The sequence below is a fragment of the Pseudomonas sp. A0308 genome (genome assembly GCF_044218815.1).
Taxonomy (GTDB): domain Bacteria; phylum Pseudomonadota; class Gammaproteobacteria; order Pseudomonadales; family Pseudomonadaceae; genus Aquipseudomonas; species Aquipseudomonas iridis.
Map to the genome: position 1 here is coordinate 3,090,727 of NZ_CP162581.1, position 461,373 is coordinate 3,552,099.

Annotated in this window: 395 protein-coding genes, 3 tRNA genes, 4 rRNA genes and 8 pseudogenes (1 of these 410 only partly in view); 227 read left to right on the plus strand and 183 right to left on the minus strand. The window is 58.4% G+C overall.

Annotated elements, in window-relative coordinates; genetic code table 11:
* Positions 1–129: 129 nt before the first annotated feature.
* The 4 genes from AB4P92_RS14295 to AB4P92_RS14310 all read right to left on the minus strand — a co-directional run bounded on the left by AB4P92_RS14295 (position 130) and on the right by AB4P92_RS14310 (position 4,649).
* Positions 130–927, minus strand: a complete 798-nt coding sequence (locus AB4P92_RS14295) for a MetQ/NlpA family ABC transporter substrate-binding protein (protein ID WP_395599619.1) — start codon at positions 925–927, stop codon at positions 130–132.
* Positions 928–1,099: 172 nt separating this feature from the next.
* Positions 1,100–2,032: a sigma 54-interacting transcriptional regulator gene (locus AB4P92_RS14300; RefSeq protein WP_395599620.1), complete on the minus strand. Its 933-nt coding sequence runs from the start codon at positions 2,030–2,032 to the stop codon at positions 1,100–1,102.
* A gap of 54 nt (positions 2,033–2,086) precedes the next feature.
* On the minus strand, positions 2,087–2,668 hold the full coding sequence (locus AB4P92_RS14305; RefSeq protein WP_115146066.1) for an alpha/beta hydrolase: 582 nt from the start codon (positions 2,666–2,668) through the stop codon (positions 2,087–2,089).
* 907 nt (positions 2,669–3,575) lie between these two features.
* Entirely contained in the window at positions 3,576–4,649 is a 1,074-nt protein-coding gene (locus AB4P92_RS14310; RefSeq protein WP_395599621.1) for a fatty acid desaturase, read from the minus strand.
* 100 nt (positions 4,650–4,749) lie between these two features.
* Between AB4P92_RS14310 and AB4P92_RS14315 the strand changes: the two genes are divergently transcribed.
* Positions 4,750–5,754, plus strand: coding sequence for an AraC family transcriptional regulator (locus tag AB4P92_RS14315; protein WP_395599622.1), 1,005 nt, complete (start codon positions 4,750–4,752; stop codon positions 5,752–5,754).
* A 107-nt stretch (positions 5,755–5,861) separates the two neighbouring features.
* Here the strand turns inward: AB4P92_RS14315 and AB4P92_RS14320 are convergent, their stop codons facing one another.
* Positions 5,862–7,247, minus strand: a complete 1,386-nt coding sequence (locus AB4P92_RS14320) for a heavy metal sensor histidine kinase (RefSeq protein ID WP_395599623.1) — start codon at positions 7,245–7,247, stop codon at positions 5,862–5,864.
* Positions 7,237–7,917: a heavy metal response regulator transcription factor gene (locus AB4P92_RS14325; protein WP_042557086.1), complete on the minus strand. Its 681-nt coding sequence runs from the start codon at positions 7,915–7,917 to the stop codon at positions 7,237–7,239. Before AB4P92_RS14325 ends, AB4P92_RS14320 begins: the two co-directional genes overlap by 11 nt.
* Before the next feature lie 136 nt (positions 7,918–8,053).
* Between AB4P92_RS14325 and AB4P92_RS14330 the strand changes: the two genes are divergently transcribed.
* Together AB4P92_RS14330 and uraH are read left to right on the plus strand one after the other, a co-directional pair.
* Positions 8,054–8,536 carry a heme-binding protein gene (locus tag AB4P92_RS14330; protein WP_200616380.1) on the plus strand — a complete coding sequence of 161 codons (483 nt, stop codon included), beginning with the start codon at positions 8,054–8,056 and terminating at the stop codon, positions 8,534–8,536.
* Positions 8,537–8,550: 14 nt separating this feature from the next.
* Complete coding sequence (uraH, locus tag AB4P92_RS14335; protein WP_200616383.1) at positions 8,551–8,961, plus strand: hydroxyisourate hydrolase; 411 nt, start codon at positions 8,551–8,553, stop codon at positions 8,959–8,961.
* 127 nt (positions 8,962–9,088) lie between these two features.
* Here uraH and AB4P92_RS14340 read toward each other — a convergent pair whose 3' ends face one another.
* A complete protein-coding gene (locus AB4P92_RS14340) occupies positions 9,089–9,766 on the minus strand; it encodes a Crp/Fnr family transcriptional regulator (RefSeq protein WP_395599624.1) in 678 nt (225 codons plus the stop codon).
* 82 nt (positions 9,767–9,848) lie between these two features.
* On the opposite strand from AB4P92_RS14340, the gene AB4P92_RS14345 reads away from it, so the two are divergent.
* A complete protein-coding gene (locus AB4P92_RS14345; protein WP_150593799.1) occupies positions 9,849–10,373 on the plus strand; it encodes a DUF962 domain-containing protein in 525 nt (174 codons plus the stop codon).
* A gap of 45 nt (positions 10,374–10,418) precedes the next feature.
* Here AB4P92_RS14345 and AB4P92_RS14350 read toward each other — a convergent pair whose 3' ends face one another.
* The 9 genes from AB4P92_RS14350 to dibA form a co-directional block, all read right to left on the minus strand.
* The gene (locus AB4P92_RS14350) at positions 10,419–12,629 is read right to left on the minus strand and encodes a GMC family oxidoreductase (RefSeq protein ID WP_042557081.1); all 2,211 of its coding nucleotides are present in this window, start codon (positions 12,627–12,629) and stop codon (positions 10,419–10,421) included.
* On the minus strand, positions 12,626–13,138 hold the full coding sequence (locus AB4P92_RS14355; RefSeq protein WP_261737228.1) for a sorbitol dehydrogenase: 513 nt from the start codon (positions 13,136–13,138) through the stop codon (positions 12,626–12,628). Before AB4P92_RS14355 ends, AB4P92_RS14350 begins: the two co-directional genes overlap by 4 nt.
* Entirely contained in the window at positions 13,135–14,502 is a 1,368-nt protein-coding gene (locus AB4P92_RS14360; protein WP_042557079.1) for a hypothetical protein, read from the minus strand. Before AB4P92_RS14360 ends, AB4P92_RS14355 begins: the two co-directional genes overlap by 4 nt.
* 248 nt (positions 14,503–14,750) lie before the next feature.
* A complete protein-coding gene (locus tag AB4P92_RS14365) occupies positions 14,751–15,740 on the minus strand; it encodes a sulfate/molybdate ABC transporter ATP-binding protein (RefSeq protein ID WP_042557078.1) in 990 nt (329 codons plus the stop codon).
* Between the two features lie 3 nt (positions 15,741–15,743).
* Positions 15,744–16,616 (minus strand): sulfate ABC transporter permease subunit CysW, encoded by an 873-nt coding sequence (gene cysW / locus AB4P92_RS14370; protein ID WP_042557077.1) that lies wholly within the window; start codon positions 16,614–16,616, stop codon positions 15,744–15,746.
* 12 nt (positions 16,617–16,628) lie between these two features.
* Positions 16,629–17,447, minus strand: coding sequence for a sulfate ABC transporter permease subunit CysT (gene cysT / locus AB4P92_RS14375; RefSeq protein ID WP_042557076.1), 819 nt, complete (start codon positions 17,445–17,447; stop codon positions 16,629–16,631).
* 152 nt (positions 17,448–17,599) lie between these two features.
* Positions 17,600–18,613, minus strand: coding sequence for a sulfate ABC transporter substrate-binding protein (locus tag AB4P92_RS14380; protein WP_042557075.1), 1,014 nt, complete (start codon positions 18,611–18,613; stop codon positions 17,600–17,602).
* Between the two features lie 148 nt (positions 18,614–18,761).
* Entirely contained in the window at positions 18,762–18,944 is a 183-nt protein-coding gene (gene oscA, locus AB4P92_RS14385) for a sulfur starvation response protein OscA (RefSeq protein WP_003220508.1), read from the minus strand.
* 204 nt (positions 18,945–19,148) lie between these two features.
* Positions 19,149–21,068: a phosphodiesterase DibA gene (dibA, locus tag AB4P92_RS14390; protein WP_042557074.1), complete on the minus strand. Its 1,920-nt coding sequence runs from the start codon at positions 21,066–21,068 to the stop codon at positions 19,149–19,151.
* Between the two features lie 146 nt (positions 21,069–21,214).
* Here dibA and desA point away from each other — a divergent pair, with 146 nt between their 5' ends.
* Both desA and AB4P92_RS14400 read left to right on the plus strand, forming a co-directional pair.
* A complete protein-coding gene (gene desA, locus AB4P92_RS14395) occupies positions 21,215–22,399 on the plus strand; it encodes a delta-9 fatty acid desaturase DesA (protein WP_042557073.1) in 1,185 nt (394 codons plus the stop codon).
* 226 nt (positions 22,400–22,625) lie between these two features.
* Positions 22,626–23,615, plus strand: a complete 990-nt coding sequence (locus tag AB4P92_RS14400; protein WP_047299264.1) for a sensor domain-containing diguanylate cyclase — start codon at positions 22,626–22,628, stop codon at positions 23,613–23,615.
* A 133-nt stretch (positions 23,616–23,748) separates the two neighbouring features.
* Here AB4P92_RS14400 and AB4P92_RS14405 read toward each other — a convergent pair whose 3' ends face one another.
* The 3 genes from AB4P92_RS14405 to gabD form a co-directional block, all read right to left on the minus strand.
* The gene (locus AB4P92_RS14405) at positions 23,749–24,960 is read right to left on the minus strand and encodes a response regulator (protein WP_042557071.1); all 1,212 of its coding nucleotides are present in this window, start codon (positions 24,958–24,960) and stop codon (positions 23,749–23,751) included.
* Positions 24,961–25,096: 136 nt separating this feature from the next.
* The gene (gabT, locus tag AB4P92_RS14410; protein ID WP_042557070.1) at positions 25,097–26,374 is read right to left on the minus strand and encodes a 4-aminobutyrate--2-oxoglutarate transaminase; all 1,278 of its coding nucleotides are present in this window, start codon (positions 26,372–26,374) and stop codon (positions 25,097–25,099) included.
* Between the two features lie 184 nt (positions 26,375–26,558).
* Positions 26,559–28,001, minus strand: a complete 1,443-nt coding sequence (gene gabD / locus AB4P92_RS14415) for an NADP-dependent succinate-semialdehyde dehydrogenase (protein ID WP_042557069.1) — start codon at positions 27,999–28,001, stop codon at positions 26,559–26,561.
* 441 nt (positions 28,002–28,442) lie between these two features.
* On the opposite strand from gabD, the gene AB4P92_RS14420 reads away from it, so the two are divergent.
* Positions 28,443–28,519 (plus strand) — tRNA-Arg (locus AB4P92_RS14420).
* Positions 28,520–28,595: 76 nt separating this feature from the next.
* Here the strand turns inward: AB4P92_RS14420 and AB4P92_RS14425 are convergent.
* From AB4P92_RS14425 to AB4P92_RS14455, 7 genes are all read right to left on the minus strand, one after another.
* Entirely contained in the window at positions 28,596–28,829 is a 234-nt protein-coding gene (locus AB4P92_RS14425; RefSeq protein WP_395599673.1) for a hypothetical protein, read from the minus strand.
* 55 nt (positions 28,830–28,884) lie between these two features.
* On the minus strand, positions 28,885–29,460 hold the full coding sequence (locus AB4P92_RS14430) for a hypothetical protein (protein WP_395599625.1): 576 nt from the start codon (positions 29,458–29,460) through the stop codon (positions 28,885–28,887).
* The gene (locus tag AB4P92_RS14435; protein WP_395599674.1) at positions 29,457–30,038 is read right to left on the minus strand and encodes an RNA polymerase sigma factor; all 582 of its coding nucleotides are present in this window, start codon (positions 30,036–30,038) and stop codon (positions 29,457–29,459) included. Before AB4P92_RS14435 ends, AB4P92_RS14430 begins: the two co-directional genes overlap by 4 nt.
* A 29-nt stretch (positions 30,039–30,067) precedes the next feature.
* Positions 30,068–31,741, minus strand: a complete 1,674-nt coding sequence (locus AB4P92_RS14440) for a von Willebrand factor type A domain-containing protein (protein WP_395599626.1) — start codon at positions 31,739–31,741, stop codon at positions 30,068–30,070.
* Between the two features lie 128 nt (positions 31,742–31,869).
* Positions 31,870–33,228: an OprD family outer membrane porin gene (locus AB4P92_RS14445; protein ID WP_395599627.1), complete on the minus strand. Its 1,359-nt coding sequence runs from the start codon at positions 33,226–33,228 to the stop codon at positions 31,870–31,872.
* A 74-nt stretch (positions 33,229–33,302) separates the two neighbouring features.
* Complete coding sequence (locus tag AB4P92_RS14450; RefSeq protein WP_395599628.1) at positions 33,303–34,697, minus strand: amidase; 1,395 nt, start codon at positions 34,695–34,697, stop codon at positions 33,303–33,305.
* Positions 34,698–34,748: 51 nt separating this feature from the next.
* Positions 34,749–36,062: an MFS transporter gene (locus tag AB4P92_RS14455; RefSeq protein WP_200616403.1), complete on the minus strand. Its 1,314-nt coding sequence runs from the start codon at positions 36,060–36,062 to the stop codon at positions 34,749–34,751.
* A 237-nt stretch (positions 36,063–36,299) separates the two neighbouring features.
* Here AB4P92_RS14455 and AB4P92_RS14460 point away from each other — a divergent pair, with 237 nt between their 5' ends.
* The 9 genes from AB4P92_RS14460 to panB all read left to right on the plus strand — a co-directional run bounded on the left by AB4P92_RS14460 (position 36,300) and on the right by panB (position 46,185).
* Complete coding sequence (locus tag AB4P92_RS14460; RefSeq protein WP_200616405.1) at positions 36,300–37,229, plus strand: asparagine synthetase A; 930 nt, start codon at positions 36,300–36,302, stop codon at positions 37,227–37,229.
* Positions 37,230–37,294: 65 nt separating this feature from the next.
* Positions 37,295–38,365, plus strand: a complete 1,071-nt coding sequence (locus AB4P92_RS14465; protein ID WP_047299258.1) for an LLM class flavin-dependent oxidoreductase — start codon at positions 37,295–37,297, stop codon at positions 38,363–38,365.
* Positions 38,358–39,599, plus strand: coding sequence for an MFS transporter (locus AB4P92_RS14470; protein ID WP_395599629.1), 1,242 nt, complete (start codon positions 38,358–38,360; stop codon positions 39,597–39,599). The genes AB4P92_RS14465 and AB4P92_RS14470 overlap by 8 nt, the downstream gene beginning before the upstream one ends.
* On the plus strand, positions 39,596–40,051 hold the full coding sequence (locus AB4P92_RS14475) for a cobalamin B12-binding domain-containing protein (RefSeq protein ID WP_042557059.1): 456 nt from the start codon (positions 39,596–39,598) through the stop codon (positions 40,049–40,051). The genes AB4P92_RS14470 and AB4P92_RS14475 overlap by 4 nt, the downstream gene beginning before the upstream one ends.
* Before the next feature lie 44 nt (positions 40,052–40,095).
* The gene (locus AB4P92_RS14480; protein ID WP_200616412.1) at positions 40,096–41,334 is read left to right on the plus strand and encodes an acetyl-CoA carboxylase biotin carboxylase subunit family protein; all 1,239 of its coding nucleotides are present in this window, start codon (positions 40,096–40,098) and stop codon (positions 41,332–41,334) included.
* Positions 41,331–42,827: a hypothetical protein gene (locus AB4P92_RS14485; protein ID WP_047299255.1), complete on the plus strand. Its 1,497-nt coding sequence runs from the start codon at positions 41,331–41,333 to the stop codon at positions 42,825–42,827. The genes AB4P92_RS14480 and AB4P92_RS14485 overlap by 4 nt, the downstream gene beginning before the upstream one ends.
* 2 nt (positions 42,828–42,829) lie before the next feature.
* The gene (locus AB4P92_RS14490; protein WP_042557056.1) at positions 42,830–44,089 is read left to right on the plus strand and encodes a methylaspartate mutase; all 1,260 of its coding nucleotides are present in this window, start codon (positions 42,830–42,832) and stop codon (positions 44,087–44,089) included.
* Entirely contained in the window at positions 44,070–45,323 is a 1,254-nt protein-coding gene (locus tag AB4P92_RS14495) for an ATP-grasp domain-containing protein (protein ID WP_395599630.1), read from the plus strand. The genes AB4P92_RS14490 and AB4P92_RS14495 overlap by 20 nt, the downstream gene beginning before the upstream one ends.
* A gap of 43 nt (positions 45,324–45,366) precedes the next feature.
* Positions 45,367–46,185, plus strand: a complete 819-nt coding sequence (panB, locus tag AB4P92_RS14500; protein ID WP_042557054.1) for a 3-methyl-2-oxobutanoate hydroxymethyltransferase — start codon at positions 45,367–45,369, stop codon at positions 46,183–46,185.
* On the opposite strand, the gene AB4P92_RS14505 is transcribed toward panB, so the two are convergent.
* Both AB4P92_RS14505 and AB4P92_RS14510 read right to left on the minus strand, forming a co-directional pair.
* A complete protein-coding gene (locus tag AB4P92_RS14505) occupies positions 46,170–47,591 on the minus strand; it encodes a PLP-dependent aminotransferase family protein (RefSeq protein WP_047299253.1) in 1,422 nt (473 codons plus the stop codon). The two genes, panB and AB4P92_RS14505, sit on opposite strands and share 16 nt — an antisense overlap.
* A 352-nt stretch (positions 47,592–47,943) precedes the next feature.
* On the minus strand, positions 47,944–48,504 hold the full coding sequence (locus AB4P92_RS14510; protein WP_261737216.1) for a YbhB/YbcL family Raf kinase inhibitor-like protein: 561 nt from the start codon (positions 48,502–48,504) through the stop codon (positions 47,944–47,946).
* Between the two features lie 139 nt (positions 48,505–48,643).
* Between AB4P92_RS14510 and AB4P92_RS14515 the strand changes: the two genes are divergently transcribed.
* The gene (locus tag AB4P92_RS14515; protein WP_261737215.1) at positions 48,644–50,167 is read left to right on the plus strand and encodes an FAD-dependent oxidoreductase; all 1,524 of its coding nucleotides are present in this window, start codon (positions 48,644–48,646) and stop codon (positions 50,165–50,167) included.
* A 100-nt stretch (positions 50,168–50,267) separates the two neighbouring features.
* On the opposite strand, the gene pgaD is transcribed toward AB4P92_RS14515, so the two are convergent.
* The 5 genes from pgaD to AB4P92_RS14540 all read right to left on the minus strand — a co-directional run bounded on the left by pgaD (position 50,268) and on the right by AB4P92_RS14540 (position 58,402).
* Complete coding sequence (gene pgaD / locus AB4P92_RS14520; protein ID WP_042557050.1) at positions 50,268–50,795, minus strand: poly-beta-1,6-N-acetyl-D-glucosamine biosynthesis protein PgaD; 528 nt, start codon at positions 50,793–50,795, stop codon at positions 50,268–50,270.
* Positions 50,792–52,147: a poly-beta-1,6-N-acetyl-D-glucosamine synthase gene (pgaC, locus tag AB4P92_RS14525; RefSeq protein WP_200616428.1), complete on the minus strand. Its 1,356-nt coding sequence runs from the start codon at positions 52,145–52,147 to the stop codon at positions 50,792–50,794. Before pgaC ends, pgaD begins: the two co-directional genes overlap by 4 nt.
* Position 52,148: 1 nt before the next feature.
* Complete coding sequence (gene pgaB, locus AB4P92_RS14530) at positions 52,149–54,146, minus strand: poly-beta-1,6-N-acetyl-D-glucosamine N-deacetylase PgaB (RefSeq protein WP_395599631.1); 1,998 nt, start codon at positions 54,144–54,146, stop codon at positions 52,149–52,151.
* 12 nt (positions 54,147–54,158) lie between these two features.
* A complete protein-coding gene (gene pgaA, locus AB4P92_RS14535) occupies positions 54,159–56,639 on the minus strand; it encodes a poly-beta-1,6 N-acetyl-D-glucosamine export porin PgaA (protein ID WP_395599632.1) in 2,481 nt (826 codons plus the stop codon).
* A gap of 257 nt (positions 56,640–56,896) precedes the next feature.
* A complete protein-coding gene (locus AB4P92_RS14540; RefSeq protein WP_115146086.1) occupies positions 56,897–58,402 on the minus strand; it encodes a YdgA family protein in 1,506 nt (501 codons plus the stop codon).
* Positions 58,403–58,829: 427 nt separating this feature from the next.
* Here AB4P92_RS14540 and AB4P92_RS14545 point away from each other — a divergent pair, with 427 nt between their 5' ends.
* Positions 58,830–59,777, plus strand: coding sequence for an IS110 family transposase (locus AB4P92_RS14545; RefSeq protein ID WP_395599669.1), 948 nt, complete (start codon positions 58,830–58,832; stop codon positions 59,775–59,777).
* Positions 59,778–59,897: 120 nt separating this feature from the next.
* Here AB4P92_RS14545 and AB4P92_RS14550 read toward each other — a convergent pair whose 3' ends face one another.
* The 7 genes from AB4P92_RS14550 to AB4P92_RS14580 form a co-directional block, all read right to left on the minus strand.
* Positions 59,898–60,533: a hypothetical protein gene (locus tag AB4P92_RS14550; RefSeq protein ID WP_042557045.1), complete on the minus strand. Its 636-nt coding sequence runs from the start codon at positions 60,531–60,533 to the stop codon at positions 59,898–59,900.
* Positions 60,534–60,626: 93 nt separating this feature from the next.
* Positions 60,627–62,069, minus strand: coding sequence for an efflux transporter outer membrane subunit (locus tag AB4P92_RS14555; protein ID WP_042557044.1), 1,443 nt, complete (start codon positions 62,067–62,069; stop codon positions 60,627–60,629).
* The gene (locus tag AB4P92_RS14560; RefSeq protein WP_047299245.1) at positions 62,066–62,953 is read right to left on the minus strand and encodes an HlyD family secretion protein; all 888 of its coding nucleotides are present in this window, start codon (positions 62,951–62,953) and stop codon (positions 62,066–62,068) included. The genes AB4P92_RS14555 and AB4P92_RS14560 overlap by 4 nt, the downstream gene beginning before the upstream one ends.
* Entirely contained in the window at positions 62,950–63,159 is a 210-nt protein-coding gene (locus AB4P92_RS14565; RefSeq protein ID WP_007917703.1) for a DUF1656 domain-containing protein, read from the minus strand. The genes AB4P92_RS14560 and AB4P92_RS14565 overlap by 4 nt, the downstream gene beginning before the upstream one ends.
* Positions 63,156–65,219 carry an FUSC family protein gene (locus AB4P92_RS14570; RefSeq protein WP_395599633.1) on the minus strand — a complete coding sequence of 688 codons (2,064 nt, stop codon included), beginning with the start codon at positions 65,217–65,219 and terminating at the stop codon, positions 63,156–63,158. Before AB4P92_RS14570 ends, AB4P92_RS14565 begins: the two co-directional genes overlap by 4 nt.
* Positions 65,216–65,644: a MarR family winged helix-turn-helix transcriptional regulator gene (locus tag AB4P92_RS14575; RefSeq protein WP_210623944.1), complete on the minus strand. Its 429-nt coding sequence runs from the start codon at positions 65,642–65,644 to the stop codon at positions 65,216–65,218. The genes AB4P92_RS14570 and AB4P92_RS14575 overlap by 4 nt, the downstream gene beginning before the upstream one ends.
* A 183-nt stretch (positions 65,645–65,827) precedes the next feature.
* Positions 65,828–66,073, minus strand: coding sequence for a DUF2789 domain-containing protein (locus AB4P92_RS14580; RefSeq protein ID WP_395599634.1), 246 nt, complete (start codon positions 66,071–66,073; stop codon positions 65,828–65,830).
* Between the two features lie 443 nt (positions 66,074–66,516).
* On the opposite strand from AB4P92_RS14580, the gene AB4P92_RS14585 reads away from it, so the two are divergent.
* Complete coding sequence (locus tag AB4P92_RS14585; RefSeq protein ID WP_395599635.1) at positions 66,517–67,047, plus strand: NfeD family protein; 531 nt, start codon at positions 66,517–66,519, stop codon at positions 67,045–67,047.
* A 2-nt stretch (positions 67,048–67,049) separates the two neighbouring features.
* Positions 67,050–67,808 carry a slipin family protein gene (locus AB4P92_RS14590; RefSeq protein WP_395599636.1) on the plus strand — a complete coding sequence of 253 codons (759 nt, stop codon included), beginning with the start codon at positions 67,050–67,052 and terminating at the stop codon, positions 67,806–67,808.
* Between the two features lie 53 nt (positions 67,809–67,861).
* Here AB4P92_RS14590 and AB4P92_RS14595 read toward each other — a convergent pair whose 3' ends face one another.
* The 7 genes from AB4P92_RS14595 to AB4P92_RS14625 all read right to left on the minus strand — a co-directional run bounded on the left by AB4P92_RS14595 (position 67,862) and on the right by AB4P92_RS14625 (position 78,309).
* Positions 67,862–69,412 (minus strand): efflux transporter outer membrane subunit, encoded by a 1,551-nt coding sequence (locus AB4P92_RS14595; protein WP_261737209.1) that lies wholly within the window; start codon positions 69,410–69,412, stop codon positions 67,862–67,864.
* The gene (locus AB4P92_RS14600) at positions 69,409–70,479 is read right to left on the minus strand and encodes an HlyD family secretion protein (protein WP_395599637.1); all 1,071 of its coding nucleotides are present in this window, start codon (positions 70,477–70,479) and stop codon (positions 69,409–69,411) included. The genes AB4P92_RS14595 and AB4P92_RS14600 overlap by 4 nt, the downstream gene beginning before the upstream one ends.
* A gap of 26 nt (positions 70,480–70,505) precedes the next feature.
* Entirely contained in the window at positions 70,506–72,044 is a 1,539-nt protein-coding gene (locus AB4P92_RS14605; RefSeq protein WP_210623939.1) for an MFS transporter, read from the minus strand.
* Between the two features lie 191 nt (positions 72,045–72,235).
* Positions 72,236–73,153, minus strand: coding sequence for a LysR family transcriptional regulator (locus tag AB4P92_RS14610; RefSeq protein WP_200616452.1), 918 nt, complete (start codon positions 73,151–73,153; stop codon positions 72,236–72,238).
* A gap of 256 nt (positions 73,154–73,409) precedes the next feature.
* A complete protein-coding gene (locus tag AB4P92_RS14615) occupies positions 73,410–74,777 on the minus strand; it encodes an HlyD family type I secretion periplasmic adaptor subunit (RefSeq protein ID WP_042557032.1) in 1,368 nt (455 codons plus the stop codon).
* On the minus strand, positions 74,767–76,923 hold the full coding sequence (locus AB4P92_RS14620) for a type I secretion system permease/ATPase (RefSeq protein ID WP_395599638.1): 2,157 nt from the start codon (positions 76,921–76,923) through the stop codon (positions 74,767–74,769). The genes AB4P92_RS14615 and AB4P92_RS14620 overlap by 11 nt, the downstream gene beginning before the upstream one ends.
* 33 nt (positions 76,924–76,956) lie before the next feature.
* The gene (locus AB4P92_RS14625) at positions 76,957–78,309 is read right to left on the minus strand and encodes a TolC family outer membrane protein (protein WP_047299367.1); all 1,353 of its coding nucleotides are present in this window, start codon (positions 78,307–78,309) and stop codon (positions 76,957–76,959) included.
* Between the two features lie 358 nt (positions 78,310–78,667).
* On the opposite strand from AB4P92_RS14625, the gene AB4P92_RS14630 reads away from it, so the two are divergent.
* Positions 78,668–94,303 (plus strand): LapA family giant adhesin, encoded by a 15,636-nt coding sequence (locus tag AB4P92_RS14630; protein WP_395599639.1) that lies wholly within the window; start codon positions 78,668–78,670, stop codon positions 94,301–94,303.
* Positions 94,304–94,451: 148 nt separating this feature from the next.
* Positions 94,452–94,790, plus strand: a complete 339-nt coding sequence (locus AB4P92_RS14635; RefSeq protein ID WP_042557024.1) for a hypothetical protein — start codon at positions 94,452–94,454, stop codon at positions 94,788–94,790.
* A 98-nt stretch (positions 94,791–94,888) separates the two neighbouring features.
* On the opposite strand, the gene lapD is transcribed toward AB4P92_RS14635, so the two are convergent.
* Entirely contained in the window at positions 94,889–96,835 is a 1,947-nt protein-coding gene (gene lapD / locus AB4P92_RS14640) for a cyclic di-GMP receptor LapD (RefSeq protein WP_042557023.1), read from the minus strand.
* Positions 96,836–96,849: 14 nt separating this feature from the next.
* Complete coding sequence (lapG, locus tag AB4P92_RS14645) at positions 96,850–97,542, minus strand: cysteine protease LapG (RefSeq protein ID WP_042557022.1); 693 nt, start codon at positions 97,540–97,542, stop codon at positions 96,850–96,852.
* A 197-nt stretch (positions 97,543–97,739) separates the two neighbouring features.
* On the opposite strand from lapG, the gene AB4P92_RS14650 reads away from it, so the two are divergent.
* The 5 genes from AB4P92_RS14650 (at position 97,740) to AB4P92_RS14670 (ending at position 104,814) form a co-directional block, all read left to right on the plus strand.
* A complete protein-coding gene (locus AB4P92_RS14650) occupies positions 97,740–98,450 on the plus strand; it encodes a GntR family transcriptional regulator (RefSeq protein ID WP_042557021.1) in 711 nt (236 codons plus the stop codon).
* Positions 98,451–99,215: 765 nt separating this feature from the next.
* Positions 99,216–99,992, plus strand: coding sequence for a DUF3050 domain-containing protein (locus tag AB4P92_RS14655; RefSeq protein WP_042557020.1), 777 nt, complete (start codon positions 99,216–99,218; stop codon positions 99,990–99,992).
* Positions 99,989–100,918: a diiron oxygenase gene (locus AB4P92_RS14660; protein ID WP_395599640.1), complete on the plus strand. Its 930-nt coding sequence runs from the start codon at positions 99,989–99,991 to the stop codon at positions 100,916–100,918. Before AB4P92_RS14655 ends, AB4P92_RS14660 begins: the two co-directional genes overlap by 4 nt.
* A 10-nt stretch (positions 100,919–100,928) precedes the next feature.
* The gene (locus tag AB4P92_RS14665; protein WP_395599641.1) at positions 100,929–104,324 is read left to right on the plus strand and encodes an amino acid adenylation domain-containing protein; all 3,396 of its coding nucleotides are present in this window, start codon (positions 100,929–100,931) and stop codon (positions 104,322–104,324) included.
* Between the two features lie 22 nt (positions 104,325–104,346).
* The gene (locus AB4P92_RS14670) at positions 104,347–104,814 is read left to right on the plus strand and encodes an SRPBCC family protein (RefSeq protein WP_395599642.1); all 468 of its coding nucleotides are present in this window, start codon (positions 104,347–104,349) and stop codon (positions 104,812–104,814) included.
* Positions 104,815–104,949: 135 nt separating this feature from the next.
* Here AB4P92_RS14670 and AB4P92_RS14675 read toward each other — a convergent pair whose 3' ends face one another.
* Both AB4P92_RS14675 and AB4P92_RS14680 read right to left on the minus strand, forming a co-directional pair.
* Entirely contained in the window at positions 104,950–105,735 is a 786-nt protein-coding gene (locus AB4P92_RS14675) for a methyl-accepting chemotaxis protein (RefSeq protein ID WP_371857642.1), read from the minus strand.
* Between the two features lie 69 nt (positions 105,736–105,804).
* Positions 105,805–106,830 (minus strand): annotated as a pseudogene (locus AB4P92_RS14680) (cache domain-containing protein); the annotation flags it as partial.
* Positions 106,831–107,085: 255 nt separating this feature from the next.
* On the opposite strand from AB4P92_RS14680, the pseudogene AB4P92_RS14685 reads away from it, so the two are divergent.
* The 4 genes and pseudogenes from AB4P92_RS14685 to AB4P92_RS14700 all read left to right on the plus strand — a co-directional run.
* Positions 107,086–107,217, plus strand: a pseudogene (locus tag AB4P92_RS14685) (sigma factor-like helix-turn-helix DNA-binding protein); the annotation flags it as partial.
* Positions 107,217–107,981, plus strand: coding sequence for a FecR domain-containing protein (locus AB4P92_RS14690; RefSeq protein ID WP_395599643.1), 765 nt, complete (start codon positions 107,217–107,219; stop codon positions 107,979–107,981). The pseudogene AB4P92_RS14685 and the gene AB4P92_RS14690, both read left to right, overlap by 1 nt.
* A pseudogene (locus AB4P92_RS14695) lies at positions 107,945–108,112 on the plus strand (hypothetical protein); the annotation flags it as partial. The gene AB4P92_RS14690 and the pseudogene AB4P92_RS14695, both read left to right, overlap by 37 nt.
* 84 nt (positions 108,113–108,196) lie before the next feature.
* Positions 108,197–108,681, plus strand: a pseudogene (locus AB4P92_RS14700) (PepSY domain-containing protein); the annotation flags it as partial.
* Positions 108,682–108,793: 112 nt separating this feature from the next.
* Here the strand turns inward: AB4P92_RS14700 and rrf (AB4P92_RS14705) are convergent.
* The 8 genes from rrf (AB4P92_RS14705) to AB4P92_RS14740 form a co-directional block, all read right to left on the minus strand.
* Positions 108,794–108,909, minus strand: a 5S ribosomal RNA gene (gene rrf / locus AB4P92_RS14705).
* Positions 108,910–109,014: 105 nt separating this feature from the next.
* Positions 109,015–109,130, minus strand: a 5S ribosomal RNA gene (gene rrf, locus AB4P92_RS14710).
* A 156-nt stretch (positions 109,131–109,286) separates the two neighbouring features.
* Positions 109,287–112,180: ribosomal RNA gene (locus AB4P92_RS14715) — 23S ribosomal RNA — on the minus strand.
* Between the two features lie 248 nt (positions 112,181–112,428).
* Positions 112,429–112,504: transfer RNA gene (locus tag AB4P92_RS14720), tRNA-Ala, on the minus strand.
* A 30-nt stretch (positions 112,505–112,534) separates the two neighbouring features.
* Positions 112,535–112,611, minus strand: a tRNA-Ile gene (locus AB4P92_RS14725).
* 82 nt (positions 112,612–112,693) lie between these two features.
* Positions 112,694–114,230, minus strand: a 16S ribosomal RNA gene (locus AB4P92_RS14730).
* Together the 16S, 23S and 5S rRNA genes with 2 tRNA genes alongside form the textbook arrangement of a ribosomal RNA operon.
* 644 nt (positions 114,231–114,874) lie before the next feature.
* Positions 114,875–116,095: a CaiB/BaiF CoA-transferase family protein gene (locus tag AB4P92_RS14735; RefSeq protein WP_047299228.1), complete on the minus strand. Its 1,221-nt coding sequence runs from the start codon at positions 116,093–116,095 to the stop codon at positions 114,875–114,877.
* Positions 116,096–116,108: 13 nt separating this feature from the next.
* Entirely contained in the window at positions 116,109–117,290 is a 1,182-nt protein-coding gene (locus AB4P92_RS14740) for an acyl-CoA dehydrogenase (protein WP_395599644.1), read from the minus strand.
* A 157-nt stretch (positions 117,291–117,447) separates the two neighbouring features.
* Between AB4P92_RS14740 and AB4P92_RS14745 the strand changes: the two genes are divergently transcribed.
* The 10 genes from AB4P92_RS14745 (at position 117,448) to AB4P92_RS14790 (ending at position 127,308) form a co-directional block, all read left to right on the plus strand.
* A complete protein-coding gene (locus AB4P92_RS14745) occupies positions 117,448–118,347 on the plus strand; it encodes a LysR family transcriptional regulator (protein ID WP_115147868.1) in 900 nt (299 codons plus the stop codon).
* A gap of 434 nt (positions 118,348–118,781) precedes the next feature.
* Positions 118,782–119,903: a Re/Si-specific NAD(P)(+) transhydrogenase subunit alpha gene (locus tag AB4P92_RS14750; RefSeq protein ID WP_042557008.1), complete on the plus strand. Its 1,122-nt coding sequence runs from the start codon at positions 118,782–118,784 to the stop codon at positions 119,901–119,903.
* Positions 119,904–119,918: 15 nt separating this feature from the next.
* Entirely contained in the window at positions 119,919–120,239 is a 321-nt protein-coding gene (locus tag AB4P92_RS14755; RefSeq protein WP_003187417.1) for an NAD(P) transhydrogenase subunit alpha, read from the plus strand.
* Positions 120,239–121,672 carry an NAD(P)(+) transhydrogenase (Re/Si-specific) subunit beta gene (locus AB4P92_RS14760; RefSeq protein WP_047299226.1) on the plus strand — a complete coding sequence of 478 codons (1,434 nt, stop codon included), beginning with the start codon at positions 120,239–120,241 and terminating at the stop codon, positions 121,670–121,672. The genes AB4P92_RS14755 and AB4P92_RS14760 overlap by 1 nt, the downstream gene beginning before the upstream one ends.
* 214 nt (positions 121,673–121,886) lie before the next feature.
* Positions 121,887–123,380, plus strand: a complete 1,494-nt coding sequence (locus AB4P92_RS14765) for an acetyl-CoA hydrolase/transferase family protein (RefSeq protein ID WP_115147869.1) — start codon at positions 121,887–121,889, stop codon at positions 123,378–123,380.
* 321 nt (positions 123,381–123,701) lie between these two features.
* A complete protein-coding gene (locus AB4P92_RS14770; protein WP_009041553.1) occupies positions 123,702–123,917 on the plus strand; it encodes a DUF1127 domain-containing protein in 216 nt (71 codons plus the stop codon).
* Between the two features lie 336 nt (positions 123,918–124,253).
* Positions 124,254–124,571: a DUF2388 domain-containing protein gene (locus AB4P92_RS14775; protein ID WP_047299224.1), complete on the plus strand. Its 318-nt coding sequence runs from the start codon at positions 124,254–124,256 to the stop codon at positions 124,569–124,571.
* A gap of 107 nt (positions 124,572–124,678) precedes the next feature.
* On the plus strand, positions 124,679–124,987 hold the full coding sequence (locus tag AB4P92_RS14780; protein WP_042557004.1) for a DUF2388 domain-containing protein: 309 nt from the start codon (positions 124,679–124,681) through the stop codon (positions 124,985–124,987).
* A gap of 42 nt (positions 124,988–125,029) precedes the next feature.
* A complete protein-coding gene (locus AB4P92_RS14785) occupies positions 125,030–125,350 on the plus strand; it encodes a DUF2388 domain-containing protein (RefSeq protein WP_042557003.1) in 321 nt (106 codons plus the stop codon).
* Positions 125,347–127,308, plus strand: coding sequence for a DUF4105 domain-containing protein (locus AB4P92_RS14790; protein WP_042557002.1), 1,962 nt, complete (start codon positions 125,347–125,349; stop codon positions 127,306–127,308). The genes AB4P92_RS14785 and AB4P92_RS14790 overlap by 4 nt, the downstream gene beginning before the upstream one ends.
* Before the next feature lie 142 nt (positions 127,309–127,450).
* On the opposite strand, the gene trpA is transcribed toward AB4P92_RS14790, so the two are convergent.
* Together trpA and trpB are read right to left on the minus strand one after the other, a co-directional pair.
* A complete protein-coding gene (gene trpA, locus AB4P92_RS14795) occupies positions 127,451–128,263 on the minus strand; it encodes a tryptophan synthase subunit alpha (protein WP_150595837.1) in 813 nt (270 codons plus the stop codon).
* The gene (gene trpB, locus AB4P92_RS14800; protein ID WP_042557000.1) at positions 128,263–129,495 is read right to left on the minus strand and encodes a tryptophan synthase subunit beta; all 1,233 of its coding nucleotides are present in this window, start codon (positions 129,493–129,495) and stop codon (positions 128,263–128,265) included. Before trpB ends, trpA begins: the two co-directional genes overlap by 1 nt.
* Before the next feature lie 120 nt (positions 129,496–129,615).
* Here trpB and AB4P92_RS14805 point away from each other — a divergent pair, with 120 nt between their 5' ends.
* Entirely contained in the window at positions 129,616–130,533 is a 918-nt protein-coding gene (locus tag AB4P92_RS14805; protein ID WP_042556999.1) for a LysR family transcriptional regulator, read from the plus strand.
* On the opposite strand, the gene AB4P92_RS14810 is transcribed toward AB4P92_RS14805, so the two are convergent.
* Positions 130,506–130,832, minus strand: a complete 327-nt coding sequence (locus AB4P92_RS14810) for a YqjD family protein (RefSeq protein WP_042556998.1) — start codon at positions 130,830–130,832, stop codon at positions 130,506–130,508. The genes AB4P92_RS14805 and AB4P92_RS14810 overlap by 28 nt on opposite strands.
* 157 nt (positions 130,833–130,989) lie before the next feature.
* On the opposite strand from AB4P92_RS14810, the gene AB4P92_RS14815 reads away from it, so the two are divergent.
* Positions 130,990–131,205, plus strand: coding sequence for a dodecin (locus AB4P92_RS14815; RefSeq protein ID WP_042556997.1), 216 nt, complete (start codon positions 130,990–130,992; stop codon positions 131,203–131,205).
* Positions 131,206–131,333: 128 nt separating this feature from the next.
* The gene (locus AB4P92_RS14820) at positions 131,334–131,558 is read left to right on the plus strand and encodes a DUF1161 domain-containing protein (RefSeq protein ID WP_200617386.1); all 225 of its coding nucleotides are present in this window, start codon (positions 131,334–131,336) and stop codon (positions 131,556–131,558) included.
* A 172-nt stretch (positions 131,559–131,730) separates the two neighbouring features.
* Here the strand turns inward: AB4P92_RS14820 and AB4P92_RS14825 are convergent, their stop codons facing one another.
* Positions 131,731–132,732 (minus strand): LLM class flavin-dependent oxidoreductase, encoded by a 1,002-nt coding sequence (locus tag AB4P92_RS14825; protein ID WP_042556995.1) that lies wholly within the window; start codon positions 132,730–132,732, stop codon positions 131,731–131,733.
* A gap of 240 nt (positions 132,733–132,972) precedes the next feature.
* On the opposite strand from AB4P92_RS14825, the gene AB4P92_RS14830 reads away from it, so the two are divergent.
* Together AB4P92_RS14830 and AB4P92_RS14835 are read left to right on the plus strand one after the other, a co-directional pair.
* The gene (locus AB4P92_RS14830) at positions 132,973–133,404 is read left to right on the plus strand and encodes an OsmC family protein (RefSeq protein ID WP_042556994.1); all 432 of its coding nucleotides are present in this window, start codon (positions 132,973–132,975) and stop codon (positions 133,402–133,404) included.
* A 253-nt stretch (positions 133,405–133,657) separates the two neighbouring features.
* Positions 133,658–133,897, plus strand: a complete 240-nt coding sequence (locus tag AB4P92_RS14835; protein WP_115147873.1) for a DUF1161 domain-containing protein — start codon at positions 133,658–133,660, stop codon at positions 133,895–133,897.
* Between the two features lie 6 nt (positions 133,898–133,903).
* Here the strand turns inward: AB4P92_RS14835 and AB4P92_RS14840 are convergent, their stop codons facing one another.
* Positions 133,904–134,323 (minus strand): lipoprotein, encoded by a 420-nt coding sequence (locus AB4P92_RS14840; RefSeq protein ID WP_047299219.1) that lies wholly within the window; start codon positions 134,321–134,323, stop codon positions 133,904–133,906.
* A gap of 40 nt (positions 134,324–134,363) precedes the next feature.
* Positions 134,364–134,786, minus strand: a complete 423-nt coding sequence (locus tag AB4P92_RS14845) for a hypothetical protein (protein ID WP_395597806.1) — start codon at positions 134,784–134,786, stop codon at positions 134,364–134,366.
* Positions 134,787–134,845: 59 nt separating this feature from the next.
* On the opposite strand from AB4P92_RS14845, the gene AB4P92_RS14850 reads away from it, so the two are divergent.
* Positions 134,846–135,937, plus strand: a complete 1,092-nt coding sequence (locus AB4P92_RS14850) for an aminopeptidase (protein WP_395597807.1) — start codon at positions 134,846–134,848, stop codon at positions 135,935–135,937.
* Between the two features lie 205 nt (positions 135,938–136,142).
* Here the strand turns inward: AB4P92_RS14850 and AB4P92_RS14855 are convergent, their stop codons facing one another.
* On the minus strand, positions 136,143–136,793 hold the full coding sequence (locus AB4P92_RS14855; protein WP_042556989.1) for an HAD family hydrolase: 651 nt from the start codon (positions 136,791–136,793) through the stop codon (positions 136,143–136,145).
* Positions 136,794–136,822: 29 nt separating this feature from the next.
* Positions 136,823–137,368 (minus strand): gamma carbonic anhydrase family protein, encoded by a 546-nt coding sequence (locus AB4P92_RS14860; RefSeq protein WP_395597808.1) that lies wholly within the window; start codon positions 137,366–137,368, stop codon positions 136,823–136,825.
* Positions 137,369–137,430: 62 nt separating this feature from the next.
* Between AB4P92_RS14860 and prlC the strand changes: the two genes are divergently transcribed.
* The 3 genes from prlC to AB4P92_RS14875 all read left to right on the plus strand — a co-directional run bounded on the left by prlC (position 137,431) and on the right by AB4P92_RS14875 (position 141,938).
* Positions 137,431–139,509: an oligopeptidase A gene (gene prlC, locus AB4P92_RS14865; RefSeq protein WP_164488103.1), complete on the plus strand. Its 2,079-nt coding sequence runs from the start codon at positions 137,431–137,433 to the stop codon at positions 139,507–139,509.
* Positions 139,506–139,796 (plus strand): YheV family putative zinc ribbon protein, encoded by a 291-nt coding sequence (locus AB4P92_RS14870; protein WP_115147877.1) that lies wholly within the window; start codon positions 139,506–139,508, stop codon positions 139,794–139,796. The genes prlC and AB4P92_RS14870 overlap by 4 nt, the downstream gene beginning before the upstream one ends.
* A 111-nt stretch (positions 139,797–139,907) precedes the next feature.
* The gene (locus tag AB4P92_RS14875; RefSeq protein ID WP_395597809.1) at positions 139,908–141,938 is read left to right on the plus strand and encodes a M3 family metallopeptidase; all 2,031 of its coding nucleotides are present in this window, start codon (positions 139,908–139,910) and stop codon (positions 141,936–141,938) included.
* Here the strand turns inward: AB4P92_RS14875 and AB4P92_RS14880 are convergent, their stop codons facing one another.
* Entirely contained in the window at positions 141,939–142,583 is a 645-nt protein-coding gene (locus AB4P92_RS14880; RefSeq protein WP_042556985.1) for a tyrosine-protein phosphatase, read from the minus strand.
* Positions 142,584–142,890: 307 nt separating this feature from the next.
* Here AB4P92_RS14880 and AB4P92_RS14885 point away from each other — a divergent pair, with 307 nt between their 5' ends.
* The 4 genes from AB4P92_RS14885 to AB4P92_RS14900 all read left to right on the plus strand — a co-directional run bounded on the left by AB4P92_RS14885 (position 142,891) and on the right by AB4P92_RS14900 (position 147,578).
* Positions 142,891–143,637 (plus strand): gluconate 2-dehydrogenase subunit 3 family protein, encoded by a 747-nt coding sequence (locus tag AB4P92_RS14885; protein WP_395597810.1) that lies wholly within the window; start codon positions 142,891–142,893, stop codon positions 143,635–143,637.
* Between the two features lie 2 nt (positions 143,638–143,639).
* Positions 143,640–145,424: a GMC family oxidoreductase gene (locus AB4P92_RS14890; RefSeq protein WP_395597811.1), complete on the plus strand. Its 1,785-nt coding sequence runs from the start codon at positions 143,640–143,642 to the stop codon at positions 145,422–145,424.
* Between the two features lie 12 nt (positions 145,425–145,436).
* Positions 145,437–146,738 (plus strand): c-type cytochrome, encoded by a 1,302-nt coding sequence (locus tag AB4P92_RS14895; protein WP_395597812.1) that lies wholly within the window; start codon positions 145,437–145,439, stop codon positions 146,736–146,738.
* Between the two features lie 276 nt (positions 146,739–147,014).
* Positions 147,015–147,578: a hypothetical protein gene (locus tag AB4P92_RS14900; protein WP_042556981.1), complete on the plus strand. Its 564-nt coding sequence runs from the start codon at positions 147,015–147,017 to the stop codon at positions 147,576–147,578.
* Positions 147,579–147,701: 123 nt separating this feature from the next.
* Here the strand turns inward: AB4P92_RS14900 and AB4P92_RS14905 are convergent, their stop codons facing one another.
* Entirely contained in the window at positions 147,702–148,004 is a 303-nt protein-coding gene (locus AB4P92_RS14905) for a hypothetical protein (protein ID WP_042556980.1), read from the minus strand.
* A gap of 245 nt (positions 148,005–148,249) precedes the next feature.
* On the opposite strand from AB4P92_RS14905, the gene AB4P92_RS14910 reads away from it, so the two are divergent.
* The 3 genes from AB4P92_RS14910 to AB4P92_RS14920 all read left to right on the plus strand — a co-directional run bounded on the left by AB4P92_RS14910 (position 148,250) and on the right by AB4P92_RS14920 (position 151,891).
* Positions 148,250–149,308, plus strand: coding sequence for a PA0069 family radical SAM protein (locus tag AB4P92_RS14910; RefSeq protein ID WP_042556979.1), 1,059 nt, complete (start codon positions 148,250–148,252; stop codon positions 149,306–149,308).
* Between the two features lie 237 nt (positions 149,309–149,545).
* Positions 149,546–150,274, plus strand: a complete 729-nt coding sequence (locus tag AB4P92_RS14915; protein ID WP_047299211.1) for a carbonic anhydrase — start codon at positions 149,546–149,548, stop codon at positions 150,272–150,274.
* A gap of 90 nt (positions 150,275–150,364) precedes the next feature.
* Positions 150,365–151,891, plus strand: a complete 1,527-nt coding sequence (locus AB4P92_RS14920) for a SulP family inorganic anion transporter (RefSeq protein ID WP_042556977.1) — start codon at positions 150,365–150,367, stop codon at positions 151,889–151,891.
* 135 nt (positions 151,892–152,026) lie between these two features.
* On the opposite strand, the gene AB4P92_RS14925 is transcribed toward AB4P92_RS14920, so the two are convergent.
* Entirely contained in the window at positions 152,027–152,677 is a 651-nt protein-coding gene (locus tag AB4P92_RS14925) for a hypothetical protein (RefSeq protein ID WP_042556976.1), read from the minus strand.
* 369 nt (positions 152,678–153,046) lie between these two features.
* Here AB4P92_RS14925 and coxB point away from each other — a divergent pair, with 369 nt between their 5' ends.
* The 4 genes from coxB to AB4P92_RS14945 all read left to right on the plus strand — a co-directional run bounded on the left by coxB (position 153,047) and on the right by AB4P92_RS14945 (position 157,436).
* Positions 153,047–154,174, plus strand: a complete 1,128-nt coding sequence (gene coxB, locus AB4P92_RS14930; protein WP_395597813.1) for a cytochrome c oxidase subunit II — start codon at positions 153,047–153,049, stop codon at positions 154,172–154,174.
* Between the two features lie 82 nt (positions 154,175–154,256).
* On the plus strand, positions 154,257–155,843 hold the full coding sequence (ctaD, locus tag AB4P92_RS14935; protein ID WP_042556974.1) for a cytochrome c oxidase subunit I: 1,587 nt from the start codon (positions 154,257–154,259) through the stop codon (positions 155,841–155,843).
* Between the two features lie 129 nt (positions 155,844–155,972).
* A complete protein-coding gene (locus AB4P92_RS14940) occupies positions 155,973–156,524 on the plus strand; it encodes a cytochrome c oxidase assembly protein (protein ID WP_042556973.1) in 552 nt (183 codons plus the stop codon).
* Positions 156,525–156,548: 24 nt separating this feature from the next.
* A complete protein-coding gene (locus tag AB4P92_RS14945; protein WP_042556972.1) occupies positions 156,549–157,436 on the plus strand; it encodes a cytochrome c oxidase subunit 3 in 888 nt (295 codons plus the stop codon).
* 48 nt (positions 157,437–157,484) lie between these two features.
* On the opposite strand, the gene AB4P92_RS14950 is transcribed toward AB4P92_RS14945, so the two are convergent.
* A complete protein-coding gene (locus AB4P92_RS14950; protein WP_047299208.1) occupies positions 157,485–157,688 on the minus strand; it encodes a twin transmembrane helix small protein in 204 nt (67 codons plus the stop codon).
* 70 nt (positions 157,689–157,758) lie between these two features.
* Here AB4P92_RS14950 and AB4P92_RS14955 point away from each other — a divergent pair, with 70 nt between their 5' ends.
* From AB4P92_RS14955 to AB4P92_RS14975, 5 genes are read left to right on the plus strand one after another with little or no spacing between them, the layout of a single operon-like run.
* A complete protein-coding gene (locus AB4P92_RS14955) occupies positions 157,759–158,499 on the plus strand; it encodes an SURF1 family protein (RefSeq protein WP_047299207.1) in 741 nt (246 codons plus the stop codon).
* Entirely contained in the window at positions 158,465–159,058 is a 594-nt protein-coding gene (locus tag AB4P92_RS14960; RefSeq protein ID WP_047299206.1) for a hypothetical protein, read from the plus strand. Before AB4P92_RS14955 ends, AB4P92_RS14960 begins: the two co-directional genes overlap by 35 nt.
* A gap of 10 nt (positions 159,059–159,068) precedes the next feature.
* The gene (locus AB4P92_RS14965) at positions 159,069–160,148 is read left to right on the plus strand and encodes a heme A synthase (protein ID WP_395597814.1); all 1,080 of its coding nucleotides are present in this window, start codon (positions 159,069–159,071) and stop codon (positions 160,146–160,148) included.
* Positions 160,136–161,035, plus strand: coding sequence for a heme o synthase (gene cyoE, locus AB4P92_RS14970; RefSeq protein WP_395597815.1), 900 nt, complete (start codon positions 160,136–160,138; stop codon positions 161,033–161,035). The genes AB4P92_RS14965 and cyoE overlap by 13 nt, the downstream gene beginning before the upstream one ends.
* The gene (locus AB4P92_RS14975) at positions 161,032–161,667 is read left to right on the plus strand and encodes an SCO family protein (RefSeq protein WP_395597816.1); all 636 of its coding nucleotides are present in this window, start codon (positions 161,032–161,034) and stop codon (positions 161,665–161,667) included. The genes cyoE and AB4P92_RS14975 overlap by 4 nt, the downstream gene beginning before the upstream one ends.
* A 174-nt stretch (positions 161,668–161,841) precedes the next feature.
* On the opposite strand, the gene AB4P92_RS14980 is transcribed toward AB4P92_RS14975, so the two are convergent.
* The 3 genes from AB4P92_RS14980 to AB4P92_RS14990 form a co-directional block, all read right to left on the minus strand.
* Positions 161,842–162,612 (minus strand): MetQ/NlpA family ABC transporter substrate-binding protein, encoded by a 771-nt coding sequence (locus tag AB4P92_RS14980; RefSeq protein WP_047299202.1) that lies wholly within the window; start codon positions 162,610–162,612, stop codon positions 161,842–161,844.
* A 77-nt stretch (positions 162,613–162,689) separates the two neighbouring features.
* Entirely contained in the window at positions 162,690–163,364 is a 675-nt protein-coding gene (locus AB4P92_RS14985; RefSeq protein WP_042556964.1) for a methionine ABC transporter permease, read from the minus strand.
* On the minus strand, positions 163,364–164,371 hold the full coding sequence (locus tag AB4P92_RS14990; protein ID WP_042556963.1) for a methionine ABC transporter ATP-binding protein: 1,008 nt from the start codon (positions 164,369–164,371) through the stop codon (positions 163,364–163,366). Before AB4P92_RS14990 ends, AB4P92_RS14985 begins: the two co-directional genes overlap by 1 nt.
* A gap of 263 nt (positions 164,372–164,634) precedes the next feature.
* Between AB4P92_RS14990 and katE the strand changes: the two genes are divergently transcribed.
* Positions 164,635–166,776 carry a catalase HPII gene (katE, locus tag AB4P92_RS14995; protein ID WP_395597817.1) on the plus strand — a complete coding sequence of 714 codons (2,142 nt, stop codon included), beginning with the start codon at positions 164,635–164,637 and terminating at the stop codon, positions 166,774–166,776.
* Positions 166,777–166,856: 80 nt separating this feature from the next.
* Here katE and AB4P92_RS15000 read toward each other — a convergent pair whose 3' ends face one another.
* From AB4P92_RS15000 to AB4P92_RS15015, 4 genes are read right to left on the minus strand one after another with little or no spacing between them, the layout of a single operon-like run.
* Complete coding sequence (locus tag AB4P92_RS15000; protein ID WP_042556961.1) at positions 166,857–167,570, minus strand: PA5502 family lipoprotein; 714 nt, start codon at positions 167,568–167,570, stop codon at positions 166,857–166,859.
* 37 nt (positions 167,571–167,607) lie between these two features.
* Positions 167,608–168,396, minus strand: coding sequence for a zinc ABC transporter permease subunit ZnuB (gene znuB / locus AB4P92_RS15005; protein WP_042556960.1), 789 nt, complete (start codon positions 168,394–168,396; stop codon positions 167,608–167,610).
* Positions 168,389–169,174, minus strand: coding sequence for a zinc ABC transporter ATP-binding protein ZnuC (znuC, locus tag AB4P92_RS15010; protein ID WP_042556959.1), 786 nt, complete (start codon positions 169,172–169,174; stop codon positions 168,389–168,391). Before znuC ends, znuB begins: the two co-directional genes overlap by 8 nt.
* Complete coding sequence (locus tag AB4P92_RS15015) at positions 169,174–169,656, minus strand: Fur family transcriptional regulator (RefSeq protein WP_042556958.1); 483 nt, start codon at positions 169,654–169,656, stop codon at positions 169,174–169,176. Before AB4P92_RS15015 ends, znuC begins: the two co-directional genes overlap by 1 nt.
* Positions 169,657–169,722: 66 nt before the next feature.
* Between AB4P92_RS15015 and AB4P92_RS15020 the strand changes: the two genes are divergently transcribed.
* Positions 169,723–170,643 carry a zinc ABC transporter substrate-binding protein gene (locus AB4P92_RS15020; RefSeq protein ID WP_395597818.1) on the plus strand — a complete coding sequence of 307 codons (921 nt, stop codon included), beginning with the start codon at positions 169,723–169,725 and terminating at the stop codon, positions 170,641–170,643.
* 91 nt (positions 170,644–170,734) lie between these two features.
* Here AB4P92_RS15020 and AB4P92_RS15025 read toward each other — a convergent pair whose 3' ends face one another.
* Both AB4P92_RS15025 and AB4P92_RS15030 read right to left on the minus strand, forming a co-directional pair.
* Positions 170,735–171,688 (minus strand): homoserine kinase, encoded by a 954-nt coding sequence (locus AB4P92_RS15025; RefSeq protein WP_042556956.1) that lies wholly within the window; start codon positions 171,686–171,688, stop codon positions 170,735–170,737.
* 60 nt (positions 171,689–171,748) lie between these two features.
* Positions 171,749–172,039, minus strand: a complete 291-nt coding sequence (locus tag AB4P92_RS15030) for a DUF2782 domain-containing protein (protein ID WP_042556955.1) — start codon at positions 172,037–172,039, stop codon at positions 171,749–171,751.
* Between the two features lie 74 nt (positions 172,040–172,113).
* Between AB4P92_RS15030 and polA the strand changes: the two genes are divergently transcribed.
* Positions 172,114–174,918: a DNA polymerase I gene (gene polA / locus AB4P92_RS15035; RefSeq protein WP_395597819.1), complete on the plus strand. Its 2,805-nt coding sequence runs from the start codon at positions 172,114–172,116 to the stop codon at positions 174,916–174,918.
* Between the two features lie 329 nt (positions 174,919–175,247).
* On the opposite strand, the gene yihA is transcribed toward polA, so the two are convergent.
* A complete protein-coding gene (yihA, locus tag AB4P92_RS15040) occupies positions 175,248–175,892 on the minus strand; it encodes a ribosome biogenesis GTP-binding protein YihA/YsxC (protein ID WP_150595860.1) in 645 nt (214 codons plus the stop codon).
* Between the two features lie 217 nt (positions 175,893–176,109).
* Here yihA and AB4P92_RS15045 point away from each other — a divergent pair, with 217 nt between their 5' ends.
* The 7 genes from AB4P92_RS15045 (at position 176,110) to AB4P92_RS15075 (ending at position 183,379) form a co-directional block, all read left to right on the plus strand.
* Positions 176,110–176,367 carry a cytochrome c5 family protein gene (locus AB4P92_RS15045; RefSeq protein WP_042561931.1) on the plus strand — a complete coding sequence of 86 codons (258 nt, stop codon included), beginning with the start codon at positions 176,110–176,112 and terminating at the stop codon, positions 176,365–176,367.
* 45 nt (positions 176,368–176,412) lie between these two features.
* Positions 176,413–177,024 carry a cytochrome c gene (locus tag AB4P92_RS15050; protein ID WP_042556952.1) on the plus strand — a complete coding sequence of 204 codons (612 nt, stop codon included), beginning with the start codon at positions 176,413–176,415 and terminating at the stop codon, positions 177,022–177,024.
* A 188-nt stretch (positions 177,025–177,212) separates the two neighbouring features.
* Complete coding sequence (locus AB4P92_RS15055) at positions 177,213–177,854, plus strand: thiol:disulfide interchange protein DsbA/DsbL (RefSeq protein ID WP_042556951.1); 642 nt, start codon at positions 177,213–177,215, stop codon at positions 177,852–177,854.
* A gap of 14 nt (positions 177,855–177,868) precedes the next feature.
* Positions 177,869–178,747 carry an endonuclease/exonuclease/phosphatase family protein gene (locus AB4P92_RS15060; RefSeq protein ID WP_115147887.1) on the plus strand — a complete coding sequence of 293 codons (879 nt, stop codon included), beginning with the start codon at positions 177,869–177,871 and terminating at the stop codon, positions 178,745–178,747.
* Positions 178,744–180,807, plus strand: a complete 2,064-nt coding sequence (locus AB4P92_RS15065; RefSeq protein ID WP_395597820.1) for a diguanylate cyclase — start codon at positions 178,744–178,746, stop codon at positions 180,805–180,807. Before AB4P92_RS15060 ends, AB4P92_RS15065 begins: the two co-directional genes overlap by 4 nt.
* Before the next feature lie 99 nt (positions 180,808–180,906).
* Complete coding sequence (locus AB4P92_RS15070) at positions 180,907–181,689, plus strand: N-acetylmuramoyl-L-alanine amidase (protein ID WP_395597821.1); 783 nt, start codon at positions 180,907–180,909, stop codon at positions 181,687–181,689.
* A gap of 76 nt (positions 181,690–181,765) precedes the next feature.
* Positions 181,766–183,379 (plus strand): EAL domain-containing protein, encoded by a 1,614-nt coding sequence (locus tag AB4P92_RS15075; protein WP_395599675.1) that lies wholly within the window; start codon positions 181,766–181,768, stop codon positions 183,377–183,379.
* On the opposite strand, the gene AB4P92_RS15080 is transcribed toward AB4P92_RS15075, so the two are convergent.
* Both AB4P92_RS15080 and algB read right to left on the minus strand, forming a co-directional pair.
* Complete coding sequence (locus tag AB4P92_RS15080; protein WP_042556946.1) at positions 183,376–185,166, minus strand: KinB sensor domain-containing domain; 1,791 nt, start codon at positions 185,164–185,166, stop codon at positions 183,376–183,378. The genes AB4P92_RS15075 and AB4P92_RS15080 overlap by 4 nt on opposite strands.
* Positions 185,167–185,176: 10 nt before the next feature.
* Entirely contained in the window at positions 185,177–186,523 is a 1,347-nt protein-coding gene (algB, locus tag AB4P92_RS15085) for a sigma-54-dependent response regulator transcription factor AlgB (protein ID WP_042556945.1), read from the minus strand.
* Between the two features lie 427 nt (positions 186,524–186,950).
* Here algB and AB4P92_RS15090 point away from each other — a divergent pair, with 427 nt between their 5' ends.
* The 5 genes from AB4P92_RS15090 (at position 186,951) to AB4P92_RS15110 (ending at position 191,407) form a co-directional block, all read left to right on the plus strand.
* On the plus strand, positions 186,951–187,235 hold the full coding sequence (locus AB4P92_RS15090; protein WP_395597822.1) for a hypothetical protein: 285 nt from the start codon (positions 186,951–186,953) through the stop codon (positions 187,233–187,235).
* A gap of 74 nt (positions 187,236–187,309) precedes the next feature.
* The gene (locus tag AB4P92_RS15095; RefSeq protein WP_042556943.1) at positions 187,310–187,474 is read left to right on the plus strand and encodes a DUF1328 domain-containing protein; all 165 of its coding nucleotides are present in this window, start codon (positions 187,310–187,312) and stop codon (positions 187,472–187,474) included.
* A gap of 2 nt (positions 187,475–187,476) precedes the next feature.
* Positions 187,477–187,941 carry an inhibitor of vertebrate lysozyme family protein gene (locus tag AB4P92_RS15100; protein WP_395597823.1) on the plus strand — a complete coding sequence of 155 codons (465 nt, stop codon included), beginning with the start codon at positions 187,477–187,479 and terminating at the stop codon, positions 187,939–187,941.
* A gap of 701 nt (positions 187,942–188,642) precedes the next feature.
* Positions 188,643–189,974, plus strand: coding sequence for a glutamate/aspartate:proton symporter GltP (gene gltP / locus AB4P92_RS15105; protein WP_042556941.1), 1,332 nt, complete (start codon positions 188,643–188,645; stop codon positions 189,972–189,974).
* 203 nt (positions 189,975–190,177) lie between these two features.
* Positions 190,178–191,407, plus strand: coding sequence for a nucleoside recognition domain-containing protein (locus AB4P92_RS15110; protein ID WP_042556940.1), 1,230 nt, complete (start codon positions 190,178–190,180; stop codon positions 191,405–191,407).
* A gap of 103 nt (positions 191,408–191,510) precedes the next feature.
* On the opposite strand, the gene AB4P92_RS15115 is transcribed toward AB4P92_RS15110, so the two are convergent.
* From AB4P92_RS15115 to AB4P92_RS15160, 10 genes are all read right to left on the minus strand, one after another.
* A complete protein-coding gene (locus AB4P92_RS15115) occupies positions 191,511–192,137 on the minus strand; it encodes an ABC-type transport auxiliary lipoprotein family protein (protein WP_395597824.1) in 627 nt (208 codons plus the stop codon).
* Entirely contained in the window at positions 192,134–193,072 is a 939-nt protein-coding gene (locus tag AB4P92_RS15120) for an MlaD family protein (RefSeq protein ID WP_047299189.1), read from the minus strand. Before AB4P92_RS15120 ends, AB4P92_RS15115 begins: the two co-directional genes overlap by 4 nt.
* A 1-nt stretch (position 193,073) precedes the next feature.
* Positions 193,074–193,877 (minus strand): ABC transporter ATP-binding protein, encoded by an 804-nt coding sequence (locus AB4P92_RS15125; protein ID WP_395597825.1) that lies wholly within the window; start codon positions 193,875–193,877, stop codon positions 193,074–193,076.
* Complete coding sequence (locus AB4P92_RS15130) at positions 193,874–195,022, minus strand: ABC transporter permease (RefSeq protein WP_042556936.1); 1,149 nt, start codon at positions 195,020–195,022, stop codon at positions 193,874–193,876. Before AB4P92_RS15130 ends, AB4P92_RS15125 begins: the two co-directional genes overlap by 4 nt.
* A 54-nt stretch (positions 195,023–195,076) precedes the next feature.
* Positions 195,077–196,105 (minus strand): DUF5924 family protein, encoded by a 1,029-nt coding sequence (locus AB4P92_RS15135; protein ID WP_395597826.1) that lies wholly within the window; start codon positions 196,103–196,105, stop codon positions 195,077–195,079.
* A gap of 112 nt (positions 196,106–196,217) precedes the next feature.
* Entirely contained in the window at positions 196,218–197,597 is a 1,380-nt protein-coding gene (locus tag AB4P92_RS15140) for a pitrilysin family protein (RefSeq protein WP_042556934.1), read from the minus strand.
* A 175-nt stretch (positions 197,598–197,772) separates the two neighbouring features.
* Positions 197,773–199,431 (minus strand): Na/Pi cotransporter family protein, encoded by a 1,659-nt coding sequence (locus AB4P92_RS15145; protein ID WP_042556933.1) that lies wholly within the window; start codon positions 199,429–199,431, stop codon positions 197,773–197,775.
* A gap of 391 nt (positions 199,432–199,822) precedes the next feature.
* Positions 199,823–200,590: a TerC family protein gene (locus AB4P92_RS15150; RefSeq protein ID WP_042556932.1), complete on the minus strand. Its 768-nt coding sequence runs from the start codon at positions 200,588–200,590 to the stop codon at positions 199,823–199,825.
* A gap of 85 nt (positions 200,591–200,675) precedes the next feature.
* Positions 200,676–201,983, minus strand: coding sequence for a CitMHS family transporter (locus tag AB4P92_RS15155; RefSeq protein ID WP_042556931.1), 1,308 nt, complete (start codon positions 201,981–201,983; stop codon positions 200,676–200,678).
* Between the two features lie 370 nt (positions 201,984–202,353).
* Positions 202,354–202,680, minus strand: coding sequence for a DOPA 4,5-dioxygenase family protein (locus AB4P92_RS15160; RefSeq protein WP_115147892.1), 327 nt, complete (start codon positions 202,678–202,680; stop codon positions 202,354–202,356).
* A gap of 82 nt (positions 202,681–202,762) precedes the next feature.
* On the opposite strand from AB4P92_RS15160, the gene AB4P92_RS15165 reads away from it, so the two are divergent.
* A complete protein-coding gene (locus tag AB4P92_RS15165) occupies positions 202,763–203,425 on the plus strand; it encodes an NAD(P)-dependent oxidoreductase (protein WP_047299187.1) in 663 nt (220 codons plus the stop codon).
* Positions 203,426–203,429: 4 nt separating this feature from the next.
* Here the strand turns inward: AB4P92_RS15165 and AB4P92_RS15170 are convergent, their stop codons facing one another.
* A complete protein-coding gene (locus AB4P92_RS15170) occupies positions 203,430–204,380 on the minus strand; it encodes a choline sulfate utilization transcriptional regulator (protein WP_395597827.1) in 951 nt (316 codons plus the stop codon).
* 114 nt (positions 204,381–204,494) lie between these two features.
* Between AB4P92_RS15170 and betC the strand changes: the two genes are divergently transcribed.
* The 3 genes from betC to AB4P92_RS15185 all read left to right on the plus strand — a co-directional run bounded on the left by betC (position 204,495) and on the right by AB4P92_RS15185 (position 208,772).
* A complete protein-coding gene (gene betC, locus AB4P92_RS15175) occupies positions 204,495–206,009 on the plus strand; it encodes a choline-sulfatase (protein WP_395597828.1) in 1,515 nt (504 codons plus the stop codon).
* Positions 206,010–206,025: 16 nt separating this feature from the next.
* Entirely contained in the window at positions 206,026–206,946 is a 921-nt protein-coding gene (gene choX, locus AB4P92_RS15180) for a choline ABC transporter substrate-binding protein (RefSeq protein ID WP_047299184.1), read from the plus strand.
* Positions 206,947–207,203: 257 nt separating this feature from the next.
* A complete protein-coding gene (locus AB4P92_RS15185) occupies positions 207,204–208,772 on the plus strand; it encodes a SulP family inorganic anion transporter (RefSeq protein WP_042556925.1) in 1,569 nt (522 codons plus the stop codon).
* Positions 208,773–208,890: 118 nt separating this feature from the next.
* On the opposite strand, the gene aroE is transcribed toward AB4P92_RS15185, so the two are convergent.
* On the minus strand, positions 208,891–209,712 hold the full coding sequence (gene aroE, locus AB4P92_RS15190; protein WP_395597829.1) for a shikimate dehydrogenase: 822 nt from the start codon (positions 209,710–209,712) through the stop codon (positions 208,891–208,893).
* Between the two features lie 9 nt (positions 209,713–209,721).
* Positions 209,722–210,636 (minus strand): oxygen-dependent coproporphyrinogen oxidase, encoded by a 915-nt coding sequence (hemF, locus tag AB4P92_RS15195; RefSeq protein WP_115147895.1) that lies wholly within the window; start codon positions 210,634–210,636, stop codon positions 209,722–209,724.
* A 164-nt stretch (positions 210,637–210,800) separates the two neighbouring features.
* Here hemF and AB4P92_RS15200 point away from each other — a divergent pair, with 164 nt between their 5' ends.
* Positions 210,801–211,778 carry a quinone oxidoreductase gene (locus tag AB4P92_RS15200; RefSeq protein WP_042556922.1) on the plus strand — a complete coding sequence of 326 codons (978 nt, stop codon included), beginning with the start codon at positions 210,801–210,803 and terminating at the stop codon, positions 211,776–211,778.
* 7 nt (positions 211,779–211,785) lie between these two features.
* Here AB4P92_RS15200 and AB4P92_RS15205 read toward each other — a convergent pair whose 3' ends face one another.
* The 8 genes from AB4P92_RS15205 to AB4P92_RS15240 all read right to left on the minus strand — a co-directional run bounded on the left by AB4P92_RS15205 (position 211,786) and on the right by AB4P92_RS15240 (position 219,955).
* On the minus strand, positions 211,786–213,084 hold the full coding sequence (locus tag AB4P92_RS15205) for a phenylacetate--CoA ligase family protein (protein ID WP_395597830.1): 1,299 nt from the start codon (positions 213,082–213,084) through the stop codon (positions 211,786–211,788).
* Positions 213,074–214,342: an aminotransferase class I/II-fold pyridoxal phosphate-dependent enzyme gene (locus AB4P92_RS15210; protein WP_395597831.1), complete on the minus strand. Its 1,269-nt coding sequence runs from the start codon at positions 214,340–214,342 to the stop codon at positions 213,074–213,076. Before AB4P92_RS15210 ends, AB4P92_RS15205 begins: the two co-directional genes overlap by 11 nt.
* A complete protein-coding gene (locus AB4P92_RS15215) occupies positions 214,339–215,433 on the minus strand; it encodes a DUF3419 family protein (protein WP_395597832.1) in 1,095 nt (364 codons plus the stop codon). The genes AB4P92_RS15210 and AB4P92_RS15215 overlap by 4 nt, the downstream gene beginning before the upstream one ends.
* Positions 215,434–215,475: 42 nt before the next feature.
* A complete protein-coding gene (locus AB4P92_RS15220; protein ID WP_395597833.1) occupies positions 215,476–216,210 on the minus strand; it encodes an iron-containing redox enzyme family protein in 735 nt (244 codons plus the stop codon).
* Positions 216,188–216,691, minus strand: coding sequence for a hypothetical protein (locus AB4P92_RS15225; RefSeq protein ID WP_234451806.1), 504 nt, complete (start codon positions 216,689–216,691; stop codon positions 216,188–216,190). The genes AB4P92_RS15220 and AB4P92_RS15225 overlap by 23 nt, the downstream gene beginning before the upstream one ends.
* A gap of 444 nt (positions 216,692–217,135) precedes the next feature.
* On the minus strand, positions 217,136–217,693 hold the full coding sequence (locus tag AB4P92_RS15230) for an L-threonylcarbamoyladenylate synthase (RefSeq protein ID WP_042556918.1): 558 nt from the start codon (positions 217,691–217,693) through the stop codon (positions 217,136–217,138).
* A gap of 55 nt (positions 217,694–217,748) precedes the next feature.
* Positions 217,749–218,846 carry a DNA-processing protein DprA gene (dprA, locus tag AB4P92_RS15235; protein WP_395597834.1) on the minus strand — a complete coding sequence of 366 codons (1,098 nt, stop codon included), beginning with the start codon at positions 218,844–218,846 and terminating at the stop codon, positions 217,749–217,751.
* A gap of 83 nt (positions 218,847–218,929) precedes the next feature.
* Entirely contained in the window at positions 218,930–219,955 is a 1,026-nt protein-coding gene (locus AB4P92_RS15240) for a LysM peptidoglycan-binding domain-containing protein (RefSeq protein WP_042556916.1), read from the minus strand.
* Between the two features lie 159 nt (positions 219,956–220,114).
* On the opposite strand from AB4P92_RS15240, the gene def reads away from it, so the two are divergent.
* The 5 genes from def to AB4P92_RS15265 all read left to right on the plus strand — a co-directional run bounded on the left by def (position 220,115) and on the right by AB4P92_RS15265 (position 224,840).
* Positions 220,115–220,621 carry a peptide deformylase gene (gene def / locus AB4P92_RS15245; RefSeq protein WP_042556915.1) on the plus strand — a complete coding sequence of 169 codons (507 nt, stop codon included), beginning with the start codon at positions 220,115–220,117 and terminating at the stop codon, positions 220,619–220,621.
* 71 nt (positions 220,622–220,692) lie between these two features.
* Positions 220,693–221,652, plus strand: a complete 960-nt coding sequence (gene fmt / locus AB4P92_RS15250) for a methionyl-tRNA formyltransferase (RefSeq protein ID WP_261735447.1) — start codon at positions 220,693–220,695, stop codon at positions 221,650–221,652.
* Positions 221,649–222,959: a 16S rRNA (cytosine(967)-C(5))-methyltransferase RsmB gene (gene rsmB / locus AB4P92_RS15255; RefSeq protein ID WP_395597835.1), complete on the plus strand. Its 1,311-nt coding sequence runs from the start codon at positions 221,649–221,651 to the stop codon at positions 222,957–222,959. Before fmt ends, rsmB begins: the two co-directional genes overlap by 4 nt.
* Positions 222,960–222,981: 22 nt before the next feature.
* Entirely contained in the window at positions 222,982–224,358 is a 1,377-nt protein-coding gene (gene trkA / locus AB4P92_RS15260) for a Trk system potassium transporter TrkA (protein WP_042556912.1), read from the plus strand.
* A gap of 167 nt (positions 224,359–224,525) precedes the next feature.
* A complete protein-coding gene (locus AB4P92_RS15265; protein WP_042556911.1) occupies positions 224,526–224,840 on the plus strand; it encodes a tetratricopeptide repeat protein in 315 nt (104 codons plus the stop codon).
* Positions 224,841–224,855: 15 nt separating this feature from the next.
* Here AB4P92_RS15265 and AB4P92_RS15270 read toward each other — a convergent pair whose 3' ends face one another.
* From AB4P92_RS15270 to AB4P92_RS15280, 3 genes are all read right to left on the minus strand, one after another.
* Entirely contained in the window at positions 224,856–225,095 is a 240-nt protein-coding gene (locus AB4P92_RS15270) for a PilZ domain-containing protein (protein ID WP_042561928.1), read from the minus strand.
* A 121-nt stretch (positions 225,096–225,216) separates the two neighbouring features.
* Complete coding sequence (locus tag AB4P92_RS15275) at positions 225,217–226,104, minus strand: lysophospholipid acyltransferase (protein WP_064389687.1); 888 nt, start codon at positions 226,102–226,104, stop codon at positions 225,217–225,219.
* A gap of 40 nt (positions 226,105–226,144) precedes the next feature.
* Positions 226,145–226,702 (minus strand): DNA-3-methyladenine glycosylase I, encoded by a 558-nt coding sequence (locus AB4P92_RS15280; RefSeq protein ID WP_115147905.1) that lies wholly within the window; start codon positions 226,700–226,702, stop codon positions 226,145–226,147.
* An 81-nt stretch (positions 226,703–226,783) separates the two neighbouring features.
* Between AB4P92_RS15280 and glyQ the strand changes: the two genes are divergently transcribed.
* The 4 genes from glyQ (at position 226,784) to AB4P92_RS15300 (ending at position 231,195) form a co-directional block, all read left to right on the plus strand.
* Positions 226,784–227,737, plus strand: a complete 954-nt coding sequence (gene glyQ / locus AB4P92_RS15285; protein WP_025112261.1) for a glycine--tRNA ligase subunit alpha — start codon at positions 226,784–226,786, stop codon at positions 227,735–227,737.
* On the plus strand, positions 227,734–229,788 hold the full coding sequence (glyS, locus tag AB4P92_RS15290; protein ID WP_395597836.1) for a glycine--tRNA ligase subunit beta: 2,055 nt from the start codon (positions 227,734–227,736) through the stop codon (positions 229,786–229,788). Before glyQ ends, glyS begins: the two co-directional genes overlap by 4 nt.
* 4 nt (positions 229,789–229,792) lie before the next feature.
* Positions 229,793–230,332, plus strand: a complete 540-nt coding sequence (gene gmhB / locus AB4P92_RS15295; protein WP_164488102.1) for a D-glycero-beta-D-manno-heptose 1,7-bisphosphate 7-phosphatase — start codon at positions 229,793–229,795, stop codon at positions 230,330–230,332.
* 83 nt (positions 230,333–230,415) lie between these two features.
* Positions 230,416–231,195, plus strand: a complete 780-nt coding sequence (locus AB4P92_RS15300; protein WP_395597837.1) for a lysophospholipid acyltransferase family protein — start codon at positions 230,416–230,418, stop codon at positions 231,193–231,195.
* Between the two features lie 168 nt (positions 231,196–231,363).
* Here AB4P92_RS15300 and AB4P92_RS15305 read toward each other — a convergent pair whose 3' ends face one another.
* The gene (locus AB4P92_RS15305; protein WP_042556905.1) at positions 231,364–232,896 is read right to left on the minus strand and encodes a HAMP domain-containing sensor histidine kinase; all 1,533 of its coding nucleotides are present in this window, start codon (positions 232,894–232,896) and stop codon (positions 231,364–231,366) included.
* A 166-nt stretch (positions 232,897–233,062) separates the two neighbouring features.
* On the opposite strand from AB4P92_RS15305, the gene AB4P92_RS15310 reads away from it, so the two are divergent.
* The gene (locus tag AB4P92_RS15310) at positions 233,063–233,782 is read left to right on the plus strand and encodes a response regulator transcription factor (RefSeq protein ID WP_047303478.1); all 720 of its coding nucleotides are present in this window, start codon (positions 233,063–233,065) and stop codon (positions 233,780–233,782) included.
* Between the two features lie 64 nt (positions 233,783–233,846).
* On the opposite strand, the gene gyrB is transcribed toward AB4P92_RS15310, so the two are convergent.
* The 4 genes from gyrB to dnaA are packed head-to-tail and all read right to left on the minus strand — an operon-like array spanning position 233,847 to position 240,054.
* On the minus strand, positions 233,847–236,264 hold the full coding sequence (gene gyrB, locus AB4P92_RS15315; RefSeq protein WP_042561927.1) for a DNA topoisomerase (ATP-hydrolyzing) subunit B: 2,418 nt from the start codon (positions 236,262–236,264) through the stop codon (positions 233,847–233,849).
* A gap of 5 nt (positions 236,265–236,269) precedes the next feature.
* A complete protein-coding gene (recF, locus tag AB4P92_RS15320; RefSeq protein WP_042556903.1) occupies positions 236,270–237,373 on the minus strand; it encodes a DNA replication/repair protein RecF in 1,104 nt (367 codons plus the stop codon).
* 14 nt (positions 237,374–237,387) lie between these two features.
* A complete protein-coding gene (dnaN, locus tag AB4P92_RS15325) occupies positions 237,388–238,491 on the minus strand; it encodes a DNA polymerase III subunit beta (RefSeq protein ID WP_042556902.1) in 1,104 nt (367 codons plus the stop codon).
* A gap of 39 nt (positions 238,492–238,530) precedes the next feature.
* Entirely contained in the window at positions 238,531–240,054 is a 1,524-nt protein-coding gene (gene dnaA, locus AB4P92_RS15330; RefSeq protein ID WP_042556901.1) for a chromosomal replication initiator protein DnaA, read from the minus strand.
* A gap of 566 nt (positions 240,055–240,620) precedes the next feature.
* Between dnaA and rpmH the strand changes: the two genes are divergently transcribed.
* The 27 genes from rpmH (at position 240,621) to AB4P92_RS15465 (ending at position 269,838) form a co-directional block, all read left to right on the plus strand.
* Entirely contained in the window at positions 240,621–240,755 is a 135-nt protein-coding gene (gene rpmH / locus AB4P92_RS15335) for a 50S ribosomal protein L34 (RefSeq protein WP_003213577.1), read from the plus strand.
* Positions 240,756–240,771: 16 nt separating this feature from the next.
* Complete coding sequence (gene rnpA, locus AB4P92_RS15340; protein ID WP_042556900.1) at positions 240,772–241,173, plus strand: ribonuclease P protein component; 402 nt, start codon at positions 240,772–240,774, stop codon at positions 241,171–241,173.
* Positions 241,166–241,411 carry a membrane protein insertion efficiency factor YidD gene (gene yidD, locus AB4P92_RS15345; protein WP_010465488.1) on the plus strand — a complete coding sequence of 82 codons (246 nt, stop codon included), beginning with the start codon at positions 241,166–241,168 and terminating at the stop codon, positions 241,409–241,411. The genes rnpA and yidD overlap by 8 nt, the downstream gene beginning before the upstream one ends.
* A gap of 2 nt (positions 241,412–241,413) precedes the next feature.
* On the plus strand, positions 241,414–243,096 hold the full coding sequence (gene yidC / locus AB4P92_RS15350; protein WP_042556899.1) for a membrane protein insertase YidC: 1,683 nt from the start codon (positions 241,414–241,416) through the stop codon (positions 243,094–243,096).
* Positions 243,097–243,177: 81 nt separating this feature from the next.
* A complete protein-coding gene (mnmE, locus tag AB4P92_RS15355) occupies positions 243,178–244,548 on the plus strand; it encodes a tRNA uridine-5-carboxymethylaminomethyl(34) synthesis GTPase MnmE (protein WP_395597838.1) in 1,371 nt (456 codons plus the stop codon).
* 554 nt (positions 244,549–245,102) lie between these two features.
* A complete protein-coding gene (mnmG, locus tag AB4P92_RS15360; RefSeq protein ID WP_042556897.1) occupies positions 245,103–247,001 on the plus strand; it encodes a tRNA uridine-5-carboxymethylaminomethyl(34) synthesis enzyme MnmG in 1,899 nt (632 codons plus the stop codon).
* Positions 246,998–247,642 carry a 16S rRNA (guanine(527)-N(7))-methyltransferase RsmG gene (gene rsmG / locus AB4P92_RS15365; RefSeq protein ID WP_042556896.1) on the plus strand — a complete coding sequence of 215 codons (645 nt, stop codon included), beginning with the start codon at positions 246,998–247,000 and terminating at the stop codon, positions 247,640–247,642. Before mnmG ends, rsmG begins: the two co-directional genes overlap by 4 nt.
* Positions 247,643–247,660: 18 nt before the next feature.
* Positions 247,661–248,458 (plus strand): ParA family protein, encoded by a 798-nt coding sequence (locus AB4P92_RS15370; RefSeq protein ID WP_007911909.1) that lies wholly within the window; start codon positions 247,661–247,663, stop codon positions 248,456–248,458.
* 9 nt (positions 248,459–248,467) lie between these two features.
* A complete protein-coding gene (locus AB4P92_RS15375; RefSeq protein ID WP_047303468.1) occupies positions 248,468–249,340 on the plus strand; it encodes a ParB/RepB/Spo0J family partition protein in 873 nt (290 codons plus the stop codon).
* Positions 249,341–249,488: 148 nt separating this feature from the next.
* Positions 249,489–249,896: a F0F1 ATP synthase subunit I gene (locus AB4P92_RS15380; RefSeq protein ID WP_008084411.1), complete on the plus strand. Its 408-nt coding sequence runs from the start codon at positions 249,489–249,491 to the stop codon at positions 249,894–249,896.
* Positions 249,897–249,912: 16 nt separating this feature from the next.
* Entirely contained in the window at positions 249,913–250,782 is an 870-nt protein-coding gene (gene atpB, locus AB4P92_RS15385) for a F0F1 ATP synthase subunit A (RefSeq protein ID WP_042556894.1), read from the plus strand.
* Positions 250,783–250,915: 133 nt separating this feature from the next.
* The gene (gene atpE, locus AB4P92_RS15390) at positions 250,916–251,173 is read left to right on the plus strand and encodes a F0F1 ATP synthase subunit C (protein ID WP_003097235.1); all 258 of its coding nucleotides are present in this window, start codon (positions 250,916–250,918) and stop codon (positions 251,171–251,173) included.
* A gap of 59 nt (positions 251,174–251,232) precedes the next feature.
* The gene (locus AB4P92_RS15395; protein WP_016772403.1) at positions 251,233–251,703 is read left to right on the plus strand and encodes a F0F1 ATP synthase subunit B; all 471 of its coding nucleotides are present in this window, start codon (positions 251,233–251,235) and stop codon (positions 251,701–251,703) included.
* Between the two features lie 12 nt (positions 251,704–251,715).
* Positions 251,716–252,252 carry a F0F1 ATP synthase subunit delta gene (locus tag AB4P92_RS15400; RefSeq protein ID WP_042556893.1) on the plus strand — a complete coding sequence of 179 codons (537 nt, stop codon included), beginning with the start codon at positions 251,716–251,718 and terminating at the stop codon, positions 252,250–252,252.
* Positions 252,253–252,273: 21 nt separating this feature from the next.
* Positions 252,274–253,818 carry a F0F1 ATP synthase subunit alpha gene (gene atpA, locus AB4P92_RS15405; RefSeq protein ID WP_042556892.1) on the plus strand — a complete coding sequence of 515 codons (1,545 nt, stop codon included), beginning with the start codon at positions 252,274–252,276 and terminating at the stop codon, positions 253,816–253,818.
* A 50-nt stretch (positions 253,819–253,868) separates the two neighbouring features.
* Positions 253,869–254,729, plus strand: a complete 861-nt coding sequence (gene atpG, locus AB4P92_RS15410; RefSeq protein WP_042556891.1) for a F0F1 ATP synthase subunit gamma — start codon at positions 253,869–253,871, stop codon at positions 254,727–254,729.
* A 27-nt stretch (positions 254,730–254,756) separates the two neighbouring features.
* Positions 254,757–256,136, plus strand: coding sequence for a F0F1 ATP synthase subunit beta (gene atpD, locus AB4P92_RS15415; protein ID WP_042556890.1), 1,380 nt, complete (start codon positions 254,757–254,759; stop codon positions 256,134–256,136).
* Positions 256,137–256,181: 45 nt separating this feature from the next.
* Positions 256,182–256,607 carry a F0F1 ATP synthase subunit epsilon gene (locus AB4P92_RS15420; protein ID WP_042556889.1) on the plus strand — a complete coding sequence of 142 codons (426 nt, stop codon included), beginning with the start codon at positions 256,182–256,184 and terminating at the stop codon, positions 256,605–256,607.
* A 117-nt stretch (positions 256,608–256,724) separates the two neighbouring features.
* Positions 256,725–258,092: a bifunctional UDP-N-acetylglucosamine diphosphorylase/glucosamine-1-phosphate N-acetyltransferase GlmU gene (gene glmU / locus AB4P92_RS15425; protein ID WP_395597839.1), complete on the plus strand. Its 1,368-nt coding sequence runs from the start codon at positions 256,725–256,727 to the stop codon at positions 258,090–258,092.
* A gap of 158 nt (positions 258,093–258,250) precedes the next feature.
* Entirely contained in the window at positions 258,251–259,027 is a 777-nt protein-coding gene (locus AB4P92_RS15430; RefSeq protein ID WP_042556887.1) for a DeoR/GlpR family DNA-binding transcription regulator, read from the plus strand.
* 2 nt (positions 259,028–259,029) lie between these two features.
* A complete protein-coding gene (gene glmS / locus AB4P92_RS15435) occupies positions 259,030–260,862 on the plus strand; it encodes a glutamine--fructose-6-phosphate transaminase (isomerizing) (protein WP_261735453.1) in 1,833 nt (610 codons plus the stop codon).
* Positions 260,863–261,143: 281 nt separating this feature from the next.
* Positions 261,144–261,998 carry a TnsA endonuclease N-terminal domain-containing protein gene (locus AB4P92_RS15440; RefSeq protein ID WP_024014928.1) on the plus strand — a complete coding sequence of 285 codons (855 nt, stop codon included), beginning with the start codon at positions 261,144–261,146 and terminating at the stop codon, positions 261,996–261,998.
* Positions 261,995–264,163, plus strand: a complete 2,169-nt coding sequence (locus tag AB4P92_RS15445) for a Mu transposase C-terminal domain-containing protein (protein WP_158830528.1) — start codon at positions 261,995–261,997, stop codon at positions 264,161–264,163. The genes AB4P92_RS15440 and AB4P92_RS15445 overlap by 4 nt, the downstream gene beginning before the upstream one ends.
* A complete protein-coding gene (locus tag AB4P92_RS15450; RefSeq protein WP_019816907.1) occupies positions 264,160–265,620 on the plus strand; it encodes an ATP-binding protein in 1,461 nt (486 codons plus the stop codon). Before AB4P92_RS15445 ends, AB4P92_RS15450 begins: the two co-directional genes overlap by 4 nt.
* 17 nt (positions 265,621–265,637) lie before the next feature.
* The gene (locus AB4P92_RS15455; protein ID WP_158830529.1) at positions 265,638–267,305 is read left to right on the plus strand and encodes a TnsD family Tn7-like transposition protein; all 1,668 of its coding nucleotides are present in this window, start codon (positions 265,638–265,640) and stop codon (positions 267,303–267,305) included.
* Positions 267,306–267,686: 381 nt separating this feature from the next.
* Positions 267,687–269,318, plus strand: coding sequence for a TniQ family protein (locus AB4P92_RS15460; RefSeq protein WP_243753519.1), 1,632 nt, complete (start codon positions 267,687–267,689; stop codon positions 269,316–269,318).
* 187 nt (positions 269,319–269,505) lie between these two features.
* Positions 269,506–269,838: a DUF2790 domain-containing protein gene (locus AB4P92_RS15465; RefSeq protein ID WP_032872197.1), complete on the plus strand. Its 333-nt coding sequence runs from the start codon at positions 269,506–269,508 to the stop codon at positions 269,836–269,838.
* A 305-nt stretch (positions 269,839–270,143) separates the two neighbouring features.
* Here the strand turns inward: AB4P92_RS15465 and AB4P92_RS15470 are convergent, their stop codons facing one another.
* The 6 genes and pseudogenes from AB4P92_RS15470 to AB4P92_RS15495 all read right to left on the minus strand — a co-directional run bounded on the left by AB4P92_RS15470 (position 270,144) and on the right by AB4P92_RS15495 (position 274,981).
* Positions 270,144–270,611, minus strand: a complete 468-nt coding sequence (locus AB4P92_RS15470) for a DUF411 domain-containing protein (protein WP_032872163.1) — start codon at positions 270,609–270,611, stop codon at positions 270,144–270,146.
* Positions 270,601–271,404 (minus strand): annotated as a pseudogene (locus AB4P92_RS15475) (c-type cytochrome). Before AB4P92_RS15475 ends, AB4P92_RS15470 begins: the two are co-directional and overlap by 11 nt.
* 9 nt (positions 271,405–271,413) lie before the next feature.
* Positions 271,414–272,388 (minus strand): copper resistance protein B, encoded by a 975-nt coding sequence (locus AB4P92_RS15480; protein WP_019816897.1) that lies wholly within the window; start codon positions 272,386–272,388, stop codon positions 271,414–271,416.
* On the minus strand, positions 272,360–272,608 hold the full coding sequence (locus tag AB4P92_RS15485) for a hypothetical protein (RefSeq protein ID WP_131670796.1): 249 nt from the start codon (positions 272,606–272,608) through the stop codon (positions 272,360–272,362). The genes AB4P92_RS15480 and AB4P92_RS15485 overlap by 29 nt, the downstream gene beginning before the upstream one ends.
* Before the next feature lie 12 nt (positions 272,609–272,620).
* Positions 272,621–274,597, minus strand: coding sequence for a copper resistance system multicopper oxidase (locus tag AB4P92_RS15490; protein ID WP_158830531.1), 1,977 nt, complete (start codon positions 274,595–274,597; stop codon positions 272,621–272,623).
* Positions 274,598–274,774: 177 nt separating this feature from the next.
* Positions 274,775–274,981, minus strand: a complete 207-nt coding sequence (locus tag AB4P92_RS15495; protein WP_019816895.1) for a co-regulatory protein PtrA N-terminal domain-containing protein — start codon at positions 274,979–274,981, stop codon at positions 274,775–274,777.
* Between the two features lie 383 nt (positions 274,982–275,364).
* On the opposite strand from AB4P92_RS15495, the gene flgB reads away from it, so the two are divergent.
* Positions 275,365–275,778, plus strand: coding sequence for a flagellar basal body rod protein FlgB (gene flgB, locus AB4P92_RS15500; RefSeq protein WP_019816894.1), 414 nt, complete (start codon positions 275,365–275,367; stop codon positions 275,776–275,778).
* 110 nt (positions 275,779–275,888) lie between these two features.
* On the opposite strand, the gene AB4P92_RS15505 is transcribed toward flgB, so the two are convergent.
* On the minus strand, positions 275,889–276,089 hold the full coding sequence (locus AB4P92_RS15505; protein ID WP_019816893.1) for a heavy-metal-associated domain-containing protein: 201 nt from the start codon (positions 276,087–276,089) through the stop codon (positions 275,889–275,891).
* Positions 276,090–276,450: 361 nt separating this feature from the next.
* On the opposite strand from AB4P92_RS15505, the gene AB4P92_RS15510 reads away from it, so the two are divergent.
* From AB4P92_RS15510 to AB4P92_RS15525, 4 genes are read left to right on the plus strand one after another with little or no spacing between them, the layout of a single operon-like run.
* The gene (locus tag AB4P92_RS15510) at positions 276,451–276,726 is read left to right on the plus strand and encodes a metal/formaldehyde-sensitive transcriptional repressor (RefSeq protein ID WP_019816892.1); all 276 of its coding nucleotides are present in this window, start codon (positions 276,451–276,453) and stop codon (positions 276,724–276,726) included.
* A 20-nt stretch (positions 276,727–276,746) separates the two neighbouring features.
* Positions 276,747–277,679 (plus strand): CDF family Co(II)/Ni(II) efflux transporter DmeF, encoded by a 933-nt coding sequence (gene dmeF, locus AB4P92_RS15515; protein ID WP_158830532.1) that lies wholly within the window; start codon positions 276,747–276,749, stop codon positions 277,677–277,679.
* 39 nt (positions 277,680–277,718) lie between these two features.
* On the plus strand, positions 277,719–278,090 hold the full coding sequence (locus tag AB4P92_RS15520; RefSeq protein WP_045061253.1) for a hypothetical protein: 372 nt from the start codon (positions 277,719–277,721) through the stop codon (positions 278,088–278,090).
* Positions 278,091–278,092: 2 nt separating this feature from the next.
* Entirely contained in the window at positions 278,093–278,293 is a 201-nt protein-coding gene (locus tag AB4P92_RS15525; protein ID WP_019816980.1) for a DUF1289 domain-containing protein, read from the plus strand.
* 20 nt (positions 278,294–278,313) lie between these two features.
* On the opposite strand, the gene AB4P92_RS15530 is transcribed toward AB4P92_RS15525, so the two are convergent.
* The 3 genes from AB4P92_RS15530 to AB4P92_RS15540 form a co-directional block, all read right to left on the minus strand.
* The gene (locus AB4P92_RS15530; RefSeq protein WP_158830533.1) at positions 278,314–280,671 is read right to left on the minus strand and encodes a heavy metal translocating P-type ATPase; all 2,358 of its coding nucleotides are present in this window, start codon (positions 280,669–280,671) and stop codon (positions 278,314–278,316) included.
* Between the two features lie 181 nt (positions 280,672–280,852).
* Complete coding sequence (locus AB4P92_RS15535) at positions 280,853–281,386, minus strand: plastocyanin/azurin family copper-binding protein (RefSeq protein WP_019816982.1); 534 nt, start codon at positions 281,384–281,386, stop codon at positions 280,853–280,855.
* A 157-nt stretch (positions 281,387–281,543) separates the two neighbouring features.
* Entirely contained in the window at positions 281,544–281,897 is a 354-nt protein-coding gene (locus tag AB4P92_RS15540) for a co-regulatory protein PtrA N-terminal domain-containing protein (protein ID WP_024616841.1), read from the minus strand.
* 204 nt (positions 281,898–282,101) lie between these two features.
* On the opposite strand from AB4P92_RS15540, the gene AB4P92_RS15545 reads away from it, so the two are divergent.
* The 12 genes from AB4P92_RS15545 to AB4P92_RS15600 all read left to right on the plus strand — a co-directional run bounded on the left by AB4P92_RS15545 (position 282,102) and on the right by AB4P92_RS15600 (position 297,272).
* Positions 282,102–282,788: a heavy metal response regulator transcription factor gene (locus AB4P92_RS15545; RefSeq protein ID WP_019816984.1), complete on the plus strand. Its 687-nt coding sequence runs from the start codon at positions 282,102–282,104 to the stop codon at positions 282,786–282,788.
* Complete coding sequence (locus tag AB4P92_RS15550; RefSeq protein ID WP_070411942.1) at positions 282,788–284,176, plus strand: heavy metal sensor histidine kinase; 1,389 nt, start codon at positions 282,788–282,790, stop codon at positions 284,174–284,176. The genes AB4P92_RS15545 and AB4P92_RS15550 overlap by 1 nt, the downstream gene beginning before the upstream one ends.
* 360 nt (positions 284,177–284,536) lie before the next feature.
* Complete coding sequence (gene copC, locus AB4P92_RS15555; RefSeq protein ID WP_074759363.1) at positions 284,537–284,920, plus strand: copper homeostasis periplasmic binding protein CopC; 384 nt, start codon at positions 284,537–284,539, stop codon at positions 284,918–284,920.
* 3 nt (positions 284,921–284,923) lie between these two features.
* The gene (gene copD / locus AB4P92_RS15560) at positions 284,924–285,862 is read left to right on the plus strand and encodes a copper homeostasis membrane protein CopD (protein ID WP_158830534.1); all 939 of its coding nucleotides are present in this window, start codon (positions 284,924–284,926) and stop codon (positions 285,860–285,862) included.
* Between the two features lie 73 nt (positions 285,863–285,935).
* Positions 285,936–286,277, plus strand: coding sequence for a hypothetical protein (locus AB4P92_RS15565; RefSeq protein WP_074759366.1), 342 nt, complete (start codon positions 285,936–285,938; stop codon positions 286,275–286,277).
* 100 nt (positions 286,278–286,377) lie between these two features.
* A complete protein-coding gene (locus tag AB4P92_RS15570) occupies positions 286,378–287,634 on the plus strand; it encodes a TolC family protein (protein WP_034115515.1) in 1,257 nt (418 codons plus the stop codon).
* The gene (locus AB4P92_RS15575; RefSeq protein WP_034115514.1) at positions 287,631–289,115 is read left to right on the plus strand and encodes an efflux RND transporter periplasmic adaptor subunit; all 1,485 of its coding nucleotides are present in this window, start codon (positions 287,631–287,633) and stop codon (positions 289,113–289,115) included. The genes AB4P92_RS15570 and AB4P92_RS15575 overlap by 4 nt, the downstream gene beginning before the upstream one ends.
* On the plus strand, positions 289,112–292,255 hold the full coding sequence (locus AB4P92_RS15580; protein WP_034115513.1) for an efflux RND transporter permease subunit: 3,144 nt from the start codon (positions 289,112–289,114) through the stop codon (positions 292,253–292,255). Before AB4P92_RS15575 ends, AB4P92_RS15580 begins: the two co-directional genes overlap by 4 nt.
* Before the next feature lie 352 nt (positions 292,256–292,607).
* Positions 292,608–293,774 (plus strand): SAVED domain-containing protein, encoded by a 1,167-nt coding sequence (locus AB4P92_RS15585; RefSeq protein ID WP_060480363.1) that lies wholly within the window; start codon positions 292,608–292,610, stop codon positions 293,772–293,774.
* Complete coding sequence (locus AB4P92_RS15590; protein ID WP_158830535.1) at positions 293,775–295,025, plus strand: nucleotidyltransferase; 1,251 nt, start codon at positions 293,775–293,777, stop codon at positions 295,023–295,025.
* Positions 295,009–296,793, plus strand: coding sequence for a ThiF family adenylyltransferase (locus AB4P92_RS15595; RefSeq protein ID WP_086794037.1), 1,785 nt, complete (start codon positions 295,009–295,011; stop codon positions 296,791–296,793). Before AB4P92_RS15590 ends, AB4P92_RS15595 begins: the two co-directional genes overlap by 17 nt.
* Positions 296,790–297,272 carry a Mov34/MPN/PAD-1 family protein gene (locus AB4P92_RS15600; protein WP_034115605.1) on the plus strand — a complete coding sequence of 161 codons (483 nt, stop codon included), beginning with the start codon at positions 296,790–296,792 and terminating at the stop codon, positions 297,270–297,272. Before AB4P92_RS15595 ends, AB4P92_RS15600 begins: the two co-directional genes overlap by 4 nt.
* A 28-nt stretch (positions 297,273–297,300) precedes the next feature.
* On the opposite strand, the gene AB4P92_RS15605 is transcribed toward AB4P92_RS15600, so the two are convergent.
* Positions 297,301–297,849 carry a 3'-5' exonuclease gene (locus tag AB4P92_RS15605; protein ID WP_158830536.1) on the minus strand — a complete coding sequence of 183 codons (549 nt, stop codon included), beginning with the start codon at positions 297,847–297,849 and terminating at the stop codon, positions 297,301–297,303.
* Positions 297,850–298,076: 227 nt separating this feature from the next.
* On the opposite strand from AB4P92_RS15605, the gene AB4P92_RS15610 reads away from it, so the two are divergent.
* Positions 298,077–298,709, plus strand: coding sequence for an antitoxin Xre/MbcA/ParS toxin-binding domain-containing protein (locus tag AB4P92_RS15610; protein ID WP_080963325.1), 633 nt, complete (start codon positions 298,077–298,079; stop codon positions 298,707–298,709).
* A gap of 288 nt (positions 298,710–298,997) precedes the next feature.
* On the opposite strand, the gene AB4P92_RS15615 is transcribed toward AB4P92_RS15610, so the two are convergent.
* Entirely contained in the window at positions 298,998–299,405 is a 408-nt protein-coding gene (locus AB4P92_RS15615; protein WP_042562261.1) for a helix-turn-helix domain-containing protein, read from the minus strand.
* Positions 299,406–299,500: 95 nt separating this feature from the next.
* On the opposite strand from AB4P92_RS15615, the gene AB4P92_RS15620 reads away from it, so the two are divergent.
* Together AB4P92_RS15620 and AB4P92_RS15625 are read left to right on the plus strand one after the other, a co-directional pair.
* Positions 299,501–299,941: a disulfide bond formation protein B gene (locus AB4P92_RS15620; protein ID WP_042561910.1), complete on the plus strand. Its 441-nt coding sequence runs from the start codon at positions 299,501–299,503 to the stop codon at positions 299,939–299,941.
* Positions 299,938–300,582 (plus strand): thioredoxin domain-containing protein, encoded by a 645-nt coding sequence (locus tag AB4P92_RS15625; RefSeq protein WP_042561909.1) that lies wholly within the window; start codon positions 299,938–299,940, stop codon positions 300,580–300,582. Before AB4P92_RS15620 ends, AB4P92_RS15625 begins: the two co-directional genes overlap by 4 nt.
* Before the next feature lie 81 nt (positions 300,583–300,663).
* Here the strand turns inward: AB4P92_RS15625 and AB4P92_RS15630 are convergent, their stop codons facing one another.
* Positions 300,664–301,188, minus strand: a complete 525-nt coding sequence (locus AB4P92_RS15630; RefSeq protein WP_162184570.1) for a hypothetical protein — start codon at positions 301,186–301,188, stop codon at positions 300,664–300,666.
* Between AB4P92_RS15630 and AB4P92_RS15635 the strand changes: the two genes are divergently transcribed.
* The 4 genes from AB4P92_RS15635 (at position 301,130) to AB4P92_RS15650 (ending at position 305,406) form a co-directional block, all read left to right on the plus strand.
* Complete coding sequence (locus tag AB4P92_RS15635) at positions 301,130–303,223, plus strand: heavy metal translocating P-type ATPase (RefSeq protein ID WP_158830574.1); 2,094 nt, start codon at positions 301,130–301,132, stop codon at positions 303,221–303,223. The genes AB4P92_RS15630 and AB4P92_RS15635 overlap by 59 nt on opposite strands.
* Positions 303,224–303,400: 177 nt before the next feature.
* A complete protein-coding gene (locus AB4P92_RS15640; RefSeq protein ID WP_208101337.1) occupies positions 303,401–303,778 on the plus strand; it encodes a zf-TFIIB domain-containing protein in 378 nt (125 codons plus the stop codon).
* Positions 303,779–303,914: 136 nt separating this feature from the next.
* The gene (locus AB4P92_RS15645; RefSeq protein ID WP_042561907.1) at positions 303,915–304,829 is read left to right on the plus strand and encodes a cation diffusion facilitator family transporter; all 915 of its coding nucleotides are present in this window, start codon (positions 303,915–303,917) and stop codon (positions 304,827–304,829) included.
* Between the two features lie 61 nt (positions 304,830–304,890).
* Complete coding sequence (locus tag AB4P92_RS15650) at positions 304,891–305,406, plus strand: ATP-dependent zinc protease (protein ID WP_155401179.1); 516 nt, start codon at positions 304,891–304,893, stop codon at positions 305,404–305,406.
* A 239-nt stretch (positions 305,407–305,645) separates the two neighbouring features.
* Here the strand turns inward: AB4P92_RS15650 and AB4P92_RS15655 are convergent, their stop codons facing one another.
* The gene (locus AB4P92_RS15655) at positions 305,646–307,331 is read right to left on the minus strand and encodes a phosphoethanolamine transferase (RefSeq protein WP_158830538.1); all 1,686 of its coding nucleotides are present in this window, start codon (positions 307,329–307,331) and stop codon (positions 305,646–305,648) included.
* 56 nt (positions 307,332–307,387) lie between these two features.
* Positions 307,388–307,531: a hypothetical protein gene (locus AB4P92_RS15660; protein WP_155401178.1), complete on the minus strand. Its 144-nt coding sequence runs from the start codon at positions 307,529–307,531 to the stop codon at positions 307,388–307,390.
* A 952-nt stretch (positions 307,532–308,483) separates the two neighbouring features.
* Between AB4P92_RS15660 and AB4P92_RS15665 the strand changes: the two genes are divergently transcribed.
* On the plus strand, positions 308,484–309,161 hold the full coding sequence (locus AB4P92_RS15665) for a heavy metal response regulator transcription factor (RefSeq protein WP_047297377.1): 678 nt from the start codon (positions 308,484–308,486) through the stop codon (positions 309,159–309,161).
* 596 nt (positions 309,162–309,757) lie between these two features.
* On the opposite strand, the gene AB4P92_RS15670 is transcribed toward AB4P92_RS15665, so the two are convergent.
* Together AB4P92_RS15670 and AB4P92_RS15675 are read right to left on the minus strand one after the other, a co-directional pair.
* Positions 309,758–311,197 carry a heavy metal sensor histidine kinase gene (locus AB4P92_RS15670; RefSeq protein ID WP_042561904.1) on the minus strand — a complete coding sequence of 480 codons (1,440 nt, stop codon included), beginning with the start codon at positions 311,195–311,197 and terminating at the stop codon, positions 309,758–309,760.
* On the minus strand, positions 311,194–311,868 hold the full coding sequence (locus tag AB4P92_RS15675; protein ID WP_080896080.1) for a heavy metal response regulator transcription factor: 675 nt from the start codon (positions 311,866–311,868) through the stop codon (positions 311,194–311,196). Before AB4P92_RS15675 ends, AB4P92_RS15670 begins: the two co-directional genes overlap by 4 nt.
* A 352-nt stretch (positions 311,869–312,220) precedes the next feature.
* Between AB4P92_RS15675 and AB4P92_RS15680 the strand changes: the two genes are divergently transcribed.
* The 5 genes from AB4P92_RS15680 to AB4P92_RS15700 all read left to right on the plus strand — a co-directional run bounded on the left by AB4P92_RS15680 (position 312,221) and on the right by AB4P92_RS15700 (position 318,837).
* Complete coding sequence (locus AB4P92_RS15680; RefSeq protein WP_140396034.1) at positions 312,221–313,507, plus strand: TolC family protein; 1,287 nt, start codon at positions 312,221–312,223, stop codon at positions 313,505–313,507.
* An 88-nt stretch (positions 313,508–313,595) separates the two neighbouring features.
* A complete protein-coding gene (locus tag AB4P92_RS15685; protein WP_042561903.1) occupies positions 313,596–314,819 on the plus strand; it encodes an efflux RND transporter periplasmic adaptor subunit in 1,224 nt (407 codons plus the stop codon).
* Positions 314,820–314,845: 26 nt separating this feature from the next.
* On the plus strand, positions 314,846–318,013 hold the full coding sequence (locus tag AB4P92_RS15690) for a CusA/CzcA family heavy metal efflux RND transporter (protein ID WP_158830539.1): 3,168 nt from the start codon (positions 314,846–314,848) through the stop codon (positions 318,011–318,013).
* Positions 318,014–318,155: 142 nt separating this feature from the next.
* Entirely contained in the window at positions 318,156–318,353 is a 198-nt protein-coding gene (locus AB4P92_RS15695) for a co-regulatory protein PtrA N-terminal domain-containing protein (RefSeq protein WP_042561901.1), read from the plus strand.
* Positions 318,354–318,504: 151 nt separating this feature from the next.
* Positions 318,505–318,837, plus strand: a complete 333-nt coding sequence (locus tag AB4P92_RS15700; RefSeq protein ID WP_042561900.1) for a DUF2790 domain-containing protein — start codon at positions 318,505–318,507, stop codon at positions 318,835–318,837.
* Positions 318,838–319,210: 373 nt separating this feature from the next.
* On the opposite strand, the gene AB4P92_RS15705 is transcribed toward AB4P92_RS15700, so the two are convergent.
* Positions 319,211–320,536, minus strand: coding sequence for an OprD family porin (locus AB4P92_RS15705; RefSeq protein WP_042561899.1), 1,326 nt, complete (start codon positions 320,534–320,536; stop codon positions 319,211–319,213).
* A 327-nt stretch (positions 320,537–320,863) separates the two neighbouring features.
* On the opposite strand from AB4P92_RS15705, the gene AB4P92_RS15710 reads away from it, so the two are divergent.
* From AB4P92_RS15710 to AB4P92_RS15720, 3 genes and pseudogenes are all read left to right on the plus strand, one after another.
* On the plus strand, positions 320,864–321,037 hold the full coding sequence (locus tag AB4P92_RS15710) for a hypothetical protein (RefSeq protein WP_230679402.1): 174 nt from the start codon (positions 320,864–320,866) through the stop codon (positions 321,035–321,037).
* 141 nt (positions 321,038–321,178) lie between these two features.
* A pseudogene (locus AB4P92_RS15715) lies at positions 321,179–321,738 on the plus strand (arsinothricin resistance N-acetyltransferase ArsN1 family B).
* A gap of 107 nt (positions 321,739–321,845) precedes the next feature.
* A complete protein-coding gene (locus AB4P92_RS15720; RefSeq protein WP_140396033.1) occupies positions 321,846–322,238 on the plus strand; it encodes a DUF6957 family protein in 393 nt (130 codons plus the stop codon).
* 546 nt (positions 322,239–322,784) lie between these two features.
* Here AB4P92_RS15720 and AB4P92_RS15725 read toward each other — a convergent pair.
* From AB4P92_RS15725 to AB4P92_RS15745, 5 genes are all read right to left on the minus strand, one after another.
* The gene (locus AB4P92_RS15725) at positions 322,785–323,153 is read right to left on the minus strand and encodes an antibiotic biosynthesis monooxygenase (protein WP_042561898.1); all 369 of its coding nucleotides are present in this window, start codon (positions 323,151–323,153) and stop codon (positions 322,785–322,787) included.
* A gap of 76 nt (positions 323,154–323,229) precedes the next feature.
* On the minus strand, positions 323,230–323,940 hold the full coding sequence (locus AB4P92_RS15730) for a glutamine amidotransferase (RefSeq protein WP_395597840.1): 711 nt from the start codon (positions 323,938–323,940) through the stop codon (positions 323,230–323,232).
* Between the two features lie 37 nt (positions 323,941–323,977).
* Positions 323,978–325,039 carry a 2Fe-2S iron-sulfur cluster-binding protein gene (locus AB4P92_RS15735; protein WP_395597841.1) on the minus strand — a complete coding sequence of 354 codons (1,062 nt, stop codon included), beginning with the start codon at positions 325,037–325,039 and terminating at the stop codon, positions 323,978–323,980.
* Positions 325,036–325,998, minus strand: a complete 963-nt coding sequence (locus AB4P92_RS15740; RefSeq protein WP_200612932.1) for a diiron oxygenase — start codon at positions 325,996–325,998, stop codon at positions 325,036–325,038. The genes AB4P92_RS15735 and AB4P92_RS15740 overlap by 4 nt, the downstream gene beginning before the upstream one ends.
* A gap of 155 nt (positions 325,999–326,153) precedes the next feature.
* Positions 326,154–327,368, minus strand: coding sequence for an MFS transporter (locus AB4P92_RS15745; RefSeq protein ID WP_395597842.1), 1,215 nt, complete (start codon positions 327,366–327,368; stop codon positions 326,154–326,156).
* Between the two features lie 260 nt (positions 327,369–327,628).
* On the opposite strand from AB4P92_RS15745, the gene AB4P92_RS15750 reads away from it, so the two are divergent.
* Complete coding sequence (locus AB4P92_RS15750; RefSeq protein ID WP_042561893.1) at positions 327,629–328,927, plus strand: serine hydroxymethyltransferase; 1,299 nt, start codon at positions 327,629–327,631, stop codon at positions 328,925–328,927.
* A gap of 203 nt (positions 328,928–329,130) precedes the next feature.
* Here AB4P92_RS15750 and AB4P92_RS15755 read toward each other — a convergent pair whose 3' ends face one another.
* On the minus strand, positions 329,131–330,627 hold the full coding sequence (locus tag AB4P92_RS15755; RefSeq protein ID WP_200612926.1) for a PLP-dependent aminotransferase family protein: 1,497 nt from the start codon (positions 330,625–330,627) through the stop codon (positions 329,131–329,133).
* 136 nt (positions 330,628–330,763) lie between these two features.
* Between AB4P92_RS15755 and serC the strand changes: the two genes are divergently transcribed.
* The 5 genes from serC (at position 330,764) to glyA (ending at position 336,564) form a co-directional block, all read left to right on the plus strand.
* The gene (gene serC / locus AB4P92_RS15760; RefSeq protein WP_200612923.1) at positions 330,764–331,846 is read left to right on the plus strand and encodes a 3-phosphoserine/phosphohydroxythreonine transaminase; all 1,083 of its coding nucleotides are present in this window, start codon (positions 330,764–330,766) and stop codon (positions 331,844–331,846) included.
* Between the two features lie 123 nt (positions 331,847–331,969).
* Entirely contained in the window at positions 331,970–333,223 is a 1,254-nt protein-coding gene (locus AB4P92_RS15765; protein WP_047304340.1) for a benzoate/H(+) symporter BenE family transporter, read from the plus strand.
* Positions 333,223–334,068 carry a YggS family pyridoxal phosphate-dependent enzyme gene (locus AB4P92_RS15770; protein ID WP_150593341.1) on the plus strand — a complete coding sequence of 282 codons (846 nt, stop codon included), beginning with the start codon at positions 333,223–333,225 and terminating at the stop codon, positions 334,066–334,068. The genes AB4P92_RS15765 and AB4P92_RS15770 overlap by 1 nt, the downstream gene beginning before the upstream one ends.
* Before the next feature lie 23 nt (positions 334,069–334,091).
* A complete protein-coding gene (locus AB4P92_RS15775; RefSeq protein WP_042561888.1) occupies positions 334,092–335,273 on the plus strand; it encodes an aspartate aminotransferase family protein in 1,182 nt (393 codons plus the stop codon).
* A 25-nt stretch (positions 335,274–335,298) separates the two neighbouring features.
* A complete protein-coding gene (gene glyA, locus AB4P92_RS15780; protein ID WP_115146697.1) occupies positions 335,299–336,564 on the plus strand; it encodes a serine hydroxymethyltransferase in 1,266 nt (421 codons plus the stop codon).
* Between the two features lie 82 nt (positions 336,565–336,646).
* Here the strand turns inward: glyA and AB4P92_RS15785 are convergent.
* Positions 336,647–336,882: pseudogene (locus AB4P92_RS15785) on the minus strand (acyl-CoA dehydrogenase); the annotation flags it as partial.
* A 262-nt stretch (positions 336,883–337,144) separates the two neighbouring features.
* Here AB4P92_RS15785 and AB4P92_RS15790 point away from each other — a divergent pair.
* The 8 genes from AB4P92_RS15790 (at position 337,145) to AB4P92_RS15825 (ending at position 346,366) form a co-directional block, all read left to right on the plus strand.
* Positions 337,145–338,857 (plus strand): copper resistance system multicopper oxidase, encoded by a 1,713-nt coding sequence (locus AB4P92_RS15790; RefSeq protein WP_395597843.1) that lies wholly within the window; start codon positions 337,145–337,147, stop codon positions 338,855–338,857.
* A gap of 10 nt (positions 338,858–338,867) precedes the next feature.
* Positions 338,868–339,731: a copper resistance protein B gene (locus AB4P92_RS15795; protein ID WP_395597844.1), complete on the plus strand. Its 864-nt coding sequence runs from the start codon at positions 338,868–338,870 to the stop codon at positions 339,729–339,731.
* A gap of 56 nt (positions 339,732–339,787) precedes the next feature.
* Positions 339,788–340,171 carry a copper homeostasis periplasmic binding protein CopC gene (gene copC, locus AB4P92_RS15800; protein ID WP_395597845.1) on the plus strand — a complete coding sequence of 128 codons (384 nt, stop codon included), beginning with the start codon at positions 339,788–339,790 and terminating at the stop codon, positions 340,169–340,171.
* A 3-nt stretch (positions 340,172–340,174) separates the two neighbouring features.
* A complete protein-coding gene (copD, locus tag AB4P92_RS15805; RefSeq protein ID WP_395597846.1) occupies positions 340,175–341,110 on the plus strand; it encodes a copper homeostasis membrane protein CopD in 936 nt (311 codons plus the stop codon).
* Positions 341,111–341,421: 311 nt separating this feature from the next.
* Complete coding sequence (locus AB4P92_RS15810) at positions 341,422–342,621, plus strand: Fic family protein (RefSeq protein WP_395597847.1); 1,200 nt, start codon at positions 341,422–341,424, stop codon at positions 342,619–342,621.
* Between the two features lie 10 nt (positions 342,622–342,631).
* Positions 342,632–343,549 (plus strand): LysR family transcriptional regulator, encoded by a 918-nt coding sequence (locus AB4P92_RS15815; RefSeq protein WP_395597848.1) that lies wholly within the window; start codon positions 342,632–342,634, stop codon positions 343,547–343,549.
* Between the two features lie 114 nt (positions 343,550–343,663).
* Complete coding sequence (locus AB4P92_RS15820) at positions 343,664–344,290, plus strand: glutathione S-transferase family protein (protein WP_047304334.1); 627 nt, start codon at positions 343,664–343,666, stop codon at positions 344,288–344,290.
* A gap of 45 nt (positions 344,291–344,335) precedes the next feature.
* Positions 344,336–346,366, plus strand: a complete 2,031-nt coding sequence (locus tag AB4P92_RS15825) for a pyridoxamine 5'-phosphate oxidase family protein (RefSeq protein WP_395597849.1) — start codon at positions 344,336–344,338, stop codon at positions 346,364–346,366.
* 62 nt (positions 346,367–346,428) lie between these two features.
* On the opposite strand, the gene AB4P92_RS15830 is transcribed toward AB4P92_RS15825, so the two are convergent.
* From AB4P92_RS15830 to AB4P92_RS15865, 8 genes are read right to left on the minus strand one after another with little or no spacing between them, the layout of a single operon-like run.
* Positions 346,429–347,559, minus strand: a complete 1,131-nt coding sequence (locus tag AB4P92_RS15830; RefSeq protein ID WP_395597850.1) for a glycosyltransferase family 4 protein — start codon at positions 347,557–347,559, stop codon at positions 346,429–346,431.
* On the minus strand, positions 347,560–348,690 hold the full coding sequence (locus tag AB4P92_RS15835; RefSeq protein WP_395597851.1) for a glycosyltransferase family 4 protein: 1,131 nt from the start codon (positions 348,688–348,690) through the stop codon (positions 347,560–347,562).
* Positions 348,674–350,050, minus strand: coding sequence for a glycosyltransferase family 1 protein (locus tag AB4P92_RS15840; RefSeq protein WP_273877413.1), 1,377 nt, complete (start codon positions 350,048–350,050; stop codon positions 348,674–348,676). Before AB4P92_RS15840 ends, AB4P92_RS15835 begins: the two co-directional genes overlap by 17 nt.
* The gene (locus AB4P92_RS15845) at positions 350,047–351,312 is read right to left on the minus strand and encodes an ABC transporter ATP-binding protein (RefSeq protein WP_047304325.1); all 1,266 of its coding nucleotides are present in this window, start codon (positions 351,310–351,312) and stop codon (positions 350,047–350,049) included. Before AB4P92_RS15845 ends, AB4P92_RS15840 begins: the two co-directional genes overlap by 4 nt.
* Positions 351,312–352,109 carry an ABC transporter permease gene (locus AB4P92_RS15850; RefSeq protein WP_047304323.1) on the minus strand — a complete coding sequence of 266 codons (798 nt, stop codon included), beginning with the start codon at positions 352,107–352,109 and terminating at the stop codon, positions 351,312–351,314. Before AB4P92_RS15850 ends, AB4P92_RS15845 begins: the two co-directional genes overlap by 1 nt.
* On the minus strand, positions 352,110–353,552 hold the full coding sequence (locus AB4P92_RS15855) for a mannose-1-phosphate guanylyltransferase/mannose-6-phosphate isomerase (RefSeq protein WP_395597852.1): 1,443 nt from the start codon (positions 353,550–353,552) through the stop codon (positions 352,110–352,112).
* A gap of 3 nt (positions 353,553–353,555) precedes the next feature.
* Entirely contained in the window at positions 353,556–354,527 is a 972-nt protein-coding gene (gene gmd / locus AB4P92_RS15860) for a GDP-mannose 4,6-dehydratase (protein ID WP_047304319.1), read from the minus strand.
* The gene (locus AB4P92_RS15865; RefSeq protein WP_047304317.1) at positions 354,524–355,438 is read right to left on the minus strand and encodes a GDP-mannose 4,6-dehydratase; all 915 of its coding nucleotides are present in this window, start codon (positions 355,436–355,438) and stop codon (positions 354,524–354,526) included. Before AB4P92_RS15865 ends, gmd begins: the two co-directional genes overlap by 4 nt.
* 426 nt (positions 355,439–355,864) lie before the next feature.
* Between AB4P92_RS15865 and AB4P92_RS15870 the strand changes: the two genes are divergently transcribed.
* From AB4P92_RS15870 to AB4P92_RS15895, 6 genes are all read left to right on the plus strand, one after another.
* Positions 355,865–357,493, plus strand: a complete 1,629-nt coding sequence (locus AB4P92_RS15870; RefSeq protein WP_210623266.1) for a glycosyltransferase — start codon at positions 355,865–355,867, stop codon at positions 357,491–357,493.
* Positions 357,487–358,791: a glycosyltransferase gene (locus AB4P92_RS15875; protein ID WP_042561878.1), complete on the plus strand. Its 1,305-nt coding sequence runs from the start codon at positions 357,487–357,489 to the stop codon at positions 358,789–358,791. The genes AB4P92_RS15870 and AB4P92_RS15875 overlap by 7 nt, the downstream gene beginning before the upstream one ends.
* A complete protein-coding gene (locus AB4P92_RS15880; protein ID WP_395597853.1) occupies positions 358,788–359,675 on the plus strand; it encodes a class I SAM-dependent methyltransferase in 888 nt (295 codons plus the stop codon). The genes AB4P92_RS15875 and AB4P92_RS15880 overlap by 4 nt, the downstream gene beginning before the upstream one ends.
* Positions 359,676–359,715: 40 nt before the next feature.
* The gene (locus AB4P92_RS15885; protein WP_395597854.1) at positions 359,716–360,549 is read left to right on the plus strand and encodes a class I SAM-dependent methyltransferase; all 834 of its coding nucleotides are present in this window, start codon (positions 359,716–359,718) and stop codon (positions 360,547–360,549) included.
* 172 nt (positions 360,550–360,721) lie between these two features.
* Positions 360,722–361,909, plus strand: a complete 1,188-nt coding sequence (locus AB4P92_RS15890; protein WP_395597855.1) for a DUF3142 domain-containing protein — start codon at positions 360,722–360,724, stop codon at positions 361,907–361,909.
* Positions 361,896–364,031 carry a hypothetical protein gene (locus AB4P92_RS15895; protein ID WP_395597856.1) on the plus strand — a complete coding sequence of 712 codons (2,136 nt, stop codon included), beginning with the start codon at positions 361,896–361,898 and terminating at the stop codon, positions 364,029–364,031. The genes AB4P92_RS15890 and AB4P92_RS15895 overlap by 14 nt, the downstream gene beginning before the upstream one ends.
* On the opposite strand, the gene AB4P92_RS15900 is transcribed toward AB4P92_RS15895, so the two are convergent.
* Positions 364,028–364,657 carry a LysE family translocator gene (locus tag AB4P92_RS15900; protein WP_042561873.1) on the minus strand — a complete coding sequence of 210 codons (630 nt, stop codon included), beginning with the start codon at positions 364,655–364,657 and terminating at the stop codon, positions 364,028–364,030. The genes AB4P92_RS15895 and AB4P92_RS15900 overlap by 4 nt on opposite strands.
* 144 nt (positions 364,658–364,801) lie before the next feature.
* On the opposite strand from AB4P92_RS15900, the gene AB4P92_RS15905 reads away from it, so the two are divergent.
* On the plus strand, positions 364,802–365,275 hold the full coding sequence (locus tag AB4P92_RS15905) for an Lrp/AsnC family transcriptional regulator (RefSeq protein WP_210553289.1): 474 nt from the start codon (positions 364,802–364,804) through the stop codon (positions 365,273–365,275).
* Between the two features lie 100 nt (positions 365,276–365,375).
* Here the strand turns inward: AB4P92_RS15905 and lpdA are convergent, their stop codons facing one another.
* Positions 365,376–366,776, minus strand: a complete 1,401-nt coding sequence (gene lpdA / locus AB4P92_RS15910) for a dihydrolipoyl dehydrogenase (protein WP_395597857.1) — start codon at positions 366,774–366,776, stop codon at positions 365,376–365,378.
* Between the two features lie 212 nt (positions 366,777–366,988).
* Between lpdA and hflK (AB4P92_RS15915) the strand changes: the two genes are divergently transcribed.
* The 8 genes from hflK (AB4P92_RS15915) (at position 366,989) to cfaB (ending at position 376,273) form a co-directional block, all read left to right on the plus strand.
* The gene (gene hflK, locus AB4P92_RS15915) at positions 366,989–368,950 is read left to right on the plus strand and encodes a protease modulator HflK (protein WP_395599676.1); all 1,962 of its coding nucleotides are present in this window, start codon (positions 366,989–366,991) and stop codon (positions 368,948–368,950) included.
* Positions 368,947–369,987 carry a protease modulator HflC gene (gene hflC / locus AB4P92_RS15920; RefSeq protein ID WP_261735477.1) on the plus strand — a complete coding sequence of 347 codons (1,041 nt, stop codon included), beginning with the start codon at positions 368,947–368,949 and terminating at the stop codon, positions 369,985–369,987. Before hflK (AB4P92_RS15915) ends, hflC begins: the two co-directional genes overlap by 4 nt.
* Positions 369,984–371,045 carry a protease modulator HflK gene (gene hflK / locus AB4P92_RS15925; RefSeq protein WP_261735478.1) on the plus strand — a complete coding sequence of 354 codons (1,062 nt, stop codon included), beginning with the start codon at positions 369,984–369,986 and terminating at the stop codon, positions 371,043–371,045. Before hflC ends, hflK (AB4P92_RS15925) begins: the two co-directional genes overlap by 4 nt.
* On the plus strand, positions 371,042–372,949 hold the full coding sequence (locus AB4P92_RS15930; protein WP_261735479.1) for a heavy metal translocating P-type ATPase: 1,908 nt from the start codon (positions 371,042–371,044) through the stop codon (positions 372,947–372,949). Before hflK (AB4P92_RS15925) ends, AB4P92_RS15930 begins: the two co-directional genes overlap by 4 nt.
* 110 nt (positions 372,950–373,059) lie before the next feature.
* Positions 373,060–373,311 carry a membrane protein gene (locus AB4P92_RS15935; RefSeq protein ID WP_042561866.1) on the plus strand — a complete coding sequence of 84 codons (252 nt, stop codon included), beginning with the start codon at positions 373,060–373,062 and terminating at the stop codon, positions 373,309–373,311.
* A 64-nt stretch (positions 373,312–373,375) separates the two neighbouring features.
* The gene (locus tag AB4P92_RS15940; RefSeq protein WP_395597858.1) at positions 373,376–374,221 is read left to right on the plus strand and encodes a DUF692 domain-containing protein; all 846 of its coding nucleotides are present in this window, start codon (positions 373,376–373,378) and stop codon (positions 374,219–374,221) included.
* On the plus strand, positions 374,212–375,000 hold the full coding sequence (locus tag AB4P92_RS15945; protein WP_395597859.1) for a putative DNA-binding domain-containing protein: 789 nt from the start codon (positions 374,212–374,214) through the stop codon (positions 374,998–375,000). The genes AB4P92_RS15940 and AB4P92_RS15945 overlap by 10 nt, the downstream gene beginning before the upstream one ends.
* Before the next feature lie 85 nt (positions 375,001–375,085).
* The gene (gene cfaB / locus AB4P92_RS15950; RefSeq protein WP_047304294.1) at positions 375,086–376,273 is read left to right on the plus strand and encodes a C17 cyclopropane fatty acid synthase CfaB; all 1,188 of its coding nucleotides are present in this window, start codon (positions 375,086–375,088) and stop codon (positions 376,271–376,273) included.
* Between the two features lie 40 nt (positions 376,274–376,313).
* Here the strand turns inward: cfaB and cls are convergent, their stop codons facing one another.
* Complete coding sequence (gene cls / locus AB4P92_RS15955; protein ID WP_395597860.1) at positions 376,314–377,753, minus strand: cardiolipin synthase; 1,440 nt, start codon at positions 377,751–377,753, stop codon at positions 376,314–376,316.
* 131 nt (positions 377,754–377,884) lie between these two features.
* On the opposite strand from cls, the gene AB4P92_RS15960 reads away from it, so the two are divergent.
* Complete coding sequence (locus AB4P92_RS15960; RefSeq protein ID WP_047304291.1) at positions 377,885–378,403, plus strand: DUF3617 domain-containing protein; 519 nt, start codon at positions 377,885–377,887, stop codon at positions 378,401–378,403.
* Between the two features lie 80 nt (positions 378,404–378,483).
* Here the strand turns inward: AB4P92_RS15960 and AB4P92_RS15965 are convergent, their stop codons facing one another.
* From AB4P92_RS15965 to AB4P92_RS15995, 7 genes are all read right to left on the minus strand, one after another.
* Complete coding sequence (locus tag AB4P92_RS15965; RefSeq protein ID WP_395597861.1) at positions 378,484–379,815, minus strand: dihydroorotase; 1,332 nt, start codon at positions 379,813–379,815, stop codon at positions 378,484–378,486.
* A gap of 3 nt (positions 379,816–379,818) precedes the next feature.
* Positions 379,819–380,379 (minus strand): DapH/DapD/GlmU-related protein, encoded by a 561-nt coding sequence (locus AB4P92_RS15970; RefSeq protein ID WP_047304287.1) that lies wholly within the window; start codon positions 380,377–380,379, stop codon positions 379,819–379,821.
* Complete coding sequence (locus tag AB4P92_RS15975; RefSeq protein WP_395597862.1) at positions 380,376–381,251, minus strand: metal ABC transporter substrate-binding protein; 876 nt, start codon at positions 381,249–381,251, stop codon at positions 380,376–380,378. Before AB4P92_RS15975 ends, AB4P92_RS15970 begins: the two co-directional genes overlap by 4 nt.
* Positions 381,252–381,262: 11 nt before the next feature.
* Complete coding sequence (locus AB4P92_RS15980) at positions 381,263–382,129, minus strand: metal ABC transporter permease (RefSeq protein ID WP_395597863.1); 867 nt, start codon at positions 382,127–382,129, stop codon at positions 381,263–381,265.
* Positions 382,129–382,797: a metal ABC transporter ATP-binding protein gene (locus AB4P92_RS15985; protein WP_395597864.1), complete on the minus strand. Its 669-nt coding sequence runs from the start codon at positions 382,795–382,797 to the stop codon at positions 382,129–382,131. Before AB4P92_RS15985 ends, AB4P92_RS15980 begins: the two co-directional genes overlap by 1 nt.
* Positions 382,794–383,690, minus strand: a complete 897-nt coding sequence (gene folE2 / locus AB4P92_RS15990; protein WP_395597865.1) for a GTP cyclohydrolase FolE2 — start codon at positions 383,688–383,690, stop codon at positions 382,794–382,796. Before folE2 ends, AB4P92_RS15985 begins: the two co-directional genes overlap by 4 nt.
* Before the next feature lie 196 nt (positions 383,691–383,886).
* The gene (locus tag AB4P92_RS15995; protein WP_115146672.1) at positions 383,887–384,264 is read right to left on the minus strand and encodes a glutamine synthetase; all 378 of its coding nucleotides are present in this window, start codon (positions 384,262–384,264) and stop codon (positions 383,887–383,889) included.
* 222 nt (positions 384,265–384,486) lie between these two features.
* On the opposite strand from AB4P92_RS15995, the gene zigA reads away from it, so the two are divergent.
* On the plus strand, positions 384,487–385,692 hold the full coding sequence (gene zigA / locus AB4P92_RS16000; RefSeq protein WP_395597866.1) for a zinc metallochaperone GTPase ZigA: 1,206 nt from the start codon (positions 384,487–384,489) through the stop codon (positions 385,690–385,692).
* A complete protein-coding gene (locus tag AB4P92_RS16005) occupies positions 385,692–386,342 on the plus strand; it encodes a DUF1826 domain-containing protein (RefSeq protein ID WP_261735487.1) in 651 nt (216 codons plus the stop codon). The genes zigA and AB4P92_RS16005 overlap by 1 nt, the downstream gene beginning before the upstream one ends.
* A 4-nt stretch (positions 386,343–386,346) precedes the next feature.
* Here the strand turns inward: AB4P92_RS16005 and AB4P92_RS16010 are convergent, their stop codons facing one another.
* A complete protein-coding gene (locus AB4P92_RS16010; RefSeq protein ID WP_395597867.1) occupies positions 386,347–386,703 on the minus strand; it encodes an NADH:ubiquinone oxidoreductase in 357 nt (118 codons plus the stop codon).
* Positions 386,704–386,744: 41 nt separating this feature from the next.
* Here AB4P92_RS16010 and AB4P92_RS16015 point away from each other — a divergent pair, with 41 nt between their 5' ends.
* Entirely contained in the window at positions 386,745–387,710 is a 966-nt protein-coding gene (locus tag AB4P92_RS16015) for a GTP-binding protein (RefSeq protein ID WP_261735489.1), read from the plus strand.
* A gap of 87 nt (positions 387,711–387,797) precedes the next feature.
* On the opposite strand, the gene AB4P92_RS16020 is transcribed toward AB4P92_RS16015, so the two are convergent.
* Positions 387,798–388,211, minus strand: a complete 414-nt coding sequence (locus tag AB4P92_RS16020; RefSeq protein ID WP_042561850.1) for a DUF3301 domain-containing protein — start codon at positions 388,209–388,211, stop codon at positions 387,798–387,800.
* A 117-nt stretch (positions 388,212–388,328) separates the two neighbouring features.
* On the opposite strand from AB4P92_RS16020, the gene pdxY reads away from it, so the two are divergent.
* Positions 388,329–389,201, plus strand: a complete 873-nt coding sequence (pdxY, locus tag AB4P92_RS16025; protein WP_042562256.1) for a pyridoxal kinase PdxY — start codon at positions 388,329–388,331, stop codon at positions 389,199–389,201.
* 102 nt (positions 389,202–389,303) lie between these two features.
* Here the strand turns inward: pdxY and AB4P92_RS16030 are convergent, their stop codons facing one another.
* Complete coding sequence (locus AB4P92_RS16030) at positions 389,304–389,786, minus strand: acyl-CoA thioesterase (RefSeq protein ID WP_003229693.1); 483 nt, start codon at positions 389,784–389,786, stop codon at positions 389,304–389,306.
* A 281-nt stretch (positions 389,787–390,067) separates the two neighbouring features.
* On the opposite strand from AB4P92_RS16030, the gene AB4P92_RS16035 reads away from it, so the two are divergent.
* Positions 390,068–391,831 carry a cation:proton antiporter gene (locus AB4P92_RS16035; protein WP_042561849.1) on the plus strand — a complete coding sequence of 588 codons (1,764 nt, stop codon included), beginning with the start codon at positions 390,068–390,070 and terminating at the stop codon, positions 391,829–391,831.
* 21 nt (positions 391,832–391,852) lie between these two features.
* Here the strand turns inward: AB4P92_RS16035 and AB4P92_RS16040 are convergent, their stop codons facing one another.
* The 3 genes from AB4P92_RS16040 to uvrD all read right to left on the minus strand — a co-directional run bounded on the left by AB4P92_RS16040 (position 391,853) and on the right by uvrD (position 395,752).
* Positions 391,853–392,260, minus strand: a complete 408-nt coding sequence (locus tag AB4P92_RS16040) for an SMI1/KNR4 family protein (RefSeq protein ID WP_003187120.1) — start codon at positions 392,258–392,260, stop codon at positions 391,853–391,855.
* Positions 392,261–392,398: 138 nt separating this feature from the next.
* Positions 392,399–393,271, minus strand: a complete 873-nt coding sequence (locus AB4P92_RS16045; RefSeq protein WP_047304270.1) for a Tim44 domain-containing protein — start codon at positions 393,269–393,271, stop codon at positions 392,399–392,401.
* A 297-nt stretch (positions 393,272–393,568) separates the two neighbouring features.
* Positions 393,569–395,752, minus strand: coding sequence for a DNA helicase II (uvrD, locus tag AB4P92_RS16050; protein WP_395597868.1), 2,184 nt, complete (start codon positions 395,750–395,752; stop codon positions 393,569–393,571).
* 256 nt (positions 395,753–396,008) lie between these two features.
* On the opposite strand from uvrD, the gene AB4P92_RS16055 reads away from it, so the two are divergent.
* From AB4P92_RS16055 to AB4P92_RS16065, 3 genes are all read left to right on the plus strand, one after another.
* On the plus strand, positions 396,009–398,882 hold the full coding sequence (locus AB4P92_RS16055) for a bifunctional diguanylate cyclase/phosphodiesterase (RefSeq protein WP_042561846.1): 2,874 nt from the start codon (positions 396,009–396,011) through the stop codon (positions 398,880–398,882).
* A gap of 127 nt (positions 398,883–399,009) precedes the next feature.
* Positions 399,010–399,876, plus strand: coding sequence for a transcriptional regulator HexR (gene hexR / locus AB4P92_RS16060; RefSeq protein WP_042561845.1), 867 nt, complete (start codon positions 399,010–399,012; stop codon positions 399,874–399,876).
* A 183-nt stretch (positions 399,877–400,059) separates the two neighbouring features.
* A complete protein-coding gene (locus tag AB4P92_RS16065; RefSeq protein WP_150593387.1) occupies positions 400,060–400,272 on the plus strand; it encodes a PA3496 family putative envelope integrity protein in 213 nt (70 codons plus the stop codon).
* Here AB4P92_RS16065 and AB4P92_RS16070 read toward each other — a convergent pair.
* Positions 400,214–401,176 carry a LysR family transcriptional regulator gene (locus tag AB4P92_RS16070; protein WP_395597869.1) on the minus strand — a complete coding sequence of 321 codons (963 nt, stop codon included), beginning with the start codon at positions 401,174–401,176 and terminating at the stop codon, positions 400,214–400,216. The two genes, AB4P92_RS16065 and AB4P92_RS16070, sit on opposite strands and share 59 nt — an antisense overlap.
* 190 nt (positions 401,177–401,366) lie before the next feature.
* Here AB4P92_RS16070 and AB4P92_RS16075 point away from each other — a divergent pair, with 190 nt between their 5' ends.
* Both AB4P92_RS16075 and oadA read left to right on the plus strand, forming a co-directional pair.
* The gene (locus tag AB4P92_RS16075; RefSeq protein ID WP_042561843.1) at positions 401,367–402,782 is read left to right on the plus strand and encodes an acetyl-CoA carboxylase biotin carboxylase subunit; all 1,416 of its coding nucleotides are present in this window, start codon (positions 401,367–401,369) and stop codon (positions 402,780–402,782) included.
* A 101-nt stretch (positions 402,783–402,883) separates the two neighbouring features.
* The gene (gene oadA, locus AB4P92_RS16080) at positions 402,884–404,692 is read left to right on the plus strand and encodes a sodium-extruding oxaloacetate decarboxylase subunit alpha (RefSeq protein WP_042561842.1); all 1,809 of its coding nucleotides are present in this window, start codon (positions 402,884–402,886) and stop codon (positions 404,690–404,692) included.
* Between the two features lie 162 nt (positions 404,693–404,854).
* Here the strand turns inward: oadA and AB4P92_RS16085 are convergent, their stop codons facing one another.
* The 3 genes from AB4P92_RS16085 to AB4P92_RS16095 form a co-directional block, all read right to left on the minus strand.
* Positions 404,855–407,137 carry an autotransporter domain-containing protein gene (locus AB4P92_RS16085; RefSeq protein WP_395597870.1) on the minus strand — a complete coding sequence of 761 codons (2,283 nt, stop codon included), beginning with the start codon at positions 407,135–407,137 and terminating at the stop codon, positions 404,855–404,857.
* Positions 407,138–407,389: 252 nt separating this feature from the next.
* Positions 407,390–408,226, minus strand: a complete 837-nt coding sequence (locus AB4P92_RS16090; RefSeq protein WP_210623231.1) for an amino acid ABC transporter permease — start codon at positions 408,224–408,226, stop codon at positions 407,390–407,392.
* The gene (locus AB4P92_RS16095) at positions 408,223–409,044 is read right to left on the minus strand and encodes an ABC transporter substrate-binding protein (RefSeq protein ID WP_261735494.1); all 822 of its coding nucleotides are present in this window, start codon (positions 409,042–409,044) and stop codon (positions 408,223–408,225) included. Before AB4P92_RS16095 ends, AB4P92_RS16090 begins: the two co-directional genes overlap by 4 nt.
* A 113-nt stretch (positions 409,045–409,157) precedes the next feature.
* Here AB4P92_RS16095 and AB4P92_RS16100 point away from each other — a divergent pair, with 113 nt between their 5' ends.
* Positions 409,158–410,057 carry a homocysteine S-methyltransferase family protein gene (locus AB4P92_RS16100; protein WP_395599677.1) on the plus strand — a complete coding sequence of 300 codons (900 nt, stop codon included), beginning with the start codon at positions 409,158–409,160 and terminating at the stop codon, positions 410,055–410,057.
* 93 nt (positions 410,058–410,150) lie between these two features.
* Here the strand turns inward: AB4P92_RS16100 and AB4P92_RS16105 are convergent, their stop codons facing one another.
* Genes AB4P92_RS16105 through AB4P92_RS16115 form a run of 3 tightly spaced genes read right to left on the minus strand, consistent with a single transcriptional unit; the run spans position 410,151 to position 411,915 of the window.
* A complete protein-coding gene (locus tag AB4P92_RS16105) occupies positions 410,151–410,822 on the minus strand; it encodes a GNAT family N-acetyltransferase (RefSeq protein ID WP_395597871.1) in 672 nt (223 codons plus the stop codon).
* Between the two features lie 12 nt (positions 410,823–410,834).
* The gene (locus tag AB4P92_RS16110; protein WP_047304252.1) at positions 410,835–411,281 is read right to left on the minus strand and encodes a GNAT family N-acetyltransferase; all 447 of its coding nucleotides are present in this window, start codon (positions 411,279–411,281) and stop codon (positions 410,835–410,837) included.
* A gap of 10 nt (positions 411,282–411,291) precedes the next feature.
* Positions 411,292–411,915 (minus strand): FMN-binding negative transcriptional regulator, encoded by a 624-nt coding sequence (locus AB4P92_RS16115; protein ID WP_395597872.1) that lies wholly within the window; start codon positions 411,913–411,915, stop codon positions 411,292–411,294.
* A 91-nt stretch (positions 411,916–412,006) separates the two neighbouring features.
* Between AB4P92_RS16115 and AB4P92_RS16120 the strand changes: the two genes are divergently transcribed.
* Positions 412,007–413,560, plus strand: a complete 1,554-nt coding sequence (locus AB4P92_RS16120; protein WP_200612775.1) for a PLP-dependent aminotransferase family protein — start codon at positions 412,007–412,009, stop codon at positions 413,558–413,560.
* Here AB4P92_RS16120 and AB4P92_RS16125 read toward each other — a convergent pair.
* From AB4P92_RS16125 to aspA, 6 genes are all read right to left on the minus strand, one after another.
* Positions 413,517–418,130 carry a dermonecrotic toxin domain-containing protein gene (locus AB4P92_RS16125; protein WP_395597873.1) on the minus strand — a complete coding sequence of 1,538 codons (4,614 nt, stop codon included), beginning with the start codon at positions 418,128–418,130 and terminating at the stop codon, positions 413,517–413,519. The two genes, AB4P92_RS16120 and AB4P92_RS16125, sit on opposite strands and share 44 nt — an antisense overlap.
* A 145-nt stretch (positions 418,131–418,275) precedes the next feature.
* Positions 418,276–419,307 (minus strand): histone deacetylase family protein, encoded by a 1,032-nt coding sequence (locus AB4P92_RS16130; RefSeq protein WP_395597874.1) that lies wholly within the window; start codon positions 419,305–419,307, stop codon positions 418,276–418,278.
* A 168-nt stretch (positions 419,308–419,475) separates the two neighbouring features.
* Entirely contained in the window at positions 419,476–420,471 is a 996-nt protein-coding gene (locus AB4P92_RS16135) for an AraC family transcriptional regulator (protein WP_115146660.1), read from the minus strand.
* A gap of 117 nt (positions 420,472–420,588) precedes the next feature.
* Positions 420,589–421,593: an asparaginase gene (locus tag AB4P92_RS16140; protein WP_273877382.1), complete on the minus strand. Its 1,005-nt coding sequence runs from the start codon at positions 421,591–421,593 to the stop codon at positions 420,589–420,591.
* 168 nt (positions 421,594–421,761) lie between these two features.
* The gene (locus AB4P92_RS16145; protein WP_200612763.1) at positions 421,762–423,213 is read right to left on the minus strand and encodes a sodium:alanine symporter family protein; all 1,452 of its coding nucleotides are present in this window, start codon (positions 423,211–423,213) and stop codon (positions 421,762–421,764) included.
* Positions 423,214–423,684: 471 nt separating this feature from the next.
* Positions 423,685–425,109 carry an aspartate ammonia-lyase gene (aspA, locus tag AB4P92_RS16150; RefSeq protein WP_042561826.1) on the minus strand — a complete coding sequence of 475 codons (1,425 nt, stop codon included), beginning with the start codon at positions 425,107–425,109 and terminating at the stop codon, positions 423,685–423,687.
* Between the two features lie 180 nt (positions 425,110–425,289).
* Here aspA and AB4P92_RS16155 point away from each other — a divergent pair, with 180 nt between their 5' ends.
* The 5 genes from AB4P92_RS16155 to AB4P92_RS16175 all read left to right on the plus strand — a co-directional run bounded on the left by AB4P92_RS16155 (position 425,290) and on the right by AB4P92_RS16175 (position 429,094).
* A complete protein-coding gene (locus AB4P92_RS16155; protein ID WP_042561825.1) occupies positions 425,290–426,198 on the plus strand; it encodes a LysR substrate-binding domain-containing protein in 909 nt (302 codons plus the stop codon).
* A gap of 330 nt (positions 426,199–426,528) precedes the next feature.
* Complete coding sequence (gene purE, locus AB4P92_RS16160; RefSeq protein WP_007954291.1) at positions 426,529–427,020, plus strand: 5-(carboxyamino)imidazole ribonucleotide mutase; 492 nt, start codon at positions 426,529–426,531, stop codon at positions 427,018–427,020.
* A 10-nt stretch (positions 427,021–427,030) separates the two neighbouring features.
* The gene (locus tag AB4P92_RS16165) at positions 427,031–428,113 is read left to right on the plus strand and encodes a 5-(carboxyamino)imidazole ribonucleotide synthase (protein ID WP_261735503.1); all 1,083 of its coding nucleotides are present in this window, start codon (positions 427,031–427,033) and stop codon (positions 428,111–428,113) included.
* A 111-nt stretch (positions 428,114–428,224) separates the two neighbouring features.
* Positions 428,225–428,470, plus strand: coding sequence for a GlsB/YeaQ/YmgE family stress response membrane protein (locus AB4P92_RS16170; RefSeq protein WP_016772475.1), 246 nt, complete (start codon positions 428,225–428,227; stop codon positions 428,468–428,470).
* 87 nt (positions 428,471–428,557) lie between these two features.
* A complete protein-coding gene (locus tag AB4P92_RS16175; protein ID WP_042561823.1) occupies positions 428,558–429,094 on the plus strand; it encodes a DUF3299 domain-containing protein in 537 nt (178 codons plus the stop codon).
* Positions 429,095–429,216: 122 nt separating this feature from the next.
* Here the strand turns inward: AB4P92_RS16175 and AB4P92_RS16180 are convergent, their stop codons facing one another.
* Together AB4P92_RS16180 and AB4P92_RS16185 are read right to left on the minus strand one after the other, a co-directional pair.
* Complete coding sequence (locus AB4P92_RS16180) at positions 429,217–430,116, minus strand: D-hexose-6-phosphate mutarotase (RefSeq protein ID WP_395597875.1); 900 nt, start codon at positions 430,114–430,116, stop codon at positions 429,217–429,219.
* Between the two features lie 58 nt (positions 430,117–430,174).
* Entirely contained in the window at positions 430,175–430,579 is a 405-nt protein-coding gene (locus AB4P92_RS16185) for an acyl-CoA thioesterase (protein ID WP_003229628.1), read from the minus strand.
* A gap of 375 nt (positions 430,580–430,954) precedes the next feature.
* On the opposite strand from AB4P92_RS16185, the gene AB4P92_RS16190 reads away from it, so the two are divergent.
* The 8 genes from AB4P92_RS16190 (at position 430,955) to AB4P92_RS16225 (ending at position 441,682) form a co-directional block, all read left to right on the plus strand.
* The gene (locus tag AB4P92_RS16190; RefSeq protein ID WP_210623217.1) at positions 430,955–432,253 is read left to right on the plus strand and encodes an MFS transporter; all 1,299 of its coding nucleotides are present in this window, start codon (positions 430,955–430,957) and stop codon (positions 432,251–432,253) included.
* Between the two features lie 230 nt (positions 432,254–432,483).
* Positions 432,484–433,482, plus strand: a complete 999-nt coding sequence (locus tag AB4P92_RS16195; protein ID WP_042561820.1) for a phosphate ABC transporter substrate-binding protein PstS — start codon at positions 432,484–432,486, stop codon at positions 433,480–433,482.
* A 424-nt stretch (positions 433,483–433,906) separates the two neighbouring features.
* Positions 433,907–435,940, plus strand: a complete 2,034-nt coding sequence (locus AB4P92_RS16200) for an ABC transporter permease subunit (protein WP_181818473.1) — start codon at positions 433,907–433,909, stop codon at positions 435,938–435,940.
* A gap of 16 nt (positions 435,941–435,956) precedes the next feature.
* A complete protein-coding gene (gene pstA / locus AB4P92_RS16205; RefSeq protein ID WP_042561818.1) occupies positions 435,957–437,627 on the plus strand; it encodes a phosphate ABC transporter permease PstA in 1,671 nt (556 codons plus the stop codon).
* Positions 437,628–437,720: 93 nt separating this feature from the next.
* Positions 437,721–438,554, plus strand: coding sequence for a phosphate ABC transporter ATP-binding protein PstB (pstB, locus tag AB4P92_RS16210; protein ID WP_042561817.1), 834 nt, complete (start codon positions 437,721–437,723; stop codon positions 438,552–438,554).
* Between the two features lie 125 nt (positions 438,555–438,679).
* Positions 438,680–439,441: a phosphate signaling complex protein PhoU gene (gene phoU, locus AB4P92_RS16215; protein WP_042561816.1), complete on the plus strand. Its 762-nt coding sequence runs from the start codon at positions 438,680–438,682 to the stop codon at positions 439,439–439,441.
* 176 nt (positions 439,442–439,617) lie between these two features.
* Positions 439,618–440,577, plus strand: coding sequence for a response regulator (locus tag AB4P92_RS16220; RefSeq protein ID WP_395597876.1), 960 nt, complete (start codon positions 439,618–439,620; stop codon positions 440,575–440,577).
* A 208-nt stretch (positions 440,578–440,785) separates the two neighbouring features.
* Entirely contained in the window at positions 440,786–441,682 is an 897-nt protein-coding gene (locus AB4P92_RS16225; RefSeq protein WP_042561814.1) for a M23 family metallopeptidase, read from the plus strand.
* Positions 441,683–441,796: 114 nt separating this feature from the next.
* Here the strand turns inward: AB4P92_RS16225 and AB4P92_RS16230 are convergent, their stop codons facing one another.
* The 3 genes from AB4P92_RS16230 to phoB all read right to left on the minus strand — a co-directional run bounded on the left by AB4P92_RS16230 (position 441,797) and on the right by phoB (position 445,373).
* Positions 441,797–443,137, minus strand: coding sequence for a hemolysin family protein (locus AB4P92_RS16230; protein ID WP_042561813.1), 1,341 nt, complete (start codon positions 443,135–443,137; stop codon positions 441,797–441,799).
* A gap of 122 nt (positions 443,138–443,259) precedes the next feature.
* Complete coding sequence (gene phoR, locus AB4P92_RS16235) at positions 443,260–444,546, minus strand: phosphate regulon sensor histidine kinase PhoR (RefSeq protein WP_215729332.1); 1,287 nt, start codon at positions 444,544–444,546, stop codon at positions 443,260–443,262.
* A 137-nt stretch (positions 444,547–444,683) separates the two neighbouring features.
* Positions 444,684–445,373 (minus strand): phosphate regulon transcriptional regulator PhoB, encoded by a 690-nt coding sequence (gene phoB, locus AB4P92_RS16240; protein ID WP_007896474.1) that lies wholly within the window; start codon positions 445,371–445,373, stop codon positions 444,684–444,686.
* Positions 445,374–445,524: 151 nt separating this feature from the next.
* On the opposite strand from phoB, the gene AB4P92_RS16245 reads away from it, so the two are divergent.
* Positions 445,525–445,911: a hypothetical protein gene (locus AB4P92_RS16245; protein WP_150688302.1), complete on the plus strand. Its 387-nt coding sequence runs from the start codon at positions 445,525–445,527 to the stop codon at positions 445,909–445,911.
* Positions 445,912–446,021: 110 nt separating this feature from the next.
* Here AB4P92_RS16245 and ubiA read toward each other — a convergent pair whose 3' ends face one another.
* Positions 446,022–446,912, minus strand: a complete 891-nt coding sequence (ubiA, locus tag AB4P92_RS16250; protein WP_395597877.1) for a 4-hydroxybenzoate octaprenyltransferase — start codon at positions 446,910–446,912, stop codon at positions 446,022–446,024.
* Positions 446,912–447,472: a chorismate--pyruvate lyase family protein gene (locus AB4P92_RS16255; RefSeq protein ID WP_395597878.1), complete on the minus strand. Its 561-nt coding sequence runs from the start codon at positions 447,470–447,472 to the stop codon at positions 446,912–446,914. Before AB4P92_RS16255 ends, ubiA begins: the two co-directional genes overlap by 1 nt.
* Positions 447,473–447,672: 200 nt before the next feature.
* On the opposite strand from AB4P92_RS16255, the gene AB4P92_RS16260 reads away from it, so the two are divergent.
* The 3 genes from AB4P92_RS16260 to AB4P92_RS16270 all read left to right on the plus strand — a co-directional run bounded on the left by AB4P92_RS16260 (position 447,673) and on the right by AB4P92_RS16270 (position 449,476).
* Positions 447,673–447,840, plus strand: a complete 168-nt coding sequence (locus AB4P92_RS16260) for a rubredoxin (protein WP_007954349.1) — start codon at positions 447,673–447,675, stop codon at positions 447,838–447,840.
* Positions 447,841–447,861: 21 nt separating this feature from the next.
* On the plus strand, positions 447,862–449,010 hold the full coding sequence (locus AB4P92_RS16265; protein WP_047304222.1) for an NAD(P)/FAD-dependent oxidoreductase: 1,149 nt from the start codon (positions 447,862–447,864) through the stop codon (positions 449,008–449,010).
* A 190-nt stretch (positions 449,011–449,200) separates the two neighbouring features.
* Positions 449,201–449,476 carry an HU family DNA-binding protein gene (locus tag AB4P92_RS16270; RefSeq protein ID WP_003213368.1) on the plus strand — a complete coding sequence of 92 codons (276 nt, stop codon included), beginning with the start codon at positions 449,201–449,203 and terminating at the stop codon, positions 449,474–449,476.
* A 97-nt stretch (positions 449,477–449,573) separates the two neighbouring features.
* Here the strand turns inward: AB4P92_RS16270 and AB4P92_RS16275 are convergent, their stop codons facing one another.
* Entirely contained in the window at positions 449,574–449,930 is a 357-nt protein-coding gene (locus AB4P92_RS16275; protein ID WP_042561808.1) for a hypothetical protein, read from the minus strand.
* A gap of 335 nt (positions 449,931–450,265) precedes the next feature.
* Positions 450,266–450,547: pseudogene (locus AB4P92_RS16280) on the minus strand (contractile injection system protein, VgrG/Pvc8 family); the annotation flags it as partial.
* Positions 450,548–451,259: 712 nt separating this feature from the next.
* On the opposite strand from AB4P92_RS16280, the gene tssA reads away from it, so the two are divergent.
* From tssA to tssG, 12 genes are all read left to right on the plus strand, one after another.
* On the plus strand, positions 451,260–452,822 hold the full coding sequence (gene tssA, locus AB4P92_RS16285) for a type VI secretion system protein TssA (RefSeq protein WP_395597879.1): 1,563 nt from the start codon (positions 451,260–451,262) through the stop codon (positions 452,820–452,822).
* Between the two features lie 32 nt (positions 452,823–452,854).
* Positions 452,855–453,358, plus strand: coding sequence for a type VI secretion system contractile sheath small subunit (tssB, locus tag AB4P92_RS16290; protein ID WP_042561805.1), 504 nt, complete (start codon positions 452,855–452,857; stop codon positions 453,356–453,358).
* 26 nt (positions 453,359–453,384) lie between these two features.
* Positions 453,385–454,860 carry a type VI secretion system contractile sheath large subunit gene (gene tssC, locus AB4P92_RS16295; RefSeq protein WP_042561804.1) on the plus strand — a complete coding sequence of 492 codons (1,476 nt, stop codon included), beginning with the start codon at positions 453,385–453,387 and terminating at the stop codon, positions 454,858–454,860.
* A 9-nt stretch (positions 454,861–454,869) separates the two neighbouring features.
* Entirely contained in the window at positions 454,870–455,277 is a 408-nt protein-coding gene (gene tssE, locus AB4P92_RS16300) for a type VI secretion system baseplate subunit TssE (RefSeq protein WP_042561803.1), read from the plus strand.
* A gap of 11 nt (positions 455,278–455,288) precedes the next feature.
* Positions 455,289–455,687, plus strand: coding sequence for a hypothetical protein (locus AB4P92_RS16305; protein WP_395597880.1), 399 nt, complete (start codon positions 455,289–455,291; stop codon positions 455,685–455,687).
* Entirely contained in the window at positions 455,678–456,100 is a 423-nt protein-coding gene (locus tag AB4P92_RS16310) for a hypothetical protein (RefSeq protein WP_395597881.1), read from the plus strand. The genes AB4P92_RS16305 and AB4P92_RS16310 overlap by 10 nt, the downstream gene beginning before the upstream one ends.
* Before the next feature lie 64 nt (positions 456,101–456,164).
* The gene (locus tag AB4P92_RS16315) at positions 456,165–456,689 is read left to right on the plus strand and encodes a PAAR domain-containing protein (RefSeq protein WP_210553336.1); all 525 of its coding nucleotides are present in this window, start codon (positions 456,165–456,167) and stop codon (positions 456,687–456,689) included.
* A gap of 63 nt (positions 456,690–456,752) precedes the next feature.
* Positions 456,753–457,721, plus strand: a complete 969-nt coding sequence (locus tag AB4P92_RS16320; RefSeq protein ID WP_395597882.1) for a DUF6402 family protein — start codon at positions 456,753–456,755, stop codon at positions 457,719–457,721.
* The gene (locus AB4P92_RS16325) at positions 457,718–458,131 is read left to right on the plus strand and encodes a hypothetical protein (protein WP_395597883.1); all 414 of its coding nucleotides are present in this window, start codon (positions 457,718–457,720) and stop codon (positions 458,129–458,131) included. The genes AB4P92_RS16320 and AB4P92_RS16325 overlap by 4 nt, the downstream gene beginning before the upstream one ends.
* A 58-nt stretch (positions 458,132–458,189) precedes the next feature.
* Positions 458,190–458,612, plus strand: a complete 423-nt coding sequence (locus AB4P92_RS16330; RefSeq protein WP_395597884.1) for a hypothetical protein — start codon at positions 458,190–458,192, stop codon at positions 458,610–458,612.
* Between the two features lie 69 nt (positions 458,613–458,681).
* The gene (gene tssF, locus AB4P92_RS16335) at positions 458,682–460,469 is read left to right on the plus strand and encodes a type VI secretion system baseplate subunit TssF (RefSeq protein ID WP_395597885.1); all 1,788 of its coding nucleotides are present in this window, start codon (positions 458,682–458,684) and stop codon (positions 460,467–460,469) included.
* On the plus strand, positions 460,433–461,373 hold the 5' portion of the coding sequence (gene tssG / locus AB4P92_RS16340) for a type VI secretion system baseplate subunit TssG (RefSeq protein ID WP_042561791.1). The gene runs 67 nt beyond the window's last position; 941 of the gene's 1,008 nt are visible here — the first part of the coding sequence; its start codon is at positions 460,433–460,435; its stop codon lies off the right edge, out of view. Before tssF ends, tssG begins: the two co-directional genes overlap by 37 nt.

Genomic DNA, 461,373 nt, shown 5'->3' on the forward strand with positions numbered 1-461,373 from the left:
CGATCAGTCCCCTCTCCCTCCGGGAGAGGGTTAGGGTGAGGGGCTTTTAAAGGCACACACAAAAACGCCGATGCCCATCACTGGCCATCGGCGTTTTTACACCTGAAGGGGGTGTTTTAAAACGTCAGATCAGAACGCCGGCAGTACTGCGCCGTTGTACTTCTTCTCGATGAACGCTTTGACTTCCGGGCTGGTCAGGGCTTTGGCCAGTTTCTGGATCGCGTCGCTGTTCTTGTTGTCCTCACGGGCCACCAGGAAGTTCACGTACGGCGAATCAGCACCTTCGATCACCAAAGCATCCTTGTTTGGGTTCAAACCTGCTTCCAGCGCGTAGTTGGTGTTGATCATGTCCAGATCAACTTCCTTCAGAACGCGTGGCAGCAGCGCCGATTCCAGTTCCTTGAACTTGAAGTTGTGCGGGTTCTTGGCGATGTCTTTCGGCGTTGCCAGGGCGTTCTTCGGGTCTTTCAGTTCGATCAGGCCAGCCTTCTGCAGCAGGATCAGGGCGCGGCCGCTGTTGCTGCCTTCGTTCGGGATGGCGATGGTTGCGCCGTCCGGCAGTTCAGCCAGGGTTTTGTATTTGCTCGAGTAGCCACCGAACGGTTCAACGTGCACGCCTTGCACAGTCACCAGATACTTGGACTTGTCTTCCTTGTATTTGCCCTGGTTGAAGCTGTTCAGGTACGGCAGGGTCTGGAAGTAGTTGGCATCCAGACGCTTCTCGCCCACCTGTACGTTCGGCTGCACGTAGTCGGTGAAGACTTTGATTTCCAGATCCACGCCTTCTTTGGCGAGGGTCGGTTTGATCAGCTCAAGAATTTCAGCGTGCGGCACCGGGGTCGCCGCGACTACCAGTTTCTCGCCGGCCTGGGCCAGGGAAGCAGTCAGAGCAGCCGCCAATGCGGTAAACAACAGAACCTTTTTCATGCAGTGTCCTTATCGAAAATCACGATCGCCGATGGCGACGGCTATTAATTAAATACGAGTGCCAGTGAAGTGCTATCTCTGGCGTGAAGCGGACAATACCGGGATTTTTTATTCCCGGACAATAACGTTTATTCAGCTTCATATTCCATTTTGTTCATGTTGAACAAAATGGTTACAAGCCCTCACTCAAACGAATCAGCAATTCTTTCAACGCTTTACGCTCATCGACACTGCCACCGATGTTGATTTGCGTCACCAGCCGCTCGATCTGAACCTGCGGGCCAGACGCGTCGGGCAGGTTCAGGTGCTCCGGCAGAATCTCGTCGCCGGTGCTCACCAACAAGGCAAAGTGAATGACGTTTTCCAGCTCACGGGTGTTGCCCGGCCAGCTGTGTTGTTCAAGCACGTGTTGCGCCGCTTCGCTGATTAACGGCACGGGCAGACCCAGACGCTGGCTGTAGATGCCGAGGAAATATTCGGCCAGCGACAGGATGTCGCCGATTCGCGCGCGCAGCGCCGGCAACTCCAGTTGCCCTTCGCTGAGGTAATGGTAGAGCCGCTCGTGGAATTTCCCGGCGTCCACCGCTTGCGCCAGATCGATACTGGTCGCCGCCACCAGCCGCACATCCACTGGGCTCGGCTGATGCGCGCCAACGCGGGTGACTTCGTGGTTTTCCAGGGCGGCGAGCAATTTGATCTGGATCGGCAGCGGCAGGTCGCCGATTTCATCGAGGTATAACGTCCCGCCATTGGCCGAGCCGAACCAGCCCGCGCGGCTGCTGGCCGAACCTGTGTAACTGCCAGCGGCGTAGCCAAACAATTCGGCATCGGCATAAGTAGGGCTGATCGCGCCGCAATTGACCGAAACGAACAGGCCACTGCGATCACTGGCGCGGTGGATGTGCCGGGCGAGCAGTTCTTTACCGGTGCCGGTCTCGCCACGGATCAACACTGATATTGATCGTGGCGCCAACTGCTCAAGTTCTTCACGCAGTTGACGCGAGCGCGGATCGACAAACACCAGCGCTTTGGCGCGAATGCTCAGGGGGCTTTTTTCCGCATCGGGAAAGGTCAGCAGCGGCTGACCGAAAGTTTCGAAACTCATGGCGGACTCCCGCCCAGAACCGCCGGCAGACGGGGGCGTTTGAAGAAGTAAAAATCAGGCGCGACGTCGGGCGTGGTGTTCCATGCGGTTTTGCAGGCGATAGAGATAGGCAAAACCCTGTTCCCAACGCTGATGCCCGGACTTCACATTGATATGCCCGGCACCGGCCAGAATTCCCGCCTCGGCACCCCAGTTACGCGCCAACTCCAGAGCGCGCGGCGCGCTGACGGCGGCGTCGTTGTCGGAGCTGACAACCTGGCTCGGGAACGGCAGCAGATCGCTCGGGATCGGTGCGAAATTGCGCAGGGCCGGCACGCAGGCCGGACGCTCGACATCCGCCGGCGCAACCAGCAAGGCGCCGCGTACCTGACGCAGGTATTGCAACGGCGCGGTCGCCGCCCAATGGGCGACAGTGATGCAGCCGAGGCTGTGCGCGATGAGGATGACTGGCGTGCTGTCGGCGGCAATCGCCTCGGCCAGCGCCGCGACCCAGTCTTCACGGCGCGGGGTCAGCCAGTCGGCCTGTTCCACCCGCGCGCTGTTTGGCAGGCTGTTCTGCCAGTGGGTTTGCCAATGATCTTCTGGCGATCCTTGCCAGCCCGGCACAATCAGGTAGCGAATTGATTCGTTGCGCATGGGGGAGCTCTCCTGCGTGTCTGTTCCTGAACGAGTATAGGGATGGGATTTATATTCGTTAAGGAATAAGAAGCTATTTATTAAGACCTTAATCGCATATACGTTTCCCGGTACGCTTTAGATCAACGGCCCTCACCCCCCAGGAGAGGCCTAGGGTGAGGGGCTTCTGCCGTAAATCCAGACATAAAAAAGGGCCGCACCCTGCCAAGGAGACGGCCCCGGAAAATCTTAAATGCTGTTAACCCGACCAGCCGCCAGCTAACCGCGCCAGATCGATTCCTGTGCAGATAGCGGTAGCCGCATGATGTATTCCCCCATGTAACCATTCCGCGCGAATTTGGTTTCGGTTTGATGAATTTTGAAATCGACGGGCACGCTGACCCAGCCGACCTGGATGACATCAGCCTGCTTGGCCGCCACGTGCACCCGCAAGTACCGCGGGCGAACACGCAGAAGCTGACTACACTAAAAATTGCGCTATCGAATTCATAGATGAGGAACGCGAGAAATTCTGGCGTTTGCATTTTTCGTACATCACACCGCACTGCTGGTACTAGCAACTGTACTTGTTTCATACCACACCTTGTACAGTACGAAATCGATTCTTGATGCCGTCCGCTTGGCGCCCTTTCAGGCCAGTAAACACTCCGTATTCACCAGCCGCGACACAGCAGCGTTATCACCTGGAAATTGATCTGGGGAGATTCATGGTCTGGCTGCGGCTGTGTGTTGAGTAACGAGGGGGATTTTGCGTGCTTCACCATTGCGGCCGGATTGAGGTTGTCTGAGCTATAGCTATCGCTTGCAAGCCAGCTCCCACAGGGGGCGATGTCGTTCAAAAATTTCATGAACCACACAGAACCTGTGGGAGCTGGCTTGCCAGCGAAAAGGTCCTTGAATCCAGTGATCAGGCCCGGGCTGTACGCGCTTCTTCACTCACCACGTCATCCCGGCGCACAAACCGGTTCGCCCGCCCGAACGTGCCGAAATCATTGAACCGCACGCCCATCTCGCGCATTACCTTATGCGCCACCGGCACGGTCATCTGGCGAATGTAAAACGGCTCCTTCACCACAAAATGATGAATGCCGTGGCTGCTGCCAAAGTTGAAACAGAACGCCTGCAACGGCCATAGCCACCAAGGGTTCAGCACCTGGCATTGCTGCATCACATTGCCCGGCTCGACATCGCCGTAGTAATGCATGTTCGAACTGATGAAGTGCAGGCAGAACGTGCGCAACACGTTCGGGCCAATGATCACCACGGCAGTGATATCAATCACCTGCATCACTGATAGCGTGGTCGCCGACCATTCAATCGGCGAGCCCATCAGGTAGGCGATGCCATTGGCTGCGTGGAAGCCTAAAAACACATACCACGCGCCCCAATGCAGCAGTGCCAGCGGCGCGTAAACCTTGAAAACTCGTTTGAGAATGTTCCACTTATGCGCCCAGGTCGGCGCCCGCAGCAAGCGGATGAACGCCGACATCATGTTGTCACCGACCATCAGCAACCGCGCAAAACCCCACGGTTCGCCGTTGGTGATTGCGCGCTCTTCCATGTCGGTTTCAGTGCCGGACACCTTGTGGTGATTGAGATGCAGATGCCGGCGAATCCACGGATTGATCGTACTTGGTCGCGCCAGCCAGACCAGGCCCATCATCAGGTTATGCGGCACGCGTTGCTTGCGGAAATACATGCTGTGGATCAGGTCGTGCTCCAGCTCATGGGTCAACGACGCGAAAAACGCGTTGAGCAACAGGCACACCCACCAGGCCATGTGGCCAATGATGTACAGCGCCGCCGAACCGATCATCCCAGCCAGCGCAAAGGCCAGAATTCCCGCACCCAGCGCGTCCTGATGCTTGAGAATCGGGTAGCGCTCGCGCAATTCCATGCCTTTGGCCAGCACCACTTCGCGAATATGCGCTGATCGCTGCGCCGCATTGTGTCGCTGGGGGCTTGCAGAAGTACCGTCCATGCTTCCATCCTCGGGTTTAAGATGTTCGTATCTTGCGTCGTGATGTTTGCAATGACGGTAGCCGAGAACGCCAACCTGTTGACCGGAAGCGCCAATCAGCATGAAGGAACCGACCTCCCTCGCCAGTTGGACCCGTGCCCTGCGCAAGCAACTCGACGCGCTGGGGCTGGACAGTACTGACCTGTGCCAACAGGCCGGGCTCGATCCGCAACTGATGGACGACCCCAACGCCCGCTATCCCCTGTCCGCCACCACGCGCCTGTGGCAGATCGCCGTGCAGGTCAGCGGCGATCCGGCGATTGGTCTGCGTGTGTCGCGTTTTGTCAGCCCTACCACGTTCCACGCGCTCGGATACGCGCTGGTGGCCAGTGGCAGTTTGCGCGAAGTGTTCGAGCGTATCGCGCGCTATCACCCGGTGGTCAGCGATGCACTTGAGCTGGACCTGAGCCGCACCAACGATCGCTATCTGTTCCGTCTGAAAATTCCCGCAGGCAATCCAGCGCCAGCCTTCGAAGCCATCGACGCTTTCGCCGCGATCTACGTGCGCACCTGCCGCAATCGCCTCGGTCGCGATTACGCACCACTGGCCGTTTACCTGCGTCGCCCGGAACCGCACGATGCGCATCAATGGCACAAAGTCTTCCGCGCGCCGGTGCATTTCGCCTCGGCCGAAGATCGCCTGGAGTTCGCCCTCAACGACTTCGACAGCCATCTCGACGACGCCAACCCCGAACTGGCGGAACACAACGAAGCTGTACTCAAGCGCACCATGGCCCAGCTCAAACCGCTGACCTGGGAGCGCAAGGTGCGCGACGCCATTGAGGAGCAACTACCGGAAGGCGAGCCCAGCGCCGAACGCATCGCCCAGGCTCTGCACTTGAGCTTGCGCAGCCTACAACGGCACTTGGCAGATGAAGGCTGCCGCTTCGACACGCTGCTCAACGAAAGCCGCGAAAACCTCGCGCTGCTGCATCTGCGAGATCCGCAATGTTCGTTGAGTGAGGTCAGTTATTTGCTGGGGTTTGCCGACACCAGCAGTTTCAGCCGCGCGTTCAAACGCTGGACGGGGATGACGCCGGGGCAGTTTCGGGATCAGTTGCGTTGACTGAACCGAGTGTTGAATCGTCAGTTCCGGCCCCTTCGCGAGCAGGCTCGCTCCCACAGAGAACCGCATTCCAAATGTGGGAGCGAGCCTGCTCGCGAAGAGGCCCTCTAATTCACCACAAACCCAAGCTCAAACACAGTCCCCGTCGCATCACTGCTCACCCGCACCTGCCCACCATGCAGTTGCATGATCGACTGCACGATCGCCAGACCTAACCCGCCGGAATCACCCGGTTCAGCACGGGCCGGGTCGACGCGGTAGAAGCGGTCGAACAATTTGCCCAGATGTTCAGGCGCGATGGCCGGGCCGTAGTTGTTCACCTGCAACCAGCACATGCCCGGCTCATCGCGCTGGCGCAAGCTGATGACCGAGCCAACGTCCGCGTGGCGCACCGCGTTGGCCAGCAGGTTGCCGAGGGCACGCTGCAGCAGTTGCTGGTCGGCAAACAATTGCCCACTGAACGTGTTTCTCAAGTGAATCCCACGATCGTCGGCCAAGGCTTCAAAGTAGTCACACAGCTCATTGCCGATGTCAGCCAGATCCAGCGTGCGCAAGTCGAGCGCACGCTCCGCCTGTTCGGCCCGGGCGAGGAACATCAGGTTTTCCGCCATACGTTTGAGCCGTTCGAACTCTTCCATGTTCGAGGCCAGCAATTCCTGATACTCCGCCGTGCTGCGCGAGTGATTCAGCGCCTGGCCATTACTGGCGAGCAAGGTATGCAGCGGCGTGCGAATTTCGTGAGCGAGGTCGGCGGAGAACTGCGACAGGCGCTGGAAGCTGTCCTCCAGCCGCGCAAGCATGGCGTTCAGCGCGTTTACCGGCTCAAGCAGTTCCGCCGGCGTGCCAACGGCAGGCAGACGCTGATCAAGGCTGCGCAGGTCAATGCCGCGCACCGCTTCGCTCAATTGCCGTAAAGGTTGCAGGCCACGGCGCAGCAGCACCAGCCCCAACGCAAACGCCAGCAACGCACCCAACCCGATCGCGACGTACAGCCGCATCCGGTAGCTGGCGAGCATCTGCTCGCGTTCGCTTAGTACTTTCCCGGCAATCACGGTTAGCGATTCGCCGTTCGGCCCCTGAGCTTCGCCGGACAGCAGCGCCACTTCGGCGCCGTCGGGCGCCTGCCAGGTCATCACGTCGCGACGTTGCGGCGGCTGATCGCGCGCGATTGAGTTCAGCGCTGGAAGCGTTCGCTGGCGCGGGTTGATCGCGATCACATTTGATCCATCCGCGCGGCGCACCAGCAGCAAACTGTCGAGATTACCGAGCATGTTCTGATACAGCCGCGGCCGCGCCTGCAACGCGTCGAGGCTGTCGCTGTCGGCGAGCAGAGCACGCACCTGTTCCAGTCGCCCAAGCAACGCCAAGTCATCGCGGTAGGCGATTTCAGCGGCGAGGGAGCGGTAGAGAAACACGCCAATCGCGCCCAATACCAAAGCGCAGACCATCGCGAACGCCAGCGCCAGGCGCCAGGCAATCGACCTAGAGCGCATCGTCGGGCGCTTCCAGTTGATACCCGACGCCGCGCACGGTGTGGATCAGTTTCGGCATAAACGGATCATCGACTTTCGAGCGCAAACGCCTTACCGCGACTTCGACCATATTGGTGTCGCTGTCGAAATTCAGGTTCCACACCTGTGAGGCGATCAGTGTGCGCGACAGCACTTCGCCCTGACGGCTGGCGAGCAATTGCAACAACGCGAATTCCTTGTTGGTCAGGGCAATGCGCTGACCGCCACGACTGACGCGACGGCGTAAAACGTCAATCTCCAGATCGGCAATGCTGTACGACTCGGCTTCGCGCATTGGTCCGCGACGTAACAGGGTACGTACGCGCGCGAGCAGTTCGGCGAAGGCGAAGGGCTTGAGCAAGTAGTCGTCGGCGCCCAGTTCGAGACCGCGCACGCGATCTTCAATGGCGTCCTTGGCGGTGAGGAACAGCACCGGCGTGGCGCCGCGCTGGCGGATCAGTTGCAGCAATTGCCAGCCGTTGAGGCCCGGCAGCATCACGTCGAGGATGATCAGGTCGTATTCCTGCTGCTCGATGAAATAGCGCCCGTCGAGGCCATTGAGCGCCACATCCACGGCAAATCCCGACTCGCCCAGCCCCTTGGCGAGGAAATTGGCGGTTTTGGCTTCATCTTCTACGACCAGCAAACGCATGGCACACCTCGATTATTCAGACGCACAGGCTAGGCGCCTTCGGCCTCGTTGCCCATTACAAACTTGTAATCCGACTGACGGCGTTCTGACGAAGTCCGGCGGCTAAGGTGGTGACCTTCGCTTCCGGAGCCTGTTTATGAACGTCAAATACCTCGTTGCGAGCCTGGCCCTCGGCCTCAGCGCCAGCGTTTTCGCCAGCCCTGAACTGCCACGCCACGCCGACCTCGACCTGAAAACTGCGCGCCTGCTGGCCGACACGGCAATGAGCAGCTGCACCGGCACGGTGTCGGTACTCGATCGGGGCGGCAACTTGCTGGTGACCCTGCGCGGCGACGGTGTCGGCCCGCACAACACCGCTGCCAGCCAGCGCAAGGCCTACACCGCGTTGTCGACAAAAACCCCAACGCGCCTGTTCGCCGAGCGCGCCCGCAGCAACCCGGAAACCGCCAACCTCAACACCCTCGACGAATTGCTGTTGCTTGGCGGCGGCATTCCATTGTTCGCAGGCGATGAGCTGGTTGGCGCCATGGGCGTGGCTGGATCCGGCGGCGGTGAGCAAGACGAAAACTGTGCAACCCGGGCCGCTGACAAAGCTGGCCTGTCCATCACCCGTTCCTGATAAGGAGATTCACCATGACGACTTTGCGCATGACCTTCGCTGCGCTGGGCCTCAGCGCGTTTTCCAGCCTGGCACTCGCCGCTGGCAATCCGCTCAGCGTGCACGTACTCAACCTGGAAAACGGCCTGCCCTCGCCGGGCATCAACGTGACCCTGGAAAAGCACGTTGGCCAGAACTGGCAGCCATTGGCCGAAGGCACCACCAATGAGCAGGGGCGCATTGCCGAACTGTTCCCGGCCAAACAGCCATTTGAAGCGGGCGAATACCGGGTGGTGTTCAAGACTGGCGAGTACTTCAAGAAGACCAAACACGACACGTTCTTTCCGGAAATTCCGGTGATTTTCGAAGTGAAGCAGACCGATCAGCATTACCACATCCCGCTGCTGCTGAGCCCGTACGGCTTCTCGACCTATCGCGGGTCCTGAAATCAACACGAATCAAAAATGTGGGAGCGAGCCTGCTCGCGAAGGCGTCGGGTCAGTCAAAACGACTGGTGAATGACCCACCGCTTTCGCGAGCAGGCTCGCTCCCACACAGGATTTCAGGTGTTCGCTAAATCGTGGCCAGCGCCCGCAACCGCACCGCATCGAGGATCTCGATCTCGCCATACCCCAAGCCAATAATCCCCTGCCCCTGCAAGTCCTTGAGGATCTGATTGGTGGTCTGCCGCGACAGCGACAGCATCAATGCCAACTGCTCCTGTGGCAGTTGCAGCAACCGGCGGGGCGCGTCGATTTCGCCGTAGCCCTCGGCAATCATCAGCAAGCGATGAGCCAGTCGCGCCGGGGCTGGCAGCAGGCTGAGCTGTTCGAGATTAATGAAAGTCAGGCGCAGCTTGTGGCTCATCAACAGCGCCAGATGCCGCCAGTACACCGGGTGCTCATCAAGCAGTTTCAGCAACGTGGCCTGCGGGATATTCAGCAGCGTACACGGCCCCACGGCATAGGCGTCATGGGTACGCGGCTGACCGTCGAACAGGCTGATTTCACCAAACCAGTGCGGCGCCTCGACCAGACTCAGTAACGCCTCCTTGCCTTGCTCGCTCACCGCGCCGATGCGCACGGCGCCATCGAGCACCGCGTACAGACCACACGGCGGATCGCCACGCTGAAACAGCCGCTGCCCCGCCGTCAGCCGCCGCTCCCGCGCAGCCGCCAGCAGACTATCCTGAAAGGACGCAGGCAAATGACTGAACCACTGCCCGGTCAGCAGCCGTGAACGGTTATCCATGAACACTCCTAATTGTCGCCTGCCTGACAGAGCGAACGCTGAACCCCGGGCATGCTGCGATCACCCTACAGGAGGAACAACAATGAAAAGCCTCGTCGATCATCTGAGTCAATACGCCGCCTACCACCGTGACCCGCGCAACATCGCCAGCCACTTTATCGGCATTCCGCTGATTGTGGTGGCGGTGGCGGTTTTGTTGTCGCGTCCGGAATGGTCGCTGGGCGGCTTGTGGATATCTCCAGCCGTGGTGGTAGCGCTGGCCTCGGCGTGGTTTTACCTGCGCCTGGAGGTGAAACTCGGCGTACTGATGACGGTGCTGATGGGGTTATCAGTCTGGGCCGGGCATGTCCTGGCGCAGCAGAGCACCATGGTCTGGCTGAGCAGCGGCCTGGCGATGTTTGTGATCGGCTGGGTTATCCAGTTTGTCGGGCATCACTACGAGGGACGCAAACCGGCGTTTGTCGATGACGTCAGCGGTTTGATCGTCGGGCCGCTGTTTGTCGTGGTGGAGCTGGCGTTCATGCTCGGGATGCGGCAGGAATTGAAGCACTCGATTGAACAGCGCTGCGGTCCGGTGACCCTGCGCACACACAAAACCGCCCATTAAAAAAACCAAGCGAGGTGCGCGACTGCGCTCCTCGCTTGGCCTGTTTCACAATGTGCCGAACGTCACCTGCACCGTCAACGCACCCTGATTGTCTGCAAGCCCGACGCCATAGCGACCCTCCAGATCGTCGTTGATGCACAGCTGCAATTCGCCTTGCTGCCCCGCCGGAATCTGCGCCAGATCACCGATCAGAAACGGCGCCCCCGTACTGCTGATCCGACCGATCAACGCTCCCTCATTGGCGCCCGGCAAGGTGTAGCCGGGTTTGGCGGTCAGGCCCGCGCTGCCATTGCCGTCAACCATGCCGCCCGCCGGGCTGGCGAACCAGTGACCACTGAGATACCGCACCAGGCGCGGACTCGGCCCGTTGATCTGCACGCCCGTGCCCTGCCAGGGCTGATTGGCTTGAACCTGCACCGTGGCGGTTTTCAGGTCATTGGCCAGGGTGTCGCCGGCCTGAATCGACAACGCCGCAATGGTCAGGCTCGGGTTTGAAGTGCCGGTGCTGGGGAACACACCGTCGCCCACCAGGAACAGGTTTTTGTGGTCCCAACTGCGCTGATCCTTGTCGACCACCGATTTCAACGGGTTATCGCCCATGCGGTAAGTGCCCATCAGGTGGCCGGCGCCCTGGAAGCTGTAATCCACGTCCTTGTAGTTGAATTTTCCGGGCGGCAACGGCTTGGTCAACTCGGTGGCGCCGAGCAGCTCGGTGATGATGTGCGTGGCAAGGATTTTCGCCTGGCGGAAACCCTCCTTGGTGTAATTGGACAAGTCGTAGTGAATTTCCGGCCGCGGGATGCCCAAGCGATCCTTGTACTGCGTTGACGGCACGATGTAGCAATTGGCGTTATCCGGATCGTCCTCGACCTGTTCTACAAGAAAACCGATGCGGAACTGACGAGTCAGCAAGTCGTTGAGTTTCTGCACCAGTGCCGTCCCATACAACACTTGCTGCGGGCCCTCGGCCGGTGGCAATGGATTGGTGGCGCTGCCGTTGGTGCCATCGATCAGATCGGCAACGGTGACGTAGGGATCGCCCACCGGCCAGTTGAAGCCTTCGTTGCCAATCTCGATCCGCCACGCAGCACGCTGACTGCGAAAGGCACCGTCGCGCAGGCTTTCAATGCCTGCGGTGGAAACCGGTCCGCGATAAGGGAACACCGCTTTACCTTCCGGCATCAGGCCCCAGGCCAGATAGATCGGATGGTCCGCCAGGCTGCGTCCGACCTGACCGCTGCTGTTGGCCACGCCTTTGGGCCACGCGGGGCTGGTGGAATTGAGCAACAGCTTCGGCGTCTCAATGGCATGGGCCGCGATCACATAACGCTGGCCGACCGCAACGCCCGTGCCGGTCGGCGGGCCGTCGCCCAGTTGATACTGGATAAACTCGATGCCGCTGATGGACTTGTCCGCCGCCACCGTGACTTTGCTTGCCACGGTTTTGTAGAGCACCCGCACATTGCCGGTATTCAGCGCGTTGTTCATGGTCACCGTGGCGTCGTACTTGGCCTGGATCGGGCAAATCGGTGTGCAGTTGGTGTTGCCGGCGCACACACGACGACCCGCATAGGGCTGCGAGTTGCGCCCAGCTGGTGTCGGGCTGACCACCAGTGGCAGGCCGTCGAACGATTGACCCTGAACCGCCGCGACAAAACTGCCATCGACCAGTGATAGCGGAATGCTGGTCATCGGGAATTGATAGCCGTCCGGGAAGGTCATGCCCAGATACGCCTGGTCCGCCACATTGGCCGCCACGCCAATTTCCGCTTCGGCACGACAGTAAGCGCTTTGCAGATCGTTGTAGCTGATCGGCCAGTCGACACCGACGCCGTACAGCGATTTCAGGCGGAAGTCGTTGGGCACCATGCGCAGGCAGGTCGCGACCCAGTGCCAGGTGGTGCCGCCGCCGACCCGTTCGTAAGTGCTGGTAAACGCCAGTGGCCCCTTTTGCACCAGGTAGCTGACGGCAGGATTGTCCCACCCCAGAATCAGGTCGGCGATGGTTGCACGCGGCGCATTCTGCTCGGCCGGATTGCGCGGTGTGTCCAGCGTGCTGACCGGTGGATACGGCGATTCGGGAGTCTTCAAGGTCGCGGTATAGAAGCGTTCAAGGTACTGATTTCGGTTGGCCGGAATCTCCGGCCCGGACTCCAGCACCAATACTTTCACTCCGGCCAGTCCCAACTGATAGGCGATGATGCTGCCCGCCAGACCGGCGCCGACGATCACCACATCTGCTTGTTCGGTACTCATGACGACACTCCTTGTTGTCCGCTTGCAGGCACCCCGGTGAAGTCTTCAAGGCTGGGCGGCACTTCGTTCCAGTAACCGAAGAAGGACTCGCTGTAACCCATGGGGTGCGCCTGGGCAATTCTCCATGCCCAGCTCTGGGTGTAGGCCTGATCGGAGACCACCATCTGATCCCCCGCCTTGTTGCTGCCGACGGTGTACGGCTGATACCAGACGCCCAACAGCCAGAGTTTCATGATCGACCGGGCGGCTTGCGCCGTTTGCGTGGTAGCCGGTTGCGTGCCGTTCATCAACACCGCTTGGGCGATCTGGTCCGGCGGCACTTTATCCGCCAGCAACGTCGCGTATTGTTTCAGTAACGCCTGCATTACCGCAGGGGTGATGCGCGGCCCGATGAAGGTCAGGAACTGCGTTGGCAGGTCGATCGGGTCCACGGAGGGAGCGATGAACGTTAGTGGGATGCCGGTCAGGGCCGAAGACAGACCGGCGAAGTTGTCCAGATCGATGCTCATGGCTGACTCCTTGTCGCGCCAGTCGATTGTGCGCGTTCGAGCAAGTAAGTGAAGTCCGCGAAACTGGTGCGCGGCGACTCGGTGACATGGGTGGCGGCGTTACCGTGGCAAGCAATGCAACTGGAGGACGCTTGTGGCACGGTGCCCTGGATGTAGGTTTCCAGCGTAGCGTTGGCGAGGAACGAAGGCGCCGGGCGGCCCAAAGGTTCGGTTTTCGAGATCTGGCACGGTGGCTGCGGCGTCAGGGTCGGCCACTGCGTACTGATCAACTCATAGTTGGCCCACACACTCTTCGGGTTCACCGTACGCAGCAGCGTCTGATAGGTGCTGTTGAGGGTTCGGGTCGCCGGCGTCAGCGAGGTCTCGCGAACGATCTGCGAAGGCGTGGCCTTGATTGCCGGATTCCATGGCCGTGGCGGTGGCTGGTTGATTTCCGCCTGGCTGTTGGCGTTGTAGAACAGATACGGACCTTTTCGCTCGGCCACGGGTGTGGATTGCTCCGGCACGTTATCGACGTGTTCAAACGTCGACCAGACCCACTGCGGCGCACTGCTGGTCTTGTGCACGATGTGCAAGCCCACCAACCCCACCGGTTCGGCCTTGCATGACTCTGGCACCACGGGGCCTTTGCTCGGGTCGCTGTTGCCCGGCGTGTATACCAGCGCATCGACGGTGTGGAATTTCTCCCGTTGATCATTGCCGTCGAGCACTTTCCACGACGCCTTGACCATCAGCGAACCAACCTGACTGGTGTCGTTGTTGCCGCAACTGAACGCCACCGTATTCTTCGGGTCGGCCGCAAAAAATGCCTGCTGACCCTGAATGCTGTACAGACCGTTGTTGACGATGTCGTTGAACATCGGCTGGTTGACCACGATTTCGTTACGCGTATAAACCCCGCTCTGATCCACCAGCGGCCCGCTCTGAAACGGCTGGATAAACTCATCGAGCACATCCGGCACCTTGCCCATCTGTTGCAGCAAACGCCCGGAACCGAGGCCCTCGCAGGCTTTCGGAATAGTCGCCGGTGCGTTCCAGGGATTGGGCGTCTGCCCTTTGGCGAGGAAAATCTGATAGCTCTCTTTCCAGCTTTCCCAGACCGTCGCACCGTCCTGCTGGCCGATCGGTGTGCCGGTGTTCGGATCGCCGTTATCCAGCGCCGGCCAGTTCAAGGCGATAAACGTCTGCCACGACATTTCATCGAAGTTTTGTTGCAGGCTGGTCAGGGAAAACGGCGGGGTCGCCGTGACATCGAAAGGTATTTGCGTTGACAGCGTGGGGTCGGCGTTGGCCAGTGGACTAAGCATTGCGCCGAACAGCGCGCAACCGAGCCACGGCGCGGGCCGGTGGACTTCCGTTCTCATCGTTATCTCCTTGGCATCAGGGTCCAGGAGATACGCCGGTCCGTCATGGACTCTTCACCGCGCCTCCTGGCACAGCATGGAGATTAGGCAAAGAACGGGACACGGTTGGTGGAGCCGTTAGACCAAATTGAGTTAAGACCAATAGCCATATGACATCATTCGCGCAGGCGCCACGGCACGCTGCGATCCGTGGTCCTGATTACAAGAATCAAGCTCAAAGGATCGCAGCGCCTACAAGGTCTTTTGCGTCAGAGGCTGGCGACTTTCTGCCAGACCTTCGGCTTGAAGAACAACGTCTCACCCTTGGCCAAACCGATCAGGCTGTCGTGATCTTTCACCACTTCGGCCTCGATCAAATCAGTCTGCCCTTCTACCTTCAGCGTCACCCGCGTGGTCGCGCCCAGCGGCCGGATATCACGCACCTCGGCGGCATGGTGATCTTCCAGCTCATGCCTGGACAACGACACTTCGTGCGGACGGAACAGCACGTGATTGTCGTCGCTTAACAGCAAGCGGTTCGAATCACCAAGGAAGTGATAAACGAAATCGCTGGCCGGGTTTTCGTAAACGTCGCCCGGCGAGCCGATCTGCTCGATCACACCCTTGTTCATCACCACGATGCGGTCGGCGACTTCCATCGCTTCTTCCTGGTCGTGGGTCACGAACACCGAGGTCAGGTTGATGTCTTCGTGCAGACGCGCCAGCCAGCGGCGCAGCTCTTTACGCACCTTGGCATCGAGGGCACCGAACGGTTCGTCGAGCAGCAGCACTTTCGGCTCAACCGCCAAGGCACGGGCCAGGGCGATACGTTGGCGCTGGCCACCGGACAGTTGCTCCGGGTAACGATCCGACAGCCAGTCCAGTTGCACCATGTTCAACAACTCATGAACCTTGGCCGCGATCTGGCTTTCGTTCGGGCGCTGGTTTTTCGGCTTCATGCGCAGGCCGAAGGCGACGTTGTCGAACACGGTCATGTGGCGGAACAGCGCGTAGTGCTGGAACACAAAACCGACGTTGCGATCACGCACGTCGTGGCCGGAAACGTCTTCACCGTGGAAGACGATGTTGCCCTGATCCGGGGTTTCCAGACCGGCAATAATGCGCAGCAAGGTGGTTTTGCCGCAGCCGGACGGGCCCAGCAGCGCTACCAGCTCACCGCTGTGGATGTCCAGGCTGATGTTGTCCAGCGCCTTGAACGCGTTGAAATTCTTGCTGACGTTACGCACTTCGATCGACATGAATTATTCCTCCGCGGCGCTGGCGCGCAGGCGGTTGATACGGTTTTCGCTCCACTGCTTGAGCAGCAGGATGAAGAGCGCCAGGATCAGCAACAGGCTCGCCACGGCGAACGCGGCCACGTGGTTGTATTCGTTGTAGAGGATCTCGACGTGCAACGGCAAGGTGTTGGTCACCCCGCGAATATGCCCGGAAACCACCGACACCGCACCGAACTCACCCATGGCCCGCGCGGTACACAGCACCACGCCGTAGATCAGGCCCCACTTGATGTTGGGGACGGTGACGTGCCAGAACATCTGCCAGCCATTGGCGCCGAGCAGACGTGCCGCTTCCTCTTCCTGAGTGCCTTGTTCCTGCATCAGCGGGATCAGCTCGCGAGCCACAAATGGCACTGTGACGAAAATCGTCGCCAGCACGATGCCCGGCAGGGCGAAAACGATCTGAATGTCGTGATCCTGCAACCACGGCCCGAAGAAGCCCTGGGCTCCGAACATCAACACATAGACTAAACCTGCGATCACCGGCGATACCGAGAACGGCAGGTCGATCAGCGTCACCAGCATGCTCTTGCCGCGGAACGAGTACTTGCTCACGCACCACGCGGCGCTGACCCCGAACACCAGGTTCAGCGGTACCGAAATCAGCACGGCGAACACGGTGAGCTTCAGTGCCGAGAGTGCATCCGGCTCAAAGATCGCGGTGAAGAATGCGCCGAGGCCGTTCTTCAACCCTTGCGACACCACAATGAACAACGGCAGTAACAGAAACAGGAAAAAGATCAGCCAGCCAAGGCCAATCAGGATTCTGCGCGATGTGGCACTGCCACGGCGTGCAGCGTTGGCCGAGGAAGCGGCCGCAATAGACGATTGGGACATGTTCGCGCCTCCTTATGGGGTTTCGATGCGCCGCTGCAGCAGGTTGATCAGCAGCAACAGGACAAAGGAAACCACCAGCATCAGTACGCCGATGGCCGTGGCGCCGGTGTAATCGTACTGGTCGAGTTTGACCATGATCAGCAGCGGCAGGATCTCGGTTTTCATCGGCATGTTGCCGGCGATGAAAATCACCGAACCGTACTCGCCGACACCACGGGCAAAGGCCAGGGCAAAACCGGTCAGCCAGGCGGGCAGCAATGCCGGCACCAGGATGTGGCGGAACACCTGCCATGGCTTCGCGCCGAGGCACGCTGCGGCTTCTTCGACTTCACGGGGAATGTCGGCCAGCACCGGTTGCACCGTACGCACCACGAACGGCAGCGTCACAAACGTCAGCGCGAGGGTGATGCCCAGCGGGGTATAAGCGATTTTGAAACCGAGGTCGGCGGCGAACTGCCCGACCAGACCGGCCGGCGCATACAGTGCGGTCAGCGCAATACCGGCTACCGCCGTTGGTAGGGCGAACGGCAGATCGATCATCGCGTCGATCACCTTGCGCCCGGGGAAGGTGTAGCGCACCAGCACCCAGGCCAGCAGCGTACCGATGATGCCGTTGATGATCGCAGCGCACAGCGCGGTGCCGAAACTCAACTTCAAGGCTGCCAGCACGCGGGGGGCGGAAATGATCGTCCAGAACTGATCCCAGGTGAGCTGCGAGGCGTGGACGAACATCGCCGCCAGCGGGATAAGCACAATCAGACTGAGGTACACCAAGGTGTAACCCAGCGTCAGCCCGAAGCCGGGTATGACGGGGGAGATACGACGCGACATAAAAGTCCCTGGTTAAAAACGCATCAATGTGGGAGCGAGCCTGCTCGCGAAGAGGAAGTATCAGTCAACATTCCTGTCGCCTGTAACACTGCCTTCGAGCAGGCTCGCTCCCACATGTCATGTGCCCAAACATCAGGCTGGTTAGAGTGAGATTACTGCGCCTGATAAATCTGGTCGAACACGCCACCATCGTTGAAGAATTTCGGTTGCGCGGTTTTCCAGCCGCCGAAGTCTTTGTCGATGGTCACCAGTTCCAGTTTCGGGAACTGCTGGGCGTACTTGGCGGCCACGTCCTTGTCACGTGGACGATAGAAGTTCTTCGCAGCGATTTCCTGACCGGCAGGGCTGTACAGGTGCTTGAGGTAGGCTTCGGCAATCTGCTCGTTGCCCTTCTTCTGGGCATTTTTGTCGACCACGGCCACCGGTGGTTCAGCCAGGATCGACAACGAAGGCACGACGATGTCGAACTTGTCGGCGCCGCCGTCTTCTTTCAACGCCAGGAAGGCTTCGTTTTCCCAGGCCAGCAACACGTCGCCCTGACCGTTGTTGACGAAGGTGATGGTCGAGCCGCGAGCGCCGGTGTCGAGAATCGGTACGTGCTTGAACAGGGTCTGCACGTACTCTTTAGCTTTTTCTTCGCTGCCGCCATTGGCTTTCAGGCCATAGGCCCAGGCCGCGAGGAAGTTCCAGCGCGCACCGCCGGAGGTTTTCGGGTTCGGGGTGATCACCGAGACGTCGTTCTTGACCAGATCGCCCCAGTCCTTGATGCCTTTCGGGTTGCCCTTACGCACCAGGAACACGATGGTCGAGGTGTACGGCGTACTCGCTTCCGGCAGACGCTTCTGCCAGTCGGCGGGCAGGGTCTTGCCGAGTTTGGCGATTTCGTCGATGTCACCGGCCAGGGCCAGGGTTACGACGTCGGCACGCAGGCCATCGATCACGGCGCGGCCCTGCTTGCCCGAACCACCATGGGATTGCTGGATTTTCACGGTGTCGCCGGCATGGTCCTTCTGCCAGAACTTGATGAATTCGGCGTTGTAGTCCTGATACAGCTCGCGCGTCGGGTCATACGACACATTGAGCAGTTCGTAATCCTTGGCAACCGCGGAACCGGCAAACACAGCGCTGGCCAGGGCGGCCAAAGCGTAACGGCGAATCGATGACATGGTGAAAGCTCCTGGAATTCTGCGTGGTGGCTTTTTCTTATGTACTGCTGGAATCGGGTCCCGCTGAAAGATCGCCGCCTTCGCCAGCTCCAGCACACAGCCCCCTGTAGGAGCTGCCGAAGGCTCGGGCCGCGATCGGACGATCTTTTTAGCTCGGCTTGTTGCCCGGCTGCTGCAAACGGAATTTCTCTTTGCGTTCGATCTGGACCACTTGAGCGTTGTGCACAGTGATCTCCACCGCGCCGAAACGCAGATCGCGCAGGGCGCTCTGGATTTCACGCAAGATCGTGGTTTCGTCCTGACCGTCAACGCTGCGAAGGGATGCGCTCATGGTGCTGCTCCTTTGAATGGGATATGCCTGGCAGTGGGCGGCACTGCGTTCGGCGTGGGAGCAATATAAGAGAGACGCGGATATTCTTAAAAAGACTATTTAAGAATGTTTATATAACCAGAAAAAACTATAAATACAGATATGGGCTGGTTTGCTGTAAAAGCAAAAAGATCGTCCGATCCCGATCGGACGATCTTTTGATCCTCAAGCAATTAACGGGGCCCGCGCCCAATCTATTTCCAGCGCAGGCACCGGCCGCCCAAACCAATATCCCTGCCCGAGATCGCATTCCTGCTCCAGCAAAAACGCCGCCTGTTCAACCTGCTCGATTCCTTCGGCATGCACCTGCATGCCCATACTCCGCGCCAGCGCGATGATCACCCGGACGATCGCTATGTCATCCTCATCCCACGGCAAACCGGCGACAAATCCCTGATCAATCTTGAGCTTTTGCACCGGCAAGCGCTTGAGCCGCAGCAACGACGAATAGCCGGTGCCGAAATCATCGATCGCCAGGCGAACACCCAATTCACGCAAGCGATGCATTTGCTCCAGCGCCACCTCCGGATCGTCCATCACCGCGCTTTCGGTCACTTCCAGTTCCAGATACGCCGGATCCAGCCCGGTCTCGCGCAGCACTTGCGCCACCTGTTGGTACAGTTCGCGCCGGGCAAACAACCGCGACGACACATTCACCGCCACAAACGACAGCTCCCTCCCGGCCTGCTGCCACTGGCACATCTGCCGGCAAGCCTGCTGCATCACCCAGGCATCGATGTCGACGATCAACCCGGTGCGCTCGGCAATAGGTATGAATTCGGCCGGCGACACCAGCCCCCGCAGCGGATGCTGCCAACGCACCAAGGCTTCAACGCCGATCAGACGACCGGTTTTAAGGTCATGCACCGGTTGGTAATAGACCCGCAACTCCTGCTGCTCCAGCGCACGGCGCAGTTCGAAGGCAATTTCGACCCGTTGCTGGGCGTGAGCGGTGAGCTCTTCGGTGTACAAGGCATAACCGTTGCGCCCGCTGCTCTTGGCCTTGAACAGCGCCGCGTCGGCGTTGCGCAACAACTGGTCGGCGCTCAGCGCATCGCTGGGGAACAGGCTGATGCCAACGCTGGCGTTGATGAATAACTCATCGCCGTCGATACCGACCGGCTCCTTCAGGGCATCGAGAATACGCTGAGCGAATGCCGCCGCCTGGCCGGGCTGTGGACAACTTTCTGCCAATACCGCGAATTCGTCCCCCCCCAGTCGCGCCACGGTGACGCCGGGCCCAAACAGCTCCTGCAAACGAATCGCCACCGCTTTGAGCAAACGATCGCCAACGTTGTGCCCGAGGCTATCGTTGATCATCTTGAAGTGATCCAGATCGAGCAACAGCAGCGCACAGCCGCGCTTGTGGGCCTGCGCCGACGCCAGGGCCTGTTCGGTACGATCGCTGAATAACAGACGGTTGGGCAGATCGGTCAGCGGATCGTGGTGGGCAAGGTGCTGAAGCTCATGCTCGGAATGCTTGATCGCACTGATATCGGAAAACACCGCTACGAAATGACTGATCCGGCCCTGGTCATCATGAATGACGCGGATGGTTTGCCATTGGGGATAAATCTCCCCGCTTTTGCGGCGGTTCCAGATCTCGCCGCTCCACTCGCCTTGCGATTCCAGCGTAGCGAACATCGCCTGATAGAAGCCCGGCGGATGATGGCCGGACTTGAACAGACTGGGTTGTTGGCCGAGCACTTCTTCGCGCAGATAACCGGTGATCTCGATGAACGCACGATTGACGTGCACGATCAGCCCCTGATGGTTGGTGACCAACACGCCTTCGCGAGTGCAGTCGAACACAGCCGCCGCTTGCCGCAAGCGCTCACGATCAGCGTGACGTTCACGCAACCTCGCACCTATCCCGAGACACTCATACAACCGCGCCCGCGCCAGAAAAATCAGACCGGCACTGACCGCCGCAAAGACATAACCGTTGATCAGTTGCCATCGTGCGAGTTGGACCGAGTTATCGAAGAAATTGTTTAATAAATAACCAGTACCTTGCAGCCAGACCGCCGCGAGTACGAGATAGAGCAGCGCTGCACGCAAGGCATCGCGATAAGTGGCAGACATTCGGCCGTCCATGTCCCTACAAAAAAGTGGGATTATAGGTCAAGAAACATCCAGCTAACTCTTATCTGAAAGCGCGACTGGTTTTATCTGTGTGCTTAGTGATAATGCATCGGCTGTTTTTATCTTTATCGAGGGCCCTATAGCCTATGTGGTACGAAGGTTTTCTTGGCTTGTCGGCCTGGTCTCTGGTCGCGGTCACCCTGCTGATGACCCACGTGACGATTGTCGGCGTCACGGTCTATCTGCACCGCTACTCGGCCCATCGCTCCCTGGAGCTGAATGCCGGTCTGAAGCACTTTTTCCGTTTCTGGCTGTGGCTGACCACGGCGCAGAACACCCGCGAGTGGACCGCCATCCACCGTAAGCACCACGCCAAATGCGAAACCGAAGATGACCCGCACAGCCCGGTCATCAAGGGTTTGTCCACGGTATTGCGTACCGGCGCGGAGCTGTACCGCGCCGAAGCGCAGAACCCGGAAACCCTGCGCATCTACGGCAAGAACTGTCCCGAGGACTGGATCGAGCGCAACGTCTACAGCCGTTACCCGCTGCTGGGCGTGGCAATCATGGGCGTCATCGACCTGCTGCTATTCGGCACCATCGGCATTACCATCTGGGCGATCCAGATGATGTGGATCCCGGTGTGGGCCGCCGGCGTCATCAACGGTCTGGGCCATGCGGTCGGTTATCGCAACTTCGAATGCCGCGACGCGGCAACCAATCTGGTGCCTTGGGGCATCCTGATCGGCGGCGAAGAACTGCACAACAACCATCACACCTACCCGAACTCGGCCAAGCTGTCGGTGAAGAAATGGGAATTCGACCTCGGCTGGGCGTGGATCAAAGTCTTCAGTTTTCTGCGTCTGGCCAAGGTTCAGCGTGTAGCCCCAATTGCCCATCGCGTTGAAGGCAAGGGCAATCTGGACATGGACACCGCCATGGCGATCCTCAACAACCGCTTCCAGATCATGGCCCAGTACCGCAAATTGGTCATTGGCCCGCTGGTCAAGCAGGAGCTGGACAAAGTCGATCACTCGGTGCGTCACCAGTTCCATCGAGCCAAACGCCTGCTCTCGCGGGAAACCAGCCTGCTGGAAGATCGCCACCACGCGCGCATCCAGAGCATGCTCGAACACAGCCACGCGCTGAAGGTCATTTACGAAAAACGCCTGGCCCTGCAGCAGATCTGGGTGAAGACCAGCTCCAATGGCCACGACATGCTCGCCGCCATCAAAGAGTGGATCCACGAAGCCGAGGCCAGCGGAATTCAATCCCTGCGCGAGTTCGCCGACCAGCTGAAAACCTACTCGTTGCGCCCAGCCACAGCCTGATCGGCTGCCCATGTGGATCGGGGATCTATCCCCGATCGGTGGCGACACCACCGCAAATCTGGCGGCGCGTTTGCATTGATCAAGCGCGTCGTCATTACCGCCTAGCAGAACCCCACTACCGTTGGGAACTTCGCCGAAAATCCCCTATCTCAAAGACTTCGCCATTCCGGCGGGCTTAGGTGTGGCCGTTGTTGTCAACGCGGCACGCCCTCTGAGAATTGTGCCGATGGTCAATAACAACCAAAAAGACTCATCCCTCCCGCAGTGGCCCGAGGCCGCGCAAACACTCATGGCATTAATGCACGCCCAAGGCGAAGTCGCTCGTCTGAGCGAACGCGAACAGCTGTTCAGTTCGCTGCTGGTCAGCGTCAACGCTGTGCTCTGGGCATTCAACTGGGAAACCCGTCAGGTGCTGTACGTCAGCCCGGCCTATGAGCGGATTTTCGGTCGTTCGGCAGGGCTTCTGCTGGCTGATTACAACCAGTGGCGCGACAGCATCTATCCCGACGATCTGGATTACGCTGAACGCAGCCTCGCCGAAGTCCTGCACAAAGGCGCAGTGGAAGATCGCGAGTACCGGATCATCGCCGCTGACGGGCAGGTGCGCTGGCTCAGCGACAAATGCTTCATCAATCGTCAGGACGAGCCCGGGCAACCGGTGATCATCGTCGGCATCGCCGAAGACATCACCGATAAGAAGCAGATGGAAACCGAACTGCAACGCCTGGCCACCACCGATGTGCTGACCCAGAGCAGCAACCGCCGGCACTTTTTCGAATGCGCCAATCGCGAGTTCGAAGAGGCGCGGCTGCAAGGCTCGCCGCTGGCATTTCTGTTGTTGGATATCGATGACTTCAAAATCATCAACGACACCTACGGCCACCCTCAAGGCGACAGCGTGCTGCAAGCCATTGCCGAATGTGGCCGCGCCTCGTTGCGGCGGGGAGACTTGTTCGGGCGAATAGGCGGTGAAGAATTTGCCGCGGTGTTCCCGGGCTGCGCCCCTGACATGGCCTTGCAAGTCGCCGAGCGGCTGCAACAGGAGATTCAGCGTTTGAGCTTCAGCCAGGACGGCCAGACGTTCGGCATCACCGTCAGCCAGGGCCTGACGAGCCTGACCGAAAGCGACGAAAGCCTCGACAGCCTCTTCGCCCGAGCAGATGCGGCGATGTATGAGGCCAAGCGTCAGGGCAAGAACCGAATTATTTCTGCATAGCTTTTATTTGAATACGCCACAAAACCTGTGGGAGCTGGCTTGCCAGCGATAAGGCCAGCACATTCAACAAAAATGTTGCCTGCCCCCGACGCCATCGCGGGCAAGCCCGCTCCCACAGGGATCTGTAACCAGGCTATTTGCGCATCCGCATCAACTCTGGCAAACCGATCTTGAGCAACCGCGCGGTCCGGCTCTTCGCCAACGCCTCGATACCTTCATGCTCGGTCAGGTGAGCCATCTGCGCCGCCATGTTCATCACCAGCGCCTCGCGGGAATACACCCCACCGCCGAGCTGGTAGACCGAGGCAATCAACTCACGCAACTCCAGCGGCAGTCGCCAGCGAGTGCGTAGCGCCGAACCGTAGGCCGCGCCAAATTGCGCCAACGCTTCACCCACTTCCTCAAAATCGTCCAGCTCACCGCCCGCCTGTTTCCATTCTTGCAAACAGCGCAGCAAAGCCAGATCACCGAGACGATGCAGTATGCCCGCGCAATAGCAGCGCTCCTGATCCAGATCGAGCAACCGCGCCAGCGTGCGCGCGTATTCAGCGGTGTGCAGCGACAGGTTCCAATAACGTTCGGCGTAGTCCGCCAGACAGGGATCGCTAAGCCGGGCGCTGCGTTTGAGCGCCAGCCCCAGAATCAGATTCATGCTCTGCCCCGTGCCAAGCCGCTGCAGTGCCTGCGCCAGAGTTTGCACCGGTGCGCCATGGTGTTGCCCGGCGCTGTTGGCCGCCGCAATCAATACCGCGGTAATCTGCGGATCGGTACGGAATTCCTGTTGCAGCTGCGTCAGATCGAGACCACCGGGATTGAGGCTGCGCTTGACCGCTACCTGCACATCCATCATCAACGGCGCGCCGTCGGCCTGCTCACGGCGTCGCTCGAGGAACACCGACAAGGTCATGCCAGGCGCCAGTACTGGCACTTCACAGAACACTTCTTCCCCGGCATTCAACAGCAAACCCTGCAAACGCTCGGTCAGGCTTTCCATGTTCAGGGGTTTGGTCAGGTACGCCGTCGGCGCCAGCAGTATGGCCTCACGCACGCTGGCACTGTCGTTGCGGCTGCTCATCAAAATGAACGGCAGCGGCGGATTACGTTTGCGCTGACGCACACTGCGCAGCACATTCAAACCATCGACGCCGGGCAGTTCCCAATCGACGATAGCCAGGTCATACGGCACTTCACTGAGCATCGATATCGCTTGTTTGCCATCGGCACACAGATCCAGCCGCGCATCACAACGCACGCTCAGCAACACTTGTTCGAGCAGGTCCCGGGACCACGGATCAGCCTCGGCAATCAGCACTCGGGGTACGGCGGGTAAATCAACGGCAGTCATGCACGCTCTCCCTTGCAATACTTGAACCTTAGCCAATGATGGCCATTCGATACAGCGCTAAAACAGCCGATGTGTTTCAGGGGCATAAAAAAACCCGCCAAAGCGGGTTTTTTGTCGATCAGGTCACACCGGGTGATCAGAGCTCGGAGAAGCACTCTTCGATGATCGCCAGGCCTTGGTCCAGTTGCTCATCCGGCGAGGTCAGCGGTACGAGTACGCGCAGCACGTTGCCGTAGGTGCCGCAGGACAGCAGGATCAGGCCCTTGTCGCGAGCCTTGGCCACAACGGACGCTACAGCGGCAGCGTTCGGCTTGTGACTGTCGCCGTTTTCGAACAGCTCAACGGCGATCATCGCGCCCAATGCACGGACTTCGCCGATTACCGGGTATTTGGCCTGGATGGCTTTCAGGCCGGTGACCAGACGCTCGCCGACCGCTTTGCAGCGATCCAGCAGTTGTTCTTCTTCGAACACTTCCATCACTGCCAGAGCAGCGGCGCAAGCGATCGGGCTACCGGCGTAAGTGCCGCCCAGGCCGCCTGGTGCGATGGCGTCCATGTATTCAGCCTTGCCACACACACCGGCCAGCGGGAAACCGCCCGCAATGGATTTGGCGAAGGTGGTCAGGTCGGCAGCAACGCCCATCTGTTCCATGGCGAAGAACGTACCGGTACGGCCAGCGCCGGTTTGTACTTCGTCAGCAATCAGCAGGATGCCGTGCTGGTCGCACAGGGCACGCAGGCGCTTCATGAATTCCTTCGGCGCGACGTAGAAACCACCTTCGCCCTGTACAGGCTCGATGATGATCGCGGCGATGTCTTTCGGCTCGGCGTCATTCTTGAAAATGCGTTCGATGGAAGCGATCGAGTCGTCGATGCTCACGCCGTGCAATTCATTCGGGTACAGCGCGCGGAAGATGCCACCTGGCATCAGGCCCATGCCGGCCGAGTAAGGCACGACTTTACCGGTCAGACCCAGGGTCATCATGGTGCGACCGTGGTAAGCGCCGGTGAAGGCGATCACGCCAGCGCGGCCAGTGGCAGCACGGGCGATTTTCACGGCGTTTTCTACCGCTTCGGAACCGGTGGTGACCAGCAGGGTTTTCTTCGCGAAATCACCAGGCACCTTGGCGTTGATTTTTTCGCACAGCTCAACGTACGGCTCGTAGGCCAGCACCTGGAAGCAGGTGTGAGTCAGCTTGTTCAGCTGTTCGGTCACGGCGGCGATGATTTTCGGGTGCACGTGGCCGGTGTTCAGCACGGCGATACCGCCGGCGAAGTCGATGAATTCACGACCTTCAACGTCAGTCACAGTAGCGTTCTTCGCGGATTCGGCGAAGATCGGGTGAATCTGGCCAACACCACGGGGTACAGCAGCGGTACGGCGGGCCATCAGTTCAGCGTTAGTCTTGCTCATTAAAGTCCTCATTCGCCGCTCATCGGGCGGCGTGGTTCAAGGATTAAGCGGGAGGAAGCGACGGTGGCAGCATGCGATGATCGACTGCCACGGCGTTCCCGGCCGCAGAGAAAATTCCGGTTTGAAACACGCAAAGGGACAGCGCTCTCGTGCCCTTTGCGTTTGCAGCGATCCCTTTCCCGGCTTAGATGCCCAGGCAGAGGTATTTGATTTCCAGGTAATCTTCGATGCCGTACTTGGAGCCTTCACGGCCCAGGCCAGAGGCCTTGATGCCGCCGAACGGTGCGACTTCGTTGGAGATCAGCCCGGTGTTGACGCCAACCATGCCGTATTCCAAGGCTTCAGCCACACGGAACACACGGCCCAGATCGCGAGCGTAGAAGTAAGAGGCCAGACCGAACTCGGTGTCGTTGGACATCGCGATCACTTCGGCTTCGTCTTTGAAGCGGAACAACGGCGCCAGCGGACCGAAGGTCTCTTCCTTGGCCACTGCCGCGTTTTTCGGCACGTTGGTCAGGATGGTCGGCTCGAAGAAGTTGCCTTCCATTTGCTTGCCGCCAGCCAATACGGTTGCGCCTTTGGCTACAGCGTCAGCAATGTGCTCTTGCACCTTCGCCACGGCTTTTTCGTCGATCAGCGGGCCAGTGGTGGTGCCGTCTTCCAGACCGTTACCGATCTTCAGCTTGGCTACTGCCACTTTCAGCTTTTCGGCGAACGCATCGTAGACCGAATCCTGAATGTACAGACGGTTGGCGCAGACGCAGGTCTGACCGTTGTTGCGGTACTTGGAAATGATCGCGCCTTCTACGGCCTTATCCAGATCCGCATCGTCGAACACGATGAACGGCGCGTTGCCGCCCAGCTCCAGCGACACTTTCTTGATGTCCTTGGCGCATTCAGCCATCAACTGACGGCCGATTTCGGTCGAGCCGGTGAAGGACAGTTTGCGTACGATCGGGTTGCTGGTCAGCTCGCTGCCGATGTCACCGGCGCTGCCGGACACCACGCTGAACACGCCAGCAGGAATGCCGGCACGCTGAGCCAGTTCAGCCAGCGCGAATGCGGAGAATGGGGTTTGCGAAGCCGGTTTGAGCACCATGGTGCAACCGGCAGCCAGCGCAGGGCCGGCCTTACGGGTGATCATCGCTGCCGGGAAGTTCCACGGGGTGATGGCCGCAGTAACGCCGATCGGCTGCTTGATAACGATCAGGCGCTTGTCGGGCTGGTGACCCGGAATCACGTCACCGTAGATGCGCTTGGCTTCTTCGGCGAACCATTCGATGAACGAAGCGGCGTAAACGATTTCGCCCTTGGCTTCGGCCAGCGGCTTGCCCTGCTCGAGGGTCATCAGGCGAGCGAGGTCGTCCTGGTTCTCGATGATCAGCTCGAACCAGCGACGCAGCTTGTTCGCACGATCCTTGGCGGTCAGTGCACGCCAGGCCGGCAGCGCTTTGTCAGCGGCTTCAATGGCACGGCGGGTTTCGGCAGCGCCCATCTTCGGCACCGTGCCGAGGATTTCGCCAGTGGCCGGGTTATTGACCTTGATCGTCTGACCGTTATCCGCATCGACCCAAGCGCCATCAATGAAGGCTTGCTGGCGGAACAACTGGGTGTCTTTAAGCTGCATGTCGGCTTTCCTTAACAGCACCGCGGCCTGCGCGGAGCAAATTATGATTGTAGAAAGGCGCCTCGCAAGGCTGCCGTCAGGGAAATCAGTGACCGGGTGAGGCGCAAAAATAGTGCACGCTTCGGAACACCTGCGCTTCAACACCCAATCAACGGGCGTTTGAAATCTCAAACGGATCGTAGGAGCAAAGGGTTTAAAGGACAATAGGGCGTTCGAAAAAAAGAACAAAAACGGCGTGTTTGTGGAAATTTTCAGATCAACGCACAAAAAACCCTGCCGCAGGAAAACCATAGATCAGCCCAGCCAAAGCGCCAAGCGAGGGTTTTGCAGGACGTTACCGCTTTATGGAATGCAGCGTTTTATTCCGACACGCGCACTGACAAAGGGTGCCGAAACCCAGCATGGACGCCCCGAGCCGACCTAGGTATGATGTCGCCCGCTGCACCAGTAGCTCAGCTGGATAGAGTACTGCCCTCCGAAGGCAGTGGTCGTGGGTTCGAATCCCGCCTGGTGCACCATGAATCAAAACGAGAAAGCCCCGGACTGTGGTGGTCCGGGGCTTTTTTGTGGGCGCTGAATTGTTCGGACGCAACGTTACTCCGTCGTCCAGTCAAACTCATCGTAATCCTCATCCTCGTCGTCTTCCTCCTCAACCTCCTCAAATCCGTCCTCTTCCTCAAGCACGTCTTCTTCCTGCTGACTCAGCAGAAACTCCTTACGCGCTTCAGTAATCGCGCGCCGCATCTCTTCGCCCTTTTTCGGGCAATTGAGGAGTTGGGCGATGCGGTCGATTTTTGGTGCCACGGTGTTCTCCAGCGCTTCAGCTATGGCCCGATAGTGCGCGTTTTGCGGGGCAATGCCAAATGGCTGGGCGCACAGGCAGTCAGTTCTTCTGGATTTGTTTGAGCCGGGCGTCGAGGTCGGCGTCTGGGTAGCGTTTGTGCAGGTTGTTGAACAGGCTATCGGCGGCTTGCGATTGGCCGGATTCGCGCAGGCGCAGGACTTCGCGCAGTTGTTCGTCGAGACCGTTGGCCGGGGCGGCGGTGCGTTTGCTGGTTTTGGCTTCGTCGGCGCTGAACGCTTCGCTGTGCATCGGCGCAGCCATTTCTGCCATCGGCGCGGGAGCTGGGGCGGACAATGCTTCGGGAGCTTGTTTGCGAGCCATTGGTGCCGCGGGGTTGGCGGCCGGAGCGAAGTCGAATTGCTGCTGCGGCTCGGGCGCGCGTTGCACCAACGACAGCATCAGTGCCACGCCGACGAGGCTGGCGAACGCCACTTGCCAGCGCGGTTTGCGGCAGGCGTCGAGCCAGCGCTGCCACAGACCAGGCTTAGCCGGCGGGGTGTGGCGGTGCGCAGCATTGAGGATGAAAGCATCAAGGTGCATTGGCGGTTCAGCGTTGTGCTGTTCGCGCACATGTTTAATCACTGAATCTTCGGGTGTCTGGCGGGCGTCAGTCATGTCAGTACCTCCTCGGCCAGCAGCCGACGCAGTTTTTGCTGGGCGTAGCGCAAGCGGCTTTTGACGGTTTCCAGCGGTGTTTCGGTGAGGCTGGCGATTTGCGCCAGGTCGAGGTCGCCATGGGCGCGCAGCAGGAACACTTCGCGTTGATCGGTGGGCAGCATCTGCAGGGCGCTTTCCAGGCGCTGACTGTCACGACTGAGACTCAGCAGTTGTTCGGGGTCGGTGGCTTCGTCGCTGACCGCGTGGATTTGCTCATCGTAACTGTCGTGCAGCGGTTGCCGGGCACCATGTTTGCGCCAGTGGTCGATCAGGCGATTGCGGGCAATCTGGAACAGCCATGTACGAAAGGTCGCCCGTCCTTGTGGCTGACTGGCGCTGCGGATCAGGCTCAGCCAGGTTTCCTGAAAGACTTCATCGGCCAGTTCGGGTTTGCCACTCAGACCGAGCAGAAACCGATACAAACCCTGACGGTGGCGGGCGTACAAGATCTCGAACGCCGCGCCGTCGCCCTCGCGATAACGCGCCAACAGCGATTCATCGCTGCTGGCGGTGGGGCTGTCCGGCGAAGCAAACAGCTGACTGATGAAGCCTTTCAGACGACTCACTATTCAATCCGTCGCTCAGTGAGCAGCGCATTCGATGCGCTTGAAGTGCGCAGGCTCTGCGCCAGTTCGACCAGTTGCACAAACTCGTTGCGCAGACCGAAACGATCATCGCCACGGGCACCACGGGCCAGCGCTTCGGTGTCCTTCAGGTTGAAATCGCCGGTATAGCGACCGTCCTTGAGTTGCTGGGAAAACGCGGCGACTGCCGCAGCAAAACGCAAATCTTCGCTGGCTGGCACAACCTGATTGGCAATCGGCCGCTCGATCAAAAGACTTTTCCCACCTTCGGGCTGTTGATAACGCACACGCAACATCGCCAATTCCCCGCTCTTCTCGGAAACAGCCTTCTCAGATTTACCGTAGCGCAGCGGCTCCAGCCAGCCCTTCTCGCCTGCCGGAACAATTTCATACAGCGCCGTCACCGTGTGTCCTGCACCGATTTCGCCAGCGTCGACCTTGTCATTACTGAAATCCTCACGCTTCAACGCACGGTTTTCATAGCCGAGCAGGCGATACTCGCTGACTTGCGCGGGGTTGAACTCCACCTGCAATTTGACGTTTTTCGCCACCACGGTGAGGGTCGAGCCGAGTTGATCCACCAGCACCTTGCGCGCCTCGCGCAGGTTGTCGATGTAGGCGTAGTCGCCATCGCCGGCATCGGCCAGTTGTTCCATCAAGTGCTCATTGTAGTTATCCACACCAAAACCCAGGGTGGTCAGGGAAATTCCGGTTTTGCGTTTATCCACAGCCATTTGTTTAAGGCTGTCGAAGTCGCTGACGCCGACGTTGAAGTCGCCGTCGGTGGCTAGCAGGATGCGGTTGATGCCTTTGGCGATGAACCCCTGTTGCGCCATTTGATAGGCCAGTTCGATGCCTGACGCCCCGGCGGCGGAGCCGCCCGCAGTTAATTGCTCGATGGCTGTGCGAATCTTCGCTTTTTCTCGTCCGGATGTGGGCTCAAGCACCACTCTGGATTCACCGGCATACACCACCAACGAAACCCGATCCTGATCGCGTAACTGGTCAACCAGCAATTTCAGCGTGCTTTTGACCATCGGCAGCCCTTCGCGGCGATCCATCGAGCCGGACACGTCGACCAGAAACACCAGATTGGCCGGGGCCAATTGCGCAACCGCACGGTCGGAAGCCTTGATGCCGATGCGCAGCAAGCGCGTGTGCGGATTCCACGGCGATGCTGCCAGCTCGGTGGTCACGCCAAACGGCGAGCCGTCACCGGGCAATGCGTAGTCGTAAGGGAAATAGTTGACCATTTCCTCCAGTCGCACCGCGCCTTCCGGCGGCAGGCGTCCCTGATTGAGCAGGCGACGGACATTGGCGTAGGCGCCGGTATCCACGTCCGCGCTGAAGGTCGAGACCGGGGTTTCGGCGACGCTGTGGATGGGGTTGTCGGCCAGCGTTTGATATTGCTCACGCTGTTCGTCGCGATAGCCTTGTGGATAACTTTCCCCGGCAGGCATTGCAGCAAAACCGGCAATGGGTGCCGGATGAACGCTGCGCTTGACCATGGCGCCATCAGCCATGATCGCTTCATGTTGCACCAAGGCTTCAGGCTGAGCCGGTGCAGCAGCGGAATCAGGTTTGGAAGAAACGCCACAACCGCCGATGGCCAGCAAAATACCGACCACTACAGGGCGTAAAAGAGGAAGAGACATGGGGGCTGACCTCGGGATGAAATTGATCATTCATCTACTGAGACGGGCCGTCCGTTGCGTGCGGGTTAAAGCCGTTGAAATATTTCTGCTGTGAATGACGCCGCAGACTGCCGGCGTTCTCGGCGCATTTAAAACAGGCTGAGCGGTACATTCGCCACCAGACGGAACTCGTCGTAACTGCCGTCGATCTGCCCGCCACTCGCGCGGTGGTTATAGACGATGCTGCGCAGTACCGTGTTTTTCAGGGTGCCAGACTGCACCACGTAGGCGAGCATCAAGCCATTTTCGTTGTGCTTGGCACCCTCCAGCCCGCGCACGTTGTAGCCGGTGTTGCGTCCGTCGCGGTCGCCGCTGTAGTGGGTGCCATCAATGCCCCAGCCCTTGGCGTGCCACAGGCTGGTGGTCAGGCCCGGCACGCCGTAGCTGGCGAGGTCGAAGTCATAGCGTAGCTGCCAGGATTTTTCGTTTGGGCCGTTGTAGTCCGAGTACAGCGAGTTGGCCATGTAGTTGCCTGTGGACTCCCACACGTAGTCGAAATATTCGTCGCCGAACACCTGCTGCCACGCCGTAGTCAGAGCGTGCGCGCCATGGGCGGCGGTGATTGCCAGGCTGTAGGCGTGATTGTCGATGAAGCCCAGGTTTTGTTCACCCTGATCGCGCGTGCGGTAGTAGTTGAGGCTGGTTTTCAGCGCGAGGTTGGCGCGATCCCCCGTTACGTGAGTCGCGCCCAGATAGTATTGCTGCCACATGTCCGCGAACCGCGAGCCATAAGCGCTCAATGTCAGACCGTAGGGCGCTTTGGCTGTCGCGCCGAGATAGCTGATACGTGAACCGCTGTAGGCGCGATTGCCGAAGGTGGTAGTCAGGCGTTCGCTGCCGGTGCCGGTACGCGGGATGGCGCGCTCGAAGCTGCCCGCTTGCAGCGCCAGCCAGTCGAGTTCGTTGCTGTTCAGGCCAATGCCCTGAAAGGTCGACGGCAAGGCACGATTGTCCTTGTAGCGCAGGATCGGGTTTTCCGTGAGCATCCGCCCGGCCTTGAGTTCGGTGCTCGACACTCGCAGTTTCACGTCGCCGACACCCAGACGACTCCAGCTCGGGACCGCGTCGCCATCGCTGTCGACCAGCACCCGGTCACCCCCATTGGCCACCGCACCGTGGCCACGCTCGAGGGTCACTGCGCTGAACAGCGAGGCGTCGACACCAAAGCCCACCCAACCTTCGGTGTAGCCAGAGATGTAATTGAGCATCGCGGTCTGCACCCAGGTGTCGCGCTGGCGCGTGGGCTGTGCGACGCCTGCTTTTTTGATCACCAGGTGGGTACTGCGCCGGGTGTGCTGGTTGGAATAGTAGTGGCGCAAATTCAGGTTGAGGTGGCTGCCATCGATCAGCCCGGTCGCTTGATCCTGTGCTGCGACGGGTTCACCGGCATAAGCAGGCTGGGCGATGAGCAGCATCGGCAGCAACGCCCGACGTACATGTGATTGCATGGAAAAGTGCCTGTAAAAAGAGTGCACGCCGCCCACGCGCCTGGCGTTTGAGCGGCCTGCGACAACTGTCGGGATCAGCGGGGCGGCGCAGACGGCCAGTGTTTGATCGGGCCGCGCCAGCCTTCGTAAGCCTTGGCGCACTGCAACAACCATTGATCGGCAAACCGTGCTGCAACCATTTGCAGGCCGATCGGCATACCCCCGGATGTAAACCCGCAGTTGATCGACAAGGCCGGTTGCTCGCCCATGTTCCACGGCAGCGTGAACACGATGTGTTCGAAAGGCTGGCGCGGGTCATTGCCGGGCGAGGGCCATTCAGCGGGAAAACTGCTGACCTGATTGGTCGGCGACAACAGCAAGTCGAAGTTGCCGAACAATTGCGCGCAGCGACGACGGATTTCAAAGGTCTGATTGAAACCTTCGACCGCTTGCACCGCGCTCATCCCGGCCGCCGGTGCTGCCCAGTCCTGAATGTAGGGCAAGACGTTGTCGCGTTGCGCCGTGCTCAAGCTTTGCAGTTGCGACAACTGGCGGGCGCGCCAGAAATCATCGAGGCCGTCGAGCAACTGTCGATCCATCAGCGACCCGATCAAGTCCACCTGCGCGCCATGGGCCTCGAACATTCGCGCGGCATCTCGCACTGCTTCACACACTTCATGTTCAGGCTGGAAGCCGCAGCCGGGGTCGAGCATCAGCCCGATGCGCAGACCCTGCATCGACGGTGCCTGCAGGTTCCAGTCCAGCGCATGCGCCGGCAGGCTGGTAGCGTCGCGTGCATCCGGTAGTGCCAGATAACGCATCATCAGCGCGCAATCATCCACGGTGCGGGTCATCGGTCCCGCGCAACGGCCGGTGTAATAGGGATCAATCGGGATCCGTCCAAGCGTTGGCTTGAACCCCACCAATCCACACCAGCCTGCTGGCAGGCGTACCGAGCCGCCGATGTCGGTGCCGACATGCAGCGGACCATAACCAGCCGCCGCCGCAGCCGCCGCGCCGGAACTCGAGCCGCCGGGGTTTTGCGTGGTGTCCCACGGGTTGCGCGTGATGCCATGGAAACTCGACAGCCCCGACGACAGCATGCCGAAATCCGGCACCGTGGTCTTGCCCAGAATGATCGCCCCGGCTTCACGCAAACGCGCGGCCGGCGGCGCGTCGGCAGTCGCCGCGATCAATGTCGTGGCACGCGAGCCTTGGGGGATGCAATCGCCTTCAGTGGCGATCAATTCCTTGAGTGTCACCGGGATGCCGTCGAGCATGCCGCGCGGGGTTCCACGGCTCCAGCGTTCAGTCGACGCGCGCGCCTGATCGAGTACGCGCTGCGGATCGAACGCGTACAGCGCATTGATGCTCGGTTCCCAGCGCTCGATGTGCGCCAGCAGGTGATCGTAGTATTCCAGCGGCGACAACTCAGCACTGGCAAACAAGGCCAGCAGTTGTGCCGCCGACAAGTCATGTAAATCGGTCATCGAATAGCCGTCCGTGCAAACCCATAGTGCGCATGCTGCAAATTGTCTTCCCTAGCGCTCGGCAACCAGCGCATGGCTGGTTTGAACCGTATTGCGCCCACCGAAATACGCAGCGCAGGCAACGCCCACCGCGCCCATCACCAGGCTGTACGCCACGCACACCCACGGGCTCCACGGCATCAGCCCGATCAACAACAACGGCGTGGTGCTCGCCCACAGTGCATAGGCAATGTTGTAAGTAAACGAAATGCCCGAGACGCGGATGTGTGCGGGGAACAGACTAACCATCACCGACGGCACCGCGCCGACCACACCACAGCTCAATCCCGCCAGTGCATACGCTAGCCCCAGCCAAGAACCACCACTGATCAGGCAGCCATAAAGCAGAGCCACGCCAACCGGCAGCAGCACGCTGTACAACATGACTGTGCGCCAGGCGCCGAGCCGGTCGACGATCAACCCGGCAATCACACAACCGATATTCAGGAAGACAATACCGAGACTGCTCAGGGCGAATGTATGGCTGGGGCTCATGCCGAAGCTTTTTTGCATGACCGTCGGGGTGATCACCACCAGCACCACCACTGCCGAAGTCAGCACGCAGGTCAGAATCATCGCCGGCAACAACATGTGCCGATGCTCGCGCATCACGGTGCGCAACGGCAGTTCGGCGTCAGCCTCACGGCGCGCCTGCAAAGCCATGAACACCGGCGTCTCGCTCAGCCAGCGACGCAGCCAGACACCGATCACGCCGAACAATCCGCCGAGCAGAAACGGAAAGCGCCACGCGTAATCAAGAATTTCGGCAGGGGTGAATATTTGCGCCAGCAGGGTCGCGGTCAGCGCCCCGAGCAAATAGCCAAAGGTCAGTCCGGCTTGCAGGAAACCCAGCGCATAACCGCGATGACCCGCCGGTGCGTGCTCGGCGACGAACACCCAGGCACTGGGCACTTCCCCACCGACTGCGGCGCCTTGCAACACACGCAGCAGCAACAGCAGCAACGGTGCGAAGTAACCAATCTGAGCGTAGGTCGGCATGATGCCGATCAGCAGGCAGGGCAACGCCATCATCAGGATGCTCAGGCTGAACACGCGCTTGCGCCCCAGCTGATCGGCGAAGTGCGCCATCAGAATTCCGCCGAGCGGTCGTGCCAGATAGCCAGTGACAAAAATGCCGAAGCTCTGCAGCAATCTCAGCCACTCCGGCATCTCTGGCGGAAAGAACAGCTGACTGAGTGTCAGTGCGAAAAACACGAAGATGATGAAGTCGTAGATTTCCAGTGCGCCACCGAGGGCGGCAAGGCCCAAGGTCTTGTAGTCAGACCTGGAAAACCGATGGGATCGCGAACCGGTCAGGGCAGTCATGGGCAAACTCTGAATTGACAGATATAGAGAACGACGCCTGCCAACAGGGGCCCGAACGAACTGCCCCCAGGTGCGCCAATTGATCAATTTCAACAGCGCGATATCGTCCACGCAAAAGGCCATGCGAACAACAAAACCGAGGCTCTGTGCTGCTTTTTAGCCGAAATCTGTACATTGAGTTTTCTTCCGATTAAACAATAATCAGGCCTCCCTAACTCCCTGAATATCTGGCCCATCATGGAAGAAATTACAAGTAACTTCGCCGATTTTGCTAATCCAGACATAGAATCCATTGCCATCATCCGGGGACGTGTCCTACAGGCATTGCAACAGTTTTTGCTCGAACGCGACTTCAAACAGTTGATGCCGATCCTGATGTCGCCAATCACTGATCCGTTGAATCACGCGGTGTATCCCGCTGAACTGCAATATGAAGAACGGCGCCTGAAACTGACCGCCAGCATGATCTTCCACAAGCAGTTGGCGCTGACCGCCAAGGGCCACGACAAGATCTTTATTGTCGCGCCGAACATCCGTCTGGAAAAACCCGAGATCAAGGATTCCGACAACCACTTGCTGGAGTTCTCGCAGTTCGATTTCGAGATCCGCAACGGTGACATGCATCAGGTCATGGCCCTCATCGAAGGCCTGATCAAGCATGTGTTCAGCGAGGTCAATCAGCACTGCGCCGCCGAATTGTCCCAGCTCGGCCGGCAACTGCCGCACTTCGCCACAGCGTTCCCGATCTACAGCTCCGACGCGTTGCGCGCCGAGCATGGCGACGACTTCGAGAAGATCATGTCGGCCAAAGCGCACACGCCGTTTTTCGTCACCAACTACCGTCGCGAGTTCTATGATCGCGAAACCCCGGGCAAGCGCGGCACTTACAACAACTACGACCTGATCTATCCCGATGGCTATGGCGAAGCCCTGTCCGGCGCGGAGCGTGAGTTCGAGTACGAGCAGATCGTTTACCGCATGAACGAGCTGTCGATGGACCTGCAGCCGTTCGCCAACTACCTGGAAGTCGCCCGGCGCGGCTTGCTGCACCCGAGCGCCGGTGGCGGTCTGGGCATCGAGCGTCTGCTCAAGTTCATCTGTGGCAAGCGACGCATCCGCGATGTGGCGCTGTTCGACCGCACGGTCGGTACCAGCTTCCTGTTCTGATCCGGACCTGACTCGCAAGGCCTGCTCCGCTCTCGCGGCGGCAGGCTTGGCCATGGAGAAACACAATGTCTGCACTGCGTATTCACTGGTGCTCGCCGCTCGATAGCGGTCAGCAAAAGGCCTCGGAAAAATACGACACCGGCGCCCTCGACTTCGCCGGGATCGTCGATTTCGCCAAGGAAGCCGATGAGCTGGGTATCGACTCGCTGTTGATGGGCATCAGCTACCACATGCCCGATCCGCTGCCGATGATTGGCGCGCTGGTGCGTGAGACCGATCGCGTCAAATTCATTCTGGCTTACCGTCCGGGGCTGGTGCCGCCGACCCTGTTCACGCAGATCGTCAACACCGTGTCGTGGATGTCGGACAAGCGTATCTCGCTGAACTTGGTCGCCGGCATTTCCCCGGACGAACAAGCCTATTACGGCGACTTCGTGGCGCACGACGGACGCTATGAGCGCACCGGCGAATTCCTCGACATCCTCAATCGGTTCTGGAGCGGCGAATCACCGCTGACCTACCACGGCAAGCACTACCGCATCGAAAAAGCCCAGCTCGGGTTGCCGTTCAAGGACGCCGAGCGTCCGCGCATTTATCTCAGCGGCGCCTCGGACGTTGCCCAGCAGATCGCCATCCAGCACAGTGATTGCTGGCTGCGTTACGGCGATACGCCGCAAGGAATTGCCGAGGCCGCCCGCACGGTTTTGCAGTCCGGTTGCTCGGTGGGAATTCGCATGCACGTACTCGCCCGCGAAACCCGCGCCGAAGCGCTGGCCGCGGTCGAGAGCATGATGGAAAACCCGGACGAACAGCATCGCGAATGGGTGCGTGAGTTCGTCGGACGCTGCGATTCGGAAGCGGTGAAAACCTCGTTCCGCCTTGCCGACAAAGCTGAACACGACTGGCTGTCGCCGATGCTCTGGTCGGGTGCCGTGGCCTATCGTGGCGGTCCGGCATTGTGCGTGGTCGGCAGCTATCAGGAAGTCGCCGAATATTTGTTCGAATACAAGAAAGTCGGCGTCAGCGAGTTCATTTTCTCTGGCTGGCCAACCCGCGACGAAATGCGCCGTTTCTGCAAATACGTGCTGCCTTATCTGCGCGAGCTGGAAACCGTCTGGGACCGCGAGCATGCATGACATCAGCAGCGCTGCACGCAATAGCGCGATTCGCTGGTTTGGTGCCGGGTTGCTGTGTGCCTTGCTGGCGGAGCAGACCGTGCTGTTTGCCGTGCCGTTGATGATTTTCCAGCTCACCGGCAACGTGCGCTATTCCGGTGTGGCGTTTGCACTGGAGTGGCTGCCGGCACTGATTGCCTATCCGTTCGCCGGGTTGCTGGCTGACCGGTTTGGCGGGCGCCTGCTGTTTCGCGGCGCCAATACTGCGCGGGGACTGAGCCTCGCCGTGACACTGGGGATCTGCTGGTATCAGCCGCAATGGATGATCTGGGCGTTGATCGGCAACGGCATCGTATTGTCGGTGCTGATGGCGCCGGTGCGCATGGCGGTTGAAAAAAGCGTGCCGCTGATCGCCGGCCCTGAACGCCTCGCCCACTGTCAGTCGCTGGTGCAAAACATGGAGCTGCTGGCAATGGCGCTGGGCCCGGCACTCGCCGCCGGGTTGGCGATGTATGCCGACAAGCGCTGGCTGCTGGGGCTGGCGGCAGTCGCCCTGTTTGCTGCGGCGCTGTTCTGGAGAGGCTTGCCGACGGCGCGCTCTGTCAGTCGCCCGACCAGCGTGCTCAAGGATCTCGCGCTCGGCTGGCGCCTGTTGCTTGGCAACCCGCCAGTGCTGTCGCTGGCCGGGCTGAATTTCAGCATCAATCTGGCATTCGCTGCCGTGCTCAGCGCCAACGCGTTCGTCATCAGCGGCGTGTTCAGCGCCGCCGACGGCGTGTTTGGTCTGATGAATGCAGGGGCCGGCGCGCTGGGTCTGTTGAACTTCATTCTGGTGCCGCGACTGTTGGCGCGCATGTCGATTTATCGACTCGGTGCACTGGGTTTTGCCTTGCTGTGCCTGGGCCTGATCTGCATGGGCGTGGCCAGCGGTGTGTTGCTGTATGCCCTGAGTTTCCTGCTGGCAATGGCCGGATGCGCGCTGTTCAACGTGTTCAACCGCACGCAGCGGATCAAGGCGATCGAGAGCGCTCATCTGGGCAAAGTCATGGGGCCGTTTTATCTGGTCAACCTGCTCTCTTATCCGCTGGGTGGTTTGCTCACCGCCAGCGTCGGTCACGTCTACGGCGTGCAGGTGCTGATTCTGGTGCTGGCACTCGTGCTGACCGTGCCCGGCACTCTGCTGTTTATTTTGACCACCCGGCGGTTTCGCCTCGCCCTCGAAGGTCCATCGCTCGCCATGGAGGCATCCCAATGAAAACTCTGCCGCACTGCCTGCTCGCCACCGTCGAGTCCGACTCGCACATGTGGAATCTGGTGTACCTGCAACTGTGGCTGGGCGAGCACGGCTTGAACGTGAAGAACCTCGGCAGCTGCACGCCGGTGGGCACGGTGCTCAGTGCATTGCAACAGCGCCGCACGCAGTTGCTGGTGGTCAGCAGCGTCAATGGCCACGGCTACTCGCAAGGCCTTGAGCTGATTCGCCAGGTGCGCCGGCTACACCCGCACCTGCCCTGCGTAATCGGCGGCAAGCTGACCACTTCCGAAGATGAAACCCTGGCAGTCCGGCAATCTTTGATCGATGCCGGTTACAACCAGGTGTTCGTCGGCCCCGACGCTATCGACACCTTCAGCCGCTATCTGGGCTCGCTGCACGCACAGCCCGACGCCGATTCCGTACTCGCCAACAGCGTGGCGTCCTGGGGCTGAACCCCCGACCACGGCTGACTTCGCCCATTCAAAGGATTACCACGATGCACATCGTTATCGTCAACCGCTGGCCGCGCTTTCGTGATGGGCGCCGCTGGGACAACGAACTGACTCGCTACGAAGATTTCTTCGACCATCAACAACACCGGATCAGCTACGTGGTCGATGCACTCGGCGCCGACGGCGTACTCGCCCCGGCGCAGCATATCGCTCATCAGGTACAAGTCGCTGACGTCAACCAATACGAGCAACTGCTCGGCGCGGTGCAAGAAGTCATCGAACGCGTCGGCCCCGTCGATCAGTTGATTGCCCTCTCCGAGTTCACCCTGGAAATCGCCGCGCGCGTGCGCCAGACCCTGAACATTCCCGGTCACGGTCCGGACGAAGTGGCGGTTTATCGCGACAAGGCACGCATGAAGGAAATCCTGCAAAACCAAGGCCTGCCGGTGCCGCCGTTTGCGCGTTGCGAGTCGGTGCAACAGGCCGTGGATTTTGCCCGGGAAATCGGTTTCCCGCTGATCGTAAAACCGGTGGACGGTGCCGCGAGCATGGGCGTGGAAAAGGTCGAAAACGAGACCGCCCTGCGCACGCTGCTCAATAGCATCGACCTGTCGCGTTATGAGATCGAAGGCTTCATGCACGGCCAGACCTACCACATCGACGGCTTCGTCGATGTCGACGGCAGCGTGCCGTTTCAGGTGGTGTCGCGTTATATCAACAGTTGCCTGGATTTCGCCAAGGCGCAGCCGCTGGGTTCGGTGATCGTCCAGGCATCGGCCCTGCGCGCGCGAATCGAGGCTTTCAGCCAACAGATCATGCGTGCCCTCGATCTGCGCTGCACGGCGTTCCACCTGGAAATTTTCGTCGAACCGGACGACTCGCTGGTGTTCCTCGAAATCGGTGCGCGGGTCGGCGGCAGCGAAGTCCCGCACCTGATCAACAAAGTGTTCGGGGTCAATCTCTACGAGCATTGGTTGCGCCGCCTCGCCGGCGATCAAGTGCCGGTGCCCGCCGTCAGCCACGACCCGAGCGGCGGCTGGCTTGTGATCCCGAAACCCGCGGCCCTGCCGTGCCGGGTAGTGCAAGCCGATTCGTTGCGCGAAACCGTGCCCAATCTGTGGCGCGAGTTGCTGCCCGAGCCGGGGCAGATTCTCGAGGCCGGCGGCAGCTACGACGCCCTGCACAGCGGACGCTTCATTTTTGTCGGCGGCAGCGAAGTGGCCACTGAAAACGATATCCGCCACACCACTCAGGCATTCCAATTTCGGGCTGAACCGGTATGAACTCCACCACTTCCCAAACCTTGAACGACGAACCCCTGTTGGGTCAGCTCAACCACTATTTGCGCGCCGACGAACGTCGCGCCGTGGCTGTCCTCGGCGAGCGTCTGATTGACGCTGCGGGCGGTCTCGACGGGCTGACCGGCTACAAATTGATGGTCGCTTACGGCGGCGGCAAAGACAGCTCGTACACCGTAGCCATGCTGCGCGCCACGCAGTTACAGCTGTCGATCCTGCATGGCCGCACCTTTCAGTTGCGCATCGCCAACATGCGCCATGCCGGCGTACCGGATGCGGTGATGGCCAACATTGATCGGGTCTACCGCGCGCTGCACCTGTTCGATGATCCGCGGGTAGAAATGCTGGTGGTCGATCACCGCCAGATTCGCCCGTTCGAACGGCATCTGCCGTTCCCCGACGATGTACAGGCGATGAACCGTTTCGACGTATTGATGAACGGCCACCGCACCGCCGGCGACGGTCGCCCGACCTTCTGCAACAGCTGCAACCTCGCCGTGGCGGATTTCTATGGTCGCGCCGCGTGGTGGCAGGGTGGCGTCGATGCAGTGGTCACTGGTGATTCGCGCAAAGAGCAGAAGCACTATTTCACCTGGATCATGCGTCTGGCGCAGCGTCTCGGGCTGGATGTCGAAGAATGCCGCAGGCAGGGCTTTCGCGGGTTGCTGCAAGCGCTGGATGGCGTGGCCCAGAGCTATTTCATCGAACTGTTCGGCGAAGGCTTCGATCAGCAACGCGAGGAACGACGCGTCGCCTGCGGTGACGACAACGCCGATCCAGCGTTCATCAGCATTTACGATCTGGTCAGCTACAAGGTCGAGGATCATTGGGAACTGATCACCGAATTCCTCGATTTTCGCTTCGAAGAACTGGCATTCAGCTTCACCGAATCCGATTGCGCCAACCCGATGTTGATGGCGCACTTTCGCGGGCTCAAGGCCGAGTACGTGCAAGGTCGCAGCTACAACCAGGGGATTGCCGAATACCTGGAGCTGGCGCAGGCGCTCATGCGCAAGAAAGAAATGCCCCAGCGCCTGATCGATCTGGCCATGTCGGCCTATGTCGATGCGCAGGGCATGCAGGCGCGTCGCACGCTCGCCGAGCGCTTCGCCGAGCAGGCGTTCGGACTCAATGAAATGCAATTGGTGTGTATGCAGTTTGCGCCGTTCGTTGATCGTGGCCGCGAGTTCTCCAGCTTCGTCGGGCTATGCCATCCGCAGCGTCTGGCCGATCTCGAAAATCTGCACCGGGTGCTCGCTGGCGAGCATAACGATCCGGCCCTCGGTCAGTGGCTGAGCGAGGTCAGCGGCCTGCCGCTGCCGGCGTTGCGCAGTCTGTATGCGCATCAACGCATCGATTTCGACAGCGACGTCACGCTGATCGCGCGGGTGCGCGCCGGTGATCCGCACAAGGGGCGCATCAGTCGCTACGACCCGGCGACCGGTGAAACCGTGGTTGAACTGGTCTCGGGACGCTAAGCATGACGGCGTTCAACGGCGGCCATTTTCAACAGTTCATCGAGCGCGCCCGCGCCCGCGATGAGCTGGTGGTACAACCGCGCATGGGTTTTGGCGCACTCAGCCAGATGCGCGCGGGGCTGGCGAGCGTCGCCGCCCTGCCCTGCGCGGCCATCGGCACCATCACGCTCGACAGCTATACCCGGGTCGGCGATTACCAGAGTGCGTTGCAGTGCCTGAACAGTTCGGCGCCGATGAACGGGTTTCCGATCATCAGCCATCCAATCGAAGCGGTGCGCGGCATGCTCGCCGGACTGTACAGCGCGGAGTTCCCGATTCAGATCCGCCACGGCACGGCCAAACCGCAGAACGTTTTTCAGCGCTTGGCAGCATTGGGTCTGGACGCCACGGAGGGCGGCCCGGTGTCGTACTGCATGCCCTACAGCCGTCTGCCGTTGGCCGAGGCGGTCAGTGCCTGGGCGCAGAGCTGTCAGGTGCTGGCGGGCGCAACCGAGCATGCGCATATCGAGAGTTTCGGCGGCTGTCTGTTGGGGCAGTTGTGCCCGCCCTCGCTGCTGATCGCCATGACCTTGCTGGAAGCCCTGTTTTTCCGTCAGCACGGGGTGCGCAGCGTCTCGTTGAGCTACGCCCAAGGCACGTCGATGGAACAGGATTTCGGCGCGTTGCAGGCATTGCGCGAATTGGCCGCCCGGTATCTCGACGGCGATCATTGGCATGTCGTGGTGTATTCGTACATGGGCGTGTTCCCGACCTCCAGCCACGGCGCGCGGCGTTTGATTTGCGACAGTGCACGACTGACCAAGGCTGCAGGTTGCGAGCGGTTGATCGTCAAGACCATCGCCGAATCGCGGCAGATTCCCTCGGTCGAGGACAACCTTGATGCCTTGCGCATGGCCGCCGAAGTCGCCGCCGGCGACCTCCCGACGATTGACGCGGGCAGCGCCGGCTATTACCAGCAAACGCTGTTCGAAGCGCGGCGACTGGTGGAGACCGTACTCAATCTGCACGCCGACATCGGCGTGGCACTGGTGCAGGCCTTCGCGCGCGGCTTGCTCGACATTCCCTACTGCCTGCACCCGGACAACCCGGGGCGCGCCACCACCCGTATCGACGATCAAGGCGCGCTGCGCTGGGGCAACACCGGCAGTTTGCCGTTGCCTCGCAGCAGTGGCTGGTCAGTGGACGGCCCCGGCATCAGCTCGTCCGAGCTGTTTCAGATGTTGCATTACACGGTGAACCGTTATGACCAACCCTTGCATTGATTCCAGCGCCGCGCCGTTGATTCTGGTCGACGCTTATTCGACCGGCGCCCTGCTGGCCCGCTCACTGGACGGACAGCGGCCTCTGCTCCATGTGCGTTCACGCGCGCACATGCCGGCCGCATTTGCCGCGAGCTGCCCGAAAGAATTGTTCATCGAGGACTTCAGCGTCGCCGAAGAAGGCCTTGAAGCATTGTTGCTGAAACTCGCCGCCTATCACCCGGCCGCCGTGCTGACTGGCAGCGAATTCGGTGTAGAACTGGCGGACTTGCTGGCCGCACGCCTGGGCCTGCCCGGCAATAATCCGGCGACCTCCGCCGCGCGTCGCGACAAGTCATTGATGGCTGAACGCGTGGCCGAGGCCGGGTTGCCGGTGGCGGCACAGTTGCGCACCAGCTCGCTGGAACGGGCGCTGGTCTGGTTCAAGGCCCGCGGCGGCGAAACGGTAGTCGCCAAACCGCTGGACAGTGCCGGCTCGGACAACGTGTTCATCTGCCACGATGCGCTGCAGCTGGAAGCAGCCATTGAGTCGATCCTCGGCGCCACCAATCTGATGATGCTCAACAATAAAGCGGTACTGCTGCAGGAATACCTGACAGGCGCCGAATACGTGATCAACACCGTCAGCCACGCGGGCGAGCACTGGATCACCGACGTTTGGAAATGCTCGAAGACCTTCACCGCCGACGGCCGCAAGATCTACGACCGCGAGGACCTGCTGCCGGCGGACGCCCGCGAGCTGCCGCAACTGATTGAGTATGTGCAAGGCGTGCTCGACGCGTTGGGGATCGTGCATGGCCCGGCGCACACCGAGTTGATCCTGACCGGCAATGGCCCGCGCCTGCTGGAAACCGGTGCACGCCTGTCCGGACTGGCCTGTCCGCCCGCCCTGCACGCGGCCACCGGCAACGATCAGGTGGCCCTGACCTGCCTCAGTTATCTGGACCCGGCGCGTCTGGCGCAGTGGCCGAAACGTTATCAGCTGTTGCGACACGCGCGGGGAATGAACCTGATCGCTCACCGCCACGGGCTGTTTGCGCAAGAGCATGTGCGCCAGCGCCTGGAAGCCTTGCCGAGTTTTCACAACGCCAGGTTCCGCTTCGCCGAAGGGGCAAGGATTGCCCCCACCGTAGACCTGAACAGCTCACCGGCTGCAGTGTTTCTGCTGCACCCACAGAGCGAACGCATCGACGCTGATTACGACGCATGGCGTGGATGGGAAAGGGATTGGTTGTAATCACTGACGCCCCCGACCACGGGGCTTAACAAGGAAGAGAGCCATGAGCCTGCATACCCGAACCAAACGACTTACCGTTCCTCAATTGGTCGCGATGAAGGGGCAACAGAAAATTGTCTCCCTGACTGCCTATACGAGCTGGATGGCCAGACTGATGGACCCCGTTGTCGACTTCATCCTGGTGGGTGATTCGACCAACATGGTCGGACTTGGCCGCAGCTCAACGCTCGACATGAGCCTGGAGGAAACCATCGTTTTCACCCGCGCTGTGGTCAGCAGTACCCAGCTGGCCTGCGTGATTGCCGACATGCCGTTTGGCAGTTATCAGGAATCGCCGCAGCAGGCCTACCGCAACTGCGCGCAGGTGATGGCGCGCACCGGTTGCGATGCGGTCAAGCTCGAAGGCGGCGCGGTGTTCGCCGAAACCGTGGAGTTTCTGGTCAAACGCGGCATCCCGGTGATGGCGCATGTCGGCCTGATGCCGCAGTACGTCAACACCATGGGTGGCTTCAAGGCCCAGGGCATGAATGAAGCAGGCGCCATGAACCTCGAAGCCGATGCGCGCGCCCATATTGAGGCCGGGGCGTTCGGTTTGTTGCTCGAAGGCGTGGCCGAAGGCGTGGCGCGCCGGATCAGCGATTTTTCACCCGTGCCGACCATCGGCATCGGTGCTTCACCGGCGTGCGATGGTCAGGTGCTGGTGACCGAGGACATGCTAGGGCTGGGGGGTGATCACGTACCGCGCTTCGTCAAGCAATACACCGATGTTGGCGCGCAGATCCGCGAGGCGTGCGAGGCGTTCGCCGACGAAGTCCGCGCGGGCACATTCCCCGAACTCCGGCATTGCTATGGCATCAACTGAGCGCCAGCCATCGACCCTTCATCCTGAATGGCCTGAGTCAGCATTTTCAGCGCGTGGGTGATGTCCTTGCTCCAGTCGATGGTGTAGCTCAGGCGCAAATGATGCTGCCACGCCCCCTGCTGGCTGAAGATTTCGCCGGGCGCAATCACGATGCGTTTGGCCAACAAGCGCTCGAATACCCGGCGCATGTTCACCGGGCGCGTGGCCTCGATCCAGAACGCCGCGCCGCCCTGCGGGGCGACAATGCGTAACTGACCCTCCGTGTGTTCGTGCAGCATGGCTTTCATGCGCTGCATGCGGTCGATCAGCATGCTGCGCAACATCTGCGTGTGTTGGTCGATGCGCCGTGTGGTGTAGAGCTTGGCAATCGCTTTTTGCCGAATCGGCGACAAACGAAAGGCTCGCTCCAGAAACAGCCGATGCAGCTCGGGCCCTTGAAAGCGACTGAGCACAAAGCCATACGGCGCCTCCGAACCGATGATCTTGTCGAACGTGGAAAACACCAGCAGCCGTTCCGGGTCGGCAAAGTCACGGTAGCGCGCGGCTGCAGGAACGAAGCTGAATTCGCCATAGCAGTCATTTTCGAACAGCCAGATGCGCCGCTCCGCCAGCCAGCGGCAGATCACTTGCTTGTCCTCGGCAGGCATCAGACTGCCGTGGGGAATGTTCACGGTGGAGGACAACACCGCCAGAGCGATGGGTTCTCTCTGCAACAACGCCTGGACTTTGAGCAAGTCAAAGCGGCCATCGTCATCCAGCGGCACCTCGATGACGCGGATTTTCGCCGCGTGCAGTTGCCGCAAAATCGCCCACGAACACGGCGATTCCACCAGCGCCACAGTGCCGGTCAACTTCAACGCCTCAAGGGACAAATCAAGCACGCTGCGCAGATCGGAACCGATGTAAACGTGTTCGGCACGCCAGTAGCAACGCGTCGAACGGGTATAACGATCGGCCAGTACACTGCGCAATTCGGTTTCGCCGAACGGTTGATACAGCGGCGCATGCGAGCGCGGGTACTGGCGCGTCAGTTCGCGTTCAGTCATCAACAACGGGTTTTCCAGCGACAGCAGCATGGCCGGGGCATCACTGCTCAGCGCCAGCATTCCCGGTTGCCGAGCGTTGGAGAACACGTTGTCGAGCAGGTTCGGCGAACCTTCGTTGAGCAGCGCCGATGGCATGGCGCGGGTGTAGTAGCCAAGCTTCGGCCGAGCGTAGATACGCCCTTGGTCTTCCAGCAGGGAATAGGCGTATTTGGTCGTGGACACTGAGACATTCAAGCGCTGCGCCAATTGTCGCAACGACGGCAGCTTCTGTTCTCCCTCAGGGCTCGCGGCTTCGATCAGTTCGACGAGATAGCGGTAAACGGCCTGATAGGCAAATGTCGAATCTTTATTTGGGTTCATGCTCAATCGCTTTAAATCCTGGTGCGTTAGGTACTGCGCTTGCCACGCGCGGTCGGAACCACGGGGGAAACACTTGCACTCGGCCATCCATGCCAACGCTCGGGCATCGAACGGATGTCCGCAGTTTTAAAACATCATCAGCAATGGACGTTGCGAAGGGGTGAAGTCGTTATCTGGGACCTGCGGGTTGTTCCGCAAGTTTCCCGCTGGATGAATCACGCGTGTCATCCATAGGGTAAGCGCCCTGCCCGGCGTCGACCGTCAGGAACAGCGCCGATAGTGCTCGCTTTCATCGGCCGATGCCAAGGGTAACCGCGCATCCCGGACGGAACGCGCAGCTGGCCAGCCCCTATCAGCGATGGTAACGCCGCACCGCACTGCTGTTGCGCAGCACATGGCCTTTGATTTTTTCCATCAGTTCGGCTCGGGTCAAACCGGCAGGCAAGGCATCCGGGGCCAGATCCAGGGCGTAGAGCTGGATGATGTAGTGATGCGCGCTGTCGCCCACCGGTGGGCACGGTCCCATGTAATGAGTGTTGCCCTTGCTGTTGGTGCCGCCGACGCCTTCGAAAGCGGATTTGGCGCCGACACCTGCGGCAATCTGGTGAGTCGTGGATTTGATGCCGTAGTGAATCCAGTGATCGACGCCCAGGCCTTTCTGGCCGTCCGGGTCGTGCATGACAATCGCGTAGCTCAGGGTCCCGGCAGGGCCAGCGTTCCAGCTCAGCGCCGGTGACTGGTTCTTGCCGCCGCAACCGGCCGCATCACTGGCCGCTGCCGAAGTGAACAGACGGTTATCGGACACACCCGGGATGTTGAGGGTGAAGCGCTCCTGGGCCTGCGCCGGAAACTGCACGCAAAGGGCGACGGCAATGGCCGCCAGCCAAGGGTTGAGAGAGGTCAATCGGGTCATTCCGGGAGCACCTTGTGCAGTTGGGCCGTCGTCGGCTTGCAAACTATAGCTGTACCGTTCGTGCCTTGGCAGTAGCAAATGGCTGAACCTCGCACTGCGCTGCAAACTCGAAAGAGAAATCCCCGCGAGGAAGCCGAACATGTCTCTGCACCGTGTCGCCCGTTTCGCCGATGTTCCTGAAGATCGTGGTCTGGAAGTGAAAATCGGCGACTGCAAGATTGTGTTGCTGCGTGCCGCCGGCGAATTACGAGCGTTTCAGGGTGAATGCCCGCATGCCGGCGCGCCTTTGGCTGACGGCGCGTTGTGTCACGGGCGGCTGATCTGCCCGTGGCACAAGGCAGCCTTTCGCGCTGAAGACGGTGCTTTGTGTGAACCGCCCGCTCTCGACAGCCTCAAGCGTTACCCGCTGGAGGTGCGTGGAGATGAGGTTTGGGTGGATGACCAGCCGATCGCCGATCCGCACATCCCGCCGGCTGACGATACACGCACGTTCGTGATTGTCGGTGCCGGTGCGGCAGGCACTGCGTGCGCGGCGGCGCTGCGGGAAAAGGGTTTTGGCGGGCGCATCAAAATGATCGACCGCGAACCTGACGCCGGTTACGACCGCACGGTGCTGAGCAAATTTGTCCTCGCCGGGGAAATGTCGCCGGAAGAAACCCCACCGCTGCGCGATGAAGATTTTTATAAAGAGCAGCGCATCGAGCGCATTCAAGGCGAAATCAGTTCGCTCGACGCCGCAGCAAAAACCCTTCACCTGCGCGATGGCCAAACCGTGAATTACGATGCAGCCGTGCTGGCGACCGGCGGCGAGCCCAATCCATTGGAGTTGCCCGGCGCGGATCTGCCGCAGGTGTTCCTCCTGCGCTCAAAAGCCCAGGCCGAACAGATCATGAACGCCGCCGCACCCGATCAGCGCGCAGTGATCATCGGCGACAGTTTCATTGCCCTCGAATGTGCCTCGGCCCTGCGCCAGCATGGTCTCGACGTCACGGTCCTCGCTCGCCACGCGGTCCCTTTCGCCGCTCAGTTCGGCGACGCTGTGGGAAAAGCCATCCGCGCCTTGCACGAAGAAAACGGCGTGAAGTTCGTCACCGAGCATGAGGCGCAGGAGATCACCGGCAGCGGTAAAGTCGAGGCGGTGTTGCTCGACAATGGTTTGCGGCTTTCGGCGGATCTGGTGGTGGCCGGCGTCGGTGTGCATCCGGCCACAGAAGCCTTCGCGTCATTGCCCAGGGAAAAGGATCAATCACTGCGTGTCGACGACGGTATGCGGGTGGCTGAAGGTCTATGGGCGATTGGCGATATCGCCACGTTTCCGTTGAGCGGCCAGCCACTGCGCATCGAGCACTGGCGCCTGGCCCAACAACACGCACGAATCGCCGCCGCCAACATGCTCGGTGGCAATGAGCACTACTTGGATGTGCCGTTTTTCTGGACGTGGCACTTCGGCAAGAACTACGAATATCTCGGCCATGCCGAGCAATGGGATGAGGTCGAATTCATGGGTGAACCCGAGCAGCCGCCCTTCATCGGCCTGTTCGGCAAAAACGGTATCGTTGTCGCGGCAGTGGCCTGCGAAAAAGAACGGGCGATGGCGACGCTGGCCGAGCGCATGAAGCAGCCGCTATCCATTGAAGAGGCGTGGCAATTGATCCGCGAGTAAACACCATTCCCGTGTAGGAGCTGCCGCAGGCTGCGATCTTTTGACGTTAAAAGATCCAAAGATCGCAGCCTGCGGCAGCTCCTACAGGGCTTCAGTTCATTTAGCGGGTCAGTGGCTCACGATTATCGTCGTCTTCGGCGTGCAAAAAGATCACCCGAGGATGCTCCAGCGGTGCCAGTGGCGATGGCAACTGCGCTTGTGTCATTGGCCAGAAATGCGTCACCACATGACTGATGTCACCTTCCTGATCGTTGTGGATGGTCATCACCCCGGGCGTGCGCAGTTTCTGCAGACTGTCATCGCAGAGTTTGAAACTCTTGCTCAGCCCTGCATCGTCGATCACCGGTGACGGCAAACGACGCTGAGCGAAGCTTCTGCTTTTGCGCTGTTGATAACGCGCCCATGCAATCAGGATCACGGCGTTGACCACAGCGATCCACAGGTAAATCTGCAACGTGCCCAGCGCATCGAACGCCGAGCTGTCGATGCGTGGCGCACCGGCGTGGGTTTCTAGCAGCGGCCATAGCCCGCGCATCAGCAAAAGCAGCAGACCGACCCAGGCCACCACCGTGAGGATAACGTCGATCACGACCAGGATTGGCCGCTGGCGAGTCCGGATGATTTTCATTTGATGACTTCCTCTTCGTCGTCGCCGATCGGTTTGATGCCCCGATCAGGGCTGACCCAACGCGCACGTTTTTGATGCTGGCCGAACAGCACCTTGGGGAAACTGACCAGCGTGGTCAGCAGACTGATCAACCAGAACACCAACGGGTACCAGATCACCCAGAACATCGTGCGGCCCAGCCCCGGTTCATAGCGGCGGTCGATGACGATGCTGACCGCAAACTGCACCAGACACACAAACGCCAGCAGCAACCCGGTAAATGCCGGCGGCATCAGGTGGTCCACCGCGATGGCTTCTGGCATGACCACAAATTTGCCGACACCCCAGAAGATCACCGACAGCAGGAAGGTGAATGCCCAACCGGTCGACAGGCAGTATTCGAACAGCAGCGGCCACAGGTAACGGTGGCGGTATTGCCAGATGCCGCGGATGTTCTTGAACAGCACTTCGGCGCCGCCCTGTGCCCAGCGCAACCGCTGCTTCCACAGGCCGCCGAGGGTTTCCGGCATCAGAATCCAGCACAGGGCGCGGGGCTCGTAGAAGATGCTCCAGTGATCGAGTTGCAGTTTCCAGCTGATGTCGATGTCTTCGGTGATCATGTCCGGGCTCCAGTAGCCCACCCGGTTCAGCGCCGTGCGGCGGAACGCGACGATGACGCCGGACACGGTGAAGATCCGTCCGAACACGCGCTGAGTGCGTTTGATCAGTCCGATGATCGATGAGAACTCGCCGACCTGCACCCGCCCGACCAGCGTCGAACGCGTACGGATCCGTGGGTTGCCGGTCACGGCGCCAAGGCGTGCGTTGTCGAGCATCGGCGCCACCAGATAGGCCGCCGTGTTCGGCGCCAGCAGCGCATCGCCGTCGATGCACACCAGATACTCACTGCGCGCGGCAATCGCGCCCATACGCAGGGCCACAGCCTTGCCCTGGTTTTCCGCCAGGTGCAGGACCCGCAGACGTGGGTCTTCCTTGGCCAGCCGATCGAGCACTTCGGCGGTGTTGTCCTTGGAGCCGTCGTTGATCGCAATGACCTCGATGTTCGGGTAATGCTGGGCCAGCGCCGCATGGATGGTGTCGGCGGCGTTTTCGCCTTCGTTGTAGCAAGGGATCAGGATCGAGATCAGCGGCTCGCCTTCCAGTGACGGCGGCAGCGTGTCGTCCTTCCACGGCCAGTGCCGCTCCCAGTGCAGCCAGAAATACAGGCCACCGGCAATCCACAAGCCAGACATGAACAACGGGTAGAAAAACACGAAGTCCATCAGGAACTGCCCGGTGACCAGGAAGATCAGCCCCAGCGGTACGCCGAGGACGAGCGCCAGAACAAGCAGGGCTAACAGTCTATCCAGCATGTCATGGGTTCCATTTGTTGGAGAGTGCAGGCCTTACGGTTTTCAGGTCCGGCAGGTTGTCGAGGAAGTTGTCCGGGTAGTAGCCAAAACTGGTCGCGCCCTGACGCTTGAGGCGGCCCATCCAGTCCGCCAGATGCGCGCCATCGATGTCGGCCTGATCCTTTTTCGTCCAGTCGCGGGCCTGCAATTCGAATACCGTACGGTTCAGCGCGCCGGGGCGTTTGCTGACGGTTTGCACCAGCTTTTCCAGCCATGGGCCAGACTGTTCCTGCGTCTGTTTTTCCATCAGCGGCATGGCCATCGGCGCCGTCCAGTCGTAGGTCGCGAGGAAGTCATCGAGGTTCTGTGCGTACCATTCTTCACTGTGTGGATTGAGCATCGGCTCGGCGAAGATGTTGCGCGCGGTCTGCACTTGCGGCCCTCGGATGGCGCGGACTTTGGCGGTGAGTTCGTTGGTGAAATCGATCAGGTAACGACTCTTGAAGCGCGTCCAGCGCTGCATCGCCGCCGGGTCATCACGCAGTGCAGCGATCGAACCCGGCAAGCCGTTTGCGGCGTATACCTTCAATGCTTGCGGGCCGGCGTCTTCGAAGTCCGAGAACACGGCATCGTCGTGGTAAAGGATGCCGTCGACCGAAGTCAGGCGCGCCACGTCTTCGTAGATTTCACCGATGATCCGCCGTACTTCCGGATCGAACGGCGACAGGCGTTTGTACTGATCCGGAGCGACCGAGGTGGTACCGGTTTCCGGGTTCCAGCTCATCACACGCGGCAATTTCGAATCGAGAGCAAAACTCAGCACCGGCATCCAGGCGAAGACTTTCACGTGAGCACGGGTGCGCAGTTGCCAGGCCACACGGTCGAAAATATCCGCACGCACCGGCAAGTGGCGGTTAGGGAAGTACAGCGAGTGCACCAGACCGTCGCCCTGCGGATCGGCGAAGGCTTGCAGGAATACGGTGTTGGCGCCCATGTCGGCCATGCGCTGCACCAGTTTGCCGAGGTTGATGTCCTGCTGCACCGGGTCCGGGTCGTAGACGTTGTCCAGATCCACGTGCACCACGCGCATGGCGAAATCCGACTGCGCCGAGACAATGCTGTTGGCGAAATGCGTGCCGTCAGGATCGGAGGCGACGAGGAAGCGCGGGCTGCTCATCAGGTTGTCGAGGGCGTCGAGACCGTCGTCGAGGGTCAGGGCCATTTCATAGCCTTCCTCGCCCACCACGGTCAGCGAAGTGCCGTCCGCCGTGCCGTATGGCCAGACCCAGACCCGCGGTTTGTAACCGGTGGCCTTGCGGATTTTTTCCGAGATATTGCTGACGTCAGTGCGAATCCGCGCCCGGAAATCGGCCTCGGATTCATAGCGTTTGGTCAGCGGATCGTAGCGTCGGGTCGCGGCGGCAGGCTGCAGGTTGCCCTGCGGGTTGGCGAGGATGCCCTTGTGGTTGGCATCGGTGTGGGCGGCGATTTCCACCAGCCCGGATCTGGAGATCTCGCCTACCTGCTCCCAGGTCAGGAAGTCGGAGCGCGCTCGCGGCGTACCGGCAAAATCAACTGGCTGGTTGAGCGGTGTGTCGATCCAGGAGCCGACCGGCGCCAGCAACGCGTGCCAGTTATAGGCGCGCAACACTGGCAGCACGCGGGTGTAGAAGCTTGAATAACCATCGTCGAAACTGAGCAGGATCGCCTTCGGCGGCAACTCAGGTCCGCCCTTGCGTGCGGCCATGATCTGGTCGACCGTGACCGGTTTGTAGTTGTTCTCCCGCAGCCATGCGAGCTGTTCGATCATGCGCTCGGTGCGCACCGCCACCACGGCCTGGTCGGGATCAAGATCTTCGACATCGTGATAAGCAATGCCGAGCACGTGATTCTTCGGCCACGGTTTTTCACTGGCCGCCACCGGGCGCTCGGAAGGCGGCGTGAAGGCCGGGGCTTGCTGGGCGCAAGCGCTGACCAGCAGCGCTCCCAGCAGAAGGATGAAACGCGAAATAAAAGGCATCTTCAAACTCTTCTAGAAGCGGAAAGTGAGGTCGACGAGCAGACGCAGATCGGTCTCCCGATCGCCGTCATAGGGCCGGTTGATCACACTGAATAAACCGCCCACCTCGAACACGTCGTTCCAGGCATAACGCTGGCCGTAGCCGAGCAACGCCATGCCGCCGGTGCCGTGATTACGCTGGCTGTACGTACCCGCACCCGCCTGGAACTGCTGGCTCCAGGAGGTTTCATAACGGCGGTAGAGCACGTGATTGACGTTGATCAGCGGCATCACACTGAAGTCGGATTTGGGGTTGAAGTACGGCACGTCATCGGATTTGGAGTTGTGGCTGGTGCCGACTTCCAGGCCCGCATCGACTTGCACGTTCGGCGCGCTGTAGACGCCTTCGCGACCGGTGAGCAAGGCTTCGACGCGGTTGTTGCCATCACTGAAGTGCGACGGGCTCACCGACAGCCGCCACTCGCGGCTTTCGTTGGCGCGCCAGCGAATAAACCCGCTGCCACCGTTGGCCTTGATATCGCTGTTGAGCGCGCGCAACGGCGTTTGCGCCGACAGGTATTCGAGGCTGCCGCCGTACTGCCAGTTGTCATTGATGTCGCGGGCGATCGCCAGACGCGCACCCTGTTTGTCGCCGAAGCCATAATCGTGATTGGAGATTTCGGCTTCGAGGGTCATGTCGCGGGTCCGACGCTCCAGACCGACGCGCTGGAAGCGGTGATGGCCGGTGCCTTCGGCGAAGTCGCCAGTGGCATAACCGGCACCGGCGAACACGCGCCAGTCCTCGTCTATCGGCGGGCTGTACAACGTCGTCTGGATACCGAAATCGCGACTGCCACTGACCGCACCAGCATCACCGCTGCCACCGCCATTGGCCTTGCCGCCATAGGCTTCGACGCGCAGTTCGGACATGTCGTGGACTTCACGCTCACGGGCCAGACGCTGTACCTGACGGTTGTCCGGATAACGCGCCACCACATCGTCGGTCAGCGCATCCATCTGCCGCCATTCCTGCAACTGCATGGCGGTGCGGGCCTGAGCAACTTCCAGGCCCATGTCGCGCGGCACCATGCTTTCGGTGTCCTTGAGCTGGATTTCAGCGCGACGTGGCCAGTTGCGGGCCAGGTACAGGTCGGCTTGAGCCAGGCGCAAACCGAGGTTGCCCGGCGCCTGATCGACCAGCGTCTGCAAACGCTCTTCGCCATGGGGCAGGTCGGAGCCATAGATACCGGCCTGCGCCGCGAGTTGCTGGGCGTCCATCCATTCATCGTTCGGGTTGCCTATTGGCAAGCCCTTGAGTTCAACGCGTGGACGCTGGGACTTGGCCAGGTCTTCGGCGACTTTGCGCGCTTCGTCGGCGCGATCACTTTCCAGCAGTGAGTAGTACAGCGCCGTGGTGTCCTCCAGACGATCACCGACATCGGCGTCCGGCGCCGACAGCACCTGGCGATACAGATCAGAGGCTATCTCTGGCTCGCGCTGGTCCAGATAGGCTGCCGCCACCCAGCGCTGGGCGTAGGTGGGAATCTTCACGCCTTCGGCTTGCAGCCTCTGGTATTCGCTGATGATGTCGGCGGTCCGCGCCCGGGCCTTGAGCGCGCCCATGCGGTCGATGCGCCAGCGGGTCACGTCGTCTTTGGCGCTGGCGTCGGGCGTCCAGGTAGCGAGCAGTTTGTCGTAATCGGCCAAGGCACGATCGGCGATCACGTAGCGTTCTTTTTCGCTGCGGGTCGCGAGTTCAGCGAGGCGCACGCGTTCGGCAGCCAGATCACCCTCGAGGCGGCGCAGGGTGACCGGATCGATCACGCCCGGACGCTGGTAGGCCAGGCGCAGTGCCGGTTCCGGCAGACGCGCTTTTTGCAGCGCGACCACGTATTCGCGGGCGACTTCCGGTTTGTGTCCAGCGCGGATGAAAGCCTGATCGTATTCGAACAGCGCGTCATATTGCTTGCCGGCACGGCTAAGCGCGTAGCCCAGTGCCAAACGGCGAGAAGGATCATCAGGCTTGGCGGCGACCAGCGCTTTGGCGCGAGTTACGGCTTGATCGGGTTGGCCGGCGTCAGCCTGAGTCAGGGCCAGGCCCAGTTGCAGGTCGGCGTTGTCTGGCTCCAGGGCCAAGGCCTTGTTGTAGACCTGAGTCGCCTGATCCCAACGTTTAAGGTTGCGATAGGCGCGAGCAGTGGCCGTCAGCGCCTGAATCGGCAGCACGCGGCCGCGGCCCTGGGTTTCATAGACCTGCACCACTTCGGCGTCGAGCCCGGCCCAACTGGCAATTTGCAGGTGATCGCTGATCTGTCCGGTGGTCGCCTGGCCCGGCGGTACCTGACGCAGCACCGTCAGCGCAGGGGTGGTTTGCCCCGCACGGGCGTCGCGCACCATCTCGTCATAGGGCGTATCGGCAAACGCGAGTGCCGGCCAAAGTAATTGGCTGCACAACGCTACGCGGAACAAAGGTCGTAAACCACGATGCAATACGGGAACATCAATACGCGGCATTCGTCAGCATCCTTACATGGCTAGCCGGGTCGCAATGCCCTCCTTGCCCATTCGTAACGGAGCCAAGCCAACAACGGCTCGACCAAGCTTGATCAGGCAGTTTGCACGCAAGCGCAGAGCAAAATTCGGAACACAATAATTGTTCAGAATCGTGATGGCAGCTTGCTCCCGGAGCGCTGAAAACCCGAACACCAGACAGCAAAACGCCCGGCGCCTGTGCAAGACAGAGGCCGGGCGTTGCTATTAAGGACGCCGTATTACTGCACTTGCGTGACGCCCGCGAACTTGCTCATCAGGAAGGCGACGAACTGCTCGACGGTCATTTTCTGGCCGTTGAATTCCACCTGATTGGCGGCGTAATGCAGCTTGGTCACGACATTGGTGCCCTCCACTGTCGCCAACTGCGAACCAACGGCCATGCCGGAGAACATGTCGGCCGCACCGCTGGCCTGATCGACAATGGCTTTGGCGTCGGTCTGACCATCAAGCTGCGCCTGAACGCTGAGCAGATCGATCAGCATTGGCTTGGACACGACGATATTAAGATCGAGCAACGCGATCAGCTGTTTGGCCAGTTGATCCGGCGGCAGGTCCATCGATTGCGGCTTGGTCAGGTCGATCACCAGATTGGCGCGACTTTCACCATTGGCGGTTTTCAGCGAGAGATTTTCCAGCGCCACTTGCGGACCGGCCGCCAGCAGCTTTTGCAGATCGGCTTTGACCTGAGCCGATTCAGCTTCGGTCAGGTTCAGTTCCGGCGCCGGCAAGCCTGCTTCTGCAGCTTCGGCAGCGGCTTTTTCGTAAGGCTGCAATTTGGTCTGATAGATCTGCATCAACGACATTGTCGACGGGATGTCGAGGTTCTTCAGGCTGAATGCAAGGTTGGCGGAGCCGATTTTCTTGTCGTTGAGGGTGACTTCGTCAACCTTGTAATCGGCGCGACCGGACGCATTACTGCCGCTTTCTTCGGTGAGGTTCTTCATCTCGAAGCCCTTCACGCCGAGCACCGATTGCTTGGTGCCGAAAGTGGTTTTGCTGTTGGTCAGCTCCAGGGTGTTGGCGCCCGTGTAGTAGCCGAAGCTGCTCTTGGCGAGGTTGCTGGCCAGGGTCAGACCGTTGAGTTCGATCTGCACGGGCGCCTGGTCTTCAGCCACGGTGACCAGTTTCAGGCTGTCCATATAGCCGTCAGCCTTGACCTTTTGCGCTTGAGCGCTGGCGGAGATATTCATGGTCAGGCCGGAGAATTTCAGGCTCGATTGCGCATCCAGTGCGGTTTCCAGCGGCAGCAGGTCGATGGTGCTGGTGGTGGATTCGTCGTAGCCGATGTTGGTCACGCCTTTGAGCGGTGCTGCACCCTTGGTCGCAGCGAACCATTTTTCGGTGGCCGGGTTCTTTTCCAGCTCGTAGTTGCTGGTGGCCATGACCGGCAGCCACTTCAGCGACACCAGACGCGAGAATGGCAGCGGGCCGTGCTCGATGTGGTCGACAAACAGCAGCTCGACCGGCGCATCGCCAAACAACTCACCTTCACCTTTGAGGCGATAGTGCGCGGTGCTGGTGAACGTGTGGCGCTCCAGCGACACCAGTTCCAGCGACGCCGTGCCGTTGGAGCCGGCCATCGCGGTTTGCAGTTCTTTGTTGGCGTTGGTGACGGCGTTGTTCAGTACGCCTTCGATCTTGGTCCCGGTGTACCAGGCCCCGCCTGCGCTGATCGCGCCAATGGCAACAACAATTCCGAGTAGCACGCCTGCTGATTTATTCATGAATGACCTGATCGATTTCCGTGGCTGAAAGTGTGGTCGTCTTCCCTGAACCCGTGACCGGGTTACGGCTCGACTCCGCTTGAATTAGCGGTGCAGATTAGCACCGGGCGCGGAAGACGGCCCAATGTTTAAAGGTGAAAGAGTGTCTATGGGGAGTGTGGACAGTGGGCAGGCTGGAAGAGTTTCGCTGTTTTTGCAGACTCCATCGCTGGCAAGCCAGCTTGTATGCTGGTACTTGAAGGGAGGAGAAGGGACAAAGCCAGATTCTGACTGTTGACGCAGTACAGATCCGTGGGAGATTTCGCCCCTCCTCCTTTCACCCAAGCGCCGATAAAGAATGCATCTGGCTAGGACCGACGATAGGAACAAGCCTGCGCCCCTGGGTGAGCCCTTCAAGTGTTCAAAACCATATCTCGGGGGATGCTCTATGGCAATGCCGGTTTCTGTCGTAAAGCCTATCGTTGGCGTGGATGTCGCCAAGGATGAACTGGTCATCTACCAGGCTGAGCTGGATTTGCTCGAATCTATTCCCAATGACAAGGCAGCCATCAAAAAATGGCTGAAAGCCTTACCTGCACCGGTTGATCTGGCCATTGAATCGACCAACACCTATCACTTGGCATTCGCCGATATGGCCCATGAAGCCGGGTGCACGATTTACATGGTCGGCGGATACGAGCTGAGTCATTACCGTAAAGGGGTGAAAGTTCGCGCCAAAACCGACGCGCTGGACGCCAAACTGCTGGCTCGTTATCTGAAAAACGAATACGAAGAGCTTCATCCCTGGACCCCGCCATCACCTCTATATCGCCGACTCTTGAGCCTTTTCCGCCGTCGCGCGGCGCTAGTCCAAGCACGGGTTGGTCTGGTGCAAAGCTGGGCAAATGAACCGCTGCTCAAAAGCGCATTTGCCGAGCAAGTGGCCTCAATGCAGAGGCTTGAAACGCTGGTCGAGAAGATGATCAGCGACCAGTTGAAAGAGGCTGGGCTGCTCGCAGATCTGAAGCGTTGCACGAAAGTTGAAGGTATTGGCTTTTTGACCGGGGCCCGTTTGATCGCGACGTTTCAGCGGGGCGACTTCAGAAACGCGGACGCATTTATTGCGTTTTTGGGGATGGATTTGCGAGTGTCGCAGTCAGGACAAAAAGGTGGTCGCAGAAGCCTGACCAAACGAGGTGACCCGGAGGCCCGACGGCTGCTGCATAACGCCGCCATGTCGGCCAGTCGCACTTCAGCGTGGAAAGCGTTCTATGAAGAGCAAAGAGCCCGTGGGTTCAGTACCACACAAGCGCTGGTAATCCTGGCCCGAAAGCTCGCCCGAGTGGTGTTCGCACTGTTAAAGGGACAGAGCGAATACCAGCCAAAAGCAGGTTGAGGGCTTCCCCTCAACCATAGAATCTCCCACAGAGCCTTGGGTGATCACAAAACTTGTGAACACCACAAAAACCTGTGGGAGCTGGCTTGCCAGCGATGAGGCCAGGTGATTCACAGAAGATCAGGAATACTGAACCTCAATCTCATCCAACTGATGATCAAAGCTCTTCAGCCGTGCAGTCCAGGTATAAACCAGCACTTCAAAGTCCCGATCGATTACCGCGCCACTCGGGCCATCGGCGCGCGGGTCGCAGTAATCCAGTTGATAGCGCTCACGGGCCATGGCCGTGGCGACATCGGACAGTTCACGGGCATTGTTCAGCCAATGCCAGCCCTCGTCGTCGAATTGCTTGTCGAGTTCCAGGCATTGCTTCTTCAGCGCTTCGAGGCTTTTTTCCAGCGGCGTGCCGGTGAGTTCGCCCATGACCTCGGCGAAGGTACGCCCGGGTTGCCAATAGCTGCCCCAGAAATACCGGTCGAACACGGTTTCGACCCGGCGCAGGGCGACTTTGGTGTCCCAGATCAGCACCAGGGTCTTGCCTCGTTCGAGCTGTCGTTTCTTGACTCGCTGAACCTGCAGGGACGCCCAGGCCACCACGACGATTGCCATCACCGCGATCAACGCCACGGCGCTGTCGAGGAAAATCATCGCCTTGTCGATCTGGTGGGCCAGCATGATGCCGTAGAAATAGGTGGCCGAGAGCAGCACCAGCGCTGCCAACGAGCACCAGAAGCCGAGAGCGTAAGGGTTTTTCATTATTGGTTTCCCCTAGACCAGCGCTAGCAATGTGCGCTGAAGGGACGCTTTTGCACGGGGCGCCCTTTCAACACTTCAAGCATAGCTACGGCGTCAGGGTTTGCTCGGGCTCGAGGCTTGCGTTCGTCCGCTTTCCCAACCGCCGCCGAGGGCGAGGAACAAATCGATCTGGCTCATGGCGACTTGAGTGTTGGCAGCGGCCAGTTGCGCGGTGACATCCGTGTAGGTGCGGGTCGCTTGCAGGTCGGCGAGGAACGACTCGCGGCCGGCCTGAAAGAAGCGGTGCGTCTGGTCTGCAGCCAGTTTCGCCGATTGCTCGGCATCGGCCAGTGCATCACGACGCTGCAACAAGGCAGTGTACTGAGCCAGCCCCGTCTGGGTTTCGCGAATGGCGTTGAGCACCACGCCGTCGAAATGCGCCAACGCGCCTTGCGTAGACGCTTCGGCCTCGCGAATGCGTGCGCGGGCACCGTTGGTCGGCACCTTCCAGCTCAGCGACGGGCCGAAGCCCCAACGGTTGGTCGATGGGTCGCCCAGGTCGTCGATAAGGCCGACGGTGCCGATCGTCGCGCCGATGCTGATGTCCGGGTACAACTCGCCGGTGGCAACACCGATCCCGGCGGTCGAAGCGGCCAGCCGCCGTTCGGCCTGACGAATATCAGGGCGGCGCTTGAGCAACGCGGCGCCATCACCGACCGGCACCAATTGCGCGATTTTTGGTAGCTCGGCGCAGGTCGCTGTGCCCGTCGGCAATTGATCGACGGGTTTGGCGAGCAGCATCGACAGACGAAACAGTCCAGCCTGACGCGCCGCTTCGTAACGCGGCAGGTCAGCGCGCAGAGATTTGAATTGGGTTTGCGAGCGGGTGACCTGGGTTTCGTCGCCACGTCCAGCATCGCGCAAGCGCTGAGTCAACGTGGTGCTTTGCGCTTGCAGATCGAGAGAGTGCTCTGCGATTTCCCGCTCCTCATTCGCCGCACACACCTGGGTATAGGCGCGAACCACGTCAGCCACCAACGTGATCCGCGCAGTATCAGCTGCTGCCTGGGTGGCATCGGCGTTGGCCTTCGCACCTTCGATGCCGCGTTGCAAGGTGCCCCACAGATCGAATTGATAAGAAGCGCTGATGCCGATATCGCCGACGTTATCGACCGGGACTTTTTCCGGAAGCAGGAATGCCTGACCGGATTCCTGCAAACGCTGCGCGCCCATTTTTACGCCAGCGCTCCAGCCACCCGCCGCTTCGGCCTCATCGACCTGCGCGCGGGCCCGCGACAGGTTCGCCGCCGCCACGCGCAGATCCGTGTTGGAAGCCATGGCCTGCTGCACCAGTTGATCCAGACGTGGGTCCTTATAAAGGCGCCACCAGTCAGCCGGCACCGGCGCCGAGACCACCGGTTTACCGGCCACCGCCAGCTCGCCCTGAAAATCCTTGCGCTGGACGGCCGCTTCATCGGGCACCTGATAATCCGGCCCGACCATCTGACAGGCCGAGAGCATCACGCCCAACCCGGCGATCATCAGGGCCTTGTTCATTGCTCGGGCTCCTGTTTCCTGTCGTCAATAATCGACACCGTGGCGGTCCGCCCGGCGATCATGCGGAAGTCTGCCGGCACCTCATCGAAGGCGATGCGCACCGGAATCCGCTGCGCCAGCCGCACCCAACTGAACGCCGGGTTGACGTTTGGCAGCAGGTTGCTGCCGCTGCTGCGGTCGCGGTCTTCGATGCCGGCGACGATGCTTTCGACATGCCCGCGCAGCCGCGCACGGTCGCCAATCACACGGATATCCACCGACTGGCCGACATGAATGCCGTCGAGTTTGGTCTCTTCGAAATAGCCGTCGATGTGGAAGGAGTTGCTGTCGACCAGCGACAACACCGGACGCCCGGCGGTGACGAATTCCTGAGGCCGCGGCGCACGGTCGTTGACGTAGCCATCCACCGGGCTGCGGATTACCGAGCGATCAAGGTTGAGCTGCGCGCTGTCCACCGTCACCAGCGCTTCGGCCAGCGCCGATTGCGCACGGGCGACACGCGACTGGCTCGCTTCCAGTTGCTCGGCCGGCACCAGATTACCCAATCCACGGTTTCGCTTGGCTTCACGCTGCGCTTGCGCCAGGGTTTCTTCGCGATCCGCGACCGCAGCCTTGGCCTGACGCAGCGCCAGTTTGAAACGATCCTGGTCGATGCTGAACAGCACCTGGCCACGCTTGATCAACTGGTTGTCCTTCACCTCGACCTGCTGGATCAGCCCGGAAACGTCCGGGGCGATCTGGATGATGTCGGCGCGAATGTGGCCGTCGCGGGTCCACGGCGCGAACATGTAATACATCACCATGCGCCAGACGAGGACAACGGCAAAAGTCACGATCAGCAGGGTCAGTACCACGCGACCGATGGTCAAAAACGGTTTTTTCATGTCATCAGGTATCGACTGAGTGAGTCCACGCCGTACAAAAGCACGGCGTAGAGCGCCACGTTGAACAATGCCCGGTGCCAGACCAGACGGTAAAAGTGCACGCGCGTGAGCACGGCATGCACCAGCAAAAACAGCACATAAGTGATGCCCATCAACACCAGCAGGGTCGGCAGGAAAATGCCGCTGATGTCCAGATCACCGATCATAGGGGCGCTCCATCGGGCAGCGGTTCTTCGGGCTCGGCGCTGGAAACGAATTCAACGCCGGGCAGCAATGCCAGACGCAAACCACTCAGGGCGTGCAACAGGTGTAGCCGGGTTTCTTCGTCGCCGTGGCCATTGAGCGCACGGCGGGTGCGGTCCAGGGTCATCAGCAAAGGGCTCGGCGCCGGCAATCGTTCGCCAGCCTTGAGGCAAGCGCGGAAATACCCGCCGACTTCGCTAACCACCTGCTGCAATAGTGCCTTCGGTAAGCCGGTCATACGTGGTGTGTAGGCGAGCAGGTCGAGCAGATTCAGGCCCACGCGCACTTCTCGCATGGCAATGCCGGTGTCCTGGCCAGTCAGCGCCAGACGCGGCAGGTGCTGCATCAGCCGATCAAGCAACTGCACGCCCAGCTTGCGGTGTTCAGCGAGACTGGCCGGCTCGGTCATGTCGACAATGTCTTTCCAACTGAAGCGGGTCAGCCGTTTGGCTGCCAACTCGGCACCGAACGGACGCGCCACCAGCGTCCAGATGAACGCGAACAGCAGGCCGATCGGCCCCGCCAGATTGGAGTTCACGAAGGCAAAAAAATCGGCATCGTAAGCACCCTGAATACTGATGAACGACGAGGTGTTAACCAGCGTCAGCAGCATGCCGAGGTAGAAACGCGGCTGTACCGTCAGGGTGCCAACGCAAATAAACGGGACGGCAAACGCCAATACCAGCATCGGAAAATCATGCAGGTTGGGCAGAATCAAAAACAGATACAGGCTGGCAAACAGCACCGACATGCCGGTCCAGAAAAAGAACCGGTAAATCTGCGGCGCCGGGTCGTCCATCGAGGCGAAGAAGCTGCACGCGACTGCCGCCAGAATCACCGCACTGCCGCCATCCGGCCAGCCGAGCAGAATCCACAGCACCGAGGCGACAATGATCGCCAGAATGGTCGACGCCACCGAATAGAGCATCAGCCCACGGTCGATAAACGGCGTCAGGCGGCCGAGGCGCCAGTGGCGATAAACCGCGCGCCAGCTGTCTTGGCGCTCGCAGAGAATTGCGTCTTGCAGACTGCGGCAGTCTTGCCACAAATCGATGAATTCGCCGAGGCGATAAATCGCGTTGGAAAACAGTAGCTGCTTGCGTTCCTCAAGTGCTTCGGCGCTTGGCTGCAGAGCTTCGAGCTGATCCTTGAGTGCCTGCCAGCGGTCGAGATCGGCGTCGTTGTGGTCGAGCCATTCACGCGTCGCGGCCAACAACGGCGCGAATTTTTCCACCAGCTCCGGCGTGCGTCGTTCGAGGGCATAGAGCGAGTCTTCGAGGGCATCAATCACTGGCAACAGGTGGATCATTCGCCCGCGTAGTTCCTTGGTGTTGCGCACGGTTTGCGGTCGCGCGCCTTCGTGGGGCAACTGGCCGATCATCAATTCAAGGCTATTGAAACTGGCAACCATCGCCATGCGCAGGGCCGTGACTTCTTCGGGCTGCACGTCGCGGCTGAGAAACTTCAGGCTGTAGGTCGACGCGTCGGCGAACCATTTGCCCACGGCATCGTTGAACACCGGCGCAAGGCGACGTGGCCAGAACATCGCACCAACGACAGCGGCGACGGCAATGCCGAGGAAAATCTCTTCGGTACGCGCTTCCGCCACATCCCACACCGCCAACGGGTTATCCACCACCGGCAAGGCAATCAACGGCAGCGTGTAACCGGCCAGCATCAATGCGTAACTGTTGGCGGTGCGTAAATGCAGCGACAGGAACAGCAAAATTCCCGTCCACAAGGCGATGACGACCACCAGTACAAAAGGGCTCTGGACGAACATCGGCACAAAAAACACCGCCGCCGCCGCACCGAGAAAAGTACCGATGGCGCGGTACAAAGCCTTGGAACTGGTCGGCCCGAGAAATGGGCTGGAAACGATGTACACCGTGGCCATCGCCCAATAGGGACGCGGCATTTGCATGAGCATGGCGATGTACAGCGCGAGCATCGACGCGGCAAACGTGCGAATCCCGTAGAACCAGTCCCGGGCCGGCGGAATGCCTGAAAAAAAACCGTTCAAGAATTAACCACCACGGGCGGATGGGCCGCCTCAAAAGCTCTGAGTACCCGAAGCGTAGCCTCCAGATCACTCTGGTCGATGCCTTCGAGTACTTCGTGACGCAGACGCACCAATTCGACTTCCACCGCTTGCACCAACTCACGACCGGTGTCGGTCAGGCTCAGGCACTTGGCGCGGCGATCCTGTGTGTCTTCGGTGCGGCAGACATAGCCGGCGTAGCACAACTGATCGAGCAGTCGCACCAGCGACGGACTCTCCATCCCGGCCGCCTGCGCCACTTGCACCTGGCGCACACCCTCGCCCAGCCGCCCGATCATCAATAACGGGACGGCGCAGGCTTCGGAGATCCCATAGTTGACCAGCGTGGTCTGGCAGATCTTCCGCCAATGCCTGGCGGCCACCACCATGGCACTGCTGATGTTCATCTGGAGAGCGTCGAGGGAATTGGGCACGGGAAAATAGACACTGTTAGTTTGCTAACTATCAATATCGCATTGGAGGGGAAATTCAGTCAAGTTTTGAAACAATTGAATGCGCATCGCAGATGATGACGTGGAAACGATCCTCATCATCAAACGGACCGTCAGCATGGATGCAAAGAGCGCCCCTCATCCCTGCCGCCCCTTACGCAACAACACATTCAACTGATCCACCACTTCTGCCCAATCCGCATCATCGAGAATCTCGTCCCGCAAAAAATCCGCCTGGCTTTTGCTCCAGAAAAACGCGTCCGCCAGATGCAGCTCTGGTTTGAGGGGGGAATGGGTGGCGATGAATTGGTCGATGCTGACCGGGTCGTTGTCCAGGCCCAGTTGTTTGAATAGCGACGGGAGGCTGTGGTTTGGGTTTTCCATTGATGAATTCCTTGGATGACGCGGTGAGTGGAAGAATTTTCGCGAGCAGGCTCGCTCCCACAGGTTGAACTCGATCTCGGTGGGAGCGAGCCGGCTCGCGAAAGCGTCAGCGAGACCGGCACAAAACCTAACGACTCAACTCCCGCACCTGCGCATGGACTAACCCGCGCAGTCTCCAGGCTGCTGGACGAGTGGCGGTGGGCGACGATGTCATATTCGCAATACGCCCGGGCCAGGCTGCTTTGCACCTTTTTTTGGCCATTCGCATGATGCACCTCGGAGTTGCGCTGGAGGGTTGTTGGCGTGTCTTTGAGTCTAGTTCGACAGGCTGCAGGCGAGGGGAAATCCGCTCACCGGACACATCCGCACATTGATCAATATTCAGGCAGCGCGAGGCTCAACTAGACTGAAAGAACCACCCCACGATTCTCGCGGAGGGTTACGTGAACAGCCGATGTTGTGCGTTTGTCTGGTTACTCCTGCTGAGTGGGTCGGCCTTCGCCGCTGACACCTCATTGCCGCCGATGAGCCCTGTCGGCTTATGGCTGATCACCTTGGGTATCGTTTTTTTGATTGCCGAAGCCGTGCTGCCCAATTACGGCGTGATTGGCCTGGGCGGGATCATCATGTTCGTCATCGGCGCGCTGATTCTGAGTAATGCCGACTTGCCGGTGCCCATGATGATCGGCCTCGGTCTGCTTAGCGCCCTGCTCTTGCTTGCGCTGATCATCCGCGCCTTGAAAACCCGGCCGCGAAACGCGGTCAGCGGCGACGCCGGCCTGGTCGGCAGCGTGACGGCGGTGACTACAGTGCACGCGCAAAACCCGCATAACGGCTGGGTGCAACTGCAAGGCGAACATTGGCAGGTGCTCAGCACCACACCACTGCATACAGGGCAGTCGGTACGCGTGGTCGGGCGAAACGGCTTATTGCTGCAAGTCAGCGCGACTGACGCGGCTCAACACGGAGAGTGATCATGGGTCTGCAAATCGGTTTTGTTGCGCTGCTGGTGTTGGTGATCGTCCTGGCCGGATCGACGTTTCGCATCCTGCGTGAATACGAGCGCGGGGTGGTATTCCAGCTCGGGCGTTTCTGGCAGGTCAAAGGCCCAGGGCTGATCCTGCTGATTCCGGTGGTGCAGCAAATGGTTCGGGTCGACCTGCGCACCGTGGTTCTCGATGTGCCCCCGCAGGATGTGATTACCCGCGACAACGTTTCGGTGAAGGTCAATGCGGTGCTGTATTTCCGCGTGCTCGATCCGCAGAAGGCCATCATCCAGGTCGAAGATTTCCTCTCCGCCACCAGCCAACTGGCGCAGACCACGCTGCGCGCCGTGCTCGGTAAACATGAACTGGATCAACTGCTGGCCGAGCGCGAGCAGTTGAACATCGACATCCAGCAAGTGCTCGACGCGCAAACCGATACCTGGGGCATCAAGGTCGCCAATGTCGAGATCAAACACGTCGACCTGAATGAGTCGATGGTGCGCGCCATCGCCAAACAAGCCGAGGCCGAACGTGAACGGCGGGCCAAGGTAATCCACGCCGAAGGCGAACTGCAGGCCTCGGAAAAGCTCATGCAGGCCGCCGAAATGCTCGGCCGTCAGCCCGGTGCGATGCAACTGCGCTACATGCAGACCTTGACCTCGATTGCTGGCGACAAGAGTTCGACGATTGTCTTTCCGCTACCGATTGAGTTGCTCAAGGGCATGGCGGACTTGTCGGGAAAATCCTGACGTCATCCCTCTATTGTGCGCCACGGGTTTTTTGTCGACGGCTAAAGCCTTTTCTACGGATTACTGGTAACAACTTCTGCGGGATACACCGACTCCCATCCTCCACCCAACGCCCGATACAAACCGACCATCGCCAGCGAAACCCCGGCCGAACTCTCCACCCATTGCTCCTGCGTTGCGAGCAACGCACCTTGCACAGTAAGCACATTGACGAAGTCGGCCACGCCTTCGACGTATTGCTGTTGCGCGGTGCGCAGGGCGATCTGGTTCTGGCGTACGGCCTCGGCGAGACTGTCGCGGCGGCGTTGGCTGGCGTTGTAGGCGGTCAGTTGATCGTCGATTTCGTGCCAGGCACGCAGCACGGTCTGCTGATAGCCGATCGCTGCTTCCTGTTGCTGAGCTTCGCGTAACTGCAATACGCCGCGCAGGCGACCGCCATCGAACAGCGGCAGGCTGAACTGCGGGCCGATGCCAAATGCACGCGAGCCCCAAGAGCCGAAATCACTGAGCTGCATAGCTTGCGAACCGAGGTTGCCGGACAGGGTGATGCGCGGATAGAAATCACCCTTGGCCACACCGATGTTGGCGGTGGCGGCATGCAGTCGCGCTTCGGCTTGACGGATGTCCGGCCGGCGCTCAGCCAGTTGCGACGGCAGGCCGATAGCAACTTCGAGAGGCGACTGTGGCACCGCGGCGTCTGTGGATAATTCTTTATTCAGAGCCTGCGGTGGCTCGCCTATCAACAGGCTGATCGCGTTGATCAGTTGCGACTGGCGCTGTTCGAGTGCAGGCAAGCGAGACTCGATGGCGGCGACTTGCGCAGCGGCTTCGGCGACGTCCAGATCGGTCGCCACGCCATCATTGAGGCGCAGCTGCGAGAGCTTGAGGCTGTGGCGGGCGACGTCGAGATTCTGCTCGGTGACGGCACGAGTGTTCTGCACGCCGCGCAGCTGGATGTAGTTCTGCGCAGTGTCGGCGAGCACCGCCAATAGCACGCCGCGACGGTCGTTTTCGGCGACTTCGAGGTTGGCGTCGGCGGCTTCGGTTTCCCGGCGCACGCGGCCCCAGAAATCCAGTTCCCACGAGGCGGAGAAACCGGCGTCCCACAGGTTGAAGGCGGAATCGCCGTTGTGCCCGGACGGGTCATTCAGGCCTTCGCCGCTGTTGCGTTTGCGGCCGTAACTGCCGGTGGCGGCGGTATTCGGGTAGCGCTCGGCAGTGATGACCTGACGTGCGGCACGGCTCTGTTGCAGGCGACTGCTGGCCAGTTTCAGGTCGAGGTTGCTGCGCACGGCGCGCTGGGTCAGGGCCGACAGTTGCGAGTCGTTGAAGACTTCCCACCAGCGCTCGTCAAGGGGCTCGCTGACCGCTTGGCTGGGCGCGGATTTGGCTGGTTTTGCCCAGTTGGCGATTTGCGTGGCTTCGGGTTTGTGGAAGTCGGGGCCGACGGTGCAGGCGGTGAGGCCAGCAGCGATTACGACTGTGGATATCAATCGCTGCAAATTGCCTCTTCGCGAGCAGGCTCGCTCCCACAGGTGGAACGCATTGCACATTGTGGGAGCGAGCCTGCTCGCGAAGGCGTCGGTTCGGTCAACTCGATTCATCGCTGAGTCACCTCACGCACCGGAATCGCCGCCGTACGCGTATCAATACTCGCCTCCACCGACATACCCACCCGCAGGCGCTCGGCCAATGGCTGGCCCGGCTCGAGCATGATTTTTACCGGAATCCGCTGCACAACCTTGGTGAAGTTACCCGTGGCGTTGTCCGGTTTCACCGCCGCAAACGTCACGCCGGTGGCCGGAGCAATGCTTTCGACGCGACCGGTCAACGCTTCGCCACCCAGACTATCAACGCGCACCTGTACTTCCTGCCCAGGTTGCACATCGGTCAGTTGTGTCTCCTGAAAATTGGCGACCACATAAGCCTGCTTCAACGGCACCACTGCCAGCAGTTTGCTGCCCGGCGTCACATAAGCGCCGACACGCACGGCACGCTCGCCGACCATGCCATCCTGCGGCGCGGTGATGCGCGTGTAGGACAGTTCGAAACTGGCGATTTCCAGTGCCGCTTGTGCGTGTTTCAAACTGCCTTCGGCGGCATCTCGCTGGGCGGCGAAGATGTCGACCTGCTTGCGCTCCGCCGCCAGTTTCGCGCTGGCCGTGTCAAGGCGCGCACTGGCTTGATCGATGCGGGTGCGGGCCTGTTGCGCGTTCTGCACGGTACCGGCGCCGACACCGGCGAGGTGGTTGTAGCGATTCAATTCCTGCTGGGCGAAGGCCATTTCAGCCTTGGCCGACACCACTGAAGCTTGCGCCTGAGCGATCACCGAAGTCTGACGCTCCAGCGTCGCCTTGGCGTTCTGCAACTGCGCCCGGGCGACCAGGGTTTGCGCATCCGCCGCCTCGGCAGAAGCGCGCAAATCGCGATCATCGATCAACGCCAGCAACTGCCCCGCCGTCACTTGCTGGTTGTCTTCCACCAGCACTTCCTTGATGAACCCGGCCACGCGCGGCACCACCAGGGTGTAGTCGGCGGAAACGAACGCGTCGTTAGTGTTCTGCTGAGTGCGTTTGCCGAACAGGCCGGGCATCGCCAGATACACCAGCACGCCAACAGCCAACGCGGCCGCCAGGGCCACCGCGAGTTTTTGCTTTGCTTGAGTCGTCATGGAAACCTTCATTTTCAGTACAGCAATCAGGTCGGCGCGCGCGGTGGAAAGATCCGCGTCGGCAGCCAGAAAATCAGCAGGATCAGCGTCACTGCGACGCCCGCCATGCACACATAGAGATCGGAAGACGTCAGCACCACCGCTTGTTCGTGGAGGCGATGGGCGAGGCCCGGGTCGCTGCGGTCGGCCAAAGGCGAATTGCCGAGGCTGTCGACCAGCATGGTCGAGTGAAAATGCAGACGCGATGTGGTCAGCGCTTCGATCACTCCTGTGGCGACTACCGCCGCCAGGCCCTTCACGGTGTTGAACCACGCTGAAGCGAACGGCCCGTCCATGGGCTGGATGCTGCCGGTCGATAGCATCAGCAGCGGCAGTACCGACATCGGCTGGCCAAAAATCTGCAGCCATTGCAGGACATAGAAATTGTCGCGAATCCACTCCGAAGTCAGCAGCGACCCACCCAGACAGGACAGCGTCAGCATGCTCAAACCAATGCCCAGCACCCAACGGCAGTCGACCCAGCGCAGGTTGCACAGGGCCGCCACCAGCGGCAGCGCGATCAACTGCGGTAGCGCCGCGATCAGCATGATCGGCGCGGTCTGCACCGGCCGATAACCCTGCACTTGCGCCAGATAGCTCGACGGAATCAACACCACTGCTTGCAGCACGATCAACACGCCAGCCAGGGTCATCAGCGCGAACGCCAGGTTACGGATACCGAGCATCTGCAACTTGAAAAACGGAATCGGCTGCGACCACTCGTTGATCAGAAACGCCACCAGCAGCAGCGATCCCGAGATCAGCAAGGCGCTGATCAGGTTCGACTCGAACCAGTCCAGCCGATTGCCCTGCAACAGACCGATCACCAACATGCAGATCGCCGGAAAGCCCAGCAGCAGGCCCTTCCAGTTAAACGCCTTGAGACGTTCAAGGCGCAGTGGATCCTGCGGGATGCCGTAAGCCACCATCACCATGGCAATCAGGCACGGCACGATGATTTGCCAGAACGTCCATTGCCAGCCGACGTACTCGGTCCATAAACCGGCCAGCGGTGTACCCAGGCCCGGGCCAAAAGTGGCGGTCAGCGCATAACCGGCCAGGCCGTAGAGTTTGAAATTGGCCGGCAGGAAGCGCAGCGCAACAGTCATCAGCATCGGCGGCAACGCGCCGCCGGCCAGACCTTGCAGGGTGCGCATCAGCAGCAGGCTCTCGTAATTCGGGGCGAACGGACAGAGCAACCCGAGCAAGGTGAACAGGCTGATCGCGCAGAGGGTGAAGCGACGCAACGAAAAGGTCACCGAGCACCACGGCGCGAAGGCCATGGCCGCGACCGAGGTGGCGGTATAACTGGCAACCAGCCAGGTACCTTCGTCGTAACCGATATTCAACGCGCCGCGAATGTCGGCCAGGGCGACCTTGGTCACCATCTCGTTGAGGCCCGACACCAGCACCGCCAGCAGCACGCCGACCAGCCCGATGATGATCCGCGCCCCGAACACCGGGGGCGTGACCGCCGTCGCCGGGCTGGCCGCAGCAAGAGGCGCCGGGACCGTCAGGGATGTCATGAGTGCAAACTCCGGAGGGAAAAATACCGGAGCATCTTAGTCGTGCTTAGTGCTGACGAAAATTGACTTGTTGGCAGGTTATAAGTGCGCCTGACGCAACTATGCAAGATCAAAAGATCGCAGCCTTCGGCAGCTCCTACAGGGAATGCATTTCAATGTAGGAGCTGCCGGAGGCTGCGATCTTTTGCTCTTCAAGGTTGGGCAGCGAGCCAGGTTTCGTCGCAGCAACTTTTGAGGGTTTCACGCAGCCAACGGTGTGCCGGATCCTTGTCAAAACGCGGGTGCCAGGCCTGAGTCAGCATCAGTGTCGGCAGCGGGATCGGCAGGTCGAATGAGCGCAGTTTCAATCCCAATCGCCGCACACTCAGCAGCGCTTCCTTGGGCACCGGCAGGATCAGGTCAGAGTCCGGCAAAGCGAACATCGCCGCATGGAAACTCGGCGCGATCACCGCCACTCGCCGCTCCAGGCCCATTGCATTCAGCGCCGTATCGATAGGGCCGCGGGCAATGCCCCGGCGCGACATGCTGATATGGGAGAACCCGGCGTAGCGCTCGGCGGTGATCTCGCCATCAAGCAAGGGATGATCCTCGCGCACCAGACCGACAAAATGGGTGGAGAACAGGTTCTGCACCTTCACCTCTGGCGTCACCGGCCGAGTGTTGCTGACGCTCAGGTCGATGCGCCCCTCGCGCAGCGCTTCATCGTCGCCATCGCCTTCCGGGACGAAGCGCAGTTCGCAGTGCGGCGCGACTTGGTCGAGGGTGTCGAAGAGCTTGCCGCCGTAAACGCCGACAAAGAAGTCGTTGGCGCGGATGCTGAAGCGCCGGCGCAAGGTGCTCAGTTCCACTTCGTCAGCCGAACGGAACAATAGAGCGGCCTGCTCGACTACATCGCGCACCTGCTCGCGCAATTCCAACGCTTTCGGGGTTGGCACCAGCCCCCGACCGGCGCGCACCAGAATCGGGTCGCCGATGGCTTCACGGATCCGCGTCAAGGTCCGGCTCATCGCCGCCGGACTGAGGTTCATCCGCCGCGCCGCGCCAACCACGCTGCCCTCATCGAGCAAGGCGTCGAGGGCGACCAGAAGGTTCATGTCCGGGAGTTGCATGCTGAGCACTCTTGGCTGATCTGGATTGATCTGTGCGCAATGCTAGCAAACATCCCTAAGTTAGTTGGCGCCTGTCTGGACTGAATGGTGAGTGACGATTTGTGTCACTTATTGGCGAAATGAGGCGATTTCACTGAAGCCATCGCTGGCAAGCCAGCTCCCACAGGTCCCGATGTTGAACACATAATCGTGTTCCAACCGAGAACCCTGTGGGAGCTGGCTTGCCAGCGATGAGGCCATTAAGGCCAATGGAGATCTAGCGCTCGTGCAACGCCTCGGCCCGCGCGCGAATGATCGGCTTGAGCAGATAACTCAACACCGACTTCTTGCCGGTGATGATATCCACCGACGCCACCATGCCCGGGATGATCAACAGCGGCTTCTCATCGGTGCCCAGGTGGCTGCGCTCGGTGCGCACCTTGATGATGTAGTAAGTGGTTTTCTTGTCTTCGTCGGTGATCGTGTCGGCGCCGATCTGCTCCAGCTGAGCCTTCAGCCCGCCGTAAATGGTGTAGTCGTAGGCGGTGAATTTCACGATCGCCTCCTGTCCCGGGTGCAGGAATGCGATGTCCTGCGGACGGATCTTGGCTTCGACCAGCAAAGTGTCGTCCAGCGGTACGATTTCCACCATGTCGCTGCCCGGCTGAATCACGCCACCGATGGTGTTGACCAGCAATTTATTGACGATGCCGCGCACCGGCGATGTCACCAGCGTACGGCTGACGCGGTCTTCCAGTGCCTTGCCGGTGGCCTGCGCCTTGTTCAGATCAGTGCGCGCTTCGTTCAACTGAGTGAGCGCTTCGCTGCGGAATTTGCCGCGCGTCTCATCAACCTTGCGCTGCACTTCCTTGATCGCCGACTCGGCGCGTGGAATCGCCAACGTGGTGGCGTCTAGCTGACCACGGGTTTCCACTTCGGCACGCTTGAGGCGCAGCACTTCAACCGGGGACACCGCGCCCTGCGCCACCAGCGGCTCGGACATGTTGATTTCCTGACGCTGCAAATTCAGCTGCTGGCGATACTGCGCCTGCTTGGAGCTGAACTCGCGCAGCTCTTGTTGACGCTGGATCAACTGCTCCTGCAAGCCACCTATCTCGTCGTGCAGTTGCTGACGACGGCTGATATACAACGATTCTTCACTTTTCGCCTGACCGGGAACGGCTTTGACCACGTCCTCCGGGAAATTCAGCGGGCGGTCATCGACCTCGGCGCTCAGGCGCTCGACGCGCAGTAGCATCGACTGCCGATCAGCCTCGGTTTCGCCGACGTTAGAGGCAAATCGCGTGTCATCAAGGCGAATAAGCGGCGCACCGGCTTCGACGATCTGGCCTTCCTTGACGAACAGTTCGGAAACGATCCCGCCCTCGAGGTTCTGGATTTTCTGGATCTTCGACGATGGAATCGCCTTGCCGTCGCCCTTGGTCACTTCGTCGATCACGGCAAAGTTGGCCCAGAGCATGAGGAACACGAAAAAGCCGATGATCGCCCAGATGGTCAGGCGCACGACGCGCGGGGCGTCCTCTATCAGCGCCTTGTTGACCTCGGGCAGCGGCTGGCCCTGCAGCGATGCAGTGCCTTTGAAGTAGCGACGGATCGAATCCTTGAAACCCGACTTAAGCAACACTGATCTGCCCCTTCTTCAACGCTTCCATCACCGCAGCTTTCGGGCCGTCGGCGAGAATCTGCCCGCGATCGATCACCAACAGACGATCCACCAGCGACAACAGGGAAGCCCGGTGCGTGACGAGCACCACGGTCTTGTTTTCAATCACCGCTGCGAGGCGTTGCTTGAGGCGTTCTTCGCCGGTGTTGTCCATCGCGCTGGTCGGCTCGTCCATCAGCAGGATCGGCGGATTGAGCAACAGCGCCCGGGCCAGCGCGACGTTCTGGCGCTGACCGCCGGACAGGTTTTGCCCGCGCTCGCCCACTTGCAGTTCGTAGCCTTGCGGGTGCAGGCGGGCGAACTCGTGGACACCGGCCAGTTCGGCGGCTTGCAGCACGAGCTCGTCTTCGACATAACGCGCGCCGGAAATCAGGTTGTCACGCAGGGTGCCGGCCAGTAGCTGGATGTCCTGCGGCACGTAGCCGATGTTGTAACGCAACTCGCTGACGTCGATCTGGCGGATATCAACGCCGTCCACCAGCAACGCGCCGTCGTCCGGTTGATAGAGGCCAACCAGCAGTTTGGCGAGCGAACTCTTACCCGAGCCGCTGCGGCCGATGATGCCGATTTTCTCGCCGGGACGGATCACCAGGTTGATGTTCTTCAACGCCGGGTTCTGTTGTTCGGGGTAGGTGAAGTTGAGCTGACGGCACTCGATGGCGCCTTGCAGGACCTTGCGGCTCAGCGGGCGCTCTTCGAAATTGCGTTCCTGCGGCAGCTCCATCATCTGGTCCACCGATGTCATCGTCACCCGCGCCTGCTGGTAGCGGGTCAGCAAACCCGACAGCGAAGCCAGCGGGCTGAGTGCGCGACCACTGAGCATGTAGCAGGCGATCAGACCACCCATGCTCAGGTTGCCGGCGATGATCTGGTACACGCCGAAGACGATCATGATCACCCCGGCCAGTTGCTGAATCAGCAGGGTGATGTTCATCGCCAGACCGGACAGCATTTTCACCCGCAGTTCGAGGCGGCTGAGGGTGCCGATGGTCTGTTCCCACTGGTATTGGCGTTCGCTTTCAGCGTTGTTGACCTTGACCGCGTCGAGGCCGGCGAGGGTTTCGATCAGGCTCGACTGACGCTCTGCACCTAGGGCCATGGTGCGTTCCATGGTTGCCACCAGCGGCTTTTGCAGCGCGTAACCAATCAGCAGGGCTATCGGGAATGCCAGCACCGGAATCCACACCAGATGCCCGCCGAGAATGGCGATGACGATGAAGATCAGGATGGTGAACGGCAGGTCGATCAGGCTGGTCAGGGTCAGCGAGGCGAGGAAATCACGCAGGCTCTGAAACTCATGGATGTTCTGCGCGAAGCTGCCGACCCGCGCCGGGCGATACTTCATCGACATGCCAACGATGCGCTCGAACAACGTAGCGGAGATGATCAGGTCGGTTTTCTTCCCGGCCAGATCCAGACACAGGCTGCGCAGGCTCTTGAGGATCAGGTCGAACATGTACGCGCCGATGATGCCCAGCGCGAGCACCCACAGGGTGGCTTCGGCCTGATTCGGCACGACGCGGTCATAGACGTTCATCACGAACAGCGGCGCGGCCATGGCGATGATGTTGATCAGGAAACTGGCGGCGATGGCGTCGGCGTACAGCCAGCGCGAACGCTTGAGGGTGTCGCGGAACCACGAGCGTGCGCGCGGGATCAGCGTGCCGTGGTTAACGTCGAATTTGTGCTGCGGTTGAGCGAAGAAGACCTTGCCGGTGTAGTCGTCGGCCAGCAGTTCGCGACTGACCACGGATTCGCCGCCGTCGCTTTCGCTGAGCAGCACCCGCGCTTCGTTGTCACCTTGCCAGCCGAGCAGGACGGCACTGCGGCCATCCTTGAGCAGCAGCAACGCGGGCATGGCAATCGCTGGAATCTCTTCCAGCTTGCGCTGCAAAACCCGCCCTTGCAGACCGGCGCGAGCCGCCGCGCGGGGCAGCAACTCGACACTCAGACGTTGTTTGGGCAGCGGCAGGCCGGTCGTCAGCATCGCCGCGCTGGCGGGCTTCTGGTGCAGCATGCAAAGGGCGAGCAGACCGTCCAGCAACGGATCGTCGTGCAACGCGCGTGGATCATGACTGAGATGAACTCGACTGACTTCTGATTCCACGCTCGACACTCTTTAACAGTTGAAAGGGATAACTCAATTCATCCCAGGCAGCTGAACCTTGGGCTTCACGTCGTTCTGCACAACGGATGCCAACGGCGCGACCACTCCCTGGCTTCTGAGCAACTCGCCCATGGTCGCCTTGATTCGATACTGAGTAAATAACTGAATGTTTTTGATTTCAGCCAGACGCCGCGAAGCGGTGAACAACTCGTTTTCGCTGTCGAGCAAATCGAGCAGGGTACGCTCGCCGAGGCTGAACTGACGCTGGTAAGCAGTGCGCACCGAGGTACTGTGATCGACGTACTGCTGGGCGATCGGCACCTGAGCGTTGGCGTTGTTCAGGGCATTCCAGGCCAAGCCAAGTTCTTCGTTCAGTTGACGCAGGGCGTTGTTGCGGATATCCAGCGCCTGGTTCGACAGGTACGACTTGGACTCCAGATCGGCCTTGTTGCTGCCGCCCGAATAGAGGTTGAAGCGCATGCGCAACATGGCCTGCCATTCGTTGCTGTGGCCGTTCTGACCGTCCAGATCGTTGTCGGCGGTGCGGCCCAGCTCGGCGTCGAAGCGTGGGTAGAAGGTCGACTTCGCGGTTTCGTACTGCTTCTCGGCAGCGGCGATATCAGACTCGGCCGACCGAAGGATCGGGCTGTTCTCCAGCATCTGCTGACGCGCTTCATTGAGGTTGGCCGGCATCATCGCCATGAACGGCGCCGGACGCTCCAGTTGATCAGGCATCTGGCCAACGGCGCTGAGGAAATTGGTTTCCGAGTCAGCGAGATTGGTCTGCTCGGTGATCAGATTATTGCGCGCCTGGGCCATCCGCGCTTCGGCCTGATCAAGGTCCGCGCCGCTGCCGACGCCACGCTGGGTGCGCAACTGGATCTGGTCGTAGATGCGCTGATGGCTCTTGAGGTTGTCCTCGGCCAGACGCACGAATTCACGACGGGTCAGTACATCCAGATAAACCTGGGCAACTGTCAGCCCGGTGCGCTCGGAAGTACCCAGCAAAGAGTAGGCACGGGAATTAACGGTGGCTTGTTGACGCCCAACCTCGCTGGAGGTCGCAAAACCGTCAAAAACCATTTGCGACAGACGTAAACTTGACTCGCTACGGTTCAGGGTTTCCCAGTGATTGCCGCCGCCGTTGGCGCGGGTGGTCACGCTGTCAGTGCCTTCACGGCCATAACCGCCCAGCAGATCGACCTTGGGCAGGTATCCACCTTTGGCTGCTCTTAATTGATAATCCGCGGCTAAACGACTGTTGACCCCCGCCTGGATTTCCGGATGGACATCCAGTGCCTGCTGCATGGCTTCTGGTAAGGATTGTGCTTGTACGAAAGAGGCGGCGAGAGCGAAGGGTACAGCCATGAAGAGAGGCAAACGCATGGTAAAAATTTCCCAGAACTTCTTGTCTTGAATCACAGCTAAACGTGCTGCTGTGTCGGATGATTGGCGACTGGATTGACCGTATGTCGGAAAGTTCAAAACAGGAACTGGTTCACATGCAAAAGGACAGGTCGCCGCGGAATATCAATGTGACATTAGTGGGACGATTGTTTAGGATGGCACCCAGAAGGTCAATAGTTTGGCATAAAGTTAATATCGAAAGATTATAGCCAAATTATTGACGATTAGAAGCGTCAAAACTTTTTTCGCACATTTTTAAAGTACGTCCAGACTGAATTGGCATCCATGCCTTCAGGTTCATGGAAGTCAACTGAACGTGACACCCGGAGAGTCTTCAATGAGCAGTGTTGTTGCCATCGTCAAAAGCATTGTTGGTCAGGTATTCGTGGTGTCCCCAGAGGGCGTACGCCGCGTGCTCGTTGAGGGCGACCGACTGTTTGTCGGCGATCAGATCGACACCGGTCTTTCCGGCGCTGTAACACTTGAATTGGCTGATGGCCGCACCCTGGATCTGGGTCGTGAAACCCAATGGAGCGCCAGCGCGCCCGACTCCAGCACTGACCTGTCCGAAGCCACCGCGCAGGCTGCGCCGTCTGTAGAAGAACTGCAGCAGGCCATCGCCGCCGGTGTCGACCCGACTACCGCACTCGAAGCCACCGCTGCCGGCCCAAGCGCCGCAGGTACGGGTGGTGCAGCCGGCGGCGGTCATAGTTTCGTGATGCTCGACGCCACGGCAGGTCGCGTTGATCCGACTATTGGTTTCCCGACGGCGGGCATCAATTCGGCCGGTCAGGCTGCACAGAACATCACCGGGGGCCAGAACACCGACACCACGACGAATGCCCTGCGTGATTCGACCCTGAGCCTAAGCGCAACGCCGACCATCACCGAAGCCGGCGGCGTGCTGGTTTACACCGCGACCCTGACCCAGGCGCCGCTCACCGACCTGACCATCACTCTGTCCAACGGCTCGGTGATTGTGATTCCGGCCGGCTCGACCACCGGTACCGTCAACGTACCGCTGGCACCGAACGACTCGGTTTATAACGACCCGACCCAGATCGACGTGACCGTCACCGGCACCACCGGCGGCAACGGCATCACCGTGACGCCGCCGACCACACCGGCCACGACTCAGGTTACCGACACAATCGACACCACCACCGTCACTCTGACGGCGGGGCCGAATGTCACCGAAGGTGGCCAGATCACCTACACCGCGACCCTGACCAACCCGGCGCAAACGCCGGTCACCGTCACCCTGTCGAACGGCTCGACCATCACCATTGACGCGGGCCAGACCACCGGCACCGTCAACGTACCGACCCCGGCCAACGACGTTTACAACAATGGCAGCACCGTCAGCACCACCATCACTGGCGCTACCGGCGGCAACTTCGAAAACCTGGTGCCGAACCCGACGCCAGCAGTGACCACCATCACTGACTCGGTCGACAACACCGGCCTCACCCTGACCGCGACCGGCAGCGTCACCGAAGGTGGCCAGATCACCTACACCGCGACCCTGACCAACCCGGCGCAAACGCCGGTCACCGTCACCTTGTCGAACGGCTCGACCATCACCATTGACGCGGGCCAGACCACCGGCACCGTCAACGTGCCGACTGCGGCCAATGACGTCTACAACAATGGCAGCACCGTCAGCACCACCATCACTGGCGCTACCGGCGGCAACTTCGAAAACCTGGTGCCGAACCCGACGCCAGCAGTGACCACCATCACCGACTCGGTCGACAACACCGGCCTCACCCTGACCGCGACCGGCAGCGTCGTCGAGGGTGGCCAGATCACCTATACCGCGACCCTGACCAACCCGGCACAAACGCCGGTTACCGTCACCCTGTCGAACGGCTCGACCATCACCATTGACGCGGGCCAGACCACCGGCACCGTCAACGTGCCGACTGCGGCCAATGACGTTTACAACAACGGCAGCACCGTCAGCACCACCATCACTGGCGCTACCGGCGGCAACTTCGAAAACCTGGTGCCGAACCCGACGCCAGCAGTGACCACCATCACCGACTCGGTCGACAACACCGGCCTCACCCTGACCGCGACCGGCAGCGTCACCGAAGGTGGCCAGATCACCTACACCGCGACCCTGACCAACCCGGCGCAAACGCCGGTCACCGTCACCTTGTCGAACGGCTCGACCATCACCATTGACGCGGGCCAGACCACCGGCACCGTCAACGTGCCGACTGCGGCCAATGACGTCTACAACAATGGCAGCACCGTCAGCACCACCATCACTGGCGCTACCGGCGGCAACTTCGAAAACCTGGTGCCGAACCCGACGCCAGCAGTGACCACCATCACCGACTCGGTCGACAACACCGGCCTCACCCTGACCGCGACCGGCAGCGTCGTCGAGGGTGGCCAGATCACCTATACCGCGACCCTGACCAACCCGGCACAAACGCCGGTTACCGTCACCCTGTCGAACGGCTCGACTATCACCATTGACGCGGGCCAGACCACCGGCACCGTCAACGTGCCGACCCCGGCCAACGACGTTTACAACAATGGCAGCACCGTCAGCACCACCATTACCGGCGCTACCGGTGGCAACTTCGAAAACCTGGTGCCGAACCCGACGCCAGCAGTGACCACCATCACTGACTCGGTCGACAACACCGGCCTGACCCTGACCGCGACCGGCAGCGTCACCGAAGGTGGCCAGATCACCTACACCGCGACCCTGACCAACCCGGCGCAAACGCCGGTCACCGTCACCTTGTCGAACGGCTCGACCATCACCATTGACCCGGGCCAGACCACCGGCACCGTCAACGTGCCGACTGCGGCCAATGACGTTTACAACAACGGCAGCACCGTCAGCACCACCATCACTGGCGCTACCGGCGGCAACTTCGAAAACCTGGTGCCGAACCCGACGCCAGCAGTGACCACCATCACCGACTCGGTCGACAACACCGGCCTGAGCCTCAGCGCCACCGGCACGGTGGCTGAAGGTGGTTCGATCGTTTACACAGCGACCCTGACCAATCCGGCTGGCACGCCAGTGACCGTGACCCTTTCGAACGGTTCTGTCATCACTATCGACGCTGGCAACACCACCGGCACCGTGACAGTTCCGGCGCCTGCTGATGACGTCTATAAAGACGCCGGCAAAGTCGAAGCGACCATTGCCACGGCGACTGGCGGCAATTTCGAGAACCTTGTCCCGAGTACCACGCCCGCGGTGACCGAAGTCACTGACACCGTCGACACTTCGACCGTGAAACTGACCGCTGATACTTCGGTGGCGGAAGGTGGCACCGTCACTTACACCGCCACCGTTGGTGCGCCAGTGACCGGCTCGCCGGTTGTCGTGACCCTGGCCAACGGTCAGAGCATCACCATCGCCGTCGGCCAGACCACTGGCACCGTGACGGCTGCCGCGCCGAACGATGCGCTGGCCGGTAATGCACCGCTGACCAACTCGATCACCGGCGTTTCCGGCGGCAACTACGAAGACCTCGTGGCCGACAAGACGCCGGTTTCGACCACCGTGACTGACGTAGCGGACACCACCAACCTGTCGCTGAGTGCAACGGGTTCTGTGGCTGAGGGTGGCCAGATCACCTACACCGCCACCCTGACCAACGCTGCTGGCTCGCCAGTCACCGTGACTCTGTCGAACGGTGCCGTGATCACCATTGAGGCCGGCAAAACGTCCGGCACCGTGACCGTTCCGGCGCCTGCCGATGACGTCTATATAGACGCTGGCAAAGTCGAAGCGACCATTGCCACGGCGACTGGCGGCAATTTCGAGAACCTGGTGCCGAGCACCGTTCCAGCCGTCACTGAGATTACCGACACCGTCGATACCTCGACCGTAAAACTGACTGCCGATACCTCGGTCGCTGAAGGTGGCACCGTCACCTACACCGCTACCGTTGGCGCGCCGGTGACTGGCTCGCCGGTCGTGGTGACATTGGCCAACGGCCAGAACATCACCATCGCCGTCGGCCAGACCACGGGCACCGTGACCACCACCGCACCGAACGATGCATTGGTTGGCCAAGCCCCGGTCACCAACTCGATCACCAACGTGACGGGCGGCAACTACGAAAATCTGGTCGCCGACAAAACCCCGGTCAGCACCACCGTGACTGACACAACCGACACCACCAACCTGTCGCTGACGGCGACCGGTTCTGTGGCTGAGGGTGGCCAGATCACCTACACCGCCACCCTGACCAACGCTGCTGGCTCGCCAGTCACCGTGACTCTGTCGAACGGTGCCGTGATCACCATTGAGGCCGGCAAAACGTCCGGCACCGTGACCGTTCCGGCGCCTGCCGATGACGTCTATATAGACGCTGGCAAAGTGGAAGCGACCATTGCCACGGCGACTGGCGGCAATTTCGAGAACCTGGTGCCGAGCACCGTTCCAGCCGTCACTGAGATTACCGACACCGTCGATACCTCGACCGTAAAACTGACTGCGACCGAGTCCGCTGCAGAAGGTGGCACCGTCACTTACACCGCGACTGTCGGTGCACCGGTGACGGGTTCTCCAGTGACCGTGACCCTGGCTAACGGCCAGAGCATCACCATCGGTGTTGGCCAGACCTCCGGCACCGCGACAACGATTGCCCCGAACGATGCATTGACCGGCCATGCACCGCTGGTCAACTCGATCACCGACGTAACCGGCGGCAACTACGAAAACCTCGTGGCCGACAAAACCCCGGTCAGCACCACCGTGACCGACACCACTGACACCACCAATCTGTCGCTGAGTGCGACCGGTTCCGTGGCCGAGGGTGGCCAGATCACCTACACCGCGACCCTGACCAACGCTGCGGGCTCGCCCGTTACCGTGACCCTGTCGAACGGTTCGGTGATCACCATCGAGGCTGGTAAGACCACCGGCACCGTGACCGTTCCAGCGCCTGCCGATGACGTCTACAAGGACGCCGGCAAAGTCGAAGTGACCATCAAGGATGCTACCGGCGGCAACTTCGAGAATCTGGTGCCGAGCACCGTTGCGGCCGTCACCGACGTGACCGATACCGTCGACACCACCACCGTCAAACTGACCGCCAGCGAAACCGCGGCTGAAGGTGCCAGCGTCATCTACACCGCTACCGTCGGTGCGCCCGTGACGGGTTCACCTGTCGTGGTTACCCTGGCCAACGGCCAGAGCATCACCATTGCCGTGGGCCAGACCACAGGCACCGCGACCACTACCGCACCGAACGACGTATTGACCGGCCATACACCGCTGACCAACTCGATCACCAACGTGACCGGCGGCAACTACGAAAATCTGGTCGCTGACAAAACCCCGGTCAGCACCACCGTGACCGACACCGTCGACACCACCAATATCAGCCTGAGCGCGACCGGTTCGGTCGCCGAGGGCGGCTCGATTATCTACACCGCCACATTGACCAATGCAGCCGGCACGGCCATGACCGTGACCTTGAGCAACGGCGCGGTGATCAACATCGCCAAAGGCGCGACTACCGGCACCGCCACCGTCGCAGCTCCCGACGATGACGTGTACAAGGACGCCGGCAAAGTCGACGCGAGCATCACCACGACCACCGGCGGCAACTTCGAGAACCTGGTGGTCGACAAGACCCCTGCCGTCACCGACGTTACCGACACCATCGACAACAGCACCGTTTCGCTGACCGCCACGGCGAGCACCGTTGAAGGTGGCGTGGTGGTTTACACCGCGTCCTTGACCGCGCCGGTCACCGGCTCCCCGGTTGTCGTGACCCTGTCCAACGGCCAGACCATCACCATTCCGGTCGGCGCCAGCAGCGGCAGCGTCAACTTCACTGCGCCGAACGATGCACTCGCCGGTGGCAACACCCTGAGCGTGAAGATTGACGGCACCAGCGGCGGCAATTACGAAAATCTGGTGGCGGACAAAACGCCGGCCGTGACTTCGGTAACCGATACGATCGACACCACCAACCTTTCGCTGACGGCTACCGGTTCCGTGGCCGAGGGTGGCCAGATCACCTATACCGCGACCCTGACCAACGCTGCCGGTTCGCCAGTGACCGTGACTCTGAGCAACGGCTCTGTAATCACTATCGAAGCGGGTAAAACCAGCGGCACCGTGACCGTTCCAGCGCCAGCCGATGACGTTTACAAAGACGCTGGCAAAGTCGAAGTCACCATTAAGGAAGCGACTGGCGGTAACTTCGAGAACCTGGTGCCAAGCACCACACCAGCCGTGACCGACGTTACTGACACCATCGACACCTCGACCGTCAAACTCACCGCGACAGAATCGGCGGCTGAGGGTGGCACTGTTACTTACACAGCGACTGTGGGCGCTCCAGTAACGGGTTCTCCAGTTGTCGTGACCCTGGCCAACGGTCAGAACATCACCATCGGTGTCGGCCAGACCACTGGCACCGTGAGCACCACCGCACCGAATGATGTGTTGACCGGTCATGCACCGCTCACTAACTCGATCACCGACGTAACCGGCGGTAATTACGAAAACCTCGTAGCCGACAAAACCCCGGTCAGCACCACCGTGACTGACACCACCGACACCACCAACCTGTCGCTCAGCGCCACCGGTTCGGTAAATGAAGGCGGCCAGATCACTTACACCGCGACCCTGACCAACGCTGCCGGTTCGCCGGTTACCGTGACCCTGTCGAACGGCTCGGTGATCACGATCGAGGCGGGCAAAACCACTGGTACCGTGACCGTTCCTGCGCCAGCCGATGACGTTTACAAAGATGCCGGCAAAGTCGAAGCAACCATTTCGACTGCCACTGGCGGTAACTTCGAAAACCTGGTGCCGAGCACTGTGCCGGCCGTGACCACCGTCAACGACACCATCGACACCTCCACCGTGTCGCTGAGCGCCACCGCGAACGTCGCCGAAGGCGAAACCGTGGTCTATACCGCAACCGTGACCGCACCGGTGACCGGCTCCCCAGTCGTGGTGACCCTGTCCAACGGCCAGACCATCACCATCGCCGTGGGCGAAACCACCGGCACGGTTAACTTCGTCGCGCCGAACAGCCCATTGGCTGGCGGCAGCTCCCTGAGCGTGACCATCGACGGCGCCACCGGCGGCAACTACGAAAACCTCGCTATCGACGGCAAGCCCGCTGACACCGCGGTTTCTGACACCACCGACACCACCAACCTGAACCTGACCGCGACCGACTCGGTGGCTGAAGGCGGTTCGATCGTTTACACCGCGACGCTGACCAACCCGGCCGGCACGCCGGTTACGGTGACCCTGTCGAACGGCGCTGTGATCACCATCGAAGCTGGCAAGACGTCTGGTACTGTGACCGTCCCGGCGCCGACCGATGACGTCTACAAGGACGCGGGCAAAGTCGAAGCGACCATTTCGACTGCCACTGGCGGTAACTTCGAGAACCTGGTGCCAAGCACCGTTCCGGCCGTGACCGACGTTACTGACACCATCGACACTACCACCGTCAAACTGACCGCGACCGAATCGGCGGCTGAGGGTGGCACTGTTACTTACACCGCAACTGTCGGCGCTCCAGTAACCGGTTCTCCAGTTGTCGTGACCCTGGCTAACGGGCAGACCATCACCATCGGCGTCGGCCAAACCTCTGGCACTGCGATAACGACTGCGCCGAATGACGCGTTGACTGGTCATGCGCCAATCACCAACTCGATTACCGCGGTGAGCGGCGGCAATTACGAAGATTTGGTGGCTGACAAGACGCCGGTTTCGACAACCGTGACCGATACCGTCGACACTACAAACCTGTCGCTGACAGCAACCGGTTCTGTGGCCGAAGGTGGTCAAATCACCTACACCGCGACGCTGACCAACGCTGCTGGCTCGCCAGTGACGGTGACCCTGTCGAACGGTGCCGTGATCACCATTGATGCTGGCAAAACATTCGGTACTGTGACCGTCCCGGCGCCGACCGATGACGTCTACAAGGACGCGGGCAAAGTCGAAGCGACCATTTCGACTGCAACTGGCGGTAACTTCGAGAACCTGGTGCCAAACACCGTTCCGGCCGTCACCGACGTTACCGATACCATCGACACCACCACCGTCAAACTGACCGCGACCGAATCGGCGGCTGAGGGTGGCGCTGTTACTTACACCGCAACTGTTGGCGCGCCAGTAACGGGTTCGCCGGTTGTCGTGACCTTGGCTAACGGTCAGACCATCACCATCGGCGTCGGCCAGACTACCGGCACCGCGACCACCATTGCGCCAAACGACGCGTTGACTGGTCATGCGCCAATCACCAACTCGATTACCGCGGTGAGCGGCGGCAATTACGAAGATTTGGTGGCTGACAAGACACCGGTTTCGACAACCGTGACCGACACCGTCGACACCACCAACCTGTCGCTGGCTGCGACCGGTTCTGTGACCGAGGGTGGTCAAATCACCTACACCGCGACGCTGACCAACGCTGCTGGCTCGCCAGTGACGGTGACCCTGTCGAACGGTGCCGTGATCACCATTGATGCTGGCAAAACATTCGGTACTGTGACCGTCCCGGCGCCGACCGATGACGTCTACAAGGACGCGGGCAAAGTCGAAGCGACCATTTCGACTGCAACTGGCGGTAACTTCGAGAACCTGGTGCCAAGCACCGTTCCGGCCGTGACCGACGTTACTGACACCATCGACACCTCGACCGTCAAACTCACCGCGACCGAATCGGCGGCTGAAGGTGGCACTGTCACATACACCGCCACTGTCGGCGCGCCAGTAACTGGTTCGCCGGTTGTCGTGACCCTGGCTAACGGTCAGACCATCACCATCGGTGTCGGCCAAACCTCTGGCACTGCGACAACGACTGCGCCGAATGACGCGTTGACCGGTCACACCCCGCTGACCAACTCGATCACCGACGTAACCGGCGGCAACTACGAAAACCTCGTAGCTGACAAAACCCCGGTCAGCACAACCGTAACTGACACCACCGACACCACCAACCTGTCGCTGACCGCGACCGGCAGCGTGGCCGAGGGTGGCCAGATCACTTACACCGCGACGCTGACCAACGCCGCTGGCTCGCCAGTCACCGTGACTCTGAGCAACGGCTCGGTCATCACCATCGAAGCAGGCAAAACCACCGGCACCGTGACCGTTCCTGCGCCAGCCGATGACGTATACAGAGACGCCGGTTCCGTGCAGGCAACGATCAGCACCGCCACAGGTGGCAACTTCGAAAACCTGGTGCCGAGCACGACGCCAGCAGTGACCAGCGTCACCGACACCATCGACACCACCACCGTGAAGCTGACCGCCACCGGTACAGCGGCTGAAGGCGGCAACGTCGTCTACACCGCCACTGTCGGCGCGCCTGTCACCGACTCGCCTGTCGTCGTGACACTGGCCAACGGTCAGACGATTACTATCGGCGTCGGCCAGACCACTGGCACCGCGACCTTCGTTGCGCCGAACGATGTGTTGACTGGTCATGCGCCGATCACCAACTCGATCACCAACGTAACCGGCGGCAACTACGAAAACCTCGTAGCTGACAAAACCCCGGTCAGCACCACCGTGACCGACACCGTCGACACCACCAACCTGTCGCTGACGGCAACCGGTTCTGTGGCCGAGGGTGGCCAGATCACCTACACCGCGACCCTGACCAACGCCGCTGGTTCGCCAGTGACGGTGACCCTGTCGAACGGCTCGGTCATCACCATCGACGCTGGCAAAACCACCGGCACTGTGACCGTTCCGGCACCGACCGATGACGTCTACAAAGACGCCGGTTCCGTGCAGGCAACGATCAGCACCGCCACAGGTGGCAACTTCGAAAACCTGGTGCCGAGCACGACGCCAGCAGTGACCAGCGTCACCGACACCATCGACACCACCACCGTGAAGCTGACCGCCACCGGTACAGCGGCTGAAGGCGGCAACGTCGTCTACACCGCCACTGTCGGCGCGCCTGTCACCGACTCGCCTGTCGTCGTGACACTGGCCAACGGTCAGACGATTACTATCGGCGTCGGCCAGACCACTGGCACCGCGACCTTCGTTGCGCCGAACGATGTGTTGACTGGTCATGCGCCGATCACCAACTCGATCACCAACGTAACCGGCGGCAACTACGAAAACCTCGTAGCTGACAAAACCCCGGTCAGCACCACCGTGACCGACACCGTCGACACCACCAACCTGTCGCTGACGGCAACCGGTTCTGTGGCCGAGGGTGGCCAGATCACCTACACCGCGACCCTGACCAACGCCGCTGGTTCGCCAGTGACGGTGACCCTGTCGAACGGCTCGGTCATCACCATCGACGCTGGCAAAACCACCGGCACTGTGACCGTTCCGGCACCGACCGATGACGTCTACAAAGACGCCGGTTCCGTGCAGGCAACGATCAGCACCGCCACAGGTGGCAACTTCGAAAACCTGGTGCCGAGCACGACGCCAGCAGTGACCAGCGTCACCGACACCATCGACACCACCACCGTGAAGCTGACCGCCACCGGCGCAGCGGCTGAAGGCGGCAACGTCGTCTACACCGCCACTATCGGTGCTCCAGTCACCGGCTCGCCTGTCGTCGTGACACTGGCCAACGGTCAGACGATTACTATCGGCGTCGGCCAGACCACTGGCACCGCGACCTTCGTTGCGCCGAACGATGTGTTGACTGGCCACGCGCCGATCACCAACTCGATCACCGACGTAACTGGCGGCAACTACGAAAACCTCGTAGCTGACAAAACCCCGGTCAGCACAACCGTGACCGACACCACCGACACCACCAACCTGTCGCTGACCGCGACCGGCAGCGTGGCCGAGGGTGGCCAGATCACTTACACCGCGACGCTGACCAACGCCGCTGGCTCGCCAGTCACCGTGACTCTGAGCAACGGCTCGGTCATCACCATCGAAGCAGGCAAAACCACCGGCACCGTGACCGTTCCTGCGCCAGCCGATGACGTATACAGAGACGCCGGTTCCGTGCAGGCAACGATCAGCACCGCCACAGGTGGCAACTTCGAAAACCTGGTGCCAAGCACTGTTCCAGCAGTGACCAGCGTCACCGACACCATCGACACCACCACCGTGAAGCTGACCGCCACCGGTACAGCGGCTGAAGGCGGCAACGTCGTCTACACCGCCACTGTCGGCGCGCCTGTCACCGACTCGCCTGTCGTCGTGACACTGGCCAACGGTCAGACGATTACTATCGACGTCGGCCAGACCACTGGCACCGCGACCTTCGTTGCGCCGAACGATGTGTTGACTGGCCACGCGCCGATCACCAACTCGATCACCAACGTAACTGGCGGGAACTACGAAAACCTCGTAGCCGACAAAACCCCGGTCAGCACCACCGTGACCGACACCGTCGACACCACCAACCTGTCGCTGACCGCGACCGGTTCTGTTGCCGAAGGTGGTCAAATCACCTACACCGCGACGCTGACCAACGCTGCTGGTTCGCCAGTGACCGTGACCCTGTCGAACGGCTCGGTCATCACCATCGACGCTGGCAAAACTACCGGCACCGTGACCATTCCTGCACCGACCGATGACGTCTACAGAGACGCCGGTTCAGTACAGGCAACGATCAGCACCGCCACCGGTGGCAACTTCGAAAACCTGGTGCCGAGCACGACGCCAGCAGTGACCAGCGTCACCGACACCATCGACACCACGACAGTGAAGTTGACTGCCACCGGTACAGCCGCTGAAGGCGGCAACGTCGTCTACACCGCCACTGTCGGTGCTCCAGTCACCGACTCGCCTGTCGTCGTGACACTGGCCAACGGTCAGACCATCACTATCGGCGTCGGCCAGACCACTGGCACCGCGACCTTCGTTGCGCCGAACGATGTGTTGACTGGCCACGCGCCGATCACCAACTCGATCACCAACGTAACTGGCGGGAACTACGAAAACCTCGTAGCCGACAAAACCCCGGTCAGCACCACCGTGACCGACACTGTCGACACTACAAACCTGTCGCTGACCGCGACCGGCAGCGTGGCCGAGGGTGGTCAAATCACCTACACCGCGACGCTGACCAACGCTGCTGGCTCGCCAGTCACCGTGACTCTGAGCAACGGCTCGGTGATCACTATCGACGCTGGCAAAACCACCGGCACCGTGACCGTTCCTGCGCCAGCCGATGACGTCTACAGAGACGCCGGTTCCGTGCAGGCAACGATCAGCTCCGCCACAGGTGGCAACTTCGAAAAACTGGTGCCGAGCACGACTCCGGCCGTGACCAGCGTCACCGACACCATCGACACCACCACTGCCAGCATCACCGGCAGCACCTCGGTAACTGAAGGTCAGACCGCCAGCTATACCGTCAGCCTGACGCACCCGGCGCAAACCGAGGTGACCCTGAAAATCGTCTACAGCGGCACCGCTGCCGACGGTTCGGACTTCACTGGCGTGTACACCGTGAAGATCCCGGCCGGCGCCAGCAGCGCGCAGTTCAACGTCGCGACCCTCGATGACAAGATCACCGAAGGCACTGAGAACTTCGTGGTCAAGATCGACTCGGCCACTGGCGGCAACTTCGAGAATCTGGCGGTCAGCACCACCAATGGCAGCGTCAGCACCTCGATCATCGACAACGATGCGCCACCGGTTATCGATCTGGACGCCAACAACTCCAGCGGCGCCACCGGGGCCGACTACAAGGTGACCTTTACCGAGAACACACCGGGCGCCGGCGTGTCGATAGCCGACACCGATATCAGAATCACCGACCCGGACAGCACCATGCTGACCGGCGCTACCGTTGTGCTGACCAACCGTCAGGACGGCGATGCGCTGAATCTGGGCAACAGCGTCAACGGCATCACGATCAATGCAATCAACACCAACGGCACTGTCACCCTGACTCTGTCGGGTAACGCGACGCTTGCCGATTACATGCAGGCGATCAAGAACATCAGCTTCACCAACAACAGTGAAGATCCGAGCACCGTGCCGCGCATCATCACCGTGACCGTGACCGATGGCGGCAACTACTCCAACACCGCAACCACCACAGTCAATGTGGTGGCGGTGAACGACGCACCGGTTGCAGCGCCAATCAACGTCACCGGCACCGAAGACACCCCGCTGATCCTGGGCTGGTCGACCTTCGGCGTGAGCGACGTTGACAGCCCGGCCAGCAGCCTCGGGGTGAAAATCACCCAGCTGCCGGGTGAGGGCAAACTGCAGTACCTCGACGGTTCGACCTGGAAAGACGTCGCCAACAACCAGACCTTCAGCAAGGCTGACATCGACGCTGGCAAGCTGCGCTTCATGCCTGACGCCAACGAGTCGGGCGTGAACGGTTATGGCGGCACCGGCATTGGCAACAACCAGGCCGACTATGCGCAGATCAAGTTCCAGCCAACCGACGGCCAACTGCTGGGCAATACCGGCACCGTGAAAATCGACATCACACCAGTGGCGGACGCTCCGACTCTGGGCGTTGCCGACAACAGCGTGAGGTCGACCGGGCTGATCAAGGAAGTCTGGACCGGTCTGTCGGGCCTTGGCACCAACGGCAACGGCGCAGACTCGACCACCCTGAAGAATGTGATCGACGGCGCTGGCACGCCTAACTCCAGCGGCAGCGTGACCAACGTGCAGTCCGACGGCAGCGTGACGGCTGGCACCGCATCGAAAACGTCGGGCCTGATCTACCTGGAAGCCGGCAAGACCTACAGCTTCAGTGGTGTGGCCGACGACAGCCTGCTGATCACCATCGGCGGCAAGAACGTGGCGTCGGGTACCTGGGGCGCGGGCGGCGCGATCAGCGGTTCGTTCACCCCGACCACCAGCGGCTACTACACCCTGGACATCTACCACCACAACCAGAGTGGCCCGGGCAGCTATGACGTGAACCTGTCGGTCAACGGCAGCACGCCAATCGACCTGAGCAGCGCCGGCGTGCCGATCTACACCGGCGTGCAGGATCTGGTGAACTCCGGCGTGACCGTCTCCGACCTGCACGGTACTAACGGCGAAGGCTATTACGACGGCTACAAACTCAACACCGGCGCCGAAGGCACCACGGTGAAACTGTCGGCGATCAACACCGCGCTGACCGACACCGACGGCTCGGAAACCCTGAGCGTGAAGATCAGCGGCGCACCGGTCGGTTCGGTACTGAGCGACGGCGCCGGCCATAGCTTCACCGTCACCGCGAGCAACGGCGAAGCCAACGTCACCGGTTGGAGCCTCGGTAGCCTGACCGTGACCCCGCCGACCTACTACAACGGCCAGTTCAACCTGACCGTGACTTCGACCTCCACCGAAGCCGTGGGCGGTTCGGCCAGCAGCACTGCGACCATTCCGGTCACCGTGGTACCGGCGGTCTACAACGCCATTACCGCGACTTCGGCTGATGACAATGTCGTCGGTACCGATGGCAACGACATCATTGTTGCCGACATCGGCGGTTTGACCGTAGTGCCGGGCACCAACTACAACATCGCGTTCATGGTCGATAGCTCCGGCAGTATGAGCACCTCGTCGCTCAACTCGGCCAAGGACTCGCTGACCTCGGTGTTCAACACCCTCAAGCAGAGCCTGGGCGGCAGCAACTCGGGCACGGTGAACATCTTCCTGGTGGACTTCGATACCCAGGTCAAACAGTCGGTGTCGGTGAACCTCAACGACCCGAGCGCGCTGACCAAGCTCAAGGCGGTGCTGGACTCCATGACGTCCGGCGGCGGCACCAACTACGAGGACGTGTTCAAAACTACGGCCAACTTCTTCCAAAGCGCCGAAGCGGTAGCCAACACCGGTGCGAAGAACCTGACGTACTTCATCACCGATGGCCAGCCGACCTACTACCAGACCGGCGAATCGACCAACCCGTACCTGTACGGCAACAAAACCCTCGATAGCCTGATCACCACCACCAACTATAAGTTGGGGACCGCCGTCAGCCTGTATCCGGACAGCTCGCACCAGATCGATATCAGCGCGAACGGCTCTGTGACGGTCTGGACCAAGTCGGGCGGCAGCTGGTCGTACCAGAACTTCGGCACACTGCACGCCCAGGGTGACGGCACCTACGAGTTCTCCGGCCTGGCGGGCAGCGGCAACAGCACCGATTACTACACCACTGCCAACTCCAGCAGCAGCTTCTCGTTGCTCAGCAACCTGTCGAACGTCGAAGCCATCGGCCTTAACAGCGGTGTCAGCCTCAACGACCTGAAACCGTACGATTCGGACAAGACGCCGCAAACCAACATCGATCCGAAAGACCTGGCCAACTCGATCATCGGCCACACCGAAGCGACGATGCCGGGCAACGACACCGTCAACGGTGGTGCCGGCAACGACATCCTGTTCGGCGATCTGGTGAGCTTCAACGGCATTGCCGGCGAGGGTTACCAGGCAATGCAGGCGTTCGTCGCCAAGGAAACCGGCGTCGAGGTCAGCAAAGTCAGCACCAGCAATGTGCACCAGTACATCACCGAGCACTATCAGGCGTTCGATGTGTCCGGTTCGCATGACGGCAACGACACCCTGTTAGGCGGCGCGGGCAATGACATCCTGTTTGGTTCGGGCGGCAACGATTTGCTCGACGGCGGCAAAGGCAATGACATCCTGCTGGGCGGTACCGGCAACGACACGCTGATCGGCGGTCAGGGCAATGACATCCTGATCGGTGGTTCCGGCGCCGACACCTTCGTCTGGAAGGCGGGTGACACCGGCAGCGACGTGATCAAGGACTTCAAGGCCAGCGAAGGTGACCGTATCGACTTGCGTGATCTGTTGCAGGGCGAAACCGGCAGCACCATCGACAACTTCCTGAAGATCACCACGGTCGATGGCACGTCGTCGCTGCAAGTCAGCTCGGCAGGCAAGTTCAACTCGGGTGACGCCGCCGCAGCAACGCCGGACGTGACGATCAAACTGGAAGGCAACAACTGGTCGAGCGCCAACATCCACAACCTGATTGCCGGCAGCGACCCGACCATCAAAGTCGACCACAACAACAGCTGATCCACGTAAAAAACGGCCGCCCTTCCAGGGCGGCCGTCATGTTTGTGATGAGCGCAGCGGTGACGATTGGGTCGCCGCACCGCATACTTGCGCGCAGTTGGCTATGCTGCTGACAGCATGACGCTGGTTCATATCTGAGGGATGCCCAATGTTTTACGTGCAACGCGATGCGCAAGGTGAGTTGATTCGCGTGGAAGCTGCGGCCTACGCCGAGGCCACGGAAACGCTGCCGGCCGACCATCATGAAATCCAGGCTTGGTACGCCAACGAAGCCGTGGAAAACAGCCTCAAACAGCTCAAGCAGAGCGACTTTGAGATGATTCGGGTACTCGACGACCTGATTCAGGTGCTGACCAGCAAAGGTGTGATCCGCGTCACCGACCTGCCGGAAGCGGCCCAGGCCAAGCTGATGGACCGGACTCAGGCACGTGAGGCATTGGGCGGGTTGAGTCAGTTGATTGATGAGGATGAGGGCGGGTTGATTTAGAAGCAAAAGATCGCAGCCTTCGGCAGCTCCTACAGGGAACGCATTCCAATGTAGGAGCTGCCGAAGGCTGCGATCTTTTCGCTCTCAAATCTTGAGATTTACTTCCAAGGCTTGGGCTCACCCAACAACTGCCCCTGAACCCCATACAAGCCCATCTCGCGAATCACCGACAACTCCCCTTCCGTCTCGACCCGTTCGGCAATCAGCGGCAGATCAATGCTGTGCGCCGCGCGCTGGATGGCTTCGATAAACAGACGCTTGTCGCTCTCCTGATCAATCGCACGAATGTAGCTGCCATCGATCTTCAAGTACGCCAGCCCTAGCCGCGCCAGATTGCCGATCATGCTGAAGCGTCCGCCGAAACGTTGCAGGCTCAGGGAGAAACCCAGTTCACGCAGACGCCGGGTCAATTGCTCCAGCACCGCTTGTTCAGGCAATTGCTCCTCGCCGATCTCAAGGGTCAGGCGTGGGCCGAGGTTGGAATGCATCCGCAAAATCTCGAAGATTTTGTTCAATGCCTGTGGGTCCGCCAACGTAGCCGAAGACAGGTTCAGCGCCAACGAATCCTCATGTTCTTTCATCTGCTCCAGCACACGCTCCAGCATCAGGCGATCGAGCCGTGCGGTCCAGCCGAAGCGCTCCAGCCACGGCAAGAAGCGGCCGGCCGGAACGGTCTGGCCCTGCTCGTCGAGCAAGCGCGACAGCACTTTGTAATGCAGCACCAGTTGCGTGTCTTGCGCGGCCACCACTGGCTGGAAATACAACTCGAAGCGCTGCTGACTCAGAGCCTGGTCAAGCAAGCGATGCCAGGCATGGTGATCGTCGCCGACATCGGCGTTCAGGCTGTGATCGATACACGCCCAGTTCTGCTCACCCTGCCCTTCGGCCTGGGCCAATGCCTGATCGCCGAGACTGAGCACCGCTTGTGGTGAATCGCCGTGTGCAAACGGTGCAAGACCGATCGAGGCTACCGCCGCCACGTCAGTTGCGCCGGTGGCGTGCAGGCTGCTCAGGGCACTGTCGAGGTTCTGCGCCAGTTGCAGCGCTTCCTCACGCACCAGGCCCGGCGCCAGCACGGCAAACTCACCGCCACGAATACGCGTGACGAGGTTCTGGGTTTCCGGGTATTTGGCGCATTCGCGCGACAGTTGCTCGCCGACCGCTTTCAACAATTCATCGGTGCGCTGACCACCCAGGCGCTGGTTCAATCCGGCCAGATCCTGGACCCGTAACAGCAGCAGATAACCTGAGCTGGCCTGCTCCGGGTTGCTCACGCGATTGTTCAGTTGCATCTCGAAATAACGCCGGTTGGCCAGCCCCGTGAGGTTGTCCTGATAGGACTCGGCGCGCAGTTTTTCGCTGCGCTCGGCCTGCTCCTGAAACAGCGCCTTGAGCTTCTCGACCATCTGGTTCATCGCCTGCACCACACGGCGAAGTTCAGGGGTGCGCGGCAGGTCCGGCAGGCTGAGGAATTCACGCCGGGCGATGGCGTGGGACTGTTTGACCATGTAATCCAGCGGCTTCAACTGGCGACGCAGCAGCAGCGCGCCGAGCACCGCACTCACGGCGCCGCAAACCAACAGCCAACCGAGGCTGCCCAACGCGCTCTGCCACAGCTTGGCCACGGCAAACATCGGATGGCTGACCACCTCGACCCGCGCGGCCTGTTCCCAGCCGCGACTGACCAATGCATCACCGCCGGCCGGCTCCAGACCGATCAGTTTGACGAACCAGTCAGGCACGTTACTCACCGTGGGCGCGCCGTTGCGCTCGACGATGGTCTGGTCGGTCTTCACATCGACCACGCGGATGCTCGCGTAGTAACCGCTGTCGAAAATCGAGCTGACCAGCAGCTCGACCATCGCCGGGTCGTCGATATTCGGGGTAAGCGACAACGCCAACGCCGTGGCGGCGTCCTGAGCGTGAGAGCGCAACTGGTTGACGTACTGGGTACGCGAGCTCTCCAGACTGACCATGAAGCTGCCGGTGAAGGCGACCACCAGGAACAGACAGATAGCGAGCAACAGCTGTTTGAACAAGGACATCTGAGCGCGTGCTCCTAGTTAATCGTTTCGATCGCGAAACCTTCGGCCTGCATTTTCTTCAGCACATCCTGCCAACGCGACAGGCGCTTGGTGTCGCCGACCTTTTTGTTGCCCTTGGCGCCCGGCAGATACAAACCTTCAGCATTGAAAGAGTAGACCGGCAGCAAATCGGTTCGCTGGGAGGCAGGCTGAATCGGATCGATCAGGCTGTCGAGCACCAGCGGCATGGCATCGGGAGTGGCATAGTACGTCAGCACCATGTGCGCGCGGTTCTGGCGCAGTGCCTTGACGTAAGTGATGCGCAGCTTGTCACTGGACACCCCGAGATGACGCAGGCTGAAATACTTGGCGATCGCATAGTCTTCGCAGTCACCGGCGCCTTTCCACAGTGCTTCGATGGGGGTTTCCCAATAGTCGACCTCATGCCACAGATCAATGTCTTCGACATAGCGCACCTGTTTGTTGAAGAACAGGTTCACCACTTTGAGTTTTTCCATTTCGCTGACCTGTTTCTGCGTGGCCAACAGATTTTGCCAGGCATCGATCCGCTGCTGTCCGGCGCCCAGCGGTCCGTAGATCGCCGTGGCCTTGCGGCTGATCGCGGAAAAATCCCAATCGGCATTCAGACCGCCCAGCATGAGGCCGGCCAGCAACAGTGCGCAGCCTAGCCAGCGCATCATCCGAGGGATCGCGAAACGTACCGCCACAGCAGGTTTCCAGAGGGCAGGAAGGAAAGCGTTTGATGGTGAAGCTTAGCCCGTTAAAAAACAATGGCACCATGAGATCATCGTGACCGCGCTAAACTGTATTGCAGGCGTCGATCCTCTACACGGTTTGACAAGCTGTAGAGCAATCACTAGTGTCCTTTGGATCCAAATTCAGTCGACATACAGGGTGCGTAGTCGTGACACAGAAGCCCAAACCGCTGCAGAGCATTAAAGTCGATGGGCCCATTCCCGCACACTTGGCTCGCTCGATCATTGAAGAAACCCTGCGCGCAGCCATCCTTGACGGACGCTTGCCCTGCGGTACCGCCCTGCGCCAGCAGGATCTGGCCGATCTGTTCGGGGTCAGCCGCATGCCCGTGCGCGAAGCCTTGCGTCAGCTTGAGGCACAAGCGCTGCTGAGTGTGACCGCACACAAAGGCGCAGTGGTTGCGCCGCTGATTCAGGGTGATGCCACGCAAACCTACGAGTTGCGGATTCTGCTTGAGTCCGAAGCCATGCGCCAATCCATTCCGCTGCTGACCGCTGCCGATCACGAGCAGGCGGCCAGGTATATCGACGAGCTCGAGACACAGCACGATTACACGGAGATCGGCCGGCTCAACCGTTTATTGCACATGGCGATGTACAGCAAGGCACCCAACCGGCGGCTATTACGGCTGGTCGAAGACGGGCTCAACGAAGAAGAGCGCTTCCTGCGCTTCAACCTCGAGGCCATGGGCCTGGGCAAGCTGTCTCAGGACGACCACCGCGCCATGCTGCAAGCGGTGATGGAGCGTGATGTCGAACGTTCGGTGGCGCTGCTTGAGCAGCACCTCAACCGTGGTGTTGAAGTCATCAACCGCTATCTCGCCAGCCCTGAAGCACAACACCGCAAAGCCGCACGCTGAACCTGCACGCCGGGAGGGGAGCAATGCTTCTGCCCGGCGAATAACCCGCTTACAAATCCCCCGCCCTACGGGCACGAATCCACTGGCATATCCCCTCCTGCGCTCTAACCTCCTGCGCCAAACAAGCCCGAAATCGGTACGCCTCGCGGTGACCAATCGGTAATAGCCGTGAAGGCCATTTACCCTCAGTCTTGAACCGCCAACACAATAAAGAACGGGCGACGCACCGCACTGAAGGCGCAGTCCCCGCAACAGGAACCTACGGAAGGAGCCTTGTCACGGGAAAAGGAAAGATCGGCGCCGTTCCAGGCCACCTTTCATCCCCTTAAACAACTTCAATTTTTTTAATTTAAAAGTTGCTTCGAGTGAGGCATTCACTCTGTTTATTCGATTTTGGTCTTTATTAACCGAAAGGAGCAACTTCGCCTGAATAAAACTTACTCGAAGAGTTTTATCGGACACTCTCACACTTGAAAAACGACAACTAAAAATAATTAAAAAAATACTTGTTAAGTTGTTTTCCGATGTATTAGTTTTTCTCCGCCGAGCTTGAGATCTCTTCTCCTGCCGCACATAGACCCACAGCATGAGCAATAGAGGGCGATACCTCGCCTGAATAGCGTGCTGTACGCATAGACGCTTAGTTCAACTGCATTAACTTGCATGAGGTCACTGCTCGCCCGAAAAAAGATTAACGAACCGACGCCCCATTGATCGCGCAGTTGCAACGTATTGTCCATTTCATATCAAGGATAGAGCCCCGTCATGTCTAATACAAAGCACCAACTTGCCCTGAAAAAAGCCGAACTCAGCGCTCACCCGATTTTTGCCGAAATTGATTCAATGACTGTTTTGCGACGTTTCATGGAAAGCCACGTGTTTGCCGTGTGGGATTTCATGTCACTGACCAAACGCCTGCAACAGGAACTGACCTGCACCCGTTTGCCCTGGCTGCCGCCGCGTGATCCGCATGCTGCGCGCCTGATCAACGAGATTGTCCTCGGAGAGGAATCCGACGACCGCCTGAGCCACGGTCATTACAGTCATTTCGAGTTGTATCTGGATGCCATGCGCGAAGTCGGCGCTAGCACCTCGGCGGCGGAACGCTTCGTCGCGCTGCAAAAGGAAGGCGTGAGTTATGACGTGGCGCTGCAAAGTGTCGACGTCGATCCGGCCGCTGCCCAATTCGTCCGTGACACCTTGCGCACCGCCCTGCATGCGCCGGGGCACAGCGTTGCCGCCGCGTTCCTTCATGGTCGCGAAAGTGTGATCCCGACCATGTTCCAGCGCATCCTCGACGACTGGGGCATCGGCATCGAGCAGGCGCCGACCTTTCGCTATTACCTGGAGCGGCACATCGAGGTCGACTCCGAGGATCACGGCCCGGCGGCGGAGCAGTTGCTCGAGCGCCTGGTCGATGGCGATCCGCAACGCGAGGCCGAGGTATACGCCAGCGCCATCGCCGCCGTCGAAAGCCGCATAGCCCTGTGGGATGGCCTGCGCGTGAGCATGCGCGAGCCGTTGGCGGAGGTTGCCCAATGAACGCCGCCGACTATCAGTCCTTTGCAGATGTCTGGGAAAGCCGCGCCACCATCCGCACGCGCCCGCGCCGCGTTCTGGAAAACGACGAGCGTCTGATCTATCCGCTCAGTCGCCAACCACTGGTGCTCAGCGAAACCTTCCTGCGTGAATGCCCGCAGCAACGTGATTTCGCCTTGGTGCAGACGCTGTACAAGTTCATCAACGACGTGGTGATTTTCGAGACCGAAATCGTCGACAAAACCGCGCGCAGCATTGCCAAGAACCGCTTCGCCGTAGCGTTCCCGTTCGCCTGTCGTTACGACGCGATGACCGTTGTGGTCGACGAGGATTACCACGCGCTGGTGGCGATGGATTTCATGCAGCAGACGGTCGCCATGACCGGCATTGAGCCGATCCGCTTGCCGGAACAAATCGAACTGAGCCGGGCGATTCCCGCTGCTGTCGCGCTGGCGCCGGAACATCTGCGCAGCGCCGTGGAACTGATCTGCGTGGCCATCGCCGAGAACACCGTGACCGGCGACGTGGCGGCGTTCGCCCGCGACGACACGGTCAAGCCGTCGATCAAAGGCCTGATGGCCGACCACTTGCTCGACGAGGGTCGTCATTCCAGTTTCTGGGCGCGGATGGTGCGCATCTATTGGCACACCGCGAGCGAGGCTGATCGTGAAGCAATCGCGAAAATCCTGCCGGTGTTCATCGGCCATTACCTGACCAACGACATTCAGAAATCCTTCGATTTACGCCTGATCGATGCCCTGCAGGTCAGCGAAGGCACGCGCCTTTTGCTCAAGGAAGAGATGACCGGTCTGGCCTTCCCGATCAATCGCCATCACCCGCTGGTGGGCAACATCATCAAGTTTTTCCACAACAGCTCGCTGCTCGACACACCGTGCGTGCAGCACGGCCTGCGCGACTACCTGATTTGAGGAGGCCGACATGAAACGTCTCGATATTTTATTGATTGGCGCCAGCCAGGCGATGACCGACCTGGCGCAGGAACTTGAACAGCAGGGTCACTCTCTGGATCGCAGCGGCGCAGCGAAATCGACGGTGGATTTGATCATTGACGATGGCTTCATTGCGGCTGGCGACTTCTGCGCGATCCCACACCTGCATCTGCGCTTAGGGGTCGGTGGGCATAGCAATGCAGGCCTGCCGTCGATCGACCTGCTGTGCTTTCTCGGCTCGACATTGATCAGCCGCGTGCCGATTGGCGATGAGCCGTCCGGCAACGGGCAGGCATTGCGCCAAAGGGTGCTGGTGCACTTGGTGGACGAAGTGTCGTTGCTGGTCAGCCGCTACTCCCGCGACTCGGAATACTTGCGGTATGCCGCTGCGGTGACGGCGCCGGATTTCGAGCGGCTGGAAAATCTGCAGTTTCTCGACAGCCTTGCCTACGTCCATCGCCTTAACGCCACAGTGAATGCCGCACTGCTGGAACGGGCGCAGATTCCGCTGATCGAGCGCCTGCAACAGAGCCTGATTCGCCACGCCGATCGGCCGGCGCTGCACCTCGCTGAGCAGTCGATCAGCTATCGACAGTTGTATGCGCATAGCCAGGCGATCCAACAGCGCTTGCAGGCCCTGCTCGACTCGCATCCGCAGCCTTGGGTGGTAGGCATTTGTTTACCGAAAAGCCCCGCGCTGTTCGCCTCCATTCTGGCGATTCTCGGCAGTGGAGCGGTGTATTTGCCGCTGGAACCCAGCCATCCGTTGCAGCGTCAGCAATACATTCTGCAAAACGCGGGCGCGCTGCTGTTGCTGCATGACGGTTTGCACCCGCTGAGCGAATTGATGCCGGGGATGGATGTCAGCCACATCGACAGGGCCGACGCAAACCTCGCGCAACCGTTGATGCGCCAGCGCCCCGAACTCGACGCGCCGTGCATGGCGCTCTACACCTCGGGCACCACCGGGCATCCGAAGGGTGTGTTGCTCAGTCAGGCAAACCTTGCGCACTTCACTGCGTGGTACGCCGACTACACACAACTCAACACCAGTAGCCGGGTACTGCAGTTCTCTTCGCTGAGTTTCGACTCGTCGCTGATCGACATTTTCCCGACCTTGCTCGAAGGCGCCGAACTGGTGGTGCCCGACGACACGCAACGGCGCGATCCGCTGCAACTGGTCGCACTGATTCGCCGCCGACAACTTACACACGCGTTCCTGCCACCGGCGCTGTTGAGCATCCTGCCGCTGGAACAACTGCAAGGCGTGCAACAGATAATGACGGGGGGCGATGTCTGCGAGCCGTTCGTCATCGAGCAACTGACCCGCCAAGGCAAACTGCACAACCTCTACGGCCCCACTGAAGCCACGGTTTTGATCACTGCGCGGCAGCTCGAACCGGGTGACAGCAATCGTACACTCGGTGCACCGATCGCCAACAGCCATGTGCTGATTCTCGATGACGACCTGCAACCGGTGGCCGAGCACACCGTCGGCGAATTGTTCATCGTCGGCCCCGGTGTCTGCCTCGGTTACCTCAACAATCCACAGCAGACCGCCGAGCGCTATCTGACCCTCAACCTGCCGGGCGGCGAGCAACTGCGCGCCTATCGCAGTGGCGACATGGCCAAGTGGAGCGAGCACGGCATCGAGCTGTGTGGACGACGCGACAATCAGGTGAAGATCCGTGGCTTTCGGGTCGAGCCGGAAGAGATAGAGCGCTGCCTGCGCGAGAGCCAGTTGTACCGACAGGTGGTGGTGGTGATCGACAGTCAGCGACGGATTCTGGCGTTTCTCACCCAGCCGCAAACGGACGCCGCCCGCGACGCATTGAAAGCCCACGCCCAGCAGTTTTTACCCGACTACATGCAACCGGTGGCGTGGACTGAGCTGCCGAGCATGCCGTTCGCCAGCAATGGCAAGGTCGACCGAAAAGCGCTGCTGGGGTTACCGGTGAGCGTGCAGGACAACGGCCCGAAATGCCTGCCGGCCAATGAAGACGAGGTGCTGCTGCTGGAGATCTGGGCGGAGTTGCTGGAGCTGCCGACCAGCGATATTTCCACCGACGAGAGCTTCTTCAATCTCGGCGGCCACTCGATTCTGCTGTCGCGCATGTTGCTGCGCTTGCGTGAAGAGTTTGGCCGCAGCATCTCGATCAATCGCTTCATCGAACAGCCGACCATCATCAAACTCGCCACGCTAGTGCGCGGCACCGATGACAGCGCCGTACTCAGCGTCCAGGCCATGGCCGACGCCGAGCGTACGCTGGACATCGAACCGCTGCCAATCAGCCGCATGGGCGATGTGCACAAGGTGATCGTCACCGGCGCCAACAGTTTTGTCGGCGTGCACATCGTCGAGGCGCTGCTCGGTTGGGGCGCCAGTGAAGTGGCGTGCCTGGTGCGCGACGGGGGCGGGCAAACAGCGGCGCAGCGCTTCGCTCAGGCACTGCGCGAAAACCGGCTGGAACATCTGGATCTGAGTCGGGTGCGGGTGTACGCGGCAGACATCACCCGTCCGCAACTCGGGCTGGGGGAGGACGACTATCAACGGCTGGACAGTGAGTTCGGTGCGCTGGTGCACAACGCGGCCAACGTCAATCACGTCCTTGATTACGAGTCGCTGGCAGCGGACAACGTCGAGCCGATTTTCGAGCTACTGCGCCTGTGCGAAGGGCGCAGCAAAAAGGTTTTCAATTTTGTCTCGACACTGTCGGCTTCAAGCACGGTCGACGACGCGGGTCGGGTGCTGGAGTTGCCTGCCGCGCCGACGCCACCGATCTACATCCGCAATGGCTATAACCTGTCGAAATGGGTCGGCGAACGCATCCTCGAACGGGCGCGGACACTGGGTGTACGGGTCAATCTGTATCGCCCCGGCAACATCAGTTTCAACAGCCTGAGCGGCGTCTGCCAGCCGCACAAAAACCGCTTGATGCTGATGCTCAAAGGCTCGATTCAGCTCGGCCAGGTGCCTGCATTCGCACTGAATTTCGACCTGATGCCGGTGGACTTTCTCGCCCGCTTCATCGCCTTTCACGCCAGCCGTTACGCGGCGGAACGGGCGGTGTTCAACCTGCACAACCCCGAGCCTCTGAGCTGGGACGCCTACGTCGCCTCGTTCCGCGATACCGGCAGCGAATTCTCGCTGGTCAGCGTCGCCGACTGGCAGCAACAACTGGGACGGGTCGACGCCGACAACGCGCTGTTCGGCGTGCTCGGTTTCTACCTCAACGGCTTCGAAGAAGACATCGGCGACATCTCTCTGATCGGCCACGCCAACGCGCAAGCCGGCGTGCAGCAGATGGGCGCGCATTACCCGGAAAAATCCCCGGCGCTGCTGCGCCGCGGCTGCGATTACCTGAAAGAAATCAACTTCATCTAGTTCATCAAAAAGGAGCACCACCATGAACACTCTGCAACCCGACACCCTGATCAAAAACCCGCACGGCTGCCACGTCATGTCTTCGGTTGAAGTACCAGCAGAAGCGACGAAAGTCTGGGCGGTGGTCGGCGACTTCGGCGGTTTCGACCGTTTCATTCCGGCGCTGTCGCACATCGAGATGACCGGTGAGGGTGTGTCCTCGCTGCGCAAGAAATTCTTCAGGGATGGCAACGTGGTGGTTGAACAACTCAACTCCCGCGACGAGCAGGCGCAAAGCATGACCTGGACGACGATCTACAACACCCTGGGCGTGGCCAATCTTTGGGCGGCGATGAAGGTTGAATCGTTGGGCGAAGGGCAGTCGCGGGCGACCTGGACGATCATTGCCGAGCCGGCCAGTGCAGGGGCGGAGGCGTTGCCGGGGTTCAAGGATTTTGTGCAGGGGTTTGCGGATGATGCGATGGGGAATGTGTTGAAGCTGTTCGTTTAGGGCTTGAGTTGAGCGGTGGGTGAACTACCGCCATCGCTGGCAAGCCAGCTCCCACAGGGTCCAGGTCGTTCACAAATGTTGTGTTCGCCAAAAAACCTGTGGGAGCGGGCTTGTCCGCGATGAGCGATAACGCGATCAGATCTTGAAGCTGTCCACCAACTGCTTCAAACGATTCGCCTGCTGCGACAACGCATCACAATCCTTCAACGTTTCGTTGAGGTTGGCCACGCTCTGCTGGTTCAACAGGTTGATCTGGTTAACGTCGACGTTGAGGGTTTCCACCACCGCCGTCTGCTCTTCAGTCGCAGCGGCTACCGACTGGTTCATGCCGTCGATTTCGCCGATGCGCTGGGTCACGCTGACCAGGCGCAAACCGGCCTGGTTGGCCACTTCAACGCTCTGCTCGCTGGACGCCTGGCTGGCGTTCATGGTGCTCACCGCCTCACGCGAACCGACCTGCAACGACGTGATCATCTTGTGGATCTCTTCCGCCGATTCCTGGGTGCGATGGGCGAGGTTACGTACCTCGTCCGCCACTACCGCAAAACCGCGTCCCGCTTCACCTGCACGTGCTGCTTCAATCGCGGCGTTGAGCGCCAGCAGATTGGTCTGCTGCGAAATGCCTTTGATCACATCGAGGATGTGGCCAATGTTGTCGGTGCTGGCGTTCAGCGTTTCGATCTGCGTGCACGACAGGCTGATCTTCTGCGACAACTCGGTCATCGCCAGAATGGTTTGCTCCACCACTTGGCGACCGTCATCAGCCTGCTCACTCGCGCCGCTGGCGTGCTGCGAAGCATCAGCAGCATTGCGGGCGATTTCCTGAGTGGCGGCACCCAGTTCGTTGATCGCGGCGGCGACGCTGTTGGTGCGCGCACTTTGCTCGTCCGAACCGACGATGGAAGCGTTGGACGAAGCCATCACACGTTGCGACAGATCATGCACCTGGCGGGTCGCCGAAGACACTTCGGAAATCGACGCGTGAATCCGCTCGACAAACTGGTTGAACGAGCTGCCCAGTTCACCGAATTCATCTTTGCTCTCGACCGCCAGACGACGCGTCAAATCGCCTTCGCCTTGCGCAATGTCCTGCATCGCGCGGCCCATGGTGATCAGCGGACGCATCAACACAGTGATCAAAAGGCTCAGGAACACGGCAATCGCCCCCACCGCCACGAACATGGCGATCAGCGCCGAAGTACGGAACTGGCTGAGTGCGGCGTAGGCCTTGTCGCGATCGATCGACAGACCGATGTACCACTCGGCATTGGGCAAACCACTGACCGGGGTAAACGACAGGATGCGTTCCTGACCGTTGAGCACGACGTTCTGGTTGCCCTTCTCGATGCGGACGCTGGAGTTCGGGTAGATGTCTTTCAGGTTCTTCATCACCTGATCTTTGTCCGGGCTGACGATCACCTGGCCGTCACCGCTGACCAGAAACGCATGGCCGATGCCACCGAAGTCCACCGAGTTGATGATCTTCACCAGGGTTTCCAGGCTCAGGTCACCGCCGACCACGCCAATCAACTCGCCGTTCTTCTTCACCGGCATGGCAATGGTCACCACCAGACCGCCGACGGCGGCCATGTACGGCGGCGTCAGCATAGTTTTGTCGGCTACCACTGCTTGCTTGTACCAAGGGCGCTGACGCGGGTCGTAACCGTCCGGCATCTTCGCGTCTGGGCGTTGGGTGAATACACCGTTGGCCTGGCCGACGTAGGTGAACTGGAAGTTCGAGGTGAAGGCTGGTTGATCGACCAGGCCCGGGAAGTCGGCTTCCTTGCCCTGATGGGCAACGTTCTGCGCGAGGTTTTCCAGCACCAGGATCCGCCCGCTCATCCAGTTCTGCACGCTGCTGGCGGTCAGATCGCCGGCCTGCTGCACGGAGGACTGGAGGTTCTGGCGAATGGTGTTTCGCTGCAGATAGTCGTTGTAGAGGGTGAATAAAGCGAAAGCCAGGACCACGACGCCCGAGGCGGCCAACAGGATTTTATGGCTGAACTTGAGATTCATTTCATGGGACTTCTTATGCAAAAGTGGGTATGCGTTCGGGGATGCAACATTCCATGTAGCTCCAAATATCCAATAGCTGGCAGGCAGCGTTCTGATGGCCGCTCTACTTTGGTGCACGCATGTCTCACCAGTCTGTCGGCACGTTTCGGAGAAATCTTAGGGTTGTGTGGGAAATGGATGGCATTAATGTCGGATTCCCGCCGAACGGCGTGCCAGAGCTGTCGCCAACGTGTTTTTTATGAGCGTTCTTCGAGGTTTCTTCTGGCGCAGTGCGAAGGTTTGACGCACAAGCAGATCGCCGAACAGATGGGATTATCGCTGCGTTCGGTCGAGCGCTACGTCGCCGATGCGCTCTATCACTGCTATGTGCTGCGGTACGACAGCTGATGCCTGTGGACAAGTTATCCCTCGGCCGCCGCGCCGAGCCCCAGCAACAGGTGGTCAAGCAGGCGATTCACTGGCTGCTGCGTCTGCGCAACAACCACGGTAATTCACGCTTGAGCCGCCAGTGCGAACAATGGCGCGCCGATTACGCCACCGCGACGGGCGAGCGGCGCGGATTCCAGTTGCCAGACGGCACGCGGATCGAGCTCAACACCGCCAGTACGGTGGATCTGGATTACACCGCGCAGCAAAGGCTGATCAAACTCACTCGCGGCGAAATTCTCGTCGCCTGCGGCGGCGCGGACGAGGGCTCAGCCTTCGAACGGCCGCTGCGTGTGCAAAGTCGTCATGGCGTTTACGAGCCGCAGGGCGCGCGGTTCGTTTTGCGCCAGGACAGCGATTGCACGCGACTGAGCGTCACCAGTGGGTGTGTTGCCATTAACGCTGGCGGCACCTCGATCGAGGCACTCGCCGGGCAGAGTTATCTGATCGATCACCATCACGTGCGCTCGGCGCCACCGCTGAATATGGATGTCGGCGCGCGGGCCGACGGCTTGATTGTCACGCGCAATATGCGTCTGGGCGATTTCCTCAGTGAGGTCGGTCGTTATCGTCAGGGCTTTTTGAGCTGCGCGTCGGATGTGGCTGATTTGCGTCTGTCCGGCGTATTCCGCCTGGAGGACACAGACAAATTACTAGCAATCCTGCCGCGGACCTTGCCGGTGCAACTGCGTCGATTGGCTACGACCTGGGCAAAGTCGGCTTGAAGGGCATTGACGTACGCCTGAACGCGAACAATCTGACAAACGAGTCCTACGTGGCATCCTGCGCCAGCCTGAACTTCTGCTACATGGGCGAAGAGCGTAATGTTGCAGCCACGGTCAGCTATCAGTTCTAAGCCATTGCCTTGTGCATAAAAAAGCCAGCCCCGGATGTTCAGGGGCTGGCTTTTTCATATCTGTGGGGAAACATTTCATGCGCGCTGCACGGTAACTGGGTACTGCTGCTGATGGGGTCGGTTGCCGTTGCTTGGGTGATCGATTGTTTCGTAGCCCTTTGGCGGACGTTGCCGCGTGGCAGGCGGCGCTGGAAAAAGGGTCGACCGCCTAACTGAGTTAACAACAGGCTTACGATAGGGCAAAGCAGGAGGGGGAAAAGTTAGGGCTGACAGCGTCAATCGGGGAGTCGTATTACAGCTTTGAGTACAACTTCTACGGCGCAGGATTTGGACAGCACGACACGGAAGCACATGGCAAATCCTGGCTGTTCTTTCACGGTACGGATGGGCGATTGCTAGGGCAGGAAATCGCAGGACATGGGACGTTGGGAGAACAGTTTTATCGGTTGCAGTTACCGATACATGGTGGACGGATCATCGGGTTTACTGGCCAAGTGATGATCGCGGTATTAGGCGTTTTGATTGCGGTTTTATCGGCAACTGGTGTCCGCATCTGGTGGCGCAAGTGACAGGCTCGACGTATCAGCAAGGCTCGCAAAGCAGCTTGATGGTTTGATTTTTATAAGCTCTGAAACAACAAAACCCCTGTCTGCGTTAGCAGACAGGGGTTTCGGAATTTAATCTTGACGATGACCTACTCTCACATGGGGAAACCCCACACTACCATCGGCGATGCATCGTTTCACTACTGAGTTCGGGATGGGATCAGGTGGTTCCAACGCTCTATGGTCGTCAAGAAATTCTATAACTGGCCCGTCAACACGATGACGAGACAGCAAAAACGGGTACTTCTACTAAAACAAAACCCCAACTGCTTTCGCAATTGGGGTTTCGGAATTTAATCTTGACGATGACCTACTCTCACATGGGGAAACCCCACACTACCATCGGCGATGCATCGTTTCACTGCTGAGTTCGGGATGGGATCAGGTGGTTCCAACGCTCTATGGTCGTCAAGAAATTCGGGTACTGAGTCGTGGCCAGATGGCCTCGCTTCAGCAAATTGGGTATGTGACAGCTTTCGGTGTTTGTGAACATCGAACTTTCGGTTCGTTTCGTCTTCACACACCGCAATCTGATGCTCTTTCGAGTAGTCAAATTGCTTGGGTGTTATATGGTCAAGCCTCACGGGCAATTAGTATTGGTTAGCTCAACGCCTCACAGCGCTTACACACCCAACCTATCAACGTCGTAGTCTTCGACGGCCCTTCAGGGAACTCAAGGTTCCAGTGAGATCTCATCTTGAGGCAAGTTTCCCGCTTAGATGCTTTCAGCGGTTATCTTTCCCGAACATAGCTACCCGGCAATGCCACTGGCGTGACAACCGGAACACCAGAGGTTCGTCCACTCCGGTCCTCTCGTACTAGGAGCAGCCCCTCTCAAATCTCAAACGTCCACGGCAGATAGGGACCGAACTGTCTCACGACGTTCTAAACCCAGCTCGCGTACCACTTTAAATGGCGAACAGCCATACCCTTGGGACCGGCTTCAGCCCCAGGATGTGATGAGCCGACATCGAGGTGCCAAACACCGCCGTCGATATGAACTCTTGGGCGGTATCAGCCTGTTATCCCCGGAGTACCTTTTATCCGTTGAGCGATGGCCCTTCCATACAGAACCACCGGATCACTAAGACCTACTTTCGTACCTGCTCGACGTGTCTGTCTCGCAGTCAAGCGCGCTTTTGCCTTTATACTCTACGACCGATTTCCGACCGGTCTGAGCGCACCTTCGTACTCCTCCGTTACTCTTTAGGAGGAGACCGCCCCAGTCAAACTACCCACCATACACTGTCCTCGATCCGGATAACGGACCTGAGTTAGAACCTCAAAGTTGCCAGGGTGGTATTTCAAGGTTGGCTCCACGCGAACTGGCGTCCACGCTTCAAAGCCTCCCACCTATCCTACACAAGCAAATTCAAAGTCCAGTGCAAAGCTATAGTAAAGGTTCACGGGGTCTTTCCGTCTAGCCGCGGATACACTGCATCTTCACAGCGATTTCAATTTCACTGAGTCTCGGGTGGAGACAGCGCCGCCATCGTTACGCCATTCGTGCAGGTCGGAACTTACCCGACAAGGAATTTCGCTACCTTAGGACCGTTATAGTTACGGCCGCCGTTTACCGGGGCTTCGATCAAGAGCTTCGCGTTAGCTAACCCCATCAATTAACCTTCCGGCACCGGGCAGGCGTCACACCCTATACGTCCACTTTCGTGTTTGCAGAGTGCTGTGTTTTTAATAAACAGTCGCAGCGGCCTGGTATCTTCGACCGGCATGAGCTTACGGAGCAAGTCCTTCACCCTCACCGGCGCACCTTCTCCCGAAGTTACGGTGCCATTTTGCCTAGTTCCTTCACCCGAGTTCTCTCAAGCGCCTTGGTATTCTCTACCCAACCACCTGTGTCGGTTTGGGGTACGGTTCCTGGTTACCTGAAGCTTAGAAGCTTTTCTTGGAAGCATGGCATCAACCACTTCGTCATCTAAAAGATGACTCGTCATCAGCTCTCGGCCTTAGAATCCCGGATTTACCTAAGATTCCAGCCTACCACCTTAAACTTGGACAACCAACGCCAAGCTGGCCTAGCCTTCTCCGTCCCTCCATCGCAATAACCAGAAGTACAGGAATATTAACCTGTTTTCCATCGACTACGCTTTTCAGCCTCGCCTTAGGGACCGACTAACCCTGCGTCGATTAACGTTGCGCAGGAAACCTTGGTCTTTCGGCGTGGGTGTTTTTCACACCCATTGTCGTTACTCATGTCAGCATTCGCACTTCTGATACCTCCAGCAAGCTTCTCAACTCACCTTCACAGGCTTACAGAACGCTCCTCTACCGCATCATCCTAAGATGATACCCGTAGCTTCGGTGTATGGTTTGAGCCCCGTTACATCTTCCGCGCAGGCCGACTCGACTAGTGAGCTATTACGCTTTCTTTAAAGGGTGGCTGCTTCTAAGCCAACCTCCTAGCTGTCTAAGCCTTCCCACATCGTTTCCCACTTAACCATAACTTTGGGACCTTAGCTGACGGTCTGGGTTGTTTCCCTTTTCACGACGGACGTTAGCACCCGCCGTGTGTCTCCCATGCTCGGCACTTGTAGGTATTCGGAGTTTGCATCGGTTTGGTAAGTCGGGATGACCCCCTAGCCGAAACAGTGCTCTACCCCCTACAGTGATACATGAGGCGCTACCTAAATAGCTTTCGAGGAGAACCAGCTATCTCCGAGCTTGATTAGCCTTTCACTCCGATCCACAGGTCATCCGCTAACTTTTCAACGGTAGTCGGTTCGGTCCTCCAGTTAGTGTTACCCAACCTTCAACCTGCCCATGGATAGATCGCCCGGTTTCGGGTCTATTCCCAGCGACTAGACGCCCTATTAAGACTCGCTTTCGCTACGCCTCCCCTATTCGGTTAAGCTCGCCACTGAAAATAAGTCGCTGACCCATTATACAAAAGGTACGCAGTCACAGAACAAAGTCTGCTCCCACTGCTTGTACGCATACGGTTTCAGGATCTATTTCACTCCCCTCTCCGGGGTTCTTTTCGCCTTTCCCTCACGGTACTAGTTCACTATCGGTCAGTCAGTAGTATTTAGCCTTGGAGGATGGTCCCCCCATATTCAGACAAAGTTTCTCGTGCTCCGTCCTACTCGATTTCATGACTAAGAGATTTTCGCGTACAGGGCTATCACCCACTATGGCCGCACTTTCCAGAGCGTTCCGCTAATCTCAAAGCCACTTAAGGGCTAGTCCCCGTTCGCTCGCCACTACTAAGGGAATCTCGGTTGATTTCTTTTCCTCAGGGTACTTAGATGTTTCAGTTCCCCTGGTTCGCCTCTTGCACCTATGTATTCAGTACAAGATAACCATCTTATGATGGCTGGGTTCCCCCATTCAGACATCTCCGGATCAAAGTCTGTTTGCCGACTCCCCGAAGCTTTTCGCAGGCTACCACGTCTTTCATCGCCTCTGACTGCCAAGGCATCCACCGTATGCGCTTCTTCACTTGACCATATAACCCCAAGCAATCTGGTTATACTGTGAAGACGACATTCGCCGAAAATTCGATAATACTCAATTCAGAGTAACTCACAAATTTTACCTTAGCCTGATCCGTTACCAGTGAAAGTAACGTTCAGTCTATCTTTCTATCACATACCCAAATTTTTAAAGAACGATCTAATCAAAGACTAGAAATCAACATTCACCATCTTTCAATGGAATGCTCATTTCTAAGCTTTCATACGTCAGAAGCAGTAGTGGTGGAGCCAAACGGGATCGAACCGTTGACCTCCTGCGTGCAAGGCAGGCGCTCTCCCAGCTGAGCTATGGCCCCGTATTTCTACAGGCGTTTCCCACACAAAATTGGTGGGTCTGGGCAGATTCGAACTGCCGACCTCACCCTTATCAGGGGTGCGCTCTAACCAACTGAGCTACAGACCCAATTTCGGGCTGCTTCTTATCGTCTTCTTCAATGAATCAAGCAATTCGTGTGGGAGCTCATGGAGCAGCTGATGTCGTCGATTAAGGAGGTGATCCAGCCGCAGGTTCCCCTACGGCTACCTTGTTACGACTTCACCCCAGTCATGAATCACACCGTGGTAACCGTCCTCCCGAAGGTTAGACTAGCTACTTCTGGTGCAACCCACTCCCATGGTGTGACGGGCGGTGTGTACAAGGCCCGGGAACGTATTCACCGTGACATTCTGATTCACGATTACTAGCGATTCCGACTTCACGCAGTCGAGTTGCAGACTGCGATCCGGACTACGATCGGTTTTATGGGATTAGCTCCACCTCGCGGCTTGGCAACCCTTTGTACCGACCATTGTAGCACGTGTGTAGCCCAGGCCGTAAGGGCCATGATGACTTGACGTCATCCCCACCTTCCTCCGGTTTGTCACCGGCAGTCTCCTTAGAGTGCCCACCATTACGTGCTGGTAACTAAGGACAAGGGTTGCGCTCGTTACGGGACTTAACCCAACATCTCACGACACGAGCTGACGACAGCCATGCAGCACCTGTCTCAATGTTCCCGAAGGCACCAATCCATCTCTGGAAAGTTCATTGGATGTCAAGGCCTGGTAAGGTTCTTCGCGTTGCTTCGAATTAAACCACATGCTCCACCGCTTGTGCGGGCCCCCGTCAATTCATTTGAGTTTTAACCTTGCGGCCGTACTCCCCAGGCGGTCAACTTAATGCGTTAGCTGCGCCACTAAGAGCTCAAGGCTCCCAACGGCTAGTTGACATCGTTTACGGCGTGGACTACCAGGGTATCTAATCCTGTTTGCTCCCCACGCTTTCGCACCTCAGTGTCAGTATCAGTCCAGGTGGTCGCCTTCGCCACTGGTGTTCCTTCCTATATCTACGCATTTCACCGCTACACAGGAAATTCCACCACCCTCTACCATACTCTAGCTTGTCAGTTTTGAATGCAGTTCCCAGGTTGAGCCCGGGGATTTCACATCCAACTTAACAAACCACCTACGCGCGCTTTACGCCCAGTAATTCCGATTAACGCTTGCACCCTCTGTATTACCGCGGCTGCTGGCACAGAGTTAGCCGGTGCTTATTCTGTCGGTAACGTCAAAACACTAACGTATTAGGTTAATGCCCTTCCTCCCAACTTAAAGTGCTTTACAATCCGAAGACCTTCTTCACACACGCGGCATGGCTGGATCAGGCTTTCGCCCATTGTCCAATATTCCCCACTGCTGCCTCCCGTAGGAGTCTGGACCGTGTCTCAGTTCCAGTGTGACTGATCATCCTCTCAGACCAGTTACGGATCGTCGCCTTGGTGAGCCATTACCTCACCAACTAGCTAATCCGACCTAGGCTCATCTGATAGCGCAAGGCCCGAAGGTCCCCTGCTTTCTCCCGTAGGACGTATGCGGTATTAGCGTTCCTTTCGAAACGTTGTCCCCCACTACCAGGCAGATTCCTAGGCATTACTCACCCGTCCGCCGCTGAATTCAGGAGCAAGCTCCTGTCATCCGCTCGACTTGCATGTGTTAGGCCTGCCGCCAGCGTTCAATCTGAGCCATGATCAAACTCTTCAGTTCAAACATCTTTGGGTTTTTAAGAAACCCTAAACTTGGCTCAGCAATCGTTGGTTACATCTTTGATTTCTCGCGGAGTAACTTGTGATGCTGATAATCTTGTTGACTATCAGTCTGACCCCACAAGCACCCACACGAATTGCTTGATTCAGTTGTTAAAGAGCGGTTGGTTAAGACCTTTCGTCTCAACCGAGGCGCGCATTCTACAGCAGCCTCATTTGCTGTCAAGTGATTATTTTCAGAAGCTTTCGAAGAATTCTTCAACAACTTCAACCACTTGCGCTTCCGATCTCTCGTTAGCGGGAGGCGAATTCTACAGCGTTACTCGCTGTTGTCAACACCTCTTTTTCTCCGCTTTCGACCGAGAAGATCGAACCGTTAAAAGAGCCAAACATCACCGCTCTTTCAACTCCTTCCAGGCTTCGATGAACTGAAGCGACCCACTCTCGAAACCTACTTAACTCATTGAATCTCAAGGAGTTTTCCGTTTCGACTGCGCCGGAAGTGGGGCGAATTATAGACGTCTGGAATCTGCCGTCAACCGCTAATTTCGCTTTTCTTTCAATTACTTGCAGATTGATCAAGAAATGATCAGATCACCCTTTATATATAGAGGAAAATGCCAAGCCTTCTATATAGAAGGCTTCTTAAAGCACTCCATCCTCTTTCAGCACAGCCACCGCTCCCGCGCCCAAACCCAGGACTCTCTGCAAAACCTCCAAGGTATGCTCACCCAACAAAGGAGGCGCAAGGCGATACTCGACAGGGGTTTGCGACATTCGAATAGGGCTCGCCACCTGAGGCACCATCCCCGCCAACGCATGGGGCAACTCTATTGCCAACCCGCGAGCCTTCACCTGCGGATCCTCAAACACCTGCGACAGATCATTGATCGGGCCACACGGCACGCCCGCCATCTCCAACTGAGCTACCCACTCAGCCGTGGTCTTGAAGACTGTCGCCTGGCGAATCAGAGGAATCAGCACCGCACGATTCGCCACCCGCAGCTTATTAGTAGTGAAGCGCGGATCATCAGCCCACTGTGGCTGACCCGCCACTTCAGCAAACTTGCGGAACTGCCCGTCATTGCCCACGGTAAGGATGAAATCGCCATCTGCCGTAGGAAAGTCCTGATAAGGCACGATGTTCGGATGCGCATTGCCCAGGCGCTTGGGTGCATTGCCCGTGGTCAGGTAGTTCATCGCTTGGTTAGCCAGGCAGGCTACCTGCACATCCAGCAATGCCATATCGATGTGCTGACCACCACCGTCGTGATCACGATGAGCCAGCGCCGCCAGTATCGCCACGGTCGAATACAGCCCGGTCAGGATATCCGTCAGCGCCACACCAACCTTCACCGGCCCGGCACCTTCATCTCCTTCTGGCCGACCGGTCAGACTCATCAGCCCACCCAGCCCCTGGATCATGAAGTCGTAACCGGCACGCTTGGCATAGGGCCCGGTCTGACCGAAGCCAGTGATCGAGCAGTAGATCAGATCCGGATTGATCGCCTTCAGCGACTCATAGTCCAACCCATAAGCCGCCAGACCACCCACCTTGAAGTTCTCAATGAGGATGTCCGACTTGGCTGCGAGCTCGCGAACAAGCTTTTGACCCTCGGGACGCGTGAAGTCGATGGTCACCGATTGCTTGTTGCGGTTAGCCGACAGGTAGTAAGCCGCCTCCGACGTGTTCTCACCATAAGCGTCTTTAAGGAAGGGTGGCCCCCAGGCGCGAGTGTCGTCACCATTGCCCGGGCGCTCGACCTTGATCACTTCGGCGCCAAGGTCGGCAAGGATCTGCCCGGCCCACGGCCCGGCCAACACTCGCGATAAATCCAGTACCCGCAGATGCGACAGCGCGCCCATGGTCGCTCTCCTATTAATAGAACGCCTGCAGACCGGTTTGCGCGCGACCGAGGATCAGCGCGTGGACATCGTGCGTACCTTCATAGGTATTCACCACTTCCAGGTTGACCAAGTGGCGGGCCACACCGAACTCGTCGGAGATACCGTTGCCGCCCAGCATGTCGCGAGCCATGCGGGCGATATCCAGCGACTTGCCGCACGAGTTGCGCTTCATGATCGAAGTGATTTCGACCGCAGCCGTGCCTTCATCCTTCATGCGCCCCAAACGCAGGCAACCTTGCAGGGCCAGCGTGATCTCGGTCTGCATGTCCGCCAGTTTTTTCTGGATCAGCTGGGTAGCGGCCAAAGGACGGCCGAACTGCATGCGGTCCAGCGTGTATTGGCGTGCGGTGTGCCAGCAGAACTCGGCAGCACCCAGCGCACCCCAAGAGATGCCGTAGCGTGCGGAGTTAAGGCAGGTGAACGGACCTTTCAGACCACGCACGTCAGGGAAGATGTTTTCTTCCGGCACGAATACGTTGTCCATGACGATCTCACCGGTGATCGAGGCGCGCAGACCGACTTTGCCGTGAATCGCCGGAGCGCTCAGGCCCTTCCAGCCTTTCTCCAGCACGAAGCCACGGATGTCGCCGGCATCGTCCTTGGCCCAAACCACGAACACATCGGCGATCGGGCTGTTGGTAATCCACATCTTCGCGCCAGTCAGGCTGTAGCCGCCGTCGACTTTGCGTGCACGAGTAATCATCGCGCCAGGGTCGGAACCGTGGTTAGGCTCGGTCAGACCGAAGCAGCCGATCCATTCGCCGGAAGCCAGTTTCGGCAGGTATTTCCGTTTCTGCGCTTCAGTGCCGAATTCGTTGATCGGCACCATTACCAGCGAGGACTGCACGCTCATCATCGAGCGATAGCCGGAATCGACACGCTCCACTTCACGGGCAATCAGGCCGTAGCTGACATAGTTGAGGCCACTGCCACCGTACTGCTCAGGAATGGTCGCGCCCAACAGGCCGACTTCACCCATCTCGCGGAAGATTGCCGGATCGGTCTTCTCATGGCGGAAAGCTTCGAGCACACGCGGCGCGAGCTTCTGCTGAGCGAACTGCTCGGCAGTGTCGCGGATCATGCGCTCTTCTTCGGTGAGCTGTTGATCCAGCAGCAGGGGATCGATCCAGTTGAAGCTAGCTTTACCGCCCATGAGTGTGCCCTCGTAAATCGGTGAATTAACGTGGCATTGATCCTAGGCGCGGTTCGCGGTCGCGGCAAACGAGGATTTCGCATTCTGTTGTGCTAATTTCTCACTCCGAAATAACGCCGATAGCCTTTTAACCGACGTATTAGTGAGGTTGAAGTACATGCGCAGGAAGATCCCCAGCACAACCGCGCTGATCAGTTTTGAGGCTGCCGCTCGTCACGAGAGTTTTACCAAGGCCGCTGAAGAGCTTTCCATCACCCAAGGCGCCATTTGCCGACAGATCGCCAGCCTTGAGGAGTTCCTCAGCGTGGAACTGTTCCGACGCTCGCGGCGCGGGGTAAAGCTGACCGAAGCAGGGCTTTCCTACAGCCGTCGGGTGGCGACTCAACTCGATGCGGTCGAGCGCGATACGCTGTCGGTGATGGGCCAGCAAGGCGCCAATGTGATCGAACTGGCGGTGGTGCCGACCTTCGGCACGCAATGGCTGTTGCCACGCTTGAAAGATTTCCAGCTCAAGCATCCGGAAGTCACCGTCAACCTGACTAACCGCACGCGGCCATTCCTGTTCGCCGATACCGACTTCGATGCCGCCATCTACTTCGGCGATGCCGATTGGTCCGGTACCGAGTCCCACAGACTGATGGGCGAAAATCCGATGCCCGTGTGCAGCCCCGCCCTACTCGGCAGCAAGGCAAAGCTGACAGCGCAAGAGGTTGCCGAGCTGCCGCTCTTGCAGCAGACCACCCGCCCGTATGCCTGGCGCCAGTGGTTCAACTCGCAACATCTGAATATCCCTCGCGACATGACAGGGCCGCGCTATGAACTATTCTCCATGCTGGCGCAGGCAGCCATGCACGACATGGGCATTGCGCTGATCCCGCCGTTCCTGATTCAGCGCGAGTTGGCCGAGAAGCGGCTGGTGATTGCCAACCCCCAGGCACTGTCCAGCATCAAGGCGTATTACCTGATGATTCCCGAGCGAAAGGTCGAATCGGCGTCCCTGAAGGCATTTCGCGACTGGCTGGTGAACCAGGCGCAGAGCTATAGCCTAGAAGGGTAGCGGCTTACAGCGTTAACTGACCTCGTAGTCAGAAAAATCAAAGCACTACAGATATAAGTATTTGTCGCATTTTCGATGACTGTATCCGAAAGTCGTACAGACGTCCCACAAGCGCCTGCCGGCGTGGCTTTGAGCCTTCATTCGCGACTCATTACGCTCCATTCACGTCACCGATGAGATAAATCTTCGAATTCGTCCAGAATCCTTGTAAGGCACGGCCTGCAAGGGATTCAACCGGCCATGTGCGACATTCGGTCACGGCATGACTTGTAGTTAATTTTCCGTCACCCGTCATAATCCCTTGAAGGGCATAAAGTTCGCCTGCAAAATGCCGCGCCCCGCCTTGATTTAGCGGGATCGTGCTGATCGGCCGCCCCAGTCGCACCATCCGAAGTGCCTGGGTTTACTCAATAAGATCACGCAGGAGATTTGACGTGCACATTGGTGTTCCTCTCGAAACCCAGACCGGTGAAACACGGGTTGCTGCAACCCCGGAAACCATTAAAAAGCTGATCAGCCAAGGTCATAAGGTCACTGTTCAAACCGGCGCCGGCGTTAAAGCCAGCGTTGTCGACAGTGCTTATGAAGCGGCAGGCGCAACTATTGGCAGTGCCAACGATGCGTTTGGCGCCGAGTTGATTCTCAAAGTGGTCGCCCCAAGCGATGCCGAACTGACGCTGATCAAGCGCGGTGCGGTGCTGGTTGGCATGCTCAACCCGTTCAACAACGACACCATCGCCAAAATGGCCGAGTGCGGGATTACCGCGTTCGCCCTGGAAGCAGCGCCGCGCACCTCGCGGGCGCAGAGTCTCGATGTGTTGTCGTCCCAGGCGAACATCGCCGGCTATAAGGCCGTGTTGCTGGCCGCTCACTACTATCCGCGCTTCATGCCGATGCTGATGACTGCTGCGGGCACTGTGAAAGCGGCGCGCGTGCTGATTCTCGGCGCAGGCGTGGCCGGGTTGCAGGCGATTGCTACGGCGAAACGTCTGGGTGCGGTTATCGAAGCGTCCGACGTGCGTCCGGCGGTGAAGGAACAGATCGAATCCCTCGGCGCCAAGTTCGTCGACGTGCCTTACGAGACCGATGAAGAGCGCGAATGCGCCGTCGGTGTCGGCGGTTACGCGCGGCCGATGCCGGCGAGCTGGATGCAGCGTCAGGCCCAGGCCGTGCATGAACGCGCCAAGCAGGCTGACATCGTCATCACTACTGCGCTGATCCCGGGCCGCAAGGCACCGACGCTGTTGAGTGCGGACACCGTGGCGCAAATGAAACCGGGCTCGGTGGTCATTGACCTCGCGGCTGCGCAGGGCGGTAACTGCCCGTTGACCGTAGCCGATCAGGTCGTGATCGAGAACGGCGTGACTATCGCCGGTCCGACCAATCTGGCCGGTGAAGTCGCCGCAGACGCTTCGGCGCTGTATGCACGCAACCTGCTGGACTTCCTGAAGCTGGTCTTCACTAAAGAAGGCCAGTTCGACGTCAACCTCGAAGACGACATCGTCGCCGCGTGCCTGATGTGCCGCGACGGCCAAGTCATCCGCAAAAACGCCTAAGCAGGGATTCAGACGATGGAAGAGCTTATCTCCCCCGGTATCTACAACCTGATCATCTTCGTGCTGGCGATTTATGTCGGTTATCACGTGGTCTGGAACGTAACACCTGCACTGCACACGCCGCTGATGGCCGTGACCAACGCCATCTCGGCGATCGTGATCGTCGGCGCGATGCTGGCCGCTGCCCTGACGGTCACCCCGCTGGGCAAGACCATGGGCACCCTCGCCGTGGCGCTGGCCGCAGTGAATGTGTTCGGTGGCTTCCTGGTCACCCGCCGCATGCTTGAGATGTTCAAGAAGAAAGCCCCGAAAGTAAAAGAAGAGGCGCCGAAGTAATGAGCATGAATCTCGTCACGACGCTTTATCTGATCGCGTCGATCTGTTTCATCCAGGCCCTCAAAGGCTTGTCGCACCCAACCACGTCACGCCGCGGCAATCTGTTCGGCATGCTCGGCATGGGTCTGGCGATCATCACTACTGTAGGCCTCATCTATAAGCTCGGCGCTGAGCTGGCCACTGCTGGTATCGGTTATGTGATCGTCGGCCTGCTGGTCGGCGGTACCGCCGGTTCGATCATGGCCAAGCGTGTTGAAATGACCAAAATGCCGGAACTGGTCGCCTTCATGCACAGCATGATCGGCCTGGCAGCGGTGTTCATCGCCATTGCTGCCGTGGTTGAGCCGCAGTCGCTGGGCATCGTCAAGCAACTGGGCGACGCGATCCCGGCGGGTAACCGTCTGGAGCTGTTCCTCGGCGCGGCGATTGGTGCCATCACCTTCTCCGGTTCGGTGATCGCCTTCGGCAAGCTTTCGGGTAAGTACAAGTTCCGCCTGTTTCAGGGCGCACCGGTACAGTTCAGCGGTCAGCACAAGCTGAACGCGGTGCTGGGTCTGGCGACACTGGCACTCGGTTTGACCTTTATGTTCACCGGCAACCTCACCGCATTTGCGCTGATGCTGGCGCTGGCGTTCGTGATGGGCGTGCTGATCATCATCCCGATCGGCGGCGCAGACATGCCGGTGGTGGTGTCGATGCTCAACAGCTATTCAGGCTGGGCGGCAGCGGGTATCGGTTTCTCGCTGAACAACTCGATGCTGATCATTGCCGGCTCCCTCGTGGGTTCGAGCGGTGCGATCCTCTCGTACATCATGTGCAAGGCGATGAACCGTTCCTTCTTCAACGTATTGCTCGGTGGTTTCGGCAATACGGTTGATGCAGGCCCAGCCGGTGCGAAGGAAGCACGTCCGGTGAAATCCGGTTCGGCTGACGACGCGACGTTCCTGCTGACCAACGCCGACACCGTGATCATCGTTCCAGGCTACGGCCTGGCGGTAGCCCGTGCGCAGCATGCACTGAAAGAGCTGACCGAGAAGCTGACCCACCGTGGCGTGACCGTGAAGTACGCGATCCACCCAGTGGCCGGGCGGATGCCTGGACACATGAACGTACTGCTGGCCGAAGCCGAAGTGCCGTACGACCAGGTGTTCGAGATGGAAGACATCAACTCCGAGTTCGGTCAGGCCGATGTGGTGCTGGTGCTCGGCGCGAACGACGTGGTCAACCCGGCCGCCAAGAACGATCCGAAATCGCCGATTGCCGGTATGCCGATTCTCGAAGCGTTCAAGGCCAAGACCATCATCGTCAACAAGCGCTCGATGGCCAGCGGCTATGCCGGTCTGGACAACGAACTGTTCTACCTGGACAAGACCATGATGGTGTTCGGTGACGCGAAGAAAGTCATCGAAGACATGGTTAAAGCCGTCGAGTAACTTTCGCCTGCTGCACCAAACGCCCCGACTTGTCGGGGCGTTTTTGTTTGCGCAAACAGTCGGACAATATGCCGCGTTGTTGCAGATCCGGTAACGATGTTTTACTTGAAACCCGCGCAATAGACGCCTCTTTTGCGACCTTGGTAGCGGGACAGGCACCAGCCAAATTCACTAGACTGCGCATCCTGCTACTCGCTGCCCGAGATAAAAATACATGTACCGTGACCGTATTCGCCTGCCTTCGTTGTTGGACAAAGTGATGAGCGCCGCCGACGCTGCTGCTCTGATTGAGGACGGCATGACCGTCGGCATGAGCGGCTTCACCCGCGCCGGCGAAGCCAAGGCCGTCCCTCATGCACTGGCCGAGCGGGCCAAGGTCACGCCGCTGAAGATCAGCCTGATGACGGGCGCCAGTCTGGGCAACGACCTCGACAAGCAACTGACCGAAGCCGGCGTGCTGTCGCGGCGCATGCCGTTTCAGGTCGACAGCACCTTGCGCAAGGCGATCAACGCCGGGCAAGTGATGTTCATTGACCAGCATCTGTCGGAAACCGTCGAGCAACTGCGCAACCAGCAACTGAAGCTCCCGGACATCGCCGTCATCGAAGCCGTGGCCATCACCGAGCAGGGCCATATTGTGCCGACCACTTCGGTGGGCAACTCGGCGAGCTTCGCGATTTTCGCCAAACAGGTGATCGTCGAGATCAATCTGGCGCATAACGCCAACCTCGAAGGTCTGCACGACATCTATATCCCGACGTATCGTCCGACGCGTACGCCGATTCCGCTGGTAAAGGTCGACGACCGCATCGGCAGCACCGCGATCCCGATTCCACCGGAGAAGATCGTCGCCATCGTCATCACCCAGCAGCCGGACTCGCCGTCCACCGTTTCGTCGCCGGATGTCGACACCAACGCTATCGCCGATCACCTGATCACTTTCTTCAAGCAGGAAGTCGACGCCGGGCGCATGACTAACAAGCTCGGCCCGCTGCAGGCCGGGATTGGCAACATCGCCAACGCGGTGATGTGCGGTCTGATCGACTCGCCGTTTGAAGACCTGACCATGTACTCCGAAGTGCTGCAGGACTCGACGTTCGACCTGATCGATGCCGGCAAGCTGAGCTTCGCTTCGGGCAGCTCGATCACGCTGTCGGAGCGGCGCAACACCGACGTGTTCGGCAACCTGGAGAAGTACAAGGACAAACTGGTGCTGCGTCCGCAGGAAATCTCCAACCATCCGGAAGTCGTGCGGCGCCTGGGGATCATCGGCATCAACACGGCGCTGGAGTTCGACATCTACGGCAACGTCAACTCTACCCACGTCTGCGGCACGCGGATGATGAACGGCATCGGCGGCTCCGGCGATTTCGCGCGTAACGCGCATCTGGCGGTGTTCGTGACGAAGTCGATCGCCAAGGGCGGCGCGATTTCCAGCGTTGTGCCGATGGTCAGCCACGTTGACCATACCGAACATGATGTCGACATTCTGGTAACCGAAGTAGGCCTGGCGGATCTGCGAGGCCTGGCGCCTCGCGAACGGGCCCGGGTGATCATCGACAATTGTGTGCACCCGGACTTTCGCCAGGCGCTGGATGACTACTTCACCGCCGCCTGCGCAATCGGCGGTCACACCCCACACATCCTGCGTGAAGCGTTGAGCTGGCACATCAATCTGGAAGAAACCGGGCGGATGCTGACGGTGTAATTCACACAGATGTTCCGTCGACGCAAACACAGTTTGCGTCGACGGGATTCAGAAATCCTCGATATCGTCAAAAACTGTACTGCTGTACCGGTCTTTTCCTACGGCAAATACCCACACTTTCTTCCGAAACCAGCAAAAACGCACCACTTAAGTGCGGACAGGTACAGTTTGCCCAATTTCGACCCGTACACCATCAATAAACAGTTAACTGGTCACTCACAATACAGTTGAACTGTATCTAGTGAGACTAGGCAAACGAGAGGATCATGGGCACCAGTCAAACCACTACCTGATCCCGCCACAAGCGGAAGGATGTCAACCATGGAACGTACACTCAGTTCCGAACTGTTCTTCGAAGACAAAGCTGCAAAAACCCAGGCTTCCATGCCTCTGCGCGTTCTCGCCAACCTGATGTTGTGGCAGCGCCGCATCTCCAGCCGCCACCAATTGGCCCGTCTGGATTCGCGTCTGCTGGCTGACGCCGGTATCAGCGAAGCACAACGCTACGAAGAGCTGAGCAAGCCGTTCTGGCGCTAAGTAGCGTCGCTGGCTCTGGTCGTTAGACTCACCGCCAGCAACCCGAATTGAATAAAACAAAACCCGTCGTGGGAAACCACGACGGGTTTTGTCGTTTTGGATGCTTCAAAACCGCAGAATAGACGCTTCGAGATTAAAACCAATACAGTTTTATATTTATTAATATGCGCAGGTACAGTTAAAAGTGTTCCTCAGGAGCCAGCATTCTGACCACTGGGCGAATTGCACAGAGCAGCCTAATATCCATTCAGTACGTGGCGAATGCTGTGCCGATGGCGTCTGACTCCTCAGATACCGAGCCACCTCTCTATACGGTTTATCCACAGGAGTTACCCCATGACCCGTCTTCGCATGCTCAGCGCCGCAGCCCTGTTGGCCGTGGCTGCCAACGCCAGCGCTACCAGCTTCATCGTGACCACTGACTCGATTGTCGGCGCCCTGAAAGCCTCCTCCGACGCTACTTCCGACGTCACCTCTTCCTTCCGTGACGACAAGATCGTGCTCGCTGCCCGTGACGACGCCGCCAGCTTCGTCGCCAGCCAAGGCGACATCCGAGGCGTGAAACTGGAAAGCGCGCTGGATCACATCCGTCATCAGGCGCCACAACTGCAAGCCACCGACGCTCAGCTGGCTCAAGCCATTCTGACTATCTAAGCAGTCGCGGCATGGCGGGGCACGCCGGTCGTGTCCCGATATTTCGGCGCTGGCTCTAGCCCGGGCGTTGCGCTAGCCTTACGGCTCGCCAACAGTTGCCGAGTCCCATGCCTTTTATTCAAAAACTCCTGATCCCTTGCGTACTGTTAACTGCTTGCTGGACGACCTCGGCCAACGCCTTCGACGTCTCCACGCAAAACACCGTGGTGAGCGTCTGGGCGACCGGTATGGTGTCTTCCGCGCCGTTCGACCGTAAACTGCTGCTCGTCGCTCACGATGATGCGGCGGTATTTGTTGCCAGTGACGGTGAATTGCGCGGCGCTCGACTGGAATCCGCACTGCACTACCTGCGTAAAACCCGGCCGAAACTTCATGCCAGCGACCTTGAACTGGCAGAGGCAATTCTCGTCCAATAGTTAACCCAGTCCCTTGTTAACTTTGCCCTTCGGAGTCGTTCCATGCGTAGCCCGCTGATTGCTGCCGCCCTTGGCCTGTTTTTGTTGGCCGACCTGGCCCAGGCGCACACCCTGGTAGCCACCAGTAACATCATCGTTCGTGCCTCCCAGCGCACCATCGATTTCACGTCCGATACCACCACGTCGATTCGCGACTCGAAAATCATCCGCGAAGCCCACGACGACGCCGCCAGCTTTGTCGCCAGCAACGGCGATATCCGTGGCGCGCATCTGGAAGCCGCTCTCAACACCTTGCGCACACGCGTGCCGGAAGCTCGCGACGCCAGTGATCAGGTTCTCGCCGAAGCCATCCTCGCACTGTGAAGTCACTTGGCGCCTGGCTATTGGCCGGGGCGTTGTTGCTACTTGGCAACAGCGCCCACGCCGGCCTGCAATTGCGGCTCAAGACCGATGGTCTGAGTCCAGCCCAGCAACAGGCCAGCCAGGCGCTGATCGATGAAGCCATGCAGGCCTTGCCGCCGAGCTTTATCGAGCGGCTGGATCGGCGCATCGATGTCGGCTGGACCGATGACATGCCGGGCAATGCCTATGGCCAGGCAACCCTGGTCGCCGAACTCGATCTGAACCGCAAATTGCTCGCCGGTCTCACCGACGGCAGCGCGGCCAAAGAGAAGACCAATCGCCCCCACGGCACTGTGCGCCAGGAACTGCTCGCCACAGTGCTGCACGAAATCACCCACATTTATGACCGCGCACGCCTCTGGCCAAACGCCGAACGCACGCTGATCCAGCGCTGCACCCGGCGCTTCAACAGTGCCGGGCTGATCGGCATTCCCGATGAGTGCCGTGGCCAGAACGGGCGCCGTTTCACCCTTAGTGATGACCCGCGATTGCTCGACCTCGCCGGGTGGCCGCAATACGTCGGCCGTCGCGGCGAGCGCGAGCAACACAACCGACAGATTGCCCGCAGCCCCGACCTGTACGAAATCTCCAGCCCCAAGGAGTTCGTCGCGGTCAACATGGAGTACTTCCTGCTCGACCCGAGCTACGCGTGCCGCCGCCCGGCGTTGTATCGCTACTACAAGGATCACTTCGGCTGGGCACCACCGGCCCCGAATTCCTGCGCCAAAACCTTCGCGTTTCTGAACGCCGGCAACGACTTCGCCAAGCAACCATTGGGGCAAGTCGATCCGGAGCGTGTCTACGCCGTCGATTACTTACTGGCCGAGGCCAATCAGAACTGGGTCAGCCGCTGGGGTCACAGCATGTTGCGTCTGGTGATCTGTGCACCGGGTCGCCCGCGCGGCCCGGATTGCCGGCTCGATCTGGATCAACATCTGGTGCTGTCCTACCGCGCTTTCGTCGGTGATGTGCAGCTGTCGAGTTGGGACGGACTGGTCGGCAAATACCCGTCCCGGCTGTTCGTCCTGCCGTTGGCGCAGGTGATCGACGAGTACACCAAGACCGAACTGCGCAGCCTCGCCTCGGTACCGCTGAATCTGTCGCGCAGCGAGATCGAAGGCGTGGTCGAACATGCCGCCGAGATGCATTGGAGCTACGACGGCAATTACTTCTTCCTGTCCAACAACTGCGCAGTGGAAGGCTTGAAACTGTTGCGCAGCGGCAGCAACAACGCGCAACTCACCGGCCTCGACAGCATCATGCCCAACGGTCTGCTGGAAGTGCTCAAGGGCCGTGGCCTGGCCGATACGAGCGTGCTGGATGATCCGAAAGAAGCGCTGCGTCTGGGCTATCGCTTCGACTCGTTCCGCGATCGCTATCAGGCGATGTTCAACGTGCTGAAGAAGCAGCTGCCGATCAAACAGAACACCGTCGAAGAGTGGCTTTCGTTGTCGGCCGAAGAACGCCGCGAATGGTTCGATCGCGCCGACCTGCGCACCAGCGCCGCGCTGTTGCTGCTGGAGCAGGCGAGTTTCCGTCGCCAGTTGTTGCTCGCGCAGGACGAGGTCAAACAGCGTTACCTCGGTGCGCGGGAACTGGAGAATGGCGGAATGGACAAGGCCAATGCGACCTTGCAGGAAATCCTCGCCAACAGTGGGTTCCTCAGTCGTCCGGCAGAACTGTTGGATTCGAAAGGCTACGGTTTGCCGCAACCCAGCGAGTTCAGCCGACTGGAAGCGGAAAGCAGCCAGCGGCAGAAGAAGCTGCTGTTACTTAGCGGCGATCTGGACAAGGAAGTGCGTAAGTTGCTGGAACCCAAGCGCGCAGCCGAAATTGCCGCCAGCGAGGCCAACGTGAAACAGATCGGCGAGCATTTGCGCAAATTGCACAAGGCGTCCGGCGGGCTGGAACTGCCGTAAAGGCAAAAGATCGCAGCCTGTGGCAATTCCTACAAAGGTCACATGTAGGCGCTGCCACGGGCTGCGATCTTTTGACTGACTATCGATTAATCCAGAACCCCGGTGCCCAAGCACTCATTCCTCTGAATCAGGAACTCTGCCTTTAGCTGGCGCGAGCCTTCCGCACGCCCTCTGCCAGTGCCGAGCACAGACTCAATACGCCGTCGATGGCCTGATCCGGAGTCTGGGCATTGGCGATGTGATCGATCAACGCCGAGCCCACCACAACCCCGTCAGCCAGACGCGCAATCGCGGCGGCCTGCTCTGGTGTGCGGATACCGAAACCAATGCTGATCGGCAGATCGGTGTGGCGGCGCAGACGAGTGACCGCCTCTTCGACATGCTCCAGCGTCGCCGCGCCGGCACCGGTGACACCGGCAACCGACACGTAGTACACAAAACCGGAACTGCCGTTGAGAACCTTCGGCAGACGCGCGTCGTCGGTGGTCGGCGTAGTCAGACGGATGAAATCCAGGCCGGCAGCCTGAGCCGGGTCGCACAGTTCTTCGTTGTGCTCCGGCGGCATGTCGACAACGATCAGGCCGTCGACGCCGGCCTCTTTGGCCTGCGCAATGAAACGCTCTACACCAAACTTGTGGATCGGGTTGTAGTAGCCCATCAGCACCAGCGGCGTGTCGCTGTTGTCTTCGCGGAACTCGCGAACCATTTGCAGGGTTTTCAGCAGATTCTGCTTGGCGCCCAATGCGCGGATGTTCGCCAGTTGAATCGCCGGGCCGTCAGCCATCGGATCGGTGAACGGCATGCCCAACTCGATCACGTCGGCGCCGGCTTTCGGCAAGCCTTTGAGGATCGCCAGCGAAGTGTCGTAATCCGGATCACCGGCGGTGACGAAGGTCACCAGCGCGGCGCGATTCTGTTGCTTGAGTTCGGCAAAACGGGTTTGCAGGCGGCTCATCAGTGTTTCTCCTGCTTGGACTGTTCCATATGGTGCATAACGGTCTGCATGTCTTTGTCGCCACGGCCCGAAAGGTTGATCACCATCAGGTGATCCTTGGGCAGGGTCGGTGCGCGTTTGAATACTTCGGCCAGCGCGTGGGCGCTTTCCAGGGCAGGAATAATCCCTTCCAGGCGGCAGCATTTGTGGAATGCGTCGAGGGCTTCGTCGTCGGTCACCGAGGTGTACTGGACGCGGCCGATGTCATGCAACCATGCGTGTTCCGGGCCGATACCCGGGTAATCGAGGCCGGCGGAAATCGAGTGAGCGTCGATGATCTGGCCGTCGTCGTCCTGCAACAGGAAAGTACGGTTGCCGTGCAACACACCCGGTACGCCGCCATTCAGGCTGGCCGCGTGCTTGCCGGTTTCGATGCCGTAGCCGGCGGCTTCAACACCGATAATCTCAACGCTTTTGTCATCAAGGAACGGGTGGAACAGGCCCATGGCGTTGGAGCCGCCGCCGATGCATGCCACCAGGCTGTCCGGCAGACGACCTTCCTGCGCTTGCAGTTGGTCACGGGTTTCCTTGCCGATCACGGCCTGGAAGTCGCGAACCATCGCTGGATACGGGTGCGGGCCAGCCACGGTGCCGATCAGGTAGAAGGTGCTGTCGACATTGGTCACCCAGTCACGCAGCGCTTCGTTCATCGCATCTTTCAGGGTGCCAGTGCCGGCCACTACCGGGATAACTTCGGCGCCCAGCAACTTCATGCGAAACACGTTGGCCTGTTGGCGTTCGATGTCGGTGGTGCCCATGTAGATCACGCAATCCAGACCGAAACGCGCGGCCACGGTAGCAGTCGCCACGCCGTGCATGCCGGCGCCCGTCTCGGCGATGATGCGTTTTTTGCCCATGCGCCGCGCCAGCAGAATCTGGCCGATGCAGTTATTGATCTTGTGCGCGCCTGTGTGGTTCAGCTCTTCGCGCTTGAGGTAGATCTTGGCGCCGCCGCAGAACTCGGTCAGACGCTCGGCGTAATACAGCGGGCTCGGACGTCCGACGTAGTCGCGCTGGAAGTAGGCCAATTCTTCTTTAAAGGCCGGGTCTTCCTTGGCTGTCTCGTATTCGCGGGCCAGCTCGAGGATCAACGGCATCAGGGTTTCAGCCACGTAGCGGCCACCGAACGAGCCAAACAGGCCGTTGGCGTCAGGGCCATTACGCAGATCGGAAGTGTTCGAAGTCTGGGTCATGTTTTGCTCCAGCAGAATCGGGAATGACGTGAGAAGACAATGACGCCCACTCTACCCCTGACCTTCTATGCTGAAAACCGATAAGATCGCCGCAACCTGTCAGGAAAACTCACAGATACCATGAGCCACGACCTTCCCCCGCTCAACGCTTTGCGCGCCTTCGAAGCCACTGCCAGGCTGAACAGCGTCAGCCAGGCCGCCGAACAACTGCACGTGACCCATGGCGCGGTCAGCCGCCAGCTCAAGGTGCTCGAAGAACACCTTGGCGTCAGCCTGTTCGTCAAGGATGGACGCGGCTTGAAACTCACAGATGCCGGTGTGCGTTTACGCGATGCCAGCGGCGAGGCGTTTGATCGCTTGCGCAGTGTTTGTGCTGAGCTGACGCAACGTACAGCCGATGCGCCGTTCGTGCTTGGCTGCTCGGGAAGCTTGCTGGCGCGCTGGTTCATTCCGCGATTGGGAAGGCTGAATGCCGATCTGCCGGATTTGCGCCTGCATTTATCGGCGGGTGAAGGTGATCTCGACCCGAGGCGACCGGGACTGGACGCGTTACTGCTGTTCGCAGAACCACCCTGGCCCGCAGACATGCAGGTTTATGAGCTGGCTGCAGAACGCATCGGCCCCGTCATGAGCCCGCTGTTCAACGGTTATCAACGCCTGCAAACGGCGCCCGCCTCAGCGCTGCTCGACGAACCCTTGCTGCACACGACATCGCGGCCGCAAGCCTGGCCGAGCTGGGCACAGCAAAATCACCTCGACGCCAAGACGTTGAAGCTCGGGCAAGGTTTTGAGCATTTATATTATTTGCTGGAAGCCGCAGTGGCGGGCCTTGGGGTGGCTATCGCGCCGGAGCCGCTGGTCACCGAAGACTTGAAGGCCGGTCGCCTGGTTGCGCCGTGGGGCTTCTGTGAAACCCCGGCGCAACTGGCGTTGTGGCTACCCAAGCGCGCCGCGGATGGGCGCGCCCGGCAACTGGCGCACTGGCTCAAACAAGAGCTGCGCCAGCCGGATCACTCGCCGCGCTTGAACAGCAAGTAAGCGGCCAGCAGACCCAAAGCACCCACCGCCACACCGGCGGTGGTCCATGGATGTTCCTGCGCGTAATCGCGGGTGGCGATCCCGGTCTCGCGGGTTTTCACTTTGACTTCTTCGTAGGCATCGCTGAGCAGGTGACGCGAATGTTTCAGCGCGCTTTCGGCATTGCTTTTCAGCGCCTTGAGAGTCTTGCGCGACTCGTCCGAAGCGTCGTCTTTCAGGCCTTCCAACGACTTGAGCAGACTCTCGATCTCCGCTTCCATGCTTTGCAATGAGGCTTTACGTAAAGAGGTGTTGGCCATGGTGGCTCTCCTGCATTGGTGATGAGTGGCGTGTGTTGATTGGGACTTCAGCGGATTGAGAAAGTGCAGAAATTCTGAACTTCGCTTGCGCAAAGCCGCCGAAATCAACAGTGCAAATTCACTGCTAGTCTCAATTCCACATCCCAAGGAGATCACCATGACTGACCACCACACGTACAAAAAAGTCGAGCTGGTCGGCTCGTCCCCAACCAGCATCGAAGACGCCATCAACAATGCGTTGGCAGAAGCCAACAAAAGCATCAAGCATCTGGAGTGGTTTGAAGTGACCGAGACGCGCGGCCACATCAAGGACGGTAAAGCTGCGCACTTTCAGGTGACACTGAAAGTCGGGTTCCGCATCGCCAGTAGCTGAGTTTGGTCTACGCTTCTGAACTTGCGCGCTGGCCGAGTGCCATAGGAATGGCAAAGCGCTACAAGGTGGGCACGTCGGGTGAATAACCCGCTGCCTGCCTCTTTTAATCCGACCAGGGAGTGCGACCGATGAAGAAGTTCATGTTGGCAGTAGGTTTGTTGAGCCTTGCGGGTGGTGCATTTGCAGCCGGCAAGCCTTGTGAGGATCTGAAGTCAGAGATTGCGGCGAAACTGGATGCCAAGGGCGTTTCCGGGTATTCGCTGGAGATCGTCGACAAGGGAGCGGCAGCTGACGGCAAGGTCGTTGGCAGCTGTGAAGGCGGCGCCAAGGAAATCGTCTACAAACGCGGTTGATTGCGCCTGAAATGCAAAAGCCGACGCGAATGCGTCGGCTTTTTTGTGGGCAACCATTTTTCAATGTAGGAGCTGCGGCACGCTGCGATCTTTTGATCCTGTTCTCAAGATCCAGATCAAAAGATCGCAGCGTGCCGCAGCTCCTACACGTTTTGAGCGGGGCGAGATTCAGTTAGCCCTTCATCACCTGCGCCAGCAACTCGTAAGAACGCACGCGATCGGCATGTTCATACAAGTCAGAGGTAAAGATCAGCTCATCAGCCTGGGTTTGCTCAATCAGCACCTCCAGTTTCGCGCGGATTTTCGCCGGGCTGCCGACCATCGCCAAACCCAGGAAATCTCCCACCGCTTCACGCTCATGGGGCAGCCACAGGCCATCCATGGTTTTCACCGGTGGGCGCTGCACCAGGCTTTGCCCACGCATCAACGCGAGGATTCGCTGGTACACCGAAGTCGCCAGGTAATCGGCTTGCTCATCAGTGTCCGCCGCCACCAGCGGCACACCGAGCATCACGTAAGGCTTGTCGAGCACCGCCGACGGCTTGAAGTGATTGCGGTAGACGCGGATGGCCTCGTGCATGAAGCGCGGGGCGAAATGCGAGGCGAAGGCGTAGGGCAAACCGCGCTCGCCGGCCAGTTGCGCACTGAACAGGCTGGAACCGAGCAGCCAGATCGGCACATTGGTGCCGGTGCCGGGCATGGCGATCACCCGTTGATCCGGGGTGCGCGGGCCGAGATATCGCGCCAGTTCGGCAACGTCTTCCGGGAAGTCGTCAGCACTGCCGGAACGCTCACGGCGAAGTGCGCGGGCAGTCATTTGATCGGAACCCGGCGCCCGGCCCAAACCGAGGTCGATACGACCCGGATACAGGCTTTCCAGTGTGCCGAACTGTTCGGCGATCACCAGCGGCGCATGGTTAGGCAGCATTACCCCGCCAGAACCGACGCGGATGGTCGAGGTACCGCCCGCCAGATAACCGAGCAGCACCGAGGTGGCGGAACTGGCGATGCCGTCCATGTTGTGGTGTTCAGCTACCCAGAACCGCGTGTAACCGAATTTCTCGGCGTGCTGCGCCAGGTCCAGCGAATTGCGCAGCGACTGCGCCGGGCTGCCGTTCTCGCGCACGGGCACCAGATCGAGGGTGGAAAATTTTACGTCGGACAGTTGCTTCATAAACCTGCGTCTCCGAGTGAGGAGGCAGGTTCTTCTCGCAAACGAAAACCTGCCGAATCCATAAGCGTGTTCTATGCAATGAGGGCATATACCCGAGTTTCAATAGCAGGACGAAAAATCCTACTAAAAAAGTCAACGATTCAGATAGGCTGAACTTTGTCCCGACGTCTATCCTCAGAAGCCTTGCAAGCAAAAACCACGAAGGCGCGGCGTCCCGCGCCAGATCTTGAGGAGGCAGACATGGCTATCGTGAAGAAAGCATCCGCACATTGGGAAGGTGATCTGAAAACCGGCATCGGCTCGATTTCCACCGAAACCGGCGTCCTCAGAGAAGCACCCTACGGCTTCAAGGCGCGCTTCGAGGGCGGTAAAGGCACCAACCCTGAAGAACTGATCGGCGCGGCGCATGCCGGCTGTTTCTCCATGGCATTTTCGATGATTCTCGGCGATGCCGGCCTCAAGGCCGACAGTATCGACACCCAGGCTGAAGTCACGCTCGATCAGGTTGAGGGCGGTTTCGCGATCTCTGCGGTGAAGCTGATTCTCAAGGCGAAAATTCCGGGCGCGACCCAAGAGCAGTTTGAAGAGCTCAGCAACAAAGCCAAAGAAGGATGCCCGGTGTCCAAGGTGTTGAATGCGAAGATTACCCTTGAGGCTTCGCTGGTCAGCTGATGTTCAAGGCTGATTCTGGCGTTGGCAGTGCCGACGCCTTCGCGAGCAGGCTCGCTCCCACAGGGTTATGTGAACGCCACAAAACTCTGTAGGAGCGAGCCTGTTCGCGAAGACGATCTGGAAATCATCACCGGGGGCAAAAGCTGATCAAAGTTTGTGAGCGAAGTCAGAACTCGCGTTTCAAAAATGTGGTCGTATACGTGACAGCAGCTTCAGCGCACGCCCGTGCGCGCTGCCTCAAGGAGCTTCATTCATGAAACGTATTGGCTTGGCGATTCTCTGCAGTGCACTGGCCACCTCCGCTTTTGCCGCACCTAAAGACTGCGAAGAACTCCGCAAAGAGATCGAAATCAAGATTCAGGCTAAAGCCGTGCCGTCCTACACGCTGGAAATCGTCAGCAAGGCAGAGGCCGAAAAGCACGATATCGCCATGGTCGTAGGCTCATGTGAAAACGGCACCAAAGCAATCGTCTATCAGAAGAACGAGGACTGAAGTCGCTCAAGGTACACAGTTGACCTGTCGTTCCTTGGCAACGATCTGCCCCTGGCTATTGATCAACCGGGCGCTTGGCGTAAAGGCCAGCGACCGTGCCTCCAGCCGATAACGTTGCCCCGCCTCGAAATCATCGTAACGCACGGTCATGTAACACAGCCGCTCCTGCGGATCGGTGTCCATGCCCTGACCGCCGCCAAACACCTCGAAATCAAAACGCACCCTCAGTTCGTGACTCCCCGGCGTGACCTGGAAAAAACGTCCGTCGGTCATCCTTTGCTTGTCCACTCGATCGGCCATCAACACCTTGCCGCCGGGGGTGGGCATGGCAAAGTCGACCCAGGCCATGGTGGGATCGACCGCCGGCATCGGGCTCTGGCAGCCGGCAACCACACTTGCTGCAAGCAACAGCGTTAACCTGCGCATGATCAATGTCCTTTGGATGAGAGTGCCAGCATAGCGCCGATCAGGTTTTCTGACAGCCCGCCAGCGTACCCTGCCCGACGACTTTGCGCTGCTCGTCATAAAGTTTCGCCCACGGGCGGAAACCGATACTGCCGGCCTGCAACTGATAACGCTGGCCGGCGTTGAAGTCCTTGAACTTCACGCTCAACTGGCAATCACGCCAGAGCGGCGCGGCGTTCGGGCCGATATTGGTCGCCTCGACCGGGAATTGATAACGCACCTTCAGTTCATGACTGCCGGGCTGCACCTCGAAATAACGGTTGTCGACGGCGGCCTTGCTATCGACTTGCAGCGCCTGTAGCGCCGTGTCCTGCTGCCGGGCATCGAGATCGATCCAGGCTTGCGAAGGGTCAGGATCGGGCATTCCGAATCCGGCACAACCGGCCAGCGTCAGCAGGCCTCCTGTCAGCATCAACATGCGCATAGCGAAGCTCCAATGGGCGGGATAGTCTTGCGGGCAGACTTTCCAGAGGGTTTCTTATTTTGATCAGGCCGCTTCCAAGCCATCGGTTACTTGATCGCGTTTTTCGGATTTTGTTTCCGGGTGTGATGCTTTTGTTGCTCAACGGTTGTGCAAGCGTCAGCTATTACAGCCAGCTGGCAAGCGGTCAGTGGCAATTGCTGCAGGCCCGCGAACCGGTCGCCAGCGTGATCGCCGACCCGAGCCGCGATGCGAAATTGCGCGCGCACCTGGCACAGTCGCAGCAGGCCCGGGCTTTTGCCAGCGAGCACCTGCATCTGCCGGACAACCAGAGTTATCGCCTGTACGCCGACATTGGCCGTCCTTTCGTGGTGTGGAATGTGTTCGCCACCACAGAGTTTTCCCTGACCCCGCAAAACCACTGCTTCCCGATTGCCGGGTGCGTGGCCTATCGCGGTTATTACAGCCAGAGCGCCGCGCGGGGTGAAGCTGCGATTCAGCGCTTGCAGGGCATGGACGTGTCGATTGGCGGTGTCGAGGCCTATTCGACGCTGGGCTGGTTCAACGACCCGATCCTCAATTCGATGATGGGCTGGGGCGACGAACGCCTGGCCACGCTGATCTTCCATGAACTGGCGCATCAGCAGTTCTATGTGAAGGACGACACCGAGTTCAACGAGTCGTTTGCCACGTTTGTCGAGCAGGAAGGTACTCGGCAATGGCGGGCGTTTCGCGGATTGCCGGCGGATACCAACTCCCGACTCAAGCAGCGTGATCAGTTCATCGCGTTGGTACTTGCTACGCGCTCGCGGCTGGAGACGTTGTATGCACAGCCGCTGCCCGTCGAGCAGATGCGCGAGCGCAAAGCGGCCGAGTTCGAGCAGTTTCGCCGGGAATACCGGGTGATGCGTGACAGCCAGTGGGCCGGGGACAAGCGTTATGACGCCTGGGTGAATACGCCGCTGAACAATGCGCGGCTGCTGCCCTTCGGGCTATATGACCAATGGGTGCCGGCGTTTGCGGCGTTGTTCAGCCAGGTTGGAGGGGATTGGCTGAAGTTTTATGCGGAGGTCGAGAGGCTGGGCGGGTTGCCGGTTGTGGAGCGTAAATTGGCATTGAAAACGTTGGCAGACTCTCAGCCCTTCAGGGGCTGATCCGGCCTCATCGCTGGCAAGCCAGCTCCCACAGGGATTTTGCTGAACCTGAAGACACCGCTTACCTGTGGGAAGCAGATCTCACAGTGATTGCGGCGACCTTGGTGACACGCTTACCTGTGGGAGCCAGATCCAACAGTGAATGCGGTGCCCCTGAAGACACCGCTTTCATGTGGGAGCTGGCTTGCCAGCGATGACGTATTGATCAGCGCTGCAAAAATGCCTGATGCAACTCGGCCAGCGTTTCAAAGTGATAAGCCGGTGTCTCGGCATTCAACTCTTCAAAACTGCCAAACCCATAACCCACCGCCGCCGCGTCCAGACCATTGCTGCGCGCGCCAATCAGGTCGTGCTTGCGATCGCCGATCATCAAAGTGTTCGCCGGGTCCAGCCCTTCTTCCGCGAGCAGGTGCGCAATCAGCTCAACCTTGTTGGTCCGCGTGCCATCCAGCTCACTGCCGTAGATCACCTTGAAGTGCCGGGCAAAGTCGAAGTGCCGGGCAATCTCGCGGGCGAACACCCAGGGTTTGGACGTTGCGATGTAGAGCTGCCGACCTTGGCCACTCAGGGTTTCCAGCAGCGGCGTGACGCCCTCGAACACGCGGTTTTCATACAGGCCGGTGACCTTGAAGCGCTCGCGATAGAAATTCACCGCCTCCCACGCCTTCGCTTCATCAAAGTCGTAAAACTGCATGAATGCCTGCAACAGCGGCGGGCCGATGAAGTGCTCAAGCTTGGTCAGGTCTGGCTCATCAATGCCAAGTTTGCTCAGCGCGAACTGGATAGAACGGGTGATGCCCTCACGCGGATCGGTCAGGGTGCCATCGAGGTCGAACAGTACGGTCTGGTAATGCATGAGTATTCCTGAGCAGTCGCGAATTCGATTCAGAGTGTGTCGTAGCCTTCGGCCAGGTGCAGGTCCTTGAGCTTCACGTAGTTCGCCGCGCTGTAGGTGAAGAAGGCGTTTTCCTTGTCGGTCAGCGCCCGGACCTGTTTCACCGGGCTTCCCACGTAAAGGAAGCCGCTGTGCACACGCTTGCCCGGCGGCACCAGGCTGCCAGCGCCGATGATCACGTCGTCTTCGACCACCGCGCCGTCCATGACGATGCTGCCCATGCCGATCAGCACTCGGCTGCCGACGGTGCAGCCATGCAGCATGACTTTGTGGGCGATGGTCACATCATCGCCGATCAACAACGGGAAGCCATCGGGGTTGAACGGGCCGGCGTGGGTAATGTGCAACACGCAGCCATCCTGCACGCTGGTGCGCGCACCGATGCGGATGCGGTGCATGTCGCCGCGGATGACTGTCAGCGGCCAGACGGAGCTGTCTTCGCCGATTTCGACGTCGCCGATCACCACCGCGGAGCCGTCGACAAAGGCGCCTTTGCTCAACTGCGGGGTATGGTTCTGGTATTTGCGAAGGGACACGATTAGTTCTCTCTCTGTCGCCGATAGCTGCGGTGAGTGTCGATTGTAATTAAGATGGGCACATGTTTCTTCCAGCCAAGGTGCCAACCGTGAGCGTGAACAACCCTCTTCTGCAGTCCTACGACCTGCCGCCGTTCTCCACGATCCGTGCCGAACACGTCCTGCCAGCCATCGAAACCATCCTGGCCGACAACCGCGTCGCCATCGCCGAAATCCTCAAGAGCCAAGGCCAGAACCCTACCTGGGCCGGCCTGGTATTGGCGATGGACGAACTCAATGATCGCCTCGGCGCAGCCTGGAGCCCGGTCAGCCACCTCAACGCCGTGTGCAACAGCGCCGAACTGCGTGAAGCCTACGAGTCGTGCCTGCCAGCATTGAGCGCCTACTCCACCGAGATGGGCCAGAACCGCGAACTGTTCCAGGCCTTCGAAGCGCTGGCCAACAGCCCGGAAGCCGCCGGTTTCGACGTCGCGCAAAAAACTATCCTGGAACATGCCCTGCGTGACTTCCGTCTATCGGGCATCGACCTGCCGGAGGCCGAACAGAAGCGCTACGCCGAAGTGCAAAGCAAGCTGTCCGAGCTGGGCAGCCGTTTCTCCAACCAGCTGCTCGATGCCACTCAAGCGTGGACCAAGCACATCACCGACGAAGCCGTCCTCGCCGGCCTGACCGATTCGGCCAAGGCGCAAATGGCTGCCGCGGCCCAGGCCAAGGACCTCGATGGCTGGTTGATCACCCTGGAATTCCCAAGCTACTACGCGGTGATGACTTACGCCCAGGACCGTGCGCTGCGCGAAGAAGTCTACGCCGCCTACTGCACCCGCGCCTCGGATCAAGGCCCGAACGCCGGTCAGAACGACAACGGTCCGGTGATGGAAGAAATTCTCGACCTGCGTCAGGAGCTGGCAAAGCTCTTGGGCTTCGCCAGTTTCTCCGAGTTGAGCCTTGCTACCAAAATGGCCGAGTCCAGCGATCAGGTGCTGAGCTTCCTGCGCGATCTGGCCAAACGCAGCAAGCCGTTCGCCGCCCAGGATCTGCAACAACTGCGCGCCTACGCCGCCGAGCAGGGTTGCGCTGATCTGCAAAGCTGGGATGTGGGTTTCTACGGCGAAAAACTTCGCGAACAACGCTACAGCGTCGCCCAGGAAACCCTGCGCGCCTACTTCCCGATCGATAAGGTTCTCGGTGGTCTGTTCGCCATCGTCCAGCGTCTGTACGGCATCGAGATCGCCGAGCAGAAAGGCTTCGACACCTGGCACCCGGATGTTCGCCTGTTCGAAATCAAGGAAAACGGCCAGCACGTCGGCCGCTTCTTCTTCGATCTGTATGCCCGCGCCAACAAGCGTGGGGGTGCGTGGATGGACGGCGCTCGCGACCGTCGCCGTACTGTCGACGGCGTGCTGCAAAGCCCGGTCGCCAATCTGGTGTGCAACTTCACCCCGGCCGACAGCGGCAAGCCTGCGCTGCTGACCCACGATGAAGTGACTACGCTGTTCCACGAATTCGGCCACGGCCTGCATCACCTGCTGACCCGCGTCGAGCATGCCGGCGTGTCGGGCATCAACGGCGTGGCGTGGGATGCGGTCGAGCTGCCGAGCCAGTTCATGGAAAACTGGTGCTGGGAGCCGGAAGGCCTCGCGCTGATTTCCGGTCACTACGAAACCGGCGAAGCGCTGCCTCAGGACCTGCTGGAAAAAATGCTCGCGGCGAAGAACTTCCAGTCCGGCCTGATGATGGTGCGTCAGCTGGAATTCTCGCTGTTCGACTTCGAACTGCATGCCACTCACGGTGATGGCCGCAGCCCGCTGCAAGTGCTCGAAGGCGTGCGTGACGAGGTGTCGGTGATGCGTCCTCCGGCCTACAACCGCTTCCCCAACAGCTTTGCGCACATCTTCGCCGGCGGTTACGCGGCGGGTTACTACAGCTACAAGTGGGCGGAAGTGCTGTCGGCCGATGCGTTTTCGAAATTCGAAGAAGACGGTGTGCTCAACGCTGAAACCGGTCGCGCCTTCCGCGAAGCGATTCTGGCGCGCGGCGGCTCGCAAGCGCCGATGGTGCTGTTCGTCGACTTCCGTGGCCGTGAGCCATCGATTGACGCACTGTTGCGTCACAGCGGCCTGACCGAGGGCGCGGCAGCATGAGTGAGGGGCCAGTGATCACCAAAAAACGCTTTATCGCCGGGGCTGTCTGCCCGGCGTGCAGCGAGCCGGACAAACTGATGATGTGGAACGAGGACACCGTGCCCCACCGCGAATGCGTGGCCTGCGGTTACTCCGACACGCTGAACGAGCAAGGGCTGTCGGTTCCAAAAGAGCTGGGCACGCGTGTCAACACCAGCGCGCTGAAACCGCCAGCGGACAAGAAAGTCCAGGCAGTGCAGTTTTTCCCTAATCCGAAACTTGCGAAAAAGCCTGACGAGCAACATTGAGTCAGTACCACCTTCCACCGATCAGCGGTGGAAGGTGGTAACTATCTACCGCCCTTCCCCTGCGCTTCCTGCCTAGGCTGGCCCTTTCAGCCAACCCTCAAGGAAGACGTCATGCCTGACACCAATCCGCTTTTACAACACTGGTCATTGCCCCCGTGGTCGGACATTCGCGCCGAGCATCTGCTGCCCGCCATCAACGTGATCGTTGCCGAAAACCAGCAGATCATTGCCCAAGTGATCACCAGCCAGACCGAGCATCCAAACTGGGATGATCTGGTGGTGGCCATCGATTCGGCCGATGCGCGCCTGACGGAAGCAGTGGGCATTATCGACACGCTATCGAAGGTCAAATCCGACGACGCCGACTGGCTCAGGGAAAGCGCGTTGTGCAGCCACGCTGCAGGCCAATACATAGACGACAAGACCGCCAATCTCGAGTTGTACCGTACCTATCAACGCCTGGCGCAAAGTGCGGTTGCCGCCAGTTTCGATGATCAGCGCAAAGCCTCGCTGGCGAAGATTCTGCGCAGTTTCCGCTTGTCCGGTATCGAACTGCAGCCAGCGCAACAGCAAAAACTTGCCCGCCTGAGCCGGGATATCCGGAATCTGGAGCAATTGTTTCAAAGCAATCTGGAACTGGCCAACGCCGCGTGGAGCAAGCGCATCAACGACATCACGCTACTTCAAGGCCTGTCTGCCGAGGTACAGGCACGTCTGGCCCTCAAGGCGAAATCGGCTGGACACAGCGGCTGGTTGCTCACGCTGGATCAGAACACCTATCGACAAATCATGACTCATGCGCAAAACCGCGCGCTGCGTGAAGAGTACTTCACGGCCTGGATCAACCGCGCGTCTGATCGAGGCCCGCAGGCAGAAAAACTCGACAACGATCCGGTCCTCTCGGTGCTGGTCGCGTTGCGCCACGAAAAAGCCCAATTATTGGGCTTCGAGAATTTCGTCGAGTTGCGCCTGGCAAACCGTATGGCCACCTCCCCGGCGCAAGTCAGTGCGTTTATACGCCAGCAAATAGTACTGAATACGCCGCATCTGCTGAGTGATACGCAGGGGTTGAAAGCCTTTGCGCTCACCCTGGGGTATGCAGATATCCAACCGTGGGATGAGGAATTTCTCGCCGAGCAATTACGCCTGCAACAATTGAACGGGGCGCTAAAAGGCTTGCGCCAGTATTTTTCGCTTGATGACACGCTGCGTAAACTCTGCCGGTTCTGCGAGCACCTGTTTGGCATCACCATCGTCGAGCAGACAACACTCAGCCACTGGCATGACAGCGTCCGACTGTTGGATGTCAGCGAGCACGGGCAAGTGATCGGGCACATCTACGTTGATCCTTTCCACCGCGAAGACGCCACTGACTTTGCGTTCACCTCCGTGTTACGCATTCGCAGTATCAATGCCGAGGGGCGACCAGCGCTGCCGATCGCTTGCCTTAATTGCAATTTCCCGCCTGCCACCGAAGCGCACCCGTGCCTGCTCTCCCACGAAAACCTGCGGGTGCTGTTTCACGAGTTCGGCCATTGTTTGCAGCATGTGCTGACGCGCTCGCCCCATCGCAACCTGGCGGGGATCTCTCAACTGGGACGCGACACGGCGGAATTCGCCGGGCAGCTGTTCGAGCATTGGTGTCAGTCACCAGACTTTCTGCTGTGGCTGGGGGCGCATTACCAGAGCGGCGAACGTCTGACAGCGGCGCGAGTCAACACCGCACTGGCTGCGCTTGGCGCCCAGACCAGTCGATCAACCACCCTACTGCTGCTGACGGCATTGTTTGATCTGGAGTTGCATCGCAGCCATGGTGATGGCCGCAGCATCGAACAGGTCTTCGAGGATGTGCAACGCGAGATGCCGCACCTGCGACTGTCGGGTTATCACCGTTTCGCCTTTGGCTTTGATTACCTGGTGACCGGTTACGAAGCGTCGGTCTATGCCTACAAGTGGTCAGGGGTGCTGGCGACCGAAGCGTTCAAGCGGTTCCAGCGGGACGGGGTTTTCAACCCGCAAGCGGGCCGCGCTTTTCGCGAGGCGTTCTTTGCCCCTGGCGACTCCGGCTCGTTGCTGACCGCGCTGGAAGCCTTTCTCGGCCAACCGGTCGACACGCAACTCTTTGCAGCCACCACCGATTGATCACTTCAGATTAACCGTCTGAAACCAGCTCTTCAGCGAACAGGTCGCAAACGCGCTGGTGCTGCAATCACCATTGGCCAGCGCGGTACGCAGCTTGTCGACATCAGCCTGCATCACATAGCGCACGCTGTCGCGGAAGTGGCCGCTTTCACCAAAACCACCTTGGGTCATTTCGTTCAGAGCGTCCTCTTTGCTCCAGCCTTGCACCACTACGCGGTACATCGCGGCCATCAGCCCGGTGCGGTCGGAACCGTGCTTGCAGTGCATCAACACCGGGCCACTGGCCTCGGCTTCCTGAATCGCACGCAGGGTCTTGAGCACATCACTGTCGTCGACGTGGTTGGTGCGATACGTTAATTGCACTTGATGAATGCCGGGCGTGGACAGCCAGTTGCTATCGGCTTCGGGCAGGAAGTTGATGACCGTGGCCACTTTCAGATTCTTCAATAACGGCACGGCACCGTCGTCGGGCAACGCGCTGCGGTACAGCGTTGGCGACATCTGGAACAGGTTGTATTGCACTTCAATCGGCTGCGCCCATTGCGCAGGACGAAGGGCCGCAGGCTCGGCAGCCTGTGCCGGAAACAACTGCAGGAGCATTACAAGCGACAAGCACACAGCAGGAAAAAGATGCACTCGGGACATGCTGGATTAACCGTATCGGGATTTTCAGTGACAGGAGCCTCAGCGTCGCCGTTTGACGGTCAAAGCCCCGTGAGCCGGGTGTCAAAGAAGCGTGAATCGGCATTTTTTCCTCAACCCTCCCCGCGCAATTCCAGTCTTTTTTGCGCTTTATCGATTCATCCAGATGCTTAGCCTGCTACCATTTGTCACATCTTGTTGCAGACACGTCCCCCTTTTACGGGTCAAACCGGCCACGTCGCGACAGCAAATCCTCAAGCCGTTCGCAGAAACGGTTGACCAATCTTGATGCCTGATGAGGTGCAACCCAATGTCTGATGAAAATCGAGACAACCCGCGGCGTGATTTTTTACGCAAATCCCTGACCCTGATTCCAGTGGTCACCCTCGCCGGCACCGGTTTGGGCAGCAGTGTCCTGCATGCCTCGCCTGAAGCCGCTCCGGCCACACCCGCGGCGCCACCGGCTCGCGCTGACGCGGGCGTTTATCAGCCGAGCTATTTCACCGCAGAGGAATGGGCCTTCATCAATGCCGCCGTGGCGCAGTTGATTCCCGCTGACGCTCAAGGCTCAGGTGCGATTGAAGCGGGCGTGCCGGAATATATCGATCGTCAGATGAACACGCCCTACGCTGCCGGAGCCCTCTGGTACATGCAGGGTCCGTTCAACGCTGAAGCGGCGCCGGAGATGGGTTGGCAAAGCAAATTGGTCCCTAAAGAGATCTATCGTCTCGGCATCGCCGCCACGGATCAGTGGACAAAAGCCCTCAACGGTAAAACATTTGCCGAGCAAGACAGCGCTACCCGAGACGATTTGCTCAAGCAACTCGAAGCCGGCAAACCGCAGTTCGATAGCGTCCCGGCGAAGATTTTCTTCAACCTGCTGCTGCAAAACACCAAAGAAGGATTCTTCTGCGACCCGATCCATGGCGGCAATAAAGGCATGGTCGGCTGGACCATGATCGGCTTCCCCGGCGCCCGCGCCGATTTCATGGATTGGGTGGAACGCAACGAGCAATACCCCTTCCCGGCAGTTTCGATTCGCGGCGAGAGGGCGTGAGCATGGCAACCGTAATGAAGAAAGTCGACGCAGTGATCGTCGGTTTTGGCTGGACCGGCGCGATCATGGCCAAGGAACTGACCGAAGCCGGCCTCAACGTGCTGGCGCTAGAGCGCGGGCCAATGCAGGACACCTACCCCGACGGCAACTATCCGCAGGTGATCGACGAACTCACCTACAGCGTGCGCAAAAAACTCTTTCAGGACATCTCCAAAGAGACCGTCACCATTCGCCACAGCGTCAACGACATCGCCCTGCCGAACCGCCAGTTGGGTGCGTTCCTGCCGGGCAATGGCGTCGGCGGCGCCGGGCTGCACTGGTCGGGTGTGCACTTTCGCGTCGACCCGATCGAGTTGCGCATGCGCAGCCACTACGAAGAACGCTACGGCAAAAGCTTCATTCCCAAGGACATGACCATTCAGGACTTCGGCGTTAGCTATGAAGAGCTGGAGCCGTTCTTCGATTACGCCGAAAAAGTCTTCGGCACTTCGGGCCAGGCCTGGACCGTCAAAGGTCAGTTGGTCGGTCAGGGCAAGGGGGGTAACCCTTACGCGCCGGACCGCTCGAACCCTTTCCCGCTGGAAGCGCAGAAGAACACGGTTTCCGCACAGCTGTTCGGCAATGCAGCCACAGAGGTTGGCTACAAACCCTACAACCTGCCTTCGGCAAATACTTCAGGGCCGTACACCAATCCCTACGGCGCGCAGATGGGCCCGTGCAACTTCTGCGGATTTTGCAGCGGTTACGTTTGCTACATGTATTCCAAAGCGTCGCCGAACGTGAACATTCTGCCGGCGCTCAAACCGTTGCCGAATTTCGAGCTGCGGGCCAATTCCCATGTGCTGCGGGTCAATCTCGACAGCAGCAAAACCAAAGCCACCGGCGTCACCTACATCGATGCGCAAGGTCGGGAGATCGAGCAACCGGCGGATCTGGTGATCCTCGGCGCGTTCCAGTTGCACAACGTGCGACTGATGCTGCTCTCCGGGATCGGCAAGCCTTACGATCCGATCAGCGGCGAAGGCGTGGTCGGGCGCAACTTCGCTTACCAGAACATGGCAACGATCAAGGCGTTCTTCGACAAGGACACCCACACCAACAACTTCATCGGAGCCGGCGGTAACGGTGTGGCGCTGGATGATTTCAACGCCGACAACTTCGACCACGGCCCGCACGGCTTCGTCGGCGGCTCGCCGATGTGGGTCAACCAGGCCGGCAGCCGACCGATTGCCGGCACCTCGAACCCGCCGGGCACGCCGGCCTGGGGCAGCGCATGGAAACGCGCGACCGCCGATTACTACACCCACCAGGTGTCGATGGACGCCCACGGCGCGCATCAGTCCTACAGAGGTAACTACCTCGATCTCGATCCGGTGTACCGCGATGCCTACGGCTTGCCGCTGCTGCGCATGACCTTCGACTGGCAGGAAAACGACATCAAGATGAACCGCTTCATGGTCGAGAAAATGGGCAAGGTCGCCGAAGCGATGGGCCCGAAAGCCATTGCGGTGATCGGCAAGAAAGTCGGCGACCACTTCAATACGGCGTCCTACCAGACCACCCACCTCAACGGTGGCGCGATCATGGGCACCGATCCGAAGAAGAGCGCGTTGAACCGTTACCTGCAGAGCTGGGACGTGCACAACGTCTTCGTTCCGGGCGCCTCGGCATTCCCGCAAGGCCTGGGCTACAACCCGACCGGTCTGGTCGCGGCGTTGACCTATTGGTCGGCGAAGGCGATCCGCGAGCAATACCTGAAAAACCCCGGCCCGCTGGTTCAGGCTTAAGGAGCGATGACCATGAAGAAGTTTGTTATCGCGTCCCTTGCGCTGCTCGGCAGTGCTGCTTTGCAAGCGGCCGAAGTCGATCAATCCTTGATCAAGCAGGGTGAATATCTGTCCCGCGCCGGTGACTGCGTGGCGTGCCACACCGCGAAAAACGGCAAGCCGTTCGCCGGGGGCCTGCCAATGGAAACCCCGATCGGCACGATCTACTCGACCAATATCACCCCGGATAAAACCGGCGTGGGTGATTACAGCTTCGAGGACTTTGATCAGGCAGTGCGTCATGGCGTCGCCAAAAACGGTAGTACGTTGTACCCGGCGATGCCGTATCCGTCCTACGCCCGTGTCAGCGAAACCGACATGAAAGCGTTGTACGCGTACTTCATGCACGGCGTTGAACCCGTCGCGCAAGAGAACAAGGCCAGCGACATTCCATGGCCGTTGAGCATGCGCTGGCCGCTGATGGGCTGGCGCTGGATGTTTGCGCCGAAGGTCGAGGACTACAAGTCGACGTCAGACGACCCGGTGATCGATCGTGGGGCGTATCTGGTAGAAGGGCTCGGACATTGCGGCGCCTGCCATACGCCACGGGCCCTGACCATGCAGGAAAAATCCCTGAGTGCGGCCGATGGCAGCCACTTTCTGGCCGGCAGCGCGCCGCTGGAAGGCTGGATCGCCAAGAGTCTGCGTGGCGATCACAAGGATGGACTCGGCAGCTGGAGCGAGGAGCAACTGGTGCAATTCCTCAAGACCGGCCGCAGTGATCGCAGCGCCGTGTTCGGCGGCATGAGCGATGTGGTCACCCACAGCATGCAGTACATGACCGACGCCGACCTGACGGCGATTGCGCGCTATCTCAAGTCGTTGCCGGCCAATGATCCGAACGATCAGCCACACCAATACGACGCGACAGCCGCCAAGGCCCTGTGGAACGGTGATGACAGCCAGCGCGGTGCCTCGGTGTACATCGACAACTGCGCGGCATGCCATCGCACCGACGGTCACGGTTACACCCGTGTGTTTCCGGCGCTGGCAGGCAACCCGGTGTTGCAATCAGACGACCCGACCTCGCTGATTCACATTGTGCTCAAGGGCGGTACATTGCCCGCGACGCACACTGCGCCATCGACTTTCACCATGCCTGGTTTTGCCTGGCGGTTATCGGATCAGGAAGTCGCGGACGTGGTGAGCTTCATTCGTGGTAGTTGGGGTAACAAGGGCGCGCCGGTGAAGGCTGCCGATGTCGCCAACCTGCGCAAGAACGATATGCAGACAACGTCCGGGGATGATCTGGGACAGGTCACCACGCATAACTGACTGTCGGAGTGCCTAGCCCGCCGATACAGCATGTATTTCTATGCTGGATCAGCGGGCATTCGTTTCTGGGCACTAAAACCAGGGGAAAATCTCATCTACTGTCAGACTTGGCAGGGTGCATATCCGAACAGTCGATGTAACTTTCCACGCGCCGAAAACCACAACTGTAAATACATACACCTGTCAACTCTGACAGTAGCTGTTATTTGCCGTCTGACTTACTGTCTGATTGACGCAATTCAAATCTCGATATTGCGCAGGCATGGAGCAAATCACATGAGCTATTCAGTCGTGGTTGAGTTTAAGGACATTAATGCAGACGGTAAGCAAGAAGCTGTAATTTCCCGTTATAACAATGGCTATGCGAACAATCTCAAACCTGATGCAGTTGTCACGACTTACGCCAACGCCCAGGGGGAATACGACCGCGCCGAAGGGGTGGATGATGTCGAGGGAAATGACGGGGTAGATGAATTTGACACGGACACCTATACCGTCGCGGCGAGTCTGGCCTCGAAGTTGGCAGGTTTGAGCACTGTGGGCGAGGGTCGCCTGTACAGCTGCATCCTCATATCGTCTGACGGTCAAGCGAGAACGGCTAAACCGACATGCGTGAATATTGATCTATTCAAAGTTTCAAATCACGATCTGTCTCAGCCTGACGCTAACGTAAAGTTAAAGATCAATGCCACAGGTTTTTATAAGGTAGAGGATACATTGGAGGGCGAAGGCAAATTCAACATCGATGCTGACGGTGATGAAGACTCTGATGCCAATGACAAGCTGATTTTCGTCAATATCGCGAATTCGTTTGTTTCAATGAGAGGCTTCGCTGGATGAACCCGTTGCCCGACTCGCGTTAACTGGGTCGCCGAAAGGAATTGATTGGCAATGAATAGCCCTGCATAAACCATCTATGCAGGGCTGTCTTTTGCGCCGATTAAAACGCAGTAAAACTTTCTGTTACGGATTGACGATACTCACATAAGCCTTGGCCAATGCCTCCAACTTGGCCTTGTCATCACTATCAATATCGCCGTCGCCGTCCACATCCTTCTTATCGGTGCGGATGGTGAACGACTTGCCACGATCGCTGGACACCGCGACAACATAAATCGAATCAACCAAGGACTCGGTCGACAGCTGCTCTTCCGCGTCCCAGCCCAGTTCCTTGCGAGCAAGTTGCATCGAAACAATGGTATTGGGCTCAGATTGGCTCGGCAGCATCATTTGCAGAAAAACACCACGCTGATTGAGAAACGACATAAATTAAATCCTTTTATAATTAATACACAGGCATCAGTGCCGGTAAGTTGCGAAGGCTATATTTGATAACTTCTCTTCACAACCAAACATATGTTTCCCGGGTTGTCTCTGGTTCTAACTATTTATATAAACAGCGAACAGAATCGCGAGAATGATCCGCGGCGGTTTTTCTGTGGCCGAACGGTACTGGATCGTCCCGGCCCTGCTCATATACTGTATGCATATACAGACACGAGATTCGCCCAATGATCAGCCCTCTCCCCCCTCGCGGTCGCGGCACCGCGACCAACCCGCACAACCGCTTCGCGCCAAACCGCTCGGTGGCGGAGGACGACGGCTGGTATCAGGAAGTGCCCGAAACGCAAAACACCGAGGTGATGATCGAAACCGCAAAAACCATCATTACCCGCAACACTTCGCCCGATCTGCCCTTTGATCGCTCCATCAATCCCTATCGCGGCTGCGAGCATGGCTGCATCTATTGCTACGCTCGGCCCAGCCACGCCTATTGGGACATGTCGCCCGGGCTGGACTTCGAAACCAGGCTGATCGCCAAGACCAACGCCGCGCAGGTGCTGGAAGAACAGTTGAGCAAACGCGGCTATCAATGTGCACCGATCAACCTGGGTTCCAATACCGATCCGTATCAGCCGATCGAACGCGAACATAAAATCACCCGTCAGATCCTCGAAGTGCTTTTGCGCTATCGGCATCCGGTAACCATCGTCACCAAGGGCTCGCTGATCCTGCGCGATCTCGACTTGCTGACCGAACTGGCGCAGCAGCGACTGGTGGCCGTGATGATCAGCCTCACGACGCTGGACGACGAACTCAAACGCATCCTCGAGCCGCGCGCCGCAGCGCCCAAGGCGCGGTTGCGGGCGATCCGGGTGATGCGCGAAGCGGGCATTCCGGTCGGTGTGCTGTGTTCACCGATGATTCCGATGATCAACGACAGCGAGATCGAAGGCCTGCTCACCGAAGCCCACGCTGCCGGTGCGCAAAGCGCTGCGTACATGATGCTGCGCCTGCCGCTGGAGGTGGCGCCGTTGTTTGAGGAATGGCTGCAAGCGCACTATCCGCAACGGGCGGCACACGTGCTGAGCCTGATTCGCCAGAGCCGTGGCGGTGAGCTTTATGACAGCCGTTTCGGTGCGCGCATGCGGGGCGAAGGGCCGTTCGCCGATCTGCTCGCCCAGCGCTTTGCCAAGGCGATCAAGCGTCTTGGCCTCAATCATCGCGAAGGCTACAACCTCGATTGCACAGCCTTCTGTCCGCCGGGTCGCCAGATGTCGTTGATTTAGCGACAATTGCCTTATGGTCGAGGGGTTAGAAACCTTCCGCCGAAAACCTCAGTCACGTTTTTTGTGACCTGGAACACACGTTCTAGAGCGTTTGATTCAGTTTGAGTTAAGTTTCGGCGGCTACCTTGTTCATCGAGTGACTGACGGGTCGGGATGACCCGGATGTTTTAAACAGCCACTGGCTTCATACCGGAATACCGGGGCAAGACTCCCTGAATCCGCCAAAGAGGATGAATCATGAGTGACAAGGATAAACAGCCGCTGGCTGCGTCGGCGCAAACCCCTGAAGCGGAATCCGCCGATGCAGCGCTGCGACAGATCGTAGACGGCTTTTTACATTTTCATCATGAGGTCTTCCCGCAGCAGGAAGAACTCTTCAAGAAACTCGCCACGGCACAAGCGCCCAAGGCGATGTTCATCACTTGCGCCGACTCGCGCATCGTTCCCGAACTGATTACCCAGAGCTCGCCCGGCGATCTGTTCGTGACGCGTAACGTCGGCAACGTCGTACCACCTTACGGCCAGATGAACGGCGGCGTTTCCACTGCCATCGAATACGCGGTACTGGCGCTGGGCGTGCAGCACATCATCATCTGCGGCCACTCCGATTGCGGCGCCATGCGTGCGGTGCTCAACCCCGATAGCCTGGAAAAAATGCCGACGGTCAAAGCCTGGTTGCGCCACGCCGAAGTCGCGAAAACCATGGTGCATGAGAACTGTCACTGCGCCGACGAAAAAGAAAGTATGCCGATCCTCACCGAGGAAAACGTCATCGCCCAATTGCAGCACTTGCGTACCCATCCCTCGGTAGCCTCACGCATGGCGAACGGTCATCTGTTCATCCATGGCTGGGTCTACAACATCGAAACCAGTGAAATCAAAGCTTACGACGCGGATCAGGGCCGTTTCCTGCCGCTCGATGGCAGCCATCCGATTCCGGTGGCGACGCCCAAAGCGCGCTTCTAAATCTTCCTGACAATCTGTGTGGTTTGACGCCGGCCGCTGTTTCAGCGGCCCGGCCTCGCCACGCCTGAAGAAAACTTCGGGAGAATCACCATGCGTGCTGCTCAATTGAAAGCTGTGTTGCCACGGGAGCTGCTCGCATCCGTGGTTGTGTTTTTGGTCGCCCTGCCGTTGTGCATGGGCATTGCAATCGCTTCAGGGTTGCCGCCAGCGAAGGGTTTGATCACCGGAATCATCGGTGGTCTGGTGGTGGGTTGGCTGGCGGGTTCACCGTTACAGGTCAGCGGGCCGGCGGCGGGTCTGGCGGTTTTGGTGTTCGAACTGGTGCGCCAGCACGGTATCGAGATGCTCGGGCCGATTTTGCTACTCGCCGGTTTCCTGCAACTGGTGGCCGGACGACTGAAGCTCGGCTGCTGGTTTCGGGTCACGGCGCCAGCGGTGGTCTACGGCATGCTTGCCGGGATTGGCGTATTGATCGTGCTGTCACAGGTGCATGTGATGCTCGATGCGTCGCCGAAACCTTCCGGGCTGGATAACCTCACGGCATTCCCCGCCGCAGTGGCGCAAGCCTTGCCGTCGTTTGGCTGGCAGGCAGGCCTGCTCGGGTTGTCGACGATTGCGGTGATGTGGCTGTGGGAGAAATTCCGTCCGCACTCGCTGCGGTTCGTTCCCGGCGCATTGCTCGGTGTTGGCCTGGCGACGGGCGCCAGTCTGCTGCTGGCGTTGCAGGTGAAGCGGGTTGAGGTGCCGGCGAATCTGGCGGAAGCCATCGACTGGTTGAAACCGGCAGACCTGCTCAGTCTGGCCGATCCGACGCTACTGATCGCCGCATTCGCCGTGGCGTTTATCGCCAGCGCGGAAACCCTGTTGTCGGCCGCCGCGGTAGACCGCATGCACAATGGCGTGCGTTCGGACTTCGACCGTGAACTCTCGGCGCAAGGTGTCGGCAACATGCTCTGCGGTCTGCTCGGCGCACTGCCGATGACCGGGGTGATCGTGCGCAGTTCAGCCAACGTCCAGGCCGGTGCAACCACGCGTTACTCGACAATCTTCCATGGTCTGTGGCTGCTGGCGTTCGTGCTGTTGCTGTCGAGTGTGCTGCAAAGCATTCCGGTGGCGAGTCTGGCGGGTGTGCTGGTGTATACCGGCTTCAAACTGGTCGACCTGAAAGCCTTCCGTGGTCTGAGCCGTTATGGGCGGATGCCGATGTTCACCTACGCCGCCACGGCGCTGGCGATCATCTTCACTGACCTGCTGACCGGTGTGCTGATCGGTTTTGGTCTGACGCTGGTGAAACTGGCCTTCAAGGCCTCGCGCCTGAAGATCAGCTTGATCGACCTGCCGCCGGAAGGGGAAATGGAGTTACGTCTGATCGGCGCGGCGACCTTCCTCAAAGTACCGGCGCTGACCCAGGTGCTGAACACGATTCCAGCAGGCTCGACGGTGCATGTGCCGCTCAATAATCTGAGCTACATCGACCATTCGTGTCTGGAGTTGCTGGAAGAATGGGGCCGGGCGAATGCGGCCAAGGGGTCGAAACTGGTGATCGAGTCGCGTGGGTTGAAGCGACGGCTTGAGGGGCGGGTTCGCACCAACACTGGCATCGGTGCGGCCGGCTAAAAACTCACTGTTGCGATAAACCCTGTGGGAGCTGGCTTGCCAGCGATGGCGGTCCGTCAATCACTGAAAGTGTTGACTGATCCACCGCTATCGCTGGCAAGCCAGCTCCCACAGGTATCTGGGTGTAGCTAAGGGTTACGCAGCAGGCTGATCCAGCTCCAAACCCACACCCAATCGGCGGCTCATGCAAGGCCAGCGTTTCCACGCCGCACCGGTCTCCGGGCTGCTGAGTTTTTCGCGGTAGATCTCGACTGATTCCAGCGCAAAACTTTCGTCGTTGAGCATCTCGTCGATGGCGTGATGTACCGCTTCGTCCAGTTGGTTGGCAAATTCCTCACCGATCAACTGGTGAGCAATCAAGTTGGCGACCGTCATGTCCAAGGGGATCAAGGGCTGGCCGAAATGCTTGATGTACAGGTCATTGACCTCTTCGACAAAACGGTGCGCCAGATAGGCTTCGTCCAGCAGGCTGTCCAGGCCAACGTGCCCGGCCATGATGGCTGGCGGCTGGAGGAAGTACTGCTCGGCGATTCTGAGCACCGGTTTGATCTGCGATTCAATTCCCGCTTCCCTGGCGACTTCGTTGGCTGCATCCAGCAGGTCCGGTACTTCATCGATGTAGGCGGCGACAAAACGCGTCAGCACACCATTGGCGTCGGCTTCCGGCAATTGGATCGCCGGGTGTAAATGAGGCAGCTTGCTTTCCAGCTGACGGGTCAGCAGGCCGGTTTCTTTCTCGTGCTGTTGGGCTTTTTGGATCTGCTCGCGCAATGCGGCGGTGTTCATGAAAACTCCAGGGAACAAGGCAGTGAAATAGGGAAGACATAAGTTAGCTGGCTTACGAAAAATGCTAAGACGCATTTGTCATAATTATTTCATCCTTGATGCGCCCGCGTTATATCTGTTTGCCACCACTCGTCTGCATCCTTCTCCATTCCTGCCCTTGAACGCAAGTGCTCGCTGTTTCAGATCATTTACGAGCAGACATTGCAATTCTCAGTCGCTGTCTATACTCGCCAGTGAATGGAGTTAGCTGATGACGCCCGACTGCACCCGCAGCAAGGCTCGGCGATTCAAGTTCGTAGTCTGATGCAGCCGCTCCCTTGCCGCAGGCGAAAGCCTCCGGGATAACAAGAACGATAAGGGGAACCCGCAATGATGCGACATCCACATGTCTGGATGGGCCTCCTGTTGTGGTCGATTTTCAGCCCGGCCAATGCGGCCTGGACTGTGAATATGGCGCCTGGAGCGACTGAAATCAGTCACGCAGTATTCGACCTGCACATGACCATTTTCTGGATCTGTGTGGTGATCGGGGTCATCGTCTTCGGCGCCATGTTCTGGTCGATGATGGTGCACCGCCGTTCTACCGGGCAGGTCGCCGCAAAATTCCACGAAAGCACCACCGTCGAAATTCTCTGGACCGTCGTACCGCTGCTGATTCTGGTAGCGATGGCCGTGCCGGCGACCGCCACCCTGATCAAGATGTACGACAGCAGTGAGCCGGATATCGATATCCAGATCACCGGTTATCAGTGGAAGTGGCATTACAAATACCTGGGCCAGGACGTCGAGTTCTTCAGCAACCTGGCCACTCCCGCCGAGCAGATCCAGAACAAGGAAGCCAAGGGCGAGCATTACCTGCTTGAGGTCGACAAGCCGCTGGTGCTGCCGACCGGCGCCAAGGTGCGCTTCCTCGTGACCTCCGCTGACGTGATCCATTCCTGGTGGGTGCCGGCCTTTGCGGTCAAGCGCGATGCGATTCCGGGGTTCGTCAACGAAGCCTGGACCCGCGTCGACAAACCGGGCATTTACCGTGGCCAGTGCGCCGAACTGTGCGGCAAGGATCACGGCTTCATGCCGATCGTGGTCGAGGTCAAGGATAAGGCCGACTACGAAACCTGGCTCGCCGAGCGCAAAGCCGAGGCTGCGCAGCTTAAAGAGCTGACCAGCAAGGAATGGACCCTCGACGAGCTCAAGGAGCGCGGCGACAAGGTCTATCACACCACTTGCGTCGCCTGTCACCAGGCCGAAGGCCAGGGCCTGCCGCCGATGTTCCCGGCGCTCAAGGGCTCGAAAATCGCCACCGGCCCGATCAAGGATCACCTGAGCATCGTCTTCCACGGTAAACCCGGCACCGCCATGGCGGCGTTCGGCAAGCAGTTGTCGGAAGTCGATATCGCCGCCGTTGTGACCTACGAACGTAACGCGTGGGGCAACAACAAGGGCGATATGGTGACGCCAAAAGAAGTGCTGGAGCTGAAACAGGCGGAAAGCAAATGAGCCGGTCTATTGCGTACTTCGTGAATCGGTCGGGGCTCCGCGCCCCGGCCTGCCCCGTCCACTCGCTTGAAGGAGACCGGCCATGAGCGCTGTCATCGATGACCACGGTCACGCCGACCACGCCCACGGCCCGGCCAAAGGCCTGATGCGCTGGGTGCTGACCACCAACCACAAGGACATCGGCACGCTGTACCTGTGGTTTGCGTTCTGCATGTTCCTGCTCGGCGGCTCGTTCGCCATGGTGATCCGCGCCGAGCTGTTCCAGCCCGGTTTACAGATCGTCGAACCGGCGTTCTTCAACCAGATGACCACCATGCACGGTTTGGTGATGGTGTTCGGTGCGGTGATGCCGGCGTTCGTCGGCCTCGCCAACTGGATGATCCCGTTGATGATCGGCGCGCCGGACATGGCCCTGCCGCGCATGAACAACTTCAGCTTCTGGCTGCTGCCGGCGGCGTTCCTGCTGCTGGTCTCGACCCTGTTCAGCCCCGGTGGCGGGCCGAACTTCGGCTGGACGTTCTACGCGCCGTTATCAACGACTTACGCACCTGAAAGCGTGACGTTCTTCATCTTTGCCATTCACCTGATGGGGATCAGCTCGATCATGGGCGCGATCAACGTGGTCGCGACCATCCTCAACCTGCGCGCCCCCGGCATGACGTTGATGAAAATGCCGCTTTTCGTCTGGACCTGGCTGATCACCGCGTTTCTGCTGATCGCGGTAATGCCGGTACTGGCCGGGTGCGTGACGATGATGCTGATGGACATCCACTTCGGCACCAGTTTCTTCAGTGCTGCCGGTGGCGGTGACCCGGTGTTGTTCCAGCATGTGTTCTGGTTCTTCGGCCACCCTGAGGTGTACATCATGATCCTGCCGGCGTTCGGCGCCGTCAGCTCGATCATCCCGACGTTCTCGCGCAAACCGCTGTTCGGCTACACCTCGATGGTCTACGCCACGGCGAGCATCGCGTTCCTGTCGTTCATTGTCTGGGCGCACCACATGTTTGTGGTCGGTATTCCGTTGGTGGGCGAGCTGTTTTTCATGTACGCCACGCTACTGATCGCCGTGCCCACCGGGGTCAAGGTGTTCAACTGGGCGAGCACCATGTGGCAAGGCTCGCTGACCTTCGAAACGCCGATGCTGTTCGCCGTGGCGTTCGTCATCCTGTTCTCCATTGGCGGGTTCTCCGGGCTGATGCTGGCCATCGCCCCGGCGGACTTCCAGTATCAGGACACCTACTTCGTTGTGGCGCATTTCCACTACGTACTGGTGCCGGGGGCAATCTTCGGGATCTTCGCCTCGGCCTATTACTGGCTGCCGAAATGGACCGGGCACATGTACGACGAAACCCTCGGCAAGCTGCATTTCTGGTTGTCATTCATCGGGATGAACATGGCCTTCTTCCCGATGCACTTCGTGGGACTGGCGGGAATGCCGCGGCGGATTCCGGACTACAACCTGCAATTCGCCGACTTCAACATGGTCTCCTCGATCGGTGCGTTCATGTTCGGCGCCACGCAGATCTTCTTCCTGTTCATCGTCATCAAGACTATCCGTGGCGGCGAACCGGCACCGGCCAAACCGTGGGATGGCGCCGAAGGCCTGGAGTGGAGCGTGCCGTCGCCGGCGCCGTATCACACCTTCACTACGCCGCCGGAAGTGAAATGAACACCTCCAGCCCTGTGACAAACCCTGTGGGAGCTGGCTTGCCAGCGATGGGGCCAGCGCAGTGTGTCAGGCAGGCAGCCATCGCTGGCAAGCCAGCTCCCACAAGGATTCATGTGGAGGCTGAAAATCATGGCTGACTCGATCTCGCTGAAAAAACTGGTCACCCGCCTGCTCGGGGTGGTGGTCGCGATGTTCATTTTCGGTTTTGCCCTGGTGCCGATCTACGACGTGATGTGCAAAGCCTTCGGCATCAACGGCAAGACCGGCGGCCAGTACGAGGGTGAGCAGGTGGTTGATACCTCGCGCCAGGTGCGCGTGCAGTTTCTGTCGACCAACACTGCCGACATGCCATGGGATTTCTATCCCAAGCACGATGAACTCACGGCCAACCCCGGCGCAGTCAACGAGATGATCTTCATCGCCCGCAACCCCACCGACAAACCGATGAGTGCGCAAGCCGTACCGAGCATCGCGCCGAGTAATGCCGCCGCGTATTTCCACAAGACCGAATGCTTTTGCTTTACCCAGCAGGTGCTGCAGCCCGGGCAACAGATCGAAATGCCGGTGCGTTTCATTGTTGACCGCGACATGCCCAAGGAAGTGAAGCACCTGACGCTGTCCTACACGCTGTTCGATATCACCGCCCGACATCCACCGGTGGCTGTAAACACTGGCGGTTAGCGTGCCCGATAAGGAGAACAATAAATGGCAACTCATGAGCATTATTACGTTCCGGCCCAGAGCAAGTGGCCGATCATCGCCACGATCGGGATGTTGGTCACCGTGTACGGTCTGGCCGTCTGGTTCAACGATCTGAAGGCAGCGCGCCCCGAATCCCACGGCCCGCTGATCTTTTTCGTCGGTGGCCTGCTGGTGGCGTACATGCTGTTCGGCTGGTTCGGCACGGTGATCAAGGAAAGCCGCGCGGGGCTATACAGCGCGCAGCTGGACCGCTCGTTCCGCTGGGGCATGAGTTGGTTCATCTTCTCCGAGGTGATGTTCTTCGTCGCTTTCTTCGGTGCGCTGTTCTACGTGCGGCACATTTCCGGCCCGGCACTCGGAGGTGAAGGCCCCAAAGGGGTCGCGCACATGCTTTGGCCAAACTTTCAGTTCACCTGGCCGCTGCTGAACACGCCGGACCCGAAACTGTTCCCGCCGGCCAAGGACGTCATCAGTCCGTGGGGCTTGCCGCTGATCAACACGATTCTGCTGGTCAGCTCAAGCGTGACCATCACCATCGCCCACCATGCGCTGAAGAAAGGCCATCGCGGCGCGCTGAAAATCTGGCTGGCGATCACCGTGCTGCTGGGCTGTGCGTTCCTTGGTTTCCAGGCCGAAGAATACATTCACGCTTATAAGGAGCTGGGCCTGACCCTGGGTTCGGGCATCTACGGCGCGACGTTCTTCATGCTCACCGGTTTCCACGGCGCCCACGTGACCATCGGCACGATCATTCTGTTTGTGATGCTGATGCGGATCATGAAGGGCCACTTCGACAACGAGCATCAGTTCGGCTTTGAAGCGGCGAGCTGGTATTGGCACTTCGTCGACGTGGTGTGGATCGGCTTGTTCATCTTCGTTTATGTGCTTTAACAACAGCTGCAAGCTCCAAGCTTGCAGCTCAAAGCTAGAAGCTTGCAGCTACCACGTCACGTGGGACACCAGTTGGCCGCTGTAGAAACCCCAGGCGATCAAGCCGACGGTTCCAGCGGCCAATGCCACCCGAACACTCAAGGCGATGACCAGTCGATTCGAGCTGCTGTCGTCCTTGACCAGGAAAAACAGGCCGCTGAACAGGCTGATCACCGTGGCAATCAGCATCAGGACGATAGCTGTTTTGAGCATGGGAAGACTCCGGGGGACAGGCGATGCAGTTGAGTATAGCGATCGCGACGACTGACTTTGTGGCGCAAGCATGAAGCGCTTTCGCCCGGGTGTGATTCCGACCGTGGTGGTGGCGTTGTTGCTGCCGCTGCTGGTGTCACTGGGTTTCTGGCAACTGAGCCGTGGCGCGGAGAAAACCGCCCTGCTCACCACTTACACGGAACGCCGCGCCGCAGAGCCGATGGCCAGCAGCGAACTACTGACCAGCGCCGACCCGGCCTATCGCCGCGTGCATCTGCAGGGCCAGTTCGATGGTGCCCACAGCCTGTTACTCGATAACCGCCAGCGTGACGGCAAAGTCGGCGTCGAAGTACTGCAACCGTTTCAGGATCAGCGCAGCGGTCTGTGGCTGCTGGTCAATCGCGGCTGGCTGCCGTGGCCGGATCGCCGCGTACCGCCGCAATTCAGCACGCCAACCGAATCGCTGAATATCGACGCCTGGGTTTATATCGCCCCCGGCGCGACTTTCCAGTTGCACGCCGACCCGGTCAGCCAGACCTGGCCGCAAACCATCACCGCCGTCGAGCCGGCCAAGCTGTGGAAAACCCTCGAACGCGACGGCTACGCCTATGAATTACGCGCCGAACCCGGCCCGGCCAGCTATCAAGCCGATTGGCCGGTGGTCGCGATGGGTCCGGAAAAACACCTCGGTTACGCAGTGCAGTGGTTCGCCATGAGCATTGCACTGCTCGGTCTCTACCTCTATCTCGGCTGGCACAACGCCAAGGAGAAACACCATGGGAACGGCCATGAATCCACCCAGCATGTCTGAAGCCAAAGTCCCGGTCAGTCGCCGACGCGGACGCATGCAACTGTTGCTGATCGTGCTCGGTGTAGTCGGCCCGATGCTTCTCGCCACCGGCATGTACAAATTGCAGTTCTGGGTGCCGGAAGGTCGCAGCTATCACGGTGAACTGCTCGGCAACGGCCAGACCCGCGCCGACATCGGCGTGCAAGCCGATGAACAACGCTGGCAGATGCTGGTGACCGCGCCCAAGGACTGCTCGGTGGATTGCCAGCAGTTGGTGTATCTGGCGCGGCAGATCCAGATCGGCCTCGGTCGTGAGGCCGGGCGCGCCACCCATGCCCTCGCCGCCGCGCAGCCGTTGAGCAGCGACTACGACGCCAAACTGACCCGCGAATACCCGCAGCTGCAACGCTATCCGCTGGATGCTGCGACATTCGGCAAGACAACAGGGGACAACGCGACGCCGCAGCTGTGGATCATCGATCCGCACGGCAACCTCGTGCTGCGCTACGGCCCGAACGTAAAGGGTAAGGATCTGCTCAACGACCTGCGCCACCTGCTGAAACTGTCGAACATCGGATAAGGGCATCGTCATGGCCAAACCTGGATTTCGCCTCGCGCTGTTTGCCACCCTGCTGGCACTGATTGTGGTGCTGCTCGGCGCCTACACACGCCTGACCCACGCCGGCCTCGGTTGCCCGGACTGGCCGGGCTGCTACGGATTTATCAGCGTGCCGAAAAGCGAAGCCCAACTGGCCCATGCCGAACTGCATTACCCCGAGGCGCCGGTCGAAGCACACAAGGGCTGGAACGAGATGATCCACCGCTACTTCGCTGGCGCCCTCGGCCTGCTCATCTCAGTGCTGGCCGGCCGCGCGTGGGTCAATCGGCGTCATCCGGGCCTGCCATTGAAACTGCCACTGTTCTTGCTGGCGGTGGTCATCGCACAAGCCGCGTTCGGCATGTGGACAGTGACGCTCAAGCTCTGGCCACAAGTGGTCACCGGGCATTTGCTCGGTGGTTTCGCGACGTTGAGTCTGTTGTTTTTGCTGACCCTGAGATTGTCCGGTGTGCTGCCGGCGCTGACCGTGCCAAAGCGTTTGCAGTACTGGGCGACGGCCGGACTGTTGCTGGTGATCGGCCAGATCGCCCTCGGTGGCTGGGTCAGTTCCAACTACGCGGCGGTGGCCTGCATCGACTTCCCGACGTGCCATGGCGAATGGCTGCCAGCCGCTGATTTCGCCAATGGCTTTCATCTGACCCAACACATCGGCCCGAATTACCTGGGCGGACAACTCGACAGCGACGCACGCACGGCGATTCATCTGACCCATCGCATCGGCGCGCTGCTGGTAACGCTGGTGCTGCTCGGTCTGGCCTGGCAACTGAAAGTGGTTGGCATGACCCGACTGGCCGGCCTGGTGCTCATCGCCCTCGCCGCGCAAATAACCCTCGGCATCAGCAACGTGGTGTTCCATCTGCCGCTGCCAATCGCCGTCGCCCACAACGCGGGCGGCGCAGCACTGTTGTTGTCGATGGTGCTGGTCAATTATCACGCGCGCACCAGTCTGGTTCGGGTCAAGCAGCCGCTAATTGCGCGGTGGCGCTTGAGCCCGCGTAAACACTCGGCGGCGCCCATCACAATAAAAGGAGAAACGCCGTGGCGATTCTGATTGGCGAACGTCCCGCGCAGGCGTTGTGGCGCGATTATCTGGAGCTGACCAAACCGAAAGTGGTGGTGCTGATGCTCATCACCTCGCTGGTCGGCATGTTTCTCGCGACCCGCGCCGGGGTGCCGTGGACGGTGCTGGTGTTCGGCAACCTGGGGATTGCGCTGTGTGCTGGCGGCGCGGCGGCGGTCAATCATGTGGTGGATCGACGCATCGACGCGCTGATGGCGCGCACCCACAAACGGCCGTTGGCCGAGGGCCGTGTTTCACCTGCCGCCGCGCTGACGTTTGCGCTGGTATTGGCGCTGCTGGGGCAGGCGTTGTTGCTGACCTTCACCAATCCGCTGACGGCGTGGCTGACGCTCGCTTCGTTGCTTGGTTACGCGGTGGTTTACACCGGTTTCCTCAAACGCGCGACGCCGCAGAACATCGTCATCGGTGGTCTGGCCGGCGCCGCGCCGCCGCTGCTCGGCTGGACCGCCGCCACTGGCCATGTCAGCGCCGAACCGTTGCTGCTGGTGCTGATCATCTTCGCCTGGACCCCGCCGCACTTCTGGGCGCTGGCGATTCATCGCAAAGAGGAATACGCCAAGGCCGATATCCCGATGCTGCCGGTCACCCACGGCGAGCACTACACCAAAGTGCACATTATGCTGTACACCTTTGCGCTGCTGGCCGTGAGCCTGCTGCCTTATGTGATCCACATGAGCGGCATGCTCTACCTCATTTGCGCCCTCGCCCTGGGCGCGAGGTTTCTGCAATGGGCCGTGGTGCTGTACCGTGGCACTCGGCCGCACGCGGCGATCAACACCTTCAAGTACTCTATTTATTACTTGTTCCTGTTGTTCATCGCCCTGCTCGTAGATCACTACTTACTGTTGAACCTATGACTCGAACCCAGAAAACCGTTTTCATCCTCGTCGCCGTGGTCGCGTTGATCCTCGGCCTTACCGTCAACAAAGTGCTGAGCGGCAAGGGCCAGGGCGACCCGACCGCGCTGATCGACGCCGGCATCATCCTGCTGCCGCAGAGCCGCAATCTGCCGGACGTGACGATGACCGATCAGGACGGCAAACCGGTCGCGATCAATGAACTCAAGGGCAAGTGGAGTCTGCTGTTTTTCGGCTACACCTTCTGCCCGGACATCTGCCCGACCACCCTCGCGCAACTGCGCCAGATCAAAAGTGAACTGCCGAAGGACGCTGTGGACAAGTTGCAGATCGTGCTGGTCAGCGTCGACCCGAACCGCGATAACCCGAAGCATTTGAAGCAGTATCTGGGCTACTTCGATCCGCAATTCGTCGGCCTGACGCCGACCTCGATCGAAGAACTGCAGAAAGTCGCCAACGCGGTGAGTATTCCGTTTATTCCAGCGGACACCAGCAAACCGAATTACACGGTGGATCACAGCGGCAATCTGGCGGTAATCGGGCCGGACGGCACGCAGCGCGGGTTTATTCGGGCGCCGCTGAACAACGCCAAACTGGTGGCACAGTTGCCGGTGATGCTTAACCGCAAATAACACGCCACTGCCCCCTGTGGGAGCGAGCCTGCTCGCGAAGAGGTCGGCAGAGTCAACATCTACATTGCCTGACACACCGCTTTCGCGAGCAGGCTCGCTCCCACAAGGGACTGTGTTTTCGGGCACAAAAAAGGGGACGCACATGGCGTCCCCTTTTCATTGCAGCAATCTGAATCAGAACGCCGGCAACACCGCACCCTTGTACTTCTCGGTAATGAATTGCTTCACCTCCGGGCTGTGCAGGGCAGCGGCCAGTTTCTTCATCGCGTCGCTGTCCTTGTTGTCCGCACGGGACACGAGGATGTTCACGTAAGGCGAGTCGTTACCTTCAATCACCAGCGCGTCCTTGGACGGATCGAGCTTGGCTTCCAGCGCGTAGTTGGTGTTGATCAGCGCCAGATCGACCTGAGTCAGCACACGCGGGATGGTCGCGGCTTCCAGTTCGCGGAACTTCAGGTCTTTCGGGTTTTGCGCGATGTCTTTGATGGTCGACAGGATGTTGCTCGGGTCCTTCAAGGTGATCACGCCAGCCTTGGCCAGCAGCAACAGCGCACGGCCGCCGTTGGTGGCGTCGTTCGGGATGACCACGTTGGCGCCGCCTGGCAATTCTTCGATCTTCTTGATCTTGCTCGAGTACGCGCCCAGTGGTTCCAGGTGTACGCCGGTCACGGCAACCAGGCTGGTGCCCTTGGCCTTGTTGAATTCATCGAGGTACGGCTGGTGCTGGAAGAAGTTGGCGTCCAGACGCTTTTCGGCAACCTGTACGTTCGGCTGAATGTAGTCGGTGAAGACCTTGACCTTCAGATCCACGCCTTCCTTGGCCAGTGCAGGCTTCACGAATTCGAGGATTTCAGCGTGCGGCACCGGGCTGGCGGCAACGGTCAGGGTTTCGGCGTGGGCCGAGAATGCCGCAACGGCAGCGAAAGCAGCGATCAGTTTTTTCATTCAGCTAACTCCTTATGAGGCGCCCGTCTGGCGCCTGCCAGCGAATGGCCGGCTCATCTCTTGATTACAAAAACCGGTTATTTGCGCGAGAAATGCACGACCAGTCGGTCGCCCACCATTTGCAACACTTGCACCAGGATCAGCAGCAACACCACGGTGACGATCATCACGTCAGTCTGGAAACGCTGGTAGCCGAAACGGATCGCCAGGTCGCCCAGGCCACCGGCACCCACCACACCGGCCATTGCCGTGTAGGAAACCAGTGTAATCGCTGTCACGGTAATCGCTGCGAAGATGCCCGGACGGGCCTCTGGCAACAACGCGTTGACGATGATCTGCCGAGTGGTCGCGCCCATCGACTGGGTCGCCTCGATGATGCCGCGATCGACTTCACGCAGCGCAGTTTCCACCAGACGCGCGAAGAACGGCGTTGCACCCACCACCAGCGGCGGAATCGCACCGGCCACGCCCAGCGAGGTGCCGGTGATCAGCACGGTGAACGGGATCATCACGATCAGCAGAATGATGAACGGCAGGGAGCGCAGGATGTTCACCGCCAGCGACATGAACGCGTAGACACCGCGGTTTTCCAGCAACTGACGCGGGCTGCACAAAAACAGCAGCACACCCAGCGGCAGACCGAGCAGCACGGTGAACAGCAGCGAACCGCCGAGCATCAGCATCGTGTCGCCGGTGGCCAGCCAGATTTCGTACCAGTCGATATTGGCGAAAAAGCTCATAAAGGCTTCCATTAACGCAGGACCTCCATGTGAACGTCAGCGGCGGTGAAGCGGGCGAACGCCGCTTCCATGTCGCCACCGGTGACGGCGAGGGTCAATTGCCCGTACGGAACGTCTTTGATGCGATCGATACGACCGGCCAGGATGCTGTAGTCGACACCGGTCTCGCGGGCGACGGTACCGAGCAATGGCGCGTAGGTCGCTTCGCCCTGGAAAGTCAGACGCACGATACGGCCCGGCACGTGAGCGAAGTCATCGCGCTGTTCGCTTTCGTCGATCTGCTCGCTTTCCTGCACGAAACGCTTGGTGGTCGGGTGCTGCGGATGCAGGAACACATCGGCCACCGAACCTTGCTCGACGATCACGCCGGCATCCATCACACCGACCTGATCGCACACACGGCGGATGACGTCCATCTCGTGGGTGATCAGTACGATGGTCAGTTTCAGCTCGCGATTGATCTCGGCCAGCAGTTGCAGGACCGAGGCCGTGGTCTGCGGGTCGAGAGCGCTGGTGGCTTCGTCGCACAGCAGAATCTTGGGCTTGGTCGCCAAAGCGCGGGCGATGCCGACACGCTGCTTCTGGCCACCGGACAACTGCGCCGGGTACTTCCTGGCGTGGTCGGAAAGACCGACCCGCGCCAGCAACTCGGCCACACGTTTGTCGATTTCGCTGCTCGACAACTCACCGGCCAAGGTCAGCGGCAACGCAACGTTGTCGGCGACAGTCTTGGACGCGAGCAGGTTGAAGTGCTGGAAGATCATCCCGACTTGCTGGCGGAAACGGCGCAGGCCGTTGGCGTCCAGCGCGGTGACTTCTTCGCCGTCGACGAAGATCTTGCCGCCACTGGATTCTTCCAGGCGATTGATCAGACGCAGCAGGGTACTTTTTCCCGCGCCGGAATGGCCGATCAGACCGAAGACCTGACCGTTCTCAATCGAGAGACTGGTCGGGTGCAGGGCTGGGATGTCCTTACCGGCGACGCGGTAAGTCTTGTGGACGTTTTGAAACTCGATCACGTAGCGAACCTTGTGGGGCGCGTTAGAAAAGGATCAGCGGTTAGCCGGGCGCGCATTTTAGCCTGTCCGTATAGAGGTTCTTAGCATTTATTTCGCATTTAACCTTCGAATTGGCAATAAGAAGATCAAAGGTCATAAAAAAGGAACGCCCGTTCCTTGTCATCGGTCACTACTTAAGCGACTTGAAAGCCTGGGTGCCGTGCCCGGGAACCACTCAAGAGTCCTCGGCACGTCCCGGGGGTCAAACGAGGAGTTTACGTCTGATGAGTACCAAGAAACCTGCCCCTGCAAAAAGTGAAATGGCCGGAACCGATACCCCGGATCGCGCCAACACCAACGCCAAGCTCGACAGTCTGGAGACCTTTCGCTCCGACGCCACCGGCCAGGCACTGCGCACCAACCAAGGCGTGAAGGTTGCCGACAACCAGAACACCCTCAAGGTCGGTGAGCGCGGGCCGTCGCTGCTGGAAGATTTCATCATGCGTGAGAAAATCACGCATTTTGACCATGAACGTATCCCGGAGCGTATCGTCCACGCCCGCGGCACCGGGGCCCATGGTTTTTTTCAAGCCTATGAAAATCATGCTGCGCTGACCAAAGCCGGATTTCTACAGGATCCAGGGAAGAAAACCCCGGTGTTCGTCCGCTTTTCCACGGTGCAAGGGCCACGCGGTTCCGGCGACACCGTGCGTGACGTGCGCGGGTTTGCCGTGAAGTTCTTCACCGACGAGGGCAACTTCGACCTGGTCGGCAACAACATGCCGGTGTTTTTCATTCAGGACGCGATCAAGTTCCCGGACTTCGTCCACGCGGTAAAACCTGAACCGCACAACGAAATCCCTACCGGTGGCTCGGCTCACGACACCTTCTGGGACTTCGTGTCGCTGGTGCCGGAGTCGGCGCATATGGTCATCTGGGCGATGTCCGACCGGGCGATCCCGAAGAGCCTGCGCAGCATGCAGGGCTTTGGCGTGCACACCTTCCGCCTGATCAATGCCGAGGGCAAATCGCGCTTCGTCAAATTCCACTGGCGCCCAACTGCGGGGACTTGCTCGCTGGTGTGGGACGAAGCGCAGAAGCTCGCCGGTAAAGACACCGACTATCACCGTCGCGACCTCTGGGAAGCCATCGAGATGGGCGACTACCCGGAATGGGAATTGGGCGTGCAGATCATCGAGGAGGAAAACGAGCACGATTTCGACTTCGACATCCTCGACCCGACCAAGCTGATCCCGGAAGAAATCGTGCCGATCACGCCGCTGGGCAAAATGACCCTCAACCGCAACCCGGACAACTTCTTCGCCGAGACCGAGCAGGTTGCGTTCTGCCCTGGCCACATTGTTCCGGGTATCGACTTCTCCAACGATCCGCTGCTGCAAGGTCGGCTATTTTCCTACACCGATACGCAAATCAGCCGACTCGGTGGGCCGAACTTTCATGAGCTGCCGATCAACCGCCCGGTGGCGCCGTTCCACAACGGTCAGCGCGATGCTCAGCACCGCACAACCATCGACAAGGGGCGCGCCTCTTACGAGCCGAATTCGATTGACGGCGGTTGGCCGAAAGAAACGCCACCGGCCGCGCAGGACGGTGGTTTCGAGAGCTATCCGGAACGCATCGACGCCGCCAAGATCCGTCAGCGCAGCCAGTCGTTCAGCGATCACTTCTCGCAGGCAACCTTGTTCTTCAACAGCATGAGCGAGCATGAGAAGGAACACATCATTGCCGCTTACAGCTTCGAGCTGGGCAAGGTTGAGCGCGAGTTCATCCGTGCGCGGGAAGTGAACGAAATTCTGGCGAACATTGATCTGGAACTGGCCAAGCGCGTGGCGGAAAATCTCGGTTTGCCGGCACCCACCAAAGGCACGGTCGAAGCGCGCAAAACGTCTTTCGATCACTCACCGGCGCTGAGCCAGGCCAACTTGTTGCCAGAAAACATCAAGACGCGAAAAGTAGCGATTCTTGCTGCCAACGGCGTCGATGGTGCAGCGATTGATGCAATGAAGAAAGCACTGGCCGCTGAAGGTGCGCACGCTAAATTGCTCGGCCCGACCTCGGCGCCGGTAAAAACCGCCGATGGCAAAAGCCTGCCGGTGGATGCATCGATGGAAGGCATGCCTTCCGTGATCTTCGATGCGGTGTTCGTGCCGGGTGGCGCGGCGTCGATCAAAGCGTTGGGCGGTGACGGCGTGGCGTTGCATTACGTGCTGGAGGCGTACAAGCACCTGAAGGCGATTGCATTGCACGGCGAAGCCAAGCAATTGCTGGATGTGCTGAAGCTGGAGGCGGATGCCGGGTTGCTCGAGGGTAAGGATGTCGGGGCGTTGACCAAACCGTTCTTTGCCGCGATCGGGCAGCATCGGGTTTGGGCTCGGGAGCCTAAGGCGAAAGCCGTTCCGGCGTAAAAGCAAAAGATCGCAGCCTTCGGCAGCTCCTACATGGGTTCACATTCGCCCTGTAGGAGCTGCCGGAGGCTGCGATGTTTTTACGGTTTACGCGGACTCAGCACCATCTGCGCCGGCACCGTGCGCAGGATCTGCTTCTCGATCTTCAGATCAAAATCCGGATTCAATTTCTTCACACGCTTGGTCAGCAAATTCGCCAGCCAGGGATAGTCATTGGTACGTGGCGCCTGAATAGTCACCGCACACTCGTAATTCACTACATCGGCGGCGATCGCATCCAATTGGCGGCGAAGTTTGGGACTATCGGTGATGTTCAGCGCGACCGTGGTGCTTTCGGCTGTCGGATCAATCACCTTGGCTTTCGGCCGGGCTTCCGCAGCGAGCAACGCCGCCTCGGCTTTTTCAAGTTCGGCCTTGCGTGCTTCGGTAATGGCGCCGTTGACGCCACCGGTCAGCGCCGGAGCCTTGGGCATCAATACTCGTGCACGGCTCAAAGCAGTTGCAGCAGCGTTTACATCACCCTTTTGCAGGACAATTTGGCTGCGACGCAGATACGCCTCGGCCAATTGCCGTTGATATTGCTCAAGGGATTGATCGTTGGGGGTTTCAGTCTGCAAAGTGGCCAACTGGGCTTCGGCAGTGGCCAACTCGCTGCTGGCCAGGCTTTGTTCCAGCTGCGCGATGGCCGTAGCCCGCGCATCGGGGACTTCAGCCACCGGCGGCGTGCTTTGGCAGGCGCCCAGCAGCACTGAAAATGCGACAAGGAGCAGATAACGGGAGGCGAACGGCTTCATTCCTGCGACTCTCTAATTGCGCAAAAAGCGGCCAAGTCTACACCCCACGACGAGGCAGAACAAAACTCAGCAGAAACAGTGCGGCCGCCGTCACAACGATTGATGGCCCCGCCGGGGTGTCCTTGAACCATGACAACGCCAGCCCGCCACACACGGCGAGCATGCCCAGCAGGCTCGCGCCCAGCGCCATCTGCTCCGGTGAACGAGCGTGACGCTGTGCCGCAGCCGCCGGAATGATCAACAGCGAAGTAATCAGCAATACGCCGACGATTTTCATCGCCACCGCGATCACCACCGCGATCAACAACATCAGCGCCATGCGCAAACCCGCGACCGGCAAGCCTTCAACCCTGGCCAGTTCCTCGTGCACGGTAATCGCCAGCAGCGGCCGCCACAGCGTCACCAGCAACACCAGCACCGCCGCGCTGCCGCCGAGGATCCACGCCAGGTCAGTCGGGCTGATCGCCAGCAGGTCACCGAACAGATAGGCCATCAGGTCGATCCGCACTTCATGCATGAAGCTTAGTACGACAAGCCCGAGAGAGAGCGTGCTCGGTGCGAGAATTCCCAAAAGCGTGTCGGATGCCAGCGGCTGACGCTGTTGCAACGTGACCAGCAACACCGCCAGCAGCAGGCAACCGACCGTGACCGCAACCGTCGGGCTGACATCCAGCAGAAAGCCCAATGCCACGCCGAGCAATGCGGCATGGGACAAGGTATCGCCGAAATACGCCATGCGCCGCCACACCACAAACGAGCCAAGCGGCCCTGCGACCACCGCCAGCGCCAGACCTGCAAGCAGGGCATACAACAGAAAATCAGCCATGCTTGCAGTTGTCTCCATGAACGTGGGGTTGGCCCGAAACCGGGCCCTTGACCACTGAACCGTGCAGGTCGTGGGCGTGGTCGTGGTGGTGGTGATAAATCGCCAAGCTCGGCGCGTTCTTGCCGAACAGCTCGACAAACGCCGGATCGCCGCTGACTTGCTCGGGGTGCCCAGAGCAGCAGACGTGACGGTTGAGGCAGACCACCTGGTCGGTGGTGCTCATCACCAGATGCAAATCGTGGGAAACCATCAGCACGCCGCAGCCGTGGCGATCGCGCAGCCGGGTGATCAGGCTATACAGCTCCGCCTGGCCAGCGACATCTACGCCTTGCACTGGCTCATCGAGCACCAGCAGTTCCGGTTCGCGCAGCAGGGCTCGGGCGAGCAGTACGCGCTGCATTTCACCACCGGAAACGCTCTGCACCGGGCTGTCGATGACGTGCTCGGCACCGACTTCTTTCAGAGCCGCCAGTGCACGCGGGCGATCAACGCCCGGCACCAAACGCAGAAAACGCAGCACCGAGAGCGGCAAGGTCGGATCGACGTGGAGCTTTTGCGGCATGTAGCCGACACGCAGTTTCGGCTTGCGCCAGACGCTGCCACTGTTCGGTTTCAACAATCCGAGCACGGCGCGCACCAGCGTGGTCTTGCCCGCGCCATTGGGGCCGATCAGGGTGACGATCTGCCCCGGCTCGACGCTCAGCTCGATGTTGTCCAGCACGGTTTGTCCGCCAAACGTGACGGCGACCTGCTCCAGACGGATCAGCGCATTGCTCATCAAGCCCCCTGGCAACCGGAGCACAGGCCGACCACTTCGACGGTCTGCGCTTCGACGATAAAACCGACATCCATGGCGCTGTTGATGATTGCGTCACTGATCACTTTTTGCTCAAGCTCGATGGCAGCGTGGCATTCGCGGCAGATCAGGAACTGGCCCTGATGCGCATGTTCCGGGTGCACACAGCCAACAAAGGCGTTGAGCGAGGAGATGCGATGCACCAGGCCGTTTTCCAGCAGGAAATCCAGCGCCCGGTACACGGTCGGCGGCGCGGCGCGGCGGCCGTCCTGCTCGCTCAGCACCGCCAGAATGTCGTAGGCACCCAGCGGTTTATGGCTTTGCCACACCAGCTCCAGCACTCGGCGGCGCAACGCAGTCAGGCGCAAGCCTTTCTGTGCACACAAAGTATCGGCCTCGGACAAAGCGCTGTGCACGCAATGAGAGTGGTCGTGGGGACGGCTGGCGATCGGTGTAATAGGCATGGGCGGCGACGAGTTTTGATAGAGACGTTATTATGTTACCCGTTCTCGCCTCCTTGAGTGGTCATCGTGTCCCGACTTTTTTCTGTTTTTGTGGCGTTTGTCGCCAGTTTCCTGTTGATCGGTTCGGCTCAGGCCGAGGTCAAAGTGCTCACCAGCATCAAACCGCTGCAGCTGATTGCCGCAGCCGTGCAGGACGGCGTGACGATTCCCGAGGTATTGCTGCCGCCGGGTGCCTCGCCGCACAACTATGCGCTGCGTCCATCCGACGTACGGAAGGTGCAATCGGTGGATCTGCTCTACTGGGTCGGCCCGAGCATGGAAGGTTTCCTGCCTCGCGTGCTGAACGGTCGTACGCTACCGAGCGTTGCGGTGCAGGATCTGCCGGGGATGAAACTGCGCCATTTCGCTGAAGACAGTCATTCCCACGCCGAAGAAGCCGACGATCATGACCACGATCACCGTCCGGGCACGCTGGATGCGCACTTGTGGTTATCGCCGGTGAACGCGCGGGTGATTGCCGACAAAATGGCCGCTGATTTGAGTGCAGCTGATCCGGCGAATGCCGAGCGCTATCAAAGTAACGCCAAGGCTTTCGATGAGCGTCTTGATGCGTTGGATCTGCGTTTGAAGAAGCGTCTGGCCAGTGTTGAAGGCAAACCGTACTTCGTCTTTCACGAAGCGTTCGACTACTTCGAAGACGCTTACGGCTTGAAGCATACCGGCGTGTTCAGCGTGGCGGCCGAGGTGCAGCCGGGGGCCCAGCACGTCGCTGCGATGCGCAAGCGTTTGCAGGAAGTGGGCAAGACCTGCGTGTTCAGCGAGCCGCCATTGCGCCCGCGTCTGGCGGAAACACTGGTCGCCGGCCTGCCGGTGAAACTGGCGGAACTGGATGCATTGGGCGGTTACACCCCGGCGACGGCTCAGGGGTATGAGCAGGTGCTGGAGAAGTTGGGCAATGATTTGGCGGGGTGCCTGGAGTCGTTGTAACCCCGGCATTCGTGTTGCCCCCATTCGCGAGCAGGCTCGCTTCCACAAGGATTAATGAAATCCTGTGGGAGCGAGCCTGCTCGCGAAGCTTTTAAAGGGCAAAAGGCAGATGAATGCTAACCATCTGCCGCTGCGCCAGGCGCTGCTCAAACTCCTGCGGATCGTGAATCAACACGTCCTGCCCGGCAAACTGTTCGGCCGCGATCAACCGCGACAGCCAGAACCGCACACACGCCACTCGCAGCATGGTCGGCCACAACTCAGCCTCTGCCGCCGTAAACGGCCGTAGCGCCGCGTAGGCGCCGAGGAAAGCACGGGCACGCGGGCCATCGATCAGACCATCATCGTCCGAACACCAATCGTTCAACGCAATCGCCACGTCATAGAGCATCGGGCCCGAGCAGGCGTTGTAGAAGTCGATCAGCCCGGTCAGATGCGTGCCTTCGAACATCGCGTTGTCGCGAAACAGGTCGGCGTGAATATTCGCCCGTGGCAGCGCGAGAATCTTGTCCTTGCGCGCAGTGATTTCATCCAGCGCCTTTTGCAGCAATGCGCGCGGCGCATCGCTCAGGTGCGAGAGCAGCTCGGTGCCCTCCTCCAGCATCCAGTCGAGGCCACGATCGGTCTTGCGCTTGATCATGTGCTCGCCCTGGGTCGCCAGGTGCAGATGCGCCTGCAACTCGCCGACCTGCGCGCAATGCTGGGCGTTGGCGACCTTGATGTGCTTGCCTGCCAGACGCGGTTGCAGCAATGCCGGTTTGCCTTTGAGTTCACGCAACGCCACGCCGTCGATGGTGCGCAGTGCGTACGGCACCGGCAGATCGGCTTCGTGCAGCACGTCGAGCAGGTCGATGAAGAACGGCATCTCCTGCACCGGGCCGCGTTCGACCAGGGTCAGGACGAATTCGCCCTGCTCCAGGCTGATGAAGAAATTGGTGTTTTCGCTGCCGGCGGCAATCCCCTGGAAATCAAGCAGACGGCCAAGCCCGTAAGGGGCGAGAAAGGTTTCCAGCTCGGGCCGAGCCAGGGGGGTGAACACAGACATGGTTAAAAACTGCTCAGTTCGGGCGCCGCGATCAACGCGGCGCCGATTAAAATTAAGAGACTACTTCCATTCGAAAATCTTCCACGACGGAATCAGCATATCCGGCTGATCCGAGCGAATGAAGTTCGCATCCGTCCCGTCTGCGCGCACAAGAAAGTACGGTGGTGCGCCCTTCGGCGTGACTTTGATCGCATACAGGAAACCGTTTTGTCGATACTCCTGAATGGTCTTGTCGCCTTCCGTGCGAATGGTAACTTCGGGGTCCCCCGTCGGCGCATCATCCGCCGCCATCGCGGCCAATGGTGAAGCAGCAATCAACCCGACCAGCAGCAAGCGATTTAACGTACGCATGATAACCTTGTCCCTTTGTCGTCAACGGTCCCGCTATTCTAGCGCCGGGCCCGCCGAAAAGGTTGATTCTGCTCATGAGCCAAGCCCCCCTCGTCCTGGTGGACGGTTCGTCTTACCTGTACCGCGCTTTCCACGCCCTGCCTCCTTTGACCACCTCCAAAGGTCTGCCGACCGGTGCGGTCAAGGGCGTGCTGAACATGCTCAAAAGTTTGCGCAAACAGTACCCGGACAGTCCGTTCGCTGTGGTTTTCGACGCCAAGGGCGGCACATTTCGCGATGAGATGTACGCCGAATACAAGGCCAACCGCCCGAGCATGCCCGACGACATGCGCGTACAGATCGAGCCCCTGCACCAGAGCGTGATCGCCCTCGGCTTCCCGCTGCTGTGCGTGGAAGGCGTCGAGGCCGACGATGTGATCGGCACGCTGGCCCGCAGCAGTGCGGCGGCGGATCGCCCGGTGATCATCTCCACCGGCGACAAGGACATGGCGCAACTGGTCGATGGCCACATTACCTTGGTCAATACCATGTCCGGTAGCTCGATGGACGTGGAGGGCGTGAAGGAGAAATTCGGCGTCGCTCCGGAGCAGATCATCGATTATCTGGCGCTGATGGGCGACTCTTCCGACAATATTCCGGGCGTTCCCGGCATCGGCCCGAAAACCGCATCCGGCCTGCTGGTCGGCGTCAACGGTGGCCTGACCGAGCTGTACGCGCAGCTCGACATCGTGCCGACCCTGCCGATTCGCGGCGCCAAGACCCTGCCGGCCAAGCTCGAAGAACACAAGGAGATGGCTTTCCTCTCCTATCAACTGGCGACCATCAAGATCGACGTGCCGCTGGACGTCGAACTCGACGATTTGCAGATGCGCGCCGAAGATCCGGCCAAGCTCTACGAGCTGTACACGCTGCTGGAATTCAAAAGCTGGATCAACGATCTCGATCGCGACGCCAAACGCCTGGAGCTGAGCAGCGCTGCGGCGCCTGAGCCGGCGGGTGATCTGTTCAGCGCGCCAGAGGCCGAGGCTCCGACCGCTCCGGCTGAAGCTGCTTATGAAACCATCCTCGATCAGGCGCGTTTTGACGTCTGGCTGGAAAAACTCAAGAACGCCAAACTGTTCGCCTTCGACACTGAAACCACGGGTATCGATGCGCAGCAGGCGCAGCTTGTCGGTCTGTCGTTCGCGGTGCAGGCCAACGAAGCGGCGTACATTCCGTTGACCCACTCCTACATCGGCGTGCCGGAGCAACTGGATCGCGACACCGTACTGCGCGCGCTCAAGCCGATTCTCGAAGACCCGAACAAACTCAAGGTCGGCCAACACGCCAAGTTCGACATGAACATTCTGGCCAACTGCGCCATCGGCGGCGATCAGAACGAAGGCATCACCGTGCGCGGCGTCGCCTTCGACACGATGCTTGAGTCCTACGTGCTCAACTCCACCGCCACCCGCCACGACATGGACAGCCTCGCGCAGAAGTACCTGGACCACACCACCGTGAGTTTCCAGGACATCGCCGGCAAAGGCGCCAAGCAACTGACCTTCGATCAAATCGCGCTGGAACAGGCCGGGCCGTATGCCGCCGAAGACGCCGACATCACCTTGCGTTTGCACCAGACGCTGTTCGAAAAACTCAGCGCCATTCCAAGCCTGGCCAGCGTGCTGACTGACATCGAGATTCCATTGGTACCGGTGCTGGCGCGCATCGAACGCCAGGGCGCATTCGTCGATGCCGAGCTGCTCGGTATCCAGAGCATTGAGCTGGGCAACAAGATGGTCGCGCTGGAGCGTGAAGCGTTCGAAATCGCTGGGGAAGAGTTCAACCTGGGCTCGCCCAAGCAGCTCGGCGTGATTCTCTACGAAAAACTCGGCCTGCCGGTTTTGAAGAAAACCGCCAAGGGCCAGCCGTCCACTGCCGAAGAAGTGCTGGCAAAACTCGCCGAGGACGATCACCGCTTGCCGAAAGTGCTGATGGCGCATCGCTCCATGAGCAAGCTGAAAAGCACCTACACCGATCGCCTGCCGGAGCAGATCAACCCGCGCACCGGGCGCGTCCATACCTCGTACCATCAGGCCGTGGCATCGACCGGGCGCCTGTCCTCCAGCGATCCGAACCTGCAGAACATTCCGGTGCGTACCGCTGAAGGCCGACGCATCCGTCAGGCCTTCGTCGCGCCAAAAGGCTACAAACTGCTGGCGGCGGACTATTCGCAGATCGAACTGCGGATCATGGCCCACCTGTCCAAGGACGAAGGCTTGATGAACGCCTTCCGCAACAATCTGGATGTGCATACCGCCACCGCTGCCGAAGTGTTCAAGGTCGAGCTCAACGAAGTGACTTCCGACCAGCGCCGTGGCGCCAAGGCGATCAACTTCGGCCTGATCTACGGCATGGGCGCACAGAAACTCGGCAAGGACATTGGCGTCGACACCAAGACCGCCAAGGCTTACATCGACACCTACTTTGCGCGTTATCCGGGCGTTCGCGAGTACATGGATCGCACCCGCGCGCAGGCTGCGGATCAGGGTTATGTCGAAACGTTCTTCGGCCGTCGCCTGTACTTGCCGGAAATCAACTCCAACAAGCCGCAGGAACGCGCTGCCGCTGAACGCACGGCAATCAACGCGCCGATGCAAGGCACGGCAGCCGACATCATCAAGAAAGCCATGGTCGCGGTGGATAATTGGCTGACGGCATCCGGGCTGGACGCGCGAGTCATCCTGCAAGTGCACGATGAACTGGTGCTGGAGGTTCGCGAGGATCTGGTCGATCAGGTCAGCGCCGAAATTCGTCAGCACATGAGCGAAGCGGCGAAGCTGGATGTGCCGCTGCTGGTCGAAGTGGGTGTGGGCAATAACTGGGATGAGGCGCACTAAGCCATTTTGAGCTGGTTTTGCTGCGGCTTTGCGCCGCGGCAGACCCGTTGGAAGGTGCTTAGTCCGAATAGCGCTTGGGCTTATTCCAAAGCTTTTTGAAAAAAATCTGAACTAATCTTGCAGCTCGCTACTCAGAGTTACTGAATGGCTGGTGAAGCCCTTCAATGCTCCTATGTTGTGTTAAGTGTTGGCAGATATCTGAACCCCGCCCTAGCGGTTCGGAACTTAAACCCCGGAATTTCTCCCTCCCCACTGAAATCCGGGGCTTTTTTTGCCCAAAAATCGGCTGTGGTGCTACGCAAGACACCACAGACGATTTTGAAATCCTTTTACTCAGACGCCGTTTCGGCGCCCTTGTCTGCCAATTCCATCCAGTCCGCCAACACAGTGTAGGCCTCTTCCAGGCCCATGCGTTTCGGCGCCGAGAACAGCTGGATAGTCACCAGATCACCCCAACCCTTACGAATTTCCGCCTGAACCTTGAGCAGCGTGTTCTTCGCTGCGCCGTAGGTCAGCTTGTCCGCTTTGGTCAGCAGAATGTGCATCGGCATGCCGGCCGCAACCGCCCAGTCGAGCATCAGCAGGTCGAAGTCGGTCATTGGATGACGGATGTCCATCATCAGAATCAAACCCTTCAAACTCTCGCGGCCACCCAGGTAAGCCTCAAGGTGACGCTGCCAGTGCATCTTCAGCGGGATCGGTACTTTTGCATAACCGTAGCCCGGCAGGTCGACCAGACGACGATCTTCGTCTAGCTTGAAGAAGTTCAACAGCTGTGTGCGACCCGGAGTTTTCGAGGTACGCGCCAGGCTGGCGTGAGTCAGGGTGTTCAGCGCGCTGGATTTGCCGGCGTTGGAACGACCGGCAAATGCCACTTCAAAGCCTTCGTCGTCGGGGCACTGATCGACTTTGGCGGCACTGAGCATGAACGTGGACTGTTGGCACAGGCCGAGGATGGGATTTTTGAGCTGCATGGGATTTCCGATGTGGGCGGCGCCGGGAATGGGCGCGGAACGCGGTGTCGCTTCCGTTTCAGTGACGCCAGTATATAATGCCGCAGATTTTGTGTGTGCTTTGTCCCAGCGAAGGACGAAGTTTACGAGAGCGACAGACCTTGATTGCGCATTAGAACGCAAAACGCTCTCAACCCTGAAAAGGTCGTTTAAATGGCTGCTGGCTGCCGGAGTCTTGATGCCGCTTTGCAGCGCACAGGCTACACAGGATCCGGAAGCCGTGTACAACCGTGTTTGTAGTGCCTGTCATTCCGGCCAACTACCCATGGCGCCCGAAAGAGGCGATCAGGCAGCTTGGACGCCGAGGTTGGCGAAAGGTATGGAGACGCTGGTGCAACACGTGACCCAGGGTTTCAAGGCGATGCCGCCGCGTGGTTTGTGCATGGACTGCAGTGCCGAGGATTACCAAGCCATCATCCTGTGGATGAGCGAGTAAGCCCGGTCCATAACTCTTAACCCTTAGCCGTAGTTGGATTAGCTGATGAACAAATTGATCGTGAGTCTGCTGTTGACCGTGGGAATAACTGGCTTCGCCCATGCTGCAGGTGATGCCGCAGCAGGTCAGGCGAAAGTCGCTGTATGCGGAGCCTGCCATGGCCCGGACGGGAACAGCATGGCGCCAAACTTTCCAAAACTGGCCGGTCAAGGTGAACGCTACCTGACCAAGCAGCTACACGACATCAAGTCGGGCAAGCGCGTAGTTCTGGAAATGACTGGTCTGCTGACCAACCTCAGCGATCAGGATCTGGCCGACATGGCTGCCTACTTCGCCAGCCAGAAAGGCAGCGTCGGCGCCGCCGATCCCAAGCTTGTGGCGCGCGGTGAAGCCCTGTTCCGTGGTGGCAACCTGACCAAGGGCCTGCCAGCCTGCACCGGTTGCCACTCGCCCAATGGCAGCGGCAACGCTGCTGCCGGCTTCCCGCACCTGGGTGGCCAACACGCTTCATACATCGCCAAACAGCTGACCGATTTCCGCAAGGAAGAAGGCGGCCGTACCAACGATGGTGACACGATGACCATGCAGACCATTGCCAAGCGCCTGAGTGATGAAGACATCGCCGCGGTCTCCAGCTACATTCAGGGCCTGCACTAAGAGCCCTGGCTGCAACGGACATCTCGCGCAACGTTAACGCTCGATTAATCCGTCGCAGCAAGTATAAAAAGGGTGGCTTTGGCCGCCCTTTTTTGTGGCCGCTGCCGTTACACTACAGAACTCATGCCCGCCAAGGCCTGTCTGAGAACAGGTCGCGCGAGGCGACCCAATTTGTCCAGGAGTAAAGCATGCGTAATCTGATCATCAGCGCCGCCCTCGTCGCTGCCAGCCTGTTCGGCGTGACTGCCCAGGCCGCTGAAGCCCCTGCCGCCCCTTATGTAGAGCTGAGCAATCCGGTGCCGGTTGCCGTGCCTGGCAAGATCGAAGTGGTAGAGCTGTTCTGGTACGGCTGCCCGCATTGCTACTCCTTTGAGCCAGTGATCAATCCGTGGGTTGAAAAACTGCCATCCGACGTCAACTTCGTGCGTATTCCAGCCATGTTCGGCGGCCCATGGGACGCTCACGGCCAGATGTTCCTGACGCTGGAAGCTATGGGTGTTGAACACAAGGTTCACAGCGCTGTGTTTGAAGCGATCCAGAAGCAGCACAAGAAGCTGATCGACAAGAACGACATGGCTGACTTCCTCGCCACTCAAGGCGTGGACAAGGACAAGTTCCTCGCCACTTTCGACTCTTTCGCCATCAAGGGTCAGATCGTAAAGGCTCGCGAACTGGCCAAGAAGTATGAAATCACCGGCGTGCCAACCATGATCGTCAACGGCAAATATCGCTTCGACATCGGCTCCGCCGGTGGTGCCGAGCAAGCGCTGAAACTGGCTGACCAACTGGTTGCCAAAGAGCGAGCCACCAACAAGGCTGCTGCCAACTAAGCGCGGCAACCGCCATGCGCCGCTGGAAGACCGAACGCATCGTTGGCTTGCATGATCCGCAAGTCAACGAGCATCACCTGGCGTCCACGGGCCTGCCAGCGGATCATCGTCTGCGCTTGCTCAGTTTCAACATTCAGGTCGGTATCAGCACCGAGCGTTACCGGCACTACCTGACCCGCAGCTGGCAGCACCTGCTGCCGCACACCGGGCGCTCAGGCAATCTGCAGAAGATCGGCGACCTGCTCGGCGACTTCGACCTGGTCGCGTTGCAGGAGGCCGATGGCGGCAGCCTGCGCTCGGGCTACATCAATCAAGTCGAACACCTGGCCCATCTCGGCGCCTTCCCCTATTGGTATCAACAACTCAATCGCAACCTCGGTCGACTGGCCCAGCACAGTAATGGCGTGCTCAGTCGTCTCAAGCCGTGGGCGATCGAGGATCATCCGCTGCCCGGCCCAAAAGGTCGCGGCGCGATCCTGCTGCGCTTCGGCGAAGGCCCGGAAGCGCTGGTGGTGGTGATGATGCATTTGGCCCTTGGAGCGCGAACGCGCAGCCTGCAACTGGCCTATATTCGTGATTTGATCGGTGGCTACAAACATCAGATATTGATGGGTGATATGAACACCCATGCCAGCGATCTGCTACAACAGTCGCCGTTACGCGATCTCGGCCTGCTGGCCCCGCAGGTGGAAGCGACATTCCCCAGCTGGCGTCCTCAGCGCTGCCTTGATCATATTTTGCTCAGCCCGACCCTGACCCTGGAAAAGGTCGAAGTGCTGGCACAACCGATTTCCGATCACCTGCCGGTCGCGGTAGAGATTCGTCTGCCGGGTTCGCTCACGGCCGATGCATTGCCCGCGTTGAGTCCTGCCCCTCGCGGAACCCCTGAATGAGCGACGAAGCCCAGCGCTGGAAAGAGAAATACCTCAAAAGCATCGAACAACAGGACAAACTCGAACGTCGCTGGGCCGCAAGGCTCGACCTGCTGCGCCGAGGCCTGGTGCGCAGCACGCTGGCCGCTGAGGGCACCGACCGCGTCGTTGATCAATGCATGAAAGAAATGCGCGACGTGGTGCGCTCCGACAACATGGATGCCGGCCTCGCCGCCCTGTTGCCACGCCTGGAAAAAGCCGTGCTCGACTCCGAACAGCGTCGCGAAACCCGGATCGATCAGGTCAGCACTGCACTGAACGCGCTGGTGACTCAGCTGCAAGCGTTGCCGCTGCCACGGGAAGTCGCCCAGCCCCTGAAGAAATTTGCCAAACAACTGGATGGCCGTGTCGGTCAGGCCAGGGAACTGCCGCTGCTGCTGGGTGAACTCAGCGGCCTGCAGGGCAAGGCGTTGAGTCAGGTGGAGACACCCGCCGAACCTGGCCGGCCGGGGTTGCTGCAAAGGCTTTTCGGCAGCCGAGACAGCGAGGAGGCGCCGGAACCGACGGCGCAAGCTCAAGTTGCGCCGACGGCACAACCGGCAGTTGCACCTGCACCTGCAGACGAACCCGCCCCAGAGCCTGTCGCAGTCACTGAGCCACCGGCGGCCGCTGCCGTTACCCTGGACGCCGCGCCAACCGCGATTTCCGAGACACCTGCGCTTGCGCCTCAGCGCGAACCGCAAATAACGACCTTCGTGCCGCCAACGGTGACCAGCGAAGTGATCAAAGCTGCACCTGAAGCAGACGCAGTCGAATCCGAGCCCGAGCCCGAAACCGCTCCAGCACCTGCTCCGACGCCAGTTGTTTTACCTGTCGCCTTCAACCCCGACGAATTGATCCACCCCGGCGATCCAGAGCCGCTGTTCCTCGACACCCTGCCCCTGCCGCCGCCCATCGCTCAAGCACTGGCGGCGATTGATCCGGAGCAATCCGAGCACGACATCCTCTTCGCCCTGCCGGATTCCCCGGAGCCGTCCTACAGCTCCGTGGCCAAACACATCGAAGACACGCTGATCGGCCTGCTCGACGACCTGACCCTGCCCGAACGACATCGCCCACAAGCCGAAGCCATGCGCGAGCGGCTCAAGCATGGCTTGAACTGGTACGAACTGATCCCGATCCTCGACGATCTGGCGACGTTGATGCTGGCGATTACCGACAGTGGTCAGCACGAATTCGAAGCGTATCTGCAGCAACTCAACGAACGCCTCGAGGCGTTCCAGAGCAATTTGCAAGCCGCCAGCGAAGGCCATGCCGACAACAGTTCGGCGGCGCGGGCGATGGACACGCAGATCCGGGAGCAAGTCGACGGCTTGCAGACCAGTGTCCAGGAGGCTGCCGACCTGGATGACCTCAAGCAGGTGCTGGAAAATCATCTCGAAGGCTTGCTCGGCACCATGGATCAACATCAGAAGCAGCGCGATGCCCGGGAACAGGAAGTCGCGACGCGCCTCAAAGGTCTCTCCGAGCGCGTGGCGCACATGGAGCAAGAAGCCCAGGGCTTCCGCGAACACCTTGAAGAGCAACGCCAGAAGGCCCTTATCGATCCGCTCACCAGCCTGCCCAACCGCGCGGCCTGGAGCGAACGTCTCGAGCATGAGATCAAGCAATGGCAGCAGCACGGCAACACACTGAGCCTGGCAATGCTCGACCTTGATCACTTCAAGCGAATCAACGACAACTACGGCCACCTGGCCGGTGACAAAGTCCTGAAGATCATTGCCACGGTGTTGCGCAAACGCCTGCGCGGTTCAGATTTCATCGCACGTTTCGGCGGCGAAGAGTTCGTTCTGCTGATGCCGGCCACCCCGCCAGCGGTCGGTGCAAAAATGTTGGAAACCCTGCGCGCAGCGATCGAAGCGTGCCCGTTCCATTTCAAGGGTGAACGGGTGACGATCACGATTTCCATGGGGCTGGCATCGTTCAAGCCAGGAGAACACAGCGATCTGGTGCTTAAAAGAGCCGATCAGGCGCTATACCGGGCTAAAAATGGCGGGCGCAATCGAGTTGAGCTGGGCTGATAATTTGTTCCATTTTGTTTAAATCCGCTCGCTGACCGTCTGGACCCAAGGCAGTACGTTACACTGTTGCATTACTGTCTTGTGTAATTGCCCTCTGCCATGAAATTTTTTGCCCTCCTCGCGTCGCTACTCGTTCTGGCCGGTTGTGCCAGCGGTCCGCGTTATGACACCAGCCATCCTTCCGCCAACTACGACAGCCGTATCCAGTTCGTGGTCGTGCATTACACCTCGGCTTCCCTCGAGCGTTCGCTGCAGTTGCTGACCCACGGTGAGGTCAGCAGCCACTACCTGATCGGTGACGACCAGCGCGCCACTGTCTACAAGCTGATGGACGAAAACCAGCGCGCCTGGCACGCCGGTGAGAGCCAATGGCAGGGCCGCACCTGGCTCAACTCCAGCTCCATCGGTATCGAAATCGTCAACCCTGGTTTCACAGACACCCCAACCGGGCGCCTGTGGTATCCCTACAGCGAAGCGCAGATTCAAGCGCTGATCGTTCTGCTCAAAGATATCAGCAAGCGCAACGGCATCAGCCCGCAGCACATCATCGGTCATAGCGACATCGCGCCCCTGCGCAAGCTTGATCCAGGGCCACTGTTCCCGTGGAAGCGTCTCGCCGCCGAAGGTCTGGGCGCGTGGCCGAACGAAAAGGCCGTAGCGCGCCAGCAAGCGTTGTTCACCAGCGGCGAGCTGCCAAGCATCAGCTGGTTTCAGGCGCAGTTGGCCCATCTGGGCTATGAGACGCCGCAAACTGGCGAGCTGGACGTCGCGACGCGCCACGTCCTCGCCGCGTTCCAGATGCACTTCCGTCCTTCGCGGTTTGACGGCACCCCGGACGCGCAAACGGCGGCGTTGCTGCTGGTTCTAAATCAGACAAAATAATGACGCCCGCCCGACGGTCAGGGCGAACTTCCAATCAGCAGCTATAACTCATTGGTAATTCTTCGGATATTCCATGATGGTTGCTACCCGAGCGACGCTGCGTAGCTGGTTTTATCGCCCAGGGTTTTTGGCGATGATCGCGGCCGTCCTCAGTGCAGGCCTGTTATTCAGCGGCGCGATGTTCGTGGCGATGCGCCAGGTCGAACAAAGTGAAAGCCAGGTAATGAACGCTCAGGGCGAACGCTTTCTCGCCCGGCTCGAGCAGTTGTTCGGACAACTACGCGAAAGCCTCGACGACCTCGAAGCCCAGCCGTTGCGCAGTTGTGACGACGAGATGATCGCCACGCTGCGGCAAGTCACCTTCAACTATCGCTTCGTCTATGAAGCGGCTTATATGGACGCCTCGCGAGTCTGCTCCAATCGTCCGCGCGAAGAGGGTCTGTCGGTTAACCGCGCGCCGGACATCAAAGGCCCGACCTACAGCTACTGGCTGAACACCACAACCGAACCCGACGAAAACCGCGCAGCATTGATGCTTGGGCGCGGCAATTTTCGTGTGGCTACATCACGCGGGCATTTGACCGACATGGTCGACCTGTCGCCCGGCAGCAGCCTGCTGGTAGTGCTGGACCACGGCTCCCGCGCCATTCCGGTGCTCGGCACTGCGCAGACATGGCCACCAGCGGAACCCTGGCCGCCAAAAAGCCGCGACGCCCTGCAAGTCACCCAGAATCGATTGATCTACCGCATGCCCACCGACAACCCGGAATATCAGTTGGTGCTGATCACACCGCGCACCGGCATGCAGATCCCCACCATCTGGTGGTGGATAGTCCCGGCCTGCCTGGTGCTGGGCGCTGTCGTGGGGTTCTGCATATTTTTGCTGGTGCGCCAGCGCCAGTCACTGGATGCCGAACTGCACGGCGCCATCCGCCGCGGCGAACTGCAAGTGCTCTATCAACCGATCTTCGACCTCGACAGCCGCAACTGCGTCGGCGCTGAAGCCTTGCTGCGTTGGCGCCGTCCGGACGGCACATTGACCAGCCCGGACCTGTTTATCCCGATGGCGGAAAATACCGGGCAGATTCGCCAGATGACCGACTTTGTCCTTCAACGCCTACTGGAGCAATTGGGGCCAGTGTTGCGCGCCAATCCGCAGCTGTATATCTCAGTCAACCTTGCCGCATGCGACGTGATGGTGCCGCGCATCGGCCCGGTCATGGCGCGGCTGCTGGCCTTGCACAGAGTGGCAGCCAAGCAGATTGCCTTCGAGGTCACCGAGCGCGGCTTGATTGATGTGGTGGTCGCTCGGGATAACCTGCAAGCGCTGCGCGATCTGGGCCATCAAGTGCTGATCGACGATTTCGGCACCGGCTATTGCAGCCTCGCCTACCTGCAAACCCTGCCGGTGGATTGCCTGAAAATCGACAAGGCGTTCATCGACGCGCTCGGCCATGACGCCGCCAGCAGCGGCGTCGCTCCGCACATCATTCACATGGCGCAGGCCCTGGATCTTAAGGTGATTGCCGAAGGGATCGAGCTGGAATCGCAGGCCGAACTGCTCAGCAGCGAAGGCGTGAAGTTCGGTCAGGGCTGGCTGTTCGCCCATGCCCTGAGTGCAGTGCAGTTCATTGAACTGATCACCCGCGGACGGCGAATTGCAGGGCGCCGGATGGATGACGAAGCCTAAACCGCCAAAGCCATATAAAACTGCGTGCCCTGCCCCGGCCGCGAATAAACGCCCATCCGTCCACCATGCAACTGAACAATCTCCTTGCACAGCGCCAGGCCGAGCCCGGCCCCGCCCTTCTTGCGCCCGACCTGAACGAACGGCTCGAAGATCCGCCCTTGCTGGCCGTAGGCAATGCCTTCGCCATTATCCTCGACGCTGATGATCACCCGCTCGCCATGGCGACGTGCCTGCAAACGGATCTGGCCGTCCCGGGCGGTATGGCGCAAGGCGTTATCGATAAGGTTGTCGAGCACCCGATCAAGCTGCGCCTGGTCAGCCTGCAAGCGTGGCAAAGGCCCTTGTACTTCCACAGTCAAATCGATGCCTTTTTCCGCCGCCAAATCGGCAAAGCGTAACTGCGCCTGCGCCAGCAAATCTTCGATGGAACACGGCGCGAGCGTCAGTTTCTGCAAGCCGTTCTGGTAACGCGAGAAGTTGAGCAAGTCATTGATCAATTGCATCAGGCGCTGCATTTCTTCGTTGACGGTGTCGAGCAGGTCGGCCTCACGGGACTCCGGCGCAAACTTCGCCCGCTCGCGGAACAGCCCGAAAGCCATGTGCATGCCGGTGACCGGCGTTCGCAGTTCATGGGACGCGCGCAGCACAAACTCGCTGCGCACCCGCTCGAAGGCTCTTTGCTCGGTGACATCGTGCAACACCATCACCGCGCCAAGAATGTGACCTTGAGTGTGGCTGACCGGCGTCAGGCTATAAGTCAGCAGGCGCGACTCGCCATCGACCTCGATACTCAAGTCTTCCGGCGCCCGCTCCAGCGTGCCGCCGCGCAACACCAGTTGCAGCTGCTCATCCAGTTCCGGCCGCTCAAGTGCGCTGCCCAAGCCCTGGCCGAGACGGTCGTCGTCCCAGCCCAATTGGCGCTGGGCGACCGGGTTGAGGTGCTCGAGATGGCCTTGGCGGTCGATCATCAACAAGCCGTCGTCGATGCTGTCGAGCACCGCCTGCAAGCGTTGCTGACCGGCCAGTAGCTCATCGACGTTAGTGGCCTGATGCTCGCGCAGCGCCTCAGCCATCAGCCCGAACCGGCGCGAGAGCAAATTCACTTCCATCGCCGAGGAGATCGGCAGCGTCACTTCGAAATTGCCCTGGCCGATGTTATCGGCCGCTTTGGCCAGCGCCTCGATGGGCGCACCAAAGCGCCGGGAAATCCCGTGCGCGGTAATGAACCCGATGATCAACACCGCCAGCCCGACCAACCCGAGCAGGCTCGCAATCAGCAACGCCCGGTCGCGGGCCGCGTGCTGCACCGAATTAATGTTGTCGAGCGCGTGCTTGTGCTCGGCGATCAAGCCATTGCGCAAGGTATTGAAACGCTCACGAAGGTCACTGTTGCCACTCAGGGCTGAACCCGGGTCACGGGACTGATCAAACACCTGGAGAAACTTCAGGTAATCGGACTTGGCCTGCGAGAACCCGTAATGACGGCCATCACCCTTCTCCTCCTGAGCAATGCCTTCGTCAAGCAACTGGAAATAATGTTGTTTGGACGCTTCGAACGCCTCCGGGTCAGGCTTCTCGGCAAGCATCATGATCAGCTGATCGCCGAGGGTCTGGCGCAGTTTCAGCCCCAGGTCGAGGGTGACAAAGTTGTTGCGGATCAATGTTTCCTGAGTGCCGGCCATCTGCATCACGCTGACCAGCCCGAGCAACAGCCCAAGCAGGGCCACGGTGATGAGCGCGGAAATGCTGAGGAACAACCGGGTCCGCAACTTCATCGCCAGTTTCATCGTCGGGCACTCACAGGTTGTACTGCTTGCGCTTGCGATACAGCGTCGAGGCGTCGATGCCCAGGGTTTTCGCGGCTTGATCCAGAGTGCCGGCGGTGGCGAGTACTGCGCCGATGTGGGCTTTCTCCAACTCATCCAGGCTCAGCGCGGCACCGACGCGTGGCGCATTGTTGGCCGGCTGCTCAGCCATGCCCAGGTGAGTGATCTCCACCCGTTCCTGCGGGCAGATGATGCTCGCCCGCTCGACCACGTTGCGCAGCTCGCGAATGTTGCCTGGCCAACGGTAGCCGAGCAGCGCTTCACGGGCCTCGTCACTGAAACCGCGCGCCGGGCGTGCGTACTCTTTGACGAAGCGCGCGAGGAAGCGATCGGCCAGCGTCAGAATGTCCTCGGCCCGCTCGCGCAGCGGTGGCAGGTGCAAGGTGATGACGTTGAGGCGATACAGCAAGTCTTCACGGAAGCGACCATCGCGCACCATGTCTTCGAGGTTGAGGTTGGTCGCCGCCAGAATCCGCACATCGGCGCGGCGAGTCACCGGGTCACCTACCCGCTCGTATTCCTTGTCCTGAATGAAGCGCAGCAACTTGGGTTGCAAAGTCAGGGGAAAATCGCCGATCTCGTCGAGAAACAGTGTGCCGCCGTCTGCCTGGTTGACTCGACCCAAAGTACTTTCGCTGGCGCCGGTAAACGCCCCGCGACTGTGACCGAACAACTCGCTTTCCATCAACTCGGCGGTCAGCGACGGGCAGTTGATGGTCACGCAGGATTTCTTCTCGCGTTTGCTCCAGCCGTGAATCGCTCGGGCCAACTCACCTTTACCGGTGCCGGATTCGCCAAGAATAAGAATGTTGGCATCGGTACCCGCCACTTGCCGCGCGGTTTCCAGGACGACTTTCATCGCCGGGCTATGGGAATCGAGGCCGTCCTTGGGCTTGCGGATTTCGCCTTCCAGCGCTTCAAGACGCGCCGAGAGTTGGCGCACTTCCAATTGCTTGGCAGTCGCCAGCCGCAATTGGTCCGGGCTGCACGGTTTGACCAGGTAGTCGGCGGCGCCGGCCTGGATCGCATCCACGGCCGTGTCGACAGCCGAGTGGGCGGTGACGATCACCACTCGCATCCACGGTGCCTGAATGCGCATCTGCGCCAAAACGTCGAGGCCGTTGTCTTCGCCAAGACGCAAATCAAGGAAGCACAGGTCGAAGACCTGACGTTGCAGCAGTGCCTCGGCCTGAGCCGCGCTGTTGGCGGTGGCCACCGTATAGCCTTCGTCTTCGAGGCAATAGCGGAAAGTTCGCAGGATGGCGGATTCATCATCCACCAGCAGAATGCGGCCTTGTTGCTCAGTGGCAGATTCCATTTTTCCTACGCTCCATAGTGATTGATCTTGAGTTAGTCCCGGAAAAATCGGGCAAGTTGCATGGTTGATTCTGAACGATGCCAGCCATAGGAGGGTAGCCCTCTCCTGCCTTTACGGCTAATCCACTGATTTTGTTGAATTTTTAAACAATCACTGCCTTGCAGGCATTTACCTGCGTACTTTTCTGACATCTGCGCCCTGCTCTCAATTCCATAAGAATGAATTCACCTACGACAAAATCGTGCAATGCGCACGACCGCAGATGCTGCATCGTGCAGGATGCGTCCCGCGGATTTCCTCAGTGCAATGTAAGCTATTGATTTTATTGATTATTTTTTAGATAAAAAACTGGCATGCAGGCTGCAATACCTTGTTCATCCCGGGCAGATCAGAACTGCCCCAACCGAATAAGCGTGAGGAACCCAGGATGACTCGCCAATGTGCCGCCCAAATGCGTATCTCGCCTCTGCATATCCAGCAAGGTCTGTTTGGCGTGCTCGCGCTGTTGATCACCCTGATCGCGTGTCAGCAATACCTGAGCTGGGAAAACAGCCAGAAGCCTGAGCCGCTGATCTCGATCCAGCACAGCACGCAGAAGCACTTCAGTGCCGTCAGCAACACTGCGGCCGAGAGCGCTTCGATGCGCATGATGGACGTCGACCAGGCGCAGCCAATGGATCAGCTGCCGCGTGAAGAGCGCTGGGTCTTTTAATTGAATTAACCGGATTCGGGCGCGATGCGCCGGAACACGCAACATCCCTAAATAGAGAAGTAAGGAGAATCACCATGTTGAGTTGGGCAATCACATTCTTGATCATTGCCATCATCGCTGCGGTACTGGGCTTCGGTGGTATCGCGGGCACCGCCACGGGTATCGCCAAGATTCTCTTCGTCGTGTTCCTGGTGATGTTCGTTGTGTCGTTCTTCATGGGCCGTCGCGGCCGAGGTTGACGATGAGCGTTTCGAAGACACTGGCAGCCGCCCTGCTTCTGGGCGGTAGTGCCATGGCGATGGCGGCCAACGACGGCCAGGCGCGGGTCAACGAACTGTTAAGTTCCGACTCGCAGTACAGGGAAACCTGGCAAGGCGTGGTGAAGAAGGAAGAACGCCTGCCGGAATGGGTGATGAACCTGTCCGGCACTTCCGAACAGCAGATGAATGCCGTGGAAGAAGATGGCGACAAATACCTTGTTGGCCCGCTCTGCGAAAATGCAGACAAGTGCCTCAATCACCGCTTGATCGTTGCGTTCAGCTTCGACAAGGACGATGCCTACGGCATGCTGGTTGATGTGCCCGAAGGTCTGCCGTCCGACAAGTCGCCAACGCGACATGCCACTTACAGGTTCTTCGGCAAGCCTGATCAGGGCATGCAGGATCTGTTGATGGAAACATTGAAAAAAGATCCGAAGTGGTACTGAGTTTGAACATGAGGGCAGCGCCTGCGCTGCCCTCTATTGCGCCCACCCGATGACGGTCGGCGCATGACCAGGGGGCCGGGACGTTCTGACTGCTACAGAGTCGGAGTGACCTACGGGTACAGGGAGTGCCTGCGCAAGGGCCGGGTCAGGGTAAAAGCTGCCGCAAGTTCGTCAATCCAAAGGGGTTCGACGGGCTTGCGCCAAGCTTTCATTCAAGCAAAACCTTGATCCAGAGCGTTCAGCCCCTTCTTTTTATCGCCCACACTGCGCGCGAAAACATTACGCGGTGTTTCCTGGCGACCGTATATCGAGAAAGAGACCTTTTAAACAGTCGGACTTCGGGTCTCGATATGTAGGCTTTTTCCTGAAATTTCCGTCGAAATTCCTCGCTCAAAAAATAATCAATTTACGCTGCGATGGCCGGTTCACGGCACTTATGCCGGCCGAAATGTCACAATCGAACCGGTTGGGACGCCAGTTTCATTTAAAAAAGCTCATGCCGATTCGGCATAGGGTAGGCGTTTACGGCATTAGACGGCGCAACCTTGCATCGGAATAGTTGCGCCTTTTTTCGCCTGCCGAAGAGCCGTCAATACGCGCTTCGGGGCACCTTATACGGAGGCAGATGCACAGACTTTTCCGCTAAAAAGCGTTCCAGTTCCTGCATGTGCCTGAGTCAAACGCAAGTAAGGGTAAAGATAATGAAGAAGGCAAGAATTAGCCTCGCCTGGCAGATCCTCATCGGTCTGGTTCTGGGGATTGCAATCGGCGCGTTGCTCAACCATTTCAGTGCCGAGAAGGCCTGGTGGATCAGCAACGTCCTGCAACCGGCAGGCGATATCTTTATCCGTCTGATCAAGATGATCGTGATCCCGATTGTCATCTCTTCCCTGATCGTTGGCATCGCCGGCGTGGGCGACGCCAAGAAACTCGGGCGTATCGGCCTGAAGACGATCATCTATTTCGAAATCGTTACCACCATCGCCATCGTCGTCGGTCTGGTGCTGGCCAACCTGTTCCATCCGGGTACCGGCATCGACATGAGCACCTTGGGTACGGTGGACATTTCCAAGTACCAGGCGACTGCCGCCGAAGTACAGCATGAACACGCGTTCATCGAGACCATCCTCAACCTGATCCCGTCGAACATCTTTGCGGCCATGGCCCGCGGCGAAATGCTGCCGATCATCTTCTTCTCCGTGCTGTTCGGTCTCGGTCTGTCGAGCCTGCAGTCGGACCTGCGCGAGCCGCTGGTGAAGATGTTCCAGGGCGTCTCGGAAAGCATGTTCAAAGTCACCCACATGATCATGAACTACGCCCCGATCGGCGTATTCGCACTGATCGCGGTTACCGTGGCCAACTTCGGCTTCGCTTCCCTGGTACCGTTGGCCAAACTGGTGATCCTGGTTTACGTCGCCATCGCCTTCTTCGCCTTTGTGGTGCTGGGCCTGATCGCCAAGCTGTTTGGCTTCTCGGTGTTGAAGCTGATGCGCATCTTCAAGGACGAACTGGTACTGGCTTACTCCACCGCCTCCTCGGAAACCGTGCTGCCGCGCGTGATCGAGAAGATGGAAGCCTACGGCGCGCCGAAAGCCATCTGCAGTTTCGTGGTACCGACCGGTTACTCGTTCAACCTCGACGGTTCGACCCTGTACCAGTCCATCGCCGCGATCTTCATTGCCCAGCTGTACGGCATCGATTTGTCGATCAGTCAGCAACTGCTGTTGGTACTGACCCTGATGGTCACCTCCAAAGGCATCGCCGGCGTACCGGGCGTGTCCTTCGTGGTGCTGCTGGCGACCTTGGGCAGCGTTGGTATTCCGCTCGAAGGCCTGGCGTTCATCGCCGGTGTCGACCGCATCATGGACATGGCCCGTACCGCGCTGAACGTGATCGGCAACGCTCTGGCCGTGCTGGTTATCTCCCGCTGGGAAGGCATGTACGACGACGCCAAGGGCGAGCGCTACTGGAACTCCCTGCCGCACTGGCGCAGCAAGGAAAAACTGCCGGCCGGCGAGATTTCCAAGCAGTAATCCAAGACCCTGTGGGAGCTGGCTTGCCAGCGATGAGGCCAGCACATTCAACATCTTTGTTGACTGACACACCGCCATCGCGGGCAAGCCCGCTCCCACAGGGATCACCGCCAGCCGTTATAAACAAACCCCGGAGAAATCCGGGGTTTGTCGTTTCTGGCGACCCCGTTATCATTCGCCGCATCTTCCGGGGGATTTGACTGATGCTTAATGGCCTGTGGCTTGGCTTCTTCATCGTGGCAGCCGTGTCGGCGCTGGTGCAGTGGCTGGTCGGCGGTAATGCCGGGATTTTTGCGGCGATGGTGGAAAGCATTTTTGCCATGGCCAAGCTCTCGGTCGAGGTCATGGTGCTGCTGTTCGGCACGCTCACCCTGTGGCTGGGTTTCCTGCGCATTGCCGAGAAGGCCGGGATCGTCGACTGGCTGGCCAAGGTGTTGGGGCCGTTGTTTCTGCGGTTGATGCCTGAGGTTCCGCCCGGCCACCCGGCCCTCGGCCTGATCACCCTGAACTTCGCCGCCAACGGTCTCGGTCTGGACAACGCCGCCACGCCGATCGGCCTCAAGGCCATGAAGGCGTTGCAGGAACTCAACCCCAGCGCGACCATCGCCAGCAACGCGCAAATCCTTTTCCTGGTGCTCAACGCTTCCTCCCTGACCCTGCTGCCGGTGACGATCTTCATGTACCGCGCCCAGCAAGGCGCGCCGGATCCGACCCTGGTGTTCCTGCCGATTCTGCTGGCGACCAGTTGCTCGACCATCGTCGGCTTCCTGTCGGTAGCCTTCATGCAGCGTCTGCGGATCTGGGACCCGGTGGTGCTGGCGTATCTGATTCCCGGCGCGCTGATCCTCGGCGCGTTCATGGCACTGCTGGGGACAATGTCGGCCACGGCGCTGGCGGGGCTTTCGTCGATCCTCGGCAATCTCACGTTGTTCGGGCTGATCATGCTGTTTCTGGTGATCGGTGCTTTACGCAAAGTGAAGGTTTACGAGGCCTTCGTTGAAGGCGCGAAGGAAGGCTTCGACGTTGCCAAGAACCTGCTGCCGTATCTGGTCGCGATGCTCTGCGCCGTTGGCGTATTGCGCGCATCCGGGGCGCTGGATTTTGGTCTCGACGGGATTCGCCATTTGGTCGAATGGGCCGGTTGGGACACCCGCTTCGTTGATGCGCTGCCCACAGCGATGGTCAAACCGTTCTCCGGCAGTGCTGCGCGGGCGATGCTGATCGAGACAATGCAGACCTCCGGCGTGGACAGCTTCCCGGCGCTCGTCGCGGCGACGGTGCAGGGCAGTACCGAGACGACGTTCTATGTGCTGGCGGTGTATTTCGGTGCGGTGGGGATTCAGCGCGCAAGGCATGCCGTGGGTTGCGCGCTGTTGGCGGAACTGGCCGGCGTGATCGGCGCCATCACCGTGTGCTACTGGTTCTTCGGCTGATAGAGACCCCTGTGGGCGCTGGCTTGCCAGTGATGAGGGCAGCACATCCAGAACCTCTGGTGACTGACACACCGCCACCGCTCCCACAGGGATTGTGTCGAGCTCAGGGTCTTTGGGGGGCCAGTTTCTGACCTTGGTCCACGGCCCACGCGACGACTTCGGCGGTGAGACGATCACTGGCCTGGCCAAACCCGGCGACCACCGCCGGCACTTGCACATCGCTCAGCGGCTGACGTTCTTCAAACCGGCGACTGGCCAGGATTCGCTGGTCATAGCCGCGCACCAGTAACGCATCGAGGCGCACGACGACGCTGGCCTGGGTGCCCTGATACTCGGTCTGAAACGCCTGCAAATTCCCGCCCAGCTCCAGATCCGCCTGAAAGTTGCTGTCATCGGTGCTCAGCAACGTCACCCGGCCATCGCGCTGAAAACCATCGAGTAGCCGATTGCGCAGCAATACCGGCGCCGGATCGCTCCAGCGCGAAGCCTTGTAGCTGCTGATCACGTCACCCTGCGGGATCACCGCGATGGTCGGCCGGTTCAACGCTTCGCTGGCCTGCAACTTGTTCAAGCGCAGCGACCACTGCTGTGTCGCCGCCGAACCGCGCGAGGCGGGCGCCTGTGCTGCCGGCAAGCGGTAGACGTCCAGCGGCTCGGATTCGGGGAAGATCGTGCACGCGCTGATCAGCGTAAGGCCAGTGGCGAGGAGGGCGAGGCGGGTCAGCTTCATGGCGTGAACTCCTTGTTCTTGTCACTGCCCAGCAGGTAACCGCTGGGGTTGGCCTCCAGACGTTGGGAAATGGCCCGCAGCGAAGACAGGGTTTCGCGCAGTTCGCGGATCGCCGGCGCCAGGCCGTTGAGGCCCTGCATGCCGCTGTCGAGGGAGTTCTGGTTCTTGTTCAGCAACGCATTGATGGTGACGCTGCTGTCTTCCAGCGACTTCATTGCCTGCTCGGCGCTGCCCAGCGCCTGTTTGCCCTGATCGTTGAGCAGGCCGTTGGCGTTCCGCATCAACGCCGAGGTCTGTTCGAGCATGCTGCCGGCCTGTTTGCCGACGCTCGCCAGTTGCTGCATGGCCTGGCGAATGTCGCCGCGCTGATCGTTGATGGTGCCGGTGGTCTGTTCGAGATGGGCGAGGGTCCTGCTGACGCGTTCGACGTTATCCTCGGAGAACATCTGATTAGCATTGTGCAGCAGGGCACTGATGCCGCTCATCAAGTCGTTGCTGTCATTGAGCAGCCGCGAGATGGGCGAGGGCGACGCGATGATCACCGGGAGCTTGCCGTCATGCCCCTTGAGGGTCGGGCTCTGCGGCGTGCCGCCGCTGAGCTGGATGATCGACGTGCCAGTGATCCCGGTCAGCGCCAGTTTGGCCTGGGTGTCTTCCTTCACCGGCGTGTCGCCGCCGAGACGAATCCGCGCCAGCACCCGCCGTGGGTCCTGCGGATCGAGGCGCAGGCTGACCACGTCGCCGACCTTGATCCCGCTGTACTGCACCGAACTGCCCTTGGACAGGCCACTGACCGCCTCGTTGAACACCACCTCGTAATCCTTGAACTCGGTGTCGACGCTGGATTTGGCCAGGAACAGGCCGAAGAGCAGGGCGCCGGCCACCACCAGCACGGTGCACAGGCCAATCAACACATGATGCGCTCGGGTTTCCATGTCAGACCTCGTTGAGCAGTTTGGCGGCGTCCAGCGCCGAGCGGCCGCGCGGGCCGTGGAAATATTCGTGAATCCACGCGTCATCGGTTTCCGAGACCACGTCGATGGCATCGGCCACCAGCACTTTCTTCTGCGCCAGCACCGCCACGCGGTCGGTGATGGTGTAGAGCGTGTCGAGGTCGTGGGTCACCAGAAACACACTCAGACCCAACGCATCACGCAGGGTCAGGATCAACTGATCGAACGCCGCAGCGCCAATCGGATCGAGGCCGGCGGTGGGTTCGTCGAGAAAAAGAATGTCCGGATCCAGCGCCAAGGCCCGGGCCAGAGCGGCGCGCTTGATCATGCCGCCGGACAGCGACGCCGGATATTTGTCTGCCGCCGACAGCGGTAGCCCGGCCAGCGCCAGTTTGACGGCGGCCAGATGCTCGGCATCTTCGCGGCTCAGGCCCGCGTGTTCGATCAGCGGCAGGGCGACGTTTTCGGCCACGGTGAGCGATGAGAACAGCGCACCTTTCTGAAACAGCACGCCAAAGCGTCGTTCGATCAACGAGCGCTCATGCTCCGCCAGGCTCGGCAGATTCTGGCCGAACACTTTGACGATGCCCTCGCTGGGCCGGCGCAGGCCGACAATGCTGCGCAGCAGTACCGATTTGCCGCTGCCGGAGCCGCCGACCACGGCGAGGATTTCGCCTTTGTACAAATCCAGATCGAGGTTCTCGTGCACGCTCTGCGTACCGAAGCGGTTGCACAGGTTACGGACTTCAATCACCGCCTCCGAGGGCGCACGGGGTAGACGACTCACCAGCCCATCTCCATGAAGAACAGCGCAGCCACCGCGTCGAGCACGATCACCACGAAAATCGACTGCACCACACTCGACGTGGTGTGTGCGCCGACCGATTCGGCGCTGCCACTGACCTTGAAGCCTTCCAGGCAGCCAATTGCCGCAATCAGAAACGCGAAGATCGGCGCCTTCACCAGGCCGACCAGAAAATGCTGAACGCCGATGTCGCTTTGCAGCAGCGAGAGGAACATCGCCGGCGAGATATCCAGCGACACCGCGCAGACCACGGCACCGCCGATGATTCCGCAGATCATCGCCAGAAAGGTCAGCAGCGGCAGCGCCACCAGCAACGCCAGCACGCGCGGCACCACCAGCAGCTCCATCGGGTCAAGGCCGAGGGTGCGAATCGCGTCGATTTCCTCGTTGGCCTTCATCGACCCGATTTGCGCGGTGAACGCACTGGCGGTGCGCCCGGCCATCAGGATCGCGGTGAGCAAAACACCGAACTCACGCAGGAAGGCAAAACCCACCAGATCGACGGTGAAGATGCTCGCGCCAAAACTGGCCAGCACCGTCGCGCCGAGAAACGCCACCACAGCCCCCACCAGAAAGGTCAGCAACGCCACGATCGGCGCGGCGTCGAGGCCGGTCTGTTCGATGTGCGCGATCATCGGCGTGATACGCCAGCGCTTGGGCCGAAACAGGCCACGAGCGATGGTTTCCAGAATCAGGCCGACGAAGCCGAGCAGTTGCAGGGTGTCTTGCCAGACCGTGTCGACGGCGCGGCCGATGCGCGTCAGCAATTGCACGCTGACGCTGATTTCCGGTTCCTTGATCGGCACGCAGAAATCGGTCAACGACTGATACACGGTCTGCAGCAGCGCGCGGTCGGCGCTGGAGATTGTGCAATCGGGATGTTCGGCGGACTTGCCGAGGCGCTCGGAACCGAGCAGTTCCACCAGCAATGACGCGCCAGCAGTGTCGAGGGCGCCGAGGCCGTTGAGGTCGATGGGCGTGTCGGTGTCGTACTGGCCGCGCAGGGTTTCGCTCAGATGTTTGAGCTCGGTGTAATGGGCAAGCGTCCAGTCTCCGCTGATCCGCAGGCGGGCAGGGGTGTTGGACGTGTCCAATTGGGCGCTGCCTGTCATCGAGCTGCTGGTCATAAGCTCCGTGCTTGTTCGGCTTCTAAGCGAACTAACGTAATAGCACGAACCGGATTACTTTTCTTTGACCGGTGTGCTGTCGGTGATTTCAAAGCGCAGCACACCGATCAGTTGGCCATCCTCGGTCAACACCCGCACTTGCCATTTGCCCGCCGGGTTGCCGGGGAAATTCTGTTTGTGCGTCCACGCCCGGTAGCCTTCCTTGCGCCCGCCGTGGATGTCGAGGGCGATGCGATCGACCTCTTTGCCGTTGAACTGCCAGACGTGATAAATCCGCTCATCGAGCCCGCGCGGTGCATTGATCGCGGTGTAGGCGTAGAGGCCGCCGTTGCGGATCTGCTCGGCGCTGACCTCATCGAGACTGGCGCCAGGGGTGCGATCCTGCATTTGCGTGCTGATTGCCACATCGGTCATCCATAGCGTCGCCGGCGGCACCCACGAACGCAATGCCCAGCCGACGCCACCGATGCCCACGGTGATGCACAGAATCGCCAGCGCGTTGCGTACGGTGCGGATCGGGAAGATCGACGCCAGGCTCGGGAACGACAGCAGCACGGCAATCCCCAGCGCCCATTTGAAACTTTGCGAGGTGGTCAGGTGCATGATCACCGGCAACGCCGTGAGCAGGGCGGCGAACAGGGTCAGAGTGTGCAACGCGAGAAACGCCCAGCGCCGTGGCGCCAGCCATTTGTAATAGAGCGGGTCGACGATGGAGATCAGCGCGGCGACGCTGAGCAGGCCGGTAAAGATCAGTTGGCTGCTGTTCCACGTCGTGGTGATGAAAAAGAACGGCAGGACAAAAAACAGGCTTTCCTGATGGATCATCTGCGTCGCATAACGCAGCAGCGGTTGAGGAATTTCCCGTTTGAACACCCGCGTGAAGAGGCCGGTGAGGGTGTTTTCCAACATCAGCCAGATCCAGCTGAGCAGCATGATCACCGTGATCCAGCTCGCCAGTCCCTGCTGGCGATCGACCAGCATGAAACTGCCGACCCCCGAGATGAAACCACCCAGCGCAATGACCCCGGGGTAGCGCTTCATCAGCTCGATAATGCGCTGGATAAGGAGGGTCAGTCTGGACATTTTGGCGGTTCACAACGATAGGGGAAAAAACCTCGACAGAGTAGCGCCCACCGGGCCACGTGGCGAGGTTGGCAGTCAGTTATTCGGTGTATTGACTGCGATCTTTTGATCTTCACGCGCGCTTACGATGCAAGCGCCAGCCAATCAACATCAGCAGCACCAGACCCACTCCACCTGCAGCTACCCACAACACCTGATCATCACTGATCAGCGGCTTCTCGATCCGCAGATACCCCGGTTGCAACATCAACTCACGCATGGCCTTGTTCGCCGTTTCCAGCGTCACGCCTTGCAGGTCCCGCGCAGGGTTGGCGAAGCGGCCGTCCTGATAATCGCTCAGCGCGCTCCAGTAATAATCGGCCATCGCACTGTTGCCTTGTACCGCCCAGGCCTGATGGGCGATGGCGGCCTGTTTGATCCGGGCGAAGGTGTCAGGGTCGAGACCGTTTTTCAGCAAGTCCGCCTTGAGGTCTTCCAGGACCTGAATGGCTTCGTCGACGTCATCGCGATCCAGGTCAGCGTTGAGGCTCATGAAGCCGACGCCGCCGAACACTTCGCGTTCGGCCCACGGCCCGTAGGACAAACCGTGGTTCAGGCGAATCTGCCGGTACAGCGCCCAGTCGAGGTAATCCTTGAGGATATCGAAGGTCTGGTCGTACTGATCGTCCAGCACCGGCTCCGGCACCAACCAGTGCAACTTGGCGCCGTCACCCATGAAGCCGCGGGTGAGGGTGCGCTCGTGGGCGGCGCTGGTGCTGATGTCCGGCAGCGGACGGTGCTCGCTGGGTTCGACCGGTTCGAGGGCGCCCCACGTGCGTTCCAGATAAGCCGGCAGCAGTTTGTCGAGTTCGCCGACGATGATCAGGGTCATGTTGTTCGGCGCGTACCAGGCCTGGCGCACCTTCTCTAACTGCTCTTGGGTCAGATGATCGACTTCGGCGCGTTGCGGGCATTTCAGGCCCAGTTCGACGGCCAATTGATTGCTCGCGGTGTGGCCCAGATCCTGACGATCAAGAAAACGTTGCAGGCGCGTGTAATGGCCGCCGTCTTCACGCTCGACCACGCGTTTGGCGGCGTTGATCGCGTTGTCGTCAATGCGGGTCTGGGTCAGCAGAGCCAGCAGCAGATCGAGCACCTTGCGCTGGTTCTTCGCCGGGGCTTCGATGACGAAGGTGGTGTCGGCATTGCTGGTGAAGGCGTTCCATTCGCCGCCCAGGGCCTGCATGCGTTCTTCGAGACCACCTTCGCCAGTGGCGTCAATGCCGCTAAACAGCAGGTGTTCGAGCAGGTGCGGCAGCTCTTTTTCGTCGCAGTCAAAATCATCGAGACCAACGCCGACCACCAGGCGGATCGCCACATGCCCACGCTCGGTGCCGGGCTTGAGCATCAACTGCAAACCGTTGGGCAACGCATAGCCTTCGACCTGAAAACGATCCAGGGCGAAGGAGGGTAGAGAACCGAGCAACAGACAGGCGAACAACAGGCAACGCATAACAGGCTTCCATACGGCTGATTTGGAGATCCGTGTCTTCAGTCAGGCCCTCTTCACTGGCAAGCCAGCTCAAACAGGGATCTATGGCGCACAAAACCCTGTGGGAGCTGGCTTGCCAGCGATGACGGCCTTGAGGCTGAACTCTGAGTTACTGACTGACCACAACCGCAGACGTTCAAGGCGAATGCGTAATGTCGCTCATATCATCCGCCGCCAGCGCGCCGGTATCCGCCGTTTCCAGCACCACATACGCACTGCCGCAGAACAGCGAATTGAGCCGGCGCATGTCCGCAATCAACTCCAGATGCAGCGAACTGGTTTCAATACTCTGCACGATCTTGCGCTGCAATCGGCTGACATGCGCATGGGCCAAACGGCGTTCCTGTGCGCGAAAACGACGTTTTTCGCGCAACAACTGCCGGGCACTTTCCCGGTCGCCACTGAGAAACACCGACAGCCCCAACCGCAGGTTGGCAATGAGCTGCTGATGCAGCACGGCCAGATCCTCCAGGCCCTCTTCGGAAAACGAACGACGTTGCGAAGTCTTCTGCTGCTGGATCTTGCGCAGCATGCGTTCGATGACATCGCTGGACAGTTTCAGGTTGATCGCCAACTCGATGATCTCGGCCCAGCGTCGACTGTCCCGCTCGCCGAGATCCTCGCGCGGCATCTGCGCCAGATACAGCTTGATTGCGCTGTACAACGCTTCGATGTCGTCGGTCAGCCTGCGCACCTCCTGAGTGACGGCGGTCTGCTTGCCGCGCAATACATCGAGAGTGGCATCGAGCATGTTGTCGAGCAGATCGCCCATGCGCAGGGTTTCCCGCGCAGCGTTGGCCAGCGCAAGGCTTGGCGTGACCAGCGCGGTCGCGTCGAGATGACGCGGTTTGGCGGTGCCGTTGACCTCCGGCCGTTCAGGCAGCAGCCAGGCACACAGCCGCGCCATCGGCCCGACACTCGGCAGCAGGATCAGGCAACGCGCGGTGTTGTAGAGCAGATGGAAGCCGATGACCATTTCCTGCGGGCTGAAATCGAGGCTGTCGATCCAGTGCACCAGCGGATCAAGCACCGGGATGATCAGCAGCAGGCCGATCAGCTTGTACAACAAACTGCCGAGCGCCACCTGCCGGCCCGCCGCGTTCTGCATGCTGGTGCTCATGAACGCGAGAATGCCGCTGCCGATGTTGGCGCCGATCACCAGACCGATCGCCACCGGCAGACTGATCACCGCTGCCCCGGCCAGTGTGGCGGTGAGCAGGACGGCGGCGAGGCTGGAATAGGAAATCATCGCGAACAGCGCGCCGACCAAGGCGTCGAGAAGGATATCGCCAGTCAGCGAGGCAAAAATCACCTTCACCCCTTGCGCATGGGTGATCGGCGCAGCGGCCTCGACGATCAATTGCAGCGCGAGAATGATCAGCCCCAGACCGATGGATACGCGACCCATTTGCCCGAGCCGCGTCTGTTTGCGCGACAGAAAGAAAATCACCCCGACAAAAATCAGCAGCGGCGACAGCCAAGACAGGTCGAAGGTCAGCACCCGGGCCATCAACGCCGTACCGACGTCGGCGCCGAGCATGGTCGCCAGCGCCGGGGTCAGCGCCATCAGGCCCTGGCCGACAAAAGAGGTGACGAGCATGGCGGTGGCGTTGCTGCTCTGCACCATCGCGGTCACGACGATACCGGCGACAAAGGCCAGCCATTTTTTCGACATGTTCTGGCCAATCACATGGCGCAACTGGGTGCCGTACACCCGCAGGATGCCGGTTCGAACGATGTGCGTGCCCCAGATCAGCAGGGCGACGGCGGAAAGCAGATTGAGCAGGGTGAGCATGCAAACCCCCTGAAATAGCAGCGCTCCAGAGGAGCAAGTTGACGGTGCCGCGCGGTTTCTACGTTCTGATACTTAAGCTGTAGTTGGCTAACGGTCTGTGCGCCAGCATTGCACAGCCAAAGTGGTGATTGAAACAAAAGTGTCATGAAAAGGCGTTCATTCACGTTCGCCACAAACACGGCAAAACCCTGTGGGAGCTGACTTGCCAGCGATGACGTCGGCACAGCGAACATTGATGTCGACTGACACCCCGTTATCGCTGGCAAGCCAGCTCCAACAGGTTCTTCTGTCTGCGTGAACTACGGTTTTTCAAGCATCAAAGACAAAAAAACCTGTGGGAGTCTGGCTTGCCAGCTCCCACAGGTTTTGTATTGACTGCTGGATTACCGGGTTACTGGCCCGGAATGTCCTTGCGCAGTTTCACCGGATCTTGCTGTTGTTTCTTCTTGGCCATCGCGCCACGCAGTTTGATATTGATCGCTTCCACTGCCAGCGAGAACGCCATCGCGAAGTAGACGTAGCCTTTTGGCACATGCACATCGAACGATTCTGCGATCAGCACAGTACCGACCACCAGCAGGAACGACAGCGCCAGCATCTTCAGCGACGGATGTTTGTCGATGAAATCGCTGATAGTCCCGGCCGCCAGCATCATCACCAGCACCGCAACGATGATCGCTGCAACCATGACTGGAACGTGCGAGACCATGCCGACAGCGGTGATCACCGAATCCAGCGAGAAGACGATGTCGATGATCGCGATCTGGATGATGGTGTAGAGGAAGTTGCCACCCTTGCCGCTTGGCGTTTCTTCGCTTTCGTCTTCGCCTTCCAGTGCGTGGTACATCTCTTGCGAGCTTTTCCACAGCAGGAACAGACCACCGAAGAACAGGATCAGGTCGCGGCCGGAGATGCCTTGGCCGAACACTACGAACAGGTCGGCCGTCAGGCGCATGACCCAGGTAATCGACAGCAGCAACAGGATCCGCGTGATCATGGCCAGCGCCAGACCGAAAATCCGGGTGCGCTGCTGCATGTGTTTGGGCATGCGGCTGACCAGGATCGAAATCATGATTATGTTATCGATGCCGAGGACGATTTCCAGGGCGGTCAGGGTAAAGAAGGCAACCCAGATTTCAGGGTTGGTCAGCCATTCCATGTGTATTCCTTTGAGCGATTGTTAAACCACAAAGAGTCCGGGCTTCAAACAGCGAAGCCGGGACTCTGTGCAGTGAGTCTTGGGCTTATAGAGTGCTGAAGAGCGGAAAAGTCCCCAACAGCAGTGCAGCAATCAGGATGCAGATACACACCAGGATCGCCCATTTCAGGGTGAAACGCTGATGGTCACCAAAATCGATCCCGGCCAACGCCACCAACAGATAAGTCGATGGCACCAACGGGCTCAGCAAGTGGACGGGCTGGCCGACGATCGAGGCACGGGCCATTTCCACCGCAGTAATCCCGTAGTGGCTGGCGGCTTCGGCCAACACCGGCAACACACCATAGTAGAACGCATCGTTGGACATGAAGAAGGTGAACGGCATGCTCACCAGCGCCGTGATTACCGCCAGGTACGGGCCGAGGAAATCAGGGATCACTGCCAACAGGCTCTTCGACATCGCATCGACCATACCGGTGCCGGTCAGGATACCGGTGAAGATGCCGGCCGCAAAGATCAGCCCGACCACTGCCAGCACACTACCGGCGTGCGCCGCGACGCGATCCTTCTGCTGTTGCAGGCAAGGGTAGTTGACGATCATGGCGATACTGAATGCAACCATGAACAACACCGGCAGCGGCAACAGGCCGGCGATCAGCGTGCACATCAGGCCGAAGGTCAGGGCGCCGTTGAACCAGATCAGCTTCGGACGACGGGCATCCGGGAACTGCGAAACACTGATTTCGCTGTGATCGATCTCGTCGCCGATCAGGTGCAACTCGCCCAGACGCGCACGTTCGCGTTTGCCGTAGAAATAGGCAATCAGCAGGATCGCCACCACGCCAGCGGCCATGGCCGGGATCATCGGCACAAAAATGTCCGAAGGATCGACATGCAGCGCACTCGCCGCACGAGCGGTCGGACCGCCCCATGGGGTCATGTTCATCACGCCACCGGCGAGGATGATCAGGCCAGCCATGATCCGCGGGCTCATGCCAATGCGGCTGTACAGCGGCAGCATCGCGGCCACGCAGATCATATAAGTGGTCGCGCCGTCACCATCAAGGGAAACGACGAGCGCCAGTACGGCGGTGCCGACCGAAACTTTCAGTGGGTCGCCCTTGACCAGTTTGAGGATCTTGCGCACGGCCGGGTCGAACAGGCCGGAGTCGATCATCAGGGCGAAATAGAGAATGGCGAACATCAGCATCACGCCAGTCGGCGCCAGCTTGGTGATGCCTTCGAGCATCATCGGACCGATCTTCGGCGCGAAGCCACCGAACAGCGCAAACAGAATCGGGATGATGATCAGGGCGATCAGCGCGGACAGGCGCTTGGTCATGATCAGGAACATGAACGTGATGACCATGGCGAAGCCAAGGAAAGTCAGCATGGGATTACTCCAGGCGTAGCGCGGCTAGTTAAGTGAGCGGATCGGGCGAGATCAGCGCAGAACGGGAAGCACGAGGCGTACGGGCGGAGTGGCAACGAAAAGACGCGGGAAGAGGCGGGCTACAGAGGACATCAGAATCACCATTGTTGTTGTTAATTGGGCCGGGCGAGCGAGAGATCACACGCGTTGGCCAACCGGTCTGTTGCCGGAAGTGAGGGCGATCCTAATCGGGGAAGCTTTCAGCTACCTTTCGCGGGCGAAACCTTTGAATGAACGGTCAACCGATCGTCGGATGCGATCAAAGTCGATTTGCGCACGAGCAGCTGAGGTGCGTGCGCGAAGAAACGCGTCGGGCGTATCAACGACCTGATTAAAAAACAGACAAATCCAGTGTCCGCATCGCCCCCATCCAGATCGCATGCTCGGTGTGATCGACCCAGTCATCGCCGGTGTCCGGGTGCAGAAACACCACCAGGCCTTTGCGATTGAGGGCCAGCCACGGCAGCACCTCGCCGATCAGCTCGGGGCCGAAGGCCAACTGGCAGCTCCAGTCCGGGTGCGGGCCGACCGGTCGTTCGTGGACGCGGCCCATCTTCAATGGAAACAATTGCGCGGCCCGCTCGCACAGTGCCCGTGCCTGTTCAATCGTATTGGCGTCGAAATAGACGTGGGCGTGGTAGCCCTTGATCGCTTGCATCGCAAACCCTCTGAATCGGTTCGAACCCTCGACGTAACCCGTATGTCACACGTCATACAAGGGATAACAAAAGGGATCAGCCATGAAAAATGCCGAAACCCCGGTGGTAAAAGTGGTGCTCTATGGTGCCATGAGTAGCCTGGGCGCTGCGTTGATGGCTGAACTGCTGCGCCGACAGCACGAAGTCATCGCCATTCTCGACGACCTGACCGCGCTCGCGCCGCGTCCAGGATTGCGCACCAAAAGCGGTGACCTGTTCGATTGCGAGCGGGTGAATCAAAGTGTCGCCGGCAGTTCCGCGGTGATCTGTTTGCTCGATGCCCCGGGGCTGCCGTTCAGTAGCGACCATGTTGAACGCTCGGTGGTGCTTGGCCCGGTCGAACAGGTACTAGCCGTTGATGCTCTGGTCGACGGGCTGCAAGCGGCCAATGTGTCGCGGCTGTTTCTGGTGGGGGAGTTTGCGGTACTCGACGAGCCGGAGCTGGATGAACGCTTACAACGTCACGCTGCCGAAGAAATTCGTGAAGCGGTGCAAAGCAGTCCACTGCACTGGACGCTGGTCAATGCGCCGCAAGGCGTGGCTGGGCTGACCATTGAGCATTTCAGTCAGGTCGGCGGCAATCTTGAGCCGGGTTTGGCAGAACCGCTGGAACGCTTGAATCGCGTGGCCGTGGGAATTGCCGATGAGCTGCGACTTAATCTGCATGTGGGTCAGCATGTAAATTTTGTCGCGGCGTCCGGCTGATTGATCACACCGCAATCGAAGGCAACGCGAGCCCGGTAAGGGATTCGGCACAGCTGGCCTGCTCCTCCATCAGCCAATCGACAAACTGCTGAATCAACACTCCACGCCGTTTGCGCTGCGGCAACACCACGTAATAGCCAAGGCGCGACAGCGTGGTCTCGGCAATCGGTCGACACAGCAAGCCCTGACTGAGCAAGTTATCCACAAGGTGACGCCAGCCAATCGCCACGCCTTGGCCGCCGATCGCCGCTTGGATCAGCAGTGTGTAATTGTCGAAGCGCAATTGCCCCGGCGCCGGCGGGGTAGTGATGCCCAGTTCGCGGAACAGCCCACTCCAGTCGAACCAATTGCTGCTGTTTTCCCCCCGCAGATGCAGCAACGGAAGTTCCAGTAGTGCCTGCGCGGTCAAGGGCAGGGCACGATCCTTGAGCAAGAGCGGACTGCACACCGGGAACACTTCTTCGCTGAACAGCCAATGGCTTTCACCCTGTTTGAAACGGCCATCGCCGAACAGGATCGCCACGTCGATATCGGTGCGCAGCATGTTGTGGTTGCGCTCACTGGTGACCAAGCTGACGTCGACGTGTGGATTGGCTTCATGGAAGCGATGCAGACGCGGCATCAACCAATACGCAGCGAAGGCAAAATCGGTAGCGACTTGCAGCACCTCATGTTGCTGCTGTGCGCTGATCGCACTCAAACCGGCGTCGATATTCTGCAAACCGAGGGTTACTTGCTCGAACAGGATAGTGCCGACTTCGGTGAGCTCGATGCCACGGTAGATTCGATCGAACAACCGTGAGCCCAGTTGCTCTTCCAGTCGTTTGATCTGCTGGCTGATCGCAGGTTGCGTGGTCCCAAGCTCCACTGCGGCGGCGGTAAAACTGCGATGCCGGGCAGCGGCCTCGAAGGCGCGCAACAGGTCGAGCGACAGATCACCAAGAGCTTCATACATAAGCTGTGCTTATCCTAGTCATTGCCCGGCGCGGGCTTTACCCGACAGAGCATGGACTCCATGCTCGATCGCAGCAATGTCGCATAAATATTCACTATGGAATGCCGCGATCACATGAAGCGCAAGAATATTCTTTTCATCATGGCCGATCAGATGGCCGCGCCAATGTTGCCGATCTACGGGCCTTCGCCGATCAAACTGCCCAATCTTTCCCGCCTGGCCGCCGAAGGCGTGGTGTTCGACGCCGCTTACTGCAACAGCCCGTTGTGCGCGCCGTCGCGTTTTACCCTGGTCAGCGGACAGTTGCCGAGCAAGATCGGCGCTTACGACAACGCTGCCGATTTCCCCGCCGATGTGCCGACTTACGCCCACTACCTGCGTCGCCTCGGCTATCGCACGGCGCTGTCGGGCAAGATGCATTTTTGCGGCCCGGATCAGTTGCATGGCTACGAAGAGCGCCTGACCAGCGATATCTATCCCGCCGATTACGGTTGGTCGGTGAATTGGGACGAGCCGGACGTGCGGCCGACCTGGTATCACAACATGTCTTCGGTGCTGCAAGCCGGGCCGTGCGTGCGCACCAATCAACTCGATTTCGATGAAGAGGTGGTGTTCAAGGCGCAGCAATATCTGTTCGATCACATTCGCGAAGATGGCGATCAGCCGTTCTGCCTGACCGTGTCGATGACACACCCACACGATCCGTACACGATTCCCAAGGCATTCTGGGATTTGTACGACGATGCCGATATCCCATTGCCTACAACGCCGGCTCAACAAGAACTCGATCCGCACTCGCAACGGCTGCTCAAGGTTTATGACCTGTGGGATAAACCCTTGCCTGTGGATAAGATTCGCGACGCGCGCCGTGCGTACTTCGGCGCTTGCAGCTATATCGATGCCAACGTCGGCAAACTTCTGCAAACCCTCGAGGAAACAGGGCTGATCGATGACACCATCATCGTCTTCTCCGGCGACCATGGCGACATGCTTGGCGAGAAAGGCCTCTGGTACAAAATGCACTGGTACGAGATGGCGGCGCGCGTCCCCCTGTTGATAAGTGCGCCAGGCCAGTTTGGCGCGGGTCGGATCAGCGCTGCGGTGTCCACAGCAGACCTGCTGCCCACCTTCGTCGAACTGGCTGGCGGCACGCTGGAGCCGGGTCTGCCGCTGGATGGGCGGTCGCTGGTGCCGCACCTGCAAGGGCAGGGCGGCCATGACGAAGTGTTCGGCGAGTACATGGCCGAAGGCACGATCAGCCCGCTGATGATGATCCGCCGTGGCGCCTACAAATTTATCTACAGCGAAAGCGACCCTTGCCTACTCTTTGACGTAGACAACGATCCGCGTGAAACGGAAGAACTCAGCCAATCGCCACTGCATCGCCAGCTTTTCGACGATTTTCTCGTCGAAGCGCGGGCCAAGTGGGATATCCCGGCAATTCACCAGAACGTTCTCGCCAGCCAGCGCCGCCGCCGTTTTGTCGCCGGTGCGTTAACCATCGGCAAGCTGAAGAGCTGGGATCACCAGCCATTGGTGGACGCCAGTCAGCAGTACATGCGCAACCACATCGACCTCGATGATCTGGAGCGCAAGGCCCGTTATCCACAACCCTGCCAAAACCAATAATGTGAAGGGGAAGTCCATGCGCAAGTTATCCACAGCAGTGACGTTTGGCCTGATAGCGCTGAGCAGTACCTCGGCATTCGCCGAGCAAAGCTGCGCCACGGTAAAAATGGCCGACCCCGGCTGGAGCGACATCGCCGCAACCAACGCCATTACCGGGTTTCTGCTGGACGGCATGGGCTACAAGGCCAAGGTCGACACCCTCGCGGTGCCGATCACCTTCGGCGGTTTGAAGGACGGTCAGGTGGATGTATTCCTCGGCAACTGGATGCCGGCGCAGCAGGGCTTCTACGATAAATTCGTGGCTACCGGGGATGTCACGCAACTGGCGAAGAACCTCGACGGCACCGAGTTCACCCTGGCCGTGCCGGACTACGTGTGGGATGCGGGCGTGCATAACTTTGCCGACCTGAACAAGTTTGCCGACAAGTTCGACAAGAAGATCTACGGCATCGGCTCGGGCGCCCCGGCGAATATCTCGCTGCAGGAGATCATCAAGAAGAACGACTTCGACATGGGTCAGTGGAAACTGATCGAGTCCAGCGAACAGGCGATGCTCGCCGAAGTGTCACGGGCGGTGAAAAAGCAGAAATTTGTCACCTTCCTCGGCTGGACCCCGCACCCGATGAACGTGCAGTTGAAAATGCATTATCTGAAGGGCGGCGAGAAATACTTTGGCGACACCGGCAGCGTGTTCACCCTGACGCGCAAGGGATACGCCGAAGCGTGTCCGAATGTGGGTAAATTGCTGACCAATCTTGCGTTCACTCAGGAGATGGAAAACAGCATCATGGCCGAGGTAGTGAACAAAAAGGTCAGCAATGCCGAGGCGGCGAAGGCGTGGATCAAGGCTAATCCGGCGGTGTTGGACAAGTGGCTGGAGGGGGTGAAGACGCTGGATGGCAAGGATGCGCTGGCGGCGGTTAAAGCCAAACTCTGATCGTGGGGTTGCTGGAATTGTGCTCGGCTTGAGATTCTACCCCCTCACCCCAGCCCTCTCCCCCCAGAGGGGGCGAGGGGAAAGGGAGCCGATCTCTGGTGTATTCAGCATTGAGTTCGACGCAGATTTTGCACGTGGGCGTAACTCGACCAGACACCTCGGTCAGTCCCGTCTCCCTTTGGGAGAGGGCTAGGGTGAGGGGCTTTCCCAACTGACACCCTGTTACCCTTGCAGCAAAACCCAAACCGCGAGGACCCATGGCCTTTCCCAGTCGCCGCTCACTGTTTCCCTTCCTCACCTGGCTACCCCGGCAAACCCGCGCCAGCGTCGGACGGGATCTGATCGTTGGCCTCAGCGGTGCGATTCTCGCGTTACCTCAGTCGATTGCCTACGCGCTGATCGCCGGTCTCCCACCTGAATACGGCCTCTACGCCGCGATCATCCCGGTGCTGATCGCCTGTTTGTGGGGTTCGTCATGGCATCTGATCTGCGGCCCGACCGCGGCGATTTCGATCGTGCTTTACGCCAGCGTCAGTCCACTGGCCGTGCCGGCATCCCAGGACTACGTCACCCTGATCCTGTTGCTGACCTTCCTCGCCGGGGTATTTCAATGGTTGCTTGGCTTGCTCCGGTTTGGCGCACTGGTGAACTTCGTCTCGCATTCGGTGGTGCTCGGTTTCACCCTTGGCGCGGCGGTGGTGATTGCCATTGGGCAATTACCGAATCTGCTGGGGCTGGATCTGCCCGCCAAAGCCACGGCGCTGGACAGTTTGATGGATCTGCTGCAACACCTTCGGGCTGTGGATAAACCTTCGTTGCTGCTCGGAGTGGCCACGGTGGCAGTCGGCGTTGTGCTGAAACAGTGGTTGCCGCGCTGGCCGACGTTGTTGATAACGTTGGTGCTGGCCAGTCTGCTGGTATGGCTGTGGCCGGCGATGTTCGGCCACGTGCATCTGGTCAGCGCATTTGTCGGGCGTTTGCCGCCGTTCAGCGGGTTGCCGCTGGATCTGGATTTGATCCTGCGCCTGCTACCCAGCGCGGTGGCGGTGGGCATGCTGGGGCTGGTCACCAGCCTGTCGATTGCCCGATCGATATCTGCACGTTCGCAGCAGTTGCTCGATGCCAATCAGGAAGTGCGCGCGCAGGGCCTTTCAAACATTGTCGGGGCGTTCTTTTCCGGATCGCTGTCGGCGGGCTCGTTCACCCGCTCGGGTCTCAGTTATGAGGCCGGCGCTTGCTCCCCGCTGGCAGGCGTGTTTTCGGCGATCTGGGTGGCATTGTTTGCGATTTTTGGTGCCGGGCTGATCGCGCACATCCCGATTCCGGCCATGGCTGGCAGCATTTTGCTGATCGCCTGGGGGTTGGTCGATCATCGCGGAATTCGATCGTTGCTCAGGGTCAGCCGCGCCGAATTCGTGGTGATGGCGCTGACCTGCCTGGCGACTCTGCTGCTGGAGTTGCAGACCGCGATTTACGCCGGCGTGCTGGCGTCGCTGTTCTTCTACCTCAAGCGCACTTCACAGCCGCGGGTGCAGCATTGGCGCGATGGCGAAGACGATGTGCTGGGGGTCGGCGGCTCGATCTTCTTCGGCGCCAGCCATTATCTGCAAGTGCGTTTGCAGCGCATGCACGGCGCGCGGGTGGTGATTGAGGCGCAGCAGATCAACTTTATCGACTATTCGGGGGTGGAGATGTTGCATCAGGAAGCGCGGCGCCTGTTGGGCCAGGGTCGCAGCCTGACTTTGCGCGGTGCGCGGCCGCAGGTGGTGGAGGAACTGCGCAAGCTGGAAGGCCCAGAGAAATGCCCGATCCGGTTTGAGGATTGACCGGACAAGCACTGAAAAACCCTGTGGGAGCGAGCCTGCTCGCGAAAGCGGACTATCTGACAGATCAATGTTGGATGTGCCGCCGTTTTCTCGAGCAGGCTCGCTCCCACATGGGTAATTACTGCGCCAACTGGCGGCGTAGTTCGGCCAGAACCGGCGCCGTGTCCGGACGCACGCCGCGCCACAAATAGAACGCCTCGGCAGCTTGCTCGGCGAGCATGCCCAAACCATCCATCGACACCGCCGCACCGTGCTCACTGGCCCAACGGCAGAACGCGGTCGGTTCTTTGCCGTACATCATGTCGTAGCACAGGGTTTGGCCCGGTTCGATCAGGCTCGGCGCAATCGGCGGTACATCGCCGGTGAGGCTGGCGGAAGTGGCGTTGATGATCACGTCCACCGGCTCGCGCAGCCAATCAAAGCCGCTGGCCGACACCGGCCCCAGATCGCAGAACAATTCCGCCAGCAACTCGGCCTTGTCTACCGTACGGTTGGCGATGATCACGGACGCGGGTTTCTCCGCCAGCAACGGCTCCAGCGCTCCACGCACGGCGCCACCGGCACCGAGCAGCAAGATGCGTTTGCCGGTCAGACTGAACCCGGCGTTTACCGTCAGATCCCGCACCAGTCCGGCGCCGTCGGTGTTGTCGCCGAGCAGCGAACCGTCGGCCAGTTTGCTCAAGGTATTCACCGCACCAGCCCGTCGCGCGCGGGCCGTCAGGCTGTTAGCCAGGCGAAAGGCGTCTTCCTTGAACGGCACAGTGACATTGGCGCCGCGACCTTCGCGGAAAAACGCCGTAGCGCAGCCGGAAAAGTCGTCGAGCGGCGCCAGCAGCGTGGCGTATTCGAGGCTCTCGCCGGTCTGCTCGGCGAACAGCTTGTGGATCATCGGCGATTTGCTGTGGCCGATCGGGTTACCGAAAACGACGTAACGATCCATCAGATGTCCTCAGGCTTGAGTCAGCCAGTCGCGGTCTTGCAGGAAGTACTCGGTCAGGCGTGCTTCTTCGCTGCCAGGTTCAGCCTTCCAGTCGTAGCCCCAGCGTACTTGCGGCGGCAGCGACATCAGAATCGACTCGGTACGCCCGCCCGATTGCAGGCCGAACAGCGTGCCACGGTCGTAAACCAGGTTGAACTCGACGTAGCGGCCACGGCGGAACTCCTGGAACTCACGTTGCTGGGCGGTGAACGCATCGTGCTTGCGGCGCTGCACGATCGGCAGATAGGCGTCGATGTAGGCATCACCAATGGCGCGCATAAAGGCGAAACTGGTGTCGAAATCCCACTCGTTCAGGTCATCGAAAAACAAGCCGCCGATGCCGCGCGGTTCGTGGCGATGCTTGATGTGGAAGTAGGTGTCGCACCACGCCTTGTACCGCGGATAGACGTCAGGGCCGAATGGCGCGCAGGCCTGTTCGGCGACGCGGTGCCAATGGATGCAGTCTTCTTCGTTGCCGTAATACGGCGTCAGGTCGAAGCCGCCGCCGAACCACCAGACCGGCTCTTCACCTTCTTTCTCGGCGATGAAAAAACGCACGTTGGCGTGAGAGGTCGGCACGTGTGGGCTGTGCGGATGAATCACCAACGACACGCCGAGCGCCTCAAAACCGCGACCGGCCAATTCCGGGCGATGGGCGCTGGCCGACGGTGGCAGACCACTGCCGAAAACGTGGGAAAAGTTGACGCCGCCCTTTTCGATCAGCGTGCCGTTCTCAATGACGCGAGTGCGACCGCCACCGCCGGCAGGCCGGGTCCAGGCGTCTTCGACGAAGCGCGTGCCGCCATCCTCGGTTTCGAGTGCGGCGCAGATGCGGTCTTGCAGGTCGAGCAGATAGGCCTTTACGGCGTCGGTGCGGGTCGTCATGGCTTCACCTTGAATCGGGGGCATCACTACGCGGCAACCCGCAGGCGGGAGTAGGCGCAAATGGGCGCGTAGCATACCACCGCAGGCCAACGCGCCGCAGTTGACGAAGATCATGCATAAGCGTTGGATAGGGACCTTACAAAAGACCCAAGGAGAGCAGGCAGATGGCAAAGCGTATCCAGTTCCGCGCCCACGGCGGTCCCGAAGTGCTCGAGTTTGTTGATTACGAACCCGCCGCGCCCGGCCCGAATCAGGTGCGCGTAGCCAACAAGGCTATCGGCCTGAATTTCATCGACACCTATTTCCGCAGCGGCCTCTACGCACCGCCAGCCTTGCCGTCCGGCCTGGGCGCGGAAGGTGCAGGCATTGTTGAGGCGGTGGGCAGCGACGTTACCCGGTTCAAGGTCGGTGACCGCGTCGCGTACGGCAGCGGCCCGCTGGGCGCCTACAGCGAGTTGCACGTCCTGCCTGAAGCCAATCTGGTGAAGCTGCCGGACCAGATCAGCTTCGAAACCGCCGCCGGGGTGATGCTCAAGGGTTTGACCGTGCAGTACCTGCTGCGTCAGACCTATGAACTCAAGGGCGGCGAGACCATTTTGTTCCACGCCGCAGCGGGGGGCGTGGGTTCGCTGGCCTGCCAATGGGCCAAGGCGCTGGGCGTGAAACTGATCGGCACCGTCAGCTCGAAGGAAAAAGCCGAACTGGCCAAGGCCAACGGTGCCTGGGCGACCATCGACTACAGCCACGAAAATGTTGCCGAACGCGTGCTGGAATTGACCGACGGCAAGAAAGTCCCGGTGGTCTATGACGGGGTTGGCAAGGACACTTGGCTGACCTCGCTGGACAGCGTGTCGCCTCGTGGGTTGGTGGTGAGCTTCGGCAATGCTTCCGGCGCAGTCGACGGGGTGAATCTGGGCATCCTTTCCGCCAAGGGCTCGCTCTACGTCACCCGGCCTACATTGGCGACCTATGCCAACAATGCGCAGAACCTGCAGCGCATGGCCGATGAACTGTTCGAGATGATCATCAGCGGCAAGCTCAAGGTCGATATCAGCCAGCGCTATCCATTGGCTGAAGCGGCGAAGGCGCAGACCGAGTTGTCGGCTCGGCGCACCACCGGTTCGACCATCCTGCTGCCCTGAAAACACGCTACCCCGGTGAGTCCGGGGTAGCCTCCAACTCAATAAAGAACGGCGTCTTGCCCGCAGCAGTTGTTTCGAAACGGCTGCGAGCCAGACGCTGCACCTGCAATCCCAAAACACCGGGCAACCTGAGCAATGCGCTTGCCTGCGCCTCGTTGTGCAACGCCTGTTCGATGGCTGCTTCTGCGCCGGACGGCAGTTTGTCCTGAGCAATGACCAGACACATGCGCACACCGTTGGCTTGTCGATTGACCTGTACCTGGATGTCGTTAGAGGTCAGCTGTGGCAACGCCCGTGCGAGTACGCTCATCACCTGTCGCTGCGTGATGATCGCGCCACCCAGTTTGATCGATGTCTCTACCCGCCCCTCAAGTTGCAACACGGGCAAGGCGCTGCCACAGGCGCAATTCGCCCCATTGCGCAGGATTCGCCCACGATCACCAATCCGGTAACGCAACAGCGGCACGTGATCGGGCAGCAAGGATGTCAGGAGGAACTCACCGCTTTCGCCCGCGGCCACTGCTTGCAAGGTGAGAGGGTCCACCACTTCGATGAACATCGCATCGGCGTGCAGATGATAAAAACCGTGTCCAAGGTGCGCGCATTGATAGCCGATGGGGCCGGTTTCCGTCGAGCTGTAGCCCAGCGACCGGAGCCTTATCGCTGGCCAGTCCCGGACAAGCTGTTCGCGCAATTGAGGACCGCAGGGTTCCCCGATGTAGTAAAGCCATCTCAGGCTGACCAATTGCTGTGCGTCGATTTCATCGTGGTTGAACAGCGCCGCGGCGAAGGAAGGCGTGCAAATCAGCGCATCGGCCGCTTGCGACTGAATCAACCCGGCAATTCGCTGAACACCCATTAATGAACCGGCGGGCAGCAGACGTGCGCCGACATGCTGCACGATCGCCGCGGCGTACTGGAAAGCCCCCTGCATTTCGCCAGCGGTCAGGCAATTGATGACCACACCCGGGCGTTCGTCCGCCACGCCAAACATTCGCGCCCCCAGCGGCACGATGCTGGCGTTGAACGTCCAGGAATGGGTGATGTGTTTGCGGTTGCCGGTACTGCCGCCCGACGTCAGGGTCAGGCCGCCACCCGGCGCACGATGCGACGCTTCGCCAAGCGCGGAAAACAACACACCGCCATGCTCGTCCTCCACGGCCTGAACCGGCAGGCGCTGCAAATCCTTCAGGCTGTGCACCTGGAGGATCTGCGGACACAGCGCACAGAACCACGACAGTGACTGTGCATGGGCCAATTTGTGCGCAAAGGCCTGGTTGGCAGAGAGCACGGGATCATCGCTCATCGTCACGACCACCCTGGCGAATGCCCAACTCATCGAAACCGCCACGGACGGCATTGGCCAGGCTCTCCAATTGGGCCTGGTTGTGATTCGCGCTGACGGCCAGACGCAGAATCGCTTCGCCTTTGGCCACCACCGGAAACATGGCGGTGGTAACGGCTATGGCCTTTCGCCGCAGGTATAACGCCAGACTGATGGCATCACGCTCGGCGCCGACGCGGACGAAACGAATGGGCGAGGCGACTTCATGGTTGCCCAGAACCGGCCCGAGCAGGTTGTCGATCAGGGCAACATTTCGCCACAGAGCCGCCTGCAACTGTCCCAGCTCCGGCGAAAGGTGAATGTCCGCAGACGCTACCGCCGCACCGACGCCGCCCATCGACAATGGCCCACCGAAGGTATAGGTCGACGCATGGCGGCGGATCATTTCAGCGTCGGCTTCGGTAAAGACCGTGATCGCTCCGCCCGTGGCACCAAATGCCTTGGACAGCGAGGACAGAAGAATCAGACGGTCGCGCCGTTGCTCACCAGCAGCAACGAGTGCATAACCTCCGCCTGTTACGCCGTGAATCGAGGTGCCGTGGGCGTCATCGGCATACAGATAGCCTTCAAAGCGCTCCGCCAGTTGCAACAGTCGATTGATCGGATACAAACCCCGCATCGAGCCAATGCTGTCCGTGAGGATGATGGGTGTATTGCCTGCCGCTACCGCCGTGGAGCAAGCCTGTTCGACTTGGTCCACGTCATTGCAGTCGCATCGCTGTACAGGGCCGAACTGCCACAGGATCCCTTGCAGCACCTGCATTGAGGCATGGGCCGCCCGGTCGACGATCCACCCCGGGCCACGACGCAACGGATAGGACGGTAACTCGCCTGAGCCCAGTAACGGCAGGCAGCCCAGATGCGCACTGCCCACCGAGTTGAAGGTCACCGTGTAGCCCTGGAATATCTGGTTCAACTGCTCGTCGAGTTCGCGCATGGGCGGTAGCAGTACGCGGGTTCGTGCGGCGGCGAATTGCACGCCGAAGGATTTCACGGCGCTCACCGCGCTTTGAATCAGACGCGGGTCGCACTCCAGTCCCAGGTAAGAACATGAGAGAAACTCGGTCAGCAGCTCACCGCTGCTCAATTCGATGGTCTTGCCCTCACGGCTCACCAGTTTCAAGCCATTGAGGCCGGCATCGAACAGCTGCTGCTGATCGTCACGAGCCTGACGCACACGGTTTTTTACCCAGTTGACGGTTGGGTGCTGATTGTTCATCGGGATACCTGCAAAGGTGTCGTCTGGCGGTAGACCTGCACGCGCCAGAGCTGGGTTTTTTCTCGTGCGATCGCGTCCTGGTACTGGGCAGTGATATCGCAGAAGCCTGCACAATCGGGCTGGACGATGTGCAAATGTCCACGCATGACCAGCAACGCCTCTTCGGCAAGGGACGGGCGCAGCCGTCGCAAGACACTCGCTCCAGCGACCTGGGGCATGAAGGAAGGCACGTCCGAGAGCGATACGAAATCGACGTCAGTGTGTTTGGCGGCGCAATCGATAATGTCGGCCTGCACGATGCGCAACTCACACTGCTGAATGGCCTCTCGGGCACGCGTGAAGATCCGCGGATCGCACTCCAGCGGGAAACCTTCGGGGTAGCGCAGCTCACCAAAAAACAGCATTTGCACAAAGAAGCTCTCGCGCACGATCTGCGTGGTAAACAAGGTGTGGAAGATGTCCAGATACGCTGCGCGGGAGCTGATACCCAGGTTGTTGGGTGGAAACGATCCTTTGTACAACAACGAATTGAGCACTGCTGCGTTGCCCAGCAGCGAGATCACAGCACGCCAGCGCCTGAGGGGAAAACGGGTTCGGTAATAATCGCTTTGCTCGCCGAGATCGCAGCACTGAAAAATCTCTCTCCCCGCCCCGCCGGTAAACAGTCGATTGACCTTCGCCAATCGCTGCAAAGTCTGCTCAAAAGCCCCCATGTAGATCGGCGCCTGCCAATGACGTGTCTGGAAAAACTCCGCCAGCCAGTGGCGATCGACACGCGGCAGATCCAGTTGCTCAAGTATGGATTGGCGTCGCGACGGCAAAACCCCTGGGTGGTAACCCATGAAGTCCATAAACGATGTGTAATCGGTCTGTTCCAGCAGAGCAAAGCGCAGTCGCGTGAACGCCAGTTGCGGCGCACTTACATCGATGCAGGTCATGCGTGCGGGGCTGCGGGCCAGCAGCGGCAGCAGCCGTCCGCCACTTCCCGCGACGCCGACCACATGCTTGGCGCGCGGGGGCAGGATGGCGAACTCCAGTGCGGTGTCTTCATCCCCCAGCGCATAGTTCAGTCGCTCGAAATAGTCAGCCATGCCTGCCCCCGTGCGTCGTTCGGGAAAATCGCCGTGAAGGACTCATGAGTTATCCAGTGCGTGCAAGAAGTCATAGCGTGGTGCGAGGCCGTTTTGCCAGGCCTCGTACTGCTCATAGACGGCTTCAAGCATGTTGCCGGTCAAACGCAAACTGGTTTCCATCACGGTAGCAACGGCGTTCCAATCGGATTGATCTTTGCAAGTTCGCTGCAGGATGAGTTTGATTTCGTTGAAGTGTTCGATATCAATATCGGAGTGAGCGATAAAGAATGTCAGCTGAGCCGGTTTTAACGACAATGTTTCGCTCAAGCCATTAATGAGCGGATTAATAAATTGATAGGCGTTTTCTGCCCAGTAACTGTACCCCAGCCGTTGCAGTGGATTACCGGTAAAAGATATCCAGTATAAATAGGCGATTAACACTTCGGTGGCCGGTAGTGCCGTCGGTATATCGAAGACTTCATTCTTTAGGCCCAGACTCATGACGTCATGCAGTGCCATTTTTTCATGGCCGACCTCTTGCGCCGCATGCTCAAAACAAAATTTTGCATACACCGGATTATCGGCATGGCGCACGCCCACCAAACCCTGGTTTCGCGCATTGTGTGCGGTGTAGTGGAAAGTCTCGATCATGTAAATCGCATACAAGGCCTTCGAAACGCTGCCGCCGCGGATGGCTTTAACCAGCCGCGAGTTATCGAGAATATCGGCCCATACATTTTCGATTCGTTCGTCCAGCAGGCTCAGCTGTTGTTCAAAACTGACATGCGCGGTCATCGTGACTCTCCGGTGAATTGAGGGCGGTGTGGGCGGGTTGTTGAACGGCTGCGAGGATCTGCGGCCATTGCGCTGAGAGCAGCCAGTAATCACCGCGGGCGCGTTGTTCGATATGCAGGGAGTCGGTGGTGATTGATGTCAGGCCGAAGCGCTGGAACAGTCGCCGCTGGGGTGATCGGCACAGGGCTGTGACACCCTCATAACCGCGCTTGATCGCCCATTCGGTGGCCGATGCCAGCAGGCAGTTGACCGACACCGGCAGGTGACCCTGGGAGAGGGTGATCAACCGGCTGAACTCGACATGACGCGACAGCGCCTGGGTTGGCGAAAGATGCTGATGCGCCAGTGATGCCCATTCAAACGGTGAGGGCGTCACTCTCAATACCGCCATCAACTGGTCTTGTTGATAGAGCAGGAAGTGCGTGCTGCGGGCCGTTATCGCCAAGCTTGTTTCCAGCAAACGGGCTCTGGAGGTCAGCATGTAGTGTTGCAGTCGCAGCCGAAACTGCCGACCAATAAACCGTTCGAACTCTCGCGTGTCTGATCCGGCTTCGAGAGTAACCACATGACAATTTTCATGCTGACGTTTTAATGTCGACTGAAGTGCCTGCAGATAATCCGTGAGTTGTAATTCCGTAGTATCCATTCCTTCTCCGCAGACGTTAACTTATCGAAGTTTTCTGAGCGCATTGAAATGATGGATGCTTTTAGAAATATCGCCACTGCGCGATTTCTGATAATGACGTAGGAAAAATTACTGAAACTGGATGCTCGTCGATTAGTCCGACACATTAAAGACAGATATAAACAAAAAGTTGTTGTATTTTAATAGTTACTTGAAGGAAAAATCGCAGCCATATGTAGTACTCCTCGCCTTGAAAGCCGAGGAGTGCCACCTATATCTATATAAGCTTGAAACGGAATGTCAGTCAGGACGAATGACGTTACCGCTGGCCAGGTCACGGATGACGCTGGGGTTTTTACGCCCACCCAGTTGTCCACCCAATACCAGGTCAATCTGTCCGCGGAAATACTGCTCGACCCTCAAGCGCGTGCGCGCCGCCGGACGTCCTTGCGGGTTGGCCGATGTCGAAATCAGCGGCCCGACCATTGAGCACAAGTCACGCACCTGCGGGTGATCACTGACACGCAACGCGACGGTGTCATGCACCCCGGTGACCCATTCCGGCAACAAGTTCTGATGCGGCACCAGCCAGGTGTTCGGCCCTGGCCAGGTGCTGGACATGCGGTCGATCCAGTCCTGCGGGAAGTCTTCAAACAGAAAGTCGAACTGGCGAATATTGTCGGCGACCAGAATCAGGCCCTTGTCGACCGAACGGTTCTTGATCGCCAGCAGTCGATCCACCGCTTCTTCATTCCACGGATCGCAACCCAGCCCCCAGACAGCTTCGGTTGGATAGGCAATCACCGCCCCGGCGCGAATCTCTCGTGCGGCTTGTTGCACACGCCAACTGTTGACCATGAAAAAACTCTCCACAAACAGGTTTCGCGCAGTTTACCGATCTTCCTTGTAAAACCTAGCTCGTCCTGGCCAGCCAGCGACCGTTTTCGCACACCGCACGGCCATCCATTTCCAGTTCCGTGAGGGCCGCCAACACTTTGGGCAAGGCCCAGCCACTGCTATCAGCCAAGCCTTCGCTGGTATGCGGTGCGGCGTGCAGCAGCGTGAGCAGTGGATGAGTCTCTTTGGGCGTGTCCATAGACATCGGTAAATGCTGCCAGCCGCGCAGGGCTTCGAGGATGTGCTCTATGGTTTCGACCAGCACTGCGCCATCTCGAATCAACTGGTGACAGCCGCGTGCACCGGGGTGATGAATCGAGCCGGGAATGGCGTAAACCTCCCGTCCCTGTTCCGCCGCCAACCGCGCGGTGATCAGCGAACCGCTGGCCACACTCGCCTCGACCACCAGCACGCCAAGGGACAAACCACTGATGATCCGGTTGCGCCGCGGGAAGTTGCTGGCGCTTGGGCCGGCATCCAGCGGAAACTCCGAAAGCACTGCGCTGCCCGAGGCAATCATCGCATCGGCCAGCCGCTGATTGCGCTGTGGATAAAAATTTTCCAGGCCGGTGCCCAGCACACCCACGGTTTGCCCGCCGACATCCAGCGCGGCCTGATGCGCGGCGGCATCAATGCCCAGCGCCAGACCACTGGTGATGACAAAACCGGCGCCCGCCAGGCAGCGAGAGAAGGCTGCGGCGGTGTCCATTCCCGGACGCGAGGCACGGCGGCTGCCAACCATCGCCAGTTGCGGTTTTTCAAGAATCAGTGGGTCACCCGCGACGAACAACAACGGCGGCGGATCCGGGATCTGTGCGAGCAGCGCCGGATAATCCGCTTGATCCCACATCAGTAAATGTTGATTGGGCCGCTCTAGCCAGCGCATTGCGTGGCTTGCGCCATCGCGCACTTCAGGACATCGCCGCGCCTCGGCACAGGCCGCCGGCAATCCCAGCGAACGCCAGGCACTGGCCGGGGCGCTGATGGCTTTGGACGCCGAGCCAAAGGCTTCGAGCAATTTGAGAAAGCGCTTCGGACCGATTGTCGGCATGCGGTGCAGGCGCAGGCGCGCTTCCAGTTCCGCAGGGGAAACCGGTGTACAGACAGGCAGCATAAAGGATCAATCCTTGATCGTTATAAGCCCCGAACCATTCGGAGCAAGCTGTGGATAACTCTGTTGGTAACTTGTTAAGCACGCTACGGATTTCGCACCTTGTCGAGCACCGCCAATGAGCGCGATGCGTTAAGGACGAGGCCGTAGCTGAGTTTGTCGTAGGTGCGGAACACCATCAGTAATCCGGCGCGTTCGTCGGGGATTTTCAGTGGCTGACCGGTGATCCGGTCGCGCACGGTTTCGCCGGTTTTCATCACCACCAGCACATTGCCTTCAGCCAGGCCGTCACGCTTGCCCTTGTTCAGGGTGACCACGTCCATCGCGCCGATCTGGGTGACACCGCGCGGCACGTCGATGATGACGCCGTTGATGTTGCTGGTCGGCGCGCTGGGCATGAAAGTCGAGTTGATCGAGCGCTCTTCGCCGCTGAACAAGCGGTCGCCGAGGCGTACTTCCTGTGTTGTGCGTTGCAGGGCGAGGGTGGCGACATCGCCCTCGGTGGCAACGATTTCTCCACCACCAATGTCATCGGCGTTGATCCCGAGAAACTCCTTGGTCTGCGGATCGGTGTAAATCTTGCCCTGTCGGAAGATGCCGTACACCGGCTGATCCGGGTCGAAGTGGCCACGAGCGAAAATGCGGTCGCCGGTGCCGCTGAGCACCCGTTCGGCATCGCCGGCGACGATGTACGGCGCCTTGTCGAAGTCTTCGGCCTTGTCGACGATGCGATTGCTCAACAGAAAGCTGTTGATGGATTTGAGTGGAATGCTCGGAATCGCCTCGGCCACCGGACTGGTGCGAATGCGTGGAGAGAGCTTGATGGTGCCGCGCGACTCGCCGCGATTGAGGGTCAGGCGTGGCTGGCCGTTGACGTAACTGAACGTCAGCGTGTCGCCGGGGTAGATCAGGTTGGGGTTCTCGATCTGCGGATTGGCCCGCCACAGTTGTGGCCACTGCCAGGGCTCGCGCAGGTATTTGCCGGAAATATCCCAGAGTGTGTCCCCTGAAACCACCGTGTATTGCTGTGGAAAACCATCCCTGAGTTGCACTTGCCCCTGCGCCGCGCCAGCCGAAGCCAACAGCAGCAGGGCGAGTAGTGTTTTCCTCATGCAGTGAATCCCTTTATCATGTGCGCTCGCGTGAATCGTCAGAGCCCCCGTGGCTCGCTTGAGCAAAATGCACAAGCTACGCTTCACAACGGTAGCCTGCATCTTCGGACCTGCCAGGCCATCGACCCGACTTTACTCAACACGTGCAGCAATCAGCCTATGGCCATTTTAAACATCCTCGAATTTCCGGACCCGCGTCTGCGTACTATCGCCAAGCCTGTGGCTGTAGTGGACGACGAAGTGCGTCAGTTGGTCGATGACATGTTTGAAACAATGTATGAAGCGCCGGGCATCGGCCTCGCCGCGACCCAGGTCAACGTGCACAAACGTATCGTCGTGATGGACCTTTCCGAAGACCGCTCCGAGCCGCGGGTATTCATCAACCCCGAGTTCGAATCGCTGACCGAAGAAATGGATCAGTATCAGGAAGGCTGCCTTTCGGTGCCCGGCTTCTACGAAAACGTCGATCGTCCGCAGAAGGTCAGGATCAAGGCGCTGGACCGCGACGGCAAGCCCTATGAACTGATTGCCGAAGGCCTGCTCGCCGTGTGCATCCAGCACGAATGCGACCACCTCAATGGCAAATTGTTCGTCGATTACCTGTCCACGCTCAAACGCGACCGGATCAAGAAGAAACTGGAAAAGCTCCATCGCCAGAACGCTTGATGCCCTCCTTCAAAGGCTTGCTGCGGCAAGCCTTTTTCTTTTTATGAAGCTTTGCCATAGAGAGCCATTCAATGACTGAGCCACTGCGCATCGTTTTTGCCGGTACTCCGGAATTCGCCGCCGAGCACCTCAAGGCCCTGCTGAGCAGCCCTTACGAGATCGTTGCGGTCTACACCCAGCCGGATCGTCCAGCCGGTCGCGGACAAAAACTGATGCCGAGCCCGGTTAAACAGCTGGCGCTGGAAAATAATATCCAGGTGTTGCAGCCGCCGACCCTGCGCAACGCTGACGCACAAGCCGAGCTCGCGGCGCTGAAGCCGGATTTGATGGTGGTGGTCGCCTACGGTCTGATCCTGCCGCAAGTGGTGCTCGATATTCCGCGTCTGGGCTGCATCAACAGCCATGCATCCTTGCTGCCACGCTGGCGCGGAGCGGCGCCGATTCAGCGCGCCGTCGAAGCGGGTGATGCCGACAGTGGCGTGACCGTGATGCGCATGGAAGCCGGCCTCGACACCGGGCCGATGCTGCTCAAGGTCGTCACGCCGATCACCGGCGAAGACACCGGCGGCACGCTGCACGACCGTCTCGCCGAGATGGGCCCGCCTGCCGTGGTGCAGGCGATTGCCGGCCTGGCGGCTGGCACTCTTGAGGGCGAAGTGCAGAACGACGACCTCGCCACCTACGCGCACAAACTGAACAAGGACGAAGCACGCATCGACTGGAGCCGTCCGGCCATTGAGCTGGAACGGCTGGTGCGCGCCTTCAATCCATGGCCGATCACCCACAGCACCCTCAACGGTGAAGCGCTGAAAGTGCTGGCGGCAACACTTGCCGACGGTAAAGGCGCACCGGGTGAAATCCTCAGCGCCAGCAAGGACGGCCTGATCGTCGCCTGCGGCGAACAAGCGCTGTGCCTGACCCGTCTGCAATTGCCGGGCGGCAAGGCGCTGAATTTCAGCGACCTGTTCAACAGCCGTCGTGAAAAATTCGCCGTCGGCACCCTTCTTGGCGTAGCGGTGGACGCGCAATGAACCCTCGTCTGGCCGCCGCCAAGGCTCTCGCCGCCGTACTGAGCGGCAAAGCCTCGCTCAACAGCTCTCTGCCGACGCAACTGGACAAGGTCGAGGATCGCGATCGCGGTTTCACTCAGGATCTGGCGTTCGGCACCGCGCGCTGGCAGCCACGGCTGTCGGCATTGGCGGAAAAACTCCTGCAGAAGCCGTTCAAGGCTGCGGATGCCGATGTCGAGGCGTTGCTGCTGGTCGGCCTCTATCAGTTGCTCTACACCCGCGTTCCGGCCCACGCAGCCATCGGTGAAACCGTCGGTTGCGCCGAGAAGCTGAAAAAGCCTTGGGCCAAGGGCCTGCTCAATGCCGTATTGCGCAATGCCCAGCGTGAAAGCGAAACGATTTTTGCCGAGCTGGAACGCGATCCAGTGGTACGCACTGCTCACCCGCGCTGGCTGCAAAAATCCCTGAAGGCCTTCTGGCCAGAGCAGTGGGAAGCGATCTGCGAAGCGAACAACGCGCATCCGCCGATGATCCTGCGGGTCAACCGTCGCCATCACAGCCGCGACGCCTACCTCGGTCTCCTGACGGCGGCCGGTATCGCGGCTACGCCGTGTGTCTTCAGCCGCGACGGCATCATTCTTGAAGCCGCTGCCGATGTGCGCAGCCTACCGGGGTTCGCCGAAGGCTGGATCAGCGTGCAGGACGAAGCCGCTCAACTGGCCGCCGATCTGCTCGATCTGGCGCCGGACCAACGCGTGCTCGACGCCTGCTGCGCACCCGGCGGCAAGACCTGCCACATCCTCGAAGCCGAGCCCGCACTGGCCGGCGTGGTGGCGGTGGATCTGGAAGCCAAGCGTCTGGTGCGCGTGCGAGAAAACCTCGAACGCCTCGGTTTGAGCGCAGAGCTGATCGCCGCTGACGGTCGTGATATCGAGAAGTGGTGGGATGGCAAACCGTTCCAGCGCATCCTGCTCGACGCACCGTGCTCGGCCACCGGCGTGATCCGCCGTCATCCGGACATCAAGCTGACCCGTCAGCCCGACGACATCGTCGCCCTCGCGCAACTGCAAGGCGAGTTGCTCGACGCGATGTGGAAAACCCTCGAAGTCGGCGGCATCCTGCTTTACGCCACCTGCTCGACCCTGCCGACCGAGAACACCGAAGTCATCGCCGCGTTCCTCGAGCGCACACCTGGCGCACGCGAGCTGGACCTGGCCACGACTGCCGGGATCAAGCAGCCCCATGGTCGCCAACTGCTGGCCCAGCAGGGCGGGCATGACGGGTTCTACTACGCCAAACTGATCAAGATCGCTGCCGCACGCGGCTAAACGGATTCATTGGAGTGACTGGATGAAAATCATCATCCTTGGTGCAGGACAGGTCGGCGGTTCGCTGGCTGAACACTTGGCGAGCGAAGCCAACGACATTACCGTGGTCGACACCGATGGCGAGCGCTTGCGCGACCTCGGTGATCGTCTCGACATCCGCACCGTGCAGGGCCGTGGCTCGCTGCCATCGGTGCTGCGCCAGGCCGGCGCCGACGACGCCGACATGCTCGTGGCCGTGACCAACAGCGACGAAACCAACATGGTCGCCTGTCAGGTCGCCCACACGTTGTTCCACACCCCGACCAAGATCGCCCGGGTGCGCGAAGCGTCCTATCTGAACCGCGAAGAGCAGCTGTTCCAGAACGAAGCCATTCCGGTCGACGTGCTGATCAGTCCCGAGCAAGTAGTGACCAACTACATCAAACGCCTGATCCAGCATCCCGGCGCTTTGCAGGTGATCGACTTCGCCGAAGGCAAGGCGCAATTGGTGGCCGTACGCGCTTACTACGGTGGGCCGTTGGTGGGTCAGCAATTGCGGCAATTGCGCGAGCACATGCCGAACGTCGAGACCCGCGTCGCAGCGATTTTCCGCCGCGACCGACCGATTTTGCCGCAAGGCAATACGGTGATCGAAGCCGATGACGAAGTCTTCTTCATCGCCGCGCGTGAGGATATTCGCGCAGTGATGAGCGAAATGCGCCGTCTCGACGAGACCTACAAGCGCATCGTCATCGCCGGCGGCGGGCAGATCGGCGAGCGGCTGGCCGAGGCCATTGAAAGCCGCTATCAGGTGAAGATCATCGAGATGAACCCGGCACGCTGCCGCTATCTCTCCGACACCCTCGACAGCACCGTGGTGCTGCAGGGCAGCGCGTCGGATCGCGATTTGCTGATGGAAGAGAACATCGCCGACGCGGATATTTTCCTCGCACTGACCAACGACGACGAAGCCAACATCATGTCGTCGCTGCTGGCCAAACGGCTGGGGGCGAAGAAGGTGATGACGATCATCAACAACCCGGCTTACGTCGACTTGATCCAGGGCGGCGACATCGACATTGCCATCAGCCCGCAACTGGCGACCATCGGCACGCTGCTGGCCCACGTGCGCCGTGGCGATATCGTCAGCGTGCATTCATTGCGGCGCGGTGCGGCGGAAGCGATCGAGGCGATTGCCCACGGCGATGCCAAGTCGAGCAAGGTCATTGGCAAGCCCATCGAGAAAATCGGCCTGCCGCCGGGCACCACCATCGGCGCGGTGATCCGCAATGATCAGGTGATCATTGCCCACGACGATACGGTGATCGAAGCGGGCGACCATGTAATTCTGTTCCTTGTGGATAAAAAGCATATTCGTGATGTGGAGAAGCTGTTCCATGTGGGGTTGAGCTTTTTCTGATCCGGATTATCTGGTGATCAGACTGGCCCCATCGCTGGCAAGCCAGCTCCCACAGGTTTTTGGTTGTTCACAAATGTGATGCCCACCAGAGATCCCTGTGGGAGCTGGCTTGCCAGCGATGGCGGCGCCACACATCTTCCCTGACAGACCCGAAAAGGAATCCACCCATGCTCGAATCCCTGGAAAAAATGCTCGCCAAGGGTGTGGATAACTCATTGCTGCGCTTCGGTCTGGGCAAGGGTTATCTGGATCTTGGGGAAAACGCCAAGGCCGCCGAGCATTTCCAGCGCTGCGTCGGCTTCGATCCAAAGTATTCCGCGGCGTGGAAACTGTTGGGCAAGGCGCAATTGGCGCAGGGAGATCACGCCGCCGCGCGTCAGGCGTGGGAACACGGTCTGGAAGCCGCTCGTGCTCATGGCGACAAGCAGGCCGAGAAAGAGATGACGGTGTTTCTGAAGAAGCTTGATCGTCAGGCGCAGTAGATCAGCGGATCTTGTTCACAAGTAACGAAGACCGATGCCCTCGGCATCCACCGTCACCACTTCCATCCGCACTCGCGGCGCGCCTGTGGGTAAATCCTGCACCTGGCCATAGACCACCGCGCCTTTGGGCAACGATGCGAGGCGCGGATGCTGGACATAGACGCCGGTGGGCGACAGATTGCGGGTCTGGCCGAGGCAATCGCCGAAGCTGTCGTGGCTGATCTTGATGCGGAATGATTTGCGGTGTTCGGACATCTTCATGCGCCCTTCGCTGAACTTCTTTTGTGGATAACGGGAGGAAGATCAAACGATCGTCCGATCACGTCCCGAACCTGCGGCAACGCCTACACGTTATCCACAGAGTGTGCCAAATCGGTTAATACCAGCGTTCTTCGCCCGGTGGACGCTTCTTGAAGCGCTTCATGCTCCACATGTACTGGCTTGGATACGCCGCCACGTAACGCTCGACGACTTTACTCATGGCAGCGCAGGACTCGGCGGTATCGGTGCTATACATGGCCTCTGGCGCGGCTTCGAGGATCACTTTATAGCCGGAGCCATCGGGCAGACGCAGCGCATGCAGAAACACGCCAACGGCTTTGCCACCGGCCAACATGTTCGGCACGAATTTGCTGGTCAGCGCCTGCGTGGCGAAGAAGGGCACGAAGATCCCCGCTGATTCGGCCGGTTCCGGGTCAGCGGGAATGCCCACTGCACCACCTTTGCGCACTTCCTTGATGACGCTGAGAATGCCTTCCTTGGTCGACGCCGCGACTTTGTTGCCCAGTTGTACGCGCTGCTTGCGCAGCAATTCATCCACAGCCTTGAGCTTGGGTGGACGGTAGAAAATGATCGGTTTGCACTGGCTGCAATAGAAGTGGTTGAGCACTTCCCAGTTGCCCAGATGACTGGTGATGCCGACCACGCCTTTGCCCGAGGCCAGTGCGTCCTTGAGGATGTCCAGACCTTCGACTTCGCGCACCAGGTCGATGGAGCGCTGGGCCGGCCAGATCCACGCGCAGGCGCTTTCGGTCAGGGACTTGCCGATGTCTTTCAGACTCTGCCCGACCAGACGCTCGCGCTCGGCCGGGTCCATCTGTGGAAAACATTTAGCGAGGTTGATCCGCACTACATCGCGGGAGCGGTTTGGGGTTTTCCACATGATCCAGCCAATTGCCGAACCCACGGCCTGCACCGCCCGCCATGGCAGCAGGGCAAACAGCCGCAGAGCGCCTACCAGCAAGGCGCCTTTAAACTTTTCCACAGGTCACTCCTGATCTTGTGCTGTGCGCGAGGCGGCCATTCTAACCGCCGTTGACGAGCTGCGCGTAGCGGTCGCAGTCGCGGGTGTGATCCATGACCATGCCCGAGGCCTGCATCAGCGCGTAGCAAATGGTCGGACCGACGAACGTGAAGCCAGCCTTTTTCAGGCCTTTGCTCATCGCCAGCGCTTCGGGGGTGATCGCCGGGACTTCGCTGCGATCCTTGAAATGATTGATGATCGGTTGGCCGCCGACGAACGACCAGAGAAACGCCACCGGATCTTCCAGCGCCAGCCAGGCCTGGGCATTACGCCGGGCGGCATTGAGTTTGAGGCGGTTGCGGATGATCCCAGGATCGAGCATCAATTCTTCTATTTCGGCGTCACTCATCTGCGCCACACGTTGCACATCGAAGCCGAACAACACCTCACGATAGCGCTCGCGTTTGCGCAACACGGTGATCCAGGAAAGCCCGGCCTGGAACCCTTCGAGCAAAAGCAACTCGAACAAACCCTGCGCATCGCGTAGCGGCGTGCCCCACTCCTGATCGTGATAAGCCATGTACAGCGGATCTTCGGTACACCAAAAGCAGCGTGGCATAAGGCTCCAGGGGGTGGAGGTGCGACTGAATCGGGTATACTCCCGCTCTTTAAATCGCAGCCCAAGAAACAGGTGAATTTCGTGAGCCAGCCTACGCCAGCCGTGCGTACCTTCCAAGACTTGATCCTCGCGCTCCAGCAATACTGGGCCGAGCAAGGTTGTGTGGTACTTCAGCCCTACGATATGGAAGTAGGCGCCGGCACTTTCCACACCGCGACCTTCCTGCGCGCCATCGGCCCGGAAACCTGGAACGCCGCCTACGTGCAGCCAAGCCGCCGTCCGACTGACGGCCGTTACGGCGAAAACCCGAACCGTCTGCAGCACTACTATCAGTTTCAGGTAGTCCTGAAGCCGAACCCGGACAACTTCCAGGAACTGTACCTGGGCTCCCTCAAGCATGTCGGCCTGGACCCGTTGGTTCACGACATTCGCTTCGTCGAAGACAACTGGGAATCGCCGACCCTCGGCGCCTGGGGTCTGGGCTGGGAAGTCTGGCTGAACGGCATGGAAGTGACTCAGTTCACTTACTTCCAGCAAGCGGGCGGCATCGAGTGCTACCCGGTGACCGGCGAAATCACCTACGGTCTCGAGCGTCTGGCCATGTACCTGCAGGGCGTGGATTCGGTCTACGACCTGGTCTGGGCTGACGGCCCGATGGGCAAAGTCACCTACGGCGATGTGTTCCACCAGAACGAAGTGGAGCAATCCACCTATAACTTCGAACACGCCAACGTCGACAAACTGTTCGAACTGTTCGACTTCTATGAAAGCGAAGCCAAGCGCCTGATCGAACTCGACCAGCCGTTGCCGCTGCCGAGCTACGAAATGGTCCTGAAGGCCTCGCACACCTTCAACCTGCTGGATGCGCGCCGGGCAATCTCGGTGACCGCGCGTCAGCAATACATCCTGCGCGTACGCACCCTGGCGCGTTCCGTTGCGCAAGCCTACCTGCTGGCGCGTGCCAAGCTGGGCTTCCCGATGGCGACCCCGGACCTGCGTGACGAAGTACTGGCCAAGCTGGAGGCTGCACAATGAGTGCGCAAGATTTTCTGGTTGAACTGGGCACCGAAGAACTGCCACCCAAAGCGCTGAACACTTTGGCTGACGCGTTCCTCGCCGGTATCGACAAGGGCCTGCAAGCTGCCGGCCTGAGCTATGAAGCAAAAACCGTCTACGCCGCGCCGCGTCGTCTGGCTGTGTTGATTACCGCGCTGGCCACCCAGCAACCGGATCGCAGCATCAACCTCGACGGCCCGCCACGTCAGGCGGCTTTCGATGCCGAAGGCAATCCGACCCAGGCAGCGTTGGGTTTCGCCAAGAAGTGCGGTGTCGACCTGAGCGAAATCGATCAGAGCGGCCCGAAACTGCGTTACAGCCAGAGCATCGCCGGCAAGCCGACCGCGAGCCTGCTGCCGACCATCGTCGAAGATTCGCTGAACGACCTGCCGATCCCGAAACGCATGCGTTGGGGTGCACGCAAAGAAGAATTCGTGCGTCCGACCCAATGGCTGGTGATGCTGCTCGGTGACCAGGTCATCGACTGCACCATCCTCGCGCAGAAGGCTGGCCGTGACTCCCGTGGCCACCGCTTCCACCATCCGGAAAACGTGCGCATCGGTTCGCCGGCAAGCTACCTGTCCGACCTGCGTGCCGCTTATGTTCTGGCCGACGCCAACGAGCGTCGCGAGATCATCAGCAAGCGCACCGAAGAGCTGGCGACCCGTCAGGAAGGCACCGCAATCGTTCCGCCGGCGCTGCTCGACGAAGTGACCGCGCTGGTCGAATGGCCGGTGCCGCTGGTGTGCTCGTTCGAGGAACGCTTCCTCGACGTGCCGCAAGAAGCGCTGATCACCACCATGCAGGACAACCAGAAGTACTTCTGCCTGCTGGATGCCGACGGCAAGTTGCTGCCTCGTTTCATTACCGTGGCCAACATCGAAAGCAAAGACCCGCAGCAGATCATCGCCGGTAACGAGAAAGTGGTTCGCCCACGCCTGACCGACGCCGAGTTCTTCTTCAAGCAAGACAAGAAGCAGAAGCTCGAAGTGTTCAACGATCGCCTGAAGAACGTGGTGTTCCAGGAAAAACTCGGCAGCGTCTATGACAAGGCCGAGCGCGTATCGAAACTGGCGGCTTACATCGCCGCACGCATCGGCGGCAACGCTTCGTGGGCTGCCCGCGCAGGCTTGCTGTCGAAGTGCGACCTGTCCACCGAAATGGTCGGCGAGTTCCCGGAGATGCAAGGTGTCGCCGGCTACTACTACGCCCTCAATGACGGCGAGCCGCAAGACGTCGCGCTGGCGCTGAACGAGCAGTACATGCCGCGCGGTGCCGGTGCTGAACTGCCTGCGACCCTGACCGGTGCAGCCGTCGCCATTGCCGACAAGCTCGACACACTGGTCGGCATCTTCGGTATCGGCATGCTGCCAACCGGCAGCAAAGACCCGTATGCCCTGCGCCGTGCGGCACTCGGCGTGCTGCGTATCCTGATCGAGAAAAAACTCGATCTCGATCTGAACGACGCCGTGGCTTTCGCTGTGAATTCGTTCGGTCCCAAGGTCAAGGCTGCTGGTCTTAACGAAGCGGTGCTGGAATTCATCTTCGACCGTCTGCGTGCGCGTTACGAAGACGAAGGCGTCGATGTTGCCACTTACCTGTCGGTACGTGCCCTGAAGCCGGGTTCGGCGCTGGACTTCGACCAGCGTGTGCAAGCGGTGCAAGCCTTCCGCAAACTGCCGGAAGCGGCAGCGTTGGCGGCGGTGAACAAGCGGGTTTCCAACTTGCTGAGCAAGGTTGAAGGCGCCGTGCCAAGCGTGGTTGAAGCCAAGTACTTCGACAATGCCAACGAGTTCTCGCTGTATTCGGCGATCCAGCAAGCGGATCAGGCTGTACAGCCAATGGCTGCGGCGCGTCAGTACAACGAATCGCTGGCACGCCTTGCAGCATTGCGCGAGCCGGTAGATGCGTTCTTCGACGCGGTGATGGTCAATGCCGAAGACGCCAAAGTGCGGGCCAACCGTTACGCGCTACTGGCGCGTCTGCGTGGCCTGTTCCTGGGTGTTGCCGACATTTCGTTGCTGGGTTGAGGGATTGCTGTTGAAACTGCTGATTCTCGATCGGGACGGAGTGATCAATTACGACTCCGACGCTTACATCAAGTCGGTGGCGGAGTGGATTCCTTTGCCCGGCTCGATCGAGGCGATTGCGCAGTTGAGCAAGGCCGGCTGGACGGTGGCGGTTGCCACTAACCAGTCGGGCATTGCTCGCGGCTATTACGACCTCGCCACCCTCGACGCCATGCACGCGCGTTTGCGCGCATTAGTGGCGGAGCAGGGCGGTGAAGTCGGGCTGATCGTGTACTGCCCGCATGGGCCGGACGAGGGTTGCGATTGCCGTAAACCGAAACCGGGCATGTTGAAAACCATCGCGGCGCATTACCACGTAGAACTGAACAATGTCTGGTTCGTCGGCGACAGCCTTGGTGACCTGGAGGCCGCCAAAGCCGTCGATTCACAGCCAGTTTTGGTAAAGACCGGAAAAGGCGAAAAGACTCAGGGCAAAACCCTGCCGGTTGGCACTCTGATTTTTGACGATCTGGCGGCGATTGCCGCAGAACTTATCCACAACTAGAGTACTTCTGAAATTCCTGACCAGGGATTGATCGGGAGTGCGCTTGAACAGACGGGCATTGCCCCGTAACGGTAAACGTCGCCATGTCGATACTGCGGGCCTTCAGAATCTTTCTCTTTTACCTGCTGCTGGGCACCACCTCCTTACTGTGGTGCAGCCTGAGCTTTTTTATCGCGCCCTTTTTGCCATTCAAGGCGCGCTATCGCTTCATCAACGTGTACTGGTGCCGCTGTGCCTTGTGGTTGAGCAAGGTGTTCCTGGGTATCCGTTACGAAATCAAAGGCGCGCAAAATGTGCCTGACCGGCCCTGCGTGATTCAATCGAACCACCAGAGCACTTGGGAGACATTTTTCCTCTCCGCTTATTTCTCGCCTTTGAGCCAGGTGCTCAAGCGCGAATTGCTGTTCGTGCCATTCTTCGGCTGGGCCATGGCCATGCTGCGCCCGATCGCGATTGATCGCGACAATCCGAAAGCTGCGCTCAAGCAAGTCGCGGCGAAAGGCGATGAGCTGCTCAAAGACAATGTCTGGGTGCTGATCTTTCCGGAAGGCACTCGCGTGCCCTACGGCACTGTCGGAAAATTCTCCCGCAGTGGCAGCGCTTTGGCGGTGAATGCCGAGCTTCCGGTACTGCCGATTGCACACAATGCCGGCAAATTCTGGCCGAAAACCGGTTGGGCCAAAAAGCCTGGAGTGATTACTGTGGTCATTGGCGAACCGATGTACGCCGAAGGTACTGGGCCGCGAGCCATTGCAGCATTGAACGACCGGGTACAAGCCTGGAACGAGCAGACGCAACGGGAAATGGGCTCATTGCCACCTGCGCCACAGGCACCCGCTGAAAGTGGTCAGATCGCTGTCTGAGATTTTGTGGATAACCTGTGTACGCTTTTGTTGAAAAAGCTTGAATATTAGATATAACCTACTGATTTACTTATATATTTATCAAGCTCATAAAACGCCGTAAAAGGTGCATAAGTTTTTTTTGGATGTAAAAAAACCGGCTGATATAGCCGGTTTTTTTGTGCCTGTTCATTCAATGATCAGCGGTAACTCAAGCCTGAACGTCGTACCTTGATCGACCACACTGCGGCATTCGATTCTGCCGCCATGGTGATCGACCACGGCTTTAACCATCGACAGGCCCAGACCAACGCCATCAATGCCCTGAGCCGAGGAAAAGCGCCGGTATTGGCTGAACAGGTCGGGCAGTTCCTCGGCGGCAATGCCTTTGCCCTGATCAACAAGCTCGCAACGGAGCCAATCGTCCTGACACGTGACGCGCAACTGAATCGTGGTGTCAGCCGGGCTGTACTTGATGGCGTTTTCCAGCAGATTGAACAACGCACGGGTCAGCAGGCCTTGGTCAGCAGACACCAACCGTTCCTGGGACTGCTCGTCCATGTCGTGCAGCAGTTCGATGCGTTTCTGCTGAGCGATCGGCAAGGCCTGATCGAGTACGTCCAGCACCAGCATTCCAAACAACGTCGGCTGGAACTGATACGTTTCGGATTCAGCCCTCGCCAACAACACGAAGCCATCGGTCAGATCCAGAGCGCGGTGAACCTGACGCTCGATCTGTTCGAACAATGGCGCATCCGCCCCGGCCTGATGACGATGAACATCAAGCAGAGCGAGGATCGCCGAGTGCGGTGCACGGAGATCATGGGAGAGGAAGCGCAGCAAGACGCCGCGCTGTTCCTCGGCGGCGCGCTCGGCACTCAGGTCGGTCAAACTCAGCAGCCAGCCGATTGGGGTGTCACCATCTACAGGCAGCAACGCAGCGCGCTCAAGGCGCAGGCTGCGCTCCTTGTGATCGCGAAATTCCAACAACGGCAGTGCTGATAACAGAGGACGCGGCGCTGTGGACAACTCTGGATATCCGAGTAGCGCCAACTGATCGAGAACGTCGTTACCCACCAAAGCATGATCGAACAGCTGGCGAGCCTTGCGATTGCCCAAAAGGATCTGGCCCTTGGGATCGCTGATGAGCGTGGCGACGGGTAAATATTCCAGACCGTCAGCGATAAAGCGCCGGGTATCGCGGGTACGACTCATGGCTTGTTCGAGCGCCATGATCTGGCGCTGCAAGTGATCAGCGCCGGTGAACTGCGCGCGGCGGCGTTCGGGAAAGACTTTCGGTTCGCTGTCCAGCCGCGCCAGCTCCCAACCGAAGTACGTCAGCACAACACTCAGGCGTCGCCAGTTCCAGATCAGATAGCCGAACAACATGCCCAGCATCGCTGGCGTCGGCGACCACCACTCGCGGATTTCCGCCAGCCCGACGCTGGTCAGCAGCACGCCGGCCATGCCGATCAACGTCATCCAAAGGGCCAGACGTGGACGCCATAACAGCAGCCCAAGAACGCAAACCACCAGGCCTACCGAGAGCAATGCGCCAAGGCCAGGGGATGCATCATTGAGATTGACCTGCGCTCGATACGATAACAGCGCAGTCAGTGGCAACAGCACTAGACTTATCCACAACCACTCGCGCACCAACTGGCGAAACAGTCGCTGCACCTGGCTCGGCTCTCGGCTTTCATGCCGTCTGCGGTCATTCATGGGAAAAAGGGCAGGGTGGTGTGAATGGTTTCATAGGTCACAGGTCTGATACTCGACCCGAAGAATCATAGCGGACGTCGACCAACGGCGGCCGCTTACTTTAATAGCGAAGGTCGAGCGACTAAGGTTGACGGCCAACTGCCCCAGCAACAAGGAACCCTCGCGTATGCGCGTTGCGATACTGGACGACGAACCCGCCGAACTGCGCCGGGTCGAGCAGACCCTGCAGCAAATGGCCGAAGCCGGAGAACAGCCTTGGTCGCTGCACAGCTTCGAGCACGGTGAAGACCTGTTGCGACAGCTGCGCCGGGAAACCTTCGACCTTCTGATCCTCGACTGGCAACTGCCCGACATCACCGGGCTGGCCTTGTTGCGCTGGACCCGTGAACACATGGAGGCGCCACCGGCGGCGATCATGCTCACCAGCCGCGATGGCGAAAGCGATATCGTCCAGGCCCTGAATGCTGGCGCCGACGACTACGTCAGCAAACCGTTCCGGCCCAATGAACTGAAAGCCCGAGTCGCCGCGGTATTGCGTCGGCACAGCCAGCCACGCAGCGCTGCAACCGAAGTGCTGAGCTTCAATGATCTGACCTTCGATGACGCCGAGTTGACGGTCACCCGTGAGGGCAAACCGATCGTCATGACCGAACGCGAATACCGCCTCGCACGATGCCTGTTCAGCAACCTCGGCCGACCGCTGTCGCGGGATTACCTGTATGAGCGCTTCTGGCCCCATGAAGAAGTCGCCTCATCGCGGCCCTTGGACACGCACATCTATCGACTGCGCAACAAGCTGGGGCTGACGGCGGATCGCGGCTGGCAGTTGTTGACGATTTATGGGTATGGGTATCGGCTGGAAAGTGTGGCGACGGCACAGGAATAAGATCAAGGAGCCAAAAAAAAGGCCAACGCAAATGCGTTGGCCTTTTTTTTGGTGCTGACCGGGATCAGAAATCCAGGTTGGATACTGCCAGCGCATTGCTCTCGATGAACTCACGGCGTGGTTCGACCGCATCACCCATCAGGGTGTTGAAGATCTGGTCCGCGCCAATGGCGTCTTCGATAGTGACCTTCAGCATGCGACGCGAGCTTGGGTCCATGGTGGTTTCCCACAGCTGATCCGGGTTCATTTCGCCCAGACCTTTGTATCGCTGGATGGTGTGGCGCTTGGTGCTTTCGGCCATCAGCCAGTCCAGGGCTTCCTTGAACTCGGTGACCGCTTTCTTGCGTTCGCCGCGCTGGATGTACGCGCCTTCGTCGAGCAGGGTACTCAGTTGAGCGCCGAGAGTGACGACAGTTTTGTAGTCGTTACTGCCGAAGAAGTCGCGGTTGAACGTCACGTAGTTCGACAGGCCGTGGGAGATCAATTCGACCTCCGGCAGCCACACGCCACGTTCACGATCTTCACGCAGGCTGGCCTTGTAGACCAGACCGGACTTCTCGACAGTACGCAGACGGACTTCGTACTGAGCCAGCCAGTCTTGCATCGCAGCGTGGTCGCCGAGCTTTTCAAGGCTGACGGCCGGCAGATAGATGAAGTGCTCGGTCAGCTCCTGTGGGTACAGGCGCGACAGACGCTTGAGGGTCTTCATCACCATGCGGAAGTCATTCACCAGACGTTCCAGCGCCGGGCCGGAAATGCCTGGTGCTTCTTCGTTCAGGTGCAGGCTCGCGTCTTCCAGGGCCGACTGCGTCATGTACTCTTCCATGGCGTCGTCGTCTTTGATGTATTGCTCCTGCTTGCCTTTCTTGACCTTGTACAGCGGCGGCTGAGCGATGTAGATGTAGCCACGCTCAATCAGTTCCGGCAACTGACGGAAGAAGAAGGTCAGCAGCAACGTACGGATGTGCGAACCGTCGACGTCAGCATCGGTCATGATGATGATGTTGTGATAGCGCAACTTGTCGATGTTGTACTCGTCGCGACCGATGCCGCAGCCAAGCGCAGTGATCAAGGTGCCCACTTCCTGGGAAGAGATCATCTTGTCAAAACGCGCCTTCTCGACGTTGAGGATCTTACCCTTCAACGGCAGGATGGCCTGGGTCCTGCGGTTACGCCCCTGCTTGGCAGAGCCGCCCGCGGAGTCACCTTCCACGAGGTACAGTTCGGACAGCGCCGGGTCTTTTTCCTGGCAGTCGGCCAGTTTGCCCGGCAGGCCGGCGATATCCAGCGCGCCTTTGCGGCGGGTCATCTCGCGGGCCTTGCGCGCCGCTTCACGGGCACGTGCGGCGTCGATCATCTTGCCGACAACGAGCTTGGCTTCGTTCGGGTTTTCCAGCAGGAAGTCGGAGAAGTATTTGCCCATTTCCTGTTCGACGGCGGTCTTCACTTCGGAAGAGACCAGCTTGTCTTTGGTCTGGGAGCTGAACTTCGGATCCGGCACTTTCACCGAAATGATCGCGGTCAGGCCTTCACGCGCATCGTCACCCGTGGTGGCGACTTTGTGCTTCTTCGCCAGGCCTTCAGCTTCGATGTAGGTGTTCAGGTTACGCGTCAGTGCGGAACGGAAGCCCACCAGGTGAGTGCCGCCGTCGCGCTGCGGAATGTTGTTGGTGAAACACAACAGGTTCTCGTTGAAGCTGTCGTTCCACTGCAAGGCGATTTCCACGCCGATGCCGTCTTCACGCTGGATGTTGAAGTGGAACACCTGGTTAACCGGGGTCTTGTTGGTGTTCAGGTATTCAACGAACGCACGCAGGCCACCTTCGTATTTGAACAGCTCTTCCTTGCCGCTGCGCTCGTCTTTAAGGACGATACCGACACCGGAGTTGAGGAAGGACAGCTCACGAATGCGCTTGGCCAGGATGTCCCAGCTGAAGTGAATGTTCTTGAAGGTTTCATCGGAAGGGCGGAAGTGAATCTGCGTACCCGTAGTCTCGCTGTCGCCAACGATTTTCATCGGCTCTTGCGGAACGCCGTGCACGTAAGTCTGTTCCCAGATCTTGCCGCTACGGCGCACGGTCAGGATCAGCTCTTCGGACAGTGCGTTCACCACGGAAACACCTACACCGTGCAGACCACCGGATACCTTGTAGGAGTTGTCGTCGAACTTACCGCCAGCGTGGAGGACGGTCATGATGACCTCGGCGGCGGAAACACCTTCCTCTTTGTGCACGTCTACCGGGATGCCACGGCCGTTATCGCGAACGGTGATGGACTCATCCGGGTGGATGATGATGCTGATGTCATCGCAATGGCCGGCGAGGGCTTCGTCGATCGAGTTGTCGACCACTTCGAACACCATGTGGTGCAGACCGCTGCCATCGTCGGTGTCACCAATGTACATACCGGGACGTTTGCGTACGGCATCCAGGCCTTTCAGCACTTTAATGCTCGTTGAGTCGTACGTATTTTCTTCGCTCAATGCCTTCACTCCCGATGGTCGTGGGTCTGGGTGATACGGCCCTGTTCCACGTGGAACAAAGCGACTGGCGTTTCCGTCTGCCAGCCTTCCCTCAATAATTCGTGATCTACACAGGTAATGAAAACCTGGCAGCGTAAGTCTTCCAACAAGCGGCACAGCGCACGACGGTGGTTCTCGTCCAGCTCGGACGGCAAGTCATCCACCAGATAAATACACTGACCGCGACGGGCCTGGCTCACCAGATGCCCTTGGGCAATCCGCAATGCACAGACCACCAGCTTCTGCTGACCCCGGGACAAGATGTCCGCGGCGTTGTGTGCGCCCAATCTAAGACGCAAATCAGCTCGTTGTGGCCCAGCCTGGGTATGGCCCACCTGCTGATCCCGTTGCAGGGATCCAGCAAGTACGGCACTCAATTCCCGGTCTTTGTCCCAACCTCGGTAATAGCTGAGCGTCAAACCTTCGAGCTCAACCAGTTCGCTCAAGGTTTGTTCAAAGACTGGTTTCAAGGCTTTGATGTAAGCGCGGCGGTATTCATCGATTTCAGCGCTGGCCTGGCACAGTTCCCTGTCCCAAACCGCTTGTGAAACGGCGTCAAGTGTACCATGCCGCAGCCAAGAGTTTCTCTGGCGCAGGGCCTTCTGCAAGCGCTGCCAAGTGGCCATGAACCGAGGCTCGACGTGGAACACGCCCCAATCGAGAAACTGTCGGCGAATCTTCGGCGCACCTTCCAACAAGCGGAAGCTGTCCGGATTGATCAGCTGCAGCGGAAGGATTTCCGCGAGTTGCGCGGCGCTACGGGCATTCTGGCCGTCGATGCGGATCTGGAACTCGCCCTGACGGTCGCGTGAAATTCCCAAAGCGCTGTGGCCACCCTCGGCCAGTTCGACCTGACCAAACACCGTGCAGGCGAGTTGCTCGTACTGGATAACTGGCAACAGCCGCGTGCTGCGAAACGAACGGGCAAGCCCCAGCAGGTGAATGGCTTCCAGAACACTGGTTTTGCCGCTGCCGTTGGCGCCGTAAAGGATGTTGATGCGAGGGGAGGGAGAGAAGGTCACCGGGTGCAGATTACGCACCGCGGTGACCGAAACACGACTTAAGGACATCCAGGATCAGCTGTTTACAGGCGCATCGGCATGACAACGTAAGCCGAATCGTCGTTGTCGGACTCTTGCACCAGCGCACTGCTGTTGGAGTCGGACAGAATCAGACGAACCTGCTCGGTGGTCATCACGCCCAGCACATCGAGCAAATAGCTCACGTTGAAGCCGATCTCCAGGGAGCCTCCGTTGTATTCAACGCCCACTTCCTCTTCCGCTTCTTCCTGCTCCGGGTTGTTGGCCTGGATCTTCAACTGACCACTGGCCAGTTGCAGACGGATACCGCGGTATTTCTCGTTGGACAGAATCGCGGTACGGCTGAACGCTTCACGCAGTGCCTGACGATCGCCCAGCACCAGCTTGTCGCCGCCCTTCGGCAGAACGCGCTCGTAGTCGGGGAACTTGCCGTCGACCAGTTTCGAGGTGAAGGTGAATTCACCCGTGGTGGCGCGAATGTGATGCTGACCCAAGACGATGCTGACAATGCCGTCCGGCTCGGTGAGCAGACGCGCCAGTTCGAGAATGCCTTTGCGCGGCACGATCACCTGATGACGATCCGGCTGACCGATATCGGCCTTCATCGAGCACATCGCCAGACGGTGACCATCGGTGGCCACTGCGCGAATGATGCCTTCCGAGACTTCCAGCAGCATACCGTTGAGGTAGTAGCGCACGTCCTGTTGGGCCATGGCGAAGCTGGTGCGTTCGATCAAACGACGCAGTCTGCTCTGCTCCAGGCTGCAGGTCAGCGAGCCCGGGCCTTCTTCCACGGTCGGGAAATCATTGGCGGGCAGGGTCGACAGGGTGAAGCGGCTACGACCGGCCTTCACCACCAGCTTCTGCTCGTCGACCTTGATATCGATCAGCGCATCGTTGGGCAGGCTCTTGCAGATATCCATCAGTTTGCGCGCAGGCACGGTGATGGAACCTGTTTCAGCCGGCTCTTCGAGTTGCACACGACCAACCAGCTCGACTTCCAGGTCGGTACCGGTCAGCGACAATTGCTGGCCTTCGACAACCAGCAGCACGTTAGAGAGTACCGGCAAGGTCTGTCGGCGCTCAACGACGCCTGCGACCAGTTGCAGGGGTTTCAACAGGGCTTCGCGTTGAATGGTGAAATGCATGGTCTAGTCCCTTGCCTTAATAAGCTGCGCTGGTGTTCATCAAGTGGTCAGTGTACGCAGCAGGTTCTTGTAGTCCTCGCGGATGTCCGCGTCGGATTCCTTAAGTTCGTTGATCTTGCGGCAGGCGTGCAAAACAGTCGTGTGGTCGCGGCCGCCAAACACATCACCGATTTCCGGCAGGCTGTGGTTGGTCAATTCTTTGGACAGCGCCATGGCGACCTGACGCGGACGTGCCACCGAGCGCGAACGGCGCTTGGACAGCAGATCGGAAATCTTGATCTTGTAGTACTCGGCGACGGTACGCTGAATGTTATCCACAGAGACCAGCTTGTCTTGCAACGCCAACAGGTCTTTCAGGGATTCGCGAATCAGCTCGATGGTGATGTCGCGGCCCATGAAGTGCGAATGGGCAATCACGCGTTTCAGCGCGCCTTCCAGCTCACGGACGTTGGAGCGAATGCGCTGGGCAATGAAGAACGCTGCATCGTGCGGCAAGTCGACTTTGGCCTGGTCGGCCTTCTTCATCAGGATTGCTACGCGGGTTTCCAGCTCCGGCGGCTCGACGGCAACGGTCAGGCCCCAGCCAAAACGGGATTTCAGGCGTTCTTCAAGGCCTTCGATTTCTTTCGGGTAGCGGTCACTGGTGAGAATCACCTGCTGGCCACCTTCAAGCAGGGCATTGAAGGTGTGGAAAAACTCTTCCTGGGAACGTTCCTTGCGGGCGAAGAACTGAATATCGTCGATCAGCAAAGCATCCACCGAACGGTAGAAGCGCTTGAATTCGTTGATGGCGTTCAGTTGCAGCGCCTTGACCATGTCGGCCACGAAACGCTCGGAATGCAGGTACACGACCTTGGCATTCGGGTTCTTCTTTAATAGATGGTTACCCACCGCGTGCATCAAGTGAGTTTTACCCAGGCCAACGCCACCATATAGGAAGAGTGGGTTGTAGCCATGCTTTGGGTTGTCCGCCACTTGCCAGGCCGCCGCGCGGGCGAGCTGGTTGGACTTACCTTCGACGAAGTTTTCGAAGGTGAACGTGCGGTTCAGGTAACTGGTGTGCTTGAGCGCACCTTCGACCTGCACAGTGCGCTGTTCGGCGCGAACCGGAGCCTGCTGCGACGCGGCACCGGCCATCGGGTCGAAGCTGTCGCGAGAAGGCTCTTCGCTGACTTCCACAGTTTTCTGCGTCGAACGTTTGGCCTGAGTTGGCGCTGCGGCCGGCGCCTGCTGGCTTGCCGGTGCGTTGTTGGCATGGGCCAAAGACGCTTGCGCGGCGGCTAACGGGGCATTCGGGGCCGCACGCGGTGCCGAGCTACGTTTGCTGCCTATTAATAAGGAAAGCGCCGGCGCCATACCGTTGCCGTGTTCATCCAGCAGTTCGAGGACGCGCCCAAGGTACTTTTCGTTGACCCAGTCCAGTACAAAACGGTTCGGTGCGTAGACGCGCAACTCGTCGCCTTCGGCTTCGACCTGTAGTGGACGGATCCAGGTGTTGAATTGTTGGGCAGGCAGCTCTTCGCGCAAAAGCTCCACGCACTGCTGCCAAAGTTCCACTGACACGGATATCCCCTAAGTTGAAAGCCGGTGAGGCAAAAACAAGCGGCCATTGTAGCGGCGAGCTGTCCACTTATCCACATGCAGGTTGCCCCCCGTCCATGATTTATCAATGCGTTAAACGAAAAAAAGGCGACCAACGGTGTGTGAATAAGCTCTGTGGATAACCGCCTCTAAGGGCATTGGACAAGTGGGGGCTAAACTCGGTGGATAACCTGCCTGTGGATAACAGCCCATTCCACACACAGGTTATCCGACAGTGCAGCACAGGCTGACCACGGTTTTCCACTGTAGTTGTCATTCTCTGTACATCAGGTTAAACATGGCCTCAAGGCAGTTATCCACAGAAGATCGTGGCCCTAGCTTTTATAAGCTTTACAGAAAAGCTTTAAATAATTCCCTTCTTTATTTTTATGTATGGCGAACAGGGTTTCAGCCAAAGAAGGTCCTGAGATCTATTTATAAGGAAACGTTGGTTGGAAATTGACCTGAAGCCTTGCTTTCTCTAGAATCCCCGGTCTCTTAAAACGGGGGCCATTCCGGCCCGTTGTGGACGAACCAGGTAACACGACATGAAACGTACTTTCCAACCAAGCACCATCAAACGCGCTCGTACCCACGGTTTCCGTGCTCGCATGGCTACCAAGAACGGTCGCGCAGTCCTGTCGCGTCGCCGCGCCAAAGGTCGTGCGCGTCTGGCAGTTTGATAATCCGGTACTGGAGGTGAGTCAGGACTTCAGTCGGGAAAAGCGTCTGCTTACCCCCCGGCATTTCAAGGCAGTCTTTGACTCCCCTACCGGCAAGGTTCCGGGGAAAAATCTCCTGCTCCTTGCGCGCAACAACGATCTTGATCACCCCCGTCTCGGGCTGGTTATCGGGAAAAAGAGCGTAAAGCTCTCCGTTGAGCGCAATCGCCTCAAACGTCTGATGCGCGAATCGTTCCGTCTGCACCAGGATTCACTGGTCGGCTGGGACATTGTTATCGTCGCGCGCAAAGGTTTGGGTGATGTAGAAAACCCCGAATTGATTCAGCATTTCGGCAAACTCTGGAAGCGTCTGGCCCGTAACAATCCAGTTCCAGCAGTCAAAACCGAAACTGTAGGGGTAGACAGTCCAGATGCGTAAACTGGCCCTCGTTCCGATCCAGTTTTATCGCTATGCCATTAGTCCTTTGATGGCCAGCCACTGTCGTTTCTACCCCAGTTGTTCCTGCTACGCGTATGAAGCCATTGAAAATCATGGCCTTCTGCGCGGTGGCTGGCTGACCTTTCGTCGTTTAGGTCGCTGTCATCCGTGGAATCCCGGTGGTTATGACCCGGTTCCACCTATCCCTACCTCCCGTTCTTCTTCGATGGCCGAGTAATCATGGATATCAAACGCACGATCCTGATCGTCGCCCTGGCAATCGTGTCCTACGTTATGGTTCTTAAATGGAACCAGGACTATGGCCAGGCTGCCCTGCCGACTCAGAATGTTGCTGCCAGTACGACTACATCCGGTTTGCCGGACACCGCCACTGGCAATAATGCTGCCGCCAGTGACGATATTCCGCGCTCCGCTAGCGATACCAGCGCACCTGCTGAAATTCCGGTGGCTGCCAGCAAGGATCTGATCCAGATTAAAACCGACGTGCTCGATCTTGCGATCGATCCACAAGGTGGCGACGTTGCTCAACTGACCTTGCCTCTGTATCCACGTCGTCAGGATCGTCCAGATGTTCCGTTCCAGCTGTTCGACAACGGCGGCGAACGTATTTATCTGGCGCAAAGCGGTCTGATCGGTACCAATGGCCCGGACGCAAATCCGGCTGGTCGCCCTCTTTACTCCGCCGAGAAGAAGACTTATCAACTGGCTGACGGTCAGGACCAACTGGTCGTTGATTTGAAGTTCAGCAAGGACGGCGTCAATTACATCAAGCGTTTCACTGTGAAACGCGGCCTCTATGACGTAACCGTTTCCTACATTGTGGATAACCAGAGCGCTCAGCCCTGGAATGGCGCAATGTTTGCCCAGTTGAAGCGCGACGACAGCGGCGATCCTTCGTCCACAACTGCTACCGGCACCGCGACTTACCTGGGCGCTGCCCTGTGGACAAGTTCGGAGCCGTACAAGAAAGTGTCCATGAAGGACATGGACAAGGCGCAACTCAAGGAAACCGTCACCGGTGGTTGGGTAGCCTGGCTGCAACACTACTTCGTGACCGCATGGATTCCGGCCAAGGGCGAAAACAACATCGTCCAGACCCGTAAAGACAGCAAAGGCAACTACATCATCGGTTACACCGGTCCAACAATGACCGCTGCACCAGGTGCCAAAGTTGAAACCAGTGCTGTTCTGTACGCCGGTCCGAAAAGCCAAGCCGTGCTGAAAGAGTTGTCCCCAGGTCTGGAACTGACTGTCGACTACGGCATCCTGTGGTTCATTGCCCAGCCGATTTTCTGGCTGTTGCAACACATCCACGCGATCGTGGGTAACTGGGGCTGGTCGATCATCTTCCTGACTATGCTGATCAAGGGTATTTTCTTCCCTCTGTCGGCTGCCAGCTACAAATCGATGGCGCGCATGCGTGCCGTAGCGCCGAAACTGGCCGCATTGAAAGAGCAGCATGGCGATGACCGGCAGAAAATGTCGCAAGCCATGATGGAGCTGTACAAGAAAGAGAAGATCAATCCGCTGGGTGGCTGCTTGCCAATCCTCGTGCAGATGCCGGTTTTCCTTTCGCTGTACTGGGTTCTGCTAGAAAGCGTTGAAATGCGCCAAGCGCCATTCATGCTGTGGATCACTGACCTGTCGATCAAGGATCCGTTCTTCATTCTGCCGATCATCATGGGCGCAACCATGTTCATCCAGCAGCAGCTGAACCCGACTCCTCCGGATCCGATGCAGGCGAAGGTCATGAAAATGATGCCAATCATCTTCACCTTCTTCTTCCTGTGGTTCCCGGCTGGTCTGGTGCTGTACTGGGTAGTGAACAACTGCCTATCGATTGCACAACAGTGGTACATCACGCGTAAGATCGAAGCGGCGGCGAAAAAAGCCGAGGCGTAACTTGCTCTGTGGATAACACCACTCAAAACGCCCCCTAGTGGGGCGTTTTGCTATCTGCCACTTTTGTCTGGATTACGGTTTATGAGCACACCTCGTGAAACCATCGCAGCTGTCGCTACCGCTCAAGGTCGCGGTGGTGTGGGCATTGTTCGAATTTCCGGTCCACTGGCCAGTGTCGCGGCCAAAGCCATTGCAGGTCGCGAACTGAAACCGCGGTACGCCCATTACGGCCCGTTTTACAGTGACGACCAACAGGTGCTCGACGAGGGTCTGGCGCTTTATTTTCCGGGGCCGAACTCATTCACTGGCGAAGATGTGCTGGAATTGCAGGGCCACGGTGGCCCGATCGTTCTGGACATGTTGCTCAAGCGTTGCCTGGAACTGGGTTGCCGTTTGGCTCGCCCAGGTGAATTCAGCGAACGCGCGTTTCTCAACGACAAACTCGACCTGGCCCAGGCCGAGGCGATTGCCGACCTGATCGAGGCCAGTTCTGCACAGGCGGCGCGCAATGCCCTGCGATCGTTGCAAGGTGCATTCTCCCAGCGTGTGCATAACCTCACCGAACAGCTGATAGGCCTGCGTATCTACGTCGAGGCCGCCATCGACTTCCCGGAAGAAGAAATCGACTTCCTCGCCGATGGCCACGTATTGAGCATGCTCGACAAAGTGCGCGACGAATTATCCACAGTACTGCGCGAGGCCGGCCAGGGTGCCTTGCTTCGCGATGGTATGACCGTAGTGATTGCCGGCCGTCCAAATGCCGGCAAGTCCAGTCTGCTGAATGCCTTGGCCGGCCGTGAGGCAGCGATCGTGACCGATATTGCCGGTACCACTCGGGATATCCTGCGTGAACATATCCACATCGACGGTATGCCGCTGCACGTTGTGGATACCGCAGGTCTGCGCGATACCGACGATCAGGTGGAAAAAATCGGTGTCGAGCGCGCATTGAAAGCCATTTCTGAAGCGGATCGGGTGCTGTTGGTCGTAGACGCGTCGGCGCCTGAAGCGTTGGACCCATTCGCCTTGTGGCCGGAATTTCTCGAGATCCGCCCGGACCCGGCGAAAGTCACTCTGATCCGTAATAAAGCAGATCTGACGGGCGAAGCAATTGCTCTGGAAACAAGCGACGACGGCCATGTGACCATCAGTCTGAGTGCCAAATCTGCAGGTGAAGGCCTGGAGTTGCTGCGCGAACATCTCAAGGCCTGCATGGGCTACGAGCAAACCTCGGAAAGCAGCTTCAGCGCCCGTCGCCGGCATCTGGAGGCCTTGCGCCACGCAAGCGCGGCGCTGGAACACGGTCGAGCCCAACTGACACTGGCGGGGGCTGGTGAGTTGCTGGCTGAAGATTTGCGTCAGGCCCAGCACTCGCTGGGTGAAATTACCGGTGCATTCAGCTCCGATGATCTGCTCGGACGAATCTTTTCCAGCTTCTGCATCGGTAAATAATCCCTCCTGCTGTTCACAGGCGGGCCCGTTCGCGGCCCGTCTGTTTCCCTCATCATTGAATTGATTCCAGAAATGCCGGGCAGATTTATGCGCCCAGGGCGACTTTCGCCTGCGCGCGAGTGGTTCATTGATCAATTTTCTGTGGTTTAAGCCCTGTGAATAACTGCCACTGAGATCAGTTGATAACAGGGCCTGAAAACTGGATATAACTCGGTCTGTGGATAACAGCCCCTTTCATCCACAGGCTTAAACCGGTTATCCAAGCCGCTCATGGCCACATGGCCACAGGGTTTTGAATCTCTGTACACATTGAAAAATAAGGCCTGTAGAGATCTATCCACAGAAATCATGCTCAGTAAGAATAAGCATTAAAACAAAGGTTTTATAAATTTCTTTCTTTTTTATTCTTTTAAGCTCGACTTCTCCACAGCTGGTTAATTTTTGTGCAGAGGGTTCTTTAGGAAGGGGGAAGTCCCTATACTTGTCGACCGGGTTCAGAAACCTGATCTCAAACTATTCCTGAATTACCTACTTAAGCAGGCACGAGGTGCGTGGTGGATTTCCCTTCCCGTTTTGAAGTGATCGTCATCGGCGGCGGTCATGCCGGTACCGAGGCAGCACTGGCGTCAGCACGTATGGGGGCAAAAACCCTGTTGCTGACGCATAACGTGGAAACCCTCGGTGCCATGAGCTGTAACCCCGCCATCGGTGGCATTGGCAAAAGCCATCTGGTCAAGGAAATCGACGCCCTTGGCGGCGCGATGGCCATGGCTACCGATAAGGGCGGCATCCAGTTTCGCGTGTTGAACAGCCGCAAAGGCCCAGCCGTACGGGCAACTCGTGCGCAAGCCGACCGGGTTTTGTATAAAGCCGCTGTCCGCGAAATTCTGGAAAACCAGCCCAACCTGTGGATATTTCAACAAGCTGCCGATGACCTGATCGTTGAACAGGAACAGGTACGCGGTGTTGTCACACAAATGGGTCTGCGTTTCTTCGCCGATTCCGTGGTATTGACCACCGGTACGTTCCTAGGTGGACTTATCCACATCGGTTTGCAGAATTTCTCCGGCGGTCGTGCCGGTGATCCGCCATCGATTGCTCTGGCACATCGTCTGCGTGAAATGCCGCTGCGTGTGGGTCGATTGAAAACCGGCACGCCGCCGCGTATCGATGGCCGATCTGTGGATTTCTCGGTGATGGCCGAACAACCGGGCGATACGCCGATCCCGGTGATGTCGTTCATGGGCAACAAGGAACAGCATCCGCGGCAAGTCAGTTGCTGGATTACCCACACCAACGCCCGTACTCACGAAATCATTGCCGCCAACCTCGACCGTTCGCCAATGTATTCCGCTGCCGGCGAGATCGAAGGCATCGGCCCGCGTTACTGCCCGTCGATTGAAGACAAGATTCACCGCTTTGCCGACAAGGAAAGCCATCAGGTGTTCATCGAACCGGAAGGTTTGACCACCCATGAGCTGTATCCGAACGGGATATCCACAAGCTTGCCGTTCGACGTGCAATTGCAAATCGTGCAATCGATTCGCGGCATGGAAAACGCGCACATCGTGCGTCCCGGTTATGCGATCGAGTACGACTACTTCGATCCGCGTGACCTGAAGTACAGCCTGGAAACCAAAGTCATCGGCGGTCTGTTCTTCGCCGGGCAGATCAACGGTACCACCGGTTACGAAGAAGCCGGCGCCCAGGGTTTGCTGGCCGGGGCCAACGCGGCACTGCGTGCGAAGGGCAAAGAAGCCTGGTGCCCGCGCCGCGATGAGGCGTACATCGGGGTTCTGGTCGATGACCTGATCACACTGGGTACCCAAGAGCCGTACCGCATGTTTACTTCCCGTGCCGAGTACCGTCTGATCCTGCGCGAGGACAACGCCGACCTGCGCCTGACTGAAAAAGGTCGCGAGCTGGGTCTGGTCGATGACGCGCGTTGGGCGGCTTTCTGCAAGAAACGCGAAAGCATCGAACTCGAAGAGCAGCGCCTGAAAAGCACTTGGGTACGCCCGGGCACGCAACAGGGCGATGCCATTGCGGAAAAATTCGGTACTCCGCTGACCCACGAATACAACTTGCTCAACCTCTTGAGTCGTCCGGAAATCGACTACGCTGGTCTGGTCGAAGTGACCGGGCACGGCGCCGAAGATCCACAGGTCGCCGAACAGGTCGAGATCAAGACCAAATACGCCGGTTACATTGATCGTCAACAGGATGAAATCGCCCGTCTGCGCGCCAGTGAAGACACGAAACTGCCTGTGGATATCGATTACACCAACATTTCCGGTCTCTCCAAGGAGATCCAGAGCAAGCTCGGCGCGACTCGTCCAGAGACGCTGGGTCAGGCTTCACGGATCCCGGGCGTGACCCCGGCAGCGATTTCGCTGTTGATGATTCATTTGAAAAAACGCGGCGCGGGCCGTCAGTTGGAGCAAAGCGCTTGAGTTCTAAGGTCACTTCGCAACACGCCGAAGAGTTATCCACAGGAGCCCGCGAGCTCGGGATCAATCTCACTGAAACCCAGCACGAATTGCTGTTGGGTTATCTGGCCTTGTTGATCAAATGGAACCAGGCCTACAACCTCACGGCTGTGCGCGATCCGGACGAAATGGTTTCGCGTCACTTGCTCGATAGTCTGAGCGTGATGTCGTTCATCGAAAACGGCCGCTGGCTCGACGTCGGCAGTGGTGGCGGTATGCCGGGGATCCCTTTGGCGATCCTGTATCCGGACTCGCAAGTGACCTGCCTGGACAGCAACGGCAAGAAAACCCGCTTCCTGACTCAGGTCAAACTCGAACTCAAACTGGATAACCTGCAAGTTATCCACAGTCGCGTCGAAGCCTTTCAACCTGCTCAGCCTTTCAACGGGATCATTTCCCGGGCGTTCAGCAGCATGGAAAACTTCAGTAACTGGACTCGCCATCTCGGCGATGCCGATACACGCTGGCTGGCAATGAAGGGCGTTCATCCGGCCGATGAGCTGGTAGCATTGCCGGCAGACTTCAAACTCGATAGCGAACACGCCTTGGCCGTACCCGGTTGCCAAGGCCAACGCCATCTGCTGATACTGCGCCGCACGGCATGATTGGGAACACAAGCAAGAATGGCTAAGGTATTCGCGATAGCGAACCAAAAGGGTGGTGTGGGCAAGACCACCACCTGCATCAACCTCGCAGCATCCCTGGTCGCGACCAAGCGTCGGGTGCTGTTGATCGATCTCGATCCACAGGGCAACGCCACCATGGGTAGCGGTGTGGATAAACACGGTCTGGAAAACTCGGTCTATGACTTGCTGATCGGTGAATGCGATCTGGCTCAGGCCATGCACTATTCCGAGCACGGCGGTTATCAACTGCTGCCGGCCAACCGCGACCTGACAGCCGCTGAAGTGGTTCTGCTGGAAATGCAGATGAAGGAGAGCCGCCTGCGCAGCGCGTTGGCGCCGATCCGGGAAAATTACGATTACATTTTGATCGACTGCCCACCGTCGCTGTCGATGCTCACTCTCAACGCACTGGTAGCCGCTGACGGGGTGATTATCCCCATGCAGTGCGAGTACTTTGCGCTCGAAGGGTTGAGCGACCTTGTGGATAACATCAAGCGTATCGCCGAACTGCTGAATCCGAATCTGAAAGTCGAAGGTTTGTTGCGCACCATGTACGACCCGCGCCTGAGTCTGATGAACGATGTCTCGGCGCAGCTCAAGGAACACTTTGGCGAACAGCTGTACGACACGGTCATTCCGCGCAATATCCGTCTCGCCGAAGCTCCGAGCTACGGCATGCCGGCTCTGGCGTACGACAAGCAATCGCGCGGCGCACTGGCCTACCTGGCCCTGGCAGGCGAGATGGTTCGTCGTCAGCGCAAAAATTCACGCATTGCCGCCGCTCAGGCAACTTAAGGAATCCCCATGGCCGTCAAGAAACGAGGTCTCGGACGTGGACTGGATGCACTGCTGAGTGGTCCGACTGTCAGCTCGCTGGAAGAACAAGCCGCGCAAGCTGACACGCGTGAGCTGCAACACCTGCCGCTGGACTTGCTCCAGCGGGGCAAATACCAGCCTCGCCGGGACATGGACCCGCAGGCGCTGGAAGAACTGGCGCAGTCGATCAAGGCGCAAGGCGTGATGCAACCGATCGTGGTTCGACCGATTGGTGATGGGCGCTTTGAAATTATCGCGGGTGAGCGTCGCTGGCGCGCCAGCCAGCAGGCCGGTCAGGAAACCATCCCGGCGATGGTCCGCGATGTGCCGGATGAGACCGCGATCGCTATCGCCCTGATCGAGAACATCCAGCGCGAAGACCTCAACCCGATTGAGGAAGCGGTCGCGCTGCAGCGCTTGCAGCAGGAATTCCAGCTGACTCAGCAACAAGTTGCCGAGGCTGTGGGTAAGTCACGCGTGACTGTGGCTAACCTGTTACGGCTTATTGCGTTGCCAGAAGTCATCAAGACCATGCTGTCTCACGGCGACCTGGAAATGGGTCATGCCCGTGCTTTGCTCGGTCTGCCGGACAATCAACAGGTAGAAGGGGCGCGACATGTTGTCGCACGAGGCCTCACCGTGCGCCAGACTGAAGCACTGGTTCGCCAGTGGTTGAGTGGCAAACCGGAGCCTGTGGAAGCGACGAAACCCGACCCCGATATCGCTCGTCTCGAACAGCGTCTGGCCGAGCGCCTAGGCTCTGCGGTGCAGATTCGCCACGGGAAGAAGGGAAAAGGCCAGTTGGTGATCGGTTACAACTCGCTCGATGAGCTTCAAGGTGTGCTCGCTCACATCCGCTGAAACATTTCCTCATGTAGCGGGCAGTCGGAAATCACTACCTGACAGTTGAATAGGGGCAGAACCGCCCCTATACTCTGCGCGCATTTTGTCGGCACAAATTATGCCAAGTTATTGAATTCTGGCAGCCGACCATTGGAGAGCAAATGTGATGGAAACCCGCAAGCCAAACCGCCTGCCGTTCCATCGCCTGGCGGTTTTTCCGGTGTTAATGGCTCAATTTGTCATTTTGCTCATTGCCGCTTTGGCGCTCTGGCAATGGCACGGAGTCGTTGCCGGATACTCGGGACTTTGCGGAGGCCTGATAGCCTTGCTGCCCAATGTATATTTCGCTCATAAGGCATTTCGGTTTTCCGGCGCCCGAGCAGCCCAGTCCATCGTCCGGTCATTTTATGCCGGCGAGGCAGGCAAACTGATTTTGACGGCAGTGCTCTTTGCACTGGTGTTTGCAGGTGTGAAGCCGCTGGCGCCGATAGCAGTATTCGGCGTGTTCGTGCTGACTCAGTCGGTCAGCTGGTTCGCTCCCCTGCTGATGAGAACAAGACTTTCGAGACCTTAGGGCGTTTGAGGCAACCATGGCAGAAACAACCGCTTCGGGCTATATCCAGCACCACTTGCAGAACCTGACCTTCGGTCAGCTACCCAACGGCGGCTGGGGCTTTGCCCACACCGCAGCAGAAGCCAAAGAAATGGGCTTCTGGGCTTTCCACGTCGATACTCTCGGCTGGTCGGTTGCGCTGGGTCTGATCTTCGTTCTTCTTTTCCGCATGGCGGCAAAGAAGGCGACTTCGGGTCAGCCAGGTGCTTTGCAGAACTTCGTTGAAGTATTGGTCGAATTCGTCGATGGCAGCGTGAAAGACAGCTTCCATGGCCGTAGCCCGGTGATTGCACCGCTGGCACTGACCATCTTCGTCTGGGTGTTCCTGATGAACGCCGTCGACCTGATACCGGTCGACTGGATTCCTCAGTTGGCCATCCTGATCTCCGGTGACCCTCACATCCCGTTCCGCGCCGTGTCGACCACCGACCCGAACGCGACTCTGGGCATGGCGTTGTCGGTTTTCGCACTGATCATTTTCTATAGCATCAAGGTCAAGGGCATCGGCGGCTTCATCGGCGAACTGACCCTGCACCCGTTCGGTAGCAAGAACATCTTCGTTCAAGCCCTGCTGATCCCGGTGAACTTCCTGCTGGAATTCGTGACCCTGATCGCTAAACCGATCTCTCTGGCTCTGCGTCTGTTCGGCAACATGTATGCCGGTGAGCTGGTGTTCATTCTGATCGCTGTGATGTTCGGCAGCGGTCTGCTCTGGCTGAGCGGCCTGGGCGTTGTTCTGCAGTGGGCGTGGGCTGTGTTCCACATCCTGATCATCACGCTGCAGGCGTTCATCTTCATGATGCTGACCATCGTTTACCTGTCGATGGCGCACGAAGAAAACCATTAAGACCAGTCTCGACTAGTCTGATGTCCTTCCCGGTCAAACGGGAAGGGGCTCTTCACAGGGCACCTGAAACGATTTGTTTTACCGCTTTAATCTAAAAAACCTAAACCATACGACGTAAAAGTCGGGAGGAAAGATGGAAACTGTAGTTGGTCTAACCGCTATCGCTGTTGCACTGTTGATCGGCCTGGGCGCACTGGGTACCGCAATTGGTTTCGGCCTGCTGGGCGGCAAGTTCCTGGAAGGCGCAGCGCGTCAGCCAGAAATGGTTCCAATGCTGCAAGTTAAAATGTTCATCGTTGCCGGTCTGCTCGACGCCGTAACCATGATCGGTGTTGGTATCGCTCTGTTCTTCACCTTTGCGAACCCGTTCGTTGGTCAGATCGCTGGCTAATTACCCGGATTCTTCCGAGTAATTTGATGTGATGGACAACGTAACTGCGAGGTGTTGGCGTGAACATTAATGCGACCCTGATTGGCCAGTCCGTTGCGTTCCTGATTTTTGTACTGTTCTGCATGAAGTATGTTTGGCCTCCGGTCATTGCTGCTCTGCACGAACGTCAAAAGAAGATCGCTGATGGTCTGGACGCTGCCAGCCGTGCAGCTCGCGACCTGGAGTTGGCCCAAGAAAAAGCGGGTCAGCAACTGCGCGAAGCGAAGGCTCAAGCAGCTGAAATCATCGAGCAAGCCAAGAAACGCGGTAACCAGATTGTCGAAGAGGCCGTTGAAAAGGCCCGTATCGACGCTGACCGTGTGAAGGTTCAGGCTCAAGCCGAGATCGAACAGGAACTGAACAGTGTCAAAGACAAGCTGCGCGCCCAAGTGGGTTTGCTGGCTGTCGGCGGCGCCGAGAAGATCCTGGGTGCCACAATCGATCAAAACGCGCACGCAGAGCTGGTTAACCAACTGGCTGCTGAAATCTAAGCGAGGGCGATCATGGCAGAACTGACCACGTTGGCCCGACCTTACGCTAAGGCGGCCTTCGAGCACGCTCAGGCCCACCAGCAACTGGCCAATTGGTCAGCCATGCTCGGCCTGGCTGCAGCGGTGTCGCAAGACGACACCATGCAGCGCGTGCTCAAGGCCCCGCGACTGACGAGCGCAGAAAAGGCCGCCACGTTTATTGACGTGTGCGGCGACAAGTTTGATGTGAAGGCACAGAACTTCATCAATGTCGTTGCCGAAAACGACCGTCTCCCGCTTCTGCCGGAGATAGCCGCTCTTTTCGACCTGTACAAGGCCGAGCAAGAGAAGTCGGTAGACGTTGAAGTGACCAGTGCTTTTGCATTGAACCAAGAACAGCAAGACAAACTCGCCAAGGTTCTCAGTGCACGACTCAACCGGGAAGTGCGCCTGCAAGTCGAGGAAGATAAAGCCCTTATTGGGGGTGTTGTCATCCGCGCCGGCGACCTGGTTATCGATGGCTCGATTCGCGGCAAAATCGCGAAACTTGCCGAAGCATTGAAATCTTGAGTTTGAAGGGGCAGCAGAGCAATGCAGCAACTCAATCCTTCCGAAATAAGTGAAATTATCAAGGGCCGCATCGATAAGCTCGATGTGACCTCCCAAGCCCGTAACGAAGGCACTGTCGTCAGCGTATCTGACGGCATCGTGCGGATTCACGGTCTGGCCGACGTAATGTACGGCGAGATGATCGAGTTTCCGGGCGGCGTCTACGGTATGGCCCTCAACCTGGAGCAAGACTCCGTAGGTGCCGTTGTATTGGGCGCTTACCAGTCTCTTGCCGAAGGCATGAGCGCCAAGTGCACCGGCCGCATCCTCGAGGTTCCTGTTGGTAAGGAACTGCTGGGTCGCGTAGTCGACGCACTGGGTAACCCTGTTGATGGCAAGGGTCCACTGGGCAACACTCAGACCGACGCGGTCGAGAAAGTTGCTCCAGGCGTGATCTGGCGTAAGTCGGTAGACCAGCCTGTACAGACTGGCTACAAGGCTGTCGATGCCATGATTCCTGTCGGCCGTGGCCAGCGTGAGCTGATCATCGGTGACCGTCAGATCGGTAAAACCGCTCTGGCGATCGACGCGATCATCAATCAGAAAGACAGCGGCATTTTCTGCGTCTACGTAGCGATCGGTCAGAAACAATCGACCATCGCCAACGTGGTTCGCAAGCTGGAAGAGAACGGCGCCCTGGCCAACACGATCATCGTGGCTGCCAGTGCTTCGGAATCTCCTGCGCTGCAGTTCCTGGCACCGTACTCCGGTTGCACCATGGGTGAATTCTTCCGCGACCGCGGTGAAGACGCGCTGATCGTTTATGACGATCTGTCCAAGCAAGCAGTGGCTTACCGCCAGATTTCCCTGCTGCTGCGCCGTCCACCAGGCCGTGAAGCTTACCCAGGCGACGTGTTCTATCTCCACTCCCGTCTGCTGGAGCGCGCATCCCGCGTTTCGGAAGAATACGTAGAGAAGTTCACCAACGGCGCAGTGACCGGCAAAACCGGTTCCCTGACCGCACTGCCGATCATCGAAACCCAGGCTGGCGACGTTTCCGCGTTCGTTCCGACCAACGTGATCTCGATCACCGATGGTCAGATCTTCCTGGAATCGGCCATGTTCAACTCGGGCATCCGCCCTGCAGTGAACGCCGGTGTTTCGGTATCCCGTGTGGGTGGTGCCGCTCAGACCAAGATCATCAAGAAGCTTTCCGGTGGTATCCGTACCGCTCTGGCTCAGTACCGTGAACTGGCGGCATTCGCCCAGTTCGCTTCTGACCTGGACGAAGCGACCCGTAAGCAACTTGAGCATGGTCAGCGCGTTACCGAGCTGATGAAGCAGAAGCAATACGCACCAATGTCGATTGCTGACATGGCGCTGTCGCTGTATGCCGCTGAGCGTGGGTTCCTGACTGACATTGAAATCGCCAAGATCGGCAGCTTCGAACAAGCGCTGATTGCTTACTTCAACCGCGATCACGCCGATTTGATGGCCAAGATCAACGTTAAAGGTGACTTCAATGACGAAATCGACGCTGGCATGAAAGCCGGTATCGAGAAGTTCAAGGCCACCCAAACCTGGTAAGCCGCAGCGGGAGCCGCGAGGCTCCCGCTTGCTAACCTGATAGGTGTTACATGGCAGGCGCAAAAGAGATTCGCAGTAAGATTGCGAGCATCAAAAGCACGCAAAAGATTACCAGCGCCATGGAAAAAGTGGCGGTCAGCAAAATGCGCAAGGCACAAATGCGCATGGCTGCTAGCCGTCCTTATGCGGAGCGTATCCGCCAGGTAATTGGGCATCTGGCCAACGCCAACCCGGAATACCGCCATCCGTTCATGATCGACCGCGAAATCAAGCGTGTTGGTTATGTTGTGGTGAGCAGTGACCGTGGTTTGTGCGGCGGCTTGAACACCAACCTGTTCAAGGCCCTGGTCAAGGACATGGCGGTAAACCGCGAAAACGGCGTCGAGATTGATCTGTGTGTCGTTGGTAGCAAGGGTGCGGCCTTTTTCCGCAACTTCGGCGGTAACGTCGTTGCAGCTATCAGCCACCTGGGTGAAGAGCCGTCGATCAATGATCTGATCGGCAGCGTCAAGGTGATGCTGGATGCCTACCTGGACGGCCGTATTGATCGCCTGTCCGTGGTGTCCAACAAGTTCATCAACACCATGACGCAGCAGCCTACCGTGGAGCAGTTGATTCCATTGGTGGCAACCCCGGATCAGGGTCTCAAGCACCACTGGGACTATCTCTACGAACCGGACGCCAAAGAGCTGCTTGATGGCTTGATGGTCCGTTACGTCGAGTCGCAGGTCTACCAGGCGGTGGTCGAGAACAACGCGGCTGAACAAGCTGCGCGGATGATCGCGATGAAGAACGCTACCGACAACGCCGGTGATTTGATCAGCGATTTGCAGCTGATCTACAACAAGGCGCGTCAGGCTGCGATCACCCAAGAGATCTCGGAAATCGTCGGCGGCGCTGCCGCGGTTTAACGGTTCAAATATTCAGAGGATCCAGCTATGAGTAGCGGACGTATCGTTCAAATCATCGGCGCCGTTATCGACGTGGAATTTCCACGCGACAGCGTACCGAGCATCTACAACGCTTTGAAAGTACAAAGCGATGCCGGCACCACTCTGGAAGTTCAGCAGCAGCTGGGCGACGGCGTGGTTCGTACCATTGCGATGGGTTCCACCGAGGGCTTGAAGCGCGGTCTGGAAGTTACCGACTCTGGCGCAGCCATCTCCGTACCGGTCGGTAAAGCGACCCTGGGCCGGATCATGGACGTCCTCGGTAACCCGATCGACGAAGCCGGTCCAATCGACACCGAAGAGCGTTGGGGCATTCACCGTCCAGCACCTTCGTTCGCTGAACAGGCAGGCGGCAACGACCTGCTGGAAACCGGCATCAAGGTTATCGACCTGGTTTGCCCGTTTGCAAAAGGCGGTAAAGTCGGTCTGTTCGGTGGTGCCGGTGTAGGCAAAACCGTAAACATGATGGAACTGATCCGTAACATCGCCATCGAGCACAGCGGTTATTCCGTGTTCGCCGGTGTGGGTGAGCGTACTCGTGAGGGTAACGACTTCTACCACGAGATGAAGGACTCCAACGTTCTGGACAAAGTGGCACTGGTTTACGGTCAGATGAACGAGCCGCCGGGTAACCGTCTGCGCGTAGCACTGACCGGCCTGACCATGGCCGAGAAGTTCCGTGACGAAGGTAACGACGTTCTGCTGTTCGTCGACAACATCTATCGTTACACCCTGGCCGGTACTGAAGTATCCGCACTGCTGGGCCGTATGCCTTCTGCAGTAGGTTACCAGCCGACCCTGGCTGAAGAGATGGGCGTTCTGCAAGAACGTATCACTTCGACCAAGGAAGGTTCGATCACTTCGATCCAAGCGGTATACGTACCTGCGGATGACTTGACCGACCCGTCGCCAGCGACCACCTTCGCCCACTTGGACGCCACTGTCGTTCTGTCCCGTGACATCGCCTCCCTGGGTATCTACCCAGCGGTAGATCCACTGGATTCGACTTCGCGCCAGCTGGACCCGAACGTAATCGGCCAGGACCACTACGACACCGCTCGCGGCGTTCAGTACGTTCTGCAACGTTACAAAGAGCTGAAAGACATCATCGCGATCCTGGGTATGGACGAACTCTCGGAAGCCGACAAGCAGTTGGTTAACCGTGCTCGTAAGATCCAGCGCTTCTTGTCCCAGCCGTTCTTCGTGGCTGAAGTCTTCACCGGTGCTTCGGGTAAATACGTTTCCCTGAAAGACACCATTGCTGGCTTCAAAGGCATCCTCAACGGTGACTACGACCACCTGCCAGAACAAGCGTTCTACATGGTTGGCGGCATCGAAGAAGCGATCGAGAAAGCCAAGAAACTGTAATCCCGGCGCCCGGCAACGGGCGCTCATTTAGGTTGAGGCAATCAGATGGCTATGACAGTCCATTGCGATATCGTCAGCGCGGAAGGAGAAATCTTTTCCGGCCTGGTCGAGATGGTGATTGCGCACGGTGCACTGGGTGATCTTGGTATCGCTCTGGGTCACGCGCCGCTGATCACTAATCTGAAGCCAGGTCCGATCCGCCTGATCAAGCAAGGCGGGGAAGCCGAGGTGTTCTACATCTCCGGTGGTTTCCTCGAGGTTCAGCCGAACATGGTCAAGGTGCTTGCCGATACCGTGCAACGTGCCGCCGACCTGGATGAAGCTCAGGCTCAAGCAGCTCTCAAGGCTGCCGAGGCTGCCTTGCATGAGCGTGGCGCAGAGTTCGATTACGGCGCTGCGTCCGTACGTCTGGCCGAGGCTGCAGCTCAGCTGCGCACCGTCCAGCAGATCCGCAAGAAGTTTGGCGGTTAATCCGTCATCCGCTTGTTGTGCGATTGATAAAAAAGGGTAGCCTCGGCTACCCTTTTTTCTTTTCCGAATTCTAGAACCCCGGTCGCAGTTGCTGACCTCCAGGATTGGTAGCCAGTCATGTCTCTCGAAATCGTCATCCTCGCGGCCGGTCAAGGCACTCGCATGCGCTCGGCTCTGCCGAAAGTGCTGCACCCGATTGCCGGCAATTCCATGTTGGGCCATGTTATCCACAGCGCCCGGCAACTCGACCCGCAGCGTATCCACGTAGTAATCGGCCACGGTGCCGACGTGGTGCGCGAGCGTCTGGCGGCCGACGATCTGAACTTCGTGCTGCAGGACAAGCAACTGGGCACTGGTCACGCGACTGCCCAAGCCGTGCCATTCATTACTGCCGACACTGTGCTGATTCTTTACGGTGACGTGCCGTTGATCGAAGTCGAAACCCTGCAACGCCTGCTCAAGCATGTCGTTCCTGGGCAGATGGGTTTGCTGACCGTGGAGCTCGACGACCCAACCGGCTACGGCCGCATTGTTCGCAACGCTGACGGCAAAGTTGCCGCCATCGTCGAGCACAAAGATGCCAGCGAAGCGCAGCGCGCTATCACCGAAGGCAACACTGGCATTCTCGCAGTACCGGCCAATCGGCTGGCGGACTGGATGAGCCGACTCTCGAACAACAACGCACAGGGCGAGTATTACCTGACCGACGTTATCGAAATGGCCGTCAGCGATGGTCTGGTCGTCGCCACTGAGCAACCGCTGGATCCGATGGAAGTGCAGGGCGCCAATGACCGTAAGCAACTCGCCGAACTGGAGCGTCATTACCAGCTGCGCGCCGGTCGTCGTCTGATGGCTCAAGGCGTGACCCTGCGTGATCCGGCCCGGTTCGACGTACGCGGAGAGGTCACGGTGGGTCGCGATGTGCTGATCGACGTTAACGTGATCCTCGAGGGCAATGTTGTAATCGAAGACGGCGTGGTCATCGGTCCGAACTGTGTGATCAAGGACAGTACCCTGCGCAAAGGCGTGGTGATCAAGGCCAACAGCCACATCGAAGGTGCAATTCTCGGCGAAGGCAGCGATGCCGGTCCGTTTGCTCGTCTGCGACCGGGCACCGTGCTCGAAGCCCGGGCGCATGTGGGTAACTTTGTCGAATTGAAAAATGCCCACTTGGGCGAAGGCGCCAAGGCAGGTCATTTGACTTACCTGGGCGATGCCGAGATTGGCGCACGCACCAACATTGGTGCTGGCACCATCACCTGCAACTATGACGGCGCCAACAAGTGGAAAACCGTGTTGGGCGCGGACGTGTTCATCGGCTCCAACAACTCATTGGTGGCGCCTGTGGATATCTCCAATGGTGCGACCACTGCGGCGGGTTCTACGATTACGCAGAATGTGGATAACGCTCAGTTGGCAGTAGGCCGCGCACGGCAGAAGAACATTGATGGCTGGAAGCGGCCAGAGAAGATCAAAAAGGACTGAGTTATCCACAGTCTTTTTTGAGATCTGGAATCGCAGCCTTCGGCAGCTCCTACACAGGACTGCTGGAGTCTGCGATTTTTTTGTTTGCCGGGTTGACGATTTATGGTCAATAGGTTTTGATTGCTTCCGTTATCTTTCGAATCGAAACTTAAGCCGCCATGTCGAAACGCAACACGCCTCAACGCCGCCATAACATTCTCGCCTTGCTCAACGAGCAGGGGGAGGTGAGTGTGGATGAATTGGCCAAGCGCTTCGAAACATCAGAAGTTACGATCCGTAAGGACCTGGCTGCGCTGGAGAGCCACGGTTTATTGCTGCGCCGCTACGGTGGAGCGATCACCATGCCTCAGGAACTTGTCGCGGAAACCGCGCAGAGCGTTTCCAAGTACAAGCAGGCAATCGCCCGCGCGGCGGTAAAACGCATCCGCGAGCACGCGCGCATCATCATCGACAGTGGCAGCACTACCGCCGCGATGATCCCTGAACTGGGTCAGCAACCGGGTCTGGTGGTGATGACCAACTCCCTGCACGTCGCCAACGCTTTAAGTGAACTTGAGCACGAACCGGTGTTGTTGATGACCGGCGGCACCTGGGATCCGCACTCGGAGTCCTTTCAGGGCCAGGTGGCTGAGCAAGTACTACGCTCTTACGACTTTGACCAATTGTTTATCGGTGCCGATGGCATCGATCTGGCGCGCGGTACGACCACGTTCAACGAACTGCTCGGCCTGAGCCGGGTCATGGCTGAAGTGACGCGTGAAGTGATCGTGATGGTCGAGGCCGACAAGATCGGTCGCAAGATTCCCAACCTGGAGCTGCCCTGGAGCAGCGTCCATACCCTCATTACCGATGATCGCCTGCCTGTTGATGCACGCGATCAGATTCAGGCCCGCGGTATCACCGTGATTTGCGCGGCTGTCAGTCAGGAGAAATAAGCATGTGTGGAATTGTCGGCGCAGTTGCTGAACGTAATATCACCGCCATCCTGCTCGAAGGTCTCAAACGCCTGGAATACCGTGGCTATGACAGCGCCGGTGTGGCGGTGTACACCAATGAGCAAACCCTTGAGCGCATGCGCCGTCCGGGCAAAGTCAGCGAACTGGAAGTCGCGCTGGCCGAGCACCCGCTGGTTGGCCGCCTCGGTATTGCGCACACACGTTGGGCTACCCACGGCGCCCCGTGCGAGCGCAATGCTCACCCGCATTTCTCCGGCGACATCGCGGTGGTGCACAACGGCATCATCGAAAACCACGAAGCCCTGCGTGAACAGCTGAAAGCGCTGGGTTACGTGTTTACTTCGGATACCGATACCGAAGTCATCGCTCACCTGCTGAATCACAAACTCAAGGATCAGCCAGATCTGACTGTCGCCCTCAAGGCCACCGTCAAGGAACTGCACGGTGCATACGGTCTGGCCGTGATCAATGGCAAACAACCGGATCGTCTGGTTGCCGCGCGCAGTGGCAGTCCATTGGTGATTGGTCTGGGTCTGGGTGAGAACTTCCTCGCCTCTGATCAACTGGCTCTGCGTCAGGTTACTGACCGCTTCATGTACCTGGAAGAAGGCGATATCGCCGAAATTCGCCGCGATAACGTGCAGATCTGGGATGTGAGCGGAGCCGCTGTCGAGCGCCAGACCGTGCAGTACACCGACGGCGCCGAAGCTGCCGACAAGGGCGAATTTCGCCACTACATGCTCAAGGAAATCCACGAGCAACCGACTGTGGTGCAGCGTACGCTGGAAGGTCGCCTGAGCAACAACCAAGTGCTGGTGCAAGCTTTCGGCCCACAAGCGGCAGAGCTGTTCGCCAAGGTGCGTAACGTGCAGATCGTTGCCTGCGGCACCAGTTATCACGCCGGCATGGTTGCCCGTTACTGGCTCGAAGAGCTGGCAGGGATCCCGTGCCAGGTCGAAGTCGCCAGCGAATTCCGCTATCGCAAAGTGGTTGTACAGCCGGACACATTGTTCGTCACCATCTCGCAGTCCGGCGAAACTGCCGACACCCTGGCCGCATTGCGCAACGCCAAAGAGCTTGGCTTCCTCGCCAGTCTGGCGATCTGCAACGTGGGCATCAGCTCGCTGGTGCGCGAATCCGACATGACTTTGCTGACCCAGGCCGGTCGCGAAATCGGTGTCGCCTCGACCAAAGCGTTCACGACGCAGCTGGTTGGTCTGTTGCTACTCACCCTGTCTCTGGGCCAGGTGCGCGGCAGTCTGGCGGCGGGCGTTGAAGCCACGCTGGTGGAAGAATTGCGTCGCCTGCCGGCTCGCTTGGGCGAAGCGCTGGCGATGGACAGTACTGTGGAAAAAGTCGCCGAGCTGTTCGCCGAGAAAAACCACACCCTGTTCCTCGGTCGCGGCGCGCAATTCCCGGTGGCGATGGAAGGTGCCCTGAAACTCAAGGAAATCTCCTACATCCACGCCGAAGCCTACCCGGCCGGCGAACTGAAACACGGCCCGCTCGCGCTTGTGGATAACGACATGCCGGTGGTCACCGTTGCGCCGAACAACGAACTGCTGGAGAAGCTCAAGTCCAACCTGCAGGAAGTCCGCGCACGCGGCGGCGAACTGGTCGTCTTCGCCGATGAGAAGGCCGGGATGACCAATGGCGAAGGCACCCACGTGGTACAGATGCCGCACATCCACGACATTCTCTCGCCGATCCTCTACACCATCCCGCTGCAGTTGCTGTCCTATTACGTCGCTGTACTGAAGGGCACGGACGTTGACCAGCCACGGAATCTGGCGAAGTCGGTGACGGTGGAATAAGTTATCCACAATGGATGTGGACGATGGTTTTCAACAATAAAGATTGACACAAAACAATAAAGTTTGACACGCATGAACATAGATTGACACAAGGCTCAAACCCCCGTATCTACGGGGGTTTTCCTTTCCAGGCTTTCCCTTTGGTCTGGATTCATCGCTTCAACTTTCAGCGGGTGTAGTCTGGAAAATGTTTTGAATGCGGCCGCTTTGGCGGTCGTGTCCTTCTACGACTTTTTCTCGACGCGAGGTGAAGCGGTCCGCATCGACTGAGGAGGCGTGGGTTGCGAGGTCGTAAATTTGCATCACAGCAGGACATTGAACGGCACATTGCAAATGGATTTGGCGAAGGCGCCGGGGCAAGCTACGTGCCTTGGCTGCGGGTACAAGATGTCCCGTCGATAGGTCGTTCGCACAAGATTCAAGGTGTGAAGATCGAGAGGATTCATCACCTCCTGTCAGATCTCGAGCGTTCCTACTTCCTTGTGTGTGAATTTTCTGAAGACGTCGTGGATATCCGGGAGCAATACCCTTTACTACCCACAGAGCGTGCGCAAGCGATAGCGTCGGCGATCGATGTACGCTATCCAAGATACCCTAGAACAACACTGCCTTATGTGATGACAACAGACTTCCTGTTAACTGTTAAGGACCCGAGCGGAAACTTCAAATCGGTAGCTAGGACGGTGAAGTATCGTTCAGATTTAATTGGCAACGGAAGTAAAAGAACGCTTGAAAAACTTGAAATTGAAAAGCGTTTTTGGGAAAGCCAAGGTGTTGATTGGAAAATCGTAACAGACGAGTTTTTTACACGAGATTTGATTAAAAATCTTGGACTAATCAGGAGGTACTCGAAGCTCTCTCGTGATTTAATGAAAGCGCCGTTGCATTCGAATTTTATCGAGTGCCTTGTAAACAGCCGGGAATATTCGTGGACCTTGGCCACCTGTCTAAGAAAAATAGCATCACTTCTGTCCATTTCCTATATAGACGCTCAAGCAATTTTCTTTCATCTGGTTTGGAACAAGATACTGAAAATCGATTTGGTTAACACTCCTCTCCACCTTACTGGTCTAGTTCCTGGCTTCGAAGTTTCACCGAGCCCTGTCCAAGTATCGTTGAAGGAGAAAATGTCATGACTGTTCTCGTTAATGACGTTTTCGAGCCTGTAACCGATCTGTCGGTCATCGCTACGATAGCCAGGCTCCTTTACCAAGATGAAACGCATGACTTAGCAGTTGTGATGGATCTATCTGACCCACCCCGGCAGCCATACGCTGTGGGTCTGGAGGAGCTTCGTCGATCGTTAGCGTCTGGTCACACCAAACCAGCAGCCATTGCCACGCCCGAGTTCATGCTTGTGCTTGAGGAACAGTTGGATGAGAGAGCCAAGCAAGGCCGGGACGAAAAGTGGGCCGTCATCGCCCCTCTGCTAGATCCTGAATACCCAGGACAAATATTTGTACGAGGTGAGTTAGGCCGACTTGTCAGCAAACGGGCGTCAGAGCTCGGAATCCAGCGGAAAACGATCTATCGACTTCTTTACCGCTATTGGTTTTATGGTCAAGTTCGCAACTCATTGCTTAACAATTATACGGCAGTAGGGGTTGCCGATAGAAAATATGATCCGAGCAGGCCACCAGGGCGAAAGCCTAAATTTCAAGGCGTTCTTACTTCGCCTTCCAAGATGCTCAGTGCAGTTGATAAACGATGCATCCGTGTTGGATATGCTCTTTATGTAAGAGATAAGAAATCATCTATTTCGAGCGCATATGACGAAATGTTGAGACGATTCTACTCTGTTCGAGACATCTCTAAAAACAGTGAAGAAGAGCTTCGTTTGTTGCCTGGTTCAGAACTCCCCAGCTTGAGGCAGTTCCAATATTGGGGACAGATTTTTTTCGACGAGATTGCAACCGAGCGTGGCCGTAAAGGATTGAGGAGATGGTTAAAGGACTGCCGTCCGCTTTCAGGTACCGTTCGCGATTGGCTGCGTGGACCCTGTCATCAGTTCGAGATCGACGCGACTATTGCCGATATTTATTTGGTCAACAGCTACTCCAGGCGGATGCTCATTGGCCGGCCCGTAGTTTATATCGTTGTGGATAGCTTCTCCGGAATGATTGCTGGTCTCTATGTAGGATTGGAGGGCCCTAGTTGGAATGGGGCCAGGCAAGCGCTGTTCAACGCGTTTACCTCCAAAGTCGAGTTCTGCGCTCAGAACGGCGTCGAAATCAATGCAGATGATTGGAATTGTCACCACCTGCCCCACCAGATTTACGCCGACCGAGGAGAGATGCTGTCACTCGCAGCAGAGGGGCTATCGTCAGGATTGGGAATTGAGATGGGCACTGCTCCGCCTTATCGGCCGGATTGGAAGCCTATGGTGGAAAGTCGGTTTGGCATTTTGAATGATTTGACGGGTATCAGATGGCTACCTGGCGGGGTAGCAGCGCGAGACAAAGAGCGAGGCGAGCGAGATTACCGGCTCGATGCCACGCTGAATCTCAAAGAGTTCACCCAAATCCTCATCAAGTGCGTACTCCACTATAACGGGCACCATCGACAGCCTGAACGACTGACGCAGGCGATGATGAATGACGGCGTTGAACCTACACCCAACGGGATATGGAATTGGGCCTGCGACAACGACCTGATCGAATCCAACAAACGTCCTGACGAGCTGGTTTACCTCCATCTCTTGCCTCGCGAGCGCGCGACCGTTCAAAAGGGTGGGGTTATGTTTCGCGGCATGCACTACGTGTGTGATATGGCCATAGAGAAAGATTGGTTTGCCAAGGCTCGCAAAGGGGGCGTTTGGTCAATAGAGTGTTGGTTCGATCCGAACTCGGCGGCACACATTTGGATTCAGGGAGAGGCCAAGCAGTTTATCCGTTGTGATCTTCGACGATCGGATGCCGGTTACGCGAATTACCGCTCGGACGAGATTTTTGATCTGCTCGAAGCCTATCGCCAAAAACCGCCTACTCGCCGGCGAGCCGAGCTGGAAAGCCGTGTGCAGCTTAGCGATCAGGTCCACCAGATCATCAGTCATGCACTCGCAGAACGAAAACTGGAACCTGCTCCGCCCACCAAGGCAGAGGCCACTGGAAACATCCGCGAGAACCGCGCAGAAGAACGTCTCCGTGAGCGTGAAAATGCGGTTGTTCCTGAAGGCGTTAGGGCGGAGCCAGCTTCACTTCAATCTGAATTGACACCGAAAGCGCATGATTCATATGCCGGCGAGCGGACTGCGCAGGTTATCGATTTGCTCAAAAGAATTCGGCCAGGACAGGCAAAATGAAAGGTGCACAGACGTTCGCCAATTACGTCAGACAGGACATTAGTGAGTATGCGGGTAACCCGCTTATCGAAGCTTTGCCTCCGATATTGTCGGAGGCGGCGGCTGTTGAACTGATTTCGAACTTTCCTCAGCCGGTGGATCCGAAAGAGCTGACGCTCGAAGGAGCCACTCGAATTCACTGTATCGACAGGCTGAGAACCGTCGTACAGCCGTTCTTGCTACATCTGGAACTGGAGGCCCTGTTCTCACTGCTCATCCGTCGAGGGTATGTCGGGCGTAACCCGATGTCGCCCGCTACCGTCCGGCATTTGCATTCTTTATCGGGAGCTCAGCGTTACCACGATGCGTTCAAGTCCACTGCAGAAACGTTTACGGTCGTCGGCCTGAGCGGCATTGGCAAGTCAACGGCACTCCACGCCATCTTGAGCCTTTATCCACAGACAATCCGTCATGAGCGCTATGAGGGAAAGCAGTTTGTTCATACCCAAATCACATGGCTGAAGCTTGACTGCCCTCGGGATGGATCGCTGGCTGGATTTTGCCAGCAGTTTTTTTATGCGGTTGGAGACGCTCTAGGAGACAAGGACTACCACAAGCGCTACCGGCATCGAAACATCAATGATGCGCTGCAACAGATGGAGCAGGTGGCCAGCACGTTTTTCATCGGCGCCTTGTTGATCGACGAGCTGCAAAACCTCCACCTGGCGAAAACCGGTGGTAAGGAGAGCATGCTGAATTTTTTCCTGCACTTGGTAAACAACATCGGTATCCCGGTGGTTTTCAGTGGCACGAACTCGACGATTAGCCTGTTCTCAGAAGCCATGCGGACTGCCCGCCGAGTTTGTGGTGCTGGTACGCTCGAATTCAAACGATTCGAAAAGGATGATGAGGAGTGGCGGTTGTTGGTCGAAAATCTCTGGAGCTATCAGTGGTGCAAACAGACGGCTGAGCTGACCGACGAGATTTTTGACACGCTGTATGAGCACACTCAAGGCGTCACGGATTTCCTGGTCAAGCTGCTGGTATTGAGTCAGCGTTATGCGGTCCAGAGTGGCTCGGAGTGTTTGACTGCCGAGATCCTGGTGAAGGTAAGCAACTCAAAAATGCAGATTCTAAAGCCAGCCCTTTCAGCTCTGCGTAGCCGTGATCCGAAGCGGATGCGACAGTTTGACGATTTGCTGCCGATTGAGGATCAGCTGAGCGAAATGATGGTTTTCGATGGATTGGCACGAGAGGATCGCCTCACCTTGCTTCGAAGCGTTGTATCCCGTGAGAAGCCGGTAGACCCATCTCCGACCATTTTTGCGAAAGATCACCCATCGCCGATTGCTACTGCTGTGGAAAACTCAGAGGCTAAAGCGCTTAGCGAACATGACGCTCCCCTCGACGCTCTGCGCGCTGCGGGCTGGCTCAACGAGGACCTGTTTGAGTTCTCACCGATGTATCACAAAGCGTGAGTCGGAGGGGGGGTGAAGTGCAACTTAAACTCCATTTCTTCCCCGCCGCGTTTCCCGACGAGACGCTGCACAGCGTGATTTCTCGTTATGCCCGTCTTTGCGGTGTTCGTAATTGCCAAGCAGCATTTGCCGGACTGAAATCGGCGGCAGCTTTTTCGCAAAATGTGGCATTCCCGAGTCATTTAGGGGATTTTGTCGATGCGCTACCCAGCGGTACTGAGCTATCGGTAGCCGAGGTCCTCATGCGCCACACATTATTACCCTACTATGCGCCGTTTTTGAGGATGAGCCAGGTTGAACACGCTCGGACACTGATGACCGCTGATGGGAAAGGCTTGATGTTAAAGCTGGGCGTCAACGCGAGCCGTATTGGATTCGCCTCCCGAGTGCGGTTATGCCCAGAATGTATTGCCCAAGATCAGGCTCAACGGGGAGTTGCTTACTGGCACAGGGTCCACATGCTTCCAGGCGTGCTGGTATGTCCGCATCACGGTACGTCACTCAGGATCCTTGATCCTCGCTGGTTAAGCCGCAGCTCTCGACAACTTAATCTGCCGAGTGATGAGAATGTGCAAGCACACACGGTACATCTCGACACCCCGTTGCGGTGCATGCCACCGCTTCACGAAATAGCGTTGCGCTCACTTCAGGTCCTCGAGTCTGAAGTCACTGCTTTGTCGGCGGAGGCGGTGCGCTACACGCTTTTACAAAGGGCAACGCAGCTCAACCTTGCTTCTGATAACCATCGCTTGCACCTGCACATGCTGGCGCAGCACATGGCCGATTTTTTTGCCACACTCCCGCGAGAATGGGAATTTTCTATACTCGGAGATGTTCGTGCAGGTACACCCGCCTCATGGGTCACGAAGCTGCTTCGTACGCCTATAACCTCTCACCATCCGCTCAAATACATCTTATTGGCCGGTGCTCTGGGCGTTGAAATGGTGAGCTTGCTGCATGGTCAATGCCCTGTGAAACAGGCGGTGGCATGTGATCCGAAAGCTCACATTCGGCTTCACGCGCGCCTTTCTCAGGTGATGCCAGGTGAAGGCCTGGACTGTTCGTCAGCCGCTGTGTGGGAACATGCTCTTGAAGGAGCTGATGCCAAAAAGATCGCTGTCGTTCTAGGCGTTTCATCAGCGTATGTCTATCGTCACATCCGAAATGTACCCGGCGGGCAAGATGCTTGGAGGGAGGCGCGATTTCACATTGAGCTATGCGCAAGACGCGCGGCTTTCGAGGCTGATTATCGATTGTACAAAGCACATGCATGCAGGGGGTATGCGTGGCTGTATCGTCACGACAGACAGTGGCTTTCGGAGTCAACTGCAAACCCAAGCCCCCATCGTACGCCCCGTCTGAATAGCGCCGAAATGTTCGCTGCCCTCGATGCGAGACTGTCCGGCGAAGTCCGTCAGTGTGCCGACACGCTTTATGCTCTTGCGGGTAAGCCTGTCCGCATTTCGCGTACCAGGATTGGTCGGGAGCTTCATGTTCTTTCTCGCTTCGAAAAGCAGCTCTGCAAGCTTCCTCTCTGTGCAGCAATGCTCGAAAAAGTATGTGAACCAATCGAAGGCTTTCACGATAGGCGTCTGCAATGGGCTAGACGCCAATTGTTCTCGGAGGGCATGCCTATATCACGTTCTTCGCTCTACAGAGTCGCGAGCATTCGGCCCCTGCTGTAATCCAGCCGGGCATTCTCTCCATCTAAAAAAGTTCTAAATCAATTCACCGTGAACACATTGTTTTTCTGTTAATGAAAATTTGCACCCACCAGAATAGCGTCGGCATACGCTGGATCATCACAATCATCATCTAAAACGTACTAACCCGCGATCACCCGAAATAGTTTTGCAATCGCCATTGGCTGACCTACACGGGTTATCGATACGTGTTCTGTATTTCAAGGAGTACGGGCGCGGCGGGGTTTAGATGAATTTACTACGATTCAAAGTTGAGCGGCTGTGTCATTTCCAAATCCAGACCGGATACAGAATTTTACGGGTTGCATATATACTGCCCCCGGATGCACGTTCTCTTCGACCCCTACCTTTAATTGGTAAATGATGTCTGATCTATTATTTTTTCCCGTGTCGATGCCGGATGAAATGCTGCACTCTCGTGTCACCCGCTATCACTATCTGTCAGGCAATAGAACCGCGACAGAAACCTACCGCGATTTGTTCGCATCGAAACCCTTTTGCATTGGTGGCATCGTACCCAAGCAGATCGAGAGGCTCGCACACAGGCTGCCGGGGCAATCGGAGAGCAATCTCGCAGAGCTGATCAGTAGCAATACTACTTTTCCTGCTTACCGGCCGTTTCTTGGGGTTAAGCAGGGGCCGGAGAACAACGAAGGACCGCTGGGTTATGACGGGGTGGTACGGGTGCCCCGCAGAGAAGAGTCCACCCATGGCAAGGCTAAGCTTTGTCCTACCTGCGTTCAGGAAGATTTGATTGAGCGGGGTTCTGCCTACTGGCATCGATCTCACCAGATACCCGGTGTTGCCGTCTGTTGGCGTCATGGCGACGCATTGATCCATGCCTGCCCCGAGTGCTCTCGCCCGTTCTACCGTAAATTGAAGCTGCTTCCCAATCTGACTGAGCCATGCGCATGCGGCTGGAGCCCGTTAAACAGCGCAGCAATACACAAGGGGTCAAAGATGGAACAGAAAGTCGCTCTGTTCGCACACGATATCCTGCAACGCAATATCCCTCCGATAGGCAGTACGGTATTAAGTTCGTGCTACGTCCGCCAATGCAAGAAACGCGGATTCATTTTCGGAAAAAATGCGGGTATCGCAAAACTATTCGACAGCATCCAAAGCGCTTACGGCGATGAGCTTTTGGCGCAGATTGATCCAGCCTACAACACCGGAAAGCATGAGCAATGGATCCGGCTCAAATCAGATAAAGGTCAGCTAAATATGCCGCTCGCGCGGCATTTGATCATTGCTCTTCATTTGTTTTCCAGTGCAGATGGCTTTGAAGAGGCTCTGAAGAATGAGTCTATTCTGCTGAGTGCCGCTGTTTCTCCGCGAGCGCCCAAAGTCGAAGAATCGCGTCTTAGTCAAAAAACTAGATATCGCCAAAAAATCGAGTTGCTTTTAGCGCTACGTACCGATGCCAATATCGAGTACCTCTGGAAGAAGGCGTACAAACCTACGCAATGGATTCTAGAAAATGATAACGCATGGTTAATGGCAAAACTCCATGCCCCTAAAAAAGCTACAGTTAAGGTCGAAAAGTCCGTCGACTCAAGAGACGACGCCTATGCAGCCCTTATCGAAGCGGGCGTAGATGAGCTGTATAAAGTTACGAAAGATCCGAAGAGAGTGAACATTCGGAATTTGCAATCGCTGCTCCCAGGTTCGTTACCTCATGAGCTGGATCTACGCAAGCAGAGGTTCCCTCTTACTTATCAACAGATCAAGATTCATCAGGAGTCAGTATGGCATTTTCGTCTAAGAACTTTGGTGTGGACTGTCTCTGAACTCATCAGGATGAAGCTCCCCGTGAATTACTCGACGGTAAGATTGACCTCAGCGGTATCAAGCAAGGTTTTCCTGGTTTTTTGCAGTTTCTTCGAGTGGGATCTGGAAAGCCTGGCAAGAACCGGGGTCGACGCGGAGGCCCTGCTCAGGTCTACCGGCGTATCGAGGAATTGGGAGGGACCACCGGTTCAAATAAGCTTTTGAGGGCATCTTTGTTCCGTCAGCGTCTGCCAACCTTTGGTGTTAACAAAAATCCCATCTGGCTTGAAAGCGTAAATGCGGGGTAGCGTCCACCTTTCACATTAGTAACCTTCGCGGCAGCTTTCTGAAAGCTTTCACTTGTTACTCTTTAACTCAGTAAATTGAGCTTTAGGAGAAAATCATGAAAGCAATGACAGCAGTGAAAGCGTTTTGCGCCGCTTCGATTTTGACCTTATCTTCATTAGCCATGGCTGAAGGTGGCGGTGACCGCGTGTATGGTCGAATGATGCAAGAGAACCAACAAGCAATGGAGCAATATGCCTCAAGGAACGGCAAGACTCCTCCTGAAGTTGTTCATTATGAATATGGTATGAACCTCGATATCCACAAGGTCGTCAGTGTCACGCAAGCCAATAAAACCTGTGGGGTTGCTCCTTCGCGCATGACCTATGAAGACTCTACGGGCAAGCTTAACACCGTGGAATATAAGGTCATGGCCGACAACTGCCCCCATGGAAGCTAGACAATGAAAATTATTTAAGAACTGCATAATTCTCCTTTGTCCGAAACTAGCTTACTGCTCGCTGACGTAGAAGTAATTTTCAGGAAAGGCTGAAGTTATCCATTTTATGAAATCATGTCCGTCAGTTGAAGTGTTTCTAACGTACAGTAAACAATTGCTCGACCACCTGATACATCCCGCCTCCTTGTTTTTCCTTTGGTTTGGGAGGTGGTTTAGGCGCCCTAGTGGCGCCTTTTTTACGTTCGAAATGAGCTATGTCCTCTGCACGGCCATGACCTTCACCATGCAGGAGTGAGATTAGAAGATCAGTTTTCGGGGTATTCAGCAACGACGTGGTCTGTGCCTGCCTTTGACAAGCCGATTACGTTATACGCGTCATGTTTCCCGTCCACTTCCATTCCTGGGGAGCCGGCCGGCATGCCTGGAACGGCAATCCCGAGCAGGTCATCACGTTTGCTCATCGCAATGATTTGCTCGGCGGGCACGTGACCTTCAACAAACTTTCCGTTGATGGTTGCTGTGTGACAGGACGAGAGCTCAGGAGAAATCCCGAGACCGCGCTTGATCGCGCTCATGTTGGTTTCCACGTGATCAACGACGGTAAAGCCGCTGGCTTCAAGGTGCTGGACCCATTTCTTGCAGCATCCGCAATTAGCGTCGCGATGTACATCGATCGTCAATGGCTCTGCTGCGTGACTGGCTGAACTGATGAACAGAGCCACGAGAGCAGCGAGACGAAGTGCCCGTCTGCGACGAAGAGAATTATTTCGCATGGGTATGTTCCTTCCCATCAGTATGTGTATGTGATTTGGGCTGTACGGTTGGAGTCGGGGCCGCGTCATCTGAAGCTTCCCTACCCTTATGATCGGCGTGGTCCGCAGGCTCCTTTGCAGACGGCGCTGCGGAGGGGCCATGGGCATGTGCCGTGTTTTTCTCGTCATCATTAGCGCGGACTTCCGCCCTTTGGTTGGCAGCACCTGCGCCACTTTGCCCCTGGGTCGTTCCATGTTGACCCTCATGGTTGTGCATCACGCTTTCGCCACCACCGTGTTGATGGCCACCGCTACTCGTGATCAGGGCTTTGTATTGCTCTGTATCAAGTGACGGAAGCTGCTGGAGAAATGCGACCATCCCCTATATGTACGGATCGGCCATGCTTTTGCCCCACGCGGGCATGCCGGTGGATTTGATGCCGTGCTTGATGATCCAAAAAGCTGCGGCTGGGTGCCCATCGACGCCCAGTTTTGAAAGGTTCGGAGGTGCGGGGTAAAGGCTGTTACTCAGTTCGGTGCCTGTAAGGCCCGGAGCCAAATGGCAACCGACACACATCGAGTTGTAGTTGCCAGCACCTTCACGGATGAGGGCTTCTTGGCTCAGGTCGGGGACCTGAATGTCGCGCGAGCGCACTTCGATCGAGCGATCCCGAGCAATAGAAAGTAGCGCGTAGACAGGGGCAGAGTGGGGATCATCCGCCCCGACATTGATCACGCCGAAATATACCACGCCGGCAGCCGCTGCTACGGTGGCCAGACCAGCAGCTATCAGTGCCTTCAGTGTAATCTTCATGCCCGGTTCTCAGAACCACATCCGGATACCGGCGACAAAGCGTGCCTCGCTGGCATCTTCACCTTCCTCACGTGCAAAGTCTGCCGTATTGCCATAGGAACGGCTCCAACTCACCCCGATATAAGGGGCAAATTGGCGGACAATCTCATAACGCAATCGGAGCCCCACTTCGGTGTTGGCTAATCCGGACCCGATGCCGCGCTGAGGGTCATTCTTCCCATAAAAATTGACCTCGGCCGTCGGCTGCAAGATCAATCGATTCGTCAGCAGAATGTCGTAATCGCCTTCCAGTCGAGCAGCCGATTGACCGTTCTCACCGATGTAGGCAGTCGCTTCGGCCTCGAAGTTGTAGAGGGCCATGCCCTGAATGCCGAGTGCGGCCCAGGTTTGAGGAGACCCTGGTTTGAAATCCTGTCGTACACCGGTGACGACGTCCCACCACGGTCCGATGGAGTGCCCCCAGAGCGCGGATAATTCAGCACTTTCCGTCACGCCATTGGTACGTTCGCCTTCCGAGCGCAACCACAGTCGATCAATGTCACCGCCGATCCATCCTTTCGCATCCCAAGCCAACGCACTACCGTTGTCAGCATCCTGGTATTCAAACTTATCCAGCAGCATGAAAGAGTTGATTGTTTTGTCGTGGACACCATGACCAGCGACATCTGGAAAGGCGGCTGCACGGTCAGCATCGGTAAGTACGGGGACAGGGGTTCGACTGGTTGTCGTCGTCCCTTCATCCATACTTTCCATGCCGGTCATTTGACCGTCGTCCATTTTCATCTTGCTGTGGTCCATAGCCCCCATGTTGCTATGGTCCATCGCTCCCATGGAGCCATGGTTCATCTTCGAGTGATCCATCTCTTCAGCGGCGTGAGCCACGGCAAAGAAGACAGGACTCGTAGAAACTGCCAATACCATCAACGTTGGGCGTAAAAAATTCTTGGTCATGATCTCAATCCGCCTTCTTGTTTTCATGGTCATGATCCATCGACTCATGGCGCATCTTGGTATGAGGTATCGTCGCGTGATTCGGCGTTGCCTCGTTTGACGTGGTCGCAGTCTTGTTCGGCGCATCCGCAGAAGTAGCAGGTGAAGGATCACCACGTTCTTCGACTGCCAATGCTACGCAGGAGAATCCACCCATCAGGCCAAAAGCAAAGAGGCAACCGATCAGCGATTTACGATTTAGGTGTGTGCTCACAGATCGTCTCCTTTACTCATCAACCCGTACTTCACGGAACATGCCCATTTCCATATGGAAAAGCAGGTGGCAGTGATAGGCCCAGCGACCTAAAGCATCGGCGGTTACTCGATAGCTGCGCTTGGTACCCGGTGGCATGTCGATTGTGTGCTTACGTACCATGAACTTGCCGTTTTCATCTTCAAGGTCGCTCCACATTCCATGAAGGTGGATGGGGTGCGTCATCATGGTGTCGTTTACCAAGGTGATGCGAAGACGCTCCCCGTACTTAAGACGAAGGGGCTCAGCATCAGAAAATTTGATGCCGTTGAAGGACCAGGAAAACTTTTCCATGTGACCGGTCAGATGCAGCTCAATGGTGCGATTGGGCTCTCGGCCATCAGGGTCCTGGAAAGTGCTCTTCAGATCTGAGTAAGTGAGCACCCGTCGACCGTTGTTCCGCAAACCGATACCTGGATCGTTCAGTTTTGGCGTTGGGTTCATGGCCTGCATGTCAACCAACGGGTTGTTGGTTTCGGACGCTGGGTGAGATTGCATCTCGCCTCCCATACCGCCCATCCCTGCCATCTGGCTGTGGTCCATGCCGGCCATGTCGGACATGTCGCCTTTGTCCATCCCCGCCATCTTGCTGTGGTCCATGCCGGCCATGTTGGACATGTCACCTTTGTCCATCCCTGCCATCTTGCTATGGTCCATGCCGGCCATGTTGGTCATGTCACCGCTGCCCATGCCGGTCATCCCGGTCATGTCACCTTGGTCCATTCCCTGCATCTTGCTGTGATCCATGCCAGCCATACCTGACATGTCACCCTGTTTCATATCGCCGCCGCCCATGCCAGCCATGCTGCCATGGTCCATGCCAGCCATACCGCCCATGCCCATGTCATCCATGGTCAACAGCGGACGCGGATCGATCGCCGGTACCGGTGTTTTCAGTCCTTCACGAACTGCCAAGGTCCCCCGCGCATAGCCGGTTCTATCCATGGACTGGGCAAAGATTGTGTAAGCCTCCTCGGTGGCAGGCTCAACAATCACATCATAGGTTTCTGCCACGGCGATTCGGAATTCATCGACACTGACTGGTTGGACATATTGGCCGTCGGCCGCCACCACGGTCATTTTCAAACCAGGAATGCGAACATCGAAATAGCTCATCGCTGAGCCATTGATAAAGCGCAGGCGTAGCTTCTCGCCAGGCTTAAAAATACCGGTCCAGTTGCCGTTCGGCGCTTGGCCATTCATGAGGTAGGTGTAGGTATCCCCGCTGACGTCTGCCAGATCAGTTGGGTTCATTTTCATTTCGGCCCACATTTTCCGGTCGGCGACGGCAGCAGACCAACCTTGCTTGCTGACGTCGTCGATGAAGTCGCCCACGGTACGTTTGTGGTGGTTGTAGTAGTCCGATTGTTTCTTGAGTTTGGCCATGACGCGCCCAGGATCCTCATCGGTCCAGTCAGTCAGCATCACCACATAGTCGCGATTGTATTGAAACGGCTCAGGCTCTTTCGAATCGATGACTATTGGCCCGTAAACACCTGCCTGCTCTTGCAACCCAGAATGGCTGTGGTACCAGTACGTGCCGTTTTGATGCACCTTGAACTTGTATTCGTACATGCCGTCGGGCGCGATGCCGTGGAAGCTCAAACCCGGTACGCCATCCATGTTGGCAGGCAAAATAATGCCGTGCCAGTGGATGGAGGTGTCTTGATCCAGACGGTTCTTCACGCGCAGAGTGACCGTCTCCCCTTCGCGCCAACGCAGCAAAGGCCCCGGCAACGAGCCATTGATGGTCATGGCTGTGCGCGGCGAGCCAGTGATGTTTACCGGCGTTTCACCAATAAACAGATCAAATTCGTTGCCGGTGAGGACGCTCGGCAGGCCGGGACTGGTCACTGCCCATACAGGAGTGCGCCACAGACCAAGGCCGCCAAGGATGCCGCCGGCGGCCAGGCCTTTAACGAATGTCCGTCTAGAGGTTTTGGAATGCATGCCGTTTATTTCCAATCAGTCAAAAGGGAGCCGTTCAAATCAACCCGTGAGTTGGCAAGATGAGCTTCGCGTACCGAAAAAAAGACGAATTTTTCATTGCAAGCGAGCTCAGAAATTGCCACATCTAAACCACCTTCGTGATTACATTTCTGTCAGCTTGGCCGCGTGCCTGATCGTTCAGCAGTTTTTATGGTCCATCGCTTTGGCTTTGCTTTCAGCGACAGGCGGTTGAGCGCTCTGCGTTTGAGCTACCTGGTACGATTCCATCGAATTCGTCCTGGCCACTTCCATACGTGCGAAAGTCCGGTCACCACCGCCTTCAGCCATGGCCAGAGTGGAAACAGTCAGCGCTGCGACGACGAACAAGGTTTTGATGGTGTTCATATGGGCTACCTCAGATGTGTGAAAATATCCCCTCTGAATCACATCATGGATTGGACTCTTTGGGGGTGAGCAAAAGACTCAGTTGGACTATAAGAGACACCCCCTGTCAGGAAGCTTAGGCCAATATTACAGTTGTGTCAGTTTGGAATATTTTTCTTGAAGTACACGCTATTTAATACGTATGGTCTCCATCTTTTCGCATTGCGCGACTTTTATTGAATATAAGATTGAAGTGTAATCATTGCTTTGGGTTCCATTAATTCTCACGGAGGCGATGTTCTAGGTCTCTGCATTAAAATTAATAGGAGACTTGAATGCTCTGCTGCAACAGCTGGGTGTTCAATGATCAAAGAAGATAGTAATGCCACCGAGGGTGATTAATTGTGAGTATTAATTTTGAGAAAGCATTAGGCTCCGCAGAAAGAGCGTTAGTTTATCGTGGCCAAAGAGCTGAGATCTTAAGTAACAATATCGCGAACGCTGACACTCCGAACTTCAAAGCCCAAGACTTGGATTTTTCTACTGTGCTCGCCAGCCAAACCAAAGAACCTGCTACCACTGCGTTTTCTTTGAAAACAACAAACGCAAAGCATTTTCTTAAGAAAGAATCGGCGGTGGCTATATACGGGCGCGACTTGCTTTACAGCACGCCGGCTCAGCCTGCCTTGGACCAAAATACTGTCGATCAGCAGGTCGAGGTCGCGAAATACACGGAAAACGCGATACGTTTCGATGCCGCTTTTACTCGGCTAAATGGAGCATTCAAGGGTTTGCTCAAAGCTCTGCGCGGTGACTAGCAGCATAGGCGCATGCGAGCCAACTTTGGCCGATACAGCGGCTCAGGTACTTTCGGATTCAAAGGTATTCACCATCAGACGACGCTCTACTCAGGAGCAGGCGTCTCCATTCAATGGCTGATCTTGGAAGGAAAACCAACAGCCTCCACAGCTTTACGGAGCTGTTCAGCGTTTTCGCTACTTTCAACACTCACCTTACCGGTTGATCGATCGACGGAGACCGTAGCGTTGTCGTCCAGTGCCTGGATCGCTCTGGTGATTTTGCCGACGCAGCTGCCGCAACCAATGCCTGATACATCTAAGACGACCATGTGAATTACCCTCGTGCTGAGCGGTGTCTTTTCCCCGCAGCGACAGCATCGACGTTGACACCATGGCAAGGTCAACGATTATCTAATCAAAGCCGTGAGCGCAGATTTCGAGAAGTTTTACGGGACTTGACCACTCGGCTGCTAATTAGCTCGCTACCATTTGAACGGTTTCCAGGAGTGCGCCCTATTGTTCTCGTCGGTAAAGGTCGGCTAACGGCAACATTGCGGCTCTCTCGCTTGATCCAACGATTTTGTATGCCTCTCGTTTCGTCAACGGCTTTGATCTGTCCTCCCGCGAACCTTGCATAGGTATAGGGGGGAGGCCTATCATGCGACCCTATATAGGTAGGGGGGGTATAGCGTGGGTCATATCGCATCACACAAAGACGATCTTCTTAAACGTGTAAAACGTATTGCCGGGCAAATTCAAGCTGTTGAACGAGCATTGGAATCGGACTTCGACTGCGCCAAGACACTACATCTTGTTGCGGCCACTCGGGGTGCCATCAACGGGCTGATGGAGGAGATCATCGAGGATCACGCACGAGCACATGTCGCGAACCCCGCGCTCAGCGAAGAAGAGCGTAACAAGGGCGTCGAAGAGCTTCTTGAAGCTATCCGCCGGTACTCCAAGTGAATGCATCCAGGTAAACACGTATGAGCAGGACCGACATCGATTACACACACGACCACGTGTTTCTAGGCTCAGCGCACGATGAGAATGCCAAGCGTACGCTTTGGGTTGTAGCACTCACGGTGGTAATGATGATCGGGGAGATCACCGCCGGCTATATCACGGGTTCGATGGCGTTACTGGCCGATGGCTTCCACATGGCAACCCATGCCGGCGCATTGGGCATCGCGGCGGCCGCTTACGGATACGCAAAACGCCACGCTACCAGCCAGCGCTACAGTTTCGGTACAGGAAAGGTTGGAGACTTGGGCGGGTTCGCCTCGGCGCTGATTCTTGGCATGATTTCGTTGGGCATTGGCGTTGAATCGTTCATGCGTTTGTTGCAGCCAACACCGGTTCAGTTTGGCACCGCGACCCTCATCGCCGTTGTCGGTTTGCTCGTCAACATTGTCAGTGCCCTGCTGCTGGGTCATGGGCATGGGCATGGGCATGGACATGGACATGGGCACGACCACGATCACCCTCATGCCTACAACGGAAACGACAACAACTTGAGGTCCGCCTATGTCCACGTCGTTGCAGACGCGCTGACGTCGATTCTGGCCATCGCTGCCTTGCTTGCCGGTCGATATCTGGGTTGGGTGTGGCTCGACCCGGTCATGGGTATCGTCGGCGCTATCGTTATCGCGCGTTGGGCCTGGACCTTGATGGGGGTAACTGCGGGCGTGTTGCTCGATCAGACCGACGCGCACGTTGCCGAGGAAATCCGCGAACTCGTTGAGAAACCTGGTGGCGCTACCATTACAGACTTGCACGTTTGGAGGGTGGGACCTCAAGCGTGCGCGGCGATCGTCAGCGTTCTAGGTGAAGCCACTGTGAACGCCGAGAGCATTCGTGAGCGTCTCAAAACAGTTCACGAAGTCAGCCACCTGACCGTCGAGTTCCGGCAGACATGACTCAGCGCCTGTCCAGCACAACCTCTATAGGACACACCGATGCCGCCCGGTAAACGTGAACTGGCTCGGATCGAGCGCCAGTTGATCGTCACGCTCACCGACGCGTGCGAAACAGCAAAGGACGAGATAAAGGGGTTTATTTGGCTCACTCACACCGCTGACCTAAGTGCGTTGGCTGAAACCCTGAAGGTCATCTGGGTGTTCGAAACCCTGGCTGACAGGAAGCGGGCCGAGATTGACGCGAAGGCCCGCATCTTTGAGTTGACGGCGATCGCCTTGAAAGAGGCCAATCTTGACCTGCCTGTTTCAGACCGCAATGTCCGCTTTGACTCGGAGCAAGAGTGCCAACGCACGCACATAGGCGACTGGAAACGTCGCGTGGCTCAACTACATAAAGCTAAGGGGGACTGACCATGGCAAAAGAAATCGAGAATCCTTGTATCTCGGTTTGCCAACTCAGTGGTGATCTGTGTGTGAGCTGCGGGCGGAATAAGGAAGACATCAGAAAGTGGAAGCGCATGAAGCGGCCCGAAAAAATGGCCGCTGTGCAAAGGGCGAATGCGCGCTTAAAGGGATTGAAGAAAGCACATGGATCGCCATTCCCCCCGAGTTAAAACCGCTGCAATTTTGAAGGTCAGTCAACTCGGGTATTCCTCAGCCTCAATGCATTGAAAACTACCGACGCGGAACTGACGCTCATGGCTATGGCAGCGATCATTGGCGACAGGAGGTGCCCCGTCAATGGATAGAGCAAACCAGCGGCAAGAGGTATACCCATTGAGTTGTAGAGAAAAGCAAAGCCCAAATTCTGGCGCATGTTTTTAACTGTGGCGACCGAAAGAGCTCGTGCTCGTAAGATCCCCATCAGGTCACCTTTGACCAGCGTGAGTTGCGCGCTATTCATCGCCACGTCAGTCCCCGTTCCCATGGCTATCCCCACATCTGCTCGCGCCAGGGCCGGAGCATCGTTGATACCGTCACCTGCCATGGCCACTTTTCGCCCGTGTTGCTGTAGGTCTGCCACCAGACGTTCCTTGTCTTGGGGTTTGACTTCACCGTGGACCTCTTCAATCCCCATCTCCCTGGCGACAGCCCGAGCGGTAGTAAGCCCGTCCCCAGTAGCCATGATGATTTTCACGTTGTGAGCCTTAAGCTTGGTGACGGCCTCTTTTGAGGTTGGCTTGATCGGATCTGATACGGCCAACAAACCTGCCAATGCGCCGTCGACGGCGAGGTAGATAATACTGATGCCGTCAAGTCGCAACACCTCAGCGCGCTCTTGTAGGGAGTTGGTGCTCACGCCTGCGGCTTCCATCAACGCTGTGTTCCCCAGCTGGAGCTTCTTGCCATCGACAACGCCACTGACGCCGATACCCGAATCCGACTCAAAGGATTCGGGCTTGGTGAGCTTTATGTTCTCGGCTCGGGCGTGATCGACGATCGCATGTGCTAAAGGATGCTCACTGCCCTGATCAAGGCTGGCAGCCAGGTGAAGGACGTCGTCGGGATTGAAGGTGGGAGTGGCCTCCACGCTGTGAAACACGGGCCGTCCCTCTGTCAGGGTGCCTGTCTTGTCGACAATCAGCGTGTCGATTCTGCAAAGGCTTTCAATTGCACTGGCATCTCTGAACAAAACACCCATGCTGGCTGCTTTACCTGTCGACACCATGATCGACATAGGCGTAGCAAGTCCCAACGCACAGGGACAAGCGATGATCAGCACGGCGACAGCGTTGATTAGACCAAACACCCAACTGGGCTCAGGGCCGAAAAGCCCCCAACCGATAAATGTCATTATCGCAATCGCGATAACACCCATCACGAAGTAGCCGGCAATCGAGTCGGCCATTCGTTGCATCGGCGCCTTGGAACGCTGAGCTCTCGCGACCATCTGTACGATCTGGGACAGCATGGTTTCGGCACCGACCTTCTGGGCCTCCATCACCAGGCTCCCATGCGTATTCAGCGTGGCGCCGATCAGGCTATCTCCAGCTTTCTTCATTACCGGGACTGGCTCGCCAGTGAGCATCGACTCATCCACCGCACTTTCACCCTCAAGTACCGAACCATCAACTGGCACCTTTTCACCCGGTCTGACCCGTAAGTGGTCTCCCAGGTGCACATGTGTGAGAGGAATGTCTTCCTCCTGGCCATCGGCATTGATCCGGCGTGCAGTTTTGGGCGAAAGGCCGAGAAGAGACTTAATGGCGGCGGAAGTTTGTGATCGGGCTTTGAGCTCAAGGATCTGGCCAAGCAACGTGAGCGAGATGATGACCGCTGCCGCTTCGAAGTAAACGCCGATACGTCCATCTTGCATGAAATTGGAGGGAAAACTTTGGGGGAAGAGCGTTGCTATGACGCTGTACAGATAAGCTGCGGCGGTGCCCAACCCAATCAGAGTCCACATGTTGGGACTGCGATTTTTAACCGAGGCCAGTCCCCTTACAAAAAAAGGCCATCCTGCCCATAAGGTCACGGGTGTCGCCAGAGCGAACTCGATCCAGTTTTGAGCTGAACCATGAAGAAGTTGTAACGAGTGACCCGCCATCGCGAGCACGGTTACGACCACGGTTAAGGGCAGCGACCACCAGAAGCGGCGATTGAAATCCCGGAGTTCAGGATTTTCTTCTTCATCAAGCGCCGGCATGACAGGCTCTAGTGCCATGCCACATTTAGGACAGTTACCGGGTCCGGTCTGCCGTATTTCAGGATGCATCGGGCACGTAAATTCAGCGCCCGTTTGTACCGCAGACTCCGGCGTTGTGCTGCCTGACTCGTCGCGCACCACGTGGCCACTGTAGCGCTCAGGGTCCGCTCGAAACTTCTCCTGGCATTTCAGGCTACAGAACCGATACGTCTGTCCCTGGTAAGTCTCAGCAAATTTACTCGACGAAGTGACTGCCATTCCACACACCGGGTCATGTAGATCAGCATCATCCTGGGAAGCAGCATGGGTGTGATTATGGTCGTGATGGCCAGAGGTGGTAGGCATGTCTATTCCCCTTGTAAGGTGCTACTAGAAATGAGCATATTCAGTACAACGATTATTTGCGGCTCCACAGTGGTGCGGTGATGTTTCCGCACGGACCCCGGCTGAGTAAGCGTTGCTATGTTACTTGCGACTTAGCGTAGCCAACTCTTGCGTCGGGCCGGCAGAAATAGCCGACTCCGGTTTATTTCAGATCAAACTCGCCGACCATTCCCGATTGGTAATGCCCCGGCACGTTGCAGGCAAACTGAAGCCCTGCACTGTCGTTGAAGGTCCAGATCAGCTCTTGGGTTGAGCCAGGCTCAATCAGGACACTGTTAGGGTCGTCATGCTCCATTGCGACCATCTTCATTCCGCCCATGCCGTGGCTCATGCCGCTCATCTTCCCGGTACCGGTAGGGCTTAGTGTTCCGTTCTTGAACATGCTTGCCATTTCTTTCTGGTGTGCTGCATGAGCAGCGGCTTTGCCGATGTTGAACTCATGCAGCAGCGAACCCTCGTTGCGAAGGACAAAGCGGATTGTTTCACCAGGTTTTACGTCGATGCTTTTAGGCTTGAAAAAAATGTCGCCCATCTCGACCTCAACCGTGCGGGTAACGTCAGAGGCCACACCAGGCTGGCCTATGTCGTCTTGTCCATGCCCTGCATTAGCCATAGCCGTGGCAGCGAAAAACAGGGTCATTGCTGCGATGAACGGAGTAGCGAGCGTAGTTTTCATGGTGACCTCAGGAATACGTGGGAACATTGGCTATGCTAATGATGCTCAGCTGCCAGCTAACTGACTTGGGCATTACTTCTTTGTCAGTTTTCTAAATAGATACGGCGTCCAATTGACGCCGCAACAAGATGCTGACAAGAACTTATCCAGGGGGCGTTTATTGATGGTTTTCTGAAAGCATCAATTTGTGCTCGCGCTGCATCTGGCGCAAAACGTCATCAACGATTTTGTCGTGCTTCTCCATCCAGGCTAGATGCTCTTGGGGTGACATTGAGGCATCTGGGTGATCGTTGTGGAGCTGGCTCATGATGTCCCCAAGCATCTTCATGTGTTCTGCCATGTGGACGTGACGCTCTCCTTCAGGGGCTTGTTCAGCTTTCATCAACGTGGCTTCGGCCTTGTCGCGCAAACCTTCCATACGCTCAATGACTCGATCTCCGCCGCTTTCAGCCCACACAGAAGCCGAGACCAGTATCGAGCTTACAAAAAACAGCATTTTCAGGCGGTTCATAGGGGTAGCTCCTCATGAGGGAATCCGACTTCCATACGATTCATCGCTCAGAGGTCGGTCGAGCACCAATAAAGTACTCATGTCTGAACCCTAGCCAGCACTCGCTGACATCTACCTGAAGCCAAGATTACTTTTCTGTCAGTTGCTGGTTGGCTGCCAGTTTTCGTTGCAGACTCCGCTTAACCATTATCTGAGAACGACCTCATGAGACTTCTTGTCGCTGAAGACGAACCAAAAATAGGTATCTATTTGCAGCAAGGGCTCAACGAGGCCGGGTTCAATGTCGACCGTTTCACGAATGGAAAAGAGGCGCTTCAGCACGCTTTGAGCGAAGCCTATGATCTGCTGATTCTCGACGTCATGATGCCGGGTTTGGATGGCTGGGAAGTCCTGCAGAAGGTTCGCGCTTCCGGGAAAGACGTCCCGGTGCTTTTTCTCACCGCCAGAGACCGCGTTGAAGACCGAGTGAAGGGACTTGAACTCGGTGCGGATGACTATCTGATCAAACCCTTCGCGTTTTCTGAATTGCTTGCTCGAGTCAGAACGTTGCTGCGTCGCGGTAGCAGCGCACCTTCGCAAACCTTTATGAAACTGGCTGACCTTGAAGTGGACCTGCTCAAGCGTCGAGCCATCCGAGGAGGCAAACGCATAGACCTTACGGCCAAAGAGTTTGCGTTGCTTGAGCTTCTGCTGCGTCGTCGAGGGGAGGTGCTGCCAAAGTCTCTTATCGCCTCCCAGGTTTGGGATATGAACTTCGACAGCGATACCAACGTTATCGAGGTTGCAGTGAGACGGCTCAGGGCCAAGATAGACGACGATTTTGAGGTCAAGTTGATTCATACCTCAAGGGGAATGGGTTACATGCTCGATGCACCAGATTCGGAGTCGTGATGAACCGGATGTCCCTGACGACTCGTATGAGTCTGATGTTTATGCTCGCGGTAACGGCTGTGCTCACGGTCGCCGGACTCAGTTTCAATAACCTCAGCCGGCATCATTTTAAGATGCTGGATCAGCAGGCATTGTACGAAAAACTCCACTCGACTCAGCGGATCTTGTCCGGGCTGAGCAACATCGATCAATTCAGCGAGGCTAAACCGGAGTTAGAAGCGCTGCTGGGCGCACACCGTGATTTGACTGCGCTTATCATCGATGGCGACGGCAAGGTGCTGTTTGCGGATCCCGGCCCGGTCGACGTTCCGAAGGCGTTTCGCACAACCACAAACACAACCGTCTGGGAATGGCGGGAGCAAGAGCAGATGTTCCGTGGTGTGACTGCCCAATCCGTAGTGACGGGACAAGAAAGGCCATTAACTGTCATGTTGATTTTTGACGTTACTCAGCATATGTCCTTTTTCGAGACGCTCGAACGATGGTTTTGGATAGGGTTGGTGATCAGCGCATTGGTCAGTGCTGCACTCGGCTGGATGGTAGCTAGCAGTGGCATGCGGCCTATCCGCCAGGTCACACGGGTAGCTGCCTCCATGTCAGCAAAATCACTCAAGGAGCGTATTCCCCTGGCACCCGTTCCGAAAGAGCTTCAACAGATGGTGTTGTCGTTCAACGCCATGTTATCCAGGCTCGACGATGCATTTGTCCGGTTATCCAACTTTTCGGCAGACATTGCCCACGAACTACGGACCCCCGTGAGCAACTTGATGACCCACACTGAAGTGGTGCTTTCGAGAAAAAGAAACATCGAGGACTACGAAGACAATTTGTACTCCAATCTTGATGACTTGAAGCGCATGAGCCGGATGATTGATGACATGCTTTTTCTGGCGAAATCTGACAATGGTCTAATTACGCACGAGAACAAGCCAATAGACCTGGTGGCTGTCGTGGAAAAATTGCTTGAGTACTACCGCCTGTTGGCTGATGAACGAGGGATCGAGCTTAAGGTTTCAGGACGGGGGAGCGTGCGAGGTGATGTCCTTATGCTCCACCGAGCGATTTCCAATCTACTCTCAAATGCGCTGCGCTACACCTATGAAGGGACGTCAATCAGTGTCGATATTCAGCACAAGGACGCGTCGGTAACGGTTGTCGTGGAAAACCATGGTGAGCCCATTGCCCCCGAACATCTTGAAAAGCTGTTTGATCGTTTTTATCGCGTGGACCCAGCGCGGCGAGAAGGAAGTCCGAGCAACGCAGGGCTAGGTCTGTCGATTACCCGATCAATTGTCGAAGCGCACAATGGCAAGATCTGGTGTACGTCAGGCGACGGGAAAACGGCTTTTCATCTTGAGTTTCCGGCCGTCGATTCCACGGTTAGCTGAGCGAGGAAACATTTGTGATCAACGGCGTCTTGGCGTTCTGCGGTTAGCTACGCCTCTGCGAATTTGCGGAGTGATTGAACTCCCCGGTCCTGCGGTACGCCGTCTCTTCTCCAGGCCTTGCTACGCTCAACGATTAGATGCCAAACATCGTATCAAGCTGACTGAAATGTAATCGAACAGTTTGTGATCGTGTGGCATCGTGTTCTCGCACTGTGACGTTAGGGCTAGCGAGTTTCTCCTGTTCAACTTGGCGAAGAGGACGGGGGCTCCGAGTTAATCAACAGTGGTTTTTAACGAAATTAAAAACTAGTTCCTCCCAAAAAACCTCGAATCAACAGCGCTTGCTGTGAGGAGTCTTGCATGTCATTCCTTAAAACTACGTCCGTGGCGGTTGCAATCACTGCTGGTTTGCTTCTGAGTGCAGTGGCCCAGGCACATCCAAAACTTCTTGCTTCCACTCCGGCAGAAGGCTCGGATGCGGCGGCTCCGTCGAAAATCGAACTGCATTTTTCTGAGAATCTCACCACTCAGTTCTCCGGTGCAAAGCTGATCATGACCGACATGCCTGGCATGCCTAACTCACCAATGGGTGTAAAGGCCGCCGTCGCTGCTGGTGGTGATCCGAAAACTATGGTGATTACGCCGGCTGCACCGCTGACCACCGGCACCTACAAAGTTGAATGGCGTGCAGTGTCCTCGGATACTCACCCGATCACCGGCAACTTTTCATTCAAAGTGAAATGATCCATGAGCGACTCATTAAATATCGTGGTTCGCTTTACTCTCTATTTTGACCTGATGTTGTTATTTGGACTGGCCATATTTGGCTTGTACAGCCTCAAGGGAAAGGAAAGGGTATCGGGCACGGTCTTGAACTTTGAGTCGCTTCTTTACGGTACCTCTGTTGCAGGTGTAGCTCTGTCCCTTGCTGCGATGTTGTTGCTTGCAAAAGCAATGAGCGGTGTATCGGAGCTTATGGAGCTACATCATCACATTTTTGAAATGGTCATCATGGGCACCGATGTTGGGTTGACCTGGATGGTTCGGATAGCCGCCTTGGTGGGGGCAATTCTGGGCGTCGCGTTGAATAAACGATTTCCGACACCCAGCCTCTGGATCGTCACCGTCTGTGGAGCAATCGCGTTGGCCACGCTAGCCTGGACAGGGCATGGTGCCATGGACGAAGGCAGCCGCCGCTACTGGCATTTTCTCAGCGATATTTTCCATTTATTAGCGGCGGGTGGCTGGTTGGGTGCTCTAGCGGCCTTCGCCCTACTGCTGCGGTTGAAATCACTGAAGGGTGAAGAGGAAGCACGAATTCTTGCCCGCGTGCTGACTGGCTTTGAGTCGGCCGGCGGTGTGGTCGTTGCGATCATAAGCGTAACGGGAGTAGTAAATTACCTTTTCATCGTCGGTCCCAACCTTGATGAGGTCATGCTGAGTACCTATGGTCAGTTGCTGTTTTTGAAGATCCTGCTCTTTGCTGGAATGATCGTTTTAGCCACGCTGAACCGCTTTCACTTAAGCCCGCTATTGGAGCGCTCAGTTCGCAATGGTCAATACTCTGTAGCGGTCAATGCCTTGCGCCGCAGCATGAAATTCGAATTCCTGATGGCAATCCTCATCATCTGTCTTGTCGCATGGTTAGGCACGCTAAGTCCTGAAATGGAAATGAGCGCGGAATAGAGGTGTCTGGCACCTAACCAAGAAGCCTGGAACGTGATTGTTAGCACCATTTCTACTGGCTACACTTCAGCACATGACACGCTATCTACGGCTTTGCCTGATTTTACTGATTAGCCTTGCGCTTCCCCTCAGCGGGATGGCGGGTGTTCAGGCGCCGACAGAGCCGTGCCCCATGCAAACCATGGGCATGGCAATGATGGACGGCATGGGCCAAGACTGCTGCCATGACATGAAAAGTCCCACCGAGCACGGAAAACCCTGTAAGCCGGGCCAGGAGTGCAAGACCGGCGGCATGCTGCAAGTCTCCATCGTCAAGCCTCCGGTGACCCTATCTAGCCCCCTCGAAGCGTCCATCTCCATAGATTCCCATCCTGTGCAAACCCCATCAGGGGTATGGCGACCTCCCCGCATTTGATTCCTGTACCACACTGAGCCTCATTCCGCGTCATGCGGGATGGCATATCTGCGCGCATGTCTCATGAGGCGCGCGGTGGATCATCACAGGAATCGTGACCATGAAATCCAAGTGCTATTGCACAGGGTGGCCCCTCGTGACCATCTTGGCGGCAAGCGTACTGGCCTTGCCGAGTCTCGCTGCTGCATTGACACTCGATGAAGCTTTGCAGCTGGCTGAAAACAATGCGCCGTCGCTGACTGCACAAGACGCGAAAATTCAGGCTGCCAGTAGTGCGGCCATCCCCGCTGGTGAACTACCCGATCCCAAGTTGCTGCTAGGCGTACAGAACTACCCCATTGGGGGCCCGGATCGTTGGAGCATCGACCAGGACTTCATGACTATGCGAATGGTCGGAGTCAGTCAGGAGATGCCCAACAGCGCCAAGCGCAAAGCCCGAGTCGAGGTCGCTGATGCGGCCATTGACCGCGCAGCCGCTGAGCGCCGGGTCGAACGTCTAAAGGTTCGTCAGGCCACGGCGTTGGCCTGGATCAACAGCTACTCGGTTGAGCGCAAAGACACGCTGTTTCAGGACTTCTACAAAGAAAACCGTCTGCTGGCCGATACCGTCCGGGCACAAATTGCCGGCGGCGGCGCTCAACCTGCTGATGCAGTAACGCCCAAACAGGAAGCGGCACAACTGGAAGAGCAGCAGGACGATCTGATTCGCCAGAGAGCGCAGGCCCGAGCGGCCCTGAAGCGCTGGATTGGACCGGCCGCCAACGACAAACCTGTGGGTAGCTTGCCTGAATGGCCTGTCGACGCATCTGGTTACTCTCATAAGCTGCAACATCACCCAGAATTGGCAGCGTTTGAACCAATGACCCGCGAAGCGCAAGCCAAGGTCCGTGAAGCCGAAGCGGAAAAACAGTCGGATTGGAGCTGGGAAGTCGACTATCAGAATCGCGGCCGAGAGTTCGGCGACATGGTCAGCGTGCAATTTTCATGGGATCTACCGCTGTTTCCTGACTCACGACAAAACCCCAAAATTGCAGCCAAGCACGCGGAACTCAACCAGCTTGAGGCTGAGCGTGAAGTCCTTTCACGCGAGCACACCCAGCAACTAGAAGATCAGGTGGCCGACTATGAGCGCCTGAATCGCGCCGTCCATCGATCCCAGAGCAGTCTGCTCCCTTTGGCTAAAGAAAAGGTCGAGCTCACTATGGCTAGCTATCGCGCCGGCAAGGGCGATTTGAACTCCGTCGTGGCCGCTCGGCGCGAGCTTATCGAAGCCCGACTCAAGCAGATTGATGTTGAAGAGCAGCGTGCTCTCACCAGCGCTCGCCTGTATTTCGCCTATGGGGAGTCCGCTCAATGATCTCTCGAACATGGAAAGGGGTTTTTGTTGTCAGCATCTCAATTGCTTTGGGAGTCGCCGGTGGTTACTGGTTGGCCCAACCGAGGGTGAGCGCAGTACCGGATGCAGCATCGGAGCAGAAGCCGAAGCCATCAGTCGATCGCAAGGTTCTGTATTGGTACGACCCCATGTACCCACAACAGAAATTCGATAAGCCGGGTAAGTCGCCCTTCATGGACATGGAGATGGTCCCTCAGTACGCGGATAGCAAGGGGGACAGCGCCACTGTTCGCATTGATCCAAGCCTGACCCAGAATCTTGGCGTGCGACTGGCTACTGTCAGTCGAGGTGTGTTTGATTCGAGTCTGGATGTTGTGGGTGTATTGACCTTCAACGAGCGCGACGTTGCCGTCATCCAGGCCCGTACGGCGGGTTTCGTCGAGCGTGTGTATGCCCGCGCTCCTGGCGATGTGATTAAAGCCAACGCCGCTTTGGCGGATATTCTTGTCCCGGAGTGGTCTGCGGCTCAGGAGGAGTTTCTCGCACTCAAGCGTAGTGGCGATGCGGGCTTGCTGGCAGCGGCTCGCCAGCGTTTGCGGCTCACCGGGATGCCGGCGGCATCGATTGCTCAAGTAGAGCGCAGTGGCAAAGTCCAACCAAACCTGACCCTCACCAGCCCCATCAGTGGGGTGTTGCAAGAACTCGATGTGCGCGAAGGTATGACAGTTGCTGCCGGCGAAACACTGGCACGCGTGAATGGTTTGAGTAACGTCTGGCTGGCTCTGGCGGTCCCGGAGACTGAATCGGGGTCGATTCAGCTGGGGCAAGTGGCTGAGGCGCGTTTGCCCGCGTTCCCAGGCGTCGTGCTCAATGGCGTGGTAAGCGCGATTCTTCCAGAAACCAATCCCGATAGTCGCACCCTTCGCGTGCGCGTCGAATTACCTAACCCAGAAGGCCGTCTAAGGCCGGGTATGACTGCACGAGTGAGCCTCAATCGCTCAACGGAGCAAAGTGTGCTGTGGGTGCCGAGCGAGGCGGTCATTCGCACCGGTCGACGTGCCCTAGTGATGCTCGCTGAAGGCGCCGGTCGCTATCGTCCCGTGGAGGTGCAACTTGGGCAGGAAGGCGATGGCAAGACGGCCATATTGAAAGGGTTGGAAGAGGGCCAGAAAGTGGTTAGCTCTGGCCAGTTCCTGCTCGACTCGGAGGCCAGTCTTAAGGGCATCGTGGCCAAATCAGAGGAACCTTCACCCACCAGTGCAGCTGCCGCGGGTTTGCATGAAGCGGATGGGCAAATCGTTGAGATCAACGATAAGGAAGTCACTCTCGCTCACGGCCCTTTCAAGACGCTGGGCATGCCTGGCATGACGATGACGTTCCCGCTCGCCAATCCCGCTCTGATGCAGGGCCTTAAAACGGGCGACAAGGTCCGGATAGGCGTGAATCAGACCGACGACGGATTGCGTGTTGAGCGTCTGGACAAATCAGGGGGCCAGCCATGATTGCTGCCCTTATTCGTTGGTCAGTAACCAACCGATTCCTGGTGCTACTGGCGACGCTGTTTATCACGGCCTGGGGCCTTTGGTCGGTGCAGAGCACGCCCATTGATGCGCTACCAGACTTGTCCGATGTGCAGGTGATCATCCGCACCCCTTATCCGGGACAAGCACCCCAGATTGTCGAGAACCAGGTCACCTATCCGTTGGCCACCACCATGCTCTCAGTACCAGGTGCCAAGACGGTGCGTGGTTATTCCTTTTTCGGTGACAGCTTTGTCTATGTGCTTTTCGAAGACGGCACTGACTTGTACTGGGCTCGCTCGCGGGTGTTGGAGTATTTGAGCCAAGTACAAAGCCGCTTGCCGGCCAGCGCCAAGCCGGCGTTGGGGCCAGATGCGACAGGCGTAGGATGGATCTTCCAGTACGCGCTGGTGGATCGCAGTGGCGGGCATGATCTGGCACAGCTACGCGCCCTTCAGGACTGGTTTCTCAAGTTTGAACTCAAGACCCTGCCCAATGTGGCGGAAGTGGCCACTGTGGGCGGCATGGTCAAGCAGTACCAGGTACAGCTAGATCCGCTCAAATTGGCCAGCCTTCGTATTACGCAGGCCGAGGTGAGCGAAGCGATCGGCAAGGCTAACCAGGAAACTGGTGGTGCAGTGCTGGAGATGGCAGAGACCGAGTTCATTGTGCGGGCTTCCGGCTACTTGAAAACGCTCAATGATTTTCGGGCGATCCCACTCAAGCTGGGATCGGGCGGTGTGCCGGTGAACTTGGGCGATGTCGCCACGATCCAGTTGGGGCCGGAGATGCGCCGTGGCATCACCGAACTCGACGGCGAAGGCGAGACGGTTGGCGGCGTGGTGATTTTGCGCAGCGGTAAGAATGCTCGCGAGACCATTGCGGCGGTCAAAACCAAACTCGACGAACTGAAAAGCAGCCTGCCGGCCGGGGTGGAAATCGTCACCACCTACGATCGCAGCAAGCTGATCGACCGTGCTGTGGAAAATCTCAGCCACAAGCTCATCGAAGAGTTCATCGTTGTCGCATTGGTTTGCGGGATCTTTCTTTGGCACCTGCGCTCGTCCCTGGTGGCGATCATTTCCCTGCCGGTCGGTGTGCTGATGGCCTTTATTGTCATGCGCTACCAAGGGATTAACGCGAACATCATGTCCTTGGGCGGGATAGCCATCGCCATCGGCGCCATGGTCGATGCTGCTGTGGTAATGATCGAAAACGCACACAAGAAGATTGAGGCCTGGCACGTCGCCAATCCTGGTGAGGAACTGAAGGGTGAGCGTCATTGGCATGTAATGACCGAAGCAGCGGCTGAAGTTGGACCAGCTCTATTCTTCTGTTTGTTGATCATCACCCTTTCGTTCATTCCGGTGTTCACCCTGCAAGCGCAAGAGGGGCGGTTGTTCGGCCCGCTGGCTTTCACAAAAACCTACGCCATGGCCGCCGCAGCAGGATTGTCAGTGACCTTGGTGCCGGTATTGATGGGCTATTGGATTCGAGGACGGATTCCTAGTGAAAAAAACAATCCGCTGAACCGCTGGCTCATTCGGATCTACCAGCCGGCTCTGGATGCAGTGCTGCGGCGACCGAGGATCACGCTGCTGGTGGCAGCGTTGGTGTTTTTTAGTGCGCTTTGGCCAATGTCGCGCTTAGGTGGCGAGTTTCTTCCGCCTTTGAATGAAGGCGACCTGCTCTATATGCCTTCGGCTCTGCCTGGATTGTCCGCACAGAAAGCGGCCCAACTGCTGCAACAGACCGACCGCCTCATCAAAACCGTGCCGGAGGTCGAACATGTCTTCGGTAAAGCGGGACGTGCCGAAACTGCCACCGACCCGGCGCCGCTGGAGATGTTCGAAACCACTATCCAGTTCAAGCCACAGGAGCAATGGCGCCCAGGCATGACTCAGGAAAAACTGGTGGAAGAGCTGGACCGAGTCGTGCGAGTTCCTGGGTTGACCAATATCTGGATACCACCGATTCGCAACCGAATCGATATGCTGGCTACGGGGATCAAAAGCCCCATTGGTGTAAAGATTGCCGGCACCAATCTGACGGAGATTGATTCCGCGACTCAGGCGGTCGAGCGAGTGGCCAAGAGCGTACCCGGTGTCAGTTCGGCGCTGGCCGAGCGATTGACCGGTGGACGTTACATCGACGTGGATATCGACCGAAAAGCCGCCGCCCGATATGGACTGAATATCGCCGATGTGCAGTCGATCGTGTCCGGCGCTATCGGCGGTGAAAATGTCGGCGAGACCATTGAAGGGCTTGCACGCTTCCCAATCAACGTCCGTTACCCTCGGGAATGGCGGGATTCGCTTGGCGCTTTGGAGCAGTTGCCAATCTACACCCCGCTAGGCAGCCAGATCACCCTTGGCACAGTGGCGAAGATCAAGGTCAACGACGGGCCGCCGATGCTCAAAAGTGAAAACGCACGGCCTTCAGGCTGGGTGTACATCGACGTGCGCGGCCGGGATATTGCCTCCGTAGTCGCCGATTTGCGCCGGCTCGTCAGCGAGCAGGTCAAGTTGCAGCCCGGCATGAGCCTGAGCTACTCAGGTCAGTTCGAATTTCTTGAGAGGGCCAACGCACGACTAAAACTGGTGGTCCCTGCCACGCTGCTGATCATCTTCGTCCTGCTTTACCTGACATTTGCCCGCTTCGACGAGGCCCTGCTGATTATGGCCACGCTGCCATTTGCCCTCACGGGCGGTGCATGGTTTCTTTATCTGTTGGGATTCAACCTGTCGGTTGCCACCGGGGTTGGCTTTATCGCCTTGGCCGGCGTTTCTGCCGAATTTGGCGTGATCATGCTGCTCTACCTGAAAAATGCCTGGGCCGAGCGTCAAGACCTCGGTGACAACACAGAACGCGGGTTAATGGCCGCGATTCGTGAAGGCGCTGTGCAGCGCGTTCGCCCCAAGGCCATGACCGTGGCGGTGATTATCGCTGGTTTGTTACCTATACTTTTGGGAAGCGGTACCGGCAGCGAGGTAATGAGCCGCATTGCCGCCCCGATGATTGGCGGTATGGTCACGGCGCCTTTGCTGTCGCTGTTTGTGATTCCGGCTGCCTATCAGCTCATGCGCCGTCGAAACCTATCCGCTGAGCTTGGCAGGGACTGACGCGGAGAAAATGCACAAAAGGGGCTGCTCTTGCAGCCTCGTTTGAGCTGCACAGCTCGTTTTCATCAGGCCTGTGCGCGATGTGTATTGAAATTAGCGAGTTTATGTCTTTTGCATAAACTCGCTAATTTCGATACATACGCTGTGGTCAGTGCCATTAACCCACCAGCACTTGCCAGAAAACGAACGCTGCCACCACTGCGTTTCGATGGGCCAAGAGCATTCTGGCTCAAAGCCGACTCAGCATTCGTCACCCTCATATCTCTCTTGAAATTGAGGCAAATGACCTTAATATGATCTTATCTTGCCATCATCGTTTTCAATCATGGATGTTTCTCGGGGGTAGGTCGGAATGGCAGAACAAGAAGACGCTAAGCCCGCAAGCGGGCGCTTCAACACAAATGATGAGACGAAGCGGATCGTATGGACACAGACCGCTGGTCATTGTGAACTGTGCGGTACGGATCTGACGTTCGACTATCGTGCCGGCAAGCCAATGAGATGGGGCGAAGTGGCGCATATTCTGCCCGCCAGTCCCAAAGGCCCTCGGGGACGCGCGGATCATGATGCTGAGGCGCACACAAACGATACCGCTAATCTGATGCTCCTGTGCCCAGGTTGTCATGACAAAATTGATCGTGACGCAGATGGGTATCCTGAAAATGATTTGAGTGGTTTACACCAAGCGTACCTGGAACGCATCCGACTCGCCGCAACGACCCCCGATGGTGGTAGAGCCATTCCTCTCATCGTCCAAAGTCAGCATTTTCAGACAATCAACGATATTCCCGTTCGCGATCTGTTGACTGCGATGTCCGCCGAGGGATTAACCGCCTTCGATCAAGGCATCAAAATCACTTTCCCTGCGCCAGGACCACGCGGCCGCGACACTACCTATTGGCTGAACGTCAAAGACAGCATCCAGTATGAGCTGGAACAGCAACTCAAGCGTCGCGGCGGTACCTACGGCGACTCGCCCGCGCTGGCAGTAGTCGGCTTGGCCGACATCCCGGCTTTGATGATGCTGGGCCAGAGTATCGGCGACCGTTCCAAGCGCTTGATCTTCTCCTTTCACCGCGAACATCGTTTGCGCTGGCCCGATCAGTCCGCTGAGCCGCCCGTTTTTTTGTTTACACCTCCCCCCGAAGGCGACGGGCCACTGGCGCTGGTGCTCTCCATTTCTGCGCAAGTCCCAGTTCGCGACGTGACCGACGCTCTGCCGGGTGCACGTATTGCAGAGCTGTCGATCCCAGAACCAAGCTATGCGATGGTACAGAACCGTCGAGTGATTCATGCCTTTCGCGACGCACTTCAAATACGACTGAGTCAGCTTGAAGCTCTGACTCCTGACCCTATCCACGTCTTCGCCGCTATTCCTGCGGCATTGGCCATCGAGTTTGGCGCGTTGCTCACAACGCAGCATCAACATACGTACCTGATCTTCGATCGGGACAAAGAAAACCAGGATCGGTTTACGCAAACACTGCAATTGGGCTCGGTGGCCCAGGAGGCTAGGTAAATGCTATTGAGCAACGAACAGACCAAGCGCAGCAGTTGGGAATATTTTCTGCTTCGCGCCGCGCGGGAAATCTCGCTGTCGGAAGCGCAGTACGAAAAAATAAATGACCGCTACTCCCAACTGGAAAAAATCCTCTCGGCTTCCGACAACCCGCTGCTCGCTGAGGCCCATATCTTCGTTCAAGGCTCGATGCGGCTGAAAACGACCATCAAGCCAATCCCCGGCGCGCCTGCGGATCTGGACACCATTGATGCGGACGCGATTATCTGGCTCCCTCACGCTCAAGGCGCTAGTGCGAAGGAAGTTCTAGAGGCGATTGAGCAGCGTTTTAGGGAAGGCTCCCGCGTTCAGGAAGAAGTTAAACAATTACGTCGGGGCATCCGCATCGTTTATGCCGACGAAAATCCAGGCTTCCACATCGACGTCACACCTGCACGCGCGATCAACGGAAATGGCGAAGCAAACGGCGAGGGTAAGCTGGAGGTTCCGGATCGGGTCACAGGGTGGAAAGCAAGCAGCCCTATTCCTTACTCGAATTGGTTGCAGGTCGCTTCCGCCCAGGAAATCTTTCTGGAAAGCTTGGTGATTGCCAAAAGCCAGAGAATGCTTGATGCCGCGACACAAGATCCTTTGCCGCACTATCAGGATTACATCGATCAAGATCCCCTGCGCGCGACCATAAAGCTGCTGAAGCGGCATCGCGATGAATGGGCTATCAAGACAAAAAGCGCTGATACTCGCCCAATTTCTGCGGTCATTACGACCCTGGCCACTCACGCATACCTGGATGTCGTGAAAGAGTCCCAGTCAAAGCCATTGGCACCGCTCGATGCAATTTTGGAAATCGTTCGCAGAATACCGCAGCACATTGCGTATAGAGGTAGCGATTGCTTTGTCTGCAACCCTGCCGATAACGGCGAAAACTTTGCAGAGAAGTGGAATCGACCGGGTGAGGGGCAAGGCTATCGTCAAGCATTTTCCAAATGGCATGCGGACGCCAGTGCTTCTGTGTCATTAGGTTTGGAAAGTTTTGAATCCAATGATTCTTTTGCCGAGGCAGTGAAAAAGAACTTCGGTATTGCGCCGGCGTTCATCACAACAGTAAACAATGAAATCCCTGCGAATTGGACGATGCCTGGCCGACCGGATGGCACTACTCGAAACTCTGCTTCGATGGGTTCGCTCTTCGGAGGGGCCAGCGGTGGCGGAACCTCTCAGTCGAGCGTAAAGCCAGTTGGACGCCTTGGCTGATCCTCTTAAGACGCCATTGCAGCGCGGAATCGCCGCACTGCGAGATACCCTAGGTCAGGATGCAGCTGATGCATTGCTCCAGCCCGCACCCATGCGGGCTGACGAAGCGGCGTGCTTTCACTTCCCCTTGCCCATCGATTACACGGGGCAGGAGCGGCGACTGCGTATTGGTTTCCCCTCCAACTTTCCCCGTGGGCTCTTGCGGCTGAACGTCGAACCTTCTCCATGGCTGGTTTGGCCGCATGCCACTAAGTCGGGGCTTTGCCTTCATGGCTTTCAGGAACGCCCCATTATGGGCTCCCCGGAGGTCGTGGTAGAGGACAGCCTTGCTCGCTTGGCCCAGATCGTTTCGTTGTCCAAGATGGGATCAAGTCAGGCAGCGCGCGATATCGAATTTCAGAATGAGATCACTACCTACTGGTCTTTTCAGCACGGACAGTCGTACCAGAACCTTTTACTTTTGGATCGACCTCAGGCTGCCTCGCAGTTGTTTGCTCTCAGCGATCCGCGCCGGGCTGTGCCATCCGGTCAGGAAACGGTTTGGCTAGCATCGAACATAGCTGCACTCAAAGGGCATTACCGACGGGTTGTCGGGCGCTCCGCTGTCATTCGCGCGGCCGAAACTCCTGGTTTTTACGTTAAGCTTCAGACTTATCCGGATATCCGCACCCCGGATCCAGAAGATTTATTGCTGTGGCTCACGCCACACCTTCAACCAGACGATGCCGAGCAATTGCTGGCATGGTTTGAGCTGCATGGAACGTTGGCGAGTCGATGGATTGTCCTGGAGCTTCCTGGGGGGACGGATGCTCCAACTTATTGCCTCAATGTGCGCTCGCTTGGCGTACAGCAAGAGCGGGGGGCAAAGTTTGGCTTGCGCACAGCGCGCCGCCGGCCAGCCATCGCAAATGCACATCCTCCGGCACTTGTCCGCGCAACTGCCCTAGACGTGCTTGATCGTGCGTCCATTCTGTCCCGCGATATAAGCGGCACTGCAAAGCACCTTGAAAATGCTCGGGTCGTTTGTGTTGGCGTTGGCTCGTTAGGCAGTGCGGTGGCAATACAACTGGCACGCTCCGGTGTCGGCCACCTTACCCTCATCGACCCTGACACTCTGGTGTCAGCCAATCTGGGTAGGCACGTTCTGGGAGCGGATAGCCTAGGGAGGCTGAAAGCCTCAGCGTTGAGGGACAAGATTCTGTTAGATCTTCCGACTACAGAATGCACCGCTTATTCGACTTTCGCCGAAGTAGTTATGAGCAGCAAACCAGAAGTGTTCGATAACGCAGATCTTGTGGTGATTACGACAGCGGACTGGCAGTCGGAGGTCACTGTATGGCGAGCCAAATCCAGCGGCGTTTCTTGGGGACTTTTACAAGCCTGGAGCGAACCGTATACCCAGGTAGGCCACGCGCTATTCGCACCAGCCGGTACCTTTGATGGCCGTCATTTATTCACGGACATCGGCGATTTTCTTCATAAGTTTACCGAGTGGCCGGGAGGAGGTGTGGTTCCACTGCCCGCTTGTGGGGAGAGCTTTATTCCAGGCGGATCGCTGGGGATGACCAATATCGCCTCTATGGTGTCGCACACGGCTTTACGTGCATTGACCTGCAACATCACCACTGCATCTTGGGTCAGCAGTATCTACAGGCCTGAAGATGTGCCGAGCCTAGGAGGCCAATACCATGGGCCCAAACTTCCAGAGGGGGCGCAGCAACTCCTACTCGAGCGCGGATGGCCGGAACATAAGGATGAAATGGTATGACGGATATCGCATGGCGCTGGCGATGGCCGGAGGTGAATACCGAGCTATTGGTGTCCCAAGCTGTCGCGAACATCTTCGATAGTCATCGGCAGGGCCTTTTTGGCGTGGAGCGAGGGGGACAGTTATTCGTCAATCCGGTTGATCCGAAAGGTCTGCTGTTGGCCTTGGCCACGGTGCCTCATCGCGCCGATCGGTCAGGTTGGTCTTGGCTAGAGTTGGATGCGGAGCGGTGCCGTCAGGAGATCAGGGCTGCCAACGAACAAGGGTTACGTCTGGTGGGCTACTGGCATACACACCCCCAATCCGTTCCGGTGATCTCTCCGGCAGATATCGGAAGTTTCTCCAAATTTGCTGCACGTTACACGCAGGATTTGCCGCACCCGATAGCCGTTATTGTCGGCAAGTCCGAAAAACCTGAAGGTATCAAGGCGTGGTCGTTCAGGGACGGCCGATATGTTGAGGCAGCCTGGGTCAGATGAGCTTTAAGTCCGTGAGGTGGAAGGCAGGTCAGCGTTTATCTTTACCCGCTAGCATCAGGGCGAAGAGCTCTGCCTGAAAGCGGGCATCATCCAATGCGTTATGGTTCGGCTCGCTGAGTGGCTTCAGCGCAGCGGTCATCTTGGATGATTTTGTTTCCTGCCAGCTGCAACCTAAAGCGCCCATAAAGTAGGCCTTCATGTCGATGGCGGTAAAACCAAAGGGGTTGGTTTCCAGGTATTTGTGGAAGTAGTAATTGACGAATGACCAGTCAAACGGCGCATTGAGTCCTACGAAAATGACCTTTTGCCCCGTTTGGCAGGACGATTTCAGCCATTCACCAAATGTCAGCATCGCCTGTTGCGGAGTGAGTCCTTCGCGCTCCAGCTTCTCCAGACTCAGCCCCGATACTGCCAGTGCTTCTGGGTCGTGTTTTGGACTGTCAGGTCGTAGTTCAAGATAGATGGACGTGGCAGGTTGATCTACAAGGCAAGCTCCAATGGAAAGCAGGCTGTATTCGCCTGGTATAGGTCCAGAAGTCTCGACGTCGACGGAAACATAAAGCTCATCAGGGTTCATGTCATATCCTTTTCGTGTAGTTGCCAGATCACGCTCAAGCTCGTAACCATGTGACGGTGGAAAGGCGGCAAAGCCATTGCCCCATTTTTTGCTGTTGCACTCGCTATCCGGCGTTCGAGCAGCGGCAGTGCATGTCTACTGGAGGAGTGCACGTTCCTTTGGTCAGCTCTGCGCCCGAGCATAATGATGTGTGTCATTCTCTAGTCGCGGATGAGGGCCGGACAATCATGAGCGAGCATTGGATAGTCAAGTGCCAGAATACTGAGGACGGTACTGGCGACATCATCATTGACCTACCTCCAGAGTTGCTTGACCAAATGGGGTTAGGTGTTGGTGATCATTTAGAGCTAACGATAGCGAATGGCACATTAGTGCTGACGCCCATGAACAGTGCAATATCAGTACGGCCGATGTTTGCTGGAGTCCTGCGTGAGGATGCCTATCATGCTTACCGCAAGCGGTTGGCTGCGTATCTCCATATCCCTTCCAACGCTTCGGATCAAGACATTCACGACATGATAGTAGCTGGCTTTTCGGCCGGCCTGATTTCATCGCTTTGTGCTGATGGCACCGTAAATCCGCAAGAACGCGACATAATCATTCACCCCAAAACGCTCAAAACAAAATTGGCAAGCGATCAGCTTTTAACGTCGGATGAGAGCGATCGCCTGTTCCGGTTCGCACACATTACCGCCATGGCCGAGATCATGTTCGGGGACGAAGGGAAGGCCAAACAATGGCTTTCCAAACCCAAAGCCCGTTTTTTGGGAAAAAGCCCACTGGCAATGGTCACTACGTCTCACGGCACACATCTAGTTGAAGAAATGCTGATTCAGGTGTCTGAAGGCATGTCATTTTAATCCTGCCACAGTTAACAGTGTGGACGGAAATAACGGGCAGCAGCATGCCCACTTCTATGACTATCACTGAATCTGAGAGTCAATCACTATGATCAACGCAAACGCTCTAGCCGGTATAGGCATCAAAGCCCAAGCGTTGGTTCATCCCTCAACGGCGTGCGTTACGTCATTGCACCTGCGACTCTTGATACCGCCAAGACGGAGTCGAAACCACCACATAGTCGATATAAATGATCAGTTCATTCAACAGGACTCCCGCCAAAATTGTGGGGTGGCCGGTTAGCATCCTTAACGGGGATTGGACATCGACTCGATAATACGGCACTGCTCGATCACGCCGCCCTCGCAACAAGCAATCAAACGCTCCAACTCCACCTCCAAGCCTTGCAGGTCTCGGATGCGCATTCGAACCTGCTCTAACTGCCCCTCGATTTTTGCGTCCACCCTGGCGCAGGAAGCGTCGCGGTTATCCGCAAAGCCCAGCAACTCTCGAACATCGTCAAGGCTGAAGCCCAGTGTGCGGCTACGTCGGATGAACAATAGACGGTCGCGCTCCTCGTCGGTGTAGAAGCGATAGCCTGATGCTGAACGCCCTGCAGAAGGCAGGAGGCCGACCTGCTCGTAATAGCGGATGGTCACCGCTTTGGTATCAGTCGCCTTCGCCAGATCACCGACTGTGTATTTGGTCGAACTCATTTCGCTTGACCTTATAGTTGCTAGAATCTTCATTCTACGCGCCTTAGGCGATAAGCAAATCTGCGTGCGCTCAATAGAAAAGTGGACTGAATCCTATGGAAGCCCCCTTAAAACAACATCAATCCGGAGCTTGGGCGCTGTTGCTCTGTGCCTGGTTGCTTGCTCTGGTATCAACAATCGCCGTGCTATTCGTTGGTGAAGTCATGGGGCAACTGCCCTGTGTGCTCTGTTGGTTTCAACGAGCCTTCATGTTTCCACTCGTCCTGGTATTGGGCGTCGCCTGCTGTTTATCGGACACCGGTGTTTGGCGCTATGCACTGCCATTAGCAGTCATGGGTTGGCTCATCGCTCTGTATCACAACCTGCTTTATTTCGGACTGATTCCTGAAAGCATCAAACCTTGCGGGGCCGGCCCTTCCTGCTCCGGTGCCGACATGACCATCCTCAGTGGTGTTCCGCTGCCACTTTTATCGCTGGGCGTGTTCAGCCTGCTGATCATTTTTCTCGTTCTTATCCGTCGGAGATTTACCGTATGAGCAGACGCGCCGTCGTCCTCTCCATCAGCGTGCTAGCCATCGTAGGCTTTGCCGTCGCAGCATTTTTCTACAATCGTGCTGCCACTGTGCCCCAGGCTACAGCACCTGTACCGCAAACCAGCGCGCTAGTGCGGTTTAACTCACCAAGCTTCGGCCCTGCCGACGCCCCGGTGACAATCGTAGAATTCTTCGATCCATCTTGTGAAAGCTGCCGTGCCTTCTACCCTATCGTCAAAAAGATGATGTCACAACACCCAGGCGATGTTCGCTTAGTGCTGCGCTATGTGAAGCTTCACGTAGGGTCTGAAGAAGCCATACGTCTGCTCGAGGCTTCACGTAAGCAGGGTGTTTTTGTGCCGGTACTTGAAGCTGTCCTCGCTGCTCAACCGCAGTGGCATGACGATGCGAAAGCATCAGCAGCTTGGGACGTAGCGGCCCAAGCGGGCTTGGACGTGGCTAAGGCTCGTGAGGACATGATGTCGCCGGAGATCACCGCCACGATAGAAAGAGATGCCGCTGATGCCAAAACTGTAGGTGTGAAGGGAACACCGACATTTTTCGTTAACGGTAAACCCCTGACTAACTTCGGCGCTCAACAGCTCTACGATCTGATTTGGAGCGAAATCAACCAAGCTCGTTAATAAGGGCGCGTGCGGAATGCGGAATGAAAAAAGCTCACCGGGCTCGACAATCCGCTTGACCTTATAGTGGCTATAGGGTGTTCACTCTTCACAATAAATTGTGGAGAGTGCCTTTATGAAAAGCTGTTGCGGTGATGAACAAACACCGAAAAGTGACGCCGCCGTTGAGGTATTTGACCCGGCAGCACCGACCGGCTGCTGTGCACCTGCCGCGACTATGTGTAATACAACTACAGCACAGTCCAACAGTAGTTGCTGCTCCGCGAAAACTTTGGACGTCAGCTCAGCGCCTTCTTCAGTAAAGGGCGCGGGTTGCTGCTCCCCCGGCTCCGATATCAGTAAATCGAACTGCGCTGTCGTAGCACCGCCATCTGCCCTGTACAGCCTTGCCGAGCCGAGCCAGCCTGCTGCTACGGTTGATAATGACCTTTTTATCGATGCTTGCTGCCCACCATCTGCTGCGGGTAGTCCCAAAGTCGGCATCGAAAACGTGTCTCCCACCAATACCGACGAAGCGACTCGTTTCAGCAGTTTCAGGATTGGGCAGATGTGCTGTCCTTCCGAGCAGACCATGATCGAGGACAAGCTCGCGAAGATGAGCGGCATTCAAAAGCTCGAGTTCAACATGATGAACCGCACGATGGCTGTCTGGCACGAGCTACCCGACACCTTGGGTATCGAGGCAGCAGTGCTATCGCTGGGCATGCACGCCGAACCTTTGACGGCTAATGGCAATGCAACCAGCGCAGATACGCCAGAAGTCCTTCCCCAGGCGGAATCACCTAAGAGCACATGGTGGCCATTAGCGCTTTCCGGTGTCGCTGCCGTGGGTGCTGAAGTCCTGCACTTCACTAACTCCGCGCCTGAATGGGTGATAGCGGTCATAGCCTTGTTCGCCATCGTGCTCTGCGGGCCTACGACCTACAAGAAGGGTTTGATCTCGATCAAACACCTCAACCTGAACATCAACGCGCTGATGAGCATCGCGGTTACCGGAGCGGTGTTGATCGGACAGTGGCCAGAAGCCGCGATGGTCATGTTTCTCTTCACCGTTGCGGAAATGGTCGAAGCGAAATCGCTGGATCGTGCGCGCAATGCGATCAAGGGGCTGATGGACTTGACCCCTGAACGAGCTACCGTGCGCCAACCCAACGGTAGTTGGCTGGAAGTCGATGTAAAAACGGTCGAGATTGGGGCCTTGGTTCGTGTCCGCCCCGGCGAACGAATTGGCCTGGATGGTAAAGTCTCTTCTGGTAACTCTACTGTTAACCAAGCGCCCATCACGGGCGAGAGCTTGCCCATCGAAAAAGATGTCGATGATCCTGTCTATGCCGGCTCCATTAACGAATCCGGCTCCTTCGAGTATCGAGTGACAGCTGAGGCCAACAATACGACCCTTGCTCGAATCATTCACGCGGTTGAAGAAGCCCAAAGTTCGCGAGCTCCAACCCAGCGGTTCGTTGATAAGTTTGCCAAAATTTATACGCCAGGGGTGTTCTTTTTCGCCGTCGCGATTGCGGTATTCCCACCACTGTTTATGGGCGGATTGTGGACTGACTGGATCTATCGTGCACTGGTGCTTCTGGTGGTTGCTTGCCCTTGTGCGCTGGTCATTTCCACTCCGGTGTCCATCGTCAGTGGTCTGGCGGCAGCGGCTCGCAAAGGCATTTTGGTTAAAGGCGGCATCTACCTGGAAATAGGCGCCAAGCTGAGTTTCGTCGCGCTCGATAAAACCGGCACCATTACCCATGGGAAACCGGTTCAGACAGACTACATTCCGGTAGCCGAAGACTCAGAGGTACATCCTCAGATTGTTGCCGCCAGCCTCAGTGCACGCTCGGATCACCCCGTATCACAGGCAATTGCCAAGTACGAAGGCTCGGACGCATCAACGTTCCTGCAAGTGGAGAGTTTTGAGGCCCTTCCCGGTCGCGGGGTAAAGGGGATGATTGAAGGCCAGCTCTTCTACCTGGGCAATCACCGACTGATCCAGGAGTTGGGGCTCGGTACTTCGCAGTTGGACGAATCTCTGACTAGCCTGGAGCGCCAAGGCAAAACAGTCGTAGCCTTGACCAGCGCCAGTCAGGTTTTTGCGTTGTTTGCTGTAGCCGATACCGTAAAGGACTCAAGCCAGACAGCGATCAAGGAGCTGCATGCATTGGGTATCAAGACCATGATGCTTACAGGCGACAATTCGTACACGGCTGATGCGATTGCCAAACGAGTTGGGATAGATGAGGCGCGGGGAAACTTGTTGCCCAGCGACAAGCTTTCAGTAATTGATCAATTGAAGGGCCGTAAGCACGTGGTGGGGATGGTCGGTGATGGGATAAACGATGCACCTGCATTGGCCAAGTCTCAGATCGGATTCGCCATGGCCGCGGCTGGCACGGGAACCGCTATTGAAACGGCTGACGTTGCTTTAATGGATGATGATCTGCGCAAGATTCCGGCCTTCGTCCGCCTGTCACGCGAGACAGCTGTGATTCTTAAGCAAAACATTTTGTTCGCCTTAGGTATTAAGGCCATTTTCCTTGTGTTCATCCTCATGGGTTTGGCCACCATGTGGATGGCTGTTTTTGCAGACGTTGGAGTGAGCATACTTGTCGTGCTCAATGGACTTCGATTGCTAAAGAAGTAGATCGCGAGGTGAGGATGAAAGATAAAAGCGTCTTCGCCCGGCCAAGCAACTTTGTGGATGGCTCTTTTCGCCGATATGGGGACGAGCCCGCTTGTGGTATTCAATGGACCACAACTATTGCGGTATTGATTCGAAAGCTACATTGTCAAAATTGATTACTCACATAAGGAATTAAATATGCAATGTCCTATCTGCAAAGATATAGCTTTAGTAATGACTGAGCGCCAGAGCATAGAAATTGACTATTGCCGCAATGCCGCGGTGTCTGGCTTGACCGAGGTGAACTCGACAAGATTATTGAGCGTAGTCAGCGACAAGAGACCGTTAGATTGCTTCCACAGAACCTCACATCACCTGTCCAAAGTTCGACGCCAGCAGAACAACCTGGTTACAACCAGTACGGGAATAAGCATGGTCATGGAGATCGAGGGAGCCACAGCGGTGGATGGAAAGAAGGTGGCCATCAAAGTCAAAGTGGGCATCAGGGACAACCGAGTCGCAAAAAATCGTTTTTGCAGGAACTATTTGATTAAGATGGCGATTTCTCGCTTATGATCTGAATACTACATCAAACCAGTATCCACCTTTGAATGATTGGTTTGATGATATGGAACGGTTTGGGTGCTAGTAGGTCTTTATATTCTACAGTCCACTCGTTGGATCTTCATTAGGCTACATTTGGGGAAAAATCATGAGTTCAGGGCACAGTCACGGTCAAGTACGTGCGGGTCATGAAAAGATGTTATGGATCGCACTCGCCCTGACGACAAGTTTTATGATTGCTGAGGTCATCGGAGCCTTTGTCACGGGCAGCCTAGCCTTACTGTCGGATGCTGCGCATATGCTGACAGACGTTGTGGCTTTGGCAATATCCTTGCTGGCTATTCATATTGCCAAACGCTCTGCTGACAGGAAGCGCACGTTCGGGTATGCACGATTCGAAATACTTGCAGCCACATTCAATGCTGTCTTGTTGTTTTTAGTCGCTATATACATTGTCTATGAAGCGTATCTTCGACTTAACGCCCCCGCAGAAATTCAGTCGACGGGCATGTTAGTAATTGCAGTGATGGGACTGATAGTTAACCTCATTTCAATGCGTCTGTTGAGTGCCGCTAGTGGGGAAAGTCTCAATGTGAAGGGCGCTTATTTAGAGGTTTGGAGCGATATGGTGGGGTCTATTGGCGTCATCATTGCAGCGCTTGTAATCCGCTTCACCGGTTGGAGTTGGGTTGATTCACTTGTTGCAGCAGGTATCGGATTCTGGGTGCTGCCTAGGACTTGGTCACTGCTCAAGGAAAGCATGAATATATTACTGCAGGGCGTTCCAGAGGGCATCGATATTCAAAAGGTGGAGGCGAAAATATACGGAATCGTAGGAGTAAAAAATGTGCACGATTTGCATATATGGGCTTTAACCAGTGGTAAGAGTGTAATGAGCGTTCACCTGGTCGCTGACTATACCTCCCGCAGTGAACAAGATATTTTAACTGAAGTCACGTCGCTTATGAGTGAAGAGTTTCAGATCAGTCATACTACTGTACAAATGGAAAAAGCAGATTTCCATAGCCAATTAGTTGACGATTATGAAGGCAAGGTCCACTAATTGAGTTCCATTTTTAAGACAAGTTGTTATTTCGGGGATCCACCCCAGAGGGCTAGTTAAAATGAAAAAAATTATTTTAAATTGTGCTCTGCTGATAATGCTTTTGTCTCTAACAGTAGAGCCGGTTTTGTCGAGCCCGGCTAGACCAGAAAAGGTATTCGGGTGGATTGAAGAAGGGATACTTTTACCAGAAAATATCGCCGTGAAAATAAAGTTGGATACTGGGGCTCTTACGTCATCCATGGATGCGAAGGACTTAAAAAGATTCCAAAAAGATGGAGAAGAATGGATTCGGTTTAACGTTAAAGTCAAAGACACCAAAACTAAGAAGGTGAGTAGCGCACTCTTCGAACGACGGATTGAACGAAATGTAAAAGTTAGAGGTGCCGGCGGCGCTGAACATCGTCCAGTCGTCATGATGACGATGTGCATAGGAGATAAAATTTATAAAGAGGAATTTTCTCTGAAAGATCGAGGCGAGATGAACTATCCCGTACTGATAGGACGCCGAACATTGGAAGCTTTGGGAGCGGTCGATGTTTCGCGCAAATTCACCGAGGAACCCCACTGCAGTTAATTTTAAATATATTTATATTATAGTTTTAGAGTTACTTTATTTGCAAAGCACCTGGAAGGCATACTCGTATTGAGTGTTGCAAAGGCCGACTGAATCGTCAAATAAAAAGACGGACAGTCGGTCGCAGTTTTTTTAGATGCTTGAAAACTTACCATTCTAATATGAATGGCTCTGAGTGGAGTGTGCGTTAATTTTAATGATGATCTTTAGACTTCATTCTTGCCACTAGTTGGCTGCTATTACTGCTGCTGGCCAGTCATTGAAGTAAGTTTTAATGAGGCCAAGGCTTTGGATTGACATGCGCTAAACAGATCAAGCTCAGGTCGATATGCCGAAGTTTGGATATTCATCAATCCTAATATCGAATGGAATAAGTTGTCATGGGATAGTGATGCGCCTCGCTGTTCCCTCAAGCATTGAACGTCTAGTTTTTGACGAGATTGCATGTTTTTGGAGATCCAGAGAACCATGGGAATGCTAGTCTGCTCTTTGGGCGCCATAGCATAAGGCAGTCCGTGCAAGTATATCCCGTTCTCGCCGAGAGACTCACCGTGATCAGAGACGTAAAGCATAGCCGTATCAAAGCGCTCAGCGTTGCGCTTTAGCAAGTCAATCGTTTGTCCAAGTACATAGTCTGTATAGACGATACTGTTATCATAGGCACTGACTATGCTCTCGCGCGTACATCGCTCTAGTTGGTTATTATCACAAACGGGACCAAATCGCTCGAATTCGCGTGGGTAGCGCTTGTAGTAGGATGGGCCGTGACTACCTTTCATGTGGAGAACCACGACTGAATCACCCTGTTGTTGATCCAAGTAAGCTTGCAGGTCTTGCAATAAGACTTCGTCGTAACACTCGCCTGCTCTGCATAATCCTGATGTTTTCTGATTGTTCAATTTCTCATTTTTTACTCGGTCACAAATACCTTTACAACCCGAATTGTTATCTCTCCAAAGTACCGATACTCCGGCCCGCTGCAACACGTCTAATAAGCCTTCTCTCCGTAACGCCATACCGTCTTTATAGCCTTGTTTACCCGCATCCAAGAACATGCAAGGTAAGGAGATTGCCGTAGCTGTTCCACATGAACTGACATTGGCAAAACTTAAGACACCACGCCGAGTCAATTCCGGATTGGTATCGCGTGTGTAGCCATTAAGCGAGAAGTTCGCGGACCTAGCGGTTTCACCCACAATTAACAACGTCAGGCGTGATTTTTTTACACTCGCAGTAGTTTCTCCTTGGCGGGCATCAGCACCAATGATTTTTAGTTCTGTGGGCTGTGCTAGCTGGCGACGCATATACCCATGGATTGCCGAAACCACATTCGAAGGAACTAACATCAATCTGAGTTCGCGATGGTTACGTACGAGCGATGCATAAGATTGGTAAAGCGTAAATACGATGATTGCCAAACAGGTAAGTGCTACCGCCAGCCCCATCAATCGATGAGCAAGCGCGCGGGTGCGCGATCGTTGTATCAAACGGACTCGGGTGATAAGCAGCACCGGTAGAACACCAAAACCCAGCATCCATCGCAGTAACTCCCAGTTCAGCAGGTCCGTGGTCTCAGAGATGTCTGTTTGAATAACATTCGTTAGCATGCTGTAGTCAATTACAATGCCGTAGCTATTCATAAAGTAACTCGCTGCTGCCGCAACCAACAGAACAATGGCTAGCACAGGCTTTATGAAGCGTCCCCAAGCCATCGCGCTGAGTAACACGTACAGCCACATCAACACGAACCAAGGCAGGCTAAGCACAAATAAGATGCTTCCGTCTTGTAGGCCTCCCACGCTTTTCCAAACAACTCGCCAAAATGGCCAGTTACTGAACAACAGAAGCCAAGTTGAAACTGCAATAATTAATTGATTGCTACTGAGTATAATTTTCGTACTCAGAATTGGTATTTTTTTATTCATGGGTATCTCGGAATATCTCGACATGATCGTGCGCGCAAACTGTCACTGGACTGCCGCTACGTTTTAGGGAAGAAAAAATCAGCAACAGAGCGATGTAATTCATGGATGCACCAGTGACCCTCAACGCTTTCCTCGGTTGGTTGAAGCTCCACGATTAGCCAAACCGCCAAAACGCCAAAACCGATGAGGATTTTTTTCATGAGATGCCCCCCAAGTAAGTGTTGTACTGATAGATCCGCTCGACTTGACTTAAAAAACAATTTTTTTTGGAGCGAAATGATGGTGGTTGGGTCGCGGGGGTATGGTTTTCTTGCTGACGTTGCGCATCTGTCTTAGTATCGAAGGCATAGGTGATGACGTTGTTTAGATCACTATTCTGATAGGCGCGACTAGTTGTCTAAAAAGGAATTCTAGTTGCGGATGAGAGACCAAAGCGGTCTTGATGCGCTTACCAAGTTCACCACTTTCGAATGCCGATAATCCTCATTGCGCGAAACATCGCCGTACTCGCATAACGCACACTCCTCGGAGTCAGGCGACGCCTTGCAGTTGATTTCAAATATTCGTTGAAAGCTTTGGCAGCCGTTTTTAGTACGGCATCGGGGTTCAAACTCTGTTAAAGCCTGGCTGCGCTATTCTGTATTTCCCGCTCGGCGTCTGCGAGTCTTGGCTCATTTGATAATACGGGTTGGTGACTGTTCCTCGTCTTACATTGGCTGGCTCATGCGCGGTCGTCATCAATGATTCCCGAGGCAGGGAATCAGCCGACCACAACATTTTTCTAATGCGAGATGGCATCACAAAATTTTCGCCCCCAAGGCGCGCCGTTTTCATCGTTTAACAGTAGGGACATCTGCAGCGTCTAGAGTGTTTAGATATATTGCATGCTCAATGTACTGCATAAGAGTTATCGCGAGGGTGACTGAAGAATTACAAATTTGTAATAAGACCATCTATCGTCATCAAGTAGTCTAAAATCTATTTGCCGTATGGTCGTGTGTCTCAATTCACTCATTTAACAGAAACTGAAAAAATGCGCGATATTCTGTAATGGCTTAACTCATCCAGTTGAGATGCTAAAGTGAACCGGTGAGTAAAGTTGCCTAAATGAGTGTGGTGGTATTTTCAATTAGTATCGAGACTTTATAATAAATGCGTATCTTGATAATAGAAGACGATCCGAAAACCGCTCATTATTTGCGCCAGGGTCTGACTGAAAGCGGCTTTATCGTTGATTGCATACAAAACGGAATCGATGGCATAAACTTAGTCTCCCAACAGGCTTATGACCTTGTAGTACTAGACGTAAACCCCCCGCAAAGTGACGACTGGGATCTACTTGTAAGTATTCGCGAGGTAATTATTACCCCGATCATGATGCTTACCGAGAAAGGTAGTGTTGAGGATAAAGTCTTGGGTTTTGATCTAGGCGCTGACGATTACATGGTCAAACCAATTGAGTTTCCTGAGTTGTTAGCTAGAGTCCGTACTTTAATGCGTCGAACTGGGTCGTCGGCATCGCTAAATGTGCTTCGCGTTGGCGATTTGGAGCTCGATCTGGGTAGGCACAGGACCTTTCGCGCTAACCAGCGAATTGACCTGACTAACAAGGAGTTCGCCTTGCTACACTTTTTGATGTGTCAATCAGGCACGACGCTATCGCGCACGCAGATTAAGTCTTCTGTCTGGGGTCTGAGTAGTGATTGCGACACGAACGTTGTTCAAGTAGCAATGAGGAGGCTTCGAGCTAAAATTGATGATCCTTTTGACGACAAGCTTATCCATACATTGCGAGGTGCTGGATATGTCCTTGAGTCGCGTGCCCATTAACCCCGTTTAGCCATTCTTATTTTGATATTGTGCGAAATAATTGGATTGCACTAAATTAAACGCGCTGAAAATATTGATTATAGAAAGGCAGTTATGTAATCTCTAAAATTGTCTCAGGAGGCGGAATGGTTCTGCAGTAGGGATTTAATTTTGCACCAAGCGCTTAAGATAACGTTAAAATCTAGATTGCACGAAAGTCTATACGATTTGCAGTTTAGAATAAACATGCTGAATTTAGCTTAATTCCGAAGTAGGGGGTTGCGACGCTATATCTGCAAGACCACACACTCTCGAGTGATTATCCATGAAGGCATGATCAACCTGCGTAATAGGTGGGTGTCACAAAGATCGGTACCAATAGATGTTCACGTTGGATTGCTCTTGGGCACTAGTAATGTATCTTGACGAAGGTTATATTTTGCACAGGGCTATTAAATCTTCACTATCCATTGGTGAGTCATCGGTTTCATCTCTGGCTGAGCAAAAAGAGTAATGTTGTCTTTGGATTTTTAAGCATCGATCCCCACTCATATATTACCTAGTGATCTGACTCGTGCAGCCAAGCTGTTTTATATTGCTTTTGATTAAATTAAATCCTAACTAAAAACCTCCCCTGGTCTTTGAGAGTTTAAGTTACTAGTTGAAATGTTCTTCGGGAATGTAATTCTGAAGGTTGTCGGATGCCCTGGTATACTAAAGACATCTGCTGTTCCATGATGGAGGCTCATGATAGATCGGACAATAGCCAATCCTAATCCAGTGCCACCTTCAGCTCGTGAGCGACTATTATCCACTCGATAGAAACGATCGAAGATATTAAGCAAGTGATGGCGTTCAATTCCCACTCCGGGATTGCTTATTGAAAGGGAGACTTCTTCGGTTCGCGTTTCAATGGAAATAACAACCGACTCTTCTATCGGGCAGTGACGAATGGCGTTTGATAAAAGATTCGAAATGGCGCGCTGAATCATGAGTCGATCGCCTGAAACTTTGCCCTGACCACTGACGGTTATGCCGACGCACTTTTCTTCAGCCGAAAGAGAAAAAAGATCAATTACTTTTAAAGCTTCGTCTTCCAGCAAAATGTTTTCGAATGGTACAAGTGCGGCTGGGTGACTTACTTGGGCTAAAAAAAGCATATCAGATATAATTCTAGTGACTCGCCCCAACTCTTCGGTGCAAGACTCTAGTACAGACTTATACTCCTTTACTGAGCGATCACGAGAAAGAGTTACCTGTGCTTTCCCCATAAGGTTCGTAATCGGTGACCGCAACTCATGCGCCAAATCATCTGAAAACTGAGTGAGTTGTTGGACTCCGCTATCAAGTCGGTGAAGCATGAAATTTATGCCATGAGCTAGCTCACTGATCTCTTGGGGCATATTGACAACGGAGAGTCGGTGACTGAGATCTTGGGTTGATACCATTCCCGCAACTTCACAGAATTCCCGGAGTGGGGACAATCCGCGTTGCACTATCGCCCAAGCACTGATACCAATAAGGATCAACAACAGCGGAACCGCTACGATGGTTGAACTCAAATAAGAGCTTAACAGTGATTCATCATTCGAGCGGTCCATAGTCAGCAAGACTGATACGAATTCACCATCTTTTAGCCTCATGAGTTTCGCTGCTGTGAGGATGTGATTTTCGCTTTCCTGTGCCGAGGAGTAGTAAGAAATCTTAGTGCTATCGGTTGCTCCGATTTTGCTCCTAGAAACTACGGTTATATCTGCTCCAAAACTCAGGACAGGGACACTCAGATTTTCATCATCAAAAATAGTGAGATTAAGATTGTCATGCCCTAGCACTTGATCTAATAGTGCGTGTGGCTTTAGGCTCATGTTGCTAGTACTGATATCCATCAGTAAACTGTGCTCAATTTGATTCATTTTCTTTTCTAAGCTGTTTTTTGCACGCAAATCAAGCTCGTGGGTAAGCGCTAAATAGGCCAGAATCGCTAAAGAAACTACTAGTACTGCTCCCATTATACTTACTGTCAAACCCAATCGCATTGACAGGCTGACTTGCTTCATTTTCTCTCCTCCAGTACATAACCTACGCCGCGGAGCGTATGGATTAATTTAGTTTCAAATGGGTCATCTATTTTAGCTCTGAGCCTACGTATCGAAACTTCGACAACATTGGTGTCGCAATCAAAATTCATGTCCCAAACCAATGAAATGATCTGAGTACGAGATAACACCTCTCCAGATTGACGCATTAATAGATGGAGCAGTGCGAATTCTTTCGTCGTCAAATCTATGCGTTGTTTTCCGCGAAATGCGCGATGCCTTCCTTGATCAAGTTCAAGATCAGCAACTTTTAACACTTCTTGAATTGGTATGTGTTCGCTACGACGCATTAGAGTGCGTACTCTTGCCAGCAACTCTGGAAATTCAAATGGCTTGACAAGATAGTCATCAGCCCCCAGATCCAATCCTCTAATTTTATCTTCTAAGCGTCCTCTTGCAGTAAGCATCATTACCCTAGTACTGCTAGACCGCCGAATATTTTCAAGAACGTCCCATCCGTGCATTTCAGGAAGATTTACGTCAAGTAATACCAGATCATAAGCTTGCTGCCGTGCCAGATGGAGTCCATCAGCTCCTGTCGATGCGCAATCTACAATATAGCCACTTTCAGTTAGACCCTGATGTAAGTATTCAGCAGTCTTTGGCTCGTCCTCTATCACAAGAATACGCATAGGAATTAACCCTTCTTAAAGTGGTTCGTAATGGCTCTTTTCGTTGAATCTGTTTAAAGTTAACCATCTGTTTAAATGTTGGATTCTGGTTGCATTTTTAATTTTCTGGGATCATAGAGTTTAAAACTAACAAGGTTTCGTGCGACCCTCGTCACCTTGTAGTACAAGAGCCGCCTCCCGTTTTTGTCTAGGGATGTCGCTTGGTGCGAGCACTTATTGCCCTAATCCTAATGCATTAAGTGAGGCTTATTCGTTAGATAACGTATTTGTAATTCTTCAGTCACCTTGTTGATAGGTGTGCGGAATTATATTTGCCTCATGGGAAATTCTTTTTGTATAAAGGTTTTGGGGAATGATGGAATTACTTCGGTTTAGAAAGTTTATTGCTCACCCAATCACGCATAAAACCATGCTACAAGCAGGTCTTATTTCGATCCTTGCTCTTTTGAATGCTCCTTTGTTAGCCGCAAACGCTCAAATGCTCACAATGGATCAAGCGCTTGAAACTGCATTTTCCAACAACCCAGACCTAGCGGCCGCTCAATGGGAGACAGGTATTGCTCAGGGAGAGCGACAGCAGGCTGGATTGATTCCAAACCCTGAGGTTTCCTGGGAGGCTGAAGATACTCGGCGAAACTCGCGCACCACGACGGTAATGATCAGCCAGCCGATAGAGCTTGGCGGTAAGCGTGGAGCTAGGATTGAAGTGGCCAATAGAGCTCAGGACGCAGCGGGGATTGAGTTGGAGCGCAAGCGTAACGTTCTGCGTGCCGATGTCATTCAGGCTTTTTATAGTTCCTCAACGGCTCAGCAAAGACTGCTGCTGTCACGTCAATCACTTGAGCTCGCCGAGCGCGGTTTGCGTGCAGCGCAAGGTCGCATCAAGAGTGGCAAATCCTCACCCGTTGAAGGTACGCGCGCAGAGGTTCAGCTATCAGAAGTGCGCCTAGAGTTGAGGCGGGCTGAGCGGGATGAGGCCAGTGCCTACCAGAGACTCGCTCAGGTCATGGGGGCGCCTTTGCCTGCATTTGTGTCCGTGGGTGATCCAAATCGGTCGATGCCAACCGTGCCCGATTCGTCGCTGCTGTTTAGCCGAATTGGTGAAACTGCAGAGCTACGATTAGCAAAACTGCAAATAGATCAGCGGGAAGCCTCTCTTGGTCTTGAGAAGGCTCGTCGAATTCCGGACCTGACCGTGAGTATCGGGAGTCAATACGACGAGCGTGAGCGCGAGCGGGTGAATGTCGTAGGGCTATCTATGCCCATCCCGTTGTTTAACCGTAACCAAGGCAACGTACTGGCCGCAGCCCGCCGTGCCGATCAATCTCGCGACCTTCGGAATGCCAGTGAGTTACGACTGCGCACAGAGATCCAAACCACCTTAGATCAGTGGCTGACTGCTAACACTGAAGTGGCGTCGTTCAATCAAACCATCCTGCCTGCAGCGCAAAGTGCCGTCGATACCGCTACCCGAGGTTTCGAAATGGGTAAGTTTAACTTTCTCGACGTGCTCGATGCTCAGCGCACATTGATTAGCGCTCGCACGCAATACATCCAAGCCATCGCCGAGGCGACAGACGCCTGGGTGCGTATCGAGCGAATTTTCGGTGATGTTGCCATTCTCACTCGTACCCCGTGAATTTCATATAACGTTTTTTTTACCGCTGCTCAGTATCGCAATACCACGTTAATCCGTGAATGCCGACTGGGTTGCGCAGGGAGTCTCCATGGATAAAAAACTAATCCTCGTCTCGGCACTAACCTTGGCAATAGGTATAGGCATCGGTTCGTTTTGGATGACAAGCCCATCGGTGCCTTCAGCTGAAGCTCAGACTCAGGAGGGCAAAGGCTATGACGATCACGGCGATGAAACTGCTGACGGAAAACCGGCCGAGGGCGAACACGCAGAAGGCGAAGCTGAAGAGGGTCATTTGACTCTGAGCGAAGAGCAGATCAGCTCTGCCGGCATCCAACTGGTTGAAGCGAAAGCGCAGAGCATCAGCCTTTCATTGCCCTTTCCTGGAGAAATCCGTTTTGATGAAGACCGCACTGCGCACGTGGTGCCCCGCGTACCTGGTGTCGTTGAGTCGGTTCATGCCAATCTTGGTCAACCAGTGAAAAAAGGTCAGTTGCTGGCCGTAATCGCTAGCCAACAAATTTCTGATCAGCGCAGTGAACAAGCCGCTGCGCAACGTCGTCTTGAGTTGGCGCGTACTACCTACGAGCGAGAGCGACAGTTATGGCAGGACAAAATCTCTGCAGAACAGGACTTCCTGCAAGCCCGCCAGGCTTTGCAAGAAGCTGAAATTGCTCTCAGCAATGCTCGGCAAAAAATTAGCGTACTGAGTGGTAGCTCGGTCGCCAGCGGGGGTAATCGATATGAATTGCGTGCGCCGTTTGACGGGGTTGTAGTCGAGAAACATTTGGCCCTCGGTGAAGTTGTCAGCGAAACCACCAATGCCTTTACGCTCTCCGACTTGTCGCGTGTGTGGGTGACCTTTGGAGTCTCACCAAAGGATTTGAACAAGGTACTCGTAGGCAAATCGGTCAAGGTCAGTGCGCCGGAGTTGAATGCTGAAGTCACTGGAACCGTGGCCTATGTCGGCAGTTTGTTGGGCGAGCAAACCCGTACAGCCACGGTCCGCGTGACATTGGAAAATCCACAAGGTGCATGGCGTCCGGGGCTATTTGTGACCGTGCAGGTTGACACCGGTACTCGGCAGACAAAGGTCGCTGTACCTGAGGCGGCTCTTCAGACGGTCGAGGACAAGCAAACTGTTTTCGTTCGAACGGAGGACGGGTTTAGAGCTCAGCCAGTGGAGACAGGTGGTCGTTCGGCGGGTCTGGTCGAGATCAAGGAAGGCCTGGAGCCCGGAGCTCAAATCGCCGCCGCCGGTAGTTTCATTTTGAAATCAGAATTGGGTAAAGCCTCGGCTGAACACGCCCACTGATCCGCCATTTCCACGAGAAGGTTCTCATGTTCGAACGCCTGATCCAATTTGCCATCGAGCAGCGCATTATCGTACTGCTCGCGGTTTTCCTCATGGCCGGCCTCGGTATAGCAAGCTATCAGAAGCTGCCGATCGACGCGGTTCCCGATATCACCAACGTCCAGGTGCAAATCAACACGGGGGCAGCAGGTTTTTCACCACTGGAAACCGAACAACGCATCACGTTCCCCATCGAAACAGCAATGGCGGGTTTACCGGCTCTAGAACAAACTCGTTCGCTGTCACGCTCGGGTTTGTCGCAAGTTACTGTTATTTTCAAAGAGGGCACGGACCTCTTCTTCGCTCGGCAATTGGTCAACGAACGATTACAGGTGGCCAAAGAGCAACTGCCAGAAGGTGTGGAAGCTGTCATGGGACCGATCTCAACCGGTCTTGGTGAGATTTTCCTGTGGACGGTCGAGGCTGAAGAGGGGGCTGTCAAGGAGGACGGCAGTCCCTATACGCCGACCGACCTGAGGGTGATTCAAGACTGGATCATCAAGCCTCAACTGCGCAATGTTCCTGGGGTCGCCGAAATCAATACCATTGGCGGGTTTGCCAAGGAGTATCAGATTGCGCCCGATCCAAAACGCTTGGCCGCTTACAAGCTCACGCTGACTGACCTTGTTACAGCGCTGGAGCGCAACAACGCTAACGTCGGTGCCGGTTACATCGAGCACAGCGGCGAACAGTTACTGATTCGTGCACCTGGTCAAGTAGCAACCACCGACGATATCGCCAATATCGTCATGGCCAATGTCGACGGTACGCCAATACGTGTGAAGAATGTTGCAACCGTGGATATCGGCCGTGAATTGCGCACGGGAGCAGCGACCGAAAACGGTCGTGAAGTGGTGCTCGGCACAGTGTTCATGCTAATCGGCGAGAACAGCCGCACCGTGGCGCAGGCCGTTGCCAACAAGCTTGAGCAAATCAACCGTTCACTGCCAAAAGGGGTTGTAGCAGTCACTGTCTATGACCGTACCAATCTTGTGGACAAGGCGATTGCCACGGTAAAAAAGAACCTGATCGAAGGTGCAATCCTAGTGATTGCGATTCTATTCCTGTTCTTGGGAAATATACGTGCAGCGCTGATCACTGCCATGGTTATCCCGCTCGCTATGTTGTTCACATTCACCGGCATGTTTACCAATAAAGTTAGCGCCAACCTGATGAGCCTTGGGGCTTTGGACTTTGGCATCATCGTCGACGGTGCGGTGGTAATTGTTGAAAACGCCATCAGGCGTTTGGCCCATGCGCAGCAACACCACGGGCGCATCCTCACTCGCTCTGAACGTTTTCACGAAGTATTCGCTGCTGCCAAGGAAGCACGCCGACCATTAATTTTCGGTCAGTTGATCATTATGGTCGTGTACCTACCGATTTTTGCGCTTACTGGCGTCGAAGGAAAAATGTTCCACCCGATGGCCTTCACCGTAGTGATCGCCTTACTGGGGGCGATGTTGTTGTCAGTAACTTTTGTCCCTGCTGCGATTGCGATGTTCGTGACCGGCAAGGTCAAGGAAGAAGAAAACGTCATCATGCGTGGCGCCCGCCGGATGTATGCTCCAGCTTTGGACTGGGTCATGGGCCATCGATCGTTGGCATTCGCCATGGCATTAGGCGTGATCACAATATGCGGTGTGGTCGCAAGTCGGATGGGTAGTGAGTTTGTGCCGAGTCTCAGCGAAGGCGATTTCGCGTTGCAAGCATTGCGTGTCCCAGGTACCAGCCTGACGCAATCGGTAGAGATGCAGCAACGCCTGGAAACCCTGGTATTGGCAAAAGTACCGGAGGTCAAACGGATGTTTGGTCGTACAGGTACTGCCGAAATTGCCTCCGATCCAATGCCTCCAAACATTTCTGACAGCTATGTGATGCTCAAGCCGAAGAGTCAATGGCCTGATCCGAATAAATCAAGGGAGGCATTGATAGACGATATTCAAAAAGCTGCAGCTGCGATGCCCGGAAGCAACTATGAGCTTTCTCAGCCTATTCAACTGCGTTTCAACGAGTTGATTTCAGGCGTACGTAGTGATGTGGCGGTCAAGGTATTCGGTGATGACATGGCGGTGCTCAACGGCACCGCTGCAAAAATCGCCGCATCAATGCAGAAGATCAATGGTGCCTCCGAGGTCAAAGTTGAGCAAACGTCGGGACTGCCGGTACTGACCATCAACATCGACCGCGACAAAGCCGCCCGTTACGGACTCAACGTAGGCGACGTGCAAGACACCATTGCGGTGGCAGTTGGCGGTCGACAAGCCGGTACGATGTATGAGGGAGACCGCCGATTTGACATGGTGGTGCGTTTATCCGACGCGATGCGTAAGGATCTCGAGGGATTGTCCACATTGCTAATCCCGGTACCGGCGTTGCTCAACACCAATGCTGACCAGATCGGATTCATAGCTCTTTCAGAGGTGGCGACCCTCGATCTAGTGTTGGGACCTAACCAGGTCAGCCGAGAAAACGGCAAGCGTCTGGTGATCGTCAGCGCCAACGTGCGTGGGCGTGATATCGGCTCTTTTGTACAGGAGGCCAGTAGCGCCATTGATAAGGAAGTGCAAATCCCATCCGGTTACTGGACCACTTGGGGAGGGCAGTTCGAGCAGCTCCAATCCGCTGCCAAGCGACTACAGATTGTAGTGCCGGTTGCCCTGCTTCTGGTGTTCGCACTCTTGTTCATGATGTTCAACAACCTCAAGGATGGCCTACTGGTGTTTACTGGTATTCCGTTCGCATTGACAGGGGGTGTCATGGCTTTATGGCTGAGAGACATCCCGCTATCGATCTCGGCAGGTGTTGGTTTCATCGCGTTGTCGGGAGTGGCGGTGCTAAACGGTCTGGTGATGATCGCTTTCATACGTAATCTACGCGAGGAAGGACATTCTTTAAGTTCCGCAATTAATGAAGGGGCTCTCACACGTTTACGTCCGGTGTTGATGACAGCTCTCGTGGCCTCTCTTGGGTTTATTCCGATGGCACTGGCAACCGGAACGGGGGCAGAGGTTCAAAGACCTCTAGCTACCGTAGTAATCGGGGGAATCCTATCCTCAACTGTGTTGACTCTGCTGATACTGCCTGCTCTTTATCAATGGGTGCACCGCCGAGACGAGGAAGAAACCAAAGACGACAAAATAGCATCCATATAATTTAGTTTTCTCAAAGCCTCCTATCGAGATTCGATGGGGGGCTTTTTTATGTGCGCAACATAACGAATCTGTAATCTAGGCGCCACCGTGTTGATAGGTTCGAATTGATACCCTAAGAGTGTCAACTAGATGAGGTGTCAGTATGAAAATTGCTCAAATTTTTGCTCTTGCGAGTGCTTTAGTCCTTTCTTCAGTTGCTTTAGCCGAAGGTGGCGGAGACAGAACCTTTGAGAAAATGATGGTCGCAAATGATCTAGCAATGGAGAAGTACGTGGCTAAAGAAGGAAAAATCGAGCCAGTAGTGTCAAGTGATGCTAAAGATGAGACTGATGAAATGTAAATGTAGCAGTACGCTGAATAAAAAAAACCGCTTCCGGTTTCCGGTTGCGGTTTTTTTTGGATGGCAGATTGGACATCGGTAATCCTGGCGCCACACCTACGCAATGTTCTAGTTGATATTCTGGTAACTGTTAATATATGAGGTACTCAATATGAAATTCATGAGCATTATTACTCTCGCTGGAACTCTGGCGTTATCCTCTCTTGTCTCTGCTGAAGGGGGAGGAGACAAAACCTTTGAGAAAATGATGGCGGCTAATGCTAAAGCTATGGAGCAGTATGCTATTAGCCAAGGGAAAAGCGCACCTGTAGCGAAACAATACGAGTACGGAATGAAGATGGATGTTGTGAAAGTGATCAGTGTGGTGCGGCCTGCAAAAGTCTGCGCGGTGGTGCCAGCCGCCATGACTTATGAAGATTCAAATGGGCAGCTAAATACGATTAGGTACACTGTGGCTGGAGAGTGTCGCAAACGTGGTGGCTAGTAGCTATCCTACTATCTGAACAATCTATAACGCTCGACTGATATGAAAAATAGGAATCGGGCGTTTTTTAGATTCGCTTCGAACAGGTATAAAAAAGACGTCCCGAGGGACGTCTTAAAAATTCACCCTTTTCCGAAGGAGCTTCTAAAGGTGAAATTGTAGCTTTAACTGAACAACAATGAGTTTCCAGATTTTCACAGGCTTGCTACTTGTCTGTAGAGATCTAACCAGATGCGCTAGCTAGATTCCTAATAACTCCCACTCACTATAAGCAATCCTAGTTAACGTGGAGATGATTGAAAAATTACAATTTTGAAATTTTCAATCAAAAATGGGACAATTTAGAAGAACCGAGAATTTTCCCGTTTAGGTATTACAGAATGGCGAGTGGGTACTCAACAATCACACGGACCTCATCCAGATCCGATTCAAAAGCGGTTGCGCGAGTATTCGCTTGCCGCAAGCGGAAAGACATATCTTTCAAGGAACCTGTCTGAACGACGTACTTCACCTCAATGTCGCGCTCCCAACGTTTCTGATCTGTCAACGGGTTCCCGTCTGCATCGCGCCTCATGTATGTTGCGTTAGCGTTGGAATAGTCAGCGTCGGTGCCGCGACCATAACGTGTCATAAACGACAGGCCTGGTACGCCGTACGAGCTCATGTCGAGGTCGTAGCGAACCATCCACGAACGTTCTTTTGGCGAGTTAAAATCGCTGTATTGGATCGAGTTGTCGAGAAAGATAGAGTCCGACTGACGCAGATAGTCGAAGTCGTCATTACCATTATTTCGCTGGTGAGAAAGTGCAAGTGAGTGCGCACCATACTTCACGCCAACTTTAGCGCTCCAAATATTGTTGTCGAATTCTCCCAGCAGTTTCTTTCCTTCATCAACGGCCTTGTAGTAATTCACGCCACCGAATACAGAAAGCTGATCAGACAGTGAGTAATTCAATCCCGTGCCCGCATAGTATTGATTCCAAGCGTCTTTGAGGCGACTGGAATAGAGACTAACGATGATATTTTTGTTAACGTTGTAGTCGCCGCCGAAATAGCCTACCCAAGGTGAATTAACAGGCCCTGCATAGAATGTCGCGAAGTTGTCGCGCATATTGCTGGAGACTGGTTGGCTCATGGCGTGCAGGCGACCACCTTGAACAGTCAGTCCTTCAATGCTGGTATTGGTCGCGGTTACACCGCGGAAACTTTCGGGTAGTAGTCTTGAGTCGCCAGAAGCCACGACGGGGTTCGCTGGAAAAACATCACCAACTTTCACTACTGTGTCAAAAGCGCGAACCTTTGCTGCCCCACCGACTTTTGTGTACTCATCTCGAGCCTCACCATCGCCATTGACAGGCAGTACATCGAACGAACTACGACCACCATTTCGACCGTCACCCGTATCAAGCTTCAACCCAATCATCGCGAAAGCATCGACGCCCACACCGACAGTGCCTTGAGTAAAACCGGATTCAAATTTACTGATGATCGCGTGCGACCAAGTCTCTGAATAACCATTGCCTGTGGGGCTTGATTGCCCGTTACGATGGTCACGATTGAAGTAGAAATTTCGATTTAGCACGGAAAGACTACTATCTTCGATAAATCCCCCAGTCTTTTCCTCTGCGAATGCCATGGAAGGCCCAGAACTGACAACCAACGCTAAAGCGGCCATTGAGAATTTTGTATTGTTATCCATTAATCACTCCTTAGGTTTGGCAGAACTAGTAAGTTCTTCGGCTGGAATTATTGTTTACGGAAAGCGCGTTGCGCTTTCGTATCGTCGCCGACTTGTATCGTTGCAATTTGAAGATAACAGGGAGATGATTGAAGAATTACAATTCTGTAATGTCTGTATTTTTTTTTCAAAAAAATATTTCTGCGGCACATACCCACCGATGAGTGGCTCCTATTTACAACGAATCTTCGCATGTGTCTCCTGACGGGCGGCATGATTTAAACTTGAAGCGCATGCGTAGGGTCCGACTGGTTTTTAAGTGCGAATCCGGCGGTGACGATTGCTCGCGTGTTCACCAATACATTCTCGGGGATACGGATGTCAGACGTAGCGCTGTTCATCATCGCGCAGTTTTTCGGTGGGTTAACGGCGCTGTTCCTGGCGAAGGTTCTCGGTGCTAAAGACGTTGTCGTGGATATCCCGCAGCCTAGTCCCCATGAGCAAAAGCTCACAATTCACTGAACGGTGCTCTCTACGGTTCGTGGATGCGGTAAGCCCGCTCAAGGCGTAGTTCACGTTCCTATCGCGACATCCTGAAGGGCTAGGCCTTAAGGTGGTTCAGCCTTTCAAACGCGATTTTTTAAAGGGGCAGTAAGGAAAGACATGAATTACAAAGTGAGGGTTGCTACACCATCTGATGCCCCTGCCATCCAGACTATCTATGCTCCAATGGTTTGAACTCAGTCATCTCGTTCGAGCTGATACCACCGACTGTTGATGAGATGGCATCAAGAATAACCGCAACACTACCGCCGCATCCCTATCTGGTAGCCGAGGTGGAGGGCAACGTCGTTGGATACGCTTACGCAAGCGAGCATCGAGCGAGAGAAGCCTATCGATGGTCGGCGGATGTCACCGTGTATGTTGATCCGGCTGTGCACCGAAAAGGGGTTGGTCGTGCGCTTTATCAGCAGCTTCTACCAGTTCTAGAGAAACAGGGGATTCATGCAGCCTATGCCGGCATTGCCTTACCCAACGCAGGAAGTATAGGTATCCATGAAGCACTCGGGTTCACCCACATCGGCACCTACCCAGAGGTTGGGTTCAAGCACGGCCAATGGCATAGCGTGGATTATTGGCGTAAACCGCTTTGTGCTGTGACGCCGCCAATAGAAATCATCCCGTTCAGTGAGATAAAGGGAGAGTTGAGAAACCAGGTGTGAGGCGACCTGGCTACTATTCGTCGCCATCGGTACCAGGCTGTTCGCTGAGAGCTATGCTTATGGATGATTCACGTTCGAGTCAGTTTACCGACCGGCTGGAGGGATGAATGAATTTGGCGGCGTTTACCTCGCTGCTTTCCGCAGGCGAAAACATAAACGGGTGCCCACTCCCCGATTTAGATGCAGTGACATTCGCAGGTCTGCATTTTCCTTCCCGTGCATATTGCCTTGTTGCTGATTGGGTAATCTTGGATCTCGAAGTTACAACACGTCAACGAATAGCCATCACCGATAGAGGGCTTATCCCTGCCTTGGTTTACGCATTGACGGTTATCCAAGATAGAAAAGGTCGTTTTGCGCCTGGTGATTGGGTCAGATCAACGTTGGGGGTTTCCTTCACTCACAACTGCTTGTTTGAGACGAAAAATACGGTTTATGTGCTTATGGGAGCCGGCCGTAGGTTGCGCACAGATTTAGACATCGCACTGAGCTTGTGCTGAAGACCGCAGATTATGCTGCTCCCCTCCTGACCGCTTACTTCAGTTGTTGGTGTCACACTATGTTGGGAGCAGCCCGGCCCTGTATTTGAAGCGCAGCCCATCTGTGTCAATCTATGTTGCTGTTGTCTTTATCGCGAATCATCCTACAGACCCCGATTTACGCGATGGGTTGTGTCAAACTATGTTGTTGGTACCCAGACGAATGATTTTAGACAACAGATTTTGAAGCAATGCCAAAGCCCCTGATTTCAGGGGCTTTTTCTATTTAATGGCCTCCACCAGATGTCCGATTTTGTTGAGTGATCTTGCTGGAGGTTTAGCCTGGTACCGGTGATCAGACTTATTCACAGGGCTGATATTTTTCCAGGACTTTTTGTGCACATTCCATTTTCAGGAGTATGTGGCGGCCGCAGGAGGCATGGGAGGTTGGCTTGCGTGAATAGGCGTTGCGGGATTACCAGTGTGGAAGAGGGGTTGTGGTGAGCCCGCTCACCACAACCACCGACATTAATCTCTCGCCCCTGTGCAGGTGACCAGAATACGCCGTTAAACCACCGCCGCAGCCGTGGCGGGTTCACCGTCGACGACTACGTTGTACGGCGCCTGTTCGCGATCACGCAGACCGTAATCACGAATCACCGATGTCACGCGCACGCGATAGTCATCGAAGATTTTGTCGCGTCCGGCGCGCTGTGCCGACAGGTGGGCTGTCACGTTGCGCCACTGCACCACGGCTTCCTCATCGCGCCAGGTGGTGACCGACATCACCTTCTTGGGGTTGAGCGTGCTTTGAAAGCACTCGACGGAGATAAACCCGTCCATGGGTTCAAGCATCGGGGTCAGCTTGTTGACCAGGTCAACATAAGTCTCGCCCTGGCCTGGCAGTGCCTGTAACTCAAACAATACGACGATCATTTTTGATTCCTCATCCTTGATATTTTTCAGGTGGTTTTACACGGTGCAAATGCGGTGGGCGGTTGCCCGACCGCTATTAGTGTTTTATCGGGGTGCCCAAGTTGTTCAGCCAGGCCCGCATGACGTGGCTCGCGGCGCGTGTCAGGCGGTCGCCGAGGTTTATGGCCTCGCTGCGCAACGCAACAGGATCGATGCCGGTTTGTGCCAGTTCGCTGGCATGGCCAACCAGCCATTGCTCGATGTTGGCGGTATCGGCTTCGAGGTGAAATTGCAGGCCGAGAATCGTGTTGCCCGCGGCGAACGCCTGATGAGCACCCACCTGAGTACTGGCCAACAGCACAGCGCCTTCTGGCACATCGAACTGGTCGCCGTGCCAGTGCAGCACGGGGGTGTCCATCAGCGCGGCGAGCGGCGAGTCTTGACCAGCCGCGGTCAGGGTCAGCGGTGAAAAACCGATCTCCTTGACCCCCATCGGGTAGACGTCGGCGTGCATGGCCCGGGCGATCAATTGCGCACCGAGGCAGATGCCCAGCAGGGGATTTCCGGACGCAACGCGCTGGCGCACCAGTTTCAATTCGTCGTGCAAAAACGGATACAGCTGCTCGTCATAAGCTCCAATAGGGCCGCCGAGTATGATCAACAAGTCAGCCTGCAGCACCGGCTCGCTGTAGATGGCGTCGACCGTGGGGTCCAGGTAAATCAGCGTATAGCCTTCTTCGGCCAGAACGGCATCGAGGGTGCCAACGTCTTCGAAGTGAATGTGGCGCAATGCAATGGCAGTTTTCATGGAAAAAACCAGTTGTTGAAGTAAGGACGGTAAGTGTTCATACCGTGGTGGAGAGGTCGACCTTGATCGTCCCGGATTGCGGGAAGGTGCAGCAGGCGAGGGCGTAGCCGTCGTCCTTGTCCTTGTCGGTCAGGCAAAAGTCGGGCTCAAGGGTGTAGTGACCCTCCGATACCTTCAGCCGGCAGTGACCGCAGATGCCGGCGCGGCAAAGGCTGCGCACCGCGATGCCGCTGGTTTCGAGCATCTCCAGCAAGCTCTTGCCGGCGGGCGGCTCCAGCACCTGATCGTTGTGGTTCAAGTGCAGGCGCAGCGTCGCGTTGGCCTGAGCCTCAGGCTGTGCGGCGGAGGCCGGCGCGGCCGGTGGCGTGAATGACTCGATGAGCAAGCGGCTCGTGGGGAACATGGCCAGAGTGTGTTCGCGCATGCCTTGGGCGAAGCCATAGCTGCCGCAAATCACCACGCGGTCGGGGTTACCCAGCCGGCTCAGGTCCTGGGCTTGGGGACGACCGGCGCTGAAGTGTCCGTTGTTGTTGACCGCTTCGCGGGTTACGAACACCTGCAAGGAGAACCACGATGTGGTCAGCTCAAGCTCCAGCAACTCATGTAGAAACGAAATCTCGGCGATGGACGGCACACACAGCAGCAGGCTCACATCGGGCACTGCCAATCCGCGTCGCGCGCGCTCGGCCAGGCCGCGCAGCAATGCAATCGGCAAGGTGATGCCGATGCCGCCGGCGAGCATGCCGACCTGTCGGCAACCCAGAACCGACTCCAGCGAAATATCACCTGCCACAAACTGCATCGCGGTGGTTGAGCCGGCTTGCAGCGTAGCGTGCAACTGGTCCGAAACCCCGCCACGGCCTTCGCGTTTGACCGCAATGTCGAACCGGTCGGCGCCGTGCTTGCGCGTGATCGAATACAACCGCTGGTGATGGGTGCCCGCCATGTCAGCGGCGTGCAGGGCCACGTGTTTGCCTGCCTCCAGGCTGTCGAGGAATTCGACGGGTGCGTCTACCGCGCGCAGGGTGAAGACTTTTACGTTGGCCGTTTCAATGCTGACGTGTTCGCACAGGGCTTTGAGGGATGCCATGCCGTTCATGCGCGGGCCTTCTCGCCTAAGGTTTCAATGGCATGCTCGGCACTGCTGAGGCCGTTGCCGGTCAAGCCGATCCGGTCTATCAGGGCTTCGAGCGAGTCGGTGTAGACGCTGATTTCGTTGTTGTCGCCCACGTCATGCACGATCTCGCCGGCATGGGGGAAATCCAACATCGAAAACACGGTGGCCCATGCGCCCATTTCGTTATTGGCGAACATCTGCACCGTGCGCAGGATGATCGAGCGCAAGTACTCGCGTTCCTTGCGGCTCAGGCCATTGACGATGTCGGAAGCGACGAAGCTGAAGACGCTGGAATGGCTCCACTCGTCCATGGCATGGGTGCGTGTGACCTCATGGCACACCGCCTGAATGCTGGCGTCCTCGGCCATGGTCTTGAGGTAGTCGGTGATCAGCGTTTCGCTGGCACACGCGACGCCGAAGCGGGTCAGGCGTCGCTCCCATTCGGCGGTGCAGTTGGCCAGGAGGGCCTCGCGCCAGGTCACCAGGTTGAACGCGCTGAAGTCCAGCGGGGTGAGTTTGCGCATGTCATAGATATAGTTGCAGGCCATGATGGACATGCGCGTGTGCAGGGCTTCGTCGAGCAGTGCCTGAGACATCACGTCTTGCAGCAAGGCGCGGTTGTTGCTCGGCGGCGGGGTCTTGATAATGTCCTCGCAGGCAGGCACGACCACATTGCATTCGATGTAGATGGTCTTGAGGTTGTAGATGCCCCACGCATAGGACAGGCATTTGGATTGCAGGTCCTGAGGGGCTTCGAGCCAGGCCTGGTGATGACGAAACGGTAGCAGCGACAGACTGAAGTCTTGCTTGTCGGCATCGAAGGCGAGGCCCCAGTAGTTAGGTTGCGGGTTGTTGACGGCCGCGCGGGTTTTCCAGAGCGTGGAGAGTTTGGCCAGCATGTTTTTTACTACGTCATCGGTACCACAATTCAAACGTTCCATGTTTTAACTCCAAGGAAATCGGCTATTGGTGTTAGGGTTTACCGTGCAGTCCTTGCAAAAATAACGGGTCCGCACAAGCGAGGGTGCAGTGCAATAAATGCGGGACGGCGCCCTTCAAGTCTGCGGCAAAAACACGTTGCGGCTATTGATTCAGGTCACTTGAATGCCACTTGGAGTGCCGCCGTTTTTCGGGCCCTGGCCATGGACCGCTCCTGTATCAGAGTCAGTACAACGGTCAGGCACATGAAGGCGGCGCTGGCCCAGAAAATTGCGTTGGGCTGACCTTGGTCGAGCAGCCAGCCGAACCCGACGGGCCCGATGGCGCCACCGATGTTGAAACCGGTAGAGACGATGCCGAAGGTTTTACCTTCGGCACCCTTCGGGGCAGCCGCTCGTACCAGCATGTCGCGAGACGGTGCGATCACCCCGGTCAGGAAGCCCGCAGCCCCCAGCACGACCAGCAGCGCCGGCTCGCTCAAGCGTGCCGTTGCGACCAGCAGCATCAGCACGGTGGCCAAGGCAAACGCGCTGGCTGCGACGACGCCATGGCGGCGGGTCCGGTCGGCCAAGGCTCCCCCTGCCAGCACGCCGAAAGCGCTGGCAAAGAGGAAGGCGGTCAACGCCGAGTTGGCCCAGGTCAAGGCCACGCCCTGGCCTTGCATCAGGGCGGCGACCGAGAACTTCTCAATCGCGCCGGTGCTCAGGTTCAGCAGCACGAACAACAGGGTCAGGCTGAGCACCATAGGCGAGAGCAGTGACAGGCGACTGGCGCCGATGGGTGTCGGGTCGGCGGCGAGAGACACGCGACTGACTCTGGCCAGTGCGGAGCCAGGGATCAACAACAGCGCCAGCACGAAAAAGCCCACCAGTGCCGCCGCCGCGAAGGCCATGGGCAGGTTGCTCGCCACCGCGATGCCCAGCAAAAACGCCGGGGCCACGGCCGCGCCAAGGAACCCGGCAAAGGTATGCACGGAGAACGCCTTACCGATGTGGGCGGGGTCAATATGGCGGGACAGCAGGGCGTAGTCGGCCGGGTGATAAACCGCGTTGGCGACGCCGGCCAGTACCATGCCGATCAACAAACAGGTGTAGCCGGGCAGGAGTGCAATCAGCAGGAAACTGCTGCTGCCCAGTGCCAGCGCGACCAACAGCAAGCGCCTGGCACCGTAGCGGTCCACGGCAAATCCCATGGGTGCCTGTACCAGCGCTGTGACGATATTGAACAGACTCAACGCCAGGCCCAGTTCCACATACTCCACCTTGAAAAAAGCCGGAAGCAGAGGGAATAGCGCCGCCAGCACCATGATGTGCAAATGACTGACAAAGTGTGCGGCGGCGACCTGTGGCAGCAACCCGATACGAATCGTCATGGCGAAACCTGTGTAGTGAGCATGGCAAATTCGGCGCAGAGCTTAATGAGGCGATGGTCTTGCGCGATAGTCCATTACCGATGAGGCCACCAGACCACTTTAAATGGCGGCGATTTCACCGCGCCTGCCCCTGCATAGACGTGTGGCAAGGGCTTTGAGGGCGGTGGTCTGCAACATCTGAGCGAACTGGTATGGTTGGCCGGCCCGTGGGCGGATAGGGTAGTGCGGCGTGTTATCGGGCGTTTACAAAGGGAGTGACCATGCCGCATTTCGCTTATCGGGAGGGCCACGCGCTGCCAGGGGTCAGCGGCGTTGCGCTGCCTCAGGTGGACGGGGAGGTGTGGCGCGCCATTGACGCCGAGCGTCAGCGCCAAGTGCAGTCAATCGAGCTGATCGCCGCTGAGAACGTGGTCAGTCGTGCGGTGCTCGAGGCCCAAGGGTCGGTGCTGACCAACAAATATGCCGAGGGCTACCCAGGGCGTCGCTATTACGCCAGTTGCTGCAATGTCGATGCAATTGAAGAGCTCGCCATCGAGCGGGCCAGGCAGCTGTTCAGCTGTGCCTATGCCAACCTGCAACCCCATTCGGGCAGCCAGGCCAACCAGGCGGTGTTTCTGGCTCTGCTGGCGCCGGGGGACAAGATCCTGGGCCTGGACCTCAAGTCCGGAGGGCATGTGTCCCATGGTGCTGCGTTCAACTTGTCCGGTCGCTGGTTTCAGGCCCTTAGCTATGGCGTGCACCCGGTGACCCACAGGGTCGACATGGATCAGGTCGAGCAGATCGCCCGACAAGAACGTCCACGCCTGATCATCGCTGGGGCCTCGGCGTACTCACGGGCGCTGGATTTCGCCCGGTTTCGTGCGATTGCCGATGAGGTGGGTGCGTACCTGATGGCCGATATCGCCCACGTCGCAGGGTTGGTCGCGGGTGGTGCGTATCCGTCTCCTGTGCCGTTCGCCCATGTCACCACCCTCAGTACCCATGCCACATTGCGCGGCCCGCGTGGCGGGATGATCCTGTGCAATGAGCAGGCCATTGCGCAGAAGATCAATGCGGCGGTGTACCCCGGCCTGCAGGGCGCAGCACTGATGCATATCGTTGCAGCCAAGGCCGTGGCACTGGGCGAGGCATTGCAACCGGCCTTCGGCGCTTATGCCCACGCCGTGGTCGCCAATGCCCAGGCCTTGTGCGGCCGATTGGCTGAAGGTGGGCTGTTGGTCGTGTCGGGCGGGACCGACTGTCACTTGGGCGTGATTGACCTGCGGCCGTGGGGCCTGGTGGGGAATGTCGCCGAGCGTGCGTTGGAGGCAATCGGCATTACCGTGAACAAAAATGTCGTGCCCGGCGATGAGGTCAAGCCCACCGTGACGTCCGGCATTCGTCTCGGCAGTGCGGCGTGCACTTCGCGTGGCATGGGGGTCGATGAATTCAGGGAGATCGGCGACATGATTCTGGCCATGCTCGGTGGCGTGCGCAGCGGTGCCCTTGACGGCCGCACTGAACGTTCGATTCGTGAAGGTATCAGCGACCTGACCAAGCGTTTCAGGCTGCCGTATTAACCTTCTGCGCTTTTTTGAAAAGGAATTCCGATGCCCGGCTTCATCCCCACCGGCCGCCTGGCGGCTACCCGCACGTCACGGTTCAGGTTGTTCAGCACCGCCAAGCCTCAACCCGTCATCACGGTTGAATACTCAAAGTTGTCCCCGCGTGCGCGGATGGCCGTCCAGGCCCAGCAGCTGCTGATGAACTATGCACTGGGCCATTAGATTTTCAGGGCGTTGGCCAGGCGCAACATGGCGGCTTCTATTTCATACGCGGTCAGGGAGGAGTAGCCCAGCAGCCAGCCCTGTTGCTTCGGTTCGCCCGCGTACAAACCGCTGAGGCCGGACAGTTGCACGCCGGCAGTGGCGGCCTGGCGGATGGTTTTTTCCTCGGACCATCCGGCTTTCAGCAAGCAGGGGATTTGCAACCCGCCCGGCGGCAGTTCGGCGGTGACCACCGTGCTCAAGTACTTGCCGATGGCGTCGTGCATGATCGACCGGCGTCCGGCATACAGCTTGCGCATGGCCCGGACATGCGCGTTGTAATGGCCGTCCTCCATAAAGCGCGCCAGCGTCAGTTGCAGCGTTTGCGGAGTGTGGCCGTCCATCATGCTGCGCGCATAGGCAAAGGGCTTCACCAGTTCGGAGGGCAGCACCATGTACCCCATGCGCAGTCCGGGGTAGAGGGTCTTGCTGAAGGTGCCGATGTAGAGCGTGCGCTGATACTTGTCCAGGCCTTGCACGCACGCCGTGGGTTGCCCGTCGTAATGGAACTCGCTGTCGTAGTCATCCTCGATGATCCACTTGCCTTTTTGCGCCGCCCAATTGATCAACTCAAGACGCCGCTCCAGCGGCAACGTTGCGCCAGTGGGATATTGGTGAGAGGGCGTGACATACACGCAATTGGCGCCGCTGCGGTCGGCGTATAACAGGTCGGTGCGGATGCCCTGTTCATCGACATCAATGGGCATCACCTTGGTTTCGGCGATCTGGAAGGCCTTGCGGGCGCCGTAGTAGCCGGGGTTTTCCATCAGAATTGGCTTGCCGGCGTCCACCAGCAATTGCGCGCACAGATACAACGCCTGGCGCGTACTGCTCAAGACCAGTACCTGGTCGGGGGAGCATTTGGCGCCGCGTTCGAGGTTCAGGTAGGTGGCAATCGCTTTGCGCAGGGGCTCAGCCCCTTGTGGATCGCCATGCAGCAGCACGCTCGCGCGATAGTCCTTCATGACCTGGCGCTGCAAACGCTCCCAGACATCCGTCGGGAAGCTGCGGGTTTCCGGCAAACCGGTGGCGAATGCCTTGATGACTTGCTGATCGCGCACGCCGCCGGTGTCGAAGATCATCCGTCCGCGTTGGCTGAGTTCGGCGCCCGGTGCGGCGACGCTGCTCCTGATTTCCTGCGCCCTGAGGCGTCGGCGGCCAGTACCGCGCAATTCGACGCCCACCGTGTCGCAGACGTAACTGCCGGCGCCTTCGCGGCGCACGATGAACCCGTCCCGATGCAACTGCACATAGGCGTTCTCGACGGTGTCGCGGGCGCACCCCAGTGACTTTGACAGCACCCGCGTGGCGGGCAGTTTCAAGCCGGGGCCGAGGGCGCCGTCGAGAATCAGCGCACGCAATGCACGTTGAATCCGCTGATGCAGATCCAGCAGCCGAAATTCAGCGTCGTTGAGGCGCATCTTCAGGGTTTCCAGCTCGAAGGTCTTCGCCATGTGGTCTGCTCTCTTTCCATGAACTGGCAGGTAAAGGCAGGCCAGTTTATCCGTAGACTCTGGCCCTCGCCAGCCTTCGGCTTTACCTCGGTGATGACGCGCAGGGCGAGCGTTCTTGAACAGGAGTTACTCAACCATGGCTCGGTCACACAACTTCAGCGCAGGCCCCACCGCGGTGCCGTTGGACGTCCTCACCCAGGCGCACGAGGAGTTTTTCGATTTTGCCGGCACCGGCATGTCCGTGATGGAAATCAGCCATCGCTCGCAGGTATTCATGGCGGTGGCCAGTGAAGCCGAACAGGACCTGCGCGATATCCTCGAGGTGCCGCCCGCCTACAAAGTGCTGTTCCTGCAAGGTGGCGCCTCGTTGCAGTTCGCTCAAGTGCCGATGAACCTGATAGGCGATAAAGGCACGGCGGATTACCTGCACACCGGCCTCTGGTCGGGCAAGGCGATCGAGGCTGCCCGGCGCTACTGCGATGTGCGCGTGGTTGCCAGCGCCCACGCGTCCGGTTTCGATCATGTCCCCCCTGCCTCGGACTGGCGCCTTAACGCCGACGCCGCCTACCTGCATTACACCGAGAATGAGACGGTGCACGGCGTGCAGTTCATCGACACGCCCGCGAGCGACGCGCCGCTGGTGTGTGATGCCTGTTCAAGCCTGCTGTCCAAGCCGATCGACATCGCCAGGCATGGGCTGGTGTATGCCGCCGCGCAGAAAAACATGGGCGTGGCCGGGTTGACGGTGGTCATCGTGGACCCGGCGTTGCTGGAGCGTTCCCATGCCTTTACCCCGGACATTCTCAACTACGCGCGCATCAGCGAAGCGCAGTCGATGCTCAATACCCCTGCGACTTTCCCCTGGTACCTCACAGGCCTGACGCTCAAGTGGATCAAGCACAGTGGCGGTCTGCAGGCGCTGCATCAGCGCAACCAGGCCAAGGCGCGAATGCTTTATCACGCCATCGATGGAAGTGACGGGTTTTATCGCAACTCAGTGCAGGCACCGTATCGCTCCATCAATAACGTGCCCTTTCGATTGGCCGAGGTAGCGCTGGAGAAGACCTTTTTGCGGCGCGCGGAGCAGGCCGGTCTCAACGGCCTCAAAGGCCACGCCAGCGTCGGCGGCCTGCGCGCCAGCCTCTACAACGCCGTTTCGGTGCCGGCGGTCGAGGCTCTGTGCGACTTCATGAACGCCTTTGCGCGTGAGCATGGCTGAGCCGACCACAGAAAGTGGTCTGGTCTGCTGCGTTAAAGCGTAGGGGTAAAACCTGCCATTCAACCGCTATAAATGACCGCTTACCAGCGGCCGGATGCATCGTCCAGCAAGGAGCCAAGACCTATGTCATCTACTCAATCTCTCTCGTCCCTGCGTCTGCGGGACCTGCTGCACCCGGTGGTTGCCGGGTTGATTTCGGTGATCGTCAATTACGGCGGCACCTTCATCCTGGTGTTTCAGGCCGCCAAGGTCGCAGGGCTCAGCCCTGAGTTGACGGCATCGTGGGTTTGGTCTGTGTCGATCGGGGTAGGGGTGACCGGGCTGTTCCTCAGTTGGGTGAGCCGCGAGCCGATCATCACCGCCTGGTCGACCCCGGCGGCGGCGTTTTTGATCGTCGCCTTGGCGACCACACCCTACGCCGAGGCCATTGGGGCGTACATGATTTCGGCTGCAGCGTTCGTGCTGCTGGGCGTATCCGGTTACTTTGAAAAAGCCGTTCGCCTGATCCCGCCGGGTGTGGCAGCGGGCCTGTTGGGCGGCATCCTGCTGCAGTTCGGTATCGGTGCTTTCGCCAGCATGAGCGTCGACCCGCTATTGGTCGGGGTGTTGATCGGCGCCTACATCCTTTTCAAGCGCTTGAGTGCGCGCTACGCGGTGGTCGGCATTCTGGTGCTGGGGCTTGGCTTTCTGCTGATGCAGGGACGCGTGGACTTCACGGGGCTGACGCTGGAGTTTGCGACACCGGTGTTCACCCGCCCGGAGTTCTCGGTCAATGCGTTGTTGAGCGTGGCGTTGCCGCTGTTTCTGATCACCCTCACGGGGCAGTACATGCCGGGCATGCTGGTGCTGCGCAGTGACGGCTTCAACACCAGTGCCAACCCGATCCTCAGCGTGACCGGGCTGGGTTCTCTGCTGATGGCGCCGTTCGGTTCCCATGCCTTCAACATCGCGGCCATCACCGCCGCCATCTGCACGGGCAAGGAAGCCTCGGAAGATCCGTCCAAGCGCTGGATCGCAGGCGTGGCCGCGGGCATCTTCTACATTCTGGTGGGGATCTTCGGCGTGACCCTGGCGGCGGTGTTCATGGCCTTCCCGGCGACCTTCATCACTACCCTGGCCGGGCTGGCCCTGTTGGGCACACTCGGCGCGAGCCTGGCCAATGCCATGGCGGACGTGAAATCGCGGGAAGCGTCGCTGATCACTTTCCTGGCCTGCGCGGCCAATATCACCCTGCTGGGCATCGGCGGCGCGTTCTGGGGCCTGGTCATCGGCCTGGCGGCCTACGCCGTGCTCAATGGGCAGTTGCCGCGTCGTGAAAAGACTGCAGTCCCCCAGGCCGAACCGGTTGCAGTGCCCACCAAGGGAGCGGCCAACTGATGCCTGATCAAACCGAAGACCTCAACATCCTGCATGCGCGCCATGGTCGTTACCCACAGGCCGACAGTGTCGAAGATTTTCGCCGCAACCTGGCCGCCGTGCAGCAACGCATTGTCGAGGCGTGCCGTCGGGTAGGGCGCGACCCTGCCGGTGTGCGCTTGTTGCCGGTCAGCAAAACCTTTGATGAAGCTCATCTGCGTCTGGCCTATGCCGCCGGTTGCCGCCTGTTGGGCGAGAACAAGGTGCAGGAAGCACAGCGCAAGTGGGAAGCCATGACCGATCTGCAAGACCTGCAATGGTCGGTGATCGGCCACTTGCAGACCAACAAGGCCAAGCAGGTCGCACGCTTCGCCAGTGAGTTCCAGGCCCTGGACAGCCTGCGGGTGGCCGAGGCGCTGGACCGTCGCCTGCGCATTTTAGATCGGCAGATGGACGTGTTCGTCCAGGTCAATACCTCCGGCGAAGCCAGCAAGTACGGGCTAGCGCCCGATGACGTGGCGGCTTTCCTGGAGACTATGCCAGCGTTCCCGACACTGCGGGTTCGCGGGTTGATGACGCTGGCGCTGTTCTCGGCCGACGCGGTGCGGGTGCGCCCTTGCTTCGTCCGGCTGCGTGAATTGCGCGACCGCTTGCGTCATTGCGCCCCTGACGGGGTGTCGCTGCAAGAGCTGTCGATGGGCATGTCGGGTGACTTTGAAATCGCCATTGAAGAGGGCGCGACCGTGGTCCGCGTCGGGCAGGCGATCTTCGGTGCCCGAGCCATGCCGGATGCGTACTACTGGCCGACCGCCGATGCCCGCCCCCTTATTGAAGACACGTTGTTGTCGATCACACCCAGCCGTTGATCCCCCTCTACAGGAGGCCTGCAATGTCCGCTGCACCCGCTTACCTCATGCACACCTCAGCCCGACAACCGGTTTCGTTCAGCCGAGGCCAGGGCGCCTCGTTGTGGGACACCGAGGGTGTTGAATACCTGGATGCCATCGCCGGTGTGGCGGTGACGAGCCTGGGGCATGCCAACCCCGAAATTGCCGCGGCCATCGCCGAGCAAGCCACGGTGTTACTGCACACGACCAACATGTTTCGCATCCCATGGCAGGAGCAATTGGGCGAACGACTGTGCCTGCTATCGGGCATGCAACGGGCGTTTTTCTGCAACTCCGGAGCGGAGGCCAACGAAGCGGCTCTCAAACTGGCCCGCCTGCACGCCAACGCTCGGCAGGTGGCCCACCCCCAAGTGTTGGTGATGGAGAACAGTTTTCACGGGCGCACCCTGGCCACACTCGCCGCCACCGGCAATCCCGCCGTGCATCGTGGCTTCGAGCCTCTGATGCCGGGCTTTGTGCGGGTGCCTTTCGACGACATCGAGGCGATTCGCCAGGTCGCGGCGCAGTCACCCGATATCGTCGCGGTGCTCGTCGAGCCGGTGCAGGGTGAGGGGGGCGTGCACGCCGCTTCTGCCGGCTACCTGCAGGCGCTGCGCCAACTGTGTGATGAACACGACTGGCTGATGATGATCGATGAAGTGCAGACCGGACTGGGCCGCACCGGTACCTGGTTTGGCTTTGAGCACGCGGGCATCAAGCCGGACGTCATTACCCTGGCCAAAGCGCTGGGCAACGGTTTCCCTATCGGCGCATGCCTGGCGCGGGGCAAGGCCGCCCAGCTGTTTTCCCCCGGCCACCATGCGTCCACGTTCGGCGGTAACCCGCTGGCATGCCGCGTGGGCTGCACAGTGCTCGACATCATGCAGCGCGATCACATCCCGCAACGCGCTGCCGCCTCGGGCCGCCGCTTGTTGGCAGCCCTGAAGCTGGCGCTGGGCAACCATCCTGAGGTGGTGTCCGTTCGCGGCATCGGCTTGATGATCGGCATTGAACTCAATGGCCCGTGCGCCGAACTGGTCGGCCGGGCCCGTGAAGAACAACGCCTGCTGATCACCGTCACACGGGGCAACACCGTGCGCCTGTTGCCGCCGCTGATTTGCGATGACGCACAGATCGACGACATCGCCGCGCGTATCACCCGCCTGCTGTCACCCGCCGCTTGAATTCTTGACCAAGGACACTTTGCATATGTACGACTCGACGCTGACCCTCAACGCTTTCGACCCTGAGCTGTATGAATCGATTCACAATGAAGAGCATCGCCAGGAAGACCATATCGAGCTGATCGCCTCGGAAAACTATGCCAGCCCGCTGGTGATGAAAACCCAGAGCACGGTGCTCACCAACAAGTACGCCGAAGGCTACCCCGGCAAGCGCTATTACAGCGGCTGCGAATACGTCGATGTGGCCGAGCGGCTGGCCATCAAGCGGGTCAAGGCCCTGTTCGACTGCGATTACGCCAACGTGCAACCCCATGCGGGCGCCCAGGCCAACGCGGCGGTCTTCCTGGCACTGATCAACCCCGGTGATACGGTGATGGGCATGAACCTGGCCCAAGGCGGTCACCTGACCCACGGCAACCCGGCCAACTTTTCGGGGCGTCACTACACCATCGTGCCTTACGGACTGGACCCGAAAACCGGCTTTCTCGACTATGACGAGATGGAGCGAATCGCACTGCAGACTCGCCCAAAAATGTTGATCGGTGGTTTTTCCGCATATTCGCGGTACAAAGACTGGGCGCGCATGCGCAGCATTGCCGATAAGGTTGGGGCTATTTTCTGGGTCGATATGGCCCACGTCGCCGGGCTGGTCGCCGCGGGCGAATACCCGGATCCGCTTCCCCATGCGCATGTGGTGACCAGCACCACGCACAAAACCCTGCGTGGGCCACGCGGTGGTTTGATTTTGTCCAAGGGACAAGATGAAGCCTTCTACAAAAAGCTCGATTCCGCTGTGTTTCCGGGCGTGCAGGGCGGGCCGCTGATGCACCAGATCGCGGCCAAGGCCGTGGCCTTCAAGGAAGCGCTTTCGCCTGAGTTCAGCATCTACCAGACCCAAGTGGTCATCAACGCCCGGGCCATGGCCGGGGTGTTGCAAAAGCGCGGGTACAAGATCGTCTCGGGCGGCACCGACAACCACATGATGCTGATCGACCTGTCCGACAAGCCCTACACCGGCAAGGAGGCCGACGCGGCCCTGAGCAGTGCCTATATCACCGCCAACAAAAACTCGGTGCCGAATGATCCGCGCTCACCGTTTGTGACATCCGGCCTTCGTATCGGTACCCCGGCGGTGACCACCCGCGGGTTTGGCGTAGAGGCCTGCGAGCAAGTGGCCGGCTGGTTGTGCGACGTACTGGATGCCCTGGAAAACGGAAGCAGCGAGAAGGTCGGGCACCACGTGCGCGAACAAGTTGTAGCGCTGTGCCGTCGTTTTCCGGTCTATCGCTGAGTCTGGCCCGGCCATTGCCTGATCGGGTGGTGGCCGGGTATTCAACTGTTTTATCAGGCGATCCCTTTGGCCGCACCCGCGTGCCATTGAGCAGGCAATTGCCCGCAATCCGCGACTTGTACACTCGCGGATTGGGGTTCGCCAACGTGCGTGCATTCCGCCACAATTGATCCAGTGCCTTGTTGCTCCCCGTGGCACTCGCCCCAAACGCATCGAACAATGGCGTCGTCGCTGCCAACGTGGCGTCCACCACCGAATTCACGCCAGGCAAACTTCCAGCTCCGCCAATGTCAGCTGCGGGTCGTCGTGCCACGGCTGCGTTTAAAAACTATCTGGTGTTGGAGCCTTTCGGGGCTCCAAGCGACTTTATCGCTTCTAGACATTCCTGCCTTATTCCAGGGCACTCGCCTTTGCTCCTGATCATCCAACCCGACAGACCCTGCGCTCAGCGGCGGGTGAAGCTGACAAAACCGTAATCTTTTGCTCAGCCTTCTGAAAGCTTGTACCCATCAATATCGTCATCGAACTTGGCAGTATCTCCTGTCTGCCGTGTCATCCGACTGACTGGGAGCGAAGTGCCATGCAACCTGACCCATCAAGACGAACCTTTGTGAAGGGACTCGCCGCCGCCGGAATTCTCGGTGGCCTCGGAATCTGGCGCACACCTGTCTGGGCGATCACCAGTCCCGGCGAGCCGAATGTCCTGGCCGGGACTGATTTCGACCTGTTCGTCGGCGAAACCCCGGTCAACATCACCGGCAACCCGCGCATCGCGATGACCGTCAATGGCGGCATTCCCGGCCCCCTGCTGCGCTGGCGCGAAGGCGACACCGTGACGTTGCGGGTGAGGAACAAACTCAACGCTGACACTTCCATTCACTGGCACGGCATTCTGCTCCCGGCCAACATGGACGGCGTGCCGGGCCTGAGTTTTCATGGCATTGAACCGGGCGGGATGTACGTCTATCAATTCAAGGTCCGGCAGAACGGCACTTACTGGTATCACAGTCATTCGGGGCTTCAGGAACAATCCGGTGTTTACGGCCCGTTGGTGATCGATGCCAAGGAGCCAGAGCCGTTCGAGTACGACCGCGATTACGTAGTGATGCTCACCGACTGGACCGACGAAGCCGCGGCCGGCCTGATGAAAACGTTGAAAAAACAGTCGGATTACTACAACTACAACAAGCGCACCGTGGGCGACTTCATCCACGACGTCAGTGAAAAAGGTTGGGGTTCCACGGTCGCAGATCGAAAGATGTGGGCTGACATGAAGATGAACCCCACGGACCTGGCCGACGTCAGCGGCTCGACATACACCTACTTGATGAACGGCCAGGCGCCTGACATGAACTGGACGGGGGTATTCCGCCCCGGCGAAAAACTGCGTCTACGCTTCATCAACGGCTCGGCCATGACCTACTTCGACGTACGCATTCCCGGTCTGAAAATGACGGTGGTCGCCGCCGACGGTCTGCACGTCAAACCGGTGAGCGTCGACGAGTTTCGCATCGCGGTGGCGGAGACATTCGATGTGATCGTCGAGCCGACCGAAGATGCCTACACCGTGTTCGCCCAGTCGATGGATCGCACCGGCTACGCCCGTGGCACGCTGGCGCTGAAGACGGGGGTGTCCGCGCCGATACCGCCGCTGGCCCCGAGGCCGCTGGTGACCATGGATGACATGGGGATGGGCGGCATGGATCACGGCAATATGGGCGGTGACATGGCAGGCATGGATCACAGCGCCATGGCTGGTATGGGCGATATGCAGTCCCACCCCGCGACTGAAAGCAATAATCCGCTGGTGGACATGCAAGCCATGACCACCTCCCCCAAGCTTGATGACCCAGGCCTCGGCCTGCGTGACAACGGTCGTCGCGTCCTGACCTATTCCGACCTGCGCAGCACCTTCGAAGACCCGGACGGCCGCGACCCCGGCCGCACCATTGAACTGCACCTCACGGGCCACATGGAAAAGTTCGCCTGGTCATTTAACGGTGTGAAGTTCTCCGATGCCGAACCGCTGCGCCTCAAGTACGGCGAGCGAATCCGCATCGTACTGGTCAATGACACGATGATGACTCACCCCATCCATCTGCACGGCATGTGGAGCGATCTCGAGGACGAAAACGGCCAGTTCATGGTGCGCAAACACACCATCGACATGCCGCCCGGCTCCCGGCGCAGTTATCGCGTAACCGCCGACGCACTCGGCCGCTGGGCCTATCACTGCCACCTCCTGTATCACATGGAAATGGGCATGTTCCGTGAAGTTCGCGTGGAAGAATGAGGCGCTACCCATGATCAGGATCACTCCAGTTTCTTTAACGCTCGTGACCGCGAGCCTGACACTGTCCTCGGCGATGGCGGCCACGGACGGCATGCAGAACATGGACCACAGCCAGATGCAAAGCATGGACGACGGCCAAATGCAGCCCGCTGCGCCGACCGAAAGTCGCACGCCGATTCCGGCGTTGACCGATGCCGATCGCGCCGCTGTGTTTGTCAGTCCGGGTGGGCATAAGGTGCACGACGCCGCGCTCAACACGTTCTTTCTCGCAGAAAAACTTGAGTGGCAGGACGCCGATGACGTCAGCGCCCTGGCCTGGGATCTCTCCGGCTGGATCGGCGGCGACGTCAACCGTTTGTGGCTGCGCTCCGAAGGCGAACGCACCAACGGCAAGACCGAAGATGCGGAAGTCCAGGCGCTGTGGGGCCACGCAATCTCTCCGTGGTGGGACGTGGTAACCGGCGTTCGCCAGGATTTCAAACCCGGCGCCCCGCAAACCTGGGCGGCGTTTGGCGTGCAAGGCATGGCGCTGTACAACTTTGAAGCCGAGGCCACGGCGTTTATCGGCGAGGGTGGCCAAGCCGCCGCACGACTGGAAGGCGACTACGACATCCTTCTGACTAATCGACTGATTTTGCAGCCAACTGCAGAACTTAATGTTTACAGCAAAAACGACCCGCAACGCGGCATCGGTTCTGGCCTGTCCAACACTGAAGCGGGCCTGCGTCTGCGTTATGAAATTCGTCGTGAGTTTGCGCCCTACATCGGCGTGACCTGGAACCGCACCTACGGCAAAACAGCTGATTATGCCAACGACGAAGGCGAGGATCGCAGCGAAGCACGTCTGGTCCTGGGGGGCCGGCTGTGGTTCTAGAACGCGTCAACTTAACAATCACAATAATTACCGCTTGAAGCGGTCAGAGGTCTTGTATGCGCCCGATCAAAACCACCGTTGTTGCCATCGCACTTTCCACCGGGCTGCTGCTGAGCCCATTCGCTCAGGCACACCCGAAACTGCTCTCCTCTACGCCACAGGAAGGCGCGGAAGGCGCGGCCCCCAGCAAGATCGAACTGCACTTTTCCGAAAATCTCGTGACCCAGTTCTCCGGCGCGAAACTGGTCATGACCGAAATGTCCGGCATGGCCCACGCCCCGATGCCCATGAAGGCCAAAGTCTCTGGCGGCAGCGACCCGAAAACCATGATCATCACGCCGCTCTCTCCTTTGCCCGTCGGCAGCTACAAAGTCGAATGGCGCGCGGTGTCATCGGACACTCACCCGATCACCGGCAACGTCACGTTCAAAGTGAAGTAATTGATGAGCGATTGGGTCAGCATTGCCCTGCGCTTCGGCGTGTACCTGGATTTGATGCTGCTCTTTGGCGTGGCACTTTTCGGCTTGTACAGTTTTAAAGGACCAGAGCGAGTGTCGGGTGCCGTGTTGCCGTTTCGGTCTATCGTGGCGGGTACGGCGGTACTCGGTGTGCTGGTGTCTGTCGCCAGCATGGTGATGATGGCAAGTGCCATGAGTGGGGAGTTGGACCTCGCTCAGCTGCGTCCGCATATTGAGATGATGGTAGTCGAGATGGATGTCGGGCGGGCCTGGGTCGTGCGCATCGTTGTGCTGGTCTTTGCCGGTTTGGCTATGATGTTGAACCAGCGTGCGCCTGGCTTTAGCTTGTTGGTCGCCGCTATTGCTGGCGGGATCGCCCTTGGAAGTCTGGCCTGGAACGGTCATGGGGCAATGGACGAAGGCAGTCGTCGTTTTTGGCATTTTACAACGGACATACTGCACTTGCTGGCGGCAGGGGCCTGGCTCGGCGCTTTAGTCGCATTTGCCTGGATGGCAAGACGGGACATGCTGCAAACCGAAGAGAGCATCAAATTGCTGGCCCGGACCGTCACCCGATTCGAATCGGTGGGAGCCTTAATCGTCGTCGCCATCACCGTCACAGGCGTCGTGAACTACCTGTTCATCGTGGGCCCAAAATTCGATGTCTTGCTTCCAAGCACTTACGGGAAGTTACTGATCATTAAAGTGATGTTGTTTGCCGGGATGCTGATGCTGGCCGCACGGAACCGATTTCACCTTGGTCCCCTTTTGGAGCGGTCGTTTAGGGAGGGGAAGTATCGAGTGGCGGCGAGTGCGTTACGGCGCAGTGTGTTAGTCGAATTGTCGACAGCGTTTTTTATTGTGGGACTAGTGGCTTGGTTGGGAACCTTGAGTCCCGAAATGGGGATAGCATCGAGTTAGCATTGCCAAAAGTTGTACTTCATAGTTATTGCGTGTGAGCTATAGCCACATCAACGCCCCAAGGCGAAGCGCACGGATTACGTGCACTGCCTGAGACAGTTTTTAATCCTTAAGATCACCAGCTTTCGCGCTCTTGTGTAGGAAACTGGATTCCTGTCTCCAGTAATGCATTTATTTCTTTCAAGAAATCCGCAATAAAATCCGCTAACTACCTCTACTTCAGAAATCTCCTACGTAACGCTAGGCTATGTAATTAGAGGCTTTGAGCGTACTCTTGAATCCGCAATAAAATCCGCGGTTCTGGAGATACGATGAGCACTGAGTCGACTATTGGGACCCACTGGCTTGAGCCGCTGATGCCGGTATTTCCGAGTGAAATATTGCAGTTGGCTGAGCAGGTGCCGTTCCAGGCAGGAAAGCTCAGTGCAATGGTCGCTCCGCCAATGTTGCAACGCGTAGGCGGTTTGCTGCGCGTGACCAGCAGCTTCTACAGCAACTTGATCGAAGGCCAATTCACTGAGCCGGTGACACTCGCTCCGACTGCTCCCAAACGCCATCGCAAGGAGCTGACAGAGCTTGCAATGACCCACATCGGTACTCAGCAGGCCTTTGAAAGAATGTTGGCTGTGTATAAGGATCTAACCTGGGAAACGATGTTCAGCCCCGCATTTGTTGCGCGCCTGCACAGACGTCTTTTCCATTGTGCCAGTGATGAACAGTTGGGCCTGAGCGACGGTACTCGGTTGGTGCCAGGGCAATTGCGTGATATTGCGAGTAGAGAGGTTCTGGTCGGTAATCACGCAGCACCACCGAGCCAATCCGTCGGCCCCATGTTGACCCGTATGCAGCAGGTTTACGGTCGACTACCGGATGCGCGGAGCCGGTTACTTTCCGTCATGGCTTATCACCACCGCTTGGCATGGGTGCATCCTTTCGTCGATGGAAACGGCCGCACAGTCAGGCTGCTCACTCACCTGCAGTTGCAAAAGCTGGGGTTGGTTTCGCCGCTATGGTCTTTATCTCGTGGACTGGCTCGCGAGCAGGAGGCCTATTACGCACGATTGACCAATGCTGACAAACCGAGACGAGGGGATCTGGATGGCCGTGGGCAACTGACTCAGGCAGGTTTGTTCGAGTTTGTTGGATTCATGCTGGAAACTTGCCTGGACCAGATGAAATACACCGAGCGCGCACTGAACATTTCAAACATGCGCGAAAGGCTGCATACCATTTTCGTGTGGGAAGAGCGGATCAAGAAGGCGGGGGTGAAGCCGGAAGTTGCCCGCGCACTGCATGTTCTGCTGACTCAGGGGACACTGAGCCGCGCCGACTTCAAAATATTCACCGGACTGTCTGATCGAGTGGCAACTGACCAGTTGAAAAGTCTGGTACAGCTCGGGTTGGTCGAGAGTGCAACACCAAAGGCGCGCGACCTGTATCCCGGGTTACCGATCTGGTTTGCCCAACTTCTGTTCCCTGATTTGCATCAGCGGATGACTGCAGCGGTATAGGAGTTGAGTCATGGATCGCTTTCAGGAAATGCAGGTCTTCGCCGCCGTCGCTCAAGACCAGGGCTTCTCCGCCGCCGCGCGGCGCCTCGGTTTGTCGGCTGCGAGCGTCACCCGCGCCGTTGCTGCATTGGAGCAACGAATCGGCACGCAATTGCTGATCCGTACCACTCGCAGCGTGCACCTTAGCGAAGCGGGTCAGCGGTACCTGGAGGACTGTCGGAGAATTCTCGCCGAGGTGCAGGAAGCGGAGGATTCGGCCGCAGGCAGTCACGCCCAGCCTCGTGGGCAACTGACGGTGACAGCGCCGGTGCTGTTCGGTGAGTTGTTTGTCACACCGGTGATGACCGGGTATCTCACGCAGTATCCGGACGTTTCGATCAACGCGTTGTTGGTGGATCGGGTGGTGAGCATGGTCGAGGAGGGGGTCGATGTGGCGGTGCGCATCGGTGAGCTGCCGGACAGTAATCAGCATGCGATTCGGGTGGGTGAGGTCAGGCGCGTGGTCTGTGGTTCGCCGCAATATCTGGCCGAGCACGGTCGACCGCAGCATCCACAAGCGTTGAATGGCTTGCCCGTCGTCGCTACTACGGCCACCGGCCAGATGCGCAACTGGCCATTCCTTGAGGGGGGCGAATCGCTGATCGTGCGCCCGGAGCCGCGTCTGATGGTCACCGCCAATCAGGCGGCGATCAGAGCGGCTTGCCTCGGCCTCGGGCTGACGCGGGTGCTTTCCTATCAGGTGGCAAACAAAGTGGCGGCAGGTGAGCTGGAAATCGTCCTTGCCGACTTCGAACTGCCGCCGCTGCCCATTCATGTGGTGTATCAGGGCGGGCGCAAAGCGCCGACGCGGGTGCGCAGCTTTGTTGATTTCACGGTGAACGCTCTGCGTGAGCATCCATCGCTGAAAAACGCCGCGTTATTGCATTAGATGAAATGATCGATTGCGAATACTGGTGATTCTGTTGCTTTGCAGATAGGTGGAAGATGGCTCCCATCAGCGCTGCCAACCCTCGAGCGGTGCGATCATCCAGTGGAGTCGACCATGCAACCGATCAAGTTTTACAACTTCCCGCGTTCCGGCCACGCCCATCGGGTGGAACTGATGCTGTCGCTGCTGCAATTGCCGACCGAGACCATCCTGGTCGATCTGGCGAAGGGCGAGCACAAGCAGCCTGCATATCTGGCAATCAACAGTTTTGGCCAGGTCCCGGCCATTGATGACAATGGCGTGGTGCTGGCTGATTCCAATGCGATTCTGGTGTATCTGGCGCAAAAGTACGGCAACGGTCGGTGGTTGCCGAGCGATCCGGTCGGTGCGGCACGGGTGCAGCGCTGGTTGTCGGTTGCGGCCGGGCCGATTGCATTTGGCCCGGCGGCAGCGCGGCTGATCACGGTGTTCGGGGCCAAACTGAACGCTGAAGAACTGATCACTCGCGCGCACAACCTTCTCACGGTCATGGACACTGAGCTGGGGAAAACCGCGTATCTGGCAGGCGATGAGCCGACCATCGCCGACATTTCGGCGTACAGCTATATCGCCCACGCCCCGGAGGGCAATGTCTCGCTGGACGACTACGGCAATGTCCGCGCCTGGCTGGCCCGGGTCGAAGCACTGCCCGGTTTCGTCGGCATGCCGCGCACCGTCGCCGGTCTGCAAACCGCAGTCTGATTCCCGCAATCCACGTTGCGCCGAGGGCGCAGGGGAGAGGTCGTGATGGAACGTTCACCGTGGCACGCTGGCGAGCAACAGTTACAGGCCCATGTAGGCGTTGCCGAACGCATGGAGGCTTTCGGGCGTAAGGTGATTCGCACCTGGATGCCCGACCAGCACCGCGAGTTCTATCAGCAACTTCCCTTCATGCTGTACGGCGCGGTCGATGCCCAAGGTCGTCCGTGGGCCAGCGTGCTCGAAGGCGCGCCGGGGTTTGCCCATTCGCCTGATGCCGAGCATCTGCGTTTCAGCACGTTGCCCGCCGGCGATGATCCGGCGCAATTGCGTAACGGCGAGCCCATCGGGTTGCTCGGGATTGAACTGCATACGCGGCGGCGCAATCGCCTCAACGGCCATATCGGTGATCTAGGCGTTAACGGTTTCGATGTGAGCGTCGATCAAGCCTTTGGCAACTGTCCGCAATACATTCAGCTGCGCCAGTTTCAGCGCGTGCCACTGAGTGATCCGCAGACGCGCCCACCTCAGCATCTCGACACCCTTGATGACGCAGCCAAAGCGCTGATCGAAGGCGCCGATACGTTCTTTGTCGCCAGTTATGTCGATGTCGATGGTCAGCGTGCGGTGGACGTTTCCCATCGTGGCGGCCAGCCCGGGTTCGTTCGGGTGGAAGGCAATCGTCTGACCATCCCGGATTTTGCCGGCAATCTGCACTTCAACACCCTCGGCAATCTACTGCTCAACCCCCAGGCTGGCTTGCTGTTCATCGACTTTTCCACAGGCGATCTGCTGCAACTCAGCGGGCGTACCGAAATCATCCTGGAAGGGCCGCAGATCGAGGCGTTTCAAGGCGCCGAACGGTTTTGGACATTCGAGGTGGAGAAACTGGTTCGCAGGCCAGCAGCGCTGGCCTTGCGCTGGCGCTTCGACGGCATGTCGCCCACCAGTCTGTTGACCGGAAACTGGGCACAAGCCGATGCGCGTTTGCAGGCGCAAGCCCTGCGTAACCAATGGCGGCCGTTGCGCGTGGCGAAGATCGAAATGGAAAGCCACAGCATCCGCTCGATTTATCTGGAGCCAGACGATGGCGCCGGTTTGCCGGTGTTTCTTGCGGGCCAGCATTTGCCTGTGAGGTTTACCCTCGACGGCGAGGTGCACATCCGCACGTATAGCCTGTCGAGTGCGCCATCGGATGGTTTTTATCGGATCAGCGTGAAGCGCGAAGGTCGCGTGTCGACCCATCTGCATGAGCAGATCCAGGTGGGTGATGTAGTGGAGGCGCGGGCGCCTCAGGGGCATTTCACCGTAGCGCCGCTGGAGCGACGGCCACTGGTGTTGTTGGCCGCCGGGGTCGGCATTACGCCACTACTGTCGATGCTGCGCGAGGTGATTTATCAAGGCCTGCGCACGCGGCGGATTCGTCCGACGTGGTTGCTGCAAAGTTCACGCAGCCTGGCCGATCAGCCTTTTCGAAGGGAGCTGGATCGCTTGTTGGAAAGCGCTGGCGACGCGGTGCGGGTCCTGCGGTTGCTCAGTCAGCCGGAAGCGGACGCGCACGAGGGCGAGGATTTCGACGTGCGCGGGCGGATCGACGGCGCGGTATTAAGGGATCTGCTGGAGGTCGAGGACTACGATCAAATTGATTTTGTGGTCTGTGGCCCCGGCGGTTTTACCCAAGGGCTTTACGACGGCTTGCGTGAGCTGGATGTGCGCGATGCGCAGATTCACGCCGAAACGTTCGGCCCTTCGACGCTCAAGCGTCGCGCCGATCCGGATGCGATTGTCATTGAACAACCGCCCGCAGCCACCACATCCGTGCCGGTGGTGTTCGAGCGTTCGGCAAAGGAAGCGCGCTGGCAGCCGGACGGCAGCAGTTTGCTGGAGCTGGCGGAAAGTCGCGGATTGCGCCCCGAGTTCAGTTGCCGCGGCGGTTCGTGCGGCACCTGCAAGACACGGCTGGTCAGCGGCGCAGTCAATTATCCACAGCCCCCGGCCGAAGTGCCGGAGGCGGGGCATGTGTTGATTTGTTGTGCGGTGCCGGCGCAAAGCGATCAGCCGCTGGTGCTGGATTTGTAATGCTAGCGCCCCTGTAGGAGCTACCGAAGGCAGCTCCTACAGGGAGTGGATTCCAAGCCAGTTCAGGCGTAGGACAAGGATTTTTCTTCCAGCAGCTCTTGGTACAACTCTGTCCATTTGCGGCCCATCTCATCGGCTGTGAATAACTGCCGGTAACGGGCTTCGGCCTTGGCGCCCATGGCGGCAGCGCGATCGGGGTTCTCCCACAAGGTGCGCATGGCTTCGCGAAACGCCTGTGGATTACTTGGCGGTACGACCAGCCCGGTCTCGTTGTGGATATTGATGTAGCTGGTGCCGGTGCCGATCTCGCTGGAGATCATTGGTTTGCCGTACATCGCGCCCTCGAGCAGTGAGATGCCGAACGCTTCCGAGCGCAGATGCGATGGGAAAACAATGGCGTAGCTCAATTGCAGCAAGGCGACTTTGTCTTCATCCCCCAAGCGCCCAAGGAAGTGAATATTGCGCAGACCCAACGTGGCGGCCTGGGCATGCAGCGCTTGCTCCAGCGGACCCGCGCCGACGATGACCACTGGATAATCCACGTCCTTCATGGCATCCAGCAGGATGTGCAGGCCTTTGTAGTAGCGCATGACCCCGACGAAGAGGAAAAACTTATCCCCAAGCTGCTGGCGCCAACGGTTGATTCGTTCGCTATCAGGCTGTGGATAACCTGCCTTGTTCAAGCCATAGGGAATCACCCGGGTCTTGTCTTGAAACTGTTGCAACACATCACTGGTGTGCAGGTAATTCGGCGACGCCGCGACAATCCGGTCGGCACTGGCGAGAAAACGGTTCATCAGCGGCCGATAGAGTTTGAGCAGGTGTTTCTGGCGGATGATGTCGGAGTGGTAAGTGACCACGCTCGGTTTGTTCATGCCGCTGGCAAAATGCACCAGGTCCATAAAGGGCCAGGGGAAGTGGTAATTGACCACGTCGGCCTCGGCCGCCATCTCGCGAAACTGTTTGAACACGCTCCAGGAAAATCCCGTGGAGGCGAACTGTATATCGAGTTTTGCCCGGTGCACTTCGTGTTGACCCAGCTTCACCACGGGTGGATTTGGATCAGCACTGAGGGTCAGCACTTGGCCATCGATGCCATGCTGGGCGCCGCTTTCGCACAGTTGGAAGATCACTTGTTCGATGCCGCCGACCGAATCGGGCAGGTACGTTTTGAAGAAATGAAGAACTCGCATTCAACCTCCCATGGCCTGGCGGTAGGCACCGGCCGTGGCCTGTGCGCAACGCTGCCAGGAAAAAAACCGCGCCTGCTGCAAGCCGGCTTCTCGGCATGCCTGCCAATGTGTTTGATCGTCGATCAGTCGGCTCATCGCATCGCGCAAGCCGTCTGCATCGTCGGCGTCGATATAGTTGCCGGCAGCCCCCGCCACTTCCGGCATTGCCGAAGAGCGATTGACCACCACCGGCGTGCCGCTGGCCATCGCCTCCAGTACTGGCAGGCCGAAGCCTTCATACAGCGACGGAAAAATTAGTGCCCGAGCGCCGGCCAGCAGTTGCGCCACTTGTTCATCAGGCAGGTAGCCGAGCAGGCAAACATTTCCACTGGCCAACGCACGGCGCAGCTCTTCACTGAGCTGCTCACGCTGCCAACCGGCCATGCCGACGATCAACAGCGGAAAGCGTTCGCGCACCGCTTCCGGCAGCAGGGCATGGGCGCGCAACGCCAGGCTCAGGTTCTTGCGTGGCTCCAGCGTGCCGACACACAGGAAGTACTCGCGAGCCTGCACGGCATGAGCCTTGAGTACCGCGCTGATCGTGTCGGCTTCGCGTGGATGAAACCGCTCGGCGACGCCCAGTGGCGCCACCACAAAACGCTCGGCGGGCAGTCCGAAATAGTCTTGCGCCTCGTCGGCAATTGCCTGTGAGTCAGTCAGAATCACCTGCGCTTGCTCGATGCCAAGGGCCAGCCGTCGCTCGATTTCCCTGAGCCGAGCCGAGGGCTGAGTCTCGGGAAAATGCAGATGCGTCAGATCGTGCAGGGTGATCACCGTCGGGCCATCGAAAGCCAGCGGCCACAGACTGGGCTCGTGATACAGGTCGATGCCTTGCGCGCGGCCCTGATCGAAGCGCTTTTGCTCCATCCAGCGCCGTGCCTGATAGGCTCCGGGAATTTGCCGCAGCAGTGGCGTCAAACGCGAATAGCCGGGCATGGCCGCTTCCGGTAGCGCCGAACTCCAGCCCCAACCATGAAACAGCGTCATTTCGACGTCGGGCTCGCTGCGCAAGGCGTTGACCAGTTCGGCGACGTAGTGGCCGATGCCGGTGCGCGGCGCCTGCAGAATCCGGGCGTTAAGAGCAATGCGCATGCTGGCTCTCCGGGATTGCCGGCGAAGGATGCAAATTGTGCTCGATGCGTTCAACCAGTTGCGCACTCGCTTCGCGCCAGCTCAGCCAGCGCCACTGTTCCAGGCTCAGCGGTGCTGGAAAGACCCGGCTGCGTTCCATGTCGGTGATCAGGTGGGTCAGGCTCTGCGGGTTGGCCAGGTCGAAATACGCCATGTAATCGCCGCCGATCTCGCGAAACACCGGGATATCACTGGCCATCGCCGGTAAACCGCGTTGCATCGCTTCCACCAGTGGCAGACCGAACCCTTCTACATAGGACGGGAATACCAGCGCCGTCGCATGGGAGTAGGCATGTTCGAGGCTTTTGTCCGAGAGTGTGTTGTACATGAACAGGCGGCGGTTCAGCTCGGGATGCCGGCGGATACGTTCGATCAACGCTTCGCACTTCCAGCCGATCTTGCCGACGATGCATAACCGCGCTGTGGACCCCGTGGCCCAGGCGCGCTCGAATGCATCGAGCAGGTAAGCGTGGTTTTTGCGCGGCTCGATGGTGCTGACCATGAGGAACACAGGTTCGGCTGTTTTGAACATGTGCAGCAAGCCTTGATCTACCTTGGTATCGGTGTCGCTCAAGTCCAGTTCCGAGCCGAGATGGAAATAATCGAACCAGCGCTGTGCGACCTGTTGCGAACCGATGCGCCGCAGCATTTCCTCGCGCACCTGATCGCGGATGGTCGCCGAAATTGCCACATAGCCGTCCGCTGTGCGGGCGATCCAGTCGAACCAGTCGTTGAACACTTTGACCAGCCCGGCATCGCAGAACTGTGGATGGGTCAGCGGAATCAGGTCATAGATCACCGAAACGATACCGACCCCGTCACGCTTGAGTTGCTCGGCCAGGGGGAAAAAATTGGCGTGCCAGGACGAGTCGAGCAGTACCAGTTGATCGCCAGCCCGATGCTGTAACGGCACGCAGCGCTCGGGAATTTGCTTGCCCTTGAGGGCTCGCTCCAGCAGGCGCCTCGGCAGGCTGAAACAGGCGAAAGCACTCAGCCGGCACCCGACGTACAACACGCGGCGAGCGAAATGCGACTGGTTGAATGGACGGCGGCGCTCCAATGCACGGTGGCGCAACCAGAAAGCATTGGCCCACTGCTCGAGTTTCACTCGCAGGCTGATCAGATCCAGCTTTGCCGATTTCAGTGGCGCCAGGCTCTTAACTTGATACAGACCACCACCGATCATCACCACCGGAATGCATTCAACGTTCTCGTCGGCGGCCGGCAATTGCTGGATGACGTTGCGGACCACGCGCTGAATGCCCGAGTTGGCGCTTGGGTGTTCGAACACGTAAGTGCATTCCACCAACAATCGCGTCATCGCGAGATCTCCGTATCAGGCGTTGGCGTGAGGTTGCCACTGGAGCGAGTGATTTCAGTGTGCGCTTGCAGCCAGGCGCAGCCGACGAAGTCTTCCTGACGGTTGTTGATCACATGGAAGATCAAGCCGTAGTCGCGCCACTCGAAGTTGCGGTCCAGGTGCGAATCCAGCCGCGACAGGCTCAGCGCCACCGAATAACTGCCCTTGCCCAGACGCATGTCAAAGGCGAAGCGGAACGTTACGCGATCACCTGCACTGAGCTCGACGACCGGTTTGTCGAGGCGATGGGTATTGATTCCGTAAATCGCCTGGCCCAGGCGATCCTTGATCATGAAGCCGAGAATCAGCCGTTCGATGTCTTCACGTACTTCTGTCTGAACTTCCAGCACCACTGGCTGGCCGACTTCCGCCACTTCGAGGCTGCGCCCCTGCGCATCGAGCAGGCGCACGCTGATGATTCCGGCTTCGCCGGTGCCGGAAATGGTTTGTACCTGACCGTTGGCGAGCATCTCCTGACGCACGATCTGGCCTTCACGCTGGGCGAGCATGGCGTTGTAGTAGTCCATGACTTCTTCGGGCTTGCCGCGCATGGCCAGACGCCCGTTTTCCAGAAGGATCGCGGTATCGCAGATCGACTGGATGGCCGAGCGGTCGTGGGAAACAATCAGCAGCGTGGTGCCGGCCTTGCGGAAGCTGCGGATGCGCTCGAAGCTTTTGTGCTGGAAATAGGCATCGCCGACCGACAGCGCTTCGTCGACGATCAGGATGTCCGGGCGCCGCGCTGTGGCGACACTGAACGCCAGACGCATCTGCATGCCGCTGGAATAGGTGCGCACCGGCTGATCGATGGCTTCGCCGATTTCGGCAAAACTTTCGATTTGCGGCATTAGCGCGTCGATCTCTTCAACCTGCATCCCCAGCAACTGGCCGGCCATGAAAGCGTTCTGGCGACCGGTAAAGTCGGGGTGGAAGCCCATGCCCAGTTCCAGCAGCGCGGCGACCCGACCTTGCAACTGGATCTGTCCGCAGGTCGGTTGAGTGGTGCCGGTGATCATCTTCAGCAGAGTACTTTTGCCCGCGCCGTTGACGCCGACAATTCCCACGGCTTCGCCGGGCTGAATCTCGAAATCAACGTCCTGCAAGACCCAGTGCAAGTGATGCCGGGGCCGGGAAAACGGCACCAGCCATTCAAACAACCGGCTCCAGCGATTGGGGTACTGTTTGTAAGCCTTGGCCAGGCCACTGACGCGTATGTGCCCCATCAGAGTTCATCCACCATTTCACCAACCCGTTGGCGGAACAGGTGCAGCGCCAGGGCGCAGAGCACGAGTCCGATGATCAGCAACGGCGTCAGGGAGGACCAGTCCGGCCATTGGTTGTAAAGGAATACATTCTGGTAACTGGTCATCAACGCAGTCATCGGGTTGAGGCTGATCACGTGCTGGATGCCCGGGGGCAGGATCGACAGCGGATACACGATCGGTGTTAGCCAGAACCAGAATTGCAGGCAGATACCGAACATTTGCCCGACATCGCGAAAGAACACATTGAGAATGCCCAGCAGCATGCCGAGTCCGGCGGCGAAGACCACTTGCAGAATCAGCAGCGGTATCAGCGCCAGCAAGGCCATGCCGGGCAGGCGTCCGCTGATCAGCAGAAAGCCGAAAAACAGCCCTAGAATAATCGCGAAGTTAATGCCGGCATTGAGTAGCGCAATCACGGGCAGGCAAATGCGCGGGAAGCTGATTTTCTTCAGCAGGTTGGCGTTTTCCAGAAACATACTCTGGCTGCGCGTAGTGATTTCGGCGAACAGACCCCAGGTCAGCAGGCCGGCGCACAGGTAGACGCTGTAGGCCAGGCCATCGTCCACCCCTGGCAGGCGGGCGCGCATGATCTGGGAGAAGATTACCGTGTAGACGATGATCATCGACAGCGGATTGAGCACGGTCCACAGCGCACCAAACAGCGAGTTGCGATACCGCGCTTGAAACTCTCGCTTGACGCTACCGAGGATGAATCCACGGTAGCTGCGCAGCGAGCGGTACAGGGAAAGCAGCATTCAAACCGTCCTGCCGTATTGGTCTTCGAAGCGAACGATGTCGTCCTCTCCCAGGTATTCGCCGCTTTGCACTTCGATGATCACCAGGTCGATTACCCCGGGGTTTTCCAGGCGATGCTTGTGGCCGGCGGCAATGAAGGTTGATTCGTTCTTGGCCACCAGCGTCGTGCCGCTGCCGTTATTGGTGACCTTGGCCATGCCCTCGACCACCACCCAGTGTTCGTTGCGGTGATGGTGCATTTGCAGGGACAGCTTGGCGCCGGGTTTGACCACGATGCGCTTGATCTTGAAGCGCGGGCCTTCCTCGAGCACGGTGTAGGTGCCCCAAGGGCGGCTGACCGTACGATGCAGGCGATAGGCTTCGTGGGATTCGTCCTTGAGTTGTTTGGCGACGCGCCGGACATCCTGCGCGCGGTCAGCGTGGGCAATCAGTACGGCATCGGCGGTGTCGACCACGATCAGGTTATCCACACCGACGGCGGCCACCAGCCGACCTTCGCTCTGAACGAAGTTGTCGTGGCTGTCGATGAATATCGCTTCGCCGCTGGCGCGGTTGTTGTCGGCATCGGCTGGCACCAGTGCAGCTACGGCGTTCCACGAACCGATGTCACTCCAGTCAAAACCGGCGGGCACCACCACGACTTTTTCCGAGCGCTCCATCAGCGCGTAGTCAATGGAGATGTCGGTAATTTCAGCGAACAACTCCGGCGACAATTCCTGCTGCAGGCAGCCAACGGTTTCCACCGGGACACTGGCAGCCATGCAGGTGCGGGTCTGCTCCAGCATTTGCGGTGCGTGCAGTTGCAGTTCGGCAATCACCGTCGCGGTGGTGAAGCAGAACATGCCCGAGTTCCACAGGAAGTTGCCGCTCTCCAGATAATGCGTGGCAGTTTGAAGATCAGGTTTTTCCACGAAGCGCTGCACTTTGGCCGCGCCTTTGGCGTCCAGTGGCGCACCGGTTTCGATGTAGCCGAAGCCGGTCTCCGGGGCTGTCGGGATCACGCCGAAGGTCACCAGATAACCGTCTTTCGCCAGATTGACCGCATGCTCGACCGCACTTTTCAGCGCGCCTTGATTGACGATCAAGTGGTCGGCTGGCATCACCACCATGATCGCGTCATCGCCATGCAAGGCTTGCAGCGACAGTGCCGCTGCGGCGATTGCCGGAGCCGTGTTACGCCCGGTCGGCTCCAGCAGGAAGTGCCCGCGATGGCGCGACACGTGGGCGGCGCAGTAGTGATCCTTGCTCTGGAAGTAGTACTCGCGGTTGGTCACCGTGACAATGTCGCCCCAACCGTCGAGCAACGCTGCCGCACGCTGGTAGGTCTTGCCCAGCAGCGATTGGCCGTCGGGCAGGGTCATGAACGGCTTGGGATGGCCCTCGCGGGACACCGGCCACAAACGGGTGCCGGCACCGCCGGACAGAATCACGGGGATCAGCATGGCCTACTCCTTGGCGACGCGTTTCATGTCCGCGTCCATCATCATGCGGATCAAGGTATCCAGGTCGGTTTTCGGCTTCCAGCCCAGCACGCGCTGAGCCTTGGCCGGATTGCCGAGCAGCACTTCGACTTCGGCCGGGCGGAAAAACGCAGGGTCGATCTTCACGTAATCACGGTAGTTGAGGCCGACGTGATCGAAGGCGATGCGGCACATTTCGCGCACCGTGGTGGTGACACCGGTGGCGACCACGAAATCGTCGGGTTTGTCCTGTTGCAGCATCAGCCACATGGCTTCGACGTAATCGCCGGCAAAACCCCAGTCGCGTTTGGCGTCGATGTTGCCCAAAGCCAGTTCCTGCTGTTTGCCTTGCTTGATACGGGAGGCGGCGTCGGTGACCTTGCGCGTGACGAACTCGATGCCGCGCAGTGGCGATTCATGGTTGAACAGGATGCCGCTGCTGGCGTGCAGGTTGAAGCTTTCGCGGTAGTTGACGGTGATCCAGTGACCGTACAACTTGGCCACGCCGTACGGGCTGCGCGGGTAGAACGGTGTGTTCTCGTCCTGCTGTTCAGCCTGGATCAGACCGAACATTTCGCTGGTCGAGGCCTGATAGAACCGGGTGTGCGGGCTGAACTGGCGGATCGCTTCGAGCAAGTGAGTGACGCCCAGGCCATCGACGATGCCGGTGGTCACCGGTTGATCCCAGGAGGCGGCAACGAAGCTTTGCGCCGCCAGGTTGTACACCTCGTCCGGGGTCGACTTGATCACGGCGCGCTGTACCGAGCAGGCGTCGGCCATGTCACCGTCCAGGTAGACAATGTCGGCTTCGACGCCCATTTCGCGCAGGCGCCAGCGTGAATCGCTGCTGCGCCGAGCCACAAAGCCGTAGACCTTGTAGCCTTTGTCGAGCAGCAGTTTGGCCAGATATGCGCCGTCCTGGCCGGTGATGCCTGTGATCAATGCACTTTTTGTCATTCTTGTCGTACTCGCTTCTCCCAGTCGGACAGGATCGCCCGCAGGGATTGTTGTGTGGTGATGTCTGGCGCCCATCCGGTGGCTGTGGCCAGTTTTGCGTGGCTGCCGCAAACGCGGCGTTGATCGGCACGCCGCATGCGCGCCGCATCCTGAACCAGTTGCATCTCGACTTCTGCCAGATCTGCCAACTGCTCGATCAGGCTGCGGATACTTTGCTCGCGCCCCGAGCAGATGTTGTAGACCTGCCCAGATTGGCCTTTTTCAAGCAGCGCGAAGTAGCCCGAAATCACGTCGGCGACATCAAGGAAGTCGCGGGTCACGTCGATGTCGCCGACTTCCAGTTGTGGCGCTTGCAGGCCTTGTTTGATGCGACTGATCTGGCGGGCGGCGCTGGCGATGACGAAACTGTCCTTCTGCCCGGTGCCGATGTGATTGAACGGCCGCGCTACCAGCACTGGCCACTGTTCGCTCATGCCCCATTGCAGGCTGAGGAACTCCGCCGAGAGTTTGCTCACCGCATAAGGGTTGCGCGGGCAGGGCGGTTGCAGCTCAGTGATCGGCAGAGCGCTTTCGCCGACCTGGCCGTAGACGTCGCCGGAGCTGACGTACAGGAAGGTGCCGGCGAAGCCGCGCGCCTTGAGGGCTTGCAACAGGTTGAGGGTGCCGATGAGATTGATGTCGAGCGTGCGCGCCGGATCGCGAAAGGCTTCGGGGACGAACGTCTGCCCGGCCAGATGGATGACCGCGTCGGGTACTTGAGGCCAGAGATCGACGAGGCTGCCCGCGTCCGTGAGGTCGTAGGGCGTTGCGGCAGACAGAAGCTCCCACGGCGAATCGGGTAGCGCCAATCGTGACTGAATATGTTGTCCCACGAAGCCACTGAGGCCCGTAATGAACAGACGCTTTTTCAAACCGCGACCCCTTGGTCTTGAACTTGCGCCGCTTTCCCACATGCTTTGAGGGGAAGTCTGTCAGACCGATGGAGAAAAACGGCAAGACGGCAGGCGAAGTCAGTTGTTGTAGTTGTTTGGTGCCAATCTGTGCCAATTGCGCGGCAATTTCAACAGGCAAACCGTGACTGGTCAGTTCTCGTTAGCGTAGTCAGATTTTTCTCATCGTGCGGTTCACGAATCCTCGACGGATGTGTTTAGAATGCCCTTCGTCGCGATTGCCCAAAGTTCACCGTGGGTGTTGCGCAACAGGGTGAAACCAACCACTAAAACAAGAACGAAGACGTGCCTGTAGATGAAGTTCAAGCCCCGGTGATGCCGACTTGATCCGACGTCGGGCCGTCATAGCATGAAGCGGTCGGGATGGCGGCTTCATCGTGGGATGCCATGAATTTCATTCTTTACTCGGACGTCAACGACAGTTCCATCAGCCAGAGTCTCGGGCGTCCCGAATACAGTTACTACTTCGTGCTCAAGGCTTATCGGCCGGTGCTGGAAAGCCTTGGCCGCGTGCATGTGGTGGCGTCGGTCGACGAGGTCGATCCGCTGTACCGGCAGTTGAGCGAGGCCGGTCAGGAATGCCTGTTCCTTTCGTTTTCGCCACCGCACAAAACCCCGATCGATCTGCAGTGCCCGATGGTCTGCGTGATTGCCTGGGAGTATGACTCGATCCCGTCCGAGTGCTGCGACGACGATCCTCGTCAGGACTGGAGCCAGACCCTGGCACGTCATGGCCGGGTGATTACCTTGTCCACCCATACCGCGCAGGCGATCCGCCGGACTTTGGGTGAAGACTTCCCCGTGCTGGTACTACCCACACCGTTGTGGGAGCGCTTTGCGCACGTGCGCAGAGACTTTCCAAGTGTCCCGGTAAACCCGGGCACCACGCTGCAGATCAAGGGCTGCATCATCGACAGCCGAGTACTGGGGCTGTCCGCCGATGGCTTGATCGCGCCGATATTCAATGAGCAGGAGCTGGAAACTCGCGGCCTGGTGGAACCAGAGCCGGAACCCGAAGTACCTGTGCCACTGACCTTGCGCCGACGCGTATTCATTTCCAAACACTACTTGCGCGAAAGCTTCCGGGCGCTGACGGCGCCAGCTGAACACCCGCCGCTTTTTTTACTCAAGCACAACCTGCTGCTGTGGTATCGCGAAGCCTTGTGCGATGTAGTGCCAAATGCCATCCGCCAGCAACTGACGAAATTGCGCACGCCGGCCGCGCCAGCAGCACCCTTGCCGGTGCCCACCACCGTGAGCGAGGCGATGCAACCTGACGCCCATCCGCAAGCGGCGTTGCCCGACACCAACGAGCAGGTACAGATCGACGTCAGTGGCGTGGTCTATGTCAGCGTGTTCAATCCCGCCGACGGTCGCAAGAACTGGCATCACCTGATCACCGCCTTCTGCTGGGCCATGCGTGACAACGAAGACGCCACGCTGGTGTTGAAAATCACCCAGAACGACTTGTCGAGCTACTACGTTCACTTGATCACCTTGCTCTCGCAACTCTCGCCGTTTGCCTGTCGGGTGGTGGTCATGCACGGCTATCTGGACGACGAGGAGTTCGCCAGGCTTTACGGTGCCGCGAGTTTCTACGTCAACGCTTCGCGCTGCGAAGGTTTGTGCCTGCCGTTGATGGAATTCATGTCCTGCGCCAAACCGGTGATTGCCCCGAACCACACGGCGATGCACGACTATATCGATGAGCGGGTCGGATTCGTCGTCAAGTCCAGCCATGAGCCGACGATCTGGCCGGAGGATGTGCGCATCCTCTACCGTACCCTGCGCCATCGCCCGGACTGGGGCTCGCTGAAAGCCGCCTATGAGGACAGTTACGCCATGGCCAAAAACCATCCGGATGCGTATCAGGCGATGGCCGCGGCAGCCAATGAACGCATGCGCGATTACTGCGGCTTCGCCCCGGTTCAGCAGCGCGTGATGCAGTTTTTCGAACTCAAGGCGCAGAGCGAAACCACGCCGCTGACAGCCGAGTCGAGGACTGCCTCATGTTGATCATCATTCATTCGGAAACCAACAAGAGCAACATCCAGCAAAACCTCGGACGGCCCGAGTACAGCTACTACTTTGTGCTCAAGGAGTTCCGCCCGGTGCTGGAGCGCATTGGTCAGGTCATCGAAGTCAGCAACCCCGACGAACTGGTGGATCGCCTGTATTTCGACTGTCTGAGCCGGGGTGAAGAGTGCATCTACCTGTCGTTCTCTCCACCGCACCGCACGCCGATTCATTACGCCTGCCCGACCATCCCGGTGTTTGCCTGGGAGTTCAGCACCATTCCCACCGAGAGCTGGCAGGGCGAACCGCGCCACGACTGGCGTGTGGTGCTTGAAGCATGTGGCCGGGCGATTACCCATTCGACATTCACGGTCAACACCGTGCGCGATGTGATGGGCGAAGACTATCCGGTCTGTGCGATCCCCGCGCCGGTGTGGGATCGCTTCGCCGCCCGCGGTGAGCATCTGGAACGACACCCTGTGGTCGAGCCGGTCACGCTGAACCTGCGCGGGCTGCTGATTGACAGTCGCACCGTCGACTTGCGGCCTTACGGTCCACCCGGACGCTGCGAAGGCACCCCGATGTCCTTTGCCGCGCCGGCGCAGGATTGCCCGTTGCAGCTGGAGGGCGTGGTCTACACCTCGGTGTTCAATCCTTACGACGGGCGCAAGAACTGGCAGGACATGATCAGCGCGTTCTGCACGACATTCCGTGACACTGCCGATGCGACGCTGGTGCTGAAACTCACGCACCACGACATCGCCAATGCGCTCACCGACATGCTCCACCACTTGTACAAGAACCAGTCCTACCAATGCCGGATCGTGCTGATTCACGGTTATCTGGCGGACGGTGATTACGAACGGCTGGTGCAAGCCACCAGCTTCGTGGTCAACAGTTCATACGGTGAAGGCCAGTGCCTGCCGCTGATGGAATTCATGTCATGCGGCAAACCGGCCATTGCGCCACTGAACACGGCGATGGCTGACTACGTGAACAGCGACAACGCGTTCATCGTCGACTTCACCGAAGAGCTGACGGCCTGGCCGCATGACCCACGCGCCGCCTACCGCACGATGCGTTACATGACCAATTGGGATTCGCTGTGTGCGGCCTATCGCGCCAGTTATGAGGTGGCGAAAGCCGATCAGCCGCGTTACGCCGCAATGTCGGCCGAAGCCGTGCGCAGCCTGCAGCGGTTTTGTAGCCAGACCACCGCCGAACAGCGTTTGCGGGCATTTTTTGCCCAGCGCTCAGCCACCGCCGAGGCAGTATCCGTGGAAGCCTCGGGCGCATGATCCGGCGTCTGCTCGCCCGCTTTCGCCCGGCACCTGTAGCGGTCTCCTTGCCAGAGCCGACGCCGGCTCCGCGCGATACGGTGTCGCCGCGCGACGTCGGTTTGCGTGACGCCGTCCTCGACGGTTGGTTTTTGGGTGACAGCGGCGAGTTGCTCAAGGGCTTTGCAATCACGGCTGACGATACGTTGCTCGATGTGGGTTGCGGCGAAGGTGTAGCGACACTGTTTGCGGTCCGCCAAGGCGCCTCGGTGATCTTCACCGACAGTGAACTGGACAAGGTGCGCGACCTTGCTCGTCAGGTCGAAGCGCAAAGTCGCCAGTCGAATCTCGGGCTGGTCAGCAACAGTTTGCCGTTACCGCTGGCCGATGGTTGCGCGAGCAAAGTGGTGTGCATGGAAGTGCTGGAGCATATCGACCAGCCTGAGCCGTTCATGGCCGAACTGGTGCGCATGGGCCGTCCCGGCGCGCAATACCTGCTCAGCGTGCCGGCGCCGATTGGCGAACAGCTGCAAAAAGGCATTGCTCCGGCCAGTTACTACCAGTCTCCCAATCATGTGCAGATTTACACCGAGGAGCGCTTCGCCGCGCTGGTAGAGGACGCGGGTCTGGTGATCGAGCATCGTCAGGCCAACGGTTTTTTCTGGGTGATGGGCATGATCTTTTTCTGGGCCGGCGAACGTGCGGCCGGTCGGGACCCCGCCGGTGCGGTACGGGATCGAATCCAGGAGCCGTTCATGCCTTTGATGGAGAGCTGGGCCAGAACCTGGCAGGACTTGCTCGATCAACCCGAAGGCCTCGCCATCAAGCAGACGCTTGACCGTTTCATGCCCAAGAGCCAGGTGATCATCGCCCGCAAACCGCTGGACGCGGGACAGACGTCATGAGCGGCGAACCGATCATGAATATCAATTTTGGAGTCACCTCATGCTGAGCTTTTTGAGAAAACTCACAGCGGCGACCCCCGCCCCGGTTGCTGCGCCCGTCGCGGCGGTCACGCCGGTCGCCGAGAAGGTCGATCCGTTCATGCTCGGTCTGCACGATGCCCAGCTCAGTGGCTGGTTCAACGAGGAGACGGGAGAGCTCTATAAAGGCTTCCCGGTATCGGCGGATGACATCGTGATCGATGTCGGCTGCGGTGACGGCGGCAACATGCAGTTTTGTGGCAGGCGCGGGGCGCGGCTCATTGTCGCCGACATTGACGGCGACAAGATCGAACAGGCCCGCCAGCGTTTGAGCGAGACCCCGGCGCGCAGTGTCGAGTGCCACGTCACCGACGGCAATCCACTGCCGATTGCCGATGGCACCGCCACCCGCGTGGTCTCCACCGAAGTCCTCGAGCATGTCGACGATCCGGCGCAGTTCCTCACCGAACTGGTGCGCGTCGGCCAGTCGGGGGCGTTGTATCTGTTAAGCGTGCCGCACCCGAGCTCCGAAGACCTGCAAAAAGACATTGCTGCACCGGCGTATTACGAGAAGCCCAATCACGTTCGCATCATCAGCGAAGAACAGTTCAAGACCATGGTCAGTGAAGCCGGTCTTGAGGTCATCAGCCACAGTCAGTACGGCTTTTACTGGTCGATGTGGATGCTGCTGTTCTGGGAGGCGAAGGTCGACCTGAGCAACCCCGATCACCCGTTGCTCAATCACTGGGCCAATACCTGGCAAGCCTTGCTCTCGTCACCCCGCGGCGCACAGATCAAAGATGCGCTGGAAACGGTGGTGGCGAAGAGTCAGGTGATCATTGCCCGCAAGCCTTGAGCCGCTTACCTCAAGGCATCGCTGGATCTCACTGTAGGAGCTGCGGCACGCTGCAATCTTTTGATCCTGATTTCAAAAATCAAAATCAAAAGATCGCAGCCTCGTTTCACTCGACAGCTCCTACAGGATGTTGTGTACCCTGCATTTTTCGTCGGCAGGGATTAGCGACTTCATGCGGTTTGGTTATTCGATTCTGATCACGTTGCTGTTACTTGTGGGGTGCGATCAGCAGACCGCACCGCCACTCGACCAGCAACTCTACGTCTGGCAACGCCAATGGACGCCAGCCCATGAGGCGGCATTGCGCGACAGCCGAAGTGATTTTTCCACCCTGCGCGTGTTGGCGTTGCAGGCCTTCCCCCATGAAGGATGGAGCCGGGCGCGCATCGATGCGCCGCTGCTGAAAAACGATGGTCGTCCATTGATCGCGGTGATCCGCCTCGACGGCCAGCTCCAGGCGCTGGATCAGCAACAGGTCACGGCGCAGATTCTTCAGGTCGTTGCAGATTGGCAGGCGCAAGGTCTGACCCTGAGCGGCGTGGAGATCGACCACGACGCTGGCAATGCGCGGCTGCCGGCCTACGCACAATTCCTCACTCGTCTGCGCTCCGCGTTGCCGACGACGTTGCCGCTGAGCATCACCGCGCTGCCGGCGTGGCTCGACAGTTCGCAGCTGCCTGCGCTGCTGTCTACGGTCGACAGCAGCGTGCTGCAAGTGCATGCGGTCAGCGATCCGCGGCGAGGCTTGTTTGACCCTGATCAAGCGTTGAAGTGGGCCAAGGCTTGGGCGCGGCTCACCGACAAACCGTTCTACCTGGCGCTACCGGCCTATGGCGTGGCGCTGTTGCCGGATGTCGGCGGCGCACCGGTTGTGGAAAGCGAGGTTCAGCTTGAACGTGGCGGAGAGCGCCGCGAATTGCTGGCCGATCCGCTGCAACTGAACCGACTGGGTAAAACGCTGCGTGACGATCCGCCAAAACATCTGACCGGGCTGATCTGGTTTCGCCTGCCGCTGGTCAACGACCGTCGCGCCTGGAGTTTGACCACGCTGCGCGCCGTAGCGCGGGGCGATACGCTGTACAGCCAACTCGACGTGACGTTCAGCGAGCAGAGCGGCCTCTACGACATCAAGCTCAACAATACCGGCAACCTCGACAGCGCCTGGCCCGCACAGATCACCCTGAAGGTCCGGGATTGCGAAGGCGCTGACGCGCTCGCCGGTTACTCGTTGCAACAAAGTCCGGATCTGCTTACCTTCACCCGCCTTCGCGACGGCCGATTGCCAGCGAACGGGCAGCGCGCCATTGGTTGGGCGCGTTGCGCAAATATTGATCAAGGAGGTTCGCATGTTGACCCGTAACTGGCCCCGCCATCTGCTCTGCCTGAGCCTCAGCCTGCCGCTGGGTTCGGCGCTGGCCTGCGGCCCGGACTTCCCGATGCGCCTGCTCGATAATCGCGGGCAGACGATGTCGGAGCTGCCTGAGGGCAACTTCAACTTTGAGCTGAGTCGCCTGGGTAAAACCATCGCCGGGCTGAAGAACGTCACGGCCGCGACCTACAACCCGAACGAATCCTATGCGGAGTCGACTGAAACGGTCGAACAGCGTGAAAAGGCCGAGCAGGTCGGGCTCAAGCCAGAACAACAGGCGCTGGTCAAACAACTGCGCGGTTTGACGGATGCGCGTCAGGTCGAGGCGCAGGGTGCCAGTCTGCCAGCGGAAATTCGTCTTTACGTGGCAGGCGCGGTGGCGTTCGCGACGGGCGATCATCAGCTGGCGGTCGAGTATTTCGACAGGTTACTGGCGCTGCCGTCGGATCAGCGCTCCTTGCGCAGCACGTGGGCCGCGTACTCCCTGGGGCGCGCCTGGTTTGCCATCAGCACTGAGGCGAACAACGGGGTCGAGACGCTGGAAAAATCGCGCGAAGCATTTCGTCAGACTCGCCAACTGAGCATCGATGGTTTCAGCGATCCGCTGGAGCTCGGCGTCGCCAGTCTCGGGGAAGAAGCGCGGATATTGCACACCACTGGCGATTGGGCCGGCGCGATTGAACTGTATGAGGCGCAGAACCTGCACGGTTCTGCGGTAGGCAACACCTCGCTGAAGCAGTTGATGAATGAGCTGGCGGAGCTGCCCGAGGTTGAGCTGGCACGATTGCTGGAACACAAACCGGTGCAGCAACTAGTCACCGCATCGTTGCTCAGTCGTCAGGGCTGGTCGTTCGGCGATGAACCGCCGAACGAGAAAAAACTGGTAAGGCTTCTGCAAAACAGCACCCGTGGCAGCCTCGAAAACGCTGATCGGCTGGCGGCTGTGAATTATCAACAGGGTGACTATGCCAGCGCCAAAGCCTTCCTCGAAAATGCCGGCGACGGCGGACTCGCATGGTGGTTGCGGGCGAAACTGGCGCTGCGCGACGGTGATAAAAATGCCGCTGCGGCAGCCTACGCCAAAGCCGCACAGGCCTTCCCGCAGACCGAGGATTGGGGCTATCGGCGTACGACAGACTGGGCCTATGAAACGGTCCAGCCTAAATGTCGGGTCGAGGGGGAAAGCGCAATTCTCGCACTGCAACGCGGTGAATACCTGCAGGCCTTCGTGCAGTTGTTTCGCAGCAATGACGTCTACTGGTTCGATGCCGCAGCAGTCGCCGAGCGGGTGCTGACGGTCGACGAACTCAAGCAGTATGTTGACGAAACGGTTCCGGCCCCTGCGGTGGTGACCCAAGAGGAGCGCGACAACTACGTGCCGCTGTCAGTGGCGGCGAAACTGCGCAATCTGTTAGGCCGACGTTTGTTGCGCGAAGGGCATTACGAGGCGGCTATCAGCTATTTCGACAACCCCGATCTGCAACACAAGGCTCGCCTTTATGCCGAGCAGCGGCTCAAGGCTGATGCCGCGTGGTGGCCAACCACACGCGCCAGCGCGTTGTATAACGCGGCGTGGACCGCCCGCGAGTGGGGCATGGACATTCTCGGTTATGAAATGGCGCCGGATTACGCGGTGTTTGGTGGCGGCTTCAGCCTGGAAAACACTGAGTTGAAAGTCGGGCCGCTGGTGAGCGAAGCCGAGGTGCAACGCCAGAAAATCAGCGAAGCTCAGCCGGATCAGCGTTTCCACTATCGGTTTGTCGCCACCGCTCTGGCCAGTCGTGCTGCCGATAATTTGCCCCACACCAGTCAGGCGTTCGCCGCCGTGTTGTGTAACGCCGCTGGTTTTAACAGCAGCCTGGAAGAACAAAGCGCGCTGTATCAACGCTACGTGAAGGAAGGGCCTTACGTGCCGTGGGCGGTGGATTTTGGCAATCAATGCCCATATCCGGATTTTGAAAACGCTGACAAGCGTTATGTCACCCAAGTGACCGATTCGGTGCGCGCCACGCTGAGACCGTATAAGTGGCCGGTACAGATCGCTGCGATCCTGCTGGTGATTGGCACGTCGTTGCTGGTGTTCAGCCGCCGGCGCAAGGCACGTAAAAGCTAAGCTTGCTGGATGAACGTCAGGCGCAGCGCAAAGCCGATCAACAGGCTGCCGAACAGCCATTGTTGAACCCGTTGGGCCGTTGGACTGTGTTGCAGCCAACGGCCCAGCGCCGCGCCGGTCAAGGCGTAGGCGCTGTCGAACAGCAAGCCGACGCCGACCAGCAGCATGCCGAGCATGGCGAACTGGGTCAGCACGGGTGCACCGTCGGCGACGATGAATTGTGGCAACAGCACCGAGCAGAACAACAGCGCCTTGGGATTGAGCAGATTGGTCAGCAAGCCGCGCCGGACCGCTTCACGCCATTGGCCCTGAGTCTGGGCAACATCCCCGCCATTCAGGATCGGCACCAGCGTGCTGCGCAGACATTGAATGCCGATCCACAGCAGATACGCCGCCCCGGCAAGCCGTACCACTTCGAACGTCCACGGCGCAGCCTTGAACAACGCGGCCAGCCCCAGCGCCGCCAACGCGACATGACAACCCCTGGCAATCCCAAGACCGATGGCGGTGGCCAGCGCCGCACCGCGACCCTGACGGGCGCCGGTTTGCAGCAACAGGATCATGTCCGGCCCAGGCAAAAGAAAAACCACAGCCAATGCCAGGAAAAACAGCCAGAGACTCGCCATGCCACACCCCTTTCGTTGTCGATTTGGTGAGGTCAGTCTAGGGCCGAAGAGCGGGGCAGGTGCTTGCGTAGTCCGCTTCAAAATCCATCGTGATTGGAATAACCTGCTTCTTTTTTCTGCTGAAACAATCAGGATCTGCCAACCATGAAACTCGACGCTTTTGATCGCAAGATTCTCGCCGCACTGCAGCGGGACGGACGCCTGAGCAATGTCGAGCTGGCGGACGAGATCGGCCTGTCGGCGTCGCCGTGCCTGCGGCGCGTGCGAATGCTGGAGGAGGCCGGGGTGATTCGTGGGTACCAGGCCAATCTGGATCGCGATGAAGTGGGGCTGGGTTTGACGGTGTTTGTCGGGGTCAAGGTCGAGCGGCACAACGATGAACAGGCTGAAGCCTTTTACAAAGCGGTCACTGCGTTGCCGGAGGTGATTTCAGCGTTTCTGGTATCGGGGGAGTCGGATTTCTTGCTGCAAGTGGTGGTGCCAGACCTGCGAGCGTACGACCGTTTTCTCAGCGGTTGCCTGCTCAAACTGCCGGGGGTGAGCGATATCCGCAGCAACTTTGCGATTCATACGGTGAAGACCCCGGGGGCGTTGCCGTTGGGGCATCTTCCGTCCTGAAAACCGAAAAGATCGCAGCCTTTGGCTGCTCCTACAGGGTACGCATTCCAGGTAGGAGCTGCCGAAGGCTCGGGCCGCGTTCGGATAATCTTTTGATCTTCTACATCTGCGTCGCCATCCCCTCCACATTCATCGCCGCCTGGCGCAATGCCTCGGAGCGCGTCGGATGCGGATGGCACGTCAGGGCAATGTCCTCGGCCGAAGCGCTGAACTCCATCGCCACACAAAACTCGCCAATCATCTCACTCACGTTCGGCCCGACCAGATGCACGCCAAGCACTTCGTCCGTGCGCTCATCGGCGAGGACTTTGGCAAACCCTTCGGTCTCGTGATTGATCTTCGCCCGACTGTTGGCGGTGAACGGAAACTTGCCGACCTTGTAGGCGCGTCCCTCGGCCTTGAGCTGCTCTTCGGTCTTGCCAACGCTGGCCAGCTCCGGCTTGGTGTAGATCACGTTGGGGATCAAATCGTAATTGACCTCGCCCGCTTTGCCGTGGATCTGCTCGACGCAGGCCATGGCTTCGTCTTCAGCCTTGTGCGCGAGCATCGGCCCGGACGTCACGTCGCCGATCACCCAGACCCCGGCGGCTTCGGTGCGATGCTGCTGGTTGGCGAGCATGCCGCGCTTGTCGGTGCTCAACCCGACGTTTTCCAGGCCCAGGCCTTGGGTGTATGGGCGGCGGCCGATGGCAACCAGCACGTAATCGGCCTCCAGCAATTCGGCGCTGCCGCCCGCCGCAGGCTCGACGCTGAGCTGCACGCCGCTGGCCGAGGTGGTGGCGCTGGTCACTTTCGAACTCAATTTGAAGGCAATGCCTTGCTTGCTCAGCGAACGCTGCAGGGTTTTGCCGGCCTCGCCATCGACACCGGGGCAGATACGGTCAAGGTATTCGACCACGGTGACCTGCGCGCCGAGTCGCCGCCACACCGATCCGAGTTCGAGGCCGATCACGCCAGCACCAATCACTACCAGATGTTTGGGCACTTCGCTCAGCGACAACGCGCCGGTGGAGTCGAGGATGCGCTGGTTGTCGATCTCGACACCGGGCAGGGGAGTGGGCTCGGAACCGGTGGCGATGATGATGTCCTTGGCGGTCAGTTCGGTCTTGCTGCCCTGATCGTCGGTCACGGTGACCCTGCCCGGGCCGTCGATGTGGCCCCAGCCCTTGATCCAGTCGACCTTGTTCTTGCGAAAAAGGAACTCGATGCCCTTGGTCAGGCCGGTCACGCTCTCGTCTTTCTGCTTCATCATCTGCGCGAGATTCAGGGTCGGTTTGACCTCGATTCCGAGGTTGGCAAACTCCGCGCCCATGGCTGCCTCGTACAGTTCCGAAGCATGCAGCAAGGCTTTCGAGGGCATGCAACCGACGTTCAGGCAGGTGCCACCGAGGGTTGCCCGGCCTTCGACACAGGCAGCCTTGAGGCCCAACTGACCGGCGCGGATTGCCGCGTTATAGCCACCGGGGCCGCCGCCCAGAATCACCACGTCATAGTTGCTCATGCGCTTGCTCCTGATGGATGGATGCAGATCGTTAAAAGTAGTCATCGCACAAAATTACGAACGTAATATGTGCGTTTGCAGACATTTCGGTCAAGGCTTCAGGCAGGCGACAGGTCAAGCGGCTTTAGATAAGCGCAACTTGTGCACAAATATTTCACGTTTTTCGTTATATCGTAACGATATGAGCAGTGAGCCGATGGCTTTGGGGTGAGATGCAAGTCGATCTGGAGGTTGAAGGCACGCAAGTGACCGGACTCCCGCGCTTTCAGCAGGCGGCCACGCAGGGCCGAAGGTTACGCCGTTTGGCGAGCGGCCTCGGTGGGCTGGCCGGGGCAGGGTGGGTGCTGGCGTTTTTTGTCGGGTTGTTTGCGCCGCAGTCGTTGTGGCTGCCGCTTCTGATCAACCAGAGCGCGGCATTGCTGGTGGTGGTTGCCGCGCTGCAATCGGCCTGGAGGGTGACGCAGTGGCGTGCGCGGGTGATGAATCCACTGGCAGCCGTGTCATTGACTGTTGATGAGCAGCCCGCGGCGCAGGGCTGGTATGAACGCCTGCTCGATCGCTTGAGCCGACGCAGCGTACATTTGCTTGGACTGATCGGCGCACCGACATTGTGGCTGGGCGGTTGGGCGTTGCTGATTGCCCTCAGCATCGAGCAGGTATGGAACCTGACATTGCCGCCCTCGGCTGTCGGTGTCTCGGCCACAGTCGGCGCCGCGCTGGCGTTGTTATTGGCGTTCGGCTTGTTGGTGCTGGAGCGGCAACTGGCTCAGGAAAACCCCGCGCAATGGCCCGAAGCGAGTTCGCTTGCACAACTGACTCGCGTGGCGATTATCAGTCTGGTGTTGGGCGCTCTGTGTTTGTTGTTCGCCACAGAAACCTCCGTTTGGCCGGTGCGTCTGGCGGTACTGGTCGGGATCTTGCCAGGTCTGGTTGCGATCGAGCTGCTATTGCGCGCTGTTCTGTCGATGTTCAGCCCTCAACGCGAACAGCTTGAACCGACGTTGCTAGCGCGCAGTTTTGTCGCTGACATGCTGCGCTGGCCGCCCCAGCCATTGCTGGCGCTGCAGCACGAATTACACAATCGCTTTGGCATTGATCTACGCCAGATCTGGGCGTTCAGCTACATGCGTCGGGCGTTTTTGCCGGTGTTGGCGTTGGTCGTGGCAGTCGGCTGGTTGCTGACCGGTCTGCATGAAATCCCTTTGCAGGGTCGAGGTATTTACGAACGTTTCGGCAAACCGGTGCAGGTGTTCGGCCCAGGTTTGCACGCAGGACTGCCGTGGCCACTGGGCCGGGTGTTGGGCGTTGAAAACGGCGTGGTGCATGAACTGGCGACCAGCGTTGGCGAGAATCCGGCGCCGGTCCAACCTGTTCCCGCTGAAGGCCCGGCGCCGTCCACGGCCAACCGCTTGTGGGACGCCAGCCATGTGAATGATAAGTCTCAAGTCATCGCCAGCCGCCGTGGCGCGCAGCAGAGCTTTCAGATCGTCAACATGGATGTGCGTTTCGTCTATCGCATCGGTCTCACCGATCAGGCTGCGCTGGCGGCTACCTACAACAGCGCCGATGTGCCAACGCTGATCCGCAGCACTGCCAGCCGGATTCTGGTCCACGATTTTGCCTCGCGCACCCTCGACGGTTTGCTTGGCGCGGACAGGGCAGGGCTGGGTGAAGAAATCGGCCGTGCGGTGCAAAGCGATCTGCAACAGCTCGACAGCGGCGTGGAGATTCTCGCCACGGTCGTCGAAGCCATTCACCCGCCGGCTGGCGCTGCCAATGCTTATCACAGCGTGCAAGCGGCGCAGATCGGGGCGCAGGCCTTGATCTCCCGCGAACGTGGCGCCGCCGCTGAGGCGAGTAATCAGGCGCAATTGCAGGCCAGTCTTGCTCGCGATCAGGCTAGCGCCAACGCTGGTGAAATAAGCGCTGCCGCGCAGGCGGCGGATCTGAAATTCAGTGCCGAACAAAAAGCCTACGCCAGTGCGGGTCAGGCGTTCGTCCTTGAGCAATACCTCAGTCAGCTCAGCCAAGGCCTGAGCAACGCCAAATTGCTGGTACTTGACCATCGACTGGGCGGGAGCAGTAACGCGCCGACTATCGATTTGCGTACGTTCACGCTGCCGGCTGATCCGACGCCCGCACGTTCTACCGCTCAACCAGGAGTCGCCCATTGAGCCAGTCGCACACTCACGATCATCATGACCACGGCGGCCACGATCACGGCCACGGCGGACATCACCATCATCATGGGCATCATCACCACGGCGCGCCGCAAGAGGCGGGGCCTTTTCCATGGCGACGCATGGGTTGGGCGGCGTTGCTGGTGGCGTTCGCTATCGCTGCGGCGAGCCTGGTGCAAGTACGCTCAGGTGAAGCCACGGTCATTACCCGTTTTGGTAATCCGTCGAGGGTGTTGCTCGATCCGGGTTTGAGCTGGCGCTGGCCGGCGCCATTCGAAGCGGCGATCCCGGTGGATCTGCGCTTGCGTACCACCTCCAGCGGTTTGCAGGATGTCGGCACCCGGGATGGTTTGCGCATCATCGTCCAGGCGTATGTTGCGTGGCAGGTGCAGGGCGATCCGGACAATGTGCAACGCTTCATGCGCGCCGTGCAGAACCAGCCGGACGAAGCAGCACGGCAGATTCGCACGTTTGTTGGCTCCGCTCTGGAAACCACCGCCAGCAGTTTTGATCTGGCGAACCTGGTAAACACCGACGCCAATCAGGTACACATCGCTGAATTCGAGGCACAGCTGCGTCAGCAAATCGAACAGCAACTCCTCGCGACTTACGGCGTGCAAGTGGTGCAAGTCGGTATCGAGAGGTTGACCTTACCGTCAGTGACACTCACCGCCACGGTCGATCGGATGCGCGCCGAGCGTGAAACAATTGCCACCGAACGCACCGCCATCGGCAAGCGTGAAGCTGCGCAAATCCGTTCTGCCGCCGAGCGCGATGCGCGGATTGTTCAAGCGGATGCCACGGTAAAAGCCGCGGATATCGAAGCGCAATCTCGGGTTGAGGCCGCGCAGATCTACGGCCGCGCCTACGCCAGTTCACCGCAGTTGTATAACTTGCTGCGCTCGCTGGACACCCTCGGCACCATCGTCACGCCAGACACCAAGCTGATTTTGCGCACCGATGCCGCGCCGTTCCGCGTGCTGGTCGACGGCCCGCCGAATCTCGACAGCAAAGCCGGATCGCAACCATGAGTGAAGAAGTTCCACGTGGAACATATTCGCTGAACAGTCCGTGGATTCAGGCCGGGCGTTTGGCGTTTTTTGCCCTGTACGCTGTGACCGTGCTGGCCGCAGTGGCTTGGGCATTCTCGAATGTCCGGCAGATTGATCCGCAGAGCCGTGCTGTGGTTTTGCACTTTGGTGCGCTGGATCGCATCCAGAATGCCGGTTTGCTGTTGGCTTGGCCGCAGCCGTTCGAGCAGGTGGTTCTACTCCCGGCAGCAGATCGAGTAATAGAGCGTCGCGTTGAAAATCTGCTGCGCAGCGATGAGGCATTGAAGGCTGATCGTGTGGCCACGTTTGCCACGCCGCTCAGTGATGCACTGGCGGGATCTGGTTATTTATTGACCGGTGACGCCGGCGTCGTGCAACTGGATGTGCGAGTGTTTTACAAAGTGACCGATCCCTATGACTTCGTGCTGCAGGGCGATCATGTGCTGCCAGCGCTTGATCGGCTGGTCACCCGCAGCGCCGTGGCACTGACCGCCGCGCGAGATCTCGACACTATTCTGGTGGCCCGACCGGAATTGATCGGCGCCGATAATCAGGCTGCCGAACGCCGCGAGCGCTTGCGCGGTGATCTGGTGCAAGGCATCAACCAACGCTTGGCTGAACTGAAAACCAGCGGGCAGGGCATCGGCATCGAGGTGGCACGGGTTGATGTGCAGTCCAGTCTCCCCGGTCCCGCCGTCAGCGCGTTCAACGCGGTTCTGACCGCCAGCCAACAAGCCGACAAAGCCGTGGCCAATGCCCGCACTGATGCCGAGAAACTCACCCAGACCGCCAACGAAAAAGCCGACCGCACGCTGCAGGTCGCTCACGCTCAGGCGGGTGAGCGCCTGGCCAAAGCGTCTGCGGACACCGCTACGGTGTCGAGTCTGGCCAAGGCGCAATTGCAAGGCACTGACCCACAAATGCTCCTGCGTCTGTACCGCGAGCGCATGCCGAAAATTCTTGGTCAGGCCGGATCAGTGACCACGGTCGATCCGAAAGATGATTCCCGCCTGATCATTCAGGGAGCCAGTCAATGAGCGCGACCACCGCTGCACCGGGCCTGTTGTCTTCGGCCGAACAACGTCGTGCCGCGCGCCAACTGACGTTGGCCATGCTCGCGCTTGGTCTGCTCGGCCTCGGTCTGATCTGGCGTTGGCTGCTGCCAGCACAAACCGGTGTCAGTCAGTTGCTGCTGGGCGTTGCTTCTTTATTGGTCGCCGTTCCGGTGATGCGTTCGGCGTGGTTCAGCCTGCGTTATCCAAGTCTGCATGGCATCACCGATCAACTGATTGCCCTGGCGATGCTCGGGGCATGGGCGACTGGCGATCTGCTGACCGCCGCGTTGCTGCCGATCATCATGATCTTCGGCCACGTGCTGGAGGAGCGCAGTGTCATTGGCTCGCAGGAAGCGATTCACGCACTCGGTCAATTGACCCGCAGTCATGCACGCAAGATTCAGGCTGACGGCTCGATCGTTGAAGTCGACAACGGCACGCTCAAATCCGGAGACATGGTCGAGGTCCGCGCGGGTGATCGAGTGCCCTCGGACGGTCGGGTTTTGTCCGGCCAGGCCAGCCTCGACACCGCGTCGATTACCGGTGAATCCGTGCCGGTGGAAGCGAGCGTCGGCATGACGGTGTTTGGCGGCGCGATCAATCTCGACGGTTTGCTGCGCATCGAAGTGACCCGCACCGGCGACGAGTCGACGTTGGGCAAAGTCATCGCGCTGATGCAAAACGCCGAGCGTTCGAAACCGCCGATCACCCGGTTGCTTGAGCGCTATGCCGGTAGTTACATGGTGCTGGTGTTGCTGTTGGCGGCCGTCACCTGGTTCATAACCAATGATGCGCAAGCGATGCTCGCGGTGTTGGTCGCCGCATGCCCTTGCGCGTTGGTGCTGTCGGCACCAGCCACGGCGATTGCTGGCGTGGCGGTGGCGGCGCGGCACGGGATTCTGATCCGCAGCTCGGCGTTCCTCGAAGAGCTGGCCGATCTCACCTCGCTGGTCGTCGACAAGACCGGCACCCTGACTTACGGCACCTTGCGCTTGCAGTCGATCAACAGCTCGCATGCGGATCAGTCGACGGTGTTGGCGCTCGCCGCCAGTCTGGGTGCGGCGAGCAGTCATCCGGTCAGTCGTGCGCTGGCGGGGTTGGTCAGTCAGGACGACTGTTTGCCTCTGTCCGATATTCACGAACGGCAGGGTCTCGGCGTAGTCGCCATGACCGGTCAAGGCGAAGCGGCGCTAGGCCGCCCGGAGTTGTTCGCACAACTGGGCATCACTCCTACGACCATCCCTGAACACGATGGACCGATTGCCGGCCTGGCCTTGAACGGTGAGTTTCTCGCCTGGCTGCTGTTGGCTGACAGTGTCAAACCGGAAGCCCGATTTGCCCTCAGTGAACTGCGTGAGCTGGGTCTCGGGCGGCAACTGTTGCTGACCGGCGATCGCCAAAGCGTGGCCCAGACAATGGCCCGCGAAGTCGGTCTCAAAGAAGTCGAAGCCCAGGCGTTGCCCGAGGACAAACTCAATCGTGTGCTGAAAGAAATCAACGACGGTTTCCGGCCGATGGTGGTGGGCGACGGCATCAACGATTCGCTGGCGCTCAAGGCTGGCGTGGTCGGTGTGGCGATGGGGGCGGGCGGGGCAGACATCGCCTTGGCCTCCGCCGATATCGTGTTGATCGGCAGCGATCTGCGTCGGCTCGGCACTTGTGTGCGGCTCAGTCGTCAGTGCCGGCGAACCTTGCAGGTCAACGTGATCATCGGGCTGGGCTGGACGCTGGCCATTGTCGTGTTCGCCGCGTTCGGCTGGCTCGGAGCCGCCGGGGCGATGATCGCCGCGTTGCTGCACAACCTCAGCACGTTACTGGTGCTGGGCAATGCCGGGCGATTGCTGCGCTTTCAAGAGCCGCTGCTCAAGCTCAAGGAAGAAATCTGAAATTATTTTTCGCCCCGCTGTAACGCTATCAGGGCAGCGATCTCTAGTGCTATGTCGGCACTGAACAACCGTCCAGCCGACACCCCTGATGCTTACCGAGGATAAGAAAAATGACTATCAAGACCGCTGCTGCTGGTGCCGCTCTCGCTTTGGCCGCCGCTACTATGTTTGCCGGTGTAGCCACCAATGTGGTCGCCGCCGATGCCAACGTGCACTGTTACGGCGTGACCTCCTGCAAAGGCCAGAACGATTGCAAAACCAAAGACCACGCTTGCAAAGGCATGGGCGCCTGCAAAGGCCAGGGCTTCAAAGCAATGACTCAAGCGGCTTGCGAAAAAGCAGGTGGCAAGGTCGGCGAATAACTGACCGGTAAGTGCCGCCGCAGTGGTTCACGCCACTGCGGCCACTTTTATCAGGAGCCCGCACATGTCCGCCTCACTTCCTTTCCTCGGCTACGGCCTGGGATTGCGCAGCGCTTATTACCAGCAGATCCTTGAACAGTCGCCCGACGTGGACTGGTTCGAAGTGGTCTCGGAAAATTTCATGGTGCAGGGCGGCAAGGCTCTGTATTACCTGGACGCCATCGCCGAGCGCTATCCGCTGGTGATGCATGGCGTCTCCCTATCCATCGGCGGCCCGCATGCCCTCGACCCGGACTATCTCAAACAACTCAAGCAATTGGCCGATCGGGTCAAACCGGCGTGGATCTCCGACCATCTCTGCTGGAGCCGCGGCAACGCTCATCAGTTGCATGATCTGCTGCCGCTGCCGTACACCGCTGAGAGCCTCGAATACATCGCTGGGCGAGTGGCCCAGGTTCAAGATGTGTTGCAGCGTCCATTGGTGCTGGAAAACGTATCCAGTTATGTTCGCGCCGCCTCGGATGAATTCACCGAATGGGAATTTCTCGCCGCACTGAGCCGGGTGAGCGGTTGCGAGTTGCTGCTGGACGTCAACAACGTCTACGTCAGTTCGCGTAATCACGGCTTCGATCCGTGGACCTTTATTGAAAGCCTGCCCAAGGACAAAGTGCGCCAGTTGCACTTGGCAGGGCACAGCGATTACGGCGACTACGTGATCGACACCCACGACCATCCGGTGAGTGATCCAGTCTGGGCGCTGTATCAACGTACACTGGAACACTTCGGCCCGGTGGCGACATTGCTGGAACGTGACGATCACTTTCCGCCCTTTGAAGAGCTGCTCGATGAATTGCAAAAGGCTCGCGAGCTGGGTAGCCATGTCTTGGCCGGGAGGCAGCAATGCGCCTGAGAGAATGGCAATTGGCGTTCGAGTCGTTTCTGCTGGATGACACAGCGACAGCCAACCTGGCATTGGGAAAGAGTCTGATCGGCGGCCCGACGCTGGATATCGACACCGGTCTGGCGATTTATCACAACGCCTACAAGGCGCGTTTGCAGGAAGTTTTACGTACCGACTACCCGACAATCTGGCACTGGATGGGCGACGAAGAATTCGATCAGTTGGCCACCGCGTATATCCGCCAATGCCCGTCGGCGCATTACAGCCTGCGCTGGTTGGGCAAGGGGTTCGCCGATTTTCTCCGAGAGCATCTGGTGCCTGAGCAGGGCGCACCACTGGCCGAATTGGCTGCGCTGGAATGGGCGTTCACGCTGGCCTTTGATGCGCCCGCAGGTTCACCGTTAACCCTCGACGCGATGGCGGCGCTTGCTCCAGACGAATGGCCCGGATTTCAGTTTAAATCCGCACCGTCGTTGCAAAGGCTGGCGTGCCAATTCAACAGTCTCTCGCTGTGGCGGGCGGTGAAGGAAGCGTGCAATTTCCCTGAAAGCATGGCGCTTGCTGCTCCTCAGGTCTGCCTGATCTGGCGTAATGATCTGATCTGTCATTACCGCAGCCTGGAAGCTCCCGAAGCCTCGGCCCTGAACGGGCTGCTCGACGAAGGCTGGAGTTTCGCCGAACTGTGTGAGGCGTTGGCAGTCATTTATGGTGAGGGCGCTGCACTTCAAGCCGTCACCTGGCTGAAACATTGGGTGCAGGATGGCTTGTTGGAGCGTCTGGAGCGGTAGATTCGGTCTATCAAATCGATAGCCTGCTATTTTTCGAGGATGGTCTACCCTCAGATCAGACGTCTGAAACAAGGGGGGATTTTCCATGCTCGCGCAACTTCCACCGGCCTTACAGAATCTGCAGCTACCGCTTCGCCTGCGACTCTGGGACGGCCATGAATTCAATCTGGGCCCGACGCCCAGCGTCACCATCGTGGTCAAGGATCCCAAGATGGTCAGCCAGTTCACCCATCCAAGTCTGGATGCGCTAGGGGCGGCGTTCGTCGAAGGCAAGCTTGAACTGGAGGGCTCGATCAGCGAGGTCATCCGGCTCTGCGACGAATTGAGCAATGCCTTGCTCGGTGCAGATGACGACAGTCATCCCGTGCGTTCGGTGCATGACAAGGAAACCGACGCCAAAGCCATTTCCTACCATTACGACCTGTCCAACGCGTTCTACCAGCTGTGGCTGGACAGCGACATGGCGTATTCCTGCGCGTATTTCGAAACCGGCAGTGAAACGCTGGAACAGGCGCAACAAGCCAAATTCCGTCATCTGTGCCGCAAGCTGCGTTTGCAGCCGGGCGACTATCTGCTGGATGTCGGCTGTGGCTGGGGAGGGTTGGCGCGGTACGCGGCGCGGGAATTCGGTGCGAAAGTGTTCGGCATCACCTTGAGCAAGGCACAGCTGGAACTGGCCCGCGAACGTGTCAAAAACGAAGGACTGGAAGACCAGATCGAACTGCAACTGCTGGACTACCGTGATCTTCCCCAGGACGGTCGCTTCGACAAAGTGGTCAGTGTCGGCATGTTCGAGCACGTCGGTCACGCCAACCTGGCCGAGTACTGCAAAACCCTGTTTGGTGCGGTGAAGGAGGGGGGGCTGGTGATGAACCACGGCATCACGGCCAGGCACACCGATGGCCGCCCGGTAGGACGTGGTGCCGGCGAGTTCATCGAAAAATATGTATTCCCCAATGGTGAGTTGCCGCATTTGTCGATGATCTCGGCCGAGATCAGTGAAGCCGGGCTGGAGATTGTCGACGTCGAAAGTCTGCGCCTGCACTACGCACGGACCCTCGATCACTGGAGCGAGCGTCTGGAAGACAATCTCGAAACAGCTGCGAAGCTAGTGCCGGAGCAGGCGCTGCGCATCTGGCGGTTGTACCTGGCCGGTTGTGCTTACGCCTTCGCGCGCGGCTGGATCAATCTGCACCAGATCCTCGCGGTAAAAGCGCACGCCGATGGCAGCCATGAACTGCCGTGGACTCGCGACGACATCTACCATCCCTAATTTCCTGTATCCCCTTGCCCTCCGCAGAGGGTGGGGAATGTCAGAGAATCGGCGAAATAAGCCGGGCGATCCGCATGCCGACCTGTTGCAGGCGGTGGATCTCCCGGCTTTCTTCTTTGGCGATCTCGTAAGATTGCTCGAAATCCTCGATCAGCATCTGTTCGACGCTAGCGGCGAAGTCGCTGTCGACCGTCAGCAGCATCACTTCGAAGTTCAAGCGGAACGAACGGTTGTCCAGATTGGCGCTGCCAATGGCGCTGATCTCGCTGTCGATCAACACCACTTTCTGATGCAGGAATCCGGGTTCGTAACGGAATACACGGACCCCGGCGCGCACGGCTTCGAAGGCGTACAGGCTGGACGCCGCATAGACGATGCGGTGATCGGGGCGCGAAGGCAGCAGCAAGCGCACGTCGACACCGCGCAACACGGCCAAACGCAGGGCAGCGAACACGGCTTCATCGGGAATGAAGTAGGGGCTGGTGATCCACACCCGTTCCGTCGCCGCGTGGATAGCTTCGACGAAGAACAGCGAACAGGTTTCGTAGGCATCTGCCGGGCCACTGGCAAGCAACTGGCACAGCACGCCGTCGTCCGGGTAAGCGTCCGGCAGGATCAGCGGCGGTAAAGTGCGCGCGGCCCAGAACCAGTCTTCGGCAAAGGATTCCTGCATGCACGCCACCACCGGACCACGCACTCTTACATGCGTATCGCGCCACGGCGCCAGCGGCGGCTTTTCGCCCATGTATTCATCGCCGATATTGTGCCCGCCGACAAACCCGACCACGCCGTCGACCACGACGATTTTGCGATGGTTGCGGAAGTTGACCTGAAAGCGATTGAGCCAGCCGCTGCGTGTGGCGAATGCCTTGACCTCGACGCCGCCATCGCGCAGTGCCTGAACATAATTATGGGGCAGGGCGTGACTGCCGATGCGGTCGTAGAGCAGATGAATCGCTACGCCTTCGTCGGCCTTCTTCAGTAGCAGATCACGCAGGCGTTGACCGAGCCGATCATCGTGGATGATGAAGAACTGGATCAGCACCGCTTCCTTCGCCTGATCGATAGCGCGGAAAATCGCTTCAAAGGTCGCTTTGCCATTTACCAGCAACTGCACCTGATTATTCGCCAGACACGGCATTCGCCCCAGTTTCGGCATGGCGCGCAAGGATGCGTAGGCGTTCGAGGCGCGGGCGGCCAGGGCTTCTTCCACCCACGGCCGCCAGTTCAATTCGGAGATGGCCTGGCGCATCTGTTCGTTGGCCTGGCGCCGAGCTTTGATGTAGCCGTCGAAAGTGCTGCGGCCGAAAACCAGGTACGGAATAAGCGTGAGGTATGGAATGAAGATCAGCGACAATGCCCAGGCGATCGAGCCTTGAGCCGTGCGCACGGTGAGCACCGCGTGAACGGCTGCGATCAAGCCGAGGGTGTGTATCAGGGCGATCAGATAACCGAAAATATGCGGTCCAAAATAATCCATGGGGCAGCCTTGCTCCGGAAGATTCAATGCTTAACAGACCATGTTCCGCCGCGAATGTCGCTAATTAATTGGTGCATGAACCGAAGCAATTGGCCGACGTCTAACGGCCACTACTGATCAGGAGTTTTTCGATGAACATTCGTCTGCTGGGTTTGGCGCTGGGCCTGGGTTTGGCATTGCCGGTGGTTGCTCAGGCGCAGATGCTGCAGCCGGGGTTGTGGGAAATGACGTCGAGCAACGTCAAAGTCGATGATCAGCCGATGGACGTGCAATCGATCCTCGGCCAGCTGCAAGGCCAGATGACCCCGCAACAGCGGGCGGCGCTGGAGAAAAACGGCATCAATATCGGCGGCAAGGGCATCCGCGCGTGCCTGACGCCTGAGCAAGTGGCGACCAATGATATTCCGTTGGCTGACCCGCAATCGGGCTGCAAACAGCAGATCACCGAACGCAACGGCAACCAGTGGAAATTTCGTTTCAGCTGCCCGAAAGCGCAGGGCACCGGTGTTGCGACTTTCCTCAGTGATCGGGAATTCAACACCGTCGCCAACGGCACGTTCAATGCCATCGGCATCAACCAGAAGGGCAGTCTGGAAACCCGCGCCGTGTGGCTGGGTCAGGACTGCGGCGCCGTGAAACCTCGCGCCTAAAAGCAACGCTGGCAGGCTGGCTCCCACAGTCGAATAATCGAAATGTGGGAGCCAGTCTGCTGGCGATGGCGTCATCAATATCAGCGCATAAACCGCAACGGCAAACCGCGACAGCCTTCATTCACCCGACCATCGCGCCAGGCGATCTGCCCTGACACCAGCGTCGTACTGACCCGATGTCGAAAGCTTCTCCCGGCAAACGGCGTCCACCCGCACTGCGACAGAATCGGTTGCCGAGACACCTCGACAGTCTGCCGCTCAACCAACACCACATCCGCCCAGTACCCTTCACGCAAATAGCCTCGATCCGGAATCGCAAACAGATCCGCCACGCGATGGCTGGTCTTCGCCACCAGAGTGCTGATCGGCAGTACGCCGTCCGCGACCAGCTCGAGTAACGCCGGTAATGCATGCTCCACCAGCGGTAAACCCGAAGGTGCCTCTATGTAAGGTCTTTGCTTTTCCGCCCAGGTATGCGGCGCGTGATCGCTGCCGATGACGTCCAGCCGATTGGAGTTCAACGCTTCGCGCAAGGCATTGCGGTCGGCCTGAGTCTTGATCGCCGGATTGCATTTGATCAGGTTGCCGAGCGCCGGATAGTCGCGATCATCAAACAGCAAATGATGCAGGCAGACTTCTGCCGTGATGCGTTTTTGTGCCAGTGGTTTGTCTTCGAACAGATCCAGTTCCCGGGCGGTGGTGAGGTGTAAAACGTGGAGTCGTGTGCCATGACGCTTGGCCAGTTCCACAGCCAACGAAGACGAGCGATAGCAAGTTTCGGCATTACGAATCAGCGCATGAGCCGCGGGCGGTAGACGCTCACCAAACAGGTCGCTCAGGTTGGCCGCATTCGCGTTGATGCTTGGCGTGTGTTCACAGTGAGCCAGCAAGATCGTCGGCACATCAGCAAACAACCGCTCAAGAATCTTCGGATCATCCACCAGCATGTTGCCGGTGGAGGCGCCCATGAATACTTTGACGCCGGCCACTTCGCTGGGATTGAGCGCGGCGACGGTGTCGAGATTGTCCCGGCTGACCCCGAAGTGAAAGCCGTAATTGGCCACAGAGCTGAGCGCCGCCCGGCGTTTTTTATCCGCCAGCGCCTCGAGGCTGAGCGTGGCGGGTTGGGTGTTGGGCATGTCCATGAAACTGGTAATGCCTCCCGCAACCGCCGCGCGGGATTCGGTGTGGATGCTGCCCTTTGCCGGCGCACCGGGTTCGCGGAAATGCACCTGGTCATCGATCATCCCAGGCAACAACCACTGTCCGGCCGCGTCGATTTCGACGCTCGCGTTTTCACTTTCGATGCTGCGCGCAATCTTGACGATACGACCGTTGCTGACCAACAGATCGCCATCGAACTCACGTCCTTCGTTGATCATTCTTGCATTGCGAATCAGCACACTGCTCATGGTCTAAAACTCGTTCTGCAAGGCTTTGTAGCCGCGCACCAAATCGACATTGGTACGCGCCACGTCTTCGGAAAACTCCGAGGCGCTGACACTCACCGGTGGGAATTGCGAGAGGTCAGTGTTCGGGCCGATGCGGGTGGTGGAGGGTACATAGAACGCGTCCGGCAAATCGCGTCCGTCGACCACCGAGTTGTGCCGCACCACGCAGCCGTCGCCAACCACGCAATTGAACAGCACGCTGTTGAAGCCAATGAACACCCGGTCGCCGACCACGCAGGGACCATGCACGATCGAACGATGGGCGATGGAGCTGAACTCGCCGATGGTCACTGCCGCGCCGGATTTGGAATGAATCACCACACCGTCCTGGATGTTCGAATTGGCACCGATGGTGATCGGTTCCATCTCGCCTGAAGCATCCACTTCGTCGGCACGAATCACGGCATAGGGGCCGACAAACACGTTTTCACCAATCACCACTTTGCCGCAAATGATCGCGGTTTTATCGACGTAGGCCGACTCGGCGATCTGTGGCAGATCGCCTGAAGGATTCTTGCGGATCATGGTTGGCTCAGCGCGTTGTAAAGGGTATTGAGGTTGTGTTCGAACAGCCCGGTAAAAGTGCTGGCCGGACCGCTGGCGGCGAGGGCGTCCGAATAGAGCGTGCCGCCAATGTGTGCGCCGCTCTCATCGGCAATCTGCTTGAGCAGTCGCGCGTCCTTGATGTTTTCCATGAACACCGCTTTGACTTTCGCCTGGCGGATCTGGGTAATCAGCGCCGCGACTTCGGCGGCTGAGGGGTCACGCTCGGTGGACAGTCCTTGTGGGGCCATGAAGTCGATGCTGTACGCCTGGCCCAGGTAACCGAAGGCGTCGTGGCTGGTGACGATTTTGCGATTGCCCGGTGGCAGTGAACCGAGTTTGGCCTTGGCTTCGGCGAGCAGGGCGTAGATCTGTTTCAGATAGGTTTGGCTGTTGCGCTCGTAGTCGGCCTTGTTCGTCGGGTCGGCGGCGATCAGCGCTTTGGTGATGTTGGCGACGTACAACTCGGCGTTCGCCAGATTGTGCCAGGCGTGCGGATCGGGAACGGTTTCACCGTCCTCATCCAGCGAGCGCGGGATCACTCCGTGACTGGCGCTGACTACCGTGGCTTTGGTTTCGGTGCTGGTCACCAAGCGATCCAGCCACGGTTCGAAACCCAAACCGTTTTTGATGATCAGTCTGGCTTTGAGCAGTGCTTTGGCATCGTCCGGGGTCGGCTCATAGGTGTGCGCGTCAGCGTCGGGGCCGACCATGTTGGTGATCTGAATATGCTCGCCACCGACCTGATGAACCATGTCGGCGAGAATGCTGAAGCTGGTCACCACCGGCAATTTTTCTGCCGCCGACAATGACATCGACAGCATCAGGCTGAACAGCACAAATAGAACGCGCATCGGGAAACACCTCATTGGGATGTAAGCAACGGTGGGCGGCGCAGCAAACCGTGAACCGGTCCGAACACCACGGAGAGCAAATATCCGGCCCCCGCGACCAGCACGATGGCCGGCCCGCTGGGCAGCGAGAAGTAGAACGACAGCAGCAGGCCGAGCCACACCGACAGGCAGCCGAGGAGGGCGGCGATACCAATCAGGACCGGCAGACGGCGACTCCAGAATCGCGAGCTGGCGGCGGGCAGCATCATCAGTCCAACGACCATCAGTGCGCCGATCGCCTGAAATCCGATCACCAGATTCAGCACTACCAGAGTCAGGAACACGCCATGGGCGAGAGGGCCAAGTCGGCTGACGGTTCTCAGGAACAATGGGTCGAGGGTGTCGAGCAGCAACGGTTTATAGATGAGTGCCATGGCGATCAGGCTGAAGGTCGATACCCACAGCATGCCGTTGAGAGTCGGACCGTCGACCGCCAATGCCGACCCGAAGAGCAGGTGCAAAAGGTCAAGGCGTTTGCCCGCGATGCCAAGGATCAGCACACCGGCTGCCAACGATATTGGATAGATCGCGGCGAGGCTGGCGTCCTCTCGCAAACCCGTTTTGCGAGTGATCCAGGCGGCGAGTCCGGCCATGCTCAAACCTGCGCCGAGCCCCCCGATGGTGAGCGCAGGCAGACTGAGTCCGGCGAACCAGAAGCCCAATGCAGCACCGGGCAGGATGCCGTGGGCAACGGCATCACCGATCAGACTCATGCGCCGCAAGATCAAAAAAACGCCGAGGGGAGCGGTGCTGCAGGCGAGCACCAACCCACCGAGCAGGGCGCGGCGCATGAAGACGAACTCGTTGAACGGTTCCCAGAGGTGCGCGATGGTGAGCATCACGCCACCTGCGTCTGCGGTGTTTGCCGGATGAGCTCTTTGCTCGTGCCAAATACGCAGGCACTGTTTTTGATCAGCAGCGTTTTTGGAATGTGTTCGCGAACGGCGCAGAGGTCGTGGCACACCACGATCAGTGTTCGACCTTCGGCGTGCCAGGCGTGGATGTGTTGCCACAGCAACTGTTGGCCCAGTTCATCGAGAGCAGCATGCGGTTCGTCGAGTAGCAAAACAGGTGCATCAGTCAGACTCAATCGAGCGAGCAAGGCGCGTTGTAATTCGCCGCCGGACAAGGCCATCAAGGGGCGTTGATCGAGTCCGTTCAGGTGCCAGTTTTCCAAGGCAGCGGCGAGGCGCTGTGCACGCAGTTGTGTGGACAATCTACGTCCCCAGAAGCCGGCGGCCACCAACTCTTCGAGGCTGATCGGGAACTGGCGATCCAGGTGCTGTTGTTGGGGGAGGAAGGAGACGCCGCTTTGCCGTGGAACGCTCAATGAGACCTTTCCTGCCAAGGGCCTTTGCAGTCCTGCAATGACTTTCAGCAGGCTGCTTTTGCCACAACCATTGGCGCCGATGATTGCTGTCAGGCTGCCGCTTTCGAATTCGAGGGTCAGGGGCGAGGTGAGCGGTTGGCCGGGTGCGCCCCAGCTCAAGGCTTGGCAACGGATCATGCCTGCTCCCGGTGCCAATGACTTTCGGCGACGGCATCGTGGGCATGCAGGCTTTCGGCGTGGGTCACTCGCAGTTTGAATGCGCTCACTCCGGGAGAGCGGCGTAGCGCTAGATTCAGCCTTCGTGCGGCGTCTTCACAGAACATCAGGTTCTGCCCGTTGGCGAGGGCAAAGGCTTGTTCGTCCGCTCGTTTGACCGCGGTTTGTACAGCGGTGCCGAGGGCGGCTTCGGCATCGTTGATGATCGCGCTCAGCGGTAGTTCGTCGACGAATTCGTCGAGATGAACATGTAGTTGCGCGGTGCTACGTTGGCTGTGTGGCGTTGCGACAATGCCTTGGGGCGTACCCAACCACGCCAAAACCTCTGCGTGATTCAGTTGTGTGTTAGCGAAGTCTTCAATGAATTGTTGCTGGATAAGCTGTCTCGCCAGCGCTGCCGAGCACGGACATGTCGAGGAGTAAGGCACTTCAATTTCTAGTTCCACGTGGAACATTCTGTTTTTCAGGCTGGCCGAAATGGTGACTGGATAGGATTTCCATCCGGACAAAGGACTGATCAACGCGGGTCGCTTGAGCAGTAGATCCGTGTGGATTTTCAGATAGGCGTTGTTGGACAAACCTGCGTGGCTATCGAGGAAATGCTCAAGAATCTGGTGAAGCAACGCTGGGCTAATGTTGCGTTGTTCCAGGGTTTCGAGTGCCAGATACAAGCGCGACATATGAATACCGCGCGCCTCGCCATCATCAAGACTTACACCTGCATCAGCTTTCGCACTCAGGCGTTGGCCGTCCAGCAAAACAGGCAACGCAATACCGCGCATGCCCACCCATTCGAGTGGCAAGGCTTGGCGAGCGGCCTGCGTGGCGATATCCGGAAGTGTCAGCGAATTCATGATCGGGACCATCGTGTTGATTAAATTCGATGTTACATTATAACAATTCGAATCACGATGTCTTTTTCATGAACAGGTTTTCATATGTGCACGCCAATTCCGTCTAGGGTTCCACGTGAAACACTCGCGAAAATCGCCCCTTCCAAGCGAGACATCATTGGGGTTATATCCGCGACATGTCGATGACTTGGGCGAACTAGCAACCGGTCAATCGGCTGCAGGTGAATTTCGCGCTGCTGCCACCTGAGCTGGAGAAGCGATTGATGGTGGTCCATCCCACCCGACGGGTGTAGCCGACCCAGGCTTCACCGTCGGAAGCGATGCCAGTGAAGAACGTCATTTGCCCGAACCGACTGTTGGTCTGCGCCCAATACCGCTTGCCGTTCTTTTCAAAACCGCGCAGATAAATCGTGTTGCCGACCGTGTTGACGCTGTAAGCGTTGCCATCAGCATCCACGCAGGCCAGGAGATTGGCGCTGCGCGTGCAGGATGCGAGCGCCGGGGTTTTTCCCCAAGCGGTGGCCGCAGTTAACAGCATGACGCTCAAAATCGAGCATTTCAGCGCACTTTTCATCATATTTTCCGAGCCTGAACTTAAAGGGCAGCTTCCGGCTGTTTGTAGATAAGGGTAAGAGCAGGGCTGGCCATTCTCTATTGTTATACTATAACATCAGTTTGAACTGAGCCTGAGCCGGCCGATTTCAAACGTTTACCTTCTGCGAACTCCGTATGAAGCCCAGAACGTCACGCGCTACGTAAAAGCGCTAATCGGCTGCCATCTAAAGAGGATTACCCAATGTCAGCCGCACTGCCTGTGACCGTTCTTTCAGGATTTCTTGGCGCTGGAAAAAGTACACTTTTGAATTACGTACTACGTAATCGCAAGGGTCTACGCGTGGCGGTCATCGTCAATGATATGAGCGAGATCAACATTGATGGCAGCGAAGTCCAGCGCGATGTCAGCCTGAACCGCGCTGAAGAGAAACTCGTGGAAATGAGCAACGGCTGTATCTGCTGTACGTTACGCGAAGACTTGCTCGAAGAAGTCAGCAAACTCGCGCGAGAAGGGCGGTTTGATTATTTGCTGATCGAATCCACCGGTATCTCGGAACCATTGCCCGTCGCAGAGACTTTCACCTTCCGCGATGAGCAAGGCCAAAGCCTCGCCGACATCGCCCGTCTGGACACCATGGTGACTGTAGTCGACGGCGTGAATTTCCTGCTCGACTACCAGGCCGCCGAAAGTCTTGCCTCTCGTGGCGAAACGCTTGGCGAAGAGGACGAGCGCTCCATCACCGACTTGCTGATCGAGCAGATCGAGTTTGCCGACGTGCTGCTGATCAGCAAAATCGACCTGATCAGCCAGCACGAGCGCGAGGAATTGACCGCCATCCTCAAGCGGCTCAACGCACAAGCCGAAATCATCCCTATGGTGATGGGCGAAGTACCGTTGGAGAAGATTCTCAACACCGGCCGCTTCGAATTCGAGAAAGCTGCGCAAGCACCCGGCTGGTTAAAGGAGTTGCGCGGTGAGCACGTCGCGGAAACCGAGGAGTACGGGATTGCCTCCACCGCCTACCGGGCGCGTCGACCGTTTCATCCGCAACGCTTTTTCAGCTTCATCGATCGTCCATGGCTCAACGGCAAGCTGCTGCGCTCCAAAGGGTTTTTCTGGCTGGCGAGCAAGCCCAACGATGCCGGCAGTTGGTCGCAGGCCGGTGGCTTGATGCGCCATGGCTTTGCCGGGCGCTGGTGGCGTTTCGTGCCGAAAAGCCAATGGCCGCAGGATCAGGAAAGTACCGTCGCGATCATGGAAAACTGGACGCCGAGTGTCGGAGATTGCCGTCAGGAGTTGGTATTTATCGGTCAGAACATCAATTTCGTACAGCTATCTGCAGAGCTTGATGCGTGTCTGCTGACCGACGATGAAATGGCACTGGGTGCGGAAGGCTGGCGATTGCTGCCAGATCCATTCGGCCCTTGGCACGAGGAGGCCGCCTGATGCTTGCGATGAAGCTGCTGCAAGACCGTACGCGCTCACAGCATCAGGGCCCGACCCCCAAGGCGCTGAGCCGAATTCTTGACGATGAAATAAACCTCGCCGTATGGCAGCGACATATGCCGCTGCACATCGCCGAATTCGCAAGGTTATTACTCTCGCTAAACGAGCCGTTGGCAGAGTCGTTATGTCTGGAATTAGCCGACGAAGACGCCGAGCCTGATCTCAGCGGACTGGCCTCAGGCTTCCGCGATCTGGAAGGCTACGAAGGCTTTATCGCCGATCTGAAATGGCTGGTCAGTGCCTTCGCTTGCCTGCTCGGTGCGCGGCGTATCGGTTTGCGCCTGCGGGTGCTGGATAAAGCCATGTGTCCGCGGTTCCACGTCGATCATGTGCCGGTGCGCTTGATCACAACTTATGCTGGCGTCGGCAGTGAGTGGCTGAAGGAGGGCGCCATGGATCGGCGCCAACTGGGCCAGGCCAACGCCGAGCCGACGGACATAACGCAGATCCAGCAACTCAAGAGCGGCGAGGTGGCGCTACTAAAAGGTGAAAAATGGCACGGCAATGAAGGTTTCGGCTTGATCCACCGCTCGCCGCAACCGGCACCGGGCGAGCGCCGTTTGATCCTGACCCTCGACTGGCTTGGCTAACGCTTCATGGCTTGAGCCATGTGCCCTGGCTCTGGCCTTCGCAGTAAGGCTTTAGATAAGCGGCATCAGTGGCGACGCCGTAATAGTGGATGTCCTGGCGATAGGGCATATTGGCAACTTGCGCGTTGTTGCACACGCCGAAAGCGCCGCTTGGGCATTGATCGACGTACTGCACGTCGACTTTCTGCCCGGCCAGCGCGGGTTGGCAAAAACCGTCGTTGAACAGTTTTGCCGGGATGTTGCGGTTCTGCTGGCAGACTTTAACGTCCAGCCGCTCGCCCTGACTGTGCACCACGCAGGCCTGAGCCGACACCTTGGTGGACACCAGCAGCAACAGCAACGACCATCCCATCCAACGCATTTTCAATCTCCTCAGAAACTTTCCTTAGAAAATCCCCGGCCATGTTGCAGAACATTCCTGTCCACGTCATCGCAGGCCCACTCGGCGCCGGCAAGACCAGCCTGATCCGCCAACTCATGGCGCAACGCCCTGAAGGCGAGCGCTGGGCGGTGCTGATCAACGAGTTCGGCCAGATCGGCCTCGACGCCGCTCTATTGACCCGCGACGGCGATGGTATCGCACTGGGGGAGGTGGCCGGGGGCTGTTTGTGTTGCGTCAATGGGGCGCCGTTTCAGATTGGCCTTGGGCGTTTATTGCGCAAGGCGAAACCGGATCGGCTGTTTATCGAGCCCTCCGGACTGGGCCATCCTGCGCAGTTGCTCAAGCAATTGAGTGAAGCGCCATGGCTGGGTGTGCTGGCGGTTCAGCCGTGCGTTCTGGTGCTGGATGCCCAGGCACTCAATGCGGGGAAAGCGCTGCCGGCAGCGCAGCAGGATGCGTTGGCCAGTGCGGGTTTGCTGGTGTTGAACAAGGCCGAAAACCTTTCTGAAACTGGCAGGCAGAAGATTGCCAGTCAGTTGCCGCCAGTCAGACTCGTCTGGACGCAACAAGCGCAATTGCCCTTGAGCGAATTGCCGGGTCTGGCCGCGCGAGCGGTGGCGGGTGTGGATAACCTGATCGTGCCCAAAGGATTGGCGCAGATGCCGGCGGTCTGGAGCGATCCGACACTGCCGATTTGCCTGAGCCAGGCCCAGGACGGGAGTTGGAGTATCGGTTGGCGTTGGCATCCGAGTCAGACGTTCGACTCACAAAAGGTCGCAGCCTGGCTGCAAAGCCTTGTCTGGAAAAGGGCAAAACTGGTTATCCACAGCACCAATGGCTGGGCTTCAGCGAATGCCCTGGAGAACGCTGATCTGCATTGGCAGCCCAGTGAATGGCGGCGCGATTCGCGGATCGAGCTGATTTTCGCTCAGGTGCAGGATGTTGGCGTGTTGCAGAACGCGTTAGCGGGTTGTCGAGTCGATTGAGATCAAAAGATCGCAGCCTTCGGCAGCTCCTACAGTGGATTTATGTGCACTGTGTAGGAGATGCCAAAGGCTGAGATCTTTTGATTTCTACGGCTTCCACTTGGTGTGTTCCTGTCGCCACTGACTCAGCTCGATCACTTCAGCCCGTGGCTTGTGCACCTCGACAACCGGCGGCGTGTCGTCGAACGGTGCCGGGTAGGGCGCCAATTCGATCTGCGCACTGTGGGCGCCGAATTGGGTGATGGTGCCGTTGTGGCGGCTTTCGCCAGTCACGGTGAACTCGAAGTTGTACACCCGCGCCAGTCGCCGGCGACCGCTGGCATCCTTGATAAAACCAATCTTCTTCAACGCGACGTTGCCGTCCAGCAGCTCCACACCGACGTTGATGCAATGCTGTTTGACCCGCTCCAGCGCCCGCTCGCGCAAGCCGTGGTTGTGCCATAGCCACGCGCCAGCGGCGGCGAACAGTATCAGCACGAAGATGTTTTCGAGGGTCAGCATCAACAATGAACTCCAAAAGTTAGCGCCAGCTTAACTGTGTCGCCGGTCTGTCGTACAGACTGCGTTTCGTCGCATACTGCGCGGCTTGAATTTCAATCGTTTTACGGAAAAACCCGAATGAAACGTACGCCTCATCTGCTCGCCATTCAGTCTCATGTGGTGTTCGGCCACGCCGGCAACAGCGCCGCAGTATTTCCGATGCAGCGGGTCGGGGTGAATGTCTGGCCGCTCAACACGGTGCAGTTTTCCAATCACACCCAGTACGGCCAGTGGGCCGGCGAAGTGCTGGCGCCGCAACAGATTCCCGAACTGGTCGAAGGCATTGCGGCCATTGGCGAACTGGGCAATTGCGATGCGGTGCTGTCCGGCTATCTCGGCAGCGCAGCGCAGGGCCGGGCTATTCTCAGTGGCGTGGCGCGCATCAAATCGGTCAATCCGAAAGCGCTGTACCTGTGCGACCCGGTGATGGGCCATCCGGAGAAAGGTTGCAGCGTGCCAACGGAGGTCAGCGATTTCCTGCTGGAAGAAGCGGCGGCTGTGGCAGACATCATGTGTCCGAACCAGTTGGAGCTGGACAGTTTTTCCGGGCGCAAGCCGCAATCGCTGTTCGATTGCCTGGCAATGGCGAGGGCGCTTTTGGCTCGCGGGCCGAAAGCCATTCTGGTCAAGCATCTGGACTACCCGGGTAAACCGGCGGAGGGTTTCGAGATGTTGTTGGTGACCGCCGAGGGCAGTTGGCACCTGCGCCGTCCGCTGCTGGCGTTTCCGCGTCAGCCGGTGGGCGTGGGCGATCTGACGTCCGGCCTGTTCCTGGCGCGCGTGCTGCTGGGCGACAGTCTGGTGGCAGCGTTCGAGTTCACGGCGGCAGCGGTGCATGAGGTGCTGCTGGAAACGCAGGCGTGCGCCAGTTACGAGCTGCAACTGGTGCGGGCGCAGGATCGCATTGCGCATCCGCGGGTGAAATTCGAGGCGACGGCAATCAGTTTGTAAGACTGCGTCGCCCCATTCGCGAGCAGGCTCGCTCCCACAGGTACCGCGTGAACCCTGTGGGAGCGAGCCTGCTCGCGAAAGCGGTCGTCAGATCGCTACCAATCAAGCGTCGCCCTTGATCTCCTGATAACGCTTTTCCAGCTCCTGGCGAATCTGCCGGCGTTGCTGCGCCTGCATGTAGCGGCGCTTGTCTTCGCTGTTCTGCGGCTGCAGCGGCGGCACAGCGGCCGGTTTGCGCTGGTCATCTACCGCGACCATGGTGAAGAAGCAGCTGTTGGTGTGGCGCACCGAGCGCTCGCGGATGTTTTCGGTGACGACTTTGATGCCGACTTCCATCGAGGTGTTGCCGGTGTAGTTGACCGACGCCAGGAAGGTCACCAGTTCGCCGACATGGATCGGCTCGCGGAAAATCACCTGATCCACAGACAGTGTCACCACGTAACGGCCGGCGTAGCGGCTCGCGCAGGCATAGGCCACTTCGTCGAGATATTTGAGCAGGGTGCCGCCGTGGACATTGCCAGAGAAATTGGCCATGTCGGGGGTCATCAGTACCGTCATCGACAGCTGGGCGTTTCCGGGTTCCATAACGTTCTCACGGATCAAGGCTGGTTTGCTGGAAGCACCTCTGCGGGTGCCTGGTCACTTTTCAAAAGCACCGTTATCGGGACGCCGGGCGACTGGCTTCCGTCACGCCGGGATCGATCTGTTTCCTAATATTGCACCGCCTTCCAGTGGGAAGTCGCGGTGTTAACCTGCAAAAGCCCTACCCAAGGGCAATTCCCACAAGAAAAGCGGATTTTTACCCTGGCTCGCTCAGATCTTTCTGATGCCTGACGACGAGCCTCGTCATTCAAGGAGCCCACGCCATGCATGCCATCAGTTTTATTCAGGACCTGGCAGTGATCATGTTGGTCGCGGGCGTGGTGACGGTGTTGTTCCATCGTTTCAAGCAGCCGGTGGTGCTCGGTTATATCGTCGCCGGCTTCATTATCGGCCCGCACACCCCACCGTTCGGCCTGATCCACGATGAAGAAACCATCAAGACACTTGCCGAGCTGGGGGTGATTTTCCTGATGTTCTGCCTCGGGCTGGAGTTCAGCCTGCGCAAGCTGTTCAAGGTGGGCGCCACGGCGTTCATCGCAGCGTTCCTCGAAATCGTCCTGATGATCTGGATCGGCTACGAAATCGGCCGCTGGTTCGACTGGAACACCATGGATTCGCTGTTCCTCGGCGCGATCCTGGCGATCTCTTCGACCACCATCATCGTCAAGGCGCTCAACGATCTGAAGATGAAGAACGAGCGCTTCGCACAGTTGATCTTCGGCGTCCTGATCGTTGAGGACATCCTCGGTATCGGCATCATTGCCTTGCTGTCGAGCATCGCGGTCAGCGGTACGGTGAGCTCCGGCGAAGTGTTTTCCACGGTCGGCAAATTGTCGCTATTCATGATCGTCGCGCTGGTAATCGGCATTCTGCTGGTGCCGCGTTTGCTGGCTTACGTCGCCAAATTCGAAAGCAACGAGATGCTGCTGATCACCGTGCTGGGCTTGTGTTTCGGCTTTTGCCTGCTGGTGGTCAAACTTGAATACAGCATGGTACTCGGCGCATTTCTGATCGGCGCGATCATGGCCGAGTCGCGGCAATTGCTGAAAATCGAGCGACTGATCGAACCGGTTCGCGACCTGTTCAGCGCAATCTTCTTCGTCGCCATCGGCCTGATGCTCGACCCGATGATTCTGCTGCAATACGCCTGGCCGATTGCCGTGATTACGGTAGCCGTGGTGCTCGGCAAGATGTTGTCCTGCGGGCTCGGTGCGTTTATCGCTGGCAATGACGGACGCACCTCACTGCGGGTAGGGATGGGACTTTCACAGATCGGCGAATTTTCCTTCATCATCGCCGCGCTGGGCATGACGCTGCAGGTCACCAGCAACTTCCTCTATCCAGTAGCCGTGGCCGTCTCGGTGATTACCACGCTCCTGACGCCGTACCTGATTCGCTCCGCCGATCCACTGTCGATCAAACTGGCCGCCGCGATGCCGCAGCGTTTAGGGCGGGTGCTGGGGATGTATGGCGAATGGCTGCGCAGCATTCAGCCGCAGGGCGAGGGGGCGATGCTGGCGTCGATTATCCGGCGAATCCTGTTGCAGGTCGGGGTCAATCTGGCGCTGGTCATCGCGATCTTCTTCTCGGGTGCGTTCTTCGCCGAGCGTATCTCGATGTATCTGCAAGACTGGATCAGCGATCCGAGCTGGCAGAAAGCGTTGATCTGGGGTGGGGCTTTGCTGGTGTCGTTGCCGTTTCTGATCGCGGCCTATCGCAAGCTCAAGGCGCTATCGATGCTGTTGGCCGAGATGGGCGTGAAGCCGGAGATGGCGGGGCGGCACACGCAGCGAGTGCGCCGGGTGATCTCCGAGGTGATCCCGATTCTCTCGCTGCTGGTGATTTTCCTGCTGCTGGCAGCCTTGTCGGCCAGTATTCTGCCGACCAACAAGTTGCTGGTGCTGATCGCCGTGGTCGCGGCCGCCGTGGCGGCGCTGCTCTGGCGCTGGTTTATCCGCGTGCACACGCGGATGCAGGTGGCCTTGCTGGAAACCCTCGACAACCACAAGGAGTCGTCGGGGCACTGACCACCCGGGGCGTTTGGCCGATCAGCTTTCCAGCCAGACGTCCCGCGCCCAATGCCAGACCGATTCCCAGGTTTCTTCGGCAATCAGCTCTTCCTCGGCTTGCCACAACACCACAGTGCCGTCTTCTTCGACGCAGTAGTAGTCGTCGCCGTCCTGGCAAATTGGAATCAGGCTGCGATCCACGCCGGCATCCCAAGCGTTGGCGGCGACATCCGGCAAGTAGGTGTGCGATTGCGGGTCGGTGACAGTTACCGGCTCCAGGCTACCGTAAACCACGTCGCTGACCGTCAGCAAAAACTCCCTGAAGACAAACGGAATATCGATGAACAGTTGTTCTTCGATTTCAACCAGCAGGTCTTCGTCAGGCAACTCCAAAGGAACCGGTACCGGTTCGTTGGCTTCGCGCAGTTGTTCGATAATTTCTTCCACGTCCGGGATCCTCTTGCTTGTATGGCGCGGTTTATATGGGCCGGTTTATACAGTAGCTTGCTATAGATGCAACCGCGAAATAGAAAAACCCCGGACAAGTCCGGGGTTTTTGTTACCGCATGCTTAACGCAGAGGGGATCAGCCGTTCTGGCGGATACCGGCCACCAGCCAAGGCTGGTTCTCGCCCTGCGGACGTTCCATGTTCCAGCTTTCGCTGAACACTTCGCCTTGGTCGAAACGCGAGGTCTTCGACACACCGCTGAAGGTCAGGGTGGCGATGGTCTTGTCGGCACGGTCATCTACGCCGTCCAGTTGAACCTGGAGGTTGTCGATGTAGGTCGACTGGAAGGCGTCGCCCAGATCCGCACGTTCACGCTTGAGGAACTCGAGCATCTGCGGGGTCACGAACTCGGCGATCTTGTCCATTTCGTTAGCGTCCCAGTGCTGCTGCAGCGACTGGAAGTGGCTGCGTGCAGCTTCAAGGAAGCTCTGCTCATTGAACCAGGCAGGTGCGTTGATTACCGGACGGGCGGCAGCAGGTGCAGCCGAACCACCGAAGATCGAACCCATGCCGGCAGGCTTCTGCTCGAACACTTCACGCTGCATTGGCGCGCCAGCTGGAGCCAGGTGCTCCTGCTGCTTGCGGCGACGAGCGGCGATGAAGCGGAAGATCACAAACGCGATCACGGCCATGATCAGGATGTCGAAGATCTGCATGCCCTGGAAGCCGCCGCCCATGAACATGGAAGCGAGCAGACCACCGGCGGCGATACCGGCCAGAGGGCCGAGCCATTTCGAAGCACCGCCGGCCTTGGCAGCAGCGCCAGCGGCACCGGCAGCACCAGCGGTCGCAGCAGCGCCGCCAGCTGCGGAAGAAGGAGCCATTTGGCTGGTCTGGTGCGACGGCGCAGCGCCGGCGCTTTTGCCACCACCAAAGCGCTTGGCGTTGGCGTCGAGGCTCATCGTCAGGCCGATGCACAACGCCATGGCGATGCTAAGAAAACGTTTCATAAAGGGATTTCCCGTTTGTGGAGACACGCGCGCCATGTTGCACAGCTGAAGTGTTACTGGCTAGCGAGAGAGTGTTTCGGGCTTTTGCCTGACAGGTTACGTTCAGCTCCGTCGGGGCAATCAGCGGATGTACTTTTGGCTGTAGGAAAAGGCGATTGGTTCAGATCGATTGGGGGTTAGAGCCCAGAATCCTGTGGGAGCGAGCCCGCTCGCGAAAGCCACACCGAGGTTTATCAGATAAACCGTGGTGATTGTCTTCGCGAGCAGGCTCGCTCCCACAGAAAAGCGAAATCGGTGTCAGATAGCTTCCAGCTTCGCGTAACCGAGCATCAGCCACTTGCTGCCTTCGCCGAAGTTCACCTGCACCCGCGCCTGTGCACCCGCGCCTTCGAAGTTGAGGATCACGCCGTCGCCAAAGACCGAATGGCGCACTGCCTGACCCAGGCTGAAGCCGGTTTCCGGAATCTCGCTGCCGCTGAACAGATTGCTGCCACTCATCGACTGGTTGCCGCCGAACGGACGGCTGACGCTGTTCGACAAACGGACTTCCTGAATCAGACCTTTCGGCACCTCTCTTACGAAACGCGAGACCTTGTTGTAGGTTTCGCTGCCGTACAGGCGTCGGGTTTCAGCGTAGGTCATCACCAGGTTTTGCATCGCCCGGGTGATACCGACGTAGGCCAAGCGTCGTTCTTCTTCAAGACGCCCGGGTTCTTCCAGGCTCATCTTGTGCGGGAACAGGCCTTCTTCCATGCCCACGAGGAACACGTAAGGGAATTCCAGGCCTTTGGCACTGTGCAGGGTCATCAACTGAATGCTGTCTTCGTGCTCGTCGGCCTGAGTGTCGCCGGCCTCCAGCGAAGCGTGGCCAAGGAATGCTGCCAGTGGCGTCAGTTCTTCGTCTTCTTCAGTGTTCTCGAAGTTGCGCGCGGCGCTAACCAGTTCCTCAAGGTTTTCTACCCGAGCCTGGCCTTTCTCGCCTTTTTCCGCTTCGTGATAGGCGATCAGGCCGGATTGCTCGATGACGGTTTGGGTCATCAAGTGAAGCGGCATCTCCGCGCATTTGGCAGCGAGGTTCTCGATCAGCTCGATAAACGCACCCAGCGCACCCGCAGCACGACCGGCCAGGCCTTTATTGGCGACCAACAGGCGCATGCCTTCCCACATCGACACATCGCTGTGGCGCGCATGCTCGCGAATCGCTTCAACGGTTTTCTCGCCGATGCCGCGAGCCGGGACGTTGATCACCCGTTCCAGCGCAGCATCGTTGCCCCGACCTTCGAGCAAACGCAGATACGCCATGGCGTTCTTGATTTCCGCACGCTCGAAGAAGCGCTGGCCGCCATAGATGCGGTACGGAATGCGTTCACGCAGCAATGCTTCTTCCAAAACGCGTGATTGGGCGTTGGAACGGTACAGAATCGCGATATCGCTGCGAGCCAGGCCGGTTTTGAGCGCGCTTTCGATGGTTTCGACAACGTAGCGTGCTTCGTCGTGTTCGTTGAACGCGGCGTACAGATTGATCGCCTCGCCGTCGCCGCCGTCCGTCCACAGCTCTTTGCCCAGGCGTCCGGTGTTGTTGGCGATCAGGGCGTTGGCCGCTTTCAGGATGCCGGCGGTGGAGCGGTAGTTCTGCTCCAGGCGAATGGTCACGGCGTCCGGGAAGTCGGCGGAGTATTGATGGATGTTTTCGATCTTCGCCCCGCGCCAGCCGTAAATCGACTGGTCGTCGTCGCCGACCACCATCAGGCTGTCGCCACCCTTGCCGAGCAGACGCAACCAGGCGTACTGCACGGCGTTGGTGTCCTGGAACTCGTCCACCAGAATGTGCCGGAAGCGTTTCTGATAATGCGCCAGCAAGCCGGGGTGGTCGCGCCACAAGTCGAGGGCGCGCAGCAGCAGTTCGGAGAAGTCGATAACACCGGCGCGCAGGCAAGCAGCCTCGTAGGCCTCGTAAATGCCGCGCATGGTGGCCAGGTACAAGTCGCCGCTGGCCTGAATGTGTTGCGGACGCAGACCTTCGTCTTTCTGTCCATTAATGAACCATTGGGCCTGACGGGCCGGCCAGCGTTGCTCGTCCAGGCCCAGCTCGCGGATTACCCGCTTGACCAGCCGTTGCTGGTCGTCGCTGTCGAGAATCTGGAAGGTCTGGCTCAGCCCGGCTTCCTGCCAGTGCGCCCGCAACAAGCGGTGCGCGAGGCCGTGGAAGGTGCCGACCCACATGCCAGCCGGGTTGATACCCAGCAACTGCTCGATGCGGTGACGCATTTCGGCAGCGGCCTTGTTGGTGAAGGTCACCGACAGGATGGAGTGGGGCGAGGCGTTTTCGACCTGGATCAACCAGGCGATACGGTGCACCAGCACTCGGGTTTTACCGGAGCCGGCACCGGCCAGGACCAACTGACGGCCAACGGGGGCTGCTACGGCCTGGCGTTGGGCATCGTTGAGGGAGTTCAGCAGAAGGGAGAGGTCATCGCGCATCGGGGCATTCTAGGGTGCGCCGCAGGCCCGGGCAAACCGAGCTTTGCATTAGCCGATGAAAGTGCCGTCAATGACGACCGGTCGGTCACTGGCTACAGGCGTCAGCCCGCCTCACTCTGCGGGTTCTGCCGGCACCAAGGTAGGGAAAAGTTTCGATGAAATTGTGGTCCGGAGCAGTTTGGCAACGGGATCGGCTTGTGTATGCTCCGTCCACGTTTCGGGCGCACGCCCCCTTATAAGAACAAGAACGTTGCCCATGACCCTCAGCGCCGAACTGTCGGGCCCCTCTGTGGAACCCCGGGTTATCCGCAAGCACTACGCCGTCGAGATGGCGGTCGAGCGCACACGTCTGCTGTATCAGGGCTCTTTATTGCCCACGCTGTTCATGTTGATCAATGGTCTGGTCTGCGCCGGTTTGCTCTGGAGCCCGCAGCGCTATTTCGTGGTCAGCGTCTGGCTGGTGTGGTTGTTGTCGCTGGTGGCTTTACGTGTGATTCAGGTGGCCGCGTTCGACTCAGCCATCCCCAATCGCCAGGCCCAGCCTATCTGGCGCCGGATGTTCCTGCTCGGCTCGACCATGACCGGCCTGACCCTGGCCGGTGCGGGCATCGCGCTGGTACCCGCCGACAACTTCATGCAGCAAGCCTGGGTTTTCGGCCTGATCGGCGCCGCGACCCTGTCGGCCAGTGTCGCCTACGCGGTGAGCCTGCCGGCATTTCTGTCGTTTACCTTGCCCTGTCTGCTGCCGGCGATCGGTTATCTGTTTTGGGGCGGTGACGAGCAGGCGCGCGGTTGGGGCTGGCTCGGGTTGATTCTGTTGGGATCCCTGAGCGTGGTGGCGTGGCAGGTCAATCGTCTGATCGATCGTGGTTTGCTGCGGCGCTTCCAGAATCAGCACCTGATCGAACATCTGCAGCAGACACAGGCGCGCAGCGAGCAGCTCAATCAAGAACTGGCGACTGAAATAGACCATCGGCGCTGCGCCGAGGGCAAGTTGCGCGAAGCTCAGGTCGAGCTGGAAGACCGCGTCGCCCTGCGCAGCCGCGAGCTGGACGCTGCCAATCAGGCCTTGAGCAAAAGCGAAACACGTCTGGCGCTGGCGTTGAAGGCCAGTGAGTTGGGGTTGTGGGACTGGAATCTGCAAACCGACGAAGTCCACCACACGCAGATCCAGGAACTGTTCGGTCTGGCTCCGGAATACGTCACCGCCATCCTGCGCGACCTCAAACCGCGGCTGCACCCCGAAGATGTGCCACCCCTCAAACAGGCGTTGATCGAGCATCTGAAGGGCCGCAGCGAGGACTATCAGATCGAGTACCGCGTGCGTCACGGCGATGGCCATTGGGTCTGGATCGAGGACCGGGGCCGCGCCGTAGAGCGCAGTGAAAGCGGGCGGGTGATCCGCATGGTCGGCACTCGCCGGGATATCAGTGCCAGCAAGAGCCTTGAAGAGCAGCAGCGCCTGGCCGCAACGGTGTTCGAAGCGGCCAGCGAAGGCATTGTGATTTTCGACCCGAGTTACACACTGATCGCGATCAATCAGGCGTTCAGCCGGGTCACCGGTTACGGCATTGATGAAATGCTCGGGCGTAATGTGGTCGAGCTGCCATGCAGTCGCGATGCCCGCCGCCACTACGTCGCCATCCGCACCGCCCTTGAGCAGTACGGCAGTTGGCAGGGCGAATTGGTGGAGACCCGCAAGAACGGCGAGCTGTATCCGCAATGGCTCCAACTCAACGCAGTACGCGATAGTCGGGGAAATGTCGGCCATATCGTGGGCTTCTTCGCTGATCTTTCCGCGCGGCGTGAATCCGAAGAGCGCATGCGTTATTTGACGCACTACGATGAACTTACCGGTCTGGCCAATCGCTCGCTATTCCGCGAACGGCTGCATGAGGCGCATCAGCGGGTTCGACAGGGCGGCCGGCGCAGTCTTGCGCTGCTGCACATCAATCTGGATCGCTTCAAATTGCTCAACGACAGTTTGGGCCATGAAGTCGCTGACCAGTTGTTGCAGAAGATGGCTCGCCGGCTGGTCAACGCCTTGCCGGAAGCCGACACGATCGCTCGTTTATCCGGCGACGAGTTCGCTGTGCTCTTCGATGCCTACGGCAACCTGTCGAGTCTGGCGCGGGTCGCTACGCGGCTGTCGGCCAAGCTGCGCCTGCCGCTGACCGTTGACGGGCACGAATTGGTGGTCAGCGCCTCAATGGGCATCAGCATGCTGCCGGACAACGCACGGGAGATCTCCGCGCTGGTCAGCCAGTCGAACATGGCCATGCAACATGCCAAACATCTGGGCGGCAACAATTTCCAGTTCTACACCGAGAGCCTGCAAGCCAGCACTCTTGAACGATTGCAGCTGGAAAACCAGTTGCGCAAAGCCATCGATGAGAAGCAATTACAGGTGTTCTATCAGCCCAAGCTGTGCCTGGAGTCGGGGCGCTTGAATGCGGCGGAAGCCCTGGTGCGCTGGGATCATCCGAGCATGGGTCAGGTGCCGCCGGGGGACTTCATCGGGCTGGCCGAGGAAACCGGATTGATCGGGCCGATCGGCGAATTCGTGCTGCGCCAGGCTTGCTGGCAGGCGTGCGAATGGCAGCGTCAGGGGCTCGCGCCAATTCGCGTTTCGGTGAACCTGTCGGTGCACCAGTTGCGCCAAGGCAAGCTGGTCAGTCTGGTGCGACAAGTGCTGGAAGAAACCGGGCTGGCGCCGCACTACCTCGAACTCGAATTGACTGAAAGTCAGCTGCTCGACAGCGTTGAGCACATCATCGCGACGTTCCAGCAACTGCGCGATCTGGGGGTGAAACTGGCCATCGATGATTTCGGCACCGGGTATTCGTCGCTGAGTTATCTCAAGCGCATCCCGGTGGATTACGTGAAGATCGATCAAGCGTTCATTCGTGGTTTGGGCGAGAGCAGTGAAGATGCGGCAATCACTCGGGCGATCATCGCCATGGCCCATGGGCTGTCGCTGAAAGTGGTGGCTGAGGGGGTAGAGCGCGAGGAGCAGCTGGAATTTTTGCGCACCGAGCGTTGTGATGAAGTGCAGGGTTATCTGATCAGCCGACCCGTCGAAGCTGCCGCTCTGGCCGGGCTTTTGCGTGCGCAGGAAAACCCGCTTTAAGGGCTACATGCACGCCATCGCGCCTGATATGGGGACATGGAGTTACGCATTGAGCAGGCAAAAAGCCGATTCATGTAGTATAACTACAAGCTTGCTACATCCCCGACCATAACAAGAGTCCAGCCCCTTGAATCTGCTGCAACACATCGCCCAGTCACGTCACCTGTTACGCAAGTCGGAGCTCAAGGTCGCCGACCACGTGCTGCTTGACCCTGCGGCGGTGATGCACAGTTCCATGGCCGACCTGGCCCACAACGTCGGCATCAGTGAGCCGACCATCGTGCGCTTTTGTCGCGCCATCGGTTGTTCCGGCTTTCAGGATCTGAAACTGAAACTGGCGCAGAGCCTGGCCGCCGGTGCCAGTTTCGGCCAGTTCGCGATCCATGAAGACGACTCGGTCGCTGATTACAGCCTGAAGATTTTCGACACCACGTTGCACACGTTGATGGAGGTTCGCGAGAAGCTCGATCCGGTGGAATTGCAGCGTGCGGTGACCTTGATGTCGCAGGCGCAGCGCGTCGAGTTCTATGGCTTTGGCGCGTCGGGCGCGGTGGCAGCGGATGCGCAACACAAGTTCTTCCGCCTACTGCTGACGGCGGCGGCCTACTCCGATCCGCATATGCAGGCGATGTCGGCGGTAACGTTGAAGCCGACTGACGTGGCGATCTGCATTTCCCAGTCCGGGCGCTCCAAGGATTTGCTGATCACCGCCAATCTGGTGCGCGAGAGCGGCGCTTCGCTGATCACGCTGTGCCCGAGCCAGACGCCATTGGCGGAACTGTCGACGGTCAATCTGGCGATCGATGTGCATGAAGACACCGAAATCTATACGCCGCTGACTTCGCGCATTGCTCACCTGGTGGTAATCGACGTGCTGGCCATGGGCGTGGCCATGGCGCGGGGGCCGAGCCTGGTCAACCACCTCAAGAGCGTGAAGCGCAGTCTGCGTAGCTTGCGTTTGTCTCCGAAAGCAGTGAAAGCGCTGGATGACTAAGATCAAAAGATCGCAGCCTTCGGCAGTTCCTACGGGTGTACGCATTCCCTTTTAGGAGCTGCCGAAGGCTGCGATCTTTTGCTGTTTGATGCAAACTTTCATCAGTCTGTAACCATGACGCAGCCAAACCGTCATCCCCCGAGCCTATCGTGAAACTCCCGTAATCGCCTTGGGAGACTCGAAATGGCTCAGCCCTACGAAGAACGCAACAGCGCAGCGAAAACCCGTCGTCAGCAGGAAGACCAGCGCCGCATGGAGTTCCGTCGCGCAATCGAAGATCGCTACGAACTTCGTCAGCTTCAGGCCGAAATCGGCGGTTTTCCCGAGGAAGTCGAACTCAATTATTGGCAGGCGGCACCGGCAGCTTCCCGTCGAAACGCTCAACCAGCGCGCTGATCTGCACGCGTTCACTGCGGATAAACGCCAGGAAGGCGTGCGCCACTGGTGACAAGCGCTTGGCTTTGGCTTGTACCAGGCACCAGCTTCGCAACAGCGGTAACTCCTCGACCGGCAGCTCGACCAGGCCGCCGGTCGCCAGCTCCAGGTTCAGGGCGTGGCGCGTCAACAGCGCCAGGCCCAGACCCGCCGCCACGCATTCACGTTGTGCTTCGGCCGAGGCCACCTCTTGAGTCTGGGTGAAGTGCACGCGCTTCTCTTTGAAATACTCTTCGCACGCCAGTCGCGTGCCCGAGCCGGGTTCGCGGATCAGTAGCGTGTACGGTTCAAGATCCTGCAAGCGTAGCGGCCCCATATGCGCCAGTGGATGATCCGGGCGAGCCGCGGCGACAATCGGATTATTGAGAAATGGAAGGAATTCCAGCCCCATGTCCTGCGGCACCATCGACATGATCACCAGATCATCGCGGTTGTCGGAAAGACGTCGGATCACCTGGCTACGATTGACCACGGTCAGTTGCAGGTTCACTTCCGGATGCTGGCGTTTAAAAGCCGCGAACAGATGTGGCACGAAATATTTGGCGCTCGACTCCACCGCCAGCTTCAGTTGGCCCTGCAGCGAGCCCTGCATGTCCGACAGCTGCATGTCGAGGTTCTCCAGGCGGCCGAAGATGTCTCGACTGGCGCGCTGAAGGGCTTCGGCGGCCTCGGTCATGTAGAGTTTTTTGCCGACATAATCGAATAATGGCTGCCCGATCAGCTCTTCGAGCTGACGAATTTGTAGGCTGACGGCCGGTTGTGTGAGCGACATTTCCTCGGCAGCGCGGCTGTAAGAGCGTAAATCACACACTTCATTGAAGATCTGTAACTGGCGTAATGTCATACGCATCAGGGACTTACGCATTTTATTCAGGCTCTGAGTGCGGTCGGATGTTTCAACTATAAGTGTTTACTTATGCCTAACCCAATAATTATTCATTTTTGTTAATCCCTTGCGAGCGCTAGTGTGGAGACGCGACCAAATTGAAACATTTGGTCACGCGTCGACCTGGGTCTAGCAGGTCGTGGTGCCACCGGCTCAAGGGAACCTCCAAGTGATAAAAAAGATCCTGATCGCCAACCGTGGTGAGATTGCCGTACGAATCGTGCGAGCCTGCGCCGAGATGGGCATTCGCTCGGTTGCGATTTTTTCCGACGCCGACCGGCATGCGCTGCATGTGAAGCGTGCGGACGAGGCCCACAGCATTGGTGCCGAACCACTGGCCGGTTACCTCAACCCGCGCAAGCTGGTGAACCTCGCGGTGGAAACTGGCTGCGATGCACTGCATCCCGGTTACGGTTTCCTGTCGGAAAATGCCGAACTGGCAGACATCTGCGCCGAGCGCGGAATCAAATTCATTGGCCCGTCGGCAGAAGTCATTCGCCGCATGGGCGACAAGACCGAAGCGCGCCGCAGCATGATCAAGGCTGGCGTGCCGGTTACGCCAGGCACCGAGGGCAACGTGGCGGACATCGCCGAAGCCCTGACCGAAGGTGACCGCATCGGCTATCCGGTGATGCTCAAGGCCACCTCCGGTGGTGGCGGTCGCGGTATCCGACGCTGCAACAGTCGCGAAGAACTCGAACAGAATTTCCCCCGCGTTATCTCCGAGGCCACCAAGGCTTTCGGTTCGGCGGAAGTGTTCCTGGAAAAATGCATCGTCAATCCCAAACACATCGAAGCGCAGATCCTCGGCGACAGCTTCGGCAACGTCGTGCATCTGTTCGAGCGTGACTGCTCGATCCAGCGTCGCAACCAGAAGCTGATTGAAATCGCCCCAAGCCCGCAACTGACCCCGGAACAGCGCGCCTACATCGGCGACCTGTCGGTGCGTGCAGCCAAAGCCGTGGGCTACGAGAACGCCGGTACTGTGGAGTTCCTGCTCGCCGAGGGCGAGGTGTACTTCATGGAGATGAACACCCGGGTGCAGGTCGAACACACCATCACCGAAGAAATCACCGGGATCGACATCGTCCGCGAGCAGATCCGGATTGCTTCCGGCCTGCCGCTGTCGGTCAAGCAGGAAGACATCCAGCACCGTGGTTTCGCGTTGCAGTTCCGCATCAACGCTGAAGACCCGAAAAACAACTTCTTGCCGAGCTTCGGCAAGATCACCCGTTACTACGCCCCCGGCGGGCCGGGTGTGCGCACCGACACGGCGATCTACACCGGTTACACCATCCCGCCGTTCTACGACTCGATGTGCCTGAAACTGGTGGTCTGGGCGCTGACTTGGGAAGAGGCCATGGATCGTGGCCTGCGCGCCCTCGACGACATGCGCCTGCAAGGCGTGAAGACCACCGCCGCGTACTACCAGGAAATCCTGCGCAACCCGGAATTCCGTAGCGGCCAGTTCAATACCAGCTTCGTTGAAAGCCACCCTGAACTGACCAACTACTCGATCAAGCGCAAACCCGAAGAGCTGGCCTTGGCCATCGCCGCCGCCATCGCCGCCCACGCAGGCCTATGAATGAAGCAGCTGCGAGCTTTTAGCTGCAAGCGGCAAGTAAAAGCAGATTGGCTTTTTCTTGCAGCTAGTAGCTTGAAGCTTGCCGCTATGAGGAGATACCAATGACTAAGAAGATCTTCGTTACCGACACCATCCTGCGCGACGCTCATCAATCGCTGCTCGCCACCCGCATGCGCACCGAAGACATGCTGCCGATCTGCGACAAGCTCGACAAAGTCGGCTACTGGTCGCTGGAATGCTGGGGCGGCGCGACCTTCGACGCCTGCGTACGTTTCCTCAAGGAAGATCCGTGGGAGCGTCTGCGCCAACTGCGCGCCGCGTTGCCTAACACGCGTCTGCAAATGCTCCTGCGTGGCCAGAACCTGCTGGGCTACCGCCATTACAGCGATGACGTGGTCAAAGCGTTCGTTGCAAAGGCAGCGGTCAATGGCATCGACGTATTCCGCATCTTCGACGCGATGAACGACGTGCGTAACCTGCGCGTGGCCATCGAAGCGGTGAAAGCTGCCGGTAAGCACGCCCAGGGCACCATCGCTTACACCACCAGCCCCGTGCACACGATTGACGCTTTCGTGGCGCAAGCAAAACAAATGGAAGCCATGGGTTGCGACTCGGTAGCGATCAAGGACATGGCCGGTCTGCTGACGCCCTACGCGACCGGTGAACTGGTCCGGGCATTGAAAGCCGAACAGTCGCTTCCAGTGTTCATTCACTCGCATGACACCGCCGGTCTGGCGACGATGTGCCAACTCAAGGCAATCGAAAACGGTGCTGACCACATCGATACCGCGATCTCCAGCTTCGCCTCGGGCACCAGCCATCCAGGCACCGAGTCGATGGTGGCTGCGCTCAAGGGCAGCGAATTCGATACCGGTCTGAACCTTGAACTGCTGCAAGAGATCGGCCTGTACTTCTACGCCGTGCGCAAGAAGTACCACCAGTTCGAAAGCGAATTCACCGCTGTCGACACTCGTGTGCAGGTGAATCAGGTGCCGGGCGGGATGATTTCCAACCTGGCCAACCAGTTGAAAGAGCAGGGCGCGTTGAACCGCATGGCTGAAGTGCTGGCGGAAATCCCGCGCGTGCGTGAAGACCTCGGCTTCCCGCCGCTGGTCACCCCGACTTCGCAGATCGTCGGCACCCAGGCGTTCTTCAACGTGCTGGCCGGCGAGCGCTACAAAACCATCACCAACGAAGTGAAGCTCTACCTGCAGGGCGGCTACGGCAAAGCGCCGGGCGTGGTGAATGAAAAACTGCGTCGTCAGGCCATCGGCAGCGAAGAAGTCATCGACGTGCGTCCGGCCGATCTGCTCAAACCGGAAATGACCAAGCTGCGTGCCGATATCGGTGCATTGGCCAAGTCGGAAGAAGACGTGCTGACCTTCGCCATGTTCCCGGACATCGGTCGCAAGTTCCTCGAAGAGCGTGCCGCCGGCACTCTCGTGCCGGAAGTGCTGCTGCCGATTCCAGAGGCTGGCGCCGTGACGTCGGCGAGCGGCGAAGGTGTGCCGACCGAGTTCGTCATTGATGTCCACGGCGAGACTTACCGCGTCGATATCACGGGTGTCGGTGTGAAGGCTGAAGGCAAGCGTCACTTCTACCTGTCCATCGACGGCATGCCGGAAGAAGTGGTGTTTGAACCGCTTAACGAATTCGTCGGCGGGGGCAGCAGCAAGCGCAAGCAAGCGTCGGCTCCAGGCCACGTCAGCACCACCATGCCCGGCAACATCGTCGATGTGCTGGTCAAGGAAGGCGACACCGTCAAGGCGGGCCAGGCTGTGCTGATCACCGAAGCCATGAAGATGGAAACCGAAGTTCAGGCCGCCATCGCCGGCAAGGTTACGGCGATTCATGTGGCCAAGGGCGATCGGGTGAACCCGGGCGAAATCCTGATCGAGATCGAAGGCTGAGATAACCGCCGCGATCAAACGTTTTAAACCTCGGGGGGGCATGTGCTCCCCTTTTTTTTTCCGTTTTTTCACCTGTAGGAGCTGCCGCAGGCTGAAATCTTGTGATCTTTTAAAACGAAGATCAAAAGATCGCAGCCTGCGGCAGCTCTTACAGGAAGCGATTTAGAACGCCATTCGCCACTGACCCATCACGCCGTGATTTCGGCTTTCGCTGCCGAACTCTCCAGTGACGGCCACGCCCAGCGTGTGGTTGGTCGACAGTCCGAGGTCCAGTCCCGCATCGACGCCCAGGCTGTTGCGATCCAGTTCTGCACCGTTCACGGTGAAGCGTTTGCCGCCCTTGACCAGTTGCTGGCGGGTGTCGCTGTCGAGTTCACCAAAGGTGTGTTTCCACCCGGCGCTCAATCGCGGCGTCAGGCTCATGCCGTTGTCCAGTGTGTGGATTTTTGCCGTACGCAGGCCGAAGGTACTGCTGAGATTGTCGCGGGTTTGCCCAAAGACCTTCAGCGCCGCATCACCACCTTTTTCACTGTGGCTGTCACGTTGATAACGTTGGTAGCCGAGGCTGGCGAACGGTTCGAGTGTCACGTCGTTGCGGCCGAAGTTGAAGCCCAGTTCGGCGAAGGCTTGCTGGGTGTTGGCGTCGTAATTGCCTTTGAGGCGATCGCTGAATCCGTTGAACGCCACCCGACGTTTGCTGCTGCCGTCATGGCTGGCGTAAGTGGCACCCAGGCGCAGCGCCAGTGGTCCATCCTGACGCACGGCGTAGGCGCCAACGTGCCAGCTGTCGAGGTCGCCATCGTATTGGCGGGCATCGAGTCTGGTTTGGGATTTGCCGCCCAGCAGACCGATATGCCATTGCTCATTGAGCCGCCAGTCAGCGCCCATGACCAGGCCTTGGGTGGCGTGTTTCAGGGTGCTGTCGTTCTCGCGATCAACCTTGCCGCCATGGCCCAATGCCTGAACCCAGACTCGCCCGGAATCAGCACCGCCGGCAGCTTCGCGGGGTGAATTGCCCGAGCCGTAAGCTGCGCCCGTGCGATGGTCGAGTTGGCGCATGGCCGACAGCATGCTTGCACTCACGGGGGTAACGCTGCTTAACGTGGCTTTGGCGAGGTTGGCGTTGCTGCCGGCGGCGAGTTGTTCCAGGGCGACAGAGGCTGTTTGCTTGTCGCTGGCCAGTAACGCGGCGACGGCTGCACTTGCGGGTCTTTGAGATGGAGGAGGGGGCGTATCAGCAGCTTCGCTGGCAGGTGCAATAACGATGTCGTCCTGTACAAGTGATGAAACTGGCGCTGGTGCCGCCACTGCGATCAAACCCGGACCCGAATCGGCAACTGGCGCAGGAACTGAAGTCGAAGCTGAAGTTGTAATCGGATCTGGAGCTGATATTGATGTTGGTGCTGTCAGCGGTGCTGGCGCAGGTACAGTGGGTTGCAACGGCGCTTGTGGCTCGATGATGCTTTCGGCGATCGAAGCGGCATTGTTCGTAGTGGCAGCGCTCGTTAGTGGATTCTCATTGCGGCTGTAAGTCAGGCCGACGGATTTTTTGTTGTACAGCGGTTTAGCTGTCATGAAAGCGAGGTCGTTCACGATCGTGCCGAATTCACCTTCGACTTTCGCGGCCTCGATGATTTTGTACGAGCCGGTTGGCGGATACTCGCCTGGAGCGGCCACGACTCTAAGGGTGGCGCCGTCTAACATGGCAGTGCCGTCGACTTTGATCGTTTGGCCACGACCTTCAGGCGTGACCTCGTAGGCCAGTTCCGCTGTCGGCGATAGGCTCAAGTCGCCTTTGACCCGTGGGCTACCAAGCAATCCGTTAACCGTGAGCACACCGTTAACGTGCAAGTTTCCTACTGTGCCCTTACCTGCGAAGCTGCCGTTCTTATCGACATACACATCCCCTTTGATGCTCCCTTTGTTGAAGAGCTTGCCGGCGGTAATCGCGCCACCTTCAATGGTGCCCAGGTTGGTCAGGGCACCATCATTTTGTACCAATACGCCTTCCTTGAAGTCTCCCTTGCTACTCAACGTCCAGTCTCCCTTGACGAGAAACAGTCCATTGAAATTACGGGTGTCTTTAAGCGTGCCTCCGTCAGAAACATCCACTAGCAAGAAGTTATCTCCTGCGCCGCCATCGATCCGGCCGGAAAAGCTGGCGCCGTCTTTCAGAAGGATTAGGTCGTTGGCATCGGTCCCCTGAAAAGTACTTTCGGCTGCAACGAAAGGGTGGGCAACAGTAGCTTTATCGGTGAAAACAGCCTGAAGCCTTTCGAGAGCGTCTTCATAGGGACTGGCTTGCGACAGTTCCGGCACGTTCATGATTACAGGTGACTCCGCGGCTTCAGGCACTTGCTGAGCGCTCGCGAGTTCCATGCAGCCAAGCGCCAGCGCAATAGCCAAAGACAGACGTTGTGGTTTGTACCGGTGTTGAGTGGGCATCAAGTAGGGCCTTGTTGAACGGAAGACCCAACTCTATTGATGCGCCAAAGAATCCGATGTCGGCTGCTTCCCGAAGCGTTGCAGGCGACGTCGCATCATTTTGTGGAAAATTTCCACCAGATCCGCAGCCGGTGGTTTTACCCGAATCCAGCGCTTCCTTTTCCTACAATCAAGCGGGACGTCGCCGACTGTTCAGCGGTGCAAAACTCATCTGTCACTGCCCAATCAACCCGTGACGCGTTACGGATCACCTTAAGTACGGCGAACGTACGCCCTGCCGTAATGCCGCTCCATCCGCGCCTGAATCAGCTCCAGCCCAATCGACATCAACCAGTAAATGATGGCCGCCGTGGTCAGCATTTCGATGTAGCGATAGCTTGAACGTCCATACGACTGCGCGAGAAACATCACTTCCCAAACGCCCATCACCGAGATCAACGACGAATCTTTCAGCATCGAAATGAATTGATTGGTCGTGGGCGGAATGATGGTGCGCATGGCCTGAGGCAGCGTAATGCGCCAGAGAATGACTGAGTCGCGCATGCCCAGCGCCAGCGATGCTTCTCGCTGGCCGTACGGGACGCCAAGAATGCCTGCGCGGAAGATCTCGCTGAGGTACGCGCCATAGTTGAGTGACAGGGCAATGATCCCGGCGACGATGGCGCCCGGCACGATGCCCAGTTGCGGCAAACCGAGATAGATCAGCAGGATCTGGATCAGCAGCGGCGTGCCGCGAAAGAACGAGGCGTAGAAACTGGCGATGCCGAAGGCCACCGCACTTTTCGAAAGTCGCGCCAGTGCAGTCACGAAACCCAGCAGCACCGAAGCAACGATTGAGCACACGCACAGAAACAGCGTCAGTGCTGCTCCCTGCAAGAAACCATTAGGTGCCAGTTTCAAGCCGACCAGGTTAGGCAGTTTGTCGAGGATGATCGAAAACTTCAGGTCGAAGCTCAGGAAGAACCCCGCGAACAGGCAGAACATCACCGCCCAGGTCAGGTACAGCCTTGTCCGGAAACCGAACAGCCGGCGCAGGCGTGATTCAGCCACCGGTTGCGGTGGCTTGGGAGGTACCGGGAAAGAAGTCATTGGCTGATGTCGGCACCGATCCATTTTTGCGAAAGCTTGCTCAGGGTGCCGTCCTGTTTGAGTTGGGCAAAGACCTCGCGGACCTTGGCGTCCCACTGTGCATCACCCTTCTCGATGGCGACCGAGTTCGGCTCCGAGTACAGCGGCTCGCCAGCGAGCTTGAAGCGTTTGTCTTCATTCAAGCGTGGCTGCGCAGTGACGAGGTTGGTGAGGATCGCATCCAGGCGCACGCCCGCACCGAGGCCAAGGTCCTGGAACGCGACGTTGTCGGTATCGTACGGCGCGATCTGTACATCTTCGAATGGATACTGGAGCTGTGTGTCCTCAGCGCCCTCGATGACCAGATTCTTGTTCAGATAACTTTCATAGCTGGATGCGCTGGTAAGGCCGACCTTCTTGCCGCTCAGATCCTTGGCGCTGTGGATGCGATCATCCTTGGCGGTGACCACGATCACTGCCGGTGAGGCGTAGTACTCGACCGGGAAGTCGAACACTTCGGCGCGGGCCTTGCTCGGCGTCATCGAGCAGATGCAGATGTCGTAGCGCCCACTCCAGCGGCCGGCAGCGATGACGTCCCAGGACGGTGTTTCGAGACGCAGCTTGACCCCCAGTTTCTCCGCCACGGCTTTGGCGACATCGACGTCGAAGCCGTCGAGCTGGTTCTGATCGTTGAGAAATGAGAAGGGCGGATAGCTTTCCATCAACACGCCGACCAGCTCTTTCTTTTGCTCGACGCGATCCAGTGTGGTGCCACCGAAGGCTTGGGTCGAGGCGGCCAGAATCGTCAGGCCCAGGGCCAGTAGTGGTTGGAATTTCACAGGTGATCCCTGAATAAAAAAGAGGTTGTTATTAACCGGATGGTGCGTATTAAATAGTTATAAGAACGACTCTGATAGTGAGTTATTTTCATAAGCATATGAGTGAAAAGCATATGGGCGCAGCGAGCACGGTTATTCTTGATGGCGGCATGGGCCGTGAGTTGCAACGAGCCGGGGCGCCATTTCGGCAGCCAGAATGGTCGGCACTGGCGCTGAGCGAAGCACCGCAAGCGGTCGAGGCTGTACACGCTGCCTATATCGCCAGTGGTGCCGACGTGATCACTAGCAACAGCTATGCAGTGGTGCCGTTTCATATCGGCGAAACGCGTTTCGCCGCTGAAGGTCAGGCTTTGGCAGCGTTGGCCGGCGAACTGGCGCGGCGTGCGGTGCAGGCATCGGGTAAAAACGTGCGGGTAGCCGGCTCCTTGCCTCCGTTGTTCGGCTCTTATCGTCCTGATCTGTTCGACGCGTCTCGAGTAACGGAATTGCTGAATCCGTTGGTCAACGGACTGGCACCGCACGTTGACCTGTGGCTGGCGGAAACACAGAGTTCGATTATCGAGGCACGGGCCATCCACGCCGGACTCCCGCAGGACGGCAAGCCGTTCTGGCTGTCGTTTACCTTGCAGGATGAAGACACTGACGACGTACCGCGTTTGCGTTCTGGCGAGCCGGTCGCCGAGGCGGCTACGGTGGCAGCGGAGTTGGGCGTTGAAACGTTGCTATTCAATTGCAGCCAGCCGGAAGTGATTGGCGCGGCGATTGATGCGGCACGCGCTACCTTCGAGCGTCTGGGGGTGAAGATTCACATCGGCGCCTATGCCAATGCGTTTCCGCCGCAGCCCAAGGAGGCAACGGCCAATGACGGACTGGATCCGCTGCGCGACGATCTCGATCCGCCAGGTTATTTGCATTGGGCGAGAGATTGGCAGCAACGCGGCGCCAGTCACTTGGGCGGTTGCTGCGGTATCGGACCAGAACACATTGCAGTGCTGGCGCAGAAACTGGCTTAAGAAAGCGGATCAAAAGATCGCAGCCTGCGGCAGCGCCTACATTTTGTCCCGTGTAGGAGCTGCCGAAGGCTGCGATCTTTTGCTTTTGCGGTTTTAACCACGGCACTCGACCAACCCTTTCACCTGACCGTCAGGCGTCTGGTTTTCATCGGACAGCCACTGCTCAAACCCCGCCGCAATCGCCGGCCATTCCGAATCCACAATCGAGTACCACGCGGTGTCGCGGTTCTGGCCCTTGACCACCATGTGCTGGCGGAAAACGCCTTCGAAGCTGAAGCCCAGGCGTTCAGCGGCGTATTTGGAGCGGGCGTTAGCGTTGTTGCACTTCCATTCCAGGCGACGGTAGCCCAGGTCAAAGGAGTGTTTGGCCAACAGGTAAACCGCCTCGGTGCTTTTTGGCGAGCGCTGCATTGGTGCGCCGAAAGTCACGTGGCCGATTTCGATACGGCCGTGGGCCGGGACAATCGACATCAGGCTGAGCATGCCTTGCACCTGGCCGCTGGCGCGGTCGATGATGCTGAAGAAATACGGATCGCTGCTGGCCGCGTGATTATTCAGCCAGTCATTGAACACGTGGCGCTCGGGAAACGGGCCGTAGGGCAGGAAGTCCCAGAGTTTCGGGTCGGCGCCGGGGCCTTCGAGGGCGTTGAACAGGTCATCACCGTGGCGCGCCGGGTCGAGCCTTTCCAGGCGGATGAAGCGGCCTTCGAGCAGCGTGGTCGTGGGGGCGGGCACGCCTTTCCAATCGGCAGGTGAGGTGATCATGAGCGCGTCTCCTTAAAGGGCTTTGCGAAACTGGATGAAGCCTGGGCGCTCGGCGATGCGCTCGTAGAGCTGGATCGCCGTAGCGTTGGATTCGTGGGTCAGCCAATGGACTTTGCAGCAGCCGTCGGCTTTGGCCGTTGCATAGACGTGCTCGATCAACTGGCGACCGACGCCGGTGCCGCGGGTTTCAGGCGCCACCAGCAAGTCTTGCAGGTAACAGGAGTTTTCGATGCTCCAGTTCGAGCGATGGTAGATGTAATGCACCATGCCCAGCGCTTTACCGTCAGCCCAGGCGAGGGCGGCGTGCGTCGGTTCGCTCGGGTCGAGGAAGCGCTGCCAGGTACTGTTCGTCACCGCCTCCGGCAGTTCGGTGTTGTAGAAGCGCAGGTACGCTTGCCACAGCGCCAGCCAGGCGGCGTGGTCGTCGGCGCTGACCTGACGGATCTCGATCTGACTCATGGTGAGTTCCTTAACGCATCAATTGGGCGAGGGTTTGATCGTTGAATTCGGAGCTGGCGGCCAGCCCTTCGCGCACGCCGGCGATATCTTCGGCGCTGCGGTTCTGACTGAGCTTGCGCTTGCCTTCCAGGCGGTCGATGGGAATGGCGAAACCGACGATGGCTTTGAGCATGCTGTCGATGTAATCGGCGGGTGCGTCGGCGACCGACCAAGGCTGTGCGCGGCCGGCCTCATGGCGGTCGGTGAGGGTGCTGACGATGTCGAGCAGCCGCCCGCCGTCGCTGAAGGTCTCGGCGTGGCCGTAGGCGTGTACGGCGATGTAGTTCCAGGTCGGCACGACTTTGCCATGCTCGGCCTTGCTCGGATAAAACCCCGGGCTGACGTAGGCATCCGGTCCGGCAAAAATCAGCATCGCTTCGGCGCCGTCGCGCAGGTCCTTCCACTGCGGATTGGCCCTGGCCAGATGCCCGTAGAGCGTGCCGTATTCACCTTGCTCGCAATGCAGCAGCACCGGCACATGGCTGGCTTGCAGACCGTTTTCGCCGTGGGTTACCAGAATGGCGAGGCGAGTGGCGAGGACCAGTTCGTGGAGTTGGGACAGCTCATCGATGGCAAAGGCACGCGGCGTGTACATAAGAGATTTTCCTTGGCGAATACATACATCCTAGGCAGGCTATTGGTCTGATGTAAGAGCCATTGATGGCCAATTTCATAGGTCCATTACCATGCCTGATTTGTCCACGTTGTCCATGCCGTTCAACCCGGCGGGCATCGAGCTTGATCGCCGTCAGGGCTTGAGCCGTCAGCTCTATCAGGCGCTGCGACTGCGTGTGCTCGACGGGCGGCTAGCCAGTGGCACGCGCCTGCCAGCCAGCCGTGATCTGGCCGCCGCGCTGGCGATTTCCCGCAATAGTGTGGTTCGGGCCTACGATCAACTCTATGCCGAAGGCTTCATTGAAGGGCGGGTGGGCGATGGCACTTATGTAGCCCAGCTGCCCCGTGACCCGCTCAAGGCGAAAAAACTATCCACAAAAGTATCCACAGGGTTTTCAACAGGCTTACCCACAGCCTTATCCACAAATTCAGCAAATTCCACTGTGCTTTCATCCAGTAAAGTTATCCACAGCGGCGTTTTACAGCGGTTGGAAAACAACCATTTACCCCATCCCCCCAGTGGCCCGCCGCGCGCATTTCGGGTTGGTGTACCGGCATTCGATCTGTTTCCGTTTGACGTCTGGGCCAAGCTCAACGGGGCTTTCTGGCGCAAACCGGACCTTCAGCAGATGTGTTACGGCGACCCGGCCGGCGATGCGCGTCTGCGCAGCCTGATTGCGGCCTATCTGCGCAGTTCGCGAGGTATGCAGTGCTCGGCTGAGCAAATTGTGATCACCAGTGGCGCACAGCAGGCCATTAGTCTTTGTGCACAGCTGCTAGTGGAGCCGGGCGATGGCGTTGCGATCGAAAATCCGGGGTACCGTGCGGCCGGTCATGCATTCGCCTTGGCGGGAGGCATTCTGCGCGGGATTGGCGTGGACGAGGAGGGCATGGATTGCTCGGCACTGTCGGGTGCCAGTGATTGTCGCGTGGCCTACGTGACGCCCTCGCATCAATACCCGACAGGCGTGGTGATGAGCCTGGCGCGGCGTCTTGAACTGCTCGCCTGGGCCGAACGCACGCAAGGCTGGATCGTTGAGGATGACTACGACGGCGAGTACCGTTACACCGGCGCGCCATTGGCCCCCTTGGCGGCACTCGATCAACAGGGCCGCGTGCTGTATGTCGGCACGTTCGGCAAGGTCGCATTCCCGGCGTTGCGCCTCGGTTATCTGGTGCTGCCACCGGCGCTGGTGCCAGCGTTTTCGCAACGCCGGGCGGTGGATGTCCGGCATTCCGAGGTGAGCACGCAAGCGGTGATGGCCGAGTTCATGGCGGCCGGGCATTTCCAGCGGCATATCCGCCGGATGCGCCGCGCCGCGCTGAACCGGCGCAATACGTTGCTCGATGGTTGGCCAACGGCAATCCTCGGCGTCGGTGACCTGCCGGCGGTGTCGGCCGGGCTGCACCTGACCGTGAAGGTGGAGAGCATCGACCGTGAGCGGCAACTGATCGAGCAAGCTGCGCGCGTGGATGTCGAAATCAGCGGCTTGAGCCATTACTGGCTGCCGGACTCTACGACTCCCCAGGACCAGCGCGCCGGACTGGTCCTGGGGTTCGCCGCCGTGCCGGAAGCCGCGATCAAAGCTGCGTTGGCCCGGTTGCAGCAGGCTTGGCGGGCTTGAAGAACAAGGTCTCGGCTAATTGGGTGGAAATCTCGCTGCGGTGAATATCGATGACTTGCTGATTGTTCAAACCACGCAATTCATAGGTCCCCCCTAGATGCCGCTGCGCGTTGGTTTTCAGGTGTCCGGCGAGGAATGGCGTTAACGGCGCGCTGACACTGCTGTAGTGAAAGTGCGCGTAACACACCACCTTGCTGGTTTTGATATCGCGTACTTCGTACTCGTCCAGAAAGTCATTCGGACGACTTTTGAGTTCGCGTCGCGTAAGAATTTTGGCGATGGTCACTTCACCGTGATTTTTCAGCCATTCGACGCCGGCTCCCGTCGGCATCTGCTGTTTGATCATTCTGGCCCGGGTACTGGTGCCTTTTTCATCAAGCGCCTTTGCTGCCTTCTCCAGCGCGTGACCTAGTTCTTGCGTCGGGTTGTCGAGATCCGCCGTGGCATTGCGCGCCGTCAATGCCTCATCGATGTCTGCGTTGGCTTTACGCAGAAGCGCTGCATGCCGGTGGTATTCCTCCTCGACCTCCACCGGGAGCCGCGGACCCCGCTTGATCCGAGCGTCGGTAACCCGGTGAAACTCCGCAAGGCCATCGAGCAGTGCCTGGCCAGCGCGGATACTTTTATTGAGATTGGGCCTAGGCGGCGGCTTAGGGAGTTGCGTCGTCGGCGTAGCCGTAATGTGTTCCACCCAAACGCCGGGTGACTCTTCCTGAAAGGTGGCGATGACCCCTGCCATGTTCGAGCGCAATTCGACCAGGTCGCTTGGCCCGTCTTCAGTCGCAGTTTTCGGTACACCGACGAGAGTGCCTCTGCTACGGGTCTTGATGATTTTCCGGGTGTTCATGCCTGCAGGCCTGGACGGACCGGCTTGAGGTTCGACCAGACGCCGGTCACGCAGCAAGCCTGCCAGCTGCGTGACCGCTATGTCGCTGAACTCCTTGACCCTTTCACGTACCCGCGCAAGCCGTGGAAGGTTGAGCTGGTCCGCAAACTCGGCGGCGATATCGCCAAAACCCTGATCCACCGCGGCAAATTGCCGGGTCAGGTGATTCAGGGTGTCGATCCGCTCACCGAGGTTGTGCAGACTTTCATCGGTACTCAGATTCAGCGAGCTCTGAACGTTCAGTGCTGCGCTTTCGATGAGTTGTTCCATTGTCGCCTGCGCCTGTGCCCTGACCGCTGTTGTGCCCGGCTTGACGCAAATCTCCTGGCCAAGACAGATTTGCAGCAGCTTGAAATCATTCAGATCGTAGTCCGGCAGAGTTTTCCGATATTTGATCAGTATTTCCACAGCGCCTTCGCCGAGGCGTTCAAGTTCTGCGAACCGGGCATGGGAAGCGTCGATTTTTTCCATGATCCCCTGAGTCTGATCGCTCATTTCTTCGCAGGTCTGAATGAACCGCTGCGACGAAGATTGCTTACGGTCCTCAATTGCCATCGTCGTAGCGCGGATATTGGCCTGAAAATCCGTGCCGTTCTCCATGAGCCATTCCTGGCCGAGGAACAGTTGCATCTCCAGCCGCTCGGTTATCACCGCGCGGAAATTGGGAACCTCCTGCAGCGAATTCAACAGTCTGATTTGATTGATATTTTCCCCGTATTCCTGGAGCTGTGAATCCAGCAGGTCGAGGTATTTTTTGCGTGCAGTCTTGGCCGTTTCCGGCAGGGCGGCGTCCATGGCGGTGCGGGCTTCTGTGAGCTCAGTCAGCTTGGACGGCATCGTCAAGTCGAAAGCGCTGATAGCACTTCGGTGCTGAGATATGCGCTGCATGTTCTGACGCTGGACCTGTCTGCGCCGACTGCTCAGGCCGCCGCCGCTCAGGCGCAATCGCAGATCGACGACCCATTGGCCGGCCGCGCTGCGTACCAGAAATGGTCCGGTACCGGGAGGCTGTCGGCTCGAGTCGATGATCTGCACGCGTTCATCTTCATTGATCTGCACCTGGAACCAGCGCTTGTCGACCGGCGCGTACCATTTCCCGCCATGTTGGTAGAGGTGCTGATACGGGCCCTCACTCGCCGCAGTCCCAAGCGTTTCGGGTTTGCTGACGTTGAGACGGTCCAGCAGTGCGGCGAGGCTGTGGTTCGATTGCTCTAGAGCGGCGATGGTGTTGATCGACGTCCCATGATTGGCGACCAGTTCACTGCCCGCGATGTCCGGCGCGAGTACAGGGTTGATGAGCTCAGGTACGGGTTGAGGTGTCGGCGACTCCCACGCATCAACTGCACTGATGGCCTTGTGGGCGGGCTTGTGACCGACCGCTGCGCGATGGGCGAGGACCATGCCCAGTGCGAGGAGAATATCGGCAAGTGCCGACCAGGCGACTTTGCCGGATTGCTGATTGGCAGCGTCGCTGACCTCCTGCAAGTCGTCCATGATCTGCCAGATCCAGGCCGCTATCGAGACACCGCGCCCCAGAAAGGGCAGCGCCGCGTTAAAGAGTACCCAGCCACCGCGTTTGAGCGTGGCCCAGCGTGCTTGCGCGTTGGATACCGATTGGCGGTCAGCTTGGGTGATGACCGCTTGCACATTGGTCTTGTGCAGCGTTGCCAGAACATCGCTTTCGATGACGTCGGTGCCCAGCGTGACGGGCCTGGACATATCAATGAGGGTCAGCGGGTGAATCACTATCTCTGGAATGACCCACACCGAGGGAAACCTTGCCGCAAACACATACTGGCTGAAGTTGAATCGCACGCTATCGGGTAACCACGCCAATACCGATTCGCGCAGATCCTGAGAATGCTTGATTGCGTACAGCAAATTGGTAGGACCGGGGTATTGAATCAGCGCCTTTGCGAACAGCGGTCGATAAAGCAGGCAGGGCCCTTTGTCCGGCTCGCGCGGGCCGATGACGAACATGTTGTCCACGGTGTCCGCGCGGGAGGTGCTGCGGTGGGTCACGAATGCCAGAGGGCGGATGACGATGTCCTGCCCGTCGACCTGACGATCTGCAGCGACGCTGCTCAGTGCCGCGACCACGTATCGGTAACCCAGCTCAGTGATACCTGCTTCGCCACGGATCTTGTGTTGCAGGGCCAGCAACGGCAATTCAAGGGGTAACTGTTGGCTATAGAGATCCTGCAAAGCAGCCGCCTGAGTGGCGTCGTCGACCAGTTTTTTCTTCAGGTAAGCGGGGTAAGTGCTGCCGATGTCGACGGTCTTTACCAGCTCTTCGACAAAGGTCACGGTCATCCATTGCGGTAACGCGCTGCCGTCTTTGTAGGCCACCCTTTTATTGCCCAGGGGCAGGCCCGCCAGGTTTTGCAGCGCGAGTTCGAGAAGCGTCAGCGTTTTGGTCTGAAATTCGCCCGGCACTATGAACGTGCCCCAGATCACCAGGCTGACGATGGTCATCTCGATGTCGTCGAGCTTGATATCGGTTGCTGTCGGGTGGTCTTTTAGAATCTGTGCAGTCAGTGCCTCGCGTGTGAATGTCTGCAGATCCTTCACTTCGCTCTGAAACGATTTGCCCTGGTTCGCATGCTGCACCACCGTCAGATCCAGCAAGTGTCGGCCGTAGAGGGTCTGATCGGCAGGCGAGGCAGCGTCCAGCCACCCGGGCAGCATTGGCCTCAGTCGCTCGATGTGCGGTTTCAGGCGCGGTATCGGTTGTTGATGGTTGCCTGCGGTTCCGGCGTGAGGATAGAGCCTGTTGAGAATCGGACCTTCGAAGAAATTGATCTGGCCCAGCGCATCGGCTTCAAGCGCAATGACAGTGCAGGCCTGGTGGTTGAAGAAGTCGCCTTCAGGCTCGACAAGTCGCCAGCTCAGACCTTTGGCGCTGGCGCCTTCGCGAAACCGGTGTGGCAGGGCATTGCCGATTTCGTCCACCGAAGCGAAGCGCCGGAAGCCTTGCACCACCGAGTGAGTGAGCACCAGCGTGCGCTGCCCGAGCGTACCGATCAGCACGGCAGTATTGAGCAACGTCGTGTGTTTGCGGGCATCCCCTTCACCGTGATCCAGGTCAATCAGACAGGCGCGGGTCTTGTACTTGTCGTTGGCTCTTTTTCGTTTGTCCGGGTTGTTGAAAACGGCGAGGGCCATGGCTTGCTCATCGGCATCCCAGCCAAGGCTTGCGTCGACATTCCATAGTCTGCGCAAGCCATCTGACAGTTGATACCAGCGCGGGTGATTCGCAGCGGTGTTTTCGCTCCAGTAATCGATGTGTTGCTCTTTGTAGGCAACGAACAGCAGTGGCGCCAGCTCGTTGATCAGCCGGGCGATGGCACTGATTTTCACCGGCAGCTGGATTGCCGGACTGACAGTGGGCTGCAAGGTCAGGAAGTGTTCGTCGTCGAGGTACGTCACCGTGGTGCCGGACAGGCCAAGCCGCACCAGCGCGTCGGTAAGGGATTCGAACTTATCGGCCCCCGGGGTTGCATGCTCGTCAGTGATGACCCATGTCGGCGTCGCGACCATGGCCCGTTGCGGGTCGATCTCCAGGTTCGGATACAGCGTTTTGAGGGCCTGGCGCAGTGTTGTCGTGGCGACTTCCCGCAACGAGGGGCCGGTCACCAGTTGGGTCAACACATCGACCGCGCTGGGTATGGATATTTCGGGCATGGGCAATTCCTGCTCTGACTGTTGGGCACACCGGGGAAGTGGCCGAGCAGGGCAAGGTAAAGTTCGCGTCGCGACGGTGTGCGGTACATAGATCTTGCGGGCAAAAAAAGACCCGCACGAGCGGGTCCAGGTGTTTAGCCGTTGCTCAGTGAGCGCTTTCAAAGCCCTCAAGCACGTTCACTGCGTTGATGCCGATTTCTTCCACCGCGTAGCCACCTTCCATCACGAACAGCGTCGGTTTGCCGAGCGCGGCAATACGCTTGCCCATCGCCAGGTAATCCGGGCTGTCGAGCTTGAATTGCGAGATCGGGTCATCTTTGAACGTATCGACACCCAGCGACACGACGATGATCTCGGCGCCATAACGGTCGATCTCGTTGCAGGCTTGATCCAGCGCCGCACTCCAGGTGTCCCAGCCGGAACCTGCGGGCAATGGATAGTTGAAATTGAAGCCTTCGCCGGCGCCTTCACCGAGCTCGTCTTCGTAGCCGAGGAAGAACGGAAACTCCGCTTCCGGGTGGCCATGGATCGAGGTGAACAACACGTCGCTGCGTTCGTAGAAAATCGATTGGGTGCCGTTGCCGTGGTGGTAGTCGACGTCGAGGATCGCGACCTTCTTGTGGCCTTGATCAAGAAACGCCTGCGCCGCAATGGCCGCGTTGTTGAGGTAGCAATAACCGCCCATCAAATCGCCGGCAGCGTGATGTCCGGGTGGGCGACACAACGCGAAGGCACTGTGTGCGCCTTGCTGGATCGCCGCTTGCGCGGTCAGTGCAACTTGCGCCGCGCTGTACGCGGCTTGCCAGGTGCCGGCGGTGATCGGTGCGCCGCCGTCGAAGCTGTAGTAACCGAGTTGGCCGTGCAGGCTGGTCGGTTTGATGGCGCGCAGTGTGCGGGCCGGCCAGGTGTAGGGCAGCAAGTCGCCGTCGGTGTTGAATTCTGTCCAGCGAGCCCACGCGCCTTTGAAGAACTCGAGATAGTCGCGGCTGTGAATGCGGGCGATCGGTTCAAGGCCGAAATCCTTCGGTGCCTCCACCGGACCCAGATGCTGGTGCTGCACGCGTTGCAGCACATGGTCGGCACGCGAAGGCATCTCGAAGCAAGGCTTGAGCTGGCCATCGATCAATTCGCAGCGGCCATGGTGCAGGTGGTGATCATCCGAGTAGATCGTCAGCATTTGTTGTTCTCCGCAGGGGCTGATTCGGTTTGCGTCCAGTGTTGCGGCGCACAGCGATTCGGAAAACGGCAGAAGAGGCCAAAAGGGGATCGATCTGGCCAGAACCTCTGACCGCTATTCGCCCCTTGCTTGAGTAGGCCTGCCCAAGCCTGCTCCCACAAAGGAATATCAATGCGGTCGGAACTGGCTCGGCGCGACCCCACTCCAGCGCACAAACGCATGGCGAAAGCTCGCGGTCTCGCTGAAGCCCAGGGTTTCGGCGATGCGGTAGATCGGAAGTTGATCCTCACACAGCATCTGCTTGGCTCGCTCGAAGCGCAGTTCATCGAGCAGTTCCTGATAACTGCTGCCCATGTCCTTCAGATGTCTGCGCAAAGTGCGCGGCGAGCATTTCATTTGCTGGGCCAGACCTTCCAGTCCCGGTGCGGCGTTCAGCTGGGCACTGAGCAATTGGCGGATACGGCCCAGCCAGGCCTGACGCCCGGTGAATTCGAGGTTCTGCTTGCGACAGCGTTCAGCCATGGCTTGATGGGTGACGGCGTCCGCCAGCGGCAGCGGCCGGTCCAGCCAGTGGCGGTCGAAGGCGAACGCGTTGTCCTTGGCGGCGAAGTGCAGCGCTGCATTGAAGTGCTCGGCATAGCTTTCGCGGTAATCCGGTGCCTCATGTTCAAAACGGACGGCGAGCAAGGGCAGCGGACCACCGAGTAAATCGTCGCAAATGACTTTGAGCGAAACCAGACAGAATTCGGCATTGAATACTGCCATCGCCGGGCTCTCGCGGTAATCGGCGGCGACAAACCAGACGCGTTCGCCGTCGTCCTCAAGACTCAGCTCGAAAAGTGTTCCCAACAGCGCCGGATAGCGGATGGCCAGGCGCAAAGCGTCACCGAAGGTGGCACAGGTCAGCAGTGCGTAGCCGAGAATTCCATAGCTGGAAACGTGCATGCGTCGGCCCAGTTCCAGACCGATATCGTGCTTGAGCGCGACCGCGTTGGCGCACACCTGCATCTCCTGATTGGTGGTGATGCGCGTGTCGGCCCGGGCCAGATCCGCCGCACTGATGCCGCTGCCGGCCAGCAATGCTTCGCTCGACAAGCCTTGATCCCTGAAGGTGTTGAGCACCAGAGAGACCGCGTTGAGGGTGGTGAGGTGGGAGTGGAGCATGAGATTTTCCAGCCTTGGGATGGCTGGAACGCAGCAAGTTATATGCCGCAGCAGCCCCTCACCCCAGCCCTCTCCCTCTAGGAGAGGGTTAGGGTGAGGGGAAATCGGCAGCCTTGCTCAGACCAGCTCACCACACAAATCCAGCTCCATCAGCCGCCGCACTTCAGCCGTTTCAAGACCCGCCCCCAGCAAGCCATGCAATTTGCCGAACGCCGCCTCGCGGGTCATACCGCCACCGGACAGCACGCCAGCCCCGCGCAAGCGGCTGCCAGCCTCGTACACGTCCAGTTCAACTCCGCCCTCGTGGCATTGCGTCACCGCGACCACCACCACGCCGTTGTCCCGCGCACGGCTTAAGCTGGCAAGGAACTCTGGATTGTCGCTCGGTCCGGTGCCGCTGCCGTAGCACTCCAGCACCAGCCCCTGAATGCCGCTGTCGAGCAACCCGTCGAGAATCGCGGCGCCGATTCCGGGGAACAACGGCAGTACCGCAATGTTCGCCAGTAGCTTGGGCTGGTTGTAATTCAACGCTGGCGGCACAGAAGTAGCTTTCACGCCGCCGCCCTGACGCTCCAGGCGCTTGAACGGATGACGACCGAAGCTGCGCACTTTCGCGCAGCGGGTCGGCGCCAGCAGCTCACCGTGGAAGTACAGATGCACACCCGGCGCCAAACCCTGGCCGAGGGCGACCAGTGCGCCGCTGAGGTTTTCCCAGGCATCGCTATCGGTGACACCGGCCGGCAACATGGAGCCGGTGAAGCACACACGGGCATGCAGGCCGAGCAACTGGAAACTCATGGCCGCAGCGCTGTACGCCAGTGTGTCGGTGCCGTGCAGGATCAGCACGCTGTCGCAGTTCTGTACATCAACTGCGTCGACCACAGCCTCACGCAGTTGCTGCCAATAGGCCGGGGTCATGTTGGCGCTGTCGATCAGCGGCGACATTTCACGAAAGCGCCATTGCGGCACGATCAGTTCTGGCTGGCTGTGCAGATAGTCGCGCATCCGCGCTTCGAAACCGGACGCCGGGGCCAGGCCATTGGCACTGGCCTGCATGCCGATGGTGCCACCGGTGTAGAGCACCATGACGTTTTGCGCGGCAGGATAGGTCGACGAATTCATGAGGATTCTCCGAAAGGATGAGGTCCTGTGGGAGCGAGCCTGCTCGCGAAAGCGGTGTGTCAGTCAATGCATGCATCAACTGCCAGATTGCATTCGCGAGCAGGCTCGCTCTCACAGTTTTCCGAACTGTAACTGACGAGCGCAGGAGATGCGCCCGTCATTCACCCATCAGCGTTGCGCTGCAGGGACGCCTTGCGGCTCGACTTCAGTCTTGCCGGCTGCGGCGGGCGGATTGGCCGGCCAGGCTTTGCGGTCCAGGTCCAGATCCGGGAATTTGCTCGAATCGAACACCGGCGTCTTGATGCCGGCCGCACGCTGGTCATCGTAGTCACGCAGGATGCGCATGCCGATCTTGAACAGCAGGAACAGCGCGATCAGGTTCACAAACGCCAGCATGGTCATGGTGATGTCGGCGAAGGCGAACACGGTGCTGAGGTTTTCGATCGCACCCCAGAAGATCAACACCAATACCAACACGCGGTAGCCGATCAGCGCCTTGCGGTTTTCACCGATCATGAAGCGCAGGTTGCTCTCGCCAAGGTAGTAGTTGTAGAGGATCGAGGTGAACACGAACAACGCCAGGGCGACCGAAATGAACATCCGGCCCCACTCACCCACCACAGCGGCCAGCGAGTTCTGGGTCAGGGCAATGCCATCGCCTTCGAAGCCTGGGGTGTAGAAACCCGAGAGCAGGATCAGCAGCGCGGTGCAGGTGCAGATCACGAAGGTGTCGAGGAACACGCTGAAGGCCTGAACCACGCCTTGCGCGACCGGGTGCTCGACCGAAGCCACAGCCGCCACGTTCGGCGCACTGCCCAAACCGGCTTCGTTGGCGAACACGCCACGCTTCACGCCCATGACGATGGCGCTACCGATCAGACCGCCGAATGCCTGGTCGAGACCGAATGCGCTTTTGACGATGGTCATCAACATGGCGGGTACGTGGTCGAATTGCAGCACGATCACGTAGAGGGTCACGCCGATGTACACCAGGGTTTTCACCGGTACCAACAGGTCAGCGACCTTGGCGATACGCTTGATCCCGCCGACGAACACCAGGCCCAGCAGCACTGCCAGGCCGAGGCCGGTGTAAGTGGTGTCGAGGCCGAAAGCGTTTTCCAGCGAGTGAGTCACGGCGTGCGCTTGCAGGCCGTTGAAGGCGAAACCGAAGGTCACCAGCAACAGGAACGCCATGACCATACCCAACCAGCGTTTCTGCAAACCGTGCTGGATGTAGTAGGACGGGCCGCCACGGAAGGTGCCATCAGAGTCGGTGCGTTTGTAGAGCTGGCCGAGCGAGCACTCGAAGAAGCTGCTGGACATGCCGACCAGTGCGGTTACCCACATCCAGAACACCGCACCTGGCCCACCGAGGGTAACGGCGATGCCGACACCGGCGATGTTACCTGCACCGACACGGCCGGCGAGGCTGAGCATCAGGGCCTGGAACGAGCTGAGCTGCCCGGCGCTGCTTTTGAGACTGTCGCGGAACACCGCGAACATGTGGAAGAAGTGCCGCAATTGAACGAAACGCGAGCGAATCGTGAAGTAGCTACCGAGCCCGACAATGAGCACGATCAGTACTTTCCCTGAGAGGAAGTCGTTAATGACTTCGAGCATGGATTTTTCCTCGCTGTTTTTTGTGTAAGCAAATGCTGGATAGAAGAAACATCGTGTTACACCGGTCTGCGCACGGCACGACGGGTGAGGCGAAGGTTTCGTCCCGGATCCATTTCGCGGGTTTGTTATTAGTTCGGGTTTCGCATGGGTGATGGCCTCGTTACCGACGACCGCTCACGCGAAGAGGGGCGGCACTATACCGATCAGTGGCGCGCCCGTCTGCACGGTAGTGGTGCAAGCGACGAAACGAAGCTTTGAAACACCCGGCGTTACCGGCGCCGGGTTTGTGCGGGAACTGCTTTTTTGTGGGAGCGAGCCTGCTCGCTCCCACATTGTTCAGTCCCCAGACATAGGGGTCTCAGGATCAGATAGTTAAAAAAAAGGGCCTGGGGACGGATCCCCAAGCCCTCAAAAGGTGAGAGGTGTCTAGTCCCTCGACCTGGTGAGCGGTGCTACAAGTAACGCGTCGGCTCAGGCTTTGAGCGGAACCAGACGCGGAGCAATCATGTTTTCCGGGCGCAGGATGTCGGCGAGCATGGCTTCGTCGAGCAGACCTTCTTCGCGCACCAGTTCCAGCACGCCGCGGCCGCTTTCAAGAGCGATACCGGCGATGCGGGTGGCGTTTTTGTAGCCGATGTACGGGTTCAGTGCGGTGACCAGACCGATCGAGTGCTCGACCAGTTCACGGCAGCGCGCTTCGTTGGCGGTGATGCCGACGATGCAGTGCTCGCGCAGCATGTCCATGGCGCGTTGCAGCAGGCGGATCGAGTCGAAGATCTTGAACGCGATCAGCGGCTCCATCACGTTCAATTGCAGCTGGCCGCCTTCGGCTGCCATGGTCAGTGCCAAGTCGTTGCCGATGACCTGGAAGGCTACCTGGTTAACGGCTTCCGGGATCACCGGGTTGACCTTGCCGGGCATGATCGAGCTGCCTGGCTGACGCGCCGGCAGGTTGATCTCGTTGATGCCGGTGCGTGGACCGCTGGACAGCAGACGCAGGTCATTGCAGATCTTCGACAGCTTGACCGCGGTGCGTTTGAGCATGCCGGAGAACAGCACGAAGGCGCCCATGTCGGAGGTGGCTTCGATCAGGTCGGCCGCTGGCACCAGCGGTTGGCCGCTGATCAGCGCCAGACGCTGTACAGCCAGCGCCTGATAACGCGGGTCGGCGTTAATGCCAGTGCCGATCGCGGTGCCGCCCAGGTTCACTTCAGTCAGCAGTTCCGGGGCCAGCGTCTTCAGACGGGCCAGGTCTTCGCCCATGGTGGTGGCGAAAGCACGGAATTCCTGGCCGAGGGTCATCGGTACGGCGTCTTGCAGCTGGGTACGGCCCATTTTCAGGACGTGATCGAATTCTTTACCTTTGGCCGCAAATGCCTGAATCAGGCTGTCGAGGCTGGCGAGCAGGGTGTCGTGACCCAACAGCAGACCCAGGCGGATGGCCGTCGGGTAGGCGTCGTTGGTCGACTGCGCCATGTTCACGTCGTCGTTCGGGTGCAGGTACTGGTACTCGCCTTTCTGGTGACCCATTGCTTCCAGAGCAATGTTGGCGATCACTTCGTTGGCGTTCATGTTGGTGGAGGTACCGGCGCCACCCTGAATCATGTCGACCACGAATTCTTCGTGGAAATCACCGCGGATCAATCGTGCACAGGCTTCGCTGATGGCAGCGTGCTTGGCTTCGCTCAGGTGACCCAATTCACGGTTGGCGTCAGCGGCGGCCTGTTTGACCATCGCCAGACCCACAACCAGTTTCGGGTAATGCGAAATCGGAACGCCCGAGAGGCGGAAGTTGTTCACCGCTCGCAGGGTCTGGATGCCGTAATACGCTTGAGCCGGTACTTCGAGGGCGCCAAGCAGGTCGTTTTCTGTGCGGAAAGATGCAGCGGAGGACATGATAGAAATCATCTCGATATGGACCCGGTCTGTGCCGGAACGCTGCGAATGCTAGGCTTGTGGGGAAATTTGGGCCAATGCTGTTAAGCACTGGCCTATGCACATTCGGCATAATGCCCGTGTGACGCCGCGTGCGCGGCAGACGTGTGACCTGTTTTGGTGCGTGTCCGGGAGGACGTGATGAATCTGGAAAGCAAATGGCTCGAGGACTTCAGTGCTCTGGCCGCCACCCGCAGCTTCTCGCAGGCCGCCGAACGACGTTTCGTGACTCAGCCAGCATTCAGCCGGCGGATCCGCAGCCTCGAAGCGGCGCTGGGGCTGACCTTGGTCAATCGATCGCGCACGCCGATCGAACTGACGGCGGCGGGGCAATTGTTTCTGGTGACCGCGCGCACCGTGGTCGAGCAGCTCGGCGAAGTGTTGCGTCACCTGCATCATCTGGAAGGCGGGCAGGGCGAGGTGATGCAGGTGGCCGCCGCTCACTCCTTGGCGCTGGGTTTCTTCCCGCGCTGGATCGCGCAACTGCGTAATGAAGGGCTGAATATTGCCACTCGGTTGGTGGCGACCAACGTTGGTGACGCCGTGCATGCGTTGCGTGAAGGTGGCTGCGATCTGATGCTGGCGTTCTATGACCCGGACGCGGCGATGCAGATGGACCCGGAGATTTTCCCGTCGCTGCATTTGGGCCAGACCGAAATGTTGCCGGTGTGCGCGGCGGATGCCGATGGCAAACCGCTGTTCGATCTGGAAGGCGAAGCCAGCGTGCCGCTGCTCGCCTACAGCGCCGGGGCTTTTCTCGGACGCTCAGTGAACGGTTTGCTGCGCCAGCGTCAGCTGCGGTTTACCACCATTTATGAAACCGCCATGGCCGACAGCCTGAAAAGCATGGCGCTGGAAGGCCTCGGCATTGCCTGGGTGCCACAACTGAGTGTGCGTGCGGAACTGGCACGCGGTGAACTCGTTGTGTGCGGCGGCCCGCAATGGCATGTGCCACTGGAGATTCGTCTGTACCGCTGCGCACTGGTGCGCAAGGCCAACGTCCGTCTGCTGTGGCGCAAGCTAGAAGGTGGCGCCGCACAAAACACCTGAACCCATCGAATAACCCTGTGGGAGCTGGCTTGCCAGCGATTGCGGTTGGCCAGTCACCCTCAATGTTTGCTGACACGACGTCAGCGCTGGCAAGCCAGCTCCCACAAGGGATTTGCGGTGTTTCTGGACTGACCTTCAAGTCAATAAAACCGGGCTTTTGCGGCAGATGACAGATGGTCGTGCAGGGGGCTGTTTATTGCTTTCTTTGCGGTATACTGCGCGGCCTTTGGCCGGTACGACCGGCCATTTTTCGTACAATCAAGCCACGCAACCTGCGTGGCTTGTTGTTTTTGACGCGCCTGCGGGCGCCCAGAGAGAAGAGGCGCGACGATGAGTGCACTGGTTGGCGTGATCATGGGCTCCAAGTCCGATTGGTCCACCCTTAGCCACACCGCCGATATGCTGGAAAAGCTCGGCATCCCGTACGAGGTCAAGGTGGTTTCTGCACACCGTACCCCGGATCTGCTGTTCCAGTACGCCGAAGAGGCTGAAGGCCGAGGCATCGAGGTGATTATCGCCGGTGCTGGTGGCGCAGCTCACTTGCCGGGCATGTGTGCGGCCAAGACCCACCTGCCGGTGCTGGGCGTTCCCGTGCAGTCGGCAATGCTCTCGGGCGTCGATTCACTGCTGTCGATCGTGCAGATGCCGGCCGGCATTCCGGTCGCCACCCTGGCCATCGGCAAGGCTGGCGCGATCAACGCAGCGCTGCTCTCGGCGAGTATCCTTGGCGCCAAGCATCCGCAATTCCACGCGGTGCTGAAAACCTTCCGTGCCGAGCAGACAGACAGCGTCCTGGACAATCCAGACCCACGTATTGCCTGAGGTTGTTGAGATGAAGATCGGTGTAATCGGTGGCGGCCAGTTGGGTCGCATGTTGGCCTTGGCGGGCACTCCGCTGGGCATGAACTTCGCTTTCCTCGATCCTGCGCCGGACGCTTGCGCCGCTGCGCTGGGCGAACACCTGCGGGCCGATTACGGCGATCAGGACCATCTGCGCCAATTGGCCGATGAAGTCGATCTGGTGACCTTCGAATTCGAAAGCGTCCCGGCTGAAACCGTAGCGTTCCTCTCGCAATTCGTGCCGGTTTATCCAAGCGCCGAAGCCCTGCGCATCGCGCGTGATCGCTGGTTCGAAAAGAGCATGTTCAAGGATCTGGGGATCCCGACCCCAGCCTTTGCCGACATTCAGTCACAAGCCGATCTGGATGCTGCCGTGGCTGCAATCGGTCTGCCGGCCGTGCTGAAAACCCGCACGCTGGGTTACGACGGCAAGGGTCAGAAAGTCCTGCGCAAACCTGAAGACGTGGTCGGCACTTTTGCCGAACTCGGCAGCGTTGCCTGCTTGCTGGAGGGCTTCGTGCCGTTCACCGGTGAAGTCTCGCTGATCGCCGTGCGCGCTCGCGATGGTGAAACGAAGTTCTACCCGTTGGTGCACAACACCCACGACAGCGGCATCCTCAAGTTGTCGATCGCCAGCACTGATCACCCGTTGCAGGCGTTGGCCGAAGATTATTCCAGCCGTGTGCTCAAGCAGCTTGATTACGTCGGTGTGATGGCGTTCGAGTTCTTTGAGGTCGACGGTGGCCTCAAGGCCAACGAAATCGCCCCACGCGTGCACAACTCCGGGCACTGGACCACCGAAGGCGCCGAGTGCAGCCAGTTCGAAAACCACCTGCGTGCCGTTGCCGGTCTGCCGCTGGGTTCGACGGCCAAGGTCGGCGAGAGCGCGATGCTCAACTTTATCGGCGTTGTCCCGCCGGTTGAGAAAGTCATCGCCATCGAAGGCTGCCATCTGCACCACTACGGCAAGGCCTTCAAGGCCGGGCGCAAGGTCGGTCACGCCAACCTGCGCTGCGCCGACAAGGCCACGCTTGAAGCGCAGATCCTCAAGGTCGAAGCGCTGATCGCCCAGTAAAAGAGTTTCATGTGGCAGCGGCGGAACCATTCAGGGGCCGCCGTTCTCTCATGGCAGGATGCCAAAGTCTGTCTAGGCTTTGGCATATCTACCAAATCAGAGGGAAATGCCATGGGAATTATCGGAACCATCTTTATCGGCTTGATCGTCGGCCTGCTGGCTCGGTTCCTGAAACCGGGCGATGACAGCATGGGCTGGATCATGACCATCCTGCTCGGTATCGGGGGTTCGCTGGCGGCCACCTATGGCGGCCAGGCTCTGGGCATTTATCAGGCGGGCGAGGGCGCAGGCTTCCTCGGCGCGCTGGTTGGCGCAGTCGTGTTGCTGGTGATCTACGGCCTGATCAAAAAGAACTGATCCAAAGCGACAAAGTCCTCTCCGCCATTGCGGCGGGGAGGGCTAGAATGCTCGGCGCTTCAACTTCCTTTTTTACCGAGCACCTTCATGCGCCGTCTTCTGTTGACTCTCCTCTTGCTGGGCAGCGGTCTGGCCCACGCCAGCGAACTGCCGGAAACCGACTGGCTCGAACTGATGCCCAAGTCGGATCAAAAGGCCCTCGAGGCCATGCCTGAAATCGACCACAACTCCCCGGAAGCCACCGGCACCTTCACCGAGAAGGGCGGGATGAAGCAGGCCAAAGGTCTGCCGGCGGTCATGTACTCGACCAAAACCGTAGCGTCGATGAACGACAAGCACATCCGCATCGGCGGTTATCCGGTGCCGCTGGAATCCGACGCCAAGGGCCGCAGCACGCTGTTCTTCCTCGTGCCGTACCCGGGCGCGTGCATCCACGTGCCGCCACCGCCGCCGAATCAACTGGTGCTGGTGCGGTATCCGAAGGGTTTGAAGCTGGACGACATCTATACGCCGCTGTGGGTGAGCGGCACGCTGAAGGTCGAGAAGGTCAGCAATGACCTGGCCGATGCGGCCTATGCGCTGGAGGCGGACAAGGTGCGGGTGGTGCAGGAATCTGATCTCTGACACCACGAAACAACTGTGGGAGCGAGCCTGCTCGCGAAAGCGGTGTGTCAGACATTTGAATGTTGACTGATACCACGCCTTCGCGAGCAGGCTCGCTCCCACATTTTGTATTGTGCTGCTGATTAGAGCGCTTTGCTGGCGACGCTGACGCCCATCGTATGGCTCGCACCCGGTGCCAGAGTCACCACATCACTCATCACATTCGCCGTCTCGATGCACAGCATGCGCTGCCAGCCATCGTTATCCATATCGCTGAGCGCCGCAGCGCGGTCGATCCAGGGGTTCCAGATCACGGCCGTCCGCGAGCCGGTAGAGGTCAGCACGATGCGCCGTTCCCACGTCGAGTCGACGATGCTCAGTTGCGGCGGCGTATCGAGGTAGATGCGGTCGGTTTCCCCGGCAAAATGCAGATCGCCTTGCTGGCTGTGGGTCTTCCAGTCGTCCAGCGTCTCGATGTAATCCAAACCCTCCACGCCGTCGACATGCACATTGCGCACATCGCTGACAGCAAAATAGGTATGCAGCGCCTGACTCAGGCTGACGGAGTCACTGCCACGGTTATGGCTGGTCAGGCTGAATTGCAGCTCATCCGACAGACGCAGGGTCAGGGTCAGATCCACCTGATGCGGCCAACCCGGCAGGCCGCCTTCGGGATAGGGCAACTTGAACTCGACCTTGATCCCGTTGCTCTCGGCTTCGATGCCGCCCAGCTCCCAATCCATCGCACGCACCAGACCGTGCGCAGGGGCTGGTTGCTCACCGGTGTACATCGCCTGCACGCTCTGCGGATTGCGTTCGAACTTGCCGAACCACGGCCAGCACACCGGCACGCCGGCACGGATGCTCTTGCCGGTCTTGAACGTGGCCTTGTCGTTGAGCCAGATGATCGGCGGCTGGCCGTCGATCTGGTAACTGAGGATGTGCGCGCCTTGCTGGGCGACCAACACTTCAGCCTGACCGTGGCGAATGCGCCAGCAGTTCAGTTCATCCAGTTTCACGGCTTCAACGTTGGGCGTGGTCATGGGACAGCTCTCGATCAGACACTTGGGACGACTATCGACCGTAAAACGGCCGCGAGGTTTAACGTGCGCGTGGTGGCACCGAACGAGTGCGGCCACTGCCGTCGATGGCGACGAAGACGAATACCGCTTCGGTCACCTTACGCCACTCGCTGGACAGCGGATCGTCGCTCCACACCTCGACCATCATCTGGATCGAGCTGCGACCGATTTCCAGGGTCTGGGTGTAAAAGGACAATTGCGCGCCGACCGCCACAGGCACCAGAAACGCCATGCGATCGATGGCGACAGTGGCCACGCGGCCACCGGCGACGCGGCTGGCCATCGCGGTGCCGGCCAAATCCATCTGCGCTACCAGCCAGCCGCCGAAAATATCGCCAAAGCCATTGGTTTCGCGTGGAAGCGCGGTGATTTGCAGGGCCAGGTCGCCCTGTGGGATCGGATCTTCTTGTTCGAGTTCTATCATGCCGAGGGGCCTCTGACCCGTGACTCTTTGTTAGTGCTGCTGGTGGTAGCCGTCTTCGGGAAAAACGATTCAGCACCGAACATACTACGTTCGTCACGTTTTCCATAAGGCGCCTAAGGAGAAACTCTGCGAAACCGGCTGCGCCGATCAAAGGGCGGGCCAACAACGTTTTCGCACAGCAACCCCCTACAAACCGGGGCAAGGTTGCGAGTATATCGGTCGGTAGACTCCACGACGACCGTCCGGTTCTGATTTCGACTGTCAAATACGCGGCTCTATGTGCTTTTTCGAACAATTTGCTATGGTGCCGAACCTGCCCAAGCCACCGCCAGCGTTGTTGTGGCGGCAGATCCGACTATAAGAGAAGCCCTTGCCATGACCACAGCGCCTTCGAGCCTCGCGCAGCCCGAGCAACCCGCACGACCGTTGACCCGCAATGACTACAAGACCCTGTCGCTGTCCGCCCTGGGGGGCGCGCTGGAATTCTACGATTTCATCATCTTCGTATTCTTCGCCACCGTAGTCGGCAAACTGTTCTTCCCGGCCGACATGCCCGAGTGGCTGCGCATGATGCAGACCTTCGGCATCTTCGCCGCCGGTTATCTCGCGCGTCCGCTGGGCGGCATCGTCATGGCGCATTTCGGCGATCTGCTGGGGCGCAAAAAGATGTTCACCCTGAGCATCTTCATGATGGCCGTGCCGACCCTGATCATGGGTTTGCTGCCGACGTATGCGCAGATCGGCATGTGGGCGCCGATCCTTCTTCTATTGATGCGCGTGATTCAAGGCGCAGCGATTGGCGGTGAAGTGCCGGGGGCGTGGGTCTTCGTTTCCGAACACGTGCCGCAAAAGTACATGGGTTACGCCTGTGGCACCCTCACCAGCGGCCTGACCGCCGGTATCCTGCTCGGCTCGCTGGTCGCCACGGCGATCAACAGCCTCTATACGCCGACCGAAGTTTCCGATTACGCCTGGCGGATTCCGTTCCTGCTCGGCGGCGTGTTTGGCCTGTTCTCGGTTTACCTGCGCCGCTGGCTGCACGAAACTCCGGTATTTGCCGAGCTGCAACTGCGCAAGGCGCTGGCCGAAGAAGTGCCGCTGCGCGCGGTGCTGCGTGATCATCGCGGGGCGATCGCGATCTCGATGCTGCTGACCTGGCTGCTGTCTGCCGGCATCGTCGTTGTGATCCTGATGACCCCGACCGTGCTGCAAACGGTCTATCACTTCTCGCCAACCACAGCGCTGCAATCCAACAGCCTGGCGATCGTATTTCTGAGTTTTGGCTGCATCATTGCCGGTGCGCTGGCGGATCGCTTTGGCGCCGGGCGCGTATTCGTGTTCGGTTGCCTGGGCCTGCTGATCAGCTCCTGGACCTTCTATCACAGCCTCGCCGATCACCCGAACTGGCTGTTCCCGCTGTATGCCCTGACCGGTTTGCTGGTCGGCACCATCGGTGCGGTACCGTATGTGATGGTCAAGGCGTTCCCGCCGGTGGTGCGCTTCAGTGGCTTGTCGTTTTCCTACAACGTGGCGTACGCAATCTTCGGTGGCCTGACGCCGATGATCGTCAGCCTGCTGCTGAAAGAAAGCCCGATGGGGCCTGCCTACTATGTGGCGGTGCTCTGCGCGGTGGGAATCCTGGTGGGGGCGTGGCTCTGGAAGAAGGGGCGCTGATCCGAAATCTCCTCAGTAGTCACGACCCTTTCGCGAGCAGGCTCGCTCCCACACTTGGAATGCGTTCCCGGTGTGGGAGCGAGCCTGCTCGCGAATGGGCGTCTCGAATCATCTTTTAAAACCTGAATGCTGGCCTTTCATCCAATTGTCATATTTCAGCCATAGAGTGTTCACACGGCCTGCTGATACTTGGCCCCGACTTAACACACCCTATCTGCTAGGAGTAAGGCATGAAACTGAAGCGTTTGATGGCGGCAATGACTTTTGTCGCTGCTGGCGTTGCGACTGCCAACGCGGTTGCCGCTGTTGACCCTGCTATCCCGAGCTACACCAAGACCACCGGTGTGTCGGGCAACCTGTCCAGCGTCGGCTCCGATACCCTGGCCAACCTCATGACCCTGTGGGCTGAGAACTACAAAAAAGAATACCCGAACGTAAACATCCAGATTCAGGCCGCCGGTTCTTCGACCGCGCCACCTGCGCTGACTGAAGGCACCGCTAACCTGGGCCCGATGAGCCGCAAGATGAAGGATAACGAGCTGCAAGCTTTCGAAACCAAATATGGCTACAAGCCAACCGCTATCCCGGTTGCCGTGGACGCCCTGGCTGTATTCGTACACAAGGACAACCCGATCAAGGGTCTGACCATGGAGCAAGTCGACGCGATCTTCTCGTCCACTCGCCTGTGCGGTGCTAAAACCGACGTGAAAACCTGGGGTGACCTGGGTGTGACTGGCGACCTGGCCAACAAGCCGGTTCAACTGTTCGGTCGTAACTCGGTATCGGGCACCTATGGCTACTTCAAAGAAGAAGCCTTGTGCAAAGGCGACTTCAAGCCAAACGTCAACGAACAACCAGGTTCGGCTTCGGTCGTGCAGTCGATCAGCTCCTCGCTGAACGGCGTTGGTTACTCGGGCATCGGCTACAAAACCGCAAGCGTGAAAACGGTAGCTCTGGCCAAGAAAGGCAGCACCGATTTCATCGAAGACACCGAAGAAAACGCCCTGAACGGCAAGTACCCGCTGTCGCGCTTCCTCTACGTTTACGTCAACAAGGCCCCGAACAAGCCTCTGGCCCCGCTGGAAGCCGAGTTCGTGAAACTGATTCTGTCCAAACAGGGTCAGGAAGTGGTTGTGAAAGACGGCTACATCCCACTGCCGGCCAAGGTTGCTGCAAAAGCACTGGCTGACCTGGGTCTGCAAGAAGGCGGCGCTGTCGCCAAGAAGTAACAAATTGAGTCCGAGGTGAACCCCTTCGGACTCAGGTGAAAGGCCGGATCTGCCCGCAGACCGGCCTTTTATACACCTCTCAAATTTTCGATCCTCTGCCAGCTCTGTTGGCGGTGGATTTGCTGCGTCACTGCATTGTCATCTTTCTGTCATACAGGATCGCTAGGGTGAGCGCATGAATGATCTGGCCAATTCCAACATGACTACAAATCCTCCCAAGCGCATTGACTTCAATACGCCTGAGCTGCAACGCAAGCGCCGCATTCGCGCGCTAAAGGATCGCTTCACCCGCTGGTACGTCCTCGTTGGCGGCCTGGCGGTGCTGGTAGCCATCACCCTGATCTTTTTCTTCCTCGCCTACGTCGTCGCGCCGCTGTTCAAGGGTGCCGATCTGACCGTGAATGATGCCATCACCCCGGCCTGGATGCAGGACGCCGGCAAGCCGCTGATGATTTCGCTCGAAGAACAGAATCAGGTGGCCATGCGCGTTTCCGACAAGGGCCAGGCGCTGTTCTTCGATATCGACAGTGGTGCTGAACTGAGTCGCGTCGATCTGCCGTTGCCGGCAGGCGCAACCGTGACCTCCATTGGTAAAGACCAGCCAGGTCATCCGCTCGTGGCCGTAGGCTTGTCCAACGGTCAGGCACTGGTGTTCCGACACACCTATAAAGTCAGCTACCCCGACAGCAAGAAAACCATCAGCCCGGCTATCGAGTATCCGTACGGCAACACGCCGATCACGTTGAACGAAAGCGGCGGTGCGCTGGAGCACGTCAGCCTCAATGCTACTGATTCGACCCTGATGCTGGTGGGCTCGACCGGTTCGCAACTCAATGTTTTGTCGCTGACCAGCGAAGAAAACATGATGACTGGCGAAGTCACCAACGAGCAGAAGCGTATTGATCTGCCGCAGATGACCGAGCCGGTGAAAAACATCTTCGTCGACCCGCGCCAGCAGTGGCTGTATGTGGTCAACGGTCGTGCCCAGGCAGACGTGTTCAGCCTGCGCGACAAGAGCCTCAACGGTCGTTACAAATTGCTCGAAAACGCTGACGCTGAAGTCACCGCGACCACGCAACTGGTCGGCGGTATCTCGCTGATCGTCGGTGACTCCAAAGGTGGTCTGGCCCAGTGGTTCATGGCCCGCGACCCCGATGGCGAGCAGCGCCTGAAGCAGATTCGTACGTTCCAGATGGGCAAGGCGCCAATCATTGAGATCACCGCCGAAGAGCGCCGCAAAGGCTTCCTGGCGCTGGATGCCGACGGCAAGCTCGGCGTGTTCCACAGCACCGCGCACCGTACCTTGCTGGTCGATCAGGTTGTTGAAGGCCAGGGCCTGTTCGGTCTGTCGCCACGCGCCAACCGCGTCATCGTCGAAGCCGGCGGCAAGCTGCAACCGCTGCTGCTCGACAACCCGCACCCGGAAGTGTCCTGGAGCGCGCTGTGGAGCAAGGTCTGGTACGAGAACTACGACGAGCCTAAATACGTCTGGCAATCGACTGCGGCCAACACCGATTTCGAACCGAAACTGAGCCTGTCGCCACTGACCTTCGGCACCCTGAAAGCCGCGTTCTACGCGATGCTGCTGGCGGCGCCGCTGGCTGTTGCCGCCGCGATCTACACCGCGTACTTCATGGCGCCGGGCATGCGCCGCAAGGTCAAACCGGTCATCGAGCTGATGGAAGCGATGCCGACGGTGATCCTCGGTTTCTTCGCCGGTCTGTTCCTCGCGCCTTATGTAGAAGGACATTTGCCGGGCATCTTCAGCCTGCTGATGTTGCTGCCGATCGGCATTCTGGTCGCCGGTTTCACCTTCAGTCGTCTGCCTGAGTCGATCCGCCTGAGAGTTCCGGATGGCTGGGAAAGTGCGTTGCTGATTCCGGTGATCCTGTTTGTGGGCTGGCTGTCGCTGTACATGAGCCCGTTCATGGAGAACTGGTTCTTCGGCGGCGACATGCGCATGTGGATCTCCCACGATCTGGGCATCACCTACGACCAGCGCAACGCTTTGGTAGTTGGTCTGGCCATGGGTTTTGCGGTGATCCCGAACATCTACTCGATCGCCGAAGACGCCGTGTTCAGCGTGCCCCGTGGTCTGACCCTCGGCTCGCTGGCCCTCGGTGCCACGCCGTGGCAGACCATGACCCGCGTGGTGATCCTCACCGCCAGCCCGGGCATCTTCTCGGCACTGATGATCGGCATGGGCCGTGCGGTCGGTGAAACGATGATCGTGCTGATGGCCACCGGTAACACCCCGGTCATGGAAATGAACCTGTTCGAAGGCCTGCGTACCCTGGCTGCCAACGTCGCGGTGGAAATGCCCGAGTCGGAAGTCGGCGGCAGCCACTACCGCGTGCTGTTCCTCTCGGCGCTGGTGCTGCTGTTGTTCACCTTCGTCATGAACACCCTGGCAGAACTGATTCGTCAGCGTCTGCGCAAGAAATACTCGTCGCTTTAAGCAAAGGTAGAAGTCTGTGAAACAGAACTCCCTGAAAGGATGGTTCAAGAGCGGCGCCCCAGGCGTCTGGATCAGCGGTGGCGCGGTGTCCATCGCGGTCATCATGACCATTGGCCTGCTGGCGGTGATTGCCGTGCGCGGTCTGGGTCACTTCTGGCCGGCGGATCTGATCCACGCCAGCTACGACGTGCCGGGCCAGGCCCAGCACCTTGTGGTCGGCGAAGTGGTGCAGAAAGAAGAAGTGCCCCGCGCCCGTCTGAAGAGCGCCGGTTTGCCGGTGCCGGACGCTGGCCCGGAATTCATGACGCGCGAGCTGATCAAAGTCGGCAACCGTGACCTGAACGGCAACGACTTCACCTGGATCGTCGGCGAGTGGTTGACCAACCAGAAGACGCCGCCGGAGCTGATGGCGATCGAACGTCGCGAGTGGGGCAATTTCTACGGCTACCTGGTCAACGTCAAACAGGACGGCAAGGTCATCGCCGAAGGTGAAGCGGCCTGGCCTGAACTGCAAGCGCGGATCGATCGCGTCAATGGTCTGGCCGCCCAACTGAAATCGCTGGAAAAATCCGACATCGGCGCGATCAACGCAGGGCTGGAGCGCATCCGTCTGCACAGTCGCAAACTGGAGCTTGAAGGCAAGTTCGACGCCGCCGCGCAAGCCGACATGGAATCCGAGCGTGCCGAACTCAATGCCCGCTATCAAGACATCGAAGCGCGTCTGGCTGACCTGCATGCGCAGTTCAACCGCGACGCTTTGACCGCTCGCGATGCCAACGGCAAAGAGATTCAAATCGATCTGGGCAAAGTGGTTCACGCCTACCAGCCGAACGCGATGAGCACTCTGACCAAGGTCGGTTTCTACTTCAGCAAGATCTGGGAGTTCCTGTCGGACGACCCGCGTGAAGCGAACACCGAGGGCGGGATCTTCCCGGCGATTTTCGGCACCGTGATGATGACGCTGATCATGGCGATGATCGTGACTCCGTTCGGCGTGCTGGCGGCGGTGTACCTGCGTGAATACGCCAAGCAGAACACCCTGACGCGGATCATCCGGATCGCGGTGAACAACCTCGCGGGTGTTCCGGCAATCGTTTACGGCGTGTTTGGCCTGGGCTTCTTCGTTTACGTGCTGGGTGGTTCGGTTGACCGCTTGTTCTTCCCGGAAGCGTTGCCGGCACCGACCTTCGGTACGCCGGGTCTGCTCTGGGCTTCGCTGACGCTGGCGCTGCTGGCGGTGCCAGTGGTGATCGTGGCCACTGAAGAAGGTCTGGCGCGGATTCCTCGCACCGTGCGTGAAGGCTCGTTGGCCCTCGGTGCCACCAAGGCTGAAACCTTGTGGAAGATCGTCATCCCGATGGCCAGTCCGGCGATGATGACCGGCATGATCCTCGCAGTGGCCCGTGCCGCCGGTGAAGTGGCGCCGCTGATGCTGGTGGGTGTGGTGAAACTGGCGCCTTCGCTGCCGGTGGATGGCAACTATCCGTACCTGCACCTGGACCAGAAGATCATGCACCTGGGCTTCCATATCTATGACGTCGGCTTCCAGAGCCCGAACGTCGAAGCGGCACGCCCGCTGGTATATGCCACGGCGCTGTTGCTGGTGTTGGTGATCGCGACGTTGAACCTGTCGGCGGTGTATATCCGTAACCACCTGCGTGAAAAATACAAAGCACTGGATAGCTAAAGCCATTAGCCACAAGCGGCAAGCTACAAGCCGCTTTTGCTCAAACTTGCAGCTTGCAGCCAGAAGCTTGCAGCTACGAACGGAGTGAGACCCATGCAGCACGAAACGCATACCCACGGCATTAACATGTCTGCCCTGGGCCGCGACAAGCAGAGCCTGAACCTCGAGCAGGAAACCGTTGCCATCGAAGTGCCGGGCCTGAGCCTGTACTACGGCGAGAAGCAAGCGCTGTTCGACGTCAGTATGAATATTCCGAAACAGCGCGTGACCGCGTTCATCGGCCCGTCCGGCTGCGGCAAATCCACGCTGCTACGGACCTTCAACCGCATGAACGACCTGGTTGACGGTTGCCGTGTCGAAGGCGCGATCAACCTGTACGGCAACAACATCTATCGCAAGGGCGAAGATGTGGCCGAACTGCGTCGTCGCGTCGGCATGGTGTTCCAGAAGCCGAACCCGTTCCCGAAAACCATCTACGAAAACGTGGTTTACGGTCTGCGCATCCAGGGCATCAACAAGAAGCGCATCCTCGACGAAGCCGTTGAGTGGGCCCTCAAAGGCGCGGCGCTGTGGGACGAAGTAAAAGATCGTCTGCACGAATCGGCACTCGGCCTGTCCGGTGGTCAGCAGCAACGTCTGGTGATCGCTCGCACCATCGCGGTTGAACCGGAAGTCCTGCTGCTCGACGAACCGTGCTCGGCACTCGACCCGATCTCGACGCTGAAAGTCGAAGAGCTGATCTACGAACTGAAGTCCAAGTTCACCATCGTCATCGTGACCCACAACATGCAGCAAGCCGCGCGGGTGTCCGACTACACGGCGTTCATGTACATGGGCAAACTGGTGGAATTTGGCGATACCGATACGCTGTTCACCAATCCGGCCAAGAAGCAGACCGAAGACTACATCACGGGGCGCTACGGCTAGTCGTACAGCTGCAAGCCGCAAGCTTCAGGCGGCAAGAAAGACGCGGTGCGATATCAGGACTTATACATAACTGCTTGAAGCTTGCAGCTTGCAGCTTGAAGCTTGCAACTTTCGCGGAGCGAACAATGATTTCTAAAGAAGGCCTTACCCATCACATTTCCGCGCAGTTCAACGCCGAGCTTGAGGAAGTGCGCAGCCACCTCCTGGCTATGGGCGGGCTGGTCGAGAAGCAGGTCAACGACGCGGTCACGGCATTGATCGAGGCCGACTCCGGCCTGGCTCAGCAGGTGCGCGAGATTGACGACCAGATCAACCAGATGGAACGCAACATCGACGAAGAATGCCTGCGCATTCTGGCCCGTCGTCAGCCGGCGGCGTCCGACCTGCGTCTGATCATCAGCATCTCCAAGTCCGTTATCGACCTGGAGCGCATCGGCGACGAAGCTACCAAGATCGCCCGCCGCGCTATCCAGTTGTGCGAAGAAGGCGAAGCCCCGCGCGGTTACGTCGAGGTTCGCCACATCGGCGACCAGGTGCGCAACATGGTCCGCGATGCGTTGGACGCGTTTGCCCGTTTCGACGCCGATCTGGCCTTGTCGGTGGCGCAATACGACAAAATCATCGACCGCGAGTACAAGACCGCCCTGCGTGAACTGGCGACCTACATGATGGAAGACCCGCGCTCTATCTCGCGCGTCTTGAGCATCATCTGGGTGCTGCGTTCGCTGGAGCGCATCGGCGACCACGCGCGCAATATCTCCGAATTGGTGATCTATCTGGTGCGCGGTACCGACGTGCGCCATATGGGCCTCAAGCGCATGAAGGAAGAAGTTCAAGGCACAAGCGGCGAAACCGCTAATGTTCCGGGCGTTGCTGACGATAAGTAAGATTGCCTGAGAAAAGCGCCCGGCCCTTTGGCCGGGCGTTTTTGTTTCCGGTGCTTTTGAATCAATCGAATTAAAAAGCAGCACCCGCGAACGAAAAGTCCCGGCGTGACTGAAGAGTTTTGGCAATGTGCCATCAGCCAGCGTTATGCTTGCCGGGATTTTAATAGGGGTGTTGGATGAGCAAGATCAGTGTGTTGGTTGTGGACGATGCTTCGTTCATTCGTGACCTGGTGAAAAAGTGCCTGCGTAATTATTTCCCGGGGATCCGCACCGAGGACGCCATCAACGGCAAAAAGGCCCAGGCCATGCTCGCCCGTGAAGCCTTCGACCTGGTCCTTTGCGATTGGGAAATGCCGGAAATGTCGGGTCTGGAACTGCTGACCTGGTGCCGCGAGCAGGACAATCTCAAGACCATGCCGTTTGTCATGGTCACCAGCCGTGGCGACAAGGAAAACGTCGTGCAGGCGATTCAGGCCGGCGTTTCCGGCTATGTCAGCAAGCCGTTCACCAACGAACAACTGCTGACCAAGGTCAAGCAGGCACTGAACAAGGTCGGCAAGCTCGACACCCTGATGAACAGCGCACCGACCAAGATGAACTCGGCATTCGGCAACGACTCCCTGAGTGCCCTGACCGGCGGCAAAGCAGCGGTCATTGGTGGCGGCGCCCCGGCTGCGGCGGCGGTCAATCCGTTTGCCAAGCCTGTCGCCGCAGCGCCGGCAGCTGCAGCGGCCGCGTCGCGTGGCCTGCTCAACAGTCCGCCGGTCAAGGCACCTGCGGCTGCGTCCTCGCCTGCCAGCGGTCGCGGTCAGGGCCAATTGCGCCTGCCGAGCGGCACGCAGCAATGTGTGATCAAGGCCCTGAGCATCAAGGAAGCGCTGCTGGTAGTGAAACGCACCGACACCCTGCCGCAGATCCTCGACAGCGCTGTGCTCGATCTGGAGCAGGGTGACAACGCCGAAATCGCTCGCCTCAATGGCTATCTGCACGCCATCGTTGCGTTTGAGCAGAAACCTGACAGCGAATGGCTGCAACTGACGTTCCGCTTCGTCGACCAGGACGCGCAGAAACTCGACTACATTTCCCGCCTGATCGCCCGCGGCACGGCGCAGAAGCACTTCGTTCCTGGCGCGTGATCTCTATCGCCTGACGGTCCGTCTTCGCGAGCAGGCTCGCTCCCACCTTGGAACGCATTCCAAATGTGGGAGCGAGCCTGCTCGCGAAGGGGCCATCCCTTACGGCGTCCATTTTCCAGACTGGCTAATTTGAAACATCTCTCGACTACCCTGGTCTGTCTCACCTGCTAGGCTCTTTCCCAGGCCTTACTTCGACAGACTCTTGCCCATGCTCGCGCGACTGCTGTTTTTCTGTGGTTTGGTCATGGCCTCCAACCTGGCTGTGGCGATGACAATCTACAAATCCACCGATGCCAACGGCGTGGTCTCTTACAGCGACCGTCCGAGCAAAGGTGCGAAGGTGTTCGTGTTTCAGGACCGAATGGTCGAGCGCCTCGAGCGCCAGGTCTACCTCGACATCAAGAAACAGAAAGGCGCCGACGTGGTATTCGTTCGCAACGACCTGTATGCGCCGGTTGAGATAGCGCTGGCGTTTACCGGGCTGAGCAACGTGCGTGGCGCGCCGACTCAAACCATTCGCCGGGTGCTGCCGGCGCGCAGCAATACGCGGTTGGCGTTGCTCAGAGCGGTGTCCGGCGGCCAGCCACTGGTGTATTCGCCGCAGTTTCACTACTCCCTCGGCGATCCTGCCGGAACGGCGCAGGGCTACCGTTATCCGTTGCCGTGGCGTGGCGGGCCGTTCCGCTTGAGTCAGGGTGCCAACGGCCAATACAGCCACTATGGGCCGAAGAACAAATATGCGATGGACATCGCCATGCCGGTCGGCACGCCGATCATCGCGGCGCGGGCCGGCGTGGTGGTAAAGACCGAGAATTCGCAGAGTGGGCGCGGCAATGATGCGTCCGGCAATTTCGTGCGGGTGCTGCATGACGACGGCACGATGGGCGTGTACCTGCATCTCAAGCAAGGTTCGGTGAGTGTGCGCGAAGGGCAGCGGGTGACGGTGGGCAGTCCGTTGGCGCTGTCGGGCAACACTGGCAACAGCAGTGGCCCGCACCTGCACTTTGTGGTGCAGCGCAACAGCGGAGCGGGGCTGGTGTCGATTCCGTATCAGTTCAACCAGCCGCTGGGGGCGATGCCCAACTTTGCGTTGGGCAAGCAGTAACGCGGTGTCAGACCTGGCGCCTTCGAGAGTAGGCTCGCTCCCACATTTGAAATGCATTTCAGGGTGGGAGCGAGCCTGCTCGCGAAGCGATCGGCGCGGTGCCGGATCCGTCGATCAACCCAGCATCAACACCTTCGCCAGCACAATCTTCGGCCCTTTCATCTTCTTGATGATGATCCGCAAGCCTTCGACTTCCAGCACTTCTTCCTCTTCCGGCACCCGTTTCAGGGTTTCATAAACCAGGCCGGCGAGGGTTTCGGCTTCGATGTGGTCCAGGTCGATTCCCAGCAGGCGTTCAACCTTGAACAACGGCGTGTCGCCGCGCACCAGCAGCTTGCCCGGCTGATAGGCAAGAATGCCGCGTTCAGCCTTGCGGTGTTCGTCCTGAATATCGCCGACCAGCACTTCCAGCACGTCTTCCATGGTCAGGTAGCCGATGATGTTGCCATCAGCCTCCTCGACCACGGCGAAGTGCGAGCCACCCTTGCGGAACTGCTCCAGCAGCTGCGACAGCGGCATGTGCCGCGACACGCGCTCCAGCGGGCGGGTCAGCTCAGCCAGGTTGAACGATTCGGGAATGTGATCCAGCGCCGCCAGTTCCAGCAGCAGATCCTTGATGTGCAGCAGGCCGACGAACTCCTGGCGCTCGCTGTCGTACACCGGATAACGGCTGAACTTGTGGCGACGGAACATCGCCAGAATTTCTTTAAGTGGCGCGTTGAATTCCAGAGTGATCAGGTCTTCGCGGGAGTTGGCCCAGTCGACCACTTCCAGTTCGCCCATTTCCACTGCCGAGGCCAAAACACGCATGCCCTGATCGCTCGGGTCCTGGCCACGGCTGGAGTGCAGGATCAGTTTCAGTTCTTCGCGGCTGTAATGGTGTTCATGGTGCGGGCCGGGTTCACCTTGGCCGGCGATACGCAGAATCGCGTTGGCGCTGGCGTTGAGCAGGTAGATCGCCGGGTACATCGCCCAGTAGAACAGGTACAGCGGCACCGCCGTCCACAGCGACAGCAGTTCGGGTTTGCGGATCGCCCAGGATTTGGGCGCCAGCTCACCGATCACGATGTGCAGATAGGAAATGATGAAAAACGCTGTGAAGAACGACACGCCTTTGATGATCTCCGGCGATTGCACGCCGACCGCGCTCAGCAGCGGTTCGAGAATATGCGCAAACGCGGGCTCACCGACCCAGCCCAGACCAAGCGAGGCGAGGGTGATACCGAGCTGACACGCCGAGAGGTACGCATCGAGCTGGCTGTGTACGGTGCGCAGGATGTGCCCGCGCCAGCCGTTCTTGTCAGCGATGGCCTCGACCCGGGTCGAGCGCAGTTTGACCATGGCGAATTCTGCCGCAACGAAAAAGCCGTTGAGCAAAACCAGGATCAGAGCAAAAAGGATCATGCCGAAATCGGCGAATATTGATGCGAGGGACAAGCCAGGGGAAGGGTCCATGATGGAGTTTTGCGGGTTCCGTGTGATTCAAAAGAGATAAAAGCCGCGCCTGAAAGGCAGGCACAAGTCAGCCAATGTAGCGGCTGACTTGGCGATTGCCTAGTGGCGCGTGCCGGCCGGTATCACTCGGCGGCGCTGATCGCCCGTGCGTAAGCGACCTGAGCCGGGGCGAAATGGCAGGTGAACGTGCTGCCGTGGCCGGGCACGCTGCTGATCTCCATGCGCGCGCGGTGGCGCAACAACACGTGTTTGACGATGGCCAGACCGAGCCCGGTGCCGCCAGTGTTGGAGTTGCGGCTGGAGTCGACACGGTAGAAGCGTTCGGTCAGTCGCGGCAGGTGTTTGCTGTCGATGCCGATCCCCGAATCCTGCACGCTCAGGTGTGCGCCTTGATCGTCGCCCCACCAGCGAATGCGGATATTGCCCTCGGCCGGGGTGTACTTCACCGCGTTGAACACCAGATTGGAAAACGCGCTGCGCAGCTCCGCCTCGCTGCCTTTGAGCGACAGGCTGCTGTCGGCCTCCAGAGTAATGCGCTGGTTTTTCGAGCCGGACAATTGCTGCGCGTCGCTCGTGATCGATTGCAACAGCGTGTCGATCTGTATCGGTTGGTTGTCGGACGGGTAATCGGTGGCTTCCAGCTTCGCCAGCAGCAACAAGTCGTTTAGCAGCGTCTGCATGCGCCCGCCCTGTTGTTGCATCTGCTGCAGGGCGCGGCTCCAGCGCGGGTTCACTTCTTCGACGTTGTCGAGCAGGGTTTCCAGATAGCCGCAGATCACCGTCAGCGGCGTGCGCAATTCGTGGGAGACGTTAGCGATGAAGTCTTTGCGCATCTGTTCCAGCTGATGAATGCGCGTGACGTCGCGCACCAGCATCAAGTGTTCATTGTTGCCGTAGCGTGTGAGGTACAGCTGAATGCGCACGCGATCGTTGGTCGGCGAGGGGATTTCCAGCGGCTCTGCGTAAGCGTCCTGCTCGAAGTATTCCTTGAAGCGCGGATGGCGCACCAGATTGGTCACCGGTTGGCCACTGTCCTGTGGGGTTTTGAGCCCGAGCAGGGTTTCGGCGGCGCGGTTCCACCATTCGAGGTTGCCGTCGCTGTCGAGCATGATGACCGCGTCTTTCAGCGCGGCGGTGGACTCCTGAACCCGGTCGATCACCGCTTGCAGGCGCCCGCGCACTCGTTGGTCGCGGCGTTGCAGGTGATAAATGCTGTCGAACACTTCGCCCCACAGACCGTAGCCATCGGGCGGTGCTTCATCGGGTTGGTGCAGGCGCAACCACTCGTGCAGGCGCAGCAATTGCTTGAGTGTCCAGGCCAGGTAAATGCCCAGGCCCGCCGCGAGGCTCCAGCCGTAATAGCCGGTGATCAGGCCTATCACCAGGCAGGCGGTGACCAGCAGCAGCATGTGGCGAATCAGGGTGCCATGCCAGTTTTGATTCACGGGGGCGTCCTTAGCCGCAGCTTTAAGTTTCAAGCTGCAAGCTACAAGTCAGAGCGGCTCGCTGTTTCTTGCCGCTTGTAGCTAGAAGCTTGCAGCTGTTTTTATGCTTTTGTGGAAAACCGGTAGCCGGTGCCACGCACGGTTTGTACCAGATTTTCGTAGGCGTCGCCGAGGGCCTTGCGCAGGCGTCGGATGTGCACGTCGACCGTACGCTCTTCAACATAGACGTTGCCGCCCCAGACCTGATCCAGTAACTGGCCGCGAGTGTAGGCGCGTTCCTGGTGGGTCATGAAGAATTGCAGCAGACGGTATTCGGTCGGGCCCATCTCGGCCGGTTTACCGTCGATGGTCACGCGGTGGCTGATCGGGTCGAGCAACAGGCCACCGACTTCGATTGGTGCTTCGCCATCGGTCGGGCCGGCGCGGCGCAACACGGCCTTGAGGCGGGCAACCAGCTCGCGTGGGGAAAACGGTTTGGTGATGTAGTCATCGGCGCCGACTTCAAGACCCTGGATCTTGTTGTCTTCTTCGCCCTTGGCGGTGAGCATGATGATCGGGATGTCCCCGGTCAGCTCGTCACGCTTCAAACGTCGGGCCAATTCGATGCCCGAGGTGCCGGGCAGCATCCAGTCGAGCAGGATCAGGTCCGGCTTGCGGTCGACGATGATGGCGTGGGCCTGCTGCGAGTTCTCTGCCTCGAGGCAGTCATAGCCGGCCATTTCCAACGCCACGGCGATCATTTCGCGAATGGGCGCTTCGTCGTCGACGATCAGAATGCTCCTGCCAACCATGCCTTAATCCTCTTGTCATTTAACTGTCTTGCGCCGCATTAGATAACGGAATTATTGCAGTCGTGTGACAGTATTTTAGCTCGGGGGCGAATGTGCAGATCCTCAACTAAGCTTTGAGTCCGAATCCTGACAACCACAAGAGAAGGTTTCCATGACTCAAATGACTGTTTCCTTCAAGGCTTTGCTGATGGCTGCCGCGCTGACTCTGCCTGGACTGGCGATGGCTGCCGATCCGGCCATGATGAAAGACGGCATGATGGTCGACCACAAAGGCATGACGCTTTACACGTTCGACAAGGACGCTGGCGGCAAGTCGATGTGCAACGACGACTGCGCCAAGAACTGGCCACCATTGATGGCGCCGGCGGACGCCAAGGCTGACGGTAAATGGAGTGTCATCAAGCGCGATGACGGCATGATGCAGTACGCCTACGATGGCAAACCGCTGTACACCTTCATGAAGGACGAGAAGCCTGGAGACATGACAGGCGACAAGATGAAAAGCGTCTGGCACGTCGTTCGCGAATCGCAGAAATAACCGCGATTCCCTGTGGGAGCGAGCCTGCTCGCGAAAGCGTCGTGTCAGTCAGAATATTTGTGAACTGATCCACCGCTATCGAGCTGGCTCACTCCCACTGGGTCTGTGGCTCAACGCAACGCGTAATCCAGCACGATCCCGACAAAAATCGCCAGCCCGGCCCAGTGGTTGTGCAAAAACGCCTGGAAGCAGCGCATCCGGTCCTTGCTGCGGGTGTACCAGAACTCCCACGCATAGCAGCCGGCGGCCACCAGCAGACCGAGTTGAAACCAGGTCCCCAGCTCAAATTTCGACCCGGCCAGTAACAGGCATCCCAGCGACAGCGCCTGCAAGGTCAGGATGATCACCCGATCCGCCTCGCCAAACAGAATCGCCGTGGATTTCACGCCGATCTTGAGGTCGTCATCGCGATCGGTCATCGCGTAATAGGTGTCGTAACCCACCGTCCATAACAGATTGGCGATCCACAGCAGCCACGCCGCCGCTGGCAACTCGCCGATCTCTGCGGTGAAGGCCATCGGCATCCCCCAGGAAAACGCCGCGCCCAGTACCACTTGCGGGTAATAGGTGTAGCGCTTCATGAACGGATAGGTGAAGGCCAGCGCCAGACCGCCCAGCGACAACCAGATCGTCGGGGCGTTGGTACACAACACCAGCAGGAAACTCACCCCCATCAGCAGCGCAAAGAACACCAGCGCCTCTTTTGAGCTGATCCTGCCGGCTGCCAGAGGCCGTTGCGCGGTGCGTTTGACGTGGCCGTCGACCTTGCGATCGGCCCAGTCGTTGATCACGCAGCCACCGGCGCGGGTCAGCACCACACCGAGGACGAAAATCACCACGTTGGCCAGCGACGGCGACCCTTTGCCGGCGATCCACAATGCCCACAAGGTGGGCCACAGCAGCAGATAAATGCCGATCGGCTTGTCCATGCGCGTCAACTGAATGAAATCCCAGGCACGCGGGTTCAAACGGTTCAGGGACTTGAGCAGGCTCTGGTACATCAGCAGTTCTCCGGATGGGCGCGTGCGGCGTCCCACAGGCTCGGCAAGAAGATTTCCGCAACCAGCACGCTCAACGCGCCACGGTCGAAACGCGAACGACGCCCCCACAGCTCGGGCGCCCTGGCGGCTTGCGGCAGCCATTGTTCCGGGTAGTGACAGACTTCGATGGCGCGGCGCTGGAAGGCCTGATCGCAAAACAGCAGTTCGCCCAGCGAGCGGCTGCCCAACTCGTCCATGTGCAAACCATCGCCCTGCAATGCACTGCGCGATGCCACGCTGCGGGCGAATACCCACGCTTGGCCATGGCCGCGCAAATACACCTCGCGCACCCAGCCTTCGCTGCCTTCTGCCAGGTCCAGCGCGGCGCATTCATCGTCGCGCAAGGTGTCCCAGCCTTCGAACAGCGGCATGACACTGAAGCCATCGTTGGACAGACGGGTCAGGCGGCGGGTCAGTGAACCTTCGTCGAACAGCCAGTCCAGGGTCGAAGAGTCGGGGAGGGGCGTCAGTCGGCTTTGGGGCAGCCAGAGCGGGGCCGGGGAGGAATTTGTCTGTTGCACAATGAGTCATTATTGGCCGCAAATGAGGCGGCGAGCTTACCATGGCGAGCATCGACATTGATTGATCCGGGTCGCCGTTGCGCCGAACAGGCTTGCATCTGCCCGGTACCATCAGTACAAAACGCCCTGAGCCGGATGGCAGCGCAACACCCATCGACCATTCGCGCCGGCAAAAGCCTGAATCCTGAGGAAGTACCTGAATGAAGAAGTGGCAATGTGTGGTCTGTGGCCTGATCTATAACGAAGCCGATGGCTGGCCGGATGACGGCATCGCGCCGGGCACCCTGTGGCAGGACGTGCCGGAAGACTGGCTGTGCCCAGACTGCGGCGTTGGCAAGATGGACTTCGAAATGATCGAAATCAACTAAGAAAAACTGAGGAAGTAAGGCATGAGCGCACCAGTCGTAATCATCGGCACCGGGCTTGCGGGCTATAACCTGGCCCGCGAGTTTCGCAAGCTCGACAGCGAAACACCGCTGCTGCTGATTACCGCCGATGACGGTCGCTCCTACTCCAAGCCGATGCTCTCCACCGGTTTCGGCAAGAACAAGGACGCCGATGGCCTGAGCATGGCCGAGCCGGGCACGATGGCTGAGCAGTTGAAGGCCGAGGTGCGTACGCACACGCGCATCAGCGGCATCGACGCGGGCCACAAGCGCCTGTGGATCGGCGAAGAAGCCGTGGCATATCGCGACCTGATCCTCGCCTGGGGTGCAGAAACCGTACGCGTGCCGATCGAAGGCGACGGCGCTGATCGGGTGTTCCCGATCAATGATCTCGAAGATTACGCACGTTTCCGCGCGGCAGCGGCTGGCAAGCGTCGGGTGCTGGTGCTCGGTGCCGGGCTGATCGGCTGTGAATTCGCTAACGATCTGATCCTCGGTGGCTACGAGGTGCAACTGGTTGCGCCGTGCGAGCAAGTCATGCCGATGTTGCTGCATCCAGCGGCCGCAGCCGCGGTGCAGTCCGGGCTGGAAAGCCTTGGCGCAAAATTCCACCTCGGCCCGGTGCTGACCCGTCTGCACAAGGTCGCCGACGGCCTGGAAGCGCATTTGTCCGACGGTCAGGTCATTCCCTGCGACGTGGTGGTTTCGGCCATCGGCCTGCGCCCTCGCATCGATCTGGCGGCGGCGGCCGGCGTGCAGGTCAATCGCGGTGTCGTGGTTGATCGACAACTGAAAACGTCCCACGCCAATATCTATGCCTTGGGTGACTGCGCCGAGGTCGACGGGCTGAATCTTTTGTACGTGATGCCCCTCATGAGTTGCGCGCGCGCGCTGGCACAAACCCTCGCAGGCAATCCGACGGCGGTGAACTACGGCCCGATGCCGATCACCGTGAAAACTCCGGTCTGCCCATTGGTGGTATCGCCGCCGCCACGGGGCAGCGAAGGGGTTTGGACCGTCGAGGGGCAGGGCGCCGACATCAAGGCCCTGTGCCACGGCGCCGATGGTCAGTTGCTGGGTTATGCCCTGACCGGTGCGGCGGTGATGGAAAAACTCGCCCTGAACAAACAGCTTCCGGCCCTGCTGGCGTAAATACCGGTCGTTCTGTCGGAATCACCCAGCTTTTGCCCCTACAAAGGTCGCGGGGAGACTGGCGCCGCCCGTATCCGCGTGCCATTCTCACTCCCGTCTGCCGCAGCGTAGAGCCTGCGGCGCCTTGGGCGCTGTTCCAACGAGAACAGCACGGACATAACAACAAAAAACCGTCAAAGGGGCTTCACTAATGCGTAAACCAGAACTCGCCGCTGCAATCGCTGAAAAAGCAGATCTGACCAAAGAACAGGCCAACCGCGTGCTCAACGCCGTTCTCGAAGAAATCACCGGCGCTCTGCACCGCAAGGACAGCGTCACGCTGGTGGGCTTCGGCACCTTCCTGCAACGCCACCGCGGCGCCCGTACCGGCAAAAACCCGCAGACCGGTGAGCCGGTGAAAATCAAGGCCAGCAACACTGTTGCATTCAAGCCAGGCAAGTCGTTGAAAGACAGCGTCAATCCTTAATTGCGGCGAACTCCCTGAATAGTGGGGAAAACCGTAGTAGAAAAATGGGCACATCGATTGCGGTCGAGTGCCCATTTTTTGTGGCTGTTTAACGCGCTTACTTGCGTCGGAAGCAAGCCTTGCCGTTGCCGAAGTCTACCGCCAGACAGTTTGGCTCGATGGCCAATTCCAGATCCTGAAACAGGCCGGACAAATCGCTGTTGGAGGCGGCTTTGGTCGCGCTTTTCAGCGTCAGTGTTTCGTTCTCCACCTGCCATGTTCCCTTGGCAAAACCGTCGGCACTGCCATACGAAACACCTGCGTCAAAGGTGCCGTCCTTACGCAATAGCAACTCGGCACCCATTTCCATTGCACCGTACAGATAGTAATGGCCGTCCAGCGGCGGGGCGTCCGCTGACGCTTGGGTGATGGGCAGCCACATCAGTGCTGCGAAGAATAGTGGTTTCAGTTCCATGAGGTAATGCTCCTTAACCGCTTTCGTGGCGCGTTGAATTTTCCGGTGAAGGTTTCAAATTCCAGCTCAATAAGCAACGAATAACGGCCTTCGTTTTTGCCAGATAGTGGTCCTCTTCATTGACGAACTCCCTGATCGTAGCGTTTTGAGAGACCCTCTTTAGTAGCGTTTGAAGTCGAAATGAAAGGGACGACAGTGGTGAATGGTCGGTGACCGACGGTGGGTAAATGAATGCCTGGAGATTTTGACGCCTTACCAGCCCTCATAGGGAATCCCGAACTTTTCGATGTAGGCTTTGGATGCATCGGTAAGAGGTCGATGTTTATCGCCGGACTTATCAGCGTCAGCTCATAGCGAGTCAGTCGTTTACCAGACTCCGCCACCGTCACATCTTCGATATGCCCATGAATGCCTTCGCCGTTGAAACCGGATCGTAGAAATGCAGGTTGGCTGAGCAGGCTCTCCAGATCGAAATCCGGATGCTCGCTGACCAGTTCGATTCTCACGGAGTAGAGCTGACTGATGGCTTCGGTGCCGTTGAAGGCAAGCACCTTTAAGTCGTGTCGAATAGCGGGGATTTGCAGGGTGAATAGCGCGCAATTGCCTGCATTGAACATACGCTTGTCCTTAAGCAAGTGAGTCGATGCGCGGTGTCCGATCGTCCGTGATGGCCACGCAAAATAATTTGCAAAGCCAAGCTAGCAACGTTGGAAATAAATTGATGTAAGAAGTGTCCCTGAGATTTGTCAGAGTGTTTCGGGCGTGATGTGGCTGGGTGAATTGACGGAAAGGACTGTGCGAAAGCAGTTCGATAATTATTGAGTTAGCACTGATGCGCAGTATTTGCGGGGGGGGAAGTTTCAATATCATGATTTGCTATCAAATTGATGGCACTTTTGTAGTTGAGCGTTGTCGCCGATGAGTTATGGATAGAAGTCAGCAAATTTTCGGAAGAGTCCTACTTCTATTTTTTCAAAGTGTTGTCATGCTTGCCGACGTGAAATGGGACGGTCGTTCGGGTGAATGCGGTCGAGATTGCTCGACCGCTCTGGGCCGATGGTTTCGAGGGTGTCGGGGAAATGCCGGCAATATAAATCTATGTCAGGGAATCCCTTGTCATATATAGGGCGATCTCTTACAGCCCCTCATGAACACTTCGTCTTGTTGTTTGATCAGATGCTTGCTAGTGGCCATCATAGTGATTACGATGCGCCCACTTGAAAGAGCACTCACTCAATTTGGATGAGTTTCATCACTGCTCTTCGATACTGTCCGGCGCCGCCGCACCTGAAATTGGCGCCTGACTGTAATCCTTAATAAAGGCCATGGATGTCCTACTCAAGCAAACTTTCCGCCCATTACCTCGAACTCGCCAAAGTCTCTGTTTCCAAAGAGAATTTCGCGGGCGAAGACGTTCGTTTTTCGAGCGAATTCGAGGCGCTGGAAAGCGAGCTGGCCAAAGCCTCGTCGATGCACGAAAGCGGGCAGATCGACTGGCTGAAAATTCGCGAAAACAGCGAAAATCTCCTGCGTACCCAATCCAAGGATTTGCGTGTCGGCGCCTGGCTGACCTGGTCGCTTTACCAGCGTGAATCCTTCCCCGGGCTGCTGGCCGGCCTTGGCTTGCTGCACCACTTGTCGGAAAACAACTGGGCCGACGTTCACCCGCTCAAACTCCGCACTCGTGCCGCTGCCATTGGCTGGCTGGTGCCGCGTCTTGAGCAGGTCATCACCGAAAACATCGCGATCAAAGAGCAGTTGCCGATGTTCCGGCAGCTCTCCGAGCACCTGTCTGGTCTCGAAGCCGCTTGCGCTGAACATCTGGGTGACGACTCGCCGCTGTTGCTGCCGATCTCCCGCCGCCTGAAAACCATGATCCAGCGCGCCGCCGACAACCAGCCAGCCCCCGGTGTTGTGGGGGCGGCGGTGGCGCAGGTCAAGCAGGCGGCGAGTCAGCTGCTGACGCCCGGCGCGCCGATCGACAACGAAAGAGACGCCCATAAAGCGCTGCGCGCCCAGCAGGAAAGCGCCCGGCCGTTGTGTGCCTGGTGGCTCAAGCAGAAAGCCACCGACCTGCGCGCCCTGCGCCTGAACCGCACGCTGCTGTGGATGACCATCGACGCCGTGCCCGAGCGTAATGCCGAGCAGATCACCGTGTTGCGCGGTCTGCCGCTCGACAAGCTGAAGCTTTATCAGGATCGATTCGATCAGGGCAAATACGCAGACCTGCTGGTGGAACTGGAGGCGAGTCTGGCGAAGGCGCCGTTCTGGTTCGATGGCCAGAGGATGGTCTGGGAGTGTCTCCAGAACCTCAACGCCGAGCTGGCCATGCGCGAAGTGGAAATCCACTTCGCGCTTTTGATTCAGCGCCTGCCCGGCATTGTCGAATTGCGTTACCACGACGGCGCGCCGTTTGCCGATCCGTCTACCCGGGCGTGGATTGCCGCCAACGTCATGCCGCACCTGCAAAGCGCCAGCGCGCCCCGCAAGGTTGAAAGCGACAACGTCGAAACCCAGCCAGCCTGGGAAAAAGCCCTCGAAGAAGTCTTGCCGACTCTGCGCAAGGAAGGCCTCAAGCCTGCCGTGCAGATTCTCAAGCAAGGGCTGCAATCGGCCCACGGCGGGCGCGAGCGCTTCTTCTGGCAGTTCGCGCTCGCAAGGCTGTGCTTCATGGCCAAGAAATACGAACTGGCCAAAAACCAGCTGGAAACCCTCGATCAGACATTACAGGACTCAGGCCTGCACGCCTGGGAGCCCGATCTTGCATTGGAAGTGCTGCACCTGCTGCACAGTTGCTGCGAGTTGTTACCGCAGAACCATGCAGTGCGTGAACGCAAGGAAGAGATTTATCGCAGGCTGTGCCACCTCGATCTCGAAGTGGTACTCGAATAGGCCCCAGGGCCACAACCGCAAGGAGAAAAGCCATGGCCAAAGAAGGCTCGGTAGCCCCCAAGGAACGCATCAACGTCACCTTCAAACCCGCCACCGGCGGTGCTCAGGAAGAGATTGAACTGCCGCTGAAACTGCTGGCAATCGGTGACTACACCCACCGCAAGGACGAGCGCAAGATCGAAGATCGCAAGCCGATCAGCATCGACAAGATGACCTTCGACGAAGTGCTGGCCAAGCAAGAGCTTAGCCTGACGATGAACGTGCCGAACCGTCTGCAGGAAGAAGGCAGCACTGAAGAGTTGGGCGTGCAACTGCGCGTCAATTCGATGAAGGACTTCAACCCGGCCAGTCTGGTCGAGCAAGTGCCTGAGCTGAAAAAGCTGATGGAACTGCGTGACGCGCTGGTGGCCCTCAAAGGCCCGCTGGGTAACGCACCTGCTTTCCGTAAAGCCATCGAAGGCGTGCTCGCCGACGACGAATCCCGCGGTCGCGTACTCGGTGAGCTGGGCCTGAACGCCGCAGCCACTGACGCCTGAACCCAGCAGCCAAGGAAGCCAACACAATGAGCACTAGCGCAGCACAAGAGAAAGGCGCCGCGAGCGGCGAGTACAGCATTCTCGACAGCATCATCGCCGAAACCCGCCTGACGCCGGACGACGAAGCCTACGACATCGCCAAGCGCGGTGTGTCGGCGTTCATCGAAGAGCTGCTCAAGCCGCAGAACAACGGTGAGCCGGTCAAGAAAGCCATGGTTGACCGCATGATCGCCGAGATCGATGCCAAGCTCAGCCGTCAGATGGACGAAATCCTGCACCACCCGGACTTCCAGGCTCTGGAATCGTCGTGGCGTGGCCTGCAGTTGCTGGTAGACCGCACCAACTTCCGCGAAAACATCAAGATCGAAATCCTCAACGTCTCGAAAGAAGACCTGCTGGACGATTTCGAAGATTCGCCGGAAGTCATGCAGTCGGGCCTGTACAAGCACATCTACACCGCTGAATACGGCCAGTTCGGTGGTCAGCCGGTTGGCGCGATCATCGCCAACTACTACATGTCCCCAAGCTCGCCGGACGTGAAACTGATGCAGTACGTGTCCAGCGTAGCCTGCATGTCCCACGCGCCGTTCATCGCCGCTGCCGGCCCGAAATTCTTCGGTCTGGAAAGCTTCACCGGCCTGCCGGATCTGAAAGATCTGAAAGACCACTTCGAAGGCCCGCAATTCGCCAAATGGCAGAGCTTCCGTACTTCGGAAGACTCCCGTTACGTTGGCCTGACCGTGCCGCGTTTCCTGCTGCGTAACCCGTACGATCCGGAAGAAAACCCGGTCAAATCGTTCGTGTACAAGGAAACCGTTGCCAACAGCCACGAGCACTACCTGTGGGGCAACACCGCTTACGCTTTCGGCACCAAGCTGACCGACAGCTTCGCCAAATTCCGCTGGTGCCCGAACATCATCGGCCCTCAGAGCGGTGGTGCTGTTGAAGACCTGCCGTTGCACCATTTCGAAAGCATGGGCGAAATCGAAACCAAGATCCCTACTGAGGTTCTGGTTTCCGACCGTCGTGAATACGAACTGGCCGAGGAAGGCTTCATCTCCCTGACCATGCGTAAAGGTTCCGACAACGCGGCGTTCTTCTCCGCAAGCTCGGTGCAGAAGCCGAAGTTCTTCGGCATCAGCGCAGAAGGCAAGGCGGCAGAGCTGAACTACAAGCTCGGCACCCAACTGCCGTACATGATGATCGTCAACCGCCTGGCTCACTACTTGAAAGTGCTGCAGCGCGAGCAACTCGGTTCGTGGAAAGAACGTACCGACCTCGAGCTGGAACTCAACAAGTGGATCCGTCAGTACGTGGCCGACCAGGAAAACCCAAGCGCCGAAGTACGTGGCCGTCGTCCGCTGCGCGCTGCGCAAATCATCGTCAGCGACGTTGAAGGCGAGCCAGGCTGGTACCGCGTGAGCTTGAACGTGCGTCCGCACTTCAAGTACATGGGTGCCGATTTCACCCTGTCGCTGGTTGGCAAGCTGGACAAAGAGTAAGAGCGACTCATGGACGGATACGGCAGCCTTTTCGAACGTCTCAATGGCGACGCGGAAAAACGCAAGGGCAGGAGCCTCGAGGTTTCTGCCATGGCGTCAGTCGCTGCCCATCTGGCCAAAATGCTCAGCACCCGGGCCGGCAGCGTGCAAACGCTGTCCGACTACGGGTTGCCCGATCTCAATGACATGCGTCTGAGCCTGCACGACTCCCTGAGTCAGGCCCGTCTGGCCATCGAAACTTTCATCGAAGCCTACGAGCCACGCTTGAGCAACGTGCGTGTCATTTCCCTGCCGCGTGACCACGATCAACTTCGCCTGTCCTTCAGTATTGAGGGGCTGCTGGAAGTTGAAGGGTTCAAGCGTCAGGTCAGTTTTTCCGCGCGCCTGGATGGCAGCGGTCAAGTGAAGGTCACCTAAGGAGAATCCCGATGTCTGGCAAACCTGCAGCACGTTTCACCAGAAAATCCGGGTTTGTTCTCCTGATAGCGGTACCCCTGTTTCTGCTGATGTTCATTGTATTGAAGGTGTTCAGTTCGCTGACTGCAAAGCTATTGAAAACCAATGCAAGTGAATCGGGTAAATGCCTCATCTCCCGATATGCACCTGATTACGCGTTCCTGGGCGCGATGGGCGGTATTTTCGAGCTGTTCAGCAGTCAGTTTTTCTACCGTGTTTACACAACAGATGGACGGCTCTTGAAAACGTCGGAGTGGAATCTGTGGATGAGGGAAGGCGATCCAGGCATTGCCCCTGAGTTTCAGGGCGAGATGATTCTATATCCGGGCTCAGAGGGCTGGGAAAGTTGGATCATTCCAGAATGCCGATGAGTCATGCTTTTCAAAAACTGCTGACCTCCGTTGCGATAGTCGTTGTGTTGCTCCTGGTGATTTTTGCTGTTGCTGTCTATGAGCTGCTGAGCCGAAAAGCGGATGTGTCTGTCGTGAGTCCAAGCGGGAAATACATCATTGAGTCGGTTGCGGGAGCCTCACTGCTGACGCCAAGAGAGACGGTTTACCTTCGTTTTTATGAACGTGAAAATCCAGCTCATGTGTACCGAACTCCTTTGTTTTCCGAGCTGGCTCTGGACATGAGGGCGCGCGAGGATGAGGCAGAAGTGGGTGTGGTTTTTATCTATCTGGACAAAAAGGCCAATACGTTTTCTCTCGCCTCGTCCCGTCCGGATGAACACTGGATGAACAGGTTCATCAGCAATACGTCTTACATGCTCATGGAAAATTAATGCGATGAACCGCACTCAGGAACAATGAACAGTCATCACGCCAAAGCCTATTAAGGAGAGCTCAATGTCAGGAAAACCCGCAGCACGCGTATCCGACCCCACCGCTTGCCCGCTCCCCGGCCACGGCACCAACCCGATCGCCGCCGGTTCCGGCGACGTGTTCTTCGACGGCCTCGCGGCCGCCCGCCAAGGCGATGCCTCGGCGTGTGGTGGTGCGATGTCGGGAGGTTTGGCGACCACTGTGTTGATCAACGGCAAACCTGCCGCGACGGTTGATTCGGTGGGTACGCATGGCAACAAGGTTACGGCTGGATCCGGGACGGTGATTATCGGGAATTCGCATTCGCCGGCGCCGTTTGTGCCGCCGTTGCCGGTGGAGATTCAGTGGCCGTTTAACGAGCATTTTGTAATCAATTGCGAAGAAACAGGCAAACCCCTCGCGGGGGTGGAATACACACTTAAAACTTCCTCGGGGAAGATCATAAACGGCGTGACAGGTGCGGACGGGAAAACTCAAAAAGTATTTTCAGCCACCGCAGAAGCCGTTGAATTGATCATTGAACCTCAGAGCAGAGTTGTGCTTGCTTAGTTTTTTTGGTTTTGAGATTCAGTAAAGTTTGATTGCTGGAAAATATATCAAAGGGATATAGAGATGGCAGCGAAGACAGTGGCAACCACCATGACTCCGGCGAGCAATAAAATCGGTCAGACTGCTACTGCGCGCCAGTTCAAGATTACTGATATCCCGGCCACGATGAAAAAAATAAACTGGCCTGTTGCCGCTGCTTTGATGAGCCATTGGTTCAATGGTAAACCATGGGCGACAAAAGATGGTGGAATGGATGATGTCGTAAAAAGGCACGACGCATTTGCTCCGGCAAATTACATCGAAGAGTCCATCGTTAAAATGAATTGGGTGCTTGGGTTTGAGCGAGCAAATGCAGCATTCAAACACTTGAAAGCGAACTGGAACAGTCCTCCTGGGATCAATCTGATAAAGAAGAGATTGCGAGATAATTTTTCCAATAGCGTTCCCGGCTGTTATCCAGTGGCTTTTAATGGCGTGGCCAGTGCTGCTGAGAAATTTGGTTACTCCAATAATAAAGTTGTCGAGTTCGAACAGGCTGGTGCTGATGAAGTTAACGAGCTTCGCGCTGCGCTTGCAAATTTCAATATGCGCGTGATTGCCGAAGGCTCGGTAGTCGTAACAGGCAAAAGTATTGTTTTTACACCATCGCAAATCGGTTTTTATATTGAAGATGCTTATGACTTCAATGATGGTATTGCTCTTTTTAGTCAAATTCTAGGTTACTGGAATTTTGATAAATTGGTCGCTGATCCTGTGGAAGGCGCTAAAACAAACGCGAAGCTGGCTGCCGAAATGACTTCTTTGATAGCTGAGTCCACGTACAAGCAGATCAAGGGAGAACAAAGCCCTCAGCAAAAGGACGAAGCCGTGCGGCGATATACAGAGCTGGAAGGCAAGCATTATATGCTCGTACAAAATAGCGATTTTCGAGATTATCGGGATCAGAATAAAAAAGGAGGGGACTTTCGCGTTTATTCGGACATTTTGTACGAGAGCGTATCCGTGGCTCCTATTGAGGAAGTCTCTAAATGAGTTCATGGAATAAGTTTTTTATGAGTTTGGCTACGCTATTGGTCAGCTTGTTCATCGTTGTCGCTATTATTATAAATGGTATTTTGAATCGTGCACCTGATGTCTCAAAAAAGAGTCCGTCCGGACAGTATCTTATAGAGTCAATTCCGGCGAGTTCCCTTTTGACTCCGCGAGATTCGGTGTATTTGCGTTTTACGGATTTGAATAGTCCTGATCGTGCATATCGAACCCCTTTGTTATCTGATGTTTCATTGGATATGAATGCCGATGAGGATGACGAAGCTGTCGGAGTTGTTTTCATCGAGCTGGATAAAAAAAGCAAGGAGTTCACGCTGGCGCTATCTAATCCGAGAAAGCACTGGTTGGATTTTTTTATCAGTAATACTCCCTACAAGGTTCTGGAAAATTGATGTTCTGGGCCGGGAAACAGGGTGGTTTTGGTTCGTGGTATGGGAATCTGGGGCTTGCATGAGTAACTACGCACGTCTTGGCCTATGCCTGTTAATCCACGCCCTCGGATGCGTGGCTTACGCGTTTTTGAATGACGCGGTTGTGCATGCTTACAAGCTTTTTAACGGCGGATTCACCTCCCACGGTGTCGCCATCGGCATGGCGAGTTATGCACTGTTTTACAATTTTCTGGGCGTCAACTTGATCGTTGCGCTGATTCCAAGTCTGGTCGCCAAGCTAGTCATCCTTGGTCTGATGGTGGGCTTCATTCTGCTATGGATGCTGCCGGACAACCCGTTGAGAGCCCTGTTTTACGGCGTTGCACAAGGTTGCGTCACGTTGCTGGCAATTCTCACCACTCAAGTCATCGAGTTGCGTTGGGTTTTGCGAAACGTATCGGATCGAATCCCGCCAAGTCAGCCTGCAGGTGCAATCCAATGATCAGGTCGGACATCGAGCGTAATCCACAGGACAGTTTTTCCATGAGTTCCACTACCAGGCAGGTAACCCGTGTCCTTTAACCACTACTACCAAAGCGAACTCACCGCACTGCGCCAACTCGGTCGCCGTTTCGCCGAGCGTAGTCCGGCGTTGGCGCCGTATCTGGGGCAGGCCGGGCGGGATCCGGATGTGGAGCGGTTGCTGGAAGGCTTTGCGTTTCTGACCGGGCGCCTGCGCCAGAAGCTTGATGACGAGTTGCCGGAGCTCAGCCATTCGCTGATGCAGTTGCTGTGGCCCAACTACATGCGCCCGCTGCCGGCGTTCAGCATTTTGCAGTTCGATCCGCTCAAGCGTTCCGGCCCGGCGCTGGTGGTCTCGCGCGATACGCCGGTGGAAAGCAAACCGATCGAAGATGTGCGTTGCCGCTTCCGCACCTGCTACCCGACTGAAGTGTTGCCGCTGGATCTGGCCGCGCTGAATTACTCGGTGAAGGGCGACGGTTCGCTGCTCAGCCTGCGTCTGGAAATGAGCGCCGACGGCCACCTCGGCGAACTGGAACTGAGCAAGCTGCGCCTGCACTTTGCCGGTGAGCGCTACATCAGCCAGATGCTGTATTTGAGCCTGCTGCGCAACCTCGAAGGCATCGAGCTGATCCCGCTCGACGGCGCCGGCAAGCCGATTGATGGCGTCAGCGGCAAACCGATGGCGTTCAAGATTCCCGGTGATCGCGTCAAACCAGTGGGCTTTGCCGAAGAAGAAGCGTTGATCCCGTATCCGCTGAACACCTTCCGTGGTTATCGCTACCTGCAGGAATACTTCGCCTTCCAGGACAAATTCCTGTTCGTCGACGTCAACGGTCTGGACATTCTCAAGGCGCTGCCCGAAGACACCCTCAAGCAGATGCGCGGCCTGGAATTGCGTTTCGACATTCGCAAGAGCGGCATCATGCGCATGCGGCCGACGCTGGATAACGTGAAGCTGTTCTGCACGCCGATCGTCAATCTGTTCGAGCACGACGCGCTGCCGATTCGCCTCGACGGCAAGCAGGACGAATACCTGCTGCTGCCGGCGGAATACGATCTGGAAAACTGCGGCGTGTTCTCGGTGGAAACCGTGACGGGATGGAAGCCCGGCGGCCTCGGTTATCAGGAATACGTGCCGTTCGAATCCTTCGAGCACGACCCGAGTTTCGACGTGCCCAACAGCCGTCCGCATTACAGCATCCGTCAGCGTTCGTCGCTGCTGCACGATGGCCTCGACACCTACCTGAGCTTCGGCATCCGCCACACCGAAGCTCACGAAACGCTGTCGATCGAGCTGATGTGCACCAACCAGAACCTGCCGAAGAAGCTCAAGCTCGGCGACATCTGCATGGCCTGCGAAGAGACGCCGGAGTTCTTGAGTTTCCGCAACATCACTCCGGCCACCCCAAGCTTCGCGCCGCCGCTGAACCGTGACTTCCTGTGGAAGCTGATCAGCAACATGTCGCTTAACTATCTGTCGCTGGCCGACGTCAATGCGTTGAAGGTGATTCTGGAAACCTACGACCTGCCGCGCTACTACGACCAGCACGCGGAGAAAGTCAGCAAGCGCCTGCTCGGCGGCCTCAAACATATCAAGCACCACCACGTCGATCGGCTTCACCGTGGCCTGCCGGTGCGCGGTTTGCGCACCGAGCTGACCATCGATCCGGAAGGGTATATCGGCGAAGGCGACCTGTTCGTTTTCGCTTCGGTTCTTAACGAGTTTTTCGCGCTTTACGCCAGTCTCAATTCATTCCATGAGCTGCGGGTAAAAAGCACACAGGGAGAGGTGTACCAATGGACACCACGTATGGGCCTTCAGCCCCTGCTTTAAGCGGGCTGACCCGGGTAATACGCGAGTACTCGCTGTTTCAGGCCGTGCTGTTGGTGATCGACCGGCTGCGCGAGGCACACCCGCACCTGAGCGAAGACGATCTGTACGATCAGGTCGAGTTCCAGGCCAACCCGAGCCTCGGATTTCCGCGCAGCGATGTCGATCGCGTGGAGTTTTTCGAAGAGCACGGGCAGATGCGCGCGCGCGTGCGTTTCAACCTGATCGGCCTGGTCGGTTCCGGTTCACCGCTGCCGGCGTTCTACGGCGAACAAGCCTTGGGCGACAGCGAAGACGGCAACCCGACGCGCAATTTCCTCGACCTGTTCCACCATCGCCTGCAACGGCTGATGCTGCCGATCTGGCGCAAGTACCGCTATCGCGCGAGTTTCCAGAGCGGGGCGATTGACCCGTTTTCGTCGCAGCTGTTCGCACTGATCGGCCTGGGTGGCGACGAGATTCGCAAGGCCAAGGAACTCAACTGGAAACGCCTGCTGCCGTACCTCGGCCTGCTCAGTTTGCGGGCGCACTCGGCGGCGTTGATCGAGGCCGTGCTGCGTTACTACTTCAAGCACGAAGACCTGGTCATCGAGCAGTGCATCGAGCGCCGCGTGGAAATTCTCGACGAGCAGCGCAATCGTTTGGGCCGCGACAACAGCGTGCTTGGCGAGGACCTGGTGCTCGGTGAGCGCGTGCGCGACCGCAGCGGCAAATTCCGCATTCATATCACCCAACTCGACTGGCAGCGATTCCACGAATTCCTGCCGATCGGTTTTGGTTACCAGCCGCTCTGCGCGCTGGTGCGGTTCACCCTGCGTGACCCGCTCGATTACGACATTCGCCTGGTCTTGCGCCAGGAAGAAATCCGCGAACTGCGCATCGGTGAGCAGAACGCCTGTCGCCTCGG

Excerpts from the sequence above, each read along its gene's own strand:
- cls (WP_395597860.1), bottom strand. The coding sequence starts at position 377,753 with ATGGATTATTTTGGACCGCATATTTTCGGTTATCTGATCGCCCTGATA.
- AB4P92_RS16315 (WP_210553336.1), top strand. The coding sequence starts at position 456,165 with ATGTCAGGAAAACCCGCAGCACGCGTATCCGACCCCACCGCTTGCCCG.
- AB4P92_RS16100 (WP_395599677.1), top strand. The coding sequence starts at position 409,158 with ATGGGCGCAGCGAGCACGGTTATTCTTGATGGCGGCATGGGCCGTGAG.
- AB4P92_RS14830 (WP_042556994.1), top strand. The coding sequence starts at position 132,973 with ATGGCTATCGTGAAGAAAGCATCCGCACATTGGGAAGGTGATCTGAAA.
- AB4P92_RS14440 (WP_395599626.1), bottom strand. The coding sequence starts at position 31,741 with ATGTCTCTTCCTCTTTTACGCCCTGTAGTGGTCGGTATTTTGCTGGCC.
- AB4P92_RS15470 (WP_032872163.1), bottom strand. The coding sequence starts at position 270,611 with ATGCGAAATAATTCTCTTCGTCGCAGACGGGCACTTCGTCTCGCTGCT.
- AB4P92_RS15025 (WP_042556956.1), bottom strand. The coding sequence starts at position 171,688 with ATGTCTGTGTTCACCCCCCTGGCTCGGCCCGAGCTGGAAACCTTTCTC.
- AB4P92_RS16310 (WP_395597881.1), top strand. The coding sequence starts at position 455,678 with ATGCCGATGAGTCATGCTTTTCAAAAACTGCTGACCTCCGTTGCGATA.
- AB4P92_RS15790 (WP_395597843.1), top strand. The coding sequence starts at position 337,145 with ATGCAACCTGACCCATCAAGACGAACCTTTGTGAAGGGACTCGCCGCC.
- AB4P92_RS15750 (WP_042561893.1), top strand. The coding sequence starts at position 327,629 with ATGCCGCATTTCGCTTATCGGGAGGGCCACGCGCTGCCAGGGGTCAGC.
- AB4P92_RS15660 (WP_155401178.1), bottom strand. The coding sequence starts at position 307,531 with ATGAAAAAAATCCTCATCGGTTTTGGCGTTTTGGCGGTTTGGCTAATC.
- AB4P92_RS14815 (WP_042556997.1), top strand. The coding sequence starts at position 130,990 with ATGACTGACCACCACACGTACAAAAAAGTCGAGCTGGTCGGCTCGTCC.
- desA (WP_042557073.1), top strand. The coding sequence starts at position 21,215 with ATGTGGTACGAAGGTTTTCTTGGCTTGTCGGCCTGGTCTCTGGTCGCG.
- AB4P92_RS14735 (WP_047299228.1), bottom strand. The coding sequence starts at position 116,095 with ATGGGCGCGCTGTCGCATCTGCGGGTACTGGATTTATCGCGAGTGTTG.
- AB4P92_RS14805 (WP_042556999.1), top strand. The coding sequence starts at position 129,616 with ATGAGCCACGACCTTCCCCCGCTCAACGCTTTGCGCGCCTTCGAAGCC.
- pstB (WP_042561817.1), top strand. The coding sequence starts at position 437,721 with ATGCAGCACGAAACGCATACCCACGGCATTAACATGTCTGCCCTGGGC.
- AB4P92_RS15615 (WP_042562261.1), bottom strand. The coding sequence starts at position 299,405 with ATGAGTTCGACCAAATACACAGTCGGTGATCTGGCGAAGGCGACTGAT.
- AB4P92_RS14810 (WP_042556998.1), bottom strand. The coding sequence starts at position 130,832 with ATGGCCAACACCTCTTTACGTAAAGCCTCATTGCAAAGCATGGAAGCG.
- AB4P92_RS15840 (WP_273877413.1), bottom strand. The coding sequence starts at position 350,050 with ATGACGCGATTGTTGGTGGAATGCACTTACGTGTTCGAACACCCAAGC.
- cfaB (WP_047304294.1), top strand. The coding sequence starts at position 375,086 with ATGCTCGCGCAACTTCCACCGGCCTTACAGAATCTGCAGCTACCGCTT.
- AB4P92_RS15630 (WP_162184570.1), bottom strand. The coding sequence starts at position 301,188 with ATGCCGCTCATCTTCGCGAGCTTGTCCTCGATCATGGTCTGCTCGGAA.
- AB4P92_RS14630 (WP_395599639.1), top strand. The coding sequence starts at position 78,668 with ATGAGCAGTGTTGTTGCCATCGTCAAAAGCATTGTTGGTCAGGTATTC.
- atpD (WP_042556890.1), top strand. The coding sequence starts at position 254,757 with ATGAGTAGCGGACGTATCGTTCAAATCATCGGCGCCGTTATCGACGTG.
- AB4P92_RS15700 (WP_042561900.1), top strand. The coding sequence starts at position 318,505 with ATGAAATTCATGAGCATTATTACTCTCGCTGGAACTCTGGCGTTATCC.
- znuC (WP_042556959.1), bottom strand. The coding sequence starts at position 169,174 with ATGAGCAATGCGCTGATCCGTCTGGAGCAGGTCGCCGTCACGTTTGGC.
- AB4P92_RS15055 (WP_042556951.1), top strand. The coding sequence starts at position 177,213 with ATGCGTAATCTGATCATCAGCGCCGCCCTCGTCGCTGCCAGCCTGTTC.
- trkA (WP_042556912.1), top strand. The coding sequence starts at position 222,982 with ATGAAAATCATCATCCTTGGTGCAGGACAGGTCGGCGGTTCGCTGGCT.
- AB4P92_RS15810 (WP_395597847.1), top strand. The coding sequence starts at position 341,422 with ATGAGCACTGAGTCGACTATTGGGACCCACTGGCTTGAGCCGCTGATG.
- atpG (WP_042556891.1), top strand. The coding sequence starts at position 253,869 with ATGGCAGGCGCAAAAGAGATTCGCAGTAAGATTGCGAGCATCAAAAGC.
- AB4P92_RS14880 (WP_042556985.1), bottom strand. The coding sequence starts at position 142,583 with ATGTCCCGAGTGCATCTTTTTCCTGCTGTGTGCTTGTCGCTTGTAATG.
- phoR (WP_215729332.1), bottom strand. The coding sequence starts at position 444,546 with ATGCTGCTGCTGGTCACCGCCTGCCTGGTGATAGGCCTGATCACCGGC.
- AB4P92_RS15115 (WP_395597824.1), bottom strand. The coding sequence starts at position 192,137 with ATGAAGCTGACCCGCCTCGCCCTCCTCGCCACTGGCCTTACGCTGATC.
- AB4P92_RS15545 (WP_019816984.1), top strand. The coding sequence starts at position 282,102 with ATGAGACTTCTTGTCGCTGAAGACGAACCAAAAATAGGTATCTATTTG.
- pgaA (WP_395599632.1), bottom strand. The coding sequence starts at position 56,639 with ATGCCGCGTATTGATGTTCCCGTATTGCATCGTGGTTTACGACCTTTG.
- AB4P92_RS15695 (WP_042561901.1), top strand. The coding sequence starts at position 318,156 with ATGAAAATTGCTCAAATTTTTGCTCTTGCGAGTGCTTTAGTCCTTTCT.
- folE2 (WP_395597865.1), bottom strand. The coding sequence starts at position 383,690 with ATGAATTCGCTGACACTTCCGGATATCGCCACGCAGGCCGCTCGCCAA.
- AB4P92_RS15820 (WP_047304334.1), top strand. The coding sequence starts at position 343,664 with ATGCAACCGATCAAGTTTTACAACTTCCCGCGTTCCGGCCACGCCCAT.
- AB4P92_RS14910 (WP_042556979.1), top strand. The coding sequence starts at position 148,250 with ATGATCAGCCCTCTCCCCCCTCGCGGTCGCGGCACCGCGACCAACCCG.
- AB4P92_RS15670 (WP_042561904.1), bottom strand. The coding sequence starts at position 311,197 with ATGAAGCAAGTCAGCCTGTCAATGCGATTGGGTTTGACAGTAAGTATA.
- atpE (WP_003097235.1), top strand. The coding sequence starts at position 250,916 with ATGGAAACTGTAGTTGGTCTAACCGCTATCGCTGTTGCACTGTTGATC.
- AB4P92_RS15995 (WP_115146672.1), bottom strand. The coding sequence starts at position 384,264 with ATGAAAAGTGCGCTGAAATGCTCGATTTTGAGCGTCATGCTGTTAACT.
- AB4P92_RS15280 (WP_115147905.1), bottom strand. The coding sequence starts at position 226,702 with ATGCCACGCTGCTTTTGGTGTACCGAAGATCCGCTGTACATGGCTTAT.
- polA (WP_395597819.1), top strand. The coding sequence starts at position 172,114 with ATGAGCCAAGCCCCCCTCGTCCTGGTGGACGGTTCGTCTTACCTGTAC.
- AB4P92_RS15730 (WP_395597840.1), bottom strand. The coding sequence starts at position 323,940 with ATGAAAACTGCCATTGCATTGCGCCACATTCACTTCGAAGACGTTGGC.
- AB4P92_RS15625 (WP_042561909.1), top strand. The coding sequence starts at position 299,938 with ATGAGCAGACGCGCCGTCGTCCTCTCCATCAGCGTGCTAGCCATCGTA.
- AB4P92_RS14550 (WP_042557045.1), bottom strand. The coding sequence starts at position 60,533 with ATGAAAAACCCTTACGCTCTCGGCTTCTGGTGCTCGTTGGCAGCGCTG.
- AB4P92_RS14575 (WP_210623944.1), bottom strand. The coding sequence starts at position 65,644 with ATGAACATCAGCAGTGCCATGGTGGTGGCCGCCAGGCATTGGCGGAAG.
- AB4P92_RS14875 (WP_395597809.1), top strand. The coding sequence starts at position 139,908 with ATGCCTGACACCAATCCGCTTTTACAACACTGGTCATTGCCCCCGTGG.
- AB4P92_RS14785 (WP_042557003.1), top strand. The coding sequence starts at position 125,030 with ATGCGTAGCCCGCTGATTGCTGCCGCCCTTGGCCTGTTTTTGTTGGCC.
- gltP (WP_042556941.1), top strand. The coding sequence starts at position 188,643 with ATGAAGAAGGCAAGAATTAGCCTCGCCTGGCAGATCCTCATCGGTCTG.
- AB4P92_RS14320 (WP_395599623.1), bottom strand. The coding sequence starts at position 7,247 with ATGCGCTCTAGGTCGATTGCCTGGCGCCTGGCGCTGGCGTTCGCGATG.
- AB4P92_RS14450 (WP_395599628.1), bottom strand. The coding sequence starts at position 34,697 with ATGACCGATTTACATGACTTGTCGGCGGCACAACTGCTGGCCTTGTTT.
- coxB (WP_395597813.1), top strand. The coding sequence starts at position 153,047 with ATGATGCGACATCCACATGTCTGGATGGGCCTCCTGTTGTGGTCGATT.
- AB4P92_RS15215 (WP_395597832.1), bottom strand. The coding sequence starts at position 215,433 with ATGGCTGACTATTTCGAGCGACTGAACTATGCGCTGGGGGATGAAGAC.
- AB4P92_RS15645 (WP_042561907.1), top strand. The coding sequence starts at position 303,915 with ATGAGTTCAGGGCACAGTCACGGTCAAGTACGTGCGGGTCATGAAAAG.
- AB4P92_RS15960 (WP_047304291.1), top strand. The coding sequence starts at position 377,885 with ATGAACATTCGTCTGCTGGGTTTGGCGCTGGGCCTGGGTTTGGCATTG.
- AB4P92_RS15665 (WP_047297377.1), top strand. The coding sequence starts at position 308,484 with ATGCGTATCTTGATAATAGAAGACGATCCGAAAACCGCTCATTATTTG.
- AB4P92_RS16045 (WP_047304270.1), bottom strand. The coding sequence starts at position 393,271 with ATGAAACGTTTTCTTAGCATCGCCATGGCGTTGTGCATCGGCCTGACG.
- trpB (WP_042557000.1), bottom strand. The coding sequence starts at position 129,495 with ATGACCCAGACTTCGAACACTTCCGATCTGCGTAATGGCCCTGACGCC.
- AB4P92_RS14545 (WP_395599669.1), top strand. The coding sequence starts at position 58,830 with ATGGCAATGCCGGTTTCTGTCGTAAAGCCTATCGTTGGCGTGGATGTC.
- AB4P92_RS15450 (WP_019816907.1), top strand. The coding sequence starts at position 264,160 with ATGAAAGGTGCACAGACGTTCGCCAATTACGTCAGACAGGACATTAGT.
- AB4P92_RS15830 (WP_395597850.1), bottom strand. The coding sequence starts at position 347,559 with ATGCGAGTTCTTCATTTCTTCAAAACGTACCTGCCCGATTCGGTCGGC.
- AB4P92_RS16225 (WP_042561814.1), top strand. The coding sequence starts at position 440,786 with ATGCTCGCGCGACTGCTGTTTTTCTGTGGTTTGGTCATGGCCTCCAAC.
- tssB (WP_042561805.1), top strand. The coding sequence starts at position 452,855 with ATGGCCAAAGAAGGCTCGGTAGCCCCCAAGGAACGCATCAACGTCACC.
- tssC (WP_042561804.1), top strand. The coding sequence starts at position 453,385 with ATGAGCACTAGCGCAGCACAAGAGAAAGGCGCCGCGAGCGGCGAGTAC.
- yidC (WP_042556899.1), top strand. The coding sequence starts at position 241,414 with ATGGATATCAAACGCACGATCCTGATCGTCGCCCTGGCAATCGTGTCC.
- AB4P92_RS14495 (WP_395599630.1), top strand. The coding sequence starts at position 44,070 with ATGACCAACCCTTGCATTGATTCCAGCGCCGCGCCGTTGATTCTGGTC.
- AB4P92_RS14655 (WP_042557020.1), top strand. The coding sequence starts at position 99,216 with ATGTCTAATACAAAGCACCAACTTGCCCTGAAAAAAGCCGAACTCAGC.
- AB4P92_RS15775 (WP_042561888.1), top strand. The coding sequence starts at position 334,092 with ATGTCCGCTGCACCCGCTTACCTCATGCACACCTCAGCCCGACAACCG.
- ctaD (WP_042556974.1), top strand. The coding sequence starts at position 154,257 with ATGAGCGCTGTCATCGATGACCACGGTCACGCCGACCACGCCCACGGC.
- AB4P92_RS15060 (WP_115147887.1), top strand. The coding sequence starts at position 177,869 with ATGCGCCGCTGGAAGACCGAACGCATCGTTGGCTTGCATGATCCGCAA.
- AB4P92_RS15535 (WP_019816982.1), bottom strand. The coding sequence starts at position 281,386 with ATGAAAACTACGCTCGCTACTCCGTTCATCGCAGCAATGACCCTGTTT.
- AB4P92_RS15480 (WP_019816897.1), bottom strand. The coding sequence starts at position 272,388 with ATGACCATGAAAACAAGAAGGCGGATTGAGATCATGACCAAGAATTTT.
- AB4P92_RS16185 (WP_003229628.1), bottom strand. The coding sequence starts at position 430,579 with ATGATAGAACTCGAACAAGAAGATCCGATCCCACAGGGCGACCTGGCC.
- AB4P92_RS15430 (WP_042556887.1), top strand. The coding sequence starts at position 258,251 with ATGTCGAAACGCAACACGCCTCAACGCCGCCATAACATTCTCGCCTTG.
- AB4P92_RS16135 (WP_115146660.1), bottom strand. The coding sequence starts at position 420,471 with ATGCTCCACTCCCACCTCACCACCCTCAACGCGGTCTCTCTGGTGCTC.
- AB4P92_RS16005 (WP_261735487.1), top strand. The coding sequence starts at position 385,692 with ATGCTTGCGATGAAGCTGCTGCAAGACCGTACGCGCTCACAGCATCAG.
- AB4P92_RS16065 (WP_150593387.1), top strand. The coding sequence starts at position 400,060 with ATGGCTCAGCCCTACGAAGAACGCAACAGCGCAGCGAAAACCCGTCGT.
- AB4P92_RS14600 (WP_395599637.1), bottom strand. The coding sequence starts at position 70,479 with ATGACGACTCAAGCAAAGCAAAAACTCGCGGTGGCCCTGGCGGCCGCG.
- yihA (WP_150595860.1), bottom strand. The coding sequence starts at position 175,892 with ATGCAGCTCAAAAATCCCATCCTCGGCCTGTGCCAACAGTCCACGTTC.
- AB4P92_RS15465 (WP_032872197.1), top strand. The coding sequence starts at position 269,506 with ATGACAGCAGTGAAAGCGTTTTGCGCCGCTTCGATTTTGACCTTATCT.
- AB4P92_RS15370 (WP_007911909.1), top strand. The coding sequence starts at position 247,661 with ATGGCTAAGGTATTCGCGATAGCGAACCAAAAGGGTGGTGTGGGCAAG.
- AB4P92_RS15895 (WP_395597856.1), top strand. The coding sequence starts at position 361,896 with ATGTTGACCCGTAACTGGCCCCGCCATCTGCTCTGCCTGAGCCTCAGC.
- AB4P92_RS15655 (WP_158830538.1), bottom strand. The coding sequence starts at position 307,331 with ATGAATAAAAAAATACCAATTCTGAGTACGAAAATTATACTCAGTAGC.
- AB4P92_RS16035 (WP_042561849.1), top strand. The coding sequence starts at position 390,068 with ATGCATGCCATCAGTTTTATTCAGGACCTGGCAGTGATCATGTTGGTC.
- AB4P92_RS14835 (WP_115147873.1), top strand. The coding sequence starts at position 133,658 with ATGAAACGTATTGGCTTGGCGATTCTCTGCAGTGCACTGGCCACCTCC.
- def (WP_042556915.1), top strand. The coding sequence starts at position 220,115 with ATGGCCATTTTAAACATCCTCGAATTTCCGGACCCGCGTCTGCGTACT.
- AB4P92_RS14300 (WP_395599620.1), bottom strand. The coding sequence starts at position 2,032 with ATGAGTTTCGAAACTTTCGGTCAGCCGCTGCTGACCTTTCCCGATGCG.
- AB4P92_RS14355 (WP_261737228.1), bottom strand. The coding sequence starts at position 13,138 with ATGAGCATCGATCTGGACAACTTCGCCGGTCTGTCTTCGGCCCTGACC.
- AB4P92_RS15635 (WP_158830574.1), top strand. The coding sequence starts at position 301,130 with ATGTGCTGTCCTTCCGAGCAGACCATGATCGAGGACAAGCTCGCGAAG.
- glmS (WP_261735453.1), top strand. The coding sequence starts at position 259,030 with ATGTGTGGAATTGTCGGCGCAGTTGCTGAACGTAATATCACCGCCATC.
- AB4P92_RS16170 (WP_016772475.1), top strand. The coding sequence starts at position 428,225 with ATGGGAATTATCGGAACCATCTTTATCGGCTTGATCGTCGGCCTGCTG.
- AB4P92_RS14870 (WP_115147877.1), top strand. The coding sequence starts at position 139,506 with ATGAGTGAGGGGCCAGTGATCACCAAAAAACGCTTTATCGCCGGGGCT.
- copC (WP_395597845.1), top strand. The coding sequence starts at position 339,788 with ATGCGCCCGATCAAAACCACCGTTGTTGCCATCGCACTTTCCACCGGG.
- AB4P92_RS14350 (WP_042557081.1), bottom strand. The coding sequence starts at position 12,629 with ATGAGTACCGAACAAGCAGATGTGGTGATCGTCGGCGCCGGTCTGGCG.
- AB4P92_RS16105 (WP_395597871.1), bottom strand. The coding sequence starts at position 410,822 with ATGATCACCTCACCTGCCGATTGGAAAGGCGTGCCCGCCCCCACGACC.
- AB4P92_RS14345 (WP_150593799.1), top strand. The coding sequence starts at position 9,849 with ATGAAAAGCCTCGTCGATCATCTGAGTCAATACGCCGCCTACCACCGT.
- AB4P92_RS15575 (WP_034115514.1), top strand. The coding sequence starts at position 287,631 with ATGATCTCTCGAACATGGAAAGGGGTTTTTGTTGTCAGCATCTCAATT.
- phoB (WP_007896474.1), bottom strand. The coding sequence starts at position 445,373 with ATGGTTGGCAGGAGCATTCTGATCGTCGACGACGAAGCGCCCATTCGC.
- AB4P92_RS15205 (WP_395597830.1), bottom strand. The coding sequence starts at position 213,084 with ATGAGCGATGATCCCGTGCTCTCTGCCAACCAGGCCTTTGCGCACAAA.
- AB4P92_RS15135 (WP_395597826.1), bottom strand. The coding sequence starts at position 196,105 with ATGTCCAGACTGACCCTCCTTATCCAGCGCATTATCGAGCTGATGAAG.
- AB4P92_RS14825 (WP_042556995.1), bottom strand. The coding sequence starts at position 132,732 with ATGAAGCAACTGTCCGACGTAAAATTTTCCACCCTCGATCTGGTGCCC.
- AB4P92_RS14960 (WP_047299206.1), top strand. The coding sequence starts at position 158,465 with ATGGGAACGGCCATGAATCCACCCAGCATGTCTGAAGCCAAAGTCCCG.
- AB4P92_RS15680 (WP_140396034.1), top strand. The coding sequence starts at position 312,221 with ATGATGGAATTACTTCGGTTTAGAAAGTTTATTGCTCACCCAATCACG.
- AB4P92_RS14895 (WP_395597812.1), top strand. The coding sequence starts at position 145,437 with ATGAAGAAGTTTGTTATCGCGTCCCTTGCGCTGCTCGGCAGTGCTGCT.
- AB4P92_RS15935 (WP_042561866.1), top strand. The coding sequence starts at position 373,060 with ATGACTATCAAGACCGCTGCTGCTGGTGCCGCTCTCGCTTTGGCCGCC.
- AB4P92_RS14595 (WP_261737209.1), bottom strand. The coding sequence starts at position 69,412 with ATGAATCGAGTTGACCGAACCGACGCCTTCGCGAGCAGGCTCGCTCCC.
- dprA (WP_395597834.1), bottom strand. The coding sequence starts at position 218,846 with ATGCTGCCTGTCTGTACACCGGTTTCCCCTGCGGAACTGGAAGCGCGC.
- AB4P92_RS14565 (WP_007917703.1), bottom strand. The coding sequence starts at position 63,159 with ATGATCGGTGATCTGGACATCAGCGGCATTTTCCTGCCGACCCTGCTG.
- AB4P92_RS14670 (WP_395599642.1), top strand. The coding sequence starts at position 104,347 with ATGAACACTCTGCAACCCGACACCCTGATCAAAAACCCGCACGGCTGC.
- atpA (WP_042556892.1), top strand. The coding sequence starts at position 252,274 with ATGCAGCAACTCAATCCTTCCGAAATAAGTGAAATTATCAAGGGCCGC.
- AB4P92_RS15380 (WP_008084411.1), top strand. The coding sequence starts at position 249,489 with ATGGAAACCCGCAAGCCAAACCGCCTGCCGTTCCATCGCCTGGCGGTT.
- AB4P92_RS16200 (WP_181818473.1), top strand. The coding sequence starts at position 433,907 with ATGCAGGACGCCGGCAAGCCGCTGATGATTTCGCTCGAAGAACAGAAT.
- AB4P92_RS14515 (WP_261737215.1), top strand. The coding sequence starts at position 48,644 with ATGTCTCTGCACCGTGTCGCCCGTTTCGCCGATGTTCCTGAAGATCGT.
- AB4P92_RS16330 (WP_395597884.1), top strand. The coding sequence starts at position 458,190 with ATGAGTAACTACGCACGTCTTGGCCTATGCCTGTTAATCCACGCCCTC.
- AB4P92_RS14610 (WP_200616452.1), bottom strand. The coding sequence starts at position 73,153 with ATGCAACTCCCGGACATGAACCTTCTGGTCGCCCTCGACGCCTTGCTC.
- AB4P92_RS14905 (WP_042556980.1), bottom strand. The coding sequence starts at position 148,004 with ATGTCGTTTCTCAATCAGCGTGGTGTTTTTCTGCAAATGATGCTGCCG.
- AB4P92_RS16175 (WP_042561823.1), top strand. The coding sequence starts at position 428,558 with ATGCGCCGTCTTCTGTTGACTCTCCTCTTGCTGGGCAGCGGTCTGGCC.
- AB4P92_RS16195 (WP_042561820.1), top strand. The coding sequence starts at position 432,484 with ATGAAACTGAAGCGTTTGATGGCGGCAATGACTTTTGTCGCTGCTGGC.
- serC (WP_200612923.1), top strand. The coding sequence starts at position 330,764 with ATGGCTCGGTCACACAACTTCAGCGCAGGCCCCACCGCGGTGCCGTTG.
- AB4P92_RS14315 (WP_395599622.1), top strand. The coding sequence starts at position 4,750 with ATGAAGGAACCGACCTCCCTCGCCAGTTGGACCCGTGCCCTGCGCAAG.
- znuB (WP_042556960.1), bottom strand. The coding sequence starts at position 168,396 with ATGGCTGATTTTCTGTTGTATGCCCTGCTTGCAGGTCTGGCGCTGGCG.
- AB4P92_RS15705 (WP_042561899.1), bottom strand. The coding sequence starts at position 320,536 with ATGGATAACAATACAAAATTCTCAATGGCCGCTTTAGCGTTGGTTGTC.
- fmt (WP_261735447.1), top strand. The coding sequence starts at position 220,693 with ATGACTGAGCCACTGCGCATCGTTTTTGCCGGTACTCCGGAATTCGCC.
- AB4P92_RS14505 (WP_047299253.1), bottom strand. The coding sequence starts at position 47,591 with ATGAACCCAAATAAAGATTCGACATTTGCCTATCAGGCCGTTTACCGC.
- atpB (WP_042556894.1), top strand. The coding sequence starts at position 249,913 with ATGGCAGAAACAACCGCTTCGGGCTATATCCAGCACCACTTGCAGAAC.
- AB4P92_RS14690 (WP_395599643.1), top strand. The coding sequence starts at position 107,217 with ATGCCTGTGGACAAGTTATCCCTCGGCCGCCGCGCCGAGCCCCAGCAA.
- AB4P92_RS15100 (WP_395597823.1), top strand. The coding sequence starts at position 187,477 with ATGAGCGTTTCGAAGACACTGGCAGCCGCCCTGCTTCTGGGCGGTAGT.
- AB4P92_RS15170 (WP_395597827.1), bottom strand. The coding sequence starts at position 204,380 with ATGTATGAAGCTCTTGGTGATCTGTCGCTCGACCTGTTGCGCGCCTTC.
- AB4P92_RS15540 (WP_024616841.1), bottom strand. The coding sequence starts at position 281,897 with ATGAACCGCCTGAAAATGCTGTTTTTTGTAAGCTCGATACTGGTCTCG.
- AB4P92_RS14885 (WP_395597810.1), top strand. The coding sequence starts at position 142,891 with ATGTCTGATGAAAATCGAGACAACCCGCGGCGTGATTTTTTACGCAAA.
- AB4P92_RS15770 (WP_150593341.1), top strand. The coding sequence starts at position 333,223 with ATGCCTGATCAAACCGAAGACCTCAACATCCTGCATGCGCGCCATGGT.
- AB4P92_RS15980 (WP_395597863.1), bottom strand. The coding sequence starts at position 382,129 with ATGCTCACCATCGCGCACCTCTGGGAACCGTTCAACGAGTTCGTCTTC.
- AB4P92_RS14330 (WP_200616380.1), top strand. The coding sequence starts at position 8,054 with ATGAACGTCAAATACCTCGTTGCGAGCCTGGCCCTCGGCCTCAGCGCC.
- aroE (WP_395597829.1), bottom strand. The coding sequence starts at position 209,712 with ATGGATCGTTACGTCGTTTTCGGTAACCCGATCGGCCACAGCAAATCG.
- purE (WP_007954291.1), top strand. The coding sequence starts at position 426,529 with ATGAGTGCACTGGTTGGCGTGATCATGGGCTCCAAGTCCGATTGGTCC.
- AB4P92_RS15305 (WP_042556905.1), bottom strand. The coding sequence starts at position 232,896 with ATGAATGACCGCAGACGGCATGAAAGCCGAGAGCCGAGCCAGGTGCAG.
- AB4P92_RS15495 (WP_019816895.1), bottom strand. The coding sequence starts at position 274,981 with ATGAACACCATCAAAACCTTGTTCGTCGTCGCAGCGCTGACTGTTTCC.
- AB4P92_RS15685 (WP_042561903.1), top strand. The coding sequence starts at position 313,596 with ATGGATAAAAAACTAATCCTCGTCTCGGCACTAACCTTGGCAATAGGT.
- AB4P92_RS15975 (WP_395597862.1), bottom strand. The coding sequence starts at position 381,251 with ATGCGCGTTCTATTTGTGCTGTTCAGCCTGATGCTGTCGATGTCATTG.
- AB4P92_RS14305 (WP_115146066.1), bottom strand. The coding sequence starts at position 2,668 with ATGCGCAACGAATCAATTCGCTACCTGATTGTGCCGGGCTGGCAAGGA.
- AB4P92_RS15745 (WP_395597842.1), bottom strand. The coding sequence starts at position 327,368 with ATGACGATTCGTATCGGGTTGCTGCCACAGGTCGCCGCCGCACACTTT.
- AB4P92_RS14590 (WP_395599636.1), top strand. The coding sequence starts at position 67,050 with ATGGGTCTGCAAATCGGTTTTGTTGCGCTGCTGGTGTTGGTGATCGTC.
- AB4P92_RS14580 (WP_395599634.1), bottom strand. The coding sequence starts at position 66,073 with ATGGAAAACCCAAACCACAGCCTCCCGTCGCTATTCAAACAACTGGGC.
- AB4P92_RS15150 (WP_042556932.1), bottom strand. The coding sequence starts at position 200,590 with ATGGAATGGCTGACCAACCCTGAAATCTGGGTTGCCTTCTTTACCCTG.
- AB4P92_RS14745 (WP_115147868.1), top strand. The coding sequence starts at position 117,448 with ATGCGCAGGAAGATCCCCAGCACAACCGCGCTGATCAGTTTTGAGGCT.
- AB4P92_RS14955 (WP_047299207.1), top strand. The coding sequence starts at position 157,759 with ATGAAGCGCTTTCGCCCGGGTGTGATTCCGACCGTGGTGGTGGCGTTG.
- pdxY (WP_042562256.1), top strand. The coding sequence starts at position 388,329 with ATGAAACGTACGCCTCATCTGCTCGCCATTCAGTCTCATGTGGTGTTC.
- AB4P92_RS14775 (WP_047299224.1), top strand. The coding sequence starts at position 124,254 with ATGACCCGTCTTCGCATGCTCAGCGCCGCAGCCCTGTTGGCCGTGGCT.
- AB4P92_RS15765 (WP_047304340.1), top strand. The coding sequence starts at position 331,970 with ATGTCATCTACTCAATCTCTCTCGTCCCTGCGTCTGCGGGACCTGCTG.
- AB4P92_RS15140 (WP_042556934.1), bottom strand. The coding sequence starts at position 197,597 with ATGCGTTGCCTGTTGTTCGCCTGTCTGTTGCTCGGTTCTCTACCCTCC.
- AB4P92_RS14340 (WP_395599624.1), bottom strand. The coding sequence starts at position 9,766 with ATGGATAACCGTTCACGGCTGCTGACCGGGCAGTGGTTCAGTCATTTG.
- panB (WP_042557054.1), top strand. The coding sequence starts at position 45,367 with ATGAGCCTGCATACCCGAACCAAACGACTTACCGTTCCTCAATTGGTC.
- glyA (WP_115146697.1), top strand. The coding sequence starts at position 335,299 with ATGTACGACTCGACGCTGACCCTCAACGCTTTCGACCCTGAGCTGTAT.
- AB4P92_RS15845 (WP_047304325.1), bottom strand. The coding sequence starts at position 351,312 with ATGGGGCACATACGCGTCAGTGGCCTGGCCAAGGCTTACAAACAGTAC.
- AB4P92_RS15065 (WP_395597820.1), top strand. The coding sequence starts at position 178,744 with ATGAGCGACGAAGCCCAGCGCTGGAAAGAGAAATACCTCAAAAGCATC.
- AB4P92_RS16090 (WP_210623231.1), bottom strand. The coding sequence starts at position 408,226 with ATGACTTCTTTCCCGGTACCTCCCAAGCCACCGCAACCGGTGGCTGAA.
- AB4P92_RS15570 (WP_034115515.1), top strand. The coding sequence starts at position 286,378 with ATGAAATCCAAGTGCTATTGCACAGGGTGGCCCCTCGTGACCATCTTG.
- AB4P92_RS15265 (WP_042556911.1), top strand. The coding sequence starts at position 224,526 with ATGCTCGAATCCCTGGAAAAAATGCTCGCCAAGGGTGTGGATAACTCA.
- AB4P92_RS15075 (WP_395599675.1), top strand. The coding sequence starts at position 181,766 with ATGGTTGCTACCCGAGCGACGCTGCGTAGCTGGTTTTATCGCCCAGGG.
- AB4P92_RS15015 (WP_042556958.1), bottom strand. The coding sequence starts at position 169,656 with ATGCCTATTACACCGATCGCCAGCCGTCCCCACGACCACTCTCATTGC.
- AB4P92_RS16120 (WP_200612775.1), top strand. The coding sequence starts at position 412,007 with ATGCCTGATTTGTCCACGTTGTCCATGCCGTTCAACCCGGCGGGCATC.
- AB4P92_RS14925 (WP_042556976.1), bottom strand. The coding sequence starts at position 152,677 with ATGAACACCGCCGCATTGCGCGAGCAGATCCAAAAAGCCCAACAGCAC.
- AB4P92_RS15070 (WP_395597821.1), top strand. The coding sequence starts at position 180,907 with ATGAAATTTTTTGCCCTCCTCGCGTCGCTACTCGTTCTGGCCGGTTGT.
- oadA (WP_042561842.1), top strand. The coding sequence starts at position 402,884 with ATGACTAAGAAGATCTTCGTTACCGACACCATCCTGCGCGACGCTCAT.
- AB4P92_RS14760 (WP_047299226.1), top strand. The coding sequence starts at position 120,239 with ATGAGCATGAATCTCGTCACGACGCTTTATCTGATCGCGTCGATCTGT.
- AB4P92_RS14430 (WP_395599625.1), bottom strand. The coding sequence starts at position 29,460 with ATGACTGACGCCCGCCAGACACCCGAAGATTCAGTGATTAAACATGTG.
- AB4P92_RS15130 (WP_042556936.1), bottom strand. The coding sequence starts at position 195,022 with ATGACCAGCAGCTCGATGACAGGCAGCGCCCAATTGGACACGTCCAAC.
- gabD (WP_042557069.1), bottom strand. The coding sequence starts at position 28,001 with ATGCAGCTTAAAGACACCCAGTTGTTCCGCCAGCAAGCCTTCATTGAT.
- gmd (WP_047304319.1), bottom strand. The coding sequence starts at position 354,527 with ATGACAAAAAGTGCATTGATCACAGGCATCACCGGCCAGGACGGCGCA.
- AB4P92_RS14975 (WP_395597816.1), top strand. The coding sequence starts at position 161,032 with ATGACTCGAACCCAGAAAACCGTTTTCATCCTCGTCGCCGTGGTCGCG.
- AB4P92_RS16320 (WP_395597882.1), top strand. The coding sequence starts at position 456,753 with ATGGCAGCGAAGACAGTGGCAACCACCATGACTCCGGCGAGCAATAAA.
- AB4P92_RS15835 (WP_395597851.1), bottom strand. The coding sequence starts at position 348,690 with ATGCGCATTGCTCTTAACGCCCGGATTCTGCAGGCGCCGCGCACCGGC.
- pgaB (WP_395599631.1), bottom strand. The coding sequence starts at position 54,146 with ATGCCTTTTATTTCGCGTTTCATCCTTCTGCTGGGAGCGCTGCTGGTC.
- AB4P92_RS15525 (WP_019816980.1), top strand. The coding sequence starts at position 278,093 with ATGGCAAAAGAAATCGAGAATCCTTGTATCTCGGTTTGCCAACTCAGT.
- AB4P92_RS15270 (WP_042561928.1), bottom strand. The coding sequence starts at position 225,095 with ATGTCCGAACACCGCAAATCATTCCGCATCAAGATCAGCCACGACAGC.
- AB4P92_RS15690 (WP_158830539.1), top strand. The coding sequence starts at position 314,846 with ATGTTCGAACGCCTGATCCAATTTGCCATCGAGCAGCGCATTATCGTA.
- AB4P92_RS15145 (WP_042556933.1), bottom strand. The coding sequence starts at position 199,431 with ATGCTCACCCTGCTCAATCTGCTTTCCGCCGTCGCCCTGCTGATCTGG.
- oscA (WP_003220508.1), bottom strand. The coding sequence starts at position 18,944 with ATGAGCGCATCCCTTCGCAGCGTTGACGGTCAGGACGAAACCACGATC.
- AB4P92_RS15675 (WP_080896080.1), bottom strand. The coding sequence starts at position 311,868 with ATGCGTATTCTTGTGATAGAGGACGAGCCAAAGACTGCTGAATACTTA.
- AB4P92_RS14485 (WP_047299255.1), top strand. The coding sequence starts at position 41,331 with ATGAACTCCACCACTTCCCAAACCTTGAACGACGAACCCCTGTTGGGT.
- AB4P92_RS15815 (WP_395597848.1), top strand. The coding sequence starts at position 342,632 with ATGGATCGCTTTCAGGAAATGCAGGTCTTCGCCGCCGTCGCTCAAGAC.
- cysT (WP_042557076.1), bottom strand. The coding sequence starts at position 17,447 with ATGTCGCGTCGTATCTCCCCCGTCATACCCGGCTTCGGGCTGACGCTG.
- AB4P92_RS15110 (WP_042556940.1), top strand. The coding sequence starts at position 190,178 with ATGCTTAATGGCCTGTGGCTTGGCTTCTTCATCGTGGCAGCCGTGTCG.
- AB4P92_RS16030 (WP_003229693.1), bottom strand. The coding sequence starts at position 389,786 with ATGGAACCCGGAAACGCCCAGCTGTCGATGACGGTACTGATGACCCCC.
- AB4P92_RS16010 (WP_395597867.1), bottom strand. The coding sequence starts at position 386,703 with ATGCGTTGGATGGGATGGTCGTTGCTGTTGCTGCTGGTGTCCACCAAG.
- AB4P92_RS14965 (WP_395597814.1), top strand. The coding sequence starts at position 159,069 with ATGGCCAAACCTGGATTTCGCCTCGCGCTGTTTGCCACCCTGCTGGCA.
- mnmE (WP_395597838.1), top strand. The coding sequence starts at position 243,178 with ATGAGCACACCTCGTGAAACCATCGCAGCTGTCGCTACCGCTCAAGGT.
- aspA (WP_042561826.1), bottom strand. The coding sequence starts at position 425,109 with ATGTCCTCCGCTGCATCTTTCCGCACAGAAAACGACCTGCTTGGCGCC.
- AB4P92_RS15445 (WP_158830528.1), top strand. The coding sequence starts at position 261,995 with ATGACTGTTCTCGTTAATGACGTTTTCGAGCCTGTAACCGATCTGTCG.
- AB4P92_RS14455 (WP_200616403.1), bottom strand. The coding sequence starts at position 36,062 with ATGACTGCCCTGACCGGTTCGCGATCCCATCGGTTTTCCAGGTCTGAC.
- AB4P92_RS16270 (WP_003213368.1), top strand. The coding sequence starts at position 449,201 with ATGCGTAAACCAGAACTCGCCGCTGCAATCGCTGAAAAAGCAGATCTG.
- AB4P92_RS15225 (WP_234451806.1), bottom strand. The coding sequence starts at position 216,691 with ATGCTGACCTCCAGAGCCCGTTTGCTGGAAACAAGCTTGGCGATAACG.
- AB4P92_RS15045 (WP_042561931.1), top strand. The coding sequence starts at position 176,110 with ATGCCGCTTTGCAGCGCACAGGCTACACAGGATCCGGAAGCCGTGTAC.
- AB4P92_RS14740 (WP_395599644.1), bottom strand. The coding sequence starts at position 117,290 with ATGGGCGGTAAAGCTAGCTTCAACTGGATCGATCCCCTGCTGCTGGAT.
- AB4P92_RS15725 (WP_042561898.1), bottom strand. The coding sequence starts at position 323,153 with ATGATCGTCGTATTGTTTGAGTTACAGGCACTGCCAGGCCAGGGCGAG.
- AB4P92_RS15885 (WP_395597854.1), top strand. The coding sequence starts at position 359,716 with ATGCTGAGCTTTTTGAGAAAACTCACAGCGGCGACCCCCGCCCCGGTT.
- AB4P92_RS16140 (WP_273877382.1), bottom strand. The coding sequence starts at position 421,593 with ATGAATTCGTCGACCTATCCTGCCGCGCAAAACGTCATGGTGCTCTAC.
- AB4P92_RS16275 (WP_042561808.1), bottom strand. The coding sequence starts at position 449,930 with ATGGAACTGAAACCACTATTCTTCGCAGCACTGATGTGGCTGCCCATC.
- AB4P92_RS15240 (WP_042556916.1), bottom strand. The coding sequence starts at position 219,955 with ATGAGGAAAACACTACTCGCCCTGCTGCTGTTGGCTTCGGCTGGCGCG.
- dibA (WP_042557074.1), bottom strand. The coding sequence starts at position 21,068 with ATGTCTGCCACTTATCGCGATGCCTTGCGTGCAGCGCTGCTCTATCTC.
- gabT (WP_042557070.1), bottom strand. The coding sequence starts at position 26,374 with ATGAGCAAGACTAACGCTGAACTGATGGCCCGCCGTACCGCTGCTGTA.
- AB4P92_RS15825 (WP_395597849.1), top strand. The coding sequence starts at position 344,336 with ATGGAACGTTCACCGTGGCACGCTGGCGAGCAACAGTTACAGGCCCAT.
- AB4P92_RS14625 (WP_047299367.1), bottom strand. The coding sequence starts at position 78,309 with ATGCGTTTGCCTCTCTTCATGGCTGTACCCTTCGCTCTCGCCGCCTCT.
- AB4P92_RS14380 (WP_042557075.1), bottom strand. The coding sequence starts at position 18,613 with ATGTCATCGATTCGCCGTTACGCTTTGGCCGCCCTGGCCAGCGCTGTG.
- AB4P92_RS15940 (WP_395597858.1), top strand. The coding sequence starts at position 373,376 with ATGTCCGCCTCACTTCCTTTCCTCGGCTACGGCCTGGGATTGCGCAGC.
- AB4P92_RS15640 (WP_208101337.1), top strand. The coding sequence starts at position 303,401 with ATGCAATGTCCTATCTGCAAAGATATAGCTTTAGTAATGACTGAGCGC.
- AB4P92_RS16125 (WP_395597873.1), bottom strand. The coding sequence starts at position 418,130 with ATGCCCGAAATATCCATACCCAGCGCGGTCGATGTGTTGACCCAACTG.
- AB4P92_RS15585 (WP_060480363.1), top strand. The coding sequence starts at position 292,608 with ATGGCAGAACAAGAAGACGCTAAGCCCGCAAGCGGGCGCTTCAACACA.
- pgaD (WP_042557050.1), bottom strand. The coding sequence starts at position 50,795 with ATGAAAATCATCCGGACTCGCCAGCGGCCAATCCTGGTCGTGATCGAC.
- AB4P92_RS14665 (WP_395599641.1), top strand. The coding sequence starts at position 100,929 with ATGAAACGTCTCGATATTTTATTGATTGGCGCCAGCCAGGCGATGACC.
- AB4P92_RS14820 (WP_200617386.1), top strand. The coding sequence starts at position 131,334 with ATGAAGAAGTTCATGTTGGCAGTAGGTTTGTTGAGCCTTGCGGGTGGT.
- AB4P92_RS15650 (WP_155401179.1), top strand. The coding sequence starts at position 304,891 with ATGAAAAAAATTATTTTAAATTGTGCTCTGCTGATAATGCTTTTGTCT.
- recF (WP_042556903.1), bottom strand. The coding sequence starts at position 237,373 with ATGTCCTTAAGTCGTGTTTCGGTCACCGCGGTGCGTAATCTGCACCCG.
- AB4P92_RS14950 (WP_047299208.1), bottom strand. The coding sequence starts at position 157,688 with ATGCTCAAAACAGCTATCGTCCTGATGCTGATTGCCACGGTGATCAGC.
- AB4P92_RS14980 (WP_047299202.1), bottom strand. The coding sequence starts at position 162,612 with ATGAAAAAACTGATCGCTGCTTTCGCTGCCGTTGCGGCATTCTCGGCC.
- hflK (WP_261735478.1), top strand. The coding sequence starts at position 369,984 with ATGAGTGAAGAAGTTCCACGTGGAACATATTCGCTGAACAGTCCGTGG.
- AB4P92_RS14460 (WP_200616405.1), top strand. The coding sequence starts at position 36,300 with ATGGAAGAAATTACAAGTAACTTCGCCGATTTTGCTAATCCAGACATA.
- AB4P92_RS15310 (WP_047303478.1), top strand. The coding sequence starts at position 233,063 with ATGCGCGTTGCGATACTGGACGACGAACCCGCCGAACTGCGCCGGGTC.
- rsmB (WP_395597835.1), top strand. The coding sequence starts at position 221,649 with ATGAACCCTCGTCTGGCCGCCGCCAAGGCTCTCGCCGCCGTACTGAGC.
- AB4P92_RS14945 (WP_042556972.1), top strand. The coding sequence starts at position 156,549 with ATGGCAACTCATGAGCATTATTACGTTCCGGCCCAGAGCAAGTGGCCG.
- AB4P92_RS14845 (WP_395597806.1), bottom strand. The coding sequence starts at position 134,786 with ATGCGCATGTTGATGCTGACAGGAGGCCTGCTGACGCTGGCCGGTTGT.
- AB4P92_RS14915 (WP_047299211.1), top strand. The coding sequence starts at position 149,546 with ATGAGTGACAAGGATAAACAGCCGCTGGCTGCGTCGGCGCAAACCCCT.
- phoU (WP_042561816.1), top strand. The coding sequence starts at position 438,680 with ATGATTTCTAAAGAAGGCCTTACCCATCACATTTCCGCGCAGTTCAAC.
- AB4P92_RS15605 (WP_158830536.1), bottom strand. The coding sequence starts at position 297,849 with ATGAACCCTGATGAGCTTTATGTTTCCGTCGACGTCGAGACTTCTGGA.
- katE (WP_395597817.1), top strand. The coding sequence starts at position 164,635 with ATGAGTACCAAGAAACCTGCCCCTGCAAAAAGTGAAATGGCCGGAACC.
- AB4P92_RS15905 (WP_210553289.1), top strand. The coding sequence starts at position 364,802 with ATGAAACTCGACGCTTTTGATCGCAAGATTCTCGCCGCACTGCAGCGG.
- AB4P92_RS15945 (WP_395597859.1), top strand. The coding sequence starts at position 374,212 with ATGCGCCTGAGAGAATGGCAATTGGCGTTCGAGTCGTTTCTGCTGGAT.
- AB4P92_RS15185 (WP_042556925.1), top strand. The coding sequence starts at position 207,204 with ATGGCCTTTCCCAGTCGCCGCTCACTGTTTCCCTTCCTCACCTGGCTA.
- AB4P92_RS14940 (WP_042556973.1), top strand. The coding sequence starts at position 155,973 with ATGGCTGACTCGATCTCGCTGAAAAAACTGGTCACCCGCCTGCTCGGG.
- AB4P92_RS15220 (WP_395597833.1), bottom strand. The coding sequence starts at position 216,210 with ATGACCGCGCATGTCAGTTTTGAACAACAGCTGAGCCTGCTGGACGAA.
- AB4P92_RS16265 (WP_047304222.1), top strand. The coding sequence starts at position 447,862 with ATGAGCGCACCAGTCGTAATCATCGGCACCGGGCTTGCGGGCTATAAC.
- AB4P92_RS15965 (WP_395597861.1), bottom strand. The coding sequence starts at position 379,815 with ATGAGCAGTGTGCTGATTCGCAATGCAAGAATGATCAACGAAGGACGT.
- AB4P92_RS15880 (WP_395597853.1), top strand. The coding sequence starts at position 358,788 with ATGATCCGGCGTCTGCTCGCCCGCTTTCGCCCGGCACCTGTAGCGGTC.
- AB4P92_RS16155 (WP_042561825.1), top strand. The coding sequence starts at position 425,290 with ATGAATCTGGAAAGCAAATGGCTCGAGGACTTCAGTGCTCTGGCCGCC.
- AB4P92_RS14890 (WP_395597811.1), top strand. The coding sequence starts at position 143,640 with ATGGCAACCGTAATGAAGAAAGTCGACGCAGTGATCGTCGGTTTTGGC.
- AB4P92_RS15165 (WP_047299187.1), top strand. The coding sequence starts at position 202,763 with ATGAAAAATGCCGAAACCCCGGTGGTAAAAGTGGTGCTCTATGGTGCC.
- AB4P92_RS15230 (WP_042556918.1), bottom strand. The coding sequence starts at position 217,693 with ATGGTCAACAGTTGGCGTGTGCAACAAGCCGCACGAGAGATTCGCGCC.
- AB4P92_RS15590 (WP_158830535.1), top strand. The coding sequence starts at position 293,775 with ATGCTATTGAGCAACGAACAGACCAAGCGCAGCAGTTGGGAATATTTT.
- pgaC (WP_200616428.1), bottom strand. The coding sequence starts at position 52,147 with ATGCTGGATAGACTGTTAGCCCTGCTTGTTCTGGCGCTCGTCCTCGGC.
- AB4P92_RS14855 (WP_042556989.1), bottom strand. The coding sequence starts at position 136,793 with ATGCATTACCAGACCGTACTGTTCGACCTCGATGGCACCCTGACCGAT.
- AB4P92_RS15120 (WP_047299189.1), bottom strand. The coding sequence starts at position 193,072 with ATGGAAACCCGAGCGCATCATGTGTTGATTGGCCTGTGCACCGTGCTG.
- AB4P92_RS15580 (WP_034115513.1), top strand. The coding sequence starts at position 289,112 with ATGATTGCTGCCCTTATTCGTTGGTCAGTAACCAACCGATTCCTGGTG.
- AB4P92_RS14540 (WP_115146086.1), bottom strand. The coding sequence starts at position 58,402 with ATGAATAAATCAGCAGGCGTGCTACTCGGAATTGTTGTTGCCATTGGC.
- AB4P92_RS14555 (WP_042557044.1), bottom strand. The coding sequence starts at position 62,069 with ATGAACAAGGCCCTGATGATCGCCGGGTTGGGCGTGATGCTCTCGGCC.
- AB4P92_RS15755 (WP_200612926.1), bottom strand. The coding sequence starts at position 330,627 with ATGGCGAAGACCTTCGAGCTGGAAACCCTGAAGATGCGCCTCAACGAC.
- AB4P92_RS14675 (WP_371857642.1), bottom strand. The coding sequence starts at position 105,735 with ATGGCTTCGTCCAACGCTTCCATCGTCGGTTCGGACGAGCAAAGTGCG.
- AB4P92_RS14400 (WP_047299264.1), top strand. The coding sequence starts at position 22,626 with ATGGTCAATAACAACCAAAAAGACTCATCCCTCCCGCAGTGGCCCGAG.
- AB4P92_RS15735 (WP_395597841.1), bottom strand. The coding sequence starts at position 325,039 with ATGAACGGCATGGCATCCCTCAAAGCCCTGTGCGAACACGTCAGCATT.
- AB4P92_RS14560 (WP_047299245.1), bottom strand. The coding sequence starts at position 62,953 with ATGAAAAAACCGTTTTTGACCATCGGTCGCGTGGTACTGACCCTGCTG.
- AB4P92_RS15000 (WP_042556961.1), bottom strand. The coding sequence starts at position 167,570 with ATGAAGCCGTTCGCCTCCCGTTATCTGCTCCTTGTCGCATTTTCAGTG.
- copD (WP_395597846.1), top strand. The coding sequence starts at position 340,175 with ATGAGCGATTGGGTCAGCATTGCCCTGCGCTTCGGCGTGTACCTGGAT.
- AB4P92_RS16180 (WP_395597875.1), bottom strand. The coding sequence starts at position 430,116 with ATGACCACGCCCAACGTTGAAGCCGTGAAACTGGATGAACTGAACTGC.
- AB4P92_RS15900 (WP_042561873.1), bottom strand. The coding sequence starts at position 364,657 with ATGGCGAGTCTCTGGCTGTTTTTCCTGGCATTGGCTGTGGTTTTTCTT.
- AB4P92_RS16020 (WP_042561850.1), bottom strand. The coding sequence starts at position 388,211 with ATGCTGACCCTCGAAAACATCTTCGTGCTGATACTGTTCGCCGCCGCT.
- AB4P92_RS16015 (WP_261735489.1), top strand. The coding sequence starts at position 386,745 with ATGTTGCAGAACATTCCTGTCCACGTCATCGCAGGCCCACTCGGCGCC.
- AB4P92_RS15460 (WP_243753519.1), top strand. The coding sequence starts at position 267,687 with ATGTCTGATCTATTATTTTTTCCCGTGTCGATGCCGGATGAAATGCTG.
- hemF (WP_115147895.1), bottom strand. The coding sequence starts at position 210,636 with ATGACGACCCGCACCGACGCCGTAAAGGCCTATCTGCTCGACCTGCAA.
- AB4P92_RS16260 (WP_007954349.1), top strand. The coding sequence starts at position 447,673 with ATGAAGAAGTGGCAATGTGTGGTCTGTGGCCTGATCTATAACGAAGCC.
- AB4P92_RS16220 (WP_395597876.1), top strand. The coding sequence starts at position 439,618 with ATGAGCAAGATCAGTGTGTTGGTTGTGGACGATGCTTCGTTCATTCGT.
- AB4P92_RS16325 (WP_395597883.1), top strand. The coding sequence starts at position 457,718 with ATGAGTTCATGGAATAAGTTTTTTATGAGTTTGGCTACGCTATTGGTC.
- AB4P92_RS14765 (WP_115147869.1), top strand. The coding sequence starts at position 121,887 with ATGTACCGTGACCGTATTCGCCTGCCTTCGTTGTTGGACAAAGTGATG.
- AB4P92_RS15720 (WP_140396033.1), top strand. The coding sequence starts at position 321,846 with ATGAATTTGGCGGCGTTTACCTCGCTGCTTTCCGCAGGCGAAAACATA.
- AB4P92_RS15970 (WP_047304287.1), bottom strand. The coding sequence starts at position 380,379 with ATGATCCGCAAGAATCCTTCAGGCGATCTGCCACAGATCGCCGAGTCG.
- rpmH (WP_003213577.1), top strand. The coding sequence starts at position 240,621 with ATGAAACGTACTTTCCAACCAAGCACCATCAAACGCGCTCGTACCCAC.
- AB4P92_RS15795 (WP_395597844.1), top strand. The coding sequence starts at position 338,868 with ATGATCAGGATCACTCCAGTTTCTTTAACGCTCGTGACCGCGAGCCTG.
- AB4P92_RS15490 (WP_158830531.1), bottom strand. The coding sequence starts at position 274,597 with ATGCATTCCAAAACCTCTAGACGGACATTCGTTAAAGGCCTGGCCGCC.
- AB4P92_RS16305 (WP_395597880.1), top strand. The coding sequence starts at position 455,289 with ATGTCTGGCAAACCTGCAGCACGTTTCACCAGAAAATCCGGGTTTGTT.
- AB4P92_RS14490 (WP_042557056.1), top strand. The coding sequence starts at position 42,830 with ATGACGGCGTTCAACGGCGGCCATTTTCAACAGTTCATCGAGCGCGCC.
- AB4P92_RS15155 (WP_042556931.1), bottom strand. The coding sequence starts at position 201,983 with ATGCTGACTTTCCTTGGCTTCGCCATGGTCATCACGTTCATGTTCCTG.
- choX (WP_047299184.1), top strand. The coding sequence starts at position 206,026 with ATGCGCAAGTTATCCACAGCAGTGACGTTTGGCCTGATAGCGCTGAGC.
- AB4P92_RS16130 (WP_395597874.1), bottom strand. The coding sequence starts at position 419,307 with ATGCTGACGATCTACTCGGATGATCACCACCTGCACCATGGCCGCTGC.
- AB4P92_RS15600 (WP_034115605.1), top strand. The coding sequence starts at position 296,790 with ATGACGGATATCGCATGGCGCTGGCGATGGCCGGAGGTGAATACCGAG.
- zigA (WP_395597866.1), top strand. The coding sequence starts at position 384,487 with ATGTCAGCCGCACTGCCTGTGACCGTTCTTTCAGGATTTCTTGGCGCT.
- AB4P92_RS14310 (WP_395599621.1), bottom strand. The coding sequence starts at position 4,649 with ATGGACGGTACTTCTGCAAGCCCCCAGCGACACAATGCGGCGCAGCGA.
- AB4P92_RS15505 (WP_019816893.1), bottom strand. The coding sequence starts at position 276,089 with ATGGTCGTCTTAGATGTATCAGGCATTGGTTGCGGCAGCTGCGTCGGC.
- AB4P92_RS14510 (WP_261737216.1), bottom strand. The coding sequence starts at position 48,504 with ATGACCCGATTGACCTCTCTCAACCCTTGGCTGGCGGCCATTGCCGTC.
- trpA (WP_150595837.1), bottom strand. The coding sequence starts at position 128,263 with ATGAGCCGCCTGCAAACCCGTTTTGCCGAACTCAAGCAACAGAATCGC.
- AB4P92_RS14920 (WP_042556977.1), top strand. The coding sequence starts at position 150,365 with ATGCGTGCTGCTCAATTGAAAGCTGTGTTGCCACGGGAGCTGCTCGCA.
- AB4P92_RS15610 (WP_080963325.1), top strand. The coding sequence starts at position 298,077 with ATGAGCGAGCATTGGATAGTCAAGTGCCAGAATACTGAGGACGGTACT.
- tssA (WP_395597879.1), top strand. The coding sequence starts at position 451,260 with ATGTCCTACTCAAGCAAACTTTCCGCCCATTACCTCGAACTCGCCAAA.
- AB4P92_RS16165 (WP_261735503.1), top strand. The coding sequence starts at position 427,031 with ATGAAGATCGGTGTAATCGGTGGCGGCCAGTTGGGTCGCATGTTGGCC.
- copC (WP_074759363.1), top strand. The coding sequence starts at position 284,537 with ATGTCATTCCTTAAAACTACGTCCGTGGCGGTTGCAATCACTGCTGGT.
- AB4P92_RS16055 (WP_042561846.1), top strand. The coding sequence starts at position 396,009 with ATGACCCTCAGCGCCGAACTGTCGGGCCCCTCTGTGGAACCCCGGGTT.
- ubiA (WP_395597877.1), bottom strand. The coding sequence starts at position 446,912 with ATGTACCAGAGCCTGCTCAAGTCCCTGAACCGTTTGAACCCGCGTGCC.
- AB4P92_RS15300 (WP_395597837.1), top strand. The coding sequence starts at position 230,416 with ATGTCGATACTGCGGGCCTTCAGAATCTTTCTCTTTTACCTGCTGCTG.
- AB4P92_RS14445 (WP_395599627.1), bottom strand. The coding sequence starts at position 33,228 with ATGCAATCACATGTACGTCGGGCGTTGCTGCCGATGCTGCTCATCGCC.
- AB4P92_RS15420 (WP_042556889.1), top strand. The coding sequence starts at position 256,182 with ATGGCTATGACAGTCCATTGCGATATCGTCAGCGCGGAAGGAGAAATC.
- AB4P92_RS14295 (WP_395599619.1), bottom strand. The coding sequence starts at position 927 with ATGAAAAAGGTTCTGTTGTTTACCGCATTGGCGGCTGCTCTGACTGCT.
- AB4P92_RS15855 (WP_395597852.1), bottom strand. The coding sequence starts at position 353,552 with ATGCTGATCCCCGTGATTCTGTCCGGCGGTGCCGGCACCCGTTTGTGG.
- dnaN (WP_042556902.1), bottom strand. The coding sequence starts at position 238,491 with ATGCATTTCACCATTCAACGCGAAGCCCTGTTGAAACCCCTGCAACTG.
- AB4P92_RS15400 (WP_042556893.1), top strand. The coding sequence starts at position 251,716 with ATGGCAGAACTGACCACGTTGGCCCGACCTTACGCTAAGGCGGCCTTC.
- AB4P92_RS14470 (WP_395599629.1), top strand. The coding sequence starts at position 38,358 with ATGCATGACATCAGCAGCGCTGCACGCAATAGCGCGATTCGCTGGTTT.
- lpdA (WP_395597857.1), bottom strand. The coding sequence starts at position 366,776 with ATGAGCAACTATGACGTGGTGATTCTGGGCGGCGGCCCCGGTGGCTAT.
- AB4P92_RS16085 (WP_395597870.1), bottom strand. The coding sequence starts at position 407,137 with ATGCCCACTCAACACCGGTACAAACCACAACGTCTGTCTTTGGCTATT.
- dmeF (WP_158830532.1), top strand. The coding sequence starts at position 276,747 with ATGAGCAGGACCGACATCGATTACACACACGACCACGTGTTTCTAGGC.
- AB4P92_RS14475 (WP_042557059.1), top strand. The coding sequence starts at position 39,596 with ATGAAAACTCTGCCGCACTGCCTGCTCGCCACCGTCGAGTCCGACTCG.
- AB4P92_RS16070 (WP_395597869.1), bottom strand. The coding sequence starts at position 401,176 with ATGCGTAAGTCCCTGATGCGTATGACATTACGCCAGTTACAGATCTTC.
- yidD (WP_010465488.1), top strand. The coding sequence starts at position 241,166 with ATGCGTAAACTGGCCCTCGTTCCGATCCAGTTTTATCGCTATGCCATT.
- AB4P92_RS16145 (WP_200612763.1), bottom strand. The coding sequence starts at position 423,213 with ATGCTCGAAGTCATTAACGACTTCCTCTCAGGGAAAGTACTGATCGTG.
- AB4P92_RS15985 (WP_395597864.1), bottom strand. The coding sequence starts at position 382,797 with ATGATCCGTTGCCAAGCCTTGAGCTGGGGCGCACCCGGCCAACCGCTC.
- AB4P92_RS15620 (WP_042561910.1), top strand. The coding sequence starts at position 299,501 with ATGGAAGCCCCCTTAAAACAACATCAATCCGGAGCTTGGGCGCTGTTG.
- copD (WP_158830534.1), top strand. The coding sequence starts at position 284,924 with ATGAGCGACTCATTAAATATCGTGGTTCGCTTTACTCTCTATTTTGAC.
- AB4P92_RS14780 (WP_042557004.1), top strand. The coding sequence starts at position 124,679 with ATGCCTTTTATTCAAAAACTCCTGATCCCTTGCGTACTGTTAACTGCT.
- AB4P92_RS14635 (WP_042557024.1), top strand. The coding sequence starts at position 94,452 with ATGTTTTACGTGCAACGCGATGCGCAAGGTGAGTTGATTCGCGTGGAA.
- AB4P92_RS14465 (WP_047299258.1), top strand. The coding sequence starts at position 37,295 with ATGTCTGCACTGCGTATTCACTGGTGCTCGCCGCTCGATAGCGGTCAG.
- AB4P92_RS15210 (WP_395597831.1), bottom strand. The coding sequence starts at position 214,342 with ATGAACAATCAGCACCCAACCGTCAACTGGGTAAAAAACCGTGTGCGT.
- AB4P92_RS14900 (WP_042556981.1), top strand. The coding sequence starts at position 147,015 with ATGAGCTATTCAGTCGTGGTTGAGTTTAAGGACATTAATGCAGACGGT.
- AB4P92_RS14660 (WP_395599640.1), top strand. The coding sequence starts at position 99,989 with ATGAACGCCGCCGACTATCAGTCCTTTGCAGATGTCTGGGAAAGCCGC.
- algB (WP_042556945.1), bottom strand. The coding sequence starts at position 186,523 with ATGGAATCTGCCACTGAGCAACAAGGCCGCATTCTGCTGGTGGATGAT.
- AB4P92_RS15050 (WP_042556952.1), top strand. The coding sequence starts at position 176,413 with ATGAACAAATTGATCGTGAGTCTGCTGTTGACCGTGGGAATAACTGGC.
- AB4P92_RS14480 (WP_200616412.1), top strand. The coding sequence starts at position 40,096 with ATGCACATCGTTATCGTCAACCGCTGGCCGCGCTTTCGTGATGGGCGC.
- AB4P92_RS15095 (WP_042556943.1), top strand. The coding sequence starts at position 187,310 with ATGTTGAGTTGGGCAATCACATTCTTGATCATTGCCATCATCGCTGCG.
- AB4P92_RS15030 (WP_042556955.1), bottom strand. The coding sequence starts at position 172,039 with ATGCGTACGTTAAATCGCTTGCTGCTGGTCGGGTTGATTGCTGCTTCA.
- uvrD (WP_395597868.1), bottom strand. The coding sequence starts at position 395,752 with ATGCGCGATGACCTCTCCCTTCTGCTGAACTCCCTCAACGATGCCCAA.
- AB4P92_RS15890 (WP_395597855.1), top strand. The coding sequence starts at position 360,722 with ATGCGGTTTGGTTATTCGATTCTGATCACGTTGCTGTTACTTGTGGGG.
- AB4P92_RS16245 (WP_150688302.1), top strand. The coding sequence starts at position 445,525 with ATGACTCAAATGACTGTTTCCTTCAAGGCTTTGCTGATGGCTGCCGCG.
- AB4P92_RS14405 (WP_042557071.1), bottom strand. The coding sequence starts at position 24,960 with ATGACTGCCGTTGATTTACCCGCCGTACCCCGAGTGCTGATTGCCGAG.
- tssE (WP_042561803.1), top strand. The coding sequence starts at position 454,870 with ATGGACGGATACGGCAGCCTTTTCGAACGTCTCAATGGCGACGCGGAA.
- AB4P92_RS14770 (WP_009041553.1), top strand. The coding sequence starts at position 123,702 with ATGGAACGTACACTCAGTTCCGAACTGTTCTTCGAAGACAAAGCTGCA.
- AB4P92_RS14365 (WP_042557078.1), bottom strand. The coding sequence starts at position 15,740 with ATGTCGATCGAAGTGCGTAACGTCAGCAAGAATTTCAACGCGTTCAAG.
- AB4P92_RS14985 (WP_042556964.1), bottom strand. The coding sequence starts at position 163,364 with ATGGAAGCCTTTATGAGCTTTTTCGCCAATATCGACTGGTACGAAATC.
- AB4P92_RS14605 (WP_210623939.1), bottom strand. The coding sequence starts at position 72,044 with ATGACATCCCTGACGGTCCCGGCGCCTCTTGCTGCGGCCAGCCCGGCG.
- AB4P92_RS15530 (WP_158830533.1), bottom strand. The coding sequence starts at position 280,671 with ATGCCTACCACCTCTGGCCATCACGACCATAATCACACCCATGCTGCT.
- AB4P92_RS15375 (WP_047303468.1), top strand. The coding sequence starts at position 248,468 with ATGGCCGTCAAGAAACGAGGTCTCGGACGTGGACTGGATGCACTGCTG.
- AB4P92_RS15565 (WP_074759366.1), top strand. The coding sequence starts at position 285,936 with ATGACACGCTATCTACGGCTTTGCCTGATTTTACTGATTAGCCTTGCG.
- hflK (WP_395599676.1), top strand. The coding sequence starts at position 366,989 with ATGCAAGTCGATCTGGAGGTTGAAGGCACGCAAGTGACCGGACTCCCG.
- AB4P92_RS15740 (WP_200612932.1), bottom strand. The coding sequence starts at position 325,998 with ATGGAACGTTTGAATTGTGGTACCGATGACGTAGTAAAAAACATGCTG.
- glmU (WP_395597839.1), top strand. The coding sequence starts at position 256,725 with ATGTCTCTCGAAATCGTCATCCTCGCGGCCGGTCAAGGCACTCGCATG.
- AB4P92_RS15160 (WP_115147892.1), bottom strand. The coding sequence starts at position 202,680 with ATGCAAGCGATCAAGGGCTACCACGCCCACGTCTATTTCGACGCCAAT.
- AB4P92_RS15550 (WP_070411942.1), top strand. The coding sequence starts at position 282,788 with ATGAACCGGATGTCCCTGACGACTCGTATGAGTCTGATGTTTATGCTC.
- AB4P92_RS16110 (WP_047304252.1), bottom strand. The coding sequence starts at position 411,281 with ATGAGTCAGATCGAGATCCGTCAGGTCAGCGCCGACGACCACGCCGCC.
- AB4P92_RS16115 (WP_395597872.1), bottom strand. The coding sequence starts at position 411,915 with ATGTACACGCCGCGTGCCTTTGCCATCGATGAGCTGTCCCAACTCCAC.
- AB4P92_RS16230 (WP_042561813.1), bottom strand. The coding sequence starts at position 443,137 with ATGGACCCTTCCCCTGGCTTGTCCCTCGCATCAATATTCGCCGATTTC.
- prlC (WP_164488103.1), top strand. The coding sequence starts at position 137,431 with ATGTTTCTTCCAGCCAAGGTGCCAACCGTGAGCGTGAACAACCCTCTT.
- AB4P92_RS16190 (WP_210623217.1), top strand. The coding sequence starts at position 430,955 with ATGACCACAGCGCCTTCGAGCCTCGCGCAGCCCGAGCAACCCGCACGA.
- AB4P92_RS15870 (WP_210623266.1), top strand. The coding sequence starts at position 355,865 with ATGAATTTCATTCTTTACTCGGACGTCAACGACAGTTCCATCAGCCAG.
- AB4P92_RS15520 (WP_045061253.1), top strand. The coding sequence starts at position 277,719 with ATGCCGCCCGGTAAACGTGAACTGGCTCGGATCGAGCGCCAGTTGATC.
- glyS (WP_395597836.1), top strand. The coding sequence starts at position 227,734 with ATGAGTGCGCAAGATTTTCTGGTTGAACTGGGCACCGAAGAACTGCCA.
- cysW (WP_042557077.1), bottom strand. The coding sequence starts at position 16,616 with ATGTCCCAATCGTCTATTGCGGCCGCTTCCTCGGCCAACGCTGCACGC.
- uraH (WP_200616383.1), top strand. The coding sequence starts at position 8,551 with ATGACGACTTTGCGCATGACCTTCGCTGCGCTGGGCCTCAGCGCGTTT.
- AB4P92_RS15850 (WP_047304323.1), bottom strand. The coding sequence starts at position 352,109 with ATGCTGCTTTCCCTGTACCGCTCGCTGCGCAGCTACCGTGGATTCATC.
- AB4P92_RS14840 (WP_047299219.1), bottom strand. The coding sequence starts at position 134,323 with ATGCGCAGGTTAACGCTGTTGCTTGCAGCAAGTGTGGTTGCCGGCTGC.
- AB4P92_RS15080 (WP_042556946.1), bottom strand. The coding sequence starts at position 185,166 with ATGAAACTGGCGATGAAGTTGCGGACCCGGTTGTTCCTCAGCATTTCC.
- AB4P92_RS14755 (WP_003187417.1), top strand. The coding sequence starts at position 119,919 with ATGGAAGAGCTTATCTCCCCCGGTATCTACAACCTGATCATCTTCGTG.
- AB4P92_RS14360 (WP_042557079.1), bottom strand. The coding sequence starts at position 14,502 with ATGAGAACGGAAGTCCACCGGCCCGCGCCGTGGCTCGGTTGCGCGCTG.
- betC (WP_395597828.1), top strand. The coding sequence starts at position 204,495 with ATGAAGCGCAAGAATATTCTTTTCATCATGGCCGATCAGATGGCCGCG.
- AB4P92_RS14325 (WP_042557086.1), bottom strand. The coding sequence starts at position 7,917 with ATGCGTTTGCTGGTCGTAGAAGATGAAGCCAAAACCGCCAATTTCCTC.
- lapD (WP_042557023.1), bottom strand. The coding sequence starts at position 96,835 with ATGTCCTTGTTCAAACAGCTGTTGCTCGCTATCTGTCTGTTCCTGGTG.
- AB4P92_RS15200 (WP_042556922.1), top strand. The coding sequence starts at position 210,801 with ATGGCAAAGCGTATCCAGTTCCGCGCCCACGGCGGTCCCGAAGTGCTC.
- AB4P92_RS15090 (WP_395597822.1), top strand. The coding sequence starts at position 186,951 with ATGACTCGCCAATGTGCCGCCCAAATGCGTATCTCGCCTCTGCATATC.
- AB4P92_RS15875 (WP_042561878.1), top strand. The coding sequence starts at position 357,487 with ATGTTGATCATCATTCATTCGGAAACCAACAAGAGCAACATCCAGCAA.
- AB4P92_RS15930 (WP_261735479.1), top strand. The coding sequence starts at position 371,042 with ATGAGCGCGACCACCGCTGCACCGGGCCTGTTGTCTTCGGCCGAACAA.